The sequence below is a fragment of the Pseudomonas sp. 2(2015) genome (genome assembly GCF_000955865.1).
In the GTDB taxonomy this organism is placed as follows: Bacteria; Pseudomonadota; Gammaproteobacteria; order Pseudomonadales; family Pseudomonadaceae; genus Aquipseudomonas.
On sequence record NZ_JYOF01000003.1, the window covers coordinates 171,514 to 622,297 of the forward strand.

Consider the following 450,784-nt stretch of genomic DNA (forward strand, 5'->3'; position numbering starts at 1 on the left):
GCCTGAGCGCGCGCTTTCTTGGCCATTTTCACCATGTACTGGTGGCCTCGCCGGCGTACCTGGCGCGCAATGGCAGCCCCGCGCACCCCGCCGAGCTGGCCCGCCACACCTGCCTGCACTACCGCTTCCCGAGCACCGGCAAGCTCGAACAGTGGCCGCTGCGTCAGGAGCCCACCGGCCACGCCTATGAGATCCCGGTGTCGATGGTCTGCAACCACGTCGACACGCGCATCTGCTTTGCCATGCGCGATCGCGGCATCACCTGCATTCCCGACTTCACCGTGCGCCAGCAGTTGCAGCGCGGTGACCTGGTGACCGTGCTCGATGACTACATGGAGCGCCGCGGCAGCTTCTACCTGCTGTGGCCCTCAGGGCGGCAAGTGCCGCCACGGCTGCGGGTGTTCATCGACTTCATGAGCACGCGGCTGCTGCCCGATGCTGGCGCGCCGCAGTATTAGTCATATAAATAATCAAAGCCCTGGGCAGGCAATTGTGGCACCTGCTGCACCAGGAACGCCCCCAGTTGTTGCACCTGGCGGGCCTTGGGGCTGGCCTGCAGCCAGGCCAGATAATAGCCCTCGCCGGTGGCCACCGCCTGCGCAAACGGCGTGACCAGGCGCCCGGCGGCGAGCTCGGCGCTGGCCAGCAACAGGTCGACCACGGCCACACCCAGGCCTTGCTGAGCCGCCGAGATGCCCTGGTCAAGGGTGTCGAACAGCTGGCCGCGCTCAAGGCTGATGGCCGCAGCCCCGGTGCGCTGCAACCAGCGCCGCCAGTCGCGCCGGTCGGGAGATGGGTGCAGCAGCTCGCAATGGGCCAGGTCTGCCGGGTAACCGGGCTGGCACACCGGTACCAGCCATTCGTCAAACAGCTTGAGGCTGGTGATGCCGGCGCCGAAATGTCCGTCGCTAAGCAGGATCGCGCAGTCGTAGGGCTCGCTGTAAAAATCCACCGTATCGATGTCCATCCACACGCTGCTCAGTTGCACCTGAGCGTGTTCTTCACATTGCTTGAACAGCGCCAACTGGCCAAGCAACCAGCGCACGGTCAGGGTCGAGGGTGCCTTCAGGCGCAGTTGCTGGCGGTCCTGTCTGAGCAGGCCACAGGCGCTTTCGATGATCTTGAAGCCGATTTTCAGCTCCTGGGCCAGCAGCCGGCCCGCTTCGGTCAGCGCCACTTTCGGCCCGCGGCGCTCGAACAGCGCGCAGTCGAACAGGCCTTCGAGGGTTTTGATGTGATGGCTGATGGCGCCCTGGGTCAGGGCCAGTTCTTCGCCGGCGCGGGTGAACGAACCGTAGCGCGCGGCCACCTCGAACGCCCTGAGCGCCTGCAATGCGGGAATGCGTTCGGTCATGGCCGCCTCTAGCATGAGTCAAACTAATAGAAGGCCACAGTAACAGGCGTTTTACAACCGGACCGAGCCTGCCGAGAATTGCGCTCCCGCCAAACGCCCTCGAGACCCGCCCGTGAACAGTGCCCTGCTTGCTACCTACGCCCTGACCGTTGTGCTGCTGATCGCCAGCCCCGGCCCGGTGGTGGCGCTGGTGGTCAACACCACTGCTCGCGCCGGGCGCAAACAGGCACTGCTGACCGCCCTGGGCACCAACGGCGCGTCACTGGTGCTGATCGCCCTGGCGGCGCTGCTGATCTTCAGCAGCGCCGCGATCAACCCGCTGCTGCTTAGCGCCTTGAGCGTGTTTGGCTGCCTGTTCATCGGCTTTCTGGGCCTCGGCGCGCTGGCCGAACTGCGCCGGCCCGCGCACGCCGCAGCGCCGCATGCGGTGCGCCAGGGCGGGCTATGGCAGGGGTTTGCCATTGGCCTGTCGAACCCCAAGGACATCCTGTTTTTCGTCGCCTTCTTCCCGCAGTTCATTCAGGTCACCGAGCAGTTCAGCCACAGCCTGATGCTGTTGGCGCTGGTCTGGCTGGTGCTCGACCTGGGCATTCTGGGCCTGTACATCCTGGTCATCGGCCGCCTCGCCGAGCGCCTCGACCGGCGCCTGATCAGCGCCATCAGCGCCGTGGTACTGCTGGCCATCGCCGCCGTCGGGCTGGCCTACAACATCCGGCAACTGTTGCCCTGACGGGCTACGCTTTCGGGCGCGGGCCCGGAGCGGTTAGAATGGCGCGCTATCACCCAGGCCAGCCACACTATGGACAGTCGGATTGAACCCTGAACAGCGCAGTCGTCTCCAAGCCAACATGCATACCCGCCCGGCCCCGAATTCCAGAGGCACTTCCTTGATCCGCTCGCCCCTTTTGCACGGCCTGCTCGCCGTCGTGCTGCCGACTTCGGTACTGGCTGCCGGCGTACAGATCGACCCGCATGCCGACCTGCTGTACCGCCAGGCCGTGAGTTTGCTGGAACAGGCCGACAACCAGAGCGCCAGCTTCACCCTCAAGACCAGCACCACCGACCAGGATCTTGCCCAGCAAGGCCAGGCCCTGGGCCGCACCCTGGCGCCTGCGGTGAGCCTGTTGAAAAAAGCCGTGGAGCTTGACCACCCGGCCGCCCAGTATCGCCTGGCGCTCTACTACATCACCTACCTGCCGGCAGCACAGATTTCCGCTGCCGCCTGCCCGCTGCTCGAAGCCAGCATGGGCCAGGGCTTTGCCCCGGCGGCCCTGGGCATCGAGAACTGGTGCCCCAACTACAGCCGTAGCGACTACCGCAACGCGCTCGAAAGCGTGCCGAACCTGGCCAGCCTGTACGCCCCCTACTACCCGCAACCGGCCGTGCGCCTGTTGTGCCATCGCGAGCAACCGCAGGGCCTGGCCATGCAGTGGGGCCGCCAGCGCGACTACCAGGCCGAGGTCTACCGCCTGCTGGCCAGCGCCGACCCGGCGCAGAGCAAGGCCTACTGGCAAAAAGCGGTGGACATCAATGGCTGCATCGCCGCGCAGCGCCGCCTGGCCAGCAACCACTACTGAGCGCCAAGCCCTCTGCCGCGCCGCTGACAGCAAGATCGTTCAAGTCAGCGGCGCCCGCCTCTGGCATGCTGTACAACCTTGTTCATTGGTTGTTGCTGCCGTCCATGTCCAGTCCGCCGTTCGCCCGCCAGGCCTTCATCCGTGGCGCCATCGCCATCCTGCCGTTGTCCCTCGCCGTCGCTCCCTGGGGGCTGCTGGCCGGTTCCATGGCCATCGAAGCCAACCTCAGCCCCTGGGAAGGCCAGGGCCTGTCGGCGATCGTCTTTGCCGGTGCCGCGCAACTGGTGGCAATCGGCATGCTCAAGGGCGGCGCCAACCTGTTCTCGATCCTGCTGACCACCCTGTTGCTGACTTCCCAGCATCTACTCTACGGGCTGTCGATGCGCCCGGTGCTGTCGGGCCTGCCGACCCGCTGGCGGCTGGGCCTGGGCTTTTTGCTCACTGACGAGTTCTTCGCCCTCACCAGCCAGTACGACCAACAGCAGTTCAATCGCTGGTATGCCCTGGGGGTCGGCCTGACGTTCTACATTGCCTGGAACCTGTTCACCCTGGCCGGGATCATCCTTGGCCAGAACATTCCGCACCTCGACCAGCTAGGCCTGGATTTTTCCATCGTCGCCACTTTCGTTGCCCTGATCGCGCCGCTGGTGCGCAACCTGCCCACCGTGGTGTGCGTGGCGGTGTCGCTGTTCTGCTCGGTGCTGTTCAGCGCCTGGCACTGGGACATCGGCCTGGTGGCCGCCGGGTTGCTGGGCATGAGCGCCGGCTTTGTCTGCCAGAAATTCAGTGGAGCACGCGCATGATCTTCGCCCTGATTATCGGCATGGGCCTGCTGGTGTTCCTCAACCGCTATGCCTTCCTGGAACCGCGCCTGCCCTTGCGCCTGAGCTCCAATGCCCGGCAGTTCCTCGGCTTTGCCGTGCCGGGCATGCTCACCGCCATTTGCGGGCCGATTGTGTTCTTGCCCGGGCACCAGCTCGACCTGAGCCTGAGCAACCCTTACCTGGCCGGTTCAATAGTGGCGGTGGTGCTGGTGCTGTTGACCCGCAGCACCTTGATCAGCATGCTGCTGAGCATGGCCTTCTTTTTTGTCTTTCGTTGGTGGTTGAACGGCAGCCCATGAACCCTGCACACAAGGAACAGACCCGCTTCTGGCAAGCCTCGGCGCTCGGTGATACCGAGATGCTGCACGCGCGTTATTTTCAGCAGCGCTTCGCTCCCCATGTGCACGAAGGCTACGTGATCACCATCATCGAGTCCGGTGCCCAGCGTTTCTGGCACCGCGGCAGCGAACACCTGGCGCCGGTGGGCAGCATGGTGCTGATCAACCCCGACGAACTGCACACCGGTGCCAAGGCCAGCGAAGATGGCTGGCGCTATCGCGGTTTCTACCCCGACAGCGAGCGCATCACCGGCGTGCTCGACGAGTTGGAGCTCAAGCGCGACGGCCTGCCGCGCTTCGACGCCAGCGTGCTGCACGACCCGCAACTGGCCAAGGCCTTCAGCTGGCTGCACTGCTCGGCCGAACACGGCGCCAGTGCCCTGGAACAACAAACCGCCTGGCGCGAAGCGGTGCTGTTGCTGGTGCAACGCCATGCCCGTGCCGGCACCGCGCGCACGCCCGGCAACGAACCCTGCGCCGTGGCCCGGGCCAAGGAACTGATGGACAGCCGCCTGGCCTACCCGCCATCGCTGGAAGAACTGGCCACGGCAGTCAACCTCTCGCCCTTCCACTTTGCCCGGGTGTTCCGCCAGGCCACCGGCCTGCCGCCCCATGCCTGGCTCAAGCAACGGCGTCTGAGCCGCGCCCGCGAACTGCTGAAAAACGACTGCCTGCCGTTCAACGTCGCCTTCGCCCTGGGCTTTTCCGACCAGAGCCATTTGAACCGGCAGTTCAAGCAAGCCTATGGCGTAACGCCAGGCGAGTACCGCCGCGCCTGCATTCACTGACGGACCAACCCCATGCCCTACCCGCTTGCCTACCGCTGGTTCATCCACAAAGGCCTGACCGACTGGGAGCCGTGGTATTTCTGCGACACCCCGGCGTCACTGCAACAAGGCCCGGACCTGAGCAAAAACGCCTTCGCCGCCCGGGCCTTTGCCAAGGAGACCGGCGCGAACTTCGAGGTCTACCTGTTCGCCCGCCGCCAGGACCGCGAAGACTTTGCCTTCTTCGTGGTGCGCGACGGGGTGATCGAAGACAAGGTAATCACCGCGCACCTGTCGTTCGCCGACAAGCTGGAGCTACGCTCGCGCCTGAGCTATGAACAGGTGACCCGCAGTTTCAGTGAGTGGGTGGCCGAAGTGGCGCTGGCCGATGCCGTGGAGTGGATGAGCGAGGACGACCTGCAAGATTGAGCCTGGGCTGCTCTTCTGCTCAGCGGCAATACGCCCGCGGCGTGCTGCCGGTCATGCTTTTAAAGAAAGCGATGAACGCACTGTCGCTGGCAAAGCCCAGCTCCAGCGCCACGTGGGTCAGCGGCTGATGGATCGCCAACTGCTCCACCGCCCGCACCAGCCGCCACTGCTGGCGCCATTGCTGGTAGGACATGCCAGTGTCGCGGCGAATCAAGCGACCGATGGTTTTCTCGCTGGCGCCCACTGTGCGGGCCAGCTCTTGCAGCGGCGGCGGTAACTGCTCAAGGTTCTCGACCAGGCGCGCCAGGCGCCGGTCCCTGGGCAGCGGCAAGCGCATCGGCTGCTGCCCGGCAGCCTGCAGTTCGGCGATGCACAGGCCGGCCAGGTGCGCGGCGGCGCCTTGGCTCCAGTCGGTTTCGAACGGCGCCAGGGCGATGCGTTCGAGCAGTTCGCGCAGCAGCGGGTTGACGTCGAGGATCACCACTTCATCCGGCAAACGCGGCCAGTGGCGGGTGTCCAGGTACACCGAGCGATAGTCCACGGTCGCCCGCATTCGCGCCCGATGGGCTACGCCGGCGGGAATCCAGGCCGCGCGGGTCGGCGGCAGCAGGCAGAGCAGGTCCGGCGCCTGGGCATCGATGCGCACACAGCCCTGGCGGGTGAACAGCACCTGTCCCATACGGTGCTGATGGACGCCGGAATCGTGCTCGCCCAGGGCCGAGCAGATGCCGACGATGGGCGCATCGACGTGCTCGGGGTTGAAGAGGGCGGTAGGTTCCAGCCAGGCCATGCAGGTTGTCCGATTTTCACTATTTCTAGACCAGACCGCGACAATACACCCATCGCCCGCCGCCTACCATGAGCGCCCTTTTACCCACGGGACCCTGCTCATGACCCAACGCACCTGGTTGCCCCTGGCCACGGCCCTGCTGATGTTCCCGCAGATCGGCGAAACCCTCTACAGCCCCGCCCTGGTGGATATCGGCCAGGGCTTTGGGGTAACGCCTGCACAGGCGGGGCAAACCCTGTCGCTGTATTTCGCCGCCTTTGCCGTCGGCGTGCTGGTCTGGGGCCGCCTGTGCGACCTCTGGGGCCGGCGCCCGGCGTTGCTCACAGGCTTGCTGCTGTACGGCCTTGCTTCGCTGGCGGCCCTGTTGGTCACCACTTTCGCCGGCCTGCTTGGCGCGCGCATCGTCGCCGCGTTCGCCGCAGCGGTCGGTTCGGTGGTCACGCAAACCGCGCTACGCGATGCATACAGCGGTGCGCAACTGGCGCGGGTGTTTTCCCTGATCGGCATGTTCCTGGCCATCAGCCCGGCGATTGGCGTGCTCAGCGGCTCGCTGCTGACCCAGGCCTTGGGTTACCGTGGCGTGCTCGCCGCGCAGTTGCTGATGGCCCTGGCGTTATCGCTGTGGAGTTGGCAACTGATGCCGGAAACCCGCCCGCAAACGCCCCACCACGCCAGTGTGATCGGCACCTTGCGGCGCATGCTCGGTGATCGCCGGGTGCTGCTGGCGACGCTGCTGGTGGCGTTGTTCAACATCGGCGTGTTCAGTTGGTACAGCCTGGCACCGTTCATTTTCCAGCGTTTGCAGTTGCACAGCCTGTTTGGCTACAGCGGCGTACTGCTGGCGCTGGGCTCGCTGCTCGGCGCGCGCCTCAATGCGCGATTGCTGGCACGGGGTGTCAGCCAGGCAACCCTGCTCAACCTGGCATGCGCGGTGAACCTGCTGGCGGCGCTGGCGATCCTGCTGCTGGGCGAGCACTGGCTGATCGCGGTGGCCATGGCCTTCATGCTCGGCGCCTTCGCCATGGCGATTGCGCTGCTGCTGGGTTCGGCGCTGATCGAGTATGGCGATTGCCGGGGGACGGCGGGGGCGTTGTTCGGGTTGTTGTATTACGCGTTGATTGGCGCGGGCTTGAGCCTGGCGAGTGAGTGGCAGGCATTGGGGGTTAGCCTGATGTTGTGTGCAGCGCTTGCCAGTGTTGCGGCGCGGGTTTATGGCCGACGGCGCTTATGAGTGCATCGTGTTGCCCATTGAACTGAAGCCAAAGCATCCCAAGAACCCGATCATCAACTTGCCGCACCCAGGCGGCAAGTTGATGGGGGTAGCGTGCTGACCTGTCAGGGGCTGACGGGATCAAGCGTGAACTGTTGCATTGGCGTGCCGTTCCAGCGGTCCAGCCAGGACATTCCCAGGTCGTCGAGAAAAGCGGTCAAGGCTTTATCAGCCGCGCCCGGGCCCTGAGGAAAGAGGCCCTTTCGCCGACTGTTGTACGTCCAATGTTGGAAGGCCTGTGCCTTTGAAGTGCGCGGGCGGGCCCAAACAGCGGCTCGGCCAACCTCTATATTTTCCCCCTCCAGCAGCAATGCCCCGCCCTTGCTGTCGGCCACTGCGGAAATCATTTCGTTATCTGCAGTGTGGCGCCATTGCTGCGCTGGATCGGTAGCGTTGCAAGTAACCAGGCCGACACGGCGAGTCGCGAGCGATTGCGAAGCATCAAGCTCCCCTACGGCCAGGCAGTGGCCATTACTCTGTTTGATTTGCACCCACGGAGCGACGGGCTGTTGAATCGGTGCAATCGTAAAGTTCTGCGTCACACGGCCACTGACCCAAGGGTCCAGCCAAGCGCCACCCGCGCCAAACACGGTCAACGCAAGCCCTGCGTGGCTAGGGTTTTGCGTCGTCAGTCTGTTTCGCTGGGCGTCATGCTCCCAGCGGTACTGGGGCCTCATTGTCGAAGGTCGTGAACGCGCCGAAACGGACGATCTGCCACCGACTATATCCATCCCGTACAGCATCAATCGCTCGCCATTCGGGTCGGTGATCTCGGAAAGCAGTTCCTTGTCTTCGTTGTATTGCCATTGCTGTGCGGGGTCCCGGTCATTGCACATGGCCAGCTCAACAACACGGAAATAATAGGGCGCCTCTGAACCGCGCGTCCCCACCGCTAGGCAGTAATTGTCTATTCGCTTGATCTGTACCAAGGTTGCGAGCGACTTTTCAGGGGGCTGGGCAACAGGCGTTGGTGGGTGCTCGGCACACCCTGCCAATAGTGCTAAAGCGATTGCCACTATCGGGATCTGGAATACGATTGCATTGAATAATCTGAGGCTCATGACATTCTCCGACGACGCTGTCAGCAGGATAAGTTCGATCTACGGCACGCATTTCCAAACAGCGGCAGTAAGGCGACCTTGAGTTATCCACTGGCTTGCGCACCTGACGTCGGCGAAGGTCAATTGCTTCATTGAAAAACTGAACGTGGTCCGAATGAGAATCTAGACGGCCACAGGCAATTTGCAAATCAATCGCTAAAGCACTGCAACTTGCCCACGATCAAGCATGCACCCATCGCCGATGCAGGCCACGGGCAATGGCATCGAGCATAAAGCCCAGCACACCGATCAGCAGCACCATCGCCATCAGCTCCGAATACGCCAGCCGGTCACGGGTATCGAGGATGAAGTAGCCCAGCCCGGCACTGACTCCGAGCATCTCGCACGGCACCAGCACGATCCACAGGATGCCGATGGCCAGGCGCACGCCGGTCAGTACATGGCCGAGCACGCCGGGGATGATCACCTTGCACAGGGTCTCCCAGCGTGTGGCGCTGAGGCTGCGGCTCAACTGCAGCCAGCGCGGGTCGAGCTGACGCACCCCCGCAGCGGTGTTGAGCAGGATCGGCCACAGCGCGGCGAAGGCCAGGAGGAAGTAGATCGGCTGGTCGCCCACCCCCATCAGCATCACCACCACCGGCATCCACGACAGCGGCGAGATCATCCGCAAGAACTGGAACGCCGGGGTAGTCGCCGCCTCCAGGTGACGGTAGCTGCCCACCAGCAAGCCCAGCGGCACGCCGATCAGCAAGGCCAGCAGCAAGCCGACAAGGATACGCTTGAGGCTGACCCAGATGTGCTCGTAGACCTCGCCCTGGCCCAGCAGCTCGATCAGGCTGCTGAGGGTCGCCTGCGGCGAAAAACGCGCCGACAGGCCATCGGCCTGGCCGAACGCATGCACGCCCAACCACCACAGCAACAACAAGCCGAGCAGGCCGGCGACGCCCAGGGCGCCATGGATTGCATGCTTGCCCATCAGATCGAAAACTCCTCGCTACGCTCGAAGCTCTCGGGCAAACCGAAGGCCTTGAGCCCGCCAACGGCGGCGATGCTGTTGCGCACGAAGCGGTCGTCGACCAGGTCGCGGGCAGTCTGCTGCGGGTCGAGGCCGGCAAGGAAACCCTTGTCGCCCTCGATCAGGGTGTTCTGCAGGCGACGCACCAGTTCTTCGGTGTAGCTGGGGAACGGATAAGGCTGAAAATCGATGCGCTTTTCGTCCCACTGCGCATGCTGGATCGCGCCACTGGCGATGTAGGCGTCGCGGGCCGCGGCCGCCGGCGCCAGCACCTGGCTGAGCACCTGCGGGGTGTGCGGGGTGTATTTGTTCGGCCCGCTCTTGGACAGCAGCGCGGCGGCTTCGGCGCGGTGCTCGCGGGTCCACAGCTGGGCCTTGACGATGGCGTTGACCACCTTCTGCGACCACTCGGGGCGGTTGTTCAGGTCGTGCTCGTGCATGAACACCACGCAACAGGCATGGTTACGCCAGATGTCGCCGGTAAAGCGTTGCACGCGGCCAACCTTGAGGTCTTCGGCCAGGGCGTTGAACGGCTCGGCGACGATGTAGCCGGCGATGCGCTTGCTGGCCAGGGCCGGCGGCATGTCTGACGGCGGCAACACCACCAGGTTGACCTCGTTGGCGGCCAGCTGGGCTGTGGCGGCCCTGGACACCGGGGTCAGGCCATGGTCGCGAAACAGCTGCTGCACCACCACGTTATGGATTGAATACCAGAACGGAATGGCCACGGTCTGCCCGCCCAGTTGCTTGACCTCGGTGATGCCCGGGGCGACGGTCAGGCCCGAGCCGCCAACGTGGTTCCAGGCCACCACTTTGGCCGGCACCTTGCTGGCATAACGGGCCCAGACGGTCATCGGCGACAGCAGGTGAATGACATTGACCTGCCCGGAGATGAACGCCTCGATCACCTGTGCCCAACTGCGTAGCAGCACCGGCCGCTCGGCCTTGATGCCTTCGGCTTCGAACAGGCCATTGTTGTGCGCCACCAGCAACGGCGTGGCGTCGGTGATCGGCAGGTAGCCGATACGTACCGGGGCGTCCGGGTCGCTCGCGGCGCGGGCCTGCAGGCTGCCGAGCAGCGGCATGGCGCCGCCGGCGGTGAGCAAGGCGCTGAGTTTGATGAAGTCACGACGAGTGTGGGTGAAGTCGTCCAGGCACATGGGCAGTCTCCGACGGCAGCGGCATAGGTTCAGAAGAAGGTTCGGGTGTGCGGCTGGCCCGCCGAAGGGTTTTGAGTATGTCGATGCGCAGCGCGCCCAGTTCCTCGACCCGCTGCTCGCGGGGTTGCGGCAGGTCGATGAGCCATTGGCCGAGGGTGCGCGCCGGGTGGTTGCCCAGTAGCAGCACGCGATCGGACAGCAGCAGGGCTTCGTCGATATCGTGGGTAATAAGGATGGCCGCGGTGTTGTGCCGGGCAATCAGTTGCAGCAGCAGTTGCTGCATGTCGGCGCGGGTGACTTCATCCAGCGCACCGAAGGGTTCATCGAGCAACAGCACTTGTGGCTGGCGCGCCAGGCAGCGGGCCAGCGCGGTGCGCTGGGCCATACCGCCGGAGAGCTGCGCCGGGTACTGCTCGCGTGCATGCTGCAGGCCGACCGCCTCGATGGCATGGTCGATGCGCGCCCGTCGCTCACTGGCAGCGAGCTTGGGCTGGCGGGCGAAGTCCAGGCCGAAGGCAACGTTGCTTTCCAGGCTCAGCCAGGGCAGCAGGCTGGGGTCCTGGAAGGCCACCGCCAGGCGCGGGTGCGGGCCCTGCAACGGCTCGCCGAGCAGGCTGACGCTGCCGGCGCGGGCCTGCTGCAAACCGGCCAGCACCCGCAACAGGCTGGATTTGCCAACGCCACTGGGGCCGAGGATGGTGATCACCTCGCCCGGCGCCAGTTGCAGGTCGAAATTTTCCAGCACGCTTTGCCAGCCTTGTTCACGCGGGTAGCCGAGGCTGATGCCTCGGGCGTCGAGCAACACTTCGGTCATGCTGACGACGCCTGGCGCTGCAGCTCGGCGCGCAGTTGCACCAGGCTTGGGGTGACGATCGGCACGAACGCCGACTCGCGCCAGCGCCGGGCAAAACCTGCGCCGTAGGCGGTCAGGTAAGCCTTGCCGCCACTGGCTTGCAACTCAAGCTGCACGGCATCGGCAGCCGTTTCGGCAAGGGTGATGCGCAGCTTGAACAAGGCCGCCGGCTGGCTCAGGAAACGGCCGTCGAGCAAGCCCTTTTTCAGTTCGGCCACGGTGTTTTCCAGGCGCTCGCGCAGCACCTGCAGCGCCTCGCCAAGGAACGAGCGCATGCCCTGAAGGTGCCCCTCCACCTCGCTCAATGAGCGCCGCGCCAGGCCGATGGCCATGCCGCATTGCAGGCCCAGGAACGACGGGCGCACGGCAGGCAGAAACTGCTTGGCGTTGTCGTGCAGCAGCCAGTCACGGCTGATCGACACCTGTTCGAAACTCAAGGCTGCGGTGTTGCTCGACTGCAGGCCCATTAACTCAAGGTCGTCAGAGCGGCTCAGCCCGGTAGCGTGATCGGGAATCGCCAGCACAAACGGCGAGGCGCCCTCTTCTTCAATCGCCGCCGCCACCACGAAACCGCCCTTGCGCAGGTTGGTGACCCAGTGCAGGCGCCCGGCCAGGGTCCAGCCCTGGTCGTCGCGCAGGCCCTTGACCTGCAGCGCTTCGATACCCGAGAGGTACTTCATGGCGTTGGACAGGCCGGTGGCGCCAGCCAGTTGGCCGCTAAGCAGCTCAGGCAGCAGGCGTTCACGCAGCCCGGCGTTGGGGCTGTGCAGCAGGTATTCGATAAAGGCGCGCTGGCCCCAGAACACGAAGGCTGCCGCCAGGGAATGGCTGGCGACCGTGGCCAGCGTCTCGACCGCGTCGGCGACCGTGCCGCCACTGCCGCCCAGGTTCTGGTCAATACCGACGCGCAGCACCTGCGCCGCCGCCAGTTGCCCCAGCACCGCCTGCGGGTCGCCGTGGCCCTGGTCGAGAGCTTCAGCCTGGGCGTCCAGCCACGCGACCAATGCGGGATCGAGCATAGGGTTTACTCCTTTAACAATGCGCCAGCCTGCGCTGGCGCCGAGGGTCGTTATGCCGAGGGCTGCCAGCGGTACTTGCTCAGCTCGTCATTGAGCGGCGTCTGGGCGAACACATTAGCAAAGTTGCACAGGGTTGCCAGACTGACACCGAGGATCACCTCCAGGGCATTGCCTTCGCTGTAGCCGGCTTCGCGAAACGCACCGTAGCCGGCTTCGCTGACATTGCCGCGGGTGGCGATCACTTCGCGGGTGAACGCCGCCAGGGCTTCGAGCTTCTCTTCTGGCAGCTCGCCCTTGGCGCGCAGGGCGTCGACCACCTCCTGCGCCAGCTTGGCCTTGTTCAGTGCCACGGCGGTGTGGCCGGCCACGCAGAAGTCGCAGCCATGATTGGTGGCGGCCACCAGTTGCACCACTTCACGCTCGGCCAGGCTCAGCTCGGCCTTGCCGTTGAGTGCCGAGACGGTGACGTAGGTTTCCAGCGCCGCCGGGGCGCTGGCCAGCACGCCGAGCAGGTTGGGGATGAAGCCCGAAGCCTTCTGGGCGTTTTCCAGGTAAGGGCGTGCAGCCTCTGGGGCGCTTTGCAGAGTATGGACAGTGACGCGCGACATGGAGTGGACTCCTGCTGACTGAGGGTGTGCCACAAGTCTGTTGGTTATAAGAATTACCTGCCATATTCTGCAGTCGCTATTACTTGCTCCTGAGTCTTTTCATTAGATGATTTCATCCAGCCCAGTAGTCGATTGGTTATTAGAAAGCCTTGAGCTAGACGCCAGCCTGTTCCATGTCGGGCGTTACTGCGGTGGCTGGCACGCCAGCACCCACGGCCTGGCGCGGGCCAGTTTCCACCTGATCGTCCAGGGCCACTGCTGGCTGCATATCGATGGCCAGGCCGAGGCCATTCGCCTGCAAGCGGGCGATGCGGTGTTCCTGCTGCGCGACTTCAACTATCGGCTGTCCAACGCCGAGGAGTGCGAGCTGGCCCAGCAGCAACCGCGCCAGGTCATGCAGCCGCTGGACAGTACAGCCGCCGATGGCGTGGGCCTGGTGTGCGGCTTCTTTCATTTTCAGCCGGGCTTGTCGTCGCTGATCATCGATGGCTTGGACGACTGGATCATCCTGCGCGCCGGCGACCCGGCGCTAAGCGCGGCGCGGGCGCTGTTCGAGCTGATCCTGGCCGAGTGCCAACGCCTGCCTGCGCCCTCCTCGGCCTTGCTCGAACGCTTGAGCCACTTGCTGTTCTTGTACGTGCTGCGCCAGCGGGTCAGTGACGACCAGGGCATCCGCGGCCTGGTCGCCCTGGCCCGCCACGGCAACTTTGCCAGCCTGCTCGAGCAGTTGATCGAACACCCCGAGCAGCCTTGGTCGCTGGAAAGCATGGCGGCCTGCACCGGGCTGTCGCGCTCGGCGTTTTTCAAGCGTTTCAGCGAACTGGCCGGGCAATCGCCGGGGCAGGTATTGCTGGCCCTGCGCATGCGCCATGCCTGCCAGTTGCTCAAGGCCAACAACACCGTCGAGCAGGTGTGCGCAGCGGTGGGGTATCAGTCGATTGCCGCGTTTACCCGCGCCTTCAGCAAGGCCGTCGGCGTGCAGCCGGGGGCCTATCGGCGCCAACATGAGGGGCGCTGAGGCAAACAGCGTGCGGTAATCGAACACAAGCAGGCTAAGCGCCCTCAAGTCCGCCGCCGGCGACTCCGATAGCAGACCACCCACCGCCGTTGCCGCGGCAAAGCGTGGTGCTGATAACAACTCAAGGAGTACTGCCCGCATGTTCGCCGACCTGAAAATCCGCACCGGTATGTTCTGGGTGCTGTCGCTGTTCAGCCTGACCTTGCTGTTTTCCACCGTCAGCGCCTGGCGCGCGGCGGTGGGCAGCGACCAGCAGATCAGCGAACTGGACCAGACCGCGCACCAGTCGGATCGCCTGAACAACGCCTTGCTGATGGCGATCCGCGCCAGCGCCAATGTCTCTTCGGGCTTTATCGAACAGAGCGGCGGCCACAGCGACAGCGCCAACAAACGCTTGAAGCTCTCGCAAGAACTGCTGGGCAACAGCGCGCAACTGATCAGCGAGCTGGTCAGCAATGCCCAGGAGCCCACCTTTAAAGGCCTCGCCGTCGAGCTGCAAACCACCTTCGGCGACTACGCCAAGGCCGTGGCCGGCCAGCGTGAAGCGACCGGCAACAACGACCTGCAGCATTACTTCAGGGTCAACACCGACGCTGGTAACGCCATGGGCCGCTTGCAGGCGCTGCGCCAGCAACTGGTGGCGGCGTTGAGCGAGCGCAGCCAGCAGATCATGCTCGAATCCGATCGACGCCTGAGCAGCGCCCAGGTGCTGAGCGTGGCGCTGGGGCTGCTGACCTTGCTGCTCGGGGCGTTGTGCTGGAGCTTTATCGCCCAACGCGTACTGCGCCCGCTGCAACAGGCCGGCCAGCACTTTCAGCGTATTGCCGGCGGCGACTTGAGCGTGCCGGTGGCGGTGCACAGCAGCAACGAGATCGGCCAGTTGTTCAGCGAACTGCAGCGCATGCAGCACAGCCAGCGCGACACCCTGGGGCAAATCAGCAGTTGCGCCACACAACTGGCCGAAGCTGCCGGTGCGCTCAACGGCATCACCGAACAGAGCTCGCACAGCCTGCGCCAGCAGGACCAGGAGCTGGAACAGGCCGCCACCGCCGTCACTGAAATGACCACCGCGGTGGAAGAAGTAGCGCGCAATGCCGTGTCCACCTCCCAGGCCGCCAGCGCCTCGAATGACCTGGCCGAACAGAGCCGCCGCCAGGTCAGCGACAACCTCGACGGCACCCAGGCCATGGCCCGTGAAGTGCAAACCAGCAGCGAGCACCTGGAGCAACTGGCCGGGCAGATTCGCGATATCGGCCAGGTGCTGGAAGTGATCCGCTCGGTGTCCGAGCAAACCAACCTGCTGGCGCTCAATGCCGCCATCGAGGCGGCCCGTGCCGGTGAAGCCGGGCGCGGCTTTGCCGTGGTCGCCGACGAGGTACGCACCCTCGCCTACCGCACTCAGCAATCGACCCAGGAAATCGAGCAGATGATCGGCCGCGTGCAGCACGGCACCGAAGCGGCGGTGGCCTCGATGCATGCCAGCACCCAGCGGGCGCAATCAACCCTGGGCATCACCCAGGCCTCGGGACAGGTGCTGGAGGGGATCTACAGCGCCATTGGCGAGATCAACGAGCGCAACCTGGTGATTGCCAGCGCTGCCGAGGAACAGGCGCAGGTGGCGCGGGAAGTGGATCGCAACCTGCTGAACATTCGCGACCTGTCGACCCGCTCGGCGGCCGGGGCGCAGGAAACCCGCGAAGCCAGCCAGGCGCTGGCGGGGCTGGCCGGGCAGCTGACAGCGCTGGTGGCGCGGTTCAGGGTGTAATCAAAAGCAGCAAGGCTTTGCCTTGCATCGCTGGCAAGCCAGCTCCCACAGGGTCAGCGTTCACAGTTCCCTGTGGGAGCCGGCCTTGCCGGCGATGGGCTGCAAAGCAGCCCAAAAACCTCAAGCTTCCACCAGAATCTTGAACCCACCAAAAATCATCCGCATGCCATCAAACGGCATCGGATTCTTGTCCGGCTGCAAGCGCGGGTCTTGCATCATTTTCTGCATCCCGGCATCGCGCACCTCGCGCGACGGCCAGAGGATCCAGGAAAACACCACCGTCTCGTCGCCCTTGAGCTTCACGGCCATGGGGAACGAGGTGACCTTGCCATCCGGCACATCGTCGCCCCAGCATTCGATGACCTTCAAGGCACCGCATTCCTTGAACACTACGGCTGCTGCTTCGGCGTGCTTTTTAAAAGTGTCGCGGTTGGCGGTGGGGACTGCGAGGACGAAACCGTCTACATAGGACATGGGGGCACTCCTGCACGTGGGGTATGTGCAGGATGGTCGATTGGGCCGGGGGTGGATCGACAGGCTTGCACGCAAGCCCGACCGATGGTCATCGCACCCTGTGGGAGCTGCTTGCCAGCGATGAGGCCGGCAGCCCCGGCTCAAAACCGCGTAGTCGCACTCACCCCGAAGGTACGCCGATCCCCGCGCGCATCCCAGGCAATATCAAACGGCAGCGGCACGCTGTCGGTCTTGTACTGCTTGTCAGTCAGGTTGTTCACGTAAGCGGTCAGGTCCAGGTCATAGCGCCCGCCCAGGTGATAAGTGGCACTGGCATTGCCCAGGGTGTAGCCGCCCTGGGACACGCTGTGATCCTGCTGCGCCGTGGGCAGGAAGAAGATCCGGCTCTGGTAGCGCCAGTCCGTGCCCAGGCGCACTTCATCGCCATTTTCCAGCGGTATCCGGTAACTGCCGCCCACCGCCAGGGTCCGCGACGGCGAGCGGGCAATGCGGTTACCGGAGTAATCCACCCCACCCGACTCGAAGTCCTGCAATTCGGTATGCAGCAAGCCGAGCGAGCCATGCAGCTCCAGGTTGCTGAACGGCAAGGCCTGCAGCTCGAACTCGGCGCCGCGAATCACCCCCTGGCCGCTGTTGGTCAGCAGCGACACCACCTGCCCGTCGCGCACCGACACGGCGTTGACCTGGATATCCGAGTAGTCGTAGTAAAAGACGTTGGCGTTGGCGATCAGGCGCTCATCGAACCACTCGCTCTTGACTCCCAGTTCATAGGCATCGACGTTCTCCGGCGCCACCACCGAGGCCTCGGCCTGCACCTGCGCACCGCCGCTGAAACCACCGGAGCGAAAGCCCTTGGCATAACGGAAATACACCCGCGCGTTGTCATTGAGCTGGTACTCGGGGGTGAAGTCGTAGGTTAGCTTGTTCCAGGTGCGCTTTTCGTCCTGTTCAACGCGGGTCACCAGGTCGCCGCTATAGTGCTTCCACCAGTCGCGTTCGCTGCTGTAGCTGACCCCGTCGGCATCCGGCGCGGCGACGCGGTGCAGGTCGATGTCCTTGGTTTCGCGGGTCCAGCGCAGGCCGGCGGTGAGGCTCAGGTTGTCAGTGGCCTGCCAGGTGCTGCTGCCGAAAATCGCGAAACTGTCGGTGCGCTGATCGATATCGGTACGGCCATAATCGGCCACGCCAAAGGCCTGATTGTAGGGCTTGGGCAACAGGCCGTTGTCGTTGCGGCTGTCGAGCTGTTCATGGAACAGGTGGGTGCCGACGATCCAGCTGAGCGGCTGGTTCTTCGCCGAAGACAAGCGCAACTCCTGGGACACCTGCTTCCAGCGGTCATCGTTAAAACCGCGGCCGAACTCGTAGATGCTCATGTTCGGGCTTTCAGCTTTTTCGTGAATATCGTCGAAGGCGGTGATCGAATCCAGTTGCAGGTCGCCCAGGTCCCACTTCAGCGCCAGCTGCACACCGTTGTGCTCGATGCGGTCTTCGGCCTTGCCGGTAAATGCGGCCTCATCGGTATCCGGCTTCGGCGCCGGGCCAAACAGCGTGTTGCCGCCCGGCCCCGAGCCCCAGGCGCGGGTGGCAATGCCCTGGCCTGTGTAGTCGCGGCCATGCACTTGCAGGGTGGCCTGCAGGTCGTCGTTGATCTGCGCCAGCAACTGCAGGCGCAGGGCCTGGTCGTGGATATCGCCGACGGTGTGGCCATCAACCTGGTTCTCCAGTTGGCCATCGGCGCTCTGGTCGACAAACGCCACCCGTGCGGCCAGCTTGTTGTCGATCAGCGTATCGCCATAGGCACCTTCGTACAGGCGCGAATTGTAGTTGCCCAGGTCGAGCTTGAAGTAACCGTTGGCTTTCTCGAAATCCGGCTTGCGCGAAACGAAGTTGATCGCCCCGCCGGTGGTGTTCTTGCCCCACAGCGTGCCCTGCGGCCCGCGCAGCACCTCGACGCGCTCCATGTCGTAGAGCGGAAAACCGGTGGCTACGTGAGGGTCGATATACACGTCATCGGTGTAGATGCCCACCGGGTAAACCGTGGTCGAGGCCATATCCCCCGAGCCCATGCCACGAATGTACCAGCGCGGCCGCTGGTGCCCGGCAAACTCCGGGGCGATGGCGTTGGGCACGTTCTGCAACGCCTTGCCGGCACTGAAACCGCCGCCGCTGTCGGCGATCTGCCTGGCGCTGACCACAGAGATGGCCGAGGGCACGTCCTGCACCGACTCTTCGCGCTTTTGCGCGGTGACGGTAACAGTCGGCAGGGCTTCGGGGGCTGGCTCGGCGGCGAAGCCGGGGAGCGTGGGCAAGGCTGCGGCGATGGCCAGTAACAGGGGCACGCGGGCGAAGGGAGCGGTCATGAACGTCTATGTTCCACAGGGGGGAAAGAGACGGGGGGCTTCGCAATGGTTGTGCCAGATATGTAGCTTGTTGATTTATAAGATCTTTATCTATTACCGACTGATTAGATGTTGCCTGGTGAGCAGTTGGGCAGCACAGTTTGCGTGAGCATCAGCAATGGCCTGAGCCGCAACTACGAGCACATTCCAATCTCCCCTTGAATCCCTTCTGCAACCCCGCTACCCTCCCCCTGTCGCTGTAAATCCAGCGGCCGGGTTTGGTAGCCCGAGTACTCTAAGGCGTGCAGACGCCGCTCCCGATCAGCCGGCGTTTTTTTGTGCCTGCTGTTCGTGCTATGGCGGCTGTGCGTGGGGCGCATTCGTGCGCGCTGGGTTCCTAGAGTCCCGGTCTACCAACCTGCGTACAGCCGTCACCAATCGTTTGGTAGCGATTGATGCTGGCTCCACCACTCTAGGAGCACAACAATGACAAAGCCCGTCCCCGACCCACCCCTCGTCACCCAAACCGCCACCACCTTCGGCTCCTGCAACGGCAGCCACGCCCCTCTGTTCGCCGTGCGCACAGGCGCTTCAGCCGAAGATGCCCTGGTGCATGCCACCGTTCTGCTCAAAAGCGCCTACCAGACCAACGCCCAGGCCTGTGAAAAGGTCGACCCCGACGTGCGCGGCCTGCTCTGGGCTACTCAGCACTCGCTGGAAATGAGCATTGCGCTGGTCGAAGCGTGCCTGGACGAAGTCGAGGCTCACGCCATGACTGCAGCCTTGCAGCGGCGTGTTGCGCAGCTGGATCAAGCTGCGCTGAAGTGAAGACTGCAGGCTAACCCCGGGCCGCCGACGCGGCCCACCGAGCGCATGCTCATCCGCTGAAAATTCATCTTGAGCAAACCCGGCTAGGCGCAGCCACGCGGGTATAGTCGATTCTATGCCGACCGTACTTCCAAGAGCCTGAAGCCGTGCCCGACCTGCCGCCCAACGCCGCCTACACCCTGCGCTTCAGCGCTGTACTGGCCTACATCGACGCCAACCTCGACGGTGATCTGTCGGTAAAAAACCTGAGCCAGGTGGCGAACTTTTCGGTGTTTCACTTTCACCGCCAGTTCACGGCGTACGTCGGCGTGCCGGTTTCGCGTTATGTGCAGTTGATGCGCTTGCGCCAGGCGGCGCACCGGTTGGCGGCCAATGCCGAGCTTTCGGTGCTGGAGGCCGCCCTCGCGGCAGGTTTTGAAAGCCCCGAGGCATTCAGCCGGGCGTTTCGGCGGGCGCTGGGGATGTCGCCGAGCGGCTTTCGCCGGCAGCCGAACTGGCAGGCCTGGAATGCGGTGTTCGCTATCCCTCACTTTTCCAGGAGCGTCATCATGCAGGTACGTATTGTCGAGTTTGCGCAAACCCGGGTCGCGGCGCTGGAGCACTGCGGGCCGCCCGCGCAGGTCAGCCAGAGCGTGAACCGGTTCATCGCCTGGCGCAAGGCCAGCGGGCAGTCGCCGGTGGCGTCGAGCCGTTCTTTTGGCATCCCCTATGGCAACCCCGATACCACGCCGGCGGAGGACTTTCGTTTCGCCATTTGTGGCGAGATCGACGAGGCGGTGGCGGCGAATGAAGCCGGCGTGCACGAACGACTGATTGCTGGCGGGCGCTATGCCGTGGTGCGGCATGCGGGTTCGCCCGACCATATTGGTGAGTCCATCTATCCGATCTATCGCGACTGGTTGCCGGACAGTGGTGAGGAGCTGCGCGATCAGCCGCTGTTTTTTCATTACCTGAGCGTGTATCCAGAGACGCCGCAGGCGCAGTGGCAGACGGATATCTACGTGCCGTTACGCTAGAGAGGTGTATTGGGGCCTGTGGGAGCGGGCCTTGCCCCGCGATCGAGCGCGAAGCGGTCGTAACTCAGGCGCCGCCTTATGTGCTGGCTGGGCTGGCCTGATCGCGGGGCAAGCCCGCTCCTGCATGAAAACCAGCGACTAACTAGCCGCAACGCTGATTCGCGCTTACTATAAGCCCAACTCGTATTACCGCGGCTGCTGAACCCGGTACTCACGAGGAAATGATCATGCACAGAACCCGCGCCTGGAGACGTTCACAGGCCCGCAAAAACGCCAAGAGCAAAGCGCCAGACCCGCTGGTGTTCAAGCCTGAAAAGAACTGGAAGCTGCTCTACACCCGTGGCGACAAGTTGCTACGGGCACGCCAGCTTGGCCTGAGCTATCCCGTTCGCTCCACCCGCCAACTGTTGGATCAAGAGTGACTAACCTCCTGTTCGTCTGCAGCCGCAACCAGTGGCGCAGCCCTACCGCAGAAGCGCTCTGGCGCCGCCGCCCAGGCTTCGATGCCCGGTCGGCGGGCACCAGCCCGAATGCGCGCAAACCCATCGGCCCGGCGGACATTCGCTGGGCCGATGTGATTTTTGTCATGGAACGCAAACACCACAATCGCCTGCAGGCGCAGTACGCGCGGCTGCTTGAGCACAAGCGGCTCCATACCCTGGATATTCCCGACGATTTTCAGTACATGGACCCGGAGCTGGTGGCCTTGCTCGAAGACAGCGTCGGGGCTTTTCTAGCCGCCCAGGGTTGATGTACAAACGCTGGCAAGGGCAGTGTAACTGCACTAGCAATGCGGCGATCGCGCTATGATCCGCCGACACCCACCGGACGTGCCAGCCTATGCCCGTTGACCTCCAAGCGCTGTACCCGAAACTGATCCACCTGATGCTGGACACGGTCTTCGTGGTCGACAGGGATCACCAGATTGTCTTTGTCAGTGATGCCTGCGAGGCGCTGCTGGGTTACCGCGCTGGCGAGCTGACCGGCACGCCGATCACCGACTACATTCATCCGCACGACCTTGCGGTGACAAAGGCCTCCATTGTCCGGGTCATGAACGGCCAATCCCACGTCGATTTTCGTAACCGCTACATCCGCAAGGATGGCGGCATCGTGCACATCCTCTGGGCGGCGTTCTGGTCCGAGGAGGTGGGTGCGCGCATCGGTGTGGCGCGGGACGTGACAGCGCTGCACGAGGCCGAAGCGGAGTTACGCTTTCTGGCCCATCATGATCCGTTGACGGCACTGAGCAACCGCGCGCTGTTCAATGATCGGCTGGAGTCGGCCGTGCGCACGGCGCAGTGCCAGCAAAGCGCACTGGCGTTGCTGTTTCTCGACGTCAATGATTTCAAGGGGATCAATGATGTTCATGGGCATGCCATGGGTGACCGCATCCTCTGCATGATTGCCCGGCGCCTGGAAGACTGTGTGCGTGAGGCTGGCACGGTGGCGCGGATTGGTGGCGATGAATTCACCGTGCTGTTGCCGGGTATCGCGTCGCAGGAAGCCGTCTACGCCAAGGTGGGGCAGATTCTCGCGGCCATGGCCGAGCCGCTGGGTGCCGAGTTCGGCGCTGTCTCGATGCCGTCGTGCAGTGTCGGCGTAGCCTTTTACCCTCAGGACGCGGAGAATGCCGATACCCTGCTCAGCCATGCCGATGGCGATATGTACCGGATCAAGAAGCACCGCGCCGCGCAGCGGGTAGCTCTCAAGCAATTACCAGTCGAGTGACAACGTGAACCGTCAAAAGAAAATCAAGCAGCTGTTAAAGGCCCACGCGAAAAAGGCCAGCGCCAAACTGGCGCCCAAGAGCAAGCCTAAATACATCAGCAAGGCTGACCGGTTGAAACTGGAAGCTGAGGCCAGTGAAGCTATTGTCACGCCTTCAGAGTGAGAGCTGCGTATCCCGAAGCATAGGCAACGACTACTGCTACAGACTCAAGCATCAAGCTCAGCAATCACCTCTGCCCGGGTCGTAACCTGACGAAAGTGATGCTTCCACAGACTGATGCCCAACTGCCCCGAGCGGTCCAGCGATGAGCCCACCGTAAGGTCGGTCACCAACGTCGGCGAGAGCCCGGCATCGAACAGCGCAAAGCCGGCGGCGAGCACGCAGGTTTCGGTCTGGATGCCGCACACCAGCACGCGCTCGACGCCGAGTTGCTTGATGTACTCGATGGTTTCAGCGGTCTGCCCGTAACCGTGCTTGATAAACACTTTATCGGCCTCGACCAGGCTTTCGTCTTCGGCCGCAGGATGCCAGCCGAGTTGCTGTTCAAACGGCGTCACCTGCTCATCGTGCAACTCGACCGAGGCAATCGTCAGGATCCGTTCTGACAACGCCCGCACGCCATCGACCAGCCACTCGGGCGGGCTGAAGGTGGACTGGACATCTACGATAAGCAAAACCTGGCGCATAACGTTCTCTTGAGCATCAATCAATGGCGCGGAGTATATCGTCCTGCAACGGCTGTTCGCCTGCCCAATGACCGCGCGCGTTCAGGCTTGCCGATAAAAACTGCAGCGCGCGCTGAAAGACCGGATGGCAATCGGCAAGGGGCAAATGCTCGAGCGCAGCCCAGAAGAATTCGAACCTGTGGCCGTGGTCGTCAAGCGTCTGATGCGTCCATTGCTCCGGCAAAGGTCCGCTCGCCTGGCACAGGTGGAACGACCAGACCTGCCCCAGATGCCCGGCGTCCCAACAGCCAAGATCATCGGCAAGGGTCGCGGCATTGATGCCAGACTCTTCGGCCAGTTCCCGCAGCGCTGCCTGGCCCGCCGTTTCGCCTTGTTCAATCGTGCCCTTTACTAGCTGCACACCCGCCAGCGGATGACGAAACAAGAGGATTCTGGGGTTCGGGGTGGCGGCAACAACCACGGCGCAGGCCTTGTTGGGGAGCATGGCGATATCCTTGTCGGCAAAGAGGGCTGCGCATCATACGCCAGCGCTTTAGCCGCGCAGCCATAGAACTTTTCTCTGTTTACCGGTCTATTGGGATACGTTCAATGGTCATTCAGAGGTTGTCTTCGCTCATGAAACTCCATGCCCCACGGATGCTGCTCGCTGCCCTGTTCGCACTCGCGGCAGCGGGCTCGGCATCCGCCACTCAGATGAAGACGTCCACCCCGCTGCTGGCCCCCGAAGCCCGCGCTGTGCAACCTGCACCAAGCCCCTGGCCGAGCCTGGCGAGCATGACCGAGCAACAGCGTGGGCCATTGCTGGCCCATGACGACCGCTACCGCGATGACCACCGCTGGCACGACCGCAGGGACGACTGGCGCCGGGAAAACTGGCGCAGAGAACAATGGCGCAGGGAGCAAGCCCGACGCGAGGCCGAGCGCCATCGTTATTGGGAACGCCACCATGACCGGGCCATGCGTTACCGTTACGAGGACGACCGCCGCTACTATCGTCGTTAACGTGCCGGGCGACAACTGAACGGGATTGCGGGCCAGGCTCGCTCCTACACACGCTCAAGCTTGGGAGTTCACCGCCGATACCCTTGAACAAGAATGGAATCTACGGGTACCGAGCATGACCACAATCAACGCAGGACTGCGCATTGCCCCTGCATACGCCGCCCCCCAGGCGACACCGGCCAACGCTGTCAGCAGTCGCACCGATCAGCTCGCGACGCCGCCCAGTACCTCCGTCAACCTGGGCCAAAGCCCTCGTAGCGAAGATACAGCGACTTATTCGTCGCGCGGGACCCTAGCGGTGCCGTTGCGCTATGTGCTGGAAAACGACAACCTGAACAAGCTGAGCATGAACATGATGGTGGGTGTTCAGGCCAGCGCTATCGGTTCGCGCTTCCACGGGCTCGGCGCAGCCTTGGTGAATCAACTGGTAGCCAACGGCGGCCAGTCGTTTACGCAATCGGTGTTCGCCTTCGCCGACGGCGCCCAGCCAAGCGCCGAAGCACTCAAGGTGCAGAGCAACAACCTGCGCCAGCACCCGGCCAATGCGGTAAACCTGAGCTTGACCACCGCTTCCGGTGCCACCGTGAACCTGTCCCTGGCCAGCAATGAGCAAGGCCTGGCGGTCAGCGCCGAAGTACAGGGCGGCCAGCTCAGCAGCGATGAGCTCAAGGGTCTGGCATCGCTGGCCGAAAGTTTCCAGGGCGCCATCAACGGCCTGAGCGAGCAACCACCACGCCTGCAACTGGGCAAGCTGGCCACGCTCGACCCGACCCTGTTCAGCGCGCTGCAGATGAACGCCAAGCTGGACACGGTAAATAGCGAACAGTTGACGTTCGACCTGACCCTGGATGACAGCGCGCGCAAGCTCAGCCTGCAGGGCCCGGCCGGTAACGTGCAACTGAACCTCGATACCCGTGACACTTCGCTGCTGGGTAAAAGCGCCCAGCGCCAGGCGGCGATCAGTAATTACCTGAGCCAGTTCGATGCGGCGCAGAGCCGCGGCAAAGGCGACGAGAATCTGGTGGGCCTGCTCAAGGACGCCTTCGTCCAGCTCAACAGCGCCGACGATATCGCCAGGCCAGCGACCGGCAGCATCCCGCTGCTGGCAGCCAAAGACACCGCCCTGCTCAGTGGCCTGGCCGACTTCAGTGCCTCGATCAGCCAGACCAGCCAGCAGCCCAACCCGCTGCGCCCCACCGAGCTGGATCGCTTCGACTACAAAGTGTCCCAGTCAACCACGATCAGTGGTGCATCGCCGGCGAACCGCGCGGTGCAACAGGATCAGCAAGCGAACCTGTCGGCCGCCTACCACACCAGCCTCAACCCGCAGATGGCGCTGGTCGACGCCCTGGCGACGCAGAACTACCGTTACCACGAGATCAGCGACCAATCGAGCACCAGCACGCGTTTGCGCTACGACAAGAACATCCTGGTCGAAGCCAGCGTCAGCCAGCAGGCCAGTCGCAATGAACGTGTGCGCTCTTACGCCGATGGCGTGCTGCAAAGCGACGTGAGCACACCGGCGTCGGTCTCCGAATCACGCAACCTGCTTGGCCTGCTCACTGACCTGTTCGAGCGCGAGCGCATCTCCCAGCGCGACCGCGGCGTATCGATCCTGGAGGCACAGTTGCAGTCGCTGCGCAGCCAGTGGCAGTTGCAGTCCGATCCGGCGCTGGTCCGCCCACAGGATCCCCAGCAATAGCCGTGACATTACTGGCCTCATCGCCGGCAAAGCCGGCTCCCATAATGGATCTGTGCACCCCGGACCGGTGGGAGCGGGCTCGACCCGCGATCGAGTGCACAGCGCTCGCCATACAGCCGGCACACGCTTTATCCTTGCGCCTCTTTGCCCAATGGCCTTCGGAGTTGCAATGTACATTGATGTACCCCGCCGCCTGGTGTTCTTCGATAAAAGCGACAATATTCGCCCCGCCTGCCTGACCCAGTACGATCCGGACACCGGTGCATTGACCCACCCCGTCGGTACCCAGGCCGACGACAGGGTTTGCGACATCTCCCACGATGGCCGGCGCATGGCCCTGCAAGGCACCGATTGGCGGGTGGTGCGCGGCGCCAGTCGCTCGCGCCTGAGCTTTCTTGAAGATCGCACGGCGCTGCATGAAACCGACAGGTTCCTGGCGTACTGGTCGCACCTGGACCCCAGCGGCCGGTACGCGCTGGTCGGGGTCGGCAACGATAAAAAGCGCCCGGTGGTCATCGACCTGGACAGCGGCGAATGCAGCGAACCGATCGCCCGCAATGTCGATGCCCGGTTTGGTTGCATCGACCCCGTGCAAGGCAAACTCTGGGCACCCGATGAGCGGGCCAGCAACAGTGTGCTGACGGTTGATTGCGCCAGTGGCGAGATCAACAAGATCACCCTGGTGCTGGACGCCAAGGTCAGAAGCCTGCGTTTTTCCCGTGATGGTCAATACCTGTTTGTCACCGGTGAAAACAACCGCCTGCTATGCTGCGATCGCAACGGCGAGACATTGTGGTCCAGGAACATCGACGAATATGGTCAGGTAGGCGCCGGGACAATCCTGTTCAATGAATCTGCTACTCACCTGTGCCTGCCGATCTCGGCGACGCAGCGTTCGAACTGGGGTGAAGACATCATCCTTGCGGCTGACAGCGGCCAGATCGAAACCACGGTTGTACGCCACAAAGGCCCACCCGGCCGGCTCGCCGCTGACTGGTTTGGCGATCAGTTGCTGACCCACCGTCTGGAGGTCGTGGACTTTTTCAGCGGTGCAGTCGTCGATGTGCTTGATCTGACCAGCCCCCTCTCCCCGGATAGCCCCATTTGAGAACGCCCAGCATGCTTGTACTGCCAAAGGGAGAGCGCCACGGGATACGAGTATCCCCGCGCTGGCCGTCCTCTGAAGTAGCCATCGATGAAGAAACTTTCCATAAGTTGATTGAGGCCCAATCAACGCTGCCACCCGACATTGAGCTGTTGCTGGTACGCGGGTATGAAAACAAAAACAGCCATCTGGGTTCGTTCAGAACACTCTCACGCTGGCTGGGCATCAAGGTGTTCTGCGCCTGCTACCCCGGTCGCAAGGATGAAGTCGGCGAGATATTTGGCGCCAATGGCCATGACGTGGATGGCTCACATGTCGATGTCTCCATTGTGTTAAAGGGAAAAAGGCTGCGCTTTCTGCCCTTTGGCGTCTTTACCTCGCTGACTCGCCAGCACGCACGCGCAGCGCACTACCTGGTGGTTATCGACAGGGTCAAAGACGCATTGAAACAATGCGGCTTTGACATCCATCGAAACGAAACAGAGAGCATGCAGATCCATTGCGACTACAAACCTCAGAAGTCGTAACGCACATTCATCATCACATTGCGCGGCGGCCCGTAGTGCCCGTAGCTGCCAGAGAAACCGGCGTAGTACTTCTCGTCCAGCAGGTTGTTGAGGTTAAGGGTGGTGGAAAGATGATCGCTGAGCCGGTAGCGCGCCATCAGGTTGAACACCGCGTAGTCATCCTGGCTGACGCGGCTGTTGTAGCGGCTGAAGTACAACGAGTTGCTGGAGTTCCAGCTGGCGCCGCCGCCGAGGGTCAGGCGCTGCCATTGGCCGGGTAGCTGGTAGGTGGTCCACAGCCGGAAGGTGTCCAGCGGCAGCTGGCTGGTCAGGCGCTGGCCTTCGGCGTCTTCGGTGCGCGAGTGGCTAAAGCCCGCTTGCAGCTCCCAGCCCGGGGCGAGCTCACCGGCCAGTTCCAGGTCAACGCCCTTGGTCTTGGCCCCGCTGACCGCGCGGTAGGCGTCCTGGTCGGTGCCCGGCACGGTGTAGCCGGCATCCAGCTCGGCGACGTTATCGCGCTTGATCACGTAGGCGGCGACGTTGGCGTTGAGGCGGCCGTCGTAGAACTCGCCCTTCCAGCCCAGTTCATAGTTTTTGCCGACCACCGGCTCCAGCACCTTGCCGCTGCGGTCCTGGCTCGACTGTGGTTTGAAGATATCGGTGTAGCTGACATAGATCGACTGCTCGGGCGTCAGGTCATAAACCACCCCGGCGTAGGGCGTGACTTCGCCGCGTTCGGTCATGCTGTAGTCCAGCACGTAACCGGAAGCCAGGCTCTTGGAATAGTAGTGATAGCGGTAGTTGCTGGCCCGGGCGCCGAGGATCAGGTGCAGGCTGTCGCTGAGGTTGAAGCGCCCGGCGACGAAGTAGCCGCTCTGGCGGGTGTCGACGTCGTAGTCCAGCGCCGGGGCGAAGCTGCCCTTGTCGGGCTTGGGCAGTTCGTTGTTCCAGGTATTGAAGTCGACGATGGCCGAACGCCCGCTGGTGGCGTAGTGGTGGTTGACGTAGTCGAGGTAGTTGGCGCCGACGATCAGTTCATGGGTTTGCCCGAATAGCTCGAATGGCCCCTGCAAGGTGGCATCGACGGCTTTCTGGTGCTGGGTGGCTTCGGACCAGCCCTGGCTGATGGTGGCATTGCCCTCGGGGGTGATGTACGACATGCCGGTGGAGCTCTGGTAGGAGCCGCTACGGGTGTCGCGATCGACATCCATGAAGGTACCCGCGACCTTCAACTGCCAGTCGTTGGCCAGCTGCTGTTCGAGCGCCAGGCTGTAGTTGTTGGTGTCGAAGCGGTCTGACGCCCAGCGCGCGCCGGAACTGGCATCACGGGAGAAATCCGTTGGCTGGCCGTTGCTGAACAGGATCGGCACCCCCTGGCCGCCGGTGGGCCGGTAGCGCTGGTGATCGATGCTCAGGCGCACCAGGGTGGTGTCGCTGAGGTCGGCTTCGAGCGCTGTGTAAAGAATGTCGCGGTCCTGCTGGTACCAGTCCATGAACGTGTCGTTGAGCTGCTTGGCCGCCACCATGCGCCCACGCAGGTTGCCGGTGGGGGTCAGCGGCCCGGAGACATCTGCCTCCAGGCGCTTGAAATCCCACGACCCGATGCCGCCTTGCACATAACCCTGAAACTCGCGGGTCGGGCGCTTGCGGATGACGTTGACCACGCCGCTGGGGTCGCCCGCCCCGGTCATCAGCCCGGTGGCACCGCGCACCACCTCTACCCGGTCGTAGATGGCCATGTCCAGCAGGGTGCTGGGCATGGTGCGGGTCTGGTTTTCCTGGTAGGTGGTGACGCCGTCGAACTGATAGGTGTTGATGGCGCTGCCGCGCGAATAGATGTTGAAGCGCTCGCCGCCGTCCTGGGACATGGTCACGCCGGGGGTCTGGTTGAGCACATCGGACATGTTGCGCAGCTGCTGGTCGTCCATGCGCTGGCGGGTGACGACACTGATCGATTGCGGTGTTTCGCGGATCGACAGGTTCATCTTGGTTGCCGTGCTGGTCGAGCCGCTGGTGTAGGAGCCCGTGCCTTCGGTAGTGGCGCCCAGGCCGGCGGCGCTGACACTGGTCGCTCCCAGTTCAAGGGCACCGGCATCCGCGGCGCGGGGTATCAACCGGTAACGTCCCTGGCCCATGACCACAGGTTGCAGGCCGGTGCCGGCCAGCACTTGCGCCAGTGCCTGGTCGACGGCGAACTGGCCGCGCAGCCCGGGGCTGTGCAGGCCGTTGGACACCTGCGAGTCCACCGCGACCATCACCCCGGCCTGCTGGCCAAACTGGCCGAGCACGCTGTCCAGGCTCCCCGGGGCGATGTCATAACGGCGCATACCGGCCTGCTCCGCGCTCGCCTGGGCAGCCATTACGGTTGGGTTGAAGGTGACCAGGGTAACACCCAGCATCAGGGCGCGAACGGCAGTGGCAAGGGGGGTAAGGCGACAACGCATCGAGACAGTCCTTGGAGAGCAGAGGTGGGCATGGCGCTGGCTGTTCAGCGCTTTCCCTTGTCTTGATGCGCGAAGCAAGAAAACCTGCCAACGCCAATGAACATTATTTCAGGCCGGGACAACGCTGGCCCAGTAACCCAGCAGCCGCTGCACGCGAACCGGCAACACCTGGGTGATCAGCTCAAGGCTGGCATCGGGTTGATCAAGGGAGAACGAGCCGCTGACCTGCAGCCCGGCAACCTGCGGATCACAACGCAGCACGCCGGGGCGGTAGCGGTCGAGCTCGGCCAGCAGTTCGGCCAGCGGCATGCGCTGCGCCACCAGCAGGCCCTGGGTCCAGGCCTGCGCGCCCGCTGCCAGTGGCAGCAACGGCCCGGCCCGGGTGCTGCTGTAAAGCTGTTGCCAGCCGGCCTGCAGGGTCAAGCCTGAGTCCTGCCCATGCTCGACCTGCACGGTGCCCTTGAGCATCTGCACCAGCGTCGCGCTGGGTTGCCGGCTGACCACCAGCCGCGACAGTGCCGCTGGCCGTACCCGGGCCTCGCCCGTGCGCAGGCTGACGCTGGTGCCCTGCCCCACCTCCAGCAATACCCGCCCACGGTTCAAAGTCAGCACCCGGACGCCATCGAGCAAATCACTGTCCAGGGCGCTACGGGTATCCAGTTGCAGCGCCAGCCCCGAGGCCAGGGTCCAGTTGCGGCGCTCGCCGGTGGCAGTGGCGTAATCGCTGAACAGGCCCGGCAGCACACTGCGCTGCTGTACCCCGTAGCCACTGGCGATCAGTACGCCACCGGCGACCAGGCTCTTGAGGACTGCCCTGCGCGAAGGCAGCGAACGCGCCTCAAGCAGGCTGCGCGCCCCCGCCGCCGACAAACCGCAGGTGCCTTCTCGCAGGCCTTGGCCGATACCACTGAGCCGCTGCCAGGCCAGTTCATGGGCCGCGCTTTCCTGGCGCCAGCGCTGGCAGGCGAGTTGCTCGGCATCGCAGCTCAGCCCCGATTGCAGGCGCACCATCCACAGCATCGCCTGTTCCAGAACGTGCGGGTCAAGGCGCGGCTCGGCTGCGGGCATCGGCTTCATTCGCCGTGCACGGCAGCGTAGCAATGCCGATAGGCCTTGAGCATGGCCTTCTGCACGACATTGACGCTCAGGCCCAGGCGCTCGGCGATCTGCGGGTAGGTCAGGCCATCGAGCTGGGACAGCAAAAACACCTCCCGCACCCGGCTGGCCAGGCCATCGAGCACCTGGCCGACGGCGTCCAGCGCCTCGAGCACCAGCACCCGGGTTTCTTCCGAGGGCTGATGCTGCGGCTCAAGCTGAGCCAGGCTTTGCAGGTAGGCACGTTCCAGCGCCTGGCGGCGAAAATGCTGCAGGCACAGGCGGCTGGCGATGGTGCCAAGGTACGCCCGCGGCTCGCGCAGCAGTGGCGGCACCTCGCTGCGCAGAAGCTTTACGAAGGTGTCCTGGGCCAGGTCCAGCGCCTGCTCGCGATTGCCCAGCTTGCGCCGCAGCATGGCCACCACCCAGCTGTGATGCTGCAGATACAGCGCGCCAACATCGTGAGGGCTGGACGGGGGCATGGACGGGATCTCCTGGCAGCTAAGGAAAGCCGTGCATGGTAATACTTCTCATTCATTTACTACTACTGGTTTTGCTTTGCTCGGCCATGAAACAACACAACCGACCGTTTCGCGGGGCAAGGCCCGCTCCCACAGCTTGCGCGCAGGACCCGCGATGATTTCAGCGGCGGCTGATGACCACCTCAAGGTACTCGCTCGGTACCACCAGCGATGCACCTCCCGCCACGTTGTTGTCGTTCAGCAGTTGGGTCAAGTCGCTTTCCAGCGCGCGGGCCTGGTCGCTGTCGAGCGAGGCAAACGCCTTGTGCACCGGCCCGTACCAGGTTCTGAATACGTCGATGAAGTGCGCCGGCGAACGATAGCGAAAGTTGAAGTGTTCGCGGCTGACCTTGATCGCACCGATGTCGTCGCCGAACAAATTGTGCAACTGCTCTTCATCGCCCCAGCGCGACGGCGGTTGTGCACCGGCCGGTGGCGGCACGTGACGGCCGAGGGTCTTGAACATCTGCCCGATAAAACCTTGCGGGGTCCAGTTGGCCAGGCCGATGCGCCCGCCCGAACGACATACGCGACCCAGTTCCCTGGCCGCCTGCGCCTGGTCGGGGGCGAACATCACGCCAAAGGTCGAGACCACGGCGTCGAAGGCGCCATCGGCAAACGGCAAGGCTTCGACATCGGCCACTTGGAAGGCCACGTTGAGGTGCTCGGCCCGGGCGCGCTCCTCGCCGCGCTTGAGCAGTTCGGGCACGTAGTCGGTGGAGGTCACCTGGCAGCCACGGCGGGCGGCGGCCAGGGTGACATTGCCGTTGCCGGCGGCGACATCCAGGACCTTTTCGTCCCAGCGCAGGTCGCAGGCTTCGGCCAGGCGCTCGCCAACCAGTTGCAAGGTGGTGCCAATCACCGCGTAGTCGCCGCTGGCCCACGCCGCCTGCTGGCGCGCCTTTAACGCATGCAAATCCAGGGGTGTGCTCATGGTCTGCACCTGATGAGGTTGTTCACACGAACGCTCAGCTAAACGCCAACCCTCGCCTGCGGCAAGCGCCGGCGTTTGAGCGGCAAGACCGGTTGGCTACATGGCTATAACCTGTGCGCATAAACCAAAACAGCACCCGAAGGTGCTGTTTTTGCTGGCGCCTTTTAGCGCGACAAATTGGCCACTTTGGCCCGCGCCGCGTGCAGTTTCTTGTAGCTGTCGATCAGACGCTGGTGACGGTCTAGGCCTTCGAGCTTCATGCTGGTCGGCGTCAGGCCATGGAAGCGCACGCTGCCGTCCACCGAGCCGAGCACCGCGTCCATGCGCGGGTTGCCAAACATACGGCGGAAGTTGGCTTCGTAATCGGCCAGCTCCAGCTCGTCGTCCATGGCCACTTCGAGCACCACGTTCACCGCCTGGTAGAACAGGCCGCGCTCGACGGTGTTGTCGTTGAACTGCAGGAAGGTTTCGACCAGCTCCTTGGCCGGCTCGAACTGCTGCAGGGCCAGGTGGATCAGCAGCTTCAGCTCGAGGATGGTCAGCTGGCCCCAGGCGGTGTTGTCGTCGAACTCGACGCCGATCAGGGTGGTGATGTCGGTGTAATCATCAAGCTCGCTTTCTTCCAGGCGCTCGACCAGCGACTGCAGTTGCTCGTCATCCAGGCGGTGCAGGTTGAGGATGTCCTCACGGAAGAACAGCGCCTTGTTGGTGTTGTCCCAGATCAGGTCGTCCACCGGGTAGATTTCCGAATAGTCCGGCACCAGGATGCGGCAGGCGGTGGCACCCAGGTGCTGGTACACCGCCATGTACACCTCTTTGCCCATGTCTTCGAGGATGCCGAACAGCGCCGCGGCTTCTTCGGCGTTGGCGTTTTCACCCTCGGCAGAGAAGTCCCATTCGACGAACTCGAAGTCGGCCTTGGCGCTGAAGAAGCGCCACGAGACCACACCGCTGGAGTCGATGAAGTGCTCGACAAAGTTGTTCGGCTCGGTCACCGCGTGGCTTTCGAAGGTGGGCTGCGGCAGGTCGTTGAGGCCTTCGAAACTGCGGCCCTGCAGCAGCTCGGTGAGGCTGCGCTCCAGCGCCACTTCAAAGCTTGGGTGGGCGCCGAACGAGGCGAACACGCCGCCAGTGCGCGGGTTCATCAAGGTCACGCACATCACCGGGAAGGCGCCACCGAGCGAGGCATCCTTGACCAGCACCGGGAAGCCCTGCTCTTCCAGGCCCTGGATACCGGCGAGAATGCCCGGGTACTTGGCCAGCACCTCCTGCGGTACGTCCGGCAGGGCCAGCTCGCCTTCGAGGATTTCACGCTTGACCGCGCGCTCGAAGATCTCCGACAGGCATTGCACCTGGGCCTCGGCCAGGGTGTTGCCGGCGCTCATACCGTTGCTCAGGTACAGGTTCTCGATCAGGTTGGAGGGGAAGTACACCACCTCGCCGTCGGACTGGCGCACAAACGGCAGCGAGCAGATGCCACGCTCGATATTGCCCGAGTTGGTGTCGTACAGGTGCGAACCGCACAGCTCGCCGTCAGGGTTGTAGATCTCGCGGCAGTATTCGTCGAGGATCTCCGTCGGCAGCGCATCTTTACGGCCTGGCTTGAACCAGCGCTCGTCGGGGTAATGGACGAATTCGGCATTGGCGATGTCTTCGCCCCAGAACTGATCGTTGTAGAAGAAGTTGCAGTTGAGCCGCTCGATGAACTCGCCCAGCGCCGAGGCCAGCGCGCCCTCCTTGGTGGCGCCCTTGCCGTTGGTGAAGCACATCGGCGACTGCGCATCGCGAATGTGCAGCGACCAGACATTGGGCACGATGTTGCGCCACGAGGCGATCTCGATCTTCATCCCGAGGCCGGCGAGAATCCCCGACATGTTGGCGATGGTCTGCTCCAGTGGCAGGTCCTTGCCGGCGATGAAGGTGCTGGTGTCCGAGGACGGGTCGAGCATCAGCAGGGCCTGGGCGTTGGCGTCGAGGTTTTCCACTTCTTCGATGACGAAGTCGGGGCCGGTCTGCACCACCTTTTTCACCGTGCAGCGGTCGATGGAACGCAGGATGCCCTGGCGGTCCTTCTCGCTGATATCGGCCGGCAGCTCGACCTGGATCTTGAAGATCTGCTTGTAGCGGTTCTCCGGGTCGACAATGTTGTTTTGCGACAGGCGGATGTTGTCGGTGGGGATATCGCGGGTCTGGCAGTACAGCTTGACGAAGTACGCCGCGCACAGGGCCGACGAAGCCAGGAAGTAGTCGAACGGCCCCGGTGCCGAGCCATCGCCCTTGTAGCGGATCGGTTGATCGGCCACCACCGTGAAGTCATCGAACTTGGCTTCAAGTCGAAGGTTGTCGAGAAAGTTAACCTTGATTTCCATGCGGGAATACCATACGAGCAAAACGATTTGGCCGCCATTATCCGGGTTTTCGCCGGGAAGTCTTGTGCCTGACGCAATTACTCGGGCAAACCCGCCAGGCGCAGGCCCTGGGCAAAGTGTTCAAAACGCTATTCGGAATTGGCTGAAGCTCAGCTACCGTCGCGGCAGGCCGCCAAAATGCCCTCTGCAACTACGCCCGAATAGCTCAAGGTGACCGGCCCGGTGAGAATAACCGGGCCGGCGCCCTCCCATTGCACGGTGACCGTCCCGCCATCACACTCCACCTCCACGCAAGGGTCCAGCAGACCGCGACGGATGCCGTTGACCACCGCGCCACAGGAACAGGACCCAGACCCCAACGGGATGCCGCCCCAACGCTCCCAGATACGCAAGCGAATGTGCCTGCGGTCAATGACCCGGACGAAATGCACATTGGTCCGTTGCGGGAACAGCGCGTGGGTTTCGATGCTCGGGCCGCGGGCCACGAGGTCGATGGCCGCCAGGTCATCGATAAAAAAACTGCAGTGCGGGTTGCCCATGCTGCAGGCACTGGGGGCCCCAGCCAGAGGCAATTCAAGCGTGTCCATTGCTTCGCTCAGAGGAACATCCGCCCAGCCGAACAGAGGCACACCCATGCTGACGGCAATGGCGCCCGTTGCCGTTCGCTCGCATGTCAGTAGCCCACGGTTGGTACGCAAGGTGATCGAGGTAGTGTTCGCTTCGCGCATCAACATCTGCGCAGCGCCCCGTGTTGCGCTGCCGCAAACGTCCAGCGTGGAGCCATCGGCATTCCAGAACATCAGGCGCGCCGCAGCGTCCTCACAATCGAGCAGCAGCGCAAGCTGATTGAAGCCGATACCGCGACTGCGGTCCCCCAGTCGTCGGGCAATGTCGCCGGTAATCGGGTTGGCTGCGTTTCGCCCGTCGACGATAACGAAGTCATCGCCATTGGCGTGCATCTTGTGGAAGCTCAGCGGCATGGACCAACCCTGTCAGTGAAACAGATTCAACGTCGATCTAGCCTAAATCCCACAACCATTGCAAGCGCGAGAAAGGCAGCCCGGGCTCCCGGACCACCTCCTTTCTCACACGGGTTTACGCATTTTCCAGCTGACCAATCGCCGCCTGCAGGCGGCTGCGGCTACGTTCGCTGACGTCCTTCTGGCTCTGGTGGGTCTCGGTCGGTGCCTGGCGTACGTTGGCATGCGCTACCACTTGCCAGCCGCCGCCATCCAGGCGCAGGTAGCGATAGCTGGCGGTGCCGCTGGCCCACTTGGCGTCGAGGATTGCGTGCAGATGGAAAGTCTGCTCCAGGGTACTGAACGGGCCGCTGGGGCTGCCGGTGAGGTTGATAACAATATGGCCCTCACCTTTGAGGCCGAGCTTGAGGTCCGAATAATCCCCCCAGACATCGGCATGGAAGTTCAGCGGCGGGTAGGTGGCAGCAAAGATGCTGGCCACGCCGGTGATCTTCTTGTGCACGGTATTGACCAACAGATCGAGGGTCAGCACGGGGGCGCCGAGCAGGCCGGTGCGTACGTTGAGACGAGTGTGGAACAGTCCGATTGCGGGCATGGTACGACTCCTTGTCTGGTCAGGCGCGGCTGGACTTGCCGGCTTTGCCGGAAGCGCTCTTGGTCGAATCGATGGCGGTGTTCAGGGCTGCGCCCGCATCACCGGCCGCCAGGGCCTTGAGGTGGGCGACATCGCCGGTGGCAATGGCCGCCTCCAGGGTCGCGGTGTGCAATAGCGCCTGGATGTCCTGATTTCCGAAGGCCTTGATACGGGTGTCTTCGCGGTGCGCTGGCGCCTCGACCACGATCCATTGCCCCTGGTTATTCAGGTAGCGGTAACCGGCCTGGCCTTTTTGCCAGTCCGAGCCCACTGCCAGGTGCAGGCTGAAGATGATCGGCGAATTAGCCGTCGGGCCGCCGTGGTTACCTTGCAGGGTGATGAGGATATTGCTCGGGCTCGGCGGCAGGAACAGCTGATAGCTGTAGGTGCCCCAGACGTCCAGGTGCAGGTCCAGCGGCGGGTTGGTGGCCTGGGTAAGCTGGGCGCTGCCGCGCAGGGTACGATCAGACGGATGCACCAGCAGGTCGAGAATCAGGCGCTGAGCGCCGGGTGCATCGCTGCCGATGACGTAGGACAGGGGGAAGAGTCCTATTACGGGTGCTTGTAGTGAGTCAGTCATGGTGCCTCCATTGCAAACAATGAGTGGAAACAAGCGCGTGGGCTGTTTCTGGCGGGCGACTTCCTTGGCGCACAGTTGGATGCAGGCGAACGGCGTTGCGACCTCCGCGCTGGCGTCACGCGCAGATTGCCTGCGGCGAAGACGCTGCGGTCCGGCACGGCCATGCCCGGTTGGGCAAGGTTTACCGAGGTGCAACGGGTATGAAACCCTCCCTGGGCGCATAACTGCCTGCCTGGCAGCCCAGATCAGTTAAGCAGGGAAAAACGGGCTGGCCAGAGCGTGGTGGCAAAAGTGCATTATGTCCGACAAATGGTTGGCCAGCCCTGAGTAAAGCGCCCTGATATCCCCCATATGGGTCACGCCGCTGTCACGTCCAGCTGCTAGCCTCTTGACGTTTTGCTGCCCCGAAACCTCTCGCACGCCAGGTGACCCCGAAGGTGTACTCAAGCATGACCCGCAAACAGATCATCCTGCGCTCAGACAGCATGCACAGCGACGACTTCGGTGCAGTGTTCAGCAGCCTGTTCGGCAACCTGTACGCCGATACCCCACCGCTGCCCGGTAACATCAGCATCGGTGGCGTCTATGGCCGCCATGACGGCGTGAGCTTTCGGCGCATGCACTACCGCGGTGACTTCACCTTCCGTTTTCCCGAGTCCCAGGATGAAATCACCTTCGTCATTCCCTCCTCCGGCACCCTGATCCTTAACCCCGATCGTCACGCGGCGGGTTTTCGGCACATGGGCCTGGCGATCGACAAGGCCGATGTACGCTCGATGCGCTTGATGGATGATCACGACCAGTGCGGTATCTCGATCCGCCGGGCGCTGTTTACCGAGCGGCTGGCAACGCTGCTGGGCAAGCCGATTCTCGGCAGGTTGTATTTTGAGCCTGTGGTGCCGCTGGCCCACCTGCAGGGCATCAGGGCCCTGGTGGAGCTGGCCACCGGCAGCCAGTTCGACCTGCTGCTGCACGCCGGGGCGCTGATGCCGGCGCGCCTGCAGGAAATGCTCGTCGATGCGCTGCTCGAAATCTGGCCGCACAACTTCAGCCAGGCCCTGCAGCGCCCGGCGCCGATGATCGCGCCGCGACATGTGAAGCTGGCCATCGAGTACCTTCAGGCCCATCCGCACAGCCAGGTGAGCGGCACCGAGCTTGCGCGAATGTGCAACGTCAGCCTGCGTGCCTTGCAGGACGGTTTTCGGCGTTTCATGGGTTTGTCGATCGTCGCCTACCAGCGCCAACTGCGCCTGGAACACGCGCACCATGCACTGCGCCAACGCGGCGCGGCGTCGGTCACCGAGGTGGCGCTGGCGTTTGGCTTCAGCAATGTCGGCAGGTTCTGTCAGTACTTTCACAGTGCCTTCGGCGTCAGCCCGGCCGAGGTGCGCAACGGCGCGGGCCAGCGGCGCAGGGCTGGCCCGGCTGGCAGTCAGAACAAGTAGCTGGCCTTGAGGCTGCCACTGGCGCCGTGGCTGTCACCGCCGCTGCTGGCGCCGGCTTCGGCAGCGAAGCTCAGCGCCCCCAGGCTGACCATCAGGTTGACCCCGGCAGTGAACTGGTCGCGGTTGTCGAAGGCGGCGCGCTGTTCGATGTCAAGGCCCAGCAGGTGGCCCTGGCTGTCGACCTGGTGATCGCCCAGCACATGCTCGTAGCCCAGCTGCACGCCCGGCACCAGTTGCCAGCCCGCCAGGTCAATGGCGCCGAGTGCAACATCGAGGTTGGCGAATGCGCTGCGCCGGGTTTGCTGGATGCCATCGACCTCAAGGACCAGTTCGCTGCCTTTTTCGTTAAAGCCCGAGAGGTCCAGGTGACTGATGCGCAGGCCCAGGCTTGGCTCCAGCATGATGGCACTGGATGGCATGCGATAGCCCAGGGCCAGGCTGGCGCCGCTGAGGGTGCCATGGCTGTCGCCCTTGGCCGCGCCCAGCCCACCGCCAAGCTCGCGCTTACTGGTGTAATCGAGCCAGCCGGCACTGAGGCCGGCATCGACGAACAGGCCACGCTCAAGCCCCGACGGAGCGTAGCGCGCACCGGCCTTGAACAAGGTCAGGTCGGTGTCCGCCTCACCGCCCGCGCCGCCGACATTGCCACGGCTGTAGCCAAAACCGGCGTGGCCGCTGAACTGCTCGGAAAAGCGCTGGGTCAGGCCGATCATCAGGCCCTGGCTGTGCTCGTTGCTGCTGGCGGCATGGCTTGAACCGTCGGTGCCCAGGTAGCTGGCCAGGGCAGTACTCCACAACCGGTACTGGCCAACCTTAAGCTCAATGCCGCGGCTGTAAGGCGCGGCGGCGCGGTCGATCAGCGCGCCCTGGCGCAACAGGTAGCTGGCGGCGTCGGCATGCACCTGGCCGCCGACGGTCGACTCGACGCCAGCCAGGTCACCGGCATCGATGGCCGACTGCAAGTAATAGTTGTAGGCACTGTAGGTGCCCGACAGGCTGCTGTCCTGCAACTGCTGCAACAGCTGCGCGCCGGCCGCGGCGTTGCCGAGCAAGCCCAACTGGCCGGGCAGGCTGTTGTAGGACACCATCTTGGCCCGCAGTACGTAGAGGGTCTGCTGAGACAAGCCCAGGCCCTCCTTGAGATAGTTGTCCATGCTGCCGTACTGCGCAATGACCTGGTCGAGGCCGGCTTGCAGATAGCTGGCGTCCACCGCCAGCAGCGGCGCATAGATCGCCGCCATGCTCGCCGGCATGTGCGCCAGTGTCGCCGCCACGCGTGCGGCGGTGTAGTCGTTGGTGGCCAGGTAGTTGTCCATGATCGTCGCGCTGTCGACCCCGGCAATGCTCAGCAATACTGCGGCGGTCCAACCGGTGCGGTCCTTGCCGGCGGTGCAGTGGAACAGCGCCGCACCATCGCCCGCCGCCAGCTCATTGAACAGCGTGGTGAACTGCCCACGCATACCGGCATCGTTGACGAAGGCGCGGTTGGTCTCCTGCATCATGGCAATGGCATCGGCAGCACTGGTGAAGCTGACGCGGGTGATGTCGGCGCCGGAGGTGTTGTTGCCGATGATGTCGATGTTGCGATAGCGCGCGCCCTCGATCAGGGTGTCGGGGGTGGCGGCGATCTCATCCGGCGTGCGCAGGTCGTAGATTGCCTTGATGCCCAGGCCGTTGAGCGTGGCCAGGTCTGCGGCCGACGGCGTCAGGGCGTTGGAGCGGTAAAACACGCCGCTGCGCATCGTGCCGTCGTGGGCAGTGGAATAGGCATGGGTGGTGCCGGCGATATCGCGAAAGTTGTCGATACGCGCCAGGCGCGGGGTATCCAGCGGCACACTTTCTGCGGCTTGGGCGGCGATGGACAGGCTCAAAACGGACAGCGAACACAACAGTCGTTGATACACGATGCAGCCTCATGGAAGTCACGTTGGGCTGGCTACTATTGCGGGCTGATCTGCGACTTAATATTGCAAAAAGCCCGGATTGGCGAATCGCTGCGCGATCTGTCCGGGGCATGCGTTTTTTGTCCGTGTTGCGTCGTACTTGCGTCGCTTTATCGCTGCAAACTGCCTGTTCTGGCACAATCGCCGGCCTGTCAGCGAGCACTTACGAATGGAAGAAAAGTGAACTACCTATGAAGCGGTATTACATTGTTACCCACGGACAGGCGCAACATCACATCGATAACCTTGTCGGCGGCTGGTTTGATTCCAGGCTAACCCCTAAAGGCATTGAACAGGCCCAGGCTCTGGCCAGGTTTTTTTCCGCTCAGGGGTTTGCAAAAAGCCCGGCAATTTACTCTTCTGACCTGCTGCGTTGTAAAGAGACCGCAACAATAGTTGCCGATGCCCTTGGGCTTGAGCCAAGCCTCGACGCACGGTTGCGCGAGATGTCGTTCGGCAGTCATGAGGGCATGGACCAGGCGCTGCATGACAGCATCATGAAACCTTGCGCCGAGAAACCCGGCGAGCGCATGGACCATGCCATCTGCGACGGGGCTGAAACCCGTCGGCAATTCGCACGTCGAATTTACGACTTTGTCGCAACGCTGGATGCTGAGGTTGAATGCGCAATTATCGTAACCCACGGCTTTGCCGCCAGTTTCCTGATTAGCGCGTTACAACGCGTGCCGGTCGAGAGCATGGCGTTTATCTCGTTCAAAATGTCTGCAGGCGGTGTGTCGGAATTGATAGAGGATGATCTGTTCAAGAACGTCACCCTGACAAAGTTGAATATGCAGGTTTAGTTGTTGGCCAGACATTTTCGTTGGCTTTAGGAGCTGGCTTGCCAGCGATCGAGCGCGCAGCGGTCGTAATCCTGAACATCGATCACTGGTAACCTGCAGCCCCTTTCCGGCCAGCCCGCAAGGCAGATTATGGACAATCCAGACTACTACCCCTTCCACCTCTTCGCCGCCACCTTCGAAAGCGAAACGCACGCCCGCCAGTTCGCTTTCGAGCAATGGCAACCCGAGCCGCCCGCCAGCGCGAGTGCTGCCGAATTCGCCGCCTGGGAAGATCGCAATCCGTCCTGGCAGCTTGCCCAGGAGCTTGAGTGGTTCATGGATTCGGACTTCGTCGAGCTGGATGAGTCGCTGGAATATGTGCAGAGCCTGATGGCCGACGAGGCGCAGAAAGCGCAATTGTGTTCCCGGTCTCTGGACGCTTTCAGTCACTTCATCATCGTCGGCGACAACGCCATTTACGGCGACCGCCGCTCAGCAGATCACTCCCATTCGCGCCAGCCACAAAGCACCGCCACGCTCACCTACCTGGGGCATTTCAATTGAGCCGGGTGCGGGTGGTAAGGATTGATCTGGGCCAGGTGACCAGCGCCAGGCAATTGCATCACCTGTTAAGGGATGCCCTCGGTTTTCCCGAATGGTATGGCTGTAACTGGGATGCCTTCTGGGATGCGATCACCGGACTTGTACAGATGCCTCGACAGTTGCAGCTCAGTGGCTGGGAGGCTTTTGCCAGGCGCTTGCCCAGAGACGCCGAACTGATGCAGAAGTGCCTGGCCACGCTGCAGGCCGAGTATCCGCAGATGGCCTCTGAAATATTGTTCGAGTGAGCAGGCCATCGCCGCCAGCCACCCACAGGACGATAAATCCTATTTTACCGTGGGACGTTTCCTGTTCCGTCCAGCGGTGCGTCAAGGCGTGAATGCCAGTGCTAGGTTCCGGGCCTCTTTGCCCAAGGAACCTGCGCATGACAAGGACGCCATCATCTGCCGTTTTTTCCTCGCCGCCTGCGATGACCGCCACCGGCGGCACGTTGCAGCCTGGCTTCTACATCGTGCCGCAGAGCATGAGCGGTGCCCAGGTGCTGGCCTTGCTGACGGCGCAACAAGGGCCTCAACTGATCGCTCGATTACAGCGGCTTAACCCGACCTTTGCCACAGGCTTTAAAGCCGGGGAAATCTTCGTCATCGGTGACCCGGACATCACCAGCGCCTGCACCCGCGAAGAGGCCGACCTGATGACGGCCGCCGCGCAGGTGCGCGAAAGCCTGGCTGCGCTGAGTGCTGAGGAAGCCAATTTCATGATGCGTCATCAGGCCGAGATTGCCGGGCTGTCCGCCGGCGCAAGCCAGGCCATGGGCGTGGGCAAGGACATGCTGGAAAAGGGCCTGCGCCAGGTCGAAGCAACCTTGCGCAGCATCGAGCAACTGCATCAGCGCGAATTCAGCCGCAACGGCAGATTGAACAGCCCGGACTTCTTCAATGCCCGCCGACGTCTGTACTTGCAACTCGACGCGCAGCTCAAGAGTGCCTTTTTGAACAAGCAACTGAACCTTGGCAGCTACGACAGTTTGCGCAAGGACCTGGGCATTTCGACCCGCAGCCTGGTACATCACTGGAGCCGTGCCGGCGGGGCTGGGCAGATTCCCGGGTATGCGACGCATCTGGAGCAGGTGGCGAAGTCGGCCAAATACCTCAAGTATGGCGGGTATGTCGGGATTGGCCTGGGTGGGACGGCGTCGTGGTTGACGGTGCGCGATGCTTGTCGGGCTGGAGAGACGGATGAGTGCAAAAGAATCCGCTTTACCGCGTCGGGTAGTTTTGCCGGGGGGCTTGCTGGAGGTGTGGCTGGTGCCTACTTCGGAACACAAGCAGCGCTATCCGTTTGCGTTGCTTTCGGGCCTCTGGGGGCCGCCGTTTGCGTCATAGTCCTGGTGGGTACAGGCTCACTCATAGGCGGTTATGGAGGCGGTCTGTTTGGAGAACACATGGGTGAGATGATCTACGAGGTTCGTCTATGATCGACCTGAAAGCTTGGCCTCTGGAGGCTCAAATTGCTTTTGGCCTGACCCCCTTCGTATTGTGTTTATCTGGCATAGGCATTGGCGTCTATATCGCATGTAGCCGACACTTCAAGGTCATGCTTAAGGCTCTTGAAAATAGCCCCTGGCTTCATCAGCAAGTCAACATATGGGGAATCACCAGCGTAAAGTCACGTACGCTTGTCGTCGGTAGCATTTGCGGTGCCCTGCTTAGACCGCGTCTCGGCATCCGCAAAGGGGTTCTGGACCCGGTAGAGATTTCGGAATTTCCACTTTATCTAAAACGTAAAATGATCATCTCGTCCTGGTTGTCAATTATTGGCTTCGCATGGCTGATGATGGGCGCAGGACTGCTGAAACTCAGCAACGGATAAATAGGCGCTGGACTGGCCTCATCGCTGGCAAGGCCGGCGCCCACAGGGTTGGGAGCTGGACTCGAGCCAATCAAACTGATAGCAAAGTGGATATCCAGACAAACCTGATTATGCTTCAAGAAACCTTGCAGCAATGCGAGGCCGTCAGTCTGTGTTCATGATTTGCGCAATCCGATGACATCACCCTAAGGCCTGGGTGCGGCAAGGACAGTGGGAACTCCGGCCTACAAGCACAAGACGGAGAAGACTCATGGCGGCAATCGACAATACAACCACGGGCAGCGCGCCCAAACGCGGGATCACCAAGGAAGAGCGCAAGGTGATTTTCGCCTCCTCCCTGGGCACGGTGTTCGAGTGGTATGACTTCTACCTCTACGGCTCGCTCGCCGCGATCATCGCCAAGCACTTCTTCGCCGGGGTCAACGAGACCACGTCGTTCATCTTCGCCCTCCTCGCCTTCGCCGCAGGCTTTGCCGTACGGCCGTTCGGCGCGATTGTGTTCGGCCGGCTGGGGGACATGATCGGGCGCAAGTACACCTTTTTGATCACCATCGTGATCATGGGTATCTCCACCGCCGTGGTTGGTTTGCTACCCGACTACGCCACCATCGGCGTGGCCGCGCCGGTCATCCTGATCACCCTGCGCCTGCTCCAGGGCCTGGCCCTGGGCGGTGAGTATGGCGGTGCGGCAACCTACGTCGCCGAGCATGCGCCCAAGGGCAAGCGCGGTTACTTCACCTCGTGGATTCAGACCACCGCCACCCTGGGGCTGTTTCTGTCGCTGCTGGTGATCCTCGCCTGCCGAACCATTCTCGGCACCGAGGCGTTCGAGGCCTGGGGCTGGCGGATCCCGTTTTTGCTGTCGATCCTGCTGCTGATCGTCTCGGTGTACATCCGCCTGCAACTGAGCGAGTCGCCGGTGTTCCAGAAGATGAAGGCCGAGGGCAAGGCCTCGAAGGCGCCGCTGACCGAGTCGTTCGCCCGCTGGGACAACCTCAAGATCGTCATCATGGCCCTGCTCGGCGGCACCGCCGGCCAGGCGGTGGTGTGGTACACCGGGCAGTTCTACGCGCTGTTCTTCCTGTTGCAGATGCTCAAGATCGACCCGCAGACCGCCAACCTGCTGATTGCCGGCTCACTGCTGATCGGTACGCCGTTCTTCATCCTGTTCGGCAGCCTCTCGGACCGCATCGGCCGCAAGGGCATCATCATGGCCGGCTGCATCATCGCCGCGCTGACCTACTTCCCGATCTTCAAGGCGCTGACCGAATACGGTAACCCCGACGTGTTCATCGCCCAGGAGAAGAACCCGGTGACAGTGGTGGCCGCCCCTGACCAGTGCTCGTTCCAGTTCGACCCGGTGGGCAAGGCCAAATTCACCAGCTCCTGCGACCTGGCCAAGAGCGTGCTGGCGAAAAAAGCCATCCCCTACGCCAACGTCAAGGCAGAGCCGGGCAGCGTCGCGCAGATCCATATTGGCGACAAGGTGCTGCAAAGCTTTGAAGGCACCGGCATGCCGGCCGCCGATTTCAAGGCGCAGAACGACGCCTTCATCGCCACGCTGGGCACGGCCCTGAAAGATGCCGGCTACCCGGAAAAAGCCGACCCGGCCAAGACCAACTATCCGATGGTGTTGCTGCTGCTGACCATCCTGGTGATCTACGTGACCATGGTCTACGGGCCGATCGCCGCCTGGCTGGTGGAGCTGTTCCCGACGCGCATCCGCTACACCTCGATGTCACTGCCTTACCACATCGGCAACGGCTGGTTCGGCGGCTTCCTGCCAACCGTGGCCTTTGCCATGGTCGCCGCCACTGGCGACATCTACTACGGGCTCTGGTACCCGATCGTCATCGCGGTGATGACGGCAATTCTCGGCACCTTTTTCCTGCCGGAAACCAAGGACCGCGACATCACTGATACTTAAGTCTGATACCCGCCCTCTCCCCCAGCGGGAGAGGGCATTTGCCCTGATTTCAGCGCCAATGCAGCCCTGGCCAAATTATGTACCAACTTGTTAATTAGCTTGCTAAGGGTATAAAATTCGGCCACTCCCCCCTTCGAGTTCTTTTCGATATGACGCACTCACCGCGCGCCACTGGCGCCTCAACATTCATCCTGGTTGGCCTGGGCGTGATCATCGCCCTGCTCGGCCTTGCGCTCGCCGCCGGTGGCGTGAAGCTGGTCAGCCTCGGTGGTTCCTGGTACTTCCTGCTCGGCGGCCTGTTGATGGCCCTCTCCGGGCTGCTGATCGCCCGCCGCAAGCTGGCCGGCGCCTGGTTGTTCGCCGCCTTTTTGGTGGCTACCGCGATCTGGGCTGTGGCCGATGTCGGCCTGGTGTTCTGGCCGCTGTTCTCGCGCCTGTTCATGTTCGCCGCGATGGGCCTGGCGGTGACGCTGGTGTACCCGCTGCTCAAGCGTGCCGCCGGCGCCACGCCAGGCCGTGGTGCCTATGGCCTGGCCGCAGTGCTGGCAATCGCCCTGGCGGTGGCGGCCGGCAATATGTTCGTCGCCCACCCAAGCGTTGCCCCCACCGGTGACGGCCCGGGCCTGACCGCGGTCGACCCGGCCAACGCGCAAAAAGACTGGGCCCACTACGGCAACAGCGAAGGCGGCAGCCGCTTCGCCGCCCTGGACCAGATCAACCGCAGCAACGTCGACAAGCTGAAAGTGGCCTGGACCTACCACACCGGTGACGTCGCCATCAGCGATGGCAACGGTGCCGAAGACCAGCTGACGCCGCTGCAGGTTGGCAACAAGGTGTTCATCTGCACCCCGCACAACAACCTGATCGCCCTTGATGCCGACACCGGCAAAGAGCTGTGGAAGAACCCGATCAACGCCAAGTCGGCAGTCTGGCAGCGTTGCCGCGGCATGGCCTATTTCGATGCCAGCGCGCCGATCGCCCAACCGACCCAGCCCAACAGCACCCCGATCATCGCCGCCAGCGTGCCGGCCGGTGCCAACTGCCAGCGCCGCCTGCTGACCAACACCATTGACGCCCGCCTGATCGCGGTCGACGCCGACACCGGTGAGTTCTGCCAGGGCTTTGGCAACAATGGCCAGGTCGACCTCAAGGCCGGCCTGGGCAATGTCCCGGACGCGTTCTACCAATTGTCTTCGGCGCCGCTGATGGCCGGCACCACGGTGGTGGTCGGCGGCCGGGTTGCCGACAACGTCCAGACCGACATGCCAGGCGGCGTGATCCGCGGCTTTGACGTGATCAGCGGGCAGATGCGCTGGGCCTTCGACCCGGGCAACCCGCAAGATCGCAATGCGCCGACTGGCGACAACACCTACGTGCGCAGCACCCCCAACAGCTGGGCACCGATGTCCTATGACCCGGCGATGAACACCCTGTTCCTGCCGATGGGCAGCTCGTCCACCGACATCTATGGCGTCGAGCGTACCGAGCTGAACCACAAGTACGGCGCTTCGGTGCTGGCCCTGGACGCGACCAGCGGCGAAGAGAAGTGGGTGTACCAGACCGTGCACAACGACCTCTGGGACTTTGACCTGCCGATGCAGCCCAGCCTGATCGACTTCACCAAGGCCGACGGTCAGTCGGTGCCGGCGCTGGTCATCGGCACCAAGGCCGGGCAGATCTACGTGCTCGACCGCGCCAGCGGCAAGCCGTTGACCGAAGTAGTCGAGACCCCGGTCAAACCGGGCAACATCCCCGGCGAGCCGTACTCGCCGACCCAGCCTAAATCGGTGGGCATGCCGCAGATCGGCGCCCAGCAACTGACCGAGTCGGACATGTGGGGCGCCACCCCGTATGACCAGCTGCTGTGCCGCATCGACTTCAAGAAGATGCGCTACGACGGCCTGTACACCGCACCGGGCACCGACCTGTCGCTGAGCTTCCCGGGCTCGCTGGGCGGCATGAACTGGGGCAGCATCTCCACCGACCCGGTGCATGGTTTTATCTTCGTCAACGACATGCGCCTGGGCCTGTGGATTCAGATGATCCCGTCGCAGAACAAGGGCCAGGCCGCCTCCGGGGGTGAAGCGCTGAACACCGGCATGGGCGCGGTACCGCTCAAGGGCACGCCGTATGCGGTGAACAAGAACCGCTTCCTGTCGGTGGCCGGCATTCCGTGCCAGGCGCCGCCCTTCGGCACCCTCACTGCCATCGACATGAAGACCCGCAAGGTTGCCTGGCAAGTGCCGGTCGGCACCGTCGAAGACACCGGCCCACTGGGCATCCGCATGCACCTGCCGATCAAGGTTGGCCTGCCGACCCTCGGCGGCACCCTGTCGACCCAGGGCGGCCTGGTGTTTATCGCCGGCACCCAGGACTTCTACCTGCGCGCCTACAACAGCGCCAACGGTGAAGAGGTGTGGAAAGCCCGCCTGCCGGTCGGCAGCCAGGGCGGCCCGATGACCTATGTGTCGCCGAAAACCGGCAAGCAGTACGTGGTCATCACCGCCGGTGGTGCGCGTCAGTCGACGGACCGTGGCGACTATGTAATGGCCTACGCGCTGCCGTAAATCGCATCGCCCCCATCGCGGGTCAAGCCCACTCTCACAGGCCTTTGTGGGAGCGGGCTTGACCCGCGATGAGACTTTTACCGACCTCCCAGGAATACCCCGCAATGCCCCGCGCTTCTCGCATCACCCCTGCCCTGCTCCTGGCCCTGGCCAGCACCACGGCCCTGGCCGACGACCTGATGACCCGCAACACCCTGACCGGCGACTGGGGCGGCCTGCGCCGTCAGCTCGACGAACAGGGCATCAAGTTCACTGGCGACTACAGCGGCGAAACCGCCTACAACGCCGATGGCGGCCTGCACCGCTCGGCGCGTTACTCGCAGAACCTCAAGCTGGGCGTGCAGTTCGACCTGGGCAAGCTGTACGGCCTGGACAACGGCGGCAAAGTCCAGCTGACGATCAACGACCGCCGCGGCAACAGCGCCTCCGAAGACCTGGTGGGCAACCGCCTGCCGATCCAGGAAAACTACGGCGGCCTCTACACCCGCCTGACTGAACTGAGCTACGAGCGCACCCTGTTCACCCCGGCGCTGAACGTAAAGCTCGGCTACATGGCCATGGGCAACGACCTCGGCGGCCTCGACAGCGGCATCCTCTGCAACTTCATGAACGCCGGTTTCTGCGGCCATCCGCTGAACATGTCCGGCGGCAGCGGCTGGACCAACTACCCCAACGCGCACCTGGGCATGCGGGTCAAATACGACCTGTCGCCGGCCTGGCAACTGCGCGTGGCGGCGTTCAACGTCGACCCCGAAAGCAACGGCAACTCCAGCCGCGCCTGGCACCTGGGCCCCAAGCACACCACCGGCACCGTGGTTCCGGTGGAGCTGGTGTACAAGCTTGCCGGCGAACTGCCGGGTGAGTACAAGCTCGGTTACTACTACGACAGCTCCGATGTGAAACGCATTGGCAGCGACAAAGAGGTGTCCGGCCGCAGCGGCCATTACCTGCTGGTGGACCAGGCCGTCTGGGCCTCGCAGAGCTCCGAGGGCCGCAGCCTGCATGCCTTCGGCCAGTACTCGGCCGCCAGCGCCGCCGCCTCTCCGTTCAGCAAGTGGTATGGCGCAGGCGTGGTGCTGTACAAGCCGTTCGAAGGCCGCCCGCGTGACACGCTTGCCTTCGGCTATGGCCGCGCCGTGCCCAACCCGCGCAGCCGTGATGTGCAGCAAGACGCCGCCGTGGCCGCAGGGGTTGCCTACCCCAACCTGGACAGCGCCGAGCAGTTGGTTGAGCTGAGCTACGGCTACCAGGCCACCCCGTGGCTGACCCTGCGCCCGGATGTGCAATACATCATCGAGCCGGGGGCGTTTTCCGCTGAGAACATCGACAACGCGCTGGTGTTCGGCCTGCAGGTCAAAGCCACGTTCTGAGCCTTGCTGACACCGGTGAGTGCCGGTTGGTCTATACGCGCCCGGGCAATCCGGGCGATGATCGCGCTCCCGGTTTTCAAGGATTGAAGATGAATACGCTGCTTTCCATCTACGCGCTGTGCGTGGTCGTGCTGTTTGTGAAGATGCTGGCGATCTCCTGCTACCAGGGCTTCTATCGCATCAGCCGCCTGACCTTCAAGAACCCCGAAGACGCCGGCCTGGTCGGCCGCCCGCCGAGTGCCGAGGAACTGCCGCAGGTCGCCCGTGCGGCTCAGGCCTGGGCCAACGATCTGGAGAACATTCCGCTGTTTTTCGTGCTCGGCGCGCTGTGCCTGGTATTCAACCCACCGCTCATGCTCACGGCCGGGCTGATGCTGTTGTTCACCGTCGCCCGCCTGCTGCACACGCTGTGCTTTCTGGCCCGCTGGCAACCGTGGCGCACGATCGCCTACGCCGTGGCAATCGTCTGCCTGTTGGCGATGGCGGCGCTGGTCAGCATGGGCGCCCTGCGGCATTTCTGATCGGGCTTGCCAGGAAGTTCTTAAGTATTGGGAATTTGCAACGAGAAAATGGCAGGGGCGGCTGGATTCGAACCAACGCATGGCAGGATCAAAACCTGCTGCCTTACCGCTTGGCGACGCCCCTGTAGCTGTAGCGATGAGTGCCTGGCACTCGCTTGCGATGATGCAGCGTGGTGCAACCTGAGAAGTTGCGGGCTTGCGCTGCCAGCCGGTGAAGGCCGTTGCAAGAATGGCCGGCAATTTAACAAACTTGATTGCATCTGGGAAGCCCCCAGGCAAACAAATTGTTGTCAAAACAGCCACTTACTCTGAATCGAGGCGCCAGATCGGCGCCTCGAGCGTTCACCGGCTACGCCCGACAAGGCGCAACCGGTGTTTTACCGCCGCAAGAAACTCAGTTCCACGGACGGTCGCCGTTCTCGTCTTTAACCCGAGTCGGCAGGCCCATTACGTCCAGCGCCTTGAGGAACGGCTCGGCTGGCAGCTCCTCGACGTTGACCATGCGCTGCACGTCCCACTCGCCACGGGCAACCAGCAGCGCCGCGGCCACAGGCGGTACGCCTGCGGTGTAGGAAATGCCCTGGCTGTCGGTTTCGGCGTAAGCCTCTTCGTGGTCCGCTACGTTGTAGATGAACACTTCACGCGGCTGGCCGTCCTTGGTGCCCTTGACCAGGTCGCCGATGCAGGTCTTGCCGGTGTAACCCGGCGCCAGCGAGGCAGGATCCGGCAGCACCGCCTTGACCACTTTGAGCGGTACCACTTCAAGGCCTTCGGCGGTCTTGACCGGTTGCTCGCTGAGCAGGCCAAGGTTTTTCAGCACGGTGAAGACGTTGATGTAGTGCTCGCCGAAGCTCATCCAGAAACGCACGTTCGGCACGTCGAGGTTCTTCGACAGCGAGTGCACTTCGTCGTGGCCGGTCAGGTACAGGTTCTGCGAGCCGACTACCGGCAGGTCGTCGGTACGCTTGACTTCGAACATGGTGTTGCTGGTCCACTGGCTGTTCTGCCAGCTCCACACCTGCCCGGTGAACTCGCGGAAGTTGATTTCCGGGTCGAAGTTGGTGGCAAAGTACTTGCCATGGGATCCGGCATTGACGTCGAGGATGTCGATCGAATCAATGCTGTCGAAATACTGTTGCTTGGCCAGGGCGGCATAGGCGTTGACCACGCCCGGATCGAAGCCCACGCCAAGAATGGCGGTAACGTTCTTTTGTTGGCACTCTTCGAGGTGTTTCCACTCGTAGTTGCCATACCAGGGCGGCGTCTCGCAGATCTTGCCCGGTTCTTCATGAATGGCGGTGTCCAGGTAGGCCACGCCAGTATCGATGCAGGCACGCAGCACCGACATGTTGAGGAAAGCGGAACCGACGTTAATGACGATTTGCGATTCGGTTTCGCGGATCAGCGCTTTGGTCGCTTCGACGTCCAGCGCATTCAGCGCGAAGGCCTTGATTTCTGCGGGCTGCTTGAGGCTACCCTTGGCCTTGACGCTGTCGATGATGGCCTGGCATTTGGAGATGTTGCGCGACGCGATAGCAATACGACCGAGTTCGTCGTTGTGCTGCGCGCACTTGTGGGCCACCACCTTGGCGACACCTCCTGCACCAATGATAAGAACGTTCTTCTTCAATTTCTCTTGCTCTCCTTTACTGCCAGCTTACGACAGGCTGGACAAGTAGTCTTCGAAACCAAACTCACGAACCAGCTCGACACTACCGTCGAGTTGTTTCACTACGATGGACGGCATTTTCAGGCCGTTGAACCAGTTTTTCTTGACCATGGTGTAACCCGCTGCGTCAACAAACGACAGCCGATCGCCGATGGCCAGCGGACGATCGAATTGGTATTCGCCGAAAATGTCACCGGCGAGGCAGGATTTGCCGCATACCATGTAGGTGTGTTCGCCCTCGCTTGGCGCCAGCTTGGCGTTCAGGCGGTAGATCAGCAGGTCGAGCATGTGCGCTTCGATCGAGCTGTCGACCACGGCCAGGTGCTTGCCGTTGTAGAGGGTGTCGAGCACGGTAACTTCCAGCGAGGCGCTCTGGGTGATCGCCGCTTCGCCCGGCTCCAGGTAAACCTGCACGCCGTACTTCTCGGAGAAGGCTTTCAGGCGCGCGCAGAAGGCGTCGATTGCATAGCCTTCGCCGGTGAAGTGGATACCGCCGCCAAGGCTGACCCACTCGACCTTGTGCAGCAGGTGGCCGAAGCGCTCTTCGATGGTGCACAGCATCTGGTCGAACAGGCCGAAGTCGCCGTTCTCGCAGTTGTTGTGGAACATGAAACCGGAGATCTTCTCGATGACGGCCTCGACCTTCACCGGGTCCCACTCGCCCAGGCGGCTGAACGGACGCGCCGGGTCGGCCAGCAGGTAGTCGGAGCTGCTCACCTGCGGGTTGACGCGCAGGCCGCGGACCTTGCCTTCAGACTGTTCGGCAAAACGCTCGAGCTGGCCGATGGAGTTGAAGATGATCTTGTCGCAGTTGTCGAGCATCTCTTCGATTTCATCGTCGGCCCAGGCCACGCTGTAGGCGTGGGCTTCGCCGGCGAACTTCTGGCGGCCGAGCTTGAGCTCGTACAGCGACGACGAGGTAGTGCCGTCCATGTACTGCTCCATCAGGTCGAACACCGACCAGGTGGCGAAGCACTTGAGTGCCAGCAGGGCCTTGGCCCCGGACTGCTCGCGCACGTAGGCGATCTTTTCCATGTTGCGCAGCAGCTTGGTTTTGTCGATGAGGTAGTACGGCGTTTTGATCATTTCGAGGCCCCCGGCCAGGCCGGCCAAAAAAAGGACACGCATTGTGCCTTCCCTTGTCTCAAGTCGAAAGAGCAAAAGCGCTTTTCCCTGGATCGGCGGTCAATTTCGGTGCATTCACCCGTGACCGAGCCATTGCTCGAGGAGCAAAACCGCAGCAATCACCACCATCGCCAGCCCCGACACCCGGCTGACCACCTGCGCCGCCGCTGGCCGCGCCTGCAATACCGCCTGGGAGCCAAAGCCCACCAGCAGGTAGACCACCGCGCAACTGCCGGCATGCACCAGGCCCAGGGTGACGATCTGCACCGGCACGGGCCAGGCGGCCATGGCATCGGTGAACTGCGGTAGCAAAGCCAGAAACAGCAGGAACACCTTGGGGTTCAGACCACTGACGCAGACGCCCTTGAACGCCCAGCGTGCCCACGACGCCGACTGCTGCGCCAGCCCGGCCTGCGGCGCTGAAGGATGAACAAGCATGTTGATGCCCAACCACAGCAAGTAACCGCAACCGGCCACAGTCAGCAGGGTCAGGGCCATGGGGTTGCTGGCCACCAGCCCTCCTACCCCGGCGGCGACAATCAGGGTTGCCAGCAGATGGCCGAGCAGCAACCCGGCCACTGCCGGCACCACCACCCGCCCGCGCAACCCGGCGGAAATCGCGTAGGCCCAGTCCGCCCCCGGGGTAATCACCAACAATAACGACACCGCCCAGAACGCGGCCAGCATGTTCAAGGTCATGGCCACAGCTCCGGGCGCTGAATCTGGAATTTTCTTGCCTGCATGCTTGCCTCCGCTCGCTGATCTGACGTTGAGCGGAAGATTAGAGAAAAGCTGATAGGATTATCTTTCTAATATTCCAGAACTAACGGTCAGAACAGAAAGGTTCTTCCCCATGGACAGGATTGACCGCAAGATCCTTGCGCAGCTGCAAAACGACGGGCGCCTGTCGCTGACCGAACTGGCCGACCGGGTGGGCCTGAGCCTGTCGCCCTGTCACCGCCGGGTGCGCGCGCTGGAGCAATCCGGGGTGATCCAGGGCTACCGCGCGCAACTGGCGCCGGGTGCCCTGGGGCTGAATTTTTCGGCCATGGTCTTCGTCACCTTGCGCGAAGGTGATCGCCAGGCGGTCAGCGCCTTTGAGGCGGCGCTGCAGGAGATTGCCCAGATCGTCGAAGCGCAGCGGCTGTTTGGTGATCCGGACTACCTGCTGCAGGTGGTCACCCGCGACCTGCCAGCCTTCCAGCAGTTGTACGACGAGCGACTGTCGGCCCTGCCCAATGTGCAGCGCCTGACCTCGACCCTGGTGATGAAACGGGTGATCGAGAACCGCTCGTTGCCGATAAGCTGAGCGCACTGCGCCTGGCCGCCGCGCAATACCATGACAAAACGCCACCACGGCGCTGAAAACCTTCTACGCTGCACAACAAGATCCAGCCTGAATGACCGCGGCGCCGCGAGGCGCCAACGCAAACGCTAACAGAGGTAATGCCCCTTGACCTGATGTCCTAACAACACCGTTGGCTAAGCCACGAAGGATCGCAGCAATGACAATGAAGTCTGTGTTGGCAGCAGTCAGCATCAGCGTCGGGTGCCTGGCATCGATCGGTGCCCAGGCCGATGAGCCCGTTCTGGACCAGAACTGGAGCCCCAAGGACCTGGCGCTCTGGCAGAACACCTCCCAGGGTTCACGCCTGGTGCCCTTGAGCTGGTTGATGGCGCTGGAGGTCGCCGGCCAGCCCGAAAGGTTTCTAAGCGATAAAAACATCACGACGTACGGTTACACCCCCCACCTTCTGCCCTTCAACGGCGAGGTCTACCGATTGCCTCGCGGTTTTGTCATCGATCAGGGCGACGACCGCACGCTGACCTTCTCGCGGCTGCGCTGGTACACCGATCAACGCGACCAGGAGCCTTGGGTCGGCTTGAACTGCGCGGCGTGCCACACCGCCAACATTACCCACGGCGACAACACCTGGGTGATCCAGGGGGGGCCGACCAATGCCGATTTTCAGGCCTTCCTCGACGCCTTTCGCGCAGCCCTGTATGCCACCGCCGACAACGAAGAAACCTTCGACCGTTTTGCCCGAAAGGTCCTCAAAGACGGCTACACACCGGCCAACCGACTGCAATTGCACACAGCGCTCAACAGCCTCGCCCAGTTCCTCAAGACCGGTGCCTCGCTCAACGCCACCAACCTTGAATACGGCCCCGGCCGCGTCGATGCAGTGGGACATATCCTCAACCGGGTGGCGCAACTAAACGGCGCCATGGCCCAGACGCCCAACCCCTCGGACGCACCAGTCAGCTACCCGTTCCTGTGGAATACCCCGCAGCACGATGTGGTGCAATGGAACGGCGTGGCGCCGAACAAGCGCCTGGGCAAGAACGGCCTGGATATCGGTGCCCTGGCCCGTAACGCCTCGGAAGTGGTCGGCGTGTTCGGCGATGTGGCGATGCAACAGGGGCCTCTGCTCAAGGGGTTCATTTCGAGTGTGCGGGTCAAGAACCTTGACCAGCTGGAGCGAACCCTGCAAAAGCTCAAGCCACCCAAATGGCCGGAGAAACTGGGGGCAATCGATCGCAGCAAGGCCAGCCTGGGCGCTGAACTGTTCAAACAAAAGTGCGTGAGCTGTCATCTACCGTTGGCACGCGACAACCTGACAGCCCCGATCACGGCCCAGATGATTGCCATCGCCGCAGAGGAGTCACCCTCCACTATCGCTAGCGATCCGTGGATGGCCTGCAATGCCGTGCAGTTCACCAGCGCCCCAGGCAACCTGCTGGGCGAGCACCTGAATGCCAAAAAAGGCCATATCGACCACAGCTCGCCGCTGGTCACGCAATTGGGTGTCGCCGCGCGGGAAATACTGCTGAACCAGAAAAGTGAAATCATCGACCTCGCGCTGCGCGGGGCCTTTCATGTCGAACCGCTCGTGCAACTGCAGGCAAGCAAAGACAAGCAGTTGAGCATGGTAGAAACACTGCTCCCGGCAGATAAAGCCTACCGCCTCGATCAGTGCTACACGCTGGCGAAAATGACCACGGTCGAGGACGGCAAAACCGTGCAGAAGTACCCGTTGGCCTACAAGGCCCGCCCACTGACCGGCATCTGGGCAACTGCGCCCTACCTGCACAACGGCTCGGTGCCCACGCTGTACGACCTGCTGCCCGCCGAGCAACGGCCCTCGCGCTTCAAGACGGGCTCGACCCGCTTCGACCCGCAAAAGGTCGGGTTTATCGATGCCTTCGGGCCCGGCAGTCCGTTCACCTATGACACGTCCTTGCCCGGCAACTTCAACGTCGGCCACGACTACGGCGCATCATCGTTCAGCGATGACGAGCGCTATGCCCTGGTCGAATACATGAAGACCCTCTAGCCCGATCGAAGGCGGGGCCTTGCGCCCCGCCCCGCACCCTCAACTGAAGGCGTTGATGAACCAGGTAATCAGCGGCAAGGCGACGATGTCGATCAGCACCGCCCCGCACAGCGGCACGATGATGAAGGCCTTGTACGAGAACACCTTGTAGTGGTCGCAGATCGCGCCCATGTTGGCCACCGCGTTCGGCGTCGCGCCCAGGCCATGGCCCATGTAGCCGGCGCACAGTACCGCCGCGTCGTAGTTGCCGCCGAACAGGCGGAACAAGACGAAGATGCACAGCAGCACCATGATCAGCACTTGCACCACCAGGATCACCAGCAGCGGCAGGCCCAGTTGCTCCAGCTCCCAGAACCTCAGGCTCATCATCGCCATGGTCAGGAACATGCCCAGGCTGATGTCGCCCAGGGTGCTGACGGCATTGTCGGGAATCTCGATGACCCGTGCGCGGTCGTTGAAGTTACGCGCCAGGATGGCGACGAACATGGCGCCGACGTACACCGGCAGGACGATACCCAGGTGAGCCTTCAGCGCATCGCCGATCCAGAAGCCGAGCACCATGATCACCAACATGCAGGTCAGCAAGCGCAGCAGCACCGGCGTATCAATGCTGACAACGGGGGTTTCATTGGCTTTTTCCAGGGCTTGCAGGGCATCGACCTGGTCTGCCTGTACCACCAGTTTCTTGCGCTCGATCAGGTAACGCGCCACCGGGCTGCCGAGCAGGCCACCGGCAACCATGCCGAAGGTCGCCGAGGCCAGCGCAGCTGTAGTGGCGCCGACCGTGCCGAGGCTCTCGGCGATCGGGCCAAAGGCTGCGGCGGCGCCAAAGCCACCTTCCAGCGACACGGCGCCGGCCATGATCCCCAGCAGCGGGTCGATGCCCAGGGCCTTGGCCATGCCCACGCCGACCAGGTTCTGCAGCAGCGCCAGGCCCCAGCAGGCACCCAGGTAGATGAACAGGATCTTGCCGCCCTGGCGCAGCAGGCCAAGGCTGCCGCCCAGGCCGACGGTGGTGAAGAACGCCACCATCAGCGGCGTTTGCATGGCGGTGTCGAGCTTGATGTCCAGCCACTGCTGGTCACGCAGCAGCCACACCACCAGGGCAAAGCCAAAACCGCCGATGACCGGCGCCGGGACACAGAGCTGGCGCAGCCAGTAGCTGTGCTTCTTCAGTTGCGCACCCATCGCCAGCAGCAGGAGCGCCAGGGCGACGGTGGTCAGAGCATCGAGTTGCAGGGTCAGCATGGTTAACACTCTTCTTTTTATAGTTGGATAGGGGTTGTGGGCTTCAGTCGACCAGGCTGGCCAGCAGCCGCGCAGCGATGCGCGCGGTGCGTTGGTCCTGGTCAAGACCGGGGTTGAGTTCGGCGATGTCGGCCATGCGCAACTTGCCGCTGGCCTTGGCGCGCCGCGCCAGGTGCTCGACCACCATCAGCTCGACGCCATGGGCCGAAGGCGCACTGACGCCGGGCGCCTGGCTGGCCGGCAGGACGTCCAGGCAGAGGGTCAGGTACAGGTGGTCGATGCCGCTGAGAAAGTCATCGACGAAGGTCTCCAGCGCGGCGATATTCCACGGCTGCATCTGCCGGTCGAGGCGATAACGCACGTTCAGGCGCTGGGCCTGGTCGAACAAGGCCTGGGTGTTGTTCAGCTCGCTGACGCCCAGGCAGCAGTATTCAAAGGCCATGCCGGCCTGCTGGCAGTACTCGGCAACCTGCCGGAACGGCGTGCCGGAGCTGCTCTGGGCGCTGTGGCGCAGGTCGAAGTGGGCATCGAAATTGAGAATGCCGATGCGCGGCTGCGCCTCTTGCTGGCGTAAATGGCCAGCCAGGCCGAGAAAACTGGCATAGGCGATTTCGTGCCCGCCGCCCAGGCCCAAGGGCAGATGCCCTTGCCCCAGCAGTTGCGTCACCCGCTTGGCATAGGCCTGCTGGGCACCTTCCAGGTCAGTACCGAGGCAGACGAAGTCGCCGCTGTCATAGACCGGGCGCTGGCCACGCCAGGCCAGGTTGGCCAAGGCCTTGCGCAGGGCCGGCGGCCCCTGGCGGGCGCCGCTGCGGCCCTGGTTGCGGATCACCCCTTCGTCACAGGCCAGGCCCACCAGGGCGTTGCCAGCCGGTTGGTCATCAGCCCAGGGCTGCACCCATTGGTGCCAGCGCAGGGCCGCCGTGCCTTCTGCGGCGTCGACGCGGCCCTGCCAGAGCGGCAGTGCGGTAGTGCTATTCATGCGGGTACTCCAGTAGATTCAGTCCAGCCGCGCACCGATGCGCAGGGCCACGTCGCAGGTCCAGCGGGTCAGGCGCTCGCTGTTCTGCCGGGCGCGAATGGCCGGGGCCATCAGGCTGATTGCGCCATGCAGGCGGTTGCGGCTGTCGAGCACCGGGGCACTGACGCCCCAGATGCCGTCGTCGATTTCACCGAGGCTGATGGCATAGCCCTGGTCACGGATCTGCACGAAGCTCTGGCGGTAACTGTCCAGTGCTTCGGCTTCCAGGCCCTGCTCTTCAAGAATCGCCAGGCTGCGCGCCGGCTCCATGTGCGCCAGCAACACCCGCGCCGACGCGCCGACCCGCAGCGGTTGCGCCAGGCCCTTCTGGTAACAGCAGCGCAGCGGCTGCGGGCTGTCGATCAGTTCGATGCAAATGGCCTGGCCGTTGCTCGGCACCATCAGTGCCACGCTTTCCTGGCTGAGTTCGGCCAGGCGCTTGAGCTCGGGCTTGGCCAGCGACACCAGCAGTGCTTCGCGGTCGAACTTCTTCGCCAGTTGCAGGCAGGCCGGGCCCGGCAGGTAGCGACCATGGCCATTGTCTTCGGCCAGGCCCCAACGCAGCAGGGTCTTCAGGTGCCGATAGGTGCTGCTCAGGGGCTGGTCCAGTTGCAGGCTCAGCTCCTTGGCCGACACGGCCTCGTTGGCCTGGCCGAGGGCGACGAGGATCTGCAGCAGGCGATCGGTGGGCGTGGTGTAGGTCATATGTGCTCCTTGGCGCCATGGTGCACAGTCTTTCTCAATAGGTGAAACTCGATTCCCATTGAGTGGGAAATATCCTACTTATAGCCCCTTGGCCGCCCACTGCAGGCAGCGTGTTTGCAAAAAGCCCTGCAACGCCTTGACCCGCTCGGTCACCTGCGCCCGGTGCGGGCACATCAGGTACACCGGGGCGTGCTCGCCCTGCCAGTCGCCGAACAAGCGCTGCAAACGCCCGGCCGCGACGTCCGCGGCCACGTCCAGCCAGGCCTTGTAGACCACGCCATGCCCGGCCAGGGCCCAGCGCCGGGCCACTTCACCGTCATCGCAGCGGTATTCGCCGTGCACCCGCACTTCGTTCACTTCACTGCCACGCGCAAAGCGCCACAGGTCATAGGGCCGGCCGTTGCGCTGGTAGATCACGCACTGATGGTCAGCCAGCTCCTGGGGCATAGAGGGCGTGCCGTGGCGCGCCAGGTACTCGGGGCTGGCGCAGGCCACGCGGTGGTGATCGAGCAGAATCGGCAAGGCGACCATGTCGGAATCGGCCGGCACGCCAAAACGCAGGGCGACGTCGACTGGTTCGCGGTACAGGTCGCTGGCCTGGTCGTTGAGCAGCAGTTGCAGCTGGACCCGCGGGTATTCGCGCTTGAACGCATCGAGCCAGGCCAGCAGCACGCTGCGGCCAAAATCCGAAGGCGCCGCCAGTTGCAGCAGCCCGCCCATCTGCAGCGCCTGATCGCGCAAGGCTTGCTCGCCTTCGGCCAGCGCGCCCAGGGCCAGGCGCACGCTGTCGAGGTAGCGCCGGCCTTCGTCGGTCAGCCGTTGCTGGCGGGTGGAACGGGCAAACAGCCGTACCTGCAAGCGCGTTTCCAGGCGCTTGAGCGCAAGGCTGGCGGCTGCCGGGGTGATGTCGAGGCTGCGCGCGGCGGCAGACAGGCTGCCCTCGTCGGCCACCCGCACGAACAGTTCCAGGTCGAAAAGCGTGCTCATCAGTCCTGCCCGAACACCGGGCGCAAGAACGAGCGCTCATAGCTGAGGATGCAACGGGTGTCCTGGGCGTACTGGAAGGCGGCCAGGCACTCGGGGTCGTTCATCGAGTCCTGGCGGTAGCGTTCGTACGCGGCAAGGCTTGGAAAGGTGAACATCGCCATGGCGATATTGTTGGCACCTTCCGAAGGCAGGAAGTAGCCGTGGTGCTGGCCGCCGAAGCGCTCCACCAGCGGGATCCAGAGTTTGCCGTAGTGTTCGAACTCGGCGAGTTTGTAAGGGTCGAGGACGTAGCGCAGGTAGCAGGTGATCATCGGTGGCTCTCGCTGAAGTTGCTCGGCAGCCGAGAATGCACGATTCCAGCGCTGCCCGCATCAGTCTTGAGGGCCGCCAATCTCATCCATGAAACCTTGCACAAACAGCTCAAGCCGCCGATGCCGCTCGGCCGCCAGGCGTGCGCCCTCCCCGGTTTGAAAGCCCGAGGCCAGTTTCAGCAATTTGGTGTGAAAGTGCTCGAGGCTGAACTGGTGGTCCAGGTAGTCGCGGCCTGCCGCGCTGGGATTAGTGAAATCGTACAGGGCCGAGCCCATGCGCCCACCGACGTAGAAGCAGCGAGCCACACCGACCATACCGATGGCGTCCAGACGGTCACTGTCCTGAAGGATTTTTGCCTCGAGGGTTTCCGGCGCCAGGCCGGCTGAAAAACTGTGCGTAGCGACGGCATGAGCGACAGCGCTGATGCGCTCGCCGGGCCAGCCAAGATCGGCGAGTATCCGGGCAGCTTTTTCAGCGGACAGGGTCGAGGCCTGGGCGCGCAGCGGCGAGTTCTTTTCGACCGCGACGCAATCGTGCAGCAGCGTGGCGGCCAGGAGGATGGACAGATCGCCACCCTCCCGGGCCTGAATCCGCCGGGCATTGCTCCAGACCCGGTGGATATGCGTCAGGTCGTGAGAGCCATCGCCGTTGTCCGCCGGCAGGTGCGGCAACAGCAGGTCAGCGAGGGCTTGGCAGGGATGGAAAGGTTGGGTAGTCATCAGCAGTGGCGCCTTGGAACAGGTCATTGAAAATACGCCAGCGATGCCCGTATTGCGACCGCTGCGCGCTCGATCGCCGGCAAGCCGGCTGCCACAGGGACCATAGGCGCCTTCAACCCTTGTGAGTTCCCTGCAATTCGCCCAGGGCCCGCTGGGTCACCGCCTTGAAGTAGCTCATGTCGTCATGGATCCGTGCCAATAGAATCGCCCCTTCGTAATCCGCTACCAATTGCCGCCCTCGGGCCTGCGCCTGTTCATCATCCAGCAGGCCCTGATAGAGCCGGGCAAACGCCTTGGCCCAGGCGGCAAAGAATTCGCGAATCGGCACCATCAGCTCATTCTTGCCGTAACTGGCATCGATGGCCACCACCGCCATCAGGCAGCCGATGGCATCAGCCTCAAACACCCGACCTGCCTTGCGGCCCATTTCCTCCAGACGTTGAACAGGGCTCAGGCTCAAGTCGTCGGCAATACTGAACAGGTGCTTCGCAAGCCCTTCGTGGGTCCAGGCCAGCACGTCGCGCAGCAGCGCTTCCTTGTTCGGGTAGTGATGATAGAAGGACGCCTTGGTCAGGCCGCAGGCCGCCGAAAGCATGTCCATTGTGGTGCCGTGATAGCCGTAGCGCTTGAAGGTGTTGGCGCAGCGCTGCAGCAGTTGGTCTCGGGGAATTTTCAGCGGTCGCACGGCCAGTCCTGCAGTCGATCAATGGCGCTGATTCTATGCCATAAGCCTGGCCAGCTCCACTTGATAGTTACCGAACGTTTGGTTAGCTTAATCAAACCGAACGAACGGTAAGTAACCCTTCTAACCTCTTTGCCGGAGTGCAAGTCGATGAGCGAAGCCAATAGCGGCCCCGATCGAGTCAGCCGCGAACAGCGTGGCCACCTATGGCTGGTGGGCCTGGACCGCGCCGCCAAGCGCAACGCCATGGACAGCGCGCTGCTGATGGACCTGGCGCTGGCCCTCGGTGAATACGAGGGCAATGACGAACTGCGCTGCATGGTGCTGTTTGCCCATGGCGAGCATTTCACCGCCGGGCTCGACCTTATGGAGTTGGCACCGAAGCTGGCCAGCGGTGGCTTGCACTACCCAGAGGGCAGCATCGACCCCTGGGGCACCCGCCTGCCTCGCCGGAGCAAGCCGGTAGTGGTCGCGGTCGAGGGCATCTGCTGGACCGCGGGCATCGAATTGCTGCTCAACGCCGATATCGCCATCGCTGCCAGCAATGCGCGCTTCGCTCACCTGGAGGTGCTGCGCGGCATCCCGCCATCAGGCGGCTCTACTGTGCGCTTCACCCAGGCCGCAGGCTGGGCCAACGCCATGCGCTACATGCTCACTGGCGATGAGTTCGATGCCGATCAAGCGCGGGCGATGAATCTGGTCAATGAGGTGGTGGCTCCAGGGCAAGCCCTGGCCCGCGCCATCGACTATGCCGAACGCATTGCCAGGGCTGCGCCGCTGGCGATCAAGGCTACCCTGCAATCGGCCTTCCTGGCCCGGGACGAAGGCGATGCTGCGGCATTGGCCAGGCTCGAGGAAACGTTGCTGGAGCTGATCGGCAGCGCCGATGTGCGTGAAGGGGTGATGGCGATGATGCAAAAGCGCGCCCCGCAGTTCACCGGGCGCTGACCACCATGACCCAGATGATCTCCCCGGCCCCGCCGCACGCCTTCACCTTGCATGCCCGCGACGGTTACCCGTTGTCGGCGTACCGCTACCCGGCTGTGGGCGAAGCCCGTGGCAACCTGATCCTGGCCGGCGCCACCGGCGTGCAGCAACGCTTCTACCGGCGCTTTGCCGAGCATGCGGCAGCTCAGGGTTTCAACGTGCTGACTGTCGATTACCGCGGCGTCGGCGAGTCGCGGCCGGCGTCGCTCAAAGGCTTTGAGATGTCCTACCTGGACTGGGCTTACCTGGACTTGGCCGCGGCCGTCGACCTGCTCGGCGCCGAGCCATTACCCTTGTACTGGGTCGGCCATTCCTTCGGCGGCCATGCCATTGGCCTGCTGCCCAATCATGCCTGTATCAGCGCCTGTTACAGCCTCGGCAGCGGCGCCGGCTGGGCCGGCTGGATGCCCTGGCCGGAGGCGCTGAAGGTGCGCCTATTGTGGCGCTGGGTCCTGCCGCCGCTGGTAGCCCTCAAGGGTTACATGGCCTGGAGCCTGCTTGGCATGGGCGATGATCTGCCGCGCGGGGTCTACCGTGACTGGAAGCGCTGGTGCGCCTACCCGCACTACTACTTCGACGACCCGCGCATGGCCCATCTGGCCGGGCAGTACGCCCAGGTGCGCATGCCTTGCGTGTTCGCCACCTCGCTGGATGACCCCTGGGCGCCACCGCGCTCGCGGGATGCCTTCGTCAAGGCTTACTGCAATGCGCCAGTGACTCGCCGTGACCTGCAACCGGGCAATGGTGCCATTGGCCACATGGGGTACTTCAAGGCTCAGGCACAACCGCTATGGGACGAGATACTGACCTGGCTCGGCCACTACCCTCGCGCATAAACCAGCAACTCGCCGCTGGTGGCGATCACCAGGCTCAAACCGGTATAGGAAAACCCGAAGGCACGCACTTCGGTCTCGATTGCCAGGGTATGAAACCTGGCGGGCCGGTTGTAGCGCGCGCCATGCAGCCAGGAACCCGGCTCGACCAGCAGCAGGTGCTGCTCAGGCCAGGCCAGGGTGATGTTCTCCACCACCCAGCCATCGCTGGTGCTGATCGGCAGGCCGCCGCCCTGGATGCCCGACATGCGGATCACCCGCTCGTTGAGCGGGCCGATGCCGCGGGTTTCCAGATAATGGTCGCTGCCCAGGTTGTCGGTGCGGTCGCGGGCGATTTTCTCGCCGCTGCGACAGTCGATCACACTGCGGCCTGAACTCGAAGCCACCAGCAGCCGCTCGCTGTCACGGTCGAAGCCGATTTCCAGCAGGCCGGCGACGGTGAACTGGCCAGTCAACCGCCACGGCGCAGGTGCGGGTGCAACCGCTTGTTGGCGGATGACCTGGCGCAACGGGTCGAGGTGTCTGCTGCTGGTCATGGTGCCTTCCAGTGCGGATGCGTCAGCCGATACACCCGCACCGGCCGCTCGTGAAACTGCACAGTATCGAAGGCATTGAAGCCGGCTTTTTGCGCCACGCGCAAGGAGGCAATGTTGGCCGCTTCAATAATTGCAATCACTGCCGCCAGCCGCTGCTCGTTGAACGCGTGCTCAAGCACGCCGCGCACCGCTTCGCTGGCCAGTCCCTGACCCCAATAGCGTGTAGCCAGACGATAGCCCAGGCTGGCCTGCTCTACCCCTTCGACCTGCTCCGGGCTGACGCCGCAAAAACCGACCAGCTCGCCGTTGGCCTTGTCGACCAGCGCCCATTGGCCCATGCCGTAGCTGGCGTAGCACTGCATGCACCAGTCGATAAAAGCCCCGGTCATCTGTTCGTCGCAGACACCGCGCACCGAGAATTTCATCACCTCAGGGTCGCTGAGAATGGCGGTCAGGGCGGGCAGGTCTTGACGCGAGAGTTCGCGCACGAGCAGGCGTGGGGTTTCAAACAGCGGCATGAAGTGCTTCCTTGGGTCATGCAGGCGCGACGATGCGCCGTCGCCCCTACAATCCCTGTCGCCAGCCGCCGGGTCAACCCTCCCGCGAAATCGGCACCCCCGCGCTGGCTTTCGGCCCGGCCACGGCCCAGGCAATCAGGCCCAGCACGGGTACAAAGACGATAAACACGATCCACAACATCTTGCGATCCGCCCGGCTCTTGCTGCCGATGATGCGTTTGATAGCCCAAAGTTCGACCAGGGTGAGCAATACGGCAAGGGTGATCCAGATATGACCGTTTTCCATGGGTAGCCTCCAGAGGGGTTCTGAAGGTTAGGTGTGCGCAGCCAGCCGGGGTTCATTCTGATTGCCATTGCGGGCCGGGCAATATCTGGCATCATCGCCTCAACCTGCCAGTTCGCGGAGCCGCGCCTTGCCCACCCCACGCCAGTTCAGCAAGAAATCCAGCACCAGTAACATGCTCAACCTCAAGCACCCCGAGGCTGCCTCGACCCCGGCGTACCAGGTGGGCTTTTTGCTGCTGGAGAACTTCTCCATGGCCAGCTTTACCGTGGCCATGGATGTACTGGTGACGGCCAACCTGCTCAAGAGCAACCTGTTCTTGAGCACGCCGTTCTCCCTGGGCAGCGAGCGGGTCACCAGTGACCTGGGCCTGGAGATTTATGCCGCGCACCTGGACCGCGCAGCACTGGACAACCTCGACATGCTGATTGTTTGCGGCGGCCTGCGCACCCCGCTCAAGTACCCGCAGCTGGACAAGCTGCTGAGCGATGCTGCCGCCCACCAACTGGCCCTCGGCGGGCTGTGGAACGGTGCCTGGTTTCTCGGCCGCGCCGGGGTGCTGGAGGGCTACAACTGCACCATCCACCCTGAACAACGGGCAAGCCTGGCCGAGCGCAGCCCGCAGTGCACCATCACCCCGGCAAGCTTTGTGCTCGACCGCGAACGCCTGACCGCCGCCAGCCCCAACGGCGCGCTAGAGATGATGCTGGCGCTGCTCAAGCTGCAACATGGCGAGTCGCTGGCCGAGGGCGTCGAGGAGATCCTGGCGTTTTCCAGTGCGCGCTTTCGCCGGGTCGACAGCAGCCAGAAGAAAACCATGAGCGCGCCACTGCGCACCATCGTCGAGCTGATGGAAAGCAACCTTGAAGAAACCCTCAGCCTCGATCAACTGGCGGCCTACAGCGGCCGTTCGCGCCGGCAGATCGACCGCCTGTTCCAGGCGCAACTGGGCACCTCGCCGAGCCGCTACTACATGGAACTGCGCATCACCAAGAGCCGGCGTCTGTTGCAGTATTCCGACCTGCCGCTGATGGATGTGGCGATTGCCTGCGGTTTTGTCTCGGTCTCGCACTTCAGCAAGTGCTACTGCGCCTACTTCGGCTACCCGCCTTCACGCGAGCAACGGCTGGGCGAGTAAGCGCGGCGGTTGCCGTTGAGGCTCAAACCGCCCTCCACCACCAGCACCAGCACCGCCAGCCAGATCGCAATATAGGTCGGCCACTGCGCCGGGGCGATGCTGTCGCCCAGCAGCACCGCGGCGACCACCAGCAGCACTGGCTCGACATAAATCAGCAGGCCAAACAGGGTCAGGTTCAGCCGTGGTGCCGACAGCGCCTGCAGGCCCAGGGCTGCGGCGCTGATCGCGCCGAGGCCGAGCACCAGCCAGGGCAAGCTTGAGGCTGCGCCGGTAAGGCCGAGCACTACCCCGCCTTTGAGCACGAAATACAGGCTCACCGGCAGGCTCAGGCTCATGTCGAACCACAGCCCGCCCATGTTGTTGGTGTCGGTCACCCGGCGCAGCCAGAAGTACAGCGGATAGCCCAGCGACACCACCAGCACCGGCCAGGAAATCGCCTTGGCGATGGCGATCTGGTTAATGATGCCCAGCGCCGCCAAGGCACAGGCCAGCAGTTGCAGGCGGCTGATCGAATCCTTGAACGCCAGGCGGCCGACAATCACCATCACCAGCGGCATCAGGAAATACCCCAACGACACATCCAGGCCGTAGCCGTTGATCGGTGCCCACATGAACAGCCACAGCTGCGCGCCGAGCAACACCGCCGAAACCAGGCGAATCGCCCAGAACCAGCGCTCTTCGAACAGGCGCAGGAATATCCGCCGCACCTGCGGCCAGTGCCCGCTGGCGATCACCATCAGGGTCAGGCACGGCACGGTCAGAAGGATCCGCCAGCCATAGATTTCGGCGCCGTCCAGGGGCGCGAGCAGACTGGTGTAGGCGTACATCACCGCGAACAGCACCGAGGCGAGAACATTGAGCACGACGCCCAACGTGGAGTTATGCGCGGTCATTGCAAATTCCTTAATGAGGACCAGCAGAGGGTGATAATTTATTCCGCAGCCACTGATAAGTGCCCTCGTTTTCACCCCTCAAGATGAGAAATTTTTGCATGGACCTGGATGAATTCGACCTTGCCCTGCTTGCCGCCCTGCAGCGCGATAACAGCCAGCCCCTGCGTGAGCTGGCCGAGCAGGTGCACTTGTCTAGCGCCTCGGTGCAGCGGCGGATCCAGCGCTTGAAAAAGACCGGGGTAATCCAGGCCAATGCCGCAGTGATCAACCCGGACAAAGTCGGCCAGGTGATTACCCTGATGGTCGAGGTGCACGCCGACCGCACCCAGTCGGCGGACTTGGAAGTGATGAAGCGTGCGTTCTCGGGACCTGAAATTCAGCAGTGCTACTACGTCACCGGCGACGCCGACTTTTTGCTGGTGCTGACGGTAGCGAGCATGACCGTGTTCCAGGACATCGCCCAGCGACTGTTTCATGACAACCCGAACGTGAAGTGGTTTCGTACCATCGTGGTGCTGGATCGGGTCAAGACAACCTTGCAGGTGCCGCTGTAAGATCTGCGCCTGCCTGCACTGGCTATGTGGGAGAGGCCGTGCGGCGACCCGACTTGCCCCGCGATGGGGTCAGTTCAGCCTCCCCATCAGGTGGCGTCTGGATTGCGACCGCTTCGCGCTCGATCGCGGGTCCAGCCTGCTCCCACAGCGTTGCGCTGCATTCAAATCCACTATGGCTGCGGCAACGCCTTGAGCGCTGTGGCCAACGCCTCGGCACTGGCATATTCCTTCTGCCCCGCCACAACCCCCTGCTCCAACTGAATCCACAGCACCTGGCCTTCAGCCCCCGGATAGCGCGCAACCACCTCGCCGTCGCGGTCCAGCAGCACCCGGTAGCTGTAGTCACGCATGGCCGGGATGGCGAACAGTTTGCTGATCAGTGCCGGCATGCGCTGGATGTCGGCGACGAACACCGCCTCGCGTGCTTGCAGGTAGCCCTTGGGCTGCTCACCGACGGCGGCCTGGACCAGCTTGGCACCGTCCATGTTGCGCGCCACCAGCAGCACGCGGGTCTGCGCGTTGAGGCTGTAGGGCTGGTCGTGCTGGTCAAGCAAGGTAAAGGGCGCCAGGCGTTCGCCGACTTCGGCGGCGCCAGCCAGCAACGGCATCAGGCTCAGTAGCAGGGCAATGGCGTATTTCACAGGTGACCTCATTGTCAGTGCAGAGCTGCTGATCCTAGCGTGGATGCGAGGGCTGCAGTACCCTTTGCGCTCATTTCAAGGAGGACCTCGCGTGCCAAGGATGCTGACATTGTTGCTCTGCTGTGCCCTGTTCCCGACCACCGCCTGGTCGGCGCTGAGCCTTGGCGAGTTCACGCTGGGCATGCCGCGCGCGCAGGTCGTGGAGGTGATGGAGCGGCATTTCACCCGGGTCTGGCTGATCAACGGCGTGCACTACAACGTGCCCCGTCAGTACTACCAGGCTGTCGACCCGGTACCGGGCATCGAACCCTACAAACTCGGCGGCGTCGAGGTCAGCCGCATCGAAGCGGCCTTCGACAAGGATGACCGCCTGCGCCAGGTTTCGCTGTCACTGGAGACCACCGACAGCGAACGCGCCATGCAACTGGTGCCGTTGATGCGTCAGGCCAAAGAAGCGCCGAACAGCAGTGGCCGCCACGACCTGCTGCTCGAAGACGGTGAACTGACCTACTGGACCAGCGCGTTCTGGGAGTGGACGGTGATCAATATCGCCGACAAGCCCACTTCGCTGGAGAACATCCCGGCACGGGCGCGCAGCGACGAGAATCAGCGCGCCAAGGCGGCCAAGCGCTGATCGCTGGCTTACCCCTCGCCATCGCTGGCACCGATCACCCCTGCCCGCTCCCGGCGCGGCAAGCGGCCATTGAGCACGGCATAAGCGCCCAGGCCGATCACCAGCCCCCAGAACGCCCCGCCGATACCGAGCAAACTGATATTGGCGGCCGCAGCCAGAAAGGTGATCAACGACGCTTCGCGGGTTTTCGCATCGGCCATGGCATTGGCCAGGCTGCTGCCAATGGTGCCCAGCAGCGCAAGCCCCGCCAGGGTGCTGATGAAAGTGGCCGGGAAGGCCATGAACAGCGCGGCCAGGGTTACCCCGAAGACGCCGACAAGAATGTAGAACACGCCCGCCGCCACCCCGGCGATCCAGCGCTTGGCAGGTTCTTCGTGGGCTTCCTTGCCGGTGCAGATCGCCGCGGTGATCGCGGCGATGTTGAAGGCGTGGGAGCCGAACGGCGCCATCAACAACGAGCCCAGCCCGGTAACGGCGACAATAGGGTTGGCACTGGCCTTGAAGCCGTCATTGCGCAGCACCAGCATGCCGGGCATGTACTGGCCGGTCAGGGTAATCAGGAACAGCGGCAGCGCCACGCTGAGCATGGCGTTGAATGAAAACGCCGGCGCGGTGAAGACCGGCGCCGCCAGTTGCAAGCGCAGCCCTGACAGCTCGACCTGCCCGCGCATCAGCAAAAAGCCCAGCCCCAGCAGCAGGATGCCGACCACCGCATAGCGCGCACTGAAGCGCTTGAAGAGCAGATAGGCCACGATCAGCAGCGCGGCCAGCAACGGGTCGACGCTGAGCCCGGCAAAGGCACAGATGCCGAATTGCAGCAGGATCCCGGCCAGCAGTCCCGCCGCAATGCCCGGCGGGATCAGGCGGATGAGCTTGTCGAAACAGCCCGATAAGCCCAGCAGCACAAACGCGGCTGCCGAGATCAGGTAGGCGCCCACCGCTTCGGCGTAGGGCGTACTGGCCAGGGCCACCACCAGGAAGGCGGCGGCCGGTGTCGACCAGGCGGTGATGATCGGCTGGCGGCTGAGCCAACTGAGCAACAGCCCGGTAACCCCCACGCCGATGGATACCGACCATACCCAGGAAGCCGTGAGGGCCGGGCTCAAACCAGCGACCTTGGCCGCTTGGAAAACCAGGATGAAGGTTCCGCCATAATTGACGATAACCGAGATGAGACCGGCAATGAGCGGGGGCATGAGGTCGCCGGGGCGTAGTGCTGAAGTAGACATGGCGGCAGGGTTCCTTGCGAAGAGGCAGTGACGAGCGACCGAGTGTACGAATAGACTGGCCTGCCCGTTCAGGCCAGTTTCTTCACTTGCGGCAGACCACATGGCAACCACGTTCGAGCTTGAAACCCTGAAGATGCGCGTCAATGACGCCGAGTTCGCAGCGCTGGACCTGCACCAGCGCATCCAGCGTGCGCTGCGCGCGCTGATCCTTGAAGGGGCGCTGTCCGCTGGCGTCAAGCTGCCGGCCAGCCGCGCCCTGGCCAAATCGCTGGGCGTCGCCCGCGACACCGTCGAGAACGCCTACGTGCAGCTGCAGCGCGACGGCTATATCGTCCGCCGCGCAGGCTCGGGCAGTTATGTGCCGGACAACCTCGGCGCGCAACTGCGTGGCAGCGGGCAACGGCGCATCAAAGCCGGGGCGCAAAAACGCAGTGATCTCGAGCCCGGCCAGGGCTTGAGCCTGCGCGGACGGGCACTGTTCGACAACGGCGGCGTCAGCGACCAGCAGGTGATCAAGGCCTTTGCCACCGGCCTGCCAGAAACCCGCTCGTTCCCCCTTGCAGTCTGGGAACGCCTGCAGCGCCAGGCCGTGAAGGACCATCGCGGCAACGTCCTGCTGCACGGCGACCCGCAGGGCAGCGAAGCCCTGCGCAAGGCCATCGCCACCTACCTGAACCTCGAACGTGGCGCCAAGGTGATGCCCGAGCAGGTACTGGTGCTCAGCAGCACCCGCCAGGCGCTGTTCCTGTGCGCACAAATGCTGGTGGATGCCGGCAAGCCGATCCTGCTGGAGAACCCCGGTTACTTCGGCGCGAAGAAGGCCTTTGAAGCGGCGCAGGCGCGGATCGTGCCGATCGACGTCGACGCCCACGGCATCCGCACCGACCTGCTGCGCGCCGACCAAAGCGGCGCCAGTTGCGTCTACGTCACGCCATCGCACCAGTACCCCACAGGCGCGACCCTGAGCCTTGCGCGACGCCTGGAGCTGATCGACTGGGCGGCGCAGAACGGCAAGTGGATCATCGAGGACGACTACGACAGCGAGTTCCACTACGACGGCCTGCCTACTGCCTGCGTGCAGGGCCTGGACAGCCAGCAGTGCACCCTCTACATCGGCACCTTCAGCAAGACCCTCTACCCCGGCCTGCGCATCGGCTACATGGTCTTGCCGCCGGAGCTGGTAGCGCCCTTCAGCGCGGCGCGCAGCATCATCGACGGGCACACCCCGCAGGTGCTGCAACTGACCCTGGCGCGCTTCATGGACGACGGCCACTACAACGCCCACATCCGCGCCATGCGCAAACTCTACGCCGGGCGCCGGGCCTGCCTGCTTGATGCGATTGGCAAGCACCTGGCGGGCGTCGTCACCGCCATGCGCCCGCCGGGAGGCCTGCAGATCCCCTGCGTGCTCGAGCCAGGCTGGACAGAGCAACACACCATGAATCTGGCCGCCCGCGCCGGCGTGCAGCTACCCGGGCTCAGCCGTTTGTATGCCGGTGAACATAAACAGCAGGGCTGGCTGCTGGGCTATTCATCGCTGACAGCCAGTGAAATCGAAACCGCAATCCGGCAACTGGCCAAGGCCCTCTGCAGGAGCGGGCTGGACCCGCGATGAGGCCAGCGCCACCCGAACATCTTCACCCCGCCTGCCCGTCACGCTCCTTGAGCAGTTGCTGGATGACTTGCTCCTGGGTGTCGTAGGCGCCTTCGCCAAAGTGCACATAGCGCACCTGGCCGCTGCCATCGACGATGTAGTGCGCCGGCCAGAACTGGTTGCCGAAGGCGTTCCATATCGCATAGTCGTTGTCGATGGCCACCGGGTAGTCGATATCCAGCTTGGCCACTTGCTCGCGCACATTGTCGACCACTCGCTCCTCGGGGTATTCCGGCGTATGCACGCCGATCACCACCAGGCCCTGGTCGGCGTAACGCTTGGCCCAGGTGTTGACGTGCGGCAGGCTGCGCCGGCAATTGATGCACTCGTAGGTCCAGAAGTCCACCAGCACCACCTTGCCCTTGAGCGCTGCGCGGTCCAGTGGCGGCGAGTTGAGCCACTGCACGGCGCCGGCCAGTTCCGGCATCGGCCCCAGTGTCTCAAGGCTTGCCGGCGTGCCGGCGAACAGGCGGTTGCCCAGGCCCGCCAGCGCCAGCAGCACGGCCAGCAGTGCGGCGATGCCCAGGGCCCGACGGCGATTTGTGTTGAAATTGATGTTCATGGACGAACCTCCCTGATCGATGGCTTAACCGCCTTCATGGCAGTCACTGGCAAATTTCTGGTACTGCAGGCGGTGTTCCTTGCCCTGGGAATCAAGGTAGTCCATCTGAGCGTTGACCACGCCGCAGCCAATTCGGCGGCAGCCTGACCTTGAGCAACCGCGACGGCGGCGGGCTCTGCGCGCAGGTCGAGCTGCTCAGTGGCGCCGGCATGCTCAGCCTGGATCACCTGCGGCGACGCTGCAACGACCCGGCGCCAGCACCGCAGTGATGCTGGCGAATGGAATGCAGCGGCATTCATCATCGCAGGCGAAGTACAGCTGCAACTGGTGGGTGCACCAGTCGATGCTGCGCACCACGCCTGACTGGGTTTCCATCACCCCGTACTCGGCGGCAAAACAGCCGTACAGCACCACGGTGTCTCCAGGTTGATACAGGCGAAGGCGCTCTTTGTTGTTCTCGTCCATGTCGGTATGGCTCCAGCCTTTGAACCGGCATCATCACCAACCGCAAGCCAGCGCGCTACTGGTAAAAATGTCAGGCGACCAACAGCACGGCACCGCTCACACGGTTTTCTCGCGGGCCACCAGGGTCACCCAGTAGCGGCTGCGCGCCTGTACCGCTACCGGCAGGCTGGCCGCCAGCAGGGCCAGCACCCGGTCAGTGTCATCCAGGCGAAACGTGCCGGTGACCCTCAGCGACTCCAGCGCCGGGTCCCAGCGCAGCCAGCCCGGGCGGTAACGCGACAGCTCATCCAGGAACTGCCCCAGCGGCTGGTTGTTGACACTCAGAACGCCATCGCGCCAGTCCGGCTGGTGGGGGTCGAAACGGTCCATGGCGCCACTGCCGTCGGCACCGATGGTCAACTGGTCGCCGACCTGCAAGGCCAGCGCCGGGCCCTGGCGCGGCTGCACCTGCACTGCCCCCTGGAGCACGGCGATGCGGCACTGCTCGGCGTCGCGCCGCAGGCACACCTGGGCCTGGCCGACGCTCACCCGGGCTATGCCAAGGTCAACGTGCAGCGCTTGAGCACGGCTGACGCTCAGGGCGATCTCGCCCTCGACCAGGGTCAGGCGCTGGTGAGCAAGGTCAAGGTTGACGGCGGTTGCCGTGTTCAATTGCAGCAGGCTGCCATCGGCCAGGCGCACGCCACGGCGTTCACCCACCGCCGTACGCAGGTCGGCGCGCAGGGCCTGCAGCGGCACCTGCTGGCTGAGCAGCCAGCCGGCGGGCAACAGCAAGGCCAAGGCCAGGCCACGCTTGAGCAGGGTTCGACGGTTGGCTTCGGGACGGTCGAGGCTGGCCATGGCCAGGGTTGGCGGCACGTCCTGGAAACGCTGGCGCAAGCCCTCGGCGCGCTGCCAGATCTGCTCGTGCTGGGCATTGGCCGCGCGCCAGTGCTGCAGACGCTGCAAATCCTCGGCGCTGGCCTGCCCGGAATCGAGCAAGGCCAGCCAGTGCGCGGCGGTGCGCGCCAGTTGCCGGGCTTCGCGGCTGAAGGTGCGGTTCATAGTTCAACCAGCAGGCAATGCTCATACGCCTGGGCCATGTAGCGTTTGACCGTACGTTCACTGACCGCCAGGCGCTCGGCGATCTGTGCGTAATTCAGGCCTTCAAGTTGCGACCAGAGAAACGCCCGACGCACCGCCGCCGGCAAACCGTCGAGCAGTTCGTCCAGGGCTTGCAGGGTTTCCAGCAGCAACCAACGCTGCTCTGGCGAAGGCATCAGGGCCTCGGGCAGGCTGGCCAGAGCCTCGAGGTAGGCACGCTCCAGGCTGCGGCGCTTGTGGAAATTGACCAGCAAACGCTTGCCGACGGTCAGCAGATAGGCCCGTGGCTCGCGTAACTCGCTCAGCACCTGGGGGCTTGCCAGCACGCGCAGGAAAGTATCCTGGCTGAGGTCGGCGGCATCCCAGCGGTTGCCCAGGCGCTGGTACAGCCAGCGCTCCAGCCAACTGCGATGCTCTCGGTAGAGGCCCTGCAGGGTCTGCTCGGTGGGGCCCGCCGCTTCGCTCATGTCAACGCACCTGGATGGATTAGACTCAAATGAGATTGATTCTAATTAATACCCTGATGCAAACCAAGCGCTATTACATGGCTTTTATCATCTGCCAGCGTTGCCGCACCTCGCGCACGGTGCCGGCCGACACCCCGCGCAGCTCGCGCGGATAGTCCACCTGGGGGTTTTCCTCGAAGCGTGTGGCGCAGAACTGGCCGTTGCTGGCACGCAGGATGTAGCCGCTGTCCTGGCAGTCTGCCGAAGCCAGGTACAACACCCCCGGCACGACCCACTCGGGCTTGAGGTCTTCGGGCTCGCCCTGCTGGCCCCACATGCGCGTGCGCGCCACCGGCGAAATCGCGTTGACCGCAATCCCGTGCTCGGCGCCCTCGGCGGCCAGGGCGTTCATGATCCCCAGTTGCGCCATCTTGCCGGCGGCGTAGGCACCCAGGCCGGTTTGTGCATGGCGCAGGTACATGGCCCGGTCCGAGGTAGTGAGCACGATACGCCCGCTGCCAGACGCCTTGAGCGCCGGCCAGGCGTGCTTGCTCAACCACAGCGGCGCGTGGACGTTGATGGCCAGGGCGCGCTCGATGAATTCGCTGCTGCAGTCTTCGATGTTCTGGTAACCGACCCAGCCGGCGTTATGGATCAGCGCATCGAGGCCGCCGAAGGTGTCGAGCACCTTGCTGATCAACTGTCGACACGCTTGCTCATCGCCAAGGTCGGCGCTGTGACCAATCACCTGGTGGCCTTCATTGCGCAACTGTTCAGCGGCGCCCTCGGCAATCGAAGCATCGTGGCCACAGCCTTCGCGGTCGGTGCCAAGGTCGCTGATTACCACCTGCGCACCGGTTTGTGCCAGGGCACGGGCATAGGCCAGGCCCAGGCCACGGGCGCCGCCGGTGATGAGTACGGTTCTGAATGGGGTCACAAGCAGTCTCCTGATGGCCGTTCAGCCTAGCCAGTCAGCGCTGCAAAGTTGAATACTATCGAACAGGGTCGCCGATATCCGTGGGATATCGGCGGCTCCCGGGCACTACTCGCTGCGGCGCGCCAGGCCGGAGACGATGGCAACCATCAGCAAGCTGATACCCCAGCCAACCAGAATTTCGAACCAGATCAGCAGGCGCACGAAATGCTTCCAGCCAAATGATGTGAACTCGTCCCAATACCCTTGCTTGGGTGTCGGCACTAGCGGCGCCCAGTCCGACTCCTGCTGCAGGTCGACCAGGGGCATCAGTACATCCAGGGAATAGGCCAGGGGGCTGAAGCCGGTGTATTCCTCACGCAGGGTTTGGCACAGGTACCAGTTGCCTTCACCACGGTAACTGGCTGGGAGTGGACTGCCTGGATTTAGCTTGCGCCAGGCATCTGCGCGATCAGGCCGACATTCAAGATAACTGTCGCTTTGGAACACTATCGGATTGCTGGGTGCGAACACCCCTTTTTGCAAAGCCGCATACCAGTAGATACCCCCGCAGAACAACCAAATGCAGACAAACCAGATCAACAGCTGCATGGGCCTGTAGCCAAAACCGGTCAGCTTTCCGTAAAGAAAATGCAAGCCTCTACCAAAGCCGGAATACAGGGTGCGGACCCAAGGATACCAGTGTGCCGCAGGTTGGCTGACATGGCCGATTTCTCGTAGTTTCTGTTCGTAGGCAATACCCATTTCCCGCGCTTGCTCGGTATGCCCCATTTCCCCCAGTACTTTCTGCAAATGCCGCCAGGGCTGCGGGCGAAAACTGCTCTCGGCATCCATCACATCCCCAACCCGCCGCAGGGTCGGAACTTGACGACTCAACCAATCAGCCCTGAACACAGGGCAAACAGGTGCTCGTGCAGAAAGGGCTTTATAGACCAGGCCGTTGAGCGCTATGTGTTCCCCCCAGCTATTCTCGTCATCATCCAACTCCCCTACTCTGGCCCCCACGAAAGAGGAACTGCAAAGCTTCCTGGCAATGTTACGCAGTGCCAGAGTGCCTTCTATCTGTGCGCCATCAAGGATCAGCGCTCGCCCTTGCTCTGCGCTCAGGCAAGCCCCCTCGCAATTGAAGTCGCCGGCAATTCTGGAACGGGAGAAGTTTACCGAGCGCCGTGCATCAAACCCTTTCCCCAGGTTGACTGTCCCGGTAATCACCGCACCGGAGGCAATGAGAGAATGCCCCTTGTCACCCTCGAGAACAGCGTCCCTGGCGATCAGGTCACCTTCAATTTGTGCGCTATTGAAGCGGACCAGACCTTTTGCCTTGAACCCGCTGGTGAGCAATGCATTTCCAGTCAATACAAGATTGCTGGCAGTCAGGGCAACGCCTCCATTGCCGTCAAATTCAGCCCCCCTGCAGTTGAATTGCCCGATGATATGCGCGGCAATAAACCGTACCTGTCCCACCATCACGCATCCATCGACCAGAAACACTCCTCCGCGGACGACTATTCCGTCCGCAGACAATGCAGTTCCGTGAGTAGACTTCAAGTGGCCCCTGCAGCTCAGTTGCCCTTCGATACGCGCGCAAACCAGACGGACTGCGCCGTTCGCGGTGAATCCCTCACCGATGGTGATATCGCCTTTGACCTGCAGGCCATCGGCGCCCAGCGCATACCCACCGCGACCGTCCAGCCTGGCCCCGGTGAGCTGGAACTGGCCTTCGATCCTGGCCCCGAGACAACGGATGGTCCCCTTTGCATGAGCAGCCTGTGTCAGAAACAGGCTACCGTTGATGTGCGCAGAGTCCAGGATCAATGCTTCATTGCCCTTGCCGTCAAACTTGGCATTGGAGCAATCCAAGGCACCTTGGGTTTTCATCGAAACGCATCTGACCGTTCCCTTAGAGCGAAACCCTTCGCTGAAGTACACATCCGCATTCACGGCAACCTGATCGAGGACCAGGGCAACCCCGCCCTTGCCATTGAATCGCCCCCCTCGACAGTTGATCTGCCCAGAGACACGCGCCCCTTCAAATGACACGCAGCCACGGCTTTTAAAACCGTCGTCCATTGATAGCGCGCCCCGTACATCCACCCGATCGGCCAGCAAGGCATCAGCGCCATTGCCATTCAGGTCGGCGCCGCTCAAGCAAAAGCCGCCACCGATCTGGGCATCTTCAAGATCGATTCTGTCACTGGAGCGAAACCCGCTCAGATCCAAGGCACCGCGTGTGATGAGTCGGTCTGCCCGCAGGCCCGGGCTTTGACAGTTGGCCAGTACCAGCGTCCCGCAAACCTGGGCGTCGGTGAAATCCGGGGCGTGCTCAAACAAGCAATCCTCCAAATTCAGTGGATACGCCAGCGTAGTTCCGCTCAGATCCAACTGCCCCTCGATGCACACGCCCTCAAGACGAACACCGCGTTCATGAGCCGGTGCAGCAGCATCCCCACCCAACAACAGGAATCTGAGTAGTTCTGCGCGTACGCACTGGCCATCTTCAGCACTGACAGGACGATGCTCGAGAATGCGGACAACCTCACCGTCGCGGCACGCTGCCAATAAAGATTCCTCCGCCGAGTTCAAATCGACGAAATCGCTCAGCGACCTCCCTGTAGCTTTCATCAACCCTCTCTCTGCACCGGCCAAAATAGACAGATGTTAGAGAAACCCTCGCATGCCATCAATATGACACTCTTGCGAGTGAGGCATAATCGCAAACTGCTCTGATTCAAGGACACGCTCCGTGATCGAAACCCGCCTGCTGCGCCAGTTCATCGCCGTGGCCGAGGAGTTGCACTTTCACCGCGCCGCCGAGCGCCTGCACATGGCCCAGCCGCCGCTGAGCCAGGCCATCGCCCGGCTTGAGCAGCGCCTGGGCTTTGCCCTGTTTACCCGACACTCCCGAGGCGTGGCGCTGACGGCCGCCGGCGCGAGCTTTGTGCATACCGCGCGGGCGACTCTGGCAACCCTGGAGCACGGCATCGTCCAGGCACGCCAGGTCGCCGAAGGCATCGCCGGCCAACTGCGTATCGGCAGCCTGGCGCTGGCGGGCTATCCGCTGCTGCTCAACGCGCTCAAGCAGTTTCGCAGCGACTGGCCCAAGGTACAGCTGGAGCTGCAGCAGGGGTCGTCGGCGCAGTTGGTCGAACAGTTGCTCGATGATCAACTGGATATTGCCGTGGTCCGCCAATTGCCACTGATGAGCGAACGCCTGAGCAGCCGTTTGTTGCTGGAAGAAGAAATCTTGCTGGCACTGCCGAGTGAGCATCCGCGCGCTGGCGAAGCGGCTGTCAGCCTGGCGGATTTTGCCGAGGAAGATTTTGTCTTCACCCCACAAGCCCTGGGCGCAGGCTATCACCAGCAACTGCTCGACCTGTGCCAAAGCGCGGGTTTTTACCCGCGCATCAGCCAGCAGGCGGCGCAGCTGCAAACGCTGATCAACCTGGTCGGTTGCGGCTTCGGCATCGCCCTGGTGCCGGCCGCAGCCGCCCAGGCCAATGCCCAGCCAGGGCTGCGCTTTTGCCGCTTGCGCGAGGCCAGCCCGCGCCTGGGGCTGTACCTGATGTGGCGCAGCGACGATCCCTCGCCGCTGCCGGGGCGCTTTATCGCGTTGACTGAAAACGCGGGCACTGACCTTCGAGCCGATAACGCAGGGTAACCAGCTGGCCACTGGAATCCTCGAAGGTCATCAGCATCGGCGCCGCTTCGCAGCCGCGGGCCATGGGCGTCTGTTCGATCAGACGGGCGACATCCACAGATTTGCCGTAGGTAAAGTCCTGGATAGTGGGGACGCTCTTGCCGGTTCTTGCTGCATAGGCCTGCACTGCCTGCTCATGGGCAACCAGACGCGCATCCTTTACCTCTGGTGCCGAAGCCTGCGCGCTTTGGCCGGCCAGCAGAACCACTGCGGCCATTACCAAACCTTGCATGCGCTTCATTGGCGGGTACCTCGAATGAAGTGAAATGACAACAGGAACAACGGTTTCGAGCTTACGCCGCTAATGGTATTCCAGCTACAAAGTGATACCGAGGGCCTGACGCAATTGCTCACCGCGGCTGTCAGACGCGGCGCTGACCAGGGCGTAGTTGTAGTCACCTCGCGACCAGTAGCGGGCCTGCAACTGGCCGTCGGTGCGCTCACCACTGGGCATGCGCACGTAGTGCTCACCCGGCGAGCGCAAGAACAGGCTGACCCGCTGACCCTGGGCGTCCTCGAACAGCAGCAGCGCCGCCGGCCCCTGCTCGTTGCTCAGCAGCCGCGCGCCCACCGGGGTGAAGCCGTAGGCCGAGAGGTCCGGCAGGTTGCCGACATGGGCAAAGTGCTGGCCCAGCCAGGCCTGCAGGCGCGCCGGGTCCTGGGCGCTGAGGTCGAGGGCCTTGGCGTCGGCGAACAACCGATGGGCCTGCACGGCATCAGCCATCGGCGGGTTACTGGCCAGCAGAATCGCCTCGCGCCCTTGCCAGCCGCCCAGGCCGCCGATGCCCAGGGTAACCAGCAGCACCGCAGCACTGGCCCAGCGCCGCTGGCGCCGACGGCGCAGCTCACGGCGTACGTTGGCCGGGTCCAGGCGCGGGTTGGGCGCCTGCCCGGCAAAGCCGGACAGCGCCGCGCGCAACTGGCGGGCATCGTTGCGCCAGGCTTCGACCCGCGCCGCCTGTTCGGGGTTGGCCGCCAGGTACAGCTCCACCGCCCGGCGCCGCTCGCTGTCCAGGCGCTCGTCAACATAGGCGTGTAATTCGTGATCAGACGGGATCAAGCTCATTTCAACCTCCGCAGCGCCGCGGGCGGGGTGTTGCCCTCGGCCAGTTCGCGCATGGCCGCACGGGCGCGCGACAAGCGTGACATCACCGTGCCAATCGGCACATCCAGGGCCAGCGCGGCCTCCTTGTAACTCAGGCCTTCGACGCTGACCAACAACAATAAGGCGCGCTGCTCGGTGGGCAACTGCGCAAACGCCGCCAGGCCCGACTGGGCAACAACGATGTCTTCGGTGTTGCTGCCCGCCTCCTCGCCACGGCCGAACCAGGCCAGCCAGCGCGCCTGGCGGCGTTCGCGGCGTTTGCCGTCGATAAACTGCCGGTACAGGATCGAGAACAACCAGGCGCGCAAGCTGCCCTCTTGCCGCTGTTGCCTGCGGCGGCTCAAGGCGCGCTCGACGGTGGCCTGGACCAGGTCATCGGCGCTGCTGGCCTCGCGCGTCAGCCACAGGGCGAAGCGGCGCAGGCGCTGAAGCATTTCGCGCAATTGTTCGTCGTCTAGTTCGTTCATTGCCGCAGTCTTGGCCTGTAGGCGATCAGTGTACGAGGCAGACGCTGGCGGTGAAGAATTATTCCCGGGCGTTGGAATAAATTTCTGCGACCGGCGTCGTACCGGCTCATTCACTGACCCGGATCACCGCCATGAGCACTCCGTTACACGGCCGCCCCCGCGCTCTGCGCCTGGCTGCCATTGGCCTCGGGCTGGCGGCCCTGGCCGCTGGCTTTGCCTACACCGCAGGCTGGATCGGCGCCGAACGCCTGAGCCCCAAGCGCTTTATCGACACCTTCGAAGACCAGGCCGGGCACTATCCCGGCTACCGTAAGAATCACGCCAAGGGCCTGTGCGTCAGCGGCTACTTCCAGAGCAGCGGCGCGGCGGCCAAGCTGTCCACCGCGCGGGCATTCAGCCAGGCCCGGGTGCCGGTGATCGGCCGCTTCGCCATCGGCGGCGCCAACCCCCACAGCGCCGATGCCAGCGTGCCGACCCGTAGCCTGGCGTTGCAACTGAGCAGCGACGATGGCCAACTGTGGCGAACCGGCATGAATACCCCGCCGGTGTTGGCGGTAGGCACGCCCGAAGCCTTCTACCAGCAGGTACTGGCCATAACCCCGGACCCGGCCACCGGCAAACCGGACCCAGCGCGCCTGCAGGCGTTTTTCGCCGCCCATCCGGAAAGCGCCGCCTTTCGCCAATGGGCCAAGGACTACCAAGCTTCGGACAGTTTCGCCAACTCAAGCTACAACAGCATCAATGCCTTTGCCCTGATCGACGCCGCTGGCAAGGCCCGCTACGTGCGTTGGAGCCTGCTGCCGCAAACGCCGTTCGCCGCATTGCCGGCCCAGGTCGATGATCGCGACTACCTGCAACACGACCTGCGCCAGCGCCTGGGCCAGGGCCCGCTGCGCTGGACCTTGCAACTGACCCTGGCCGAAGCCGGCGATGCCGTCGATGACCCCAGCCAGCCCTGGCCCGCGCAACGGCCCACGGTGAACGCCGGCACCCTGGTGATCGACCAGGTCGATGCCGCGGAGCAAGGCGCCTGTCGCGACCTGAACTTCGACCCGCTGATTCTGCCGAGCGGCATCCGGCCGTCCGCAGACCCGATCCTCGCAGCCCGCTCGGCGGCCTACTCGGAATCCTTCAACCGTCGCGCCCGTGAAGCCGCGCAGCTGGGAGCCCGCCCATGAAACCTGTTGCCTTCCACCCCCTGGCCCGCGCCGTGCACTGGCTGATGGCCGTGCTGATCCTGGCCATGCTGTTTGTGGGCGTGAGCATGGTCAGCGACCTGTCGCCGCGCCATACCTGGTTGATCAGCCTGCACAAGGCCATTGGCCTTGCGCTGTTGCTGCTGGTGATTGTGCGCATCGGCCTGCGCCTGAGCCTGCCGCACCCGCCGCTGCCCGCCGACGTGCCAGCACCGCAGCGCTGGGCGGCCAAGGCTTCGCACCTGTTGTTGTACGGGTTGATGCTGGCGATGCCGCTGCTGGGCTGGGGCATGCAGTCTGCCGGTGGCTACCCGCTGCCGTTGCAACTGCCGGCGCTGCTGCCCCACGACCTGCAGCTGTATGCCCTGCTGCGCCAGGCCCACGCTTGGCTGGCCTATGTGCTGTTTGCCACCGTGCTGGTGCACCTGGGCGCAGCGCTGGTGCACGGGCTGATCCGCCGTGATGGCGTGCTGCGCAGCATGTGGCCGGGGCCGCTACCCAAGGATTAATATATTAATTATTTTTCATTCCTGGCCATTTCCACCCTAAAGAGGTCTATTCAAAAATAAAGATAATATGTTAACAATATAGACAGAGACACCTGGCACCCGCCACACACAACAACAACAAAGGTAGCCCTAATGCTTCTGCCCCGTTCGCTGACGGTGAGTGCCGGCCTGTGCGCCGCATTCACCCCCTACCTGGCCCAGGCCGAGTTCATCAAGGACAGCAAGGCCAGCCTTGAGACGCGCAACTTCTATTTCAGCCGCGACTTTCGCCAGAGCGGTGCGCCGCAGAGCCAGGCGCGGGAGTGGGCCCAGGGTTTTATCCTGAAAATGGAGTCGGGTTTTACCGAAGGCACCGTAGGCTTCGGCCTCGATGCCCTGGGTGAGCTGGGGGTCAAGCTCGACTCCAGCCGCGACCGCCGTGGCACCGGCCTGCTGCCCTTTGGCGCCAGCCAGGAGCCGGTCGACGACTACAGCGAGCTGGGCCTGACCGCCAAGCTGCGCGTCAGCAAGACCACCCTCAAGCTCGGCACCCTGCAACCGATGCTGCCGGTGGCGGCGATCAACGACGTACGCCTGCTGCCCTCGACCTACAGCGGCGGCCTGCTGACCTCGCAAGACATCGACGGCCTGACCTTGAACCTCGGTCGCCTGGAAAAGCAGAACCTGCGCGACTCCTCAAGCAACGACGAGATGAGCTATGCCGGGGTCGAAAGCAACCACCTGGACCTGGCCGGCGGCACCTACGCGATCAACCCGCGCCTGGCCGTCAGTTACTACTACGCACAAATGCAGGACATCTACCGCCAGCACTACGCCGGACTGGTCCACGACCTGCCCCTGGCCGAAGGCATCAACCTGCGCAGCGACCTGCGCTACTTCGACACCCGCGAACAGGGTAGCCACGACCTGCGCGCAACCTCACGGGTCGATGGTGGCAAGATCGACAACCGCTTCTTCAACGGCATGCTTACCCTGGGCGTGGGCGCGCACAAGTTCGGCCTCGGTTACCAGAATCTTTCTGGCGACGGCGATTTTGCCTACCCGGGCCTGGACCCTTATTCGGTCAACCTGGTCACCGTCAACGTCTTCACCAAGGCCGAGACCGATGCCTGGCAAGCGCGCTACGACTACAACTTCGCCGCCCTCGGCCTGCCGGGCCTGAGCTTCATGACCCGCTACGTCAACGGCAGCCATATCGAGACCGCCAGTGTCAGCGGCGGCAAGGAATGGGAGCGCGATACCGACATTGCCTACGTGGTGCAAAGCGGGCCGCTGAAGAATGTCAGTGTGCGCCTGCGCAATGCCACCTTCCGCTCCAGTGGCGGCTTAACCACCGATATCGACGAGAACCGCCTGATCGTCGGCTATACCCTGGCCCTCTGGTAAACACGGGCGGCGGCAGTGTGAAAACAACCCTTTATTAGTTTTTTGGGAATGCTTATCATCTGCATCATTTTTTCGGGATGCAGCCAGGATGAGCGCACCGCCGTCACCGCCCAATGCCGAGCTCGGCCAGCTCTACCAGCACCATCACGTGTGGCTGCAACACTGGTTGCGCCGGCGCCTGAGCTGCCCGCAGCGCGCCGCCGACCTGATGCAGGACACCTTCGTGCGCATCCTCGCCTCGTCCGAGGCGCTGGAACTGGTGCGCCTGCTGCGTGAGCCGCGCAATTACCTGGTAACTGTGGCGCGGCGGGTGATGATCGATCATTTCCGCCGTCAGCAACTGGAACGCGCCTACCTCGAAGCCCTGGCCGCGCAGCCGGAAGCCGAGCAGATCTCCACCGAAGAGCAGGTGTTGATTCTGGAAACCCTGCGGGAAATCGACCAACTGCTGGCCGGCTGTGGCGCCAAGGCGCGCAAGGCGTTTCTGATGGCCAATTGGCTGGGCATGACCTACGTGGAAATCGCCGCTGCCTTGGGCGTGTCGCTGACCACGGTGAAAAAATACCTGATCAAGACCACCGAGCGCTGCCTGCTGCTCGCCTTCGATGCCCAGCCATGACTGACCGCGAACGCCAACGCCAGGCCCTCAAAGCCGCCGCCCGCTGGCATGTGCAACTGGCCGCCGGCGATGCCCCGGCCGAACTGCAGCAGGCCTGGCAGGTGTGGCTGGCCAGCGCCGCCGAGCATCGCTGGGCCTGGGCACGGGTCGAGCAGTTGCAGGGGCGCCTGGCCAGTGTGCCGGGGGCGCTGGCCTTCGACACCTTGCAACGCAGCGAAGCCCAGGGCCTGCCCCGGCGCAGTGTGCTCAAAGGCCTGCTGCTGGCCAGCGGCCTTGGCCTTGGTGGCTGGGCCAGCTACCGCAGCCAGCCGGCGCAGCAGTGGCTGGCGGATGAGCACAGCGCCACCGGCGAAATCCGTCACCTGCGCCTCGCCGATGGCAGCCAATTGGTGCTCGACACCGCCAGCGCCGTGGACATCCGCTTCGACGATCAGCAACGCCTGATTCGCCTGCGCCACGGGCGGATTTTTCTTACTAGCGGCAAAGACGGCCGCCAGCGCCCGTTACGGGTGGAAACCGCCGAGGGCCTGGTCGAAGCCCTGGGCACGCGCTTCAGCGTTGATCAGCGCGAGGCCGCCAGCCGGGTCGAAGTGTTCGAGCATGCGGTGCGCATCAACCCGCGCCAGGCCCCGGCACGACGCCTCGAGGCCGGCCAGCGCTGCCAGTTCGACAGCCATGCGGTGCAGGCCGCGCAGGCCGTCGCCAGCAGCGAAGCGGCCTGGACCGGTGGGCACCTGATCGTCGAGGACTGGCGCCTGGGCGAGTTGCTCGACGAACTAGGCCGCTACCGCCCTGGGCTGTTGTCCTACTCCAGCGAGCTTGAAGGGCTACGGGTTTCCGGGACGTTCTCGCTCACCGACAGCGATGCGGCGCTGTCGGCCCTGGCCACCTCGTTCAAGCTCAAGGTGCGTCGTTACAACCGCTTCTGGGTCAGTGTCGACCTGAGTTGAATTTTTTCAGCCAGGGGGGTGCCTGTTTTTTTTCGTTCGTCCGCCTCTGTAGGAAATAATCTCATTTGCGAACGAAGAGGATTTCCATGCAACCCCGCTTCCCCCGTGCCCCCCTTCCCCAGTTGATTGGCCGCCATCTGCTGGCTGCCGCCCTGGCCCTGCCCCTGCTGCCCGTCACTGTTGCCCAGGCGGTAGAGACCGACAGCGCCAGCAGCGGCCAGGTCTTTGCCATCGAAGCAGGTTCCCTGAGCCGGGTGCTGGGCAGCTTTGCCGCAGCCGCCGGGGTCAACCTGTCGTATGACGCGCAGTTGACTGCCAGCCTGCACAGCCCGGGCCTGCAGGGCCGCTTCGGGGTGCTCGAAGGCTTGAGCCGGATCCTCACCGGCAGCGGCCTGCAGGCTTATCGCCAGGCCGATGGCAGCTACTCACTGCGCCCGCTGCCGGCCAGCAACGGTGCGCTGGAGCTGGGTGCAACCACCATTGGCGCCAGCACCTTGCAGGCGCCGATGGAAACCACCGACAGCTTCACCGCGCGCCAGGTCAGTTTCGCCAAGGGCGAGCATTCGCTGCGCGAAACGCCGCAATCGGTGACGGTCATCACCCGCAAGATGATGGATGAGCAGAACCTCACCACCCTCGAACAGGTGATGGAGAAAACCCCGGGGATCACCGTGCACGATTCGCCCATGGGCGGTAAATACTTCTACTCGCGCGGTTTCATGCTCGCCGGCCAGTACCAGTACGACGGTGTGCCGCTGGACCTGGGTGGCAACTATGTACAGGCCAACAGCTTCGCCAGCGACATGGCTTACTACGACCGCGTCGAAGTGCTGCGCGGCGCCGCTGGCATGCTCAAGGGCTCGGGCAGTTCCGCCGGCGGGGTCAACTTCATTCGCAAACGCGGGCAGGAAAAGGCCGCCACCAGTGTCAGCCTTTCAGCCGGCTCCTGGGACAACTACCGCGCCCAGCTCGACACCGGCGGCCCGCTGAACGAATCCGGCAGCCTGCGCGGCCGCCTGGTGGTCGCCGGCCAGGACCGCCAGTACTTCTACGACATGGGCAAGCGCGACGACCAGGTGGTTTACGGCGCCCTCGATTACGACTTCAACGACGCCACCACCCTGGGCATCGGCGCCGCCTACGAGAAGCTCAATGCCACCCCCTGCTGGCAGGGCCTGCCACGCTACAGCGATGGTTCGGACCTGAAACTGTCGCGTTCCACCTGCCTGGGCGCGACCTGGAACAGCTGGGAAAGCCGGCGGGTCAACCTGTTCGCCGACCTTACCCACCACTTCAATGACCAGTGGCTGCTGAAAGTCGCCGCCATGCACAGCCACAACACCCAGGACATGCAGTACGCCATGACCCTGGGCAGCGTGCCGGTCGGCAGCAGTTCGGCCAACAGCCAGCTGTACTCCGGCGTGTTCGACTACGACCAGCACGACTACGGCATGGACGCCTACCTGGACGGCAAATTCACCGCCTGGGGCCTTGAGCAAGAGCTGATCGTCGGCGCCAACGCCAGCCGCGCCAAGGGCAGCGACAGCTATGCGCTGATCAACATGACCCAGCTGATGGGCGTGACCATGAACCCCTTCGCCCCCGACCGCGACATTCCCAAGCCGCCAGACAGCCTGTACCAGACGGCCTCCTACCGTGGCGGCCCGCTGCCGGTGGAAAGCGACACCCGGCAGATCGGCACCTATGCAACCTTGCGCCTGAAACTGGCCGAACCCCTGACCCTGGTGCTCGGCAGCCGGGTCAGTTGGTACCGCAGCCAGCGCGACTCCTACACCCAGGCCTGGGACTACTGGCAGCACGACCGCAGCCAGGAAAACGGCCAGGTCACACCGTTCGCCGCACTGATCTACGATCTGGACGAGACCTGGTCGGTGTACGGCAGCTACGCCGACATCTTCCAGCCCCAAGGCACTTACACCGATGCCCAGGGCAGCCCGCTGCAGCCCAAGACCGGCGCCAACTACGAGCTGGGGATCAAGGGCGAATGGCTCGATGGCGGCCTGAACGCGGCGTTCAACCTGTTCCGCACCATCGAGGCGCACCGCGCCGAAGCCGATTACGACTCGGTGTGCGCCGGTTCCTCCGACGGTTACTGCTACAGCGACAAGGGCAAGGTCCGCGCCCAGGGCTTCGAAGCCGAACTCAGCGGCGAGCTGGCCGAGCGCCTGCAGGTACTGGCCGGCTACACCTACACCGAGCTTGAGTACCTCAAGACCAACAGCACCAGCCAGGACGCCACCTTCACCGCCAGCTACGTGCCACGCCATTTGCTGCGGGTCTGGGCCGACTACCAACTGGACGGCCCGCTGCAACGCTGGAGCCTGGGCGGCGGGGTCAATGCGCAAAGCGACAACCACTACCAGGACCGCGCGGCGAAAACCGAACAGCCCGGCTATGCGATCTGGAACGCGCGCGTGGGTTACAAACTGGACGACAACTGGAGCATTGCCGTCAACGGCAACAACCTGTTCGACAAGCACTACTACTCCAGCGTCGGCGCCCTGGCCTGGGGCAACTTCTACGGTGAGCCGCGCAACTTCATGGTGACCCTGAAGGGCGATTTCTGAGGCCGGCAATTTGCGGTCGACGCCAACCGATGATAATCGTTATCATCTTTTGCCGGTCGTCGACCGCTTTGCCCCTCACCTGCCCCGGATAGCCCATGACCACCGCAACGGACCCTGCCGTGCTCGACCATAGCGAGCGCTCCCCCTTTGACCTGCGCCCGCTGCTGGCGGCGAACATGGCCTGCACCATGGCGATGATGGCGTTCGTCTCGTTGATCGGCCCGATTGCCCGCACTCTCGGCCTGGCCACCTGGCAAGCCGGCGCGGCGGTAACGGTTGCCGGGGTGATCTGGATGCTCCTGGCCCGCCCCTGGGGCCGTGCCAGTGATCGCCTGGGGCGGCGCAAGGTGTTGCTGCTCGGCACCGCGGGTTTCACCGTCGCCTACTGGGCGTTGTGCCTGTTCATCGATACCGCCTTGCACCTGCTGCCCAGCGCCGCCCTGGCCTTTGCCGGGCTGGTGCTGGGCCGCGGCCTGATCGGCGCCTTTTACGCGGCGTTGCCGGTCGGTGGCGCGGCGCTGATCGCCGACAATATCGAACCCCGGCACCGCGCCCGGGCCATGGCTTCGCTGGGGGCGGCCAACGCTTTCGGCCTGGTCATCGGCCCGGCCCTGGCGGCGGTGCTGGCGCGCTTCAGCCTGAGCCTGCCGTTCTATGTAATGGCGGTGCTGCCGATGCTGGCGTTTGTGCTGCTGCTCAAGCTCAAGCGCCAGGAACTGCACCTCAAACAGCCGCCACGCCCGGTGCGCCTGGCCGACCCGCGCCTGCGCCGGCCACTGCTGGTGGCCTTCGTGGCGATGCTCAGCGTGTCGGTGGCGCAGATCACCGTCGGTTTCTTCGCCCTCGACCGCCTGGGCATGGCCCCGGCCGATGCTGCGCAAACCGCTGGCGTCGCCCTGACCATGGTCGGCGTGGCGTTGATTCTGGCGCAGATCCTGGTGCGCAAGCTCGAATGGCCACCGCTGCGGATGATCCGCGTCGGCGCCAGCATCGCCGCCGCAGGCTTTGCCGCCAGCGCCCTGGCCACCAGCGCCGTGGGCCTGTGGGCGTGCTTCTTTTTCTCGGCCTGCGGCATGGGCTGGGTGTTCCCGGCGTTTTCGGCGCTGGCGGCCAACGCCATGGACGCCTCCGAGCAAGGCGCCACGGCCGGTTCCATCGGCGCCGTGCAGGGCCTGGGAGTGGTCATCGGGCCGCTGGCCGGGACCCTGATCTACGCCGTCGATCCGCGCCTGCCGTACCTGATTGTCGCGGCGCTGCTGTTGTTGGTCGGGCTGTGGCCGCAGCCGAAAAAGCCCGCCTAACAGGTGGGCCGCTAAAGCCGGTTCGAATGTGTTTTAATGCCTCGCCCAAAATTTTTGACACATAAGGCGGCTATGGACACGGGGACACGACTCAAACTGGTGCGTGAACGCAACAAACTCTCCCAACGGGAGCTGGCTCGGCGCAGTGGCCTGACCAACTCGACGATCTCGCAGATCGAGCAGAATCGCGTCAGCCCTTCGGTCAGTTCCCTGAAAAAGCTGCTTGAAGGCATTCCGATGTCGTTGGCGGAGTTCTTCAGTTTCGACGAGCCGATCCGCGAAGAACGCTTTGTGTTCCGCTCGACCGAACAGCCCGACCTGGGCAACAGCGGCCTGCGCATGCTGCTGGTCGGGGCCAGTGTCGAAGGCCGGCAAATGCGCATGTTGCGCGAGCTGTACGCGCCGGGCGCCGACTCCGGCGAGCCGATCGTGCACGCCGAGGGCGAAGAGTGCGGCCTGGTGACCCGTGGCACCATCGAATTGCGGGTCGATGGCCAGGTCAGCATCCTCAACTCCGGTGACGGCTACTACTTCCCCACCACCCTGCCCCACAGCTTCAAGAATATCGGCCAGGATGAGGCCGAGATCATCAGCGCCAACACCCCGGCGAATTTCTAGATTCGGGGGCTGCTGCCAACCCATCGCCGGCAAGCCGGCTCCCACAGTAGATTTGTGTACACCGGAACTGTGGGAGCTGGCTTGCCAGCGATCGAGCGCGAAGCGGTCGCAATCTTGGCCCTTTACATCCAGCCCAGCCACTGCCACCAGGTCGCGGCAAACACCAGCATCAGCCCATAGCCGATCAAGGTCACCAGGATCCCCACCCGGGCGAACTGTTTGGCGGTGAAAGTCTCGGTGCCCAGGCAGACCATGTTCTGCGGCGCGTTGATCGGCAAGATAAAGCCGTAGCTGACCACAAAGCCCAGGGCCATGGTCATGCCCAGGCGGCTGAAGTCCCCCGGCAAGGTCTGCAACACCGCAATCAAAATCGGCAGCAGCGCCGAGGTCAGGGCGGTGGCGCTGGCAAAGCCCAGGTGAATCAGAATCAAAAAGGCCGCAAGGATCGAGAACACCCCCAGGGTACCCAATTGATCCAGCCCGGTATGGGCCACCACTTGCGCGCCCAGCCATTGCCCGGCCTGGGTGGTGAGCAAGGTAGTACCCAGGCTGATGCCCACCCCGAAGACAATCACCGTGCCCCAGGGAATGCGCGCCTGCACATCTTTCCAGGTCATCACCCCTACCCGTGGCAGCAGCAGGATCACCAGCCCGGCATAGGTGGTCGAAGTGGTGTCAAAGTGATGCAGCTTGCCCTCGGTGGCCCAGGCCAGCAGCAGCAACAGCGACACGCCCAACAGACGTTTCTGCGCGCCGGTCATCGGTCCGAGCTCGGCCAGGGTCTTGCTTACTGCCGCCTTGCCACCCGGAATCGCATCGCTTTCGGGCGGCAGCATTTTCAGCACCAGGACGATCAGCACCACCGACATGATCACTGCCCACGGCGCGCCAGCGATCAGCCAGTCGATCCACGACACCCGCGCACCGAGCATCTTGTCCATGAAGCCGACGGTCAGCAGGTTCTGCGCCGCGGCAGTCTGGATGCCGATATTCCAGATGCTGGTGCCCTGAGCGACGATGATCATGATCCCGGCAGCGATGTTCGAGCGCTTGTCGACACCAAAGGCGGCGATCACCCCCATCATGATCGGCACCACGCAGGCACTGCGCGCGGTGGCGCTGGGCACCACCAGGCTGAGCAGCACGGTGACGGCCACCGCCCCCAGAAGGATGCGCCGAGTGCTGACGCCGATGCTCGACAAGGTCACCAGGGCGATACGCCGGTCCAGCCCGGTGTGGGTCATGGCCGCGGCGATGAACAAGGCGCCGACCACCAGGGCCAGGGCACTGTTGGAAAAACCGGTCAGGGCCAGGGTGATGGCGGCCGAGGAGCCGTAGATCACCGAAGGGTCGGCCACCGTCGGCGCCGTGCCGAGCAAAAAGGCCATCAGCGAGGTGATCATGATCGCGCTGGCTTCGTACGACACCGCTTCGCTGATCCACACCACCACGGCAAAAGCCAGAATCGCCAGCACCCGGTGGCCGGCCACTGGCAGGTCGGCGGGCATCGGCAGCAACAGCACCCCGACCAGTGCTGCGATACCGACCAGCAGGCCAATCGGCACGCGGGCTCTGGCGGTTTGTGAGACAGGCACATTGGCCGGCGAATTCATCGGTAACTCCCTTTAGAACATGTGCGGCCATGATCGCGCAGATCGCTTTTGCGCAGACTGATACGCATCAATGCCCCGAATTCGAGGCATTGTCCGACAAGATGTAGTGCCTTGAAAAAAACACTACAAAACCTGTTGACGCCGTTCGTCGCCCCTTGCATGATGAGGTCGTCTCCCCGATCGGGGGTACTGGCAAGGGTGTTCCAGGCAGCTCGACAGATCCATGAGCTGTGTGCGGATGGGTACTGCCCAAAAGGCAGCGTGTAGAAGCCCCCAGTTGTGACGCTGCTGTAGCAGCTTTCATTTAACGCTACATGTTATGCGCCAAGTGCGAACAAACAACGAATGGTCAAGGGGGCTTTATGATGAATCTGAACAATCAACCGACTGTTGAAGAACTGGCCCGGCTGTTCGCCGCGCGCAAGGACACTCTCGACAGCCACATCCTCTGGGTCTGCAAAACCGGTGAAGTTCACCTGGACAGCCTGGAAACCATGAGCGACGAAGCCGAGTTCGAAGAACGCAAGCCGAACATGCGTGCCCGCCTGAAGATGTACCGTCGCGGCCAGGGCTACGTTGGCAAAAAGGCCGCCGCCGACACCCAGTATGTCGGTCGGGTTCTGCAGACCCTGCAAAGCGAGTGGGCTGCGCTGCAGAACAAGCCTGGCGTCGCGGTGATCGACCGTCTCTGCTAAGGGTCGCTGGGGTGCGGCACTGCCCCAGCCACGCTTGAGCCCAATCCACGCGGATTGGGCTTTTTTATTTATGGCGGTACAGGGCTAGAATGTCCCTCTTTGCGCCAAGAACCCGCTTATGACCCACCCCACTTTCGGAACCGACGATGCATCCTACCAGGCCGCCGGAGGCATCGACGGCCTGCGCCGCCTGGTCGATGACTTCTACCGCTTGATGGATGAAAACCCCGAGGCACGGACCGTGCGCCAGATGCACCCGCAAAGCCTGGAAGCTTCGCGCGACAAGCTGGCGTGTTTTCTCAGTGGCTGGCTCGGCGGCCCGCGGCTGTTCAGTGAGCGCTATGGCCCGATCGCCATCCCGGCCTTCCATGCCCAATGGCCGATCAATGAAAGCCACAGCGCTATCTGGTTGGGCTGTATGCAACAGGCGATTACCCTACAGGGGTATTCTGCAGAATTTGCCGAGTACCTGTTGCGCCAACTGCGCGTGCCGGCCGAACGCATCGTCCAGGCCAGCCGCGCCCGTCACCCTCAGGCCTGACGGCGCAGCGGCGCCTTCTCCAGCGGCAAGGCACCGGTGGCCAGCGCCCTGGCGCGGTCAACGCCCCAGACCATGGCGCGGGTCATGGTCTCGCCGGGGCGATTGTCGTGGTACTCCTCGACCAGCGCCTTGCCCTGGCGTGTATAGATGCCGAGGAACAACTGAGTGGCGCCGGTGCGCGACAGCCTCACCTGAACGTCGATACTGGTGCCGTCGCTGAGCTGTTCGTCATGGCTGCGGCTGTGCAGTTGTGCGTCAGCCCAGTTCCAGTAGGTCTCTTCCCTGATACGCATCGAATGGCTCCTGTATTGATGGCGGCATTAGTAAGGCACACAACCCGGCATCAGGCGAGCGCCAGCCGCGCAACCTTTGCGCAAGGTCAAACAATGCAAAAAAAACCCCGCCGTTGGGCGGGGTGGTGGTCGATTCGTTTACTTCTTCGCTGGCAAGCGCGGGGTGAACTTGCCCTTCTTGCTGCGCTGTAGCGCGTTCAGGCGCACCTGCGCATCATCCAGCGTCATGTTGGCAAAGCCCAGGCGATAACCACTCTGGCCACAGCGCACCACACTGTTGATGGGAAATTCGTCGCCCTGGTCCTCAATGTAGGATTCAATCATGCCCCAGTCTCCCTCCGATGGCGGACCAGTACCGGCAAGCAGATGATTGCCCAGAAAAGTACTGACCCTGGTGACTCTGAGACTAGCCGGTCATTTGTGGACCGCACGGGCAAGAACAAAAAAGCCCGACCAATGGCCGGGCTGTTTTGTCGCACCCCTGGCGTTTACCTGAGCTTCACCGCGGTACCGGTCACGAACACCACGACCATGCCGCCACGGGCCGAGGGCATGCTGATTTCATAGTCCAGGCCGACCACCGCATCGGCCTGCAGGCTGCGCGCGCGGGCGCGGATTTCGTCGGTGGCCTGGATGCGCGCTTCTTTCAACGCACTTTCCAGGGTTTGCGAACGGCCACCGAAAAAGTCGCGGAAACTGGCGAACATATCGCGAACCACGTTGATACCCTGAACCGACTCGGCGCTGACCACATCCAGATAGGCGGAAATTTCCCGGCCTTCGATGGTCCCTGTGGTGGTAATGATCATGCTGCTCTCCTTCGGCCTTGCCTGTCAGCCGCCCGCAGTTGAGCGGGCGGAAAAAGCGCGATGGTAACAAAACCGCCGGCTGCTGCGTGGCCATTTATACAAGCAATAGGTTGTGTAATACATGCCAGCCACCTAGACTCCCCTTCCATTGCCGCCTTACTTGCGAAGGAGTCGCCGATGAACACCGCCCACCCTCAGCCCGCGTCATGGGCCGAACTGCTCCACGGGCGCAACGCCCTGCGCTCGATTGCCCTGGCCGGCGGGGTCGCCCTGCATGCAATCAATGTCTATATCGTCACCACCATCCTGCCCACGGTAATCGCGGATATCGGCGGCCTGGCCTTTTATGCCTGGAGCACCACGCTGTTTGTCGCCACCTCGATCATCGGCTCGACCCTCTCGGCGCAATTGATCGAGCGCCTGGGCGCGCGGGCGGCCTTTCTCCTGGCCCTGGCGGTGTTCAGCCTGGGCTCGGTGATCTGCGCCGCCGCGCCGAGCATGCCGGTGCTGTTGATCGGTCGCAGCGTCCAGGGCCTGGGCGGCGGTATCCTGTTCGCCCTGAGCTATGCCCTGATCCGCTTGATCTTCGATGAGCGCCTGTGGCCCCGGGCCATGGCCATGGTCTCGGGCATGTGGGGCGTGGCCACCCTGTGCGGGCCGGCGGTTGGCGGTATCTTTGCCCAGGGCGGCCACTGGCGCTGGGCGTTCTGGTCACTGTTGCCGGTGGCGGCGCTGCTGGCGCTGATCGTCATCAACCAGTTGCACGGCAAGGTGGCTGCCAGCACCAGGGCCACTCGCCCACCCTATGGCCTGATTGCTTGCCTGGTCGCCTCGGTGCTGGCGATTTCTGCCGCCAGCCTGGCCCAGCAACTGCTGTGGAACCTGCTCGGGATTGGCGCGGGCCTGACCATCGCAGTGCTCATCGCCCGCCTCGACCACCAGCCCGAGCGCCGCTTGCTGCCTTCTGGCGCTTATTCCCTGGGCACCTCACTGGGCAAGTTGTATGCGGTGATGTGCCTGTTGATTGCGGCAGTGACCACGGAAATTTTCGTCCCCTACTTCCTCCAGGCCATTCACGGCCTCAGCCCGCTGGCCGCCGGCTACATGACCGCGGCCATGGCGGCGGGCTGGACCCTGGCCGCGCTGTGCAGCGCCAGCCGCACCGGTGAGGCTGCCGAGCGCATGATCCGCGTCGGCCCGGGCATTGTCCTTGCGGCCCTGCTGGGGCTGGCGTTGATGACCGGCCAGCAGGCCTGGCTGGGCAGCACTGGCGGCCTGGCCGTGTATTGCCTGGCGCTGGCCGGCGTGGGCCTGGGAATCGGCCTTGGCTGGCCGCACCTGCTGACCAAGGTGCTCAGCGCCGCGCCACCCGGTGAAGAAAACCTGACCTCGGCATCGATTACCACCGTGCAGCTCTACGCCACGGCGCTGGCGGCAGCCCTGGCCGGGGTGGTCAGCAACAGTGCCGGGCTGGTCGAGCCGGGCGGCGTCGCTGGCGCGCAACAGGCCGCGACCTGGCTGTTCGCGGTGTTTGCCATCGCGCCACTGCTGACCTGGCTACTGGTCTGGCGCCTGACTGGCACTGCACCCAAGGTCATGGCCCGATGAGCCTCAGCAACCTCGATAGCGCCTCAAGCGCCGAGCGCATCCTGTTCTTGCTCAAGACCCGCGGCGCGTTGAAAACCACCGACCTGGCCAGCCTGCTGCAGATCAGCTTCGAGGCCACGCGCCAGCACCTGCAGAAGCTGCAGGCCGCCGGGCAAATCAATGGCATCAGTGTCCCTAGCACTGGCGCCGGGCGGCCTTCGCAAAAGTGGATGTTGACCGACGCCGCCCAGCGGCGCTTTCCCGACACCCACAGTGTGCTGACCCTGCAACTGATCGACAGCGTCGAACAGGTGTTCGGCCCCGAGGGGGTCGACCAGCTCATCAGCCGCATGGAAGCCAGCAGCCGCGCCGAATACCAGCAGGCCTGCAACCAGGCCCAGGGGCTGGAAGACAAAGTGCGGGTGCTGGTGCAACTGCGTGAGCGGGCCGGCTACATGGCCCAGATGCAGGCCTGCGGCGACGGCTGGCTGATCATCGAAAACCACTGCCCGATCTGCGTGGCCGCCAGCCGCTGCCAGGGGTTTTGCCGCTCGGAGCTGCAGGTGTTCCAGGCCGCGCTCGGTGAGCAGGCGCAGGTAGAGCGCTGCGAACACCTGCTGAGCGGTGATCGGCGCTGTGTTTACCGGGTTATGCCGGCGTAATCGCCCACTGCTAGGCCATTCGCGCCAGCAACAACTGGCGCAGGCGCGGGCCGAAGACGTTGATCAACAGCCCGGCCATCACCAGCAGCGCGCCCCAGCCTTGCAGCGGGGTCAGGCGCTCGTCCAGCAGCAAGGCCGAAGAGCTCAGGCCCACCACCGGCACCAGCAACGAAAACGGCGCCACCTTGCCGGCCGGGTAGCGCGACAGCAGATGGCTCCACAGGCTGTAGCCGAGCATGGTGGCGATAAACGCCAGGTAGGCCAGCGCCAGCACCGAGCTCCAGCCGATGCCGCGCAGCGAGCTTTCAATCCGCTCGGGACCTTCCAGCCACCACGACAGCGCCAGAAACGGCAGCGGCGGTACCAACCCGCCCCAGATCACCAGGGCCACCAGGTCGATATTGCTGAAACGCCGGGTGATGATATTGCCCATGGCCCACATCGCGGCGGCGCACAGGGTCAGCAGCAAGGCAAAAAACGGCACGCTGGCGCCGTTTTCGCTGCCGATCAGGGCCAGGCCGCCGGCGGCCACCAGCAGGCCCAGTACGCTGGCCGCGCGCAGCCGCTCGCCGAGGAAGATCGCGGCAAAAAACAGGGTGAAGAACGCCTGGGATTGCAGCACCAGCGACGCCAGCCCCGGCGGCATGCCATTGCCCATGGCCTCGAAGAGAAAGGCGAACTGGCCCAGGGAGATGGTCGCGCCGTAGGCAATCAGCCAGCGCCAGGGCAACTGCGGGCGCTTGACCAGCAGCACCGCCGGAAACGCCACCAGGGCAAAGCGCAAGGCGCCCAGCAACATCGGCGGCAAGCCATCGAGGCCGACCTTGATCACCACGAAATTGACGCCCCAGGCGACAATCACCACCAGCGCCAGCAGTAAATCCTTTAACGGCATGCTTCCCTCAACGGCTTTGTAATATTTCGCAACAGCATAACCTTATGCACGAAATCATCGCAGCATCCATCGCGACGGATGGACGCCGCAAAGCCGACACCTCCACTTGACTGTATTTGTATATACATGCTCATATCTGTTTCAGTCGCCCGCCTGCGTTCGGCTGGCGACCCGACCGCGACAACACAACAATAGGCGGAGATCCCGAGCAATGACCCAGGCCAATGCCTCGCGCAGCAAGCCCCTGATCGAGCGGCGCTCGATCGACTACATCCCGGAAAACGAACGACACGGACGCCTCTACAGCCAGTTCACCCTGTGGCTGGGTGCCAACCTGCAAATCACCGCAATCGTCACCGGGGCCCTGGCCGTGGTGCTCGGTGGCGATGTGTTCTGGTCGCTGATCGGCCTGCTGCTCGGGCAACTGGTCGGCGGCGCGGTCATGGCCCTGCACGCCGCCCAAGGGCCGAAACTCGGCCTGCCGCAGATGATCTCCAGCCGCGTGCAGTTCGGGGTGTACGGCGCGGCCATCCCGATTGCCCTGGTGTGCCTGATGTACCTGGGCTTCACCGCCACCGGCACGGTGCTCTCGGGCCAGGCCATCGGCCAGTTGCTGAGCGTCAGCGACAGCGCCGGCATTCTGATTTTCGCCGGGGTCATCGTCCTTGCCACGGTGTTCGGCTACCGCATGATCCACTGGATCGGCCGGGTGGCCAGCGTGCTGGGAATCATCGCCTTCGTCTACCTGTTCAGCCGCATCATGGTCATCAGCGACATCGGCCAGTTGCTGGAGAACCGCCACTTCACCTGGGCCTCGTTCCTCCTCGCGGTGTCGCTGTCGGCGTCCTGGCAGATCTCGTTCGGCCCTTATGTCGCGGATTATTCGCGCTACCTGCCGAGCAACACCTCATCGTTCAAGACCTTCCTCGCCGCAGGCCTGGGCTCGGTGGTCGGCGCCCAGGCGTCGATGGTCCTCGGGGTGTTTGCCGCGGCGATTGCCAACGGCCAGTTCTCCGGCCGTGAAGTGGCCTACATCGTCGGCCTGGGCGGTACCGGCGCCACCGCCGCGCTGCTGTACTTCAGCATCGCCTTCGGTAAGGTGACCATCTCGACCCTCAACTCCTACGGCAGCTTCATGTGCATCGCCACCATCATCAGTGGCTTTCGCGGGCACATCGAAGTCACCCGCCGTCAGCGGCTGTTCTTCGTCCTCGCCATCGTTGGCGCTTCGACGTTGATCGCCCTGCTCGGCCAGCATTCGTTCCTGGCCGCGTTCAAGTCGTTCATCCTGTTCCTGCTGACCTTCTTCGTGCCCTGGAGCGCGGTCAACCTGGTGGACTACTACTTCATCACCAAGGAGCGCTACGACGTGCCGGCGCTGGCTGACCCCAACGGCCGCTACGGGCGCTGGAACCTGCCTGGCATCATCGTCTACACCATCGGCGTGCTGGTGCAGATGCCGTTCATTTCCACCAAGCTCTACACCGGCCCGATGGTTGCCCACCTGGGCGGCGTTGACCTGTCGTGGATCATCGGCCTGATCGTACCGAGTGTGCTGTATTACCTGGTGGCGCGGCGCAAGGCTGCCGATGCCCCGGCGCAGATGATCCTGCCGCAAACCAGCCAGTCCTGAAACAAAAAGGCCGAGCCCCATCACCGGGGCTCGGCCTGTTTTTGTTCCTGCCCTTCATAGCTTGGCGATCGACACCTCGGTGGATTTGACGAAGGCAATCACTTCGCTGCCGACCCGCAGCTCCAGCTCGTGCACCGAGCGGGTGGTGATCACCGAGGTGACGATGCCGGCGGAGGTCTGTACGTCGATTTCCGATACCACCGGGCCTTCGATGATCTCCTTGACCGTGCCTTTGAACTGATTGCGTACGTTGATCGCCTTGATGGTCATGTGCTGCTTCCTCGTCCTGGGGTGCACTGCCGCGCAGTGCTTGAGGTGCAGATTGCGCTCGAGCGAATAAAATTAAAAAGAATAAATACTTACGAATATAGAACAAAACGAAATATACAAATCGACATATCGAAAGACCTACAAGTTATTTATTTTCAGTTTTTTAGATCCTTTAGCATCGGTACCACCCTCATCGAGCAAGTGAGCGCCACCTTTGCACCGCACTCCATCGACCCCTTTGCACATCGCCCGGGAACTGGCCAGCGAGTTCGCCCGCAACGCCGTCGAGCGCGACCGCCAGGGCGGCACGCCCAAGGTTGAACGCGATGCCATCCGCAGCAGCGGCCTGCTGGCCTTGAGCATCCCCCGCGAGTTCGGTGGGCTGGGCGCCAGCTGGAGGCAAACCTTCGAGGTGGTTCGTGAATTCGCCCGGGTCGACAGTTCCCTGGCCCACGTGTTTGGTTTTCACCACCTGATGCTCGCCACCGTGCGCCTGTTTGCCACGCCCGCGCAGTGGCAGCCATGGTTCGAACTGACCGCGCGCAAGAGCTGGTTCTGGGGCAATGCCCTCAACCCGCTGGACACCCGCACGGTGGTCAAGGACCGTGGCAGCTTTCGCGAGTTCTCCGGTAAAAAAAGCTTCTGCTCTGGCGCCAGCGATTCAGAGATGCTCATCGCCTCGGCGGTGGACGAGAGCGCCGGCGGCAAGCTGCTGATTGCGGCGATCCCCAGCGGGCGCACCGGCATCACCCTGCACAACGACTGGCACAACATGGGCCAGCGCCAGACCGACAGCGGCAGCGCCAGCTTCGAACGGGTGCGGGTGGAAGAAAGCGATCTGCTGCTCGACCCCGGTCCCTTGAGCACGCCGTTCGCCTGCCTGCGGCCGCTGATTGCCCAGCTGCATTTCGCCAATATCTTCCTCGGCATCGCCGAGGGCGCTTTCGAAGAGGCCCGGGATTATGCCCTGCGCGAGTCGCGGCCATGGTTCAAATCGCTCGCCGAACAGAGCAGCGCCGACCCGTATGTACTCAAGCATTTCGGCGACTTCTGGGTGCGCCTGCAGGGTGCGCGGCTGCTGGTTGACCAGGCCGCCCAGGAGCTGGACCAGGCCTGGGCCAAAGGCGCGGCGCTGAGCGCCGAACAACGCGGGCGCCTGGCGGTGAGCATCGCGACCGCCAAGGTCGCCGCCAGCCGCGATGGCCTGGAGATTTGCAGCAAGGTGTTTGAAGTCACCGGCGCCCGCGCCACCCAGGCCTCGGTGGGCCTCGACCGGCACTGGCGCAACCTGCGCACCCAGAGCCTGCACGACCCGCTCGACTACAAGCTGCACGAACTCGGTGAATGGGCCCTGCGCGGGCAATTGCCGACTCCGACCTTCTACTCATAGTGTGACCGCCATGCAATTGTTGACCCTACCGCCCTCCCCGGCCCTGGCCACCTCGATCCGCGCCACCGCGCAGGTGTTCGAAGACCCCAAGTCACGGGCCTTGCTGGCGCACCTGCAGCGGGTCGCGCCGAGTGAAGCCAGCGTGCTGATCATCGGCGAGACCGGCACCGGCAAAGAGCTGGTCGCCCGGCACATCCACAACCTCAGCGGCCGGCGTGACAAGCCTTTCGTGGCGGTCAACTGCGGAGCGTTTTCCGAGTCGCTGGTCGAGGCCGAATTGTTCGGCCACGAAAAAGGCGCGTTCACCGGCGCCCTCAGTGCCAAGGCCGGCTGGTTCGAAGAAGCCAACGGCGGCACCTTGTTCCTCGACGAGATCGGCGACCTGCCGATGCCGATCCAGGTCAAGCTGTTGCGCGTGCTGCAGGAGCGCGAAGTGGTACGCCTGGGCTCGCGCAAGAGCATTGCCATCGATGTGCGGGTACTGGCCGCTACCAACGTGCAGCTGGAAAAAGCCATCAACGCCGGGCACTTTCGCGAAGACCTGTACTACCGCCTCGACGTCGTCAGCCTGGAACTGGTGCCACTGCGTGAACGCCCGGGCGACATCCTGCCGCTGACCCGCCACTTCATCCAGGCCTACAGCCAGCGCCTGGGCTACGGCCAGGTCAGCCTCAGCGGCGAGGCCGAAGCCAAGCTGCGCAGCTACGGCTGGCCGGGCAACATCCGCGAGCTGGAAAACGTCATCCATCACACCTTGCTGATCTGCCGTGACGGCGTGATCCGCCAGGAGGACCTACGCCTGTCGAACATGCGCATCGAACGCGCCGACGACAGCCCCGGCAGCGATGATTCGGCGGAAGGCTTGCTGGCGCGGGCTTTCCAGAAACTCTTCGAACAACCTGGCGGCGCCTTGCACGAGAAGGTTGAGGACGCACTGTTGCGCGCGGCCTACCGCTTCAGTCATTACAACCAGGTGCACACCGCCAACTTGCTCGGCCTGAGCCGCAACGTCACCCGCACCCGGCTGATCAAGATGGGCGAGCTGGCGGTGAATCGCCGGCAGCCCGGGGGCAGTACCCAGGGCGAGCGGGTGCTGAATTTGTCGATCTAATGGCCTTATCACAGGCCCTGCACCCATCCTGTGGGAGCGGGCTCGACCCGCGATCGAGCGCGCAGCGGTCGCAGTCCAGTCGAGAAAAGCTCAGCGGTAGATCTCACTCCCCGCATCCGCCGCCAGCGTGCGAAACACCAGCGCCGAAGCCATGCACAGCAGCGCCCCGACGCCAATCACCAGGGCGATATCCGCCACCGTCACTTGCTGCTCACCTTTCAAGCTCATCAACACACTGAGCAGTGAAGCAGCCACCCCCACCGACAAGCTCATGGTCAACTGCACCGTCGCCGCCGACAGGCTGCTGGCGCGGCTGTGCAGTTCGGCGGGCACGTCGGCATAGCTCAGGCCACCCATGGCGCTGAACTGCAAGGAGCGGATCAGGCCGCTGGCGAACAGGATCAACACCACCAGCCAGTACGGCGTGTCGAGGTTGAAACTGGCGCAGGCGCCCAGGCTCAAACCGGTGAACAACGCATTGATACTCAAGGTGCGGCGAAAGCCAAAGCGGCGCACGATACGCACCGCCAGCAGCTTGACCACAAAGGCACCGACACCCCCGGTGAAGGTCAGCAAACCGGCATGCAAAGGGCTTAAACCAAAGCACAGCTGGAACAACAACACCATCAAGAACGGCTGCGCCGCCGTGCCCAGGCGAAACAGGTTGCCACCCCAGAAACTCACGGCAAAACTGCCTACGCGCAAAGGCGAAAAGTCCAGCAGCGGCTGGGCGCAACGCCGGGCATGGCGCACATAGAGCAGCGCTGTTATTAGCCCGATCAGCAGCAACAGCAGCACCCAGCGCCGCGCCAGCAAACCATGGCCGAGCGCCTCGAAGCCGAACACCAGTGACGCCAGGGCCACACTGGCCAGCAGCAAGCCGTGCAGGTCCAGGCGTTGCTGGCTGTCGCCGGGGTAATCGGGAATATGCCGCAGCACCAGGTACACCCCGAGCACGCCGATGGGCAGGTTAACCAGAAAAATCCATTGCCACGACAGCAGCGTCACCAGCAGACCGCCCAGCGGCGGCCCGAGCATCGGCCCCACCAGTGGCGGGATGGTCAGGTAGGACATGTTGCGCAGCAGTTGCTCGCGCGGCGACCAGCGCAGCAGGATCATCAAGCCCACCGGCACCATCATCGCCCCCGCCGCGCCCTGACACAGGCGCGCCAGGCACAGTTGCAGCAACGACCCGGCCAGGGCGCAAGCCAGCGACGACAGGGTGAACAACACTATCGCCAGCACGAACACCCGCCGCGGCCCGTAGCGGTCCGCCGCCCAGCCGCTGACCGGCACTGCCAGGGCCGCGGCGAGCATGTACAGCGACACCACCAGGTTCATGCGCACACTCGGCGCGCCGAACTCGCTGGCCATCTGTGGCAATGCGGTCATGACCACGGTGGAGTCGATCAGCTCCATCAGCAACGCACAGCCGATGATCATCGGTACCCGCCGTGATTGCCCGGTGCTGTGGGTCAACAGCGGCGCCTGCAAACTGCCCACCTCAGAACAAGCCCGACGTCGGCGGCGGCGTGCCGGTCAGTTGCCAGGCACCCACCGCTGCGGCCTTCCAGTGCCGCGGGTTGTGGTTGGCGACCGTGCGTGCGTTGCGCCAGTGGCGGTCGAGATTGTGGCTGCGGCCGGTGGTCGAGGCGCCGCCGACGTCGAACAGCAACTCGGCAGCCTTGAGCGCGGACTCGGCGGCAATGTACTGGGCCTGGGCCACGTCGATGGCGGCCTGGTCAACCTGATGTGGATCAAGCCCGCTGGCCCAGGCGCGGTCGATCGACGCCGCCGCGCGCAACACCACGGCTTCGGCGGTAAAGGCACGGGCGGCGATCTCGCCGACGCTGAGCTGCACGTAAGGGTCATCCACCGAACGCGTGGCGCTGCTGTGCTTGATCGGCCGTGCGTGCTCGCGGGCAAAGCGGCTGGCATCGTCCAGCGCGTTGCGGGCGATGCCGGCCTGCACCGTGGCCAGGAACAACTGCAGGAACGGCGTGACGATGGTCCGCTTGCCCTCCTCCACGGTGCGCGTGCGGATCTCGTCGGCGTACACCACGACATCATTCAGGCGCGTGGTGCCGCTGGCAGTCAGGCGCTGGCCCATGGCGTCGAAATCGTCGAGCAACTCCAGGCCCTGGCGCTCGCGCGGCAGCACGAACGACACCGGCTGATCGTTTTCATCCAGAGCCACGGCGCTGACCCAGTCGGCGTACAGGGAGCCGGTGCTGTAGTACTTGCTGCCGCTGGCGCGGTAATGCTCGCCGTCACGCACGATGCGCGCACTGATCGCGCCATTGGCGCCGCCCACTTCCCAACCGGCATTGCCCAGCACCGCGCCTTGCAGGTAGCGGGCGAACCAGCGCTGGCGCTCGGCCTCGGCGCCGTCGGCGGTTGACGACAACAAGCCTTCGATAAAACCAAAGCCCGGGCGCAGCGCCTGGGCGACGTTGGAGTCCACCGAGGCGATGCGCAGCAGCAGGCCGATCACATCGCTGACACTGCCACCCGGGCCGCCATACTGCTCGGGGATGCGACAGGTGTAGAGCCCGGCCTGGGCAATCTGGCGCACCGCTTCATAGGGCAGCTGGCGTTCGCGCTCACGTTGCGCGGCGCCGGCGGCAATCAGCGCCAGCAGGTTTTCGGTATTGCCTTTGAGGTCGTCGAGGTTGCGACGCTCAATCGGGGGGACTGCGGATAAACCAGGCATGGACTTTCCTTGTGCAAATCAGGCGATCAGATCGCCAGGCGGAGAAATTCGAAACTGACCTTGCGACCGCTTTCCAGGTGTGGAATGGCGTCAAGCAAGGCACGGGTATAGGGGTGTTGCGGACGGTCGAAAACATCGCGCACGGCGCCGCTTTCCACCGCCACGCCGTCTTTCATCACCAGCACCTGGTCGCTGACGTGGTTGATCACCCCCAGGTCGTGAGAGATGAACAGGCAGGCCAGGCCCAGGCGCTGTTTTAGGTCGTCGAGCAGTTCGAGGATCTGCGCCTGTACCGACACATCCAGCGCCGACACCGGCTCGTCGCACACCAGGATCTGCGGCTGCGCGGCCAGGGCGCGGGCAATGGCGATGCGTTGCCGCTGGCCGCCCGACAGCTCGATCGGGCGCCGCTCCAGCAGGCTTTCGTCAAGGCGCACCAGGGTGAGCAACTCGACGGCCTGCGGGCGCCACTGCGCGCGCAGGTGCCCGGCTACTTGCAGCGCCTCGTACAACACCCGCTGCACGGTGTAGCGCGGGTCGAAGGAGCTCAGCGGGTCCTGGAACACCACCTGGATGCTGCGGCGAAGCGCGCGTTTCTCCTGGTCATCGAGTTGCAGCCAGGGCCGGCCCTTGATCTGGATCGCGCCGCTGTCGGGGGTTTCCAGGCCGAGGATCATCCGGGTCAGGGTGGTCTTGCCCGAGCCCGACTCGCCGACAATGCCTAAGGTGCGGCCCTTGTGCAGCTGCAGCGAAACCTTGTCGACCACGGTGCGCAAGGCGCCGTCCGGGCCCTTGAAGGCCTTGCTCAGTTGCTGCACCTGCAACAGCGGCGCGCTGGTTTCCACCACCGGCGGCGCCACGGCCGCAAGTTTTGCTGCCTGCGGTCGGCGAAAATGCACGGCGGCACCGGCCTTGAGCAGGTACTGGGTGTAGGGGTGCTGCGGGTCTTGCAGCACCGCCTCGACACTGCCCTGCTCGACGATCACGCCGTTGTGCATCACTGCCACGCGGTTGGCCAGGCGCGAGACCACCGCCAGGTCGTGGCTGACAATCAGCATCGCCGTGCTGTCGCCGCGCAGGGATTCGAGCAGGCTCAAGACCTGGGCCTGCACCGTGGCATCCAGCGCCGTGGTCGGCTCGTCGGCAATCAGCAGGCGCGGGTTGCAGGCAATCGCCGAGGCGATCAGCGCCCGTTGGCGCAAGCCGCCGGAGAGCTGCCAGGGGTACTGGCGGGCGCGCAGCTCAGGTTCCGGCACGCCGACCGCGCGCAGCAGTTCCAGCACCCGCGCCTGACGCTGCTCGCGGTTCAGTGCGCTGTGCAGTTGCAGCGGCTCGGCAATCTCCTTGCCGACCGGGCGCAGGGGGTCGAGCGAGCCCAGGGCGTCTTGCATGACAAAGCCGATTTGCGCACCGCGCACCCGGCGCCAGGCGCGCTCGTCGAACTGGCGCAGGTCCTGCCCGGCAAAGGCCAGGCGGCTGGCCTGCAACTGCGCATGGGCGCCGGTGAGCCCGGCCAGGGTGCGCGAAGTGACGCTCTTGCCCGAGCCCGACTCACCCACCAGCGCCAGGCATTCGCCCTGCTGCACGGTGAAGCTGATGCCCTTGAGCACCGGCACGCCCTGGCCGAAGCGCACCTGCAAGTCGCTGACCTCGATCAGCGGCGCGGGGTGTTGAAGAACAGCGTTCATAGGCGTTTACCTTCGTTGCGGCGCAGCAGTTCGCGGCCGATGGCGGTGATCGAAACCACGGTGAGGGTGATGGCCAGGGCCGGCCAGGCCACCAGCCACCAGGCGTTGGCCAGGTAGTTGCGGCCGATGGCGAGCATGCCGCCCCATTCCGGCTGCGGCGGTGGCGCGCCAAAGCCAAGAAAGCTCAGGGCGGCGCCGGCAACGATGGTGCTGCCGATGCCGATGGTGGCGAGAATCAAAATCGGTTTGATCGCATTGGGCAGCACGTGCCGCCAGATCACCTGCCGTCGTGGCAGGCCCAGGGTCGTGGCCGCCTCGACGTAGCCGGCATTGCGCACCACCAGGGTTTGCGCGCGCACCAGGCGCGCATAGCGCGGCACGCTGGCGATGCCCACGGCGATGATGGTGTTGAGCGCGCCCTGGCCAAAAAAGGTGATGATCACCAGCGCCAGCAACAGGTCGGGAAAGGCCAACAGCACATCGACCAGGCGCATCACCGCGCCGTCGACCAGCCGTGGGCCGAGGCCGGCCAGCAGCCCGAGCACGGTGCCCAGCAGCAATCCCAGCGCCGTGGCACTCAGGCCCAGTACCAACGACGGGCGCACCGCGTAGACCAACCGCGCGAGGATGTCGCGGCCGTTCTCGTCAGTGCCCAGCCAGTGCAGGCTAGCCGGTGGCTGGAACGCCTGGCGGGCGTTGGCATCAAGCGGGTCGGCGGCCACCAGCCAGCCTGGCTGCAGCGCCGCCAGCAGCAAAAAGACGACGAACAGCGCCGCCAGCACCAGCCCCGGGCGCACCGCCAGTGGCCGGCGCCTGGCAAAACGCGCCGGGGCCGGGATCAGGCCGCTGACCGGCAGCACCGCTGCCGTTGAATTGATCGGCGCCATCGGGCACCTCCATGAACTGAACGTTAGGGAGCCGGGTTAGGGATCTGCCGGTGGATCTGCTCGATGCGCGCCAAGGCTTCGCTACCCAGCTTCACCTGCAATGCGCCGAGGTTGTCGGTCAGTTGCGCCAGGCTGGTCTGCCCGGTCAGTGCGCTGCTGACAAACGGCTTGTTGATCACATAGGCCAGGGCCAGTTGCGCCGGGCTGATCGAAAGCTCCTGCGCCAGCGCCACATAGGCAGCGATGGCCTGATGGGCGCCGGGGCTGTCGTAGCGGTTGAAGGTGCGGTACACCGACGACAGCCGCGAGCCCTGCGGCAAGGCGCCGTTGAGGTACTTGCCGGTCAGGGCGCCGAAGGCCAGCGGCGAATAGGCCAGCAAGCCGATGTTGTCGCGCTGGCTGAACTCCGACAGGCCGCCCTCGTACAGGCGGTTGAGCAGGCTATAGGGGTTCTGGATGCTGACGATGCGCGGCAGGTTCTGCTCACGCGCCTGGCGCAAAAACTCGGCCACGCCCCACGGGGTTTCGTTGGACACGCCGATATGGCGGATCTTGCCGGCGGCGACCTGATCGGCCAGCACCTGCAAGGTCTCGGCGATGCTCACGGTTTCGCGGTCATCCTCGACATAAGGGTATTCGCGCTGGCCGAAAATATTAGTGGTGCGGTCTGGCCAGTGCAGTTGGTAGAGGTCCAGATAGTCGGTTTGCAGGCGCTTGAGGCTGCCGTCCAGGGCGGCGACGATATTGGCCCGGTTGTGGCGGGTGCGGCCCTCACGAATATGCGCGCCGGCCCCCGGCTGGCGTGCCGGGCCGATGATCTTGCTGGCCAGCACCACCTCGGCACGCCGCCCGCTGTTCGCCAGCCAGCTGCCGATGAAGCGCTCGGTGCTGCCCCAGGTTTCGCCGTGGGTCGGCGTTGGGTACATCTCGGCGGTATCGATCAGGTTGATACCAGCGGCCAGCGCCGCGTCGAGCTGGCGGTGGGCATCGCTTTCGCTGTTCTGGTGGCCCCAGGTCATGCTGCCCAGCCCCAGCACGCTGACCTGGATGTCGCTGTGGCCCAATCTACGTTTGATCATGCTCGCTCCGTATCGAAAGTAAAAAGGCTCAAACCGCTTCGGCGGCGCGTCGGTACTGGCTGGTCGGGTACGGCAGGCCCAGGTGCTCGCGCAAGGTGCTGCCCTGGTACTCATGGCGGAACACCCCGCGTTTTTGCAGCAGCGGCACCACCTGGTCGACGAACACCTCGACGCCGGAGGGGAACATGTCCGGCATGATGTTGAAGCCATCGGCAGCGCCGGCACGGAACCAGTGCTCAAGGCTGTCGGCGACCTGTTCCGGGGTGCCAACGATCAGCCGGTGGCCGACCAGGATGCGCCGCGAAAGCTCACGAATGGTCAGGTTCTCGCGCCGCGCCAGGTTCAGCTGGGCTTCGAGAAAACCGTGGGAGCCGCGCTCGAATTCCGCCACCGGGCCGATCCGTTCCCAGGGCAACGGCGCATCCAGCTGCAGCTCGCTGACCGCCAGACCCACCCGCGCCGCCACCTGGTTGATCAGCCCTTCTTCGCCGTACCAGGCGTTGAGCTCGTCGAAACGCGCCTGGGCCTCGGCCTCGCTGCTGCCGATTACCGTCGACAGCCCCGGCATGATTTTCAGGTGCTCGGGGTTGCGCCCCCACTGGCGGGCGCGCTGTTTCATTTCCTGATAGAACGCCTGGCCGTCGACCAGGGTGGTCTGGGTGGTGAAGATCGCATCGGCATAGCGCGAGCCGAGGGCCTTGCCGCCTTCGGAAGACCCGGCCTGCACCAGCACCGGCCGGCCCTGGGGCGAGCGCGGCAAGTTGAGCGGGCCCTTGACCGAAAAGTGCTCGCCGACAAAGTCGATCGCATGCACCTTGGCCGGGTCGGCAAAATGCCCACGGCGGGCATCGCCGATCACCGCGTCATCTTCCCAGCTGTCCCACAATTTAAGGGTGACATCGATGAACTCATCGGCCCTGGCATAACGGTCGACGTGTCGCGGCGCACCGGCCAGGCCGAAGTTCTGCGCGGCGGCATCACCGGCATTGGTGACCACGTTCCAGGCCGCACGGCCGCCGCTGATATGGTCCAGCGAACTGAAGCGCCGGGCCAGGTTATACGGGTCGTTATAGCTGCTCGAAGCGGTGGCGATCACGCCGATATGGCGGGTAGCCAGGGCCACGGCGGTGAGCAGCACGGTAGGTTCCAGGCGCCCGACCGGATGCTGGCCAACATCGCCGATCAGCGCCGGGCCGTCGGCGAGGAAGATCGCATCGAGCTTGCCGCGTTCGGCAATGCGCGCGATGTTGCTGTAGTACTGGTGATCGAGATAGGCATTGGCCGGCACCTCGGCCTGGCGCCAGGCACCGGAGTGGGCGCCGAAACCGAGGATGTTCATGCCGATGCTCATGTGTTTTGCAGGCTGGCTCATGGCAACTCCTTGAGTGGGGTCAGACCGCGCTGGCTTCATCGCGGGCGGCGTTATCCTGGGCGTGCAACTGGCGCCAGGCGGCACCAGGGCTGATGCCGTTGAGGTAGTAATTGCCCAGCGCCCGCTCGCGGTAGATCGCCGGGTTGTGCGAGGCCAGGGTGCGGGCATTGCGCCAATGCCGATCGAGGCGCCGGGCCTGGCTGGTGGCCGAGGCGCCGCCGACTTCAAACAGCAAGGTGGTGGCTTCGAGCACCTGCTCGAGAACAATCTGCTGGGCCTGGTAGGTGCGAATGTCGGCCTCGACGTAGTGCTCCTCGCCAATCGAACCGTCGAGCTCGGCTTCATGCACGGTCTGCAGCACTTGGGCGACATCCAGCACCAGGGCCTGGGCGGCATAGGCCAGGCTCGACAGACGACCGATCACCCGCTGCACCAGCGGGTCGTCCTTGGGGCTGGACTGGCCCGGCACGCCAAAGGCGCGGGTGCGGCCCTGGACGAAGGCCACGGCATCGCGCTGCGCGGCGCGGGCGATACCGGCCAGGGTCGCCAGGTGGTACAGCTGGTAGAAGGCCGACAGGTAGGATTCGGCGCGCAGCTCGCCGGGCTTGAAGCGCCGCAGCACCTGCTGCGGCGGCACCGCGACATTGGCAAAACGGGTAGTGCCGCTGCCGCTCAGGCGCTGGCCGAAACCGTCCCAGTCATCTTCCAGGCTGACCCCTGGCGCCGTGGTCGGCACCACCACGCTGACAAAATCCTCGTCGAGCATGGCCACCGCCGCCACCCAGTCGGCATAGATGGCGCCGGTGCAGTAGTACTTCTCGCCGTGCAGCAGCCAGCCGGCCTCGGGCGCCTGCGGGTCGGCAGCGCGCAGGCGCACCGAATTGCCGGTGGTGTCGGTGCGTTCGGCCATGGCCGCGCCCCACAACTGCCCCGCCGCCACCTTGGCCAGCCAGTGCTGTTGCGAAGCGGTATCGCCACTGGACAGCCGGCCTTCGACAAAACCGAAGTGGGCGCGAAAGATTTGCGGCAGGTTGGAGTCGGCTTCGGCCAGGTCGATCAGCAGGCGAAACAGCACCGGCAGGCTGACCTGGGCGCCGTTCAATGCCTGGGGCACGCGCAGGGCGCCAAAGCCGGCTTCGCGCAGCCAGGCCACCGGCTCATGGGCCAGGGTGCGCTGCTGCTCGCGCTCGACCGCACCTTCGGCAATGCGGGCAAACACCGGGGCAAAGCGCGCCTGCAGGTTTACGTAGTCCTGGCCTGCGGGGTTCGCAGCCAGGGCTGTTGGCAGTTCATGGGCACTCATGGCTGGTCCTTGAAATTCGGGTTCATAGGCTTTTGCTGCGCGGGTCGACCCAGTGGTTGATCAGGTCGACGAGAAAGTTGACGAGCACATAAATCGCCGCCGCCAGCAAGGTGATGCCCAGCAGCAAGGGCATGTCCTTGGTCACGGCGGCGTCGAGCATCAAGCGGCCGATGCCCTGGCGGGCGAAAAGCATTTCGATGATCACCGCGCCGCCCAGCAGGCTGGCGAAAACAAAGCCCGACAAGGTCACTAGCGGCACCAGGGCATGGCGCAAGGCATGCTTGAGGCGCACGCCGGTCTCGGACATGCCGCGGGCGCGGGCCATGGCGATAAACGGCTGTTCGAGGATGTCTTCCAGCTCCTGGCGCAGTACCTGGGTCAGCACCGCGGCAATCGGCAGGGCCAGGGCCAGGCTCGGCAAGATCAGCGCCTGCCAGCTGTTGGAACCGGATGGCGGCAGCAGGTGCCAGCCGAACGAAAACACCAGCAACAGCACGATGCCGATCACGAACGACGGCGCCGACGACAGCACCAGTTCAGTGCCGGACACCAGCGAGCGCACCCAGCGCGGCCGGTTGGCGGTGAGCACCGCGCAGCTCACCGCCAGCACAATCGACAGCAAGGCGGCGGCCAGCGACAGCTGCACGGTGGCGCCCAGCTGGCTGCCGATCACCTGCAGCACCGGAATGCGCAAACGGTACGACTCGCCCAGATCGCCCTGGGCCAGGCGCGCCAGGTACTGGCCGTACTGCACCCACAACGGCTGGTCGAGGCCGTATTCGGCGCGCACCTGGGCAATCAGCTCGGCGCTGGGCATGGCGTCGGGGCCGCCGAGAATCGCCAGGGCCGGGTCGCCGGCGCTGAGGTTGATGGCCAGGAAAGTCAGGGTCGCCGCGCCCCAGAGCACGCCGATGCCGGCCAGCAGGCGCCAGGCCAATCGCTTTAAGCTAGTCATTTGCCCTCCGGCTCGAGCCAGACACTGGTGAAAAACGGGGTGTTGTGCGAAGTGTCGAAAATCAGCCCCTTGACCTGTTTGCGGTAGGCCAGCAGTACATGGCTCTCGAACACCGGCACCGCCGGGATGGTCTGCGCCAGGCGCTGCTGGGCGATGCGGTAGAGGTCGCTCAGCGCCACCGGGTCGGTGGTCTGCCGGGCCGCGCTGAGTACCCGGTCGAGCTCGGCATCGCGAAAGCGCCCGGCGTTCTGGCCGATCAGCTTGGCGGTGCTGATTGCCTGGCTGTGATAGAGGATGTACAGGCCATCGGGGGTGTTGGTGTGCCAGTAACCGCCGCCGATCAGCTGGAAATCACTGGCGTAACGGCGCTGGGTGACCTGGGCCAGGGGCAGCAGGTCGATGTCGATCTTGAGGCCGATCTTCTTCAGGTCGGCCTGGATGGCCACGGCGATACTGCTTGGGTAGGCCGCGGTTTCGTAGGTCAGCAGGTGCGCGGCCAGGCGCTGGCCGTTCTTGACCCGGTAACCCTCGGCGTCGCGCTCACTCCAGCCGGCCTGGTCGAGAATGCGGTTGGCCTCGGCGACGTCATAGGCCAGTACATCCTTGAATGCCGGGTCGTAGTAGCGGGTGTTGGCGGCAAGAAAATCACCCTTGGCCAGGTACTCGCCAAAACCGGTGATCCAGGCCAGGCCGTCGCGGTCGATGGCCTTGGCCACGGCGCGGCGCACCTGCACGTCGTCGAAGGGAAAGCGCTCGACGTTGAAGGTCAGGCTGCGAAACGGGTTGGCCTTGCGAATGCGGCTGCGCATCTGCAAGTCCGGGTTGTCACGGATAGCCCGGGCGTTCTGGGTCGGGGCGTCGACGGTGAAGTCCGACTGGCCGGCTTCCAGGGTACTGAAGCGGATCATCGGCTCGGGGACGATGCTCAGCTCCAGGCGGTCGAGGTAGGCCTCGCCCTGGTGGCGGGTGACTGCGGGCGCCCAGTTGTAGCCCTTGCGCTTGACGAAGTTGGCGCCCTGGTCGCGGGTGTAGCTTTCCAGCACGAAGGGCCCGGAGCCGATCGGGTGCTCGGCGATGGTCTTCGGCGCTTCAAGGATCTGCCGGGGCGAGATCATGCTCAGCCACGACTGCGCCAGCACATCGAGGAACGGCGAATACGGCTCGCGCAGGTGCGCTTCGAAGGTGTACTCATCGACGATGCGCCCGTCGACATATGGGGCGATGTAGGCAGCGGCCAGCGGCGATTTGGTCGCCGGGTCGCGCATGTGTTCAAGGTTGACCTGCACGGCACGGGCGTTGAATTTCTCGCCATCGCTGAAGGTCACGTCGTCGCGCAGGTGAAAGGTGTAGGTCTTGCCGTCGTCGGAGATCTCCCAGGCCTTGGCCAGCCACGGCGAGATATTGCCCTGCTCGTCCTGGTACAGCAGGCAGTCGAACAGAATGCGCCCCAGCCACTGCACATTGCCGTGGGAAATCGAATGCACGTCCAGCGTCGTGGTGTCGGAGGCCGTCGACACCCGCAGGGTGCCACCGGGCTTGCCCGGGGCGGCCTCGTAATAGTCCTGCGCGCCATAGCTGAGGGTGCCGTTGTGCAGCGTGCCGTCGATGCCGCTGCTGCCCTGCTCCGGCGATTGCTCCACCGGCTTGCAGGCGCCCAGGGCCAGCAGCGCGCCAAGCACGGCGGGCGCGCCCAGCCTTGCGATTACTCTCATGCGGTTCTCCTGCAGGTGCCGCGCGAACGGCACCCGCCCCTGGCTCAGAAGTTGTAGGCAATCCCGGTGTAGGCGCCGAAGCCGTCACCCGGGTACAGCGAGGCGGTGTCCTGGCCCTTGGCGTCGTAGCTGGGCACCAGGGCGGTGACGTAGTCCTTGTCGGTGAGGTTCTTCAGGTCCAGGTACACCTGCCAGGTCTTGTTCGGCGCGTCGTAGCCCAGGCGTGCGCCCCACAGGGTGTAGGACGGCGCGTAGAAGCTGTTGGCGTAGTCCACCGCCGTGCTCGATGCCGAGCGCACGTTGATCCCGGCGTAAAAGCCGTTGGCGTACTGGTAGAACAGCTCGCCCTGGTAGATGTGCTTGGGCAGGCCCGGCAGCTCGTTCTTGCTGAACAGCGGGTCGTTGCGGTAGTGGAAGTCGTTGAGGGTGTAGGCCTGGCGCCAGCTCAGCACATCGCCGTTATCGCGCTGCCAGAGCTTGGTGGTCAGCCCCGCCTCGATGCCCTGGTGGATGGTCGGGCTGGCGTTGGAGGTCGAGACCACCGCGGCCGAAGTGTTGGTGGCCGGGAGGATTTCGACGTTGAGCAGTTCGTCCTTGATCCACGATTTGTACAGGGTCAGGCTGCCGTCGAAAATGTCCGAACGCCCGCGAATCCCCAGTTCAACCGTGTTGGCGCTTTGTGGCACCAGGGTCTTGGCGAAGTTGGTGGTCACCCCCGAGCCGGAACTGGACCAGGAGCTGGGCGGGTCGATCGAGCGGCTGACGTTGCCGAATACCTGTACGTCCGGGGTCAGGTAGTAGCGCAGGCCGAGCCGTGGCGCCAGTTTCCATTCCTGGTAGCGGTAGTGGCTGGGGATGCCGCTGGTGTTGGGCCGATCGCTGAAATTGACATCGACATTGCGCTTGACCTCAATGGCCGAGAGGCCCGTAGACAGGTACAGGTTGTCGGTCAGGCCGAGGTCGTTGCCCAGCGAGAACACATGGTCGAACGAGCCGTCGTACTCGACCTGCTTCTGCAACCGGCCCAGGTCCTTGTCGCCGCTGTAGGTGCGCACCCCGGAGCGGATGTGCTGGGTGCTGTTCCAGCCGACCGTGGTGGTGCTCGGCAGGCCAAACAGCTGGTCGCTGCGGGTGTACTTGAGCGAGTAGTTGATGTCGCGCCAGTCCCAGTAGTTGGGGTTGACCGTGCTCTTCTTGCTGAGGATCTGCGGGTAGTTGTGATAGACCAGCCCGGCCACCAGGGTCGAATCGTCATCGAAGGTGTAGGTGGTCTTGCTGCCGACCCAGGTCGAGCCTTCCTTGGTCGAGTCGCCGCGGGTGGCGCGGGTGCTGGGGTTGGTTTGCGAGGAGTTCTTCTTCAGTTGCGCCAGGGTCAGGGCCCCGGAGTTTTCGTGGTATTCCTCGCGGTAGCGGATGTACAGGCGGGTTTCCAGCTTGGGGTTGAAGCGGTAGCCGAAGTTGCTCACTACGCCCTTGGCCTTGGTGAAGGTGAAGTCCTGGTAACCGTCGCGCTTGGAGTTGTCGACACTGATGAAGTAGTCGGCATTGCCAGCCACGCCACCGGTGCTGAGGGTCTGCTTCTGCCAGCCGAAACTGCCGCCTTCGACCTTGATGCGGTTGCCCGGCGCAGTGAGGCCGGAGTTGGTAACGAAGTTGATCGCCCCGCCCAGCGACAAGGCGCCGTATTCGAAGGCGTTGGCACCGCGCAGCACTTCGGTGTAGCTCAGGCCCTGGGTGTCGAGCAGCTCATAGGGCGTGCCTCCGGCGCCGGTCAGGGCCAGGCCGTCGAAGAGAAACTTGGTGCCTTCGCGAAAATAGCCAGGCGAAGTGTTGGCGCCCGAGCCACGGATGGAAATCTTGATCGCATCGTTGCCGCCGGCCGCCTGCGCATACACCCCCGGCTGATAGGCCAGGGTGTCTTCGAGGGTGGCCGAGCGGCCCTTCTCCACCTCGGCCTGCTGGACCAGCCCGGTACCGCCGGGGATCTCGTCCAGTTGCGCCTGCGCCGCTTCTACCGGGGTGGCTTTGGCGGCCTGGACGGTAACCGTCTCCAGGCGTTTTTCAGTCTGTGCAGCGTCTTCGGCCTGGGCCAGCGGCGCCAGGCTCAACAGGGCGGCGCCGACGCTGGCCAGCTTCCAGTCCTTGCCTACTACTTTGGTCGAAGATTTGGATAAAACGGATGTTGCCCGAGGCACGAAATTCAAGGTCTTGCTCCCCACCTGATTAAAAAATAGGCGAGTTTCTATTGGTATAGTCAATCTCGAAGGGAGCTGTTGCAGCGTCCGTGCCAACCACAAAATCCCTTGAAATCCTTGGGTTTGAGCGGTTTCAACGGTTTAAACAATTGTTCGAATTGCGGGTATCTGTCCAACTGCTGTTGCCTGGCGAACAGTTGATCATGGCCCAGGCCTTGATAGATCCTGTCGATAGACCTATCAACAAGGTCGATTAGTCCCACATTCCGTACGGGAATACACTAGCGCGCATACGTCCGCTTAAAACCCTGCGCCAGACAGGGACCTGCGACACACCGTGCTTCGACACCCCAGCCAACTGCGCTTGCGACGCCTTGTTGCCGGGCATGCCTATGCCCGCAGCTTTGTGCAGCCGATAAGAATGAGGAGATACCCATGGGACTTGGCAGACGACAGTTTTTCAAGCTGTGTACCGCCGGCGTCGCCACCGCCACCTGTGCAAGCCTGGGCTTTGCCCCGGGCGTGGCCCAGGCGACCCAGTCGCGCCAGTACAAGCTGCTGCGCGCCAAGGAAACCCGTAACAACTGCACCTATTGCTCGGTCGGTTGCGGGATTCTCATGTACAGCCTCGGCGACGGCGCCAAGAACGCCAAGGCGCGGATCTTCCATATCGAAGGCGACCCTGATCATCCGGTCAGCCGTGGCTCGCTGTGCCCTAAAGGCGCCGGCCTGGTCGACTATGTGCACAGCGAACAGCGCCTGCTCTACCCCGAATACCGCGCACCGGGCTCGGACAAATGGCAGCGCATCAGCTGGGACCACGCCATCGAACGCATCGCCCGGCTGATGAAAGACGACCGCGACGCCAACTTCATCGAGAAGAACGCCAAGGGCACCACGGTCAACCGCTGGCTCAGCACCGGCATGCTCTGCTCGTCGGCGGCCAGCAGCGAAACCGGCTCGCTCGACCAGCGCTTCACCCGTGCCCTGGGCATTCTCGGCACCGACAGCCAGGCGCGGGTCTGCCACGCGCCGACGGTTTCGGCCCTGGCGCCGACCTTTGGCCGTGGCGCCATGACCAACAACTGGGTCGACATCAAGAACGCCAACGTTGTGCTGATCATGGGCGGCAACCCCGCCGAGGCGCACCCGGTGGGCTTCAAGTGGGTGATCGAGGCGAAGATCCGCAACGGCGCCAAGGTCATCGTCGTCGACCCGCGCTTCAACCGCAGCGCCGCGGTGGCCGACATCTACTCGCCGATCCGCGCAGGCTCCGACGTGACCTTCCTGATGGGCGTGGTCAACTACCTGATCAGCCACGACAAGATCCAGCACGAATACGTACGCCACTACACCAACGCCAGCCTGATCGTGCGCGAGGACTACCACTTCGACGACGGCCTGTTCAGCGGCTACGACGCCAACAAGCGCAGCTACGACCGCAGCTCCTGGACCTACGAGCTCGACAGCAAGGGCTACGCCAAGCGCGACCTGACCCTGCAGCACCCGCGTTGCGTGTGGAACCTGCTCAAGGCCCACGTCAGCCGCTACACCCCGCAGATGGTCACCAACGTCTGCGGCACGCCGAAAGATGACTTCCTGAAGATCTGCGCGATCCTTGGCGAAACCAGCGCCCCGGACAAGACCGCGACCTTCCTCTACGCCCTGGGCTGGACCCACCACACCAACGGCGCGCAGATGATCCGCGGTTCGGGCATGATCCAGCTGCTGCTGGGCAACATCGGCATGGCCGGTGGTGGCGTCAACGCCCTGCGCGGCCACTCCAACATCCAGGGCTACACCGACCTGGGCCTGCTGTCGCTGCGCCTGCCTGGCTACATGAACCTGCCGTCCGACGAGCAGACCGACATGGCCACCTACCTCAAGCAGGTGACGCCGGTGGCGCTGCTGGAGGATCAGGTCAACTACTACAAACACACGCCGAAATTCTTCGTCAGCCTGATGAAAAGCCTTTGGGGCGACAAGGCCACCAAAGACAACGACTGGGGCTTCGACTGGCTGCCCAAGTGGGACGACAGCTACGACGTGCTCAACTTCAGCAACCGCATGTACGAAGGCAAGGTCAACGGCTACATCGCCCAGGGCTTCAACCCGGTGGCGGCCTTCCCCGACAAGAACAAGGCCCAGGCAGCGCTGGCCAAGCTCAAGTTCCTGGTGATCATCGACCCGCTGGCCACCGAGACCTCGAGCTTCTGGCAGAACCACGGCGAGCAGCATGACGTCGACACCGCGGCGATCCAGACCGAAGTGTTCCGCCTGCCCTCCTCGTGCTTTGCCGAGGAAGACGGCTCGATCGTCAACTCCGGACGCTGGCTGCAGTGGCACTGGGCCGGCGCGGCGCCTCCGGGCGAGGCCTGGCACGATGGCAAGATCCTCGGCCACCTGTTCCTGAAGATCCGCGAGCTGTACGAAAAGGAAGGCGGCGCCAACCCGGCACCGATCCTCAATATGGCCTGGGACTACGCCGACCCGCTGGACCCCAAGCCCGAGGAAGTGGCCAAGGAGTCCAACGGCCGCGCCCTGGCCGACCTGCACGACGAGCAAGGCAAGCTGATTTTGCGCAAGGGCCAGTTGCTCAGCGACTTTTCGCAGTTGCGCGACGACGGCACGACCCAGTGCTTCAACTGGATCTTCGCCGGCTCCTGGACCGAACAGGGTAACCAGATGGCCCGCCGCGACAACGCCGACAGCGGCCTGGGTTGCACCCCGGGCTGGGCCTGGGCCTGGCCGCAGAACCGGCGCATCCTCTACAACCGCGCCTCGGCCGACCCGCAGGGCAAGCCGTGGGATCCGAAACGCAAGCTGATCGGCTGGGACGGTGTGCGCTGGAGCGGCGTCGACGTGCCCGACTTCGCCGTCAGCGCCGCCCCCGGTGGCAAGGTCAACCCGTTCATCATGCTGCCCGAAGGCCTGGGCCGGCTGTTCTCGGTCGGCGCCATGAACGACGGGCCGTTCCCCGAGCACTACGAGCCGACCGAAAGCCCGCTGGCGAGCAACCCGCTGCACCCGAACGTAACCTACAGCCCGACCGCGCGGCTGTACGAAAGCGACCGCCAGCGCATGGGCAAGCGCGAAGAGTTCCCCTACGTGGCGACCACCTACTCGATCACCGAGCTGTTCCGCCACTGGACCAAGCACGCGCGGCTGAACGCCATCGTCCAGCCCGAGCAGTTCATCGAGATCGGCGAGAAGCTCGCCGCCGACAAGGGCATCGTTCAGGGCGACCTGGTCAAGGTCAGCACCAAGCGTGGCTACATCAAGGCCAAGGCCGTGGTGACCAAGCGCATCCGCCGCCTGGCCGTCGATGGCCAGGATGTCGACACCATCGGCATTCCCTGCCACTGGGGTTACGAAGGCAGCACGCGCAAGGGCTTCCTGGCCAACACCCTGACCCCGGGCATCGGCGAGTCGAACACCCACACGCCGGAGTACAAGGCGTTTCTCGTGAACATTGAAAAGGTCTGAGGGCGAATACCATGTCCATGCAATCCCAAGACATCGTCCGCCGCTCAGCCACCAACGTGCTGACCCCGGCGCCGCACACCCGCGATCACCAGGCCGAAGTGGCCAAGCTGATCGACGTGAGCATCTGCATCGGCTGCAAAGCCTGCCAGGTGGCCTGCAACGAGTGGAACGACCTGCGTGACGAGGTCGGCCACAACGTTGGCGTGTACGACAACCCGGCCGACCTGTCGGCCGAAACCTGGACGCTGATGCGTTTTGATGAAGTCGAAGACGAAAGCGGCAAGCTCGAGTGGCTGATCCGCAAGGACGGCTGCATGCACTGCGCCGACCCCGGCTGCCTGAAAGCCTGCCCGCAACCGGGAGCGATCATCCAGTACGCCAACGGCATCGTCGATTTTCAGTCCGAGCACTGCATCGGTTGCGGCTACTGCATCGCCGGCTGCCCGTTCGATGTGCCGCGCATCAGCAAGAAGGACAACAAGGCCTACAAGTGCACGCTGTGCGTCGACCGCGTGTCGGTCGGCCAGGAGCCGGCCTGCGTCAAGACCTGCCCCACCGGAGCGATCAACTTCGGCAGCAAGCAAGACATGCTGCACCAGGCCAGCGAACGGGTCACCGAGCTGCAGGGCCGCGGCTTTGCCGGGGCCGGCATCTACGACCCGCAAGGCGTTGGCGGCACCCACGTGGTCTACGTGCTGCAGCATGCCGACAAGCCGCAGCTGTACCACAAGCTGCCCACCGACCCGCGCATCAGCAACGCCATCCAGGGCTGGAAAGGCTGGATGAAACCGGTGGCCGCGGCGGCGTTCTTCGCCACCCTGGCCGGCACCCTGTTCCATTACATCGGCGTCGGCCCCAACGAAGTCGATGAACAGGACCAGAAGATCGAAGAGGATACCCACGCATGAACAAGGACAAACTGATCCTGCGTACGCGCTTCATCGAGCGCGCCAGCCACTGGTTCATGGTGATCTGCTTCTTCGCCGTGGCGCTGTCGGGGCTGTCGTGGTTCTTCCCCTCGCTCAACGGCCTCAACGCGGTGTTCGGCACCCCGCAGCTGGCGCGCATCCTCCACCCGTTTTTCGGCGTGGTGGTGTTTTTGCTGCTGATGTTTCTGTTCGTGCGCTTCGTGCGCTACAACCTGCCGGAACGCGAAGACCTGCAGTGGTTCAAGAACGTCAAGCAAGTGCTGGCCGGCAAGCATGAGCCGGCGCTGAACATCGGCAAATACAACGCCGGGCAGAAGATCCTGTTCTGGGGCATCATGGCCCTGATCAGCCTGCTGCTGCTCAGTGGCGTGGTGATCTGGCGGCCGTATTTCGCGCCGCTGTTCAGCATCCCGACCATTCGTATCGGCTTGCTGGTGCATGCACTGGCCGGCATCAGCCTGATTCTGCTGATCATCGGCCATGCCTACCTGGCATTCTGGGTCAAGGGTTCGATCCGCGGCATGGTCACCGGCTACGTCAGCCGCAGCTGGGCCAAGACCCACCACGACCGCTGGTACCGCCAGCTGAACAGCAAGCAAGGCAAAGCCGGGAGCGACAAATGAGCAGCATCCAGATGACCCCGGTGCAGACGCCCAGCGGTGGCGTCAACGAGATCGTCGCGGTACTGCTGCCGTCGCTCAAGGACCGTTACTCAAAACGCGCGGCGCGCCTGCGCCAGCTGGCCGACGGCCACGCCATGGGCGATTACCTGGGGTTTTGTGCCGGTATCGCCGAGGCTCAGCAGCAACTGCTTGCCACCCTGGCGCTGCCTGAAGCGCTGGCGGCCGGGTTGGCGGCGCGCCTGGACGCCGGCCGGGCGCCGCTGGCAAGCGCAGAGTACCCGCGCGACGCTTACTGGCAGCAACTGCTCGGCGCCTTGATCGAGGCACTGTACGGCGACGCCACGCCAGCGGTGCGCAGCACCCTCGACGCCTTGCGCGGCTACTCGCCGGTGCAACTGGAAGAGCGCGCCAGCGCCCTGCTGGCCGGTAGCTACGAGCAGGTCGACAGCGGCCAGGCGCTGTTTCTCTGGAGCGCGCTGTCGCTGTACTTCACCCAGCTGGCCAATGCCCTGCCGGCTTCGGCCAGGGCCTCGCTGGGCGAACAGCGCCAGCACTGCCCGGTGTGCGCCAGCGCGCCGGTGGCCAGCGTGATCATGAACGGCGCCCAGGCCGGCCTGCGTTACCTGCATTGCAGTTTGTGCGAGAGCCGCTGGCACATGGTTCGGGTAAAATGCAGCAACTGCGAAGCCACCGGCGCCCTCGACTACTGGTCGCTGGAGCGTCAGGATGCCGCGATCAAGGCCGAGAGCTGCAACGACTGCCACAGCTACCTGAAAGTGCTGTACCCGGAAAAGGACCGCGACCAGGAAGTGCTGGCCGATGACCTCGCTTCGCTGGCGCTGGACGCCGAAGTGGAGCGCGAGGGTTATGGGCGCAGTGGTGTCAGCCCGTTTCTGTTTCCCGGCTGACAGCATCGCTGGCAAGCCAGCTCCCACAGAGTGCATACACCGGCCCCTGTGGGAGCTGGCTTGCCAGCGATGGGCTGCACAGCAGCCCTCTCACAAGCACCACCCCACCAAGAGACTCCCAATGGGCATCAAGAAATCTTCCGCCGAACTCAAGCGCGACCTCAAGGCCGTCGCCGGCAACCTGGAACGCACCGCCGGTGAAATCAGCAAGCTGGCCGAGCGCATCGACGGCGTCGACGTGGTTGCCGTGCTGCACCTGATGAATCGCCTGTACAAAGACTCCGACAAGCTCAAGGCCTACGCCGACGAAATCAAGGTCGGGCGCATCGTGCGTGGCAAGGCCGAGTAGCCGGGCCATGCGCCGACGACTGACTAGCAAAAGCTGCCAGGGCTCTTACACTTGATCTGAACGGTTGACGTCTGTAGACATGCTTGCAGCCAACCTTGACGAGATGGAGCCTGTCGCGATGCCGAGCCTGGATTTTCTCATTACCTCATTGATCGTCGTGCTGATTCCCGGCAGCGGCGTGATCCTGACCATCTCCACCGCCCTGGTGGCCGGCAAGCGCGCCAGCCTCTACACCGCGCTGGGCTGTACGGCGGGGATCGTCCCGCACCTGCTGGCCTCGATCCTCGGCCTGTCGGCGATCCTGCACACCAGTGCCCTGGCCTTCCAGGGCCTGAAGTTCGCCGGCGTCGCCTACCTGCTGTACCTGGCCTACGCCACCTGGCGCGACCGCTCGGCCTTCGCCGTCGACAGCAACAGCGCGGTGGGTAGCGCTGGCAGCCTGATCCTGCGGGCCTGCCTGCTGAACATCCTCAACCCGAAACTGACGATTTTCTTCCTGGCGTTCCTGCCGCAGTTTATCAGCGCCGAGGCGGGCTCGGTGAGCGGGCAGATGCTCAGCCTGAGCGCAGTGTTCATGCTCATGACCTTCGTGGTGTTTTTGCTGTATGGCCTGCTGGCCAACCTGTTCCGTCGCGCGGTGATTGAATCGCCGCGGGTTCAGAACTGGCTGCGCCGCAGTTTTGCTGCCTCTTTTGCCGGCCTGGGCCTGAACCTGGCGTTCGCCCAGCGCTGAGGAGCGCCTGCGATGAACCGCTGTGACGTACTGATTATCGGCGCCGGCCCCACCGGGCTGGTGCTGGCGCTGTGGCTGAGCAAGCTGGGCATCAAGGTGCGGATCATCGACAGAACCAGCGGCCCCGGCACCACCTCCCGGGCCCTGGCGGTGCAGGCGCGGACCCTGGAGCTGTACCGCCAGCTGGACCTGACCGAGGCAGTCCTCGCCCAGGGCCACCAGGTGCCGGCGGCCAACCTGTGGGTCAAGGGCGAAACCGCCGCGCGGCTGCCGTTCAACAGCATTGGCGCCGAACTTACGCCCTACCCGTTCCTGCATATCTACCCGCAGGACCAGCACGAGCAACTGCTGATCGAGCGCCTGCAGCGCTTTGCGGTGGCCGTCGAACGGCAAACCGAGCTGCTTGGCTTCAGCCAGGACGCCGAAGGCGTCACCGCCCGCCTGCGCCATGCCGACGGCGTCGAGGAAGTCTGCCAAGCCGATTACATCGCCGGTTGCGACGGCGCCCGCTCGACGGTGCGCAAGGTCCTGGGCATCGGCTTTCCCGGCGGCACTTACGAGCAGGTGTTTTATGTCGCCGATGTCGATGGCGCGGGGCCGGCGTTCAATGGCGAGCTGCACGTCGACCTCGACGAGGCCGACTTTCTCGCCGTATTCCCACTGGCCGGCAGCGGCCGCGCGCGGTTGATCGGCACGGTGCGCGACGCGCGTGCCGAATACCCCCGCGACCTGCGTTTCGAGGATGTCAGCCAGCGCGCCATGGAGCACCTGAAGGTCGAGATCCATCAGGTCAACTGGTTCTCTACCTACCGCGTGCACCACCGGGTGGCCGAGCAGTTTGGCCACCAGCGCGCCTTCCTGCTTGGCGACGCCGCCCACGTACACAGCCCGGCCGGTGGCCAGGGCATGAACACCGGCATCGGCGATGCCATCAACCTGGCGTGGAAACTGGCGGCGGTGTTGCAAGGCAGCGCCACCGAGGCCCTGCTCGGAACCTACGAAATCGAGCGCAGTGCTTTTGCCCAGCGGCTGGTGGCGACCACCGACCAGGTGTTCAACTTCATCACCGCCGACGGCCGCCTGGCCGCCCTGCTGCGCACCCGCCTGGCCCCCGTGCTGCTGCCGCGGGTGGCGGCGCTCAAAGCTGCGCGGACGTTTTTGTTCCGCACCGTTTCGCAAATCACCCTGAACTACCGCGACATGCCCCTGAGCGTCGGCAGCGCCGGCCAGGTACACGGTGGCGAGCGCCTGCCGTGGGTCAGCGACGGCGCCCACGACAACTTTGCCGGGCTGGCGCGGATGCGCTGGCAGGTTCAGGTGTATGGTGCGGCCAGCGGCAGCCTGGTGGCCTGGTGCAGCGAGCGCGGCATGCCGCTGGAAGTGTTCGAATGGTGCGACGCCCACGAGGCGGCCGGCTTGCAGCGGGACGGCGTGTACCTGCTGCGCCCGGACAGCTACGTCGCGCTGGCCCAGGTCGGCGCCGGGCCAGAGGTGCTCGAAGAGTACTTCAGTGCACGCGGGATGCGCGGATACTAGCGCTGTTGTGCGAGAATGCGCGCAGGTTTCGCCTCTCTATCTGCTAAGGAATGGCATCATCAGAATCCTCACTTCTTTGCTCCTGGCCTCGACCCTGTTCCTGGCCAGTTGCGGCACTTTTCTTGCGCGCGGCTCCAACAGCTACGGCAGCGGCGACTACTACAAAGGCACCCAGGCCAACGTCCAGTTGCTGACCACGATTGGCGCCAGCGGCTACGAAGGTTATTCAACGATCTTCTGCTGGGTGACCATCGTCTGCCCGGTGGCTGCGATTGTCACCCTGCCGGCGGACATGGTGGTCGACACCGCCCTGCTGCCCTATGACTCGATGAACTGAAATGCCCCAGCTCGACTACCGCCGCGTGGCGTTTCTGAATATCTACATCAATGACTTCATCATCTATATCGGCGCGCCGCTGATGGTGCTGACCCTGTTCGACTGGATGCCGAAAAGCCTGGGCACCACCATTATCCTGGTGGTTCTGGGCCTTGGCTGCCTGACCTTTCCGTTGTCGATGCTGGTGCGCTGCCCACTGTGCAACGCAGCGATGATGCACTTGTACAAGGATGAGGTCGGCACCGCGCTGTCCCGCCGGGTCGGCTTCAGCGAAGTGCGCAAGCTGAAGAAGGTGCGTTGCCTGGGCTGCGATGGGCTGCTGAAGATTCGCGATTGATCGCGGGGCAAGTCGGGTCGCCGCACCGCCGCTCCCGCAGGTTTTGCGCAGTCCGTGTGGGAGCTGGCTTGCCGGCGATGGGCTGCAACGCAGCCCCTAGGCGCGGGCAAACCTGTAGGTCGTCACCCCGCACAACAGCAACCCCGCCAGGGCCAGTGATCCGCCGACATAGCCAATATTGCCCAGGCCCATGTGCACGCTGACCAGGCTGCCGATCAGCGCCCCGGCACCAATGCCGATGTTGTAGATGCCAGAGAACATGGCCATGGCCACGTCGGTGGCGTCCGAGGCGAGGATCAGCACCTTGGACTGCAACGCCAGGCTGAAGCACATGATCGACACGCCCCAGAACACGCTCAAGGTGCCCAGCAGGCGGAAGTCGGCGGCCAACGGCAGCAACAGCAGCAGACAGGTCGCCAGCATGGCGATCGCACCGATCAAAAAGCCCTGCGGGAATCGCTCGCTGTAGCGGCTGAACAGCACCGAGCCGAACACCCCGGCGCCGCCAAACAGCAACAGCAGCACGGTGGTCAGTTCGCCGCCGATCTGCGCGACGTTCAGGGCAAACGGCTCGATGTAACTGTAGGCAGTGAACTGCGCGGCAATCACCAGCGCCACCAGCACATACACGGTGACCAGCGCCGGGCGCTTGAACAGCACCGGTACGCTGCGCAACGAGCCGGAGTTCTGGCTCGGCAGCAGCGGCAGCGATTTGACCAGGCACAACAAGGTTGCCAAAGCCACCCCGGCAATCGCCAGGAAGGTGGTGCGCCAGCCCAGGGCCTCGCCCACCACCCGCCCCAGCGGAATGCCCATGACCATCGCCAGGGTGGTACCGGTTGCCAGCAGCCCCAGGGCCTTGGCCTGTTGCCCCGGCGGCGCTACGCGCACTGCCAGCGAGGCAGTAATGGCCCAGAACACCGCATGGGCCAGGGCGATGCCGATACGGCTGACCAGCAGCATGCCAAAGCTCTGCGCCACCCCCGAAAGCAAATGGCTGAGGATGAACAAGGCAAAGACGATGATCAGCAACTTGCGCCGCTCGATATTGCGGGTCAGCAGCATCATCGGCAGCGAGGCCAGGGCCACCACCCAGGCATAGATGGTCAGCATCAGGCCGACCTGGGCGGTGGACATGTCGAAGCTGCGGCCGATGTCGCTGAGCAGCGCCACCGGGACGAATTCAGTGGTGTTGAAAATGAAGGCCGCCAGGGCCAGGGCGATGACACTCAGCCAACTGCCGGTTCGCGCATCCACGGATGTATTCATGAGTAAAGCCTTGCTCCGAGTCGTTTGCGGTTGCCGGGAACGAAAACGCGCCCAGCGCCAGACACTCATGCCGGTCGGGCCTGAGTGAAGCGTGTGCGCTGAGGAAAGATTTATAAGTATGCGGGGTATCGCTTGCTGGCAAGGATAGTACGTCAGCACCGAAGCTGTCACAACCGCGCAGGCGTGGAGTACCATGGCCCGATTCGTTCATGGAAGACTCCCCGCTATGTCGCAACCCTCCCAGGCTTTGGCCAACATCCTCGACAATGACAGCCTGATCGCCGCTATCGACCAGGGCCTGGCGCCGCAGTACCTGTACTTCTGGGGCCACCGGCAAAAGGTCGAGGGCAAGCCGGACAAAAGCTGCTTCAGCCAGTGGTTCGAGGCCGGCTTCAAAGAGCAAGGCCTCCACTACCCCAGCGCCGAGCACTACATGATGGCCGGCAAGGCGCGGCTGTTCGACGACCAGGCAACGTTGGCGAAAATTCTCGCCGCGCGCACGCCGGCCGAGGCCAAGAAGCTGGGCCGCGAAGTCGCCGGCTACGATGACGCCGCCTGGGTGGCCGAGCGCTCGGCGATCGTCGAGCAGGCCAACCTGCTCAAGTTCGAACAGAACCCGGGGCTGCGCACATTTCTACTCTCTACCGCCGGCCAGGTGCTGGTCGAGGCCAGCCCGGTGGACAGCATCTGGGGCATCGGCCTGGACGCCAAGGCCGCGCAAGCGGCCGATCCACGCCAGTGGCAAGGGCTGAACCTGCTCGGTTATGCGCTGATGCGCGTGCGCGAGCGCCTGGCTGGCTGAGGGCCCAGCGCAGGATTTTTCTGCGCTGCTACACTTTATTCGCGCAGATGGAGGATTCCCTCATGTCCGATAAAGAGATCACCACAGCCCTTAACCTGATCAACCAACGCCAGGCCCGGCTCGCTTCGGCGTGCAAGGAGATTGCCGACTGGATCGACCGCCAGGGCGATGTGCCGGTGGCCGGCAAGATCCGCGACACCCTCAAGGCCGTCGAAGCCGATGATCAGCTGGTCAGAAAAACCCTCACTTCGCTGAGCGTCGAACGCCCGCTGCCGCGTTTCCGCTAGCCCGCAAAGGCGGGTGGCGGGTGCGCGACACGCGTGAGGTCAATCGCCCAAGAGCCTGGGTCGCCAGTGCCAGGTGCTGTTTATCGTCTACGATTTCCAGCAACTTCTGGCACATTCCGGTGACTGGCTGTCAATGAATATCCTTTACGACGAAAACGTCGATGGTGCCCTGCCCGCCGTCGACAAGCAGGCGCTGCTGCAGGCCTTGCAGGCACAACTGCCCGATCTCGATATCCTCCACGCCGAGGAAGACCTCAAGCCCTACGAATGCGATGGCCTCTCGGCCTACCGCACACTGCCGCTGCTGGTGTTGCTGCCGCATACCCTCGAGCAGGTGCAAGGCATCCTCAGGCTGTGTTTTGCCCGCAAGGTGCCGGTGGTCGCCCGTGGCGCCGGCACTGGCCTGTCGGGCGGCGCCCTGCCCCTGGAAAAAGGCGTGCTGCTGGTGATGGCGCGCTTCAACAAGATCCTCGCCATTGACCCCGCCGCGCGCACCGCGCGGGTGCAGCCGGGGGTGCGCAACCTGGCGATCTCCCAGGCCGCCGCGCCTTATGAGCTGTACTACGCACCCGACCCGTCGTCGCAGATCGCCTGCTCGATCGGTGGCAACGTCGCCGAAAATGCCGGCGGCGTGCACTGCCTGAAATATGGCCTGACCGTGCACAACCTGCTCAAGGTCGAGATCCTTACCGTTGAAGGCGAATGCCTGACCCTCGGTGCCGACAGCCTCGATGCCCCGGGCTTTGACCTGCTGGCGCTGTTCACCGGTTCCGAAGGCATGCTCGGGATCATCACCGAAGTAACGGTCAAGCTGCTGCCCAGGCCGCAGGTGGCCAAGGTGCTGCTGGCGGCTTTCGACTCGGTGGAAAAAGCCGGGCGCGCGGTTGGCGACATCATCGCTGCCGGGATCATTCCCGGTGGCCTGGAGATGATGGACAACCTGGCGATCCGCGCCGCTGAAGACTTCATTCATGCCGGCTACCCGGTCGACGCCGAGGCGATTCTGCTGTGCGAACTGGATGGCGTCGAAGCCGATGTGCACGACGATTGCGAGCGGGTACGTACCCTGTTCGAACAGGCCGGTGCCAGCGAAGTACGCCAGGCCCGTGACGAGGTGGAGCGGGTGAAGTTCTGGGCCGGGCGCAAGAACGCCTTTCCGGCGGTCGGGCGAATTTCAGCCGATTATTACTGCATGGACGGCACCATCCCACGCCGCGAGTTGCCCCATGTGCTGCAACGCATCGCCGTGCTATCGCATAAATACGATCTGCGGGTGGCCAACGTCTTTCATGCCGGCGACGGCAACATGCACCCGCTGATCCTCTTCGACGCCAACCAGCCCGGCGAGCTGGAGCGCGCCGAAGCCTTTGGCGGCGAGATTCTCGAACTGTGCGTGAGTGTCGGCGGCAGCATCACCGGCGAGCATGGCGTCGGCCGCGAGAAGATCAACCAGATGTGCGCGCAGTTCAGCAGCGACGAGCTGACCCTGTTTCACGCAGTCAAGGCGGCCTTCGACCCCCATCGCTTGCTCAACCCCGGCAAGAACATCCCGACCCTGCAGCGCTGCGCCGAGTTTGGCGCCATGCATGTACACGCCGGGCAACTGCCCTTCCCCGAGCTGGAGCGCTTCTGATGCTGGCGCACAACAACGATGCCAGCCAGGCGCTGCTCGAACAGGTCAACCAGGCCCGCGCCGAGGGCACGCCCTTGCGCATTCGAGGCGGCGCCAGCAAGGCTTATCTCGGCCGCCCGGTAGCCGGGATCGAGCTCGATACCCGCGAGCACCGCGGCATCGTCAACTACGACCCGACGGAGCTGGTGATCACCGCCCGCGCCGGCACGCCGCTGAGCGAGTTGGCAGCGACGCTTGAGGCCGCCGGGCAGATGCTGCCCTGCGAGCCGCCGCACAGTGACGACGGCGCAACCCTCGGCGGCATGCTCGCTGCCGGGCTGTCGGGGCCGCGCCGGCCCTGGGCCGGCTCGGTTCGCGACTACGTGCTCGGCACCCGGGTGATCAGCGGCCTGGGCCTGCACCTGCGTTTTGGCGGCGAGGTGATGAAGAACGTCGCCGGCTACGACCTGTCGCGGCTGATGGCCAGCAGCTTCGGCTGCCTGGGGCTGATCAGCGAGGTGTCGCTCAAAGTGCTGCCCAAGCCGCGCTGCGACGCGCACATCGCCCTGCAGCTCGACCCGCAGCAAGCCCTGCTGAAACTGGCGCAATGGGGCCAGCAACCGCTGCCGATCAGCGCCGCCTGCCATGACGGCACGGTGTTGCGTCTGCGCCTGGAAGGCGGTGAAGGTTCGGTCAAGGCCGCCCGCGACCGGCTCGGCGGCGAGCGCTTCAAGGCTTGCTGGTGGCAAGACCTGAACCACCAGCGCCTGGGGTTTTTCGCCGACCCGCGCCCGCTGTGGCGCATATCCTTGCCCAACCACAGCCCGCTGCTGGAGCTGCCCGGCGAGCAACTGCTGGACTGGGCCGGTGCCCAGCGCTGGCTCAAGTCCGAGGCCCCGGCCGAGGCCATTCGCGCGGCTGCAAGCCGACTGGGCGGCCATGCCACCTGCTACAGCGCCAGCGACAGCCCGTTCCAGCCGCTACCCGCGGCCTTGCTGCGCTATCACCAGCAACTCAAGCAGCGCCTCGACCCGCAAGGGATCTTCAACCCCGGGCGGATGTACGCGGAGATCTGAGCCATGCAAACCACCCTGAGCGATGCCGCCAAACGCCTGGCCCGCGCCGAAGAGGCCGAGCGCATCCTGCGCAGCTGCGTGCACTGCGGCTTCTGCAACGCCACCTGCCCGACCTATCTGCTGCTCGGCGACGAACTGGACGGCCCGCGCGGGCGCATCTACCTGATCAAGCAGGTGCTCGAAGGCCAGCCGGCCAGCGCCAAGACCCAACTGCACCTGGACCGCTGCCTGTCGTGCCGCAACTGTGAAACCACCTGCCCGTCCGGGGTCGACTACCACAACCTGCTGGACATCGGCCGCGCCGTGATTGACCAGGCGGTGGCCCGCCCGCCGCTGCAGCGGGCCTTGCGCAGCGGCCTGCGCAACCTGGCCAGCCACCCAGCGGCTTTCAAGCGCCTGGTGCAACTGGGGCGCAGCGTCGACAGCCTGCTGCCGGCAGCGCTCAAGGCCAAGCTACCGCGCTCGCTGACCGTGGCCCAGGCGCGCCCGCAAGCGCACCATGAGCGGCGGGTGTTGCTGCTTGAAGGCTGCGTGCAACCCGGCCTGTCGCCCAACACCAACGCCGCCACGGCGCGGGTGCTCGATCGCCTGGGCATCAGCGTCACCGCCACGCCCCAGGCCGGCTGCTGTGGCGCTGTCGACTATCACCTCGATGCCCAAGCCCGTGGCCTAGAACGTGCCCGGCACAACATCGACGCCTGGTGGCCGGCCATCGAGGCCGGCGCCGAAGCCATCGTGCAAACCGCCAGCGGTTGCGGCGCCTTCGTCAAGGACTACGCCAAGCTGCTGCACGGCGATGCGCAGTACGCAAGCAAAGCCCGGCGGGTCAGCGAACTGGCCAGGGACCTGGTCGAGGTCGTCGCGGCCGAGCCGCTGGATAAACTGGCCTGCCACAGCGGCCAGCTGCTGGCGGTGCATTGCCCGTGCAGCCTGCAGCATGCGCAGAAGCTTGGCGGCAGCGTCGAGGCCCTGCTCAAGCGCCTGGGTTTCAACCTCAGCAATGTGCCCGACGGCCATCTGTGCTGCGGCTCGGCGGGCACCTATTCGCTGACCCAGCCGCAACTGGCCAGGCAGTTGCGCGACAACAAGCTCGATGCCCTGGAAAGCGGCCGGCCGGATGTCATCGTCAGCGCCAATATCGGCTGCCAGACCCACCTCGATGGCGCCGGGCGCACCCCGGTGCGGCACTGGATCGAGCTGGTGGACGAGGCGCTAGCGAAGTCGCCAAGCCTGGCATAAGCTCAAACGGGCACCCCTGTTCGACAACCCGAGGACTCGTCATGCGTCATCTTCTGCTTGTCTCACTGCTGGTCATCAGCCCCGCCGTCCTGGCCAAGACCGAATGCAGCACTGCCGAAAAGAACCAATGGCAGGACCAGAACAACTTTCAGGAAGAACTGAAAAAGCAGGGCTACGAGATCAAGGAGTTCAAGGTCACCAAGGGCAATTGCTACGAGATCTACGGCAAGAACAAAGACGGTAAAAAAGTCGAGATCTACTTCGACCCGGTCACCGGCAAGAAGGTCAAGGAAGAGATCGACTGAGGTGAGCGACGATAGCCTGCGCCTCTGGGACCCGCTGGTGCGCCTGTGCCACTGGTCGCTGGTGGTGGTGTTTGTCGGCGGCTATTTTCTCACCGAAGAAGGCGATGGCTGGCACCGCTGGCTGGGCTATTACGGCCTGACGATCGTACTGCTGCGCAGTGTCTGGGGCTTTGTCGGCAGCCCGGCGGCGCGCTGGGCGCACTTCTGGCCAACGCCCACGCGCTTGAAGTGGCACTTGCAGGCCCTGTTCAGCGGCCAAGACTACCACCGCCTCGGCCATTCGCCGTTGGGCGCGCTGGTGATGGTGCTGATGTTGCTGCTGATGGCCGGCCTTGGCGTCAGCGGCTTCATGATGGAAGAGATCTACTACTTCTGGGGCGACGACGGCCTGCGCGATATCCATGAGCTGATGGCCGATGCCCTGTTGGCGCTGGTGTGCCTGCACATTGCGGCGGCGCTGTTCGAGAGCTGGCGGCTGAAGGAGAACCTGCCGCTGTCGATGGTCACCGGCAGGCGCCGGCGGCGCTGAAACGGTCGCGGGTCAAGCCAGCACCCACCGAACGGTGGAACTGGCTTGCCAGCGATGGGCTGCGCAGCAGCCCTCTATCAGTGCTGCATAGGCTGATGATCATGCCCCTGCATGACTTGCGCATTCAACGCCCGCACCGGCGCGTTCACTTCAATGCGCTGCTTGACGCCCTTGGCATCCTCGACCACCAGAGTCAGCGGCACGTGCTCGCCTTCCTTGAGTTGCTGGTTGAGGTCCATGAGCATCACGTGATAACCGTTGGGGTCAAGGCTCACCGCCTTGCCGGCCGGCAGCGGCAGGCTGTCGACCTCGCCCATTTTCATCACGTCGTTTTCCATGGTCATCTGGTGTACCTGCACGGTCCTGGCCACCGGCGAAGCGACGCTGAGCAGCTTGCTGTCGGTGCTGGCGGTGAGGGTCATGAAAGCACCGCTGGACTTCTGGTTGGGCACGGTAGCACGCGCCCAGGCGTCGCTGACAGTGGTTTCGGCCATGGCCGGCAGGGCCAGGCCGATCAGGGCCAGCGCGGCCAGGGTACGTTTGACAGGGTTGCGAAGCATTAACACACCTCCATGACAGTGAGCAGGTCTTCTGCGCACTCTTTTGCATTGAGCGAATGGGACAGGCCCAGGCGCAGCTGGCCGCGGGAATCGAAGACGTAGCTGGTCGAGGTGTGCGAGATGGTATAGGTATCGCCGGCTGGCACCTTCTCGTAGAACACACCGAACTCGCGGGCGGCGGCCGCGGTTTCTTCGAGGGTGCCGGACAACGCCACGAACGAGGGGTCGAAGGCCTTGACGTAGGCGTCGAGCACCTCGGGGGTATCGCGCTCGGGGTCGAGGCTGATGAACACCACCTGCAAAAAGCCTGCATCGCGGCCCATCAGCTTCTTGATCTGCACCGCGCGCGCCAGGGTGGTCGGGCACACCGCCGGGCACTGGGTGAAACCGAAGAACACCATCGGCATCGAACCCCAGAAACTCGAGAGGGTACGGACGTTGCCTTGGGTATCCTTGAGCTTGAACGAACGGCCGAGGATCTTGTTGCTCATGTCCTTGCCGTACTTGAAGTCCAGCGCGCCACCGGAACGGGGGTCGCAACCTGCAAGGGCGCCGAGGCCCAGCAGGCTGATCCCGGCAACAACCTGGCGCCGGGTCAGTAATTCAGTCATGTAACCATCCTTTCGGGAAGGTGCCAGCCCCTGGATAGAGGGCATGTCGAGAAACCTTCGCATTTTGTCATGGTGGCGGACGCAGGTTCCAGCGCGCAGCGCCCCGTACGTCTGTATCCCAGTAATTACGGGGTGCGGCCTGTTGTCGCAGGCAGTGACAAGAAACATCCGGCAACGTCTACGGTAGTAATGACGCATCCTGCTCGCCTCTCACTCGTGGAGCCCTCCCCATGCTCAGCAAGGCCGTACTGACCCAACACGAAGTCGCGCAACTGCTTGCCGCCGCCCGCGCCGAAGCCCAGGCCAACCAGTGGCCGGTAAGCATCGCCGTGGTCGATGACGGCGGCCACCCGCTGGCCCTCGAACGCCTGGACGGCTGCCCGCCGATCAGCGCCTACATCGCCCAGGAAAAAGCCCGCACCGCGGCTCTGGGGCGCAAGGACAGCAAGGTCTATGAAGACATCATCAACGGCGGGCGAACGGCCTTTCTCTCGGTGCCGGTGCTCAACGCCACCCTCGAAGGCGGCGTGCCGCTGCGGGTGGACGGTCAGGTGATCGGCGCGGTGGGTGTTTCCGGGGTCAGGTCGGAGCAGGATGCGCAGGTGGCCAAGGTGGCGATCGCCGCGTTGCTGGCGACCCTGGGCAGCTAAAACCCCCTCGATTTTTTTCGCCACGGTCGCCTGACTGGGAAAGCCTGCGCCTATCGCTATATAATTTTGTATATTACGAAAATTGTACGCGATCAGCAGGCCGCAGATGGACCAGTCAAGTTACCCGGGCGCCCCTGACCCTTCGCACCTCGAGGTCTACGAGCCGGCCAGCCCGGCACCGATCAAGCCCAACAGTACCGGGCGGCGCAACCGTGCGCGGATCCTGCGCGAGGCGGCCAGAAGCTTTGCCTGCAAGGGTTTCGCCGCCACCACCATTGGCGATGTGGCGCGCTCGAGCGGGCTGCCCAAGGCCAATATCAACTACTACTTCAGCTCCAAGCAGAACCTCTACCAGCAGGTGCTGGAGATGGTCGCCGTGCCCTACCTGCAGGCTTTCGCCCTGCTGCAGCCCGACAGCGAACCCGGCCCCGCCCTGGGCGGCATGATCCGCGCCAACCTGCGGCTGATCCGCAAGCAGCCCTGGGCGGCAAAAGTGCTGGCGGCTGAATTGCTGCACGGCGCGCGGCAGTTGCCTGGCAGCCATATCGAACATCTGCAGGGTGAGGTCGAGCGCAGCCTCGATTGCCTGCGCCAGTGGATTGCCCGTGGCCAGTTGGCGACGCTCGACCCGCAGCACCTGCTGATCAGCCTGTGGGCAACCACCTTGGCCTACGCTAATTTCGGCTCGCAACTGATGGCCGGGGGCGTCGGCAAGATCAACGAGAGCGAGCTGGAAGCGGGCGCGCAGACCCTCACGCAACTGTTGCTGCGTGGAGTGATAAACGCCTAAAACCGGATAAATTTCCTACATCAGTCACAAAACGGTACACATCCTGCTTACTGCGAGGCGACGCATCCTATGATGCGCCTTTCGTAACGACACATAAGGAAAAGTGCCGTGTTCAAACCGTTAGCAGTCGCTGTAAGCCTGGGTTGTGCAATGTTGTCCTCCGGCGCCAGCGCCTATGAATATGGGCAATATGCCGGGCAGACCCTGGACCGTCTGATCAACCACTACCCCGGACGTTACCGCGGTACCGCCAGTTTCGAAGGTGCTACCGCCCTGATGCAAACGCAACTGGGCTTCGGCTACCAGACCCGCCGCCAGGACTTCACCTGGGCCGGCAACCGCAGTTCGCAGAACGTCATCGCCTCCGCCGCGGGCCAGAACAGCACCTACGTGGTGCTCGGCGCCCACTACGACACCTACTTCGGCCGCCCTACCTTGCAAGGCCTGGACGACAACGCCTCGGGCGCCGCCGTGCTCACCGAGATCGCCCGCAACCTGGGCGGCGTGGCCCTGGAGAACGGCCTGGAAGTGGTCGGTTTTGGTGCCGAAGAAGAAGGCCTGCGCGGTTCGCGCGCCTATGTCGCGTCATTGAGCGACAGCCAGCGCGCCAACCTGTTGGGCATGATCAACCTCGACAGCCTGATCACTGGCGACAAGATGTACGCCCACGCCGCCAGCAACAGCATCGCCAACCCGGCCCTGGGCGCCTACCGCGATCAGTTGCTGCGCATCGCTCAGGAGATGAACATCGCGCTGTTCACCAACCCCGGCCTGAACCCCGAATACCCGGCCGGCACCGGCTGCTGCAGCGACGGCGAAAGCTTCAATAGCCTCAACGTGCCGGTGCTGTTCATCGAGGCCACCAATTGGGAGCTGGGTGAACTGGACGGCTACGAGCAGACCGACAACCCGGCGATCCCCGGCGGCTCGACCTGGCACGACCCGGCTGAAGACAACCAGCAAGTGCTGACCAACGCCTTCGGCCAGCAGCGCATCGACCAGCGCCTGAGCGACTTCTCGCGGTTGCTGACGCGCCTGGTGCTGGAACTGACCAACGCCGACCTGCTCGCCTCCACCGCCTCCGGCGGCGCCATGGCGCGGCAGATGGAGGACCAGTTGCAACGCCAGCACCAGGCCCTGACCCGCCTGCATGACCGCCGCTGGCTGAGCCTGCTGGACGCCACACGGGCGGTCGGCAGCTTTGATGGTGAAGTGGGTGTCGAAGGCGAAGTTTCGCCAGACAGCGGTTTCGATGCGCCGGGCAACCCCGAGTCGAAACGCGTGGGCGTTTATGGCGTTGGCGATTACCGTCTCAATGAAGCCCTGACTGTCGGTGCCAGCCTGAGCTTCCAGCGCAGCCGCGACGCCCTCGACCACGGCGGGCGCATCGAAGGCGACGCCTGGCAGGCCGGGCTGTTTGCCCTGCTCAACGACGGCGGCCCGCAATGGCTGGCCGGCGAGCTTAGCGCCGGGCATACAAGCTTTGATACCAAGCGCTCGGTGTACATCCAGGCCAGCAACGGCCCGGTGCTGCTCGACCAGCGCCTGTCCGGCGACACCTCGGCGTGGTTCTGGGGCGCGCGGCTCGACGGCGGCTACGACTTCAGCTTCGGCGCCTTGAAGACCGGCCCGGTGGCGGGCCTGGACTACATGCACTATCGCATCGATGACTTCCACGAAGACCAGGCCCTGCGCACTGCCCTGGGCTACGAAAAGCAGAACTACGACGCCCTCGAAGCCAGCCTCGGCTGGCGCCTGCATGGCAGCGTCGGCCTGGGGGCGAACATGGCCCTGCAACCCTACGCCAGCGTGCGCTGGGTACGCGAACTGGCCGATGGCCGCCTGGACGAGATCGACCTCACCAGCAATGCCGACGGCCGTGTGCGGGTAGCGGACATGGGCAGCGTCGACAAGGACTTTGGTCGCGCGCAAGTGGGCGCGCAGTTGATGTTCACCGAGCAGTTGGGGGTGTTTGCCGAGGTCAACAGCCGCTTTGCCCATAGCGAGGGTAATCAGGCTGGCTATTCCCTGGGTGTGCAGTGGCAGTTCTGAATCAATAAAATAAAAGGATATAAAAATAACAAAACAATCTAACAATTTGGAATAAACAAATTGAAGGGCCTGCGCGGGCTCCTTATATTTTCGGGCATGCCTTGCCCTTGAATCCCAGGAGTCCGCCCATGTCGCACACGCCCCATTCCCCTCTGCGTCGCCTGCTCACCGGCGGCCTGTTTGCCGCCCTGGCGGCGCTGATCCTGCCCGCCCCGCTGGCCCATGCCGAAGCGAGCAAGACCCTGCGCATCGGCTACCAGAAGTTCAACAGCATCAACATCCTCAAAGGCAGCGGCGCCCTGGAAAAAGCCCTGGAGCCACAAGGGGTGAAAGTCAGCTGGTACGAATTCGCCGCCGGCCCGCAGTTGCTTGAAGCGCTGAGCACCGGCGCCATCGACCTTGGCCATGCCGCCGATGCACCCTCGGTATTTGCCCAGGCTGCCGGCAAGCCGGTGGTGTACCTGGCTGCCGAGCAGCCCTACCCCAAGGGTATCGGCCTGGTGGTGCGCGACCAGGACCACATCGCCAACGTCGCCGCCCTCAAGGGCCAGCGCGTGGCCACCGGTCGCGGCTGGAACGCCCAGTACCTGCTGGCCGTGGCCCTGCAGGATGCCGGCCTGAGCTACAAGGACATCACCCCGGCCTACGTCAACAATGCCGCCGACGCCGTGGCCGCACTGCAGTCCGGCAGCGTGCAGGCCGTGACCCTGTGGGACCCGTTCCTCGCCGCCGCCGAACAGCAACCGGGCCTGAAGAACCTGCGCGACGGCAGCGGGCTGTCCAACAACCGCACCTTCTACCTGTCCTCGGCGGCCTTTGCCGACGACAACCGCGCGCTGCTGAAGACCTTCTTCAGCGAGCTGGCCAAGGTCAGCAACTGGGCCAACCAGAAGCCCGACGAAGTCGCTGCCCTGCTGGCACCGCAACTGGGTATCGGCGCCGACGTGCTGCAGGTGGCCAGCGAGCGGCGCAACTACAACGCCGTGGCCATTGACGCAAAAATCACCGCCGAGCAGCAGAAGCTTGCCGACACCTTCCAGGGCCTGGGCCTGATCCCCAAAGCGCTGAAGGTGGCCGATGCGGTCTACCCGGTGTCGGTCCTGCCCTGAGTACAGACCATGTCCAAGACCATCCGCTTCAACGCCTTCAGCATGAACGCCGCCACCCACCAGTCCCCCGGGCTGTGGCGCCATCCGCGCAACACCAGCGTCGATTTCAATCGCCTGGGTTACTGGACCGACCTCGCCCGCCTGCTCGAACGCGGGCTGTTCGATGCGCTGTTCATTGCCGATGTGCTGGGTATCTATGACGTCTACCAGGGCAGCGCCGACGGCGCCCTGCGCGGCGGCGTGCAGGTACCGGTCAACGACCCGCTGCTGATCGTCCCGGCCATGGCCGGGGTCACCGAACACCTGGGCTTTGGCATCACCTTTTCGCTGACCTACGAGCACCCGTACCCCTTCGCCCGGCGCATGTCCACGCTCGATCACCTGAGCGCCGGGCGGGTGGGCTGGAACATCGTCACCGGTTACCTCGACAGCGCCGCACGCAACCTCGGCCTGGCGCGGCAACTGGGCCACGACGAGCGCTACGAGCTGGCCGAGGAATACCTGCAGGTGCTGTACAAGCTCTGGGAAAAAAGCTGGGACGACGATGCCGTGGTGCAGGACCGCGCCAGCGGCCAGTTCCTCGACCCGGCCCGGGTGCACCCGATCAACCACCAGGGCGAGCACTTCCAGGTGCCCGGCATTCACCTGAGCCAGCCTTCGCCGCAGCGCACGCCGGTGCTGTTCCAGGCCGGCGCCTCGCCGCGCGGCCTGCGCTTTGCCGCCGACCATGCCGAATGCGTGTTTATCAGCGCGCCGACCCAGGCGGCGCTGAGCGGCTATGTAAAAAGCATCCGCAAGGCCACCCGCGACGCCGGCCGGCCTGAACAGGACGTGCTGATCTACGCCCAGGCGTTGCTGATCGTCGCCGACAGTCGCCAGGCGGCCGAGGCCAGGCTGCAGGAGTACCGCCAGTACGTGGACGTCGAGGCGGCGCTGACCCTGCTGTCGGGCTGGACCGGCATCGACTTCGCAGGGGTCGACCCCGACGCGTTGATCGAATACATCGACAACGACGCCGGCCGCACTGCCCTGGCGGTGTTCACCAAGGCCGACCCGAACCGGCGCTGGACCGTGCGCGAAGCGGCCGAGTTCGTCAGCCTCGGCGGCCGCGGCCCGGTGTTGCTCGGTTCAGCGTCAGAGATTGCCGATCAACTGGAAGACTGGCTCGACCACACCGGTATCGACGGTTTCAACCTCACCTATGCGGTAGTGCCCGACGACCTGCACGCGGTGGTCGAGCAGGTGGTGCCCGAGCTGCAACGCCGTGGCCGTTATCCCACGGCATATGAAGACGGAACCTTGCGCCACAAGCTGTTCGGCCGCGGTGACCGTTTGCAGGCCGAACACAAGGGCCGGCTCGTCCGGATCTGATCCCAGGCACTATGCTCTGAACAGTCGCCCAACCGCTGGAGCCTGTTCATGCGCCTTCGCCTTGTCTTGTGCCTGTTGCTGGCCCTCAGCAGCGGCGCCAGCGCCACTGAACAGTGGCACCTGGCGCAGGATGAAGACGGCATCCAGGTGTACCTCAGCGAGGTGCCGGGTTCGCCCTACCAGCAGTTTCGCGGCGTGGCGTTGATCAAGGCCAGCGTGTCGACCTTGAGCGAGCTGCAGGAAAACCTGCGGGTTGCCTGCAAATGGCTGTACGGCTGCGCCGACATGCGCCTGCTCAAGGTCGAGGGCGACAGCACCTGGGTCTACCTGACCACCGCCCTGCCCTGGCCGGCCAGCACCCGCGACATGGTCATCCAGGTGCAGAGCGAGCGCCGCGACGACGGCAGCCTGGTACGGCGCATCAAGGCCGTGCCGGGCATGGTCAAGCATGTGCCGGGGCAGATCCGCGTGCGCCAGCTCCAGGGCCTGTGGACCTTCGTGCCCAAGGGCGAGCAACTCACCGAAGTGACCTACCAACTGCAGGCCGATCCGGCCGGCGACATTCCCTCGTGGCTGGCCAACCAGTTCGTCCTCGATGCCCCCAGCGTGTCCTTGCGCACCTTGCGCGCGGTGGCCGAGCGCCAGGGTGGCTCAGCGCCCTGAACAGCGCCCTGCATGGTTTTTGTCGTCCGCGGCTTGTTGGCGGCCCGCACCCGAGCCTTAGGCTCGAAAGGGTGTGCCATAACGACAAAAAATGGAGTTGCCATGCCCTTCCCAACCCTGCACCCACGTACCCGCCTGGCCTGCCTGATCACAGCGTGGTGCCTGAGCCAGCCCCTGCACGCCGCCCAGGCCCCGGCCAGCGCCAGCGAACCGACGCGCAGCAGCAATGCCGCTGTGCTGAGCCAACTGCCGTTTGCCGACCGCGCCGATTACCAGGCCGCTACCCGTGGCCTGGTTGCGCCGTTCACCGGCAAGATCAGCGATGCCGCCGGCAAGCCGGTATGGAGCCTTGAGGACTACAAATTTCTCGCCGCCCAAGACAGCCCCGACAGCGTCAACCCCAGCCTCTGGCGCCTGGCACAGCTCAACGCCCATGCCGGCTTGTTCGAGGTCGCGCCACGTTTGTACCAGGTGCGCGGCCTGGACCTGGCCAACATGACGATCATCGAAGGCGACGACGGGCTGATCATCATCGACCCGCTGACCACCGCCGAAACCGCCCGCGCCGCGCTGCAGCTGTACTACCAGAACCGCCCGCAAAAACCGGTGGTGGCGGTGATCTACAGCCACAGCCACACCGACCATTTTGGCGGCGTGCGCGGGGTCATCGACGAGGCCGACGTCAAGGCCGGCAAGGTCAAGGTGTTCGCCCCCAGCGGCTTCATGGAACACGTGATGAGCGAGAACGTCTATGCCGGCAACGCCATGAGCCGGCGCGCCCAGTACCAGTTCGGCCTGTACCTGCCGCGCGGGCCCCAGGGCCAGGTCGACACCGGGATCGGCAAGGGCTTGACCACCGGTGGCACCATCACCCTGATCGAACCCACCGAGCTGATCAGCAAGCCCTACGAGACCCGCACCGTGGCCGGTATTGAACTTGAGTTCCAGCTGACCCCGGGCACCGAAGCGCCAGCGGAAATGAACCTGTACCTGCCGCAGTTCAAGGCCCTGGGCATTGCCGAAAACGCGGTGCAGACCCTGCACAACATTCTCACCCCGCGCGGCGCCCAGGTACGTGACGCCAAGGCCTGGTCGCAGTACCTGGACGCCAGCCTGAGCCGTTACGGCGACAAGACCGAGGTGCTGTTCGGCCAGCACAACTGGCCGACCTGGGGCGCAGAGCAAGTGCGTACGCTGATCGCCGACCAGCGCGACATGTATGCCTTCCTCAACGACCGCACCTTGCACTTGCTCAACCAGGGCCTGACGCCGATGGAAATCGCGCAGAACATGCAGACCCTGCCCGGGGAGCTGGCGAACAAGTGGTACGCCCGTGGCTACTACGGCTCGCTGAGCTTCAACGCGCGGGCGGTGTACCAGCGCTACATGGGCTTTTACGACGGCAACCCGGCCAACCTCAACCCGCTGCCGCCGGTCGAGAGCGCCCGGCACTATGTCCAGGCCATGGGCGGCGGCGAGGCGGTGCTGGCCAAGGTGCATGCGGCGATGGACAAGGGCGAGTACCGCTGGGCGGTGCAACTGGGCAACCAGCTGCTGTTTGCCGAGCCCGACAACGCCCAGGCGCGCAGCGCTCAGGCGCAAGCGCTGGAACAGCTCGGTTACCAGAGCGAGAACGCCACCTGGCGCAACATGTACCTGACCGGAGCCATGGAACTGCGCGATGGCCCGCCGAGCCAGGCGGGCAGTTCGGTGTCGGTGGACATGGTGCGGGCGCTGACCGCGGACATGTTCTTCGACTACATGGCGGTGCGCGTCGATGTCGACAAGGCGGTGGGCCATGACCTGAACCTGAACTGGAGCTTTACCGACCCGGACCAGGCCTACAACCTGACCTTGCGCAATGGCGTGCTGACCCACCGCGCGGGCCTGAACCCCAAGGCCGATGCCAGCTTGAGCATGAACAAGGCGACCCTTGAACAGATCAGCCTCAAGCAACTGGACTTCCCGACGGCGATGCAAAAAGGCCTGATCAAGGTCGAAGGCAACGGCAAGAAAATCGCCGAACTGCTGGGCACCCTCGACAGCTTCAGCCCGCAGTTCAATATCGTTACGCCTTGAGGGCCCTCATCGCTGGCAAGCCAGCTACCACAGGTCTGAGTACACCGCACCTGTGGAAGCCGGCCTGCCGGCGATCGAGCCCGCAGGGCTCGTGTGCTACTTGGCCCAGCGACGCAATTGCGAAGGGGTGTAATCGTCAGTCCTGGCAGTAAACCCTACGCGCATCGGCGCCTTCTCTTCGTTGCTCAAGCCACCGGCGTAATAACGCCCGGAGATCAGGTCGTACGAAGTCTCCAGCACGTTGTAGGTAAAGTCGTGATCATAGTGCTGGATCGCATGCAGCTCCGAGCTGCGCCACAACTCGCCGCGGCTGTCGTACTGATCCACCTGGGCGATCTGCCAGCTGTCTTCGTCCAGATAAAACCTGCGCTTGCTGTAGATATGCCGGGCACCGGGCTTGAGCGAGGCTTCGACCACCCAGACCCGATGCTTTTCATAGCGGGTATAGGCCGGGTTGATGTGGTTGGGCTTGACCAGTTCATCAAGCTTCACGGCGCGGCTGCCCAGACGATAGCTGTTGTAGGGAATGTACAACTCCTGCTTGCCGATCAGCTTCCAGTCAAAGCGGTCCGGCGCGCCATTGAAGCCATCGATATTGTCGGCGGTGATCAGGCCGTTGCTGTAGCGCGCGCTGTTGTCATAAGCCAGCATCGGCGCCCGTCGCACTCGCCGTTGCGCCGGCAGGTATTGCCAGGCCGCACGCGGCTCGACGACCTGGTCGAGCGGTTCGTGCACCAGCACGGTCTCGCCGGCCAGGCGCGCCGGCTCCAGCACCCGGCTCTTGAACATGAACAGCACATTGGCGTTGGGTTCAAGGCCGGTGACCGCTTGGGCAAAACTTACCAGCGACTGCGCGCGGATATAGCTGACCGCACCGTTCTCACGCACCAGGGCAATACTGCTGAAGCGCTCAAAGCTGCCACCACGCCAGCGGGTCATGTGGTTCCACATCACCTCCATGCCTTCGGTCGGCAGCAGGAATGGAATACCGCGTGTGTAGTCGTGCAGGCCGTTGCCGCCATCGGCGAGAGTGGTCTTGCTGGCGTTGCTGCGGCTGTCGGCAAGTATCGCAGCGGGCAAGCGCGCACTGCGATGGGTCGGGTACACCGGCATCTGGTAGCTGCCCGGGTAGCGCTTGAACATCGCTATCTGGCCGGGGCTGAGCGCACTCTGGTACTGCCCGAGGTTTTGCGCGGTGATGGTGAACAGCGGCTTTTCACTGGCGAACGGGTCACTGTAGCCGCCGTTGCCATCGAGGCTGCCGGCGGTTTTGTCGAGGCCGCCGGTCCAGGCCGGGATGCTGCCGTCGGCATTGCCGGCGCGCTCCGAGCCCATGGGTGTGAGGGTCTTGTCCAACGGGCCGAGGTCTGTGCTCTTGGCCTGGGCCAGGGCGCTGACGCAGGTCAGGGCCAACAACAGGGGATGGATACGCATTTTTATTGTTCTCCTTAGAAATCGACCTTGAAGCTGACCGAGGCAAAATCACGGTCATCAAGGGTGCTGTAGTGGTTGGAACCGAAGAAGCTGTTGTAAGCCAGCTCCACGCTGTAATCGTTGAGGTAGTTGGCAGTAAGACTCAGGCCCAGGGCCTGCTGGCCTTCCTGGAACGGCCCGAGCGGGTCGTAGGAATAACCCTCGACGTCATGGCGCCAGTTGACCGCCGGAATCAGGTTCACGCCGGGCAACACATCGCTGTATTCAAGGCTGGCGCGCAGGCGATAGCCCCAGGACCAGTCGGTGGCAAAGCCCTTGTCGGTGCAGTAGCGGTTGGTCACTCCAGAGGCGACGCTGTTGCAGGTGCTGCCGTTGCGCGGCGCGCTGCGGCCAAAGGCGGCATTGCGGCCCAGGCGCTCGTCACCGAGGCCGTCGATATGCACCACGCCGACTTCACCGAACAGGCTCAGGCGGGTGGCGCCGAGCACGTTGTCGATGGCCTGGGTCGCCGAGCTGGTCAGTTGCCACACGCCTTTGCGTTCCCAGCCATCCAGGCGATCGCCAGCGCGGATGTTGAAGCCCTCGGGCAACTGCACCCACGAGTTGCCGGCCGCTCCGGAGACCACCGCGGTGGTGACATCCGGGGCGTTGAAACTCAGCGGCATGTTCGGCCGATAACTGAGCTCGGCCGCCAGCGATATGCCGCTGTTGGGCTCGACGCCGTTGATGCTCAGCCCGTACAGGCGGATGTTCTCGGGGAAGGCCGCAGCGTACGAAGGCCCCTGCCCGCCCCCGGGAAAATTCCCTGGCAGCGCGGTGTTGCGCGCATCGAGGGTCAGGTACGGCAGGCGCGAGTGGTAGTTGATGAAGTACAGCGCCGCCTCGGCATCATTGAGCGCCGGCAGCATCTGGCGCAGGGCAAAACCGAACTGGCCGTTGTCGGACGGCGACTCGTTGCCACGCGCACTGGCGTACAGGCCGCTGGCCTGCATCTGCTGGTCAGTGAGCGCCTGGCCCAGGTACAGCGGCCCGCAGCCCGGCTGGATGACATCGCTGCCGGCAAAGAAGGTGCCGCAGCCATCGAGCACGCTGGGGCGCCAGTTGTACTGGTAGAAACCTTCAAGGTTGAGAGTGTCAGATACGCCGAAGCTGAACGAGAGCATCTCCACCGGCAGCTGGCCTTCCTTGATCTCGACCCCGGGGCGGTTGAAGGCGGTGATGTCCAGCGGGTTGATGACGTTGATACCGTTCTGGATCAGCAGCGCCTCACCCCACGACAGCACCTGCTTGCCAAGCTTGAAACTCAGCGGATGACCGGCCAGCTCGAAGTCTTTCCACAGGTAGGCGTCGAGCACTTCCAGGCCCTGGAACCTGGCCAGGTCATCCCAGCCGCTGTCGTCGAAATCCTTGAAGCGGCCGTCGCCGGTTTCATAGGCATGGTCGTACCAGTACTTCAGGCGCACAAAGGCGCCCTGGCCCTGGCCGTCGAGGCTGAAATCGGTCAGGCCCTTGAAGGTTTGCGAGATCGGGTCGCCCTTCTTGAAGTTCAGGCGGTTATCGTCGGCACTCACGCCCGTGCCATCGGCGTTCACGCCCTGGGCCTGCAGGGCATTGGCGCGGGTCATCAGGTGGCGGTCGGGGCTCTGGGTCGACCAGCTGCTGCCCAGGCTCAAGGTGCTGCGGGTGGTGAAACTCCAGTCTTCATTGATGTCGAAACTGGCGGCCTGTGCCGGTACTGCGCAGGCCGCCAACAAGGTCAGCAGCAAAGGTGATGGGGTTGAGCTTGTTGTTGTCATTATCGAGCTCCAATAGGGATCAAGCCCGATCAAGATGCCCAAGCGCCCGCCGCCACACGCAAGCGGCGCACGACAAAAAACGATCATCAAGGCGTTGCGAAAAATGCCCCTAGGCCGGTTGCAATCCGCTCAGGCGAAACTGCTTGGGCGTGACCCCGAACTGCTTGCGAAAGGCCCGGATGAAATTGCTCGGCTGGCGGTAGCCGAGGCGTTCGGCAATTCGCTCGATGGGCTGGTCGCCCGCCGCCAGCCAGTGGCGAGCCAGGTGCAGGCTGTCTTCGCGTACCTCGGCCAGGCCCGCGCCTTGCCACTGGCGCAGCATGCCCTGGTGCAGAAAAGCATTGGCACCGGGCAACGCCAGTTCGAGCGCGCCCGGCGCCAGTTGCAGGCTCAACCATGGGCCACTGACCACCGCCACGCCCCAGCCCTGCAACCAGCGTCCTGCCGCCTGCTGCGCTAGCACGCTGACCTGAGTGAACACCTGCGCCGGCGTGCGCCCGGCGCGTCGGGCGATGTTGCGCACCAGGCTCAGTACCACGGCGTCGAGCATGTAGTGATGGGGTTGCTGCTGATAGCGGCGCAGGTGCAGGCTCGACGCCTCCAGGCTGACCAGCAGGCAGTTGGTCACCAGTGGCAGGTAGCGGATAAAACACTCAAGGCTGTCGCCGACGGTGGCGGCCGAGTCGAGCAGGATGTTCAACCCCTGCAGCGAATGGGTGGCCATGCCCGGGACCAGCTCGCACCCGAACTCATGACCGGCGCCAGCGGCCTCGCATTCGCGCAACAGCTGCTCGACCTGCGCCGCCCCTATCCGGCTTTGCCCGTGCAACTGCGCAGGCTCCATGCCGGCCCGTTGCAACAGCAGGTTCACAGGCAGCCCGCAGCCCTGGGCATGAGCGACCAGGGTGCGGGTCAAGGCGGCGCAGACATAGGGCGAAGCAAGCATGGCAGGTCACGCAAAATGATCAGGCCCTGAGTTATGCCAGCGGCTACACTATCGATCAAATGCATAAAAAGTATCCGTAACATGCAAGGGGCGCATGATGGACCTTCGACAACTTCGCCACTTCGTGGCCCTGGCCGATTATCGCGGGTTCGTGCGCGCTGCCGATGCCGTCAACCTTAGCCAGCCGGCCTTCAGCCGCAGCATCCAGACCTTGGAACGCGATCTGGATTGCGCCCTGGTCGAGCGTGGCAGCCGTGAATTTCGCCTGACCGGTCAGGGCCAACTGGTGCTGCAACACGCGCGGCGCCTGCTGGCCAGCAGCCAGAGCCTGCACAACGAGCTGCTGCAATACAACGGCCTGGAAGGCGGCGAGCTGAGCTTCGGCAGCGGCCCCTACCCGGCCCAGTTGCTGGTGCCCGAGGCGCTGGCGCAGTTCATTCACGACCACCCGCTGGTGCGCGCGCGCTTTCACCAGGGCGACTGGGAGCAACTGGGCAGCTGGCTCAAGGAGCAGCAGATCGAGTTCCTGGTGGCCGACTCGCGCTACTTCAAGGACGACCCGCGCTACCAGGTGCAGGCGCTACGGCCACGGCGCGGGCGGTTTTTCTGCCGGGCCGGGCACCCGCTGGCCGCGCGCGCCGGGCTCACCCTCAGGGCCCTGCTCGACTACCCGATCGCCGGCACGCGCATCCCGCCGATGATCCGCAAGATCCTCGCCCGCGCCCAGGGTACCCAAGACTTTGTCACCAGCGTCGAATGTGCGCAGTTCGATGCCATTCGCCGCGTGGTGATGCGCTCGGACGCCATTGGCCTGGCCACCGCCGAAGCCCTGCACGAACGGGTCGAGGCCGGTGAGATCCAGCTGCTGAGCTTCGTCGATGTGGATGCCAACGACCCTGACCTGCAGCTGCAGTACGGCATCGTCAGCCGCGCCGGCGACAGCCTGACACCCGCGGCGCAGGCGATGATCGCGGCTATCCTCAGTGTCGATCAACAATTGCTGGTGAGCCGCTCATGAAGCCCGTGCCGCCCAATGCCTTCTACGCCCCGACCCTGCTGCCAGCCATCGAGGAACTGCAGCAACGCGGGGTGAGCCAAACGCTGATCGAGGCAGTGTTTCGCCGTAGCCTGTTCGAGTTGCGCACGCCGTTCCTGCGCGTGCCGTTGCTGCTGTCGCGGCGCTTCTGGACCCTGGCCCTGAGCGAAAGCCACGACCCCTTTATCGGCCTGGCCGCCGGCCGGCGTTTTGTTTCCACCGCCACCAACGGCCTGACCTACCTGTTCGATGTCGCCGCCTCGCTGGACAGCGCCTGCGCCTACTTTGTCGAGTACTTTCCGTTTTTCAACGGCCATTTCCGTGCCCGCATCGAGCGTAAAAATGGCCAGGTCAGCCTGCGCCTGCAGGACTGCGGCAGCCTCAAGGCCACAGCACCGATCACCGATTACATGCTCACCAGCCTGTGCAGCCTACTGCGCCGCAAACTGCTGGCCAGCGGCCTGGAGCAGGACCCGATCATCGCCATCGAGCTGGCCCACCCGGCGCCGGCCGACACCCGCGTGCATCCGCACGCCTGGCGCACGGCGGTGAGCTGGGGCCACGCCGAACATGGCATCGGCCTTGACCCAGGGGTGTTCGAACAGGCGCTGACGCCGGGCAACCAGGCACTGGAACAGTTGCTGGTGGAGCTGCTGCAACAAACCCAGCGCAACAGCCAGCCGACCCTGCTGGAACTGGCCAGCGACCACCTGGCCGTGAGCCTTGCCGACAGCGAGCGCTGGCCGACATTCTGCAGCCACCAGCACCTGCTCGAACGCACCGCGGCCCGGCGCCTGAAAGCACTGGGCTGGAGTTATACCGAGCTATTGGACGAATACCGCCGCTACCGCGCCGAAGACCTGCTGCACGGCAGTGAGCTTGAGTTGGTGCAGATCGCCGACCAGCTCGGCTACAGCGACGTGCAGAGTTTTCACCGCGCCTGCCTGCGCTGGTTCGCCTGCGCGCCCGGGGCCTATCGCGGGCGCTGAGGGTTTCAGAGCACTTCGAACAAGCCGGCGGCGCCCATGCCGCCGCCCACGCACATGCTCACCACCACGTACTTGACGCCACGGCGCCGGCCTTCGAGCAAGGCATGGCCGACCATGCGCGCGCCACTCATGCCGTAGGGGTGGCCGATGGCGATGGCGCCACCATTGACGTTGAGCCGCGCCGGGTCGATGCCCAGGGTTTGCGCGCAATACAGCACCTGGCAGGCAAAGGCTTCGTTGATTTCCCACAGGCCGATGTCATCGACGCGCAAACCGTGCTGACGCAGCAACTTGGGGATCGCCAGCACCGGGCCGATGCCCATCTCCTCGGGGGCCAGGCCGGCCACGGCGATACCGCGATACAGGCCCAGCGGCCTGACCCCGCTACGCGCCGCCAGCGCCCCACTCATCAGCACGCTGGCACTGGCGCCGTCAGACAACTGGCTGGCGTTGCCGGCGGTGATGCAGCCGCCTTCGCGCACCGGCGCCAGGTTTTGCAGGCCCGCCAAGGTGGTTTGCGGGCGGTTGCCTTCATCCTGGGTCAGCTGCACGTCCTGGTAGCTGATCGCCCCGCTGAGCTTGTCGACGACTTTCTTGCGCACGCTGACCGGCACGACCTCATCGGCAAACAGCCCCGCTGCCTGGGCTGCTGCCGTGCGCTGCTGGGATTGCAGGCTATAGGCATCCTGGGCTTCGCGGCTGATGCCGTAGCGCTTGGCGACGATCTCGGCAGTGAGCAGCATGGGCATGTAGGCATGCTCGGCCATGCGCACCACATTGGCGTCCTGCTCGGCCGCTGCGGCCTGCATATGGGCGTTCTGCACCAGGCTGATCTGCTCCTGGCCGGCGCCGATCGCCACCTGCATGCCGTCGACCATGATCTGTTTGGCGGCAATCGAAATCGCCATCAGCCCCGAGGCGCACTGGCGGTCGATGGTCTGGCCGCTGACCGACAGCGGCAAGCCGGCCGCCAGCGCCGACAGGCGCGCCAGGTTGGTCGAGGCAGTGCCGCTTTGCATGGCGGTACCCAGCACCAGGTCGTCGATTTCGCCGGGTTCGATGGCGGCGCGTTCGACCGCTGCGCGAATGGCCACGGCGCTCATCGACGGTGCCTTGAAGTCATTGAAGGCGCCGCGAAAAGCCTTGGCTATCGGCGTGCGCGCGGTTGAGACAATTACGGCGTCTTGCATGGTGATGTACTCCAGTCAGTCACAACGCAAACGGCCCAATGCCGCCCGCAGGGGTTCAGGGATGGTTAGCGGACGGTTGCTGGCGCGCTCGACAAATACGTGAACAAAGCGCCCCACTGCACTGGCCTGCTGCTGCCCGGCCTTGAAGATGCCCAGGCGGTAGTGCACCGAGCTGTTGCCCAGCTTGCTCACCGCCAGGCCGACCTCGATGCGCTCGGGAAAGGCAACTGAGGCGAAATAATCGCAGCTGGAATTGACCACCAAGGCAATCACTTCACCCTGGTGGATATCCAGCCCGCCGTGCTCGATCAGGTAGCTGTTCACCGCGCTGTCGAAGAAGCTGTAGTAAACGACGTTATTGACGTGGCCATAGACGTCGTTGTCGTGCCAGCGCGTGGTGATCGGCTGGAAGTGACGAAAGGCCTCGCGCCCGGGCTGCTCCATCAGAACGCCTCCCGATAAATCGCCAGGGCATCGGCTTCACTGACCTCGCGCGGGTTGTTGACCAGCAGGCGTTGCTGTTGCATGGCATCGCGGGCCAGTTGTTCGAGACTGCCCTCAGGCACACCGGCATCGCGCAAACGGCTCGGCAGGCCGCAGCGCGGGCTCAGTTCGGCCAGCTCATCGATCAACTGCGCGGTGAGGCTGTGCACATCGCCGGCGCGCAGGCGCTCACCCAGCAGCAGCGGCGCCAGCTCGGCATACAGGGGCGCCGCCGCTTCAGCGTTGAAGCGCAGCACGTGGGGCAGCACCAGGGCATTGGACAGCCCGTGGGGGATATGAAAATGCCCGCCCAGCGGATAGGCCAGCGCATGCACCGCCGCCACCGGCGCGTTGGCAAACGCCTGGCCGGCCAGGCACGCGCCGAGCAGCATGGCCTGGCGCGCCTCGCGGTTGCTTGCGTTGTGCACCGCCTGGTCAAGATTGCCCGCCAACAACCTCAACGCTTCGCGGGCCAGCAGGTTGGACAACGGGTTGCGCTTGAGCTTGCTGGTGTAGGCTTCGATGGCATGAACCATAGCGTCGATGCCGGTCGCAGCGGTAACGGCTGGCGGCAGGCCGAGGGTCAGGTCGGCGTCGAGCAGCGCAAGGTCGGGCAGCAACAGGTTGGAGACCACGCCCATCTTGCTGTGCTCGCCAGTGGTGACGATGGCAATCGGGGTGACTTCCGAACCGGTGCCGGCGGTGGTCGGTACCTGGATCAACGGCAAGCGCCGGCCACGGGCCTGGTCGACGCCATAGATATCGCTGAGCAGTTGCTGGCATTGCGGGTGCGCCAGCAGCGCCACCAGCTTGGCGACGTCCATGGAGCTGCCGCCGCCAAAGCCGACGATCAGGTCGGCGTGCATCGCCCGCGCCTGCAGCACCACCTCCAGCACACAAGCTTGCGGCGGGTCGGCCTGCACCTGGTCGAACACCTCTACGGCCAGGCCGTGCTGGGAAAAAGCGGGCAGCAGCGGTTCAAGCAAACCCAGGCGGGCAATGCCCGGGTCGGTGACGATCAACACCGCCTGCGCCCCGCGTTCGCGGCACAGGCTGGCCAGGCGCAAGGCGGCGCCGGCTTCGCAGAGGATCTGCGCGGTGGTAGCAAAACTGAATGAGTGCATGCGGCGTCCCTCGTTGTTGTTGTGATGCCCGCAGGTAAATCAGAAAGCGAAATCGGCCTCCGGCAGGCTCATCAGGCAACCAGCACCGGCCAGCAAGGCTTCGCGATGGGCGCCAGCACGGGGCAAAACTCTGCGCAGGTAAAAGTCCGCCGCCTGCAGCTTGGCCTGGTAGAACGCCGCCTCGCTGCTGCCGGCCGCCAGGGCCGCGCTGGCGCGCTCTGCCGCTTGCAGCCACAAGGCCGCCAACAACACATAGGCCGAGTAGGCGAGAAAATCCACCGACACCGCGCCGATCTCTTCCGGGTCGTGGCGGCAGGCCTGCAACACCGACTCGCCCAGCGCCCGCCACTGCTGCAGGCACTGCCCTACCCGCTCGGCCATCTGCGCCTGACGGGTAGCCTGGTTTACCTGCGTTGCCAGCTCATCGATCAGCGCATTGAGCTCACTGCCGCCATCGCCAAGCAGCTTGCGCCGAACCAGGTCCAGGGCCTGGATGCCGTTGGTGCCCTCGTACAGCTGGGTGATGCGGCTGTCGCGCATCAACTGCTCCATGCCCCACTCGCGGATAAAGCCATGCCCGCCGTAGAGCTGCACGCCGAGGCTGGCGACTTCCTGGCCGCAGTCGGTGAAGAAGGCTTTGACGATCGGGATCAGCAAGGCGGCGCGGCGTTTTGCAGCGCTGCAATGGTGTTCAAGATCGAGCTGGCGCGCGGTGTAGGCGGCGAGCATGCGACAGCCTTCGCTGAGGGTCTTCTGGGTCAGCAGCATGCGCCGCACATCGGGGTGGACGATGATCGGGTCGGCGGCTTTGTTCGGCGCCTTGGCGCCGCTGATGGCCCGCGACTGCAAGCGCTCGCGGGCATACACCAGCCCCCCCTGGAACGCCGCCTCGGCAATGCCCAGGCCCTGCAGGCCGACCTGAAAGCGTGCGTCGTTCATCATGGTGAACATGCAGGCCAGGCCCTGGTTGGCCTCGCCCACCAGCCAGCCGCTGGCGCCGTCGAAGTTCATCACACAGGTGGAAGCGCCCTTGATGCCCATCTTGTGTTCCAGCGCGCCGCAACTCAAAGCGTTGCGCGCGCCGAGGGTGCCGTCGGCGTTGACCAGCCGCTTGGGCACCAGGAACAGGCTGATGCCCTTGACCCCGGGCGGTGCGTCGGGCAAACGCGCCAGCACCAGGTGGATGATGTTGGCGCTCAGGTCCTGCTCGCCGCCGCTGATGAAAATCTTGCTGCCACTGAGCTGGTAGCTGCCGTCGGCCTGGGGCATGGCGCGGGTACGTAATAGGGCCAGGTCGGTGCCGGCCTGGGGCTCGGTAAGGCACATAGTGCCGGTCCATTCACCGCTGACCAGTTGCGCCAGGTAGCGTTGCTTGAGCGCGGCGCTGCCATGGCGATCCAGCGCCAGCACCGTGCCTTCGGTGAGCCCGGAGTAGATGCGAAACGACAGCGACGCGGCCATCAGCATCTCGTGAAAACTGGCCGAAACCATCTGCGGAAAACCCTGGCCGCCGAAATCCAGCGGCCCGGTCATGCTCGCCCAGCCCTGCTCGACGTAGCGTTTATAGGCCTGGCGAAAGCCATCGGGCGTGGTCACCTGACCGTCGTGCAACCGACAACCCTGCTCGTCGCTGTTGCGGTTCAGCGGTGCGACCACTTCGGCGGCAAAACGGGCGCCCTCTTCGAGCACGCCATCGATGGTCTCGCGGTCCAGGCCGTTGCCCAGTTGCTGGCAATGGCCACTGACATCGAACAGCTCGTGCAGCACGAACCGCATATCGCGCAGCGGTGCCTGATAGCTCATGCCCGGCCCTCCTGGACAACAGCAAAGTCTTTGCCGGCGGCGACCAAGCGGGCAATCAGCGGCGCTGGCCGCCAATGTTCACCCAGCATGCGCTGCAGGCGCTCCAGACGTTCCTGGATCGACGCCAGGCCCTGGCTGTCAGCCCAGCGCATCGGCCCGCCAACCGCGGCCGGGAAGCCGTAGCCATTGAGGTAGACCCGATCGATGTCGTGGCTGTTGGCGGCAATGTTCTCTTCGAGGATCTTCGCCCCTTCGTTGACCAGCGCCAGCAGGCTGCGCTCGACGATTTCCGGGGCGCTGATCAGCCGGCGGCGATAGCCCAGGCCGGCAGAAACACGCTCGATCAGGGCATCGACCTCTGGGTCGTGCTCGGCCTCGCGGCTGCCCTCGGCGTACTGGTAGTAACCCCGGCCGGCCTTCTGGCCGAAGCGGCCGAGCTCGCACAGGGCGTTATCGACCTGCACCAGCGGGCTGTCCATGCCCTGCCCGGCCAATTGGCGCGCGCGCCATTCAAGGTCGACACCCACCACGTCGTACATGCGAAACGGGCCCATGGCAAAACCGAACGCCTGCAAGGCGCCATCGACCTGCTGGGGCAGCGCGCCTTCGAGGAGCATCTTGCGCGCCTCGTCGGCATAGGTTTTAAGCATGCGGTTGCCGATAAAGCCGCGGCAGTTGCCAGCCACCACGGCGATCTTGCCCAGGCGCTGGCCCAAGATTTTGGCCTGCTCGAGCACGGCCGCCGAGGTGTGCTGGCCGCGAACGATTTCCAGCAGCTTCATGATGTGCGCAGGGCTGAAAAAGTGCAGGCCCAGTACCTGCTGCGGGCGCTGGGTGACGGCGGCAATGGCGTCGATATCCAGCGCCGAGGTGTTGCTGGCGAGGATCGCGCCGGGCTTGAGGGTACGGTCCAGGGTGCGGAAGATTTCCTGCTTGAGCTCGAGGTTCTCGTACACCGCCTCGATCACCAGGTCGACATCGGCCAGCGCTGCGTAGTCGTCCACCGGCCGAATGCGCGCCAGGTTCTGTTCGGCCTGCGCCTGGCTGATACGGCCCTTGACCACCTGATGGGCCCAGGTGTCGGCAGCCATCTTCAGGCCGGCGCTGACCATCTGCGCGCTGGCATCGAGCCACAACACCGGAATGCCGGCACTGGCCAGGCTGATGACAATCCCCCGGCCCATGGTCCCCGCCCCTATCACTGCGGCCTGCTGCACATCGAAGTCGTTGCTCACACCGGCACCCCTAAGTCGAAAAGAAGGATTGCCGACACCCTAAGCAGCTGCCTACTATTTGAGAAATTTCATTTTCATATGTGTGATATTTGCAATATGAATATATCCACCTTCGACCTCAACCTGCTGCGCATCCTCGACGTGCTGCTGCGCGAGCAGAACGTTTCGCGCGCCGCCGAGCGCCTGGCCCTCAGCCAGCCGACGGTGAGCAACGCCCTGGCGCGCCTGCGCGAACTGCTCGACGACCCGCTGCTGGTGCGCATCGGCCGGCGCATGCAACCGACGCCCAAGGCCCTGGCCCTGGAAGGCCCGATCCGCTCGGCGCTGCAGCAGATCGAGCAAACGCTGAATGTCGGTGAAAGCTTCGACCCGCACCTGAGCCGGCAGACCTTTCGCATTGCCATGACCGACTTCGTCGAACAGCTGTGCATGCCCGGCCTGCTGCGCCGCCTGCAGGAGCGCGCGCCAAACCTGCGCCTGGACATCGCCCCGCTGGCGCCGAGCCTGCCGGTGGATGCCCTCGACCGTGGCCAGCTGGACCTGGTGCTGGGGCGCTTCGATGAAATTCCGGCGCGCTTTGCCCGTCATCACTGGCGCAACGAGACCTTGCAGATTGCCCTGCGCCAGGATCATCCGCTGGTGAACGGCGCACTGGATCTAGACACCTTCCTGCGTCTGCGCCACCTCTGGGTGCATGGCGGCCAGACCCGCGGCATGGTCGATCAATGGCTGGGGGAACAAGGCCTGGCGCGGCAGATCGTCTACACCACGCCCAACTACCTGCAGGCGGCGCACCTGGTGGCGGCGTCGGACTTGTGCGTGGTGCTGCCGACGCAACTGGCACGTCACTTCGCCACGCTGCTGCCGTTGCAGCTGCATGACTTGCCGTTTGCGCTGGAGGCGTTCGAGCTTGAGCTGGTGCACCTGGCCCAGCGCGGGCAGGACCGCGCGCTGGGCTGGCTGGTGGGGGAGATTTTGCGGGTGGTTTGAGGGCCTCATCGCTGGCAAGCCAGCTCCCACAAGACCCGCGATCGGGTGCTTCAGGACAGCGCTTTTTTCGCCGCCCGCACGTGCAATACCGCGCCCATCAGGGCCACGACAATCGCCGCCGCACCGGTGGAGAACACCAGCACCTGGTAGTCCGGGACAAAGGCCATGGTTACCAGGCAGCCGATGATGAACACGATCACCAGGTAGGTCAGCCACGGGAACAGCCACATTTTCAGACGGATCGGCTTGCCCTCGGCTTCGAGCTTGCGGCGCATCTTCAGTTGCGAGAAGGCGATCACCAGGTACACCAGCAAGGCGATCATGCCGGTGGTGTTCATCAGCACATCGAGCACGTCTTTCGGGCGCAGGGTTTCGCTGAAGTTGATCAGGGCCACGAACACCGCCACCGAGCACGAGCCGATGATCGAGAACACCGGCACGCCGGTACCGGCACGGGTGATCTTGAAGAACGACGGCGCATCACCACGGGTCGACAGCGAGAACAGCATGCGCGAGGCGGTGTAGTGCGCCGAGATCAGGCAGCTGCTTACCGAAGTCAGCACCACGAAGTTCATCACAAATTCCGCACCCGGAATACCCAGCAGCTCCAGGGTACGACGGTACGAGCCGTAGCCCGAGGTGCCCATCAGCGGGTCGTTCCACGGCACCAGGGCGACGATCAGGAAGATCGAGCCGACGTAGAACAGGCACACCCGCCAGACCACCGAGTTGGTCGCCTTGACGATCTGCTCGGACGGGTTCTTCGACTCGGCGGCAGCAATGGTGACGATTTCGGCGCCGAGGAAGGCGAACATCACCCCGAGCATGGCCACCACCACCGCCTCCATGCCGTTGGGCATGAAGCCTTGGGCGGTGAGGTTGCTCAGGCCGTGGACTTCACCGGTGGGCCACAGGTTGACTACCGCCAACCCGCAGACCACCAGGAAACAGATGATCGCCACCACCTTTATCAAGGCGAACCAGAACTCGAACTCGCCGTAGTGCTTGACGTTGAAGAAGTTGACGCTGATCAGCACCAGGGTGGTGGCCAGGACGAACACGTTGACGCTGATCGACGGGAACCAGCCGTGCAGAATCTTGCCGGCGACGTAGGCTTCCCAGGCCATCAAAATCACCCAGAACCACCAGTACAACCAGCCGATGGTAAAGCCCGCCCAGCGGCCGATGGCGCGCTCGGCGTAGGTGGAGAACGAGCCGGTGTCGGGCGATGAAGTCGCCATTTCACCGAGCATGCGCATGATCAGCACCACCAGGATGCCGCCGGCCAGGTAGGCCAGGATGGCCGCGGGGCCAGCGCTGTGTATCACACTGCCGGAGCCGACGAACAATGCCCCGCCGATAACCCCGGCGATCGACATCATGGTCAGGTGGCGAGACTTGAGCGAAGCGCTGAGCTTGCTCTCGTGCTCCACCTTCGCTGTGGAAGTGGATGTGGATGTTGCGTCCATCAGTAGCTACCTCGTGTTCTTTTTATGCAAGGAAACTCGTGACACCGCCTGCTACAGCGGTCTCACCCATTCGAATCGGTAAAGGTGCGGGCAGCCGCAATCGCCCGGCCCAAGTCATGGGTCGGCGACGCTGCTCACAGGGCCAGCGGATTACCTCTGGTCGGATTGAACGGTGCAATGGCGCGATGGCGGGTCAGTGCCACCTGTGCGCAAGGAGCGGTTGGGCGATGCCCAAGGGTGAAAGCATGTGTGTCATTGTGATTATTCATACTGCTTCAACGTGCTTTAGCTAGCGATAACAGACCCCTAATGTAAAAATGTCCGACACATAGAGCCATGCACAGCGCGATGAAAAATCCACTGCACTGTACAGGCCGCCGATGCAGTACACCGCGTTTTCCTGCAGGCGCCCGGCGTTACGCACACCTGAAGGCACAGCTTCCCCATGCTTGAATTACGACCCGACGCATCGCCCCCGCTGGTCAACCAGATCATCAACGGGCTGCGGGAGTTGATCGAGAACCAGACCCTCAAACCCGGTGCCAAGGTGCCCTCGATCCGGGCCTTCGCCGCCACCTATTCGGTCAGCACATTCACCGTGGTCGAAGCCTACGACCGCCTGGTCGCCCAGGGTTTGCTGGTCAGCCGCGGCAATGCCGGGTTCTTCGTCAACCGCTCGGCCGTCGAGCTGATCGAAAGCCAGGCCAGTGAGCCGGCGCCGGGCAAGCCGGAATTCAACTCCGAGTGGTACCTGCAGCAAATCTTCGAAAGCCGCCAGCTTGCGTTCAAGCCCGGCTGCGGCTGGCTGCCCAACGACTGGATGTTCGAAGACGGCCTGCGCCGGGGCATGCGCCAGGTTGCCAGCAGCGTGCTGGAACTGAGCGGTTACGGCGACCCCATGGGCCTGCTGGAACTGCGCACCCTCACCGCGCAGAACCTGCAACAGGACCTGCGCATCGTCGCCAACCCCAACCAGCTGATGCTCACCCACGGCGCCAGCCAGGCCCTGGACCTGGCCGTGCGCACCCTGGTGCGCCCGGGCGACGTGGTGCTGGTGGACGACCCCGGCTACCCCAACCTGATGAGCATTTTGCGCTTTCAGGGCGCGACCCTTCTGGGCGTACCGCGCACGCCCAACGGCTACGACCTCGACCACCTCGAACGGCTGCTCGAACACCACCGGCCGACGGTGTTCTTCACCCAGCCGCACCTGCACAGCCCGACCGCCTCGCGCACGCCGCTGGCGCAACTGCACCGCCTGCTGCAACTGGCTGCGCGCCACGGCTTTCGCCTGGTGGAAAACAACCTCTACGCCGACATGATCAACGAGCCGCTGCCGTGCCTGACCAGCCTCGATCACCTGCAGCAGGTGGTGTACGTCGGCAGTTACTCGAAGAGCATCTCGCCGAATGTGCGGGTCGGTTTCATGCTGGCCAACCCCGAACTGATGCAGCAACTGCTGCAACTGAAAATGCGTTCGGGCCTGACCACCTCGCAGGTGATGGAACGGGTGGTGTACGCGGCCATCACCGACGGCCGCTGGCGTAAGCACCTCAAACGCCTGCGCCAGCGCCTGGCCGATGCGCAGCAGCAGGTCAGCGAACAGCTCACGCGGCTGGGTTTCGAGCGCTTTATCGAAGGCGATGAAGGCATGTACCTGTGGACCCGCCACCCGGCCATCGCCGACAGCGCGGCGCTGGTCGACGACGCCCTGGAGCAAGGCATCATGCTCGGCCCCGGGCAGTTGTTCATGGTCGACTCACAAGCGACCGGGTGGATGCGCTTCAACGTCGCGTTCAGTACCGAGGCGGCGTTGTGGGAGAAGCTTGAGAAGTTGCTGGTCAAGCATGGGCGGCGTCAGTAGGAGCGGGCTTGCCCCGCGATGGCGACAAGGTAATCGATATAAATCGATTACTTTGAAAAACACAAAGCTCAGCGTCTATTTTATTCAACACGCACTCTTACCCAAAAACCCCGCCATAGAGCCACACAGATCGCTTTTTCGAACCCCGCACCGTACCAACCAGAAATTTCTTGTAAAAATTTAATTGACACACCTCTGTCACTCTTCTTATTTTCCCTCCCTGCCTCACCTTCATAAAAATAATTTCAAACCCTACGGGCAAGCGCCATCCATGCCAGTCTCTTCGCGTGCAGCACACCAGCAGAACACAGGAACGGTTCTCGACTCCGCAGCGGACGCACACTTCAAAAAGACCCTGAAACTCTGGCAGGTGGTCATCATTGGCCTGGCCTACATCGCCCCGATGACCGTGTTCGATACCTTCGGCATCGTCTCCGGCATCACCAATGGGCATGTGCCCAGCGCCTACGTGCTGGCGCTGCTGGGCATCCTCTTCACCGCGGTCAGTTATGGCGTGCTGGTTCGGCGCTTTCCCGAGTCTGGTTCGGCCTATACCTACACGCGCCGGGCAATCAACCCACACGTGGGCTTTCTGGTCGGCTGGTCGTCGCTGCTCGATTACCTGCTACTGCCGATGGTCAACGCCCTGCTGGCCAAGCTCTACCTGTCGGTGATGTTCCCCGAGGTGCCGGCCTGGGTCTGGGTGGTGGGCTTCGTCACGGTGATGAGCCTGATCAACATGCGCAGCATCAACCTGGTGGCCAACTTCAACACCTTGTTCGTCGCCATCCAGGCGCTGATCATCGGCGTGTTCATCTACCTCACCCTACGCGGCCTGCACAGCGGCGAAGGCCTCGGCACTTCGTGGAGCCTGCTGCCATTTGCCGATCAAGGCACGCACTTCAACGCCCTGGTCGCCGGCGCCACCATCCTCTGCTTTTCGTTCCTGGGTTTCGATGCGGTGACCACCCTGTCGGAAGAAACCGAGAACGCGCAGAAAGTCATCCCACGGGCGATCTTCCTGATTGCCTTGATCGGCGGCCTGGTGTTCATCGTCGTGTCCTACTACATCCAGGCGTTTTTCCCGACCATGGACCGGTTCCAGGACCACGAAGCGGCCCTGCCGGAAATCGCCCTGTATGTCGGCGGCAAGCTGTTCCAGTCGATCTTCATCTGCTGCACCTTCATCAATACCCTGGCCTCGGGCCTGGCTTCGCAAGCCAGCGTGTCGCGCCTGTTGTACGTCATGGGCCGCGACAACGTCATCCCGCGGCGCTACTTCGGCCGCCTGCACGGTAAATGGAAAACCCCGGTGATCAACATCGCCATCGTCGGGCTGATCTCGCTGTCGGCGATCTTCTTCGACCTGGTGACCGCCACCTCGGTGATCAACTTCGGCGCGCTGGTGGCCTTCAGCTTCGTCAACCTCTCGGTGATCGTGCACTGCTACCTGCGCGAAGGCTGCAACAAGACCTGGCTGGACAAGCTCAAGTACCTGGTGGTGCCGACCATCGGCTTTTGTATCATCGCCATCCTCTGGCTGGACCTGGACAGCCACTCGCTGCTGTTCGGCGGGGTGTGGGCGACGCTGGGGGTGTTGTACCTGGCGTACCTGACCAAAGCCTTCAGGGTCGCACCGCCCAGCTTCATTGCCGAGTAACTGCCCGTAGGAAACAGCCCGTCGATACTGACGGGCTTTGTGCATTCAACAACCCGACAGAACAAGGACGCCCTCATGCTGCTGCGCCGCCTGCTGATTCAATGGAAGATCACTTTGCTCGCCGGCCTGTGCCTGCTGGCCATCGTGGTGGTGCTGATGGCGGCCACGCTGATGCAGTCGAGCCGCAGCGCCGCGCTGGTCAACACTGCCAACACGCAGATGCTCGACCACAACGCACGGCTGCGCCTGCACACCTCGGCCCAGCTGCAGGCAGCGAATATCCAGCGTTACTTTCGCGATGCGTACCTGTATGGCGATGGCGTCGCGCAACTGGTGATGTTCTTGAAGGCCCAGGGCAACGACAACCTGCGCCACGACCTGACCGAACAGACCCGCAAGGCCTTGGGCAAGAACCCCGACCTGCTCGGCCTGTACCTGGTGTTCCTGCCCAACGCCCTGGACGGCAAGGACAGCGCCTTCAGCGATCAGGCCGCGGTCGGCAGCAACGAGAACGGACGCTTCTCGCTGTACTGGTCGCAGCCCAAGCCCGGCGAGCTGGAGTCTGAAGCCATGCCCGAGTCGATGCTTGCCGACACCAGCCTGTCGGCCAACGGCTCGGCCTACAACCGCTGGCTCACCTGCCCGCTGGAAACCGGTGAAGCCTGTGTAGTCGATCCGTACTTCGACAGCGTCGGCGACCGTACGCCATTGATGACCAGCATCGCCTTCCCGCTCAAGCAGGACGGCAAGATCGTCGGCGTCATGGGCCTGGACATCAGCCTCGACAACCTGCAGCAACTGAGCCTGGACGGGCGCAAGGAGCTGTTCGACGGCAACGGCCAGGTCAGCATCGTCAGCCCCGCCGGTTTGCTCGCCGGGCATAGCCGCGATGCCGCGCAGCTAAGCAAGAAATTCGAGCAAGTGTTCGGCCAGCACGCCAGCGCCGTGGCCGCGCAGATGCGCGCCGGCAAGGCGGCTGAGTTCAGCGATAACGGCGTGCTGCAGGTCAGCCAGTCGTTCGCCCCGGTGCCCGGCGCACAACCGTGGAGCGTGCTGCTGGAAGTGCCCGAACAGGTGCTGCAAGCGCCGGCGATTGAACTCAACGCGCGCCTGGACGCGCACAACAGCAGCGCTAACCTCAGAAGCCTGCTGATGGCCCTGGCCGCGGCCTTGGTGGGCCTGGTGGTGATCTGGCTGACCGCCCGTGGCGTGACCCGGCCGATTTTAAGTGTGGCGGCGATGCTCAAGGACATCGCCAGCGGCGAAGGCGACCTGACCCGGCGCCTGGACTACGCCAACAAGGACGAACTCGGCGAATTGACCCACTGGTTCAACCGCTTTCTCGACAAGCTGCAACCGGTGATTGCCGACGTCAAAGCCTCGGTGCAGGACGCGCGCAGCACCGCCGACCAATCGGCGGCGATTGCCAGCCAGACCAGCGCCGGCATGCAGCAGCAATACCGCGAAGTCGACCAGGTGGCCACCGCCTCCCAGGAAATGAGCGCCACCGCCCAGGATGTCGCCCGCAACGCCGCGCAAGCCGCCGAAGCTGCGCGCGGCGCCGACCTTGCCAGCCGCGAAGGCCTGAGCATGATCCGCAACACCACCCAGGCGATCGAACGCCTGGCCAATGAAATGACCGCCGGCATGCAAGAAGTCCAGCAACTGGCCAGCCGCAGCGAGCAGATCGGCTCGGTGCTGGAAGTGATCCGCGCCATCGCCGAGCAGACCAACCTGCTGGCCCTCAACGCCGCCATCGAAGCGGCCCGTGCTGGCGAGGCCGGGCGCGGCTTTGCGGTAGTGGCCGATGAGGTGCGCAACCTGGCCAAACGCACCCAGGACTCGGTGGACGAAATCCGCGTGGTGATCGAAGGCCTGCAACAAGGCACCCGCGAAGTGGTCGACACCATGCACAGCAGCCACCGCCAGGCCCAGGACAGCGTCGCCCAGGCCGAACAGGCGCTACCGGCACTGCAGCGAATTGGCGAAGCGGTGACGGTGATCACCGACATGAACCTGCAGATCGCCTCGGCGGCCGAGGAGCAAAGCGCGGTGGCCGAAGAAGTGAACCGCAACGTAGCGGGGATTCGCGATGTGACCGAGTCGCTGTCGGGGCAGGCGCAAGAATCGGCGCAGATCAGCCAGGCGCTGAACCGCCTGGCCAATCATCAGCAGGGGTTGATGCAGATGTTCCGGGTGTAGCGCTCTCCTGTGGGAGCCGGCGTTGCCTGGATTGCGACCGCTGCGCGCTCGATCGCCGGCAAGTCCGGCTCCCACAGTTGATTTGTGTACGCCGGACCTGTGGGAGCTGGCTTGCCAGCGATGAGGCCAGTACAGCCAGCATATTCGGCGCTGCCTGGATTGCGACCGCTGCGCGCTCGATCGCCGGCAAGTCCGGCTCCCACAGGTTGATTTGTGTACGCCGGACCTGTGGGAGCTGGCTTGCCAGCGATGAGGCCAGCAGCCAATGCACCCCTCTCACCGCCGCCGATAACTCTTCTTGCCACTGGGCGTCAGGCAATACACCCCACCCCGCGGCCCCGTGCAGAAGCTTCCGGTCCCACAACCACAGCCCTCACTCGCCCCGCGCAACGGCTGCAGCGAAGGCCGCGCAGCACTGCCGCCCCTATACGCCGTGCAACTGCGTTTCGACGCACTGATCGACCCGTCATTACACAAAAACAGATCGCCATCACATCCAGCAATCCCACCCTTGCGCCCGGAGCAAGGCGTGTTACCCGCCAACGCCGTGGACGCCGCCAACACCAGTACCAGGGCCAACCCTAGCCGCCCGTAAAAACAACGTGCCACAGCATTCCCTCCGAAGAATATGGCCGAATGCTATCAGCGTTGCCATAGCTCAGCAAAACCCGGCCATCCGTGCTCCCAGGGCAAAGCTGATTGTCCCCGTCGACTATCAACCCGGTGGCGATCCGCTAAAGGCGTAATGAGTAACGTTCACAGCAAAGTCCAGTGAAAAATCTCACCTTAATCGCTAACTGATTGATCTATATCAATATTTAACCAGTTAACCTATCAACAGATGCCCGCAACTGCCCGGTTAATGCCGAGAATGTCTACACCATTCACGGTGGAGAGTAGAGTTGAAGCGCATCAAGATAGTGTTGTGGACGTTGTTCATCGGCTTGACCCTGCTATGGGCACTGGCAGATACCTTTGTGCCCACCCCACTGACTTACTTCTCGCTACGTTCAGTGCTGGTGCAATACACCGGCGTCATCGCCATCGCCGCCATGAGCGTGGCGATGATGCTGGCCGTGCGCCCGCGCCGCCCGGAACCGCTGCTGGGCGGGCTCGACAAGATGTACCGGCTGCACAAATGGCTCGGCATCAGCACCCTGGTATTCGCCAGCGTGCATTGGGTCTGGGCCAAGGGCACCAAGTGGGCGGTTGGCTGGGGCTGGCTGGTCAAGCCGGCCAAGGGCGGCGGCGCGGCGCCGGAACTCGGCGCGATCGAGCAGGCGCTGCGCAGCCAGCGCGGCCTGGCCGAAACCCTGGGGGAATGGGCGTTCTACACCATCGGCGTGCTGATCATCCTGGCCCTGGTCAAGCGCTTCCCGTACCACTGGTTTGCCAAGACCCACACAGTGCTGGCGGCGCTCTATCTGGTGCTGGTGTTCCACACCGTGGTGCTGCTCAAGTTCGACTACTGGCTGCAACCCATCGGCATCGTCACCGCACTGCTGCTGGTCGGCGGCACGCTGGCAGCGCTCCAGGCACTGTTCAAGCGCATCGGCAAGCAGCGCAAGGTCCAGGGTCAGATCCAGACCCTGATCCACTACCCGCAGGCGAACCTGCTGGAAACTCACATCGCCCTGCAAGCGGGCTGGCCCGGGCACCAGGCTGGCCAGTTTGCTTTTGTGACCTCGTCCGAGTCGGAGGGGCCGCACCCGTACACCATCGCCTCGGCCTGGGACCCGCAAGCGGCGCAACTGCGCTTTATCACCAAAGGCCTGGGCGACCACACCCGCCGACTGCCAACGCGGCTGAAAGAAGGCGACCCGGTGACGGTAGAAGGCCCCTACGGCTGCTTCACCTTCGAAGACCAAAAGCCCCGGCAGGTCTGGATCGGCGCCGGCATTGGCATCACCCCCTTCGTGGCCCGGCTCAAGCAACTGGCGCTGGAGCCGGACCGGCAACACAGTATCGACCTGTTCCATCCGTGCGGCGTGTATGCAGCCGACGCCATCGACAACTTGCGCGCCGACGCGGCCGCGGCCGGCGTGCGCTTGCATGTGTTGGTGTCGGGCCAGGATGGCCGGCTCAATGGCGAACGCCTGCGCCAGGAAGTTGCCGACTGGCAGCAGGCGAGCTTCTGGTACTGCGGCCCTGCCGACTTTGGCCAGGCCCTGCGTGACGACCTGGTGGCCCATGGGCTGAAGCCGAAAGACTTCCATCAGGAATTGTTCCAGATGCGCTGACGATCAGAGCACGTGGCGCGCCAGCAACCCGGGCACGGCCGCCACCAGCATCGCCACCCCGGACAGGGTCAACAGGCCCAGCACCACCCGGCGGAAGGTCACCTCGCTGATGCCGATGTACACCCGCGTACCGATCAGCGTCGGCAGCAGCATCGCCGGCGCCACCACCGCGAACATCGGCAGCATCGACGAGGTCACCAGGCCAGTGCCCAGGTACGTGAGCATGGTCACCATCAACATCGACAGATTGAAGTTCTGGATTACCGCTCGCTGCGCGTCGCGATCAAAGCCGCGCAGCGTGCACCACAGCGTCGGCACCGTACCGGTAAAACCACCGATGCCGCCCAGCGCCCCGCCCGCCATCCCCACCACCCCGTCTGCCAGACGCCCGCCGCGCAACCGCGGCAAGCGCGGTGCGGCCAACATCAACGGGCACCAGAGCACCAGCAAGGTGCCGAACACCGCCTTGAACCAGAGCATATCCAGGTAAGGCAACACCCACACCCCCATGGGAATGCCCGCCAGCCCGCCCAGCACAAACGGCCACAACAATCCCCAGCGAAAGCCCCGGCGCATGCTGAACGCCGCAATCAACTGCCCGGTCAGCCCGCCGAACACCGTCGACACCGCCGCCACCTGCGGCTCCAGGCTCCAGGCCCAGAACGACATCGCGACCATGCCGAAGGCAAAGCCCGACAGGCCCTGGACAAAGCCGGCGACCATGGCGCCGAGGGCGATCAGGTAAAGAGGGTCCATGAGGCGGTGGCGTCCTTTTCGTGGTGACGGAGAATCAGAACTGGCACACATGCTATTACAGTGGGAGCGGGCTTGCCCCGCGATAAGGCCGCCAGATCACTTACCAGCCTTACGCAACCGCAACCACCGCACCACCGCAAAACGCTTACAAAACTGCCGATGGTGATGACTGTTCAACAAAACCAGCGCCACCGAGGGCAGTGCAATCGACGTCGCGGAAAAAAACAGATGGAGACCGGCTCCCAAACTGGCGATGGCCATCAGCAGACTCGTCACCGCAACCGCAACGAGACACCATACCCCCCAGGCAAAACCGTTAGCGATCAGACCAGCGCCTACGCCACACACCGCCGCCCCGAGCAAAATCACAATCAGCACATACCCCATGTTCTCGAGATGCCCGGCAAAGTAGGCGTACTCCAGCTGCACCGTTGCCAGCGCAATAGAGGCCATGGTCAAGAAAAACGCGGCGCAGGAGCGGCCCATGTAACGCCCCAAGAACGCCGCCATCCCCGGATACCGCAACACATCCACAGGCTGCCCCGGCAAGCGCTTGGCCCGCGGAGCCTTGCTGATCTCGACAAACCTTGCATATAGCCGCCGATAGCCCTGGCTGTTGAACACCAGCAGGCCAGCCAGGGGACAGAAAAGCGCCAGGTAATAAACCAGCCCAGGTGGACGCTGGGCATACATTCCCAAAGCGACCAGCAAGCAGCACACCAGCAGTGCCACCAACCACCAGATCAACCGCGTGCTCCCCCACACCAGCAAGAGGTGCAGCAGGGTCGGGATAACCACGCCATTCTTCACGCCGCGCAAGATGTCGGATGAACTCATGGCGCTCAGAGAGTGTGCGCCGTTAATCACCAGCATCAGGCTCATGAGGGAAGCAACGGACAGCAACCAGCTCAAGGTCAGCAGCGGAAAATTGCGGCGCAGGCACGCGTTGATTTGTTCTTGGTGATTCATCCGTGAACCTTTGAGGGTGAGGGTTCGATTTTATCGTTTGCCAGACACAGGCTTGAAGTGATTGCGCCGGATATCCGACAGGGTTTTGCTCATTTCTCGATAACGGCGGCTGTTATACGCCAACAGCGCCAACAAGGGGGCAATTACTGAAGCCACTGCCAGGAGTGCATCGTGAGCAAAGGGATAGGTCAGCACGCCGGCAATCAGACAAACGAGCAACAGCCCGACTACTGCACGGTTTCCGGATGAGTAGCCGCGTATTACAGCGAATTGGCCGATGCCGAGGGTGAATGAGCCCAGCATGATAAAAGCGACGATGTATCCCGGCTCGGCGGGGTTGCCTACGAAGAGGGTCTCACCTGCGCGTATGGATGCGCTGGTGAGAGATATGACTGCTAGGAAAAATCCGGACCACAGCGTGGGGTAGTAGCGCCGTATGAAGGCCGGCAATTGCGCTAGATCTAGCACAGGGTCGCTCTCCTTGCCAGACCTGCTAAACGAACTCGTCCCTTCATCGGTTCTCCCTCTGCCGCAACCTCATCAACCGCCGTCGCATCTCGCGGTGTCGTTCGCTGTTGAACAAAAGCAGAGCCAGCAAAGGTGCCAACAGCGCCAGGGTAAAAAGTGGCATGGGCGTGCGGGGGCCATAGGTGGAAAGGGTTAGTAGCATGCACGCGCCAAGCACCATGACGACAAGCCATATGCCGGAGCGCCGCCCTCGAAGCTGAAGCATGTTGCCCACGCTCAGCAGCAAAGAGCAGACCACGAGTGAAGAAATGATGTACTCGGGTAAGTCGGGATGGGTCTTGAAATGAAGCAGGCTCGCGAGTGCTATCGCCAGTGAGAAGGAAAAACAGCTCAGCATCAATGCTGCGGCATAGACGGGGAAGTAGCGCTGTGAAAACCGCGAAGCCATGCTCATCTCAGCGGACTCTCCACTTTTTACGCTGCTTACGTATCACCACCAGGCGTTTGCACATCATCCGGTAGCGGCGGCTGTTGATCGTGAGCAGGGCAGATAATGCGGTGATCAACGACACTGCGAAAAACACACGGTTAGTCGATGCCTCGTATGTAGCAAAAGTTGCTAAAAGGCTAGTCAAAACAAGCGCAACGGTGATCCAGACAGCGTGGACAAAGCCTCTCAGTAACAAGATGTGAGCTAGGAACAATACAAACGAAGCCCCAAGTACCGACAGCATTACCTGCTCAACGTCATGCAGATAAACACCTAGAACATGTACCGACGCAAAAACCATGGAAAACAGCGCAAGAAAAAAGCCGTTTGCAAAGTACGAAAAATATCGCATCATTCGTTCGACGACAGCAGGAACGAGCATCATTCGTCTAATTCCTCATAAAGCCCCAAGACAATTGTCTGGACGTTAGTATTGCTACCAATCCCCAATGCCACACCCAGTGCGTCCTTGATTAAAGTGGTGGTGGAATGCTTGATCTCTGTTGGTGTATATCGCTTAGGTAGATTGCCTAAACGCTGCTGCAACCTGATCTGCTTAGCAGTTAACGAAGGGTGTTTGATCGATAGCAATTCTGCCGTCAAACTCTTGCGCTGTTGACGACTCAGCCCTCTCAACAGATCGAACCAACCTCTACCTGTAGCGTTCTTGCGAACCTGTAAAAGCCGAAAAATGCTCATAGAAGAAGTTGCCAATCCCGCAGACGAAATGGCTTCAAGCGATGACTCAATTAAACGCACAGCAACCATATCATCTAGGAAATCATTCAGTTCAGGCTTGGCAACTTCAATAGTGGTTCTCATGCCCCCGATAACACACAGTCCAATTCCTGCCACAACGGCCGCTGTGCTCACAACCGAAATCGCGACGCCAACCGGGCCGCCGAAAGCCACGGCAATGGAACCGCTGTATAGCACCCGCCAACTGATGTAGGTACTCACGCAGGTTGCAGCAGTACCCAATAGCCTCTCGAAAACTCTAGGCTCTCGTGGATCGCTGCTGAGCTGCTCCAGGTACTGTGCAGGAGCCAAATACCTTTTTACCTCCCGTAACACCACCCGCTTAGTCAACACACTACAAATCGGCCGAAACTCCCGCAACGTCACCACGTTGTAGTCCGCATCAATGTACACCACCCCCGCCCCGACGATCCCGGGGTCAGCATCAATCGCTGCAAACAGCCTCGGCACATTAACCAGGCTTTCAATCCGCTGGCGCGCGAAGTACTGCGACGGGCTCGCGCCAAGCCCGCTCATCCTTGAGTCGTTCATGAGGTCTCCTGAAACGTGAAAGCGCCTGCAAACCCGAAGGTTGCAGGCGCTCGAGCGGCCTAGTTTTAGCAGCTAAAAATCAACGTTTCAGAAGTGTATTTTTGCTGTGTGTGTCGTCCTACACGCTCAAAAGAGGAAGTAAACGAAGGGGGCGTAGGACGCATCTTTTTATGCTTGAATGATCGTGCCCCATCAGATTGCTAGTTGCCGATATCCTGGACCGGTGTACACGAGTGATACGACAAACGTCTGCTATGCACACGGTTTAAGTCGTGCCAATAGTCATGCCAGACACTCGATACAAATCTTAAGCGCGCAGCAGAGTGCCGTCTTGAATCGTCATACCGGTATAGCGGTATGGATCCTGACCTACCCCATACTGATCCAGAATTAGCCCTTGGCTTGTTGTCGATAGGCTTCGAGGATCGCTTCACGGGCAGGTAGCTTGCGTTCAGCATCATCCGGTGTGACATCGATGCCTGCGAGACGCAGGCTGGCCGAATAATTGGACTGACGTGTCTTGGCGCAATGGGCTTTCTTGGCGTGCAAGCTTGGCGCTTTCAAAGGACTGACCTCATGGCTGGGCAATGACGCTGGGCAACAACTCTAGGAACGACCATCCCCTCTCCATCTAACCTCTGTCGGCCAGAGTGGGAGCGGGCTTGCCCCGCGATGAAGCCTGTACTGCTTACCTTGCCAATCATGCTTTACCACCGCTTGCTAGCCATCGATTCCGCATCCTGCGTATGACCACCACACGTTTGCACATTTGGCGGTAACGTCGGCTGTTGATGATTAGCAAGCCGAGCGAGGATGCAGCCAATGAGGCCACAAACAGAAGCATATGAGATGACCGACCGTAGGTTGAGAGCGTGGCAAGGAAGCAAACAAACAGCAGCACAACAATCATCCATACCGCCCAAGTGCGACCACGAATCAGGATGAAGGTCCCTAACGTGATCGCCAGCGTACCGACCACCAGCATGCCCATCGCAAGCTCTGACTCGTAGGCGTGCTTCAAAAAATAGGTATTGATTACGCTTAATGTAGCCATTGCCGTAGCGAAAAGTGCCAATAGGTATGTACCGATCAAACACGGGTAGAATCGACGAATAAATACCCACATCTGGGCCTGACTGATCACGATTCACTTCCCTCGACTAGGCTAAGCGCTACTGACTGTACAGCACTGCTTCCCCCAACTCCCAATACCCCTCCGATCGACTCGCGAATCAACGCAGTGGTTCCTTGCTTGATCTGAGTGGGTGTATAGCGCTTCGAGATTGCTCCAAGCTGCTGCTGAAGCTTGAGTTGTTTGGCGGTCAACGATGGATGTTTTATGAGCAATAACTCCTTTGTCAGCGCCTTGCGCTGCTGGCGGCTCAAAGTTCGAGTGATGTCAAACCAACTAGCGCCCGTGGTGGCTTTCCGCACCTGAACAAATTTGACTGCTGTCGCCGTCGTCCCAGCTGTTCCCAAAAGTGAAACTCCATCAAGAAGCTCTGTGATAGAGCGATACCAAATTTTTTCATCCAGACGATCGAGGACCTCAGGATCAATCAGCTCCTGTCCTGTTCGGAAAACACTGTTGATGCAAAGCAACCCAGACGCAGCGGTACCTGCAACCCCGGCATAGAGGATCATCAAGCCGACAGGACCTGAGAACATCGTAAACAACCCCCCCGTCATAATCGCTGCCAGATTGAAGATTGCGCTGGCACAGGCTAGTCCCAAGTTAGCTATCTCCCCCCATAGACGTGAGTCTCGTGGTGCTTCCATTACCTGCTCAACATACTGCTCAGGCGTCAAATACCGCTTCACCTCCTGCAACACCACCCGCTTGGGCAGCACACTACAAATCGGCCGAAACTCCCGCAACGTCACCACGTTGTAGTCCGCATCGATGTACACCACCCCTGCCCCGACGATCCCAGGATCGGCATCAATCGCTGCAAACAACCTCGGCACATTGACCAGACTCTCAATCCGCTGGCGCGCAAAGTACTGCGACGGGCTCGCGCCAAGCCCGCTCATCCTTGAGTCGTTCATGGGGTCTCCTGAAACGTGAAAGCGCCTGCAAACCCGAAGGTTGCAGGCGCTTGAGCGGCCTAGTTTTAGCAGCTAAAAATCAACGTTTCAGAAGTGTATTTTTGCCGGTTATGTCGTCCTACAAACTCAAAATAAGAATGAAAACAATACCTTGTAGGAAGAAACCCTCAGAGCGCTTGTAGACCTGTTACCCAGCCATTGTTTCCACCGGGTCAATCACCTGTAACGCTACGTTTGAGCTCAGCTCGACCAGGCAGAGCAGGTGCGAAGTTCCATCACCGCCGAAGAACTTGTCCGCTCGATCGCCGGTCAGTTTTTCCTGGAACTTGAACGGTGTCGTGATAATTCGCTTGATATCTTCCTTGAAGCTCTGCGTATTGGCGTTGATCCATTCGGCTGCTTTGCGTCGCTCGGCAATCGGCGCTTTGGGCGTGTCTGTGCTCCTGAGCAAGACGGCAGGATCGATATCAAGGTCTTCGGTGTTGTAGCGCATGAACACATGGCACAGCTCATTACCCTGGTGGTCAGCAACCGCCACACGCAAGTTGTACCCGCCCCTCCTCGCCTTGCACGCCTGCTCGGTTGCATCAACGCCAACCTCCCACTGCACCTGGCCTCTGATTTCGCCCTTTTCCATATCGATCTGGTTTTCGATGAACGAGTACACCGTCCTGTTCACCCTGACCCAGCCGAGCTTGCCGGCACCGGATATACACAAATAGCGGTGCTGAGGTTTGAGCTCGTGGGGGGCCTTGCCGACGGACCAGGTCAACAGTTCTTCGCCTTTCAAGGAGTGTTGAAGCTTGGCGTTTTTTTCATCGTAACGCGAAACGATGGTGCACTTTCTGGGGTTGGACTGCGGCCGCTTGGCCAACTCCGAGCGAACCTCGGCATCGATTGCCCGCTCGCCGCGTTGCACACTTACGCGCGATTTTTCAGCAGCAATCAAGTCGCGATCCAGTTCTTCGGCCTGCTTGCGCAACGCATCGTATTTGCCAGCCAGCGCCATCGCAGCATTGTTAACCGACTCCAAAAAGCCCGACGTCAACAAAGTGGCCTTGCGCTCCATCTTCGCCACTAATGCTTCAACGCCCTTACTGACCCCACGAACGCGAACGTTGGTTTCAAAATTCGCGCTCGCACCCCGCTCGGTAAAATTCTGGCTGCCCAAGGTCACAAAGCGGTCCTTGGCAACGACCATCTTCGCGTGAAGATTGGGCAGGTAGTAAACCGGGATTCGTTTCTTCAGAAGGGCTTTGATGGCGCTGTAACTGGAGGCGCCAGAGGCAAGCACCTGCACATTGACCAACGTATAAACCTTGGCGCTTTTACCCAGCTGGGCAATTTCCAGCGCGGCCGAACCGGTCAGGTACGGCGAGAAAATCTTCAGATCAACCTTGTCGTTTTGCAGCTGTTCTTTTATCAGCGGCACGATATTGCTAGTGAACTTCAATCGTCGGCTTCCTTGTACGAATCTCTGCCGATAATACTACATTGCCACTATCAACCGATTAGCCCAAAATCCCACCCCTCGCACGCCCAAGCCGCCCTATAAGGAAACCGCCATGGCCCAGCCCCTGCTCGACGCCTTCATTGCATGGATGAGCGCCAACCTGGACAACGCCACCCTCGCCCACGGCTACCAGAACCGCATGAGTGGCGAGCCTTGGCACTGCAGCAGCCTGTTCAACGCCTATGAAACCTACCACTGGCCGCACCCGGCGATTGCGCACCTGGACATCGACAAGGGCAGCGACATCACCAGCAACACCCGCGCACTGACGGCGCTTGAGCAGCAACTGCAACGAGCCCTGGCGCCCGCGCCTGATGACCTCGCCGCCAGCCGCGCAGCCATTGATGTGATGATCTGGGGTGGCGTACAAAACGGTAACGTTAGTTGGCTGAGCAACAATGCCGAGGGCTTGGCCAAGTTGCTGATTGACACTCGCGACGCAATCGACAGCGGTGCTCTGAATCATCAACTGCTGCTGGACCCCGAGCTGCGCTTCAATGCCGGCATGACCAAGGTTTACTCACTGATCTGCAAGCAGCTGGTGATCTACGACAGCCGCGTTGCTGCCGCGCTGGGCTGGGCGGTGGTGAAGTTCTGCAAGCAGGTCGAGCCTGAACTTACCCAGGTTCCGCCCGAGCTGGCCTTCCCCTGGGCGTCGGCCAGGCCGAACAAGGGCATATCCAAACAGCGCGATCCGTCCCAGGGCAACTTGCAGTTCCCGCCGCTGCAGGCCGGTACGCTGCACGCGCAGTGGAACATCCGCGCCAGCCAGATACTGGCGGCGGTACTTGCCCATGACAATGCAAAGCACAGCGGCTTCAACCAAGACGACGGTACAGGCAGCAGCCCGTTGCGACGCCTGGAAGCGGCGTTGTTCATGATCGGCTACGACCTGGGCGGCGGTACGGTAACGAGTTCGCAGCCAAAGGCTACCAGCCAGAGCGAGGTAATCGTGCAAACTCTGGGCTGGACTGAAGGCTGGACGCCCACACAGCGCAAGGCTTTTCTCTATCGCCTGACCGACCAGGGCTTCGAAACCCAGGGCAAGAGCATCACCCGCTACCCGCTGCCGGTAATCAACGACACCCTCAACTACCTGTGGCAGCAGTTCGGTCGCGGGCAATTCCCCTTGGCCAACAGCGCCGACGGTGTGCCGGCCGGCACCAGCGAAGAAGGCATCGGCACCGCTTACTACCAGGCAATCAACCGGCAACAGCGGGTGCCGGAGTCGAGCCGCTTGGCTGCGATCCTTGAGGATCTCGGGGTGATTCAGCTAGTCAGCCGTGGGAAAAAGCACTGGGTGTTGAACCTGGAATTGCTGGACGCTACTGATAAAGGCACCTTGGATATCGAGCCGCTGGTGCTGCGTTTGCTTGAAGACGAGGCGCAGGACTAGCCCGCGCTGCCCGCCCGCAGTCATCGGCCCGGCCTCTTCGGCGAGCGCTGATTCAACAGCTGCGTCATTGCGGCCGGTCCAGCATGGCGTGAGCCACATCTTCCACCAAGGCTTTGGCCATGCCGCTAAGGTAATGCGCCGCCCAGGTCAGCTTGGGGTCGTGCTCGATGCCGGCTTGCAGGGTCAGCCGGTTTACGCAGCCCATCAGCAGCGACGACTGCTCCAGAGCGAACGCCGCACTGTGACCGGGCTCGACGCGGAACAGCTTTTGTGTGGAATGCCCACTTTCGCCTTCACCGAAGGCCGCGATGCCAGCGGTCTTATAGGTGCTGGCTGCTTTCAAATCCTCATCCATTGACAGGTCCTCCTGCTGAAATCGCTAGCCCGCGTTGCCAAGGGATTTCGTCAGCAACGCGGGCGTCTGCTTATTGGCAACTCAGTGGCGTGACTGCACCTTGCTCAAGGCCACTTCGACCAGAGCCCAGGCGTGTTCGATTTCATGCAGGGTCGCCAAGGTGAGTACCTGGTCGGGAGCTTTGGGATGGAGCAGGACGGATTGTCGGGCGATGGTCTGGGCGCGGACCAGGTATTCGGAGGTCTGGACCAGGAGGTCTTCGAGGAACTGGTTGGGGTGGTTAGGTGGGTCGGGGACGATTTTTAACATGGCGAATCTCCTTGCTGGTGGAGCCGCCACAGAGCTGCTGTCAAACAGAAAGGTGGCAGCTATACGCGGGTTGACAGACCGAGAGCAAGAAAACCCGGCGCACACGAATGTGCCCCACGTACAGCCGCCATAAGCGTGCCGAAGGGTACTTGCTAATCGGTCTGTCAAAACCGGCCGTTGAATTGGCAACGACTGGCGGAGACTAGAGCGCTCAAGGAACCACTGCAATGGCTTAAAGGCGGTGGGAGTATGATTGGGAAATGGACTACAGGGAATCAGGAAATTCTGAAGAATTTGAGGGGCGGATGTTCATCGGCAAGGTCATCGAAAAGAACGGCAAGCGCCTGCCAGAGTGCGCAGGCTATTCGCCATTCACTAGCGTTTTGCCATAAAATGGCCGGTTGCCGAAAGAACCGTCATGGCCATAGCCATGAAGGGCTTTCATTCTTTCCAAATAACTGTGGTGAAGATGAACAAGCCTTTCATTTCGCTGTGCCCGGAAATTACTCGGGCACACGCACTGACGCTCATGGATTGGTTGGAAGATGAGCGCGTTACCTGCTACTTGAGCGATTCGCGTCATGTCTCCCGCTCCATCGAGCAAGTTATCGATCGGACCCAATTGCCGATCCTGACCCATCTATTCAACCGGGGCGGCCGATTCTTCATGGCCTACGACCGGCATGACGCCCCGGTGGGCTTTGTCCGCCTGATCAAGACCGGCTCCAATTGCGAAATCGTCCTGGTCATCGGAGACAGCGACAAATGGGGCCGAAACCTCGGCGCCCGCACAATCCGCGAAGGCATGAAACTGGCCTTCCTCGACATGCGCGCCGAGAAACTCATCGCCAAGATCCACCCCGACAACACCCGCTCGCTGAAAGCCTTTGTGCGCAGCGGTTTTCTGCTTGAAAGCGAAACACCGACATTGCAGTCATTTGCCATGACGGCTGGGCGCTATCTTCAGTACCTGCGCGAAGGTGGCGTGGCCGACTCCACGGAGATCTACATCACCGAAATCGACAAGGCCAGGCTCGAGAGCCTGATCGCGCTCGAGCAAGGCCCGGCCGTTGTTGAACTCGAACATGAGCTTGAGCGCGCCATCGTCGTCACACCGCAGCAGGTGGCGCGCAATGTCGTCACAATGAACTCCAGGGCCTTGCTGCAGCTGGACGACGAAGAGATCGAAGTGGCCCTGGTCTACCCTGAAGACGCGGACAGCAGCGCCGGAAAGTACTCCGTGTGCTCCGACATCGGCGCCGCCATCCTGGGCTATCAAGAGGGGGACGCCATCGACTGGCGGGTTTCTGACCGGACCCGCCGGATCGGGATCAGGAAAGTGCTTTACCAGCCGGAGGCTGCGGGCGATTTTCACCTGTAATTGCGCCTTTAGCTGAGTGCTCCATCAGGCACGAAGATCCCCAACGATTTCCGTGCCTGATGCAGACATGCTGGACAAGATCAGGACTTGGCCAGAGGACCTCCTTCCTGCGCTCAATTTGGTAACAACAAGTAGGACCAATCCTTCATTTTCGTAGGATCTCGCGGTATGGTTGCTGGCGATATGCCAGACCTGTAAGGACGCGAGATGCAATTTTTCTGGGTGAACCTAGGTACAACGCACAAGGAGGCCAGGGCCGGCAATTTTCTCTGGGCCCCGCTGAGCTCGCGTACACAAGCCGGCAAGGTGCAAACCCGTCGCCACTGGGACAACGTCGGTAAAGTTAAAGCCGGAGACTTGATCTTCTGTTACCACGACAACTACCTACGCGCGATTGCCAAAGCCGAGCGCGATGCCTACCAAGCCGAACGCCCTCCAACTCGCTCGTTCAACGAGTGGAGCAACCAAGGGCACCGAGTCGATATCACCCTCACCGACCTCAAGCACCTCTTACGCAGCGACGACATTGCACCCACCTACAAGGCGCAATTCGATGCCCGCACAGAGCCATCGTTGTTCAACAACAAAGGCAGTGTGAATCAGATCTACATGGCGCAGTTGCCTGCCGATGCTGCGCTGTATTTGTTGGAACAAGCCGAGGTTGTTGCTGACTACGAAGACCAGCTCGTAGATGCCGGATCGCCAGGAAAAAGCCCTTCCGTTACGACTCGAGAAGCGCTCGTAAAGGCTCGAGTTGGCCAAGGTGCGTTTCGAACAGGGCTGCTCAAACGCTGGGAGAAAAAGTGCGCGTTGACCGGGCTAAAAAATCCCAACCTATTAGTCGCCTCGCACATTCAAGCTTGGGCCTTAGCCGACAACAAAGCCCGGTTGGATACAGATAACGGATTGCTGCTGGCCACCCACATTGATCGACTCTTCGACTGTGGATTGATTTCTTTTGGTGAGGATGGGCAACTGCTGATCAGCGACGAGTTGGCAGCGGAGGAACACAAAATTCTAGGGCTGGACCAGTACACATCGATTCCCACCTTGAGTGAGGGCAATCGACGCTATCTTGAGAAGCACCGCAAGCGATTTAGTTTTGCGTAGGGGGCGTTTTTCAGATCGAGTAAACTCCGCGTCATTGATCTACACGGTCCTTTTTGCCCGAAATCAAAATCAATTGACAAGGAAAAAGATCTGCAACCATAGAACCTCAGGCTTTAAGGGGACAATGGTTGGATTGCTTAGTATCTCGGACTTAATGTGCTCGACCAGCCCCTGAGGAAACCAATATTGAACAAGGGTGAGACGGGGGTTCAAATCCCCCTGGCTCCACCAACACAACATCTAAAGACGTCCACGGACGTCTTTTTTGTGCCTGAAATCCAGCAAATACGGGGCTTTCAGCGCCACTAGTGTCCGTGAGCGTCCCGCAGGATCCATGTCTTTTGGTATTCCAAATGGTATTCCAAGCCGGGCTCTTTCGGAGAGCCGTCATGACCCTGCTTCGATTTCTGCTGTGCCTGTTCATCTTCATCGGCGCACTGGCTGCGGCTGGAGTACTGGTTCTGAGCATTGTGCTGATGCTGCGTTTTCCTCCGTTGCTGATCGCCGTAATTCTAGCGTGCTGGATCTTGAACCGCCTGCTCAAGCCGCTACAAACTCGCTAAAACAATGGCGCACGGAGGGCCACAGCCCTGACTGTGAGCTCTCTATTTTCTGTCAGCCTTGGCTTAAACAGCGAACAAACTGACTATGCTCAGACTAAAGGACGGTCCAAGAGCTTAATTTCATATTTTTTAAACGCTCCCACCCACCCCTTTGAACTTCTCAACAAATGCTGCGATTTGCTGGAAAACACTTTGCTTTTTGGCCAGATATTGCGGATTCAATGGACTCATCTTGGGCAGAACGGCATTCAGCTCTGTACCGCTGTCGCTGGCAAACTCCCGCTTCAGCGAGGTGGTGATATAGCGCCTGGCTGGCTCGGCATTGAGGTTTTCGGAGGCGATCAACTTTTGCGCCTCACGCTGCTGTTCCGCCTGGGCAAAGGTGAAGAAGGCGTCAATCACACTGACCTTGTCACCAATCTGGTCCAGAGCGGTTTGGTTGATGAAATCGACCAGCAAGCTCTCTTTGGCGCGGTTGCCCAAGCTGGCACGAATCACCCGGCGCACTTCATCCACCAACTCCGCTTTGCTCTTGATCTTTTTGTTGTGCTCGAAGATCAGTTCTAGGATGTAGTCGAGGTTGATTTCCTGTGATTTGAGCAGGTCCACCTCAAAGACCACGTCATCCCAGTCGATGGTGGATTTATCCTTCTCCGCCCCCGCTTTTTCACGGCGCAACCAGTCGCGCACATCGTTATAGGTCGAACGATAATCCTGAATCTTCCGTTCGGCGGGGAGCGTTATCGCTTGCAGTGCGGTCAGGTCGCCATCGCTCAAATAGTGCTGGGCCTTGAATGCCTCCACCGCCGCCGAGTCGTTCATGTCCGCGCTTTGCAGCGCTTTCAGGCTGGCGAACTCGTCATAGTTCTGTAGCACGTTCTCCACACGCAAATACTCGCCAAACAGCTTGGCGAAAGCCTTTTTGTCGGCTTCTTTTTCGATGGCTGCGGGGTCGGGGAAGCGCTGTTCTAGCTCCTTCACCACCTCCACAAAACCACGTCGCGCTTCACCGGTGGCCACATCGGTGAAGCCTTCCATGTACTCCTTGTAGCTCTTCTCCAGCACCACGTTCTTGGTGTTCTTGTCGCCGAACAGGGTGATGGCATCAATAGTCGCCTGCTCCAGATCGCGGAAGGTGACGATGTTGCCAAAGGTCTTGGTGGCGTCGTAAATGCGGTTGGTGCGCGAGTAGGCTTGCATCAGCCCGTGGTAGCGTAGGTTTTTGTCGACAAACAAGGTGTTCAGCGTGGGCGCATCGAAGCCGGTCAGGAACATACCCACCACTATCAGCAGGTCGATCTCCTTGGCCTTCACCTGCTTGGCCAGATCGCGGTAATAATTCTGGAAGCCGTTGCTGTCCACGCTGTAGTTGGTTTTGAACAGCGCGTTATAGTCGGCAATTGCCGCGCTCAAAAACTCCTTAGCACTGCTGTTCATGGCAGTGACATCAAAGCACTCGTCCAGAATGTCACCCACCGCCTCCTGCTCCTCGTTCGCCGCAAACGAGAAGATAGTGGCTACCCTCAGTGGCTTGTCGCTGTTCTTCTGCAACTCACGGAAAGACTCATAGTACAGCTTAGCGGCGTCCACGCTGCTCACGGCAAACATGGCGTTAAAACCTTTGTTGCCCGCTTGCAGGCGGTGGGTTTTCTGCCGGAAGTTGTTCAGGATGTACTGGGTGATTTCGCGGATACGATCAGGGTGCAGCAAGGCCTGCTTGTTTTCCGCAGCGCTGAGTTTCTTCTCATCTTGCTCAGTTTCAATGGCTTTGAACTGCGGGCGCACATCGTTGTAATCGACCTTGAACTTGAGCACCTTTTCATCCCGAATCGCATCGGTGATGACGTACGAATGCAGCTCGCGGCCAAACACGCTGGCGGTAGTTTCCGCACCCAGCGCGTTCTCGGGAAAGATCGGTGTGCCGGTAAAGCCAAACTGATAGAACCGCTTGAACTTCTTCTTCAGATTCTTCTGCGCTTCACCAAACTGGCTGCGGTGGCACTCGTCAAAAATGAACACCACCTGCTTGCCATAAATCGGCAGGTCGCCTTCGCCCTTCATCAGGTTATTGAGTTTCTGGATGGTGGTGACGACGATCTTATCGTCGTCCTTATCCAGATTGCGCTTCAGGCCTGCCGTGCTGTCAGAACCATTCACGCTGTCCGGTGAAAAGCGCTGGTATTCCTTCATGGTCTGATAATCCAGATCCTTGCGGTCCACCACGAAGAACACCTTATCGATAAAGTTCAGCTCAGTGGCCAGCCGTGCGGCCTTGAAGCTGGTCAGCGTTTTGCCCGAGCCGGTGGTGTGCCAGATATAGCCACCGCTTTCCGTCTTGCTCCAGCTTTTGGTTTCAAAAGAGCTTTTGATCTTCCACAAAATGCGCTCGGTGGCGGCAATTTGGTACGGGCGCATCACCAGCAGCGCGTTGCTGACATCAAACACCGAGTAGTGCAGCAGCATATTGAGCAGCGTGTGCTTCTGGAAGAAGGTGGCTGTGAAGTCCTTCAGGTCCTTGACCAGGCTGTTGTCCGACTTCGCCCAGTTGATGGTGAAGTCAAAGCTGTTCTTGTTCCGCTGCGTAGTGTTGGCGAAGTAACGGCTGTCGGTACCGTTGGAGATCACGAACAGTTGCAGATACTTGAACAGGGAATACTCGCTGTTGAAGCTCTCCTTGCTGTAGCGATGCACCTGGTTGAAGGCTTCCCGGATCGCCACGCCGCGCTTCTTCAATTCCACCTGTACCAGCGGCAGGCCATTGACCAGAATCGTCACGTCATAACGGTTGGCGTGGCTGCCCGTCTGCTCAAACTGCTTGATCACCTGCACCTTGTTACGGGTGATGTTTTTCTTGTCCAGCAGGTAGATGTTCTGGATGCGCCCGTCGTCGAAGACAAAATCGTGGATGTAGTCATCGTGAATTTTGCGGGTCTTCTCGACGATGCCGTCGCTGGGCTTGTCCAGCCAGGACTCGACGAATCGCAGCCATTCACCTTCGGTGAACGCCACAGCGTTGAGCTCCTCCAGATGGATGCGCACATTGGCCAGCAAATCAGCAGGGGTCTTGATGGACGAGGCGAACTCGTAGCCCTGATTGACCAGGTCCTGTATCAACTCGCGCTCCAGGTCACTTTCGCTCTGGTAGCTCTCAGCGACCTTCCACTCGCGGGTGTACTGGTCCAGAACGATGAAATTCCTGGACTCGGCAATGGCTTTGTATTCAATCATTCTCGGCCCCTTGATTTTTGAAGCGGTAGGTGTCGCTCAAGAATGAAACCAGTTGAGCAAGCCTTTCCTTATCAGAGTCTTCGATCTCAGCTACTTCTTCACCAGCGTGCGCAGAATGACTAGACAGATTCAGGATTCTGTTTGCGAATGGGTCCGGGACACCATCCGCAGTCTTCTCAAGTAAGTCTTCCCATCGTAGATAGCCCAGGAATGTCGCCGTCTTTTCGAGTATGTTCCTCAAAAAGTTGAAGTGATATTTTTTAATCTGTCCATCTCTAACTGCGGATCGTAGTTCGGCCAGCAGAAACAAGTGGTAAGAGAAGGGGTGATCGTTTGATGTGGATAATTCAAACCCTCCATCCGCCTTCTTTTTAAGAAGATATTTTTCGGATTGGCCACGCTTATAAATCCATGACGAAGTGCCATCCTGGTTTACCCTCTTCAAATCATTACCGAGCTCGTTGTGCAGAACGTTGTAGAAGAGAGGGCTGTGTGTCGTTACAATAAACTTCAGTCCCGTGCCATTGGTGAACGAACTACGCTTTATTAATCCAGCCAAATCAACTGCAAGCGCAATGAGATGACTGTCATCCAAGGAAGACACCGGGTCATCAATAAATACATACTCAAGGCTGTTGAATTTTTCAGTAACTCTGTCACCTGCATTGGGTTCATCCAATGTGGACACGACTTGTTGGAGAAGAGTGAAGAAAACGCTCCAGATAAAATTACTCTCTTCGCCCTTGGATATCTTTATAGCCTTGTATTGCCCCTGAGCCACAAGGCGTTCGTCATTTTCAGAATCGGCGGTAGGGGTGGATCGTTCCGGCAAATTGGCCGCTACCTGGAAAACAACTTCCAAGAAGGCTGGAATGGTAATTTCCACATCCTTCCCATTAAAGCCCTTGACTTTCTTCTTGTACTCCTCATTGAAGACAGGGTTGGCATTGCTGCCCGTATATCGCCGGAAGTTTGCAACAATGTTCCCATCTTCGCCCAACTCTTTGAGTAAGGTAATGAGCCAGTCTGTGAATGTATTCGGCTGAATTTTCAGCTTTGGCTCAGAGTCGGCCTCCAAATCGTTATCCCAGTAGAACAAGTCCTCAGTAAATGCGCTGTAGTAAAGTATCTTATTACGTGAAAGACCTGCTTCGTCATCGTTCCGCTCCCCGTTATTCTTGGGGGCAATAAATTCCTTGAACGCACGGGATAGCCGTGTTTTTCCTGATCCATTGAAGGCATATATCAGTTGTACTTTCTTGTTGGCATCGTTTAGTTGCTTGGCGATGTCTTCCAGTGTTTTGCTCACTTTATGCCCCCACTGCCGCTGGTTTCGGGAAGTTCAGCAGCAGATTGCGGTAATGCTCGTATTGCTTCTGCCGCAGCTCGATTTCGCGCGGCAAGCCATCGCTGATGGAGCTAGTCAAGGCATCGAATTTGTCCAAGATGTCGACGATTCGCTTCTTATCTTCTGGAGATGGATTTGGGATGCGAATGCTTTCTAGGCTCTTCTTATTCAGTTTTGGCTGCGCTGATCCTGAGATGTAGGGCGTCAGGTCGATACTATTCAGGTAATATTCAACGTACTTGCGCTCAGCGTATGTTTTGAATTTCAGTACGTGAGCATGATTATTCACCCAGCTCTTTCCACTAATACTAAATGCGATTGGCGTGTTTCGCGCCAACAGATTCGCGCCATCTTCGGAAACAAGCAAAAGGTCGCAATCAAAGATGTAGTCTTTGACATAGTCAACGATTCCCGATGCTCCGTAATATGGAATATCACCTGGCTCTCTTAGTCCACTCGTGATTGGCTTTCGCATTGAATCGAGGTTTTCTGCAAGAACCCCAAGCGTCTTCCACTCCACCTCATCGTCTTCATAACTTAATAACTGATCACGATAGTAATTGTATTGTTTTTTGCGGATGGTAAGTTCGGTGGTAAGCTCGGTGGTAAGCTCGGTGGTAAGCTCGGTGAAGCTGTCCAGTATGCGGACGATTTCGGCTTGGATTTCAAGCGATTTTTTGGAGTTTTCCGGGCAAGGGACAGGGATTTTGAAATCTTTTACCTTTGCATCTGAGATGGCGGGGTATGCCGATCCACTTTGATTTTCTTCAACGTATTCTTTGAAACCAGAAGAAGCAATCCAATACAAGATCCACTTAGGCAATACCTCTGCTTTCTTAGCGCGCAGAATGCAGTATCCGGTGCTTGCAACCTCGCCAGCGTACGCATCATCAATTAAACAATAACGCTGCTGGGCTGGGCGAGTTGTTGCAAAAATAACATCATCCTTTTCGACAAGTTTTTGCGCCCGGCTTGGCGCATTGCTGCTTGTGATTTCGGATGTTTCGATTATTGCTTTAGCTTCAATACTTACAGAGGTGAGGTCAATATATCGGTAAGTTCTGCTCGCATCGCGCCATTTGATATTTTTCGTGGATTGAGTAACGTCACCCAGCGTTTTCCATTCGACCGCTACTCCGTCCATCAGTCTTTCAAAAAAGTTCACGCAGCTCATGCATCCAGCTCCTCGCCTTCAATCTCAGCGACGATGGCATCAATGTCTTTGCGCAACTGGTCGATCTTTGCAACCGTGGTTTTCAGTTCGGCATTGATATGGGCAATGTCCACCACCTCGCGGTTGTCTTTGGCTTCGACATAGCTGCTAACCGACAGGTTGTATTCTTTGGCAACCACTTCCTCTAACGGTACCGACTTAGCAAAGTGATCGACGTTGGCCTTGCTGTCGAACACGGCCATGATTTGCTCGATATGCGAATCCAGCAGCACGTTGGTATTAGTTTCTTTCTTGAATAGGTCGCTGGCATCGATGAACTGGGTGGTGGTGTCTTTCTTATTCTTAGCCAGCACCAGAATGTTTACGGCGATGGTGGTGCCAAAAAACAGGTTGGGCGCGAGCGAGATCACGGTTTCGACATAGTTGTTATCCACCAGATACTGGCGGATTTTTTGCTCGGCCCCGCCTCGGTAAAAAATACCGGGGAAGCAGACGATGGCAGCGCGGCCTTTGCTGGACAGATAGCTGAGCGCGTGCAACACAAAGGCAAAGTCGGCCTTGGATTTAGGCGCGAGCACGCCGGCGGGGGCAAAGCGATCATCGTTGATCAGGGTAGGGTCGTCCGAGCCCTTCCACTTCACCGAGTAGGGCGGATTGGAGACGATGGCGTCGAAGGGTTTGTCGTCGTCAAAATGCGGGGCGATCAGGGTGTCGCCCAGCTGGATGTTGAATTTGTCGTAGTTGACGTTGTGCAGGAACATGTTCATCCGCGCCAGGTTATAGGTGGTGTGGTTGAGTTCTTGCCCATAAAAACCGTCGTCAATAATGTGCGCGTCAAAATGTCTTTTGGCTTGCAGCAGCAGCGAGCCGGAGCCGCAAGCAGGGTCGTAAATCTTGTTGACGCTTGTTTGCTTGTGCATGGCCAGTTGGGCAATCAGTTTGGACACATGCTGCGGGGTGAAAAACTCGCCACCGGATTTACCGGCATTAGCGGCGTAGTTGGAGATGAGGAATTCATAGGCATCGCCAAACAGGTCGATGTGGCTGGCGTCACTCTTTTCATAAAACGCATGGCCAAAATCCAGCTCGGCCACGCCCTTGAGCACGGCGGCCAAGCGCAGGTTTTTGTCTTTTACAGTATTGCCGAGGCGGTTGCTGGTGGTGTCGAAATCGGCAAACAGGCCTTTGATGTCCTGCTCGGAGGGATAGCCGTTGGCGGAGTTTTCGATGGCGGCAAAGATGGCGGCCAGATCGGTGTTCAGGCTTTCGTTGCTGTTGGCGCCGGCAGCCACCTTGGCAAACAGTTGGCTGGGGTAGATGAAGTAGCCCTTGGTTTTGATGGCATCGTCTTTGATGTCTGCGGTAATGACGCTGTCGGGCAGTTCGGCATAGTTGACGCTGTCGTCACCGGCTTCGATGTAGTTGGCGAAGTTTTCGCTGATGAAGCGGTAGAACAGTGTGCCGAGCACATACTGCTTGAAGTCCCAGCCATCGACGGCACCGCGGACATCGTTGGCAATGGCCCATATCTGGCGTTGCAAAGCGGCGCGTTGTTGGGTGCTGGTCATACATTTTCCCTGTTAAATTTCTAGTTTCAGTCGTTGGTTGGATGCCGTTAAGGCGCTTGCTGTGTGATCCAGATCTATGACAGCAGCGCTGTCTATGCTGGCGTCAGCTCAAGCAGGTCGCCTACTTGACACTCAAACAGTAGGCACAGCTTCTCAATGGCTTCCAGATCCACTTTCTGTGCTGTTTCTTTGTAGAGTAGGGTTACCGTGGCGCGGCTGAGCCCCGTTTCTCTGGCAACGTCAGCAATACGCATTTTGTGCTCACCCATCATGCGAGCGAGATGGCAGCGGATCATGGCTGTGCCCCTGGAAACTGATCTTCTCGTGAAGCTCTAGGTTAACACGGGGGCTTTTCTTAGCGTGATTTTGCTAGTCAAACTTAAATTTTATAGCCAAAACTAACTTTTTATCGGCTTTGGATTTGCCTGGAGATTCGCGCGAGATCGAGCCCAAGAAGGAGATCCGCTCCAGCCGCTATTCGGCAAGCGCCTTCGAGGGTTATCCCCTATCCACGAAGCCGTAACCAGCCATGCCATGCAAGTCGCTGGAACCTGCGCATGCAGGGTCGCTGCGCCGCGTATTTTTGGCGTGAGAGTTCACGCTTTCGACGAATCGTCCGAGCACTCCAAGGGCTAAAGCGATGCCCCACACTCAGCAGACCAAACCAAGCCCCCCTTCCTTGCGCTAACAAATGCTGCGCCAAAGCACATCGGACTCGACAGGTTCTACAAAGCGCTCGGCAGTAAACCCGCCTGGGAAAAATGAGCTTTGATCATCCTCAACAAGCTGGTCTAAAGGCCGCAGAAGATGCTGCTCATCACGCAGTATGACCTCAAGCGCTTCACGGGATACTGTAGTGGTCTAATTATTCCGGACACCCATTTAGGCGAGAATGCTCGCCAGAGAGAGGTGTCCGATGACCAAGCAACATCGTCCCTTTACGCCCGAGTTCAATCGCGAAGCTGCCCGTCTGGTGCTCGACCAGGGCTACAGCCATATCGAAGCAGCCCCTTCGCTTGGGCTGGTGGAGTCGGCCCTGCGTCGATGGGTTAACCAGCTTCAGGAAGAGCGAAACGGTGTGACTCCGACCAATAAAGCGCTGACGCCCGAACAGCAGAAAATCCAGGAGCTGGAAGCTCGGATCAATCGCCTGGAACGGGAAAAAGTATATTAAAAAAGGCCACCGCGCTCTTGATGGCCGAGGAACACGAGCGTTCGCGTTAATTGATCAGCTTCGTTCTGAAGAGCCTGTTGATCTGTTGTGCTCGGTATTCGAAGTCACCCGATCCTGCAATTACGCGCACTGTCGCAAGCACCGATCTCCAGACATTTAGCGGCTGATTTTGCGCAGCCGCGTGAATGAGCTGTTCACCCAAAACCGCAGCGCGGCGGGCAGCCGAAGCATCATGTTCATGATGCGCGAGGACGGCATAGCAATTGGCCGATTCAAGGTACGCAAGCTGATGAGCGAGATGACGTTGATCAGCAAGCAACCCGGCTCACATGCCTACAAAAAGGCGACGGTGGAGCGGCCTGATATCCCGAACGTGCTGGATAGAGAGTTCGCCGTGTCGGCACCAAATGAGGTCTGGTGCGGGGACATCACGTATGTCTGGGCTCAGGGTCGCTGGCACTATGTGGCGGCCGTGATCGATCTGTCCACCCGCCGCGTGGCGGGCTGGGCGTTTTCATCGAAGCCAGATGCCGACCTGGTGATCAAGGCCTTGGACATGGCCCATGAACAGCGTGGCCGGCCTCAGAATGTACTGTTTCACAGCGACAGTAAGAATGTGATTGCCAGTGTTTCCGGATGGCCTGACCCACACAGCGATGGACCAATAAGGGATGATCTGGCGTCGTGAGGTGCCCTGGTTGGCCTGACCCTCACTCCGATTGGCCTTGTGTCTTTCCTTGGACCTGTCGGCCAGCCGGGAGCGCTGCACGTCGAGGTTTCCGCCTCACCGATGCCTGTGACCCTAGAAGGGCCTGACGTTACGTCACTTTACTGTCTTATCCACGTACTCGGCTCGAGCGGATTGGTCTGTGATCCCAAATTTGGAGCAACCAACTATGCGCGACGTCGAAGCCGAAGGATTTCAGTAACGAGTCGTAGGTGGCGTGGATACCCATAAAGACTTACATGTAGCGGCAGTCGTAGATGAACTTGATCGTGTTCTAGCCAGCGAGTGTTTTGCGACGACACAGCATGGCTACAAACAAATGCTGACGTGGATGCGCTCGTTCGGCGAACTGACACGTGTGGGCATTGAATGCACTGGAACATATGGGGCCGGGCTGCTGCCATACTTGGATCAAGCTAAGGTGACTGTTCTTGAAGTGACAGCGCCCGACAGAAGCGATAGGCGCAAACGGGGCAAGGGCGATACGCTGGATGCCTGTAACGCAGCTCACGCGGCTTTCGCGGGTGTTCGAACAGTCACCCCCAAGAAGCGAGATGGGATGGTCGAATCGTTACGTTTACTCAAGGTTTGCCGCAAGACGGCAATCCAGGCTCGCCGCGTGACGTTGCAACTTATTCAGAGCACCATCGTCAGCGCACCAGATGAGCTTCGCGAGTCATTACGAAAACTGACGCGAATGCAGTTGATTCGAATGCTGGCAGCGTCGCGGCCGGATTTATCTGACTACCGTCAGCTCGCGTCTGCATATCGAATAGCCCTCAAAACACTGAGCAGGCGGTATCTGGAACTACATGATGAAATAGCCGATCTGGACGTTATGATAGCGGGCTTGGTTGACGATCTTGCACCAGACTTGGTTTCCCGCAATGCCATCGGTTATGAGACTGCCGCTCAGCTTCTCCTGACAGCTGGGGACAACAGCGATCGCTTCCGCTCAGAATCTAGTTTCGCTGCCCTTTGTGGCGTCAGCCCTGTCCAGGCATCTTCAGGAAAGGTTAGCCGCCATCGGCTCAATCGAGGTGGCGACCGTGCTGCTAATAGCGCTTTGCACATCATCGCAATCGGGCGGCTGAGAACAGACGCTCGAACCCAGGCTTATTTCAGCAGGCGCATCGCTGAAAGTCACTCAAAGCTCGAGGCGATCCGATGCCTCAAGCGGTATATCGCGCGAGAAGTTTACGGCATCATCCAAAGCCGAAACCGCACCACCAACCAAGTCGCAATATCCACTTGACGTTTAGAAGGGCGTCAGCAATAACATAGGCCTACACATCAGTCTCTAATAACTTTGGTTTGCTCGACAGTGAACGGACCGCTCGTTGAGCTGCAATTTTTTCAACGATCGAGTCTCTATGAGTCAAGCTATGCTTGATAATCGAAGATCTTGGCAAAACCAACCGAACTGGCGCCGGAAGCAGTTCGAAAGCCTTTTCTACTGCGAGAAGGAAAAACTCATCGTCTTTCAAGCGATCATGAGTAACGGTCAGCAGCCCATCAACTAAAACCTTTTCAACAACAGGCCAATGCTTCTCTACCCGCGAGACCGCAGCGGTAGTCCCCTCCCCAACGCTTTCAAGCACCGCACCCTTTGCAGAGGCTACAGCATCGCTTGCGGAAGACACTTTCTCCGTGACTACCTCTGTCAGAGCTTTCGCTTTATTCGCAATAAATCCAAACATACCCATCCATTCCTTGAATAGTCGTTACCCATAGGAAATCGGCGCCCAATCATTGAACTTTAGCGCTCCGAAGCGCTATGCCGTAAACCGCTAAGCTACCATTAAAACAAGACTAACCCGTTAGCCTTCGAATTTTACTCAGGCGATTTCGAAGAGGGTAATCGGATGATGCTCCGAAAAAGTTCCCACGCATGAAAAAGCCCAATCTTTTCAGATTGGGCTAAGTCATTGAAATATATGGTCGGGACGGAGTGATTCGAACACTCGCCCCCTTGCACCCCATGCAGCGGACGAAAGGTCAGTAAGTCGCTGATTTAACTCACATTAAAACCTAAACCTGACCGTCACAGTATCGGGTTTTTCGTGGTTTTGCAAACGGGAACACGCGGCCTGGACGGGTGGTTTTGCGCAAGCTGCTATTGATAATCGGGAGAGGCCAAAAGCAGCTATCCTATGAATTCTCGCCGCTCCCCTTCGAGGATTTGCCATGGACTACGACGCTGCCGATGCAGAGTGGGTTTCGATGTTGGAAGACGCACTGGATGGCTTTATTCCCCATACTGCAACTCACGAAAAGGCCGTTGGTATTGCTCGCCAAGTGCTCGGACAAGGGTATTCGTCGTTATCTCAGCATCAAAAAAGCGTCTTTGATAGCGTCTTCTCCCCCTTGCTAAGCCAGCAGCAAAGTGCTCGGGATAAAGCTAGGGTGAAGGAGCTTTTGAGTCGCGACACTCCTCCCTAGTCTAGAGCTCAGCACAATGCATAAATACTTGACCGCCGCCGAAGCGGCCAAAACTCTTGAGGCTTCCTTTGCTCCCCTCAGGTGCGTGGCGGAGCCGTGGGACTATGGTCACCGCATGAAACTCCGAGTGTTTGATCATAAGGATCAGCCCGTGGTGACCTTAGAGGAGATTCTCAAACAACAGTTTTCGACTGAAAGTAGGCTCACTGAAATAATCACATCAATCCGCGCGCGAATTGAGCAGAAAGGCTACCGACTGGAAGACTGGAAGCCACCAGCAAAATCACCATAACACCCTCCCCCGGCGTCCTGCCGACCGAACACAACCCCCTCTCACCTACAGCTCGTCACCCTGAGCTGGCCAGAATTACCCCGCCTCGATTACTGTATATCCAAACAGCACTGGTAAACCGCACCGTGATCATCGAAGACGACAGCTTCGCGCTGGGCATGCCCACGCCTGTTCAAATGTTGCGCCAGCATGCGCGCCTGGTCGAAGCCGAGTGCGAGCAGTTGCGGCATGAGCTAGACCGGGCCCGGGACAACATCGAGAAGCTGGTGGCCATCCACCAAGCGCAGGCCGCCGAGATCACCAAGCTGAACGCCAGGATCGAGCGCATGACCTGGGAGCTGTCCGATGCCCTGGTAGAAAACACCGAGCTGAAGAATCGACATATTGGGGGCTGCCCTGCCACCTGGGGAGCAATGCCGCCGAAGGGTTAACGCTCAGTGCAGCGTGCGCGCAGGTCCGCCAAGCGACCGCAGCTGATACTCAGTGACAGCCTGATAGAGTGATTCGGCCTCCAGGCGCAGGCGTTCGATTTCTGCCGCTGGCTCACCGGCGTCCTGGGCAGCTTGGTAGCGGCGCTGCGCATCGATGGCCTGCTGAATCAGCGGCTCGCCAGCCTCGACAACACCTGCTAGGGTTTTTTTCACATTAATGCTCCGTTATCTGGCCAGAGCAATATAGGCCAAGGTTGTTGGGTTCTGGGCTTAAACCAGCCGCATCAGTGAATGGTCAATACCTGATTGCTCGTAAACCCTACCTGCTCAAAACGGTGTTACTGATCAAGAACCTCAAACCTATTAGCAGGAGTTCAAAATGGAATGCTTTCGAATCGACGAAAGCGGTTACACCGGATTCGACTTGCTGAATCCAGATCAGCCGTTCCAAGGTGCGTCAGCAATTGCCATTAGCGATGAAGATGCCAAGCGCTTGATCCATAAGCATTTTCCCAAGTTACAGGCAGACGAGCTCAAGTACCGAGCTCTGGCGCAACGGCCGGCCAATCACCCGCGCCTGCTGGCTCTGCAGCAAGACCTTCTGACCAACTACAAGTGTGTAACCTACGTGTGCGATAAGCGTTACCTCCTGCTGCTCATGTTCCTAGACTATGCGGTCGAACCGTTTTATCACGCACACGGAATTAATTTTTATGCGGATGGGCAGAATTACTCCCTCGCTTCACTGCTGCATGTAGCTGGTCCGAAGTTGCTCGGAAAAGGCGCTCTCCATCGGTTACTTGGCTGTTTCCAGCGCGCAATGAAAGAGAAGAGCCAGGTAGCGCTTGAAGATCTGATTGTGGCCGCTCGCGCCACGCGTTGGAGGGAGCTTCCAGAAGCGTTGGGGCCCTTGGCGCAGTTTGCGGCACCAGAATGCCTGCAGGCAATCGCAACGCCAGGCGTCAGCACCGATGCCGCTTTCATAGTCCTGCAGTCCTTGATCAGCCGGATGGAAGTAATGGCTGGAGGCCCTTATCGAGTCGAGCACGACCAGTCCAAAAAATTACTCACATATCACAACTTACTGCAGCGCTTTATCGGTCACCAAGAGGAGATCACCTTTAAACAGTCTGAGATCGCGAGCATCACGTTTCCGCTCAAACTCCAGTCTGTGGCACAAGTAGACTCCAAGACCAGCCCCGCAGTGCAATTGGCAGACGTAATGATTGGGGCGGCAATTGAGGCAGCGAACACGCTCATGGGGCAGCGCAAGGGAAGACTGGATGCCCAGCAGGTCCTAGCGCAGTATGCTGATGATCAGCTGATCCACATGTTACCTTCGGTTAATTTCCAGGCGCAGAAGCGTTTCCGCCAGGGAACCCAGGCAGAGGAAGTGATCAACTACTTTGCTGCTAACTTTCAAAAGCCATGACCACTAACCAATTGACACCTGTTCTTCATTCACGGCGTGGAAGCCGATAAGAAGCTTCAGGCAACTGCAGCACGTAGGCTTGGCACGCTCGCAAGGCAATCAATCCTTGGTCGCCGGCATCGGTGATGGCGACAATTCGTTGAGCAGCTGCTGGGTCAAGTTCGGCTCGCGTGGCTCCATGAACCACGCCGCCGGGGCCGGTGGTGGCTGACACCCCACAGCCACTACCCTGGGATGGGGTGGCAAGTAGGACTGACAGCCGGAGATCAGAAGTAGCGAGGCGATCGCGCAAGCGCGCTTGGGTTGCTTGAGCATTGGTCAGCTCCTGGTGGTGGATTTTATCGTTGGCCTGTAGCCGATCTTCAAGGGCGCGGCGCCGGGCCTGCTCAGCGCCCTGCCAGTTGATCACCGCCACAGCGGCGGCCTCTCGTTCAGCCTGGAATTCATTTGCCTGCTTCGCGCTCTTCGCCTGCCACTCGGCATCCATGGTCGAGCGGCCGTGCTCGTAGGTACCCCGGAACGCCCAGGCCACCAGCGCCAGCGACACTGCCGCGCCGATCGTGCGCCAGCTAATCACGCCAGCACCTTCAGCGCGCGGTCATACAGGGCCTTTCGTTCAGCGGCGCCGTGAGGCACCCGGCCAGGCTTGCCGGTGTTGATCACGCTGCCGATATCCTGGAAGCGGCCGGCGTCGGCCAGCTCATTCAGGCCGTGGGTCGACCACCACCAGGTAGCGGACATGGCGGCATGTTCGGGCTGCTCGAGCAGCTCGGGGTTGTCCTCCAGCGGCAGGGCCAGGCCGGCGCCGGCGGCGGCATAGTTCGATCGCCCGGTGAGCTGGATCAGGCCACGCCCACGGTACCGCCAGCCGTCCCCCGGGCGAGTGTTGCCCATGCGCCCGCTGTAAACGATGTTGGCGATCTTCTCCGGCTGCCGCGCGCAGGCCGTCGCTGAAGTCGCGGTAAAGCGGCTGGGCCAGGTGCGCACCAGCGCCTCGGCGCTGTAGTTCAGGTTCTCCACCAGGTTGCGCAGCTGGCCCGACTCATGCCCGACCTGAGCCAGGAACGCCGCCACGCGGACTGGGCTGTCGATCTTGTAGCGCGCCATGGCCCGGTTCAGCGCAGGCAAAAAAATGCCCGCGACTGGGCGGGCGTTCGGGAGAATTTGCAGCAACTGCTGCTCAGTCAAAGGGGGCATGCGTTTCTCCTAATTGAACCAGCGGCCGATGGCGTGGCAGTGCACGGTGGCCACGGACGTACTGATGAAGCTGTTGGTGCCGCCGGCGGTGCGCCACAGGCGCGGCACACACTGGACGGTGTTGATGGAGGCCGCCATTGCAGAGCCGAACTCGGCGAACGTCACCGGCGCCGAATCGGCCGACAGCCCCTGAATCGCCGTGACGGTTACCTTCGGCGCCGCCGAAAAGGCCGCAGGAAAGGACCAGAGCTTAAGTAGGGTCAGGGCCACACTGAACTCGAGCACAACCGCCGCCGTGCAGATGAGGGTGCCGTTGGCAAACTTCACGTACTCGCCGTTCGCGTTGGTGCCTGACTCGATGATCGCGCCGGTGGGTACACCCGAGGCCTGCGAGACGGTGCCGACGATATCCGCCACCGCCGCTGTCTTCAGGCCGAGGCCATTCCGAGCAGCTGCCTGCGTCGTTCCGCCCGTCCCGCCTTTGGCCACCGGCACCACGTTCTCTGTCGACACGGCGCCCAGCGAGGAAAGCGCCACGCCCCACTGGTCGATGATCTGGTGCATCCGATCAGCTGCAGCCTTGGGCCACCCTTGAATCGGCACCAGGGCATAGGCGCCTGCGGTAACCGTCGAACCCAGATACGCGGGCTCGATGCTCAGCGACGTTGGGCTGATGATGTTCGTGACCTCGTACTGCCGGCCGTCCGGCCCGACCCAGGCGTCACCGACCCGGCCATTCAAGGTGAACGCCGTGCCGGTACCGGTGACCGTCTTCTGGCCAGCCGTTACGGCCACTGTTCCTGCTCTGCTCCAGGGCATGCTTTTCTCCAGGCAAAAATAAACCCGCTCGATGGCGGGTGCGCTGACGTTCTGACCGTTACTGCGGGAGCGGGTAGCGCTCCTTGATGGCGGCGACCGCGGCGATCCAGGCGCTGTAATCGGGCTCAGTGCCGGCAGCCAGCGCGTCATATTCAGCCTCGAACTTCAGGCGATCGCTCTCGGCGGTATAGGCCGCACGCCGGGACGCCAGCGCCGCGTCGCGCTCTGCCTGGCGGGCCTCATTGGCTTTCTGCTCTGCGGTTTTGACCTTGCTGAAGTCGATCATGCGTCGGTCTCCTCTGTTGCTTCCGCTACGGTTGGCTTGGGGTCTTGGTCGGTCGGCAGCGCAATCGGGCCGTCCGGGGCGCCAACAATGTCCGCGGGAAAGCGCGATCGCTCCCCGGCTTCGGCGCCGTGCGGCATGGTGATCGGAATGACCAGCACGCCGTTGATGCGCTCCACCGGCTGGTTGATCCATGGGCAGCCAATGGCCTCGGACGGGAGCGTGGCGCCATCTGGCAGAGGGCCAAAGTCATACGGCAAGCCATTGATGGTCAGCACGTCACCCAGCTTGTGAATGGCCAGGGTGGCGTCGGAGCGGATCGGGGTCAGTTTCAGTCTCATGCGTACCACCTGCCTTGGGCTGTCATTACAAAGTCTGCTGTGATGGTCCTGGAAGTCATGGACATGACCAGGCCCTGATAGGTTGTCGCGGTCACCGCATTGGGCTGGGTGGAAACCGTCTGCGCCCGCGCGCTGAATGTGAACTGAGGCGGTGCGATGAAGGCCGCCGGAAAGCCGAACGTCGGCGTGGCCCCGATGAACAGCCCGTCCTGGGCGAAGGTGACCGCCTGGGAGAAGTTCAGCGTTGCCGAACAGATCATCGTGCCGTCGGCAAATTTCGTGTAACGGCCCGATGCGTTGGAACCACGCTCGATGATCGCGCCCGTCGATACCCCGCCCGATTGGGAAACCGTGCCCACGGCATTTGCCGTGGCCGCCGTTCCCAGCCCCAACCCGGCGCGGCCCGCTGCAGCCGTGTTACCGCCGGTGCCGCCCTGGGCAACGCTGAGTGCGGTGGTGAGGCCCAGGAGCGCCGTGATGTCGGCGTTCTGGCCCCGGGTCGCGGCAGCAATGTTTACCCTTAGCGTCGCCGCATCAGCAGCACCACCAAACAGAACCAGCGTTGCGCCGTACTGCTCGACGACCTGGCGCAGCCGATCAGCTGATTCCTTCACGTACCCCTGCATCGGCGCAAGTCCATACGTGCCGGCCGCGACAGTCGCCCCCAGGTAAGCCGGCAGAATGGTGAGCACCGTGCCGCTGGCGATGTTGGTCACCTCGTACCAGCGGCCGTCAGGCCCCTGGAAAGCATCACCCACCCGGGCGTTTGCCGAGAAGGCGGTGCCGGTACCGGTCACCGTGTTCTGGCCGGCCGTGATGGCGACCGTGCCTGTTCTGTACCATGGCATGTAATCGCTCCTAGTTGTAATACTTGGAAATTGGAAACTTACAGACAGGAATTGAAAAGCTTGTGCCGTCAGTACCATATGGGTAGCTGTAACCGCCACCCGTTTGCTTGTCGCAAAAGATAATTAGCGCTGGCGCATTGAAGTCCCAAATGGTTACCCCCGCATAGCGAGCACCACCAGCAAACCATTCAATCCCTCGATCAAAACTGGTGACAGAAATATAGTCATCAGCGTCAATCGTTAAACCACTGTAATATTCATCTACGTAAACGCCCTGCGATTTCGTCCAATTTTTAGTGAACTTGTTAAACCTGACGACGCGATCACCGGAGGAAAATACAATTCTACCGTTGGCGTCCCATATGTTTCGCCCATACATTTCAGTACTGGGTGCATCTGCATACTTACAGGTCACATACTCCACTAGGTAATTCTGCAGTTGATTTCCGCCCTTTACCGCCGAAGTGATCAAGAACCCTGTCCAGCTGCCTGGTGACCCTAGCATCGTGACGTAGAGACCCAGACCGCTGTGCAACCCTGAGACGTGCCGGAGAAAAACCTGCGGTGGCTCCAACGTCAGGATTGGCTTCGCGAATGTAACAAGCCCGTTTCCTGGACGGTCCGTGTACCGAGAGGTGATATTGAAGGTCCCTCTTTCGGAAAAGACCATGACCTTATAGGTACTTGTGATAGTGACAGAGCCAAAGTCATTGGATGCGTAAAAACCATATTCGATCATTACATCACCTTCACGACTTCAACAACGCTTTCAACGACCGCTGAAATCCATTCGTCACGGTAGTTGCCCCCAACGCCCGTTGCGAAGCGCCTGTTGGTGTACGTGTATATCGCGATCTTAGTGCCACCCAGATCACGATATACAGGAACACACCCCCACCCATCGAAGTATCCAGGCTGTTCGTACTGAGCATAGACACGCGGCACAATCGTTACGAAGCAAGTTGCAGGATCGTACCCTGGAACATCAAGTTCGATGTAGTCAGACCGCAAGCCTTGGTCGGTAGAGTTAGAGGCCGGAATAATTACTTGTGCCAACTTGGACAATGTGAAATCGGACATGCCCAATGTTTCCACCTCGTTGGCATCCCTCACGCTCATTCCATAAATAGACATAATCCCTCACAAAACCAATCGACCGGTTGCCGTTCTCAATTTGCCGTTGGCGTCATAGACGTAATGGCCTGCGTTGTTCAGTAGCGTCGAGCCGTCGGCGTCCTGGCCTCGAAGAATGAACGTTCCTGCTGGAACATTGATTTCCAGAAGCGGCAGTCCCTGCGAGTTCACTGCTGCGGAGCGCAACGTCATGCCCAGGATTATTTCCTTGATGAAGGCCTGGCTGATAAACGCCTGGTTGATGAACACCTGACCGTTCTGCACCACGAACGGCACTGAGAGCTGGCCAGAAACCTCATCGACCACGGCAAAGCGCTGAGCGAACGCCAGGATCTCCGAGGTTTCCCCGTTACTGCCCAGCGCCAGCCCGGCCATAACGGTTCTGCCGCCAGATGTGGTTTGCGCCTTGATGGTCACCTGGGCGCTCACTTTCCCATCCAGGTTCACCACGGCCTGGCTGACCTGCTGAACCGAAGCGCTGGTCTCGCCGATCGAAGCCTCGAGCGTCTCGGACTTGCGGGCCAGGGCCTGATCGGCATCCGCCAGGATGCGAACATCGCTTGCGAACTTGGCCTGCGACTTCTGGGCGTCCAATGCGCTCAACAAGTCGCCCTCCCCCGTATCATCCCGGCCGGCGGTGTAAACCGCCTCGACAGAGGTTCGTATCGAAGCCACGGCCTGGTCGGTTGTCACCTGCGCCTCGGACACCTCCTGAATGTCCGCCGCGTTGTCGTCGACCTCCGCCTTCAGTTGATCCAGGCGCGTGGCCGTGGCCTCGTTCTGGGTGGCCACCGCCTTTTCGAGGGTGGAAAGCCCGGCGGCGTTCTGCCCGACCTTGGCGTCAATCGCGATGAAGCGTTCGGCGGATGCCTGTTGCTCAGTTGCAAACACCTTGCGCTGCTCACTGATACCGGCCTGGGCGTCCCAGGCTGCGTTGGCGTCGGACATGCCGCCATCGTCGTCAACGTCAGCGCGCCAAGCTGCCTGCAGCGATTGCAGGCTTGTTGCCTGGGCGGTGACCACGCCGTCCAGCTCGGACAGGCCGGCAGTGTTCTCTTGCACCTGGGCAGCAAGGCCATTGGCGCTCTGCACCACCTGCCCGATATCCAGCCAGTACAGCGGGTTCGGTGGCGCATTCGCTCCAGAGGGATCTGCCGGGACCGGTTGCTTGGCCTGGTACAGGCGCTGGCCCAGGCGAACAGCGTCATCCTGCAGGTAAGGTTTCGCCGGGTCATACTCCAGAGCGTCAACCAGGTTGCCGATCTGCTCCTGCAGCTGCTCGTTGAGCTCGCCCAGGCGCTCATTCACAGAGCCTGGGCCATCGCCGGAAATCTTCTCGATCTCCTCACGCACTACTGGGTACAGCGCGCCGTTGCCGATCTTGTCCTTGAAGTACTCTTCGTACTCGCTCTGGTCAGAGCTGGACTGGCCGTTGACGCCAACGCCAGCCGGAAACCACGGGCCGATATTGCCGGTGCGGTCGATCAGGCGCGCCCAGAAAAAGAACGAGACGCCGCCGGCCAGGCCATGCATTTCGTGCTCGGCCTGCGGATAGGCGAAGTCGCCCAGCTTGATCGCGTCGTCGCGCGAGGTGGTCTTGCTGTACCAGATCTCCGTCCGCTGGGTGTCCTCGGCGCCAGCAGGGAAGCCCCAGGCTAGCTTGATGCCGTAGACCAGCGGAGTGGTGTTCAGGAACGACACCGCCGGCGGCAGGCCGGCCTTGCCGGTCAGCTGCGTGAGGCTGGAGCTCTTCCAGATCGACGAGATATCGAAGGCGCTCACCGCCCGCACCCGGGCCAGGTAGGCGCCGGCGTAGATGCCCGTTACGTCGACCGAGGTCGTACCGGTGCGCTGCAGCTTGATCCAGTTGCCGTTGTCCTTGCGCCACTCCACGTCATAGGCCACGGCACCTTCTACTGCCGGCCAGGCGATGGTCATGGTGCTGACTGCAATTCCCTGGTCCACGGCGTAGTTCGAGGTCAGGGTCACACTCGCCGGCGGCGGAACGACGGTGATTGGGATCACGCTGATCGGCCGCTCTTCCAGGCGGGCGCCGGTGTCGATGTGCGCGAACTTGCTTGGGTCGTACTGCACCGCGCTGATCTCGAACACGCCAGCCTCTGGGCGGGTCACGCTGGTCACACGGTACAGCGGTACCGCCAGGTCGTCGGCGTCGAGCGCCCATACCAGCTCGGGCTCAGGCGCCACCGAGTAGGCGGTGGTGACGGTTACCGCCCGGCCACTCACCGATTGAACGGTGCGAGCCTGGCAGGTGCCATCTGGTAGGTTGAGGATCAAGCGGTCACCTGCCTTGGCCTTGGTGTCACGGTCCAAGCCAATCGTGCGGCCGGACACCGCCGAGATGCGCCCGCCAATCGCACGACCCGCCAGCAGCTCGTCCGCGACCGGGATCACATAGCCTGGCAGAGGGATGCGCCCATCGAGTCCGACCTTGAAGGTGATGCCACGATCCCGCGAGTTCGTCAGCAGCGCCCACTTACCGCGGCGCTGGGCCTCCGATTCGCGAGTGCAGCCGATCGCGCTGATCTCCAGCACATTGTCGCCATAGCGGCGCTGCAGCTTCTGGTCGGTTACCGAAGTGACATCGGTGTCATAGCTGTTCGCCGGGTTGTCGTAGCTGATCAGGGCGCGGCTGTAGCGCGTGCGCTCCGAGGCGCTCGAGTAGGTGAACTTGCCGTCGATGACGTTCGCCCGGGTGTAGGCGAAGTCGAAGTCGGTGTCGCGCGGCATGTCGGCCAGGCTGTATACCTGCCCCTGCGCCCAGTAGGTCATGCCCCGATAGATCGCCGATATGTCGCGCAGCAGGCTCCAGGCGTCGGCCTTGCTCTGCAGGTTCAAGTTGCAGATGAAGCGCGGCTCCTGGCCGCCCTTCCCGTTCGGCACCGACTGATCGCAGTACTGGGCGATCCGGTAGAGCTCCCACTTGTCGACCTGCCAGGGCTTGATGCGCCGGCCCAGGCCAAAGCGGTCGTTCACGGTGATGCCGTAGGTGTGCCAGGCAGGGTTGTCGGTCCAGGCCTCTTTGAAGGTACCGTCCCAGACCCCGGTGTAAACCCTGGTGCGCGGGTCGTAGTTGCTGGGCACCTGAAATTTGCGGGCGTCACAGTCCACGGTGACCGCGGGAATGTTGCGGAACTGCTCGGCAGAGAACTCGATGTACAGCAGCGCGGTATTCGGGTAGCGGACCTTGGCGTCGATCACCTCAGTGCGCCCGACGATCTGCATCGTGTCGGCGATCTTGTTGTTGTTCTGGTTGGGCGTCAGCCGGCGGACGCGCAGCAGCCAGCCACTGGTGGCCTTTGGCAAGTCGATGCGACGGGTGCGCTCGTAGGTGCTGGTGGTCTTGCCGTCGACAGCCTCCAGGAGCACCTGCTGATAGGCCCCGCCGTCGGTGGCCAGGTCCACGGCATACTCGATCCGGTAGCCGTTGACGTTGCCGCCTTCGTCAACCGACTGAAGCATTGGCCAGGCAAAGCGCAGGCGGATCGCAGACAGCTCCAACCTGTCGATAGCGCGGATGTAGGCGTTATCGCTACGCAGTTCGACACTTTCGCTGATCTCGTTCTCGATGGACGGGATGCCTGGGATATGGCCCTGCTCCACCGATCCGGTACGCCACTCCCACTTCACGTTCGGAAAGTTCAGGTTGCCGGCCGGGTCGGCCAGCGGCGTGCTATCCAGGTAGATGTCGCGGGCGGTTGGTGTGCCCTCGAACTCGCCCTCGCCCACGGCGATCAACATTTTTGCCACGGCGACCGAACGCAGGCTGTCCGGCGCCTCAGTCGGCTGTTTCGGCTTATCCGATCCGCCCTTGGCGCCGACGATATCCAGTTTCTGTGCTGCGCCCATACTTTCCTCCAGGCGTAAAAAAACCACCTTCTGGCGGTCGGTGTTCTGTCTGCTGGTTACATCTGGTCTTCGGCATAGATCGCGGCGCTGATGATCGCGCCGCCCCATCGCCGGCGCCCCAGGCAGAGCGGTACGGGGTTGCCGCTGGCCGTGGTGTTCTTGGCGCTGCCGAAGGCGTAGCCCGGAGTGTTCTCAGGGGCAGCGCTGGTCTTCAGGCCTTTGGCTTGCGGGCTGAGCATCTGGATGACGCCGCCGATCATCAAAGCCGCGCCTGCCTGGTAGAGGAACGGCGAAGCAGCGGCAAATGGCGTGAAGGAAACGACATACGCTGCGGCGACCAAGACAGCCCCGATAATGGTCTGCAGACTGCCTCCGCGCTTACTACCAACCACCACAGGTGCAATTCGAATTTCGCCAGTTCCGCTGAAGCCCAACTCCTTTTCCTGGAGATTCTTCGACCCTCTGAAAATGGCGAATTCAAGCCCTCGCGACTTCGCATTGGAAATGAGTTTCTCGAACCCTGGGATCTGCACGCAGAGCGCCTTGACCGCCTCGGCCGGAGTCTTCACGGAAAGCCGAAACTCTCGACCGAACTTCCTGAGCACACCGTACAACCTGACAATGGTCATCGGCTCGTAGCAAATAGCAGACATTCATTTTCTCCAGACATAAAAAAACCGCCCTGAGGCGGCTTCGAACTTCGACTTCTCTACAAGCAGGTCCGTGCTACATCTACCCACTTACTCCAGGTGCTGTTGCGAACGTAGACTCGCACTGTGGCGCCACCTGCTGCCTCATCAACAACAGCCATGGCTGGAGTTCCAACCATGTCAATGTTGAGCTTGATGCTGTACCCACTCTCGGTCTCGGTTGCCGCTACATTCGAATTGAGATCCTGCCATTTCGGAGTGAGACACCGTGAATAGTCCCGCGGGGACTTTGCAGTTTTGGTTTCGAGGCTAGGGCCGCTCTCCTTCAAGTCGCTCGGCGACACACACCCCGCCAGCACCGCCACGGCCACCGCCCCAATCAGAATTCGCATGTGATCCCTCCTTGTTGATGGCAGGAATCTAACACCATCTGCGGGGAGCACCAAAACACCTCGTAGGCGGGGCTCGTTGGTTGGAACAGGTCTAGTCTGGCTGCTGCATCTTGATGTGCCGAGCCAGCAACCAATCAGCCAATCGGAGACCACATCATCTGCCTGCTCTGGATTGAATCCACCTTCCAAGTCATTTGTTGGTCAACCAATCCATCACAAAGCGAACCATTTCGCCCAGTCAAAGCGGGCTGACCAGCGCATATGCATCACTTAAGCAGTGCTCGACCTGCGGCTGATCCGCTGATGTATTCATGGATAAATTCACAGCTCTACCTGTCGCATCAACAATGTCATAATGATGGCTTGCTAGGTATATAAAATCAGCTATCACCGGATCGTTAAATGGACATTACCTCTATACCGCCAACAGTATTCGTGGCTTTTGGCGTTATCACCGCAGCACTTCTGGCAGGCTTCTTCTCAGTCATGAACATGGTTAGTGCCAAGGAGAATAAAGTTTCAGAATTTCGGCTTGCTTGGGTAGACGGACTTAGAGATGAGATTGCTGAATACACCTCGGCAGCACAAGAGCTAGTACGAGCCAGCGCGAGTTTCGAGCCAGATAGCTTTCATACTCCGGAAGAAAAACATAAGTTAATGGTTGAATGGTATAAGGAAACACGAACAGCATTCTCGAGGGCCGTCGAAAGCCTAACTAAAATCCAGCTACGACTGAACCATCAGCATGTACTCAACAACCCTAAAAGCCCTGAAGCACAGCTTATGGCCGCTGTTCAAACTGCAAGAGAATCAGCGGTCAATGAAAATCTCGACAATGTATTAGATTCCTGCGCCGACATTAGAAAAGCTGCTGGGCCTATACTAAAAAATACATGGGACCTCGTTAAACATGGAGAAGCTGGCTACCGGCGCATTAGAGCATACTCAATGGTAACTATAGCGGTAGGCTTCTATGCTTTAGTCACTGCGTGCGCAGTCATTGGAATAAAAACATTTTCAACCGACCAATCAGAAAAACAAGAAACACAAGCACATCAGGTATCGAAACCAATTCAAAATTATTCTCCAAGTCCACTTCGAATCCAAAGCAAACCCACTGACTGAATACAACCTACACGATTCGCCCATAACGAAAAAATTGGGTTTCAGCATACCAATGCAAAAAGCCCAGCGCGGGGCTGGGCTCCATTCTCCCTCAGACCGCCGCTGTCCAGACAGCAAGCTCATAGCCATCTGAGTCGATGAAGTGGAATCGCTTCCCACCAGGGAAAGAAAAAACCTCCCGGCTGATCTCGCCGCCAGCAGCCACAACCCTTCTCTCGGCACCAGCAAGGTCGTCTGAGTACAAAATGACCAATGGGCCGCCTGGTCTGACTGGCTCGCCAGTGGTGAATCCACCGGTTAACCGACCGTCACTGAACTCAGTGTATGTTGGGCCATAGTCAACGAAGCTCCAACCGAACACCGCGCCATAGAAGTCCTTGCTGCGCTTGATGTCGCTGACGTTGAACTCAATGTTGTCGATCTGGCGATCCTTCCCTCTGTTGCTCATTGGCACCTCCATGTTGGAGGCTGGAATTTAACACAGCCAATCAGAAGGTTTGCACCAGATGCAAAAAGCCCAGCGCGGGGCTGGGCTCGTGCTTTTGCTTCTACTGGATGCGCTTTAGAGCGAGCGCATCTCGGTCAACGCCTTGGCGATGCAGTACGGAATCACCGCACAGGCCAGCCCCATAGCTGCCGCTGCAGCCTCTTGGGGGGCGCCGCTCGCGAGAAACATCCCTCCGAATCCAACAACAGCACCGATCAAAGACATGATGATGGTGACGATCCACATAAACTTTGCCACTTGCATTCCCTTCCTTCGGTGACTGTTTGGCCATGCCTCGATGATCCAAGACCATTGGAGCTCCGCGGAATCTACTGCCGCCACCACCAAGGTGTCAATTTGCCATCGATCTCCCTGGCCGTGCATCCAGTGTGGATAAATTCTCAGTACTCCATCTCTGCGGCGCCGTAGTAGCGTTGTTCCCTCTCATCATCAAGGACTGATTCATGACCATTCGCAGTTTGGCGAAGAACCTCCCTCCAGACCCAGATAATGAAGGCTCGGTCCTAGGCTGGGGGCTCGTTGATAAAACGAACTGGGACTTTGTAGATATCTACCCGAGCCGGGAAGTGGCAGAAGCTGAAGCAACTGCCCGAGGAGGGAATTACACCGTCGATTACGGCTCGCACGAGCTGGGCACCGATAATTACGTCGGAGGTCTCACGCCGCCGGTGTGACGCTATCAAATCTGATGCGGCCAGGCCCAGAAATCATTCGCGCAGTTAGGCCTTTCTTGCCTGTGTAACTGCGGCGGTGACCATTGCCGCCTGGGCCTGTTTTTCCAGTGAATCTCATACGCTCGACTTCCGTCTGTCCATCCATGATGGCAACGAACGATTCTCCGCCACTCACGGCGCCTTCGCGGATCGTAAACAGGTCCCAGATCGTCAGCATATAGAGCTGCTGCATACCCCTCTCCTGCGGCCTGGCCGCTTCACTTCGCGTCTCGATGACGCAACACAAGGCGTGTACGGGCAAGCCAAGGCCCGCCGAACACGATGATTTCTGATGGCCTGCCGTACAGGTGGTGCAGCAGGAATGGGCCCTGCCCGAACACCTGGACCTGCTCGCCGTGCAGCTGCGGATCTGCGCCCAGGTAGATACCGGCATGGTTCGGGTGCGCCGTGCGCCCCACCTCCATGACAACCATGTCGCCGCGCTGCGGCCGGTCGACCTGGTAGAAGCCTGCCGCCTCATAGGCCTGCTCGTACAGGCTTGGCCCGGCGGCCTGCTCCCACCAACCGTCTTCTCGGGCGTAGACCGGGAACTCCAGTCCCCACTCACGCTGATACCAGTCCGCGCAGGCCTGCCAGCAGTCCCAGGCGCCGTGCACAAATGGCCGGCCCAGCAGCGGCGTGGTGCCGCTTGGGGTGATGGTGCGTAGATCGCCTTCAGGCCAGGACAGGATGTGCCAGGGCAACGCTGTGGCCTCGCACATGGCCAAGTCACGCGGCGATGGCCGACTGGTGGCGTCGGGGTGCGAGTGCACAATGCCGATCACCTGCCCCTGGTCTTCCGCTGCCGCGTATTCCTCAGGTGCGATCCGGAACTCTTCGCCCGGGTCGCTTGCCGTGTTGGTGCACGGCACGTAGATCTGCTTTCGGCCTACGGCCAGGATCAACCCGCAACACTCGCGCGGGTACTCAGCCGCGGCGTGCGCTCGCACGGCGGCCAGGATGTGTTTGCGAATGGTCAGCTCCGTGCAATGAGGGATACGGCCGGGAAGCCGCCGAAGGAAAGCTCGTTGGTTTCGCCGAAGCGCAACTTGCAGGAGCTGAGGCAGCCCTTGCACTGGTCCTTCGAAGGGTCGTCCGTGAGGTTGTCCTCGTCGTCGAACATTGCGGCGCCGGTGTAGTTGCAGTCAGGGCCCCTATAGCCATTGGTCATGGCCCAGTGGCAGAAGGTGGTCATCTGCCGGCCCGGCAGACCAAAGCCGTCGATTTCGCCCGGTGAAGAAAGCTCCCACACGACCATCTCGCCGTCTTCGCCGGTCTTCTGGTCGATGTACCAGATCTCGAGCGCTTCCTGGGTCGGGTCCGCTTCGGGATTACCGCCCGGGAAGTTCTCAGCATCCAGGTACTGGGCCAGGGTCTCGCGCACGGTCAGCTGGAACTTCAGCAGGTCGTCGAACGCCAGGCACAGCGCAGTGATACGGCCGTTGACGTTACCAGCGGACAATGTCGGCCGGGTTGCAGAGCCGTTGCTGTCCGCCCCAATACCTTCGATCTGCACTGGCCAGGCCGCATACTCGTTGCCCTGCCAGAAGATCGACTTGGCCGGCAGCTGATCTGCATCAGCCACGGCTGCAGCCAGCTCTTCCGGCGAGTGTGGAATGGCATGGCCGTGAAATCGAAGTACATCGGCGCCGTATTCGGAGCCGTCGATCTCGAAAAGGATGACCTCATCGCCAGGCTCCAGCCTTTGGATGTCTCTGATCAGGGGCATGGGATGGCCTTATGGGTGGAATGTCTGCGTGAACGTTGCAGTCAGGGCGTAGATCCGCCCGCCGCGGTTAATCGGTTGATAGCCGGCGCACTTGTACAGGCCAAGCTCTCCAAGCGGAGGCGTCCACAAGAAGGCTTTGGTGCCCTTGTGGCGATCGAGGAAGGCCTGAACGGCCCTCACACGCTCCTTGGTGCCGGTGTACGTGATCGGCCAGGACTGCGAGCGGTTGTTCAGGCTTTCGCCGACCGATTGCTCGTAGCCATCGCCGAACTTCTTTGTGCGTACGGCGAAGGTCACCTCGCCCTGCTCGCCGTTTTGCACAGGCCAGGTAAAAGTCTCGATAGCCATCAGCGCCCCTTCAGTGCAGTGTTGATACGGCCGCCCTGCCTGAGGTCCTTGGCCATCATCTGGTTGTACTTCTGCTCGACAAAAGTCGCGAGCTCACTGCCGAACTGCTCGTATCCAGCGGTGTCGGTCGATGAGGCGGCATTTCCCTCGCCATCGATACTCACCGACACATGGATCACTGCACCGCCACCCGCTCCTGTTACTGCGGCGGATACTGGCCCAGCCCCCAGCGGCGTGATCGTACCGCCCTCGGCCCCCATCATCAGGTAGGTCTTCCCTCCCTGATTCAGTAGCTCCGGGCCCAGTTCGTTGACCTGGTAGAGCGAGTTCGCCGCTACCGGGCCGCCGGCGGCACGTTGGCCGGTGACGAAGTTGTCCATGATCGCCGGGCTGTAATCCGCCGCACTGGCGCCAGGCGTGGTGGATGTGCTGCCGCCACCGAACCAGGCCCCCAGCGCACTGCCGGCAATGCTCGACAGCAGCCCTGAGGCAGCCTGGCGAGTGGCAATCCGCGCCATGTCCGCCAGGATCGACTTGGTGAAGTCGGCGAACGAGCCTTTCCCAGTGATGGCGAAGTTAACGACTGAGTCTTCCATCGAGCTGAAGGCATTGGTGAACAGGCTCTTGGCCTGCCCGGCGACATCCCGGGCCGACTCCAGGTAGTTCTGGAAGGCCGACGAAGCGCCGGCGCTCCAGCTGCCCTGGGCAGCGGTCATGTCGTTGTAGTTGGCGATCGCAGTTTCCTGCAGGTCGCGCTGGGTTTTGTCGAGCGCCGCGAGTTTCTGGTTGTACTCATCGAGGCTCATACCGCGGGAGCCGTCACCATACTGGTTGGCCAGGTCCAGCTTCTGCTGGTTGATCCGGTCGGCGATGCCGTTCTGCTGGTCCTGGAGGCTGCGCTGCCGGTCGCCCAGGCCGAGGCCTTCGGCAGATCGCTGGCCCTGCAAGCGCAGAGCCTTCACCTGCTGATCCAGCGCGCTGGTGTAGGTCTGCACCGCCTGGGCCTGCTTGCGTAGCCGCCCCTCTTCGTTCGTGGCCAGCACGGCCAGTTCCGAATCAGCGTCCTTCTGCGCCTTGACCATGTTGGCCCGGGCATTGGCGATCTTCTGGTCCAGCTGGACCCGCTGGGCAGCCGAGGTGCCGGCCTTGCCCTTGGCGGCTTCAAGCGCCGCGATCTCAGCCTGATAGGCGTTGGTAACCTCGTCCTTCTGCTGCTCGATGATGGCCGCGCGCTGGGCAGCGTAGGACTCCTGGGAGATGATGCCGGCCTTTTGGGCAGCATCCAGCTCTTTCTCGGCGTTCTTGTACTCAGCGAGAATCGCCGCGAGCGAGTTCTTTGAGTCGTTGAAGCCAGTCAGGTTTACCGCTGTGGCTCGGACCGCCGGGTCCTTGTTCTTGTCCTTGATGTTCTGGATGTTCTTCGCAACCACCGCAGCAGAAATGCTCGGATCGTTCGGATTGGCCAGACGCACCTTCTCGACGTCACGCAGATACTCTTTGATCAGATTGTTGCGCTTTTCTTCGTTGGATAGGTTCGCATCACTGAGCTGCTTCAGCCGCCCACCGGCCTCAATTCCCTCGCGCTGAACTCGTGCACGCTCTCCTTCAGCCTTTGCCGCATCGGTGATGGCGGCCTTTTGCTTCTGCAGCGCCGCAACCTGCTGCTCCAAGAACTTGGTCGATTGACTTTCGGGACCCAACTGATCGCTGAACACCGAGGAGAGCCAGTTGCCAGACTTTCGATCATCAATGATCTTCTGATAGCTGGCGATCTGCTCATCGATAGTCCGGCTACGGCCGACATTCAGCGTGGCATCGAGCGCTTCAGTGGCGGCGCTCTTGATTCCTTTCCAGGCACTTTCGATCAGGCCGAGGTTCTCGGTGACTTCGGCGGTTCTGGTCCTGATGGTGTCGGCGTAGGTGTCGGTCAGTAGCTTGGCCGCGCCGATAGTGTCGCCCTGGTCTTTCAAGGCCACGATTTGCGAGTAGACCGACGCCGTCAGGAAGTTGTACTGGTCGTTCAGCTCTTTGGCGGCTGCGACCGGGTCCTTGGCGATCTTGGCGAACTCGGCAACCGTTTCATCGATGGAGCGACCAGTGGCCTTTTCCATGCTGAGCGCTGCTTCAGTGATAGCTTCGAAGCTGCCGCTGGCGATCTTGCCGCTACCGGCGAGCTTGGCCAGCACTTCAGCTGCAGCACCGGTAGTGCCGACAGTGGCGCTGACCTGCTGAGCCATGGACGCCAGCTGATCAGCGCTGGTGCCCGCGGCGTTGCCGGTGAAGATGATCGCCTTGTTGTACTCGTCGGCCTCCTGGCTGCCCTTGTAGTAGGCCAAGGCCAGCGCACCGGCTGCAGCTGCAGCCACGGTGAACGGGTTGACCAGGCCAAGCACATAGCCGCCCAGGGCCTTCGCCGCCGGCGCGATGCCGCCGAACATGTCCTTGAGCTGCCCACCCTGTTGCAAGGCAACCATCATGATCGGCTGACCAGCGACGATCGACGTGAAAATATCAGTGAACTGAGCCGGTACACCTCGCAGCGCTGCAGCGGTAGCCTTTGCAGTCATGCCAGTGCTGCTCAGCGCGGCATCCGCACTGCCCAGGGCAGCCCTCGCCTGGTCAACCTTCCCCTTGTACTCAGCGAAAGTCTCAGGGTCGAGGACGCCGTTGGCTTTGAACCCCTGCAGCTTCTGCTCCATCTGATCCAGACGGCTCATGGCTGTGACCGTAGGGTCGATTTTACCGAGCAGGTCGTCGAGAGCCTGGCCCTGATCGCGCTGGGCGGCGGCTGCGGTCTTGGCGGATCCGGCCAGGCGCTCTTCTGTCGCCAACAAAGCTTGTGCACGGGTGTTGATGGCGGCCTGCCGGGCGGCGTTCTCCGACAGCACGGCATTCGCTTGGCTGGTAACTTCGGCGGTTTGAGCGGTTGCACGGTTCAGCGATTGGACGTACTCACTCGCCTCCAGGGATGACCGCGCCATGGCCAACAGGCGAGCCTGCTGCTCATCAGCAGTTTCGGCAGCACGTCGGCTGGCCTGGGCCCCGGCGTCCGTGGCAGTGGTCAACGCAGCCTGCGCTTGCCCAGCCTGCTCAGCCCCGGCTTTGAATGCAGTCATGCCCGCCGCGGCGGTGGTCACGGTACGGCCGACCGTGATCATCTGCTGTGCCAGCTCAGCCTGCTTGGCGTTGAGAGCCTGCAGCTCCTGAACAATCTGCCGGGTATCACCCTGCATCCCGCTCAGCGCTGACTCCCAAGCGCGCCCGGTCTTGCCCGCCGATTCCTCGCTACGCTTGCCAGCGTCTGCCAGCTTGTCGAGGTCGCTTGCAGCCTCGACAGCATCGCCGGAGTCGATCTGCAGGCCAAGGGAGGCAATCGTTGTCATGATCTGCTCCAGGCAGGCAACAAAAAGCCCGCACTAGGCGGGCTTAGGTATGGTTTGAGAGCGGCATGAGTTAAGAGGGTTGAAATCTGGTACCGCAGGAATGGCACATCCAAGTACGGCGCCACTCTTCCAACTTGTCATACTGAGCGACGTTAAACTTCCAGTGACGCACAAACCCGATCACACCAATGGCGATGAATGTCACGCCAATGAAGAACCTGCTCCAATCGACGCCCCAATACGAGTTCATCAGCTTGAGGCCGTCGTACAGGATAATAGCGCCAACCCCTGTGAGGATTACGGGTCCCAGCAAGCGCTTACCTGGGGGTGGACCGACGCTAGCGGCCAAATCGGTCTGATGCCGGCCGGTGGTCTCGACAGTTACGCGCGGTCCGATTCCGGATTGCGCTTGGTGAGTTGTTTGAATTCGGGAAGTACCAGCGGCATGGATGACGGACAAGAGCTGTACTTGCTGACCCTGGCACTGCGGGCAGCAGATGGCATTGTTGCTCACCACGATTTCATTCCTTTGAGGGGCGGGAAACGTGCATTCTAAGATAAGGAGAACCAATTCTGCACCTATGTATGCCCAGAAATGCTCCTTGGGAACTTACCAAGCCGTGATCGGCGCCTTCAGCTTTTACTTCGCCCAACTGCTCACGGAACAACCTGCCATCTCGCCGCATCATTCGCTGCCCTACGCCACTGACTCAGCCATGACGGCCAAGGCCTCAGCCTCCATAACGCGAAGGTCGGGAAAAATGTCGGGAAGTTCGCGGCGTTTGATGCCGAGCATCGAGGCTGTGAGCGGGATGATCGAGTAGTCCAGGCCTGAAGCACCGCCTATGCCCGTCCGCCACTGGGTGGACATCGCTTCGAGCAGGCGAAAGGCTGGCCAGGCGTCCGGCCAGACCTCTACCTCTTCCTCATCGATGTCGTCTGACGTAAGCCCCAAGGCCGCTAGCTGCTCGGCGGATGGGCCACGCTCATAGCAGGCGCGGGCCGCCGCCCTCAGTTTCCCAGGCGTGCCGGGTTATAGGCGTTCTGGAAGGCATCGATGACAGCTTTTGGCGCACCAGTGCAGGTTCGCACCAGATCGAGGATGGCGTCGTCGCTGAACTTGTCGTCGAGATCCCAGCCAGCCACGATGTCCTTCAGCTGCTCAGCCTGAAGCTCGATCTCGGCGGTGGTGGCGTCCTTCCAGCTGACACCCTCTTCCTTCGCCTTCTCCGCCCAGGCGTCACGCGCCTTATTCCAGCGATCGAACATTTCGGATAGCGCGATACGGTCCAAGTAGCGAAACTCGAACCCAACCTCCACCGGATCGGAGCCCACCCGTGGAAGCTGCACAGCTGCGCCGAACGTTGGGTTCTGCGCGATTTTGATCTTTGCCATGGGGGCTCCTTACGCGCCAGCCAGGTAACGAAGCGAACGAGCAGACAGACCCACGCTGATGGTTCGGGTCATGACGTTGTTCCGTTCCATTGTCGGGTCAGGGGTGATGCTGACGTAGCCTGGGTACAGGATCTGGTCACCGTTGCGTAGCTTCATACGGATAACCGCGAGCTCTTTGGAGGTGTCGTAACCCTCAACAGCCTGCACGTAAGGCGCGGTAGGCTGGTCTTCCACCACGATCGACAAGGTGGTCGGGTTGCGGTTGGTAGGGAACTGCTTGTCGTCGTCATCTTCCAGATAGCCGACGGTCGCATACTGCTGCTCACCACCGGCCGAGTTGAACGACGTGACCTTCGAGATCTGAACCCAGTCGGAAACCGGGTACACGGAACCCACGCCCGCGCCTGCGGTGAATTTTTCTGCGTCACTGGTATCGAGACCAGCCAGAGAGAACGCGTCATCGGCGACGTTTGAGGCCTTAACGGCGCGGTCGCTGATGAGTGCCCAGCCGGAGTTGACCAACAGAACGTCGCCGTTCTGGATAGTGTGACCGGCAGCGGTCGCCACCGGCGGCTTTGCGTTGGTGAGTGCAGTGAACGCTACGGCGGCGCCAATGACTCTGGCGATCTCGAGCGTAGCTCCGTTCGGCAGCGGGAAGCGTGCAGCCATGGTGTATTTCCTCATTGATGCCCGCCGGGCGGCGGTTGGTTATGCCCCAGCGGGCGGTTGGTCTGCGACACCCTGGTAGGTGAAGCTGGTCGGGACCGTGTAGGTCGCCGGCTCGGTAATGGTTGGGCCCTGCTCCAGTGGTTCGACGATCAGGCCTTCGAAGCCGTTGCGGCTGAGCTCGGTGTCGACGCGGAACAATGTGCTCAGCTCGTCGACCAAGGCCTCGGCATTAGCCAGGGCCTGGCCTGCCGGGCAGACGATGCTGATCTGGTAGATGCCCCGGTACTCATAGGCTTCTGCAGCCAAGTAGCGGGTCGTGGTGCTGGCCGGCAGTAAGAAGGCCCGGAAGTAGGTTTCGCCCGGAGCGGCCTCGAAACCGTCCTCCATGTGCGCAACCCGGATCGGGCGCGCAGTTGCCCAGGCCGCCAGCTTGATCTCAATCGCCTGGCGGGCTCGTGCGTGGCTCATACCTGGTTTTCCCTGATGGCTTCGTTGACGATGCGTTGGAAGTTGGCCAGGGTCACACGCACCATTCCGTGCGGCGCCTGGGTGGAATGGCCGTACTCGAGCGGGATCGCATATGGCAGATTGTTCACGATGTAGGCGGTCTGGCCGATCGTCAGCGCCGCGACCTGCGCCTTCAGCTCGGCGATGGTCTCGTTACCAGATCGGTCGATTCGATCAAGCTCGCCAGTTGCCGGCGCATCGATGGAGAATTGCCAGTTGCCACGAAAGCGCCCGCCGACATACCCCTGGCCCGCCACAAGACCGTTCACAGCGAAGTTCTGATCGCGCTCTGCCTTGGTGAGTGGCTTGGCGTATCTGACGCCCTTGCGCAGCTTGCCGGATTTGGTGAAGTTGTCCTGGTTCAGGTTGATCAGCGTGTTGCGTACCGCAACCTTGAAGTCGTAGCTGTCAGCAGCCCGAGTGTTAGCCGCTCGATGAGATACGTTGGCCTTCCAGGTCTCCGGATCGCCCACTGGCGACATGCGGATGACACTGCTACCAATCTCAATAACGATCTCGCGAAACGTGGCATCAAGCGCCTGCTCGGCCTGCTCCGCGAAAGCCCGAATGGCTTCAGCGAATCCGCCCTGCAGCCCGCCATATCGCTGCGTCATGTGTGAACCGCGTGGCATGGTCACTTCCTCAACTGAATGGTCCAGGTAGCCCGAGCAGGGTCTTCAGACACGTTGAGTGCTCGATAGCCGCTAACTTGGTCGCCAATTTTGGGCGCCGCCGGGTTTTCGCTTACCTGCCCACCCTGCTCTTCGAACAGCTCGTTCTGAAGCACAAGCAACTTCACGTCCTCAGTCTGGATACGTGATCCATCAATTTCCTTGGCCAAGTAGCTGCCGAACACCCCGCGACCGGTGTAGCGAATGGTCGTGGCAGGCGCTGTGCCGCCGATCGCCGGGTCATAACCACCCTTAATGGTGCGGCTGCCAGCTACAGGCTTCACTGCGTCGGCCAGGCCGTCGGGATCGCTAAACGCCTCGGCCAGCTCCGCCTGAATCTCTTCGCGCATGCCCATGGTCAAATCCTCTTGAGCATGAGGGTCCCGGAACGACGCATCCAGGGCGCAATCAGGTCCAATGCGAAGTTCTCAGCCGCGGACAACTCGACGGAGCCCTCGGCGTAGGTCTTGCTGGTTGAGGTTCCAGCCTGAGCTGACACAGTCTTGCTGAGCACCTCTTTGCCAGTGTCCTTGTAGAGCTTGTTCTCGGCAGCCAGCTTGGCCACCTGCGCACCGGCGGTCACGATCGCGTCCGGCACCGGGTCTGGCACCGTCCGCCTGATCTTGGCCGTGAGCCAGGCATTGGCCATGGCTACGGCAAGAACAGCATCACCGGAGCCCGCCCAACCCGGCCCAAGCTTCTGGTCGACGTCAGCGACGGTGATGAAGTCGGTCATGGCTTATTCCTTCGGGATCAGGGCCTGCAGGTCGGGCTTGTTGAGGGCGGCGTCGAAGGTGATGCCCTGGGCCGTCAGCCACTCCTTCAGCTGCGGGACCTTCATTTTGTGCGGGTCGGTCTCGTCGCTGCCCTCTGCCTCAATCGCTTTGTCGATCTCGGCCTGGCTGCTCACAGAGGCGTAGCCAGCCGGCGGGTAAGCCGAAGCCTTGTAGCCCTCCGCTATCCACTGGGCGATGGTCGGGCCGTCCAGGCGCAGGCCTTCCTCGATCTCGCTGACGCTGATGCCCTGGCGCTGGTACGCCTCGCCGATATGAGGGGCATCGCCCTGCACAGAAACCAAGGTGGCGCCGTCAATGACGCCAAAGAACTGATCCAGGCGGCGATAGCAGGTGCCGCGCTCGCTGCCCGGGGAGTTGGTGTAGATGACTTTCATGGTGAGCTCCTGCGCAGGGCACCAGGTCGGCGCCCCGCATCATTGGGTCAAGGGGTGGCGGTGCCGCTGATGACCGCGGCGAACGGGACCTGCTTGCGGTCGAACACGCGCTGCCAGTTGGCCGCATTTGCGTACTGGGCGGCACTCGGGCTGAGGTTCAAGTTCTCGCTGCCCTTCCAGCTGAATCCGGCTGGCTGCAGGATGAAAGTCTTGCGCTCCCACAGGACCTCGGCACCACCACCGTTACCACCGCCGGGCTTGCGCTCCAGCTCGACCGGCACAGTCGGCGAGCCCTCGCCGTAGCCGAATGCCCCCTGGCCGAAGAAGACGGACAGAAACTGACCTGGCGCGTAGGTCAGGCTGTCATCCATGAACACTGGCTTGCCCAGATAGGTGGCCAGGATGATCTTGCCCTGGGAGTCGCGCAGGTACTCGATCATGTCCTGCTTGACCATCTGGTTCATGACGACCGAGTGCACACCGATGGCAGCGAACATGTCGGCGGCGTCGCCGGCGGTAAAAGCGGCGTCCTGGAAGGCATTGGCGCTGATCGATGCGCCGGAGTCCTTGACCATGTCACCGCCGTTGTTGGCGATGTTGGAGGCGATCACGCCACGCGCCGAGCCCAGCAGGTAACGCTGCCACTGGCGGGTCCAGTAGGTGCCAAAGCGGTTGCGAATGTGTTGCTGCGGTTCGGAGTTGGCGAGCTCAGCGGTGAGATCGGAAACGCCGTAGCCTTTGTTAAGGTACAAGGTCCGGGCCCGCATGCTGCCCTGTTTTACCTTGCCAACTTCGCCCAGGTCGTCGGGATTGTCGTTGGAAATGTTCGGCGCCTCGTCGGCGTCCAGGTCCTGCCAGTAGCTGATTTCGGAAGTGCCCTGGCCGTTCTTGGCGATGTCGTCGAGAGTCGCCGAGCGGGTCACGATGCCCGACTCGAAGACGGCGGTCTTCTCGGGGGAGTTCACCGGTTCAAGGGTGCCGTAGTAGTCGGAAACGAAGATATCCGACAGTTGGGTAGATGCCATGGTTTAAGTTCCTCGGGTGGCTTGGAGTTTTTTGTAAGCTTCAGGGTTGTCCCGGGCAATCGCAGCGCGCTCTGCCTCGGTGTACTCGCCCCACTTCTTCGTGGCCTTGCCACCGTTGTCGCCGGTCTGCCCGGCACCCTGAGCCCTTGGCCACAGGTGGGTAGCGGTCTCGCGCAGCGATTCCGCCCATTCGAGTGGAGACAGCGGGGTCTTGCCGTCCTTCCCGTACACAACTTCGCCGGCACGGTCAGTGGCGATCGGCTCGCCGTCTTCGCTCAGCTTAAAGGTGCCTCGGGCGCGGAGGATGATGTCCTCGGCAGCCTCGGGCAGCGCGCCGGCCTTGATGGCGGCAGCGCGGATGGAGTCGGCCAGCACCTTGTCGCTGTACTTGGCAGCGAAGGCTTCGGCCTTATCAGCGCGCTCGTTGGCAGCCTTAACCTGCTTGTCCAGGTCGGTGCGCAGACGCTCGGTGCGGCGGTTGATGACCTCGTCCAGCTTGCCCTCGGCGATCAGCTTGGTCTCTTCGTCCTGGCCCACCTTGGTCAGCAGGCCTTTCACGGCCTCGATGTCCAGGCCGTCGAACTGGCCTTTCAAGGTTTCCAGCTCGCTCTTGAAGGTGCGGTTGGCGCCCAACAGCTCGGTGTTCTTGGACTTGAGGCCTGAGACCTCCTTGTCCACGTATTCCTGCACCTTGCCGCCCAACGCCTCCTTGAGGGCTGCGGCTTGGGTTTCGTCGAGGTTGAGGCCGTGGGCGGCCGGGTCGAAGTCAAAAGGCATGTGGCTATCCCCTGGGGATTAATTGGCCCGCCTGGCGGGCATGAAAAAGCCCCGCAACTGCGAGGCCGTTGATCGCGCCACGAAACCGTGGCCCTTCGTTTTGTGGCGCGAGCTAGCTAATGCCGGCCCGCTCAAACGCCAACGGCTCCAGCTCCTTGAGCTGGTCAAGCGTCAGCGGCTTAAAGTTCTTGTCCAACTGCAGCGCGGCGAAGCGCTCGGCAGTCAGGCCGCCATCGCGGAACAGCTTTGCGCGAACGGGGCCCAGCGCGGCGTCTTGAAAGGTCGCTGGCTGCGTTTTGAGCCACTGGTAGTAGCCGAGCCCTGCCGATACCTGCGCACCGCCGCCAGCCCCCACAGATGCCCGCGTTGCGCCTTCGGCAAACAGCGCCGACAGCCTGGTTACCGGCACAGTAGTCGAGCGGCAGTTGACGTGCGCCGGCGGCAACGGGCCCTTCCCTACCTCGAACACCCGACCGTCCAGGCTCTTGCAGAGGGTGCTGGTCTTGCGGTCAAGCGTCGAAACCCAGCGATAGCCTGGGATGACATCGGAGTTCGCCTTGAGCGTTTCCATGCGTGCCGTGGTGGCCACATGCTGGACTGCGGTCTGTACGATGGATCGGGCGTTGCGGTTGCTGACGGCCAGGACGCCGTCGGTGAAGTTCTGTGCCGCCGTACCGCGAATGGCCTGGGTGATCTCGGCGTTGGTCTGACCCTGCACGACGCCGAGCCGTATGGCGTTCGTTACCCGAGTCGACTCGGTGCGCGTCCAGCCGTTGAGGAAGGATTTCAGCAGCGTGCCGCCGTCAATCCCCGACACCTGCAACGGCTGCGTGTTGATCGCCGATCGGATAAGGGCGTCGGTCGGCATCATCGCGTCGATCAACAGCGCCTTGGCCAGGCTCCGGCCTTCGAAGGCCGCCTCATACAGCGCGATGTCCACCAGGTCGGACTGCATCCGGTCGCTGAAGGCTTTGTAGATCTCCAGCAGCTTGCCGCCCACCCGCCCCAGGAACTCCTCAAGCCTGCTGCGGCTGTAGGTCGTCAGCTCCTTGCGGGTGAGCTGATCACGCACATGGGCATCGATGCGGCGCAAGTAGCTTTCAAACTTCTTGACCTCACCGGCCTTGAGCCGCTCAAGCAGAACCGAGTGGCGGCTTACCTGCTCCAGCAGCTTCTCGTCCGCTGTCTGCTCCGGTTTCGTCGCCATCGTCTTTATCCAGGTTGATGCCGGCCGATTCGCGCTCGTCGCTGATCAGCTCGGCCTCTTTGTCGTAGGGGCGCTCCGGCAGCTTGCCGGTGGTGAGGTACTGCCAGTAGGTCTCGGCGCTGATGGTCCCGGCCATCACGCTCTTCTGCAGTTCGGCCAGCACCTGGGCATCGACCTCAGGAATGACGAACTCCGGCTTAACTGTGAAGACGACTTCGTCCGGGTTGTAGCCGGTCCACTCTGCGGCGTAGCGCAGGGCTTGCTCGATGCCGGCTGCAGCAGTAATGACAATACTGTGCAGCGTGGCGTGCTGGTCGTTCTGGCGGGTCTTGCGGGCCTCGCCCGACTCGGTGCCGGATACATCCATCACCTTGGCACCAGCTTCTAGGGCGGCATTCTTCTGGTCTTCCATGGCAGTACGAACGGCCTGAATGCCGGCGCCCTGGAACTCCAAGTAGCCGCATTGGCCACTGGGGCCGAGGTCCCAAGCAGCGGACGGCCCAGTGACGCTGAGCTCCACGCTGTCATCCAGGCCGGATACCCACGGCTGCGGGTGGCTGGTCTGGTGCAGTGCGGTGAAATAGTCGGCGCTGAGCTGGTAGGACTTCAGCGCGGCCCGCGCCATGGTCAGCAGCGGGATCTCGTCTACGTCCGGTGAGTTGTCGGTCGATCCGCAATAGATAACCGGGATGTACTCCAGGCCGCGCACCAGCTGGTTGTCGGTGCCGACAGTACCCAGAGGGCGCGCGTTCTCGACCAACTCGCCGGCCTCGTTGCGCACAGCGGTGTAACAGACCTCACCCTCCATGTAGAACTCGCGGAAAACCGTCACGCACTCATGGCTGTAGCGATCCTCGGCATCCTTCTTCCTGAACTCACGGAACACCGAGAGGACCAGATCCTGGCGACCACCCTGATCGGCGGTGTCCCAGTTGATGGCGTTGCGCACCGCGTAGGTGGAAAAGTACGGCTGCCCCGCGTCGTCGACGTTGACCACCAGCGGTACCCGACCATGGGATATGGCCTGGCGCACGATGCGCAGGAACAACTGAATCAAGCCGAAGCCGTCGGCGGTAGCATTCTCCTCCAACTGCTTGAGGCCGGCAGGCAGTTTCACTTCGGGAATCAGCCGGGAGACCAGGCCCATCATTGAGCGCAGCGAGTCTCGCACCCAGTGCTCATACTGGGCGCGGTCGGTGTAGTTACGGTAGAGGTAGGCGTTACCCGCGCCGTCCAGCTTCTCGGCCTCCACCATGCCGCTCGGCTTCGGCAGATTGCGCGGGCTGCGCTTGATAGCGCCCTCGCCCTCAAGGGCGTCGTCCATCATCCGCCACTCAGCAATGTGAGCGTCGTAGTCTGGGTTGGTTGATTGAACAGGCATTACGCCAAACCTCCGATGCGGCGGACACCGCCTGTGCGTTTACGTCGCGCCATGGCAACGGCGAAATAGCGGAAACCGTCGGCCGGGTGGGATGACCAGTCATGAAGCGGCTTATCCTTCCAGCACCCACGCTTGTCGTCCCACTCTTTGCGGTAGCTCTCAAGGGCGGTAATGCCCTCGCCGCATTTGGCTTCGTCGAAGGCGCAGTTCGGCAACACTTCTCGCGCCTGCTCGATGCCTTCATCGATGCCGAGCTTGGGCACGACCAGGAATGTCATCCGGTACTTTTCTCCGTCGATCTCATAACCCTCGCGGGCCAGCTCTCGGCGGGTCTTTCCGTCGCTGCCGAACTCACGGTTGTCGATGTCGTGCGGACCCCAATGCTCACCGTAGGTGTAGCCGCGATCCTTCAGCACCTTCATGTAGTGCCGCAGGCCTTCGCCGCTGTTCTGGTAGAAGTCGACTACGTGGTATTCCTCGCCGACGATGCGGACAAACCAGATCGCGGTCGAGTCACCCACGCCGATATCCCAAAATGTGTGCACCGGCAGGTGGCTGTTGTCGGGCAGCTTGCCGATGCGCTGGGCGGCGTAGAGCTTGGTGAATTGCTTGGCGTAGTACGCGCCCTCGATCGTCTGCTGGAATGCCTCGGCAGGGATCGACGGGTACTCCCGCTTCATGTCGTCGCCGAGGGTCTTTTCCTTGGCGGTGTACCAGGCGCGCTGACCCGGGTTGGTGACGATGCCGTGCTTGGCGGTCAGGTCGTCGAAATACTTTGTCAGCCGATCAGGGATGGTGACATCAGTCGGATCAAGCCAGTACAGCGGGTTCCGCCACCAGCTGAAGAAGAAGAACTTCCAGTCCAACAGGCCCAGGGGCACGCCAGCGAGCTGCTGCTTTTCGGCTGACTGGCTGTAGTCGAAGAAGTACCCCGCCCGGCCCTCTGCCGTCGACTCAATAGTGACGAAACACTCAGCGGCCACAGCCTCAAACGCACCGGTGACGATCTCCCGCGCCTTGTGCGGGAACTTGGCGCAGATCTTCCCGAACTCGGAAACGTGCAGGTAGCGCAGCGTACCGCCCCGGAACGAAGTGGAGACGTAGAGCGATCCGCCCTTGCTGAACACCAGCTCGCCCGCGGCATCGTTGCGTGCCGGGTTTGCCGCCTTGATCTCCTTGGGCAGGCTGTCGTAGGCGTACTTGACCTTCTCCCTGAACAGGCGCTTGGCGTCGTTCAGGGTGTGAGCGATCAGGGCGCACTTCGCCGCTTCGAACAGCGCGGCATCCAGCTGGACGATGCACACCAGGGTAGTGAACCCGAGTTGCCGCGCCTTGAGGATGATGTTGCGGGTGTGCATCCCCTGGAAGTAATCGATCTGCTCCTGCGTCATGCGGAAGCGGACCTTCTTCCCCTGCTTGTCGGTAATGAAGTACAGGTTGTTCAGCCGCCAGAACCGGTCCCGGAGCAGTTTCAGGTGCTCGGGCTTCATGGGTCAGGCTTCCTTCGATAGTTCATCCATCAGCTTGGACAGTTCGTCCGCTTCGTCCGTCTTCTCCTTCTCGTCCAGGCCGAATGCCTGGCGCTCGAGCACCTGGAGGTTCTTCATTGCAGCTGACAGCTGGAACAGTGTCTTAGAGTTACTTGGGAGGGCCACCGCGGCAAGCATCGAGGCGCGGCGCATGCCGTTGCTGTCCTCGGCGGTCTCTTCGTCGATTGCCTCCTCAATTTCCTCCCGGCGCTGGATGGTGGTCAGCAGATCATCCATCAGCAGGTTCGCAAGGTTCGTGGCCTTGCGGATGTCGCGGCGGTGGCTGCGAACTACCTGCGCGCCCTCCTCTGCGGCCTCCTCGATGATTTCGGTATCGAGTTCGCGGTTCGCGCCTTGATCGTTGCGAACCTCGCCGCGAACCAGCTTGCTGCGAACCTCTTTACGCACCTGGTCGGAAAGGTCCCGCGCCCAGTTCAGGGCCTTGGCCTTCTTCCTGATTGCGGTGTCGCTCACGCCCTGGCGCTCAGCGATGGTTCTGATGGAAAGCGCCCCGGCCCGGTAGGCTCGTTCGATCGCCTCCCAGTCGGGTTGCTTGGTTGTCATAGATGCTCTCTGGCACTTGAAATGGTGGTTGATTGCCGGTATTGGTGCGAAAGACCTACACGGAGATTACGGATGACCCCGGTAAAAGCCCTTCTTGCTGTTTGCGCACTCGGCATTGCAAGCACAGCATCCCTAGCAGCAGATACTCCATATGGCTCATGTTCGGACAGCGCTCAGTCTTACCAAGATCGATACCAATCGGCAATGCGAGCTAGTGACCTTGTGTGCTATCAAAAAGCTCTAGAGCGAGAGCTCGGCGGCAGCTCGAGCTATGCCTGTGATAAAAGCGCCGATCACTACCAAGCGGCATATGAGAAAAACCAACAATCATCTGACCTTGTTTGTTATCAGCAGGCTCTGGAGCGAGAGCTCAGGTAAGCAGCGTGCGAAAAATTGTGCCGCACGCACCTGCGGCACACCTACCCTTCCCCGACATCCAGCAGCACATCAATAAGCTTCTGCTCGCCGAGCCGCGTTGCACCCAGGCATTGCAGGTCGTCGCATTTGGGACCAAGCCCAAACACCGTCACCTCGCCTTTCGGCCCCATGAGGGTCAGCGCGCCTACAGTGCATTCTGGATGCACACCGGCATCGAGGTCATCGGCGATCTTGCGCAGGGTCTTGGCAGCATCACGCCAGTCCTCCCGTTTGAACTCAACGAGCTTCGCGGTCATGCAGTCACCTTCTGTAACCACTCTTCAATGATCCGGCGCAGAACTGGCTCGGTCAGGATGGCTGATGGCTTGTCGCCGGCGATCACCGAGCGCACTAGGTCACAAGGCAGCACGTGGACACCATCATCAGCCGCAACAGTCAGATGCGGACGCCTCTCAGCGATATCGTGAATGTCCGCGGTGACTGGGCGCGCGCAATCCAGGCGGGTTCCGCTTCTCATCAACTGAACGGGTCGGCAGGCTTGGCAATGGAGCGCACAATCCACATGAAGCCCTGCTGCAGGTTGGTCTTGGCCAGGGCGAGCAGCCGCGGGTCAACACCTTCGATCCGGCCGATCTGCTTGAACAGCTCGCCGGCGTCAGCTTCCAGGGCCTTGATCGAATTCATGCCGTCGATCTCGTTTTGGCTCAGGTCGCGGTAGCCGGTGATTTTCTTGTGCTGGTTGTCCATGGGTGATTCCTCTGGAGTTGTCGCGCCACGAAACGGCGAACCTTGAATTTGTGGCGCGGATCAGTCCGCCTTACGGGCCGGCAGCTTGAAGTCGGTGACGCGGTCAGCGATGGCCCGAACCTTATCGACCCCAAGCAGGCCAACCCAGCCGCCGACGAAGGCAGCCATGCTTTGAGGCAGTCCGAAGAACTCGAAGCCGCTGATCATAGTTAGGGTCAGCCCTCCGCAGATAGCACCCTCAACCAGCATCTGGCGACGGGTGCCACCTCCATAGGTGATCCGAAGGACTGCCATGGCGCAGGACAGACCGGCCGCGTACAGGAGGGGCGAATGCTGGCTCAACCACGCAAGAGCAATCGCCCAGGTGTCTGGTTTGTCTGGCATGTTGGACATACTCGATTCCTCCCTCGCAGGGAGCTGTAAAAAGAAAGCCCACTCAGGGCGGGCGAGGTGCAGCAGGATTAGCGGGAGTTCAGCATACCGCCTGGTCGCAGCTCTTCGCGGATGACTTGGCGGACTGCATCAGCTGGATCGGTGATCTTTAACGTCAAGGGGTCAATGAGACTGCAGAAGCTCAGGCCAGTCATCACTTCCCGACCGCTGTTCAAAGTTTCAGTCTTGATGGTGTATCCGGTAGCGAGCTTGCTGGCATCGACTACAGCCTGGCTGATGAAGACTTGACCGCTATCCACGATGAAGGGCTCCCCCAGATCACCGAGTCGGATGAGGTCGGCGCCATCATGGGTGATGGTAAGCACGCCGTCCTTCAGGCTGATCCTGCTGCCCGCGACCATTGCTCTATTCCGTCGCGCCTCAACCTCCTCAGCAGTCTCTAGACGGCTGTAGGTCAGCGTGGTGCGGATGTCCGAACCATCGCGGTCAAACGAGATGTCTTCGGTCGAGAGCTCAGCACTGTCTCGATGCTCGGGCGGTATCTTCGCCAGCTCGGCGCCGATGAATGCATGGTATTCAACACCGCTTGCGGGGAGCTCAGACAGCGACCACTCACCAGCGGTTACGGTAATCGACTGCGGGCTGTAGGACAGGCCGCCGACCGAGAGCCGAGCGCTATTGAGCTCGACGTTTCCTGGGCTGATTTTCCAGCCGGATACCCCTGGTAGGTAGTCGTGACTCTGCATGTGCTGATCTCCAGAAGCGAAAAAGCCCCGGAGCATGCCGAGGCAGAAAGATAACCCCAGACACACAAAACGATTTGCACGTTATGCGCCTAGAGGTATAATTACCCCATCAACCACACAAGGAGACGGAGGTGCAAAGCAGGCAGTTGATAAAGGAGCTTGAAGCGGCTGGATGGGTTCTAAAGCGAGTTACTGGAAGTCACCACATCTTCAAGCACCCCAACAACCCAAACTCGATACCAGTGCCTCACCCAAAGAAAGACCTACCGATAGGCACGGTAAAGAGCATCAAGGAACGAGCCGGGCTGAAGTAACCCGGCTTCACCCTTTGCACCTTCGCAGGAGACGACAATGCAATATCCAATCTGTATCGAATGGGGCGACGAGAACACCGCTATCGGCATCCAGGTGCCGGACATTCCAGGCGCTGTAACCGCAGGCGACACCTTCGAGGAGGCTTACACCGCCGCCGTCGAGGTCGCGCACATCATGCTCGAGGAGATCGCTTCGAATGGCCAGGCCATTCCCATGCCGACCACTGCCGCAACGCACCGGAGCAATCCAGACTTCGCGGATATGGGCTGGGGCATGATTGAGATCGACATTACGCCGTACCTGGGCAAGACCGAGAAGGTCAACGTGACCCTGCCCGGCTTTGTCATCCAGCGGATCGATCGGTACGTGCGCGATCACAATGTCAAAAGCCGTTCGTCTTTCCTCGCCGATGCGGCAATGGAAAAGCTTGGCAGGTAAGCAGACGCAAAATCCCGGCGCACTGGCCGGGACTCTTGAGGCCCTCTTCGGGCAATAAAAAACCCGGCACTTGGCCGGGTTCTTTGTGGTCACTCCTAAACGCGCAGGAATGACAGGATGGGTGAATAATGCGACATGGCGACATGACATGCAAGCCCTTTTGAGGACCTCTTCACGCCGCCTCGCCCGATAGCACTCCAACCGCCTCAAGTATGTGCTGCGCCTCAACCAATGCCTCGTCCACCATCGACTCCAGATTGCCCTTGATTGCCTTGTTCCAGCGCTGATACGTGCGCTCTGTCAGCCCCTGGGAATCCCAGCTGGTCATGTCGTAGATCGACTCGGACAAAACGATTACACCAGGTTTCGTTTCGGCCACGGCCCGGGCATGCTTGTTGGCACGCTCGATTGCAGCAACTGCGGCTTTGTTCCGCCAATCCCATTGGCCGGCCTCTTCGTTCTCACGCAGTTCGGGCGCCTTTATTTCAACCACCTTTCGCTGAATGCCCTTGGCTTGCTGAGGCACCGCCCACACCAGCACCGCTCGCTGGGTGAAGAGCAGTGGTGCCGGGCTTGATACAACCGAGACGAGACGGCCGATAGAGTCGATCTTCCTGCCGCTATGCGTGCTGTACTTCGCCACCAGGGCGTTCCAGTGCCGCGGGCTGAGCTTGGCATGCAGCAGCTTGTGCACGATCGAGTCGGCCAGCAGAGCCGCATCCTTCCCCGAAATTTCGCCCTTGAGCTTGCTGGTCTGTACGCGCGGCTCGACATTGCACCCGCCAGCGCTGTTGATTGTCTCGGCGGCCAGGGCCCGGACTACTGCGGAAACCACATTCTGATAGATCATTGCCCGCCCCCTGCCCGCTTGGATTTCCTCAAAATGAATTCTTCGTAGCTGCGCTTGCGGGCGACTGCGGCACCCCAGGCAAACTCAGCGCCGGATGCCACAAGCATCACGGCCAGAAAGAAAAACGCCCATGCTGTGGTCAAGCTGCAGCCTCCTTCAGCTGTTTGATCTTTGCCCGGTACTCGGCCCTGATGGCCTTCAGGTCGTCGATGGTGTGCTTGCAGGCCTGATGAGGCCCTTCCAACCAGGCCACCCGGTCGGCGCCGATGCGCTGCACCAGCCGGATGCGGTACTCGACCGCGTTACCGGACAGGTTGCGATTGCACTTCACGCACTGGCGGTGCACGTTGAGCGGCTCGAAGCGCAGCTCCGGGCAGGCGCCCACAGAGCGGTAGTGGCCGGCGTCCCAGCGGCTGCCGGTGATCAGGTCGTGATCGCTGGGCAGCGAGTCACAGCTGATGCACGGCAGGTGCTGGTCGCGCAGGCGGATGTAAGTGTTGAACTCGGCCTGGGCCTCGCGCATGTAGTCGCCGCGGGTCTTGAGCTTCTCCTTGCGAACCTTGATCTCGCGGCGCTTGCGCTGGTCGATGGCCTTCCGGGCTTTGTCGTGATTCGCCGGCGCCATGGCCAGGGCACACTTCACGCTGCAGGCCTTCTGCGTCGACAGCGATGGCCGGAACTTCCCGCCGCAGGCCTTGCAGGTCTTCTGCTTCGCTTCCTTGAGGGCTGTCCTCATATCTCGTCGCCCCACTTGTAAAACACACCGCCCATGGCGAGCGCTGTGCCAAAGATCATCCAAAAACTAGGGCTGTTCATGTACACCCCGATCGAGGCCAGCTCTGCCGCCAGCACTCCACCAAGCAAGGCGGTGATCGCTCCGTACGCAGTCTTCATGCAGCCCTCCCGCGGCGCTCGCCATAGATCGCCATCATCAGGTCCTCTGGATGTGGCAGGAGCAGCTGCAGGCTCTCGGTGCAGTAGGCGTCCAGCAGCTCCAGGTACTGAGTCATCTGCTGGGTATTGAACTTGCGGGTCTTGGCCCGACCAACGCGGTACCGGGTGCCGTCGGGCAGCTCCACCGGGTGGACCTCGGCCGGCCACAATTTGGCGACCAGGATCTCGTGCCACTCTTCGCTGCTTGCTGCCTGGCCGTAGGAGTCGCGCAGATGCTCCTGGATCAGTCCATTCCACATCCACAGCAAACGGTTCTGGGCGTCGCTGCGCTTGTTCCGCACCTCGACGATGGTCAAGCGGCGCGGTTTGGCCAGGTCCAGGCCGGTGAGGTAGACGATCAGGCGAGCACGGTCTTGCTCGGTGCGGAGCATCAGGTCAGCCATGGTCGACATCCTCAAGCAGGTTGCGCGCGGCCATGACAGCCCAATTGTCGCCAGATGTTCTGCTCACTTCTGCGAGAAAGCTGCGCATCTTTTCGTTCTCAGTCTTGAGCTGGTCGCGCTCGTCCAACATCGCCCTGTAGCCATCAAAGTTGCAGGAGATGCGCGCAATCAGCTCCAGCCGCTCAACATCAGCGAGCAGGCCGAGGGCGACCTCTTCTACCGTGGTCTCGCCGAGGAATGCATCCAGCGCGTCAGTGTGCAGGTGCAGATCTTGGTCGCCAGCCCTCCAGGCGCCTACCACTGCCCACAGCAGGGGCTGGAGCTTTGCTTTGTCGATGTTCATGGTTTGGCCCTCACGCAGGAGGTACGAACAGTGGTTAAGGCGCGCTCAAGGTCGGCCTTCGCCTGAGCTGCCGCCTGTTTGCACTCCTCGGCAGACTCCATCGGGACAGAAGTCAGGGCGTAACCGTTGGAGCCCGTGTAGAGCACAATCAGAAAGTAAGCAGCTGTCATGGCTTCACCTTCAGGCCTTGGGCCTCGATGGCCTTCGCGCAGGCATCACGCATGCGGACTGCCGCGTTATAGGCATCCATGTGACTGTCATCGAGGGCAAACTCTGGCTCCTCCGGCCTGGCCGGCGCCGGTGGCAGTTCAACCACCACAGCCTCGCGGGAGGCCTGCCATGCCCACATAGCAGCCCCCATAAGCGCCATGCTGTCTTCGTGCCCGGAGGCCGCAACCTCGGCAATGCCGCACCCAAACTTGGCTCGAAACGCGGCGTCGAATTGCGCTTCCATTTCTGTCGGCATCTTGTTGGTGTCCATCAGTGCTCCCCTACAAGCTCTTCAGGATCGACTGGAGCTGCTTCAGCTTCTCCAATTGCTCGGAGTTGCCCTCGCGCTCGGCCTCAACGGACAGCGCCACCTCTTCGATGCGAGCCGCCATCTTCCTCATGCGCTGGCCGAAGTCATCGGCCATGGCGATCACTTCGCTGGAGAGGCTCGCGAGCACGTCCAGCGATCCCGCCTCGGGCTTCTTGATTGCTACGACTTTTTGAGCGGTTTCCTTGGCCATGGGCTGTTCCTTCTGAGTTTTGTTGGCGGATGCGGTGCGCTGGAAATGGGAGTTGACCGGCTCGCGGATGAGGCCGGCGTCCTTCAATTCGCCCAGACAGGCGCGAACCGCGCGGAACTGGGAGCTACTGGAGCCAGCAGAACGCAAGGCGCCGTGGATGTCAGTTGCGTGCCAGGCCTCTTGGATGGGAACTACCTCAAAGACCTTGCGGGCGAGCGACGATTGACCTGCAAGCATCTGCTGCTGGCGAGATTCGGTGACGGCCATCAGTGGTTCTCCTTGCGTTGCACAGTGGCGATGGCCTCGCGGGCTTTGCGCTTGCGCAGATACGTATTGACCCGATCGCCCTGCGCCTTCTTGCGCTTTTCACGGTCCTGTCGGGCCTTAGCGGCCTCAACGATTGAGCGAACCTCGGCGAGTTTTTCGCGCAACTTCGGGGATGCTTGAACAGCGGTACCGGTGAGCAGTCCAGCTATGGCTTGGCCGTCTTTGGTGATCGGCGCGATGCGCAGATCGGCCAAGTACTTGGTGCCCGACTCTTGGGTGATCAGTTGCATACGCACAGCCGATTCGATGGCAGTCACTCGGCGAACCGGATCGAAGCCGAGGGAAACACTCCAGGCAGCTGGCTTCGCCTCAGCCCGTGCCCCGGCAACCAACCTTTCGTAGGCGCTCATGAACGCCATCCGGGCGCCAACTTTGTCGCCCAGCACAAGCACCGGTTGCGCTGCGGCCATGGCCTGCTGAATCTCGGCAGTCATCACCACGGTCTCGCTTTCATCACTGGCAGTCAGGGCAATGGACCACGCCTCATCCTTGCCAGGGCGACCGTCAGCGGCCTGCACTCGCTGCAGGATGTCGGCCATGGCGAGCTTGCCCTTCACTTCCAGTCGACAGGCCTTCAGGGCGGCGCGAACGGTAGCTACCGGGTAAGCGCATAGGTCCTCAGCCATCATCGCGGCAGTGCCTGGGTTCATTTCCTGCCCCATGGCTTCAGCCGTCGCGCAAATGGCAGCGGCCAGTCCTGCCACCTGGGCATCGTTCATCTCACAGGTACTCATTGCGCTCTCCCGCCTGGCGCTTGGCCAGAACCAGTTGAGCCGCCTGTTCAGCTGCGGACAGGTTCGCCTCAGTGCGCTCCATCTGGCGCGCGGTGGTCCCGTTGACGCGCTGACCGGTCATCCATTGGGTGTGGTAGCTCTCAGCATTCACCAGCAGTTCGTTGAGGCTGTGGCACTTGCGCAGAACCGCCGCGTCGCTGGTTTTCAGGTAGTGGGCGGCGACGTGGTGGGCGACGTCAGCACCGAGGCGGTCTACCAGTTGGCCGAGCTGGCCACCGACCTTGGCGTTCCACACCGGCCAGGTGCTGTAGCGCTTGCGGTAGGCCATGGCGTAGTTCGCCCAGACCTTGAAGGTTTTGCAGGCCTGGTCTTTGGGGCCCGGCATGTCGGCCGGGATCTCAACCCGGGGGGCATCGGCGCGGTCAACAACCAGCACCAAGCCGCGGGACTGGTTCGGCTTGTCCGAGCCGTCCTGCAAGCTGTGACTGGTATCCTGATTGGTAACCTGATTATTGGTATCCTGATTTGTCGGAGATTTTTCCGACCCTGGCTCGGATTTTTTTCCAACCTTGCTCGGAGATTTTTCCGAGGTAGATCGGATTTTTTTCCGACCCTTGGTTTGTGGTGGGGTCGGATATTTTTCCGACCCATCCTGCTTCTTGTTCCACTCAGCTGCCTTGTCGGTCAGGCGGAAAAGGGTGATGTTCGAAGTGCTGGAAAGCTCGATCAAACCGGCTTCTTCCAAGGCCTTCAGCATCCGATAGGCCGTGTCGGGCTTGTCGGTCAGCAAAGGCAACTCTTCCACGATCTTGGCCTTGCTCAGTGCAAAGAAGATCCCGTCATCCGTCTTCAACGCTTTTGCCCAGCTCGGGCAGCCGTAGACGAACGCGAACAGCAGCGCTTGCTGGGAGTTGAGCCCCCATTCGAGCGCCTTTGCCTGGTTGATCGTCACGGTGAACTGCATGTCAGATCCCGCCCAATCGGGACATCGCATACAGCGACAAAGTGCGCGCCACGTTTTCGCGGTTCGCATTTCGTGGCGCGAGATTCTGGGTATTGCTTGAAGCGATCTGGCTCTGCATAATCGGGCCTCTCTAGTTTTGCAAATGAGCCGACCTCGTACGTCGGCTTTTTTGTGCCTGCAAAAAGCCCCAAAGAGGGCCTCCCGCTTCCCACAATCAGCCCACATCGAGGGCCTTTTTGTGTCCCACCAGAGACAGGACTTGCGCTGGCCTTTTCATCCGCTCCATTTGGAGCTGGATTGCCAACGACTGTCCTGCCCGGAGGTATTCCTGTGCGGTGTGTTCGAGGCTCCATCCGAGCTCGGCACTCAACTGCCGGACTTCATCTTTCGCCTCGTCCTCCAACGCATCGAAAATTGATTCGTGCATTGGGCCTCCAAAGGCCCGTTAGGCCGACTTATCCTGTTCACCCAAGCCGTTCATCTCGCGAATGAGTTCAGCTGCGCCCAGGCGGCGAGCCATGAGCGAAAGGTCATGGATGTAGGTAGCCAATTGCATGCCCGCGCGCTTCGCCTCCATGCGCAAATAGCGCAAGTCCTCAGGCTTGTAGCGGAGCTTGCAAACTTCACTGCGCTTGTGGGCGGGGTTGTCGTAGGCCATACAGTTGTTGCTCCTTGCGGTTGAAAGGGTTAAGCGGCGGACTTTCGAGCAGGAATCGGGCGAATTTCGTTCGCCTCGATGTGGCCGTCGTCATAGATCGTTATTCGAATATCCCGCTTTGCGCGGAACATCTGGGATACGGCGCTTTGCTGGATCCCCAGGGCCTTGGCGAGGTCGCTCTGGGTTCCTTGCTCGGCCAGGTAATCCTCAAGGGATACAGTCTTCATCTGGTCTGCCTCATAGGGTTTCATAAGATATTAGCACTGCTGTTTTACAATATTCAAGGACAAAGATTAGCAGTGCTGTTTGCGTAAAAAGCAGCGGTGCTACTAAATCACGCTCATGAAAAAACCGATCAGAACCCCTCTTTCTGCTGAACAGCTGGATGACGCCAGGCGGCTTCACGACATCTACAAGTTGCGCGTGAAGGAATCCCGGGCAGACCCAGAAAAACCGATACTCACGCAGACCGAGGTCGGGGAAAGATGCGAATGGAAGTCGCCGCAAAGCACTGTCAGCCAGTACATGACGGGGAAGGTCGCCTTGAACCTTGAGGCATTGGTCAAGCTGTCTCAGGCCCTAGACTTCGAGCCTTACGAGGTGAGCCCAACGCTTGCCGCCGGCATACGCCGTACTACTGCATCAGTGGATCACACCGTTGAAGCAGCCAATTCCCCGATACCCGTGCAGTCTGATGTCCCTGAGACCGAGGATGATCGTTACGCATTCATCCCCCAGTACGACGCGAAGGCGGCCGCTGGCCTGGGCAGCGAAAACCCGCACGTCGAGATGCGCTCGACGCTTGCGTTCAAGCGCGAATGGCTGAAGGCAAAGGGTGCCAAGGCGGAGCATTTGATCGTCATTTACGCTGAAGGCGAAAGCATGTGGCCGACGATCAATGACCGCGACGTGCTGCTGATTGATCGCTCGAAGGTTGACCCGATGGACCGTCAAGTGTTCGTCCTAGCTGGCGGCGACGGAACGATCGTGAAGCGTCTTGTGCAAGCTCCGCTTGGGCAATGGGTTTTACGCAGCGACAATGAAGACAAGGTCAGCTACCCAGACAGGTACTTCCTACGTAGCAATGGGAACGAGCACAGGATCATCGGAAAAGTGATCTGGCGCGGAGGCGATCTTTAACCATGCCCCTGACTAAGCCCAACCAAGAGCTGCGCCGAGACCTCCAGGGTCTGGGCCTCTAGGATGAAAGGCTGGCACGGACTGATGGGGCTTTGAGGGCGTAAGCGTCGATGGTACACCCTGCAGTCGGATCGAATTAAACTCTTAAAATACTCTCGCGAGAGACCACCATGACTATAAATGAAATCAAAGCAGGCTACGTAATCAAGCACACCAAAGCCATCAACTACATTTCCGAGCAAGTTGACCAAGCAAACATTGGTGTGATGCAGTCGAGCACCGGCGCAACCAAGATAGCGATGATTTTCAGCCGCGATATCATAGAAATCTCACATGAGACGCTGGTCGAAGTGCCAAGCGTACCAGGAGGCTTGCAACCCCAAGTGCAGCACGATGCTCTTTCCACTTCGCGAGTTCAGTACGCTAACCTAACCATGACAATCGAAGCTGCGGAATCTCTAATCCTGGGCCTTCGGCAAACGCTCGACGGATTGAAAGCACAGTCGCCTGAGTCATAATCATGCAAGAGAGGGTAGTCAAGCTAGTCGCGCTGGAGCATAGCGAAACAAACAGAGCCCTTGTCGAGTTCGCGCTAAGCCAAGGTGGCTACACGGTGCCAAGCGCTGGCCGCATCAGCTCTACAGCATCGTTCTCCGCTGCGTCCGCGACTAGCGCACTTGGTAGCGATGAAAATGACAAGGACGAACAGAGCGACCATACTGTGGCCATGAACGAAATGAGCATGGATCAATTGGACCGAAAACTATCCGCCATTGAAGAGCGGATGGATAGACGCATCCAGAAGATGGCGGATGAGCTACAGCGCGAAATGAAATTGCGCGAACGATCAGCGCGCAGAGAGGCCATAGCGCATAATGCGGCCCTGAAAGCACATGTTGAGTCAAATGACAAGGCGGTCTCTGCCACCCTAGCTGCACTCCAGCGAACTGAAAAAGAGTTCGGCACGGTGAAGCAAGCTAACAAAGAGCAGCGTTATTGGATGGCTGGTATTGGCGTGGCGATCGTTCTCGGAATCATGGGCGCGAACGCGACGATCTTTGGGGGAGGCAAGACGTTCTTCGATGGCGGCAAGGACTCCGTTACCAATCAACAGAGGGTCGAGCTGCTCATTCAAGAGGCCAAAACACAATCAGACGCCAATAGCGCCTTGCTGAAACAAATTCAGAATCAGCAAGATTCACCGGCGACACCAGGCCCAGTAAAACCATAGCTTTTGATCGAATGACTAAAGCCCGCCTCGGCGGGCTTTTTCATGCCTTCACGAAATTTTCACCCCTGCACATGCATGGTAAATTCTCATCCGTGAAACACTTAGCCCGCCCTCCCCTGCGGGCTTTTCTTTGCCCGCTTGTGCGAGCTAGATTTAGTCGCCTCGCCTTCGGCGAACATAAGCAATGCTGCGTTGGCCTGACGAACCATCGCAGTCCACTCTGTTGTGCTTACCAAACCAGAATGCTGAAGCCGCTCGGCGACCGCCAGAGCTTGATCATATTCTGGCTCGCGCAAGTAACCCGCCCCAAGGTACTTCGCCGTCCAGTCAAGAATAACCAGGTTCTGATGTTTTCCCTCCATCCCAAAGCCCCCGAGCCCCACAGTGCTAAAGGGCGGCGAGATTACATAATGTCCTCAACGTGAGATATTCGAACACCATACCGTTCATCCGGTTTTCTCGATAGAAAGCACTAACACTAAAGTCTTATTGTAAGAATAAGTTTCCCTTACAAAAAAGCGACATAAACTTATACCAACAACCTTCGCGGGCTTCTTTTTTGCCTGAGCAAAACCTATGTCCCCAGCCCCAAGCCCTCTACTGCAATGGCATAGCGCTCAGCCGCTTCCAGGATCAACGCATCCTTCTCCTCGGCATCGATGAGCCCTTGATGCTGGATCTTGTCCGCCAGGCTCACCAGCTCATCGTACTGCTCAGCTGCATCCATCCGAATCTCTGGCGAGGTGATTAGCTCGCGCCAGGCCGCAAGCGCTTTATCCCTGTCATCCCAGTTCATGACCGTCTCCGGTAGCTGTTTCTCGGTAGAGATAACGATGACCTAGATGGTTCAGTGAACTTGCTGGTTACCTCCGCCTGCCGGGCCAGAAGCGCAATTCAGTGTTGCGATTTAGCGCCAGACAAAATACTGTTTATCCATACAGTAAATGGAGCGCTACGCCATGGCCAAGCAGCAGTCAAAACCGAAAGCCCCTACCCCTCCTACGCCCTACGAAATGATGGGCGCTCGGATTCAGAAGGTCATCAACTCGCCGACAGCGCAGAAAGCCAAGTCGGCGGTGATCTCCAAGGAAGCGCACGAAGCTACTCACGACTGGGTGCGCTTCCTAGATGAGGTTGCCGAGAACGACAACGTGACCCTGGATCACCGAGACGACGGCTCGGTGAGACTGGCTTGGACCGTTCCTGCCGAAGACTGATTTCAGATTCCCTCCTTTGCCCGCCAAGCGCGGGCTTTTTTGTGGGTGCGAGAAAATTATTAGCAGTGCTGTTGACTCGCAAATAACAGCAGTGCTACTTTTAACTCATCGAGGCGCTACACAGCCCCTCGGGAGGCCCTCAAGCCTCACCGCTCTTTAGCGACACACCTTGCCGGATCGACACCGGCTCAGATTCAAAGGCAGCGATGGACAGGCCTCAACAGTCCAGAGGGGTGGCAACTGCCCCGGGCGTGCAGCGTAAAGCGCCAAGAACAGTTATCCGGCGGACCAGGGTCGCGGTCGGAGGAACAACGAGCGATGTAAGTCCAGGCTGCCGCCAGTAGCGAGCCTGGACACTGACCAATCAGTCGCCTCATGCACGAGGTGATGTAAAGCGTCACCAAATAGATTGGAAAGGGACATAAATAGTCTCCTTTCCCGCAAGCATGACGATTTCACTGGCAGCCCTTCTCACGAGGGGCTGACGGGAAATCAACCGCCCTGGAGGGCAAGACGATGAACGCTGAACAGACAGATCGAGTGCAGGAAATTGTTCAGGAGATCGCGACTGACGAAAGCATTAGCTTTGACGAAGCCTTCTCGATCGCGATGAATCACCTTAAATACTGGGCCGATGGAATGCCTAAAGGCAGACCGTTTGCCGGCGGCGGGAAGTCTCAGGTCGTTGGTAACCAAGCAGACCATGTCTCGGACTGAGATACGAAAATCCAAGGCCCGCCGGGTGCAGAGAGCGGATTTGCAAGGTTCCTGATCCTCTCGCGAAGATCGGTGATCTCAAGCTTGCTTGATCCATAGTAAGTGCCGATCGGTAGCTTTCGAATGCTGCCGTCCTCAAAGGTAACCGTCTTGTTCAGGCCTAGGGACTCCATCCCGGCATGAAGATCTTCATAGTCATCCCAGCTCGCTTTGAGCAGCTCAACCCGCACCATGTAATCCGTCATAACGATGTTCCTTATTTCGACTGTGGATCCAAGATCCTAGCCGGTTTCCCTCGACTGTGGAAAGCGAGGAAGCAGGGAGCCTGACCCTGTAAAAACAGGCTGTATTCCCTGACAGCCGGAAAGACGGCCCGATGCCCTGCCCCCCATCGCAGGCTGCATCGGGGTGTAATTTGGCGTTTGCCTCGTTTGGTACAGGGGCGCTCTGCGTGCAGAGTGCGGTCGATAAGGTAGCGCTGCCGAAGTCGACGTAAGCCTTTCGGGTTCGAATCCCGGCCAGATCACACCCCGATGCAGATCGCATCACCGCAGGCGAATCCGGGGCCTTCCCGGCCAGACCAGATGCTTCCCGGGCAGCGCCGGGCGCCTGCATCCCCTTCCCTTCATATCGATCGCATTGGCAGGTGCCAGGCCAGTCTTATGGCTGGGTTTGGTCACCCGCGCCTGGCTCCTGACCAATGCGGTCCAGAGGATCAGTACATGCATGACTGCACCGATACCCAGGCCGTGTGCCGGGGCTGCGGCCTCAAGTTGCGCGGGTCGCCTTCTTGGAAGGGCGGCCTGGCCTACCACCCTGAGCCAGACGGCGAAGTGCACCGCTGCCACTACGGCGGCTGGGTCTGCTCCCGGCGCTGCGACATCAAGGCCTGCGTTGAACTGGAGGGGACCATGCCCGGATGCGGCACGGTGAAAAGCTTCCAGCGACTTTCCCCTTACGCGAAAGAGAGCATCAATCGCCATTGGCCGGAGGTGGCATGAGCGGCTGGCAAACGATCGACTCGGCGCCGCGTGACGGCACCGAAATCATCCTGCGAAAAGGGGACCGAGTCACGGCGGGCGCCTGGATCGAGTGGAGCAAGTCCGAAGCCGAGTTTCACGGCTCCACGGGCGCCTACCTTGGGCAGGTTGAGTATGACTCTGGCGCTTCCTGGCTTTCTTGGGATGGTGGCTTCCGCGATGACGACGAGCCAACCCACTGGCAGCCCCTCCCATCCCCACCCACCGAGTAACCCACCACCTGGAGGCGACCATGTCAGCACTACGCAAAGCCCAATGGCTCTACGACAACGCCGAGCCTGAAGACGATTCAGCTCATCAAGAAGCGATCCAGGCATGGATTGAAGACAAGGCAGAGCAATTGATTGGCGGTGCTGACGTTCTGGTCCGCCAACGCTTTGGCCCACCGGTGGGCATCCGCCAAGACCAGTTCGTTGCCAAGGTCGCCGAGCACCTCAAGGCACTGCAGGAGGCCGAGCAAGACGACCTCAACGCCTTGGCCCTGCTCCTGCTTCAAGCGGAAACAGGCGGCACCGTGAAGAACATGGTCGGGGAAATCGTCGGCCAGAGCGACCACAGCCGCGGCAAGCTCTACGAAATCGCCGAGTCGATCCTTGAGCAGTATGCGCAGGCCGGGGTCGAGGCGGATGCAGAGGATGCCGAGCTATGAGCCCCCACGTTCTCATCGGTGAAGCAATTGCGCAGCTGGAGCAACGCTACACGCTCCGCGCAGATAAGCGGCTCGAGGCGCTGATCGTGAATCACTTCACCGCCGGCGCTCTCGATTCCGACGAATTCAAACACTACTGCGAGCGCGTTCGCCGGGTTGCCGAGCGGCGCAAGGAGGTTGCATGAGCACTGCACCGGTTAAATCGCTCATCGATGAGCAGATCGAAGAACTGCCGAGTGACCGCATGATCCTGGCGTTTACCCACCCGAAATGGCTGGGCGCTCTCTCCCTAGCCCACGACGCTGGCATCCCGAACGTGCACGCCTGGAGCGGCCGCGCTTGCCTGTGCGGTGAGTGGACGGTCGCCTATGAGGTGAAGGCGTGACCTGCTACCAGCGCGCCAAGCGCGTCGCCTTCTGGCGCGGCTCTGCCATCACCCTTCTCGCCTGCACCGCCTTCATGCTCGCCAGCTCGCTGGCCGGCGCCATCACTCAGTAACCCTTTCATCAGCGCCCACCGCAGGGATGGCGCGGGAGATTCGCATGTCCGCACAAACCGAACTGGCCGTCGTGCCACCGAAAGAAACTGCGCTTCAGGTGTACCAGGTCACCAACGGCCTGGACCCGTACCTCAAGAAGATCCGCGACGAGATCGACGCCTTTGTGCCGGACGTCGCAACCCGCAAAGGCCGCGAAGCCATTGCCTCTATCGCCTACAAGGTAGCCCGATCCAAGACCGCACTGGACAACGTGGGCAAGGACCTGGTCGCCGACCTGAAGGAGATCCCGAAGAAGATCGACGCCGAACGCAAGCGGATGCGTGACACGCTGGATATATGGCAGGAAGAGGTGCGCCGCCCACTGAACGAGTGGCAGGCCGCCGAGGATGCTCGGGTAGACGAGCACAACAACGCCATCGCCCACCTGAAGCTCCACGCCGAAGCGCTGGAAGGAATCACTGCCGAAGACCTGGCCGATCGCATCGCCAAGGTTGAGGCCGTCGCCCTGGGCGAACAGTGGGAAGAGTTCGAAGCCGAAGCTGCCCGGGCCAAGGATGATTCGCTGAAGGTGCTACGCGCCACCCTCGCCGCCCGCCAGCAGTACGAAGCCGAGCAGGCCGAACTGGCCCGCCTGCGTGCCGAAGCTGAAGCCCGCGAGCAGAAAGAGCGCGAAGAGCGAATCGCACGGGAAGCCGCCGAGCGCGCCCGCGTAGAAGCCGAGCAGAAGGCCCAGGCCGAGCGCGAAGCCACCCAGCGCCGCGAACTTGAAGCCAAGGCCGCCGCCGACCGCCGCGAGCTGGAGCTGAAGCTGCAGGCCGAACAAGCCGAGCGCGCCAGGGCCCAGGCCGAAGCCGATCGGATCGCGGTTGAGCAGCGCGCCGAGCAAGAACGCCAGGCCGCAGCCCGCCGCGCTGAAGCGGCTGCCGAGCACGCCCGCCTGGACGAGCGCCGCCGCGCCGATGCTGCAGCAGCCGAAATTCTCCGCCTGCAGGAAGCCCGCGAGGCTGACAAGGCGCACAAGACCAAGATCAACCGCGCCGCCCTGGAGGCTTTCGTCGCCGGCGGCATGACGCAGGAATGCGCCAAACAGGCGATCACCCTGATTGCCCTGCGCAAGATCCCCAACATCACCATCGCATACTGAGGTCACCATGAGCCAAGTAGCCAGGGTTGAAACCCAATCCCAGCCGCCGGCCGTTGCCGCCGAGTCGGTCACCGTTCTGCAGATCATCCAGCAAGTTGCCATGACCCCGAACGCTGACATCGACAAGATGGAGCGCTTGATGGCAATGCACCGGAACATCCAGGCCCTGCAGGCTAAGCAGCAGTTCGACGAGGCCATGGCCGCTATGCAGGAAGAACTCCCCGTCATCGGCGAGCGCGGTGGCATCAAGGACAAGAACGGCCGAATCCAGAGCACCTATGCACTCTGGGAGGACATCAACGAGATGATCAAGCCGGTTCTTGCGCGGCACGGGTTCGCCCTGTCCTTCCGCACGCCGCGCAACGAGCGCGGGATCGAGGTCGAGGGTGTGCTGAGTCACCGCGCCGGGCACCGGGAAACCACCTCCCTGGTCCTGCCGGCCGATACCACAGGCAGCAAGAACGGCGTCCAGGCCGTAGCCTCCAGCGTGAGCTACGGCAAACGGTACACCGCCGGCGCCCTGCTCAACTTCACCACCACCGGTGAGGACGACGACGGCAACGGTGCAGTCGTGACGCCGCGGGTAACGTCGGTGCAGGCCACCCAGCTGGCCGCGCTGCTGGAGCGCTGCAGCGATAAAGCCAAGGCCGCATTCGCCAGCATCCATGGCACTCCATCTGCAGTTGAGAAAGCCGCGTTCGACCAAGTGCTGGGCATGCTAACCAAGTCCGCCAGCCAGAATGCAGCCGCAGACCAGGAGACCTCCAATGCAGATCATCACTGACATCGAGCAAGGCACGCCGGAGTGGCTGGCCCTGCGCCTGGGCATCATCACCTGCTCGGAGCTGGATTGCCTGCTGGTCAGCGGCAAAGGCGAAGCAGGCTTTGGTGTGGCCGCCTTCACCTACATGGACCAGCTGATCGGCGAGCGAATTACCGAAGAGGCCGCCGAAATCCCCTTCCAGACCAAGGCAACCATCCGTGGCCATGAGCTTGAGGGTGTCGCACGCGGGCTCTATGAGGACCGTGAAAGCCTCAAGACTCGTTCAGTCGGGATCATCCTGAACCACGGCATCGGCTACTCGCCTGACGCCCTGGTCGGCGACGACGGCCTCACCGAGATCAAGACCAAGCTGCCCAAGTTTCAGGTGGGCGTGATCTTGGCCGGCGATGTTCCAAAAGAGCACGTAGCCCAGTGCCAGGGCGGCCTATGGGTGTCGGAGCGCGAGTGGATCGACTTTATCAGCTACTGGCCCGGCATGCCGCTCTTCGTCAAGCGCGTGTACCGCGACGAAGCCATGATCCGCAAGCTCACCGAACGGGTGAAGACCTTCTACGAAATCCTCGACGAGCGCATGAACAAGGTGCTCGGCCTGGCCGCATAACCAAGGAATCACGATGCCTACTCTTACCGATATCGGCCGCCTGGGCCGCGACGCTGAACTGCGCTACACACCTGACGGGAATGCCGTCTGCAACCTGGCCCTGGCCTGCGAATATGGCCGTAAAGGCCAAGGTGGTAATCGCCCCACTCAGTGGGTCGACGCCACGCTCTGGGGCAAGCAGGCCGAAGCCCTGGCGCCCTACTTGCTCAAGGGCCAGCAGCTGCACTTCACCATCGACGACGCCCACGTCGAGACCTACACCAAGGCCGACCACTCCCAGGGTGTGAAGCTCACCGGCCGCGTGATCATCATCAAGTTCGCCGGCAGCCCGCCGCAGCAGGTGCAGCAGGTGCAGCAGGTGCAGCAAGGAAGCCAGCAGCAACAGCCTCGGCCTCAGCAGCAGCGCCAGCAGAGCCGCCCGCAGGCCCAGCCGCAGAACCAGCAAGGCGCCCCGGGCCCCGACTACGACAGCTTCGACGACGACATCCCCTTCGCCCCGCTGCATCACCTGGCAGGGGCGTAGCCATGATCGCCACAATCGCCCAGCCCATCCCCGCCGTGAAGTACGCGGCAGCCATGGCCACGTCCACTGGTCGGCCCTGGGGCGTGTATCGCGGAAACAAGCGTCTACTAGTGGTCATGCCCTCTGGCTCTACGAACAAGAAGCCAATTGAGGTGTGCCACCCATGAGACGCATCCAGAAGATCACCCAGCAGCGCCGCCGGCAGCTGCATGTTCACTTGCCGCCCAGCGGATTAAAGGAGGCGTCATATGGCGATGGACCAGGCCGCGCGCGACCGGCGCAGGCGCGAGAAGTCCGCGAAGGTGCAGGAAGAAGACCTGCGCTTGAAGGTTCGACCAGGGACTAAGCAGGCTCTGCTGGAGTTGATGGCCTGGGCCGGGATCGAGGAACAGGGCGAGGCGATGACGCTGATGATTCATCACCTGCACGGACTGGGCCCGGGCGGCGCACTGCCGCTACTGGAACCTCCGCGCCACAAATACGAGGTCTCGCAATCTGTGGCGCTGGAGTTCAGTCGCAAGAGCATACTGATGATTCAGCAAGATCCTGGGGATGAATTAGTTACACCAGGCTTCAGTCGAACTTGAGCTTTCCAACAACCCTTGCCGACACATGGACCGTATCGCCTTCCACGCTGTAGTCCCCTTCTTGAAGAAATGTCAGAGACTTGTAATACGGATCAAACTGGTGGACGACTAAAACACCATCGGTTTCTTCGGCAAGACGAGCATACTTGTTTGACTGCTGCTCCTCCCAAGACCATACATGGACATGCCAACCATGTTTAAGCGCCCGCTTAACCTGCTGCAAGAAGCTCGTGCCAAAATCTGCCTCGTTGCCATCTCCAGTGACCAGGACCAATGCTTGGGGCGCGTCATAATCTAAGATGACGTTGGCGATTTTCAGGTGGACGATTTCATCAACCCCCTGCTCTACCAGGCGGCCGTCATCCTTTGCCACGCGTTTAAGTAAGTCAGGATCATAGCCAAGGCCTCTGGCATGCTCCCAAAGGGATTCGTTGCCTGGCGGAAGTGATCCCGCAAGAACCCGGGTGACAGGATTGAATCCATTTTCGATGAGTTTGAAGAGATTCTTGTAGTAGATGCGCACTGATTTGCGCACCGATCCCGGCTCAAGCTTCTCCGACGCTAGCTGCGCCCCACCAAAGACATTCGAATTATCAATAAAAAAATGGGCGTCCAATGTCATCTCCCTCGACCCGGCCCCATGCCGGTCACCCGTAATACCCCATCTCAAACCAAATTGCCACCATGCCGCATCCTGCCACGGAGGGCGGCGCATGCATGGAGAAACACTTAGCTCAAGCGCACTGCGATATAGCCACGTGGGGCTACCCGTCAGCCCTCTCTACGTCTACTCCAGGCATCAGTACAGGCGACGCGCAGGCGGTCCTGCATATCAGGGTCGTCCGGATTCTCCACTTCCACCAGCAGAACTCGCTGGATGGTGGCTTCGGCCGGAGTGTGCGGGTGATAGAGGTTGGGCAGCTTCCTCGCATGCCAAACCTCCACTCCTGATCCGCGCTCTCCGGGCCTTACAGCCAGAACATCATCGTAGAGCCTGATATCGGTATCAGCTATCTGATCCTCTCTTATTACAGTCAGCATCTCTATCTCCTTTCCGGATCCATGCCGGTCAGAAACGAATAGTCCATTTCAACGAATCACGCCACCGAGGCCGGCCAGGCCATGGAGGATTCCCCATGCAAGCAGTTATCTACGCCGGTCTTCGCAACGGCGCCCGCGACCAAGCCATCCACGACGCACTGATCTATAAGCACGTTGCCGACGTAGCCAGCGAATTCAAGCTCTCCCCTAACACCGTCAGGGCGGCTGCAAAAAGAATCGCCAACGTCAGTGCATACGACTTGGTGCTTCTGGGGGGGGGTAGCCCTCTTCGCATCGGCCAGGTCGTCGCCGACTCATTCCGCAAGGCTGCGCTCGGCGCATACCGAAACTACCGGGGAACCTTCCAGAATCTGGAGCTGCCCTGCTGGGTGATCACCGATGGCACTCAGAAAATCGAGGTGACCGAGCTTCGCAGTATCGATACCGGCGAAGCCCAGCTGTAACCCCTTCTCCTAAATTTCCAATCGACTCACGCCACCCCGGCGAGGAACGCCCATGCCTGCACTTCAAAAAATCATACCTTCGACGTCAAAACCCGGTGTGGCCGAGTGATCCGCAAGGCTCCAAATTTACAGTTCAACTCATTTACGGATTTTTCCAACTAGTTCGGCTAGCTTGTCCAACCCATCAAAAGTGGAAGGAATTGCGCCCTCATCGTTGACTATTCCGCTAAACACCACCTGTTCGAAACGCTCGAGCAGCCCTGGGCTGCCAGTTCGTGCTTCCTTCGAGTATTCAGCATAACTCTGTACAAACTGACATAGCGTCATTCGCAGGTCAATTTGAAGAAGCTGCGCCTTGACAGATTTAAAATTCTGAAGCGCAACTCTAAAGAAGTACAAAAGCAATAGCTCAAGCCCAGCTAATGTTGCAAGCCCAACATAGTCGAGTTTGATCTCTGGCGACCCCTTCAGAATAAAAACAATCTTCGCAATAAAGGGCAACAAAAGAAGAAGCCCTATAAGTAAAAGATAGAAAAAATTCCATCTCCTTTCTGACACTTTAGCAGCTTTCATGCTTTTAAAGCCTGCATACAACCCGACGAAATTAAATGCTGTCTCATAACTTGTCAGCTTTTCAGCTAAAGCCTGAACTCTGCCTTCCCTAGCATCTAGAGTCTTTTCAATTGACTCTCGCTCTTTTTCCGAGCGCTCGATAGCGTCTGGCAGGCTTTTCAAGCCTATCAAGCTAGGGTGATAAAGATAATGTTGTACAATATTGATAAGCATTTGATGCCCAGCATATCTAATCTGCGAAGCAATCGTGCCTTCAAACTCAAAGTCTGATACATGAGCCAGAACTTCTAAAAGGTCTGAAGATATCTCCCCAGGACTACTAAGCTGGTACTCGACAACAAACCTGTAACAGTAAACAAACAGATGCTCGGCATCCCCTTTATTTAGTGAAAACCCTTCAATCTCCTCTATAAATCTATCCCCTAAAACGGAAATATTCATTATGCATCTTTCATCGAAAGATCGAGGGCTACCCTGAATGTGAAATAAAGTCTGACCGATAAACTCAAGAAGGAATTTATGTTTTTCGTCATGGCCATCTCTTAGCGAATCAAGCCCGCCACGGACCTTTGACATTGTGTTAGCAACAATTCTTGTACGCTTCTCATCCGCAAAAAAAATGGCGCTTGTACTACTCATAATCCCTCCCTTAAACGAGAGGCAAATATACCTAAGAGGTATCCCCATGCCCACAGAAAACCTATCCAGCAACACCGAACAGATGGTCAGCGTGCCCGAGGGCTACATGCTGGTTGAGCGCAGTATCTGGACCGAGCAGCAGGTTGAAGCTGCCACTGCCTGCATCACCCGGCTGAAGGTCGTCCCCGGTATGCGTGACCGCGACCTGGCAATGGCCGCAATTGACGCCGCTCAGTGCAAAGCACCTGATGTAACTCTCGCTGACCTCCAGGCAGCCGCCAGGCTTGACGAACTCGACTGCAAGGAGTGCGAAGGGGCACAGCGCCTGTGCTGGTCCTGTAATGCAGCCGCCCAGCACCAGGGCGAGCCGGTGGCGTGGCGTTACCGAGAGCATGGGAGTGGCAAGTGGTCAGTAACCCAAGAGTCGCCAGGTAGCTGGTACATGGGCGCCGCTGGTTATGAAATCGAACCTCTGCACACCCACGCCGATAGCGGCGAGGTTGAGCGGCTGCGCGCCCAGCTGGCCAGGCTTCGGTCTTCAGTGCATGAGTTCGTGCGGGTTCTTGGACTGTCGGTTGACGGCTCGGCAGCACGAAACAAAGCTCTCATTGAACTACGGGGCGCTGTCGAAGGCTGAAGAGACCAAGGAGTACATTTGTACTCCAGGCCGCCTCATAGCCGCCTGAGCATTCGGACTGCGCTCTCGATCTCATCGATAGCACCGGGCACGCACTCAGCTGTTACCCAGCGCCAGGAGATGTTGCCGATCAGGCCGCCAGTGGCTTGCCTTCGAAGCTCATCAGCATCGAGCCCCTTCTGCTCAGCTGCAGCCAGGATGGCCACAAGCGCCTGCTCTAAATGCACAACCCGTTCTGCGGACATGGCTGCTCTCCGGTTGAGAGATTCAGCCTAGTTCCTCTCCCCTCTATTGAACAGCCGCGATATGGCGGCCAAGGACGAAGTCATGCCTCAACAAAAGCAACAGGCCGCACCGAAGGCATGCACCTTCCAGCGCGGCACCTGGGAGTGTCGCGGTGACGGCTATCTGTGGGATGCGGATAGCGATGGCTGGGACCCCAGCGAAGCAGACAATCCCTGCCCATGCTGCAACACGCTCGAATACCTGGAGCGTGCAAAAGAAGAGGCTGAGAGCTGTAGCGCTTGGTCGAATGGGTATTCCTCAGGCACGGGCGAAGACATCTGGCTCAATTGCTTGAGCTGGGCGGAGGCGGCAAACCCTGAAGGGCTTCCGGCGATCCTCCAGCAGATCGGCCCGGTAGAAGCCCTGGTCAGTGATCCAGGGTCGCCCGACGGCTACTTTGTCCGCACCAACAACGCTGAGGTGCGCCCATGACCCGCCTCGCCCTCTGCCTCCTGCTGCTGGCCACCCTGGCCGGCTGCCGGGAGCCTGACAAGCCCGCCGCCACCGTCGTCGCCGGTACATACAAGGTCGACAAGCTTTTCACCGTCGACGGCTGCACCGTCTACCGCTTCCTCGATGGCGGCGGCAACAAGTACTTCACGAACTGCTCGGGCACTACGGCCTGGAGCGAAGACTGCGGCAAGGGCTGCGATCCTCAAAAAGGGATACCTGGTGGCGATCATCACACTGAGCGCCAGCTCTCCCCGCACGAACAAGACACCCCTACCCCTGCAACGGGAAAATAACTATGGCTTTTCTATGCCGCCCTTCTTTTCGCGTTCCTTTTTATCGTGATTGAGCTTGACAGTTGCCAGCACACCAAGGGCTGCAAGGTAGGTGGCTAAAAATATCAAAAACCACCACCAAGACTGAGGCACAAGCAAAGCTCTAGATGCCTCAAATAGTTCTAACGACTTCTCGGGTACAAGACGACTTAGGCTAGCGCTATCAGCCCTCACTGCCGTGTCCCAAACATTGAAGCCTCCGAGGATCGCAAAATAAACAGCAACCAAATACCGATTGGGGAGTTTTAAATATAGCTCTGGCGTAGACCAGGCGATCTTTGCGACGCCGAGAAATGCCGCCAACAAAATCCCACCATAGAAAGTTTCCATTTTTCATAGTCCTTAATAATCCTCGATCAATTCTAAACATTCCCATATTGCTTATAAAGCCTGCCTGGCGCGGGCAGGGAGAGTCTCATGAGCTGATCATCAAGCACCGAACTTAACCCCTCCCACCTCTGCCGCCATGCGCGGCGTGGAGAAAATCATGAAAAGAGAACTGATCAAGATCAGTGAATTCCAGCGCCGAAAATGGGGCGAGAACGGCACTCCGCTCTGCTCCCAAGCCATTCGCAATTACCTGCGCAACCGCAAGCTGCCCGGCGAGCGCATTGGGAAAATCTGGTACGTTGACTGGTCTGCCTACCAACGGACCACCGGCAATGCGCTGGTCGACATGGTGCTGAAAGGAGCTGCGTGATGGTTCCTCGACCAAGGAACAAGGCCAACAAGGGCCTGCCTCAGAACCTCTACTTCGACGCGCGCCGGGGCACATACCGCTACCGGCGCCCCACAGACGGGAAGTGGTTCCAGTTCGGCGCCGACCGCGGCAACGCTATCGACGCGGCCTCACAACTGAACACCACTTTCCTGCGCGGTGGCGACCTGGTGGCCGCTGTCCTGGGAGAAACCACGATCACCATCGCCGAGTTCCTGGACACCTACGAGCGGGACGTACTGCCGCCCCGGGAGCTGGCAAAGGCAACGCTCGACCTGTACGCAGTCAGGTTCAAGCAAGTCAGGGCTGCCCTCGGCGAGCGGCCGGTGGACCAAATCACCATCCGCATGGTCGCTGAGTTCCTGGAGCCACTGACGGCCCGCGCCAGCAACCAGGCCCGGGCAATCCTCATCGATGTGTTCAATCACGCTGCGGCGAAGGGGCTGTGCCCGGACAACCCGGCGGCCAGCACCATCCCCAAGATCGAGAAGAAGCAGCGCAAGCGCCACACCGTCGAAGGCCTCAAGGCCATCCGCGAGAAGTCCCCGCGCTGGCTGCAGAACGCGATCGACCTGGCATTGATCACCGCACAGCGCCGCGGCGACATCCTCAACATGAAGTTCGAAGATGCGCGAGACGGGTTCCTGTACGTGGTCCAGAGCAAGACCGAGAAAGCATCTGACGCAGGTTGGCTGAAAATCAAGATCACCGACCAGTTGGGCGAAGTGCTGACCAGGTGCCGGGATGACATCCTGTCGCCGTATCTGGTGCACCGCCGGCCGGAAAGAAAGAAGAAACGCGAAGGAAAAGATCACTGGACGAAGGTGGACGAGAGGTTTCTCACCCGGGCCTTCAAGGATGCGAGGGATGCCGCCGGCTGCTACAGCGACCTCAAAGAGGAAGAGATGCCGGGGTTTCATGAAGTGCGCGCCCTATCCCTTCACCTGTACAAACGAGCAGGCAAAGACGGGCAGAAGATCGCCGGACATGCTACCGAAGGCATGACCAGGAACTACCAGAAAGGGCACGAAGATGTGGTGTGGTCCGAGGTCGAAGCTGACCTGGATATCGGCGATTTCGCCGGGTAGTTTTGCGCGAGTTTTGCGCATGTTTTGCGCGGGCACAAAAAAGCCGGTTCAGATAACCGGCTTAACTGCCTGATTTTACTCAGTAAATAATGGTCGGGACGGAGTGATTCGAACACTCGACCCCTTGCACCCCATGCAAGTGCGCTACCGGGCTGCGCTACGCCCCGACTGGGCTTGAAGCATGTTCCCCTTGTTGCTGAGAACGTTGAAGAATGTACCCTAACCTTTTGAATTATGGAAGCATTTTTTCCAAAATTCCGGGCCCGATAAGGGTTACTTCTTCAGCACCACCAAGACGTCTTCCAACTCGACAATCATCTGCCGGATCAGTTGTTTGTACTGGGTGGTGTCGTCCTTGGCTTCGTCGCCAGAGAGGCGCAAACGCGCCCCGCCGATGGTGAAGCCTTGGTCGTACAGCAGCGCGCGGATCTGGCGGATCATCAGCACGTCCTGGCGCTGATAGTACCGCCGGTTGCCGCGGCGCTTTACCGGGTTGAGTTGCGGGAATTCCTGCTCCCAGTAGCGGAGCACGTGCGGTTTTACCGCGCAAAGCTCGCTCACTTCACCAATGGTGAAGTAGCGTTTGCCTGGAATCGGCGGAAGCTCGTCGTTATGACTTGGTTCCAGCATAGGCCTCAACTCGGGCTTTCAACTTCTGCCCTGGACGAAAGGTGACGACCCGACGCGCCGTGATCGGGATTTCTTCCCCGGTCTTGGGGTTGCGGCCCGGCCGTTGGCGCTTGTCGCGCAGGTCGAAATTGCCGAATCCGGACAATTTGACCTGCTCGTTGTCTTCAAGAGCGTGCCTGATTTCCTCAAAGAACAGCTCGACCAATTCCTTGGCCTCGCGCTTGTTCAGGCCCAGCTCCTCGTACAGCCGTTCGGCCATCTCAGCTTTCGTCAGAGCACCCATACGCTATTTCCTTAACGTGGTGTTCAACCTTTGTTCGAGCGAGGTGAGGATGTTCTGGGTTGCAGTATTCACCTCTTCATCATTAAGAGTGCGCGATGGATGCTGCCAGGTCAAGCCGACGGCCAGGCTTTTTCTATCAGGATCAATGCCTTTACCCTGATAAACATCAAACAGCCTGAGGTCTGTGAGCCATTCGCCTGCATTGTCACGAATTACTTCAAGCACCGAGCTCGAAGCAACATCACGTCCTGCGACCAAGGCCAGGTCACGACGCACTTCCGGGAATTTCGACAGTTCGCTGAACTTCGGCAGGCGGCCTTCGGCCACTTCACCCAGGATCAGCTCGAAGACGTACACCGGACGATCCAGGCCCAGGGTCTTGGCCAGCTCCGGGTGGATGGCACCCAGGTAGCCGACTTCGCGACCGTCGCGCTCGATGCGTGCGGTTTGGCCCGGGTGCAGCGCCGGGTGTTTGCCCGCAACGAAAGTGAACTCGGCGAGCGAGCCAGAGAAGCCCAGTACCGCTTCTACGTCGGCTTTCACGTCGAAGAAGTCGATGCTGTCACGGCCGTTGGCCCAGCCTTCCGGCAGGCGGCTGCCGCAGACCACACCGGCGAGCATCGGCTGCTGCTTGAGGTCGCCCAGCTGGCCGACGAAGCGCAGGCCGCTTTCGAACATGCGCACGCGGTCTTGCTGGCGGTTGAGGTTGTGCTGCAGCGACTTGACCAGGCCCGGCCACAGCGAGGCACGCATGGCCGCCATGTCGTTGGAGATCGGGTTGGCCAGCAGCAGCGGCTCGACGCCCGGGCTGAACAGTTCGAACAGTTTCGGGTCGATGAAGCTGTAGGTGATGGCTTCCTGGTAACCACGGGCCACCAGCAGGCGGCGCAGGGCTGGCAGTTCGCCACGGGCCTCGGCCTTGGCTTGCGGGGCCAGGCGCGCTTGCGGGTAACGCACTGGCAGGCGGTTGTAGCCGTACAGGCGCGCCAGTTCTTCGATCAGGTCGACTTCCAGGCTGATGTCGAAGCGATGGCTAGGCACTTCAACCTGCCACTGGCCTTCGCCGGCGGTGGTTTTCAGGCCCAGGCCGTTGAGCAGTTGTTCGACCTCGGCGCTGGCCATTTCCATGCCCAGCATCTGGGTCAGGCGCTCGGCACGCAGGGTGACCGGGGCCACCTTGGGCAGGTGCGCTTCGCTGGTGACGTCGATCACCGGGCCCGCTTCGCCGCCGACGATCTCCAGCAGCAGGCCGGTAGCGCGCTCGATGGCTTCGCGGGCCAGTTGCGAGTCGACGCCGCGCTCGTAGCGGTGCGAGGCATCGGTGTGCAGGCCGTAGGAACGAGCCTTGCCAGCCACGGAAATCGGCTCGAAGAAGGCGCTCTCGAGGAAGATGTCGCGGGTGCCAGCAGCAACGCCGCTGTGCTCACCACCCATCACACCGGCGATGGCCAGGGCGCGGCTGTGGTCGGCGATGACCAGGGTGTCGGGGCGCAGGGTGACTTCCTGGCCGTCGAGCAGTACCAGCTTCTCGCCCTCTTCTGCCATGCGCACGCGGATGCCGCCGTTGATTTCGGCGAGATCGAAGGCGTGCATCGGCTGGCCGAGCTCGAGCATCACGTAGTTGGTGATGTCGACGGCAGCGTCGATGCTGCGCAGGTCGGAGCGACGCAGGCGCTCGACCATCCACAGCGGGGTCGGCCGGGTCAGGTCGACGTTACGGATAACGCGGCCCAGGTAGCGTGGGCAGGCCGCCGGTGCCAGTACTTCAACCGGGCGCACTTCGTCGTGAGTGGCGGCAACAGCCGGCACTTGCGGACGGGTCACCGGTACGTCGTACAGGGCGCCAACGTCGCGAGCAAGGCCGGCCAGCGACAGGCAGTCGCCACGGTTCGGGGTCAGGCCGATCTCGATGCTGGCGTCGTCCAGGTCCAGGTACACGCGAATGTCGATGCCAACCGGGGCGTCAGCCGCCAGTTCCAGCAGGCCGTCGTTTTCTTCGCTGATCTGCAGCTCGGCCGCCGAGCAGAGCATGCCGTTGGATTCAACGCCACGCAGCTTGGCTTTCTTGATTTTGAAGTCGCCCGGCAGTTCGGCGCCGATCATCGCGAACGGGATCTTCAGGCCAGGGCGCACGTTGGGCGCGCCGCACACTACCTGGAAGGTCTCGCTGCCATTGCTGACCTGGCACACGCGCAGCTTGTCGGCATCGGGGTGCTGTTCGGTGCTCAGCACCTCACCGACGATGATGCCGCTGAACTGGCCGGCGGCCGGGGTGACGCTGTCGACCTCAAGGCCGGCCATCGACAGACGGGCGACCAGATCGTCACGGGATACCTGCGGGTTGACCCAACCGCGCAGCCACTTTTCACTGAATTTCATCCTGCTCTCCTGAAAGATTCGTTACGGGTGCGCGACCTAGCGAAATTGCGCAAGGAACCGCAAGTCGTTGTCGAAGAACAGGCGCAAATCGTTGACGCCGTAACGCAGCATGGCCAGGCGCTCGGCGCCCATGCCGAAGGCAAAGCCCTGGAACTCTTCCGGGTCGATGCCGGACATGCGCAGCACGTTGGGGTGAACCATGCCGCAACCCATGACTTCCAGCCAGCCGGTCTGCTTGCACACACGGCAACCTTTGCCGCTGCAGATCACGCACTGGATGTCGACTTCAGCCGAAGGCTCGGTGAAGGGGAAGAACGACGGACGGAAACGTACCGCCAGCTCTTTTTCGAAGAACACCCGCAGGAATTCTTCGATGGTGCCTTTGAGGTCGGCGAAATTGATGTCGCGATCGATCAACAGGCCTTCGACCTGGTGGAACATCGGCGAGTGGGTCAGGTCCGAGTCGCAGCGGTAAACGCGGCCCGGGCAGACAATGCGGATGGGCGGCTGAGTGGACTCCATGGTCCGCACCTGCACCGGCGAGGTGTGGGTACGCAGCAGCATGTTGGCATTGAAATAGAAGGTGTCGTGCATTGCCCGGGCCGGGTGGTGGCCGGGAATGTTGAGCGCTTCGAAGTTGTGGTAGTCGTCTTCGACCTCAGGGCCTTCGGCGATGCCGTAGCCGATGTGGGTGAAGAACTGCTCGATGCGTTCCAGGGTACGGGTGATCGGATGCAGACCACCGGAGGTCTGGCCACGGCCCGGCAAGGTTACATCAATGCACTCGGCGGCCAGTCGGGCGCTGAGCTCGGCCTCTTCAAACGCCGCTTTGCGCGCGTTGAGGACCTCGGTGACGCGTTCCTTGGCGTCGTTGATCAGCGCACCGACTTTCGGCCGCTCTTCGGCTGGCAGGTTGCCCAGGGTCTTCATCACCTGGGTCAGTTCGCCTTTCTTGCCAAGGAATTGCACCCGGATCTGTTCCAGGGCATTGATGTCTTCAGCGCGTTCCACGGCCTCCAGGGCTTGGGAGACCAGCGCGTCCAGGTTTTCCATGTACAGACTCCAGATACGAAATAGGGGAAGAGCGCAGGCTCTTCCCCTATTAAGACGTTTAACACCAGGCGCCGGAAATGACACCTGGTGATTGTCGGGGGTACTTAAGCCAGCGAGGCTTTAGCTTTCTCGACAATCGCAGCAAACGCCGCTTTTTCGTTCACTGCCAGATCGGCCAGAACCTTGCGGTCGATTTCGATCGACGCTTTTTTCAGGCCAGCGATCAGGCGGCTGTAGGACAGACCGTTGATACGCGCACCAGCGTTGATACGAGCGATCCACAGAGCGCGGAACTGACGTTTTTTCTGACGACGGTCGCGGTAGGCGTATTGGCCTGCCTTGATGACCGCTTGCTTGGCAACACGGAATACGCGCGAGCGAGCGCCGTAGTAGCCTTTAGCCAGTTTCAGAATTTTCTTGTGACGCTTACGAGCGATGACGCCACGCTTTACACGAGCCATGAGTAACTTCCTCTATCTAGAACCAAAAATTAACGAAGGCGCAGCATGCGCTCGACTTTTGCCACGTCCGACGGGTTCAGCAAGCTGCTACCACGAAGTTGACGCTTACGCTTGGTCGACATTTTGGTCAGGATGTGGCTCTTGAAAGCGTGTTTGTGCTTGATGCCGTTAGCCGTTTTCAAGAAACGCTTGGCCGCACCGCTTTTGGTTTTCATTTTTGGCATGTTCGGATACTCCGCATTCAGTTGATAAACATAACCGCAAGGCCTGCCGTGCCCTGGTGGTTATTTCTTTTTCTTGGGTGCGATGACCATGATCAGCTGGCGTCCTTCCATCTTAGGATGCTGTTCGACGGAACCGTATTCCAAAAGGTCAGTTTCGACCCGCTTCAACAGTTCCATACCCAGCTCCTGGTGGGCCATCTCACGACCGCGAAATCTCAAGGAAATCTTGGCCCTGTCCCCATCACTCAGGAAACGTACCAGGTTGCGTAGTTTTACCTGGTAATCCCCCTCCTCCGTCCCTGGACGAAACTTGATTTCTTTAATCTGGACCTGCTTCTGATTCTTCTTGGCCTCGTTAGCTTGCTTCTTCTTTTCGAAGAGGTGCTTGCCGTAGTCCATGACCTTGCAGACAGGCGGTACTGCGTCGGCAGAAATCTCTACCAGGTCCAGCTTCGCTTCTTCAGCGATACGAAGCGCTTCATCAATCGAGACGATGCCAATCTGCTCGCCGTCAGCGCCAATTAACCGAACCTCGCGTGCCGAGATATTCTCGTTGATCGGGGCCTTCGGTGCAGCTCGTTTATCGTTTCTCATTTCACGCTTAATAGTAATTACTCCGATTCTTGGCGACCACGCCGGGAAACCGCTTGAGCGAGGAATTCAGCGAATTGAGCGACGGGCATCGAGCCCAGGTCAGCGCCTTCACGAGTACGCACAGCGACGGTTTGCGTTTCGACTTCGCGATCCCCTATAACCAAAAGGTAAGGGACCTTGAGCAAAGTATGCTCGCGGATTTTAAAGCCGATTTTCTCATTTCTCAAGTCGGACTTGGCACGGAACCCGCTTTCATTGAGAGTTTTTTCAACATTCTGGGCGAATTCGGCCTGCTTGTCGGTGATATTCATGATCACCGCCTGGGTTGGCGCGAGCCAGGCCGGGAATGCACCTTCGTAATGCTCGATGAGAATTCCGACGAAACGCTCGAACGAACCGAGGATTGCACGGTGCAGCATCACCGGATGCTTGCGGCCGTTGTCTTCGGAGACGAATTCTGCGCCCAGACGGATCGGCAGGTTGAAGTCGAGCTGCAGGGTACCACACTGCCAGACGCGGCCAAGGCAATCCTTCAGCGAGAACTCGATCTTCGGCCCGTAGAAGGCCCCTTCGCCCGGCTGCAGGTCGTACGGCAGGCCGGCGCTGTCGAGGGCGGCGGCCAGTGCGGCTTCGGCGCGATCCCACAGCTCATCGGAGCCGACACGCTTTTCAGGGCGGGTCGAGAGCTTCATTTCGATGTCTTTGAAGCCGAAGTCGGCGTAGACATCCATGGTCAGCTTGATGAACGCGGCGGATTCGGACTGCATCTGCTCTTCGGTGCAGAAGATGTGCGCGTCGTCCTGGGTAAAGCCACGCACACGCATGATGCCGTGCAGCGCGCCCGACGGCTCGTTACGGTGGCAGGCACCGAACTCGGCCAGACGCAGCGGCAGCTCGCGGTAGCTCTTCAGGCCCTGGTTGAACACCTGCACGTGGCATGGGCAGTTCATCGGCTTGATGGCGTAGTCGCGGTTTTCCGACTGGGTGGTGAACATGTTGTCGGCGTAGTTGGCCCAGTGGCCAGACTTTTCCCACAGCGAACGGTCAACAACCTGCGGAGTCTTGATCTCCAGGTAGCCGTTGTCGCGCTGAACCTTGCGCATGTACTGCTCGAGTACCTGGTACAGGGTCCAGCCGTTCGGGTGCCAGAACACCATGCCCGGCGCTTCTTCCTGGAGGTGGAACAGGCCCAGGCGCTTGCCGATTTTACGGTGGTCGCGTTTTTCTGCTTCTTCGATGCGCTGAATGTAAGCAGCCAGCTGCTTCTTGTCGGCCCAGGCGGTGCCGTAGACGCGCTGCAGCTGCTCGTTTTTAGCGTCGCCGCGCCAGTAGGCGCCGGACAGCTTGGTCAGCTTGAAGGATTTCAGGAAACGGGTGTTCGGCACGTGCGGGCCGCGGCACATGTCGACGTATTCTTCGTGGTAGTACAGGCCCATGGCCTGTTCATCCGGCATGTCCTCGACCAGGCGCAGCTTGTAGTCTTCGCCGCGGGCCTTGAACACTTCGATCACTTCAGCGCGCGGAGTGACTTTTTTGATGACGTCGTATTCGGTGTCGATCAGCTGCTGCATGCGCTGTTCGATCGCCGCCATGTCTTCGGGCGTGAAAGGACGCTCGTAGGCGATGTCGTAATAGAAGCCTTCATCGATGACCGGACCGATGACCATGCGCGCAGTCGGGTACAGCTGCTTGACCGCGTGGCCGACCAGGTGGGCGCACGAGTGACGGATGATCTCCAGCCCCTCTTCGTCCTTGGGCGTGATGATTTGCAGGCTGGCATCGTTCTCGATCAGGTCGCAGGCGTCGACCAGCTTGCCGTCGACCTTGCCGGCGACGGTGGCTTTGGCGAGGCCCGCACCAATGGATGCGGCGACTTCGGCAACCGAAACTGCCTTGTCGAATGAACGTTGACTGCCATCGGGAAGAGTAATAATGGGCATGGCGCCTCCTCTCCTAGTGGTGACCCCTACCAAAGGTCACGTGGGTTGGGATGAGCCAGTACGCGATCCGCCCCTGTCTTTGCACAAGCAAAGCCTGCCTCACAGTGGCAGAAGCCCGAAGGCCTGCCAGGGAACGAACCAGAGTGACTGGAATAGTAAAAAAACAGTTGGGAGCTGCAAGCTGCAAGCTGCAAGAAACAGCCGGCGGCGAGCTCAAGCCCAGCATGCTAGCACAAAGCTTTCGGGCGATTGCGGGCAGATTGACCGGCTGGGCAGAAATATTCGCAAATTGAGCTTTGGCGGTGAACTTGCGCGGATTTTTTCCGCTCAGAGTTTGTGAAGCGTCCTACTCTTGTGAGACTCGACCCCAAGGAGTGTTTGGTTATGCGACTTCAGTCTCTTCTGGCCCTGGCGGCTGCCTCTGCCCTGCTGCTGCCGTTGGGAGCCCATGCTGGCAAACTGCCCGGCAACTACCAGTCGACCTGCGTAGCGCAGGCGCAGAAGCAAGGCCTGGCAAAGGATAAAGCCGAACAGCACTGCAAATGCGCCGGAGACGTGCTCCAGAAAAATCTCAGCGACAAAGAGATGAAAGACCTGGATACCCTGGAGGATGGCGTTGATGCGGCGGTAATGGAGCGCGCGCAAAAAAATATTGCAGCGGTCTGCGGCCCGAAAAACCCGAAATAATAGGGCCTTTGGCCAGTTATCCATCGCTAATTTGCTCCAGATCAGCAATCTGCGAAGGTAAAAGGGGCTACAAGCCCATAATTAGACTATGATGGTCGGCGTGCACCCTGTTGGCCTCGGCAACACCGCACTACTGAAAATCATGTTTCCTGGAGATACACCCATGTCTAATCGCCAAACCGGCACCGTAAAATGGTTCAACGATGAGAAAGGCTTCGGCTTCATCACTCCACAAGGTGGCGGCGACGACCTGTTCGTTCACTTCAAGGCTATCGAAACCGACGGTTTCAAAAGCCTGAAGGAAGGCCAGACTGTCTCCTTCGTTGCCGAAAAAGGCCAGAAGGGCATGCAGGCTGCACAAGTTCGTCCAGAGTAAGATCTGACCGAATAAAAAAACCCGTCCTTGTGGCGGGTTTTTTTGTGCCTGGGATTTGGGAGCGGGCTTGCTCCGCGATAGAACCAGTAGTGGCCCTATCGCGGGTCAAGCCCGCTCCCACAGAGACCGTTTTAGCCGCAGTTTACGCGGGTGATCACGCCTTGTTCGTCGGCGTTGAGGTTCAGGCGCTCGGAGCGGTACTCCAGGGTCATGACGTCGTGAGGCTTGAGCACACGGGCCAGTTGCGAGCCGCTGGCTTTACGCGCCTGCTCGAGCAACTCGGGGGTGGCCGGCTTGCCGATGGCGAACTCGGCGCCGCTGGCCTGGCAACGGCCATCGGTGTTGGCAGTAGCCTGCGGGGCCTTCGACGAAGAGCCGCCAGTGCTGCTGCAACCTGCCAATACGGCGACAGCCAACAGGCTTACCAATGATGCACGCGTGCGGAACATGAATCCTCCTTAAATACTTGAATGCTGCCTATGTGACAGCACTCCTGGTTTTTCGTTGCAAAACCGGACCATTGTGCCCGAGCCAGAGCGCTCCAGGCCAAGGCTAATCGTGACCGGATTTTGCGCAAGCTCAATACAGGTCGATGTAATCGCTGGCAGGTTTGGGCCAGTTATTTTTCAGGGCGTTGTACACCTGGCGTATCCAGCGCTCGTCATCGGCCACCTGCGGGCCGACACAACCGGAGCCCGCCGCCCAGGTTTCCAGACGAAAGGCCAGGCCCTGCAGTTCGCGACCACCGGTGACCTGGGACAACCAGGCGATGCCCTTGTGATTGACCCGCAGCTGGTTGTGAACCGCACCATTGCCGGCCACCAGCAGGGCCCGGACGTTGTCGAGGGTAAAGTCGTTGGGGTTGTTGAGGTCGATCTGCACTGCGCTGTCCCGGCAAGCTAAAACACCGATAGTTTGCCACGCCCCCTGCGCTTATGCCTAAGTCGCAGTGCGATGCAGGCGGCGGCCATGATTTACTGCAGCTATCGGCGGAGCGCAGGCCAGCCTCCCCTTCAAACGCCAGGGCCCGGCATTTGAACCGACAGCGCGCGCAGGTTTCACTCGAGAATGTTCATGACAAGCCACATCATCGATGCCGACATCAAGGTCAAATGGCCCGAGGGCCAGAGCGCCTACAGCCCGGCCAGCGCCGAAGAACTGCTGCTGATCGCCCTCGACTTGCTGGTCAAGGACCTGGGCCCGGACGACGCACGCAGCTACGTCGACCAGGTCTTTGAGCGTTACAGCCAGCCGGTTATGGCAGACGCGCCAGACGGGCACTGAGCAGATCAAAAAAGCCCTGGGCATCCCCCTCGGTAATCCAGGTGACGTTGCCCGGCTCTTTCAGGGTGCCGTACCAGTCGGTAATGGTCTGGCCGAAGGTCGGGCCGTCGCGGCTGTCGACCTGCATGAACACCTGGCGGCCGCGGAACAGTTCGGGCTTGAGCAGGTAGGCAATCACCGTGGTGTCATGCACCGGGCCGCCAGGCATGCCGTAGTGCTTCATGTCCTGCTTGATGTAGGCGTTGAGGATATCCACCACGCGCTTGCTCGCCCCATTGTTGAGGTCGGCAATCTGTTTGAGCCGCGCCTCGCTGGTCAGCACCTTGTGGGTGACGTCCAGCGGCAGGTAGGTGAGCTTGACCCCGCTATTGAGTACCACTTCGGCAGCGTGAGGGTCGGCGAACAGGTTGAACTCGGCCACCGGGGTGATATTGCCGCCATTGAAGTGGGCACCGCCCATGACGATCACTTCCTTGATGCCATTGACGATTTCAGGCGCTTCAATCAGCGCCAAAGCCAGGTTGGTCTGCGGGCCGAGCATGGCGATAGTGATGCTGTGCGGCTTGGCGCTGCTCAAGGTGTCGATCAGGTAACGCACCGCACTGCCGTTGGCCAGCCCCTTCTGCGGCTCGCTGACCGTTACCCCGGGCAAGCCTTCTTCGCCATGGATATCGGCGGCGTAGATCGGCGTGCGCACCAGCGGTTTCGGTGCGCCGGCGTATACCGGAATGTCTTCGCGCCCGGCCCATTCGCGGGCCAGGCGGGCATTGCGCGAGGTCTTCTCGAGTCGCACGTTGCCGGCCACGGTGGTGATGGCGCGAATCTTCAGTTCATCTGGCGAAGCCATGGCCAGGAACAGCGCCACCACGTCGTCAGCGCCGGGGTCGGTATCGATAATCAGGTCAATGGGCGCCGCCTGGGCGCCAGCTGAAAGCACGGACATCAGCAACACTCCTTGGAGCAAACGTTTGGCACAGCTCAACATAAGACACGTCCTTATGATCAGATGGAACAGCTAGAAGGTCACCCCGGCAACCAAGGCAATGTTGCTGTAGGGCTGGCACTCGCCGGTGCGCACGATGGCGCGGGCGCTGCGGCTCAACTGCTTGAACTCTTCGTGACTGAGCAAGCGTCGGGCGCCCAGTTCGCCCTGGGCGGTCAACTGCTCGACGGCGGTCAGGCCCGGCGGCTGATGCTGAAGGATTTCCTCCGCCAGCACGTGGCTTTCGACCTGCATTTCCGTCAGCACAATGCGCAGGGTGCTGGCGAAATCCGGAATACCCGGGGTCAGCGCCAGGTCGATCAGCTCCACCCCCGCCGGCACCGGCAAACCGGCATCGCCAATCAGCAGGATGTCGCCATGGCCGAGGGAGGCGATCAGGCGCGACAGGGCAATGTTCAGCAAGGGCGTCTTCTTCATGGCTGCAGCTCGCTCAAGTGCGGGATTGAAGGCTGCGCACCGGCGCGGGTGACCGACAGGGCCGCTGCACGCTGGCCGAAGGCAATCGCCGCGCCCTGCGCTTCGCCACGCGCCAGGGCCGCGGCGAAACCGCCGACAAAGGTATCGCCGGCCGCCGTGGTGTCCAGCGGCTGCACCACTGGCGCCGGGAAATGCCTGAACACCTGGCCATCGGCAAACAGCGCGCCCTGGGCACCGAGGGTGACGATGACCTTGCCAACGCCCATGCCCAACAAATGCGTGGCGGCCGCCTTGGCGCTGTCCAGGTCGTTGACCGGCAGCCCGCTCAGGGCCTCGGCTTCGCTTTCGTTGGGGATCAGGTAGTCGATATGGGCAAACCATTCGGCCGGCAGCGGGCCGCTGGCCGGTGCCGGGTTGAGGATCACCGTCTTGCCCAGTGCCCTGCCCCGCTCAAGGGTGTAGGCGACGGTGGCCATCGGCACTTCCAGCTGACAGATGATCACCTCGGCGTTTTGCAGCAACGCATCAAACTGCTGTACTGATTCGGGCAGCAACTGGCCATTGCCACCAGCAACAATGACGATGGCGTTCTGGCTGGCGGCATCAACCACGATCAGCGCCACGCCACTGGACACCCCGGCAGCGATGCTCACTGCCTGGCAGTCGATCTGTTCATCAGCCAGGGCCTGGCGCAGTTGCTGGCCGTAAGCGTCGTCACCGACGCAGCCGACCATCGCCACCTGCGCGCCCAGGCGCGCCGCCGCCACCGCCTGATTGGCGCCCTTGCCACCCGGCACGGTGACGAAGCTTTCGCCCACCAGGGTTTCGCCGCCGCGCGGCAGGCGCTGGGCACGCGTCACCAGGTCCATGTTCAGGCTACCTACCACTACTACATTGGCTTGCATGTGCGGGCTCGTTCTCAGCGGTAATCATTGAAAAGGTCGGGGCGCGGCGCGGTGGATTCGCGCAGGACGATGCTCGGCGCGACGATGCGCTGCTCTGGCGCGCCTCGCAGGGGTTCGGCGATGCGCCGCAGCAGCAGTTCGGCGGCGCTCTCGCCCAGCTCGCGGATCGACTGGCCAACGGTGGTCAGCGCCGGGAATACGTACTGGCTGATCTGGATATCGTCGAAGCCGATCACCGACAGCTCGCTGGGCACGCAGATGTTGCGTTCGGCGGCAGCGCGCAATACGCCGATGCCGATCATGTCGTTGCCGGCAAAAATCGCCGTCGGCCGCTCGCCTTCGAGCAGCGCCGCTGCCGCGCTATAGCCACCGATACTGGTAAATTGGCTACTCAGCAGCCACTCCTGGCGCGGGCTGACCCCGGCTTCGGCCAGCGCCCGGTGGAAACCGGCCAGGCGCAACTGGGCGACGCTGGTGGTCGCCGGGCCGCCGATGCAGGCGATGTCGCGATGGCCGAGCTCGAGCAGATGGCGGGTCGCCAGATAAGCACCCTGTTCGTGATCGATACGTACCAGGTCGGCGGCCACGCCTTCCAGGGCGCGGTCGACGATGACCATCGGCGTGCGCACGCTGGCCAGGCTGTCGAGCAGGTCGTTGTCTTCACCGACCGAGGCGACGATCAGGCCGTCGATGCGTTTTTCCAGCAGCACGCGCAGGTAGCTGCGCTGCTTTTGCGGGTTGTCGTCGGAGTTGCAGAGGATCACGCAGTAGCCGTTGCGCTCGCAGCCGTCCTCGATGCCACGGGCCAGTTCGGCGAAGTACGGGTTGACGCTGTTGGGCACCAGCAGGCCGATGGTTGCGGTGCTGCGCGCCTTGAGCGAGCGCGCTACGGCGCTGGGCACGTAGTCGAGCTCAGCGATCGCCGCTTCGACCTTGAGGCGCACCGGTTCACTGACCGGGCGGGTCTTGTTCAGTACATGCGACACGGTGGTGTAGGAAATCCCCGCCAGTGCCGCGACATCTTTGATGGTTGCCATTGTTTCAGTTCCGCCTGCGCGCGCGCCGGCTGCGGTAGGTGTCGAGGACCACGGCGATGACGATCACCGCCCCGGTGATAATGCGTTTGGTTGGCTCCGAAGCGCCGATCTGCGCCAGGCCTGCGGCCAGCACCGAGATGATCAGCACGCCAAAGAAGGTGCTGATCACCGAGCCGCGCCCGCCCATCAGGCTGGTGCCACCGATGACCACGGCGGCGATCACCTGCAGTTCAAGGCCGGAGCCGGCGTTGGGGTCGGCGGCTTCCAGGCGGGAAATCTGGAACAGCGCAGCCAGCCCTGCGAGCAGGCCCATCAGCGAGAACACCAGGATCTTGTACGGGCGCGGGTCGATGCCGGCCAGGCGCACCGCCTCTTCGTTGGTGCCAATGCCGATCAGGTAGCGGCCGAACACCGTGCGCGTCAGCACCAGCTGGGCGAGGATGATCACCAGCAAGGCGATCAGGAACGACGGCGAGATGCCAAAAGCCAGCGGGTTGGACAGCCAGGCAAAGGCATCGCCGATGTAAGCGGTGCGCGAATCGGTCAGCTGGTAGGCCATGCCCCGGGCCATTTCCAGCACGCCGAGCGAGACGATAAACGACGGAATGCGCCAGGCCACGGTAATGGAGCCGGTGATGCTGCCGGCCAGCGCCGCCACAGCCATGCCGAGCAAGGCGGCTGGCATCACGCTCCAGCCCCAGCCGAGCATCGCCACGCTGACCGCGGAACCGGCCAGGGCCAGCACCGAACCCACCGACAGGTCGATGCCGCCGATGATCAGCACGAAGGTCATGCCCACCGCCAGCACCATCAGGTCGGGGATCTGGTTGGCCAGGGTGCTGAAGGTGGCGTAAGACCAAAAGTGGCTGCTCAACAACGAGAACAGCACGATCATCGCCAGCAAGGCGCCGGCCAGGCCCAGGTAGGTGCCGAGGCCGTAGTAGCTGCCGCTGCGCTTGGCGCTGGGAGCAGCGGTGTCCAGTTGGGTGGTTTTCATGGGGTCGTCCTGGGCGCCGCTTCGTGCAGCAACGCATCACGTTTCTGATAGCCGGCAAAGGCTGCGGCCAGTAGTTGGTCCTGGGTCCAGCTGTCACGCTCGAAGGTGTCGATCAGGCGCCCGGCACTGAGCACACCAATGCGGTCGCAGATCAGCATCAGCTCGCGCAGGTCGCTCGACACCACCACCAGCGCCTTGCCCTGGCGCGCAAACTCCGCCAGCAGGCCATAAATGTCGAACTTGGCGCCGACGTCGATGCCGCGGGTCGGCTCATCGAACAGCAGCACCGAACAGTCGCGCTCCAGCCAGCGGCCGATCACCACCTTTTGCTGGTTGCCGCCCGACAACTCGCCGACCACCTGCTCGGGGCTTGAACTGCGGATACGCATGGCGGCGATCTGCCGTTCGGCCAGTTCGCGCTCGGCGCCGCTGTTAACGATGCCGGCGCGGGAAATCGCTGGCAGGTTGCCCAGGGCGATATTGGCGCTGATCGACTGGCTCAGCAGCAGGCCTTCGCCCTTGCGGTCTTCAGTGATCAGGGCAATGCCCTGGCGCACCGCCGCCACCGGCGAATCGACGCGCACTTCACGCAAGGGATTGCCCAGCTCGATAGTGCCGCTGTCGGCGCTGTCGGCGCCGAAAATCAGCCGCAGCAGCTCGGTGCGCCCGGCGCCGATCAGGCCGGAGATGCCGAAGATCTCGCCGCTGCGCACCTCGAACGAGACGTCCTTGACCTTGTCGCTACGGCCCAGGCCGTTGACCTTGAGGATCGGCGCGCCGATGTTGCGCACGCCCAAATCGAAATGCTCGCCCAGCTCGCGGCCGACCATCAGGTTGACCAGTTGCTCGCTGTTGTAGCGCTGCATCGGCTCGACGCACACCAGCTTGCCATCGCGCAGCACGGCAATGCGCTGGGCGATGCGCTTGAGTTCTTCGAGGCGATGGGAGATGTAGACGATGGCCACGCCGCGCTGCTGCAGGCGCTCGATCTGGGTAAACAGCAGCTCCACCTCGCGGGCGGTGAGCATCGCCGTCGGCTCATCGAAAATCAGCACATGGCAGTCGCCAATCAGGTTGCGGGCAATCTCGACCATCTGCTGATGGCCGATGCCCAGCTCGCCCACCGGGGTGTCCGGGTCGATGGCATCCAGGCCGACCTGGGCCATGGCCGCCACCGCCAGTTGGCGCAGGCGTTTGCGGTTGATCCAGCCGGCGCGCCCGGGCAAGTTGTCGAGAAACAAGTTCTCGGCCACGGTCAGGGTCGGCAGCAGGTTGAGCTCCTGCATGACCATGCGCACGCCCAAGCGCTCGGCCGCGGCGCGGCTACCGGGCTGGTACGGCTGGCCCTGGTAAAGCATATGGCCGGTGGTGGGCCGTTCGAGGCCGCCGATGATTTTCGACAGGGTGCTCTTGCCTGCGCCGTTTTCACCGGTCAGGGCCAGCACTTCGCCCCGCCGCAGGCTCAGCTCGATATCGCCGAGCACCGGCTGCGCGTAGGTCTTGCCGATGGCGCTGACTGAAAGTACGACATCCGCAGTCGCTGACATTGCCTGTTCTCCTGGCGCCCACCCCGTGGCAGGCGCGCACGCTGCGACTAGGGTTGGGTAACCAGCTCGACCGGGGTCTGGATGACGTTGTCGGCGTCGACATCGGTTTTCTCACCCTTGAGCATCTTCAGCGCCGCCTCGATGCCGAACACCGCCTGCTTGGCGGCGTACTGGTCGGCGGTGGCAAGCACGCGACCGTCCTTGAGCATCGGCTTGATGGCGTTGATGTTGTCGTAGCCAACCACCTGCACCTGGCCAGCCTTGCCTGCGGCGCGCACCGCCGATACAGCACCCAGGGCCATGCTGTCGTTGCCGGCCAGCAGAGCCTTGAGGTCGGGGTTGGCGTTGAGCAGGGAGGCGGCGACGGCATTGCCCTTGGCAATTTCCCAGTCGCCCGATTGCACCGAGACCACCTTGATCTGCGCCGCTTCCATTGCATCCTTGAAGCCAGCGGTGCGCTGCTGGGCGTTGGTGGTGGTCGAGACGCCTTCGATAATGGCCACCTGATCGCCGGCCTTGAGCTTCTGCCTGGCCAGGTATTCACCGACCAGACGCGCGCCCTTGCGGTTGTCGGGGCCTACGAACGGCACGCTGAGGTGTTTGCTCTTGAGCACCTTGGGGTCGAGGCGGTTGTCGATGTTGATCACGGTGATGCCGGCATCCATGGCCTTTTTCACCACCGGCACCAGGGCCTTGGAGTCGGCCGGAGCGATGACCAGGGCGTTGACCCCGGAGACGATCATCTGCTCGACGATACGGATCTGGTTACTGGAGTCGGTCTCGTCCTTGATGCCGTTGGACACCAGCTCGAACTCATTGGCGTGGTCTTTCTGGTAGGCCTTGGCGCCGTCTTCCATGGTCAGGAAGAACTCGTTGGCCAGCGATTTCATCACCAGCGCGACTTTCGGCTTGGCGTCGTCGGCCAGGGCGTGGGAAACGGGTGTGGCGAGGGACAGTGAGGAAAGTACGGCGAGCGCCAGCAGGCGTCCAGCAAAGGGCAGCTTCATGGGTTTACTCCGGATCTTATGATTTTTATCGGGCCGCAAACGTTTGCGTTAACTCACTATGAAAACGTAACCAAATTTTGTCAAATCCGCTGCCGCAGGCCATTTGGAAAGTGAATGTAGGAATTATCCTCAAAACAACCGGAAAACCGAACACCTCCTGCACACAATATTCGGAATTCCGAATAAATAAAACGCTTCGACCATCTTTCGCGAACCGCTGTAACCCACGGAAAATCAATAGATTGAAGATGAAAACCGACGAACGGCTGTTCTGGTACGGAATCTGCCTCTGTTAGCGCGTTACACAGCGAACTCCAGACACAAGAGAGATCAACGATGAAAGCTGCGCTTAATTCCTTCGTTCCGGGCGCTTTGGCCCTGCTGCTGTTACTGCCCGCAGGCGTCAACGCCAAGGAAGTCGAAAACCAACAGAAACTGGCCAACGTGGTGATCCTCGCCACCGGTGGCACCATCGCCGGCGCCGGTGCCAGCACCGCCAACAGCGCCACCTACCAGGCCGCCAAGGTCGGTGTCGACAAGCTGATCGCCGGCGTTCCGGAACTGGCCACCCTGGCCAATGTGCGCGGCGAACAAGTGCTGCAGATCGCTTCCGAAAGCATCAGCAACGAAAACCTGCTGCAACTGGGCAAGCGCGTTGCCGAGCTTGCCGACAGCAAGGATGTCGACGGCATCGTCATCACCCACGGTACCGACACCCTGGAAGAGACCGCCTACTTCCTCAACCTGGTAGAGAAAACCGACAAGCCAATCGTCGTGGTCGGTTCCATGCGCCCGGGCACCGCCATGTCGGCTGACGGCATGCTCAACCTGTACAACGCCGTGGCTGTTGCCAGCAACAAGGATTCGCGCGGCAAGGGCGTGCTGGTCACCATGAACGACGAGATCCAGTCGGGTCGCGACGTCAGCAAATCGGTGAACATCAAGACCGAAGCCTTCAAGAGCCAATGGGGCCCGCTGGGCATGGTCGTCGAAGGCAAGTCCTACTGGTTCCGCCTGCCGGCCAAGCGTCACACCGTAGACTCGGAATTCGATATCAAGAAAATCAGCAGCCTGCCTGCGGTCGACATCGCCTACGGTTACGGCAACGTCACCGACACCGCCTACAAGGCCCTGGCACAAAATGGCGCCAAGGCGATCATCCACGCCGGTACCGGCAATGGCTCGGTGTCTTCTAAAGTAGCCCCGACCCTGATCGACCTGCGCAAGCAAGGCGTGCAGATCATTCGCTCCTCCCACGTCAATGCCGGCGGCTTCGTGCTGCGCAACGCCGAGCAGCCTGACGACAAGAACGACTTCGTCGTCGCCCACGACCTGAACCCGCAAAAAGCCCGGATCCTGGCCATGGTTGCAATGACCAAGACCCAGGACAGCAAAGAGCTGCAGCGGATCTTCTGGGAATACTGATCAAGTAGCCCCCAAGCGCTTGCCCGCCCTGTAGGACGGGCAAGCCTGCCTCCCCTACCCTGGCAAAAAATACTTTAAACAGACCGCAGCAAATGGCGCGGTTTGCGGTCACATGCGCTCTTTCACCGACGAGCTGTTGCGAAATTGCTTACAGTAAAATACTGTATGCGCATACAGCTAAAAAAGGAACGCTTTGTGGCCACCACTTCCGCCCCTGCCAGCAGCTACGAGCAACTGGGCACCCGCATCCAGAAAATCATCAATTCCCCCACTGCACAAAAAGCCCGGGCCGCGCTGATCTTCCGCCTGGAGCACGAAACGCCTGAAGACTGGGCCACCCTGCTCGACGAAATCGCCGAGAACGACAACGTCACCCTCGCCTACCGCGATGACGGTGGCGTGCAGATTTTCTGGGTTGTGCCGAAGGAAGATTGAAAGCGCATGAGATTTCCGGTTTTTGCAGTAGCTTGTTTGTTGTTCAGTGTCACCACCGCCCACGCCGATGCACCGCGCACCTTCAGCGAAGCCAAGAAGGTCGCCTGGCGTTTGTATGCGCCGCAGTCCACCGAGTTTTATTGCGGCTGCAAATACAATGGCAACAAGGTCGATTTGCAGGCCTGCGGGTATGTGCCGCGCAAAAATGCCAATCGCGCCTCGCGCATCGAGTGGGAGCATATCGTCCCGGCCTGGCAGATCGGCCACCAGCGCCAGTGCTGGCAAAGCGGCGGGCGCAAGAACTGCTCGCGCAATGACAAGGTTTATCAGCGCGCCGAGGCCGACCTGCACAACCTGGTGCCGAGCATTGGCGAGGTCAATGGCGACCGCAGCAACTTCAGTTTCGGCTGGCTGCCCGAGCAGCGCGGACAATACGGCTCGTGCCTGACCCAGGTGGATTTTAAAGCCAAGAAGGTCATGCCGCGGCCGTCCATTCGCGGCATGATTGCGCGCACCTACTTTTATATGAGCAAGCAGTACAGCCTCAAGCTGTCCAAGCAGGACCGCCAGCTGTACGAAGCCTGGAACAAGACCTACCCGCCGCAGCCCTGGGAGCGCCAGCGCAACCAGCGGGTGGCTTGCGTGATGGGCCATGGCAACGAGTTCGTCGGCCCGGTCAACCTCAGCGCCTGCGGTTGAGGCTCAGGCCAGCGCCTGCAGGTAGGCGCTGGCCTGCTGGTAACGGGCCAGGCGGGCGATGTCATCGGGGCCGGGCATGGGGATGCGCGACAGGTCGCTGTTGTCGGCCAGATCAGCCAGCTTGACCACCCGCGCCAACGGATCATCGCCGACCCGCACCACGAAGGCTTCGTAGCTTTCGTCATCGCGCCGGCTCAGCGCCTGCACGGCGGCCAGGATCTTCAGGGCGAAGCCTTCGCGGGCAAGGTCAGAGAGGGTCATCGGTGAATCCTCGAGCACGTCGTGGAGCACCGCGACAATGCGCTGCTCGGCCGTCGACACCCTCAGCATCACCCGCAACGGGTGGAGGATATAGGCCGTCCCGCCTTTGTCGCACTGCCCTTCATGTGCCCTCGCCGCAACCGCAATGGCCCGCTCCAGCGTAGACATATGGCCCTCCTGCTCAGCGCGGCTGGCGTCGTAGACGCGCCATGCTGTAGACATCGATCAACTCACCGTCACGCATAGCATAGTCAATCAGTTGAGAATGAATACCTCGCCCTCATAACTCTCAACCTTAATAAACTAGCGCGGGGCGTCGTGCTGGATGACGATCGAGTCGGTGCCCAGGCGCGCCATGACATCGGCTTGCTGCGCCTCGGCTTGCGCCTTGTCGGGATAAGGGCCGAGCAGCACCACCGGCTTGCCGTTGCGGTAGACCACCGAGGACGGAATCTGCTTTTCGATCAGGCGTGCGGTCATGTCGCTGAGGGCGCCCATATTCGCACCCTGGACGATCTCGACATCCCAGCCTTGGGGCGCAGGTTTGTCTGCCGCAGCGTCGGCGGCGCGCTGCAGGTCGGCGCCACCGCATTTTTCGCGAATGGCCAGGTTGCTGCCCTGGTCGGCAATAATGAGCTGATAGTCGCCCGCGGCCTGCTTGATCGCCACGTAGCTGCGATACGGCACGAACACGCCGGCGTCGTCCTTGCCGCGCACCTGGCCGCAAATAATGCCTTGCTGGTCGAATCGCACGTTGGCGAACTTGGCTGTCTTGGGGTTCTGCAGGTGTTCGGCCACCTGGTTGTGCACGCCTTCGACTTCGTTTTCGCAACCGGCCAGAGCCAGCACCGCCATTACCACCGCCACTTTGCGCACGCGTCTATCTCCTGAATGCAAGCGGCGGATTTTAGCATCTGCAGGCAGGGCAATGGTTACTATCGACGGCTTATCGCGATCACTGTGGGAGCTGGCTTGCCAGCGATGAGGCCCGCGCGGCTGCCGCCTGAATTGCGACCGCTTCGCGCTCGATCGCTGGCAAGCCAGCTCCCACAGGGGCATTGGCCAGCCTTGGGACTGAAATGCAAAAAGGGCGACCCTTGCGGATCGCCCTTTTTGTTACCACACAGCAGTGTGGATTTGTTTGGTAGGCACAATTGGATTCGAACCAACGACCCCCACCATGTCAAGGTGGTGCTCTAACCAACTGAGCTATGTGCCTGCTGTGGGGCGCATTCTACCCAATCGCCGAAAGGTGTCAACTCTTTTTTTAACGCTAAGCCACTGAATATCAAAAGTATTTGCCAAAAGCCGGGGTAAAGGATTTTCAACACACGACTAGCGGGTGTTTATTATTATTGATAGCATCGGTACAGTCGTAAAAAATATAAAACAGAGGTTTCGCAGCATGGCCAATACCCCCTACCCTCAGTCCTACTACGCCGCATCGGCCAATCCGGTTCCGCCGCGCCCGGCGCTGCAGGAAGAGGTACAGACCGATGTCTGCGTGATCGGCGCCGGCTATACCGGCCTGTCCAGCGCCCTGTTCCTGCTGGAGAGCGGCTTCAAGGTCACCGTGCTGGAAGCTGCCAAGGTCGGCTTTGGCGCCTCGGGCCGCAACGGCGGCCAGATCGTCAACAGCTATAGCCGCGACATCGACGTCATTGAACGCACCGTCGGCCCCAAGCAGGCACAACTGCTGGGCCACATGGCCTTTGAAGGCGGGCGCATCATCCGTGAGCGCGTGGCCAAATACAACATCCAGTGCGACCTTAAAGACGGTGGCGTGTTCGCCGCCCTGACGCCCAAGCAGATGGGCCACCTGGAATCGCAAAAGCGCCTGTGGGAACGCTTCGGCCACACTCAGCTGGAGCTGATGGACCAGAAGCGCATCCGTGAAGTGGTCGATTGCGACCAGTACATCGGCGGCATGCTCGACATGAGCGGCGGCCACATCCACCCGCTGAACCTGGCCCTGGGCGAAGCTGCCGCGGTCGAGTCGCTGGGCGGCAAGATCTACGAGCAATCGCCGGCCATCCGCATCGAGCGCGGTGCCAACCCGGTGGTGCACACCCCACAAGGTAAAGTACGCGCCAAGTTCATCATCGTTGCCGGTAACGCCTACCTCGGCGGCCTGGTGCCGGAACTTGCCGCCAAGTCGATGCCCTGCGGCACCCAGGTGATCACCACCGAGCCGCTGGGCGAAGAGCTTGCGCGCAGCCTGCTGCCGCAAGACTACTGCGTCGAAGACTGCAACTACCTGCTCGACTACTACCGCCTGACCGGCGACAAGCGCCTGATCTTCGGCGGTGGCGTGGTGTACGGTGCGCGCGACCCGGCCAACATCGAAGCGATCATCCGCCCGAAAATGCTCAAGGCCTTCCCGCAGCTCAAGGACGTGAAGATCGACTACGCCTGGACCGGCAACTTCCTGCTGACCCTGTCGCGCCTGCCGCAAGTGGGCCGCCTGGGCGACAACATCTATTACTCCCAAGGTTGCAGTGGCCACGGCGTCACCTACACCCACCTGGCGGGCAAGGTGCTGGCCGAGGCTCTGCGTGGCCAAGCCGAGCGTTTCGATGCCTTCGCCGAGCTGCCGCACTACCCGTTCCCGGGTGGCCAACTGCTGCGCGTACCGTTCAGCGCCCTGGGCGCCTGGTACTACAGCCTGCGCGATCGTCTGGGCTTCTAAGCCCCCTGCCCGGCTCGCGCCGTCACTGCCCCAGGGCGCTGACGGCCTGCCGGGCCGCTTGTTCCTGGCCCGCCTGGGCCAGGTCATTGGCCGCTTTCAGCCAGCGCTGACGGTCAACCTGGGCTGGCAACTGGCCCGGCTGCTGCACCAGCACCGCCCAACTCCCCTGCTTTTGCCAGGCTGATTCGAAGTCATCGAACTCCATCAGCAGGCGCCGGTTCATCCCTGCCCGCAACAATACCCGCTGCTTGTAACGGTCATAGCCGACCAGCAAGGCATAGCGTGGCTCGCTCCAGAACGCTGAACCTTGCTGAAAACGCAGCAACACCGGGTTGCCCGCCGCTACCTGCGCCAGCAAGGCGTCCAGGCGTGGTTCGAGCGGATACACGACCATGCCGTACTCGCGGCCCACCCGCGGGATCGCCTGCTCAAGCTGGTCGATGTGCTGCGGCAGGCCCAGCGATTTGTCGAGCAGCCCCGGAGTGATGCGCACCCCCTGTTGCGAGAGCAAGGCCGCCAGGGCCATCGAGGCGCTCTGGTTGGCTTCGCCACGGTAGAAAGGCACCGAGCCGATCTCGACCCGTTGCGGCAGGTTTTTCAGCTGGGATGGCGGCTGGCTGGCACAGCCGGCCAGGGCCAGGCCGAGCGCACAGGCCAGCAGCAGGCGGCGCGGGGTGAAGGCGGTTAGGGAAGTCGGTGCAGGCATGAACACTCGCTCGATGACGGCCGGCAGCCACTGCCCGGCCCTGAGCGCTGATCATAGGCTGGCGCGCGCCGTGGGTATAGCCCGTTGCAGGCTTAGAACAAAGCGGCCCAAGCCTCTAGACCATCGGTCAATAGCCTGCAACCTGCAACGGGCTAGACTGAAGACGTGTCCGCGTGGCGAGCCTCGTTGCCTTGGCGCGGATTTGAGGAGGCACACATGAGCCTGACAATGGCAATTTTGCTGCTGCTCGGCGCCTGGTTGAGCGTCGCTGCTGCCATGCTCTGGGGGGTGCTGCGCATCGCCCGGCGTCATCACCCGCACCATCGCATCCAGCCTGAAGGCAAAGACGCTGTACCGCTACGGCGCAGTCGCCGGCATGCCGGGGCGCATTAGACATCTTTGAAAAGCATCGCGGGGCAAGCCCGCTCCCACAGTGACTGCAGGAGCGGGCTTGCCCCGCGATGGCTTTATCAGCCCTCAACCGCCTCGCGCTTCAAGCGTGCCCGGCGCGACATGATGTTGAGGATCTCGATCGCCGTCGAGAAGGCCATCGCCGCATACACATAACCCTTGGGTACATGAGCACCGAAACCTTCGGCGATCAGGGTCATGCCGATCATGATCAAGAAGCCCAGGGCCAGCATCACCACGGTCGGGTTGTCGTTGATGAAGCGGGCCAGCGGGTCGGCGGCCACCAGCATCACGATCACGGCACTGATCACGGCAATGATCATGATCGGCAGGTGCTCGGTCATGCCCACGGCGGTGATGATGCTGTCGATCGAGAAGACGATGTCGAGCACCAGGATCTGACCAATCGCCGCAGCAAAGCCCAGGGTGATGGTCGAGGACGCCTTGGCTTCAGCCTGGGCGCGCGGGTCGACACTCTCGTGGATTTCCTTGGTCGCTTTCCACAGCAGGAACAGGCCACCGGCGATGAGGATCATGTCCTTCCAGGAGAAGGTATGACCGAATACATCGACCACAGGCTCGGTCAGCTGGACGATCCAGGCCACGGTGCTGAGCAGGCCCAGGCGCATGATCAGGGCCATGCTGATACCAATGCGCCGCGCCTTGGAGCGGTACTCTTCAGGCAACTTGTTGGTCAGGATCGAGATGAAGATCAGGTTGTCGATACCGAGGACGATCTCCATGGCCACCAGGGTGGCCAGGGCGACCCAGGCGGTCGGGCTTGCAGCGAGTTCCAACAAGTATTCCATGAATCAAATCCTGCATCGGGGTAAGGGGTGGGTCAGATGTCCTGGGCGCTGGCGTCGCGCTCGGGTTTGCCTGCCTTGTCGCTGCCTTCGGAGCCGGTGGCTTCGCTCAGGGCTTGCTGGGCGGCTTCGTTGGTTTTGTCGATGGCCTCCTTGGCCGACTCCGCCGCCTGGTTGAGCATTTGCTGGGCGGACTTTTCCGCCTGCTCGCAACCGCTCATGGCCAGCAGGGCCAACAGCAACACCAGGGGTGTACCGATGGATTTGAAGTGAAGCATCTGTGGGTCTCCATGCAATTAAATCGGTGCGCATTCAGGGGCACCGTGATGGCAAGGGATTCTAAAGAGCCAGATACATCAGGAAAATTCGTATTTTCAGCGGTTATACTTCGGTTTTTACGAATCGGGAAATCGCCATGCTCAATTACCGCCAGTTGCATTACTTCTGGGTAGTGGCCAAGACCGGCAGCATCGTGCGTGCCTGCGAGCAACTGAACCTGACCCCGCAGACCATCAGCGGGCAGATCACCCTGCTTGAGCAAACCTACGGCATCGAGCTGTTTCGCCGGGTCGGGCGCCAGCTGGAGCTGACCGAGAGCGGCCGGCAGACCCTGACCTACGCCGAGCAGATGTTCCAGATTGGCGGCGAGCTCGAGGCGATGCTGCGGGCCCGGCCGGATGAACAGCAGATACTGTTCCGGGTCGGGGTGGCCGATGTGGTGCCCAAGTCCATCGTCTACCGCCTGCTGGCGCCGACCATGGACATGGAAGACGCCCTGCGCCTGAGCTGCCGCGAAGACAAGCTCGAACGGCTGCTGGCAGACCTGGCGATCCAGCGCCTGGACCTGGTGATTTCCGACAGCCCCATGCCCAGCCACCTGGACATCAAGGGCTACAGCCAGAAGCTGGGTGAATGCGGCATCAGCTTTTTTGCCACACAGGCGTTGGCTGAACAGTACGGGCGCAACTTCCCGGCCTGCCTGCAACACGCGCCGCTGTTGATTCCCGGCCAGGAAACCGTGGTGCGCAGCCGCCTGCTGCGCTGGTTCGCCGAACAGCAATTACAGCCGCGGATCGTCGGTGAGTTCGACGACAGCGCCTTGATGCAGGCCTTCGGCCAATCGGGCAGCGGCATTTTCATTGCCCCCAGCGTGATTGCCGACGAGGTCTGCAAGCAGTACGGCGTCGAGCTGATCGGCCAGACCGACGCGGTCAACGAGTCGTTCTATGCCATTTCAGTGGAGCGCAAGGTCAAGCACCCGGGTATCGTCGCCATTACCGAAGGCGCCCGCCGCGAGCTGTTCAACTGGTAGCCGGCGTGGGTTCATCGCCGTTTGCAAAGGACGCACAGACTACACTTGCGTCCTACCGTCTGACGCAGCGCAAATACCAAATGTGCCCTGCTGTGCTAAAGTCGCGCCCTTTTTCTCGGCCCTGCCCCGCCAGGTGCCCCATGCTCCAGCGCCGTGGTTCGCCCACCGCGCCCTGAACAAGACAGAGAAACACCTGCCATGACCCCTGTTCTAAACCTGTTGAACCGCACCAGCCTGGTGGTCCAGATCATGATCGGCCTCGCTGCCGGCATTGCCCTGGCCGTGTTCGCCCCCACGACCGCCGCAAGCCTCGGCTTCGTCGGCAAGGTCTTCGTCTCCGCGCTCAAGGCGGTGGCGCCGATCCTGGTGTTCATCCTGGTCATGGCCTCGATCGCCAACCACCGTCACGGCACCGAAACCCATATCCGCCCGATCCTGGTGCTGTACCTGTTCGGCACCTTCGCCGCCGCCGTGGTCGCAGTGATTGCCAGCATGGCCTTCCCCTCGAACCTGGCGCTTAGCACCTCGGACGTTGCCTTGAGTGCTCCCGGTGGCATCACTGAAGTACTGCAAAGCCTGCTGCTGAGCGTGGTCGACAACCCGGTGAGCGCGCTGATGAACGCCAACTTCATCGGCATCCTGGCCTGGGCCATTGGCCTGGGTGTGGCCATTCGTCACGCCGGGGAGACCACGCGCACGGTGGTTGCCGACCTGTCCAACGGCGTGACTTTGATCGTACGCGTGGTGATTCGCTTTGCGCCGCTGGGGATTTTCGGCCTGGTCGCCTCGACCCTGGCGCAGTCCGGCCTGGACGCCCTGCTCGGTTACCTGCACCTGCTGGCCGTGCTGATCGGCTGCATGCTGTTCGTGGCGCTGGTGGTCAACCCGATCATCGTGTTCTGGAAGATTCGCCGCAACCCCTTCCCATTGGTGCTGCTGTGCCTGCGTGAAAGCGGCATCACCGCCTTCTTCACCCGCAGCTCGGCGGCCAACATCCCGGTCAACATGGCCTTGAGCGAGAAACTCGGCCTGCACGAAGACACCTACTCGGTGTCGATCCCGCTGGGCGCGACCATCAACATGGCCGGCGCGGCAATCACCATCACCGTCCTGACCCTGGCCGCCGTGCACACCCTGGGCATCGCCGTCGACATCCCGACCGCGATCCTGCTCAGCGTTGTCGCCGCTGTCTGCGCCTGCGGCGCCTCGGGCGTGGCCGGCGGCTCGTTGCTGCTGATCCCGCTGGCCTGCAGCCTGTTCGGCATCCCCAGCGAAATCGCCATGCAGGTGGTGGCCGTCGGTTTCATCATTGGTGTGCTGCAGGACTCGGCGGAAACCGCGCTGAACTCCTCCACCGACGTACTGTTCACCGCTGCGGCCTGCCTGGCCGAAGAGCGTCAAGCCGCCTGAGCTTGACCTGCAGCCGGTGCGTCCTGCACCGGCTGCTTGTGTTTTACCCTGTTGCGCACCTAGGCTAGAGGCCTTTCTTCGCATAGAGACAGGGCCATGTCCGCCGAACACGAAACCGCTTCCGACGCCCGCTTCACCAGCACCGAGATCCGCGTGCTCGGCTCGCTGATCGAAAAACAGGCCACCAGCCCGGAAACCTACCCGCTGACCCTCAACGCCCTGGTGCTGGCCTGCAACCAGAAGACCAGCCGTGAACCGGTCACCAACCTCAGCCAGGGCCAGGTTGGCCAGGCCCTGCGCGCGCTCGAAGGCCAGGGCCTGACCCGCCTGCAGATGGGCAGCCGCGCCGACCGCTGGGAGCAGCGCGTGGACAAGGCCCTGGAGCTGGTGCCGGCGCAGGTAACGCTGCTGGGGCTGATGTTCCTGCGCGGGCCGCAAACGGTTAACGAACTGCTGACCCGCAGCAGCCGCATGCATGAGTTCGAAGATGCCGAACAGGTGGTGCACCAGCTTGAGCGCCTGATCGCCCGCGGCTTTGCCCTGCACCTGCCGCGCCAGGCCGGGCAGCGTGAAGATCGCTACACCCATGCGCTGGGCGATCCGGCCGAGATCGAGGCGATTCTGGCGGCGCGCCAGCAAGGGCCGGAGCGTTCGGCCGGTGGCGCGGTGTCGCTGGAGCGGATCGAAGCGCTGGAGGCACGGATTGCGGCGCTGGAAGAGCGCCTGGCGCAGTTCGAGTAACCCCGGGGCTGCTCTGCAGCCCATCGCTGGCAAGCCAGCTCCCACAATAGATCTGCATGCACAGGACCTGTGGGAGCGGGCTTGCCCCGCGATAGGTTTTACCCTTCAGCCGCGGGCAAACGCCACTGCCCGCGCCACCTGCTCCGCCGTTGGCCGTACCCCGGTGTACAGCACGAACTGCTCCAGCGCCTGCAAGGCAATCACCTCCAGCCCGGTAATCACCGGTATACCCAGACGCTGGGCTTCGACGATCAACGGCGTCAGCGCCGGCATCGCCACCACATCGAATACCCGCTGCGCCGCCGCTATCGCCTCGGGGGCGAAGGCCAACTGTTCGGCTTCAACCCCACCGGCCATGCCGATCGGCGTGACATTGACCAGCATCGGCGGGCACAGGTCGCCCAGCTCTGCCTGCCAGCGATAGCCGCAACTGTCGGCCAGTTGCCGCCCGGCTTGTTCATTGCGGGCAACGATGATGCCCTGGCTAAAGCCGGCATCGCGCAGGGCACTGGCCACCGCCTTGGCCATGCCGCCGCTGCCGCGCAGGGCAAACGCCGTCGACGGGTCCACCTGGTGACGCAGGAGCAAATGGCGCACGGCCAGGTAGTCAGTGTTATAGCCTTCCAGGTGGCCATTGGTATTGACGATGGTGTTGATCGACTCGATGACCGCCGCCGACGGGTCAATGCCGTCGACCAGGGCCAGGCAGGCTTCCTTGTAAGGCATCGACACGCCACAGCCGCGGATGCCCAGGGCACGAATACCGGCAACGGCTGCCGGCAGGTCGTCGGTAGTCATGGCCTTGTAGTAGAAATCCAGATCCAGCTGCTGATACAGATGGTTGTGAAAGCGCACGCCAAAGGTGCCCGGCCGTCCCGCCAACGAGATGCACAGCTGGGTGTCTTTGCCTGGAAATGTTGCCATTGAAATCTCCTCAGGAAACGGGCTGGCACTGCGCCCTCGCCCGCCGCAGACCGCTGATCGGCCCTTACATAACCTTTACTCTGAACCTGTGTGATTTTTTCGGTTCCCGCAGTCTAGTAAATATCCCCGACGTCGGCGTTGTGCTGTGAGGAGTGGCTATCAACCGGCGCGGCTGATGATCACTATCAAGCGCGTTGATTTCAACCACCCGGCACTCGACGCTAAGGTAGGCCCATGACTCACGGGAGGAACCCCAATGGCCCCTATCAACATCATGTCCGTCATCGGCAGCGCCGTCCCCACCTCGCTCAGGGAGTTGGGCTTGCTGGCCTGCTGGTACCTGGTGCGCAATGGCGAAGCGATCTCCGGGCCATAGACCTCCTTGCCGGCCGCCCAGGCCCTCGCCGAGCGTCTCGAGGGCCCCGGCCTGCAAGCCTGAGGCCTGCCCACGTTTTATCGTGCGTTGCTCCGCACAGCCCCTTGCCCCGCCCTTTGGCGGGGCTTTTTATGGGCCGCTGAAAGGCACTTGGATTAAGTTTTTTTCATCTGCACGATAGCGCTGTCCGGGCAATCGACAGCAACTAGGCCATACTCCTAAAATGCAGCGGTTTTTGGGGGAAAACCCTTGCACAGCCAACGACATAACAACTTCTAGTGAGCCTCAACGTGAAAACTTCCCTTTCGATTCTAAGCCTGCTGCTGTTGCTCACAGGTACTGCGACTGTCACGTCGACCGCTGCTGCTCAACCCCCGGCCCAGCAACAACGCGATCCAGCGAAATTGCACCTGGCCTCCGGCAGCGCCCTGCTGATCGATCTGCAAACCAACAAGGTGCTCTACGCCAACAACCCTGACCGGGTGGTGCCGATTGCTTCGGTGACCAAGCTGATGACCGGCATGGTGGTGCTCGACGCCAAGCAGAACATGGACGAGATGCTCACGGTCACCATCGCCCAGAACAAGGAAATGAAAGGGGTGTATTCGCGGGTCAAGCTGGGCAGCCAGCTCAACCGCAAGGACATGCTGCTGATCACCCTGATGTCGTCGGAAAACCGCGCGGCCTCAACCCTGGCGCACAACTACCCGGGCGGCTACAACGCCTTCATCAAGGCGATGAACGCCAAGGCCCGTGCATTAGGCATGAGCCACACCCGTTATGTAGAGCCGACGGGGCTTTCGACCAGCAACGTGTCCACTGCCCGCGACCTCAGCAAGCTGCTGATGGCGGCGCGCAACTACCCGCTACTGAGCAGCTTGAGCACCACCCGCGAGCAGACCGTGGCGTTCAAAAAACCCAACTACACCCTGGGCTTTCGCAACACCGACCACCTGGTCAACAAGAGCAACTGGGACATCAAGCTGACCAAGACCGGCTTCACCAACGATGCCGGCCACTGCCTGGTGTTGTTGACCAAGATGGACAACCGCCCGGTGGCCATGGTGATCCTCGATGCCTTTGGCAAGTACACCCACTTTGCCGACGCCAGCCGCATGCGCCAGTGGCTTGAGACCGGCAGCACCAAGCCGGCCCCGGCAGTAGCCATGCGCTACAAGTCAGAGCGCACGCAGAACCGGCAACTGGCTGACTGAAAACAAAAGGGCCTGTGCATGCACAGGCCCTTTTTCGTTTCAGGCGTTGGTGCTGACCAACGAGCCTGAGCTGCTGCCACCGGCTTCGGTCAGCGCCTTGAGCAGCGTTGCCGTGGCGCTGGCGATCGACGCCGTGGTCGCGCCCACCGCCGATTGCGCGGCAGCAACAGCGGAGGCCTTGAGGATCGGCTCCATGTCGCTGGCCAGGACTTCCTGCAAGCGTTTCTGCTGCTCGGCCAATTGCTTCTGCATTTTCTTGATCATCTCGCGCAATTGCTTGATGTGCGCCGGTTCGTCGCCGGCACTGGCCTCTTCCTTTTCCTTGGCCTCTTCGCTCTTGACGCTTTCACGCAGCTTGGACAGGTCGACGCTGACCGCGCCCGCCGCTTCCATCCCGGCCTGCCTTTCCTGGCCGGTGACGGTGATGCCGGTGTTGATGCCGCTGTTCAATGGAGTCCCGTTGATTGATACGGCGCTAAAACCTGCCATGTTTCTATCGTCCTGATGGTATTGGGGTTAACCCGGCTATCGGCCGCAGACGCTGAAACTTGAACCCGGCGCCCGCCCGGATAAATTTGCCCGCACGCCACTCGTCCCTCCTGATACCCAAGCTTTGCCCCCGGCACGCCTGTGCACCGGGCAAACCGTTCCGATCAGCCTAACGTCGAGATGGCAATGACCACATCCCGTTCCCGCAAAGCCCTCTACATCGGCCTGCCCCTGGCCCTGGCAGTGGCCGCTGCCAGCGCCGGCTACCTGTACTTCAAATCCCAGCACGGCTACCCGCGCCCGATCGTCGAACAGGCCAATGCCCTGCACGAGCACATGCTGTCGTTCGACAGCCATGTCACTGTGCCGCTGGACTTCGGTAGCGCCGGCAACGAGATCGACAAGGACGGCCACGGCCAGTTCGATCTGGTCAAGGCCGGGCAAGGGCGTTTGTCGGGTGCGGCGTTGACCATTTTCGGCTGGCCGGAGCTGTGGAACGGCGCCAATGCCCCGCACCGCCCGACCCCGGGCTTTGTCGATGAAGCCCGGCACCAGCAGGAGGTGCGCTACAAGATCATCAGCAACATGGTCCGCGACTTCCCCAACCAGGTCGGCATTGCCTATACCCCGGATGATTTCCGGCGCCTCAATGGCGAAGGCAAGTTCGCCGTGTTCATCAGCATGCTCAACGCCTACCCGCTGGGCCACGACCTGTCACAGCTGGACCTGTGGGCCAAGCGCGGCATGCGCATGTTCGGCTTCAGCTACACCGGCAACAACGATTGGGCCGACTCCTCGCGCCCGCTGCCGTTCTTCAACGACACCGCCGACGCCCTCGGCGGCTTGTCGCCACTGGGCGAGCAGGCGGTCAAGCGCCTCAACGCGCTGGGGGTGATCATCGATGTGTCGCAGATGTCGACCCTGGCCCTGGAGGACGTCGCACGCCTGAGCCAGGCGCCGTTCGTGGCCTCGCATTCGGCGCCGCGGGCGCTGGTGGATATTCCGCGCAACCTCAGCGACAAGGAAATGCAGCTGATCAAGGACAGCGGCGGCGTCATCCAGGTGGTCGGTTTCGGCCAGTACCTCAAACCGCTGAGCAAGCCGACCCTGGACAAGCTCGAAGCCCTGCGCGTGCGCTTCGACCTGCAACCGCTGCAAGGCCTGGCCAACGCCCTGATGCCCGGCGACGCGGTAATCGCCATCTGGCCCGAGGCACGCTTTGGCGAGTACGCCAGCAGCCTCTACGGCATCCTCGATCAAGAACCCAAAGCCACCCTCAAGGACTTTGTCGATGCCATCGACTACACGGTGAAGAAGGTCGGCATCGACCACGTTGGCATCAGCTCCGACTTCAACGACGGCGGCGGCCTGGAGGGTTTCAAGGATGTCAGCGAAATCCGCAACGTCACCGCCGAACTGCTCACCCGCGGTTACTCCGAGGCCGACATCGGCAAGCTGTGGGCCGGCAACTTCCTGCGGGTGTGGGCGCAGGTGCAAAAAACTGCCCAGCCCGTTGCCGCCACCGCCACCCCTTGAGCCGGAAGCCGCCCGCCATGACAGATCGCCGTACCTTTCTCAAGCAGGCCGGCCTGCTCGCCGCCAGCCTGCCGTTGCTACCCGAGGCGCTGGCCACCCCGACCGCGCCGCTGAGCGGCAGCGACAAATGGCGCAACCTGCGCCAGCTGTTCCCCCTGGATCCGGACTACGCCCACTTTGCCAATTTCCTGGTCACTGCCCACCCGCGCCCGGTGCAGGAAGCCATCGATTACTACCGCGCTGAAGTCGACCACAACCCGGCCAGCCGCATGGACTGGGAGAGCCAGTACGAATGGCAGCGTGAAGGCGAGGTCCGCCAGTGGGCGGCGCGCTACCTGCAAGTCAGGCCCCGGCAGATCGCCCTGACCGGCAGCACCACCGAGGGCCTGGGGATGATCTACGGGCGCTTGCAAGTCAGCCCGCAGCAGGAAATCCTCACCACCGAACACGAGCACTATTCCACAAACCGCACCCTGGCCTTCCGTCAGCGCCACGAAGGCACCCAGGTGCGCAAGCTGCGCCTGTTCAGCCAGCCCTGGGGAATTTCCACCGACCAGGTGCTGAGCACGATCGACCAGGCCATCACCCCCAACACCCGGGTGCTGGGCATGACCTGGGTGCACTCGGGCAGCGGCGTAAAGCTGCCGGTCGGGCAGATCGGCGAACTGGTGCGCCGGCACAACCGTGACCGCGATGAAAACCAGCGGATCATTTACGTGGTCGACGGCGTGCATGGCTTCGGTGTCGAGAACAGCACCTTCGCCGACTTCAACTGCGACTACTTCATCGCCGGCACCCATAAATGGATGTTCGGCCCGCGTGGTACCGGGATCATCTGCGCCGCCTCGGAGAAGATGCAGCACCTGACCCCGACCTTCGCCACCTTCTCCGAGGACGAAGATTTCGCCACCATCATGACCCCCGGCGGCTACCACGCCTTCGAGCACCGCTGGGCACTGGGCAAGGCCTTCGAGCTGCACCTGCAACTGGGCAAGGCCGATGTCCAGGCGCGCATCCACCAGCTCAACGACCTGCTCAAGCAGCGGCTCAAAGAGCACAAGGCCATCGAACTGGTCACCCCGCTCAGCAGCGAACACTCGGCGGGCTTCACCTTCTTCAGGGTCAAGGAACGCAACGCCGATGCCATCGCCGCCTACTTGGTGCAGAACCGGGTAATGGTCGACGCCGTGTCGCGCGACGTCGGCCCGGTGATTCGCTTCGCTCCGGGCCTGCTCAACAACGAGCAGGAAATCGATCGGGCCATGGCCCTGCTGATCAAAAAACTCTGAAAAGGCCTTCGCATGTCTTCACCACTGCTCTACCCGCTATCCGTACTCGCGCTGCTGACCAGCATCGCCAGCGCCCAGGCCGCCGACGCGGTACAACCGGGCAAGGTCTTTCGCGACTGTAAAAGCAGCTGCCCGGAAATGGTCATGCTGCCGGCCGGCCGTTACACCATGGGCACCCCGGACGACGAAGTCGGCCGTCAGCCCGACGAAGGCCCGCAACACACCGTGACTTTCGCCAAGCCGTTCGCGGTCAGCCGCTACCAGGTAACTGCCGGTGAATGGGACGCCTACCTGCGCGAGTCCGGGGCCAAGATTGCCGACGGCGACACCCGCCCGGGCCGCGAGTGCAAGGCCAGCAAGCCGCGCTACCAGCAAGGCCCGCGACAACCGGCGGTGTGCATGAGCTATCACGATGCCCAGGCCTATGCCGACTGGCTGACGAAAAAGACCGGCAAGCGCTACCAGTTGATCAGCGAAGCACAGCGCGAATACGCCGCACGCGCCGGCAGCAACGGGCCGTTCCCGTTCGACATGGACCCGGACGGCGACTACCAGATCAGCCGCAACGCCAACGTCTACGGGCCCAGGGATGGCTTCAGTTTCAGCTCGCCGGTGGGCAGCTACCCGGCCAACGCCTTTGGTGTGTACGACATGCACGGCAACGTCTACGAATGGGTCGCCGACTGTTATCACGACAGCTACGAAGGCGCCCCGAACGACGGCAGTGCCTGGCAGCAGGCCGACTGCAAGGTGGTGGTGATTCGTGGCAACGACTGGGGCGAGGCGCCGATTTTCTCGCGCTCCGGCAACCGCAACGCCAACCTGCCAGGCAACCGCGGAGACTGGATTGGCGTACGCCTGGTCCGCGAACCCTGACGGGCCAACGGCGCTAAATTGTCCCGCAAGCCACTCGTCCTATCGTTGTAATCCCCAAGCCCCGGGGGCCGCCTTCGAGGCTATCGGCCCCGACACTGAAGGAACCGATAGCATGAGCCAGATCCATTTCCCCCAGAAGGTCCACGACCTCGTCGGCGTGGGCTTCGGCCCTTCCAATCTGGCCCTGGCCATTGCCCTGGAAGAGCTCGCGCAAACCAATGGTCACGCGCTGGATGCGCTGTTCATCGACAAGCAGCTGGACTACCGCTGGCACGGCAACACCCTGGCGACCCAGAGCGAACTGCAAATCTCCTTTCTCAAGGACCTGGTCTCGCTGCGCAACCCCACCAGCCCCTACAGCTTCGTCAATTACCTGCACCAGAAGCAGCGCCTGGTCGACTTCATCAACCTCGGCACCTTCTATCCCTGCCGCCTGGAGTACAACGACTACCTGCGCTGGGCCGCCGAGCACTTCGCCACGCAGGCCAGCTACGGCGAAGAAGTACTGCGCATTGAGCCGGTGCTCGACAGCGGCCGGATCCGCCACCTGAAGGTCATTTCGCGTGACGCACAGGGCCAGGAGCATGGCCGCCTGACCCGCTCGGTGGTCGTCGGCAGTGGCGGCACACCGAAAGTCCCCGGCATCTTTGCGGCCTTCAAGGACGACCCGCGAGTCTTCCACCATTCTCGCTACCTCAGCAGCCTGGCCGGCTTGCCCTGCACCGAAGGCAAACCCATGCGCATTGCGATCATCGGCTCGGGGCAAAGCGCCGCGGAAGCCTTCATCGATCTGAACGACAGCTTTGCGTCGGTCAAGGTCGACATGATCGTGCGCGCCTCGGCGCTCAAGCCGGCCGACGATAGCCCCTTCGTCAACGAAGTCTTCGCCCCTGTGTACACCGACCTGGTGTTCAACCAGAGCAGCCCGGAGCGCAAGAAGCTGATTGATGAATATCACAACACCAACTACTCGGTCGTTGATATCGACCTGCTCGAGCGCATCTACGGCATCCTCTATCGCCAGAAGGTCGCCCATCAGTTCCGTCACGCCGTGCTCTGCCGCCGCCAGGTGCAGGCGGCCACTGCCACCGCCGATGGCATCGAGCTGACCCTGGAAGACCTCTCGACCGGGCAACAGCAGACCCATCGTTACGATGCCGTGATCCTCGCCACTGGCTACGAGCGACGCTCGCACCGCGAACTGCTGGCACCGCTACAAGACTACCTGGAGGACTACAGCGTCGGCCGCGACTACCGCGCCCTGGCCAGTAGCGACCTGCAGGCCGCGGTGTACTTGCAGGGTTTCTGTGAAGCCACCCATGGCCTGAGCGATACCTTGCTCTCGGTGCTGCCGATTCGCGCGGCCGAAATTGGCCAGTCGCTGTACGACACCCTGGGCAAGCAGGCAGTACCTGCTTTTGCCACTTCCCATGCGCCGACTGCGCTGACCAGCGCCTGAGCCAGGAACCCTTCATGAGCAAGCAATACCGTGGCGCAATGCGCGAGCTGTTGGCGCTGTTGCGCCCTTTCTGGCCGCAGGTGGTCGTGTCGATTGTCCTGGGCATGATCGGTGGCTTGAGTGTCACTGCCTTGCTGGCGACCATCAACGATGGCCTGCACAGCCCGCAAGGCCTTGGCCCGTCGCTGATTGCCAGTTTTGCCGGGCTGTGTGTGGTGGCGTTACTGAGCTCGATTCTGTCCGATATCGGCAGCAACCGCATCGGTCAGAAGATCATCGCCAACCTGCGCAAGGAGCTGGGGGAAAAGGTCCTCAGCGCCCCGATCGGGCAGATCGAACGCTACCGCAGCCATCGCTTGATTCCGGTGCTGACCCACGACATCGATACCATCAGCTCGTTCGCCTTCGCCTTTGCGCCCCTGGCCATTTCCCTGACCGTGACCCTGGGCTGCCTGGGTTACCTGGCAATGCTGTCCTGGCCAATGTTTGTCATGATGCTGCTGGCAATCGGCATCGGCACGGTGATCCAGTACGTGGCCAGGGCTCGTGGCATCAAGGGCTTCATGGCCGCTCGCGAAGCCGAGGATGAACTGCAGAAACACTACAGTGCGATCGCCGAGGGCGCCAAGGAGCTGCGCATCCACCGCCCCCGGCGCCAGCGCATGTTCGTCGCGGGGATACAAAAGGTTGCCGAGCATATCTGCAATACCCAGATTCGCTCGATCAATACTTTCGTGATTGCCAAAAGCCTCGGCTCGATGCTGTTCTTCGTGGTCATCGGCCTGGCCCTGGCCCTGCAGTCGTTCTGGCCGAGCGCCGACAAAGCGGTAATGAGTGGCTTCGTGCTGGTGTTGCTGTACATGAAGGGGCCGCTGGAGCATCTGGTCAGCACCCTGCCCATAGTCAGCCGGGCGCAGATCGCCTTTCGCCGGATCGCCGAGTTGTCCGAGCAGTTTTCATCGCCCGAGCCGCACCTGCTGCTCAGCGACCAGGGCGCGCCGACAGTGAGCGTCGAGCGCCTGCAACTGCTTGATGTCTGTCACAGCTACCCGACCCGGGACGGCTGCGCGCCCTTTCACCTGGGGCCGCTCAACCTGGATATCCGCCAGGGCGACATTGTCTTCATCGTCGGCGAAAACGGCTGCGGCAAGACCACGCTGATCAAGCTGTTACTGGGGCTCTACCCGCCACAGCAAGGCCAGATCCGCCTCAACGGCGAGGTCATCGACGATCGCGCCCGCGATGACTACCGGCAGCTCTTCACCACCATTTTTGCTGACTATTACCTGTTCGACGACCTGGTCAACGACGGCCTGCAGGTACCTGCCCAGGCCTCGCAATACCTGGAACGCCTGGAGATCGCTCACAAAGTCAGTATCCGTGACGGCGCCTTCAGCACCACCGACCTGTCGACCGGGCAACGCAAGCGCCTGGCACTGGTCAATGCCTGGATCGAAGAGCGCCCGGTGCTGGTGTTCGATGAATGGGCCGCCGACCAGGACCCGACGTTCCGGCGCATTTTCTACACCGAGCTGTTGCCCGACCTCAAGCGCCTGGGCAAGACCATCATCGTCATTTCCCACGACGACCGTTACTTCGATATCGCCGATCAACTGATCCGGATGAAGAACGGACAAGTCGTGGCCGAACGTGCCATGGCTTGAAAAAGAAAAAAGTTTTCCGGATTTGGCCTGCTAGAGCGTCTTACAAAAAATACTAATCATTCTCACTTGTTTGCCTTCGCGCTGGAGCCTCCGTTGACCACTGCATACCGCTTGCCACCCTTCACCAGGGCTTTGCTGATTCGTCGGACTTTAACCAGGCCACTGGCACTGAGCAGCCTGGTCGGCCTCAGCGCCCTGGCTGTCACTGCCCAGGCCCATGCGCAGATGGTCGCGTTTGCAATTCCAGCGCAATCGCTGGCCAGCGCCCTGCAGGCGTTCGGCACCCAGGCCAACATCCAGATTCTCTACAGCCCCGACGACGTCGCCGGGCTTAGAAGCCGCGCACTGAACGGCACCAAGGAGCCTGCCCAGGCGATTGCCGAACTGCTCGGCGGGACCAGCGTGCGCTACAACCTGCAAGGCGATGTGCTGACCATCCATGGCAACAAGGGCGGCGCCGACCTGACCCTGGATGCCACCACGGTCAACAGCTCATCCCTGGGCCTTACCACTGAGGGCACCGGGTCCTACACCACCGGTGAAACCAGTACGGCGACCAAGATGAACCTGTCGCTGCGCAAGACCCCGCAGTCTGTCAGCGTAATCACCCGTCAGCAGATCGAAGACCAAGGGCTGTTGAGCATCGCCGATGTGCTCAACCAGACGCCCGGGGTGACGGTCAGCCAGGACAATACCGAGGTCAATACCTTTTATTCCCGGGGCTTTGAGATTTCCAACTTTCAGTTCGACGGCCTGCCCAGCCTCAGCACCAATGCCCCGTTGCGCGACAACTACGGTTTGATCGGCACCGCCATTTACGACCGTATCGAGATCCTGCGCGGCTCGGCCGGCTTGCTCAATGGCACCGGCTACCCGTCGGGCGTGGTCAACTTCGTGCGCAAAAAACCGACCGCGCAGTTCCAGGGGCATGTGACCGCCGGCGCGGGCAGCTGGGACCAGTACCGCACCGAAGTCGACCTGTCCGGCCCGTTGACCGACAGCAAGCATATTCGTGGCCGGATGGTGGCTGCCACTCAGGATGAAAAAAGCTACATCGACTACCTGCGTCGTGAAGACCACGTGTTCTACGGCATCATCGAGGCCGACCTGTCCGACAGCACCACCTTCGCTTTCGGCATGGACTATCAGAAAGGCAATGCCGACGGCTCGACCAACTCCAACCTGCCGGCGTTCTACACCAACGGCGCGACGGTCAAGCCGTCGCGTTCGACCAACTCCGGGGCAAAATGGTCGTACAGCAACACCGAAACCCAACGCTACTTCGCCAACATCGAACACCATTTTGAAAATGACTGGCTGCTCAAGGTCGAGACCAATTTCCGCCGCTATGACGTCGACAACCTCACCGCCACCGCCAACGGCCAGATCGACGCGGTCACCCACTCGGCCAACGCCTTTACCAGCAAGTACTACTCGACCTCCAAGGAAGTCGACGTAGCGGCTTATGCCACCGGCCCTTTCCAGCTGTTCGGGCGCACCCATGAAATGGTCATGGGCCTGAACTGGGCACGCAACGAAAACGAATCCGGTACCCATTCGTTCGGCAGTTACAAGATCGATGACTTTTTCAACTGGGACAACAATCCGGTCAAGCCCAGCAAACTGCTGTTCACCGTGCCTTACGACACCGTTGCCCGTGAGCGTGCCGGGTACTTTGCGACCATCCTCAAACCGACGGACCGGCTGAACGTGATTCTCGGTTCACGGGTGACCGACCACTACTGGAACCAGGATGGTTTCAACCCGTTGCTGCCCAACCCCAACACCCATTACAACTCCCGCGAAAGTGGCGTGGTCACCCCCTACGCGGGCATCACCTATGACCTGGACGACTACCACACTGTTTACGCAAGCTACGCCGATATCTTCAAACCGCAACCGTTCAACCCCGATCGCAACGGCACGCCGCTGGAGCCACTGACCGGTGAAAGCTACGAAGTGGGGATCAAGGGCGAATACTACGAGGGCCGCCTGAACGCCAGCCTCGCGCTGTTCACCTCCAAGCAGGACAACGTCGCCGAAGCCGACGGCCTGCGTGTGGACATTCCCAACGCCACGGCTTACAAGGCGGTGTCAGGCGCTACCACCAAAGGCTTTGAAATCGAAGTCTCGGGTGAACTGCTTCCCGACTGGAATGTTCATGGTGGCTACACCTACCGCACCTCCGAAGACAAGGACGGCAACAAGGTCAGCACCACCCAGCCTGAACAGATCGCCCGGTTCGCAACCACCTATCGCCTGCCCGGCCTGCTCAACCGCATGACAGTGGGCGGCAACGTCTCGTGGCAGAGCAATATCTACTACGACACCACCCTGGGCTTTGGCCCCGGCGCAATCCCCGCCCGCTTCGACCAGAAGGGCTACACCCTGGTCGGCCTGCTGGCCGGTTACGATTTCAGTGACAACCTGCGCGGCAACATCAACCTCAACAACCTGACCGACCGCAAGTACTTCAGCGGCATGGGCTCCTACGGTTCGACCTTCTACGGCGAGCCGCGCAATGTGATGGCCAGCCTCAAGTATTCGTTCTGATCCAGGGCACAGGAAAAAGGGGCACTGAACGTCGGTTCAGTGCCCCTTTTTCATGGCCAGGGTGAAACCTTTGCCTCAACGCTCGAACGCCTGGCGCAGGTCTGCGCATAACTGTGTGTAGATGTCTGTGACCTGGCCAACCACCGAGCCCAGGCGCAAAAAGTCATGGGTCAGGCCGGGGTATTCCCTGAGCGTTACAGGTACGCCCTGCTCCTGCAGCCGGCGTGCATAGGCCCGGCCCTCATCAAGCAGCGGATCAAGCCCGGCCAGGGCAATGCAGGCGGGGGCAACGTTGCTCAGCTTATCTGTCAGCAACGGCGAAAAGCGCCAGTCACAGCGGTCTTGCGCAGCACTCTGGTAGTGCTGGTAGAACCACTCCAGCGTCTGGCTCTCGAGCAAGTAGCCTTCGGCGAACAGCTCCATGGAGGCGCTGCGCCGGGAGGCATCCGTCACCGGATAACACAGAAGTTGCAAGCGCGGCTGCAGCGCCGCGTCCGGCCCTGCCTGGGCAGCCTGGGTGGCCAACACGGTGGCAATGGTCGCGCCGACACTGTCGCCGGCAAACGCGACCCGGGCAAGGTCCAGCTGCAGGGCCCTGGCCTGGCCGGGCAACCAGGCCAGGACATCCTCGCCATCGAGCAGCGGCTGCGGAAAACGGTGTTCGGGCGCCAACCGGTAACCCACCGACAGCACCGCACATTGGCCGCCTGCGGCAAACTCGCGACAAACGCCATCGTGCGAATCCAGGCTGCCCACCACGTAGCCACCGCCGTGGAAGTACACCAGCAATGGCAAGGCCCCCTCGCATTGCCGGGCACGATACAGGCGCACCGGCACCGCGCCGCCATCGCGGCTGGTGACCGTCAGTTCCTGACAGTCGAGCCGCTGCTCGACGGGCCAGCGCAGTTGCTGGGTAGTCTGCTCGAACGCGGCCCGGGCCTGCTCCGGGGTTTGTTGATGAAAAGGCAGATCGAGCGGGCCGCGGCTTTCCTCGGCCAGGTCGAGGAAATCAGCAAGATCAGGGTGCAAAGACATTTGAGCTTCCTAAACGGTGTATCGAATCGTGCCGGCAAAGGTTTGCCGGCACACAGGTTGACGGCTCAGGCGGCCTGGGCCAGGCAATGGCTGATGATCGCCTGCAGCTCGCGCTGATAGTCGTCCATCAACTGGCGAATGGTTTCACGACGATAGCGCCGGGTACTGAACACACAACGCAAGGCCAGGCGGCCGTCGAACACCTGGCCGACAATCTCCAGCCAGTTGCCCAGCGGCGCTTGCAGGCTGTAGCACGCCCCCACGCTTTGCTCGGCCGGCACCAACAAGGCGCGCTCGTCAAAGCTCTGGTCGAACTGGCCCAGGTAGTTGAACGTCACCCTGGCCTGGGCCAGCCCGGCAAACTGCTGCCTGAGGCTGTTGCCCGCCAGGTAGCGCAACACGCCGTAACCCAGCCCCTTGTCGGGGACTGCCGCCAACTGGCGCTGAACCCCGAGCAGGCTGGCGCGGATGTCATCCTCGGCACCGGGCACCAGGCGTACCGGGTACATGCTGGTGAACCAGCCCAGGCTACGGCTCAAATCCAGCTCGTCGAACAGGTCTTCACGACCGTGACCTTCAAGCTGGATCAACGCCGCATCCTGCCCGGTCCAGCGGCACAGCACGCGACTCAAGGCGGCCAGCAACAGGTCATTGATCTGCGTCTGGTAGACCGCCGGCACCTGGGTCAACAGTTCACTGGTGCGCTGGGCGTCGAGCTCCATGCGCTCTACCGCATGGAAGCCGACCAGGTTCTTGCCGCGGGGGTTATCGCAAGGGAAAGGCTGCCCCGAGTCTTGCAGTTGTTCGAGCCAGTACCCCAGCTCGCGCTCCACCAGCAGCGGCGCTTGTTGTTCAAGACGGGTCGCCCAGGCCTGGTAGCTGCTGGTGCGAATCGGCAACGCTGGGCTGTTGCCCTGGCTGCAAGCCTCGTAGGCCTGTTGCAAATCCTGCAGCAAGATGCGCCAGGACACCGTATCAATCGCCAGGTGGTGAATGACCAGCAGCAAGCGCTGCTCGCCGGCAAAGGTGATATGCAGGGCGCGCATCAATGGCCCTTGCTGCAGGTCCAGGCTACGTTGCACCCGGGCCGTCAAGTCTTCCAGCGCCGCCTCATCGGCCACGCTCACCTGCTCCAGCAGCGGCTTGTCGGCCTGGGCCTGCTGTGGCCGATACGCCTGATACCAACGTTCGCCCTCCTTGGCAAAGCACAAGCGCAAGCCATCATGCTGCTGCACCACAGCCTGCAAAGCCTGCTCCAGCGCCTGCGGCTCGAGTGCCTGGCGCGAGCGCAGCATCAATGCCTGGTTGAAGTGGTGCGCCTCTGGCATGTTCTGGGCGAAGAACCATTCCTGGATCGGCAACAGGCTGAACCGGCCATCGCTGACCAGGTGGCTGAGGTCCTCCTGCTGCGCAGCACCGGCAAAGACCTGCTGATCGAACAGGCCGGCGATGGTCTGGTAGCGCATCAGGTCGCGCAGCTTGAGGTTGATGTCCAGCTGCGGGTGATTACGCACGCGGGAAATGACCTGCAAGCTGAGAATCGAGTCGCCGCCCAGCTCGAAGAAGTTGTCACTGATACCAACCCTGTCGACTTGCAGCACCTCGGCCCAGACCTGGGCCAGCAGGTGCTCCTGCTCGCTGCGCGGGGCAAGGTAGCTATCGGCGCTGAAATCCGGCTCTGGCAAGGCCTTGCGGTCGAGTTTGCCGTTGAGCGAGATCGGCAGTGCCACGAGGCAGATAACCTGTGCCGGGACCATGTAGTCGGGCAGCACCGCGCGCAGACCGCTGAGCAGCGCCGGCCCCTGATCGATGCCGTGCGGGGTGACCGCGTAGGCAATCAAGCGCTTGCCGGCGGCAAAGTCACGGGCAATGACCAGCGCATCGCTGACCCCGGGTTGCTGGCGCAGGCAGGCCTCGACTTCGCCCAGCTCGATGCGAAAGCCGCGAATCTTTACCTGGTGATCGATGCGACCGACGTAGTCGATGATGCCGTCCTCACGCAGGCGCACCAGGTCACCACTGCGGTAGGCCCGGGTTCCTGGCTGGCCGAAAGGGTCCGGTACGAAGCGCTCGGCGGTCAGGCCCGGGCGACGATGGTAGCCTCGGGCGACCCCCTCGCCACCAATGTACAGCTCGCCGGCGAAGCCTGCAGGCAACGGGTTGAGGTCATCGTCCAGGACCTGCAAGGCGCGCAAGCCGACGGCGCGGCCGATCGGTGCATACGCAGCTTCACAGGTCGAATCGGCCGGCACTTTCCATAGCAGCGGGGTGACCACGGTCTCAGTCGGTCCGTAGCCATTGGTGAAGTACTGCGGGCGCAATGCTGCCTTGACCAGCTCGAAGGTCTGTTCGGGTACGGCGTCGCCGCCAAAGCAGTAGATGTTCACCGCAGGCGCAGGCTCGCCACACTGGCGGGCATACTCGGCAACCTGCTTGAGGTAGGCCGGCGGGAAGCAGGCGATGGTGATTGCCTGCTGCCCAAGGGCCTTGAACGTCTGCTCCGGTGTCCACAGTTCGGCGTCGCGAATGACCAGCGCCCCGCCGCTGCCTAGGACGCTCAACCAACGCTCATGGGCACCGTCGAAGGCAAACGACATAAAGTGCAGTTCGCGGGTGCTGGCGTTCATTTCGTAGCGTTCGATAATTGCCTGGCAGTGCATGCTCAAGGGCCCGCGGGTAACCGCCACGCCCTTGGGCTGACCGGTGGAACCGGAGGTGTAGATCAGGTACGCCAGGTTGCGATCATCGCCGCAGGCAAGCGCTGGCCCGACGCGCTGTTCATCGAGCGGCAGTCGATCCATCTCTACCCGTGGCAACAGCGCCGGCAGCGGCAGGCGCCCGAGCAGATCGCTGTGGGTAATGACCAGGGCCATGCCCGAGTCCTCGATCATGTAGGCCAGGCGCTCGCTCGGGTAATCGATGTCCAGCGGCACATACGCCGCGCCGCACTTGAGCACGGCCAGCAGTGCCACGATCATCTGCGGCGAACGCTCCAGGGCCACCCCGAGCAGAACTTCAGGGCCCGCGCCCTGCGCCATCAAGGTCGCGGCCAGGGCATTGCTCTGGCGCTGCAGGGCGGCATAGTCCAGGCGCTGCCCCGCACATTCCAGCGCAATCGCCCCGGGCTGACGCCGGGCTTGTTCGTCAATCAGCTCGACCACCGACAGCGGACGGTACTGCCGCGCCGGCTGTGCCCCCCAGGCCTGCAGTTGCTGCCACTGCGCGGTATCCAGGCGTTGCAGGTTACCCACCCGCTGCAGCGGTGTCTCGAGCATGGCCGTCAGTAGCCCCTCCATGGCGTGACGGATGCCCTCGACGGCCTGCTCGCTGAAGGCACTGCGCAAATGCAGGTATTCGATCGACAGGCTGTCGTTGAGGTGGACGGCCAGGTCCATCGGGAAGTTGGTGACATCGTGATTGCGTGACTCGCCAAAGTGCAGGCCGCTGTCCCGGGCCTCGCCAAGCCGCTCATCGATCGGGTAGTTCTCGAACACGATGATGCTGTCGAACAACGCCTGTCCGCCCATGCCTGCCCAACGCTGGATATCCGCCAGCGGCACATGGGAATGATCGCGCACGTCCAGGTTGTAGGCTTGCAGGTCGCGCAACCAGGCATCCAGCGCTTGTTCCGGCCTGATGCGGTGAATGACTGGCAAGGTATTGATAAACAGGCCCAGCAGGGTGTCGGCATTGGCCAGGCCCTCTGGTCGCCCGGCAACCGTGGCGCCGAACACCACGGTGTCCTGGCGCGTGTAGCGTTGCAACAAGAGCAGCCAGGCGCCCTGAATCAGGGTGTTGGGGGTGATACGCAAGTCACGGCACACCTGCTGCAACCGTGCAGTGCGCGCTGCATCCCAGCGGGTGTACAGCGCCCGGTGACCGGGCTCGCTGCTGCTGTGCCGCGGATGCACCGCCTGGCTCAGCGAAGTCGGCTCGACCAAGGCCTGCAGGCGCTGCTTCCAGAACTGTTCGAGGCCCTTGGCGTCCTGCCCCTGCAGCCAGCCGATGAAGTCGCGAAAGCGCCCGCCTGGCGCCGCAACCTGCGCGCCACAGTAGTGCTGCAGCACTTCTGCGAGCAGACGTGAATTGCTCCAGCCATCCATCAGGATGTGGTGGCTGGTCCAGATCATCCGGTATTGCCCAGGGCCGGTAGCAATCAGCAACAGGCGCAGCAACGGCGCGGCGCCGATATCAAAGCCGCGGGCCCGTTCGGCGCTGGCACATTGCGCGACGCGCTGTTCATCCCAGGGTTGATCCTGCCAGTCGAGGGTCTGTACGTGCAGCTTGACCCGGCGCTGCACGACTTGCAGCGCCGGCGTCTGCCGATCGGGCCAATGAAAGCTGGTACGCAGGGCCTCGTGGCGGTCGATTGCCGCCTGCCAGGCCTGGCAGAATCGCTCGACATCCAGGCCCTGCACCGGCAACTGCACCTGGTTGATGTAAAGCGCCGACTCGTTGTCTTCCAGGGTGTGCAGGAGCATGCCCTGCTGCATCGGCGAGAGCGGGTAGATGTCTTCGATTTCGCCGGCGGCAATCGGCAGTTTGTCAAGCCAGGCCTGCGAAACCTGCGCCAGCGGGAAGTCCGAGGGGGTCACCGCGCCAACGCCCTGATCGCAGCAATGCTCGATCAGACGCTCGAGCTCCTCGCTGTACTGCGCGGCCAGGTGCGCGATCGTCGCCTCATCGAACATGCTGCGGCTGAAGGTCCAGCCTATGCTCAAGGCCGAGTCATACACCTGGCCATTGAGGCTCAACCAGTTGCCCAGCGGCGCGTCCAGGCTGCGCTCAAGCCCTCGGTTTTCAGCGGCGGGAACGAACAGTGCCTGATCGCTGCTGAAACTGGCGTCGAACTGCCCAAGGTAGTTGAAGGTCACCCGCGGCACCGGCAATTGCGCCAGGCTTTCACGCGCCTGCTGATCACCCAGGTAATGCAGCACCCCGTAGCCGATGCCTTTGTCCGGCACCGCCCGCAGTTGCTCCTTGATCCCCTTGAGGGTGTCGCTCCACTGCTCGAAGGCCTGCAACTTGAGCGCAAACATGCTGGTGAACCAACCCAGGGTGCGGGTCAGGTCGACCTCATCGAACAGCTCTTCACGGCCATGGCCTTCAAGCTGGATCAGGCAATGGTCGGCGCCGGTCCAGCGCTGCAACACCCTGGCCAGGGCTGCCAGCAGCAGGTCGTTGATCTGCGTGCGGTAAGCCGCGGGAGCCTGCTGCAACAGCTTGCGCGTCAACTGCGGGCTCAACTGGCTGTACAGCGTCAGCGCATCGCGACTGCGCAGCGTGCCGTCGGCGTGATCCTGGGGCAGCTCGGCGCATGCGCCCTGCAACTGCTGCTGCCAGTAGCCGAGCTGCGCCTGCAGGTTGTCGCCCCGCGCATAGGTTTGCAGACGTTCGGCCCAGGCTTTGACCGAAGTGGTCTTGGCCGGCAAGGCCACTGGCTGGCCTGCCGCCAACTGTGTGTAGGCCTGTTGCAGGTCTTCGAACAGGATGCGCCAGGACACACCATCCACGGCCAGGTGGTGGACCACCAGCAACAGCCGTTGCTGACCGTCGGCCAGGGTCGCCAACAGCGCCCGCAGCAACTGCCCTTGTGCCGGCTGCAGGCTGCGCTGGGCCTCGTCGCAGTCGACTGAAAGCGCGGCCAGGTCGACTGGCGCGGTTTGCCACAGCAGCGGCGCCTGCGCCCAGTGCGCAAGCAGGCGCTCGGGCTGCAGATAGCGCACCTGTTCGGCGCTGAAGCACGAACGCAAGACATCGTGGTGCATCACCAACGCTTGCAGCGCACGCTCCAGCAGGTCGGCCTGCAGCGGCTGCGATGGCTTGAGCAGCACCGACTGGTTCCACTGGTGACGCTGGGGGATGTCACTGGCAAAAAACGCCTGGTGGATCGGCAGCAGCAACGCCGCGCCACTGACCAGGCCCTGGTCCACTGCGTCGCCTTCGCCGACCTCGCGAGACCGGGCGACAGCCGCCAGGCTCTGCACCGTTTGGTGCTGGAACAGCTCTTTGGGGGTGAACACGATGCCCTGGCGCCGCGCGCGGCTGACCAGTTGAATGGACACGATGGAGTCGCCGCCGAGTTCGAAAAAGTTGTCGTTCAGACCCACCCGTTCAACCTTGAGCACCTCTTGCCAAAGCGCCGCCAGCGCCACTTCCACGGCACTGCCCGGGGCTACATAGGCCTGCTGCATCTGCTCTGCATCAGGCAGCGGCAGCGCCCGGCGTTCCAGCTTGCCGTTGGGGCTCAACGGCAGGCTGTCGAGGAACATCAGTTGGCTGGGTACCATGTAGTCGGGCAAGGCCGCCAGCAAGCGCGACCGCAGCAGCTCGCGCGCCTGCGCCTGGCGCTGGCGGTCGTCGCCAGGCCAGTCGCGCCGGGCCGGCACCAGATACGCCACCAGTTGCTGGCCATTGCCAGTGGCAACGGCCAGAACAACCGCCTCGTGGATTTCATCCTGTTCCAGCAAGCGTGCCTCGATCTCGCCCAGCTCAATGCGCAGTCCACGGATTTTTACCTGATGGTCGATCCGCCCGCGGTACTCGATCACCCCGTCACTGCGCTGACGCGCCAGGTCGCCGGTGCGGTACATACGCTCGCCGCTGGCGAACGGGCTGACGACAAACCGTTCGGCGCTCAGGCCCGGGCGGCGATGATAGCCGCGCGCAAGCCCGATACCGGCCAGGTACAGCTCACCCGTTACCCCCACGGGCACCGGCGTCAGCTCATCGTCCAGCACATAGGTGCCAAGGTTGGCAATCGGCTGGCCAATCGGCACGCTGTCGCGGCCTTCGTCGCGACAGGTCCAGTGGGTAACATCGATTGCCGCTTCGGTCGGTCCATACAGGTTGTACAAGGCGGCTTGCGGCAAGCGGCTCAGAACCTGTTGCTGGGCGTCCGCCGGCAACGCCTCGCCACTGCAAATCACTCGGCTCAGCGAGGTGCACAGACCCGCCTGGTCATCGAGCATGAACACCTGCAGCATCGAGGGCACAAAGTGCAACGTGGTTATCTGCTCACGGCGGATGACCTCGATCAGCCGCGCAGGATCCTTGTGATCACCCGGCGCCGCCAGCACCAGGCGTGCCCCCGTCATCAGTGGCCAGAAGAACTCCCACACCGAAACGTCGAAGCTGAACGGCGTCTTCTGCAAGACCCGGTCCTGTTCGCCCAGGCCATAGGCCTGTTGCATCCAGCACAGCCGGTTGGTCAGGGCCAGGTGGCGGTTGGCCGCGCCTTTTGGCTTGCCCGTGGAGCCGGAGGTGTAGATGACATAGGCCAGGTTCTGCGGGTGCGGGTAGCACGCCGGGTTGCTGACAGGCCAGCCATCCTGAGGTTGATCGAGCAGCAGGCATTCGACATCGGCCGGCACCGGCAAGCGCTCACGTACCGATTGTTGGCTCAGCAGCAGGCGCATGCCGCTGTCCTGCATCATGTAGGCCAGGCGCTCCGCGGGATAATCCGGGTCCAGCGGTACATAAGCGCCGCCAGCCTTGAGCACCGCCAGCAGGCCGATAACCATTTCCAGGCTGCGTTCGGCGGCAATACCCACCAGCACATCGGGCCCGACACCTGCGCCCAGCAAGCGGTGTGCCCACTGGTTGGCGACTTCATTGAGCTGGCGGTAACTGAGCTGCGCAGCGCCCAGGACCAGGGCTACCCGGTCGGGTGTGGCGTGCGCCTGTTGTTCGATCAACTGATGCACGCAGCACGCCAAGGGGTAGTCCATCGCCGTGTCGTTCCAGCGCACGACCTGTTGCTGCCACTGATCGCTGTCGAGCAGGGGCATGGCCGCGACGCGCTGATCGGGCTGTTGCACGATCGCCTGCAACAGGCCCAGCCAGTGCGCAGCCATGCGCTCGACGGTCGCGCGTTCAAACAGGTCGCTGGCGTAGGTCAGGCCGGCGGCAAGCCCGCTCGGGCTGTCATGGGTATCGAGCATCAGGTCGAACTGAGCGGTGTGCTTTTCCCACGCCAGCGCCTCGATCATCAGGGGCCCGCCCTGCCCCGCCAGCTGGTGACGCGTGCGCGCGTCGCTCTGGTGGTTGTACATGACCTGGAACAGCGGGCTGTGGCTGAGGCTGCGCTCCGGGCGCAACGCCTCGACCAGTTGTTCGAACGGCAAATCCTGATGAGTCTGGGCATCGAGCACTGTCTGGTGCACGGCCTGCAGCAACTGGCGGAAGGTCAGCTGATCGTCAAAGCAGGCCTTGATCACCTGGGTGTTGACGAAAAAACCGATCAGCCCCTCGGTCTCTACCCGGTTGCGGTTGGCCGAGGGTACCCCGACACGAATCTCGGCCTGGCCACTGTAGCGGTGCAACAACAGCTCGAAGCTGCTCAGCAGCAGGGTGAACAGGGTGACATTCTCCTGCCCGGCGAAACGCTTGAGCGCATCGGCCAGGCCATCGGGCAGGCTCAGCGCCAGCCGCGCACCGCGATAACTCTGCTCAGCCGGACGCGGTCGGTCAGTGGGCAGTTCAAGCAAGGGATGCTCGCTACCCAGCTGCGCAGTCCAGTAGGCCAGTTGCCGTTCACGTTCACCTGCCTCCATCCACTGGCGCTGCCAGAGGGCGTAGTCGGCGTACTGGATCGGTAGCGGCGCCAGGTCCGGGGCCCGGCCCTGGGTGAAGGCGCTGTAGTACTCGATGATCTCGCGCAGCAGGATCTCCATGGACCAACCGTCAGAGACAATATGGTGCTGGATGAGCAGCAGTACGTGTTCATTGGCTTCAAGGCGCAACAGGCAGACGCGCAACAGCGGCCCCTGGCGTAAATCGAACAGCTGGCCGACCTGCTCCTCGACGAAGGCCTTCAGCCGCGCGTCAGAACGCGCCGACGCTGGCTCGTTCGACCAGTCCAGGCAGGTGAAGTCCGCAGTCATGGACGGGTGGACGACCTGCAGGGCCTGCAGGTCGTCGTCGACAAAGGTGGTGCGCAACGCTTCATGGCGCAGATGCAACGCCTCGACACTGCGCTGCAAGGCGCCAAGGTCGAGCTCGCCGCGCAGGCGCAGCGCGAGTGGAATATGGTAGTTGGCGCTGTCTGGCTCCATCTGCCAGAGAAACCACTGGCGCTCCTGCGCATAGGACAACAACAAGGGCTCGTCGGCTTTGCGCTTGAAAATCGGCGCGACATTGAAGAGGTTGATCCCTTTTTGCTTCAGCAGTATCGCCAAGGCTTTGCGTTCCTTCGACGAAAGCGCTCCAACTGCCCCGATCAGCTCTTGCACACCCAGACCCTCATTAGGAAATTAGCTTTTCAAGTTCATCTCCAGTTAAACGTTTGAGGGCCTGCAGAGATTTAGCCAATTCGTCTTCCAGCGGCGAGCTCTGCGCCTGAAGCGTTGCCACCAGCGCACAGAAAGCCTTGAAGTCGCGGGCCTGAAACAATTCACGCAACGGCACTTCGAGGTTCACCTGCTCACGGATGCGGACAATCACCTGGGTGGCCAGCAGCGAGTGCCCGCCAAGGCTGAAGAAGTCATCGTCGAGGCCAACCTGGGGCACCTGCAGTACCTCTTGCCAGACCGCTGCCAGTTGCAACTCGAGCGCGCTCTGCGGGGCGCGATAGCGGCGTGATCCCTGCAATTGGCCCGGCGTCGGCAGGGCCTTGCGATCAAGCTTGCCGTTGGCGGTCAACGGCCACGCCGCGAGGAAGACCATGTGGGTCGGCACCATGTACTCGGGCAGCGCCTGCAACAACAAGCCGCGCAAACGCTCCACGGCCTGAGCTTGATCCTCGGCGCTGGCCAGGGCGATGTCCGCGCGCGAAGCGATCAGGTAGGCCACCAGTTGTTGCCCGGCCACGCCCTGGTGCGCCAGCACCAGGGCCTGGTCGACCTCTGCCAGGGTTTGCAAACGCTCCTGGACCTCGCCCAGCTCAATGCGAAAACCACGGATCTTCACCTGGTGGTCGGCACGCCCGGCATACTCGACCGTGCCGCTGGCGGTGAAGCGCGCCAGGTCTCCAGTGCGATAGAGACGCCCGCCGGGGTTGCCGAACGGATCGGGAACAAAGCGGCTGGCACTCAAACCACCGCGATTCAAATAGCCACGGGCCAGCCCCGCGCGCCCGACATACAACTCACCCACACAGCCGTGAGGTACCGGGTTGAGGTCGCCATCGAGCACGTACCAGGACAAGTCGCCAATCGGTTCGCCAATGGGGCTGCCCTGGGCACTGCCCAGATCAGCCCTGGACAACGGCCGATAGGTCACGTGCACCGTGGTCTCGGTGATGCCATACATGTTGATCAGGCGCGGTGCCTCGTCACCAAAGCGCTCGAACCACGGCGCCAGGCTGCTGACCTCGAGGCTTTCGCCACCAAACACCACATAGCGCAAGGCCAGGTCCAGCGTCCCGGCGGGCGCGGCGCAGGCAACCTGGGCCAGCACCTTGAACGCCGAGGGGGTCTGGTTGAGCACCGTGACCCGCTCGCGCTGCAGCAGCGCCAGGAACGCCTCGGGCGAGCGGGCAGTGTCCTGGTCGACCATGACCAGCCGGCCGCCGTGCAGCACGGCACCAAAGATTTCCCACACCGAGAAATCGAAGGCGAATGAGTGAAACAGGCTCCACACATCGGCACTGTTGAAGGCGAACCACTGCTCGGTGGCCGCGAACAGACGCACGACGTTGGCATGCGCCAGCAAGGTGCCCTTCGGTAGCCCGGTCGAGCCCGAGGTGTAGATCACATAGGCCAGGTTGTCCGGGTCGAGCGTGAGCTGCGGGTTGCTGCAATCACCGTCATCCGCCACGTCCAGCAGCAGGGTTGGTACGCCTTCCGGCACCGGCAGCTGCGCCAGCAATTGCTCCGGCGCCAGCAACATCGACATGCCGCTGTCCTGCATCATGTAGGCCAGGCGGTCCTGCGGGTAGTTGGGGTCGAGCGGAACATAGGCGCCACCGGCCTTGAGGATGGCCAGCAGGCCGACGATCATCGGCAGGTCGCGGGTCGCCGCCAGGCCCACCCGAACATCGGCCCCCACCCCCATGGCAATCAGCCGATGGGCCAGCTGGTTGGCGCTGTTGTTGAGCTGGCCGTAGCTCAAGCACTGGTCACCGCGCGACACCGCCAGCGCATCCGGGTTGCGTTCGACCTGGGCTTCGAACAGTTCATGGATGCAGTGGCGCACAGGGAACTGTTGCGGCGCCGGGTTCCAGCAGCGCAGCGTTGACTGCTGTTGCGCCGGGTCGAGCAACGCCAGCTGGCCCAGACGTGCCTGCGGGTCAGCGGCCACCGCCCGCAGCAGCGCTTGCCAATGCCCGAGCATCCGCTCGATGGTGGCCGCGTCGAACAGGTCCGTAGCGTAGTTGAGGCTGGCGCCAATGCCTTGCGCGGATTCATGGGTGGTCAGGGTGAGGTCGAACTGTGCATCCTGGCTGTCCTGGCCAACCGCCTCGACCTGCAGGGCCAGCGCGGCCTGAGGCGCCGCGCCCGGGGTGTCGCTGCGATGATTGAACATCACCTGGAACAACGGGCTATGGCTCAGGCTGCGCTCCGGGTGCAGGGCTTCGACCAGTTGTTCGAAGGGCAGGTCCTGGTGCGCCTGGGCGCCCAGCGCCCGCTCGCGAACCTGGGCCAGCAGCTCGCTGAAACGCAGGTGCCCGTCAACCTCGGCACGCAGTACCTGGGTATTGACGAAAAAGCCGATCAAGCGCTCGGTTTCCGGGCGGTTGCGGTTGGCCACCGGTACTCCGACGCGAATATCCCGCTCGCCGCTATAGCGCGCCAGCAGCGCCTGGAACGACGCCAGTAACAGCATGAACAGCGTTGCACCCTGTTGTCGCGCCAGCCCTTGCAGTGCCTGGCTCAGGTCGCTGTCCAGCTGTATCTCCACACGTGCACCGCGAAAGCTCCTGCTGGCCGGGCGCGGCCGGTCGGTGGGCAGCGCCAGCACCGGCTGCTGATCGCCCAGTTGCTCAAGCCAGTAGGCCAATTGGCGTTCGCGCTCACCCGCTTGCATCCAGTGGCGCTGCCAGATCGCATAGTCACTGTACTGCAGCGCCACTGCCGGCAGGCTGCAAGGCTGTCCTTGCAAGCGGGCGCTGTACAGGGCCACCAGCTCCTCGACCATGACCTGCATGGAGCGCGCATCCGAGACGATGTGATGCTGGGTCAGCACCAGCACGTGATCGTCGTTGCCCAGGGTCAGCAGCTTGATCCGCAACAAGGGCCCCTGGCGCAAGTCAAACAGCTGCGCGGTTTCGGTACCGATGAACTGCCTGAGCGCCTGCTCGGCCGACTGCCCCGGCGGCACACTCAACGGCTGCACCGCAATGCGCAAATTGGCCTGGGCATCAATGACCTGGCAAGTGCCACCTTGGGCGTTCTGGACAAACCGCGTGCGCAATGTGGCATGCCGCGCGCCCAGCAGGTCGAAGGCCTGCTGCAGGCTGGCGATGTCCAGCGGGCCACGTAAACGCAGCGCGGTGGGGATGTGGTAGGCGGCGCTGTCAGGGTCCAGTTGCCAGAGAAACCACTGGCGCTCCTGGGCAAAAGACAGTGGCAGTTGTTCGAACTCATCGCTCACCCGCGGTATCGGCAGGTTGGCGGGCGAGATGCCCTCTGCCTGCATTTTTTCCAGGTACAGCCGGCGTTTTTCCAGCGGCAGAAGAATGAAACGCTGAGCAATCTTCAAGGCGACCTGCTGATCCATCAGATGGCCTCCATTTCGTCGAGCAACGCATCGAGCCTGCTGAGTTTGTCACTGTTCAGCGAAGACCCGCTCTGTTCCAGCTCGGCGACCAAGGCGCCGAGGACCGGGAATTGAAAAACCGTTTGCGCTGTCAGTTTCATACCAAGCTCAAGTTGAATTCGCGACACCACGCTCACCACCAGCAAGGAGTGACCGCCCATCTCGAAGAAGTTATCGTTCATGCCAATCCGCTCGACCTGCAGCACCTGCTGCCAGATCTGCGCCACCTGGCAGGCCAGCTCAGTGCCTGGCGCAATGAATTCGCTGCTGCCAACCTGGCTGTCGACTGCCGGCAGCGCCTTGCGGTCAAGTTTGCCGTTGGGGGTCAGCGGCAACTGTTCAAGGAACAGCACGTGGGCTGGAATCATGTAGTCGGGCAGGTCGGCTCGCAGCGCGTGCCTGATGGCTTCGCCGGCCTGGGCGTAGGCGCTTGGCGCGAGGTCGCCATCCACCACCAGGTAGGCCACCAGGTGCGCGCCCCGCGCCCCCTGCAGCGCCAGTACCGCAGCCTCGCGCACCTGGGCCAGGGCCTGCAGGCGTGCTTCGACTTCGCCCAGCTCGATGCGGAACCCGCGGATCTTGACCTGATGATCCAGACGGCCGATGTACTCAAGCTCGCCGTCGTCGCGGTAGCGCACCAGGTCACCACTGCGGTACAAGCGGGCGCCGGGCACGCCGAAGGGATCCGGCACGAATTTCTCGGCGCTAAGACCCGGGCGCAGCAGGTAGCCACGGGTAACCCCGTCGCCGGCCAGCAGCAACTCGCCGGCCACCCCAAGGGCGGTCGGCTGCAAGCGGCCATCGACGACGTAGGCGCGGGTGTTGGCCAACGGCCGGCCAATACTCGGTGTGCCGCCAGGGTGACGGCGCGTCCAGGTCGAGTAGGTGGTGTCTTCCGACGGTCCGTACAGGTCGTAGACGTGCTCGATGGTGCCGCTGGCATACAGCTGCTCCACCAGCACCTGCCTGAGCGGCTCGCCGGCCAGGTTGACAATGCGCACGCCCGGCGGAATCTGCCCGGCACGCTGCAGGGCCGCGACTGCCGAGGGCACACTGTTGAGCAGACGTACCCGCTCGCGGGCCGCCAGCGTCGGCAGCTCCAGGGCATTGCGCGCCATGATCACCTGACCGCCATTGGCCAGGGTGACGAACAGCTCCCACACCGACAGGTCGAAGCAGATCGACGTCGACGCCAGCACCCCCTGGATATCCTCCTGGCTGTAAACCTGCTGCGACCACTGAATCAGTGCGCCGACGTTGCGATGGGTAATCGCCACGCCCTTGGGTTTGCCAGTGGAGCCGGAGGTATAGATGACATACGCCAGGTTCTGCGCCGAGACCGCTGTCTGCGGGTTGCCAGGCGACGTCGCCGCCTGCTCGCCATAGCCACGCTCCACCGGCACGACCTGAACGCTGGCGGGCACGCTGAGGTGCTCCAGCACCTGCTGCTGGCTCAGCAGGACACGGGCGCGACTGTCTTCAAGCATGTAGGCCACACGCTCGGCCGGGTAGTCGGGGTCCAGCGGCACATACGCACCACCTGCCTTGAGCACCGCCAGCAAGGCCACCAGCATTTCACTCGAGCGCGGCATCGCCACGCCGACCCGCACCTCGGGGCCCACGCCAAGCTCGATCAAGGCACAGGCCAGAAGATTGGCCCGCTGGTTCAACTGGGCATAACTGATGTGCGCCTGACCGTCGATCAATGCCGTTGCGTCAGCCATCCGCGCGGCCTGCGCTTCGATATGCTGATGGATACAGCGCTCGCGAGCAAAGGCCAGGGTATTGCTGTTGCAGGTTTCGAGCAGCAGCCCGCGCTCGTTGCCGGTTAGCATGTCCAACTCGCCGAGGACCCGTTGCGGCGCCTGGCAGAGTTGCTCGAGCAGGTTGTCCAGGTGGCTGGCGAGACGCTCGATCTGGGCATCGCTGAACAACGCGCAGGCATAGTTGAACTGCAGCACCAGTTCCTCGCCCGTCGAAACCAGCAAGGTCAGCGGGTAGTGCGTTTGCTCGTGGCTGTTGAGCCGGCCGAAACGTAAGTCCTGGGTTGCGCCCTGCTCCAGGGCCTGCGACACCGGGTAGTTCTCGAACACCAGAATGTTGTCGAACAGCGATTCAGCGCTGTGTCCGGCCCAGCGTTGAATGTCGAACAGCGGGGTATGTTCATGCTCGCGCAGGCTCAGGTTTTTCGCCTGCAGCGCCTGCAGGAAGCTGCCGACGCTTTGCTCCGGGCGCGGCGTGGCGGCAACCGGCAGGGTATTGATGAACAACCCCATCTGGCGTTCGGCATCAGGCAGTTCGACCGGACGCCCGGCTACCGTGGCACCGAACACGACCGTTTGCTGGCCGCTATAACTCTGCAGCAAGAGTGCCCAGGCGGCCTGAACCAGGGTGTTGAAGGTCACCTTCTGCTCGCGGGCAAACCCATGCAAGCGTTGGCTGCGTGAGCCTTCCAGCACGTGCCGGTACTCGCGCTGGTGGCGGTTGCCAGCGTCATGTGCCGTGCTTGCGGCCAGCCGGGTTGGGCCGGCCAGGTCCTGCAGTTGCGCTTTCCAGAACGCTTCACTGGCCTGCTCGTCCTGAGCCTGCAGCCACTGGATATAGTCACGGTAACGGCCGTGCAGCGCAGCCGGTTGCTCGCCACGATAGCGTTGCAGCACCTCCCCCATCAGTTGTGAATTGCTCCAACCGTCCATAAGGATATGGTGGCTGGTGTAGATCAGCTGGTAGCGTTGCCCGTCGCAGTGCACCACATGCAGGCGCAGCAGCGGCGCGCAGCCCAGGTCGAAACCGCGCTTGCGCTCACTGGCCGCCAGCGCGCCCAGCGCCTCGTCCAGGTCGGCACGCTGACGCCAGTCAAGAACGGTAAAGGGCACCTCCACCGATGCTTGCACTGCCTGCAAGGGACGTGCGCCAACGCCCTGCCAGATGAAACGGGTTCGCAGGATGTCGTGGGCCTGCACAGTGGCCTGCCAGGCGGCGGCAAAAGCCTCTACATCGAGGCCGAAAACCTCGACGCTCATCTGGTTGACGTAACTGCCCTGCTCGCGACCATCGAGGGCATGGAACAACATGCCCTGCTGCATCGGTGACAGCGGATAGAGGTCTTCGACTGCGCTCAGGTCCAACTGATCGAGCTGTGCCTGAGTCAGTTGCGCCAGGGCAAAGTCCGATGGCGTGGCGCCCTGGCTGCGTGGGTCACAGCAATGGGCGACCAGCGCTGCCAGTTCCTGCTCATAGTCATCGGCCAGGCGCTGCACCGTCGAGGCAGCGAACATTTGCGTGCTGAACGTCCAGCCGATACTCAGCTCGCCATCAAACACCCGGCCATTGAGCATCAACCAGTTGGCCAGTGGAACATCAGCGCCCTGCTCGGCCCCCCGCGCCTCGCCAGTCGGGGTGAACAGTGCCGCGTCGTCGGTGAAACTGCTGTCGAACTGGCCCAGGTAGTTGAACGTGATGCGCGGCACCGCCAGCCCTGTGAGCCGGGCGCGATCGCCTGGTTCAGCAAAATGGCCGAGCACGCCATAGCCCAGCCCCTTGTCGGGGATCGCGCGCAACTGCTCCTTGACGGTTTTCAGGGTCGTACCCAGGTCATCACGGGCACTCAGGCGCACCGGGAACAGGCTGGTGAACCAGCCAACCGACCGGGTCAGGTCAATGTCATCGAAGAGGTCTTCGCGGCCATGCCCTTCCAGCTGGATCAGCGTATCGGCCTGCCCGCTCCAGCGCGCGATGACCCGCGCCAGCGCCGCCAGGAGTACATCGTTGACCTGCGTCCGGTAAGCATTCGGCGCCACTTGCAGCAATTGCCGGGTGAGCCCGGCATCCAGGCGAGTGACCACGCTGTGGGCGTAACGGCTATGCAGGCTGGCATCCGGATCGTCGCAGGGTAGCGCACTGCCCGCCACCGACAATTGCGCCTGCCAGTAGTCGACCTGCCCGCGCACGGCCTCGCTTTGGGCATAGCGCTGCAAGCGTGCCGCCCAGGCCTGCACCGAACTGGTCTTGGCCGGCAGGTTGCCGGGCGTGCCCGCCAGGGCACTGGCGTAGGCTGCCTGCAGGTCCTCAAAGAGGATGCGCCAGGAAACCCCGTCCACCACCAGGTGGTGGATGACCAGCAGCAAGCGTTGCTGCTGGTCAGGCAAGTCGAGCAGCAACGCTCTGAGCAGCGGCCCCTGTGCAAGGTCGAGGCTGCACTGGGCCCGTTCACAGGCTGCGGCCAGTTCGCTTTGGTCGTGCACGCTTGCCTGCCACAGCAGCCCTTCGCGCCGCCAGTGCTGCGCCTGTTGTTGCAGGCTGCGGTAATCGGCCCGCCATTGCCCGTCTGCCGCGCTGAAGTTCAGGCGCAACGCGTCATGATGCTGCACCAGCGCTTGCAGGGCCTGCTCCAGTGCTGGCGCCTGCAGGCGTTCGGCGGGCTTGAGCAGCACCGACTGGTTCCAGTGCTGGCGTGTCTGCATGTCTTGTTCGAAGAACTGCGCCTGGATCGGCAGCAACTGCACCCGCCCGCTGGCTGGCCCCTGATCGATCTCAAGGGCCGCGGCGCCGGTTGCCGCAACCGCCGCCAGGCTTTGCACGGTCTGATGCTGGAACAGCTGTTTGGGGGTGAAATGGATACCCGCCTGACGCGCGCGGCTGACCACCTGGATGGAAATGATCGAGTCACCGCCCAGTTCGAAAAAGTTGTCGGTCAAACCGACGCGCTCGCACTTGAGCACGCTTTGCCAGATCTGGGCAATCTGCCGCTCCAGCTCCGCCACCGGTGCCACGTATTGCTGGCTTGGTTCCAGGTCAGGCGCAGGCAGGGCCTTGCGCTCCAGTTTACCGTTGGGGCTGAGTGGCATCCGCTCGATCAACTGGATGCGAGCGGGCACCATGTAGTCGGGCAGGTTTGCCTTCAAGTGCTGGTCCAGCGCCTGGCGCCAGGTGCCTTGCTCGGCCTGGGCGCTGGCAAAGTCCGCGCTCGGTACCACATAGGCCACCAGGCGTTGGGCGGCGTTGTCGCCCACCGCCAGCACCGCGGCCTCGCGAACCGACGCGTGTTCGACCAGGCGTGCCTCGATTTCGCCCAGCTCGATACGCAGCCCGCGAATTTTTACCTGGTGGTCGATGCGACCGGCATATTCGATCACCCCATCGGCACGGTAGCGCGCCAGGTCACCGGTGCGGTACAGGCGCTGAGCAGCGTCGAACGGGCTGGCGACGAAACGCTCGGCGGTCAGTCCTGGACGCAGATGATATCCCCTGGCCAGGCCTTCGCCGCCAAGGTACAGCTCGCCTATCACCCCCGCCGGCAGCAATTGCAGGCTCGCATCGAGAATCCAGGTTTGCAGGTTGGCGATCGGCTCACCGATCGGCACGCTGTCCCCCGGCTCTTCCCGGCAGGTCCAGTGGGTGACGTCGATGGCCGCTTCAGTCGGCCCATACAGGTTGTAAAGCGCCGCACAGGGCAACAGGGCAAAAACTTGCGCCTGGGCATCCACCGGCAGTGCTTCGCCACTGCAGACTATCCGCTTGAGCGAGGTACAACAGGCCACCGCCTCGTCCTGCATGAACGCCTGCAACATGGACGGCACAAAATGCAGGGTGCTGACGCCCTGGTTGCGGATCAAAGCAACCAGCCTTGCAGGATCACGATGATCGCCGGGCTCGGCGATGACCAGGCGGGCACCGAACATCAGCGGCCAGAAGAACTCCCAGACCGAGACGTCGAAACTGAACGGGGTCTTCTGCAGCACGACATCGTCAGGTGTAAGGCCGTAAGCCTGTTGCATCCAGTTAAGGCGGTTGCTCAGGGCCACATGGCGGTTACCGGCGCCCTTGGGTTTGCCGGTCGAGCCTGAGGTATAGATCACGTAGGCCAGGTTCTGCGCATCAGGCGTGCACGGCACTGGCGCCATGCCCTGGGCGGGCGTCAGTGCCGCGGGCCGGTCCAGCAGCAAGGTCTGCAGACAGCCCGGCAGGCTCAAGCGCTCGAGCAGTGCCGACTGGGTCAGCAACAGCCCGATACCGCTGTCCTCGATCATGTAGCTCAGGCGTTCGGCGGGGTAATCGGGGTCCAGCGGCACATAGGCGCCGCCGGCCTTGAGCACCGCCAGCAAGCCGACGACCATTTCCAGGCTGCGTTCGGCAGCGATGCCAACCAGTACCTCCGGGCCCACGCCTGCGCCAACCAGGCGCTGGGCCCATTGGTTGGCCTGCAGCTCCAGCGCCGCGTAGGACATGGCCTGTCCGGCGAAGACCAGGGCAGTGGCCGCGGGCGTGCGCTGGGCCTGGTCGGCAATCACCTGGTGCACGCAGCGCGAGTCGGCGTAGTGCTGCGCGGTATGGTTCCAGCCGTCGATAACCTGGCGTTGCGCGCGTTCACCCAGCATCGGCAACTGGCCAAGCGGCTGATCGACCTGCTCGACAAAGCCTTGCAGCAGTTGGGTCAGATGGCCGCACAGGTTCGTCACCGCAGTGTCATCGCACAGCGCCCGGTCGTAGCTGAACTGCAAGGTCAGCACCTCGCCGAGCCCCACCGCAAGGGTCAGCGCAAAGTGCGTCTGCTCCTGCATCTGCACCTCGCCGAACTGCAGCCCTTCAGGCGCACCTTGTTGCAGCGCATCGGCAATAGGATAGTTCTCGAACACCAGGATGCTGTCGAACAGCGGCTCGCCCGCCCGTCCAGCCCAGCGCTGAATATCGGCCAGCGGCACCTGCTCATGTTCACGCAGCGCCACGTTCTGCGCCTGGACCTGTTGCAGCCAGTGCCCGACGCTGAGCTCTGCAGCCGGGCTGGCAATGACCGGCAGGGTGTTGATGAACAGGCCAACCTGCTGTTCGATGCCGGCAAGCTCCGCCGGCCGCCCCGCCACCGTGGCACCCAATGCCACGGAAGGCTGGCCGGTATAGCGCTGCAGCAATACCAGCCAGGCTGCCTGTACCAGGGTATTGAGGGTGACTTTCTGTTGCCGGGCAAACTCGCTCAAGCGAGCGCTTTGCGCCGGCGTCAGGCTCGCCTGGTACTGGCCCTGACCGCTAGCGGCCTGCCCGTGCGCGCCAGCCAGGGCTGGTGCCAGCAGGGTCGGCGCGGCGAGGTCAGACAACTGCGCCTCCCAGAACACGCGGCTGCGCGCATCATCCTGCGCCTGCAACCAGCCGATGTAATCGGCATAACGCCCAGGCCGCGCTGGCACGGCGTGCCCTCGGTAACGCTGGAGCACTTCGCCCATCAGCAACGAGCTGCTCCAGCCGTCCATCAGGATGTGATGACTGGTGTGGATCAGGTGATAGTCATGCTCGCCGCTACGCACCAACAGCAAACGCAGCAATGGCCCGCAGCTCAGCTCGAAACCCCGTGCCCGCTCAGTGTCCGCCAGTTCCTGCAGGTCCTGGGCACTGCCCGGCCGCCCGCGCCAGTCAAGGACCTCAAACGGCAGCTCGACCTGTTTGAGCACCACTTGCACAGGTTTGTCGGCATCGTCAGGCCAGATAAAACCACTGCGCAGCACTTCATGGGCCTGCAGGCACGCCTGCCAGGCATCGCGGAAGCGCTGCAGATCCAGCCCGCGAATATCCACGCGCAACTGATTGATATAGTCACCCGCCCCCTGCTCATAGAGGGAGTGGAAAAACATGCCCTGCTGCATCGGCGACAGTGGATAGAGGTCCTCGATATCCGCGCCATTGCACGCCAGCCGGTCCAGTTGCGCCTGGCTCAAGCGCGCCAGCGCGAAGTCGGACGGGGTAACCCCACGGTGGCGTGGATCACAGCAATGGCTGATCAGGCTGCGCAGCTCGTCGGCATACTCATCGGCCAGCGCCTGCATCTGCGCGCGGTCGAACATCTGCTCGCTGAAAGTCCATTCCAGGCTGAGCTCGCCCGCGTAGACCTGGCCGTTCAAGGTCAGCCAGTTGCTCAACAGTGCCTGCGGGCTGCGCTCCTCGCCCTTGTCCTCGGTACTGGGGACAAACAGGCCTTGCCCATCGGCAAAACTGGCATCGAACTGCCCCAGGTAGTTGAAGGTGATCCGCGGTTGCGCCAGGCCACGCAACTGCAGGCGCGTCGGCTCATCGGCCAGATAGCGCAGAAGACCGTAGCCGATGCCCTTGTCAGGCACCTGGCGCAGTTGCTCCTTGATCTGCTTGATCGATTGCCCAAGGTCGTCGCAAGCCGTCAGACGCAGCGCAAACACGCTGGTAAACCAGCCCAGGGTCCGGCTCAGGTCGATATCGTCAAACAGCGCTTCACGGCCGTGGCCTTCCAGGCGGATCAAGGTATGCCGGTCGCCGGTCCAACGGCTGATGACACGGGCCAGGGCCGTCAGCAGCAAGTCGTTGATCTGCGTACGGTAGGCAGCAGGCGCCTGTTGCAGCAACTGGCGCGTCGCGGTGCTGTCGAGCCGGGTCTGGACGCTGCGGGCGTGACTGGCCAACAGGCTCGCCTGCGGGTCACGGCATGGCAAGTCGTTGGCGCAGCTCAACTGCTCACGCCAGTAAGCCAGCTCGGTGTCCATGCGCCGCTCGCGGGCTCGCACCTGCAAACGCTCGCTCCAGGCCTTGAGCGAACTGGTCTTGTCCTGCAAGCGCAGCGCTTGGCCAGCCATCAGCTGCTGGTATGCCTGCTGGATATCCTCGAGCAACAGGCGCCACGACACACCATCGACCGCCAGGTGGTGAACCACCAGCAGCAGCCGCTGCGAGCCATCGGCCAAGGTTGCCAGCAACCCGCGCAGCAGCGGCCCGTGCTGCAAGTCCAGACTGCGCTGAACCTCGTTGCAGCGCGCGGTCAGGGCCTGCTCATCCGCCACGTCAGCCTGCCACAGCAATGCCGCTGGCAGGCGCGTCAACGCACCGTAGGTGGCCTGCCAGCTACCGTCGGCCTGGCGCTGGAAGTTCAAGCGCAGCGCATCGTGATGCACCACCAGCGCTTGCAGCACCTGCTCCAGCAGCTCGGCTTGCAAGGGCGCTCGCGGTTGCAGCAGGACCGATTGGTTCCAGTGCCCAGGGGCCTGCAGTGACTGCTCGAAAAACGCCTGGGCAATCGGCAGCAATGGCACCTCACCGACCACCGGCGCTTGTTCGAAGCGCTGCACGCCACCCAGCCGGGCGACACTGGCCAGGCCCTGGACAGTCTGCTGCTGGAACAGATCGCGCGGGGTGAAATGAATGCCAGCCTGGCGTGCGCGGCTCACCACCTGAATGGAGATGATCGAGTCGCCACCGAGCTCGAAGAAGTTGTCCTGACGACCGATGGCCTGGCGCTTGAGCACCGCCTCCCAGATCGTTGCAATGCGCTGCTCCAGCTCATTGGCCGGTGCCTGATAATCTTCCTGCGCGCGCTCCAGGCCGGGCTGCGGCAAGGCCATGCGGTCGAGCTTGCCATTGGCCGTCACGGGCAGTTGGTCAAGCAGCACCACGTGCGCGGGCACCATGTAGTCCGGCAGCACTGCCTGCAATTGCTCGCGCAGCTGGCTTGGCGGGGTGCCAGCGTCGGCGACCACGTAGGCAACCAGCTGTTTGCCAAGGCTGGCGTCTACGGCCAGCACCACCGCTTCGCGCACCGGTACCAGGGCCAGCAACTGCGACTCGATTTCCCCCAGTTCGACACGCATGCCGCGGATCTTCACCTGGTGATCGATACGGGTAACAAACTGCAATTCGCCGTCAGCCCCCCGCCGCACCAGGTCACCGCTGCGGTACAGGCGTGCGCCCGGGCTGCGGCCGAACGGATCGGGGACAAAGCGCTCGGCCGTCAGCCCAGGGCGGCGGTGATAACCACGCGCCAGCGCCGCGCCGCCGATGTACAGCTCACCGATGGCCGCCGGGGCCAGCACCTCAAGACCGCCACCGAGCACATACAAGGCGGTATCAACCAGCGGCCGGCCAATGCCTACCCGTGTATCGCTGGCGGTTGCGCGTTGGCTGTGGCTGGCATTGATGGTCGCCTCCACGGGCCCGTAACGGTTGTACAAGGCTACGTGGGGCAGGCGTTGCAGCACCTTGTGCTGCAGCTCGCGAGACAACGCCTCGCCCCCACTGAACAGATTGCGCAACGACGTACAGCCTTCAAGCCCAGGGGTTTCAATGAACGCCTGGAGCATCGAGGGAACAAAGTGCAAGGTACTGACCTGATGAGCCTGGATCAGCGCCAGCAGACGCTCCGGGTCTCGCTGGTCGCCCGGTTGCGCCAGCACCACCGGCGCCCCACAGGTCAACGGCAGCAACAGCTCCCAGACCGAGACATCAAAACTGCTTGAGGTTTTCTGCAGCACCGCGTCTGCGGGGCTCATGGCATAGGTATCGCGCATCCATTGCAAGCGCCCGCTCAAGGCCCCATAGCGATTACCCGCCGCTTTCGGCCGGCCGGTGGAACCGGAGGTATAGATCAGGTAGGCGAGGTTCTCGGCCTGCTGCACAATCGGCAAAGGCTGGTCGCTGCACTGCTCCAGGGACGGATCGTCAAGCAACTGCACAGGCAACGGCAGGTCGCTGGGCAGGCGCGAGAGCACCGACGCCTGGCTCAGCAGCAGGGCAATACCGCTGTCCTCGATCATGTAGGCCAGGCGCTCGCGCGGATACTCAGGGTCCAGCGGTACATAGGCGCCACCGGCCTTGAGCACGGCAAGCACGGCCACGACCAACGCCATCGAACGCTCGACGGCGATGCCCACCAGAACGTCCGGCCCAACCCCCGACGCCCGCAGGCGCTGGGCCAGCCGGTTGGCCTGGGCGTCGAGCTGCGCATAACTCAAGGTCGCCTCGGCAAACACCAGCGCGGTTGCCTGGGGCCGGGTTGCGACCTGCTCGGCGATCAGGCTCAGCAGGCAAGCCGGGACGCTGGCTTGCGGGTCATTGCAAGCGTCGAGCAACTGACGAGTCTGGGCATCGTCGAACAGCGACTGTTCCGCCAGGCGCTGGTGCGGCTCGGCAAGGCAGCGCTCAAGCAGGTAACGCCAGTGTTCGCCGAGCCGCTCGATGGTGGCTGGCTCGAACAGGTCACAGGCATAGGCCAGCGACGCCTTGAGTACCCCGCCCTGGTCCTCGGTGTTGAGGGTCAGATCGAAACGCACCGTGTCGTTGCCTCGATCGAGCGCCTCGACGGTCAATCCCGGCAGGCGCCACTGGTCAACCGCCGGTTGCGCCACCTGGTGGTTGAACATCACCTGGAACAGCGGGCTCTGGTTCAGGCTGCGCTGCGGCTGCAAGGCATCGACCAGGTGCTCGAACGGCAGGTCCTGATGGGCCTGGGCCTCGAGCACGCGCTGCTTGGCCTGCTGCACCAGCTCGACGAACGACATCTGCCCATCGACCTGTGCCCGCAGTACCTGGGTATTGACGAAGAAACCGATTAGCGGCTCGACCTCGGCCCGTGTCCTATTGGCGATCGGCGTGCCAATGCGGATATCCGATGCGCCGCTGTAGCGATGCAGCACCGCCTGAAACGATGCCAGCAGCACCATGAACGGCGTCGCGCCCATGCTCGCGGCGAATGCGCGCACCGCTTGCGAAACGCTCTCGGACAAGGCAATCGGCACCCGTGCGCCACGTGCACTGCGCGACGCCGGGCGTGGGTAATCGAGGGGTAGCTCGAGGTTGACCGCCTCCTCTCCAAGGTTGGCTTTCCAGTACGCCAGCTGCCGTTGCGCTTCACCGGCGTCCAGCCACAGGCGCTGCCAACGTGCATGGTCGGCATATTGCACGGCCAGCGGCGCGGGTACGGCCTGCTCGGCGTCCGCGACCAGGCGCGCATAGCCGTGGGTCACTTCTTCGACCAGAATCGGCAGGGACCAGGCATCACAAACGATGTGATGGGTGCAGAACAACAGCACATGTTGCTCGGCATCCAGCCTGAGCAGCGTGGCCCGCAGCAACGGCCCCTGCTCCAGGTCGAAGGCTTGCCGGGCCTGGCGTTCAATCTCTTGGTCCGCCAGTGCCTGGCCGTTCTCGCCGCTAAAGTCGAGCAGTTGCAGTTCAAAGCGCGCAACGGCCTCGACCTGCTGCAACACCTGGCTGTCCTGCAGCACAAAACGGGTGCGCAGGACTTCATGGCGGGTCACCAGCGCCTCGAAACTTTGCCGCAGGCTTTCGATATTCAGCTGTCCGCGCAAGCGCAGCACGGCCAGTTGGTTGTAGGCGGTGGAATCCGGCTCCAGTTGCCAGAGAAACCACATCCGCTGCTGGGCATGCGAGGCGGGTGTCGCCTCGCTGGGGTCTTCGCGCCGGGGAATCGGCAGGCTTTCCAGCGACAGGCCTTGCTCAAGCATGCGCGCCTGCAAGGCGCGCCGTTCAGCAGCGGAAAAACGGGTGAAGCGCTCAGCCAGCGCCAGCATTCGTTGCTCAAGCATGCTCATTGCTCCTGAGCCTCGGCAAACAGCGCTTCGAGCGCCTGGACCTTGTCTTCGCTGACCGCCTCGTCACGGTGCATCTCGATCTGCCGGGCCAGCAGCTCCACGGTTTCGCCCTCGAAGAACACCTTGAGCGGCAAGGTGACATTGAGCCGCGCCTGAACCTGAGAACGAATCCGCGTGGCCAGCAACGAATGCCCGCCCAGGGCAAAGAAGTTGTCGTTGATGCCCACCCGCTCCAGTTGCAAAGCCTCCTGCCAGACCTCGGCCAACAATTGCTCGAGCTCATTGCCCGGCGCGACGTAGGCAACACCGTCCAATGCCCGCGCAGCCAGGGCGGTCCGGTCAAGCTTGCCATTGGGGGTACGGGGCAGGCTTTGCACCGCCTGCAACGTCGAGGGCACCATGTACTCAGGCAACTGCTCTCGCAACAGTCCCAGCAATTGCACGGTCCGCGGCTGCGCATCGGCCATGGCGGCCAACACCACATAAGCCACCAGTTGCTTGCCGGCGGCGGTGTCGCGGGCGATGGCCACCGCCTCGCGCACGCCCTCCTGCGAACCCAGCAGCGCTTCGATCTCACCCAGCTCGATGCGGTGGCCACGAATTTTCAATTGGTGATCCAGCCGACCGAGGTAATCGACCAGGCCGTCGGCGCGCACACAGGCAAGGTCGCCGGTGCGATAACAGCGCTGGCCCGGCTCGCTGGCGAACGGATCCGGAACGAAGCGGCTGGCCGTCAGCCCGGGCCTGTTGAGATATCCCCGGCTAAGCCCGGCACCGGCAACGTACAACTCACCCTCCTGGGCAACCCCCGCCCAGCGCTGTTGATCATCAAGCACATACAGGCGAGTGCCGGCAATGGGCTCGCCGATGGCGACGCGCAGTTCAGAATCACCGCGATCCTCTGGCGCCACCTGGTAGGCGCAGCACCAGACAGTGCTCTCCGAGGGCCCGTATTCGTTGACCAGCGTTACCCCCGGCAGTGCCTGGCGGTGGCGGCGCAGCAGCTCGGGAGGACAGACCTCGCCGGCAACAATGGCGCAACGCAACGCGGGCGCCGCCTGCAGATGCTCAAGCACCTGGGCGTGCAGCGACGGCAGGGCGAGAAAGTGCGAGATGGCCTGGCGCTCTATCAGTTGGGCAATGGCTTGAGGGTCCTTGTGCGCCTGCTCAAGCGGCAGGCACAGGCTGCCGCCCTGCCCCAGGGACCAGAAAATCCCCGCCACGGAGCTGTCGAACGAGAACGACGAGAGCATCAGGAAGCGTTGCACCGGCTGCTGATAGAACTGCACCCGCGCCTGGGTCGAGGCCAGCGCATTGGCGTGGCTGACCATCACCCCCTTGGGTGTGCCGGTGGAGCCTGAGGTGTAGATCACGTACGCCAGGTCATCCGCCTCGCCGCAACTGGCCAGCGGGCTGTCATCGACCTGATCGAGCGCCTCGTCATCCAGGCTGAGCAGGGTTGTCGTCGCCGGCATGGCGATAGCCGGATCAAGCGCCTGCAAGGCAATCAGGCACTCTACCCCAGCGTCCTCGAGCATGAAGGCCAGGCGCTGCGCCGGATACTGCGGGTCCAGCGGCAGGTACGCCGCTCCCGCCTTGAGGATAGCCAGCAACGCCACGACGATCTCCACCGAACGTGCGCCGTAGACGCCAACAATCGCCTCACGGCCGATTCCGCGCTGGTTCAGGACGCGGGCCAGCTGGTTGGCACGGCGCTCAAGCTGGGCATAACTGACCTGCTGCTCGCCGATCTGGATCGCTGTCCGTTCGGGATGCTGCTGCGCGTGGCGCTCGAACAACTGGTGCAACTGGCGGCTGGCGCTCTCGCCCAGCGACTGGCTGCGGTCCAGTGCCTGCTGCAACGGTCGGGCCTGGGCGGCATCCACCAGGGCAACCTTTTGTGCTGCTTGCCGGGGGTCAGCCACGGCTTGAGTGACGAACTCAGCAAACTGAGCCAGCCAGGCGCGGCCCAGTTCGGCGCTGAACGAGCCGGCCGGCGACAGCAGGCGCAACAGCAGATCATCACCGCTGGGAGCTACCTGCAGGTGGAGTTTTTCCAGGCTGGGGCGATCCAGCCGGGCCCCCTCAAGCGGCTGATCAGCCCAGGAAAAACCGAAGTCCAGCCCCGCGCCCTGGCCACCGAGCATGTCCAGTTCGTTGAAGCAGTCCTGCCAGGACTGGCTCAACTGCAGCTGCACGGCAAAGTGCTCGGCGTAGCCGTCCACAGACAGATCAGCCTGGCGACTGAAGGCAACCGGCAAACGCCAGGCCAGGTGCCCCAGGGTAGAGTGCAACTGCTCGTTGCGCCCGCTCATTGCGCAGGCCACCAGCCAATGCTCGCGGCCACTCAGGCGACCGACGAATAGCCCCCAGAGCAACAGCAGTGATGCTGCGTCCGAGTCCAGTCGCCATTGCTGGCGCAGGGTGCGCAGCGCCGGCACAACCGCTGGCAAATGCTGCTCGTGTTGCTGCAATGCCCCCATGAACGGGGTGAGCCGTTCATAAGGCAGACGCGAGTCGACCTGCATGTCGCGGTACAGATTGCGCCAGAACTCGCCCCCCTTGCGGCCGATGTCCTCCTGCGCAAGACCGGTCTGCCAATCGGCGTAGTCGGCGTATTGCAACCCGTCGAAGGGGGCCAGCGACTGCCCCTGGTAGAGCGCGCGCAATTGCTCCTCCAGCAAACCCAGGGCAACCTCATCCAGGCTCGCCAGGGGCGCAGCGACTCGTAAGCGGTGTGCATCCTCGCCACTGCCCAGGCCCAGCACCAGGCTGTGGTTTGCCAATTGCGCCAGGCACGCTGGACCCGCCTGTTCGAAGGTGCCCGGCGCCACCGACAGCAGGCACAGGCGCGGCTGGGCATGAATCACCTGAACCGGACGTTTCATCCCCGGCATGTTTCGGTACTCGGTGCGCAGGATCTCGTGCCGTTCACTCAGGTCAATCGCCGCCTGCTCGAGCCGCTGGCGATCGATGGGGGCATCGAACGTCATGATCAGCTGGGCGCCGAGGACCGTACCACGGGCTTGCTGGGCATCGAGAATGGACGCTTGCTGGGCGGAAACCTGGAAAACTTCGGAAGGGTCGACTGGAGCGTTCATGGGGAATCCTTAACCAATTGCCACATCGACGCTGTTCAGCGCGATAGCCATTGCAGTGAGTATTTTTCGCGGCCCGGTGTATTCGTTGCGCGCGTGAACCGTAAGAATGTTGTCGAGAATCACCACGTCGCCCTGCTGCCAGGGGAACTCGACCATGACCTCTCGATAGATTTGTTGCAGGTGGGTGATGTAGTGCTCGGGGATTGCCGAGCCGTCACCGAAGAAGGTGTTCTGCGGCAGGTCCATCGGCGCGAACTCGGCCAGCAGGCTGGTGCGGATACTGTCTGGCAGCGTCAGCGCATTGAAAAAGGTCGCGTGATTGAACCAGACCGTCTCGCCCGTACGCGGATGACGGACCATGGCCGGACCGCGCTGGCGCGTGCGCAGCCGGTTACCGGGCTTCCACTGCGGCTCGACGCCGATCTTGCGGCAGTAGGCTTCAACCGCCTCGCGGTCTTCGGTCTGGAACACGGTCTGCCACGGCAAGCCCATGCCATCCCCATAGTTGCGCACATACAGCACGCCTTTGCGGGCAAACGCTTCACGCACCTGAGGATCGATCCGATCGAGAATCAGCCGTGTATCACCCAAGGGCGTCTCGCCCCCGGTCTGTGACGCCAGGTCACAGTAGAAATACAGGTGCAAGGGAAAGACCGGCGAATAGGAGTGCTCGTTGTGCGGGAAGATCTTCTCCACCGCCGGGTAGTCTGTGGAGCTGTAGACATTCAACTTGCGGGTAATCTGGGTACGTGGCGAAGCCCGGAACAGGTACTCGAGCGCGCCGCCGGAGATCACATCGACACAGCGGTTGAAGGTTTCAATGTCCTGTACATCGAAACCACGAAAAAGAATCGCCGCGTGCTTGTCCAGCTGTTGCTCGATCAGTTCGCGGTTTTCGCTGGCCCATTGCACCAGGCCCACGCCGGGTACGGTCGGGCGACACAGCAAGGGCATAGAGCCGCCTTCCAGCAGCGGCGAAAACGCCACCAACTGCTGGGCGCTGGCACCAAGGCTCTTTCTTCTGCCTTTGGCCAGTGCCGGTATGACGTGAGACTGGAAATCCGACATTTAACACCTTCCATTCGCTGATTCGACATTGGCGGCAAAGCCAATCGATAGATCCGTCCGGGCGCTGCTTCAATTCACCTGGTTACTGCCTGCGCGCTGAGGCGAGCGCCGGCGAATAGGGTGCTGCTGCAGCAATTGCGTTCTGCGCGCTAGCGCCTGATCCTTGCCGGCCTGCTCCTGCACGGCGCGCGAGGCGTCGAGCAGAGCCTGGAGCGGTTGCTCTGGCGCCTGAATCATCTGTTCGAGTACCAAGGCCGTCTGCGCAAACAGACAGGCCATGTCATTGCTTTCGTACAGCCCGGCAATGCATTTGAAGCCAACCCCGATGGTCGTCGACGAGTTGACGAACTCGGCGATCAGGTCCAGCTCCGCCGCCGCCTGCCCCGCGGCCCAGGGCCTGATCTGCAGCCCATCGATAGCCACCGGCTGCGCCCCTTGTTCCTGGTAGATGAATTTGATCGCGAACAACGGCGACTTGCCTGAACGACGCGGCAACCGCAGCGCCTCCACCAGGCGATCGAACGGCAGGTCCTGATGGTCCGAAGCACCGATGACCGTGGTGCGGCAGGACGCCAGGAAACTGCCGATCGTCTGTTGTTGATCTACCGAGAGTTGCAGTACCAATTGATTGACGAAGAAGCCGACCATTTCTTCAACGCCGGCGTGATTTCGGTTGGCGACATCCGTCCCCAGGCGGACCCGGGCAGCGCCACAGCGCTGGCTGACGACCAGGGCAAAGCCGGCCAGCAGGAGCATGTACAGGGTCAGGCCCTGTGCCTTGGCAAACTGACGCAAGCGCTCGCTCAAGCCCTGCTCAAGGGCAAACTCGTACACCTCGCAGTCTTGCTGCTGATCGGCGGATGCGCCGCTGCCACTGGCCGGCAAGGTGGTGAAGACATGCTCGCTGCCCAGTTGCTGCTGCCAGTACTGCAACTGCCGGTCATGCTCCCCAGCTGCCAGCCATTGACGCTGCCACACCGCAAAATCGAGGTACTGCAGGCCTGGCGCGCTCAAGCCAGGCGCCACACCGGTGGCAAATGCCTGGTAGAGCGCGCTGAACTCGCGGATCAAAATGGCAAACGACCAGTGGTCGGCGACGATGTGATGCAGCGTCACCAGCAACACGTGGCGCTCTGGCTCGGTGCACAGCAACTGCACCCGCAGCAGCGGCCCACGCTGCAGGTCGAAGGGGCGCAGGGCCTCTTGCTGCACCTGTTGCGCCAGCACCACCTGCCGGTTGGCGCTGTCCAGGGCCTGCAAGTCGACACTCTCGAACGGCACGGGCAAGTGCGCCTGGACCCGCTGCCAGCTTTCGCCCTGATCCTCGAAGAACGTCGTGCGCAGCACCGCGTGGCGCGCAACCAGGGCTTCGAAGGCCAGGCGCACGGCCTCGACCTGCAATGGCCCGAGCAACTCCAGCGCGCGCGGAATGTTGTACATCGAACTTTGCGGTTCAAGTTGCCAGAGGAACCACAAGCGCTGCTGAGCATAAGACAGCGGCTGCGGCTGCGAAGCATCGACCCCATGCAAGTCCGGCAGCACGCGTCGGCTTCCGGTTGCCGGTAACTGCTCGACGAATGCCTGTAGCGACGGGCTGTCGAACAGCGCGCGCAAAGGCAGGTCCAGCTGCAGTTCATGGCGCAGTCGACTGATCACCTGGGTCGCCAGCAATGAATGGCCGCCCAGCTCGAAGAACTGGTCGTCGAGCCCGACCCGCTCAAGCTTGAGGACCTCCTGCCAGACTTGGGCGACCTGCTGCTGCAGCGCGGTGCTGGCGGGCCGATAAGGCTTGCTGGCGACGCTGCTGTCGGCCTGGGCCAGCAAGGCCTTGCGGTCGAGCTTGCCGTTCGGGGTCAAGGGCAGATGGGCAACGACGCTCAGGCGTGTCGGCAGCATGTGCGCCGGCAGGTTCAAAGCCAGGGACTGGCGCAACTCGCTGCACAGTTGCTGGCCCTGCGCCGCGTCCTCGAACAGCTGCCGGTCGGCCCCCACCAGGTAGCCCACCAACTGCTGTACACCTTGCTCTTGCTGGGCCACAACCACCGCATCACGGACCCGCGCATCGGCCAGCAAATGACGCTCGATCTCACCGGTTTCGATACGAAAGCCACGGACCTTGACTTGATGATCGGCACGCCCGGCATACTCGATCTGCCCATCTGCCGCGTAGCAGCCCAGATCGCCAGTGCGGTACAGGCGCCCGCCAGGTTGCGCGGCGAACGGGTCCGGCACAAAGCGTTCGGCCGTCAACCCGGGCCGCGCATGGTAACCCCGCGCCAGTGCGTCGCCGGCAATGCACAACTCGCCAACCACGCCCGCAGGCACTGGCTGCAGGGCCGGCCCCAAAACCAGCAGCCGGACGTTATCGAGCGGCCGCCCGATCGGCACCATGACCCGTTCCAGCGCCCCGGTGAGCATGGCGAAGGTGACCTCGATGGTGGCTTCGGTCGGCCCGTAGAGGTTGACCAGCGTACCCGGCCAGCGCTGCAACAACTGGTTGGCCAGGGTTGCACTCAAGGCCTCGCCCCCCGCCATCAGATAGCGCAAGCTGGCCATGTTCTGCGCCGTCGCCGCCGGCAGTACCGCCTGCAGCAGCGAAGGCGCCGCCTGGACAATGGTGATGCCCAGTGCTTCGACCCGGGCCCAGAGCCTGGACATATCGGCTGACAAGCCCGGCTCGGCAATGACCAGTTGTGCCCCGCAGATCAATGGCAGCCAGCACTCCCAGACCGAAGCGTCGAAGCTCAGGGCGGTCTTTTGCAGAACCCGGTCGGCAGGCTCCAGTTGCAGGGTGCGCTGCATCCAGTGCATGTGATTGGCCAGCGCCCCGTGCCGCACCTGCACGCCTTTCGGGGTGCCGGTGGAGCCTGAGGTGTAGATCATGTAGGCCAGGTTGTCCGGGTGCAGGCAGGTGCTGACATCGGCGATTGGCGGCCCGGCGTAGGCTGCGCTGTCGAGCACCAGGCGGGTAACGCCCGCCGGCACGTCCAGCGCAAGGCCCGGCTGAACGAGCAACAAGCGCGCGGCGCTGTCGTCGAGCATGAAGCGGATGCGCGCCTGCGGATAACCGGGGTCCAGTGGCAGATAGGCGCCACCGGCCTTGAGGATCGCCAGCAAGCCAATGATCATCTCCAGGCTTCGCTCGACAGCAATGGCGACGACCACCTCGGCCCCTACCCCAGCCTCACGCAAACGGACTGCCAACTGGTTGGCTGCGCTGTTCAATTGCTCGTAGCTCAGGCGCTGGCCGGCATACTCGACGGCACAGGCCTGCGGCGTGCGCGCCGCCTGCTGCCGCACCCAGTCATGGATAGCCAACGGCGGCACGTCCACCGGCGGCTCAGGTTGAGCCCGCTGCAACACCGCCTCGCGTTCGGCCTGCGCCAACATCTGCAGTTCGCCCAGCGGCGTCGACAACGCGTGCGGCAATTGCTCGAGCACAGTGCGCAAATGCTCGGCCAGGCCCTGCAGCGCCTGCTCGCCGATGGCGTCGCAGGCATAGTCGTAATCGAGCTGCAGCTCATCGCCCACGCTCACCGCCACCGACAACGCGTAGTGGGTCTGCTCCTGGTTCGCCACCGCACCAAACCGAGGGCCCTGCTGTTGTTGCAACGCCTCGGCCAGCGGGTAGTTCTCGAACACCAGAATATGGTCGAACAACGCATGGGCCTGATGCCCCGCCCAGCGCTGGATTTCGAACAGCGGGGTTTGCTCGTGCTCGCGCACCGCAAGGTTGAGCGCCTGCACCTGCTCCAGCCACTGCGCCAGGGTCTGCTCGGGCCGCGGGCTGGCAATGATCGGCAGGGTGTTGATGAACAGGCCAATCTGCTGCTCGATCCCCGGCAGCGGCAGGCTGCGCCCGGCCACCGTGGTGCCCACCACCACGCTGCGGCGCCCGCTATAGTGCTGCAGCAACAGCAACCAGGCCGCCTGCACCAGGGTATTGAGGGTGATTTTCTGCTGACGGGCGAAGGCATTTAGCTGCGCGGTGCGCTGCGCGTCGAAGCGCTGGACCAGGCTTGCACGCAGGCCCTGGGCCTGTGCCCGGCCCGCTTCGGGCAGGTAGCGCGCCAGGTGCCGCGGCTCGTCCAGCGCCTGCAGCTGCGCAGTCCAGAACTGCTGGGCTGCCCGTCCATCAAGACCCTGCAAATGCTCGATGTAGTCGCGGTAGCGGCTTGCCGGCAAGGCGCCAGGCTGGTCGTTGTAACGCGCCAGCACTTCGCCGAGCAGCCTGGCATTACTCCAGCCATCCATCAGGATATGGTGGTGGGTGTAGATCAAGTGATGCCGCTGCTCACCGGTGCGCACCAGATCGAAGTTCAACAAGCCCGCGACCTGCAGGTCGAAGCCGTGTTGACGCCGGCTCAGGGCCAGGCCCTGGAGCCTGGACGCCAGCCCGGCATCGCCGCGCCAGTCATGCTCGCGCAGATCAAGCCGGACCTGCTTGCAGACAAACTGCAGCGGCTGTGCCAGGCCGCCGTCCCAGATAAAACCACTGCGCAGAATATCGTGGGCCTGCACCGTCGCCTCCCACGCCTGGCGAAAGCGTTCCGGCTCCAGGCCGTCGACGTCAACCCGTAACTGGTTGACGTACTCGGCACCGTTGTTGCTGTACAGGGCATGAAACAGCATGCCCTGCTGCATGGGCGACAGCGGGTAAAGCTCATCGACCTGGCCGAGCAGCGGCGCAAGCTGATCGAGTTGCGCCTGCCCAAGCCTGGCCAGGGGGAAATCCGATGGTGTCGCCTGCGCGCCTGGCAGCTGGCAGCAATGCCCGATCAAGCCTTGCAGCTCATCGAGGTAGGCATCGGCCAAGGCCTGGACGGTACTTGCCTGGAACATGGCTTGACTGAACGTCAGGCGCAGGCCCAGTTGCCCTTCATAGACTTGCCCCTCGATACTCAGCCAGTTGGCCAATGGCGCATCGCTGGCCTGCCCGGCGCCACCCGGCTCACTGGCCGGATACAGCAAGGCGCGCTCGTCGAACTGACTGTCAAAGCGCCCCAGGTAGTTGAAGGTGATGCGCGGTGCAAGCGCATCGCCGCCCAGGCTTGCGCGCTGCTGCGCGCTCCCCAAGTAACGCAGCACGCCAAAGCCCAGGCCTCGATCAGGCACCGCCCGCAACTGCTCCTTGATCGATTTGATCGAAGCCCCAAGATCATCCTCGGGTACCAGCCGAAGCGGGAAAATACTGGTGAACCAACCCACGGTACGGGTCAGGTCCAGGTGCTCGAACAGATCTTCGCGGCCATGGCCCTCCAACTGCAGCAACGCACTGTCATGCCCCGTCCAGCGACACACCGCCCGCGCCAGGGCGGTCAGCAGCAGATCATTGACCTGGGTGCGGTAAGCGCCCACGGCGTCCTGCAACAATTGCCGGGTGTGCTGCACATCGAGGCGGATTTCAATGCTTGCCGCGTCGCGGTTGTACAGCGTGCCCTGGCGGTTGTCACAGGGCAGGTCCACAGCGTGCTCAAGCTGCGCTTGCCAATATGGCAGTTGCTCGCCGGCACGCTCGAGGTAATCCTGCAGCTGCACAGACCAGGCCTGATAGGCACTGGTCTTGGCGGGCAGTTGCACAGCTTGCCCGGCCTGCAACCGGGTATAGGCCGACTGCAGGTCTTCGAGCAGGATCCGCCAGGAAACCCCGTCGACCAGCAAGTGATGAACCACCAGCAACAGGCGTTGACTGCCATCGCCCATGTGCACCAACAGGGCCCGCAGCAACGGCCCCTGCTGCAGATCGAGGCTGCGCTGGGCGGCTTCGCACAGCTCAAGTAGCTGGGTCGGCGTATCGGCCTGACGCTGCCACAGCTCAAGGGCCGCTGGCGGGGCCTGGTGAAACTGGCGCCAGCTCGCGCCCAGCGGCTCAAAGCGCAAGCGCAGGGCATCATGGTGATCGACCAGCGCCTTGAGCGCCGCTTCCAGCAACGCAGGCTCCAGCGTTTGCCGCGCATTGAGCAGCAATGACTGGTTCCAGTGCGCCGGTTGCGTCAGTGACAGCTCAAAAAAGCCCTGTTGCACCGGGGTCAAGGCTACATCGCCATGCACCGGCCCCTGCTCGATTTCGCGCACCGTACCGGCTTGCGCCGCCTGCGCCAGGCTGCGCAACGTCTGGTACTGGAACAGATCGCGCGGCGCCAGCAGCAGGCCGGCCTGGCGCGCGCGGCTGACCACCTGGATGGCAATGATCGAGTCACCGCCCAGCTCAAAAAAGTTGTCATCCAGACCAATGCGTTCATGCCCCAGCAGGGTCTGCCAGATCTGCGCCAGGGCGCGTTCACGTTCACTGCCCGGGGCCTGGTAGGCGCCTTTGGGGGCAGCCTGGGGCGCAGGCAACGCCTTGCGGTCGAGCTTGCCGTTGGGTGTCAGCGGCAACGCCGGCAAGACCATCAGGTGATTGGGCAGCATGAACTCGGGCAGGCTCTGCAGCAGCCAGGCCTTGAGCCGGGCTTGCCAGTCGTCCGGCGCCTCACCTTCAAACACCAGGTACGCCACCAGTTGCTTGCCCTCCGGGGCCAGCACCACGGCCTCGCGCACCAGAGCATGCTGAACCAGGCGCGCCTCGATTTCGCCCAGTTCAATGCGCAGGCCGCGGATCTTGACCTGATGATCAAAGCGCCCCAGGTACTCGATAACCCCGTCGACCCGCTGTCGCACACGATCGCCAGTGCGGTACAAGCGCTCGCCACTGCCAAACGGGTCAACCACAAAGCGCTCGGCGGTCAACCCCGGGCGGCGGTGATAACCGCGGGCCAGGCCTTGCCCCCCGAGGTACAGCTCACCCGCAACACCGGGCGGTACGGGCGCGAGGCTAGCATCCAGCACCAGGGTACGCAGGTTGGCGATCGGCACCCCGATCGGCACGCTGTCGCGGCCCTCGTCCACACAGCTCCAGTGGGTGACATCGATGGCCGCTTCGGTAGGGCCGTAGAGGTTGTAAAGCCCGGCCTGCGGCAACTTGGCAAACACCTGTTGCTGGGCATCCACCGGCAGCGCCTCGCCACTGCAGACGATACGCTTGAGGCTGCGACAACCCTCGACACCCGGCTCATGAATAAATGCCTGGAGCATCGACGGAACAAAATGCAGGGTAGTGACCTGATAACGCTCGATCGTGGCAATCAGCCGCGCAGGCTCGCGGTGTTCGCCCGGCGCGGCCACCGCCAGGCGGGCACCGCTGAGCAGCGGCCAGAAGAACTCCCAGACCGACACGTCAAAGCTGAACGGGGTTTTTTGCAGTACCGTGTCGCCGGCCTCCAGGCCATAAGCCTGTTGCATCCAGCACAGCCGGTTGACCAGCGCCGCGTGGCTGTTACCGGCGCCTTTGGGGCGGCCGGTGGAGCCCGAGGTGTAAATCACATAGGCCAGCTGCAGCGGGTCGACGACGATGTTCGGGTTGCTCGTGGCGTAGCCACCCAGCCAGGCACCGGCCTGGTCCAGCACCATCACCTGCACCGCCTGCAGCGGCAAGCGCTCGGTCAGCGCCGCCTGGGTCAGTACCAGGCGCACGCCGCTGTCCTCGATCATGTAGGCCAGCCGCTCGGCCGGGTAGTCGGGGTCGAACGGCACGTAGGCGGCGCCGGCCTTGAGGATCGCCAGCAGGCCGACAACCATCTGCAGCGAACGCTCGACAGCAATGCCGACCAGGCTGTCGGCACCGATGCCGGCTTCGATCAGGCAATGGGCAAGCTGGTTGGCGCGGGCGTTGAGCTCGGCATAGCTGAGCGTTTGATCGGCAAACAGCAACGCCGTGGCATGGGGGCTGCGCTCGACCTGGGCTTCGATCAGCCGGTGCAGCGGTTGCTGCAGTGGATAATCAACGGATGTCGCGTTCCAGTCGACGACGATACGCTGCAACTCTTGAACATCAAGCATGCGCAACTGCTCGACAGGCGCGTGCGGTGCGGCCAGCATCGAACCCAGCAGGTTCTGCCAATGCCGGCCCATGCGCTCGATGGTTGGCGCCTCGAACAGGTCGCTGGCGTAGGTGATTACAGCCTGCAGACGCCCGCCCTGCTCAAAGGTATCCAGGCTCAGGTCAAACTGGGTGGTGCGGCTTTGCCAGTCGACCTGGCTCATCTGCAGCCCGCCCGCCAGGTGCAGCGTGGTGACGTCGGCGACCTGCGGCTGATGGTTGTACATCACCTGGAACAACGGCGTGTGGCTGAGGCTGCGCTCAAGGGCAAAGGCCTCCAGCAGTTGCTCGAACGGCAGGTCCTGGTGCGACTGGGCCCCCAACACCGTGTCCTTGACCGCCGCCAGCAGTTGGCTGACGGTCGTCTGCCCGTCGAGCCGGGTACGCAGTACCTGGGTGTTGACGAAGCAGCCGATCAGGCCTTCGATCTCACTGCGGTTGCGGTTGGCAATCGGCACGCCAACGCGCAGGTCACCCTGACCTGTGTAGCGGTACAGGAGAATGTTGAACGCCCCGAGCAGCAGCATGAACAGGGTCACGCCCTGGCTGCGGGCAAACGCGCCCAGGGCCTCGGCCAGTTGCGGGTCCAGGCTCAAGCGCTGGCGTGCACCGCGATAGCTGGGCAACGCCGGGCGCGAATGATCCAGCGCCAGTTCCAGCGGCGGGTGCTCCTCGCCCAACTGCGCGCGCCAGTAGTCGAGCTGACGCTGCTTCTCGCCCGCTTCCAGCCAGCAGCGCTGCCACAGGGCGTAATCGCTGTACTGGATGGGTAGCGCGGCCAGGGCCGGCACCTGCTTGCCCAGGTGCGCGGCGTACAACTGGCTGAACTCTTCAATCAGGACGTTCATCGACCAACCGTCGGAAACGATATGGTGCAAAGTCATCAACAGCACGTGCTCATCGGCCTTGAGCTTGAGCAGCAGCACCCGCAGCAACGGCCCCCGGGCCAGGTCGAAGGGCTGCAGCGACTGTTGCTCGGCCAGGGCCCGCACGCGCTGTTCACGTTCGGCGGCATCCAGCACACCGAGGTCCAGGTGCTCGACCTGCGGCCATTGCGCAGCCGGCATCAGCGCCAGGCGCTCATCGGCTTGCTGAACAAACACGCTGCGCAGGGTTTCGTGGCGCTGTACCAGGCTGGCAAACGCCTGTTCCAGCGCCTCGACATCCAGGTTGCCCTGCAGGCGCACGGCGCTGGGCAGGTTGTAGGCCGCGCTGCCAGGCTCCAGTTGCCACAACAGCCACATGCGCTGCTGGGCATAGGACAAGCCGCCCTGCCCGGCCACCGGCACCTGGGCCGGGATCGGGAACTGGGCAAAGTCGACCCCTTCGCGGGCCAGCCCCTGAAGAAAGATGCGGCGCTTTTCCAACGGCAACTCTATGAATCGGCGGGCAAGCTTGCGGGCATCTTCGGCATTCATCGACTTTCATCCATCCAGGGGAACAACGAGCCTGCAGGCCCGGTAATTCAAGAAAAACGGATGACCGCGAATGAAAATTAAGCGCATCGGGCTGATGACCCAGCAGCTTTGAAACATTTGCTTTCAACTAACCCTGCGGGTTTTACGATTCTCGTTCGTCTTATCTATTGCAGTCCCAAGGCTGAGCATTGGCTCGACCTCAATTTCTCTGAAAAGACACCTGCAATGTCCCAGAAAGCGAAAAAGTCCAAATCCAGGCTGTGGTTCCTGGTCCATAGCTGGCTCGCCCTGCCGATCTGGTTTTTCGTCCTGATCGTCTGCGTCACCGGCACCCTGGCGGTGGTCAGCCAGGAGATCGTCTGGCTGGCCAACCCTGATGTGCGCGCCAGCAAGCCTGACGGCGACGCCGAGCGGCTGAGCTTCCAGCAGGTGCTCGATGCCCTGCACAAGGCCGAGCCGGACATGGCCGTGCGCTTTATCAGCCAGCCGGACGGTTCGCACTTTGCCCTGACCGCGGCGGTCACCTTCCCCGACGGCAGCGCCCCGACCCTGTACGTCAACCCCTATACCGGGGCGATCCAGGGCAAGAGCCCGGCGTTCAACTTCGAGGGTTTCACCCGTGCCCTGCACGGCTGGTGGCTGGTGCCGTTCACCAATGGCTACAGCTGGGGCTGGTACCTGGTGTCGCTGCTCGGCCTGCCGATGCTGGCCTCGCTGGTTACCGGGCTGGTGGTCTATAAACGCTTCTGGAAGGGATTCTTTAAGCCGACGTTGCGTTTTAACCATGGCGCGCGGATCTTCTGGGGCGACTTCCACCGCCTCAGCGGCATCTGGTCGATCTGGTTCATTGCGGTGATTTCCATCACCGGCACCTGGTTCCTGATCCAGGCGATCCTCGGTGACAACCACATCACCATTTCCACCGAACCGGTGGTGCCGGTGATTGCCCGCGAAGACGTGCCGCGCACCGAATCCGGCGCACCGGCACCGCGCATCAGCCTGGATGACGCCACGCGCATCGCCAAAGAGCAGATCCCCGGCCTTGATGTGAGCTTCGTGTCGCTGCCCGGCAACGCCTACGCCCACGTCTACCTGGGCGGGCGCGGCTGGTACCCGCTGATGTTCCAGACCGTCAACGTCAACCCGTACAACAGCAAGATCGAGGCGCAGTTCCTGATCAACGACCGCTCGACCCTGGAGTTCGTCACCGAATCCATGCGCCCGCTGCACACCGGTGACTTCGGCGGCCTGGCGATCAAGCTGATCTGGGCGTTCTTCGGCCTGGTGCTGTCGATGATGGTCTTGAGCGGCCTGCTGATCTGGACCAAGCGCACCGCCCAGGCCACCGCTGCCGCCCTCAAGCGCGAGCAAAGGCCGCGCAAGCAAACCGCCAGTGCTACCGACACCGCCACGGAGGCCAGCCTATGAGCAAGGCAGCAGTTGCGCCGCAAAGCCCGTTGAGCCGCTTCTGGCACAAGTGGCGCTTTCACCTGAACATCCTGCTGTTGCTGATCCCGCTCGGCTTCATGCCCAAGTACTTTGCCGATGCCGCGCTGTTTCGCGGTGACAGCGGCCTGGGCGAGCGCGAGCTGGGCGAGATCAAGGTCGGGCCGTGGAGCGTGCAGCTGGCCGAGTTGCGCGATGAAGCACCGCGCGCCGATGGCCCTGCCGGTTACTTCAAAGCCTTCAACATTGCTCTGTGCCAGGCCTGCATTCCCGAGGTCAAGGCCGCTTACCTGCGCATCGGCAAGCCGCGCAGCCTGCGCGCCGCCGGGACGATTTTTTTCGGCACCCCGTACCGCATGAGCACCAGCCTGCCAGTGCCGGCCAAGACCCGCGCCGATGCCGAAATCTGGATCACCCTCGAAGGCTGGGACGGCAGCATGCAGCAGGCTGCCGTGCCGCTGAGCAAGGCCTCGCCGGCCACCGTCGCCTGGCTGAACAAACAAGGAGGCAAATGATGACGTTGCGCAAACTGCTGCTGGCGTTGCTGCTGCTTGGCGCAAGCGGCCAGGCCATGGCCCACAACCCGATGTGCGAATGCAAGCCGATCGATGGCGGGCAAATCGAATGCACCGGCGGCTTTTCCGACGGTAGCGGCGCGCCCGGGGTAACCCTCGACGTGATCGGCTACAACGAAGAGATCCTGGTGCCGGGCAAGCTGGGGGAAAACTCCAAGCTGACCTTCAAGCGCCCTGAAGGCGAGTTCTATGTGCTGTTCGACGCAGGCCCCGGCCACGTGGTGGAAATCGACTACGCAGATATCGAGCAATGAGCCGCGTGCAGGTGGTGCGCCCGGCCGGTGCCGGGCATGAAACCCTGTACGTGCTGCTGGTCAGTTTGTTGATCCTGGCGGTGGCCGCCGGCATCGTCGCCCTGCGCGGCGAACGGCATGACGAGGTCAGCATCGAGGCCCACCAACTGGATGCCCGCCGCGACCTGACGGCCGCCGAGCAAGGCGTGTATGCCGACCTGCGGGTGGCCTTCGACGAGATCCAGGCACGCCGCGAAGAAGCCCCACAGTTGCTGACCGTCGAAGACCTGGCCGAAGAAGGCTTCCCGCCCTTCGTCGCCGATGCCAGCGCCGCCAGCCGCGGCCAGCACCACTGGCAACTGCTGCAGGAACGCGCCTACCTGGGCCTGAGCCAGGCCAGCACGGTGGCCGGCAGCTTCCTCTTGCTGGTGCCCGAGGCCCACGATGGTGTCGCTGATGTCTGGCTGCAGCGCAGTCCTTCCGCCAGCGCCCCTGCCGACTTCAGCCAGGCCGCGCTGATCGCCGCCGGCTGGCAACAGATCGCCGCCCACTACGACGCCGGCGTCACCCGCCAGCATCGTCACTGACACAAGGACGCCCCATGTTTCGCGCCACCCTCGCCCGTCGCCTTCTAAGTGTGTTCCTCGCCTGCGCCCTGCCCGCCCTGGCGGTGGCCGATAACGGCAAGCCGCTGCGTATCGGCATCACCCTGCACCCGTACTACAGCTACGTGAGCAATATCGTCGGTGACAAGGCCGAGGTGGTGCCGCTGATTCCGGCCGGCTTCAACCCCCATGCCTACGAGCCACGGGCCGAGGACATCAAGCGCATCGGTACCCTGGACGTGATCGTGCTCAACGGCGTCGGCCATGACGACTTTGCCGACCGGATGATCGCCGCCAGCGAAAAACCCGCCATCGCCACCATCGAATCGAACAGCAACGTACCGCTGCTGGCCGCCACCGGCGTGGCCGCGCGCGGCGCCGGCAAGGTGGTCAACCCGCATACCTTCCTGTCGATCAGCGCCAGCATCGCCCAGGTCAACAACATCGCCCGCGAACTGGGCAAGCTCGACCCGGACAACGCCAAGTACTACAGCCAGAACGCCCGCGCCTACGCCAAGCGCCTGCGCAAACTGCGCGCCGAAGCCCTGGCCCAGGTCACCGAAGCGCCGGGCGCCGAATTTCGCGTGGCGACCATCCACGCCGCCTACGATTACCTGGTGCGCGAGTTCGGCCTGGAGGTCACCGCCGTGGTGGAACCGGCCCATGGCATCGAACCCAGCCCGAGCCAGCTGAAAAAGACCATCGACCAGCTCAAGGCCCTGGATGTGAAGGTGATCTTCTCGGAGATGGACTTCCCTTCGGCCTATGTCGAAACCATCCAGCGTGAGTCAGGGGTGAAGATCTACCCGCTGACGCACATCTCCTACGGCGAATACAGCAAGGAGAAGTACGAAGTCGAGATGAAGCGCAACCTCGACACCGTGGTGCGGGCGATCAAGGAGTCCCAGGCATGACCGTGGCCCAGCCGCTGCTCAACCGCGCCTGCGGGCCGGACATTGCCTTCGCCGAGGTCGACCTGACCCTGGGCCGCACGCGCATCCTCGACAAGGTCAGCTTCAACGTTGCCGCCGGCAGCGTGCATGCGCTGGTCGGGCCCAATGGCGGCGGCAAGAGCTCGCTGATCAAGACCCTGCTCGGGCAGATGCCGCACCAGGGCCAGTTGACCCTGACCTGGCCGGGCGACCAGCAGATCATCGGCTACGTACCCCAGGCCCTGGAATTCGACCGTGGCCTGCCAATGACCGTGGACGACTTTATGGCCGCCATGTGCCAGCGCCGGCCGGCCTTTCTCGGCCTGTCAGCCAAGGTGGCGCCGGCCATCGACGCGGCGCTGCAGCGGGTGGGCATGCTCGACAAGCGCAAGCGGCGCATGGGCGCGCTCTCCGGGGGCGAGCGCCAGCGCGTATTGCTGGCCCAGGGGTTGATCCCGGCGCCGCAATTGCTGGTGCTCGATGAGCCGATGTCGGCGCTGGACGAGGCCGGTATCCAGGTGTTCGAGCGCCTGCTGCACGAGTGGCGCGCTGCCGGCACCACGGTGCTGTGGATCGAACACGACCTGGAAGCCGTGGCACGCCTGGCCGACCGCGTTACCGGCCTGAGTCGCCGGGTGCTGTTCGATGCGCCGCCGAAACAGGCACTGACCCCGGACCGCCTGCTCAGCCTGTTCTCCATCCACCCGCGCAGCGAGAGCACCGCCTGATGAACTACGAAGAATTTCGCCTGCTGATCCAGGGCTGGGCCACTGCCGGTTACCTGCCCGAGGCCCTGGCCTACGGCTTTGTGGTCAATGCCCTGCTCGCCGGCCTGATGATCGGCCCGGTGCTCGGCGGCCTTGGCACCCTGGTGGTGGTCAAGCGCTTTGCCTTCTTCTCCGAAGCGGTCGGCCACGCGGCGCTGACCGGCGTTGCCATCGGCATCCTGCTTGGCGAACCCTACACCGGTCCCTATGGCAGCCTGTTTGGCTACTGCCTGCTGTTCGGCATCCTGCTGAACTTTCTGCGCAACCGCACCGGGCTGTCGCCCGACACCCTGATCGGCGTGTTCCTCTCGGTATCCTTGGCCCTGGGCGCCAGCCTGCTGCTGATGCTGGCCGGCAAAATCAACGTGCACATCCTCGAGAACGTGCTGTTCGGCTCGGTGCTGACCGTCAGCGGCCAGGACCTGCTGGTGCTCGGCATCGTCGGCAGCCTGGTGCTGGCCCTGGCCTTGCCGCTGTACAACCGCATCATGCTGGCCAGCTTCAACCCGCAACTGGCGGCGGTGCGCGGCGTTGCGGTGAAGAGCCTGGACTACCTGTTCGTGGTGCTGGTGACCCTGGTCACGGTGGCGGCGGTGAAAGTCATCGGTGCAATTCTGGTCGGCGCCTTGCTGGTGATTCCGGCAGCGGCGGCGCGCTTGATCAGCCAGTCGCTCAAGGGCTTTTTCTGGGCTTCGGTGCTGATCGCCACCCTGAGCACTTTGGTAGGCATCCTGCTGCCGATCGTCTTCGACCTGCCGGTGCCTTCGGGTGCGGCGATCATCCTCGTCGCCGGCTGCTGCTTCGCCCTCGCCGCCCTCGCCCGCGGCCTTGTTCCACGCCTGCAAGGAAACCCGGCATGACCTTCAAACTCCAGCACCTGTGCCTGGCCCTGGCCCTGGCCGGCCTGCCGACCCTGAGCCTGGCCCAGAGCGCCCCGGCAGCGGCCAAACAACAAGCGGCCGGGGTGACCGTTCTGGCCTCACTGCCGGTGACCAACACGCTGGCCAGCGCCCTGCTCGACGGCACCTCGGTAAAACTGCAACGGGCAGCGCCGGCGAATATTCCGGCCTCGCGCCAGCCCTCGTACTTCAGCGGCCGCGGTGGTGCCAGCCTGCAAAAGGCTGCTGGCGGCGCCGATGCGGTGATCGGCCTGCGCTCGATCTGGAGCGACGACCCGTTGTACCCGGTGGCGCGGCGCAGCAATATCCGCATCGTCGAGATCGACGCCGCGCGCCCGGTCGATGGCGCCCTGCCGGGCATCGCCGTGCAGGGCAACAATGCCTTTGCCGGCTACCCGTGGCTGAACCCGAGCAACCTCGGGCGCATGGCCGATGTGCTGGCCAACGACCTGGGGCGCTTGAGCCCGGCCGACCAACCGAAAATCCAGAGCAACCTGGCGGCGCTCAAACGCCAGTTGCTCGAGCTCAGTGCCGGCAGCGAAGCGCGCCTGGCCGAAGCGGACAACCTCAGCGTGGTGAACCTGTCGGATCGCCTGGATTACCTGGTCAGCGGATTGAACCTGGACCTGATCGACCACCCGCAGGTGGCCGATGACCAGTGGGATGCGGCGGCGCTCAAGCGCCTGGGCGATGAGCTCAAGAACCAGGAGGTGGCGCTGGTGCTGCATCACAAGCAGCCGAGCAAGGAAGTCGCCGAGGTGATAGCAGCCTCCGGGGCCAAGTTGCTGGTGGTGGAGACCGATGCCCAGGATTCACTGGCGGGGTTGAAGGCCAGTGTCGAGCAGGTGGTGGGGGCGTTGGTCGCAGGCAATGGCTGAGGGCCTCATCGCGGGTCAAGCCCGCTCCCACAGGTCCGGTGTACGCAGATCTACTGTAGGAGCGGGCTTGACCCGCGATGCTCAACGTTTCATACAGCGCTGATAACGCTCATCAACGCGCTTGGCAAACCACGCCGTGGTCAGTTTGCGGGTGATCTTGGGGCTTTTCAGTTCGATCCCCGGTAGCTGCGCCCGCGCCACCGCCTTGCCCGCCGCACCGTCGGCCAGGGCATACACGCCCTTGTACAGGCGGGTGTCTTCGAATTCCAGGCTATCGCCCTTCTCCAGCTGGTTGCGGATGCTGACATTGCGCAAGTCCAGCTTCTGCCCCAGGCGCCTGGCCGCCTGCTCGGTGCTGCCGGGCATGATCGCCCCCGGCGCGATCAGGTCGCCGTCGAGCGCCAGCTTCACCCCGGTAGCGCGGCTCAGAGCACTCTGGAACGCTGCATTGCGGCTGGCGTACCAACCGGCATTGAAGTCGCCGAAGCGGTACAGCTGACGGTCATAGTGGGTGGGGTAACCGAGCAGGTGGGCGATGCCGAAATACATGCCGCCACGGCGGCTGAAGACCTCCTGGCGAATGGTTCCGGCATAGGTGTAGGGATAACCCTTGGCATGCTGCTCGGCAAAGTCGATGCTGACCTGCATCGGCCCGCCGGTACGCACCGGGTTCAAACCACCGAGCAGGGTCTTGCCCATGGGCAAGGCGCCGATCAGTTCGTCAAACAGGTCACTGAGCTGTTTTTCGCTGCGCACCGCATCAAGGCGCTGGCCGTAGGTTTTGCCACTTGCCGAGCGGGTCTGCAGGGTGGCGTCGATCAGCAGTTTGGGAATGTGCAGGCTGGCGGCGCGGCGGTCGATCTCTTGCCGGGCGATGCGACCCAGGCCCGGTACTTTCGGGTCGGCCTGGAAGGTTGATTCCTGCTCGGTGACCGCCAGTACCGCGCACAGGTTGCTCTTGCTGGCGCTGAGCTGCTGCGCGGCGAAGGCGCCCTGGATATCCCGCGCCCAACCTTCACGGTCGTTGGCGCTGGCCGGCAGCAGGCGCACGATCTGCGCGCGCACCTTGGCCGGGTCCTGCTCAGGGGCTTCACCCTGGGTGACGCAACCCTGAAGCGCCAGCAGCGCGCTGATCACAACCAGCCAACCAGTTACCTGCATAAGCCCTCCCGCCGCATCGGGCAATAGCTGCACAGTAGCGGCGCGCGGACACGACTGCAATCAGCAGCCTGGTTTGCTCAGTTGCGTGCCGATGGTCACCGCCGTGATCGCCACCGGCTTGAAGCTCTGCAGGGCAGCCGGATCGTAGCTGCGCTCGCAGTTGTATTGGTTTTCCATGACGAAGTCTTCGCCCTTGTGCTTCTTCATCTCGTCTGCCCACTTGCTCGAGGCGGCGATGGCTGCGTCGTCGGTGAGCATGACCTCGGCCAGGACCTGGGTGAAGCCGACCGCATGCGGCCCTTCCCACAAGGCATACACCGACGGGTCGGCGGCGTTGCCACACATCTCCAGGCAGTCGGCGTAGAACTCCAGCGGGCCACCGGTGGATTCATGCAGGGCGGCGATGGTCAGCGGCTGGTTGGCCGCTGGCGCGAAGCTGCCGATGAACGAGCTGAGGTCGGCCTTGCAGGTCGGCGACAGCTGCAGGCGCAGGTCGTTGATGCTGCCGCCGGCGGCGTCGGCAGTAATTTCGCAGCCCTGTACCTTATAGGTGTGCTTGTCACCGAAGCTGGTGCGGGCAATGCCTGCGACCGACTCGAAGTACTTGAGGTTGGTGCCGAGCATTTCACCATTGAAGACCTGGGCAACGGTGGCCTGGGCCTGGGCAAACAACGGCAGGCAGGCCAGGGCCAGGGTCGAGCCGATAGTCAGCAATGCACGCGGTTTCATCTGAACATCCTGTAAGTAATGAAGTGGCGCGCACTGTAATGCACAGCAGCGCGCAACACCACCACCTGCGGCTCAGGACAGGATGATGTAGTCGCTGTACTGGGCCAAGGCTGCGTGCGGCCCCGGCTGCAGCGTCACATAGCGCCCGCCGACCTGGTCGACCGCCACGCAGTCGTCGACATCCAGCAACGCGTCGGTGTGCGGTTTGCTCCAGTGCCGGGCCATCTGCTGCTTGCCCTTGGCCTTGGCTTGCTCTTTGTTGCTGGCGACCACCAGCAGGTAGTGATGCGCCTCGCCAAAGCAGCCCGGCTCGTAACCGCCAAGGTTGATGAAGTACAGGCGCGGCTCGCCCGGCGCCGGTTGCAGGTCCGACCAGCCCAGCTTGAAGCCCTCTACCCCGTCGACCTCAAGCCAGGAGTCGATATGCAGGCCCTTGGCGCTGCCGAACCACTGCTCGCGCAACTGCGGGTAACAGGCCGCCAGCGACGGCCCGACGACAAAGGCCACATCGTGCACCTCGATCCTGGCCCGCGGGTGCTTGCCGCCGAGCATCACCACATACAGCATCGAAGGTGTAGCGCTCACGGCTGTTCGCCCACCATGTAGGTCTTGCTGATGTGGCGAAACTGTTCATGGGCCGAACTGCCCATCAATTCGAACACCACCATCTCGCGGGTGACGATCTGCGCCCCGGCGGCGCGCATGCGGGCAATGCCGGCGTCACGGTTGTGGGCACCGCGACAGTCGCAGGCATCCTCGACCACGAACACCTGCTTACCCAGCTCCAGCAGGCCGAGCACGCTTTGCAAGACGCAGATATGGGTTTCCATGCCGCAGACGATCACCTGCTCGCGGGCCAGCAGCGCTGCCGGCAGGCACTCGGCAGCCACGCAGGAAAAGTGCAGTTTCTCGACCACCGCAGCGCCGGGCGAAGCCTCCTTGAGCTGCGCCACGGTCGGCCCCAGGCCCTTGGGATACTGTTCGGAAAACACCGTCGGCAGGCCCAGGGTAGCGGTCGCCGCCAACAGCCAGCGGGTGCGTGCGAGGGTGCCGGCCGGGTCGCTGACCGCGCCAATGAGTTTTTCCTGAACATCGATGACCAGCAAGCTGGCCTGATTCGGCTTGATCAACATCCTCTGCCCCTGGGTTGCGGGTAAAGCCCAAGGCTCGCCCATCAGACCGCGCTGCGTCAATGCTCAAGCCGACAGCCGATGGGGCTCCAGGGCAGCGCTGAGCACGCCGAGCACGCGCGCTTCATGCTCGTGAATGAAGAAGTGGCCACCGGGGAAAATCTCCAGCGAGAAGTCGCCGACACTCTCCTGGCGCCAGGCCAGCAGTTGCTCTTCGCTGGCCTTGTCGTCTTCCCCGCCGAGCACATGCACGGGGCAACGCAGCGGCGGGCGCTGGCGATATACGTAGCGTCCGCACAAGAGGAAATCGGCGCGCAGCACCGGCAGGGTCAGGCTCATCAGCTCCTGATTGGCCAGCACCTCTTCCGGCGTGCCTTGCAAGGTGCGCAACTCGTCGATCAATACTTCATCGCTCTTGGGCTCGCGCCACTTGCCGCCGTCGTAGTCTTCACGCCGGGTGGGCGCGGCCGTGCCGCAGGCGAACAGCGCCACCGGCGGCGGACAGCCCAGCGCCTGCAGCTCGTGGGCCAGCTCGAAGGCCAGCAAGGCGCCCAGGCTGTGGCCGAGCAAGGCATACGGCTGGCTGGCCGCCAGCCGTTGCTCGCTGGCCAGCTGGCGGGCCAGCACCTGCATGTCGGTCAACAGCGGCTCGCCCAGGCGCGCGCCGCGCCCGGGCAGTTCCACCGGGCGCACCTGCAACCAGGCCGGCAGCTTGCGCCGCCAGCGGCTGTAGACCATGGCACTGGCGCCGGAATACGGCAGGCACAGCAGGGTCAATGCAGACACGGCCGCCCCTTACTGCGCCGCAGCGGTTTCGGCCATCTTCTGGCGCAGGCTCAAAGGACGCATATCGGTCCAGACTTCGTCGATGTAGGCCAGGCATTCTTTTTTCAGGCCGCTTTTGCCCACGGTCCGCCAGCCCGCCGGGATCGCCTTGTAGTCGGGCCAGATCGAATACTGCTCTTCGTGGTTGACCACCACCTGGAACACGATGTCTTCGCGGTCGAATACCGATGTCATTGCCTGTCTCCTCGATTGATTGGGCCCGTCACGCCAATGGCGTACGGTGGCTTTCAAGAGAACGAACGACAGGTGCAATAAATTAAGTGGAGTAAACATCTCTGGATGAGATGATGGCCTTTTAGTAGCATCTATGCCTTTCATCCCCCATGGAGCGGGTTGCATGCAACAGATCGAACAAGACTTCATGACTCTGTTCAATTGCCACTGGTACAAGGACTTCCCCGTCGTCACAGGCCAGTACACCAACCCGGCAAACTGGACAGCCCATGTGGGCTTCGTGGTGCGCGAATGTGGCAGTCTGCTGGGAGCGCGCACGTTGTACGAAAAAAACGGTCGCCTCGATGCAGTAATGTCCTATCCCAATGGTCAGGTCGTCTCGAACATTGAATGGGAATGGATCGAAGCGCAGAAGGATACCGTCAACGAAATCCGCAAACTGCATGCTCGAAAAGACCAGCCGCTGTTTTCGACCTTTATCTCCTATTGCAATGCTGCGGCGCTTGAATCTGTGCTCGAAAAGGCTCAGAGCGAATGGCAACAGGCCGACGAATCACTGTTGCTGTTCATCGTTACCTTCGAGAAGGACAGCGGCGACCGCTGGTTCAAACATCTGAACAGCTATCGTCTCAGCGGGACCCGACTCGATCTGGTACGCACCCAGCCAGCGCTATCCTGGGAGCGCCCGGGAGCAGTCGAAGCCCGCCCCGAATCAATCCATCTGTAGCTACACGCCTCAACTGCGGAGTTTCAATGCCCCCTCCACTCTCGGCACCAAGTTTGCCTGCAGGCAGTTTTGTTACGCACAACGCAGGTATTTGGTCACCCAGTCCGGTGTTGGTAGACCTGCTGCTTACAGCACGCCACGGCTACGCCTGGCCGCTACACGACAGTAATGCCTGCAGCCAGCAACGCATCATCAACCTGGAGTCCCAGGTCGCCGCTTGGCTAAATCCGCTTACCCCAACAACAGCACATTTGATTGTCCTGAATGTCTCGGCCTGGGCAGGGAACCAGGCCAACATTCACCAGTTGATCGCTCAAGCTACAGCTCATGAGCGACTGCTGATGCAAAATGCCTTGCAGCTTTGCTCGTCACCAAACTCTCTAACCGCTGGCTTGCACGCGCTTTGCCAACTGCCGGGAGTAAGCCTGGTGATTGCGTCGAAAATCTACCGGTTCTGCCAGCCAGTGAAAGGTGCCGCTGTCGACCGCCATGCCTCCTACTTCACCAACTCCTTGTCCCCCCCAGGTGTGCAAACCGAATTTCTACGCAGATGGAGCACCGCAAATCATGATCGTTCCCGCCTGGAAACATTCAACGCGCCAGACCTCAACCACAATCTGAACCACTACATCGACGCTTATCTTCCGCTGCTCGACGGTATTGCCGCTGCCATGAACGCCACCGGCCATTACTTCCAGTGCGCCGCTAGCGGGCACTATCAGCAATGGACGCCTGCTGACGTAGAGATGGCCGCCTTCTACTGGTGGGCCTGCAACGGCGCTCAGTGATGCTACTTAAGTCACCAGCACACTGACCAGCTCACAACGCTGGAACGGTCCTGAAGCCTGGCTTTCACCGCTGACCACTACCTGCACGCTGTAGGAGCCTGGCACCGGGGTGTCGAGCCAGGTACCGAGTTGACCGGCGCCGCTGCCCAGATGCACCACCCGCTCCTGATGGGCGAGGATGTCCAGTTCCGGCAGCAAGGTATGACGCAGCGCCGCCAGGCGCGCCAGGGGTTCGGCGATGCCCTGGGCGCGGTCGAACGGCAGCGCCTGCACGGTGTAGAGCTGGTCGTCGTATTTGACCAGGGCGTCGGCCAGGCTGATGGTCGGCCCCTGCACGATGGCATGGGCGCGGACATTGCTGAGCACTTCGCCACCGGCCTCCAGGTGCACCGTCAGCGACAGCGGCTGGCCGGCCGTGTGCCGCGCGGCCATCTCCACGCTCAGACGGATGTCGGCCAGGCCGCTGCGCACCGTTGCCCCGTGCTGCAACGCCCCGGCGGTGCAACTGATCGATTGCCCGCTGCCGGCGAACTCGACCTGCAGGTACCATTGCCCCGGTGCCGGCTGGGGAATATTGAAGATGACAAAACCGGCACCGATGATGCTCGGCGCCCGCAGGCTGACGGCGCCGCTGGGGTCGACCAGGCTTACTGAGAGCTGATTGCCGCGCGGGCTGGCGCTGGTGTAGCTGACTTCGCGGCGCGACCACACCAGCGACAACTGCGCAGCACCCGGGCGCTGGCCGATCACCACCGGAATCAACTGGTAGCCATGCTGGGCGATATCGCACAACTGGTTGTTCAGCAACGCCGCCCTGGCACTGGAGGCGCGGATCTGGTTGTAGACCTTCATCAAGTCCACCGCCCGCGGCGCATAGAAGTAGCGACCACCGGTGCGCTGAGCAATCTGCTGCAACAGGTGCTGGTCTGCCTGCGGGCCGAGGGCGCAGGCCATCACCGGGTAGATCGGCAGCACCTCCAGCGGTGACGGCCCGTCGTTGTGCTGGCCGTCGCTGAGCAGCACGCAGGCGCGGGACAGCCGCGAGGCGTCGAGAAAACTGCGACTGTGCTGCAAGCCCAGGCCGATGGCGCTGGACAGCCCGTCAAAGGCCAGCCCGGCGACCGCGGTGGCGGCGCTGGCGGTGATGTTGAGCAGCGGGTCGACCGTGGCCAGGCCGCCGTTGCCGGTGAATACCGTGCGCGCCTTGTGGTCACAGGCGACCACCGCGAGCTTGTCGCCGGCCTTGTGCAGGCGCAGGAACGCCTGGGTGTCGATCAGCGCCTGCTCGACGTGCCCATATTGGCTCATGCTTTCCGATATATCGATGATCGGCACAACTGAAACGGTGCTCATGCCCTGTGCTCCCTGCTCATGGGCTGTTTCTGGATCATAGCCACGGTGAATACCCTGTCAAACCGCTTCACTGACATAACGCCACCATTGGTCGCCTGAGGCTACGGCCGGCAAAAGTCGCCCGGGTAGCTATATTGAAGCGCTGAGCTTGCCCTCCGTCCGTAACCTTCAGAGGTGCCTATGTACACCATCGGATATGCAGCGCAACGGCCCGACGCGCCCCTCGCCCCCTTCCCGTTCGAACGCCGCGAGCTGCGTGCCAACGACGTAGCCATGGAGATCCTCTACTGCGGGGTGTGCCACTCCGACCTGCACCAGGCCCGCGACGACTGGGGCATCAGCCGCTACCCGATCGTGCCCGGGCACGAGATCGTCGGCCGGGTCACGGCAATCGGCAGCGAGGTGAAACGCTACAAGGTCGGCGACGCCGTGGCGGTGGGGTGCATGGTCGACTCCTGCCAGCAGTGCGACCAATGCCGCAAGGGCGAAGAACAACTGTGCCGCGAGACCAACACCCAGACCTACAATGGCCTGGACCGCATCACCAGGGCGCCGACCTACGGCGGTTACTCCAAGCACCTTGTGGTGCGCGAGGAATTCGTCCTGCGCGTGCCCGAAGGCCTGGACCTGGCCAAGGCGGCGCCGCTGCTGTGCGCCGGGATCACCACCTACTCGCCGCTGCGCACCTGGAATGTGGGCCCCGGCAGCCGGGTGGCGGTGCTGGGCCTGGGCGGCCTGGGCCATATGGCGGTGAAACTGGCTGCTGGCATGGGCGCCGATGTCACCGTGGTCAGCCGCAGCGCCGACAAGCTCGCCGACGCCCTGGCCCTGGGTGCCGACCAGCTGCTGGTGTCCGCCGACGCCAAGGCCATGGCCAGCGCCCGTTCAAGCTTCGATCTGATCATCGACACCATCCCGGTGCGCCACGACGTTTCGCCCTACATGGCCTTGCTCGACATCGACGCCACCCTGGTGATCGTCGGCCAGGTCGGGCCGATCGACGAGCAACAGACCGTACCCTTGATCCTCGGCCGCCGGCGCCTGGCCGGCTCGCCGATTGGCGGGATTGCCCAGACTCAGGAGATGCTCGATTTCTGCGCCAAGAAGAACATCCTGCCCGACTGCGAAATGATCCGCATGGAGCAGATCAACGAGGCCTTCGAGCGCATGGAGCGCTCCGATGTGCGCTACCGCTTCGTCATCGACATGGCCTCATTGCAGGCGCCTGCCAAGACCTGACAGCGCCTCGAGGGCTCAGGTGTTGGACTTGAGCCTGGTCCACAGCCGCGTGCTCAGGCGGGCGATGGCCGGCGGCAGGTCTTCGACGGTGAAGAGTTTTTCCATCACGCGCTTGGGTGGATAGATCGCCGCATCGTCCTTGACCGCCGGCGCCAGGAACGCATCCGCCGCGCTGTTAGGGTTGGCGTAGTGGATGCTGTTGCTGACGTTGGCGATCACCTGCGGGTCGAGCAGGTAGTTGAGGTAGGCGTAGGCGTTTTTCTCATGGGGCGCGCTTTTGGGGATGACCAGCATGTCCATCCACAGGGTCGAGCCCTCCTCCGGGATCGAATAGGCGATCTCGATGCCATTGTTGGCTTCCCTGGCGCTGGCCGCGGCCTGGACCACGTCACCGTTGAAGCCGATCACCGCGCAGATATTGCCGTTGGCCAGGTCACTGATGTACTTGGAGGCATGAAAGTACTGCACATAGGGGCGGATCTTCAGCAGCGCCTGCTCGGCCTGCTTGTAGTGCGCAGGTGTGTGGCTGTGGTGCGGCAGGCCGAGGTAGTTGAGGGTGATCGGCAGGATCTGCGTCGGGTTGTCGATGATCGCCACGCCACAGTGGCTGAGCTTGTTGATGCTCTCTTCGTCAAAGAACAGCTTCCACGAACGGGTGACGTCGGTGCTGCCGAAGATCGCCTTGATCTTCTCGACGTTGTAGCCGATACCGGCGGTGCCCCACATGTAGGGAAAACCGTACTGGTTGCCCGGGTCGTTGACCTCGAGCTTTTTCATCAGCAGCGGGTCGAGGTTCTTCCAGTTGGGCAACTGGCTGCGGTCCAGGGGCTGGATCGCCCCGGCCTTGATCAGCCGCGACATGAAGTGGTTGGAGGGGCTGACCACGTCATAGCCGGTGTTGCCGGTCATCAGCTTGGACTCGAGCACCTCGTTGCTGTCATGAATGTCGTAGGTGGCCTTGATACCGGTCGCCTTGGTGAAGCTGGGCAAGGTGTCGTCGGCGATGTAGCCGTTCCAGTTGGAGATGTTCACTTCTTCTACCGCCTGGGCGGCAGTGGCACAGGTGGCGAGCAAGGCAAACAGGGGCAGGGCTTTGAATGGCATGATCAATCACCTTTTGGCGAGCTTTGTTTTTGTTGGGCTAGGTGGGTCAGATTTCGGTCCTGGCTCGCAGCGCTTCCACGCGCATACGCAGCATGGCACCGATGTCGAGCAGCGGTTTGGGCGGCAGCCAGCCGGGTTGTGCGCGGGCCATGACCGAGGTCAGCAGCGGTGAGCTTTGGCCGCTGGCAAGCTCTGCCAGCAAGCGCCCCCACAGGGTGCCGCGGGCGACACCCGAACCATTGCAGCCGGCCACGGCAAACACGCCCTCCTCGACCCGGGCGAAATACGGCTGGCCGGAGCGCGAGGCGCTGAGGTGGCCGCTCCAGGTGAACTGGATGTCTTCGGCGCCAAACCACGGAAAGCGCCGCTGCAGGCCGCGCAGGTGGTGCCGCTGACGCTGGGCCAGTTCACTCGGGTTGAGGTCGCGGGCACGGTATTCGGCAGTGTTGCGGATCATCATCCGGCGGTCCGGAGTCAGGCGTACTGTGGCGCCCAGCGGCCGGGTCGAGAGCACGCCCCAGGGCTCGACGTTGCCGATGGCGCGGAACTCGGCGTCGGTCATCGGCCGGGTGAGGCTGGCGCTGAGCTCCATGGCAAAGGTGGCGCTGTGGTCGATGCCGGCACGCGGGATAAAAGCATTCAGGCACACCAGCACCTGCCTGGCTTCGATACTGCCATCGGCGCTGTTGGCGCGAATCCGGCCCTGGCCGAGGCGCTCAAGGCCGCTGATATCGGTGTCTTCGTACAGCGTGACACTGGCTGGCAATGCATCGAGCAAGCCTTTCACGTACCTGGCCGGTTGCAGCAAGGCATTGCCGTTGGCGCACCAGATCGCTGCCTGGTAATGACCGCTACCAAGCCTGTGCTTGAGCGCCGCGCCTTGCAGGAACTGCGCCTCGGCACCCACGGCACGCAGGGTTGCCAGCTTGGCTTCGACCTGGCTGAGTTTGTCTGGGTCGTTGACCGCAAAAAAGTAGCCGTCGTCACGAAACTCGCAGTCGATGTTGTGGCGCGCGATGCGCTGGCGCACTTCGTTGCTGGCGGCCTGGCCGATCGTGGTGTCGATTTCGTAGTCGGCAAAGCCCGGGCGCCCCAGCAGTTCGCTGTCTGCCGGGTGCTCATGGGCGACGACAAAACCGGAATTGCGCGCCGACGCGCCTTGCGCAGCGCTCTGGCGATCGACCACGACAACCCGCGCCTGCGGGTGCATCTCGGCCAGGGCATGGGCGGCGCTGAGCCCGGTGATGCCGGCGCCGATCACCAGCCAGTCGGCTTTTTGTGCGCCGCTCAGCCGAGCGCGTGCCGGTGAACTGCCCGCCAGGGCAATCCAGCCACATTGGTTTTTCATGCATTACCTCTCGACCTGTATGCACACAGCGCATGGACGTTTTATGCTGGTGGCGGTTGCCATGGCCAGAATCTAAAAGGTCTATGCCGATTCAGCCAACGTTATAAATTCATCGGGGCATTCGAAAAACGCATGGATAAAGTTCGCCACCTGCCTTCGCTGCAAGCCCTGCAGGCGCTGGTCGCCGTTGCCGATGCCGGCAGCTTCACCCAGGCCGCGCACCGCCTGTGCCTGACCCAGAGCGCGGTGAGCCGCAAGATCCAGTTGCTGGAGAGCCACTTTGGCGTGGCCATGTTCGTGCGCAGCAGCCGCAGCCTGCAGCTCACCGCCGAGGGCGAGCAGGTGCTGGCCAGCGCGCGGAGCATTCTCGAGCAACTGCAAAGCCTTGAACAACGCCTGTCGCCGCAACAGCGCCCGTTCCGCATCCGCATGCATGTGTCGCTGGCGGTGCGCTGGCTGCTGCCGCGGCTCAACGAGTTCTATCGCTTGCACCCGGACATCTCGCTGGCGATCGAGACCGTGGCCACAGAGCTTGTCGAGCCGGGCAGTGAAAGCGATGCCTACATCGTTTACCTGCCGGCGCCGTCCAGCGATCCTGCCTGCACGACGCTGTTCGAGGAAACCCTGGTGCCGGTGTGCAAACCCGGCCTGGGGCTGGGCTCAGAGGCCGGCCTGAGCCGCTTCGCCTTGCTCCATGGCTCCACCGACCAGCAGACCTGGAGCCAATGGCTGGCGGCGCGGGGTAACAAGGCGCTGGCGGATTACCGGCACCTGCCCTTCAACCTCGACGAACTGGCCCTGGATGCGGCAGCGCGTGGCCTGGGGGTGGCGATGACCGACCTGACCCTGGCGCAGGAGTCGATCGATCGCGGCGTGCTGATCGTGCCGTTCGGCCAGCCGCTGAAAACCGGCGGGGTCTATTCGCTGTGTCTGCAAGCTGCAGGGGCCGGGCATCCGGCGTGTGCGCTGGTGATGCAGTGGTTTGCCGAGCAGAGCGGTGGCTGATCCTGTTACATTCTGTGCCTACTCCACCTTCTAGAGCCTGAAAATGGATCTTCACGCACTGCTTGCCTTCACCCTGGTTGCCGCGATTGCCATCGCCAGCCCTGGCCCCGCCACGCTGATGGCGATCAACAACAGCCTGGCCTATGGGCCGCGTTTCGCGGTGTGGTCTTCACTGGGCAATGCCAGCGGGCTGTTCTGCCTGTCAGCGGCGGCCATGCTCGGCCTGGGTGCCCTGCTGGCCAGCTCCGAATGGCTGTTCAACGCGGTGAAGATCCTCGGCGCCGGCTACCTGTTCTACCTCGGTGCCAAACAGCTGATGAAAAAGAGCCCGATGCTGGCGAGCGACGTTGCCGCAGGCCAGGAACAGGTCAAGCCATCGCGCTTGAAGCTGTACAAATCGGCGTTCCTCACCGCTGCCACCAACCCCAAGGCAACGATGTTCTTCACCGCGCTGTTCCCGCAGTTCATCGACCAGAGCGCCGCGCTGCTGCCGCAGTTCCTGATCCTTACGGCGATCTTCATGGCCTTGTCGCTGACCTCGCTAAGCCTGTACGCCGCCCTCGCCTCGCGGGCCAAGGGCGTCCTGACCCGGCCGGCGTTCTCACGCTGGGTCAGCCGGGTGGTGGGTTCGACGTTTATCTGCTTTGGCGCGGCGATCCTGACCATGCGCCGTCAGGGCGCTTGATCCGCAGAGCAGCGTAAACCTTGTGGGCGCTGGCCTTGCCAGCGATCGAACGCGTAGCGGTCGCAAGTCGGGCAATAATTGATGTGTTGACTGAAACGGCCGCATCACACCACGCTGGCGCGCTGCAGGCTGCTGACATGCCCCACTCCGGCCGCCTGTAGGCGGCTGACCAGATCGGCACGAGCCGCGCCGCCGCCGGCGCGGATGTACTCAAGCTCCGCCGCGGTGATCAGCACCACCGGTACCAAGGTGACGGGCGATAGCGGCATGTCTTGAAGGCGGGTCGGGAAGTCTGGCGCCGGGCCGCCCAACAGTACACCGATGCTGTCGTCGTCGGTGACGAAGTGTTTGGGCACCTGACTGGCTATGTGGTGCGATTCACTGAACCCGGGCAGCTCCAGGGACAGCGCGCCGTAGCGCTCCAACTGCTGGGTGATGCCACCGGCATCGGCCACGGTCTTGGCGATGTTCTCGATCAGCTCGAAGGCCCAGCTGCGCTTGAACGGGTCGACTTCGCCCAACGGCCCACGGGCATGTTCGGGAATGTCCGGGGTTTCGACGAACAACTCCATCTCGAAACCATTGCCCTGCCCCTGGTCATCGTCGAACGGGTCGGACAAGCCTTCGGTTGCCAGGATGATCGAGTCGCCACGGCGCACCACGCGGTAGGCCTGGCGGGTCGAGGGCCAGTGCGGACCACCGGCAAAGCTGGGGCTGATGAGGTAAGCCAGGACATCGCGCTCCACTGTGCCGACACTGCTCCAGTGACGATCCAGGCAGGCTTCGCTGGCAAGCCTGGCGGCCTGGTTGTCGGCTTCAGCTTGCAGGATTGGCGGGGTTTCCTGGGACGCTGGCTGTTTAAATGCGTCGAGCAGTTTTTTGAAGATGTTCATCGGCGATCCTTGCGAAGTGGACAGCAATGCTAACCACTCATTAGCATCCGTACTACCCTTGGCCAACCAGCAAACCGATCTGATGCCTCCCCCCCTGAAAACCTGCTGGCCCTCAAGCTGGCGCAACGTGCCCGGCATTGACTACAGCGCGCCGACCCTTGACCTGCAGGCCATTGTGCCGAAAGCCGGCGACAAGACCTGGGCGCAGTTCGACCGGCACTATGCTGTGCAGGCTGGCGAGACCGTGCAACTGCTATGGTGCCCGCCGCTGTCCGCCATCAATGGCTGGAGCGAACAGCCTTCGGAAATTGCCCAGAGCTATTTGCTCAAGGCAAAGGTGCTCTGCAGCAGGGGCGACAGCCATGAACTCGACATCCTTGGTAGCGAGCAACTACTGCCCATGCTCAGGTCGCTGCCACGCGAGCAGAGCGCCTGGTCGCTGGGGCAAATCGCTACAGAACAAGGGCCGATCATTGCCCTGGAAGAAGCCTGCTGGAGTGCCAGCGCGGTGGTCGGGGGGCTGACCTACCTGAGTGCCTGCACGCCGTTTGAAGCGCATATGGATCTGCTGCTCGAGGTGACAGGCGATGAGGTTTTCGGGCTGTTCTCGGCGCATGTCGACCCGGGCGGCGCTTTCTATTCGTTTGGCCGGCGCACGCTGGAAGGTCGGGAGCTCATGGCGGTTGAGCAGGCCCTAAAGGTTGCTCGGCCACTCAAAGACCTACACGACAGCTACCTGCGAAGCTAAGGGCCTACTGGCCAAGCAACTCCCGCGACATCAACCACTGCGCCTTGCCCCACGCCTCGAACTGCTCGCGCACGCTCCAGCCGCGTTTGGCGTAGTACGCGCTCTGGTCATGGGTGTGCAGGTACAGGGTGGCCACGCCGCGCTCCCGGGCCTGCTGGCAGATTCCTTCAATCAGTTTTTCCGCCAGGCCTTGCCCGCGCGCTTGCGGTTCAACCAGCACACACGCAAGCCAGGGCCCAAGCTCCGGGCGCCCGGGCAAGTCGTCGCGAGCCAGCGCCGCACCGCCAAGCAAGCGGCCATCGTGCAGCGCCACCAGGCATTGCCAGTCGCCGTTGCGCTGGCCCTCGGCAAACTCGCGCTGCCATTGCTTGAGCGGGATACCGGCGTATTCGTAGCTGAACTGCCGGTACAGCCGCTCAGCGAAGGTGTCGCAGTGCTGCATGTGCTGTTCAAGCCATTCCAGGTTCGGCATGTGATGTCCCTTTTTGTGTTTTGGCTCAGGCGCCAGAGCGCTCGGGCAACAGGCTACGGTCAAACACGAACGGCGTCTCGGCTTTTGGCGTGTGTTCGAACAGTTGCTGCGGCCGGCCCATTTTCGGGAAGTTCTTTTCGCCGGTGTCGCGAATCCAGCCTTCGTCCTTCATGCGCTCCAGGCGCTTGCGCAGGGAGGTGTTGTTGACCGGGTGACCCAGGCAAGCCTGCACCGCGTTCAGGGCGTCGAGCACGGTGAATCGCTCCGGCGCCAGGTACAGCGGCAGGTTGGTGTACACCGCCTTGGAGGCCAGGCGCTCGCAGGCCAGTTGCACCAGCAGGTTATGGTCGAACGGCAGCACCCGCTTGCGGCCGATGACGCTGGCGACGTCGACAAAGCACAGCTGCTCGCTGCCCGCCTCGACCTGCGGGCCGAGCAAGGCCAGGTAGTAGGTGCTCATCGACCAGCCGCGCGGGTCGCGAAAGGCGTTGCCTTCGGTGCCCACCTGTTCCAGGTGACGCGGCAAAACCCGCGCTTTTTCGCTCATCGCCCGGTCCGCCGCGGCCGCCAGGGTGTTGTCCGGGGTGCGGCCGTTGACGATCACCCCCGGCAGCGCCCATTCACCTTCGTGGGGCGCGCGCTCGCGCCGGTAGAGCAACACTTGCAGCTGTTTGCTTTCGGGATGCAGGCGCAACGCGACGATGTCGACGCTGGCCAGTACTTCTGCAGCACTCACTGTGGACTCCTATACACCTCAAACTCGTCAACGATGTCGGCCAGGCACCAGGCCGCCGGCAGCGCCTGGCCACTGCGCAGGCCGGCGCGGATCGCCGAGCTGTGCACGCCCAGTTGCTCCTCGGCTACCAGCAGGCCGAAGTCTGCCAGCAGTTCCTGGCCTCGGTAAAAGCCCGCGACATTGGCCTGGTTATCCTCGCCGATGAGCAGGGCGATATCAGCGCGGGCAATACCGCTGCGCTCGCTCAAGGCACAGAGCAAATCATAGCTGTACACCGCCCCGCCCTCGCCGCCCAGCTCGCGCTCCACCGCCGAGCAACTGACCCGCGGGTTATCCAGGCGCGCGATCAGCCGCTGCAACCAGCGCCAGCGCAGGTCGAAGTCGACCATGCGCTTGCCATGGGCATGCCGGTAACTGGGCACCACGAGCACCTGCTCGGCCCACTGCAGCGCCCGGGTGATCACGCTCAAATGCCCGGGGTGCGGCGGGTCAAAGGCCCCACCGTAGACCGCCAGGCGAAACCGTACCGGAGCCGACTCATATATTTCACTATGCATACTATATCCACCATGATTGCTTGTGAAAAAGAAAAAGCGGTTGACATACATATTACACCTAGTGAATTATGTGTCCACACCCAGCGCAGGAGGCACCGCATGAAAATCGCCAGCTTCGATGTCGACGCCCAGAACAGCTTCACCGACAACGCCCCCAATGAGTTACCGGTACCCGGCGGCGCCGAGATCGCCCCGGCCCTCAACGCCATGGCCGAACGCGCCAGCCTGCGCATCGGCAGCAAGGATGCGCACACGCCAAAAGCCGCCTGGGTGGTCAGCAGCCACGCCGAGATGCTGCAGCCGCTGGGCATGGCCAACGCCGACCTGACCTGGGTCAGCCACTGCGTACCGGGCACGCCGGGCTTCGAGCTGCTGGCCGGCCTGCCCGCGCCGATCGATTACGACTTCTTCGTCTGGAAAGGCATCGAGCCCGACCTGCACCCTTACGGCGCCTGCTACCACGACCTGGCCAACCGCCGCTCCACCGGAGTCATCGAATACCTCAAGGTGCATGGCGTGCAGGCGGTGATCGTCGGCGGCCTGGCCCTGGATTTCTGCGTCAAGAACACCGCCCTGCAATTGCAGGCTGCAGGCTTGCAGGTGTTTCTCTATCAACCGGCGTGCCGGGCGATTTGCGCCCAGGGCGGCGCCGAGGCCCTGGCCGAGATGACCGGGCACGGTGTGATCGCCTGCGCCGACCTCGCCAGCCTCGACCAGCAACTGAACGCATTCAAGGGAGCATGAACATGAGCGAGAGCGTCTTCGGCCCAAGCATCATCCAGAACCTGCTGGACACCGACTTCTACAAAATCACCATGATGCAGGCGGTACTGCACAACTACCCCAACGCCGAGGTGGAATGGGAATTCCGTTGCCGCAACAGCGAAGACCTGACCCCGTACCTGGCCGAGATCCGCTACCAGATCGAGCAACTGGCCGAGGTCTCGATCACTCAGGATCAACTGGCGTACCTGGGGCGCATCCCCTTCATCAAGCCGGACTTCATCCGCTTTCTCAGCCTGTTCCGCTTCAACCTGCGCTACGTGCACGTTGGCATCGATGACGCCGGGCAACTGGCAATCCGCCTGCGCGGACCCTGGCTGCACGTGATCCTCTACGAGATCCCGTTGCTGGCAATCGTCTCGGAAGTGCGCAACCGCTACCGCTACCGTGAAGTGGTGATGGAGCAGGTCGGCGAGCGCCTGTACCAGAAACTCGACTGGCTCAAGGCCGAGGCTTCGCCAGCGGAACTGGCCGGCCTGCAACTGGCCGACTTCGGCACCCGCCGGCGCTTTTCCTACCGGGTCCAGGAGCACGTGGTACACACCCTCAAGCAGGACTTCCCGGGGCGTTTTGTCGGCACCAGCAACGTGCACCTGGCCCGCGAGCTGGACATCAAGCCGATCGGCACCATGGCCCACGAATGGTTCATGGCCCACCAGCAACTGGGCCCGCGACTGATCGACAGCCAGGTCGCCGCGCTGGAATGCTGGGTCAAGGAATACCGCGGGTTGCTGGGCATCGCCCTGACCGATTGCATCGGCATGGACGCCTTCCTCAAGGACTGCGACCTGTACTTTGCCAAGCTGTTCGACGGCCTGCGCCACGACTCCGGCGACCCGTTGCTCTGGGCCAACAAGGCCATCGCCCACTACGAAAAACTCGGTATCGACCCCAAAAGCAAGACCCTGGTGTTTTCCGATGGCCTGAACTTCGCCAAGACCCTGCACCTGTACCGCGAGCTCAGCCCGCGGATCAACGTCAGCTTCGGCATCGGCACCAACCTGACCTGCGACATTCCAGGTGTTGAGCCGATGAACATCGTGATCAAGATGACCGCCTGCAACGGCGCGCCGGTGGCGAAGATCTCCGACAGCCCGGGCAAGACCCAATGCCGCGACGAGAACTTCGTCAGCTACCTCAAGCACGTGTTCAAGGTTGAAGGCCAGTGAAGGAGCAGCACATGAACAGTCGTCAGATCGAGATTGCCCAGGCCCTGGGCGTGGTGGCGCCCTTCGCAGACGGTGCTGCAGTGGCGAGTGAGATCCGCCAGCGCATCGACTTCATCAAACAGACCCTGCTCGAAGCGCGCCTGAAAGTGCTGGTGCTGGGCATCAGTGGCGGCGTCGACTCCTCCACCGCCGGGCGCCTGGCGCAGTTGGCGGTCGAGCAATTGCGCAGCGAACAGGCCGACAACGGCTACCGCTTCATCGCCATGCGCCTGCCGCACAACACCCAGCATGACGAGCCCGATGCCCAGGCGGCCCTGGCCTTTGTCGGCGCCGATGAGTGCGTGACGGTGAACATTGCCGATGGCGTTCAGGGCCTGGCCGGGCAACTGCCGCAACTGGCCACACTGGCTGACAGCCAGCGGGATTTTGTCCTCGGCAACGTCAAGGCACGCCTGCGCATGCTCGCTCAGTACACCCTGGCCAATGCCCGCCATGGCCTGGTGATCGGCACCGACCATGGCGCCGAAGCGGTGATGGGTTTTTTCACCAAGTTCGGTGACGGCGCCTGCGACCTGGCGCCGCTGAGCGGGCTGGGCAAAGGCCAGGTGCGGGCCATCGCCGCCGCCCTCGGTGCGCCTGAACACCTGGTACACAAGGTGCCGACCGCCGACCTTGAAGAGCTACGCCCGGGCCTGGCCGACGAGCAGGTCTACGGCGTCAGCTACGCGCAGATCGATGCCTTTTTGCACGGCGAAGAGGTCGATGACGCCGTGGCCACAACCATCATCAGTGCCTACGACAAGACCCGGCACAAGCGCGAATTGCCCAAGGCACCCAAGACAAGTTTCGCTACAATGCCGCCACCTTGAATGGATTCACCGGAGCTTGTTGTGCAACGTCTGATCATCACCACACTGGCAGCCGCGACCCTCACGGGCTGCGCGACGCCTTCCAAGGACAGCCTCGACCAGTACATCGGCAACATGCTCGCCCAGCCGCTGTCGGCCAACAGTTTGTATCGCGAAGGCGATGTGCTGAGTTTCCAGATCAAGGTACCGGCCAACAACGGCCTGAGTGATCGCAGTTTCCAGCTCGAAGCCTCGTGCATCGAGCCGAATGTGGCGATCATGTACCTGGACGCCGACCAGCGTGCCTACTTCAAAAGCACCAGCGGCTATGCCCCACCGCAGCCGATGCCGGCTCGCTACCATGCCACCCTGCTGAATAACCCCAGCTTCGCCCAGGCCTGCAAGGCTCAAGCAAAGCCCGACTGGCGCAAGCTTAAAGGTGAAGAGGGCGAGCCATGGGTGCTGGTCGAGCGCAACAGCATCGCCAAAATCGGCGACGAGGTCAGCCTGTGGGCCGCCTTCGACCAGCCGAGCATCCTCCTCGACCTGCCGTACAACGCCCCCTACGCGCAAAAGCGTGAGCATCACCGCTTCAACTGCAGCACCGGCACCTACACCCTGCTGGCCGGCTACGATGTCGATGCCGACAACCGGGTCACCGACGGCATGGTCCCGTCACTGCCCAAGCCGGCGCCTGTGGCCGGCAGCAACGCCGATTACCAGGCGCTGTACGATCTGGCCTGCGCAACGCCGGACAAACTCGCGCAACTGGCGCCGTTCAGCCCGCGCTTCAAGGCACCGATCGTCACCGGGGTGATGCCGCCGGTCAGCCCGTCGGTGATGGTCGCCCTCGAGCGCCTGCAACTGCCCAAGCCGGTGCAGCCGCTAACCTACCTGGAAACCGTCGGCACCTCGACCATGAAAGGCAAGACGTCGCCCATGCGCGAAGAGCACTTTCTCTCCGTCGATGCCAACAGCCGCCAGCAAGTGCTGATCCTGCGTGGCAAAGGCTATGAGGCGCAAAAGGTCACCTGGCGCGGATTGATCCCGCTGGTAAGCAAAAGCGACTTTACCGGCATGAGTGAAAGCAGCGCGCTGACCAGCCTGAGCTTCAAGGGTGACTGGAAGACCATGGCGGTGGGCAGCAAACTCAGCTATTCACAGCAAGGGGTGACCAACAACAGCGTGATTGGCCAGTACGACAAGGATCTGAAGATCACCGAGTGCACCGTGCAACAGCAACTGCCGGCCAACACCCTCAACGCCAGCTTGAGTGGCAATGCCAAGGCACTCGACTGCGGCGTAAAGGGTGACGAGTACAAACGCGTGAATCACCTGTTCTACCTGGAAGACTACGGCTACTTCTTCAATGCCAGCACCGACAAGAACGCCTTTTACTACAGCGATCTGCGCCTGCAGACGGTGAAGTAAACCCCGGGGCCGCTAGCGCGCCCCATCGCCGGCAAGTCCGGCTCCCACATTGGATCGGCATGCACCCTTCCCTGTGGGAGCTGGCTTGCCAGCGATCGACCGCGAAGCGGTCACAAACCAGGCGACTCAGTCAGGCAGGCTACCCCCGATTTGCAGCCCCCACGCTTTGGCTGGCAAACTTCGCCCATGCACGATACCCCGCTACAACCCGCTCAGCTCGGCGTCGCCCTGCATCGCTCGCGTCTGCTGCACCGCATCAAGCAAGCGCATGCCGCGCACTGATCGACGCAGCCCCCGTCGCCTGGCTGCCAATACTCACCCACACCCCCGAGAACGCCATGATCCTGCGCCCCGAAACCCCGGCCGACGCCCTGGCCATCGAACAACTGACCGCTGCAGCCTTCGAGCAGGTACCCCACTCAAGCCACACCGAACATTTCATCGTCAACGCCCTGCGCCGCGTCGGGCAATTGTCGGTGTCGCTGGTGGCCGAAGAGGCGGGGCACATCATCGGCCATGTGGCCTTGTCACCGGTCAGCCTGTCTGACGCCAGCACCGGCTGGTATGGCCTGGGCCCGATTTCGGTGGCGCCCGAGCGCCACGGCCAGGGTATCGGCAGCCAGTTGATGCACGCGGCGCTGCAGGCCCTGCAAGCATTGGGCGCTGCCGGCTGCGTGGTGCTGGGCGATCCTGGCTACTACGGGCGCTTCGGCTTTGTTGTGCGCCCGGAGCTGGTATTGCCCGGAGTACCGCCCGAGTATTTCCAGGCCCGGAGCTACACCAGCCGGTGGCCACAGGCCCAGGTCAGCTATCACTCGGCATTCGAAGCCACGAGTTGATCACAAGCCTGATGGAATGATTTGCACCGAGGGCGGTCCTTGTACAAAATCGCCGCCTTTGCCTCGAAAGGATGCGTGCAATGAAGTTCGAAGGGACTTTCCAATACATGGGCCAACACGGGATCGTCTTCAACGTCTCGCAGATCACCCTCACCGACAGCGAACGCGGGCGCCTGCGTGAGCTGCATTTTGGCGAAGCGAAAAGCGCTCACTATGAAGTGAACAGCAAGGTGGTCGAGGTCTACGACAAGATGCTCGCCAAAAACCTGCCGTGCACCATGATGATCGGCATCTCCAAGCCGTTGACCCGCCAGCAGGGCGACGTGCTCAATGCCCAGCGCACCAAGGTCGCCAACCTCGCCGCCTCGGCCTTCGCCGGCGCCGCCAGCTCCGTCGCCTCGCCCTATGTCGGCGTCCCGGTGGGTGCCGGTGTGCGCATGTACGCCAACGAAATCCTGCCCACCTACCATGCCGGCGACGTGCTGGTCAGCATTGAAGCGCGGGTCAACGGCGGCATCGGCCCGCAAAGCACCATTTCGACCCTGATCATCAAGACCTGAGTGGAGCCGCACATGTCCGAGATTACCCAGCTGGTTCTGGCCCTGGTGCTGTTCTTTTTGCTCGATCGCTTTCTCAAGCCCTACCCGCTGCGCAAGTGGCTGGGCCTGGCGCTGGTGGCCGCTGGCGCGGTCGGCTGCGTAGCGGCAAGCCAGGCCCGCCTGCTGGGGGCCGACCTGGGGCTGCTGTCGATCTTCGCCGTCGCCCTGGGTGTAGGGCTGTTCCTCAAACGTCGTCGGTTTGAGCAGGTTGGCTGAGATTTTGTAAGGACTGATCGCTAATTTGGGATCGGTCCTACCTTCATGCCGGAGCAATACGACATACGCCCGAAGTTGATTTGGGCATCTTTCCCTGCACGTCGATGAGGTGCGCCTGGCGCGTCTGTATTACACAGGGAAGGTTGTTGTGCAGATCGAAAAAACCTATGAGTACGCCGGCAACTTCGGCATTGTTTTCCACGTCTCGCAAATTGTGGTCCTGCCGGAAGATCGCGCGAGGCTGCGCGAGTTGCATATCAGCGAGGCGAAGGGGGCGCACTATCAGGTCAACACAATGCTCGTCGCGCTCTACGACAGAATGCAGGCCGGTAACCGTGTTTGTGAGATGAGAGTCGCTGTTTCTCGAGCGTTGAGCCGTCAGCAGGCGGATAGATTGAACAGTCAGCGCTTTGACGTAATCGCTGTCATCGGAGGTTACTTCGGGGGCGCCGCCACTCTGCTCCTAACGCCAGTTTTCGGATCCCTCGTTGGATCCGCCGCTGCCTCCCTCACCGAACCACACCTACCGATTTATCATTCCGGCGACATAATTGTCAGCATCCAGGCATCTGTCAGTGGGGGTATCGGCCCCCAACGATCAGCGTCCTCAATGATCATCAAGAATCAAGGTTGAAGACGCCATGGCAGAATTCAGCCAGCTATTCATCGCCTTCTTCATCTTTGTTGTGGTCGAGCGCCGGCTCAAACCCAGCACACTCCGAAAATGGTTAAGCCTGACGTTATTGCTCGGCGGCCTTATCGGTAGATTCACGTTGGAAGGCAGCTACTGGCTCGGCGTCGACCTGCACCTTATTGCACTTTTTGCGATTCTCGGTGGCGTGGAGTTGTTCTTCAGACGTAATCGATTCGATGAGGACGCTTGAGTGCCACTCGTGTCTGACGTTACCCAACTGTGCTACGCACTGATCCTGATTTCATTTATGGATCATTGCCTGAAACCCTATTTACTCCGCAAATGGCTGGGCCTGGCGTTGATGATAGCCGCCGTTACATTGCAGTTTGTGCCGGGCAGCCTCTATTGGCATGAGTTGAATCTGAAACTGTTCCCTTTGTTCGTACTATTCGCGGGCATGACTCTGGTCAAGGGACGTCGAAAGTTTCAACGGGGCGAATGAGCGAGCCTCTTCGACAGACCGTCATCCGCTAATTTGGGATCGGTCCTACCTTCATGCCGGAGCAATACGGCAAACGCCCGAAATTGATATGGGCATCTATCCCTGCACGTCAATGATGAGGTGCGCCTGGCACGTCTGTATTACACAGGGAGGGTTGTTGTGCAGATAGAAAAAACCTATGAGTACGCCGGTCCTCACGGAATAGTTTTCTATGTTTCCAAGTTCGTTGTTACGGAGAGTGATCGCGGAACCTGATCATAAGCATTGAGGCTCGTGTTGACGGGGGCATCGGCCCACAATTTTCAGCTGATTCGATAATCATACCGACCGCAGGTCTGGCCCCATGAATGAGTATCTTCAGTACACAATCCTCTTGATTCTATTTTACCTGCTGTACTTCTTAGTCAAACCTTATCGCCTACGAAAGCGCTGTGGCATCGTACTGTTTTTCGGCGGCACGATTGCCAGCTACCTGCTCCCTACCCGGGCAGGTTCATTGGACATCGAATTCATCGCCATCTGCATATCTGGAGCCGGCGGTGCGCTTTTCATGACACGACGCAAGTACCTAGAGCATGGCTGAGCAGAGCACACATCATGTCTGAAGTTACCCAGCTATGTTACGCGTTGATCCTCATCGCCTTTCTGGATCACTGCCTGAAGCCCTACCTGATTCGTAAATGGCTAGGGTTGTTCCTATGGGCTGCCGGTATTACTTTACTGTTCAAACCGGGTGGTAGCTATTGGGAGGCAATGGATCTGTTCCTAGTGCCTGTGCTCGTATTCTGCGCAGGTACGACGCTGATCATCGGACGCCGCAAGTTTCAACCTGACGAATGAGTGAGTATCTTCAATACACCGACTGAATAGCTCTTTACCCGCACCGCTCTGCGCCCTAAGCTGTCCCCTCCCCCATCTCCCCGAGGTATTCGTCCAATGCGCCATTAATGCCGCCGTCTTTGCGACGGCCAGTCTTCAGCCCCTTTGCGGGGGACGTCGCGGGCATTTCTTGGAGTTTTGCATGACGAATACGTCGATCCTGACGCTGGACAGCGTCACCCTGGCCTTGCCGGATGGCCGGCTTTTGTTTTCCGATCTTGTCGAGACCTTCGACCAGCGCCGCACCGGCCTGGTCGGTCGCAATGGCGTGGGCAAGTCGTTGCTGGCGCAGGTTTTGGCCGGGCGCTTGCCGCCCAGCGAAGGCCGCTGTTTGCGTCGTGGCCGGGTGCACTATGTGGGTCAGCATCTGGCCGATGCCGATGCCACGGTGGCGGACCTGGCTCAGGTACGCGAGGTGATCGATGCCTTGCTGCGCATTGAGGCCGGCAGCACCCAAGACGCGGACTTCGATTGCGTCGGCGAGCGCTGGGACATTCGCGAACGCCTGCAGGCGCAGCTTGATCTGCATGGCCTGGGGCAACTGAACTGGACGCACTGTGCAGCGGCGCTGAGCGGTGGCCAGGCGATGCGCGTGGCGCTGCTCGGGGCCTTTGTCAGTGATGCCGATTACCTGATTCTCGACGAACCCAGCAACCATCTGGACGCCACCAGCCGCGAGGCGCTGATGACCCTGCTCGAGGGCTGGAACAAGGGCCTGCTGGTGATCAGTCATGACCGCGCGCTGCTTGAGCGCATGGAGCGCATCGTCGAACTCTCGCCCCTGGGCCTGAGCAGCTACGGCGGTAATTACAGCGTCTACGCCCAGTGCAAAAGCGCGCAGACCGAGCAGGCCGAACGCACCCTGGAACGCCTCAAGCTCGAACGCCAGCGCCAGGCCCGCGAGCTGCAGCAACAGCGCGAGCGCCTGCAGCGCCAGCAGTCACGCGCCAGCAAGGCTGCGCGTTCGGCCAACCAGGCGAAGATCCTTCTCGACCGCCAGCAGCAACGCAGTGAAACCACTGCCGGCAAGCAGCAGCGTGATCATCAGGCGGCGCGCCAGGCGCTTAACGCACAGGTGCGCGATGCGGCGCAGCAGGTTGAATCTGCCTGCCCGATCGTGATCCATGCGCCCGCGCCGCTACAACCGAGCGGCAGTCAGGTAGTCGTATTTCAAGACCTGCAATTACCCTTCGCCCACCAAGGCCTGGTCGATCTCAGCCTGTATAGCGGCGAACGCCTGGGCCTGGTCGGCGCCAATGGCAGCGGTAAATCCACCTTGCTCAAGGTACTGGCCGGGCAATTGGCGCCGGTCGCGGGGACGTGTGAAGTACGCAGCGAAGTCGCCTTGCTCGACCAGCACTGCAGCCTGCTGCCCGCCGGGCAATCGGTGCTCCACTACCTGCGCAGCGCCAGCGCCAACCCGGATGAAAGCCTGCTGCGTACGCGCCTGGCGCAACTGGGCCTGGGCGCCGAGCGCATCAGTTTGCCCAGCGGCGTGCTCAGCGGCGGCGAACGGCTCAAGGCAACCCTGGCCGGGGTGCTGTACCGCGACACCCCGGTGGGCCTGCTGTTGCTTGACGAGCCGAGCAACTACCTCGACCTGCCCTCCCTCGCTGCCCTTGAAGCCATGCTGCGCCAGTATCGCGGGACCTTGCTGGTTGCGTCCCACGACCGGGTGTTCATGCAGCAACTAGAGCTGGACGGCTACCTGCAACTGGGCGAGGGCTCAGAACTGCACATCCGCGCTTGATTGCAGGCGGGCAAAGGCGCCGCCCAGGGTCAGGTTGTGGTGGGCGATGATCGCCTCGGCGGGCAAGCCTGGGGTGTCCATGCAGGTGTGGGCATCACTGACCAGTACGACGTTGAAGCCAAGCTCGCGGGCAACCCGGCAGTTGGTGTCGACGCAGTACTGGGTCTTGAGGCCGACGATGACCAGTTCATCGATAGCGGCTTCACGCAGTTGATCGGCCAGCGAGGTAGCAAAGAAGGCACTGGGCCGGGTTTTATCGAAGACCGTGTCGCGTGCGGGATCAATCGCCAGGGCCGGCAACAACTGCCACGCGGGGCTGCCGGCGGCAATCGGCGAACCTTCGGGCCCGGTGTGGCGAACCGCAAAAACCGGTGCCTGGGTGTTATGCGCAGCGCCGATCAGGCTGTTGATCCGGTTGAGCACCTGCTCACCCTGCCAGGGTTGTTCGGGGCCGTGGAACAAACCCACTTGCATATCCAGGACCAGCAGTGCGCGTTTTGCTTGCATCTTCATCTCCGTGTGATTGGCCAGCCCGGACGGAGAAAAGACAAGGCCCCGTCCATTGCTGGCGGGGCCTTGGATTACCTGCTGCCTAAGGTCAAGCAGCCGTACCCGCCCCGCGTATAGCGGTGGTAGTGGTACGCGACGAGGTCAGCAGGCAAATCTTCATAGCTCGATAATGCGCCCGGGCCAAGCAGCGGTCAACGCTTGTTTTCCTCGGCCAGGCCCAGGTGATCCAGCGGCAACGGGCCGTGCGCCTTGACGGTCTGGATGGCGAAGTTGCTGCGGATATCGCTGACGCCGGGCAATTTGAGCAAGGTGTCGATGAGAAAGCGCTCGTAGCTGCGCAGGTCCGGCACCACCACTTGCAAAAGGAAGTCCGACTCGCCAGACACCAGGTGCGCGGCAATTACCTGCGGTAGCGCCAGCACCGCCTGCTGAAAGGCCTGGGCGGCTGGCTCGTGGTGGCGCTCGACCTTGACCCCGACGAACACGGTCAGGCCCAGGCCGACTTCATCGCGGTCCAGTTGCGCGGCGTAGCCCTTGATCAGCCCCGCCTCTTCCAGCAGACGCACCCGGCGCAGGCACGGCGACGGCGACAGGCCAATGGCTTCAGCCAGCTCGACATTGCTCAGGCGGGCATTGCGCTGCAAAGCTTCGAGAATCTTGCGATCAAAAGCGTCGAGGGTGAGTTTTGGCATGATCTTAATTCTGAACGGTAGATCGTGGCAGTTTATAGCAATACACCCGGGCAAACACGCAACAATCGCAAGCACCTGCCAGGCCTTTCGCGCTTAGAATTTTCTCGTCCCGTTATTTGCGCAGGAGCCCGTCATGTCTCAATACAGCCTGTTTTGCGCCGCCTTGCTGGTGGTCTACCTGGTGCCCGGCCCGGACATGTTCCTGCTGCTTAATACCGGCGCCAGCCAGGGCAAGCGCCAGGCCCTGGTGACCGCCTTGGGCCTGGCCCTGGCCCGCGCGGCGCACGTAAGCCTCGCGGCATTGGGCCTGGCCGCCCTGCTACGCAGCCACCCCTGGGCGTTTGACCTGCTGAGCATTGCCGGCGGTATTTACCTGGCCTGGCTCGGCTGGCAATTGCTCTGCGCCCCGGTTGCGCCGCTGCCGCCGCGTCACAGCGGGGTGCAGCAGCGCGGGCACTGGCAGGCGGCATTGCGCCAGGGCCTGTTGACCAACCTGCTCAACCCCAAGGCGCTGCTGTTCTGCTCGGTGCTGTTGCCGCAGTTCATCGACCCGCACGGCGCTGCGGTCGGCCAGCAGTTTGCCGTGCTCGGCACGGTGCTGGTGGTGGTCGGCCTGGGTTTTGACGGGCTCTATGCCCTGAGTGGCGATCGCCTGGGGCGCTGGCTGGCCGCCAGCCCCTGGAAGCAGAAACTGCAGAACCGCGTGTTCGGCACCCTGCTGATCGGCTTCGGCATGCGTCTGGCACTGCTGCGCCAGCTCGGTGGCTGAAGATTTTCACTGCGACCAAGGTCCAATCTATGACTGGGCGTTCCCGATCTGCACGGGATGTATTATCGTGGCCGAGTGCGCAATAAGAACCGCCTGCCTGAGCAGGCATCTGCAACCGAATCGAGGGTGCCATGAGTAACGAAAGCATTAACTGGGACAAGCTGGGCTTCGACTACATCAAGACCGACAAGCGCTACCTGTCCTATTTCCGTAACGGCGAGTGGGACAAGGGCACCCTGACCGAAGACAACCAGCTGCACATCAGCGAAGGCTCGACCGCGCTGCATTATGGCCAGCAATGCTTCGAGGGGATGAAGGCCTACCGCTGCAAGGACGGCTCGATCAACCTGTTCCGCCCGGACCAGAACGCCCTGCGCATGCAGCGCAGCTGCGACCGCCTGCTGATGCCGCAGGTGCCGACCGAACAGTTCATCGACGCCTGCAAGCAAGTGGTCAAGGCCAACGAGCGTTTCATTCCGCCGTATGGCAAAGGTGCGCTGTACCTGCGTCCGTTCGTCATCGGCGTGGGCGACAACATCGGCGTGCGGACCGCGCCGGAGTTCATCTTCTCGATCTTCGCCATCCCGGTCGGCTCGTACTTCAAGGGCGGCATGACCCCGCACAAGTTCCTGATTTCCGACTACGACCGCGCCGCGCCACAAGGCACCGGCGCTGCCAAGGTCGGCGGCAACTACGCGGCCAGCCTGCAACCGGGCTACAAGGCCAAGCAAGCCGGCTTTGCCGACTGCATCTACCTTGACCCGCTGACCCACACCAAGATCGAGGAAGTCGGCTCGGCCAACTTCTTCGGCATCACCGCCAACAACGAGTTCATCACACCGAAGTCGGCCTCCGTGCTGCCGGGCATTACCCGCCTGTCGCTGATGGAACTGGCGCAATCGCGCCTGGGCCTGAAGGTCATCGAAGGCGACGTGCTGATCAACAACCTGGACCGCTTCGTCGAAGCCGGCGCTTGCGGTACCGCTGCGGTAATCACCCCGATCGGCGGCATCCAGTACGGCGACAAGCTGCACGTGTTCTACAGCGAAAGCGAGGTTGGCCCGGTTACCCAGAAGCTCTACAACGAGCTGACCGGTATCCAGAGCGGCGACATCGAAGGCCCGGCGGGCTGGATCGTCAAGGTCGCCTGATGCGCTGAACCGCCATCGCGGGTCAAGGCGACTCGACTTGACCCGCGATGCTCTCCCCCCTAGATGAATTTTTCTTTAACCCGGGCACCGCCTATTCTTTGGCACAATCAAGTCTCTACCCGCCGCCCAGGTAAAAGCATGCCCCGCGTACTGACTATCGAAGACGACGCTGTCACCGCCCAGGAGATCGTCGCCGAGCTTTCCAGCCATGGCCTGGAAGTGGATTGGGCCGACAACGGCCGTGAAGGCCTGGCCAAGGCGATTGCCGGTGGCTACGACCTGATCACCCTGGACCGGATGCTGCCGGAAGTCGACGGCCTGACCATCGTCACCACCCTGCGCACCCTGAAGATCGCCACGCCGATCCTGATGATCAGCGCCCTTTCGGATGTCGACGAACGGGTCCGTGGCCTGCGCGCCGGCGGTGATGACTACCTGACCAAGCCATTCGCCTCCGATGAAATGGCCGCCCGCGTCGAGGTGCTGTTGCGCCGCAACAGCGTGCCGCTGGCGCAGACCCGCCTGCAGGTTGCCGACCTTGAGCTGGATTTGATCAGCCACGAGGCCAAGCGCGGCGAGCAGACCCTCAACCTGCTGCCCACCGAGTACAAGCTGCTGGAATTTCTCATGCGTCACGCTGGCCAGGTGATTACCCGGATGATGATTTTCGAGGAAGTCTGGGGCTATCACTTCGACCCGGGCACCAACCTGATCGACGTGCACATCGGACGCTTGCGCAAGAAGATCGACGCCGCCGGCCAGACACCGCTGATTCGCACCGTGCGGGGCTCGGGCTATGCCATTGCCGAACCCGTCTAAGGGCTGGAGCTCGTCCACCAGCCGCCTGCTGGCGCTGTACAGCTTTCTGTTCGTGGCCTGGAGCAGCATCCTCATGGGGGTGCTGTACTTCGAGGTATCAGGCTACCTGAACAAGCTCACCCGCCACTCCCTGCTGCAGCGCCAGCACCTGTTCGCGCACATGAGCGGCAAGCAGCTCGATGATGCGCTGATTGCCAGCCAGGCCTTCGAAGAGCGCAGTTTTGATGCCTATGGGCTGTTCGACGCGCAGTTCAATGCGCTCGGCGGGCAGGTTCGCCAGATCCCGCCCGAACTCGGCCTGGACGGCAAGATCCACGAACTGAGCCGCTGCCTGGACGCCGACGACCCGCACCTGCCCCGTGACAGCTGCGATGCAGTGGCGATCAAGGTCCGCGATGGCCGCTGGCTGGTGCTGGTGCGCGACAACGGCTCGCTGTTCGTGGTCACCCGGATCATCCTCCACGCCCTGCTCTGGGGCCTGTCGCTGACCATCATTCCCGGCATCGCCGGCTGGTACCTGCTGCGGCGCAGGCCGCTCAAGCGTATCCGCGCGATTCAGGCCAGCGCCGAGCAGATTGTTTCCGGCGACCTGACCCGGCGCCTGCCGTTGTCGGCGCGGCGCGACGAGCTGGACATGCTGGCGGCCATCGTCAACGCCATGCTCGACCGCATCGAGCGCCTGATGCATGAAGTCAAAGGCGTCTGTGACAACATCGCCCACGACCTGCGCACCCCGCTGACCCGCCTGCGCGCCCAGCTCTACCGCATCCGCCAGCAGGCCGGCGATGATTCGCCGCAGGCCGAAGCACTGGAACAGGCGATTGGCGAAACCGACACGCTGATGGCGCGCTTTCGCGGGTTGCTGCGCATCAGCGAGCTGGAAGACCGCCAGCGCCGCGCAGGCTTTGTCGAGCTTGACCCGCACGGGCTGCTGCAGGAGCTGCACGACTTCTACCTGCCGCTGGCCGAAGACGGCGAGATTGGACTAACGCTGGAAATGCCCGAGCAATTGCCGGCGCTGCACGGTGATCGCGAGTTGCTGTTCGAGGCGCTGGCCAACCTGGTCGGCAACGCGATCAAGTTCACCCCGGCCCAGGGCCAGGTGCTGATGCGCGCGTTGAGCGATGCCAAGGGCTTGCATATCGAGGTGCACGACAGCGGCCCGGGGATTCCCGTGGACGAGCGTGGGGCGGTGTTGAAGCGCTTTTATCGCAGTGAGGAAGGCCAGCGTCACCCGGGGTTCGGGCTGGGCCTGTCGATTGTGGCGGCGATCGTTGACCTGCATGGCTTTGAACTGGAGGTCGGCGAGAGTGAGCTGGGTGGGGCGAAACTGGTGTTGCACTGCAGGACGGGTGTAGTCAGTTAGAGCCTCATCGCGGGGCAAGCCCGCTCCCACAGAGGATTGCAGTCTTCTGTGGGAGCGGGCTTGACCCGCGATTGCTTAGTCAGCCAGGCGCCAGGTCGTGCCGCCCTTGCCGTCTTCCAGCACCACGCCCATGGCGGTCAGCTGGTCGCGGATGCGGTCGGATTCGGCCCAGTTCTTGTCGGCACGCGCTTGCAGGCGCGCCTGGATCAAGGCTTCAACCTCGGCGGCGTCGACCTTGCCTTCGGCGCCGGCACGCAGGAAGTCATCGGCGTCCAGTTGCAGCACACCGAGCAGATCACCCAGTTCGCGCAGGCGACCGGCCAGGCCGGCAGCGGCCTGTGGATCGTTCTCGCGCAGGCGGTTGATCTCGCGCACCAGGTCGAACAGCACGGCGCAGGCTTCAGGGGTGCCGAAGTCGTCGTTCATCGCCGCGGTGAAGCGCTCGACGTACTCCTCGCCACCTGCAGCCGCCACCCGTGGCAAGCCGCGCAGGGCGTGGTAGAAGCGCTCGAGGGCACCCTTGGACTCGCGCAGGCTGTCTTCGGAGTAGTTGATCGAGCTGCGGTAGTGGCTCGACACCAGCAGGTAGCGCACCACCTCCGGGTGATACTTGTCGAGCACGTCGCGAATGGTGAAGAAGTTGTTCAAGGACTTGGACATCTTCTCGCCATTGATGCGAATCATGCCGCAGTGCATCCACGAATTGGCGTACTGCTTGCCGGTGGCGGCCTCGCTCTGGGCGATTTCGTTCTCGTGGTGCGGGAACTCCAGGTCGTTGCCACCGCCGTGAATGTCGAAGCTCTCGCCCAGGCAGCAGGTGGACATCACCGAGCACTCGATGTGCCAGCCCGGACGACCCGCGCCCCAGGGCGATTCCCAGCTCGGCTCGCCCGGCTTGACGCCCTTCCAGAGGACGAAGTCGAGCGGGTCCTGCTTGGCTTCGTCGACCTCGATGCGGGCGCCGATGCGCAGGTCTTCGATCTTCTTGCGCGACAGCTTGCCGTAGCCGACGAACTTGCCGACCCGGTAGTACACGTCGCCGTTGCCCGGCGCGTAGGCATAGCCCTTGTCGATCAGGGTCTGGATCATCGCGTGCATGCCGGCGATATGGTCGGTGGCACGCGGCTCCTGGTCCGGCGGCAGGATGTTCAGGCGGCGCTCGTCTTCGTGCATCGCGTCGATCATGCGGGCGGTCAGGGCGTCGAAGCTTTCGCCGTTTTCGTTGGCCCGGTTGATGATCTTGTCATCGATGTCGGTAATGTTGCGCACATAGGTCAGGTCGTAGCCGCTGTAACGCAGCCAGCGGGTCACCAGGTCGAAGGCGACCATACTGCGCCCGTGGCCCAGGTGGCAGAAGTCGTAGACGGTCATGCCGCAGACGTACATCCGCACCTTGTTGCCTTCAAGCGGTTTGAAGACTTCCTTGGTCTTGCTGAGCGTGTTGTAGATGGTAAGCACGAGAGTTCCTTAGCTGCCCCACGAATCGCGCAGGGTCACGGTGCGGTTGAACACCGGGCGACCCGGCTGGGAGTCTTTCAGGTCGGCGCAGAAGTAGCCTTCGCGCTCGAACTGGAAGCGGTCTTCTGGCTGGGCCTGGCCCAGGGAAGGTTCCGCACGACAACCCGTCAGCACCTGCAGCGAATCAGGATTGATGTTGTCAAGGAAGTTGCCGCCATCTTCGGTCTTCTCGGGGTTGGCCGAGCGGAACAGGCGGTCGTACAGGCGCACTTCGCATTCGACGCTGGCCGCGGCCGGCACCCAGTGGATCACGCCCTTGACCTTGCGGCCTTCAGGGTTTTTGCCCAGGGTGTCGGGGTCGTACGAGCAGCGCAGCTCGACGATGTTGCCGTCGGCGTCCTTGATCGCCTCGTCGGCACGGATCACGTAGCTGCCGCGCAGGCGCACTTCACCGGCCGGCTCCAGGCGCTTGTAGCCCTTGGGCGGCTCTTCCATGAAGTCGTCGCGGTCGATGTAGATTTCGCGGGCGAATGGCAGTGCGCGCACGCCCATGTCTTCTTTGGGGTGGCGCGGCAGTTCGAGGTTCTCGACCTGGCCTTCCGGGTAATTGGTAATGACCACTTTCAGCGGGCGCAGCACACACATGGCGCGTGGCGCGGTGCGGTCAAGGTCGTCACGGATGCTGAATTCGAGCATCGACATGTCGACCACGCCGTCGGAGCGGTTGGTACCGACCATTTCGCAGAAGTTGCGGATCGACGCCGGGGTGTAGCCGCGACGGCGGAAACCCGACAGGGTCGACATGCGCGGGTCGTCCCAGCCGTTGACGTGCTGCTCATCGACCAGTTGCTTGAGCTTGCGCTTGCTGGTGATGGTGTAGTTCAGGTTCAGGCGGCTGAACTCGTACTGGCGCGGCTTGGCCGGCACCGGCAGGTTGTCGAGGAACCACTCGTAGAGCGGGCGATGGCCTTCGAACTCGAGGGTGCAGATCGAGTGGGTGATGCCTTCGATGGCATCCGACTGACCGTGGGTGAAGTCGTAGTTGGGGTAGATGCACCAGGCATCACCGGTCTGGTGGTGATGGGCATGACGAATGCGGTAGAGGATCGGGTCGCGCAGGTTCATGTTCGGCGAGGCCATGTCGATCTTGGCCCGCAGCACGCGCTCGCCATCCTTGAACTCACCGGCTTTCATGCGCGCGAACAGGTCGAGGTTGTCTGCAACCGAGCGCTCGCGGAACGGGCTGTTCTGGCCAGGGGTGGTCAGGTTGCCACGGTATTCCTTGGCCTGCTCCGGGGTCAGGTCGCAGACGTAGGCCTTGCCGGCCTTGATCAGCTCGACCGCCCAGTCGTGCAACTGGTCGAAATATTGCGAAGCGTAGCGCACCGGGCCGGTCCACTCGAAGCCCAGCCACTTGATGTCGCTCTGGATCGCGTCGATGTACTCCTGGTCCTCTTTGGCCGGGTTGGTGTCATCGAAACGCAGGTGACAGGCCCCACCGAATTCCTGGGCCAGGCCGAAGTTCACGCAGATCGACTTGGCATGGCCGATGTGCAGGTAACCGTTGGGCTCTGGCGGGAAACGGGTGACGATGCTGCTGTGCTTGCCCGAGTCCAGGTCTGCCTGCACGATCGGACGCAGGAAGTTCGCAGGGATGGCGGGAGCGCCTTTGGCAGCGGCGTTGGGAGCGGTGTCGGCAGTGGGCTTGCTCATAGGATCCTTGAATACGGGGTGCACGGCCTGGGTAGGCCGACTGAATCAAAGCGCTTATCATAGCCGAAGCGGTCGAGCTGCCGACAGGTCAAATAGCAGCTTCAAGCTACAAGCAACACGCTCCAAGACCAACGCAGTGCGCTTTTTCTTGCAGCTTGCCACTTGAAGCTTGAAGCTACACCACCGCAAAACCCCCGAACAGAGCGAGTTTCAAGCATGTCCAAAGTCAAACTGACTACCAACCACGGTGACATCGTCATCGAGCTGAACGCCGAGAAAGCCCCGATCACCGTGGCCAACTTCATCGAATACGTTAACGCTGGCCACTACAGCAACACCGTATTCCACCGTGTGATCAAGGGTTTCATGATCCAGGGCGGCGGTTTTGAGCCAGGCATGAACGAGAAGCGTGACAAGCGTGCCAGCATCCAGAACGAAGCTGACAACGGCCTGAAGAACGACAAGTACACCATCGCCATGGCTCGCACCATGGAGCCGCATTCGGCCTCGGCGCAGTTCTTCATCAACGCCTCGAACAACGACTTCCTCAACCACAGCGGCAAGAACGTGCAGGGCTGGGGTTACGCGGTATTCGGCAAAGTGACCGAAGGTACCGAGGTTGTCGACGCCATCGAGAAAGTCGCCACCGGTTCCAAGTCCGGTCACCAGGACGTGCCGAAGGACGACGTGATCATCGAGAAAGCCGAGATCATTGAGTGATACTGCTGATCTCTGATCTGCACCTGCAAGAAGAACGCCCGGACATTACCCGGGCGTTTGTTGATCTGCTCGACGGTCGTGCGCGGCACGCCGAGGCGCTGTACATCCTTGGCGATTTTTTCGAGGCATGGATCGGCGACGACGCCATGACGCCCTTCCAGACCTCGATCTGCCAGGCGCTGCGCGCCTTGAGCGACAGCGGCACGCAGGTCTTTGTGATGCACGGCAACCGCGACTTCCTGCTCGGCCAGGCCTTTTGCAAGGCCGCTGGCTGCACCCTGCTGGCCGACCCGAGCGTGGTCGAGATGGGCGGCGAGCCGGTGTTGCTGATGCACGGCGACAGCCTGTGCACCCGCGACCTGGCCTACATGAAGATGCGTCGTTACCTGCGCAACCCGTTGAGCCTGTGGATTCTTCGGCATCTGCCGCTGAGCACCCGGCAGAAGCTTGCACGCAAGCTGCGTAGCGAAAGCCGGGCACAGACGCGGATGAAGGCCAACGACATTGTCGACGTGACCGCCGAGGAAGTGCCGCGGATCATGCAGCAATACGGTGTGCGCACCCTGGTGCATGGCCACACCCATCGGCCGGCGATTCACAAGCTGGTGGTCGGCGATCAACCGGCGCGGCGTATCGTGCTGGGCGATTGGGACCGCCAAGGCTGGGCGCTGGAGGTGGACGAGCAAGGGTTTCAACTGCAGCCTTTTGCTTTTCCCTGAAGACTGATCGCGGGGCAAGCCCGCTCCTACATTCCTGGTAGGAGCGGGCTTGCCCCGCGATTATCAGTGCCCCGCCGACGCCGGCCCGGCCTTGGCCGCAAACGGCGGCTTGGCCAGCCACACCAGCAATATCAAGCCTGCGAAAATCCAGCCCATCAGGGTGAAGTAATCCACCGTCGACATCATGTACGCCTGACTGCTGAGCATCCGCTCCAACTGCGCATACGACTGCCCGCTCGCCCCGCCCAGCTGGTTCAACGCCTCGCGGGTCGCAGGCTCGTAGTTGCTGATGCTCTCGCTCAGGTAGGCATGGTGCTGGTCTGCCCGGCGAATCCAGATCCAGGTGGTCAGCGACGCGGCAAAACTGCCGCCCAGGGTCCGCAGGAAGGTCGCCAGCCCCGAGCCGTCGGCGATCTGGTGCGGCGGCAGGTCGGAGAGCAGGATGCTCAAGGTCGGCATGAAGAACAGCGCCACGCCGATCCCCATGAACAGCTGCACCAGGGCGATGTGCTGGAAATCCACCTCGTTGGTGAAACCGGCACGCATGAAGCAACTGGCGCCAATCGCCAGGAACGCCAGCCCCGCCAGCACCCGCAGGTCAAACTTGTGCGCGTACTTGCCGACAAACGGCGACATCAGCACCGGCAACAGGCCGATCGGCGCCACCGCCAGGCCCGCCCAGGTGGCGGTGTAGCCCATCTGCGTCTGCAGCCACTGCGGCAGGATCAGGTTGATGCCGAAGAAGCCGGCATAGCCGCCGACCAGCACGATGGTGCCGATGCGAAAGTTGCGGTGCACAAACAGGCGCAAGTTGACCACCGGGTGCTTGTCGGTCAGCTCCCAGATGATGAACACCGCCAGGAACACCACCGAGATCAGGCTGCCAATGACGATGAAATTCGACTCGAACCAATCCAGGTCATTGCCCTTGTCGAGCACGATCTGTAAGGCGCCGACGCCGATGATCAGGCTCAGCAGGCCAATGTAGTCCATCGGCTGGCGGCTGGTGCTGACCGGACGCGTGCGCATCTGCTGGCGCACCACGGCGGCGGCGAACAGGCCGATCGGCACGTTGATGAAGAAGATCCACGGCCAGCTGTAGCTGTCGGTGATCCAGCCGCCGAGGATCGGCCCGGCAATCGGCGCCACCACCGTAACCATGGCCAATAACGCCAGGGCCATGCCGCGCTTGGCCGGCGGATAGACTGCGATCAGCAGGGTCTGGGTCATCGGATACAGCGGCCCGGCAACGATGCCCTGGAGCACGCGAAAGCCGACCAGCTCGGGCATCGACTGGGCAATGCCGCAAAGGAACGAAGCCAGCACGAACAGCAGCGTGGCCCAGATGAACAGCTTGACCTCACCGAAGCGCCGGCTCAGCCAGCCGGTCAGCGGCAAGGCAATGGCGTTGCTCACCGCAAACGAGGTAATGACCCAGGTGCCCTGCTCCGAACTGACGCCGAGGTTGCCGGAAATAGTCGGCAATGCCACGTTGGCGATGGTGGTGTCGAGCACCTGCATGAAGGTCGCCAGTGACAGGCCGATGGTGGTCAGCAACAGGCTTGGCGGGGTAAAGGAAGCCTGATTGGCGCTCATCGCTGCGCCGTCTTGCTGGAACCGGCACTGTTGTCATGGATCAGCCTGGTGATCAGGCGATCAGCCTCGACCAGTTGACGGTCGTACACCTGGGTGGCGAACGAGGCCTTCTGCGGCGGCTGCTGGGCCAGCACCGGGCCGCTCTGGTCATGCAGATCGACCTCGACCTGGGTCGACAGGCCGATCCGCAGCGGATGTTTGGCCAGTTGCTCGGCATTGATATGAATACGCACCGGCACCCGCTGGACGATCTTGATCCAGTTACCGGTGGCGTTCTGCGCCGGCAACAGGGCAAAGGCGCTGCCAGTGCCGGCGCCGAGGCTGTCGATGGTGCCGCTGTACTTGACGTCGCTGCCGTACAGGTCGGCAACGATGTCGACCGGCTGGCCGATGCGCATGTTGCGCAGTTGGGTTTCCTTGAAGTTGGCGTCGATCCACAGCTGGTCGAGTGGGATCACCGCCATGGTCGCAGTGCCCGGTTGTAGGCGCTGGCCAAGCTGCACGGTGCGCTTGGCAACGTAGCCGGTGACCGGCGCCACCAGGGTGGTGCGGGCGTTGTTGAGGTAGGCCTGGCGCAACTCGGCGGCCGCAGCCATCACCTCGGGGTGCGACGACACTACGGTGTCATCGACCAGCGCCGCTGTGGTGTTGAGCTGCTGTTTTGCATCATTCAAGGCGCTTTGCGCCGAAGACAGGTCGTCGCGGGCGTGGGACAGCTCTTCTTTGGAGATCGCCCCACCGGCGGCCAGGGTTTGTCGCCGGTTGAAGTTCTCCTGCGCTTTTTTCAGCTCGGCCTGGCGCGCGGCCACCTGGGCCTTCTTGCCATCGACGTTGCTGTACAGGCCACGCACCTGGCGCACCGCACGCGCCAGCTTGGCCTCGGCAGCCTGCAGGCCGACCTCGGCGTCGCTGGGGTCGAATTCGAGCAGCATCTGGCCTTCGTGGACCAGGTCGCCATCGTCCGCGCCGATGCTGACCACAGTGCCGGTGACCAGCGGGGTGATCTCCACTACGTTGCCGTTGACATAGGCATCGTCGGTCTCTTCGCTCCAGCGCCCGTAAAGCTCGTGCCAGGCCCAGACGCCAGCGCCGGCGACGACGATCAGCAACGCCAGGGCCAACAGCCAGGTCTTGCGCTTGCGCTGGTTGTTGAGGTCCTGCGTGGTGTCGTGCGCAGAAGAAGTAGTGGCCATTGCTAATACCTTGGCTGAGTGAATGGGTGAAATGGGCGCTTACTTGGCGCCCAGGCGCATGGCCGTCAGGGTGTCGCCGGCGGCCAGCAGCACCTTGCTCAGGATCGCTTCGAGGGTGGCCAGCTCGCTGGGCTCGAGCACACCGACCAGCTCGTTCATTGCTGCAGCGCCGATCTGTGGCAGCAGGTTGGCGAGCGTCTGGCCTTCTTCGCTCAGACCCAGGCGAATCTGCCGACGGTCGTCCGGGCAACGGCGGCGGATGATCAGGTCTTTCTGTTCGAGGCGGTCGAGCATGCGCGTCATCGAACCGCTGTCAACCGACAGGTAGCGGCACAGCTCGGCCGGGGTGTCGACGCCGTATTGGGCGACGATGATCAGCACCTTGAACTGCGCGGCAGTCACGCCGTAAGGCTGCATGTGGCTGTCGATGATGCGGTCCTTGACCAGCGCGGTGCGGCCCAGAAGCATGCCGAGGGTGCAGTTCTGGAAGTTTTCCGGGGTGTAGTGCTGCATGGACACAGATACCTGCTTAGGCAGTAAGTTACACAATGTTACTGCTTAGGCAGCTAACGTCAAGGCATTAATTAGCTAGCTTAGTATTTGACTGATAAAAGGGGCTGCAAGGCAGCCCCCGATCAAAACAGGTCAGTCAGGCCGGCACGCCGCTATGAAAACGGAACTCTTCATCCGGGCTGCTGATCAGGTCGGCCTCGACCGCCCTGACCTTCTCCACCACCCGCTCGATATCTGCGCCATCGCCGTATTGATGGGCAAGCTTGAGGTAACCCTGATAATGCCGCGCTTCGCTGTTGAGCAGGCCGTGATAGAACTTGCCCAGCTCTTCATCCAGGTGCGGCACCAGGGCGGCAAAGCGCTCGCAACTGCGCGCCTCGATAAAGGCGCCGACCACCAGGGTGTCGACCAGCTTCACCGGCTCGTGGGTGCGCACCACCCGGCGCAGGCCCGAGGCATAGCGCCCGGCCGACAACGGCCGCAGGGCGATCTTGCGCCGCTTCATCAGGCGCAGTACCTGCTCATGGTGCACCAGCTCTTCGCGGGCCAGGCGCGACATCATGTTGATCAGGTCCAGGTGCGTGTTGTACTTGGCCATCAGGCTCAGGGCGGTGCTGGCAGCCTTGAACTCGCAGTTCTTGTGATCGATCAGCAGGGTTTCCTGGTCGGCGAGCGCCGCCTGGACCCAGGCATCAGGGGTACGGCAACCAAGGAAGGCTTCGATTTCAGGGATAAGGGACATAGGCTCACAAACAGGCAGGGCAAACGGCAAGACCGGCGATTATACCGGCAGCAGCGCCGATCACCAGTGAACTATGCTTGATACATATCAACGCCCGGTGCAGTTGGCGCCGACTATAGTCAGGCATTGGCCGCCATTTATGAAGGGAGTTCACGCTCATGCAAGAAGTACGCAGCATCCTGGTGGTACTGGATCCCGATCACGCTCACAGCCGGGCGCTGACCCGGGCCAAACTGATCGCCGGGGTCACCGGCGCGCGCCTGCACTTGCTGATGTGCGACAAGAAACACGACCACAGCGCCCTGCTCAGCCTGCTGGCCAGCCAGCTGCATGATGACGGCTACAACAACGTAACCCATGAGCAGGCCTGGCACGACACCTTGCACGAGTCGATTGTCAGTGTGCAGCAGGCCGAAGGCTGCGAGCTGGTGATCAAGGAGCATCGCCCGGACAACCCGCTCAAGCGCGCCCTGCTCACCCCCAGTGACTGGAAGCTGCTGCGCCAGTGCCCGTGCGCGGTATTGATGGTCAAGAGCGAGCGGCCCTGGACCGGCGGGGTGATCCTCGCCGCGGTGGATGTCGGCAACCACGACGAGGCCCATCGCCTGCTGCACACCAGCATCATCGATCACGGCTATGCGATCGCAAGCCTGGCCAAGGGCGAGCTGCATGTAATCAGTGCCCACCCGTCGCCGATGCTGTCAGCGGCAGACCCGGTGTACCAGCTCAAGGACACCATCGAGCGCAAGTACCGCGAGGAATGCGCAGCGTTCCAGGCCGAGTTCGATATCAGCAATGAGCGCCTGCATGTTGCCGAAGGGCCAGCCGATGTGCTGATTCCCTATACGGCGAAAAAGTACGAAGCGGCGGTGACGGTGATTGGCACCGTGGCCCGTACCGGGATTTCCGGGGCGCTGATCGGCAACACCGCGGAAGTGGTGCTCGATGCGCTGGAGTGCGATGTGCTGGTGCTCAAGACCGAGGAGGTGAAGGTGCAGCTGACGGAACTGGCCAGGGGCTGAGGGCCTCATCGCGGGTCAAGCCCGCTCCTACAGGAGCAGGCTTGACCACCTACCCCAAGGCATCCTTGAGAAAGCCTGGCGCGATATAGCGCTGGTAATGCGCTTCAGACAGCAGGAAGAATTCCCGATCAATGGCATCGCGCAGCTCGGGCAATTCCCAGTCGCGAAACTCCGGCAGCAGCACCATGCCGTAAGCCTCCAGCTCACGGATCACCCGTGCGCCGCGGGCAATCAGTTGATAAGCCCAGCAATATTCAGACTGATGCGGAACGAAGCGGACCTTGCGCAGCTCCAGTTGCTGGCGCAGGCGCGTGGCATCAAAGACTTCAAGTTTGGCCACCATGACCTGCACCAGCAATTGCTCCAGGCGCAGCCACACCGCACGCTTCTCATCTTCGTTGTAGCCGTTCCAGTTGATCACTTCATGGTGAAAACGCTTGCAGCCACGGCACACCAAGTCCCCGTAAACCGTGGAACAGAGGCCGACGCAAGGCGTTTTAATTGACTGATTGGACATGAAAAAACCGACAGCTTGGCGGTGGAACAGGCTGCCATGTTAGCCCTTTGTCTAACGAGGGTCACCCGCTAAAGTCATCCAGCGCGCCTTACCTTTATCGACTTTTTACCGTAGAATCATCCGGCCTTTTTAAGGCAGCAATGTCCGTTAGAAGCTGTTTTCAAAGCGTCACGAGCACAGTTCATCCGGTAGAACGGCGTTGGCCCGGGATATTCGCTTCGCGCATGTCCCGCGCCAGCCCTCATCAGCCTCCGTTCTACAGGCGTAAAACTTTGAAAGCAGCTTCTGTAAGGATTTCCTGCAACCCTGGCTACGCGGCCCAAGAAGCCGTATTGCGCATGGCTGCCGGAATTTCTGGATGAGCGTCCCGGACACCCATTTGGGACCACTGATGAGGGTAATAACTGTGCTTGAAGCCTACCGCAAACACATCGAAGAGCGTGCCGCCCAGGGTATCGTGCCCCAGCCGCTTAACGCCGAACAAACCGCAGGCCTGGTCGAGCTGCTGAAGAATCCCCCTGCTGGCGAAGAAGCAGTCCTCGTCGACCTGATCACCAATCGCGTTCCACCAGGAGTGGACGAAGCCGCCTACGTCAAGGCCGGTTTCCTTTCCGCCATCGCCAAAGGCGAAGCCACCTCGCCGCTGATCGACAAGAAGCGCGCCGTTGAGCTGCTGGGCACCATGCAGGGCGGCTACAACATCGCCACCATGGTCGAGCTGCTGGACAACGCCGAACTGGCCCCTGTGGCCGCCGAACAGCTCAAGCACACCCTGCTGATGTTCGATGCCTTCCACGACGTCGCCGAAAAAGCCAAGGCGGGCAATGCCCACGCCAAGGCCGTGCTGGAATCCTGGGCCGCCGGTGAGTGGTTCACCAGCAAGCCAGCCATCGCTGACAAGTACAGCCTGACCGTGTTCAAGGTCCCTGGCGAAACCAACACCGACGACCTGTCCCCTGCCCCGGACGCCTGGTCGCGCCCTGACATCCCGCTGCACGCCCTGGCCATGCTGAAAATGGCCCGTGACGGCATCGTGCCTGAGCAACAAGGCGCCATCGGCCCGCTCAAGCAGATCGAAGAAGTCAAAGCCAAAGGCTTCCCGGTTGCCTACGTCGGTGACGTGGTCGGTACCGGTTCCTCGCGTAAATCCGCCACCAACTCGGTGCTGTGGTTCTTCGGCGACGACATCCCGTACGTACCGAACAAGCGCGCTGGCGGCTTCTGCTTCGGCTCGAAAATCGCCCCGATCTTCTACAACACCATGGAAGACGCCGGCGCCCTGCCGATCGAGTTCGACGTGTCGAACCTGAACATGGGCGACGTCATCGACGTTTACCCGCACGCTGGCAAAGTCTGCAAGCACGGCACCGAAGACGTCATCACCACCTTCGAACTGAAGACCCCGGTGCTGCTCGACGAAGTCCGCGCTGGCGGCCGTATCCCGCTGATCGTCGGCCGTGGCCTGACCGAGAAAGCCCGCGCCGAGCTGGGCCTGGGCCCAACCGACCTGTTCAAGCTGCCTGAAGCACCTGTCGACACCGGCAAGGGCTACACCCTGGCACAGAAGATGGTCGGTAAAGCCTGCGGCCTGCCGGAAGGCAAAGGCGTGCGTCCAGGCACCTACTGCGAACCGAAGATGACCACCGTCGGCTCCCAGGACACCACTGGCCCGATGACCCGTGACGAGCTGAAAGACCTGGCGTGCCTGGGCTTCTCCGCCGACCTGGTCATGCAGTCGTTCTGCCACACCGCGGCCTATCCCAAGCCGATCGACGTCACCACCCACCACACCCTGCCGGATTTCATCCGCACCCGTGGCGGCGTGTCCCTGCGTCCAGGCGACGGCATCATCCACAGCTGGCTGAACCGCATGCTGCTGCCGGACACCGTCGGTACCGGTGGTGACTCGCACACCCGCTTCCCGATCGGCATCTCGTTCCCGGCAGGTTCCGGCCTGGTCGCCTTCGCCGCGGCCACCGGCGTCATGCCGCTGGACATGCCGGAGTCGGTACTGGTGCGCTTCAAGGGCAAGCTGCAGCCAGGCATCACCCTGCGTGACCTGGTTCATGCCATCCCTTACTACGGCATCCAGAAAGGCCTGCTGACCGTCGAGAAGAAAGGCAAGATCAACGCCTTCTCCGGCCGCATCCTGGAAATCGAAGGCCTGGACGAGCTGACCGTCGAGCAAGCGTTCGAACTGTCCGACGCCTCGGCCGAACGTTCGGCTGCCGGTTGCACCATCAAGCTGCCAGAAAAAGCCGTTGCCGAGTACCTGAAGTCGAACATCACCCTGCTGCGCTGGATGATCAGCGAAGGCTACGGCGATGCCCGCACCATGGAACGCCGCGCGCAAGCGATGGAAGCCTGGCTGGCCAACCCGCAACTGCTGGCTGCTGACAAGGACGCCGAATACGCCGAGATCATCGAGATTGACCTCGCCGACGTCAAAGAGCCTGTGCTCTGCGCCCCGAACGACCCGGACGACGCCCGTCTGCTGTCCTCGGTACAGGGCGAGAAGATCGACGAAGTGTTCATCGGTTCGTGCATGACCAACATCGGTCACTTCCGCGCTGCCGGCAAGCTGCTGGACAAGGTCAAAGGTTCGATCCCGACCCGTCTGTGGCTGTCGCCGCCCACCAAGATGGACGCTCACCAGCTGACCGAAGAAGGCTACTACGGCATCTACGGCAAGGCTGGCGCGCGCATGGAAATGCCGGGCTGCTCGCTGTGCATGGGTAACCAGGCACGCGTTGCGGCGAACTCGACCGTAGTGTCGACTTCGACCCGTAACTTCCCGAACCGTCTGGGTGATGGCGCCAACGTCTACCTGGCCTCTGCCGAGCTGGCCGCTGTTGCCTCGATCCTGGGCAAGCTGCCAACCGTCGAAGAGTACATGGAGTACGCGAAGAACATCGACAGCATGGCTGCCGACGTTTACCGCTACCTGAGCTTCGACCAGATCGCCGAGTTCCGTGAAGCCGCTGCGAACGCCAAGATCCCGGTTGTTCAAGCCTAAGCTGACTCGCCAATTGGCGGGGTTTTTTATTGAGCCTGTAGGAGCGGGCTTGCCCCGCGATGAGGCCCTCAGATCACAAACAAATCCACAAACCGCTGCACTGCCGTCGCTTCAAGCGCCTGCTGGTCCTTGCACAGGGCAAATATCTGCGCCGAACGCTGCCCGGTAAACCGCGTCGCCAGGTTGGCCTTGAACTTCTCTTCCAGTAGCGGAATGCCCTCGGCCCGGCGCCGGCGATGGCCGATCGGATACTCCACCACCACCTGCTCGGTACTCGAACCATCGTTGAAGAACACCTGCACGGCATTGGCGATCGAACGCTTGTCGGCCTCCAGGTACTCGCGGGTGAATCGCGGCTCTTCGACGATCTCCATCTTCTCGCGCAGACGGTCAATGATCGGGTGCGCAGCATGGAAATCATCTTCGTACTGCTCGGCCACCAGGTTACCGAAAATCAGCGGCACGGCGGTCATGTACTGGATGCAGTGATCACGGTCAGCGGCATTGGCCAGGGTGCCAACCTTGGAGATGATGCGGATCGCCGACTCATGAGTGGTAATGACGATACGCTCGATTTCATGCAGGCGGTTGCGCACCTGCGGGTGCAAGGTGACTGCCGCTTCGCAGGCAGTCTGGGCATGGAATTCGGCCGGGAAGCTGATCTTGAACAGCACGTTTTCCATCACGTAGCTTGCGTACTTCTGACTCAGGCTGAAAGCACGTTTGCCTTCGGGTTTGAGCGCCAGGTCCTTGTTGGTGTGGCTGAACAGCACGTCATAAAAGCCCCACTGCGGCGCCGTCAGTACCCCGGGGATGCCCATCTCGCCACGCAGGGCGATATCGGCCAGGCGCACGCCACGGCTGGAGGCATCGCCCGCCGCCCAGGACTTGCGCGAGCCGGCGTTCGGCGCATGGCGATAAGTACGCAACGCCTGCCCATCGACAAAGGCGTGGGACAACGCCGCCAGCAGCTGTTCGCGATTGGCGCCCATGAGCTTGGCGCACACCGCCGTCGAGGCGACCTTGACCAGCAGCACATGATCGAGGCCAACGCGGTTGAAGGAGTTTTCCAGGGCAATCACACCCTGGATCTCATGAGCCATGACCATCGCCTCAAGCACTACGCGCATGCTCAGCGGCGCTTCGCCATTGGCCACGCGTTTTTGCGAGAGGTGATCGGCGACGGCCAGGATACCGCCGAGGTTGTCCGAGGGGTGGCCCCATTCGGCAGCCAGCCAGGTGTCGTTGTAATCGAGCCAACGGACGATGCAACCGATGTCCCAGGCGGCCTTGACCGGGTCCAGGCGGTAGCGGGTACCTGGCACCCGCGCACCGAACGGCACCACCGTGCCCTCCACCAGCGGCCCCAGGTGCTTGGTGCATTCCGGGAAGCGCAGGGCCAGCAGGCCGCAGCCCAGGGTGTCCATCAGGCAGTTGCGCGCGGTGTCCAGCGCCTCCTGCGACTCGACCTTGTAGCCGAGGACGTAATCGGCGATGTCCTGCAGCACCCGGTCGTAGTCGGGACGGTTGTTCAGATCAACGTTGGCACTCATTTCACATCTCTCTGTTGACGTAAGTAACAGGGAGCCAAGCGCCGCTACTGGTTAGAAGGCATCACCGGGTACCCGTACCCAGCCCTCCATCAGTACGCGAGCGCTACGGCTCATGATTGCTTTGGTGACAGTCCACTCACCGTTCACCTGGCGGGCTTCAGCACCCACGCGCAGGGTGCCCGAGGGGTGACCGAAACGTACGGCCGTGCGCTCGCCACCACCGGCGGCGAGGTTGACCAGGGTGCCAGGCACTGCCGCGGCAGTACCAATGGCAACCGCAGCGGTGCCCATCATGGCGTGGTGCAGCTTGCCCATGGACAGCGCCCGTACCAATAGATCAACGTCGCCGGCGGCCACGGCTTTACCACTGGATGACTGATAAGCCGCCGCTGGCGCGACAAAGGCGACTTTCGGTGTGTGCTGGCGCTTGGCGGCCTCGTCGATATGCTCGATCAGGCCCATGCGCACCGCGCCATAGGCACGGATGGTTTCGAAACGGGCCAGAGCCTGCGAGTCGCTGTTGATCGCCTCCTGCAGCTCGGTACCGGTGTAGCCGAGGGCCTCGGCCTGGATGAAGATGGTCGGGATGCCGGCATTGATCAGCGTGGCTTTCAGGGTGCCGACACCGGGCACCACCAGGTCATCGACCAGGTTGCCGGTGGGGAACATCGAGCCGCCCTCGCCGTCTTCGTCGGCGGCCGGGTCCATGAATTCGAGCTGCACTTCGGCGGCCGGGAAGGTCACGCCGTCCAGTTCGAAGTCGCCGGTTTCCTGCACTTCACCGTCAGTGATCGGCACGTGGGCAACGATGGTCTTGCCGATATTGGCCTGCCAGATGCGCACCACGGCCACGCCGTTGTGCGGGATGCGGCTGCTGTCGACCAGGCCGGCGCTGATGGCGAACGAACCAACGGCTGCCGAGAGGTTGCCGCAGTTGCCGCTCCAGTCGACGAACGCGGTGTCGATCGAGACCTGGCCGAACAGGTAGTCGACATCATGCCCGGGCTTGATGCTGCGCGAGAGGATCACGGTCTTGCTGGTGCTTGACGTCGCGCCGCCCATGCCGTCGATCTGCTTGCCGTAGGGGTCGGGGCTGCCGATTACCCGCAGCAGCAGCGCGTCGCGGGCCGGGCCCGGGATCTGCGCGCTTTGCGGCAGGTCGTCGAGGCGAAAGAATACGCCCTTGCTGGTGCCGCCACGAATGTAGGTGGCGGGGATTCTGATCTGGGGTACGTGAGCCATGGCTGAGTTGTCCTGTGAGTGCTTTGGGGGAGCTATCGCGGGTCAAGCCCGCTCCCACAGTTCAGTGGGAGCGGGCTTGACCCGCGATGAGGCCCTACCTCAAACCGCGACCGCCGATTCGAGGAAGTCCTGGGCAAAGCGCTGCAGCACCCCGCCCGCTTCGTAGATCGAGACTTCTTCGGCGGTATCCAGGCGGCAGGTCACCGGCACTTCGACACGCTCACCGTTGGCCCGGGTGATGACCAGGGTCAGGGTCGCCCGCGGGGTGCGCTCGCCCAGCACGTCGAAGGTTTCAGTGCCGTCGATGCCCAGGGTCTTGCGGTTGACGCCCGCCTTGAACTCCAGCGGCAACACGCCCATGCCCACCAGGTTGGTACGGTGGATACGCTCGAAACCTTCAGCGACGATGGCCTCGACACCGGCCAGGCGCACGCCCTTGGCCGCCCAGTCACGGGACGAGCCCTGGCCGTAGTCGGCACCGGCAACGATGATCAGCGGCTGCTTGCGCTCCATGTAGGTTTCGATCGCTTCCCACATACGGGTGACCTTGCCTTCCGGCTCGAGGCGCGCCAGCGAACCCTGCTTGACCTTGCCGTTTTCCTGGACCATTTCGTTGAACAGTTTCGGGTTGGCGAAGGTTGCGCGCTGGGCAGTCAGGTGGTCGCCCCGGTGGGTGGCGTAGGAGTTGAAGTCTTCCTCCGGCAGGCCCATTTTCGCCAGGTACTCACCGGCGGCGCTGTCGAGCATGATGGCGTTAGACGGCGACAGGTGGTCGGTGGTGATGTTGTCCGGCAGCACCGCCAGCGGGCGCATGCCTTTGAGCGTGCGCTCGCCGGCCAGGGCGCCTTCCCAGTACGGCGGGCGGCGAATGTAGGTGCTCATCGGGCGCCAGTCGTACAGCGGGGTGACCTTGGGCCCGGTGTCTTCCTGTACGGCGAACATCGGGATGTACACCTGGCGGAACTGCTCGGGCTTGACCGCGGCCTTGACCACCGCGTCGATCTCTTCGTCGCTTGGCCAGATGTCTTTCAGGCGGATTTCCTTGCCGTCGACCACGCCGAGCACGTCCTTCTCGATGTCGAAACGGATGGTGCCGGCAATCGCATAGGCCACCACCAGCGGCGGCGACGCCAGGAACGCCTGCTTGGCGTACGGGTGGATACGGCCGTCGAAGTTGCGGTTGCCCGAAAGCACGGCGGTGGCGTACAGGTCGCGGTCGATGATCTCTTGCTGGATGACCGGATCAAGCGCACCGGACATACCGTTGCAGGTGGTGCAGGCAAAGGCGACGATGCCAAAACCGAGCTGCTCCAGCTCGTCATCCAGGCCCGCCTCTTTCAGGTACAGGGCGACGGTTTTGGAACCCGGTGCCAGCGAAGACTTGACCCACGGCTTGCGCACCAGGCCCAGCTTGTTGGCGTTGCGCGCAAGCAACCCGGCGGCAATCACGTTGCGCGGGTTGCTGGTGTTGGTGCAACTGGTGATGGCAGCGATGATCACCGCGCCATCGGGCATTTGCCCCGGTACTTCCTCCCACTGGCCGGCGATGCCCTTGCTCGCCAGGTCGCTGGTGGCGACCCGGGCGTGCGGGTTGGACGGCCCGGCCATGTTGCGCACGACGCTGGACAGGTCAAAACGCAGCACTCGCTCGTACTCGGCGTTGGCCAGGCTGTCGGACCAGAGGCCTGCGACCTTGGCGTAGGTTTCTACCAACTTGACCTGCTGGTCTTCACGACCGGTGAGCTTGAGGTAGTCGATGGTCTGCTGGTCGATGGAGAACATCGCCGCGGTGGCGCCGTATTCCGGGGCCATGTTGGAGATGGTCGCGCGGTCGCCCAGGGTCAGGGCGCGAGCGCCTTCGCCGTAGAATTCAAGGTAGGCACCCACGACCTTTTCCTTGCGCAGGAATTCGGTCAGGGCCAGTACCACGTCGGTGGCGGTGATGCCCGGCTGCGGCTTGCCCGAAAGCTCAACGCCGACGATCTCCGGCAGGCGCATCCACGAGGCACGGCCGAGCATGACGTTTTCGGCCTCAAGGCCGCCGACGCCGATGGCGATCACGCCCAGGGCATCGACGTGCGGGGTGTGGCTGTCGGTGCCGACGCAGGTGTCCGGGTAGGCCACGCCGCGCTCGGCATGGATCACCGGCGACATTTTCTCCAGGTTGATCTGGTGCATGATGCCGTTGCCTGGCTGAATCACGTCGACGTTCTTGAACGCCTTTTTGGTCCAGTTGATGAAGTGGAAACGGTCTTCGTTGCGGCGGTCTTCAATGGCGCGGTTCTTCTCGAACGCCTGCGGGTCGAAACCACCGCATTCCACCGCCAGGGAGTGGTCGACGATCAGTTGCACCGGCACCACCGGGTTGACCTGGGCCGGGTCACCGCCGCCTTCGGCGATGGCGTCGCGCAGGCCGGCGAGGTCGACCAGCGCGGTCTGGCCAAGAATGTCGTGGCACACCACACGGGCCGGGAACCAGGGGAAGTCGAGGTCGCGCTTGCGCTCGATCAGCTGGCCCAGCGAAGCATTGAGGCTGGCCGGGTCGCAGCGGCGCACGAGGTTTTCCGCCAGCACCCGCGAGGTATAGGGAAGACGGTCATAGGCGCCGGGCTTGATCGCATCGACAGCCGCACGGGCGTCGAAATAATCCAGGCCAGTGCCCGGCAGGTTCTTGCGAAATTCACTATTCATGGCACAGGGACTCAATCACGGTAAGGTCGAAAGCCAGCTACAAGCCCCAAGCCACTAGCGGCAAGCAAAGCAGATGAGTGGTGCGTCAGCGTTTTCTGCCGGGGCACATCCCTGCTGTTACTTGCAGCTGGGCGCTTCAAGCTTGCAGCTCGGCCTAGTCTCAGCGTTGTTCGATTGGCACGAACTTGCGCTGTTCGACGCCGGTGTACTCGGCGCTCGGGCGGATGATGCGGTTGTTGGCACGCTGTTCGAACACATGCGCCGCCCAGCCGGTCAGGCGCGAGCAGACGAAGATCGGGGTGAACAGCTTGGTCGGGATGCCCATGAAGTGGTACGCCGAGGCATGGTAGAAGTCGGCGTTGGGGAACAGTTTCTTCTGCTCCCACATGGTCTTGTCGATGGCTTCGGACACCGGGTACAGCACGGTATCGCCCACCTCGTCCGCCAGCTTCTTCGACCAGGCCTTGATCACTTCGTTACGCGGGTCGGACTCTTTGTAGATGGCATGGCCAAAGCCCATGATCTTGTCCTTGCGCGCGAGCATCTGCAGCAGCTCGGTGACCGCTTCCTGCGGGCTCTGGAAGCGCTCGATCAGCTCCATCGCCGCTTCGTTGGCGCCGCCATGCAACGGGCCGCGCAGCGAGCCGATGGCGGCGGTGACGCAGGAGTACAGGTCGGACAGGGTCGAGGCACATACCCGCGCGGTGAAGGTCGAGGCGTTGAATTCGTGCTCGGCGTAAAGAATCAGCGAGACGTTCATCACCTTGACGTGCAGCTCGCTCGGCTTCTTGCCGTGCAGCAGGTGCAGGAAGTGGCCGCCGAGGCTGTCTTCGTCGCTGGTGCAGTCGATGCGCACGCCATGGTGGCTGAAGCGGTACCAATAGCACATCACCGCCGGGAACAGCGCCAGCAGGCGATCGGTCTTGTCGTGCTGCTGCGCAAAGGTCAGCTCCTGCTCCAGGGTGCCGAGCACCGAGCAACCGGTACGCATGACATCCATCGGGTGGGCGTTGGCCGGAATGCGCTCAAGCACTTCCTTGAGGGCCTGCGGCAGGTCGCGCAGGGTTTTCAGCTTTTGCTGGTACTCGGCCAGCTGCGCCTTGCTCGGCAGCTCGCCGTACAGCAGCAGGTAGGCGACTTCTTCAAACAGCGCGTGCTCGGCCAGGTCGCGCACGTCGTAACCACGGTAGGTCAGGCCGGCACCGGCCTGGCCCACGGTCGACAGTGCGGTTTGCCCGGCCACTTGACCACGCAGGCCGGCACCGCTGAGTACTTTTGCTTCGGCCATTGTCTTTCTCCACTTTTGAAATTGTTATGGAATCTTGGCTAATCGCGGGGCAAGCCCGCGCCTACAGGTTCGAGCATTCAGCCCTTTTTCTGGGCGAACAGGGCGTCGAGCTTCTGCTCGAACACGTGGTAGTTGATGGCGTCGTACAGCTCCATGCGAGTCTGCATGGTGTCGATGACGTTTTTCTGCGTGCCGTCGCGGCGCAGCGCGGTGTAGACGTTTTCCGCGGCCTTGTTCATGGCGCGGAAGGCCGACAGCGGGTACAGCACCAGCGAGACATCGACCGAGGCCAGCTCTTCGGTGGTGTACAAAGGCGTCGCGCCGAATTCGGTGATGTTGGCGAGGATCGGGGCTTTGACCCGGTCGGCAAAGGTCTTGTACATCGAAAGCTCGGTGATGGCTTCCGGGAAGACCATGTCGGCGCCGGCCTCGATGCAGGCGGCAGCGCGGTCCAGGGCCGCTTCCAGGCCTTCGACGGCCAGGGCGTCGGTACGCGCCATGATCACGAAGCTGTCGTCGGTACGGGCATCAACGGCGGCCTTGATGCGGTCGACCATCTCCTGCTGGGTGACGATCTCCTTGTTCGGGCGGTGGCCGCAGCGCTTGGCGCCGACCTGGTCTTCGATATGAATGGCGGCAGCGCCGAACTTGATCATCGACTTGACCGTACGGGCGACGTTGAACGCCGAGGAGCCAAAACCGGTATCGACGTCGACCAGCAGCGGCAGGTCGCAGACGTCGGTGATGCGCCGTACGTCGGTCAGCACGTCGTCCAGGCCACTGATGCCCAGGTCAGGCAGGCCCAGGGAGCCTGCGGCAACACCGCCACCAGACAGGTAGATGGCCTTGAAACCGGCACGCTGGGCCAGCAGCGCGTGGTTGGCGTTGATCGCACCGACCACCTGCAACGGGTGTTCGGCGGCAACTGCATCGCGAAAGCGCTGGCCGGGACTGCTTTTCTGACTCATGACTCACCTCGTGGGCTGGTAGCGTCCAGATAGTGACGCTCGATGTTGCGTTTGGAGGCGCCGATGTGCCGGCGCATCAAGAGCTCGGCCAGTTCACCGTCACGGTCGGCGATGGCATCGAGAATCCGGTGGTGTTCGGCGAACGCCTGGCGTGGCCGGTTGGGCGTGGCGGAGAACTGGATGCGGTACATGCGCACCAGTTGATACAGCTCGCCGCAGAGCATCTGCACCAGGGTGCGGTTGCCGCTGCCCTGGATGATCCGGTAATGGAAGTCGAAATCGCCTTCCTGCTGGTAATAGCCCAGGCCGGCCTGGAAGGTGGCGTCGCGCTCGTGGGTGTCGAGCACCCGGCGCAGCTCGTCGATCTCGGCTACGCTCATACGCTCGGCGGCCAGGCGGCAGGCCATGCCTTCGAGGGACTCGCGGATCTCGTACAGCTCGATCAGCTCGGCATGGCTGAGCGACACCACCCGCGCCCCGACATGCGGTACGCGCACCAGCAGGCGCTGGCCTTCCAGGCGGTGGATGGCCTCGCGCAGCGGCCCGCGGCTGATGCCGTAGGTGCGTGCCAGCTCCGGCTCGGAGATCTTGCTGCCGGGGGCGATCTCGCCTTTGACGATGGCCGCCTGGATACGCCGGAAGACGTTTTCCGAGAGGGTTTCGCTGTCGTCTGCCACTGTGCCGGGGGCTTGGGCTGTGTCCAGCATATTGTCGACACCTCATAAATCAATGAGGGCAAAACTAGCTAAATCGGCATGCGGAGTCAAAGACAAAATGAACATTGTCGACAATCGTCTAAGAACGAACTTCAAGGTATCCGCTGTTGTCTGAGTCCAGCCGCTGGCGCCAGCACACCAGCGTGATAGAATGCCGCGCCTCCCGACGGGGCACGAATAGTGTGTCTGTCATCTGTTTATGCAGGTGCCAGGTAAACGAGGAAGCTTGCGCAGTACTGCCAGTGGCCTTGACCCGAACATCGCACAGCACCGCGCCAGGATTTATGAGACTTACGCCCCTCCCCCTGTTGTTCAGCCTCTGTCTGTTGCCGGCCCTGGGCCAGGCTGCGGAAAAGACCGTGTACGGCCTTAATGAATACGCCCGCCTGGCCGATATCGACCTGGAAGTGGCGGCCAAACTCGACACCGGGGCCAAGACCGCCTCGCTCAGTGCCCGCGACATCAAGCGCTTCAAGCGCAATGGTGAGTCATGGGTGCGCTTCTACCTGGCAATTGACGCTGCCCACTCGCATCCGATAGAACGACCACTGGCCCGCGTCAGCAAGATCAAGCGACGCGCCGGAGATTACGACCCGGACGAAGGCAAGGCCTATACCGCCCGCCCGGTGATTGCCATGAACATCTGCATGGGTACGGCCCTGCGCAGCATCGAAGTGAACCTGACCGACCGCAGCGCGTTCCAGTATCCGCTGCTGATCGGCTCCGAGGCCCTCAAGCACTTCGACGCGCTGGTCGATCCAAGCCTTAAATACGCTGCCGGCAAACCCGCCTGCGCCACTGACGCTCACACCGCAGAGTAATCCTGATGCGCTCTCTTACCCTCCATCTGAAAGTCCTGATTACCGTCCTGGTGCTACTGGGCATCCTGGTCACGGCCTATCAGATCTTCTTTCTCGGCATTCCGGTGACCGAGGACGAAACCGATGACCTGTGGAACATCGACGCCAAGGTCGAGTTCGTCGCCAGCCCCAAGGACCCGGTCAAGGTCCAGATGTTCGTGCCGCCGCTGAGCCGCGACTATGTGAGCCTCAACGAGAGTTTCATCTCCAACAACTACGGCGTCAGCGTCAACCGCGTCGACGGCAACCGCAAGGTGACCTGGTCGGCCCGTCGCGCCAGCGGCAACCAGACCCTCTACTACCGTCTGGTGCTGACCAAGCGCTACAGCACCGAAAAAGCCAAGATCAAAGGCCCGACCTTCCGCGACAGCCTGGCGGTAGAAGGCCCCGAGAAGATCGCCGCCGAAGCCCTGATGGCGCCTATTCGCCAGCACTCGGCCGACGTCGAAACCTTCGTTGGCGAGACCATCAAGCGGGTTAACAACCTCAACGACGACAACGTCAAGCTGCTGCTGGCCGGCGATACCTCGTCGCTGAACAAGGCCAAGGTCATCGACCTGCTGCTGTCGATTGCCCACGTGCCGGTGGAGAAGGTCCACACCATCCGCCTGGTCGCCGACCAGCCGCAAACCCCTGAACTGTGGCTGCGCAGCTTCAACGGCAGCGACTGGCTGTACTTCAACCCGGACACCGGCGAGCAAGGCCTGCCGGCCGACCGCCTGCTGTGGTGGACCGGTGACGACAACCTGATCACCGTCGATGGCGGCAAGAAAGCCAACGTCAGCTTCAGCCTCAACAACAGCGAAATGAACGCCATTCGCCTGGCCAAGCTGACCGACGAGAACACCGACGCCGACTTCCTCGAGTACTCGCTGTACGGCCTGCCGCTGCAGACCCAGCAGACCTTCATGATCATGGTGATGATCCCGATCGGCGTGCTGGTGATCCTGGTGCTGCGCAACCTGATCGGCATCCAGACTTTGGGTACCTTCACCCCGGTGCTGATCGCCCTGGCCTTCCGCGAAACCCAGCTGGGCTTTGGCATCATCCTGTTCACGGTGATTACCGCGCTCGGGCTGTCGCTACGCTCCTACCTTGAACACCTTAAGTTGCAGATGCTGCCGCGCCTGTCGGTGGTGCTGACCTTCGTCGTGGTATTGATCGCCGCCATCAGCCTGTTCAGCCACAAGCTGGGCCTGGAGCGCGGCCTGTCGGTCGCGCTGTTCCCGATGGTGATCCTGACCATGACCATCGAACGCCTGTCGATCACCTGGGAAGAACGCGGCGGCGGCCATGCCATGAAAGTGGCGATCGGCACCCTGTTCGCTGCCTCCCTGGCGCATCTGCTGATGAGCGTGCCGGAGCTGGTGTACTTCGTCTTCACCTTCCCGGCGGTACTGCTGATTCTGGTGGGCTTCATGCTGGCGATGGGTCGCTACCGCGGCTACCGCCTGACGGAGCTGGTGCGTTTCAAGGCTTTCGTGAAGGCTGACGCCTGATGTTCGGTCTCTGGAAAACCTGGAAAGCCCTGGAGGCCCGGGGCATCATGGGTATCAACCGGCGCAATGCGGACTACGTCCTCAAGTACAACAAGCGCCATTTGTACCCGATCGTCGACGACAAGATCATCACCAAGGAGCGTGCGATCCAGGCCGGCATCCATGTGCCGGAAATGTACGGGATCATCTCCACCGAGAAAGAGATCGACAAGCTCGGCGAGATCATCGGCGGGCGCAGCGACTTCGTCGTCAAGCCTGCCCAGGGTGCCGGCGGCGACGGCATCCTGGTGGTTGCCGATCGCTTCGAAGACCGTTACCGCACGGTCTCGGGCAAGATCATCAGCCACGAGGAAATCGAGCACCAGATCTCCAGCATCCTCACCGGCCTGTACTCCCTGGGCGGTCACCGCGACCGCGCCTTGATCGAGTACCGCGTTACCCCCGACCAGATCTTCAAGAGCATCAGCTACGAAGGCGTGCCGGACATCCGTATCATCGTGCTGATGGGCTACCCGGTGATGGCCATGCTGCGTTTGCCGACCCGCCAGTCCGGCGGCAAGGCCAACCTGCACCAGGGCGCCATCGGCGTCGGCGTCGACCTGGCCACCGGCGTGACCCTGCGCGGTACCTGGCTGAACAACATCATCAGCAAGCACCCGGACACCACCAACGCGGTGGACGGCGTGCAACTGCCGAACTGGGACGGCTTCATGAAGCTTGCCGCCGGCTGTTACGAGTTGTGCGGCCTGGGCTACATCGGTGTCGACATGGTGCTGGACCAGGACAAGGGCCCGTTGATCCTCGAACTCAACGCCCGCCCCGGCCTGAACATCCAGATCGCCAACGACTGCGGCCTGACCCTGCGTACCCACGCGGTGGAAGCGCACCTGGAGCAACTGGCCAAAGACGGCCGCCAGGAAAGCCCCGAAGAACGCGTACGTTTCGCCCAGGAGCTGTTCGGCCACGTGCCGAGCTGAGTCCACATCCTGTGCGCGCCAGCCTGCCCGGCTGGCGCGCCCTGGAGCCTCTATGTCGTAGTCAGCGCTAGGAGCATTTCCTACAGAGGACTACAATCGCCTCCCCGCATTCATAGCTGTTACTTGCATGCCGACCTGTACGCTCCACCCCCTGCCCTACCAGGCCGACCCTGCGGCCTACTTCGCGCGTATTCGCCAGGCGCCCGGCGCCGTGTTGCTCGACAGCGCCCGGCCTAGCGCCGAACGCGGCCGCTTTGACCTGCTCAGCGCCTGGCCGCTGCAAACCCTCGCGCCCGCGATGGATGAACGTGGTAGCGCCTACCTGCAACGGCTGCGTGAAAGCCTGGCGCAACTGGGCCAGGCGCAGGTACCGGATGGCATCGAGTTGCCGTTTGCCGGCGGCCTGATCGGTTACCTGAGCTACGACTTTGGCCGGCGCCTGGAGCAACTGCCAAGCATCGCTGTCGATGACCTGGGCCTGGCCGATGCCAGCCTTGGCCTGTATGCCTGGGCACTGATCAGCGATCACCAGCAAAAGTGCAGCCAGCTGCTGTTTCACCCAAGCCTGGCTGCAGCCGAACGTCAGCGCCTGATTGAACTGTTCGAGGCGCCACCCGCTATCGATACCGCCAGCTTCGCCCTGCAAGCACCGATGCGCGGCGATATCAGCGCACACAGCTACCACCAGGCCTTCGACCGCGTGCAGCAGTACATCCATGCTGGCGACTGCTACCAGATCAACCTCACCCAACGCTTTCGCGCGCCCTGCCAGGGCGACCCCTGGCACGCCTACCAGGCCCTGCGCCAGGCCTGCCCGACGCCGTATTCGGGGTTCCAGTTGCTGGCCGACGGCAGCGCGCTGCTGAGCTTCTCGCCGGAGCGTTTCATCCAGGTCAGCAATGGCCAGGTCGAAACCCGGCCGATCAAGGGCACCCGCCCGCGCAGCAGCGATGCCGACGAAGATGCGCGCAACGCCGCCGAACTGCTGGGCAGCAGCAAGGATCGCGCAGAGAACCTGATGATCGTCGACCTGCTGCGCAACGACCTCGGGCGCACCTGCGAGATCGGTTCGGTGAAGGTCCCGGAGCTGTTCAGCCTGGAGAGCTACCCCAACGTCCATCACCTGGTCAGCAGCGTCACCGGGCGCCTGGCGGCCGGCAAGGATGCCCTGGACCTGATCGCTGACAGCTTCCCCGGCGGCTCGATCACCGGCGCACCGAAAATCCGCGCCATGCAGATCATCGACGAGCTGGAACCCAGCCGTCGGGCGCTGTACTGCGGGTCGTTGCTGTATGTGGATGTGCGCGGCGAGATGGACAGCTCGATCGCCATCCGCAGCCTGCTGGTCAAGGACGGTCAGGTGTGCTGCTGGGGGGGTGGCGCAGTGGTGGCGGATTCGGACTGGCAGGCGGAGTACGAAGAGTCGATCACCAAGGTCAAGGTGCTGCTCGAGACCTTGCAAGGCCTCTGAAAAGCATCGCGGGGCAAGTCGAGGCGTCGCCCCGCGATGAGGCCCTACAAGCTCAACGAGCGGTTCGAAGCCTTGATGAACTCTTTCTTCAGCGCCGTAAAATCATGCACCGCCGGGAACTGCGGAAACTCGCGAATGACGTTGTCCGGCGCATGGAACAGAATCCCTGCATCTGCCTCGCCGAGCATGGTGGTGTCGTTGTATGAATCACCTGCGGCAATCACCCGGTAGTACAGGCTCTTGAAGGCCAGCACCGACTGGCGCTTGGGGTCTTTCTGGCGCAGCTGGTAGCCGGTCACCCGGTCGTTTTCGTCGGTGATCAATCGATGGCAGAGCAGCGTCGGGAAGCCCAGCTGGCGCATCAGCGGCTGGGAGAACTCGTAGAAAGTGTCGGAAAGAATCACCACCTGGAAACGCTCACGCAGCCAGTCGACGAACTCGATGGCGCCGTCCAGCGGCTTGAGCGTGGCGATTACCGCCTGGATATCGGAAAGCTTCAGGCCGTGCTCATCGAGGATGCGCAGGCGCTGTTTCATCAGCACGTCGTAATCGGGAATGTCACGGGTGGTGGCCCGCAGCGATTCGATTCCGGTTTTTTCCGCGAAGGCGATCCAGATTTCCGGGACCAATACGCCTTCCAGGTCGAGACAGGCAATTTCCACAGCACACTCCTCGAACAACGCCAAAAATGGGAAGCCGCACTCTACATGCGCGGCGTCTACCCGGGCAATTTTTGTTAAGATCAGGGCATTACGAGCGCCAAGCGCCATTCAATGACCGGAAGCCGCCTGATGAGCCAACCCTTCGACGTCGCCCCCCTGGCCGCGACCTACGCCAACAAGTCGCCGCAAGACATCCTCAAGCTGGCCTTCGAGCACTTCGGCGATGACCTGTGGATTTCCTTCAGCGGCGCCGAGGACGTGGTGCTGGTGGACATGGCCTGGAAGCTCAACAAGAACCTCAAGGTGTTCAGCCTGGATACCGGCCGCCTGCACCCGGAAACCTACCGTTTCATCGACCAGGTGCGCGAACAGTACCAACTGCCGATCGAGATCCTCTCCCCCGATCACAGCAAGCTCGAGCCCTTCGTCAAGGAAAAAGGCCTGTTCAGCTTCTACAAGGACGGCCATGGCGAGTGCTGCGGCATCCGCAAGATCGAGCCGCTGCGGCGCAAGCTGAGCACTGTCAGCGCCTGGGCCACCGGCCAGCGCCGCGACCAGAGCCCGGGCACCCGCAGCCAGGTGGCGGCGCTGGAAATCGACAGCGCCTTCTCGAGCCCCGAGCACACCCTGTACAAGTTCAACCCGCTGGCGCAGATGAGCAGCGAGGAAGTCTGGGGATACATCCGCATGCTCGAACTGCCATACAACAGCCTGCACGAGCGCGGTTTCATCAGCATCGGCTGCGAGCCCTGCACCCGCCCGGTGCTGCCAAACCAGCACGAGCGCGAAGGCCGCTGGTGGTGGGAAGAGTCGACCCAGAAGGAATGCGGGCTGCACGCCGGCAACCTGATCACCAAGGGTTGACTTCCTCGCGCTGGCAATAGCGCTCCAGGTGCTGCTCAAGGTCGATAATCGCCTGGCGCAGCATCTGTACCAGCTGGCTGATGCGGTGGGCCGGCGCCTGTGTACTGCAGGCCTGTTCCAGCTGTAGACAAACTGCCAACACCTCATGAGCACGGATCATCCGCGCCCCGCCCTTGAGCCGATGCACCAGGTCGGCCAACGCCACCCGATCCTTACCATCGTGCAACCGGTCCAGACCGCGCAGGTCCTGGCGATTGCTGCTGACCAGATCGCCGAGCAGGGCCCGGACCTTGTCCTGATCACCGGCGGCCAGCACCAGCAGGCTGGAGATGTCCATGCCCGGTAGCACCGGCGCTGCCTGGGCCACCACCGGCGCCGCGACACGGCCCGTCAGGCCCTCCAGCGCCTGCTGCAGATCGTCGATGCTCAAGGGCTTGAACAGGCAGGCATTCATTCCCGCCGCCAGGCAGCGGGCACGTTCCGACGCCTGGGCATTGGCGGTCACCGCCAGCACCCGGCAAGCCTCGCGGCCGGCGCGCCGCTCATGCTCGCGAATCGCCCTGGCCAGCCGATAGCCATCGAAGATCGGCATGTTGCAGTCGGCGATGACCACATCGAACGACTCGCGCAGCCAGCAGCGTAAACCCTCGCCACCGTGTTCGCAGACCCGCACGCGATGGCCCAGGTAACCGAGCTGGTGCATGAGCAGGATGCGATTGGCCGGGTAGTCATCCACCACCAGCACCTTCAGCGGCTTGCTCAGGCCTGCGCTCTCCCGGCGCCGGCCCGGAGCGTCGCTGGACGCCGCCGGTGGCAGGCAGGCCAGGTTCAACTGCACCTCGACACGGGTACCGACACCGATACTGCTGTCCAGCTGCATACGCCCGCCCATCAGCTCGCACAGCATCCGGCAGATGCTCAGCCCCAGCCCGGCACCATTGCGCCCGGCCTGGCGGTTGTTGCTGGCCTGGCAATAGGGCGTACCCAGGCGTGACAAATCGGCCATGGGAATGCCGACGCCGGTATCTTCCACCACCAGGCTCACCTCCACGCGGCGCAACCGGCGCTGGGTGTGCAGGCGCACACGCACCGAGCCTTCACGGGTGAACTTGATGGCATTGCTGATCAGGTTGGAGAGAACCTGCTTGAAGCGCAGGGCGTCGAGCAGCACGTCGCTGTCCAGGGCGCCGGTAACCTCCAGGTGCAGGCGCAGGCCCTTGCCCAGGGCTTGCTGTTCAAACATGCGCACCACCCCTTCGACCTGCTGGCGCAGCTGGGTGCGGCGCGGTTCAAGGAGCAAATGGCCGGATTCGATGCGGGTGACATCCAGCACATCGCCGAGCAGTTCAAGCAGGCCACGCGCCGAGCTTGAGGCCACCTCGATAGCCAGCCGGTCGAGCACACCCTGATCGGCCTTTTCCTGGGCCAGTTCGAGCATGCCCAACAGGGCGTTCATCGGCGTGCGGATCTCGTGGCTCATGGTCGCCAGAAACGTCGTCTTGGCCTGGTTGGCCGCCTCTGCCTGTTCCTTGGCCGCTTGCAGTTCAGCATACATCTCGGTCAGGGCACGCTCGGCCCGCTCGCACTTGCGGATTGACTGGCGCAAGTAGTGAATCCACACCAGCGCCAGCGCCAGCAAGCTGCCGACCACGGCACAAGCCTGGGCAATCAGGCGCCCGTTTTCGTGCCAGAAACTGTCGACAATCGCCAGCGTGGGGTGTTGCGCCACCACCGCATGCGCTTGCGCCTCAAAGGCGTGCAGGCCGCGGATGGCATCCGGCCAGATGCCTGGCGCTACCTCTTCGGCCCCGGCCACTGTGGCCAGGCACTGCAGTACCAGCAACACCAGCGCCTGCAGCAAGCGAGCATGCACACAATTGGGCAACCTAAATGAGCAGGTTGCGCTTGGCGACATCCGCCAGGTCCACCAATGATTTGACCCTCAATTTCTCGATCAGACGGGTTTTGTACGTGCTGATGGTCTTGTTGCTCAACAGCATCACATCGCCGATGGCCTTGTTGCTCAGGCCGCGGGCCAGTTGCTGCAGCACCAGCAGTTCACGGTTGGTCAGGCTGGCGATGCACTCGGCCTCCGAGGCGCGCACATCGACCCTGCTCACCGAGCTCAAGGCGACTTCAGGGAAGTAGGTGTAGCCGGACATGACCGCATGCACGGCCTTGCTCAGCTCGCATAAATCGTCGGTTTTCGATACATAGCCGACCGCGCCGGCCTTCATGCAGCGCAAGGAAAAATACTCAGCCTGCTGGGAGGTCAGGATCAGAATTTTCAGCGCAAGCTTCATCGCCTTGACCCGGGCAATCACCTCCAGGCCGTCCAGGCCCGGAATGCTGATATCGAGGATCATCAGGTCCGGGCTCAACTCACGGGCCAGGCGCACGGCATCGACGCCGTTGTCGGTCTGGCCGACCACATTGAAGCGCTCGCTGACCAGCAGCAGGTTGACGCTGGAGCGAATAAACGGGTGATCGTCCACGATCAGAACACTACTCATACCTTTCCTCATGCCACGATATTGGCGGGCTCCGGTTCAGCCCTTGAAGGCAATTTCGCGGCGCTGCTCGCCCTCGACCAGTTCAAAGCGGTAATGGCGTCCGGGCTTTTTTTCAAACACGCGAGTGTTGCCTGGCAGCACATGGTGCTTGGTCGCCGGGGCGCAGTCCTTGTTGCCGGCGGCGCAATCATTGAAATGATCGAGGACGATGGTGGTGTTGCCCTTGTTGGGAATCAGAAAGCGCCCGGCCTCATGCTCGACCTCGACCTGATAGCGGCTGGCCTGGGGCCGCACGAACAGGATCGAGCCGTAGCCGGCCAAAATGTTGACCCCGACCTTGAGGGCGTTTTCATAACGCTCGGCTTCATCTTCGGTCACGGCAAAACCGTCGTTGACCTCCGGCAGCACCGGGATGAAACGCAGCCTGAAGTAACGCTCGTGCTCACGCTCGCCGCGATACAGCAGGCGCACCGCCTGCATGCCATTGGCGGGGATGATCAACCGCGCAGGGCTCACCACCAGGCCACGCTGCAACGCCTCGCGGCCGTCCATCTCGACTTCGCGGGCCTGGCCCTGCTCATCGTAGACCAGCTCGGCGACGCTGACCTTGACGAAGGCGGTGGTGTCGCCGCCATTGCGCACCCGCTTGAGCAACGTGCTCTTTTCACCGTCGAGGTAATCGTAGAAGGTCCCGATGTTGAGCTCGGGCCCGGCGAGCGCAGCGCTCGCCACCAGTATCCATAGCAGCGGTACCGCCAGTAATCCTTTCATGTCGTTTAGCTCCCAGCTCAACTGGCTAATTAATATCATTCTCATGCACCCGGGCTGTCCGGGCAACCGGCATGGGTTGTAGGAAATTTCCTTATCTGACAGCGAAATCTCCAATTATCTCGTTCAGGGGTTGCTTATAGCGCAGCATCCAGCACCAGTGTCACATCGCCCTGGAAGGTCTCGCCCGGGTACCCGAGCATCGAGGCGGTATCGGCCTGGGACACTTCGAACAGCAAGCGCGCCTGACGGTCGAGCGTGGCCTCGACGGTATCGATGCGCAGCGCCGCCGGAGCGCCAACCGGCACCACCAGATTGTCCACCGGCGCCCCCTGATGCTTCATGCCTGACGGCAGGGTCAGGGCGACTTTCAGCGGAACCTGATGGCCATCGCGGCCGCGAATGCCACAGCGTCCGCCCAGGTCGTATTCGCAGCGGGTGTGCACGCTGATCGCACCGGTGGTCCAGATCTGGAATGGCAGCACCCGGTACAGGCGCTGAGGTGGCGTGCCGCGATTGATCCAGCTTGCCCAGCCACCGGGCGGTTCGAGTACTGCGCGTTCGGAGCCAGGCGGAAACTCGAGCTTCAAGGGGTGTTTGACGGTTATTTCGAAATCCAGGATCAACCTGTCTGGTGTCGCCGAAACAACTTGGTCACCAAGGTCAAAGTCTGAACCCGCCCCCCCAACGCTCCATGGCAACTGGGCGCGATAGACGCCGTTTTTCAGTGTTGCGGCGGACGGCAACTGTAAGGTGAAGGTTATGCCCATGACGTCGGTACGGACATCATTGACGACCCCTTGCGTAGCGTCCCGATCCAGGATGTAACAACCACGAGCCGGGTCCTGGATCTGCGCAAAGAGCTCAGTATTGAGGGTCCCAAGCCCGCGCCATGCCAAGCCCCAACACCCGCCGTGATACTGGTTCCATACCAACTGAGGTCTGGTAGCCATGCCTCTGAGGCCGATATGGGTCGCCTTGAACGCGGCACTGAACGAATCTCCTCGTTCATTGACCAGATTCAGAGACGTCACGTCCGGCAGCTTGAAGAAATACCTGTCCCTCCAGTTCGACGCATAATTGATGCCTCTGGTGCGAAAGCTCACCGGCAGATTGACGGTGTATTTGTGTTCATTGTATTGATTACAGGTCGCCAGCCCCGAACAGAACTGCGCCGACGGCGTGGTGTAGACGAACGCGTCTGGCCTGTAACCCGGCCGAGGGCCCTTGTACTCAAAAGTGATGTTCACCACACTGGCCTCGGCCTGTGTGCTGAACAGCCCCGGCAGACCGCCTCCTGAGACGCCAATGAACACGGTAAGCGCCGCGCCCAAGCATTTTCGCAGTCGCCGCATCACGCATCCTCCTTCGTTGGTTTCAGTTCGGCCTGGGCCACATTGGCCCCGGCGCAGGTCAGGTCGCCGACCAGCAGAATGTCGTTCTCGCGGGTGTACGTGCCTTGATCGAAGCTGAACAGGCACAAGGCATCGGCGCCCCGGCGAATTTCCAGGGTCGGCGTCGATTCGCTCATCTCGATGGCGAAGAAACCATCCGCCTCGCTCACGCTGCGGCTGGCGTGGTTGATTACCAGCGCGCCCCGCAGCGGCTGGCCTTTGGCATCGACCAGACGGCCGATCACGGTGACGGTCTGCATCACGCGAATCTGGTGATAGTCGACCCCGCCGCGGTTGAGGTGGTACTCCACCGTCGCGGGCTGGATGACAGCGGCATGGGCGTCCCTGCCTTCGAAATCGAAATGCACCTGGCCGGCCTTGTAGGCGCTGACCGCAATGACATTGCGCCCCGGGCGCAGCACGGCGCTGTGGCCGTGATGGTCGTCGGCGCGCATGCGCAGGCCCTGCAGGTCCGACTCGACATCGACAATCAGGCCGGCCTCGTGGGGCAGGTACTGCCCGGACATCGCCACCTGGCCGGCGCCGATCGCCAGCACGCTGTCGAGGTTCAAACCGGCGGTCAGTTCGCCGTTGTAGGACGAGCTCTGGGCATAAGCATCGCCATGCAGCAGCGGGCTCTCGAACAGGGCACTGCCGCCAAAGCCGGTGCCATAACGGTCCAGCGAAACTGTGCCGGCCAGGCTCTGCAGTGCGCCGTAGTCGACGTCCTGCTGATAGGTCAGCGAAGCGTTCTGATCGCGCCCGCCGTCGCGGGACGTGCGGCTGCCCAGGGTTGCCGAAATCCTGCGGCCCGGCCCGCCGAGGCTCATGCTCATGCTCAAGGTCACGCCGCGGTTGCGCGCATCACCCGAGCTGCTGGTGCCAGGGCGATCGAACACTGACAGCCGCCAGTGGGTATCGGAGTCCAGCAGCTTGCCAAAATAGCCCCAGCCGACATCGAAGCCGGTGCCGTTTGCACCGGTACCGCTGCTATGGGAAACCCGTACGGTAGCGGTACTGTGGCGATCGACCCGGTGGTTCAGCGACAGTGCGCTCTGGCGCACCTCGCGCACGCTGAAGTCGCGCTGCGCACCAGGCTGATCGTCTTCGAACCTACGGCTGTCCAGCCATGAGCGGCTCTGACTGAACACCAGCGAGCCCGATGCATAGTTGTAGATGCCTTGCAGGTCGTAGCCGTTACCCTGATCTTCGGTATGAAAAACGCTGCCATAGAGCTTGAACGGATCCAGCACATCCCAGTCCAGCGAGCTGCCGTACTGCATGAGTTCATCGATGCGCTGGACCGAGAGCCCGAGCACTGCCCGCGGGTGTAACAGGTAATTGGTAAATACCCCGGCGCTCAGGCTGTTGTCATAGTCCTTGTCCCAATTGCTCCACAAGGTGCTCTGCTGCCCGACATAAACGTTGTAGCGCCATGGCGACTCGGCGTTGTTCCAGTTCGAGGGTTTGTAGATGAAGGCCTCGCTGCGCGAGGTTTCCTGGTTGTCTTCAATCAGGCGAACTTCTACTTCATAAATGCCTCCCGGCAGCACCCGGGTATCCAGCGCCTGCAAACCGGCCTGCACCGACTGGCTGTTGATCAGCACACCATCACGGTAGATTTCGGCGATAGCCGACCGGTTCGGGGTGACATAGATGGGCGTGGCGCTGGCCTGGCCATTATTGACCGCCAGGCTGTCGCTGCTGCCGAGCATCAGGCCGCGGGTGGTATCGGGCAGGTTGCCGAGCAGGCGCGGCTGGCGGGTCAGGCCCTGGGCACCCGGGGTAAAGTAGCCCAGGCGAAAGAAATGCTGGTCGTGCACACGCTCGGCATAGAGCTGGTCGACACGGTGCCGGGTTTGCTCGGCGTAGTCGCTGTTGCGGTCGAACTGCGCCTCGCCAACGACAGTCCAGTTGCCGACGCTGCCCTGCCCCTGCACGGCATAACGCCCGGTGGTTTCCAGGTCGCCACCGACCAGGTTCAACTGGTTGCGTAACAGCAAGCCGTGGCTGCCGCGTTCCGGCAAGGCGTGGTAAAGCGCCGGCTGGTCGCTGCGCTCCGCCGCCGTGGTGAGGATCGATAACTGTGAATTGACCAGGCTGTAGTGCAAGGCCACCAGCCCCAGCGGGCAACTGGACAGGCAGTTGCCCAGCAACCTCGGCTCCTGCAACTGTTCGCGCCAGCGAGAACGTTCGCTGTCGGCGGCGTTGCTCTCAAAGGTGTCGGTAAAGTCGAGCAGTTGCACCTGCTCATCGCGCGACAGCACCACCAGCGCATCGCCCAGGTAACGCCCATCGAGGTCGACGCGAACCGCCAGGGGCACATCAAAGAAATGTTCGCCGAACTCTTGCGGCAAGCCTTGCGCCTGGCTCAACACCCCCAAGGGCCCGGCCGCCCCCCGGGCATCGGCCCAGGCACAGGCAGAACTGCAGAGCACAACACACCCCAGGGCCAGTCGAATGGATACAGCGAGAGACAAGTAGTTGGCCATGACCATTTTTTCACAGGCAATACTCACCCCGTACTCATTCGAACGAAGGAGCAACGGGGTGAATAGAAGGGGACGGAAAAACGCCGGCTGGCGACTTACGGCGAAACGGTCTCGAACAGCATGTTGACGATGCCCTGGTAGTTGCCTGGCACGTAGCCGCCCGCACCGGCCGACTGCGCGGCCACATCAAAGGCCACCAGGGTGCCCGCCGCCGCGGCGGCTGCCGGCACTACCGGCACCGAGGTGGTGGTCAGGCCGGTGCCGTTGACCGCGACATCCAGACCGATGCTGTTGGCGCCGCTGTTGATCACTGCCGGGCTGAGCAGACGGGCGGAAATCGCCCCGGTGGTGCTCTTGACCTGCAATTGCTTGCGGATCGGCTCAAGCGATTCGCGCAGGGCGTTCCAGGCCATGTTCTGCGGTTCGTTCATCCAGTTGCCGCCCACCGGCTCGACATAAAAGTTCTCGGTCGGGACGGTGGCGGTTACGGTGACTTGTTTCTCCAGTGGGTCGGCGGCAAAGACATTACCAACGGCCAGCAAGGCGAGCGGCAGGGCCAGAAAAGTGCGCTTCATGAATTGATCTCCTCGAATTGACCTGTGCAATCGTCACAGGCGACGTGCCAACGGCGAATGCCGCACCGCACAGGGCGGTTGGCGAGGAGGATTATTCGGCAGATATCCGACGCAAAAAGTCGGATCACTCCCAGCAGAGTTGGGAAATTTCCCAAAGAGAATTAGCGTTCAATCGCACAATAAAAAAGCGCCCGTTCAAGGGCGCTTTCTGCACATCGTCTACCAGGGTTTGGATCAGTGCACTGGCAACTCGACGCCTTCAAACAGCTCTTCAAGCTCCTGCTTGTTGTGGCAGGCGATCGCCTTGGCCATCACTTCGCGGGTCAGGTGCGGGGCGAACTTCTCGATGAAGTCGCACATGAAACCGCGCAGGAAAGTGCCACGACGGAAACCGATCTTGGTCACGCTGGACTCGAACAGCTCGCTGGCATCGAGCACCACCAGGTCATTGTCGAGCTTGGTGTCGACCGCCATCTTGGCGACGATACCGACGCCCAGGCCCAGGCGTACGTAAGTCTTGATCACGTCGGCGTCAGCGGCGGTGAACACCACCTTCGGGGTCAGGCCGCGGTGGCTGAAGGCTTCATCGAGCTTGGAGCGGCCGGTGAAACCAAACACGTAGGTAACGATCGGGTATTCGGCCAGGGCTTCGAGGGTGAGCTTTGGCAGTTTGGTCAGCGGGTGGCCCTGAGGCACCACCACGCAGCGATTCCAGCGATAGCAGGGCATCATCACCAGGTCGCCGAACAGCTCCAGGGCTTCAGTGGCGATGGCGAAATCGACGGTGCCGTCGGCGGCCATTTCGGCAATCTGCATCGGCGAGCCCTGGTGCATGTGCAGGGCCACTTCCGGGTACTGCTTGATGAAGCTGCTGATCACCGGCGGCAGGGCATAACGCGCCTGGGTGTGGGTGGTGGCGATCGACAGGGTGCCCTTCTTCTCGTTGGAGAATTCCTGGGCGATCTGCTTGATGCTCTCGACCTTGCGCAGGATCTCGCCGGCGGTGGTGATGATGCGCTCACCGGCCGGGGTCACGCGGGTCAGGTGCTTGCCGCTGCGGGCGAACACTTCGACGCCCAGCTCGTCCTCGAGCAGGCGGATCTGCTTACTGATGCCCGGCTGGGAGGTGTACAGGCTCTGCGCTGTCGCGGAGACGTTGAGGTCGTGGTGCGCCACTTCCCAGATGTAGCGCAATTGTTGAAGCTTCATAGGTATCCCTCAAATCAGCTGGGCGTCACCGGCAGCAGCGACGATTTATAACTATATTAGTGGTTTGAAGAATAAATCTAGAACTATTTTAGCAGTCTTCAAGGAACCTACCTACGTCGCCCAGTTAAGACTTCCTACGACCGAGATGTTGCGCGAGCGGCACCATGTACACCGGCACCGGCGACAGCTGCAGCAAGCGCACGGCGGTGCGGCCAATCGGGATGTCAACGCCGGCGCCCTGGCTGTGGCTGCCGAAGATCAGCAGGTCGACACTCAGGCGCTGGGCCTGTTCGAGAATCACCTGCGCCGGGTCGCCCTGGCGCACGCGCACGGCCTTGATCAGGGCAAGGTCAGCCTCCTCGCCTAATTCGTCACGAAAGTTTTCCAGGACCCGCTGCTCGATGTTGGCCATCACCGTGGTGACGCCTTCGCTGTGCAGTTCATCGAGGGTCTGCTCGTCCAGGTAGCTTTGCAGCAGTGATTCGGCGAACTGGCCCATGGGCTCGACTGCATGAATGACGTAGAGCTCTGCGTTGAAAGTCCGCGCCAGCGCCAGCGCGTGTTGCATGACAAAAGGCGCGTACACACCGAGGTCAGTGGCATACAGCATGGAACGGATCATTCGACCTCCTCGACTGCCACGACGGCAGAGCAAGCTTCAGCTTAGCAGCGCCAAGATCGGCCGCAGGGCCGTCCGGCGCCGAGGTTTGCCAGTCAGCCCAGGGTCGGTTCGTTGCTGATCCCATGGGGCACATGGCCAGTGGCGACGACGCTGCGAGCCCGTTCGCAATGGCCGGCCTGATCGTCGAAGAACACATCGGCAGCGAAGGCTTCGAGGAACGCCGATTTGTCCAGGCCGCCAAGAAACAGCGATTCGTCCAGGCGAATATCCCATTCGCGCAAGGTGCGGATCACCCGCTCATGGGCCGGTGCCGAACGGGCGGTGACCAGCGCCGTGCGGATCGGGCAGGCGCCTTGCGGGAACTCCTTTTGCAAAAGGTTCAGCGCCGCCAGGAACGGCTTGAACGGCCCGCCACGCAACGGCTCACGCGCCGATTGACGCTCGCTGGCCTGAAACGCTTCGAGGCCGCCGAGCTGGTAGACCCGCTCGGACTCATCGGAGAACAGCACCGCGTCGCCGTCAAAAGCGATGCGCAGCTCGTCACTGGCCGCACGCTGGGCGCCACCGGAGAGAATAGTGGCGGCGGCAAAGCCAGCCTCCAGGGCGCTGCGGACGTCATCGGCATCGGTGGACAGGAACAGGTGACAACCAAACGCCGCCAGATACGGATAAGGACTACGACCGCCGACGAAGGCGGCGCGGTAAATACCCAGGCCGTGGTGCTCGATCGAATTGAACACCCGCAAGCCGGTATCGGCGCTGTTGCGCGACACCAGCACCACCTCGACCCGCGCCTGGCCAAGATGGGCGTTCAGGCCCAGAAGCTTTTGCACCAGCGGGAAAGCGTCACCGGGTTCAAGCACTTCGTCTTCGTGTTCGATCTGGTACTGGCGATACGCCTCAACGCCCTCGGCCAGGTACAGCCGATGGCTCTCGCTGAGGTCGAACAGCGCCCGGGAGGAAATGGCGACGACCAGTTTGTCACCGAGGTTCTTGCTCATGCTGCATCTCCTACATACCCTGTGGGAGCTGGCTTGCCAGCGATTGGCTGCGCAGCAGCCCCGGCGATCATCAATCCGGCAAATTATGCCGATCAATAAACACCAGCGCCTGATACAACGCCTGCATCTTCGGCAACTCACAGCCCGCCGCCCGCGCCTGGGCCAACGGCTCGGCGTAGATCGCCGCCAGTTCCAGTGGCCGCTGCTGGGCGAAATCGTGGTACATGCTCGGCCAGTAGTCGGGCATCTTCTCGGTCACCGCAAACAGGTGCTCGGCATAGCCTTGCGGCAGTTCATGGCCACAGGCACGGGCACCCTGCACTACTTCGGCCATCAGCGCCTGGATCAATGCGCGGCTGTCGGCATCGGCCATCAGCGGCGTGGTACTGGCCTTGAGCAGCACAGACAACCCGTTGTAGGGCACATTCCACACCAGCTTCTGCCAGCGCGCCTGGGCCAGGTTGCTCATGGCCTGGGAATCGATGCCGGCGCCATGGAACAGCGCCGCCCCGGCCTCGACAATCTGCTGGCGGCTGTCATCATCGGCCGCCGGGCCGCTGTGGTAGCCCAGGTTCACCGCGCCCAGCGACTGGTGGCGGATCACCCCCGGCGCTTCGCGGTTGACGCAGATAAAGCACAAGCCGCCAAGCAGGTGCAGGTTGGCCGGCAGCAAGGGCCGCAACTGCTCTTCGACGCCCAGGCCGTTCTGCAGCAGCACCACCTTGGCATCCGGCGCCGCCGCTTTGCCAATCAACGGCGCCAATTCAGTGTTGCTGGTGGTCTTGGCGCCCACCAGCAGCCAGTCGCAGGGCGGCATGTCGGCGGCGTCGGCGTAGGCCGAAACCTTCATCTGCACGATGCCATGCACGGCGCTGTCGAGGCGCAAACCGTTGAGCTGAACGGCGTCGAACTCGCTGCGCAAGAGAAAGTGCACCTCGAACCCGGCACGCGCCAGCATCAGGCCATAGAAGCCACCAATGGCACCGGTGCCGATTACGCCGATACGCGGGCTGCTCGTGTTCATCCTGCTCTCCTCAAGCGTTCATTTTCTGTTCACATTTTTTACACGCAAATCATACGTTTTACGAACCTTCACTATACTGAGGCGAACAAGGTCAAAAAATCGACACGGAGTCGAGCATGCGTGGTTTCTTGCTGCACCCGGACGATGTTCCGGTGGAGCTGACCCTGCGTCAGTCGCCCAAACTGTTCCGCCAACGGCTGCACACTATCAGCCTGGGCGGAATCGCCTGCAACCACCCTCGGGCCTACCGACGCGGCATGGCGGTGGAAATGCTCATCCCCTCCCTCGGCGCCGAGGCGCGCTACCCAGGTTACGTGGCCTGGTGCCAGAAGCACCAGGACGGCTACCGGGTGGGTATTGCCTTTATCGACGAACAGGCGCTGTTTGGCGCACGCATGGGCGAACAGGTGTGCCAGATCCAGCACTTCTGTCAGGCCCGGGAACACGCCGCCAACCCCGATACCGATGTCGAAGCCCTCGCCCAGCAGTGGGTCAGCCTGCACGCCGGCGAGTTCTCCGAGGCCAGCCTTGAGGCAAGCCATACCCGGGAAATCCTCCTTCCGGGGTAAAAACCCCGTGGCTGTGGGCTTTTCCTTGCAGGAAAGCCGCCCTTGCCCATTGTCGAGCCACGGTGTAACGCGCTAAGGTTCGGCTCCCCGCTGCGTACAATTTTCGCTGCTCCGCCGCACGGGGATCGCTGGCGGCCGGCACCCGTGACCTGACGAGTAACACGATGGCTGATTTACCGATCGATGACCTAAACGTTGCCTCCAACGAGACCTTGATCACCCCCGATCAGCTCAAGAAGGAAATCCCCCTCAGCGCTACCGCCCTGCAGACCGTGACTGCCGGCCGCGAAGTGGTGCGCAATATCCTCGACGGCAAGGACCACCGCCTGTTCGTGGTGATCGGCCCCTGCTCGATCCACGACATCAAGGCTGCCCACGAGTATGCCGAGCGCCTCAAGGTGCTGGCGGCAGAGGTGTCCGACACCCTGTACCTGGTCATGCGCGTGTATTTCGAAAAGCCGCGTACCACCGTCGGCTGGAAGGGCCTGATCAACGACCCGTACCTGGACGACTCGTTCAAGATCCAGGACGGCCTGCACATTGGCCGCCAGCTGCTGCTGGACCTGGCGGAAATGGGCCTGCCGACCGCCACCGAAGCCCTCGACCCGATCTCGCCGCAGTACCTGCAGGACCTGATCAGTTGGTCGGCCATCGGCGCGCGCACCACCGAATCCCAGACCCACCGCGAAATGGCCTCGGGCCTGTCCTCCGCGGTCGGCTTCAAGAACGGCACCGACGGCGGCCTGACTGTCGCCATCAACGCCCTGCAGTCGGTGTCGAGCCCGCACCGCTTCCTTGGTATCAACCAGGAAGGCGGCGTGTCCATCGTCACCACCAAGGGCAACGCCTACGGCCACGTGGTGCTGCGTGGCGGCAACGGCAAGCCCAACTATGACTCGGTCAGCGTCGCCCTGTGCGAACAGGCCCTGGCCAAGGCCAGGATCAAGCCGAACATCATGGTCGATTGCAGCCACGCCAACTCCAACAAGGACCCGGCCCTGCAGCCGCTGGTGATGGAGAACGTCGCCAACCAGATCCTCGAGGGCAACCAGTCAATCATCGGCCTGATGGTCGAGAGCCACCTGAACTGGGGCTGCCAGGCAATCCCGAAAGACCTCAACGACCTGCAGTACGGTGTCTCGATCACCGACGCCTGCATCGACTGGGCGTCCACCGAGAAAACCCTGCGCAGCATGCACGCCAAGCTCAAGGACGTGTTGCCCAAACGCCAGCGCGGCTGACAGGCAGATACAAAAACGCCGGGCAATTGCCCGGCGTTTTTGTTGGTGCGTTGAACAGCAGCGCAAAGGGCTGCCCTTCGTGATCTTCAGGCCTTGTTGGTGGCGTGCTTTTGCTGACGTTCCATGTAGCGCTCAACATAGGAGCACGACGGAATCACGGTATAGCCCATGTCTTCGGCGTACTTGAGCGCCTGCTCGGTGAGCGCCGCAGCAATACCCCGGCCACGCAACGCGTTGGGCACGAACGTGCGGTAGATATCCAGGGTCTGCTTACCCAGGTCCATGTAGGTCAGGTAAGCACGATGACCGTCCACATTGGTCTCGAACTGATGACCAGCCTGGTCATGGTGGATGGACAACGCCTCGCTCATCACTACTCCTCGCGGGTCTTGTGCTTTGACCCTACCTTACCGATGTTTGTCCGGCGAAGGAACCTCTACGCCACCCCGTGCCCCATTGGACAACGAGAAGAGCATGGCTGTTCTCTGGCAAATGAGCACGTACAAATAGTAGGCGCCCGATGCCCGGATGCTCAAGGTGGCTGGTCGCAAATTTCACCCACTTGTGGCAAGCGGACACGGCGGCGAGCATCGGCCTGAACAGTTGCCGGATGTTGTAGTGCTATGACGAAGGATGACACTTTAAGTCACTTTTAGTTCAACAAATTACACACTTGCTACACTTGTTAGCACCCGCGCATGCGGCGCCTTCACAGTTTTTCTACATAAGGCTGTGGCGGACCCGGGACAGGCGCATTTTTTTGCAGTTCTTGCGCTCTGTCAGTTTACTTACTACAAGTAATGGGTACTATGTACGCCGGCCAGTTTCTCTTTCTTGAGAGATGGCTATTTAATAGAAAGTCCTTGAAGGGGAACACGATGAACAACGTTCTGAAATTTTCTGCTCTGGCTCTGGCCGCAGTCCTGGCTACCGGTTGCAGCAGCGTATCCAAAGAAACCGAAGCTCGTCTGACCGCTACCGAAGACGCAGCTGCTCGTGCACAAGCTCGTGCCGATGAAGCCTATCGCAAAGCTGACGACGCTCTGGCTGCTGCTCAAAAAGCACAACAGACCGCTGACGAAGCTAACGAGCGCGCTCTGCGTATGCTGGACAAAGCCAGCCGCAAGTAATAGTCCTTCGGGATTGTTATTGGAAGCCGACCCACTTGTGGGTCGGCTTTTTTATTGCCGCCGTGAAAGTGCAACAGCAGAAACGACGAGGCCTGCACGATGGCAGGCCTCAGGTACAGCAGGAATGGCTTACTGCATGTCGTAAGGCACGCTGGACACCATCGGCGCCGGGTTGCCAGCGCCATTGGGCACGGCGATCTCCACCGGCATGCCGTCTTCGGCGGCGACCACATCACGAACCATGTCCCAGTTCATGCGCAGGTTGTTGGCCAGGTCTTCGCGCTTGAGCAGGGCGTTGATGACCGCGGTGTGCTTGTCGACCACCGACGGATCGCCCTTGTCGTCCAGCGGCGTGTGCGCCTCGAGATAGACCTTGCCGGCACTGATACCGAACTTGTACGGCTCGTTGATGATGCGAACCGGCACACCGACCGGGGCCATCTTGGCCAGTTCCAGCACGTTGTTGTTGAACATGCGGAAGCAGCCGTGGCTGGTGCGCATGCCGATGCCGAATTTCTTGTTCGAACCGTGGATCAGATAGCCCGGCACGCCGAGGGTGAACTTGAACGGCCCCAGCGGGTTGTCCGGACCTGCCGGCACCACGGTTGGCAGAATGTCGCCGTCTTCGGCGTGCTCCTTGCGGATCGAGGCTGGCGGCGTCCAGGTCGGGTTCGGGGTCTTGGCGGTGACCCTGGTGTTGGCGATCGGCGAACCCCAGCCTTCACGGCCGATGCCCAGCGGGTAGGTATGCACCACGTTCTGCCCTTTCGGGTAGTAGTACATGCGGTACTCGGCAAGGTTGATGACGATGCCTTCGCGCGGGCCCGGCGGCAGGATGAAGCGGGTCGGCAGGATGATCTCGGTGCCGGCGCCCGGCAGCCATGGGTCGACGCCGGGGTTGGCGGCGATCATTTCCAGGTAGCCAAGGTCGTTGGCGGTGCCGATGTCGGCAAAGGTGTCTTCGTACTTGGCCTTGATCACTTGGACCTGGCCGATGACGTCTTCACCGGGAGGCGGCAGGGGGAACTCCAGCGCAGCAGCGGGACCTGCCGCCAGCAGGGCGGCCAGGGACAGGCAACGGGTGACGGCGGGAAAGCGCGGCAACATCCGGGAAATCCTTCGCTAATTCAATTGAGTCAAGCAATCGATTGTACACCGCCCCCCGCGGAACAGGGAGATGTCCCGGGCGCAGTTGGCGGTGCAGGGGATGAAAGGTTATATCAGCGCGTTACAGCTCGGGCCACACTGGCCGCGTGCCACGGCGCTGGGCATCGAGGATTGCCCGGCACAGCGAGCACAGGCGGCGGTCACGGTAGATGCTGCGCTCGGCCTGCGACCAGCGCGGTTGCGCCGGCAACAGGGTGCCGCAGAGGGTGCGGTCGGCCGAGCCACCGAGCTCGAGCTGGCGGGCTACCAGGTGGACGCGGATCTCCTGGCAGGCGAACAGGTCAAGCTGTTCGTCAGGCTCGATCAATTGATAGGCATACAGGGACCAGGCGGGACGCGGCATCGGGGGCTCCAAATCGGGGGCGCAACATTAGCCGAAAGCCGGTCACTATAAAAGCGTCAAAGCAGCGGTTTTAGTTGCGGCCAGGCATTTTCCAGCAACCTGGCCTGGGCGCCCTGCGCCGGATGGATGCCATCGCCCTGCATCAGCTCGGGTACACCGCCCACCCCTTCGAGGAAAAACGGCACCAGCGGCACCTGTTTTTCCGTCGCCAGGTTTTCATACACCTGGGCAAAAGCCTCGTTGTAACGCTTGCCATAGTTGGGCGGCAGGCGCATGCCCAGCAACAGTACCTTGGCGCCGGCTTTGCGCGAGCGGTCGATCATCGAAGCAAGATTTTGTTGCAATTGCTTTGGTTGCTGCCCGCGCAAGCCATCGTTGCCGCCCAATTCGAGCACCACCAACTTTGGCTTGTGCGCTGCAAGCAGCGCCGGCAGCCGCGCCTGGCCGCCGGCACTGGTGTCGCCGCTGATCGAGGCATTGATCACTTTGGCGTCGAAACCCTCGCTCTTCAGGCGTTTTTCCAGCAAGGCAACCCACCCCTCGCGGGTATCCAGGCCGAAAGCGGCACTGATACTATCGCCGACAATCAGCACGGTCCCCGCGGCTGCGCCCTGGGCCAGGCACATCAAGGCCAGGCCAGCACTCAATAACCACACTCGCATCGGATTCTCCATGGGCCCCAGCATTCTCAGTGCGCGCAACCTTAGCAAAGTGGTCCCCAGCGCGGAAGGCGACCTGACCATCCTGCACGAACTCTCGCTGGAATTGAAACAAGGCGACAGCCTGGCCATCGTCGGCGCCTCGGGCTCGGGCAAATCGACCCTGCTCGGCCTGCTGGCCGGTCTCGACCTGCCTAGCGCAGGCTCCGTGACCCTGGCCGGCCACGACCTCGGCCCGCTGGATGAAGACCAGCGCGCACGGGTGCGGGCCGAGCATGTCGGCTTCGTGTTCCAGTCGTTCCAGTTGCTCGACAGCCTCAACGCCCTGGAAAACGTCATGCTGCCGCTGGAGCTGGACGGTCGCCGCGATGCCCGCGAGCACGCCCGCAGCCTGCTCGAACGGGTGGGCCTGGGCCAGCGCCTGAGCCACTCGCCGCGCCAGTTGTCCGGTGGCGAGCAACAACGGGTGGCCATCGCCCGCGCCTTTGCCGCCGAGCCTGCGGTGCTGTTTGCCGACGAGCCGACCGGCAACCTCGACAGCCACACCGGCGAGCGCATCAGCGACCTGTTGTTCGAACTGAACAAGGAGCGCGGCACCACCCTGGTACTGGTCACCCATGACGAACGCCTGGCCCAGCGCTGCCGTCGCCTGATCCGCCTGGACGCCGGCCACCTGGTCGCGCCGCTGGAGCCCTGATGAAACGCCTGCCGTTGTTCCCCCTGGCCCTGCGCCAGTTGCTGCGCGACGCCCGCGCCGGCGAGTTGCGCGTGCTGTTCTTCGCCCTGCTGGTGGCGGTGGCGGCCAGTACCGCGATCGGCTACTTCGGCGCCCGCCTCAATGGCGCCATGCTGCTGCGCGCCACCGAATTCCTCGGCGCCGACCTGGTGCTGCAGGGCAGCTCGCCGGCCGCCCCCGAGCAGATCAGCCGCGGCACCGCCCTGGGCCTGCAGCATGCCCAGGTGGTCGAGTTCTCCAGCGTGATCGCCACCGACAACGGCATCCAGCTGTCGAGCATCAAGGCGGCCAACGACCGTTATCCGCTGCGCGGTGAGCTGCGCAGCGCCGCCGAACCCTATGCCAGCGAAACCGCCGGTGGCGGCCCGGCACCGGGCGAGGCCTGGGTCGAGCCACGGCTGCTGGCAGCGCTGGAGCTGAAGATCGGCGACAGCATCGATGTCGGCATGAAAACCCTGCGCATGAGCCGGGTACTGACCTACGAGCCCGACCGCGCCGGCAACTTCTATAGCCTGACCCCACGGGTACTGATCAACCTTGCCGACCTTGAGGCCACCGGGGTGGTGCAACCGGGTAGCCGGGTCAGCTACCGCGAACTCTGGCGCGGCGAGCCCGAAGCCCTGGCCAGCTACCGTGACGCGGTGAGTAAAAACCTTGCCGCCAACCAGCGCCTGCAGGATTCGCGCGATGGCAACCAGCAAATCGGCGGCGCCCTGGGCAAGGCCGAACGCTACCTGAACATGGCCAGCCTGGTGGCAGTGCTGCTCGCTGGTGTCGCCGTGGCCCTGTCGGCCAGCCGCTTCGCTACCCGCCGTTTCGATGCCAGCGCCCTGCTGCGCTGCCTGGGCCTGTCGCGGCGCCAGGCGCTGAGCCTGTTCTGCCTGCAACTGGCGATTCTTGGCAGCATCGCTGCGCTGTGTGGCGCGGCGCTCGGCTGGCTGGCCCAACTGGGCCTGTTCCAGTTGCTGCAGGGGTTGATGCCGGCGCAGATCCCACCTGGCGGCATCGGCCCGGCCCTGGCCGGGATTGCCACCGGCCTGGTGGCCCTGGCCGGTTTCGCCCTGCCGCCGCTGGCCGCCCTGGGCCGGGTGCCGCCGCTGCGGGTATTGCGCCGCGACCTGCTGCCGGTACCGGCCAGCAGCTGGCTGGTGTATGGCGCCGCACTGTTCGCCCTCGGGCTGATCATGTGGCGGCTGAGCCTCGACCTGCTGCTGACCTTCGCCCTGCTCGGCGGTGGCCTGGTGGCCGCCTTGCTGCTGGGCGGCCTGCTGTTGCTCGGCCTGCGCAGCCTGCGCCGCCTGCTCGCCGGCAGCCCGCTGGCCTGGCGCCTGGGCCTTGGCCAGTTGCTGCGCCATCCGCTGGCGGCGGCCGGGCAATCGCTGGCCTTCGGCCTGATCCTGCTGGCCATGGCGCTGATTGCCCTGCTGCGCGCCGAGCTGCTCGACACCTGGCAGAACCAGCTGCCCAAGGACGCCCCCAACTACTTCGCCCTGAACATCCTGCCCGACGACAAGAACAGCTTCGCCCAGCGCCTGAGCGAGTTCTCCGCCGAAGCCGCGCCGCTGTACCCGGTCATCCCCGGACGCCTGACCGCAATCAACGGCGAGCCGGTGCAACAGATCGTCAGCAAGGAATCCACCGGCGACCGCGCGGTGCAGCGCGACCTGAGCCTGACCTGGGCTGCCGACCTGCCCCAGGGCAACACCCTGAGCGAAGGCCAGTGGTGGCAGGCCCAACCGCCGGCCGACGCCCTGCCCGGCGTCTCGGTGGAAGCCGAACTGGCCCTGAGCCTCAAGCTCAAACTCGGTGACCAGCTGACCTTCAGCATCGGCGGCCTGCAACGCCAGGTGCAGGTGAGCAGCCTGCGCACGGTCAACTGGGACAGTTTCCAGCCCAACTTCTACATGATCTTCCAGCCCCAGACCCTGCAGGACCTGCCGACCACCTACCTGACCAGCTTCTACCTGGCCCCCGGGCATGACCAGCAGGTGGTAGCGCTGTCGCGGGCGTTCCCGGCGGTGACCATCCTTCAGGTCGATGCGTTGCTGGAACAACTGCGCAGCATCCTCGCCCAGGTCACCCTGGCGGTGGAGTACGTGCTGTTGTTCGTGCTGGCGGCGGGCCTGGCGGTGCTGTTCGCCGGTTTGCAGGCGACCCTCGACGAGCGTATTCGCCAGGGCGCCCTGCTGCGCGCCCTGGGCGCCGGGCGCGGTTTGCTGGTCAAGGCCCGACGCATCGAGTTCGGCTTGCTCGGGGCGGCCAGCGGCCTGCTGGCGGCGATTGGCTGCGAGCTGATCACCCTGGTGCTGTACCGCTACGCCTTCGACCTGCACTGGAGCCCGCACCCATGGCTGCTGTTGCTGCCGGTCCTCGGCGCCCTGCTGGTCGGCGGTGCCGGGGTCTACGGCACGCGCCGGGCGCTCAATGCCAGCCCGCTGGCGGTACTGCGTGAGGGCTGATCAGGGTTTGACGTAGTCGATGGCGTTGACCCACCAGCACATCTCGCCGGAAGGGGTCTGGACGATGACTTCATCGCCGACCTCTTTTTTCAGCAAGGCGCGGGCCATGGGCGAGTCGATCGAGATGTAGTCCATGCGCCCGTAGATCTCGTCGTAGCCAACGATGCGAAAGCGCTTGCTCTCGCCCTCCTCGTTCTCGATTTCGACCCAGGCGCCGAAAAACACCCGGCCTTCCTGCTCTGGCGAATAGTCGACCACGCGCATGTCTTCCAGGCGTTTGCGCAGGTAGCGCACGCGGCGGTCGATCTCGCGCAAGAGCTTCTTGTTGTACTGGTAATCGGCGTTCTCGCTGCGATCGCCCAGCGACGCTGCCCAGGTGACTTTCTGGGTGACATCGGGGCGGGTGACCCGCCACAACTGATCCAGCTCCTGCTTCAAGGCGTCGTAGCCGCCACGTGTGATGATCTTCGTGCTCAACAGTGTTCTCGCTCGGTGACCGCCAGCCAGCAGCCGGCATGTGCTCAGGCTGCAACTGTGCCTCAGAGCAGGCGAACTGCGCCAGCCAGACGGTGTAAATAGCGAAAACTTGACGTGAAGCACGCCACTGCCACTAGCGCGTTGAAACATCTGGCGATATAAATAGAAATCACCTACAGCAAAAAATCACAAGGAATGTGAAGTGCCAGGGTTCTGCCAGGCCTGATACAGGTCAGCACACAGTAGAACCGTCGTTGCAAACATAGGGACCTTTTCAGTGTCTGCCGGGCAGGTCACTGAAGGTGTTTGTTCTGCGTTGGCCTGCCCAAGCGAAGCAGGCCTGAGGTGATGAAATGGACAGGATGACCGGACCTGGCGTACAACCGCCTTTTTTCAAACCACAGCGCCGGGCCATGGCGCTGGAGCAGCGGATCCTGTTCGACGGCGCCGCTGCCGCAGCGGCCGACCAGCAGCACGCTGGCGACGACAACAGCGCGGGCAACAAGGACAGCGCCCTGGCCACCCCCGCCACTCACACCGAAGCTCGCAGCGATGCCCCGGCCCAACCCTCGGCCGCGCGCCACCTGCTGGTGCTCGACAGCCGCATTGAAGGCCGCGAACAACTGCTCGTCCAGCTGCCGGCAGATGTCCAGGTACTGGTGGTCGACAGTCAGCAAGATGGCCTGGCGGCGATTTGCGCAAGCCTGGCGCAACTGGGCCAGGTCGATTCGATCCAGATCCTCTCCCACGGCGCCGCCGGCCAGTTCACCCTCGGCAGCAGCACCCTCAGCGCCGACAATATCGAGCAGTTCGCCACGCCGCTGGGCCAGTGGCGCCAGGCGCTCAGCGAGGGTGCCGATATCCAGCTGTACGGCTGCAAGGTGGGCGAAGGCAGCGCCGGGCGTACCCTGGTCGATGAACTGGCACGCTGGACCGGTGCCGACGTCGGCGCCTCGAGCAACGACAGCGGCAGCGCGCGGCTGGGCGGCGACTGGAACCTGGAGGTGCGCAACGGCAACATCGACCAGGCCATCGCCCTGTCTGCGACAGCCCTGAGCAGCTTCGACAGCCTGCTGGCCAATGCCAGCCCGACCCTGGGCATTTCGTCTGGCGGCTCGGACGTGCTGCTCGGCGGCGCATTCAGCTTTGACCTGACCTTCAGCAACCCCTCAAGCCAGGTCGGCTTCGCGCCCTATATCGACCTGTTCATGCCGGCCACCGGCAAGGATGGCGACGACGGCGTCAGCTTTGTCTCGGCCAGTTATCTTGGCCAGAACGTGCAATCGTATGTGCTTACCTTCGACGCCAATGGCAAGGCCAGCCACCCGCTGGCCAAGGACAGCAGCGGCAACGCACTGATTCTCGATGCCGCCAGCCTCGGATTGCGCGCCGGCGACCAGCTGGTGGTGCTGCAACTGCCGTACGCCAGTGTCTCCCAGGGGCAACCGGGCATCAGCGTGCAGATCAACGCACGCTTGAGCGAACTGGCCGATACCGACTTCTCCAACGGCTCGCCAGACCTGACCATTCGCGCGCGCAGCGGCTTCCAGTTCGGCAACGATGCCCTGGACAACCCGGCCAGTGACCCCAGCCTGGTGGAGGCCAGCCTGCAAAGCTTCGTGGTCCACCCCACGGTGCTGACCCAGACCCAGACCGTCACCACCCCGGAAGGCGAAACCGCGACCGGCCCCAACTACGAACGCACCCTGACCAGCACCGTCACCCCGGCGCCGGGCCAGACCCTGAGCAATGTCGTGGTGACCCAGCCGTTGCCGCCCAATGTCCAGGTCAACGCCATCACCCCCGGCCCCGGCGGCAGCCTGACCTCGATCACCCTGCACGATGGCCGGGTGATTACCGACCCCGCGCAGATCGCCACCCTGATCGCCGCCAGGGACGTGTTCATCGACGCCTACACCGTCACTTATGCCACCCTCAGCGCCGCTACCAGCACCGTGGTGGATTTCTATGTACCGGATGTCGATGCCAACGGCCAGCAGGTCATCGACCCCCTGACCGGCGACGAGCGCACCATCACCGTCGCCGGCGCCACCGTCAGTGGCAACTGGGTGCCGCTCGACCCGCGTGACGTCTCGACTCCGGGAAACGACATCGACTTTACCGCCACCGGCCAGGACACCAACTTTGTTGCCAAGTCGATCACCCTGCTCAAGCAGGTCAGCCTGATCACCGACCTCGGCCAGGCCGGCATCACCCCCGGCGACACCCTGCACTACAGCCTGAACCTGGCGATTTCCGACTATTTTGCCTTCGGCCAGACCCTGTTCCAGCAAGGCCGCTTCGTGGTCGTCGACCAGGTCGGAGATGGCCTGAGCGTCTCCGGCCCGGCCACCCTGACCATCACCTCGGCCGGTCGTACCCAGACCGTGGCGCTGGTGACCGGCACCACGCTCAATGTCGATGGCAGCACCACCTTGACCTTCGACATTGCCCAGTCGCTGCGCAATGCCAACGGCAGCCTCGGCGCCCTGCTGGGCGACCTGGCGTTCCAGGACCTGATCCGCGGCGCCACCACGGCGGTAATCGGCTACAACGCCGTGGTTGCCCAGAGCTACACCACGCCCTACCCGCCGCACAGCGAGATCAACGAAGGCGACAGCCTGGGCAACAATGCCCAGGTCAGTGCAACCCTGATCCAGGATGCCCTGAACCTGACCGGCTACGACCAGAGCGACCGCTCCACTACCACCAGTACCATCCCCACGCGCACCGTGGATATCGAACTGGTGACGGTCAACAACGGCGTGCCGCCGGCCAACGGCGAGCTGCGTCCCGGCGACCTGGTGACGTTCCGCCTGAGTTACGACCTGGTGACCGGCGACTACGAGCAGTTCAAGCTCACCGCCTACCTGCCCTTGCCACTGTTCGACCTGGGCGCCATCAACTGGAGCCAGGGCAACGGTGTCGGCCAGTGGTCGTTCGGTGCTGGCAACAGCAACCCGGACGGCGTCGACAGCGTCACCAGCGGCCCCGGCAACGCGGTAATCTTCGACTTTGGCGACTACACCACGGCGTTGACCAATGGCAGCCGGATCGAGGTGCAGTTCACCCTGCGGGTTGGCGACCAACCCTTCGCCGACCAACGCTCGCTCGACGTCCTGGCGCAATCCAGCCAGCTCACCACGATCGACAACCGGCCGCTGATTTCTTCCGATGTCGCACTAATTGCCTCGATCGCCGAGCCAGTGCTGGCCATCACCCACGGCGTGGTGTCCAGCAGCCAGGGCAGCGTCACCGGCACCAGCGGCAGCTGGAAAGCACCGGGCACCAGCGGCGTGCCGTTCAGCGGCCAGATCACCAGCCTGAGCCAGATCGACGGCAACGTCAGCGGCATCGATGGCGGCGACACCCTGCGCCTGGCCACCGCCATCGAGAACACCGGCGGCGGCGGCGCCTTCGACGTGGTCACCGGCATCAGCCTGCCCAATGGCCTGGGCTTTGTCGGCGGCAGCCTGGGCGCCGCCAACCTGCAGGTCTATCGCGGCGATGGCAGCCTGCTGGTGCGTGGCGTTGACTACGAGGTCAACGGCAATCAGATCAGCTTCCTCGACGCCGGCGCCGTCGCCAGCCTGTTGCCCGGGCGCAGCGGGACCGCCGCCGACACCACTGGCGCCAACATCGTGGTCATCACCTACGACGTCCAGGTCGTCGCCAGCATCGAGGCCGGGCGTACCCTGCAGAGCACCGCGACCCTGAGCAACTATGCCAGCGTCAACGGCGGCAGCGACTTCACCCCCACCGACCTGCAAGACCTGGCCAACCAGCAAGTGGCCACCCCCGAGGTACGCAAGACCTTCGCCGGCGGCAGCCTCGACAACGGCGACTCCAGCGCCAGCCATACCAGCGGCAGCGACCTGGTGGTCGGCGAAAGCATGCTCTACGACATCAAGGTCACCCTGCCCGAAGGCGACACCCGCAACCTGCGCATCGACGACCTGATCCCGCCGGGCCTGCGCCTGGACACCAGCTTCAATGGCGGCCAGGGCTACCAGTTGATCACCACAGTGGCCGGCAGCGCGGCGCTGACCGCCGACTTCAATGGCAGCCTCGGCAGCCAGGCTATCTCCGCCATCGGCGGCAGCCTTGGCGGCGACGGCGTCAGCTTGCGCCTGGCCTTCAGCAATGCCGGCGCGACCGCCGACAACCGCGGCGACAACAACAGCTTTGTCATTCGCGTGCGCCTGACGGTCAGCAACGTCGACGGCAACCAGAGCAACCGTTCCCTGCAAAACAGTGCGCAAATCCACTTCAGCGACCCCGATGGCGATACCGCCAACGGCAGCAACGCCCTTGACCGTACCGTCGCCCTCAGCGGCGGACGGCCGACCGTCACCGTGCGCGAGCCGACCCTGGTGGTGGACATCGCGGCCGACTTCGGCCCGGGCCTGGGCGTCGATGAAGGCCAGCGGGTGCGCTACTTGATCGTCATCAGCAACGGTAGCAGTGCCAGCGACTTCGATGCCTTCGACATTCGTTTTCTCGACAACCTGCCCACGCAACTGAGCAACCTGCAACTGTTGTCGGTGAACTACAGCGGCGCCAGCAACAACGGCGGCGGCGATTTCGAACTGGTCGGCAACCAGTTGCGCAGCGTCAACGGTGCCAACATCGACATCGCCAAGGGCGGGCGAATCTTCATTACCGTGGTCGGCGACGTGAACGCCAGCGCCGCCAGCGTGGCCAGCTTCGACAACCTCGCCAGCGTGCAATGGAGCAGCCTCAATGGCACCGGCAACATCGGTTTCGACCCGGCCGGCGAGCGCACCGGGGCCGATGGCATGCTCAACAGCGGCGTGCTCAACGACTACCAGACCGCGTTCAGTGTTCGTGTGCCGGTCAACCAGGGCGTGGAGATATCCCGGGTCGGCGGCTTGAGCGATAGCGCCGCGCCGAACCCGACCAACAGCGAGCGCGAACAGGTCGCCATCGGCGAAATCATTCGTTACCGGGTGGTGGCGGTACTGGCCCAGGGCAGCACCAGCGACTACAGCCTGCAGGTCACCCTGCAAAACGGCCTGGGGTTTCTCAACGACGGCAACACCCGCATTGCGTTCATTTCCGACCAGGGCATCAGCAGCAGCATCGCCTCGTTGATCAACGGCGGGCAACTGAACATCAATGGCGCACAGAATGCCCAGGAAGCGCAGCCGATCAGCGCCGACCTGCTCGGCGCCGCACCCGGCGGCATTCTCAATGGCGCACAAATCAGCGTCAGCACCGATGCCAACGGCAACACGGTCATCACCTTTCACCTGGGTGATGTGGTCAACCACGACAATGACCTGGACAAAGAGCTGGTGTCGCTGGAGTTCAACGTACGGGTGCTCAACCAGGCGTCCAACGTCGCCGGCCTGTCGCTGTCGGCGGTTGCCATCGACCAGTCGCGCGGGGTGCAGTTATCGCGCAGCCAGGCGGTTTACGAGGACCTGGTCGAACCGCGCTTCAACAGCCTGGACAAACGCGTGGTCGACTTCGACCCCAACCCCTCGGGCAGCAGTGGCACGGCCACCCTGGCCTTGTCCTTCACCCACACCGGCGGCATTGCCGCCTACGACGCGCAGCTACGCGACAGCTTCCCCACCGGCAGCAGCTACAGCCTGCTCGGCATCGAGCTCAACGGCACGCTGTACACGGCCAGCAACCTGCCGGCGGGGGTGACGTTCGGCACCAGCGGCGGGCTCGGTGTCGACTTTGCCAAGCTCAATGTCGGCGACCAGGTCAAGGTCACCTACCAGGTCACCTTGCCCAACCTGGCCGCAATCGCCAGCAGCAATGCCACTCTGACCTGGACCAGCCTGCCGGAGAGTTTCAACAGCTGGGGCGGCTCCAGCGTCGGCAGCGACGGCAGCGCCGAGGGCGAACGCACCGGCGCTGGCGCCAGCCCCAACACCTATATCCTCAGCGACGCTGCGGGCCTGGGACTTATCCAGGGCACACTCTGGGACGACACCGCCTCGGCCACGACCAGCGCCATCCCCGATGGCCCGGGCCTGGCCGGCCAGACCGTGACCCTGACCTGGGCCGGCCTGGACGGCAACCTCGACAGCAGCGCCGACAACAAGGTGTTTACCACCACCACCGACGCCAATGGCCGTTACCATTTTGGTGTGCTGCCCAGCGGCGTGTTCCGTATCGACGTGCCCAGCGGCACCGTCGCCTATCCGCAGCCGCTGGGCGAGCTGCGCGTACGCATCGACTCGGATGCCGGCAGCGCGCTGGGGCGCATCGACATCAACCTGGGCGAAGGCAGCAGCGCCAACGCCGACGCCGGCTTCGTGCAGCTCAACGATGCCCCGGTCAACCAGTTGCCCGGCACCCAGAACGGCTTTGAAGACACGCCACTGGCCATCGGCGGCATTCGCGTCAGCGATGTCGATATCGGCAACGGCATCATGGACATCACCCTCAGTGTGCTGCACGGCACCTTGAGCCTGTCTGCCCTGCCCGCCGGGGTTTCGGTGGTGGGCAACGGCAGCGGTACCCTGAGCCTCTCCGGCAACCTCACAGCGCTCAACCAGGCCCTGGCCAATCTGGTCTACCTGGGCAATGCCAACTTCAACGGCATCGATACCCTCACGGTGCTCAGCAACGACCGCGGCGGCTTCGGCGATGGCGATGGCGACGGCCTGCCCGGGCAAAACCCGCAGGACGCGCGCACTGATCAGGACAGCCTGCAGATCATCCTCGCACCGGTCAACGATGCGCCACTGGCAGTTGACGATGCCATCGATGCGGTAGAAGCCGGGGGCACCAATAACCGCCTGCCGGGGGTCAACCCCAGCGGCAACCTGCTGCGCAACGACCAGGATGTCGATATCGCCACCAACGCCGACGTGCTGCGGGTCAGCGCCATCGGCCTCGAAGGCCAGCCGGCGCAGAACCTCGCCTCAGGCAGCGCGGTCGTGATCAGCGGTCGCTACGGCAGCCTGATCGTGTCCTCCAGCGGCGGATTTTTGTACCTGGTCGACAACAACAACGCCGAGGTCCAGGCCCTGCGCCTGGCCGGGCAGACCCTGGTCGAACGCTTCGTCTATACCGCCACCGACCTGGCCGGCGCCAGCAGCAGTGCAGCGCTGACGGTTACCGTGCATGGCGCCAACGACACCCCGGTGGCAGTCAATGACGAAGGCATCGCGGTCGAGGCCGGTGGCGTTGCCAACGGCACTGCCGGCAGCGACGCCACCGGCAACGTGCTGAGCAACGACACCGACGTCGATAGCCAGGCCAATGGCGAAGTGCTGAGCGTCACCGGTATCCGTTCGCTGCGCGAGAGTGCGGCCGGCACGATCACCCCGGTAGCTGCCGGTACCACCAGCAGCAACGGTACGCTGCTGGTCGGCAGCTACGGCACCCTGACCATCGGCGCCGATGGCAGTTACCGCTATGTCGTCGACAACAGCAACACGGCGGTGCAGCGCATGGTGCCCGGTGACAGCCTGTTCGAGTATTTCAGCTACCAGGTTACCGACGCCGGCGGCCTGAACGACATCGCCGAGCTGCGCATCACCATCCAGGGCGCCCAGGACAATCCGCTGGCCAGTGACGACCAGGCCGTGGCCCAGGCCGGCTCCGGCCCGAATGCCATCGGCGAGAGCAACCCCCGTGGCAACGTCATCCTCTTCCCCAGCCGCCCGGGCCCGGCCGACCAGCCGGGAGGCAACGGCATCGACCTTGACGTCGACCGCACCGACCGGCCCAACAGCCTGCTGCAGGTCAATGGCATCCGCACCGGCAGCGAACTGGCTGGCGGTGCGCTGCTTGCGGTGGCCGGCGGCACCAGTTCGAACGACGGCACCGTGCTGCTCGGCAGCTACGGTGAACTGCGCATCGGCGCCGACGGTTCGTACTTCTACGACGTCGACAGCAGCAACGCGGCGGTGCAGGCCCTGCTTGCCGGCCAGACCCTGAGCGAAGTCTTCACCTATCAGGTGGTCGACAGCAGCGGCCTGACCGACCGGGCGCAACTGGTGATCACCATTCGCGGGGTCAACGACCCGCCCGTGGCCCAGAACCACTACACCGTCGCCATTGAAAGTGGCGGCGTGGCCAACACCAGCGCCGGCTTCAACCCTTCGGGCAATGCTCTGGCGCAGGACACCGACCCCGATGGCGACCCGATCCGGGTGGTTTCGCTGCGCCACGACCAGTTAGGTACCAGTGCCATTCTCGGCCAGGCCTTCCGTGGCCAGTACGGCACCCTGACGCTCAATGCCGACGGCAGCTACACCTACCTGCTGGACAACGACAACGCCCAGGTCCAGGGCTTGCGCGATGCCTCCGACAACCTCCTGGAACGCTTTACCTTCGCCGTCAGCGATGGCACCGCCACCCCGCAGGAAGCCCAGCTGGTGGTACTGATTTTCGGCCGCAACGACAACCCGGTGGCCACCGATGACCAGGCCGAAGCGATCGAGGCCGGCGGCAGCAACAACAGCCTGCCGGGGCGGGACCCAGTGGGCAACGTGCTGACCAACGACAACGATGTCGACAGCCGGCTCAACGGTGAAACCAAAGCCGTGTCCTCGGTGCGCACCGGCAGCAAAACCGCCACCGGCACCGATGGCGTGCTGGGCACCGAGCTGCGCGGCACCTACGGCTGGCTCACGCTCAACGCCGACGGCAGCTACAGCTACCGCCTGGACAACAGCATGGCGGCGGTGCAAGCCCTGCGCAGCAGCAGCGACACCCTCGAGGACAGCTTCAGCTACACGGTAATCGACACCGCCGGCGCCGAAGACCGCGCCACCTTGAGTATCACCATCCGTGGCGCCAACGACGCGCCGCTGGCGCGCAATGACCTGGCCATCGCCGTCGAGGCCGGCGGCCTGAACAACAGCAGCGCCGGGGTCAACCCGAGCGGCAATGTGCTGGACAACGACAGCGATGTCGACGCCTATGGCGAAACCTTGCAGGTCACCCAGCTCAGCCAGGACGGCCGCATCGCCAGCCTGGGCAGCGCCTTCAAAGGCCTGTACGGCACCCTGGTGCTCAACGCCGACGGCAGCTACCACTACGAGCTGGACAACAGCAACCCGCAGGTACAGGCCTTGCGCACCCCGGCCGACCGCCTGCTGGACACCTTCACCTACAGCATCCGCGACCTGGCCGGGGCCACCAGCAGCGCCGTACTGAGCATTCGCATTCATGGCAGCAACGACAACCCGCAGGCCAATGACGACAGCGCCATTGCCATCGAAGCCGGCGGTACGGCCAACGCCACCGCGGGCCTCAACCCGCAAGGCAATGTGCTGGCCAACGACAGCGATGTCGACGCCAATGACCTCAAGCGCGTCGATGGCCTGCGCCTGGGCAGCGAAGCCGCAGACGGCAGCTTCAGCACCATCAATGGCAGCCTGAGCCTCGCCGGCCTGTACGGCACCCTGACGCTCAATGCCGATGGCAGCTATCAGTATGTGGTCAACAACAACCTGGCCGCCGTGCAAGCGCTCAAACCCGGCGAAAGCCTGGTGGAGGTGTTCACCTACCGCATGCATGACCGCGCCGGCGCCAGCGACACCGCACAGTTGCAAGTGCAGGTACGCGGTGCCTGGGACGCGCCGGTGGCCCGCGATGATGGCGCCCTGGCCGTCGCCGAAAGCGCCAGCAGCGCCGGCATCGACCCCAGCGGCAACCTGCTGCCCAACGACAGCGATGTCGATGGCGGCGACCGCCTGGTCGTTACCGGCATCCGCGCCGGCAGCGAAGCCGCCGGTGGCAGCCTGGATGCAGTCAGCGACGGCACCGACCTGAGCAACGGCACCTTGATCAACGGCCTCTACGGCCAGTTGATCGTCGGCGCCGACGGCAGCTACATCTATCGCCTGGATTCAAGCAACCCGGTGATCCGTGCGCTGGGGCCGAACCAGTTCATCACCGAGGTGTTCACCTACCAGGTCAGCGACCTGGGCGGGCTGAGCGACCAGGCCCAGCTGACCATCCTCATTCGCGGTCGCAACGACGCACCCCAGGCCCGCGACGACAGCGCCGTGGCCATCGAGGCCGGCGGCTTGAACAACAACCAGCCGGGGCTGAACCCCAGCGGTAATCTGCTGAGCAACGATACCGACGTCGACCACGACATTCTCAGCGTTGCCGCCGTACGCACCGGCGGGCGCCTGGAAGGCGGCACCGCCGGTACCCTCGGCAGTGCCTTGCGCGGCCTTTACGGCGACCTGACGGTGAATGCCGACGGCAGCTGGAGCTATGTGGTGGACAACAGCCTCGCCGCCGTGCAGGCCTTGCGCACCGGCAGCCAGACCCTCAGGGAAGTCTTCACCTACACCGTGGTCGACCGCTTCGGCGGGCAAAGCCAGGCGCAGTTGATCGTTACCCTGCAAGGTCGCAACGACACACCGATTGCCCAGGATGACCACGGCGTGGCCATCGAGGCCGGCGGTGTCGACAACGCCACCCCGGGCCAACCAGCCAGCGGCAACGTGCTCGACAACGACAGCGATGTCGACGGCGTCGAGTACGGCGAAACCCGCCAGGTACTTGAGGTGCGCAACGAAGACGGTAGCGTGGCCCTGGCCGGGCAAGTACTGCAAGGTCGCTACGGGCAACTGCTGCTGGCCAGCGACGGCAGCTATCGCTACCAGCTCGACGACAACAACCCACAGGTCCAGGCCCTGCGCACGGCCGGCGAGACCCTGCGCGAAGTGTTCACCTACCGCATGCGCGATACTGCCGGCGCGCAGTCCGAAGCGCGCCTGCACATCCTCATCCAGGGGGCCAACGACAACCCGGTCGCCCGTGACGACCATGCCGTCGCCAGCGACCAGACCGCCGCCCCGCAAGCCACCGGCAACGTACTGCCCAACGACTCCGACGTGGACGCCGCCGACCAGCTGCAGGTAGTCGGCATTCGCACCGGCAGCGAGGCCGCCACGGGCACCGGCGGCAGTGTTGGCCAGCCGCTGGCAGGGCGCTACGGCACCCTGGTGATCAATGCCGACGGCAGCTACCGCTACCAGATCGACCTGAGCAACCCCGAGGTGCTGGCCGCCGCGGGCCTGGGCCGGGTGTTGCAGGATGTCTTTACCTACACCGTCGGCGACCGGGCCGGGGCTACCGACCTGGCCCAGTTGGTCATCGACCTGGACATCGCCGCGCCGTTCATTCCGGCACCGGCTGGCCCGCACCTGGACAGCGCCGGCCGCGACCGCTTCGGGCGCCTGCCGCTGCCGACGCTAGAGCCGGCGATCTTCGTCACACCGGTGGTTGAGCAGGATGAACGGGACCTGGAGCTGTCCAGCTGGGCAGCCGATGGCAGCGACCTGAGCCTGGGGCGCACCCCCGAAATCCGCAGTGCCACGCTCAAGGCCAGGCTCGGCCTGGTGCCCGGCCAGTTCGTTGCCAGCAGCGTGGCGCAAAGCCGCAACGACAGCGAACAGGACCTGGCCTGGATGCTCGGCCGCCATGGCCGCCTGAACCTGAGTGCCGACGGCCTGCTGGCCGATCCCTCGGTGTTTGCCAGCAGCCGCGACAACCTGACCCGTGGCGACAGCCAGCTCGCCGCAGCGGCCGAAAACCGCACCGCCCCGGGCCTGCGCGCGCAATTGCGCGAGGCCGCGCAGCGCTTGCGCGCCAGCGCCGACCTACCGACCGAACACGCAAGGACCAAGGACTGACCATGCCAAAAGCCCCCCTGAACCTGTTGAGCACCGCCATTGGCTGTGCGTTGCTGCTGGGAGCCTGTTCGGCCATGAAGCCGCATGAGTACAGCAAGGACGAACAGCGTCAGCGAATCGTTGCCGACCAGGCGCAGATGTACGCCGAGCAGGAGCCGGTGACCACCCCCATCACCCTCTATGAAGCCGCCGCGCGCGCCCTCAAGTACAACCTGGATTACCGCCTGAAACTGATGGAAGGCGCGCTGGCCGCTGACCTGCGCGATGTTTCCAGCCACGAGATGTTGCCACGCCTGGTGGCCTCGGCAGGCTACGCCGGGCGCAACAACGACTCCGGCGGCACCTCGATCGGTATCGAAGACCGCGAAGAAAGCCTGCGCGCGTCGACCTCCGAAGAGCGCTACCGCGAACTCTATGGCCTGGGCCTGAGCTGGAGCCTGCTGGACTTCGGCGTCGCCTATTACCGCACCCAGCAGAAAAGCGACCAGATCCTGATGGCCGAGGAGCGTCGGCGCAAGGTGGCGCAAAACGTCCTTCAGGACGTGCGCAACGCCTACTGGCGCGCAGTCGGCGCCCAGCGCCTGATGCCCCAGGTCGACCGACTGCTGGTGCGCACGCACCAGGCCCTGCTCTCGGCACGCCAGGCCGAAGGCAAGGGCTTGCTGCCGCGCCAGGAGGTACTGGCCTATCAACGCGCCCTGCTCGACTCCATCTACCTGCTGACGGTGCGCCGCCAGGACCTGGAGTTCGCCCAGTCGGAACTGGCCGCGCTGATGTCGCTGCCACCGGGCTCGCGGCTGATTCTCGCCGACAGCAGCGAGCCGGCGCTGCCAGTGCTCGATACCGACATTGGCCGGCTGGAGCAGCTGTCGCTGGAAAACCGTCCGGAGATCATGGAAGAGTGGTACCGCAAGCGGGTCAACGAGAACGACCTGAAGATCGCCAAGGCGCAGCTGTGGCCCAACGTCGCCGTCGATGTCGGCTACCGCTACGACTCCAACAAGTACCTGTACAACAGCAACTGGACCGAGACCGGCCTGCAGGTGTCGCTGAACCTGTTGCGCCTGCTGCAGCTGCCGTCCATCAACCGCGCCGCCGAGTCCCAGGGCAAGACCGACGACATGCGCCGGGTGGCGCTGTCGATGGCGATCCTGACCCAGGTACGGGTCGGCACCCTTCGCTATCAGCTGGCGCGCCAGGAAGTGGAATTCGCCGACCAGAGCCTGCGGGTCGACCAGAGCCTGCTCGACTACGCCCAGGCCGCGCGCAACACCACCTACGGCTCGGAACTGGAGCTGATCCGCGCCGAAGGCCGCTACCTGCTTTCGCGTTACCAGCGCGAAGCCGCCTACTCCAGTGCCCAGGCGGCCTGGGGGCGGCTGTACAACTCGGTCGGCCTCAACGTGCTGCCTGAAGAGATCGACAAACACGACATCAAGAGCCTGTCGCAGGCGCTGCAAAAAACCCTGGACACCCAGGAACACCAAAGCCTGCTGCTTAGCCAACAAGGAACCGCCAATGTCGTACGTCGTTGAGCGCCCGCTGCTCGCCCTGCTGATGGCCTGCCTGATGGCGCCGGCCACGGCGCAAGTCAATGCCGGTGACGATGCCAGCGCCATTCGCGTGCTGCTCGCCGCTGACCTGGAAACCACCCTGTCGAGCCAGATGAACGGCACCCTGGGTGAGCTCAAGGCAAGCTTCGGCCAACCGGTTGGCAAGAGCAGCGTGCTGGCCCGCTTCGACTGCGCCGAACCCCAGGCCCGGGCCAAGGTTGCCGGCGCCGAACTGACCATGGCCCGGCAGAACCTCGACGCCAAGCGCAACCTGCGCAAACTCGAGGCGGTGGGCGATCTGGAAGTGGCCATGGCCAGCACCGAGGTTAAAAAAACCGAAGGCGCCCTGGCCCTGGCACAGGCGCAGAACGCCTACTGCCAGGTGCAGGCACCCTTTGCCGGACGGGTCGCCAAGGTGCATGTCAAACCGTTCCAGACCGTGGTGGCGGGTACACCGCTGTTTGACCTGGTCAGCGATGGCGCCCTCAAGGTGCGCCTCAACGTCCCGTCCAACCTGCTGCCCGGGCTCAAGACCGGCAACCCCTTGCAAGTCAGCATCCACGAAACCGGCAAGGCTTACCCGGCGCACCTGAGTGCCATCAATGCGCGGGTCGATGCGGTCGCGCAGACCGTGGAACTGGAAGCGCGCCTGGACGCCGAATACCCGGAACTGATTGCCGGCATGAGTGGCACTGCCACCTTAAGCCCGGCCCATGACTGAACGCCTGCCACCGGCACCGCTGTTGCTGAGCCTGAGCGCCCTGCGTGACCGGGCGCTGGCGGCCGACTCGCTCAACGCCCTGGCGTTCTCCATCGCCAACGACCCCTTCCCCCTCCTGCAGCACCGCCAGGCCCTGGTGTTTGCCCAGCGCGAGCAGACGCTGGAGCTGCTTTGCGTCTCGGGCCTGGCCAAGCCCGCCGAAGATTCGCCCTACCTGGTGTGGCTGCGCCGCGCCAGCCGCTGGCTGGCCGCCCAGGTCACCGATGGCCAGCCGCGCTGGCTGGCCCGTGAAGCCGTCGCGCCGGATGCCGACATTGCCCAGGGTTGGGCCGAGTGGTGGCCGGCCGGTGCCTGGTGCATCCCGCTGAACGACCGCCACGGCACGCGCCTGGGCCTGGTGGTGTACCTGCTGGACAGCCCGCCGACCGGCCTGGCGCCGTTGATGGAAGGTGTCTGGCAGACGTGGGCCCATTGCTGGGCAGGCTTCAGCCGCCAGCCACGGCTGCTGGGCTGGCGACCGAACAAGCGCCAGGTCGGCCTGGCCTTGCTGCTCGGCGCCGGCCTGCTGCTGGTGCCGGTGCGCCAGAGCGCCCTGGCACCGGCTGAGATCGTCTCGCGCCAGGCGCAGAACATCAGCTCGCCGATCGACGGCGTGATCCAGGCCATGCAGGTGCGCCCCAACCAGCCGGTGGAGCAGGATGCGCCCTTGTTCAGCCTGGATGAAACCACCCTGCGCAGCCGTGCCGAAGTCCTGGGCAAAGAGCTGGCGGTGGCCGATGCCGAGCTCATGGCCGCCAGCCAGCGTGCCTTCGACAACCCGCAAAGCAAAGGCGAATTGACCCTGCTCAACGGCCGCGTCCAGCAGCGCCGCGCCGAGCTGGCCGCGGTACAGGCGCAGCTGCAACGTACCCAGGTGCGCTCGCCGCGCGCTGGCGTTGCCGTGTTCAGCGACCCCAACGACTGGCTGGGCAAGCCAGTGGTCACCGGTGAGCGCATCCTGCAGGTCGCCGACCCCAGCCAGCCGGCGATGCGCATCCAGCTGCCGGTGGCCGATGCCATCGCCCTGGAGCCCGGCGCTGAAGTCACCCTGTTCCTCACCGCCTACCCCTTGTCGCCACTCAAGGGCCAGGTACTGGAGACCAGCTACCAGGCCCAGGCCAGTGACGATGGCGTGGTTGCCTATCGCCTGCTGGCGAGCATCGAGGAGGCGCCCGAGCATGCCCGCCTCGGCCTGCACGGCACGGCCAAGCTGTATGGCGAGCGGGTGGTCCTTGGCTATTACCTGCTGCGCCGGCCGATTGCCGCACTGCGGGCCTGGAGCGGCTTGTGATCGCGGCGGCGGCGAGCCTGCCGACCCCCGCCCTGCGCGACGACCTGCGCCTGCATGAAGTGGCACCGGGCAAGGACGGCGAACCGGCCTGGACCCTGCAGGACACGGTGACCAACCGCTTCTACCGGATCGGCTGGCTGGAGTTCGAATGCCTGCTGCGCTGGCAACAGAGCCCGGCACAGATCTGCCAGGACATCCATGCGCGGACCGCACTGCGCCCGGACGTCGAGCAGGTGCTGGAGTTCTGCCAGTTCCTCGACCAGCACCAACTGTTGCGCCCCGGCCCGGAAGCGGTCGGGCGCCTGGCCAGCCGTAGCCAGGGCAATGCCTGGCTGACCTGGCGCTGGTGGCTGCACCACTACCTGTTTTTTCGCGTGCCGCTGCTACACCCAGAGCGTTGGCTGCAACGCCTGGCCGGGCGCCTGGACTGGCTGTTCCAACCCCTGACCGCGGTACTGGTGGTGCTGCTCAGCCTGCTGGGGGTGCTGCTGGTAATCCAGCAGTGGGATACTTTCACCCACGCCCTGGTGGAGTCGTTCTCTACCGCCGGGCTGCTCAGCTTTGCCCTGGCGCTGATTCTGGCCAAGACCCTGCACGAGCTTGGCCATGCCCTGGTGGCAACCCGCCTGGGCCTGCGCGTCGGGCACATGGGCATCGCCTTCGTGGTGCTCTGGCCGATGCTCTACACCGACACCGGCGAGAGCTGGAAACTGCGCCATGCCCGGCAGCGCCTGGCCATCGCCGCCGCCGGCATCGTGACCGAACTGGGCCTGGCCGGCCTCGCCACCCTGGGCTGGGCGCTGTGCGACCCCGGCCCGCTGCGCAACGGCCTGCTGTACCTGGCCACCACCAGCTGGGTGCTGTCGCTGGCCCTCAACGCCAGCCCGTTCATGCGCTTTGACGGCTATTTCATCCTCTGCGACCTGCTCGACTTCCCCAACCTTCACGAACGCTCCTCGGCCCTGGCACGGGTAGCCTTGCGCCGCAGCGTGCTGGGCTTGCCGGAAGCCTGGCCGGAGCCCTTCGCCCCCGGCCCGCGGCGGGCCCTGATCGCCTTTGCCATCGCCACCTGGCTGTACCGCCTGGTGCTGTTTCTGGGGATCGCCGTGGCGGTCTACCTGCTGTTCTTCAAACTGCTCGGGATCATTTTGTTCATCGTGGAAATTTCCTGGTTCATCCTCATGCCGGTCGGGCGCGAAATGAAAGCCTGGTGGCAGCGTCGCAAGCTGGTCAGCAACGCCCGACGCTACAGCCTGTGGCTGCTGGCGGGGTTACTGCTGTTGCTGCTGGCGCTCCCCTGGCGCAGCCATGTCCAGGCGATCGGCGTCGCCCGCGCCGAACAGCAACTGCGCGTCTATGCCCCCTACCCGGCGCGCTTGCAAGCCGTGCACCCCAGTGGCGTGGTCGAAGCCGGCAGCACCCTGGTCAGCCTTGAGGAACCGGACATCAGCTCACGGATGAACAGCAGCGAAGCCAGCCTCAAAGGCTATCAGGCACGCCTGAACGGCCTGCTTGCCGACCCGGCCGGCCTCAGTGAAGACCTGGCCACCCGCCAGCGCCTCAACGTACAACTGGAAACCCGCCGCGCCGCCCGCCTGGAAATCGACCGCCTGCAACTGCAGGCACCGTTTCGCGGGCACTGGCTGGACCTTGACCCGGACTGGCGACCCGGCCAGTGGCTCAACAGCCGCCAGGCCATCGGCGTGCTGGTCGACCCCAGTCGCTGGCAGGTCGATGCCTATATCGAGCAGGACGAGGTGCAGCGCCTGAGCCCAGGTGCTGCGGTGCGCTTCTACCCCGAAGGTGAGGCCAGCGCGATAGTCGGCAAGCTGGTGGCGATCGGCACTACCCGCGCCAGCCAGTTAGCCCATCCAATGCTCGCGGCGCGCTTTGGTGGCCCGCTGAACACCTCGGCAAAAAGCCAGGAGCTGATCCCGACCCCGGCGCTGTTCCATGTTCTGGTGCAACTTGAACAGGCGCCGCCACACCTGGCGCAAACCCGCGGGCGCCTGCAGATCGAAGCTGCCCGGCGCAGCCTTCTGGGCGAGGGGCTGATCCACCTGGCGGCGATTGCCCTGCGCGAAAGCGGCTTCTGAATCGGCGCCAACGTGACTCGTGCATGCCTGTTCCAGTCCCATGAGAGTGCCCTCATGGCACTGCAACAGCAGACAACCACAACAATACGGTCTGACCCGCATGCACGCCCAACGCACCGCCTTGCACAACGAGTTGCACGCCCGCCCGTCGCTGTATTTCGATGAGCCCGCGCATGTTTTCCACCTGGCGTTTCTCGGCGCCGATGCCGACTGCAATGCCCTGTTGCAGCGTTGCTGCCCGGGCGCCTTCGAGCCCGATGCCGCCCAGGGCATCACCACGCTGGACGGCCATCCGTTCAAATGGGAGCGCCATTCCGAGTTCTTCACCCTGACCCTGGTAGTGCCCGCCGCCAGCGCCGAGCTGCACTGGAGCACTTTGCCCGCCGCCCTGGCTGCAGGTGTGGAGCCCTACCGTGAGCAGATGATCAACTCGGTGCAGGTGCTGGTACGCGATGAACACGACCTCGACCTCAGCCGTTACGGTTTCAAGGACCCCAGCGGCTCGTGCGTGGGCGGTGGCGATGCCGTGGTGTGGAGTGATTTTCGCCTGACTGCCGATGGCACCAACCGCTTCCTGTTCATCAACCGCCGGCTCAATGCCTACCGCCAGGGGCGCATGATCCGCCGCCTGCTGGAGATCGAGACCTACCGGATGATGGCGTCTTTGTCGCTGACCGCCGCCAAGGCCCTGGGCCCGCAACTGGACGCCTATGACCGTAAACTGGTGAGCCTGTCGGAGCGTAACGTCAGCAGCGACGGCGGCAATGCCAAGGCGCTGCTGGCCGATATCGCCCAGTTGTCGCGCCAGGTGGTCGGCAGCACGGTCAAGCACCGCCACCGCTTCAGCGCCACCCAGGCCTATGCGCAACTGGTGTTCGAGCGCCTGGGCGAGTTGCGCGAGAGCCATGTCGGCGATTGCCAGCGCCTGGGGGTGTTCATCGAGCGGCGCTTCAAGCCCACCGTGCGTTACTGCGCGGCCAGCGAGCAGCGTCTGGAGCACCTGGCCGAAAGCGTCGCCAACCTCGGCGACCTGTTGCAGGCGCGGGTGCAGGTGGAGATGGAAGAACAGAACGCCGAGATCCTGCGCAGCCTCAACGCCCGCGCCGACACCCAGATCAAAATCCAGCGGGCAGTCGAAGGCCTGTCGATCATCGCCATCAGCTACTACCTGCTGAGCCTGTTCAAGCTCTTTTATGCCGGCCTGCACACCCTCGGCGCACAGATCACTGCCCGCGAAGCGCTGCTGGGCATGGCGCCGGTGGTGATATTGACCCTGCTGGTGATTTTGCTACGGATCAGGAAAGCCAAGGCGCATTGACGCCCGGGCCCGGGCTGTTCAGGCCCGGGTGATCAAACCCTGGCGGGCGACGCGGGTCAGGTGGCCGATAACTTCGGCAGCGTCGTCGGCGCTGGGCGACTGGATCACGGCGAGATCGAAACGGTCGTTGGCAAACTGGCCAAGGGAATCGCGGCTGTCGGCGAACTGGATAAGGAAGGCAGTGTTGCGGCTGTTGCGACGCGGCCAGCCGTCAAGGTAGCGCAGAAGGGTTGGCTGATGGCTGCCGCCCAGAAGAATACGCGGCGTGCGCGTGCCCTGGCTGGCGGGCAACGGGGTCAGGCAAACACTGGAACGTGGACAACTCATGGGGTTAGATCTCCGCCTCGCAAAACCCGCTGGGCTGCGGTGGGAGGCGTCACCGAACCAGCGTTTTAGCGGTATTTGGTGAAACCCCCGAAGAGGTAACCCTGCGCCCCGCAAGTAGCTGTTTAAATCGGCGCAAGTCAGCATCCTAGAGGCGCTGCGGGTGGAATGTCAACGGCCCTGGGACTAAAAAACCCCGGAATTTCGACAAGCCGCGCTCAGCAAGAGCGAAGCGAATTGTGCTCTTGATCTTGATCTGCTCTTGATCTATCCGGCCCCGTTAACCAGAAGGGCCGAGCGCAGGTGTTGCGAAGGGGCGAGTGCGCAGCACCTTCGGCGATAGCCGAAGTTGCGAAACGTAGAGTTGCTTGCAACTCGTAGTTCGCAATGCCCCGTAGCGACACCGGAGCGAGGGGACCCGAAGCGCAGCGCAGGGCCCCTGGTGGGGCAAGAATTTTTGCTTACTTTTTTTTCGACTGAAAAAAGTAAGGCGCCGTAAGGGCGCAAAGGTGACTCGGCATCCCCGCCCCATCCGGATCTCCCTGAACCCTAATGAGCAACCCCCCCCCTACTTGCGCCCACTACCCTTCCCCCCTTTGGGCTCCAGCGAAGCCCGCTCCCGATCAAACGCCAGGAAGTACTTGTTGACACTGTTCACATAACTCACCGGCCCCATGCCCACCTGCTCCATGGCAATGCGCTCGGTCTGGAAAAACCACTGATTACCATTGAGCCCCCGCCGCCGGGCCTCGGCGCGCATCGCCTGGACCCGCTCCGGCCCCAGGTTGTAGGCCGCCAGAGTAAAGGCCATGCGCTCACGCTCGTTGAGCTGGTTACTGGCAAAGAACTTGCGCCGAATCAGCGCCATGTAGCGGGCGCTGGCCTGAACATTGCCATCGACATTGGAAATATTGCTCACCCCCACCCGCTGGGCAGCGCTGGGGGTGATCTGCATCAGCCCATGAGCGCCACCGGCGCCGCGCGCGCTCGGGTCCAGGGCCGACTCCTTGAAGGCCACCGCCGCCAGGTTCAGCCAGTCGATGTTCTGTGCGCTGGCATGGCGCTGCAGCACCGGGCGCAAGGCCTCCAGGCGCTTGCGGTCGCTACGCGCCAACGGGTTGTGCACCCGGTACAGGCGCCGGTAGATCCGCTCGAACGCTGCGTCCTGGTTGGCCGGCGCCCTGTAGCCCTGCAAAAAACGATCGACGCTGGCGTGCAGCATCACCGCATCCCGGCGCACGTACCAGCGCATGGCCTCGGGGCTGGCCAGGTGCAGTTTGCGCTCGACCCGCAGCTTGGGCATGACCTTGGCCCAGCGTTCGGCAATCGGCTGCTCGACCACGGTCAGGTGAAAGATCCCGGCCTGGACCATCTCCAGCACGTCTTCCACGGCCAGCGTCGGGTCGACCCACTCAACCTTGATCGGCGCAAGCTTACGCAGGGCCAGTTTCTGGTTAATCTCGTGCAGGGTGTCGCCGGCCGCGCTGGAGCTGGTCAGCGCCAGGGTACGCCCGGACAACTGCTCGACGCGCTGGACGCTGCGCTCGCCCTTGCGCCCGACCAGCACCAGCGGCACCTTGTCGACCACCGGGTCGCTGGCGCTGAGACCGCGGGTAGAGGTCGGGTCGACCAGCTCGCCAGGCGCCACCAGGTCGGCTTCGCCGCGCTGCAAGGCGGCCAGCAACTGGTCTTTGGCGCGAGGGATGATCTTCAGGCGGATTTCCTCGCCATCACGGGCGCGGGCATTGAGGTAATGCTCGAACGCGCGCAGGCGGTGATACTCGACCCCCACCGGCTCGCCCTTGACTTCGCCGGAGCTGTTGCGGCTCTGGTTGACCAGTACCTTCAATACCCGGCTGCTGCGGATTTGCGCAAGGTCGCGCGCCGGGGTCTTGGGCACCGCCTGTTGCGGCCCGGCCAGACGCGCGCTGGCCGGCCCGGTAGGCAGCAGCGAGAAGCTCAGCACGATCAACAAAAACAGCGCTCGGGTCATCCGTTGCGAGGTCCGCGCGTGTGGGGTTGGCGCCATAGTTTGCAGTCGTTCCATGACAATTGACCGCAAAAGACCACGACAACTCGTTGAAGTTCTTGGCTTTATCGATTTCGGTCGAGCTTTGTTATGCTGGCCGGCTTCCGGCCTGAGGTAGCACCATGCAACTCATCGACATCGGCGTCAATCTGACCAACCCAAGTTTTGCCGACAAACACCAGGCAATTCTCGAACGCGCCCTGGCCGCCGGGGTGGTGCAGATGATGGTCACCGGCACCAGCCTTGAGGGCAGCGAACAGGCCCTGGAGCTGTGCCAGCAACTCGATGAAAGCGCCCAGCACCTGTTCAGCACCGCAGGCGTGCACCCCCATGACGCCAGCAGCTGGAGCAGTGCCAGCAGCCGTCAGCTGCGGGCCTTGCTTGAACAGCCGCGGGTGCAGGCGGTGGGTGAATGCGGGCTGGATTTCAACCGCGATTTCTCGCCACGCCCACAGCAGGAAAAAGCCCTGGAAGAACAGCTGGCCCTGGCGGTCGAGTTGCAGATGCCGGTGTTCCTCCACGAGCGCGACGCCAGCGAACGCCTGCTGGCGATCCTCAAGGACTTTCGCGACCGCCTGCCGGCAGCGGTAGTGCACTGCTTTACCGGCGAGCGCGCAGCGTTGTTCGGCTACCTGGACCTGGACCTGCACATCGGCATCACCGGCTGGATCTGCGACGAGCGCCGCGGCACCCACCTGCACCCACTGGTCAGCAGCATCCCCCAGGGCCGCCTGATGCTCGAAAGCGATGCGCCCTACCTGCTGCCGCGCAGCCTGCGGCCCAAACCGAAAAGCGGGCGCAACGAACCGGCGTTCCTCACCGAAGTGCTGCGTGAAGTGGCCCTGCACCGTGGCGAAAGCGTCGAGCAACTGGCCGCCCACAGCACCGCCACAGCACGGGCCTTCTTTAACCTGCCCGCGATTATTTGACGCATATCAAAACGTCTTGATGATCGAGTCGGCACAATGATGGCACCTTGCCAACAATGTTTCCGCTCAATCAGAGAAGACCTACCATGGGTGCCTGGCTTAGCAATATCTCCCTGAAATACAAGTTCTGGGCCGTGAACGCGGTCGCCTTTGTCACCACGTTGTTCCTGGTGCTCTATGCCGTGCACCTGGAACAACAGGCGCGGGCCCAGACCGCCCAAAGCAAAGCTGAAGCCGAGGCGCAGTTGCTGGCTGCCTGGCCTGCCGGGCAAACTTTGCCGAGCAACGCCCTGTGGCTGACCTACAGCCCCGGCCAGGTACCGCAATTTGAAGGGCAAAGCCTCGATGCGCTGGCCACGGCCCAAGGCTGGGTCGAACTCGAAGGCTTGCCGTTGCTGGGTGAGAACCCTTTGACCGGCGCCCAGGTGATCAGCCGCGGTGACCAGCAGATTGCCGTGCTCGCCCCCTCCCCCAGCCTGATCCAGGTGTTCACCGACCGCTTCACCAACTACGCCGTGTGCGTACTGATCCTGATGCTGGCGATGCTCTGTGCCTCGCAATTGTTGATCCGCTTTCTGCTCAGCCAGCTCAACACCCTCAAGGACGTGATGCTGCACGTGGAAAAAACCGGCGACCTGTCGGCCCGCGTGCCGCTGGCCTGTGGCGATGAGGTCGGGCAGATGGCCAGCGCCTTCAATGCCATGCAGACCACCTACCACCGGGTGGTCAACACCGTCGCGCGCACTGCCGCGCAGCTGGATTCCGGCGCCGCGCGCCTGGCCGCGAGCATGAACGATGTGCGCCACGGCATGCTCGGCCAACAGAGCGAAACCGACCAGGCCGCCACCGCCATCAACGAAATGACTGCCACGGTCTACCACATTGCCCAGCACGCCGGTGCCACCCGCGACCTGTCGCAGAGCGCCGACTCCCTGGCCGGCAGTGGCCAGGAGGTGGTCAGCCGGGTGCAGACCTCGATTGCCGGGCTGTCCAGCGGCGTGCAGCAGACCGCCGAGATGATTCGCCAACTGGCCGACGACAGCCAGAAGATCAACGGCGTGGTCGGGGTGATCCACAGCATTGCCGAGCAGACCAACCTTTTGGCCCTCAACGCTGCCATCGAGGCCGCCCGTGCCGGTGACCTGGGCCGCGGCTTTGCCGTGGTCGCCGACGAGGTGCGCAACCTGGCCAAGCGCGTACAGGCCTCCACCGACGAAATCACCACCATGGTCTCGGCACTGCAGGCCGGTACCCGCGACGCCGTGGACTTCATGCAGGAAAGCTCGTTCAAGGCTGACGACTGCGTGCAGCAGGCCCAGGAAGCCGGCGCTGCCCTGGCGGAAATCACCAGCGCGGTGGCACAGATGCGCGAAAGCAACACGCAAATTGCCGTGGCCGCCGAGCAGCAAAGCCAGGTGGCCGAAGAAATGAACCGGGCAGTGGTAAGCATCCGCGATGTGACCGAAGAGACCGTACAGCAGACTGTCGACTCGGCCACCACCAGCAGCGAGCTGGCGACCCTGGCCGGTGAGCTGAACAAGGCCATCGGCCAGCTCAAGCTATAGGCGTCATAGGCGCCATCGATTGGCCCCTTCACCGGGGCCGCACTATTCTTCAGGCAAGACCCTGAGGAACATTTCCATGAGCAAACGCCTGCCCAACCTGCCCGCCTGGCAATGGCGTGGCTACCACCACAACCACCGCAACCCGACCAACCTGGTGCTGCACCTGATTGCCGTGCCGCTGTTCATCCTCGGCGTGCTGCTGGTGCTGTCCGGTTTGTTCTCGCTGGACCTGGGGCAACTGGCGGTGGGTATCATCGCCCTGATCGCCGGGCTCGGCCTGCAACGCCAGGGGCATCGCCTGGAGGCCCAGCAACCCGAGCCGTTCGCCAACCGCCAGGACGCCATCGGCCGCCTGCTGGTGGAGCAGTTCATCACCTTCCCGCGCTTTGTGCTCAGCGGTGCCTGGTGGCGCGCCTGGCGCGACCGCCACCGGCATTGAGTGGCGTCAGCCGAACACTGTTACGGTCTGGCGGCTGAGCGCCAGCAACTCGCCCTTGTCGCTCCACAGCGCAGCCGCCGCATGCCCGTAACCATCGCGGGCATGTTCGGTTTCGACGTGATAGCGGCACCAGTCCAGGGTGGTCAGGCTCGCCACCGGCTGGATGAACTCGATGGTCCAGGTCAGGGTGCTGCCAGCCGCCGGCTTGTTCAGGTGTGACAGCAAGGTCGGCGGCCAGGCATCGACCAGCGCCAGCAAGTGCGCCTCGCTGATCGGCTCTTCCCGTTCGCTGTCGCGAAAACGCACCCAGCCGCCCATGTCGCGGGACTTGTTGTTGCTGAACGGAATGCCGCCGATGGCCCAGCGCAGTGACACATGGCGCATGAACTCGGGGGTCACGCCCTTGATGTACGGCAGCTCCGTGCTCGACTGCTCGAGCGGCTTCATGTCTACCGCCGGCAAGGCCGGAACATCGATAAGCGAATCGCGGCCGCTGCCAAAGCTGCCCTGCATCAGGGTAACCACCTGGCCGTTCTGCACGGCGCGGCCCAGCAGCGAACTGACCGCCTTGCCTTCGCGCAGCAGTTCCACTTCAAAACTGATCGGCATTTGCGGCTCGGCCGGGCCGACAAAGGTGATGGCCAGGGAACGCACCGGGCGCCCCGGCGAGGTCTTGGCCAGCATGGCCTCATACAGCAAGGCCGCCATCAGCCCGCCGAAACAGGCGCGGCCCTGGGCCCAGCTGGAATCAATAACTACCGACTGGGGATGCTGGCGGACCGCCGTGAGCAATTGTGAGAAGTTCATGCCGACCTCAGCGATCAGGAAAAAACTGATCTTAACCAGCCAGCAAGCGGTCTACAGCACGCATTTCGGCCATTTCAGCGGGCTATCGCTGCGCAAGCTGCGCCTGCAGGCGTTCGAGGGTGGCGTCGGCGCCTTGTTCGGCTTTGGCCAACTGCGCTTGCCAATGGCTGACGCACGGCGCCAGATCGCGTTGCTGCTCGGCCTGCAGCAGCCACTGCAACAGGTCGTGCCAACTGCCCAGGTCACTCTGGGCACGCTTGAGAGCCTTTTGCAGGCGCGAGTTGGAGTGCTGCAGTTGCGGGTAGGCTTCAGCCGCGTAGCGCACTCGTTTGATCAGCAGGCGCAGACGATGGCGGTCGTGGGCCGGGTCGTCGAGGGCCTGACGCAGTTGCTTCCACTGTTTTTCCAGACGTTTGTCGATGCGCTGTTGCAGCCGGCGGATCAAACCCTGGCGCTGGGCGGCGCGCAGGAACACCGGGAAGGCGTCGATGATCGCCAGCAGGCGCGCCAGTTCGGCACTGGCGGCAACACTGGCGAAGGTTTGCCGGCGCTGGGCCAGGCGTGCCTGCGCCGCGGCCACTTGCTGGCGCTCAAGCAGTTGCGCGGCCAGTACCTCACGGTCACGCAACGGCGTCGTCAAGCTGCCCAGGGCCTTGGCCGCGCCTTCCAGCTGATCGACACCGGGCAGCGCCCGTAACGGTCGCAGCACACTGCGCAAGCGCCGCACACCGATGCGCAGGTCGTGCAGCGCCTCGCTGTCGGTATCGGCAACCAGGCGCGCCTGGCAGGCCAAAAGGCGCACCTGCAGGCTCAGCACCTGGGCAATGACGTGGTCGAGCATGGCCGACGACATGGTCTACTCCTGTATCAGCGCCCGGCGCGGGATTCACGAATGTAGAAGCGGGCCTTCTCGGCCTTCTTGCTGCAGCCCTCGAACGCTTCGAACTGCTGCTGGGTCTTGGCCCCGGTCAACAGCGACAGGGCTTTTGAATAACTGACAGTACCGGCGAAACCTTCGGCCTTGGCCAGGTCGAGCTCCTTCCAGGCCGAGTCCAGCTGATTGGCGCAGCTGTCGCGGTAGGCTGTCTTGCCAGCGCAACCGGTCAGGACCAGGGCAATCAGGGGCAGGCAAATCCAGGCTTTCATCGGCAATACCTCAAAAGAAAAAGTTCAGGGTGGCGACTTCGACGGTAAACAGCGAGAAAAGTGCCCTGTTCAGCGTAGCCCAGTGCCAGTGACGATTGAAGCACAGACACAATTGGGCGCATTGTTAGACCATGGAAGCAGAACACCGGGGAAGCATCATGAAAAAACGCGTCGCACTGGTTCTGGGTTCGGGCGGGGCCCGGGGCTATGCACACATCGGCGTGATCGAGGAAATCGAACGCCGTGGCTATGACATCGCCTGTATCGCCGGCTGCTCCATGGGCGCGGTGATTGGCGGAATTTATGCCGCCGGCAAGCTCGATGAATACCGCAACTGGATTGAAAGCCTGGACTACCTCGACGTCCTGCGCCTGGTGGACGTGAGCTTTCGCCTGGGGGCGATCCGTGGCGAGAAAGTCTTCGGCCAGATCCGCAAGATCGTCGGCGAGATCAACATCGAAGACCTGCGCATCCCCTACACGGCGGTGGCCACCGACCTTACCAACCAGCAGGAAATCTGGTTTCAGGAAGGCTGCCTGCACCAGGCCATGCGTGCCTCGGCGGCGATCCCCAGCCTGTTCACGCCCGTGGTGCAAGGCAACCGCATGCTGGTCGACGGCGGCATCCTCAACCCCTTGCCGATCATCCCGGTGGTGTCCAGCCACTGCGACCTGATCATCGCCGTGAACCTCAACTCGACCAACCAGAAGCAGTACCAGTTGCCAGTGATCGAACGCCCGGCGGCGTTCAAGCTGCGCTTTGACAACCTGATCAATTCACTGGGTTCGCACTTGCCGTTCCGGCGCAAACCGGCCGAGCAACTGATGCGTATCGAGCAGGGCCTGCAACCGGAGGCGGCGCAAATCCCCAACCCCTGGCTCAGCGATGCCGCCGACCCCGAAGCCCAGCAACCGGCAGCAGCCCCGGAGATTGAAGGCGCGCCAAAATCGGCCACCGGCTCGTTCATCATCGACAACGTCGGGCCGGCGTCACTGCTGGATTTGATCAACCAGAGTTTCGAGGTGATGCAAACCTCGCTTGCGCAGTACAAGATTGCCGGCTACCCGCCGGATGTACTGATCAACGTGCCCAAGCGGGTATGCCGGTTCTTCGAGTTCTACAAGGCGCCGGAACTGATCGCCCTGGGGCGGGAGATTGCCCGCGATACCCTGGATAACTATGAAGCGGAGCGGCGTTGACGGCTCTAGCCACATCGCTGGCAAGCCAGCTCCCACAAGGTCCAGTGTGCACTTTACCTGTGGGAGCTGGCTTGCCAGCGATGAGGCCAGCAAAATTCAACCCCAGCCCTCAGCCCTGCTCCGGCTCGATCAACCGATAGCCGACCCCGGGCTCAGTCACGATGAACCGCGGCGCCGTCGGGTCATCGCCAAGCTTCTGGCGCACATGGGCGACGACGATGCGCAGGTAATGGCTGTCGTCGACATGAGTCGGCCCCCAGATGTCCTTGAGCAGTTGCTGCTGGGTAATCACCCGCCCGGGATGGCTGGCGAGCTGCGCCAGCAGTGCATATTCCTTGCGCGTCAGCGCCACCTCGACGCCGTCCAGGGTCACCTTGCGAAACGCCAGGTCGACGGTCAACGGCCCGAAGCTCAGCGCCGAGGCGCTGGCTGATGCCTGCGGCGCCTGGCGCAGCAAGGCGCGTACGCGAGCGAGGAATTCCTGAATGCCAAAGGGCTTGGTGACGTAGTCGTTGGCGCCGTTGTCCAGGGCTTCGACCTTCTGGATTTCACTGGCACGCACCGACAGCACCAGCACCGGCACCGCGCTCCACTCGCGCAATTCACGCAGCACCTGCTGGCCGTCCATGTCCGGCAGGCCCAGGTCAAGCACCACCAGGTCCGGGCGCGCCAGTGCCGCCTGGGTCAGGCCCTCGGCGCCGCTGCCGGCTTCCACTACTTTGTAGCCCTGGGAGCTCAGGCTGATACGCAGGAATTTACGGATTTGCGGTTCGTCATCGATGACCAGCAGGGTCGCGCTCTGGCTCATGGGGCTTCGCTTTCAGGCTCGGGTTGGGTCGGCAGCGGCAAGCATAGAGTGATGCAGGTGCCCTTGCCATCGATACCGTCAGCGACGCGAATGTGCCCACCGTGGGCGCCGATCATGCCCTGGCAGATCGCCAGGCCCAGCCCCGTGCCCTGCCCGCCCCGATCACCACGCGCGGCGGTATAGAACATGTCGAAAATGCGCTCGCGGTCGGCTTCGGGAATGCCCGGGCCTTCATCGCTGACGGCAAAGCACAGCAACTCGCCGTCGACGCTGAGCTGCAGATCGAGCCGGCCAGCCGCCGGCGAAAAGCGCGCGGCGTTCTCCAGCACATTGATCAGCGCCTGCTCGATCAAGGCCGCGTGCACGAACAACAGCGGCAGGTCGGCCGGCACTTCGGTGCGCAGCTGCAACGGCGCCAGCACCACCCGCAGGCGGTTCAGGGCGCTGCCAACGATGTCGCCGGGCGCCACCCAGTCGCGCGCAAGCTTGAGGCCGCCATGGCCCAGGCGGGTCATGTCGAGCAAGTTCTGGATATAGCGATCCAGGCGCTCGGCTTCATTGCGGGTGCCTTCAAGCAGTTCCTGGCGGTCGGCCTTGGGGATCGCCTCGCCGAGGGCCAGCAGGCTGTCGATGCTGCCGCGCATGGCGGTCAGCGGTGTGCGCAGGTCGTGGGACACCGAGGCCAGCAAGGCGCTGCGCAGTTGCTCGGTTTCGCCGTGCAAACGCGCCGATTCCAGCTGCTCGGCCAAGCGCGCCCGCGCCAGGGCCTGGGCCAGCGGCTGGCTCAGGGCCTTGAGCAGGCGCCGATGCTGAGCGGTGAGTTGCTCGCCCTTGTGCGGGCGCACGCCGAGCAGCGCCAGACGCGCATCGTCCACCGACAGCGGCCACCACCACCAACGGCCGTTGGGCAAAGTATCGCTGCCCAGACCCGCCGCCTGGTCGTGCTGCCAGGCCCAGTCGGCGGCGGCACGCTCGTTGTCGCTGAACTGCAGGTTGCCGCCGCTGGCCACCTGCAGACGGCCTTCGGCGTCGCGCTCGAGCAGGCACACCTGCAGGTCCTGCCAGCCATCGAGGTGCTGGCCGGCGGCGGTGAATACCGCCTGGCGATCGGTGGCAGCGGTGAGCTTGCGCGACAGGTCGAGCAACTGGCTGGTCTGCTCCTGGGTTTCGCGCAAAGCCTGCAATTGCCGGCGCTGGCGCGCCGCCAGGTTGCCGGTAAGTGCCGCCATCAACAGGAAGAACAGCGAGGTCAGTACGTCTTCTTCACGCTGGATGCTGAAGGAGAAATTCGGCGGGATGAACAAAAAATCGTAGGCCAGGAACGACATCACTGCACAGGCCAATGCCGGGCCCAGGCTGCTGCGCACCGCCACCAGCAACACCGCCGCGAGGAACACCAGCGAGATGTTCGGCAGCGCCAGCACGCTGGCCACCGCCCAGGCCAGACCGGTGGCCAGGACCGTGGCGGCGAAGGCCAACAGGTAATGACGCCAGACCCAGACCTTTTTCGCCGCTGCACTGGGCGGCTCGGGCTGAGTGTCGCGGTCGAGCACGTTGATTTCCAGGCCGTGGGCATCGCGCAGCAAGCGCGTCGCCACGCCAGCGCCGAACAACCGCCGGCGCAGGCGATCGCGCGACTGGCCGACCAGCACCAGGCTGGCGCGGCGTTCCAGGGCATGCTGGATCAGGGTCTTGGCCACCTCGCCGGCGCGCAGCAGCACCACTTCGCCGCCCAGCCGTTCGGCCAGTTGCTGGGCCGCCTGCAAGCGCTGGCGCGCGGTTTCGTCACGTAGCCGGCCGTTGTCGACGTGCACCAGGGTCCACGGCAGATGACGCCGCTGCGCCACCCGGCTGGCGTGACGCACCAGGCGTTCGGCCTGGGCATCGCCATCGACGCCAACCAGCAAACGCCCGCGCAAGGCCGGCGCATCCTGGCCAAGCTGGCGGTAACCGTGGGCCAGGTCGGCATCGACCTGGGCCGCAGCGGTTTGCATGGCCAGCTCGCGCAAGGCGGTAAGGTTGGTCTGAGTGAAGAATGCATCGATCGCCGCCCGTGCCTGCTCCGGCACGTAGACCTTGCCCTCGCGCAGGCGCTCGAGCAGTTCGCGCGGCGGCAGGTCGATCAGCACCAGCTCGAAGGCTTCCTGCAGCACCCAGTCGGGCAGGGTTTCGCGCACCTGCACACCGGTAATGCCACGCACCTGGTCGTTGAGGCTTTCCAGGTGCTGGACGTTGACCGTGGTGTAGACGTCGATGCCGGCGGCCAGCAGTTCCTGGACATCCTGCCAGCGCTTGGCGTGACGGCTGCCGGGGGCGTTGCTGTGGGCCAGCTCGTCGACCAGCACCAGTTGCGGACGGGCCTTGAGCAGGCCGTCGAGGTCCATTTCTTCCAGCAGCATGCCGCGGTACTGGCTGCGTAGCAGCGGCTGCTGGGGCAAGCCGCCGAGCAGCGCCTCGGTCTCGGCGCGGCCATGGGTTTCGACCACCGCCGCAAGCAGTGCCACGCCCTGGCGCAGCTGGGCATGGGCGGCCTGGAGCATGGCGTAGGTCTTGCCTACCCCCGGTGCCGCACCCAGAAATACCTTGAGCCGGCCGCGCCCTTCGCGCGGCAGCCCGGCCAACAACGCATCAGCGCGTTCGGAATTGCTCATGCTCACTGCCTGTCCTTATTTCGACGCCGGCGACAGCTGCTCAAGGGCGCTGTTCAGGGCCAGTACATTGACCACCGGCGGGCCGATCAAGGGGTGCAGGGTGGACTGCTCGACCAGTACTTGCAAGGCCTCGGGGGCAACCTTGCGCGCCGCCGCCACCCGCGGCAGCTGGTAAGCCACCGCCGCCGGCGACAGGTGCGGGTCGAGGCCACTGCCGGAGGTGGTCAGCAAGGCCAGCGGCACCGGCCCCTGCGCTTCGATATACAACTGCGCGGCGCTGCTCTTGACCCGCTCGGCCAGCGCCGGGTTGCTCGGCGCCAGGTTGCTGGCGCTGCTCGATACCGTGGCGTAGTCACCGGCCGACGGCCGCGACTGGAACCAGGCGTCACCCTCGAAGCGTTGCGCGATCAACTGCGAGCCACGCACCTGGCCCTGGCCGTCGCGCAGCAGGCTGCCATTGGCCTGCTCGGGGAAGGCCACTTGGGCGATGCCGGTGACCACCAGCGGGTACACCGCGCCGGTGATCAATGTCATCAACAGGATCAGGCTCAGGGCCGGACGGATATGGGTAGTCATGGTCATCTCCTTGGTTCAGACCAGCTTCAGGGCGGTGAGCAACAGGTCGATCAGCTTGATCCCGGCGAACGGCACGATCAGCCCGCCCAGGCCATAGATCAGCAAGTTGCGACGCAGCAGGTGGGCGGCGCTGGCCGCCTGTACCCGCACCCCGCGCAGGGCCAGCGGGATCAGCACGACGATGATCAGGGCGTTGAAGACGATCGCCGAGAGGATCGCGCTTTGCGGGCTGCTCAGGTGCATCAGGTTGAGCACGCCCAGTTGCGGGTAGATCGCCGCGAACAGCGCCGGAAGAATGGCGAAGTACTTGGCCACGTCGTTGGCAATCGAGAAGGTGGTCAGCGCGCCGCGGGTCACCAGCAGCTCCTTGCCGACCTGGACCACATCCAGCAGCTTGGTCGGGTCGCTGTCGAGGTCGACCATGTTGGCCGCCTCGCGCGCGGCCTGGGTGCCGTCGTTCATGGCCATGCCGACATCGGCCTGGGCCAGCGCCGGGGCGTCGTTGGCGCCGTCGCCGCACATCGCCACCAGGCGGCCGTCGTTCTGTTCCTGGCGAATGCGCGCCAGTTTCTTCTCCGGGGTGGCTTCGGCGAGCACGTCATCGACCCCGGCTTCGGCGGCAATCGCGGCGGCGGTCAGCGGGTTGTCACCGGTGACCATCACCGTGCGAATACCCAGCTTGCGCAATTCGGCAAAGCGCTCGCGGATGCCCGGCTTGACCACGTCCTTGAGGTGAATCACCCCCAGCAGGCGCTTGTCGGCGCACACCAGCAAGGGCGTGCCGCCGCTCTGGGCGATCTTGTCCACTTCGCGGGCCAAGGGCGCGGGCATTTCCAGGCGCTGCATGGCGACGAAGGCCAGCACCGAGTCCACCGCGCCCTTGCGGTAGCGACGCTGCTGGTAGTCGATGCCGGACAGCCGGGTTTCGGCGCTGAAGGCTACAGGCGTGAACTGTTCGGCGTTGGGTTCGTTGAAGTCATGCAACTGGCGCAGGTATTCGACAATCGATTTACCTTCGGCGGTGTCGTCGGCCAGCGACGCCAGCAAGGCGCCCTCGCCAAGCTCGCGGGCGGTGACGCCGGGCGCAGCATGCAGGGCGCTGCAGCGGCGGTTGCCGAAGGTGATGGTGCCGGTCTTGTCGAGCATCAGCACATGCACGTCGCCTGCCGCTTCTACCGCACGGCCGGAACGGGCGATGACGTTAAGGCGTACCAGGCGATCCATGCCGGCGATGCCGATGGCCGACAGCAGGCCGCCGATGGTGGTCGGGATCAGCGTGACCAGCAGCGCCACCAGGAACACCAGGGGGATGCTGCCACCGGCGAAATGGGCAAACGGCTGCAGGGTCACCACAACCACCAGGAAGATCAGGGTCAGGCCGATCAGCAGAATATCCAGGGCGATTTCGTTGGGGGTCTTCTGCCGCTTGGCGCCTTCGACCAGGGCGATCATGCGGTCCAGGGTCGACTCGCCGGGGTTGCTGGTGATGCTGATCAGCAGCCAGTCGGAGACCAACCGGGTGTTGCCGGTCACCGCCGAACGATCACCGCCGGACTCGCGGATCACCGGTGCAGACTCACCGGTAATCGCCGCCTCGTTGACCGCGGCGATACCTTCGAGCACCTCGCCGTCGCCAGGGATCATCTCCCCGGCCGAAACCTTGACCACATCACCCTTGCGCAGGCTGGTGGCCGGGACAATCTCGAAGCTGCCCGAGGCCGTCCGGCGGCGGGCACTGAGCCCTTGGCTGCCGGCCTTGAGACTATCGGCGCGGGCCTTGCCACGGCCCTCGGCTAGGGCTTCGGCGAAGTTGGCAAACAGCACCGTGAACCACAGCCACAGGGCGATCTGCACCGCCACGCCAGTCGGCACGCGGCTGTCGGGCAACAGGCACAGCAAGGTGGTGAAGATCGCGGTCAGTTCCACCACCAGCATCACCGGCGAGCGCTTGAGCTGGCGCGGGTCGAGCTTGACAAAGGCCTGCACCAGCGCCGGGCGCCACAGGGCGGCAAAGGTAGTGCGCGCAGCCTCGGGGGCCTGCGCCTTTACTTCAGGAATCGGCATGTTCATCAGTTGTTCCTCACAAGCCCAGGCTCAGGTATTCGGTCACCGGCCCCAGGGCCAGGGCCGGCAGGAAGGTCAGGCCACCGACCAACAGGATGGTCACCACCAGCAAGGTGACGAACAGCGGGCCGTGGGTCGGGAAGCTGTTCTGCCCCACCGGTGCGGATTTTTTCAGTGCCAGGCTGCCAGCCAGGGCCAGCACCGGCAGGATGTAGCCGAAACGGCCAATCAGCATGCCCAGGCCGATCATCAGGTTGTGGAAGGTGGTGTTGGCACCCAGGCCGGCGAAGGCCGAACCGTTGTTGGCGCTGGCCGAGGTGTAGGCGTACAGCAACTGGCTGAAGCCGTGGGCACCGGGGTTGCTGATCGCCGCCGCAGGGCCGGGCAAACTGGCCGCCAGGGCGCCGAGCACCAGCACGCCGACCGGCATTACCAGCAGGGTCGCCACCAGCAACTGCACTTCCCGCGCCTGCAGTTTCTTGCCCAGGTATTCCGGGGTGCGGCCGATCATCAGGCCGGCGAGGAACACCGCGATCAGCACGTTGAGCAGCATGCCGTAGAGCCCGGCGCCGACGCCGCCGAAGATCACCTCGCCGACCATCATGTTGACCAGCGCGACCATGCCGCTGAGCGGGTTGAGGCTGTCGTGCATGTTGTTCACCGAGCCGTTGGAAGCGGCGGTGGTGGTCACCGTCCAGAGCACGCTGGCGGTGGTGCCGAAACGGCTTTCCTTGCCTTCGAGCGGCGCGGTCTGTTCAACCAGCGGGCTGCTCAGGTTCGGGTTGGCCTGGTACTCGCTCCACAGCGCGGTGCCGCCGCCGATCAGGAACAGCGCGAGCATGCCGGCGATGATCGCCCGGCTCTGGCGCATGTCCTTGACGTAATGGCCGAAGGTAAACACCAGGGCCACCGGAATGAGAATGATCGAGGCCACCTCGAACAGGTTGCTCCAGGCCGTCGGGTTCTCGAACGGGTGCGCCGAGTTCACGCCGAAAAAGCCACCGCCGTTGGTGCCCAGTTGCTTGATCGCGATCTGGCTGGCAGCCGGGCCCAGCGGGATGGTCTGGTCGGCGCCTTGCAGGGTCAGGGCATGAACATAATCGGCGAAGGTCTGCGGCACGCCCTGCCACACCAGCAGCAAGGCCAGCACCAGGCACAGCGGCAGCAGGCCGTAGAGCGTGGCGCGGGTCATGTCGACCCAGAAGTTGCCCAGGGTCTGTGCCGAACGGCGGGCGATACCACGGCACAAGGCAACCAGCACGGCGAGGCCGGTGGCGGCGCTGACGAAGTTCTGCACGGTCAGGCCGAGCATCTGGCTCAGGTAACTGACCGAGGCTTCGCCGCTATAGGACTGCCAGTTGGTGTTGGTGACGAAGCTCACGGCGGTATTGAACGCCAGCGACCACTCCTGCCCCGCCAGGTGCTGCGGGTTGAGCGGCAGGTAGCCCTGCAACAGCAGTACGGCGAACACCAGCACAAAGCCTGCGAGGTTGAAGGCCAGCAAGGCCAGGGTGTACTGCTGCCAGCTCTGCTCTTTGCTGGCATCGACCCCGGCGAGCCGGTAGCAGCCACGCTCGACCGGCCCCAGCAGCGGCGACAGCCAGGTGCGCTGCCCCTCCATCACCTTGAAATAGAAACGCCCGAGCAAGGGTGCCGGGAGCAGTACCAGCGCAAAGAACGCCAGCAGCAACGCGTAATCGTAACTGTGCATGGTCGCTCCTAACCCCGATCGGCGCGCAGCAGCGCGACCAGCAGGTAGATCATCAAGGCCACTGCCAGCAGCAGTGACACCCCGTCCAGAATGCTCATGAAAACTCTCCGTCCTTACGGCACGTGCCGCTGACGGTCATTGTCGGTAGAGAGGCTGTAAAGGGGCGAGATCGAGAGCCAGGGCCGGGCATAAAGAATGCGTAAATAACGCGATGCGGCGGGGCCTGGATTGCGAGCGCTACGCGCTCGATCGCGGGGCAAGGCCCGCTCCCACCGGGGCAGTGCATAGAAATTTGTGGGAAGTTTCCTATTCCGCCCAGCGGGGCGCCAGGCTTGGATTGCCGGTGCTAGGTTGCGGGCCTCATTGCCCAAGGAGACTAAGCAATGTTTGAAATCAACACCTGGCCCCTTCACGCCCAGATCGGATTCGGCCTGGCGCCTTTCGTTATCGCGTTATCCGGCGTTGCCATCGACGTGCATATCGCCTGCTCACGACATTTTGAGGTGATGTGTGCAGCGCTACAGAACAATCGCGGGCTGGAGCAACAAATTCAGCTATGGGGACGCAGGGGCATTATGTCACGCACCCTGGTAGTTGCATCTATCAGTGGCGCGCTAGCTTGGTCGAGCATCGGTATTGGCAGGAGAGTGCTTGAAGCGCAAGAAACTCACGAGCTTCCAGCCTACCTGCAACGCCGAATGAAGGTGTCTTGCTGGCTGACCGTAGCAGGAGGCATCTGGTTGATGCTGGGTGCTGGCTTGGTACAGCTGGGGAAGTACTAGAGAGCTCAGCGTCGCCTGGATAGCGAGCGCTGCGCGCTCGATCGCGGGGCAAGGCCCGCTCCCACAGAAGGCCCGCCCCTACAGGACTTTCCACTGCGCTGGCTGCTGGTAACCGGCAACCCAGCCGATCACCTGCTCGGCCGGCATGGGCCTTGCGATGCAGTAGCCCTGGGCGATGTCGCAGCCCAGGCCCATCAGCAGTTGGCCATGCTCTACCGTCTCCAGGCCCTCGGCGATCACCTGGCGGCCAAAGGCGCGGGCCAGGCCGATGACGGCGCGGGTCAGGGCCAGGTCGTCGTGGTCGTGGAGGATGTCGCGCACGAACGATTTGTCGATCTTGATGGTCCGCGTCGGCAGGCGCTTGAGGTAGCTCAGCGACGAATAGCCGGTGCCGAAATCATCCAGGGAGAACTGCACACCCAAACGCTGGCAGGCCTCCAGGCACTGGCTGACGCGCTGGATGTTTTCGATCGCCACCGACTCGACGATCTCCAGGTCGAGCATCGCCGGCGCCACGTCCGGATGACGCCCGAGCAGCAACTGCAGGCGCTCGACAAAGTCGTCACGCTGCACATGGCGGGCAGCGATGTTGACGCTGACCGGCCACTGATGGTCCAGCGCCTGCCAGCTTTGCATCTGGCTCATGGCCTGGTCGATCACCCACTCGCCAATCTCGACGATCAAGTCGGTCTGTTCGACTTGCGGCAGAAAATCGCCGGGCAGCACCAGGCCCTTGCCCGGGTGCTGCCAGCGCAGCAGCGCCTCGAAGCCGATCACCACGCCGCTGTGCATGTTGACCTTGGGTTGGTAATGCAGGCACAGCTCACCCTGGTGCAAGGCCTGGCGCAGGCGCGCCACGGTCTGGTGGGTGGCCTTGACCTCCTGGTCCAGCGACACGTCGAACAGGTGAAAGCGGTTGCGCCCGCTCTGCTTGGCCACGTAAAGGGCCTGATCGGCGTGGCGCACCAGGGTGTCGGTGTCTTCGTTGTCCTGGGGGAACAGGGTCACGCCGATGCTGGCGCTGACGCGAATCTCCTGCTCGCGAATCCGGTATGGCGCGGCGATCGCGGTCAGCACCCGGTCAAGCGCCGCCTGCAAGTGGGTGGGGTCTTGCACGTGGCGCAGAATCAGCACGAACTCGTCGCCCGACAAGCGCGCCACGGCATCGCCGCCACGCAGGATGCCCTTGAGCCGGGTGGCCACTTCGACCAGCAACAGATCGCCGCTGGCATGCCCGTAGCCATCGTTGACCGCCTTGAAGCCGTCCAGGTCGAGCATGCACACCGCCAGCGGAATGTCCTCGTTGCGCGAGAACTCCAGGGCCTGGTTAAGCAGGTCGGACAAGTAGGCGCGATTGGGCAGGCCGGTGAGCACGTCGTGGCCGACCCGCCATTGCAGGGTATGCAGCAGCTGGCGTTTTTCAGTGACGTCGAAGCGGATCGAAACGTACTTGCGCACCTTGCCCGTGGCCGGGTCGATCAACGGCACCATGGTGCTGTCGACCCAGTACAGCGAACCGTCCTTGGCGCGGTTGCAGATCTCGCCCTTCCACACCCGCCCGGCAACCAGCGCGCGCCACATGCCGATGAAAAACTCCGGCCCGTGCAGGCCGGAGTTGAGGATCCGGTGGTTGGCGCCCAGCAGTTCCTCGCGGCTGTAGCCGGAGATGCTGCAGAACTGCTCGTTGACGTAGGTGATCCGGCCGCTCAGGTCGGTTTCGGAAAAGATCGCGGCGGCATCGACTGCCGCGCGGTAGTTATCGTCCATGAATTCCTCTGCACCCTGGTGGCTAGCGATTGAAACGCTCGACCAGGGCCCGCAGGCCCGAAGAAATGCTTTCCAGTTCGGCGCCGCGGCTGGCCGCGGCATTGGCATTGAGCGCGGTGGCCTGCACGGTGCCGGCAACCTTGTTGATCTGCTCGGAAACGTCTTCGGCCACCGAGGATTGCTCTTGCGAGGCGGCGGCCATCTGCTGGCTCATGTCGCTGATGCGTTCGACCGCGGCGCGAATACCCTGCAAGGCACGCTGCGCCTCCAGCACCTGGGCCACGCCCTGCTCGGCCTCGTTGATACCGAGGTTGGCGATGCTCACCGCCTCGTCGGCGCCGCTGCGCAGGTTCTCGATGATGCCCTGGATCTGCACGGTCGAGTGCCGGGTCTTGGCCGCCAAGGCGCGAACTTCATCGGCGACCACGGCAAAGCCACGGCCCTGCTCGCCGGCGCGGGCTGCTTCGATGGCGGCGTTGAGCGCCAGCAGGTTGGTCTGTTCGGCAATCGCGCGGATCACTTCAGCGGCGAGCATGATGTCCTGGGTCTGCCCGGCCAGGTGGGTGACCGCCTGGTTGATCTGGCTGACGGTAGTGGCCAGCAACTGGATAGCCTCGCGGCTGGTGCCGGCGACCTGGCTGCCCTGCTCGGCCAGCTGGTTGGCAGTCTGCGCCTGCACGGCGGTCTGCTGTACATGCTCGGCCACCTCGCCGATGGAGGCGGCCATTTCGGTCATGGCAGTGGCGGTCATGTCGGTTTCGCCGCGCTGTTCCAGCAGCGCCGTTTCAGTGTTGCGCGACAGGCGGCTGGAGTCGCTGGCGGCTTCGGCCATTTGTGTCGCCAGATCGCTCAGGCGGGTGAGCGCGGTTTTCAGCCGCGCTTCCTCGCTGATCAAAATCATCTGCAACTGCGCCGCCGGGCCCAGTAGGTCGCTGTAGGTCAGGGCGCTGATCTGGTCGGCAAAGGTGTGCGTCGAACACCCGACGATCTGCCCCAACTGACGACCCAGGCGGCCATGGGCCCACAGGCCGAGCAGCACGAACAGGCCCAGGGTGATCCCCTGGCCCGGCCAGCCCGGCAGCACCTGGTTGGCCGCCACGGCCAGCGCGCCTGCAGCCAGGGGCAGGCTCATCACCTGGCCGAGCTGAGCCAGCCGGCGCCCGCTCGCCACTGCCGGCTTGCCCTCGCGCAAGCGTGCATACAGTGCTTCGGCACGGCGCACCTGCTCGCGAGTGGGCTTGACCCGCACCGACTCATAGCCGACCAGGCGGCCGTCCTCGAGAATCGGCGTGACATAGGCGCTGACCCAATAGAAGTTGCCGTTCTTGCAGCGGTTCTTGACGATGCCCATCCAGCTCTGGCCGGCCTTGAGGTACTGCCACATCAGGGCAAACACCGCTGGCGGCATGTCCGGATGGCGCACCAGGTTGTGCGGGCTACCGATCAGCTCGGCCTGGCTGAACCCGCTCATGGCGGCGAATTCGGCGTTGCAGTAGGTGATATTGCTGGCAGTGTCGGTGGCGGAAATAAGCCGTTGATCCTCGCCGAAAGTCTGTTCGACCGAGGTAACCGGCATGTTGAGACGCACGATAAAACTCCATTTGCAGGGGTCTGCCAGGTTGTCCTGCGCAGCGCCCAAACCATTCGTCCGACACCGAGATCAGCCTTCTACCGGGGTGCTTTGCTGAATAGTCTCAGCTGGGTCAGCGCGGTTGAAACTCGATGGCTTTTGACCTGTCCAAACGATCAATTCTACGAATTACATCACATTATGCAAACAAAGGTGATGAATTGTGGCGTTGCCTCTTGCCGATAGATATCGTTAAGTTCTTGATTCTAAATGGGAATTAAGCGATGACAATTTCAAGTTTGGGTTCGGCCATCAGACGTTACCGCAAGGTAGCCGGGCTCACTCAGGCTGAACTTGGCGAGAAAACCGGTTTTGACCCCAAGACCATCAGTCGCTTCGAAACCGGCACCTACACTCCCAGCGTGGAAGCCCTGTCGAGCTTTTCCGAAGTGCTGGGGATCAAACTCAAAGCCTTCTTCGCCGAAGAGAACGACGAAGACGAGCAGCGTGCCTACCTCTTCGGCGTCATTCACAAAACGCCCTCCCAGGACCTGGGAAAGCTGATCGCAGCGGTAGACCTGGCCTTGTCCAAGCCTTAGTGGCGGCAACCCCGAAAAGCGGCAGGTCGACCCTGCCGCTTTTTTTTTGCCTGGCTATTGCACCGCAACTGGTCAGACCGGTAAAGCCAATTCTTGCCCGCTCAGCCGAAAACCCCTTGCAAACCCAAAAAAATCGCGCCTACACTGCCCACGCACTGGACATACCGGTAAGACCACAATAATTAAGTCCTCCGCTCTTTCGCCCGCCGTGGCATCGAAGCAGGGACACCGACCAGAGATCCCTCCCATGCTCAAATGGTGCTCGCGTTCGATCTTCCTCCAAGTGGTGTTGGGCCTTGTGCTAGGCATAGCCTGCGGCCTGAGCTTTCCTGAAGTTTCCCTGCAACTCAAACCCCTCGGTGACGGCTTCATCAAGCTGATCAAGATGTTGATCGGGCTGATCGTGTTCTGCGTGGTGGTCAGCGGCATCTCCGGTGCTGGCGACCTGAAGAAGGTCGGGCGCATCGGCCTGAAATCGGTGATCTACTTCGAAATCCTGACCACCATCGCCCTGGTGATCGGCCTGGTGTTCGCCTTTACCTCGGGCATCGGCAGCGGCGCCAACATTCATCTGGACCAACTGGCCAACAGCGAAGCCAGCAACCTGGCCGAACGCGGCCAGCACATCCATGGCACTGCAGCGTTCCTCATGGACCTGATCCCGACCTCGGTGGTCGGCGCCTTTGCCGACAACAACATCCTCCAGGTCCTGCTGTTCTCGGTGTTGTTCGGCAGCGCCCTGAACCTGGTCGGTGAAGCGGCCTCGGGTATTTCGCGGCTGATCAACGAACTGAGCCACATCATCTTCCGCATCATGGGCATGATCGTGCGCCTGGCGCCGATCGGCGTGTTCGGCGCCATCGCCTTCACCACCAGCAAGTACGGCCTGGAGTCGCTGCAGCACCTGGGCGGCCTGGTGGCCTTGTTCTACCTGACCTGCACCGGTTTCGTGCTGTTGATCCTGGGCACCGTGATGCGCCTGTCGGGGCTGAAGATCCTGCCGTTCATCAAGTACCTGCGCGAAGAGCTGACCATCGTCCTGGGCACCGCTTCTTCCGACGCCGTGCTGCCACAGATCATGCGCAAGCTCGAGCACCTGGGCATCGGCAGCTCGACGGTGGGCCTGGTGATTCCTACCGGTTACTCGTTCAACCTCGACGGCTTCTCGATCTACCTGACCCTGGCCATCGTCTTCATTGCCAACGCCACCGGCACGCCGCTGGCGATGACCGACCTGCTGACCATCCTGCTGGTGTCGCTGATTACCTCCAAGGGCGCCCACGGTATTCCGGGTTCGGCGCTGGTGATCCTTGCCGCGACCCTCACCGCGATTCCGGCGATCCCGGTGGTCGGCCTGGTGCTGGTGCTGGCGGTGGACTGGTTCATGGGCATCGGCCGGGCGCTGACCAACCTGATCGGCAACTGCGTGGCCACCGTGGCCATCGGCCGCTGGGAAGGCGATATCGACATGGAACGGGCCAACAATGTGCTGTCGGGCAAACAGGGCTTCGGCTTTGCCCAGCGCAAAACCCCCAACGCCCATCAACAAGAGTTCTGAGCAACAGGGCCGGCAGCAAAACTGCCGGCCACAGGAGCAAACCATGCAAGTGTTCTCATGGAGTGACCAATGATTACTTCATCAACCGTCGTCAACTCAGTGGTGGAAAAACTCCGCCAGGCCCTGGCCCGTGGCCAGTGGCGCTCCGGCGACATGCTGCCGGGCCAGCGCGAACTGGCCGAGCAACTGGGCATCAGCCGGCCAAGCCTGCGCGAAGCGGTGACCGTGCTGGAAACCCTCGGCCTGGTGCGCTCGATGCCGGGCAAGGGCGTGCTGGTACTGGACGCCGATGCGGCGCAAAGCACCTCGCCCCAGAGCGGTGTCGCCGAGGCCAGCCTCGAGGATGTGCTGCAACTGCGCTACACCCTCGAGCCGTTCATCGTCGGCCTGGTGGCGCAGTCGATCAGCAGCAAGGAAATCGGCCAGTTGCGCCTGACCCTGATGGACATGCGCGAAGCCCTCGAGGCCGAAGACAGCGAAGCCGGGGTCAACGCCTACATCGCCTTTCACGAAGAGCTGTTCACCCTGACTGCCAACCCGATCTTCCAGAGCGTGGTGCAGCAGACCAGCAACGCCCTCAAGCAAAGCGCCGCAGTGCTGCGCAACTCGCCCGAGCATCTGGCGGCGCGGCTTGAGGAAAACGAAGCGGTGGTGCGCGCCATCCGCAACAAGAACAGCGCCCAGGCCAGCGCGCAGATGCGCCACCATATCCTTCAGGAAGGCCGGCGCATGGGCATCGAACTGAACATCCCGGACGATCATCCGGGCAACTGACCCCAGGAGTGCGACCATGAACGCCAGCGCCCACGCCCATGACACCGCCCTGCCCTCGTTGCTTGCCCAAGGTGAGCGCAGGTTGTCGGCCGAGCAGATCTACCCACGGCTGTTCGATGCCATCCTCGAGCAGCGCCTGGCTCCTGGCAGCGCCCTGACCGAGCAAGCCCTGGGCGATGCTTTCGGGGTTAGCCGCACGGTGATCCGGCGGGTGCTCGGGCGTTTGTCGG

The 450,784-nt window shown here is 62.7% G+C and carries 433 protein-coding genes, 3 tRNA genes and 2 pseudogenes (2 of these 438 running past the window's edge); 197 read left to right on the top strand and 241 right to left on the bottom strand.

The window, feature by feature from the left end; genetic code table 11:
* A protein-coding gene (locus UB48_RS03600; RefSeq protein WP_045194121.1) for a LysR family transcriptional regulator crosses the window boundary here: on the top strand, window positions 1-458 show its 3' portion. It extends 448 nt beyond the left edge of the window; only the last 458 of its 906 coding nucleotides appear in the window; the start codon falls outside the window, past its left edge; it ends in the stop codon at window positions 456-458.
* On the opposite strand, the gene UB48_RS03605 is transcribed toward UB48_RS03600, so the two are convergent.
* Window positions 455-1,354, bottom strand: coding sequence for a LysR substrate-binding domain-containing protein (locus UB48_RS03605; RefSeq protein ID WP_045194122.1), 900 nt, complete (start codon window positions 1,352-1,354; stop codon window positions 455-457). The two genes, UB48_RS03600 and UB48_RS03605, sit on opposite strands and share 4 nt — an antisense overlap.
* A gap of 112 nt (window positions 1,355-1,466) precedes the next feature.
* Here UB48_RS03605 and UB48_RS03610 point away from each other — a divergent pair, with 112 nt between their 5' ends.
* The 6 genes from UB48_RS03610 to UB48_RS03635 all read left to right on the top strand — a co-directional run bounded on the left by UB48_RS03610 (window position 1,467) and on the right by UB48_RS03635 (window position 5,289).
* Window positions 1,467-2,084 carry a LysE family translocator gene (locus tag UB48_RS03610; protein ID WP_045194123.1) on the top strand — a complete coding sequence of 206 codons (618 nt, stop codon included), beginning with the start codon at window positions 1,467-1,469 and terminating at the stop codon, window positions 2,082-2,084.
* 118 nt (window positions 2,085-2,202) lie between these two features.
* Window positions 2,203-2,931, top strand: coding sequence for a hypothetical protein (locus UB48_RS03615; RefSeq protein ID WP_045195644.1), 729 nt, complete (start codon window positions 2,203-2,205; stop codon window positions 2,929-2,931).
* Between the two features lie 104 nt (window positions 2,932-3,035).
* Window positions 3,036-3,734, top strand: a complete 699-nt coding sequence (locus UB48_RS03620; RefSeq protein ID WP_045195646.1) for an AzlC family ABC transporter permease — start codon at window positions 3,036-3,038, stop codon at window positions 3,732-3,734.
* The gene (locus UB48_RS03625; RefSeq protein WP_045194124.1) at window positions 3,731-4,054 is read left to right on the top strand and encodes an AzlD domain-containing protein; all 324 of its coding nucleotides are present in this window, start codon (window positions 3,731-3,733) and stop codon (window positions 4,052-4,054) included. Before UB48_RS03620 ends, UB48_RS03625 begins: the two co-directional genes overlap by 4 nt.
* Window positions 4,051-4,881, top strand: coding sequence for an AraC family transcriptional regulator (locus UB48_RS03630; RefSeq protein WP_045194125.1), 831 nt, complete (start codon window positions 4,051-4,053; stop codon window positions 4,879-4,881). Before UB48_RS03625 ends, UB48_RS03630 begins: the two co-directional genes overlap by 4 nt.
* A 12-nt stretch (window positions 4,882-4,893) precedes the next feature.
* Window positions 4,894-5,289, top strand: a complete 396-nt coding sequence (locus tag UB48_RS03635) for a hypothetical protein (RefSeq protein WP_045194126.1) — start codon at window positions 4,894-4,896, stop codon at window positions 5,287-5,289.
* 19 nt (window positions 5,290-5,308) lie between these two features.
* Here the strand turns inward: UB48_RS03635 and UB48_RS03640 are convergent, their stop codons facing one another.
* Complete coding sequence (locus UB48_RS03640) at window positions 5,309-6,079, bottom strand: helix-turn-helix domain-containing protein (RefSeq protein WP_045194127.1); 771 nt, start codon at window positions 6,077-6,079, stop codon at window positions 5,309-5,311.
* 100 nt (window positions 6,080-6,179) lie between these two features.
* Between UB48_RS03640 and UB48_RS03645 the strand changes: the two genes are divergently transcribed.
* Window positions 6,180-7,310 (top strand): Bcr/CflA family efflux MFS transporter, encoded by a 1,131-nt coding sequence (locus tag UB48_RS03645; RefSeq protein WP_045194128.1) that lies wholly within the window; start codon window positions 6,180-6,182, stop codon window positions 7,308-7,310.
* A gap of 104 nt (window positions 7,311-7,414) precedes the next feature.
* Here the strand turns inward: UB48_RS03645 and UB48_RS03650 are convergent, their stop codons facing one another.
* From UB48_RS03650 to UB48_RS03675, 6 genes are all read right to left on the bottom strand, one after another.
* Window positions 7,415-8,410 (bottom strand): hypothetical protein, encoded by a 996-nt coding sequence (locus tag UB48_RS03650; protein ID WP_045194129.1) that lies wholly within the window; start codon window positions 8,408-8,410, stop codon window positions 7,415-7,417.
* A gap of 220 nt (window positions 8,411-8,630) precedes the next feature.
* A complete protein-coding gene (locus UB48_RS03655) occupies window positions 8,631-9,386 on the bottom strand; it encodes an ABC transporter permease (protein ID WP_045194130.1) in 756 nt (251 codons plus the stop codon).
* Window positions 9,386-10,585, bottom strand: coding sequence for an ABC transporter substrate-binding protein (locus UB48_RS03660; protein ID WP_045194131.1), 1,200 nt, complete (start codon window positions 10,583-10,585; stop codon window positions 9,386-9,388). Before UB48_RS03660 ends, UB48_RS03655 begins: the two co-directional genes overlap by 1 nt.
* Window positions 10,551-11,399 (bottom strand): ABC transporter ATP-binding protein, encoded by an 849-nt coding sequence (locus UB48_RS03665; protein WP_045194132.1) that lies wholly within the window; start codon window positions 11,397-11,399, stop codon window positions 10,551-10,553. The genes UB48_RS03660 and UB48_RS03665 overlap by 35 nt, the downstream gene beginning before the upstream one ends.
* On the bottom strand, window positions 11,396-12,457 hold the full coding sequence (locus UB48_RS03670) for an acyl-CoA dehydrogenase family protein (protein WP_045194133.1): 1,062 nt from the start codon (window positions 12,455-12,457) through the stop codon (window positions 11,396-11,398). The genes UB48_RS03665 and UB48_RS03670 overlap by 4 nt, the downstream gene beginning before the upstream one ends.
* A gap of 50 nt (window positions 12,458-12,507) precedes the next feature.
* Window positions 12,508-13,065 (bottom strand): carboxymuconolactone decarboxylase family protein, encoded by a 558-nt coding sequence (locus UB48_RS03675; protein WP_045194134.1) that lies wholly within the window; start codon window positions 13,063-13,065, stop codon window positions 12,508-12,510.
* A 106-nt stretch (window positions 13,066-13,171) separates the two neighbouring features.
* Between UB48_RS03675 and UB48_RS03680 the strand changes: the two genes are divergently transcribed.
* Both UB48_RS03680 and UB48_RS03685 read left to right on the top strand, forming a co-directional pair.
* Window positions 13,172-14,083: an AraC family transcriptional regulator gene (locus UB48_RS03680; RefSeq protein ID WP_045194135.1), complete on the top strand. Its 912-nt coding sequence runs from the start codon at window positions 13,172-13,174 to the stop codon at window positions 14,081-14,083.
* 139 nt (window positions 14,084-14,222) lie between these two features.
* Window positions 14,223-15,848 (top strand): methyl-accepting chemotaxis protein, encoded by a 1,626-nt coding sequence (locus UB48_RS03685; protein WP_045194136.1) that lies wholly within the window; start codon window positions 14,223-14,225, stop codon window positions 15,846-15,848.
* 120 nt (window positions 15,849-15,968) lie between these two features.
* Here UB48_RS03685 and UB48_RS03690 read toward each other — a convergent pair whose 3' ends face one another.
* Together UB48_RS03690 and UB48_RS03695 are read right to left on the bottom strand one after the other, a co-directional pair.
* On the bottom strand, window positions 15,969-16,322 hold the full coding sequence (locus tag UB48_RS03690) for a DUF1428 domain-containing protein (RefSeq protein WP_045194137.1): 354 nt from the start codon (window positions 16,320-16,322) through the stop codon (window positions 15,969-15,971).
* A gap of 140 nt (window positions 16,323-16,462) precedes the next feature.
* Complete coding sequence (locus UB48_RS03695; RefSeq protein WP_045194138.1) at window positions 16,463-18,682, bottom strand: TonB-dependent receptor; 2,220 nt, start codon at window positions 18,680-18,682, stop codon at window positions 16,463-16,465.
* Between the two features lie 465 nt (window positions 18,683-19,147).
* On the opposite strand from UB48_RS03695, the gene UB48_RS03700 reads away from it, so the two are divergent.
* The 6 genes from UB48_RS03700 (at window position 19,148) to UB48_RS27215 (ending at window position 22,399) form a co-directional block, all read left to right on the top strand.
* Window positions 19,148-19,489 (top strand): DUF3077 domain-containing protein, encoded by a 342-nt coding sequence (locus UB48_RS03700; protein ID WP_045194139.1) that lies wholly within the window; start codon window positions 19,148-19,150, stop codon window positions 19,487-19,489.
* 146 nt (window positions 19,490-19,635) lie between these two features.
* Window positions 19,636-20,505: a GyrI-like domain-containing protein gene (locus UB48_RS03705; protein ID WP_045194140.1), complete on the top strand. Its 870-nt coding sequence runs from the start codon at window positions 19,636-19,638 to the stop codon at window positions 20,503-20,505.
* A 227-nt stretch (window positions 20,506-20,732) separates the two neighbouring features.
* On the top strand, window positions 20,733-20,927 hold the full coding sequence (locus UB48_RS03710; RefSeq protein WP_082075410.1) for a hypothetical protein: 195 nt from the start codon (window positions 20,733-20,735) through the stop codon (window positions 20,925-20,927).
* Window positions 20,924-21,256, top strand: a complete 333-nt coding sequence (locus UB48_RS03715) for a low molecular weight protein tyrosine phosphatase family protein (protein ID WP_045194142.1) — start codon at window positions 20,924-20,926, stop codon at window positions 21,254-21,256. Before UB48_RS03710 ends, UB48_RS03715 begins: the two co-directional genes overlap by 4 nt.
* Window positions 21,257-21,345: 89 nt before the next feature.
* A complete protein-coding gene (locus UB48_RS03720; protein WP_045194143.1) occupies window positions 21,346-22,236 on the top strand; it encodes a sensor domain-containing diguanylate cyclase in 891 nt (296 codons plus the stop codon).
* Window positions 22,237-22,240: 4 nt separating this feature from the next.
* Window positions 22,241-22,399 carry a DUF2986 domain-containing protein gene (locus UB48_RS27215; RefSeq protein ID WP_082075383.1) on the top strand — a complete coding sequence of 53 codons (159 nt, stop codon included), beginning with the start codon at window positions 22,241-22,243 and terminating at the stop codon, window positions 22,397-22,399.
* Window positions 22,400-22,443: 44 nt separating this feature from the next.
* Here the strand turns inward: UB48_RS27215 and UB48_RS03725 are convergent, their stop codons facing one another.
* A complete protein-coding gene (locus UB48_RS03725; RefSeq protein ID WP_045194144.1) occupies window positions 22,444-22,923 on the bottom strand; it encodes an isochorismatase family protein in 480 nt (159 codons plus the stop codon).
* 16 nt (window positions 22,924-22,939) lie between these two features.
* A complete protein-coding gene (locus UB48_RS03730; RefSeq protein WP_045194145.1) occupies window positions 22,940-23,407 on the bottom strand; it encodes an NUDIX domain-containing protein in 468 nt (155 codons plus the stop codon).
* Window positions 23,408-23,538: 131 nt separating this feature from the next.
* On the opposite strand from UB48_RS03730, the gene UB48_RS03735 reads away from it, so the two are divergent.
* The 4 genes from UB48_RS03735 (at window position 23,539) to UB48_RS03750 (ending at window position 27,259) form a co-directional block, all read left to right on the top strand.
* A complete protein-coding gene (locus UB48_RS03735; protein WP_045194146.1) occupies window positions 23,539-23,925 on the top strand; it encodes a hypothetical protein in 387 nt (128 codons plus the stop codon).
* A 115-nt stretch (window positions 23,926-24,040) separates the two neighbouring features.
* The gene (locus UB48_RS03740; protein WP_045194147.1) at window positions 24,041-25,627 is read left to right on the top strand and encodes a hypothetical protein; all 1,587 of its coding nucleotides are present in this window, start codon (window positions 24,041-24,043) and stop codon (window positions 25,625-25,627) included.
* A 169-nt stretch (window positions 25,628-25,796) separates the two neighbouring features.
* Window positions 25,797-26,735, top strand: coding sequence for a YncE family protein (locus UB48_RS03745; RefSeq protein ID WP_045194149.1), 939 nt, complete (start codon window positions 25,797-25,799; stop codon window positions 26,733-26,735).
* A gap of 11 nt (window positions 26,736-26,746) precedes the next feature.
* Complete coding sequence (locus UB48_RS03750) at window positions 26,747-27,259, top strand: hypothetical protein (protein ID WP_045194152.1); 513 nt, start codon at window positions 26,747-26,749, stop codon at window positions 27,257-27,259.
* On the opposite strand, the gene UB48_RS03755 is transcribed toward UB48_RS03750, so the two are convergent.
* From UB48_RS03755 to UB48_RS03790, 8 genes are all read right to left on the bottom strand, one after another.
* Window positions 27,247-29,682 (bottom strand): TonB-dependent receptor, encoded by a 2,436-nt coding sequence (locus UB48_RS03755; protein ID WP_045194154.1) that lies wholly within the window; start codon window positions 29,680-29,682, stop codon window positions 27,247-27,249. The two genes, UB48_RS03750 and UB48_RS03755, sit on opposite strands and share 13 nt — an antisense overlap.
* A 108-nt stretch (window positions 29,683-29,790) precedes the next feature.
* Window positions 29,791-30,750, bottom strand: coding sequence for a DUF4880 domain-containing protein (locus UB48_RS03760; protein ID WP_045194156.1), 960 nt, complete (start codon window positions 30,748-30,750; stop codon window positions 29,791-29,793).
* 5 nt (window positions 30,751-30,755) lie between these two features.
* Window positions 30,756-31,259 carry a sigma-70 family RNA polymerase sigma factor gene (locus tag UB48_RS03765; RefSeq protein ID WP_045194157.1) on the bottom strand — a complete coding sequence of 168 codons (504 nt, stop codon included), beginning with the start codon at window positions 31,257-31,259 and terminating at the stop codon, window positions 30,756-30,758.
* 160 nt (window positions 31,260-31,419) lie between these two features.
* Entirely contained in the window at window positions 31,420-32,232 is an 813-nt protein-coding gene (locus tag UB48_RS03770) for a class I SAM-dependent methyltransferase (RefSeq protein WP_045194159.1), read from the bottom strand.
* A 164-nt stretch (window positions 32,233-32,396) separates the two neighbouring features.
* Window positions 32,397-34,601 (bottom strand): OsmC domain/YcaO domain-containing protein, encoded by a 2,205-nt coding sequence (locus UB48_RS03775; RefSeq protein WP_045194161.1) that lies wholly within the window; start codon window positions 34,599-34,601, stop codon window positions 32,397-32,399.
* 149 nt (window positions 34,602-34,750) lie between these two features.
* On the bottom strand, window positions 34,751-35,581 hold the full coding sequence (gene dapF / locus UB48_RS03780; protein ID WP_045194163.1) for a diaminopimelate epimerase: 831 nt from the start codon (window positions 35,579-35,581) through the stop codon (window positions 34,751-34,753).
* A gap of 115 nt (window positions 35,582-35,696) precedes the next feature.
* A complete protein-coding gene (locus tag UB48_RS03785) occupies window positions 35,697-36,176 on the bottom strand; it encodes a DUF1842 domain-containing protein (RefSeq protein WP_052676466.1) in 480 nt (159 codons plus the stop codon).
* Between the two features lie 19 nt (window positions 36,177-36,195).
* A complete protein-coding gene (locus UB48_RS03790; RefSeq protein WP_045194165.1) occupies window positions 36,196-36,795 on the bottom strand; it encodes a DUF1842 domain-containing protein in 600 nt (199 codons plus the stop codon).
* A gap of 437 nt (window positions 36,796-37,232) precedes the next feature.
* Between UB48_RS03790 and UB48_RS03795 the strand changes: the two genes are divergently transcribed.
* A complete protein-coding gene (locus tag UB48_RS03795) occupies window positions 37,233-38,240 on the top strand; it encodes an AraC family transcriptional regulator (protein ID WP_045194167.1) in 1,008 nt (335 codons plus the stop codon).
* Here the strand turns inward: UB48_RS03795 and UB48_RS03800 are convergent.
* Entirely contained in the window at window positions 38,228-40,144 is a 1,917-nt protein-coding gene (locus UB48_RS03800) for a tyrosine-protein phosphatase (RefSeq protein WP_045194169.1), read from the bottom strand. The genes UB48_RS03795 and UB48_RS03800 overlap by 13 nt on opposite strands.
* A gap of 11 nt (window positions 40,145-40,155) precedes the next feature.
* Here UB48_RS03800 and UB48_RS03805 point away from each other — a divergent pair, with 11 nt between their 5' ends.
* The 9 genes from UB48_RS03805 (at window position 40,156) to UB48_RS03845 (ending at window position 49,783) form a co-directional block, all read left to right on the top strand.
* On the top strand, window positions 40,156-40,986 hold the full coding sequence (locus tag UB48_RS03805) for a histidine phosphatase family protein (RefSeq protein WP_082075384.1): 831 nt from the start codon (window positions 40,156-40,158) through the stop codon (window positions 40,984-40,986).
* A 129-nt stretch (window positions 40,987-41,115) separates the two neighbouring features.
* The gene (locus UB48_RS03810) at window positions 41,116-41,529 is read left to right on the top strand and encodes a hypothetical protein (RefSeq protein WP_045194173.1); all 414 of its coding nucleotides are present in this window, start codon (window positions 41,116-41,118) and stop codon (window positions 41,527-41,529) included.
* An 11-nt stretch (window positions 41,530-41,540) separates the two neighbouring features.
* Window positions 41,541-41,813, top strand: coding sequence for a barstar family protein (locus UB48_RS03815; protein WP_306764568.1), 273 nt, complete (start codon window positions 41,541-41,543; stop codon window positions 41,811-41,813).
* Between the two features lie 137 nt (window positions 41,814-41,950).
* On the top strand, window positions 41,951-43,003 hold the full coding sequence (locus tag UB48_RS03820) for a hypothetical protein (RefSeq protein ID WP_045194176.1): 1,053 nt from the start codon (window positions 41,951-41,953) through the stop codon (window positions 43,001-43,003).
* Window positions 43,000-43,398, top strand: a complete 399-nt coding sequence (locus tag UB48_RS03825) for a hypothetical protein (protein ID WP_045194178.1) — start codon at window positions 43,000-43,002, stop codon at window positions 43,396-43,398. Before UB48_RS03820 ends, UB48_RS03825 begins: the two co-directional genes overlap by 4 nt.
* A gap of 250 nt (window positions 43,399-43,648) precedes the next feature.
* Entirely contained in the window at window positions 43,649-45,325 is a 1,677-nt protein-coding gene (locus tag UB48_RS03830) for an MFS transporter (RefSeq protein WP_045194181.1), read from the top strand.
* A gap of 149 nt (window positions 45,326-45,474) precedes the next feature.
* Window positions 45,475-47,892, top strand: coding sequence for a glucose/quinate/shikimate family membrane-bound PQQ-dependent dehydrogenase (locus UB48_RS03835; RefSeq protein WP_045194183.1), 2,418 nt, complete (start codon window positions 45,475-45,477; stop codon window positions 47,890-47,892).
* 104 nt (window positions 47,893-47,996) lie between these two features.
* A complete protein-coding gene (locus UB48_RS03840) occupies window positions 47,997-49,262 on the top strand; it encodes a carbohydrate porin (protein ID WP_045194185.1) in 1,266 nt (421 codons plus the stop codon).
* An 89-nt stretch (window positions 49,263-49,351) separates the two neighbouring features.
* The gene (locus UB48_RS03845; RefSeq protein ID WP_045194187.1) at window positions 49,352-49,783 is read left to right on the top strand and encodes an MAPEG family protein; all 432 of its coding nucleotides are present in this window, start codon (window positions 49,352-49,354) and stop codon (window positions 49,781-49,783) included.
* A gap of 49 nt (window positions 49,784-49,832) precedes the next feature.
* Here UB48_RS03845 and UB48_RS03850 read toward each other — a convergent pair.
* The 4 genes from UB48_RS03850 to UB48_RS03865 form a co-directional block, all read right to left on the bottom strand.
* A tRNA-Gln gene (locus tag UB48_RS03850) sits at window positions 49,833-49,907 on the bottom strand.
* Between the two features lie 270 nt (window positions 49,908-50,177).
* Window positions 50,178-51,413 (bottom strand): saccharopine dehydrogenase family protein, encoded by a 1,236-nt coding sequence (locus UB48_RS03855; protein WP_045194188.1) that lies wholly within the window; start codon window positions 51,411-51,413, stop codon window positions 50,178-50,180.
* Window positions 51,414-51,440: 27 nt separating this feature from the next.
* Window positions 51,441-52,538, bottom strand: a complete 1,098-nt coding sequence (gene nspC / locus UB48_RS03860; RefSeq protein WP_045195650.1) for a carboxynorspermidine decarboxylase — start codon at window positions 52,536-52,538, stop codon at window positions 51,441-51,443.
* A 114-nt stretch (window positions 52,539-52,652) separates the two neighbouring features.
* On the bottom strand, window positions 52,653-53,276 hold the full coding sequence (locus tag UB48_RS03865; RefSeq protein WP_045194190.1) for a LysE family translocator: 624 nt from the start codon (window positions 53,274-53,276) through the stop codon (window positions 52,653-52,655).
* A gap of 154 nt (window positions 53,277-53,430) precedes the next feature.
* On the opposite strand from UB48_RS03865, the gene UB48_RS03870 reads away from it, so the two are divergent.
* Window positions 53,431-53,886 carry an Lrp/AsnC family transcriptional regulator gene (locus UB48_RS03870; RefSeq protein ID WP_045194191.1) on the top strand — a complete coding sequence of 152 codons (456 nt, stop codon included), beginning with the start codon at window positions 53,431-53,433 and terminating at the stop codon, window positions 53,884-53,886.
* 196 nt (window positions 53,887-54,082) lie between these two features.
* Entirely contained in the window at window positions 54,083-55,915 is a 1,833-nt protein-coding gene (locus UB48_RS03875) for a di-heme-cytochrome C peroxidase (RefSeq protein WP_045194193.1), read from the top strand.
* 39 nt (window positions 55,916-55,954) lie between these two features.
* Here the strand turns inward: UB48_RS03875 and gltS are convergent, their stop codons facing one another.
* The 7 genes from gltS to UB48_RS03910 all read right to left on the bottom strand — a co-directional run bounded on the left by gltS (window position 55,955) and on the right by UB48_RS03910 (window position 61,592).
* Window positions 55,955-57,163, bottom strand: coding sequence for a sodium/glutamate symporter (gene gltS / locus UB48_RS03880; RefSeq protein ID WP_045194195.1), 1,209 nt, complete (start codon window positions 57,161-57,163; stop codon window positions 55,955-55,957).
* Between the two features lie 43 nt (window positions 57,164-57,206).
* Window positions 57,207-58,145 (bottom strand): formimidoylglutamase, encoded by a 939-nt coding sequence (gene hutG / locus UB48_RS03885; protein WP_045194197.1) that lies wholly within the window; start codon window positions 58,143-58,145, stop codon window positions 57,207-57,209.
* An 18-nt stretch (window positions 58,146-58,163) separates the two neighbouring features.
* Window positions 58,164-58,889 carry an IclR family transcriptional regulator gene (locus UB48_RS03890; protein WP_038995818.1) on the bottom strand — a complete coding sequence of 242 codons (726 nt, stop codon included), beginning with the start codon at window positions 58,887-58,889 and terminating at the stop codon, window positions 58,164-58,166.
* A 78-nt stretch (window positions 58,890-58,967) separates the two neighbouring features.
* Window positions 58,968-59,876 carry a LysR family transcriptional regulator gene (locus UB48_RS03895; RefSeq protein ID WP_045194204.1) on the bottom strand — a complete coding sequence of 303 codons (909 nt, stop codon included), beginning with the start codon at window positions 59,874-59,876 and terminating at the stop codon, window positions 58,968-58,970.
* Window positions 59,876-60,187 carry an NIPSNAP family protein gene (locus UB48_RS03900; RefSeq protein WP_038995821.1) on the bottom strand — a complete coding sequence of 104 codons (312 nt, stop codon included), beginning with the start codon at window positions 60,185-60,187 and terminating at the stop codon, window positions 59,876-59,878. The genes UB48_RS03895 and UB48_RS03900 overlap by 1 nt, the downstream gene beginning before the upstream one ends.
* Before the next feature lie 60 nt (window positions 60,188-60,247).
* Entirely contained in the window at window positions 60,248-60,907 is a 660-nt protein-coding gene (locus UB48_RS03905) for an HD domain-containing protein (protein WP_045195652.1), read from the bottom strand.
* A 112-nt stretch (window positions 60,908-61,019) separates the two neighbouring features.
* On the bottom strand, window positions 61,020-61,592 hold the full coding sequence (locus UB48_RS03910) for a TetR/AcrR family transcriptional regulator (protein WP_045194206.1): 573 nt from the start codon (window positions 61,590-61,592) through the stop codon (window positions 61,020-61,022).
* Between the two features lie 147 nt (window positions 61,593-61,739).
* On the opposite strand from UB48_RS03910, the gene UB48_RS03915 reads away from it, so the two are divergent.
* Together UB48_RS03915 and UB48_RS03920 are read left to right on the top strand one after the other, a co-directional pair.
* The gene (locus UB48_RS03915) at window positions 61,740-62,537 is read left to right on the top strand and encodes a crotonase/enoyl-CoA hydratase family protein (protein WP_045194208.1); all 798 of its coding nucleotides are present in this window, start codon (window positions 61,740-61,742) and stop codon (window positions 62,535-62,537) included.
* Window positions 62,538-62,542: 5 nt separating this feature from the next.
* Complete coding sequence (locus tag UB48_RS03920; protein ID WP_082075385.1) at window positions 62,543-63,412, top strand: alpha/beta fold hydrolase; 870 nt, start codon at window positions 62,543-62,545, stop codon at window positions 63,410-63,412.
* On the opposite strand, the gene UB48_RS03925 is transcribed toward UB48_RS03920, so the two are convergent.
* The 3 genes from UB48_RS03925 to UB48_RS03935 form a co-directional block, all read right to left on the bottom strand.
* Window positions 63,397-63,945, bottom strand: a complete 549-nt coding sequence (locus UB48_RS03925; protein ID WP_045194210.1) for a hypothetical protein — start codon at window positions 63,943-63,945, stop codon at window positions 63,397-63,399. The genes UB48_RS03920 and UB48_RS03925 overlap by 16 nt on opposite strands.
* Window positions 63,942-64,463: a GNAT family N-acetyltransferase gene (locus tag UB48_RS03930; protein ID WP_045194212.1), complete on the bottom strand. Its 522-nt coding sequence runs from the start codon at window positions 64,461-64,463 to the stop codon at window positions 63,942-63,944. Before UB48_RS03930 ends, UB48_RS03925 begins: the two co-directional genes overlap by 4 nt.
* 73 nt (window positions 64,464-64,536) lie before the next feature.
* Window positions 64,537-64,749: a PLD nuclease N-terminal domain-containing protein gene (locus tag UB48_RS03935; protein WP_038995826.1), complete on the bottom strand. Its 213-nt coding sequence runs from the start codon at window positions 64,747-64,749 to the stop codon at window positions 64,537-64,539.
* 127 nt (window positions 64,750-64,876) lie between these two features.
* Here UB48_RS03935 and UB48_RS03940 point away from each other — a divergent pair, with 127 nt between their 5' ends.
* Window positions 64,877-65,884 carry a GlxA family transcriptional regulator gene (locus UB48_RS03940; protein WP_045194214.1) on the top strand — a complete coding sequence of 336 codons (1,008 nt, stop codon included), beginning with the start codon at window positions 64,877-64,879 and terminating at the stop codon, window positions 65,882-65,884.
* Here the strand turns inward: UB48_RS03940 and rarD are convergent.
* Window positions 65,848-66,777, bottom strand: coding sequence for an EamA family transporter RarD (gene rarD, locus UB48_RS03945; protein ID WP_045194215.1), 930 nt, complete (start codon window positions 66,775-66,777; stop codon window positions 65,848-65,850). The genes UB48_RS03940 and rarD overlap by 37 nt on opposite strands.
* A 98-nt stretch (window positions 66,778-66,875) precedes the next feature.
* Here rarD and UB48_RS03950 point away from each other — a divergent pair, with 98 nt between their 5' ends.
* The gene (locus UB48_RS03950) at window positions 66,876-67,331 is read left to right on the top strand and encodes an Lrp/AsnC family transcriptional regulator (RefSeq protein ID WP_045194217.1); all 456 of its coding nucleotides are present in this window, start codon (window positions 66,876-66,878) and stop codon (window positions 67,329-67,331) included.
* A 170-nt stretch (window positions 67,332-67,501) separates the two neighbouring features.
* Here UB48_RS03950 and UB48_RS03955 read toward each other — a convergent pair whose 3' ends face one another.
* A complete protein-coding gene (locus UB48_RS03955; RefSeq protein WP_045194218.1) occupies window positions 67,502-67,972 on the bottom strand; it encodes a hypothetical protein in 471 nt (156 codons plus the stop codon).
* A gap of 100 nt (window positions 67,973-68,072) precedes the next feature.
* On the opposite strand from UB48_RS03955, the gene UB48_RS03960 reads away from it, so the two are divergent.
* On the top strand, window positions 68,073-68,606 hold the full coding sequence (locus UB48_RS03960) for a hypothetical protein (protein ID WP_052676468.1): 534 nt from the start codon (window positions 68,073-68,075) through the stop codon (window positions 68,604-68,606).
* 8 nt (window positions 68,607-68,614) lie between these two features.
* Here the strand turns inward: UB48_RS03960 and UB48_RS03965 are convergent, their stop codons facing one another.
* Window positions 68,615-69,835, bottom strand: a complete 1,221-nt coding sequence (locus tag UB48_RS03965) for a benzoate/H(+) symporter BenE family transporter (protein ID WP_045194220.1) — start codon at window positions 69,833-69,835, stop codon at window positions 68,615-68,617.
* 100 nt (window positions 69,836-69,935) lie between these two features.
* On the opposite strand from UB48_RS03965, the gene UB48_RS03970 reads away from it, so the two are divergent.
* Window positions 69,936-71,450 (top strand): PLP-dependent aminotransferase family protein, encoded by a 1,515-nt coding sequence (locus UB48_RS03970; protein WP_045194221.1) that lies wholly within the window; start codon window positions 69,936-69,938, stop codon window positions 71,448-71,450.
* Between the two features lie 22 nt (window positions 71,451-71,472).
* Here UB48_RS03970 and UB48_RS03975 read toward each other — a convergent pair whose 3' ends face one another.
* The 7 genes and pseudogenes from UB48_RS03975 to UB48_RS28150 form a co-directional block, all read right to left on the bottom strand.
* Complete coding sequence (locus UB48_RS03975; RefSeq protein ID WP_093381373.1) at window positions 71,473-72,051, bottom strand: thioredoxin family protein; 579 nt, start codon at window positions 72,049-72,051, stop codon at window positions 71,473-71,475.
* A 24-nt stretch (window positions 72,052-72,075) separates the two neighbouring features.
* Window positions 72,076-72,177, bottom strand: a pseudogene (locus tag UB48_RS03980) (DUF2790 domain-containing protein); the annotation flags it as partial.
* Window positions 72,178-72,264: 87 nt separating this feature from the next.
* Window positions 72,265-72,516, bottom strand: coding sequence for a hypothetical protein (locus UB48_RS03985; RefSeq protein ID WP_045194224.1), 252 nt, complete (start codon window positions 72,514-72,516; stop codon window positions 72,265-72,267).
* A gap of 96 nt (window positions 72,517-72,612) precedes the next feature.
* Entirely contained in the window at window positions 72,613-73,560 is a 948-nt protein-coding gene (locus UB48_RS03990; RefSeq protein WP_045194226.1) for a FecR domain-containing protein, read from the bottom strand.
* Complete coding sequence (locus tag UB48_RS03995) at window positions 73,557-74,066, bottom strand: sigma-70 family RNA polymerase sigma factor (protein WP_045194228.1); 510 nt, start codon at window positions 74,064-74,066, stop codon at window positions 73,557-73,559. Before UB48_RS03995 ends, UB48_RS03990 begins: the two co-directional genes overlap by 4 nt.
* Window positions 74,067-74,139: 73 nt before the next feature.
* On the bottom strand, window positions 74,140-74,982 hold the full coding sequence (locus tag UB48_RS04000; RefSeq protein ID WP_045194230.1) for an SDR family NAD(P)-dependent oxidoreductase: 843 nt from the start codon (window positions 74,980-74,982) through the stop codon (window positions 74,140-74,142).
* Between the two features lie 105 nt (window positions 74,983-75,087).
* Window positions 75,088-77,601, bottom strand: a complete 2,514-nt coding sequence (locus UB48_RS28150) for a hypothetical protein (RefSeq protein WP_052676469.1) — start codon at window positions 77,599-77,601, stop codon at window positions 75,088-75,090.
* Window positions 77,602-77,722: 121 nt separating this feature from the next.
* Here UB48_RS28150 and UB48_RS04010 point away from each other — a divergent pair, with 121 nt between their 5' ends.
* Window positions 77,723-78,637, top strand: a complete 915-nt coding sequence (locus UB48_RS04010; RefSeq protein WP_045194232.1) for a LysR substrate-binding domain-containing protein — start codon at window positions 77,723-77,725, stop codon at window positions 78,635-78,637.
* Here UB48_RS04010 and UB48_RS27225 read toward each other — a convergent pair.
* From UB48_RS27225 to UB48_RS04020, 3 genes are all read right to left on the bottom strand, one after another.
* Window positions 78,582-78,917, bottom strand: coding sequence for a DUF2790 domain-containing protein (locus UB48_RS27225; protein ID WP_082075387.1), 336 nt, complete (start codon window positions 78,915-78,917; stop codon window positions 78,582-78,584). The genes UB48_RS04010 and UB48_RS27225 overlap by 56 nt on opposite strands.
* A 75-nt stretch (window positions 78,918-78,992) precedes the next feature.
* Window positions 78,993-79,742: an anti-sigma factor gene (locus UB48_RS04015; RefSeq protein WP_045194234.1), complete on the bottom strand. Its 750-nt coding sequence runs from the start codon at window positions 79,740-79,742 to the stop codon at window positions 78,993-78,995.
* The gene (locus UB48_RS04020) at window positions 79,739-80,248 is read right to left on the bottom strand and encodes a sigma-70 family RNA polymerase sigma factor (RefSeq protein WP_045194236.1); all 510 of its coding nucleotides are present in this window, start codon (window positions 80,246-80,248) and stop codon (window positions 79,739-79,741) included. The genes UB48_RS04015 and UB48_RS04020 overlap by 4 nt, the downstream gene beginning before the upstream one ends.
* Before the next feature lie 131 nt (window positions 80,249-80,379).
* On the opposite strand from UB48_RS04020, the gene UB48_RS04025 reads away from it, so the two are divergent.
* The 8 genes from UB48_RS04025 to UB48_RS04060 all read left to right on the top strand — a co-directional run bounded on the left by UB48_RS04025 (window position 80,380) and on the right by UB48_RS04060 (window position 89,415).
* On the top strand, window positions 80,380-81,426 hold the full coding sequence (locus UB48_RS04025) for a catalase family peroxidase (protein ID WP_045194238.1): 1,047 nt from the start codon (window positions 80,380-80,382) through the stop codon (window positions 81,424-81,426).
* Complete coding sequence (locus tag UB48_RS04030; protein ID WP_045194240.1) at window positions 81,423-81,953, top strand: cytochrome b; 531 nt, start codon at window positions 81,423-81,425, stop codon at window positions 81,951-81,953. The genes UB48_RS04025 and UB48_RS04030 overlap by 4 nt, the downstream gene beginning before the upstream one ends.
* A 132-nt stretch (window positions 81,954-82,085) precedes the next feature.
* A complete protein-coding gene (locus UB48_RS04035) occupies window positions 82,086-83,339 on the top strand; it encodes an OprD family porin (protein ID WP_045194242.1) in 1,254 nt (417 codons plus the stop codon).
* Window positions 83,340-83,427: 88 nt separating this feature from the next.
* A complete protein-coding gene (locus tag UB48_RS04040) occupies window positions 83,428-83,958 on the top strand; it encodes a sigma-70 family RNA polymerase sigma factor (protein WP_045194244.1) in 531 nt (176 codons plus the stop codon).
* Window positions 83,955-84,908, top strand: a complete 954-nt coding sequence (locus tag UB48_RS04045; protein ID WP_045194246.1) for a FecR domain-containing protein — start codon at window positions 83,955-83,957, stop codon at window positions 84,906-84,908. Before UB48_RS04040 ends, UB48_RS04045 begins: the two co-directional genes overlap by 4 nt.
* An 86-nt stretch (window positions 84,909-84,994) precedes the next feature.
* Window positions 84,995-87,496, top strand: coding sequence for a TonB-dependent siderophore receptor (locus tag UB48_RS04050; RefSeq protein WP_045194248.1), 2,502 nt, complete (start codon window positions 84,995-84,997; stop codon window positions 87,494-87,496).
* A gap of 95 nt (window positions 87,497-87,591) precedes the next feature.
* On the top strand, window positions 87,592-88,797 hold the full coding sequence (locus UB48_RS04055) for an MFS transporter (protein WP_045194250.1): 1,206 nt from the start codon (window positions 87,592-87,594) through the stop codon (window positions 88,795-88,797).
* A gap of 72 nt (window positions 88,798-88,869) precedes the next feature.
* Window positions 88,870-89,415 (top strand): cupin domain-containing protein, encoded by a 546-nt coding sequence (locus UB48_RS04060; protein ID WP_010226800.1) that lies wholly within the window; start codon window positions 88,870-88,872, stop codon window positions 89,413-89,415.
* A 122-nt stretch (window positions 89,416-89,537) separates the two neighbouring features.
* Here the strand turns inward: UB48_RS04060 and UB48_RS04065 are convergent, their stop codons facing one another.
* Entirely contained in the window at window positions 89,538-91,028 is a 1,491-nt protein-coding gene (locus UB48_RS04065; protein ID WP_045194254.1) for a DASS family sodium-coupled anion symporter, read from the bottom strand.
* Between the two features lie 362 nt (window positions 91,029-91,390).
* Here UB48_RS04065 and UB48_RS04070 point away from each other — a divergent pair, with 362 nt between their 5' ends.
* Both UB48_RS04070 and UB48_RS04075 read left to right on the top strand, forming a co-directional pair.
* Window positions 91,391-91,723 carry a hypothetical protein gene (locus UB48_RS04070; RefSeq protein ID WP_283817199.1) on the top strand — a complete coding sequence of 111 codons (333 nt, stop codon included), beginning with the start codon at window positions 91,391-91,393 and terminating at the stop codon, window positions 91,721-91,723.
* A 118-nt stretch (window positions 91,724-91,841) separates the two neighbouring features.
* Window positions 91,842-92,264 (top strand): group II truncated hemoglobin, encoded by a 423-nt coding sequence (locus UB48_RS04075; RefSeq protein ID WP_045194258.1) that lies wholly within the window; start codon window positions 91,842-91,844, stop codon window positions 92,262-92,264.
* Here the strand turns inward: UB48_RS04075 and UB48_RS04080 are convergent.
* From UB48_RS04080 to UB48_RS04090, 3 genes are all read right to left on the bottom strand, one after another.
* On the bottom strand, window positions 92,255-92,557 hold the full coding sequence (locus tag UB48_RS04080) for a hypothetical protein (RefSeq protein WP_045194260.1): 303 nt from the start codon (window positions 92,555-92,557) through the stop codon (window positions 92,255-92,257). The two genes, UB48_RS04075 and UB48_RS04080, sit on opposite strands and share 10 nt — an antisense overlap.
* A gap of 138 nt (window positions 92,558-92,695) precedes the next feature.
* Window positions 92,696-92,881, bottom strand: coding sequence for a hypothetical protein (locus UB48_RS04085; protein ID WP_045194262.1), 186 nt, complete (start codon window positions 92,879-92,881; stop codon window positions 92,696-92,698).
* Between the two features lie 164 nt (window positions 92,882-93,045).
* Window positions 93,046-93,366 carry a YbjQ family protein gene (locus UB48_RS04090; RefSeq protein ID WP_045194264.1) on the bottom strand — a complete coding sequence of 107 codons (321 nt, stop codon included), beginning with the start codon at window positions 93,364-93,366 and terminating at the stop codon, window positions 93,046-93,048.
* A 177-nt stretch (window positions 93,367-93,543) separates the two neighbouring features.
* Between UB48_RS04090 and UB48_RS04095 the strand changes: the two genes are divergently transcribed.
* Both UB48_RS04095 and UB48_RS04100 read left to right on the top strand, forming a co-directional pair.
* Window positions 93,544-94,974: an MFS transporter gene (locus tag UB48_RS04095; protein ID WP_045194266.1), complete on the top strand. Its 1,431-nt coding sequence runs from the start codon at window positions 93,544-93,546 to the stop codon at window positions 94,972-94,974.
* The gene (locus UB48_RS04100) at window positions 94,971-95,615 is read left to right on the top strand and encodes a metalloregulator ArsR/SmtB family transcription factor (RefSeq protein ID WP_045194267.1); all 645 of its coding nucleotides are present in this window, start codon (window positions 94,971-94,973) and stop codon (window positions 95,613-95,615) included. Before UB48_RS04095 ends, UB48_RS04100 begins: the two co-directional genes overlap by 4 nt.
* 10 nt (window positions 95,616-95,625) lie before the next feature.
* Here UB48_RS04100 and UB48_RS04105 read toward each other — a convergent pair whose 3' ends face one another.
* On the bottom strand, window positions 95,626-96,510 hold the full coding sequence (locus tag UB48_RS04105; RefSeq protein ID WP_045194269.1) for an EamA family transporter: 885 nt from the start codon (window positions 96,508-96,510) through the stop codon (window positions 95,626-95,628).
* A 211-nt stretch (window positions 96,511-96,721) separates the two neighbouring features.
* On the opposite strand from UB48_RS04105, the gene UB48_RS04110 reads away from it, so the two are divergent.
* Window positions 96,722-98,143 (top strand): cytosine permease, encoded by a 1,422-nt coding sequence (locus tag UB48_RS04110; protein ID WP_045194271.1) that lies wholly within the window; start codon window positions 96,722-96,724, stop codon window positions 98,141-98,143.
* 54 nt (window positions 98,144-98,197) lie between these two features.
* On the opposite strand, the gene UB48_RS04115 is transcribed toward UB48_RS04110, so the two are convergent.
* Complete coding sequence (locus UB48_RS04115; RefSeq protein WP_010227092.1) at window positions 98,198-98,413, bottom strand: molybdopterin-binding protein; 216 nt, start codon at window positions 98,411-98,413, stop codon at window positions 98,198-98,200.
* Between the two features lie 214 nt (window positions 98,414-98,627).
* Between UB48_RS04115 and UB48_RS04120 the strand changes: the two genes are divergently transcribed.
* Complete coding sequence (locus UB48_RS04120; protein WP_045194272.1) at window positions 98,628-99,803, top strand: acyl-CoA dehydrogenase family protein; 1,176 nt, start codon at window positions 98,628-98,630, stop codon at window positions 99,801-99,803.
* A gap of 10 nt (window positions 99,804-99,813) precedes the next feature.
* Window positions 99,814-100,914, top strand: a complete 1,101-nt coding sequence (locus UB48_RS04125; protein WP_045194273.1) for a sigma-54-dependent Fis family transcriptional regulator — start codon at window positions 99,814-99,816, stop codon at window positions 100,912-100,914.
* Between the two features lie 90 nt (window positions 100,915-101,004).
* Here UB48_RS04125 and UB48_RS04130 read toward each other — a convergent pair whose 3' ends face one another.
* The 10 genes from UB48_RS04130 to UB48_RS04175 all read right to left on the bottom strand — a co-directional run bounded on the left by UB48_RS04130 (window position 101,005) and on the right by UB48_RS04175 (window position 114,818).
* Window positions 101,005-102,357 carry an MFS transporter gene (locus UB48_RS04130; RefSeq protein WP_052676499.1) on the bottom strand — a complete coding sequence of 451 codons (1,353 nt, stop codon included), beginning with the start codon at window positions 102,355-102,357 and terminating at the stop codon, window positions 101,005-101,007.
* Window positions 102,358-102,418: 61 nt separating this feature from the next.
* On the bottom strand, window positions 102,419-103,627 hold the full coding sequence (locus tag UB48_RS04135) for an acyl-CoA dehydrogenase family protein (protein WP_045194276.1): 1,209 nt from the start codon (window positions 103,625-103,627) through the stop codon (window positions 102,419-102,421).
* A gap of 26 nt (window positions 103,628-103,653) precedes the next feature.
* Entirely contained in the window at window positions 103,654-105,315 is a 1,662-nt protein-coding gene (locus tag UB48_RS04140; protein WP_045194277.1) for an ABC transporter ATP-binding protein, read from the bottom strand.
* Window positions 105,312-106,202, bottom strand: a complete 891-nt coding sequence (locus tag UB48_RS04145; protein WP_045194278.1) for an ABC transporter permease — start codon at window positions 106,200-106,202, stop codon at window positions 105,312-105,314. Before UB48_RS04145 ends, UB48_RS04140 begins: the two co-directional genes overlap by 4 nt.
* Before the next feature lie 23 nt (window positions 106,203-106,225).
* Entirely contained in the window at window positions 106,226-107,281 is a 1,056-nt protein-coding gene (locus UB48_RS04150; RefSeq protein WP_045194279.1) for an NADP(H)-dependent aldo-keto reductase, read from the bottom strand.
* A gap of 28 nt (window positions 107,282-107,309) precedes the next feature.
* Window positions 107,310-108,653: an LLM class flavin-dependent oxidoreductase gene (locus UB48_RS04155; RefSeq protein WP_045194281.1), complete on the bottom strand. Its 1,344-nt coding sequence runs from the start codon at window positions 108,651-108,653 to the stop codon at window positions 107,310-107,312.
* A gap of 19 nt (window positions 108,654-108,672) precedes the next feature.
* A complete protein-coding gene (locus tag UB48_RS04160) occupies window positions 108,673-109,956 on the bottom strand; it encodes an acyl-CoA dehydrogenase family protein (RefSeq protein WP_052676470.1) in 1,284 nt (427 codons plus the stop codon).
* A 22-nt stretch (window positions 109,957-109,978) separates the two neighbouring features.
* Window positions 109,979-110,911, bottom strand: a complete 933-nt coding sequence (locus UB48_RS04165; protein WP_045194283.1) for an ABC transporter permease — start codon at window positions 110,909-110,911, stop codon at window positions 109,979-109,981.
* Window positions 110,908-112,623: an ABC transporter substrate-binding protein gene (locus UB48_RS04170; RefSeq protein WP_045194287.1), complete on the bottom strand. Its 1,716-nt coding sequence runs from the start codon at window positions 112,621-112,623 to the stop codon at window positions 110,908-110,910. Before UB48_RS04170 ends, UB48_RS04165 begins: the two co-directional genes overlap by 4 nt.
* Window positions 112,624-112,667: 44 nt before the next feature.
* Window positions 112,668-114,818: a TonB-dependent receptor gene (locus UB48_RS04175; protein ID WP_045195665.1), complete on the bottom strand. Its 2,151-nt coding sequence runs from the start codon at window positions 114,816-114,818 to the stop codon at window positions 112,668-112,670.
* 435 nt (window positions 114,819-115,253) lie between these two features.
* Between UB48_RS04175 and fdnG the strand changes: the two genes are divergently transcribed.
* The 9 genes from fdnG (at window position 115,254) to UB48_RS04220 (ending at window position 124,056) form a co-directional block, all read left to right on the top strand.
* Entirely contained in the window at window positions 115,254-118,304 is a 3,051-nt protein-coding gene (gene fdnG, locus UB48_RS04180; protein ID WP_082075388.1) for a formate dehydrogenase-N subunit alpha, read from the top strand.
* A 17-nt stretch (window positions 118,305-118,321) separates the two neighbouring features.
* Window positions 118,322-119,212: a formate dehydrogenase subunit beta gene (gene fdxH, locus UB48_RS04185; RefSeq protein ID WP_275559268.1), complete on the top strand. Its 891-nt coding sequence runs from the start codon at window positions 118,322-118,324 to the stop codon at window positions 119,210-119,212.
* Window positions 119,209-119,856, top strand: a complete 648-nt coding sequence (locus UB48_RS04190) for a formate dehydrogenase subunit gamma (RefSeq protein WP_045194293.1) — start codon at window positions 119,209-119,211, stop codon at window positions 119,854-119,856. The genes fdxH and UB48_RS04190 overlap by 4 nt, the downstream gene beginning before the upstream one ends.
* Complete coding sequence (fdhE, locus tag UB48_RS04195) at window positions 119,853-120,764, top strand: formate dehydrogenase accessory protein FdhE (protein ID WP_045194296.1); 912 nt, start codon at window positions 119,853-119,855, stop codon at window positions 120,762-120,764. The genes UB48_RS04190 and fdhE overlap by 4 nt, the downstream gene beginning before the upstream one ends.
* A 121-nt stretch (window positions 120,765-120,885) precedes the next feature.
* A complete protein-coding gene (locus UB48_RS04200) occupies window positions 120,886-121,113 on the top strand; it encodes a hypothetical protein (RefSeq protein ID WP_045194298.1) in 228 nt (75 codons plus the stop codon).
* Window positions 121,114-121,231: 118 nt separating this feature from the next.
* On the top strand, window positions 121,232-121,846 hold the full coding sequence (locus UB48_RS04205) for a LysE family translocator (RefSeq protein ID WP_045194300.1): 615 nt from the start codon (window positions 121,232-121,234) through the stop codon (window positions 121,844-121,846).
* A 12-nt stretch (window positions 121,847-121,858) separates the two neighbouring features.
* Complete coding sequence (locus UB48_RS04210) at window positions 121,859-123,382, top strand: FAD-dependent oxidoreductase (RefSeq protein ID WP_045194302.1); 1,524 nt, start codon at window positions 121,859-121,861, stop codon at window positions 123,380-123,382.
* A 76-nt stretch (window positions 123,383-123,458) separates the two neighbouring features.
* A complete protein-coding gene (locus UB48_RS04215; protein WP_306764570.1) occupies window positions 123,459-123,719 on the top strand; it encodes a YceK/YidQ family lipoprotein in 261 nt (86 codons plus the stop codon).
* A 1-nt stretch (window position 123,720) separates the two neighbouring features.
* Window positions 123,721-124,056 carry a hypothetical protein gene (locus tag UB48_RS04220; protein WP_045194304.1) on the top strand — a complete coding sequence of 112 codons (336 nt, stop codon included), beginning with the start codon at window positions 123,721-123,723 and terminating at the stop codon, window positions 124,054-124,056.
* 96 nt (window positions 124,057-124,152) lie between these two features.
* Here the strand turns inward: UB48_RS04220 and UB48_RS04225 are convergent, their stop codons facing one another.
* Entirely contained in the window at window positions 124,153-125,325 is a 1,173-nt protein-coding gene (locus UB48_RS04225; protein WP_045194307.1) for a sugar transporter, read from the bottom strand.
* A gap of 226 nt (window positions 125,326-125,551) precedes the next feature.
* Here UB48_RS04225 and UB48_RS04230 point away from each other — a divergent pair, with 226 nt between their 5' ends.
* From UB48_RS04230 to UB48_RS04260, 7 genes are all read left to right on the top strand, one after another.
* Complete coding sequence (locus UB48_RS04230; RefSeq protein WP_045194309.1) at window positions 125,552-126,127, top strand: NADAR family protein; 576 nt, start codon at window positions 125,552-125,554, stop codon at window positions 126,125-126,127.
* 62 nt (window positions 126,128-126,189) lie between these two features.
* Window positions 126,190-126,414 (top strand): hypothetical protein, encoded by a 225-nt coding sequence (locus tag UB48_RS04235; RefSeq protein WP_010222367.1) that lies wholly within the window; start codon window positions 126,190-126,192, stop codon window positions 126,412-126,414.
* A gap of 133 nt (window positions 126,415-126,547) precedes the next feature.
* Window positions 126,548-128,047: a glycolate oxidase subunit GlcD gene (gene glcD / locus UB48_RS04240; protein WP_045195671.1), complete on the top strand. Its 1,500-nt coding sequence runs from the start codon at window positions 126,548-126,550 to the stop codon at window positions 128,045-128,047.
* Complete coding sequence (glcE, locus tag UB48_RS04245) at window positions 128,047-129,102, top strand: glycolate oxidase subunit GlcE (protein ID WP_045194311.1); 1,056 nt, start codon at window positions 128,047-128,049, stop codon at window positions 129,100-129,102. The genes glcD and glcE overlap by 1 nt, the downstream gene beginning before the upstream one ends.
* Window positions 129,103-129,105: 3 nt before the next feature.
* Window positions 129,106-130,341: a glycolate oxidase subunit GlcF gene (gene glcF / locus UB48_RS04250; protein WP_045194313.1), complete on the top strand. Its 1,236-nt coding sequence runs from the start codon at window positions 129,106-129,108 to the stop codon at window positions 130,339-130,341.
* Between the two features lie 41 nt (window positions 130,342-130,382).
* Window positions 130,383-130,646 (top strand): PepSY domain-containing protein, encoded by a 264-nt coding sequence (locus UB48_RS04255; protein WP_045194315.1) that lies wholly within the window; start codon window positions 130,383-130,385, stop codon window positions 130,644-130,646.
* A 1-nt stretch (window position 130,647) separates the two neighbouring features.
* Window positions 130,648-131,175 (top strand): cytochrome b/b6 domain-containing protein, encoded by a 528-nt coding sequence (locus UB48_RS04260; protein WP_045194317.1) that lies wholly within the window; start codon window positions 130,648-130,650, stop codon window positions 131,173-131,175.
* A gap of 77 nt (window positions 131,176-131,252) precedes the next feature.
* Here UB48_RS04260 and UB48_RS04265 read toward each other — a convergent pair whose 3' ends face one another.
* Window positions 131,253-131,735 carry a copper chaperone PCu(A)C gene (locus tag UB48_RS04265; RefSeq protein WP_045194319.1) on the bottom strand — a complete coding sequence of 161 codons (483 nt, stop codon included), beginning with the start codon at window positions 131,733-131,735 and terminating at the stop codon, window positions 131,253-131,255.
* Window positions 131,735-132,346, bottom strand: coding sequence for an SCO family protein (locus UB48_RS04270; RefSeq protein WP_045194321.1), 612 nt, complete (start codon window positions 132,344-132,346; stop codon window positions 131,735-131,737). Before UB48_RS04270 ends, UB48_RS04265 begins: the two co-directional genes overlap by 1 nt.
* Window positions 132,347-132,576: 230 nt before the next feature.
* Between UB48_RS04270 and UB48_RS04275 the strand changes: the two genes are divergently transcribed.
* From UB48_RS04275 to UB48_RS04305, 7 genes are all read left to right on the top strand, one after another.
* Window positions 132,577-132,996 carry a heme-binding protein gene (locus tag UB48_RS04275; protein ID WP_045194323.1) on the top strand — a complete coding sequence of 140 codons (420 nt, stop codon included), beginning with the start codon at window positions 132,577-132,579 and terminating at the stop codon, window positions 132,994-132,996.
* Between the two features lie 106 nt (window positions 132,997-133,102).
* On the top strand, window positions 133,103-133,786 hold the full coding sequence (locus UB48_RS04280; RefSeq protein ID WP_052676471.1) for a TetR/AcrR family transcriptional regulator: 684 nt from the start codon (window positions 133,103-133,105) through the stop codon (window positions 133,784-133,786).
* A 108-nt stretch (window positions 133,787-133,894) separates the two neighbouring features.
* A complete protein-coding gene (locus UB48_RS04285) occupies window positions 133,895-135,838 on the top strand; it encodes an autotransporter outer membrane beta-barrel domain-containing protein (protein ID WP_045194326.1) in 1,944 nt (647 codons plus the stop codon).
* A 128-nt stretch (window positions 135,839-135,966) separates the two neighbouring features.
* On the top strand, window positions 135,967-136,947 hold the full coding sequence (locus UB48_RS04290) for an aliphatic sulfonate ABC transporter substrate-binding protein (protein WP_045194328.1): 981 nt from the start codon (window positions 135,967-135,969) through the stop codon (window positions 136,945-136,947).
* Between the two features lie 9 nt (window positions 136,948-136,956).
* A complete protein-coding gene (locus UB48_RS04295) occupies window positions 136,957-138,318 on the top strand; it encodes an LLM class flavin-dependent oxidoreductase (protein ID WP_045194330.1) in 1,362 nt (453 codons plus the stop codon).
* A gap of 48 nt (window positions 138,319-138,366) precedes the next feature.
* A complete protein-coding gene (locus UB48_RS04300; RefSeq protein WP_045194331.1) occupies window positions 138,367-138,981 on the top strand; it encodes an START domain-containing protein in 615 nt (204 codons plus the stop codon).
* Between the two features lie 102 nt (window positions 138,982-139,083).
* Window positions 139,084-141,060, top strand: coding sequence for an alkyl/aryl-sulfatase (locus UB48_RS04305; RefSeq protein WP_045194333.1), 1,977 nt, complete (start codon window positions 139,084-139,086; stop codon window positions 141,058-141,060).
* Between the two features lie 96 nt (window positions 141,061-141,156).
* Here the strand turns inward: UB48_RS04305 and UB48_RS04310 are convergent, their stop codons facing one another.
* From UB48_RS04310 to UB48_RS04320, 3 genes are all read right to left on the bottom strand, one after another.
* Window positions 141,157-142,494 carry a DUF1329 domain-containing protein gene (locus tag UB48_RS04310; RefSeq protein WP_045194335.1) on the bottom strand — a complete coding sequence of 446 codons (1,338 nt, stop codon included), beginning with the start codon at window positions 142,492-142,494 and terminating at the stop codon, window positions 141,157-141,159.
* Between the two features lie 14 nt (window positions 142,495-142,508).
* Window positions 142,509-144,290, bottom strand: a complete 1,782-nt coding sequence (locus UB48_RS04315; protein WP_045194337.1) for a DUF1302 domain-containing protein — start codon at window positions 144,288-144,290, stop codon at window positions 142,509-142,511.
* A 109-nt stretch (window positions 144,291-144,399) separates the two neighbouring features.
* Window positions 144,400-145,236, bottom strand: a complete 837-nt coding sequence (locus tag UB48_RS04320) for an AraC family transcriptional regulator (RefSeq protein WP_045194340.1) — start codon at window positions 145,234-145,236, stop codon at window positions 144,400-144,402.
* 97 nt (window positions 145,237-145,333) lie between these two features.
* On the opposite strand from UB48_RS04320, the gene UB48_RS04325 reads away from it, so the two are divergent.
* Together UB48_RS04325 and UB48_RS04330 are read left to right on the top strand one after the other, a co-directional pair.
* On the top strand, window positions 145,334-146,254 hold the full coding sequence (locus UB48_RS04325; RefSeq protein WP_045195674.1) for a LysR family transcriptional regulator: 921 nt from the start codon (window positions 145,334-145,336) through the stop codon (window positions 146,252-146,254).
* On the top strand, window positions 146,251-147,261 hold the full coding sequence (locus UB48_RS04330; RefSeq protein ID WP_045194343.1) for an AraC family transcriptional regulator: 1,011 nt from the start codon (window positions 146,251-146,253) through the stop codon (window positions 147,259-147,261). Before UB48_RS04325 ends, UB48_RS04330 begins: the two co-directional genes overlap by 4 nt.
* Before the next feature lie 5 nt (window positions 147,262-147,266).
* Here the strand turns inward: UB48_RS04330 and UB48_RS04335 are convergent, their stop codons facing one another.
* From UB48_RS04335 to UB48_RS04355, 5 genes are read right to left on the bottom strand one after another with little or no spacing between them, the layout of a single operon-like run.
* Window positions 147,267-148,451 carry an acetyl-CoA C-acyltransferase gene (locus UB48_RS04335; RefSeq protein ID WP_045194345.1) on the bottom strand — a complete coding sequence of 395 codons (1,185 nt, stop codon included), beginning with the start codon at window positions 148,449-148,451 and terminating at the stop codon, window positions 147,267-147,269.
* Between the two features lie 15 nt (window positions 148,452-148,466).
* Window positions 148,467-148,895 (bottom strand): thioesterase family protein, encoded by a 429-nt coding sequence (locus UB48_RS04340; RefSeq protein ID WP_045194347.1) that lies wholly within the window; start codon window positions 148,893-148,895, stop codon window positions 148,467-148,469.
* Window positions 148,895-150,058, bottom strand: coding sequence for an iron-containing alcohol dehydrogenase (locus UB48_RS04345; protein ID WP_045194349.1), 1,164 nt, complete (start codon window positions 150,056-150,058; stop codon window positions 148,895-148,897). The genes UB48_RS04340 and UB48_RS04345 overlap by 1 nt, the downstream gene beginning before the upstream one ends.
* A 39-nt stretch (window positions 150,059-150,097) precedes the next feature.
* Window positions 150,098-151,861, bottom strand: a complete 1,764-nt coding sequence (locus UB48_RS04350) for an acyl-CoA dehydrogenase C-terminal domain-containing protein (protein ID WP_045194351.1) — start codon at window positions 151,859-151,861, stop codon at window positions 150,098-150,100.
* Window positions 151,858-153,096: a 3-hydroxyacyl-CoA dehydrogenase gene (locus tag UB48_RS04355; protein ID WP_045194353.1), complete on the bottom strand. Its 1,239-nt coding sequence runs from the start codon at window positions 153,094-153,096 to the stop codon at window positions 151,858-151,860. The genes UB48_RS04350 and UB48_RS04355 overlap by 4 nt, the downstream gene beginning before the upstream one ends.
* 78 nt (window positions 153,097-153,174) lie before the next feature.
* Here UB48_RS04355 and UB48_RS04360 point away from each other — a divergent pair, with 78 nt between their 5' ends.
* On the top strand, window positions 153,175-154,086 hold the full coding sequence (locus UB48_RS04360) for a LysR family transcriptional regulator (RefSeq protein WP_082075389.1): 912 nt from the start codon (window positions 153,175-153,177) through the stop codon (window positions 154,084-154,086).
* Window positions 154,087-154,136: 50 nt separating this feature from the next.
* On the opposite strand, the gene UB48_RS04365 is transcribed toward UB48_RS04360, so the two are convergent.
* Complete coding sequence (locus UB48_RS04365) at window positions 154,137-155,555, bottom strand: amino acid permease (protein ID WP_045194356.1); 1,419 nt, start codon at window positions 155,553-155,555, stop codon at window positions 154,137-154,139.
* 445 nt (window positions 155,556-156,000) lie between these two features.
* On the opposite strand from UB48_RS04365, the gene UB48_RS04370 reads away from it, so the two are divergent.
* The 3 genes from UB48_RS04370 (at window position 156,001) to UB48_RS04380 (ending at window position 161,281) form a co-directional block, all read left to right on the top strand.
* Window positions 156,001-157,419 carry a PLP-dependent aminotransferase family protein gene (locus UB48_RS04370; RefSeq protein ID WP_045194357.1) on the top strand — a complete coding sequence of 473 codons (1,419 nt, stop codon included), beginning with the start codon at window positions 156,001-156,003 and terminating at the stop codon, window positions 157,417-157,419.
* A 271-nt stretch (window positions 157,420-157,690) separates the two neighbouring features.
* Window positions 157,691-159,079: an APC family permease gene (locus UB48_RS04375; RefSeq protein WP_045194359.1), complete on the top strand. Its 1,389-nt coding sequence runs from the start codon at window positions 157,691-157,693 to the stop codon at window positions 159,077-159,079.
* Between the two features lie 75 nt (window positions 159,080-159,154).
* A complete protein-coding gene (locus UB48_RS04380; protein WP_045194361.1) occupies window positions 159,155-161,281 on the top strand; it encodes a methyl-accepting chemotaxis protein in 2,127 nt (708 codons plus the stop codon).
* A gap of 276 nt (window positions 161,282-161,557) precedes the next feature.
* Here UB48_RS04380 and UB48_RS28155 read toward each other — a convergent pair whose 3' ends face one another.
* Window positions 161,558-161,890, bottom strand: coding sequence for a hypothetical protein (locus UB48_RS28155; RefSeq protein WP_082075390.1), 333 nt, complete (start codon window positions 161,888-161,890; stop codon window positions 161,558-161,560).
* A gap of 293 nt (window positions 161,891-162,183) precedes the next feature.
* On the opposite strand from UB48_RS28155, the gene UB48_RS04385 reads away from it, so the two are divergent.
* On the top strand, window positions 162,184-163,521 hold the full coding sequence (locus UB48_RS04385; RefSeq protein WP_045194363.1) for a ferric reductase-like transmembrane domain-containing protein: 1,338 nt from the start codon (window positions 162,184-162,186) through the stop codon (window positions 163,519-163,521).
* Window positions 163,522-163,524: 3 nt separating this feature from the next.
* On the opposite strand, the gene UB48_RS04390 is transcribed toward UB48_RS04385, so the two are convergent.
* The 10 genes from UB48_RS04390 to UB48_RS04430 all read right to left on the bottom strand — a co-directional run bounded on the left by UB48_RS04390 (window position 163,525) and on the right by UB48_RS04430 (window position 170,996).
* Window positions 163,525-164,277 carry a sulfite exporter TauE/SafE family protein gene (locus UB48_RS04390; protein ID WP_045194365.1) on the bottom strand — a complete coding sequence of 251 codons (753 nt, stop codon included), beginning with the start codon at window positions 164,275-164,277 and terminating at the stop codon, window positions 163,525-163,527.
* Window positions 164,278-164,373: 96 nt separating this feature from the next.
* Window positions 164,374-165,246, bottom strand: coding sequence for a hypothetical protein (locus UB48_RS27035; RefSeq protein ID WP_052676472.1), 873 nt, complete (start codon window positions 165,244-165,246; stop codon window positions 164,374-164,376).
* Window positions 165,247-165,276: 30 nt separating this feature from the next.
* Window positions 165,277-165,714, bottom strand: coding sequence for a hypothetical protein (locus UB48_RS27040; protein WP_052676473.1), 438 nt, complete (start codon window positions 165,712-165,714; stop codon window positions 165,277-165,279).
* Window positions 165,715-165,757: 43 nt separating this feature from the next.
* Window positions 165,758-166,168 (bottom strand): hypothetical protein, encoded by a 411-nt coding sequence (locus UB48_RS04405; RefSeq protein WP_045194367.1) that lies wholly within the window; start codon window positions 166,166-166,168, stop codon window positions 165,758-165,760.
* A 1-nt stretch (window position 166,169) separates the two neighbouring features.
* Window positions 166,170-166,589, bottom strand: coding sequence for a hypothetical protein (locus UB48_RS04410; protein WP_045194370.1), 420 nt, complete (start codon window positions 166,587-166,589; stop codon window positions 166,170-166,172).
* Window positions 166,586-167,494, bottom strand: a complete 909-nt coding sequence (locus tag UB48_RS04415; RefSeq protein ID WP_045194372.1) for a hypothetical protein — start codon at window positions 167,492-167,494, stop codon at window positions 166,586-166,588. The genes UB48_RS04410 and UB48_RS04415 overlap by 4 nt, the downstream gene beginning before the upstream one ends.
* Window positions 167,495-167,884: 390 nt before the next feature.
* Window positions 167,885-168,058, bottom strand: coding sequence for a YhfG family protein (locus UB48_RS27670; protein WP_156160163.1), 174 nt, complete (start codon window positions 168,056-168,058; stop codon window positions 167,885-167,887).
* Between the two features lie 136 nt (window positions 168,059-168,194).
* Complete coding sequence (locus UB48_RS27045; protein ID WP_052676474.1) at window positions 168,195-168,638, bottom strand: hypothetical protein; 444 nt, start codon at window positions 168,636-168,638, stop codon at window positions 168,195-168,197.
* Window positions 168,635-169,543: a hypothetical protein gene (locus UB48_RS04425; protein ID WP_045194374.1), complete on the bottom strand. Its 909-nt coding sequence runs from the start codon at window positions 169,541-169,543 to the stop codon at window positions 168,635-168,637. Before UB48_RS04425 ends, UB48_RS27045 begins: the two co-directional genes overlap by 4 nt.
* A gap of 187 nt (window positions 169,544-169,730) precedes the next feature.
* On the bottom strand, window positions 169,731-170,996 hold the full coding sequence (locus UB48_RS04430; protein WP_045194375.1) for a phosphatidylserine/phosphatidylglycerophosphate/cardiolipin synthase family protein: 1,266 nt from the start codon (window positions 170,994-170,996) through the stop codon (window positions 169,731-169,733).
* Between the two features lie 112 nt (window positions 170,997-171,108).
* On the opposite strand from UB48_RS04430, the gene UB48_RS27050 reads away from it, so the two are divergent.
* On the top strand, window positions 171,109-172,452 hold the full coding sequence (locus UB48_RS27050; RefSeq protein WP_052676475.1) for a hypothetical protein: 1,344 nt from the start codon (window positions 171,109-171,111) through the stop codon (window positions 172,450-172,452).
* 64 nt (window positions 172,453-172,516) lie between these two features.
* On the opposite strand, the gene UB48_RS04440 is transcribed toward UB48_RS27050, so the two are convergent.
* A complete protein-coding gene (locus UB48_RS04440) occupies window positions 172,517-172,807 on the bottom strand; it encodes a DUF3077 domain-containing protein (RefSeq protein ID WP_045194377.1) in 291 nt (96 codons plus the stop codon).
* A gap of 81 nt (window positions 172,808-172,888) precedes the next feature.
* Window positions 172,889-173,116 (bottom strand): hypothetical protein, encoded by a 228-nt coding sequence (locus UB48_RS04445; protein WP_045194379.1) that lies wholly within the window; start codon window positions 173,114-173,116, stop codon window positions 172,889-172,891.
* 418 nt (window positions 173,117-173,534) lie between these two features.
* On the opposite strand from UB48_RS04445, the gene UB48_RS04450 reads away from it, so the two are divergent.
* The 3 genes from UB48_RS04450 (at window position 173,535) to UB48_RS27925 (ending at window position 176,170) form a co-directional block, all read left to right on the top strand.
* Complete coding sequence (locus tag UB48_RS04450) at window positions 173,535-174,497, top strand: bifunctional GNAT family N-acetyltransferase/nucleoside diphosphate kinase regulator (protein ID WP_045194381.1); 963 nt, start codon at window positions 173,535-173,537, stop codon at window positions 174,495-174,497.
* Window positions 174,498-174,704: 207 nt separating this feature from the next.
* A complete protein-coding gene (locus UB48_RS27055; RefSeq protein WP_052676476.1) occupies window positions 174,705-175,607 on the top strand; it encodes an HNH endonuclease in 903 nt (300 codons plus the stop codon).
* 389 nt (window positions 175,608-175,996) lie between these two features.
* Complete coding sequence (locus tag UB48_RS27925; RefSeq protein WP_177329137.1) at window positions 175,997-176,170, top strand: hypothetical protein; 174 nt, start codon at window positions 175,997-175,999, stop codon at window positions 176,168-176,170.
* 129 nt (window positions 176,171-176,299) lie between these two features.
* Here UB48_RS27925 and UB48_RS04465 read toward each other — a convergent pair whose 3' ends face one another.
* The 5 genes from UB48_RS04465 to UB48_RS04485 form a co-directional block, all read right to left on the bottom strand.
* Entirely contained in the window at window positions 176,300-179,398 is a 3,099-nt protein-coding gene (locus UB48_RS04465; RefSeq protein ID WP_045194384.1) for an HsdR family type I site-specific deoxyribonuclease, read from the bottom strand.
* Window positions 179,391-180,707, bottom strand: a complete 1,317-nt coding sequence (locus tag UB48_RS04470) for an AAA family ATPase (RefSeq protein ID WP_045194385.1) — start codon at window positions 180,705-180,707, stop codon at window positions 179,391-179,393. The genes UB48_RS04465 and UB48_RS04470 overlap by 8 nt, the downstream gene beginning before the upstream one ends.
* Window position 180,708: 1 nt before the next feature.
* Complete coding sequence (locus UB48_RS04475) at window positions 180,709-181,920, bottom strand: restriction endonuclease subunit S (RefSeq protein ID WP_045194387.1); 1,212 nt, start codon at window positions 181,918-181,920, stop codon at window positions 180,709-180,711.
* The gene (locus UB48_RS04480; protein WP_045194389.1) at window positions 181,917-183,488 is read right to left on the bottom strand and encodes a type I restriction-modification system subunit M; all 1,572 of its coding nucleotides are present in this window, start codon (window positions 183,486-183,488) and stop codon (window positions 181,917-181,919) included. Before UB48_RS04480 ends, UB48_RS04475 begins: the two co-directional genes overlap by 4 nt.
* A gap of 92 nt (window positions 183,489-183,580) precedes the next feature.
* Entirely contained in the window at window positions 183,581-183,784 is a 204-nt protein-coding gene (locus UB48_RS04485) for a helix-turn-helix transcriptional regulator (protein ID WP_045194390.1), read from the bottom strand.
* Window positions 183,785-184,404: 620 nt separating this feature from the next.
* Between UB48_RS04485 and UB48_RS27235 the strand changes: the two are divergent.
* A pseudogene (locus UB48_RS27235) lies at window positions 184,405-185,269 on the top strand (IS3 family transposase); the annotation flags it as partial.
* A 337-nt stretch (window positions 185,270-185,606) separates the two neighbouring features.
* Window positions 185,607-186,644, top strand: coding sequence for an IS110 family transposase (locus UB48_RS04500; protein ID WP_045194393.1), 1,038 nt, complete (start codon window positions 185,607-185,609; stop codon window positions 186,642-186,644).
* Window positions 186,645-186,675: 31 nt separating this feature from the next.
* Here the strand turns inward: UB48_RS04500 and UB48_RS27675 are convergent, their stop codons facing one another.
* Window positions 186,676-187,089: a hypothetical protein gene (locus UB48_RS27675; RefSeq protein WP_156160164.1), complete on the bottom strand. Its 414-nt coding sequence runs from the start codon at window positions 187,087-187,089 to the stop codon at window positions 186,676-186,678.
* A gap of 487 nt (window positions 187,090-187,576) precedes the next feature.
* Between UB48_RS27675 and UB48_RS04505 the strand changes: the two genes are divergently transcribed.
* From UB48_RS04505 to UB48_RS04515, 3 genes are all read left to right on the top strand, one after another.
* Window positions 187,577-187,831, top strand: coding sequence for a hypothetical protein (locus UB48_RS04505; protein WP_045194394.1), 255 nt, complete (start codon window positions 187,577-187,579; stop codon window positions 187,829-187,831).
* 16 nt (window positions 187,832-187,847) lie between these two features.
* Window positions 187,848-188,123, top strand: coding sequence for a DUF1652 domain-containing protein (locus UB48_RS04510; protein WP_045194395.1), 276 nt, complete (start codon window positions 187,848-187,850; stop codon window positions 188,121-188,123).
* Window positions 188,124-188,248: 125 nt separating this feature from the next.
* Complete coding sequence (locus UB48_RS04515) at window positions 188,249-188,554, top strand: hypothetical protein (protein ID WP_045194397.1); 306 nt, start codon at window positions 188,249-188,251, stop codon at window positions 188,552-188,554.
* 3 nt (window positions 188,555-188,557) lie between these two features.
* On the opposite strand, the gene UB48_RS04520 is transcribed toward UB48_RS04515, so the two are convergent.
* Window positions 188,558-188,767, bottom strand: coding sequence for a hypothetical protein (locus UB48_RS04520; protein WP_045194398.1), 210 nt, complete (start codon window positions 188,765-188,767; stop codon window positions 188,558-188,560).
* Between the two features lie 166 nt (window positions 188,768-188,933).
* On the opposite strand from UB48_RS04520, the gene UB48_RS04525 reads away from it, so the two are divergent.
* Entirely contained in the window at window positions 188,934-189,986 is a 1,053-nt protein-coding gene (locus UB48_RS04525; protein WP_045194400.1) for a DUF3800 domain-containing protein, read from the top strand.
* 25 nt (window positions 189,987-190,011) lie between these two features.
* Here UB48_RS04525 and UB48_RS04530 read toward each other — a convergent pair whose 3' ends face one another.
* From UB48_RS04530 to UB48_RS04575, 10 genes are all read right to left on the bottom strand, one after another.
* Window positions 190,012-190,473 carry a lysis system i-spanin subunit Rz gene (locus UB48_RS04530; protein ID WP_052676500.1) on the bottom strand — a complete coding sequence of 154 codons (462 nt, stop codon included), beginning with the start codon at window positions 190,471-190,473 and terminating at the stop codon, window positions 190,012-190,014.
* Window positions 190,474-190,559: 86 nt separating this feature from the next.
* Window positions 190,560-191,183 carry a glycoside hydrolase family 19 protein gene (locus UB48_RS04535; RefSeq protein WP_045194402.1) on the bottom strand — a complete coding sequence of 208 codons (624 nt, stop codon included), beginning with the start codon at window positions 191,181-191,183 and terminating at the stop codon, window positions 190,560-190,562.
* Window positions 191,184-191,192: 9 nt separating this feature from the next.
* Complete coding sequence (locus UB48_RS04540; protein WP_045194403.1) at window positions 191,193-192,002, bottom strand: hypothetical protein; 810 nt, start codon at window positions 192,000-192,002, stop codon at window positions 191,193-191,195.
* A gap of 58 nt (window positions 192,003-192,060) precedes the next feature.
* Window positions 192,061-192,288: a hypothetical protein gene (locus tag UB48_RS04545; protein WP_045194404.1), complete on the bottom strand. Its 228-nt coding sequence runs from the start codon at window positions 192,286-192,288 to the stop codon at window positions 192,061-192,063.
* Complete coding sequence (locus UB48_RS04550; protein ID WP_045194407.1) at window positions 192,285-192,626, bottom strand: hypothetical protein; 342 nt, start codon at window positions 192,624-192,626, stop codon at window positions 192,285-192,287. Before UB48_RS04550 ends, UB48_RS04545 begins: the two co-directional genes overlap by 4 nt.
* On the bottom strand, window positions 192,623-193,474 hold the full coding sequence (locus tag UB48_RS04555; RefSeq protein ID WP_045194409.1) for a hypothetical protein: 852 nt from the start codon (window positions 193,472-193,474) through the stop codon (window positions 192,623-192,625). The genes UB48_RS04550 and UB48_RS04555 overlap by 4 nt, the downstream gene beginning before the upstream one ends.
* A gap of 10 nt (window positions 193,475-193,484) precedes the next feature.
* On the bottom strand, window positions 193,485-194,213 hold the full coding sequence (locus UB48_RS04560) for a hypothetical protein (RefSeq protein ID WP_045194412.1): 729 nt from the start codon (window positions 194,211-194,213) through the stop codon (window positions 193,485-193,487).
* Window positions 194,213-194,593: a hypothetical protein gene (locus UB48_RS04565; protein ID WP_275559271.1), complete on the bottom strand. Its 381-nt coding sequence runs from the start codon at window positions 194,591-194,593 to the stop codon at window positions 194,213-194,215. The genes UB48_RS04560 and UB48_RS04565 overlap by 1 nt, the downstream gene beginning before the upstream one ends.
* 21 nt (window positions 194,594-194,614) lie before the next feature.
* Entirely contained in the window at window positions 194,615-198,478 is a 3,864-nt protein-coding gene (locus tag UB48_RS04570; protein WP_045194416.1) for a phage tail protein, read from the bottom strand.
* Between the two features lie 56 nt (window positions 198,479-198,534).
* Window positions 198,535-199,131 (bottom strand): tail assembly protein, encoded by a 597-nt coding sequence (locus UB48_RS04575; protein ID WP_045194418.1) that lies wholly within the window; start codon window positions 199,129-199,131, stop codon window positions 198,535-198,537.
* A 791-nt stretch (window positions 199,132-199,922) separates the two neighbouring features.
* On the opposite strand from UB48_RS04575, the gene UB48_RS27680 reads away from it, so the two are divergent.
* Window positions 199,923-200,645: a hypothetical protein gene (locus tag UB48_RS27680; protein WP_156160165.1), complete on the top strand. Its 723-nt coding sequence runs from the start codon at window positions 199,923-199,925 to the stop codon at window positions 200,643-200,645.
* A gap of 91 nt (window positions 200,646-200,736) precedes the next feature.
* Here the strand turns inward: UB48_RS27680 and UB48_RS04585 are convergent, their stop codons facing one another.
* Complete coding sequence (locus UB48_RS04585) at window positions 200,737-201,093, bottom strand: VOC family protein (RefSeq protein WP_045194422.1); 357 nt, start codon at window positions 201,091-201,093, stop codon at window positions 200,737-200,739.
* A 114-nt stretch (window positions 201,094-201,207) separates the two neighbouring features.
* Window positions 201,208-201,396, bottom strand: a complete 189-nt coding sequence (locus UB48_RS04590) for a hypothetical protein (RefSeq protein WP_045195686.1) — start codon at window positions 201,394-201,396, stop codon at window positions 201,208-201,210.
* Window positions 201,397-201,596: 200 nt separating this feature from the next.
* Here UB48_RS04590 and UB48_RS04595 point away from each other — a divergent pair, with 200 nt between their 5' ends.
* The gene (locus UB48_RS04595; protein ID WP_045194424.1) at window positions 201,597-201,827 is read left to right on the top strand and encodes a hypothetical protein; all 231 of its coding nucleotides are present in this window, start codon (window positions 201,597-201,599) and stop codon (window positions 201,825-201,827) included.
* Here the strand turns inward: UB48_RS04595 and UB48_RS04600 are convergent.
* The 23 genes from UB48_RS04600 to UB48_RS04715 all read right to left on the bottom strand — a co-directional run bounded on the left by UB48_RS04600 (window position 201,811) and on the right by UB48_RS04715 (window position 220,486).
* Window positions 201,811-202,059, bottom strand: coding sequence for a hypothetical protein (locus UB48_RS04600; RefSeq protein ID WP_045194426.1), 249 nt, complete (start codon window positions 202,057-202,059; stop codon window positions 201,811-201,813). The genes UB48_RS04595 and UB48_RS04600 overlap by 17 nt on opposite strands.
* Before the next feature lie 25 nt (window positions 202,060-202,084).
* A complete protein-coding gene (locus UB48_RS04605; RefSeq protein ID WP_045195688.1) occupies window positions 202,085-202,840 on the bottom strand; it encodes a C40 family peptidase in 756 nt (251 codons plus the stop codon).
* Between the two features lie 2 nt (window positions 202,841-202,842).
* Window positions 202,843-203,595, bottom strand: coding sequence for a phage minor tail protein L (locus UB48_RS04610; protein WP_045194428.1), 753 nt, complete (start codon window positions 203,593-203,595; stop codon window positions 202,843-202,845).
* 9 nt (window positions 203,596-203,604) lie between these two features.
* The gene (locus tag UB48_RS04615) at window positions 203,605-203,943 is read right to left on the bottom strand and encodes a phage tail protein (protein ID WP_045194430.1); all 339 of its coding nucleotides are present in this window, start codon (window positions 203,941-203,943) and stop codon (window positions 203,605-203,607) included.
* Window positions 203,943-207,176, bottom strand: a complete 3,234-nt coding sequence (locus UB48_RS04620) for a phage tail tape measure protein (protein ID WP_275558861.1) — start codon at window positions 207,174-207,176, stop codon at window positions 203,943-203,945. The genes UB48_RS04615 and UB48_RS04620 overlap by 1 nt, the downstream gene beginning before the upstream one ends.
* Before the next feature lie 847 nt (window positions 207,177-208,023).
* Window positions 208,024-208,281, bottom strand: a complete 258-nt coding sequence (locus tag UB48_RS04630) for a DUF1799 domain-containing protein (protein WP_045194435.1) — start codon at window positions 208,279-208,281, stop codon at window positions 208,024-208,026.
* A 56-nt stretch (window positions 208,282-208,337) separates the two neighbouring features.
* Window positions 208,338-208,721: a phage tail assembly chaperone gene (locus tag UB48_RS04635; protein ID WP_045194436.1), complete on the bottom strand. Its 384-nt coding sequence runs from the start codon at window positions 208,719-208,721 to the stop codon at window positions 208,338-208,340.
* A 9-nt stretch (window positions 208,722-208,730) separates the two neighbouring features.
* Complete coding sequence (locus UB48_RS04640; RefSeq protein WP_045194438.1) at window positions 208,731-209,390, bottom strand: phage tail protein; 660 nt, start codon at window positions 209,388-209,390, stop codon at window positions 208,731-208,733.
* A 39-nt stretch (window positions 209,391-209,429) separates the two neighbouring features.
* The gene (locus UB48_RS04645) at window positions 209,430-209,858 is read right to left on the bottom strand and encodes a phage tail terminator-like protein (protein WP_045194441.1); all 429 of its coding nucleotides are present in this window, start codon (window positions 209,856-209,858) and stop codon (window positions 209,430-209,432) included.
* Entirely contained in the window at window positions 209,855-210,529 is a 675-nt protein-coding gene (locus UB48_RS04650; protein WP_045194443.1) for a hypothetical protein, read from the bottom strand. The genes UB48_RS04645 and UB48_RS04650 overlap by 4 nt, the downstream gene beginning before the upstream one ends.
* A gap of 2 nt (window positions 210,530-210,531) precedes the next feature.
* Window positions 210,532-210,924 carry a hypothetical protein gene (locus tag UB48_RS04655; RefSeq protein ID WP_045194445.1) on the bottom strand — a complete coding sequence of 131 codons (393 nt, stop codon included), beginning with the start codon at window positions 210,922-210,924 and terminating at the stop codon, window positions 210,532-210,534.
* Between the two features lie 2 nt (window positions 210,925-210,926).
* Entirely contained in the window at window positions 210,927-211,304 is a 378-nt protein-coding gene (locus UB48_RS04660) for a hypothetical protein (protein WP_045194447.1), read from the bottom strand.
* 3 nt (window positions 211,305-211,307) lie between these two features.
* Complete coding sequence (locus UB48_RS04665; RefSeq protein WP_045194449.1) at window positions 211,308-211,739, bottom strand: HeH/LEM domain-containing protein; 432 nt, start codon at window positions 211,737-211,739, stop codon at window positions 211,308-211,310.
* Between the two features lie 47 nt (window positions 211,740-211,786).
* A complete protein-coding gene (locus UB48_RS04670; protein ID WP_045194451.1) occupies window positions 211,787-212,764 on the bottom strand; it encodes a hypothetical protein in 978 nt (325 codons plus the stop codon).
* Window positions 212,765-212,767: 3 nt separating this feature from the next.
* A complete protein-coding gene (locus tag UB48_RS04675) occupies window positions 212,768-213,541 on the bottom strand; it encodes a hypothetical protein (protein ID WP_045194453.1) in 774 nt (257 codons plus the stop codon).
* 112 nt (window positions 213,542-213,653) lie between these two features.
* On the bottom strand, window positions 213,654-214,748 hold the full coding sequence (locus tag UB48_RS04680; protein WP_045194454.1) for a minor capsid protein: 1,095 nt from the start codon (window positions 214,746-214,748) through the stop codon (window positions 213,654-213,656).
* On the bottom strand, window positions 214,675-216,129 hold the full coding sequence (locus tag UB48_RS04685; protein ID WP_045194456.1) for a DUF4055 domain-containing protein: 1,455 nt from the start codon (window positions 216,127-216,129) through the stop codon (window positions 214,675-214,677). Before UB48_RS04685 ends, UB48_RS04680 begins: the two co-directional genes overlap by 74 nt.
* Window positions 216,129-217,619: a terminase gene (locus UB48_RS04690; protein ID WP_045194458.1), complete on the bottom strand. Its 1,491-nt coding sequence runs from the start codon at window positions 217,617-217,619 to the stop codon at window positions 216,129-216,131. The genes UB48_RS04685 and UB48_RS04690 overlap by 1 nt, the downstream gene beginning before the upstream one ends.
* 3 nt (window positions 217,620-217,622) lie before the next feature.
* Window positions 217,623-218,222 (bottom strand): hypothetical protein, encoded by a 600-nt coding sequence (locus tag UB48_RS04695; protein WP_045194460.1) that lies wholly within the window; start codon window positions 218,220-218,222, stop codon window positions 217,623-217,625.
* Window positions 218,223-218,641: 419 nt separating this feature from the next.
* Window positions 218,642-218,896 (bottom strand): hypothetical protein, encoded by a 255-nt coding sequence (locus tag UB48_RS04700; RefSeq protein WP_045194462.1) that lies wholly within the window; start codon window positions 218,894-218,896, stop codon window positions 218,642-218,644.
* Window positions 218,897-219,116: 220 nt separating this feature from the next.
* A complete protein-coding gene (locus tag UB48_RS04705; RefSeq protein ID WP_045194463.1) occupies window positions 219,117-219,347 on the bottom strand; it encodes a hypothetical protein in 231 nt (76 codons plus the stop codon).
* 60 nt (window positions 219,348-219,407) lie between these two features.
* Entirely contained in the window at window positions 219,408-219,740 is a 333-nt protein-coding gene (locus UB48_RS04710) for a phage holin, lambda family (protein WP_045194464.1), read from the bottom strand.
* 68 nt (window positions 219,741-219,808) lie between these two features.
* Window positions 219,809-220,486: a hypothetical protein gene (locus UB48_RS04715; protein WP_045194466.1), complete on the bottom strand. Its 678-nt coding sequence runs from the start codon at window positions 220,484-220,486 to the stop codon at window positions 219,809-219,811.
* 131 nt (window positions 220,487-220,617) lie between these two features.
* Between UB48_RS04715 and UB48_RS27245 the strand changes: the two genes are divergently transcribed.
* Entirely contained in the window at window positions 220,618-220,800 is a 183-nt protein-coding gene (locus UB48_RS27245) for a type II toxin-antitoxin system HicA family toxin (protein WP_016715573.1), read from the top strand.
* A 37-nt stretch (window positions 220,801-220,837) separates the two neighbouring features.
* Window positions 220,838-221,239, top strand: coding sequence for a type II toxin-antitoxin system HicB family antitoxin (locus tag UB48_RS04720; RefSeq protein WP_045194468.1), 402 nt, complete (start codon window positions 220,838-220,840; stop codon window positions 221,237-221,239).
* A 172-nt stretch (window positions 221,240-221,411) separates the two neighbouring features.
* Here the strand turns inward: UB48_RS04720 and UB48_RS04725 are convergent, their stop codons facing one another.
* The 13 genes from UB48_RS04725 to UB48_RS04775 form a co-directional block, all read right to left on the bottom strand.
* On the bottom strand, window positions 221,412-222,089 hold the full coding sequence (locus UB48_RS04725; protein WP_045194469.1) for a hypothetical protein: 678 nt from the start codon (window positions 222,087-222,089) through the stop codon (window positions 221,412-221,414).
* Window positions 222,086-222,232 carry a hypothetical protein gene (locus UB48_RS27930; protein ID WP_177329138.1) on the bottom strand — a complete coding sequence of 49 codons (147 nt, stop codon included), beginning with the start codon at window positions 222,230-222,232 and terminating at the stop codon, window positions 222,086-222,088. Before UB48_RS27930 ends, UB48_RS04725 begins: the two co-directional genes overlap by 4 nt.
* Complete coding sequence (locus UB48_RS04730) at window positions 222,229-222,825, bottom strand: recombination protein NinG (protein ID WP_045194470.1); 597 nt, start codon at window positions 222,823-222,825, stop codon at window positions 222,229-222,231. Before UB48_RS04730 ends, UB48_RS27930 begins: the two co-directional genes overlap by 4 nt.
* Entirely contained in the window at window positions 222,822-222,983 is a 162-nt protein-coding gene (locus UB48_RS27685) for a hypothetical protein (RefSeq protein ID WP_156160166.1), read from the bottom strand. The genes UB48_RS04730 and UB48_RS27685 overlap by 4 nt, the downstream gene beginning before the upstream one ends.
* Window positions 222,980-223,426: a recombination protein NinB gene (locus UB48_RS04735; RefSeq protein ID WP_045194471.1), complete on the bottom strand. Its 447-nt coding sequence runs from the start codon at window positions 223,424-223,426 to the stop codon at window positions 222,980-222,982. The genes UB48_RS27685 and UB48_RS04735 overlap by 4 nt, the downstream gene beginning before the upstream one ends.
* Entirely contained in the window at window positions 223,419-223,769 is a 351-nt protein-coding gene (locus UB48_RS27250) for a hypothetical protein (protein WP_082075392.1), read from the bottom strand. The genes UB48_RS04735 and UB48_RS27250 overlap by 8 nt, the downstream gene beginning before the upstream one ends.
* Window positions 223,770-223,935: 166 nt before the next feature.
* Complete coding sequence (locus tag UB48_RS04745) at window positions 223,936-224,250, bottom strand: hypothetical protein (protein WP_045194473.1); 315 nt, start codon at window positions 224,248-224,250, stop codon at window positions 223,936-223,938.
* 10 nt (window positions 224,251-224,260) lie between these two features.
* Window positions 224,261-224,767, bottom strand: coding sequence for a hypothetical protein (locus tag UB48_RS04750; protein ID WP_045194475.1), 507 nt, complete (start codon window positions 224,765-224,767; stop codon window positions 224,261-224,263).
* On the bottom strand, window positions 224,767-225,561 hold the full coding sequence (locus tag UB48_RS04755; RefSeq protein WP_045194477.1) for a hypothetical protein: 795 nt from the start codon (window positions 225,559-225,561) through the stop codon (window positions 224,767-224,769). Before UB48_RS04755 ends, UB48_RS04750 begins: the two co-directional genes overlap by 1 nt.
* The gene (locus tag UB48_RS04760) at window positions 225,548-226,525 is read right to left on the bottom strand and encodes a phage replication protein (protein ID WP_045194479.1); all 978 of its coding nucleotides are present in this window, start codon (window positions 226,523-226,525) and stop codon (window positions 225,548-225,550) included. The genes UB48_RS04755 and UB48_RS04760 overlap by 14 nt, the downstream gene beginning before the upstream one ends.
* A 214-nt stretch (window positions 226,526-226,739) precedes the next feature.
* Complete coding sequence (locus UB48_RS04765) at window positions 226,740-226,952, bottom strand: hypothetical protein (RefSeq protein ID WP_045194480.1); 213 nt, start codon at window positions 226,950-226,952, stop codon at window positions 226,740-226,742.
* An 18-nt stretch (window positions 226,953-226,970) separates the two neighbouring features.
* Complete coding sequence (locus tag UB48_RS04770) at window positions 226,971-227,183, bottom strand: hypothetical protein (protein WP_045194481.1); 213 nt, start codon at window positions 227,181-227,183, stop codon at window positions 226,971-226,973.
* A 29-nt stretch (window positions 227,184-227,212) separates the two neighbouring features.
* Window positions 227,213-227,410 carry a Cro/CI family transcriptional regulator gene (locus UB48_RS04775; RefSeq protein WP_045195692.1) on the bottom strand — a complete coding sequence of 66 codons (198 nt, stop codon included), beginning with the start codon at window positions 227,408-227,410 and terminating at the stop codon, window positions 227,213-227,215.
* 115 nt (window positions 227,411-227,525) lie between these two features.
* On the opposite strand from UB48_RS04775, the gene UB48_RS04780 reads away from it, so the two are divergent.
* The 3 genes from UB48_RS04780 (at window position 227,526) to UB48_RS04790 (ending at window position 229,554) form a co-directional block, all read left to right on the top strand.
* Window positions 227,526-228,323 (top strand): LexA family transcriptional regulator, encoded by a 798-nt coding sequence (locus tag UB48_RS04780; RefSeq protein ID WP_045194482.1) that lies wholly within the window; start codon window positions 227,526-227,528, stop codon window positions 228,321-228,323.
* A 170-nt stretch (window positions 228,324-228,493) separates the two neighbouring features.
* Window positions 228,494-228,841, top strand: a complete 348-nt coding sequence (locus UB48_RS04785; RefSeq protein ID WP_045194483.1) for a hypothetical protein — start codon at window positions 228,494-228,496, stop codon at window positions 228,839-228,841.
* A gap of 2 nt (window positions 228,842-228,843) precedes the next feature.
* Window positions 228,844-229,554, top strand: a complete 711-nt coding sequence (locus UB48_RS04790; protein ID WP_036995774.1) for a hypothetical protein — start codon at window positions 228,844-228,846, stop codon at window positions 229,552-229,554.
* Window positions 229,555-229,655: 101 nt separating this feature from the next.
* Here UB48_RS04790 and UB48_RS27255 read toward each other — a convergent pair whose 3' ends face one another.
* On the bottom strand, window positions 229,656-229,916 hold the full coding sequence (locus UB48_RS27255; protein WP_177329139.1) for a hypothetical protein: 261 nt from the start codon (window positions 229,914-229,916) through the stop codon (window positions 229,656-229,658).
* 212 nt (window positions 229,917-230,128) lie between these two features.
* Window positions 230,129-230,350: a hypothetical protein gene (locus UB48_RS04800; RefSeq protein WP_045194486.1), complete on the bottom strand. Its 222-nt coding sequence runs from the start codon at window positions 230,348-230,350 to the stop codon at window positions 230,129-230,131.
* A 163-nt stretch (window positions 230,351-230,513) separates the two neighbouring features.
* Between UB48_RS04800 and UB48_RS04805 the strand changes: the two genes are divergently transcribed.
* The 12 genes from UB48_RS04805 (at window position 230,514) to UB48_RS04860 (ending at window position 237,315) form a co-directional block, all read left to right on the top strand.
* Window positions 230,514-230,771 carry a DUF1654 domain-containing protein gene (locus tag UB48_RS04805; RefSeq protein WP_045194487.1) on the top strand — a complete coding sequence of 86 codons (258 nt, stop codon included), beginning with the start codon at window positions 230,514-230,516 and terminating at the stop codon, window positions 230,769-230,771.
* Window positions 230,772-231,287: 516 nt separating this feature from the next.
* Window positions 231,288-231,488, top strand: a complete 201-nt coding sequence (locus UB48_RS27690) for a hypothetical protein (protein ID WP_156160167.1) — start codon at window positions 231,288-231,290, stop codon at window positions 231,486-231,488.
* A gap of 722 nt (window positions 231,489-232,210) precedes the next feature.
* Window positions 232,211-232,489 (top strand): hypothetical protein, encoded by a 279-nt coding sequence (locus tag UB48_RS27940; protein ID WP_045194492.1) that lies wholly within the window; start codon window positions 232,211-232,213, stop codon window positions 232,487-232,489.
* Window positions 232,486-232,740, top strand: coding sequence for a DUF551 domain-containing protein (locus UB48_RS04820; RefSeq protein WP_045194494.1), 255 nt, complete (start codon window positions 232,486-232,488; stop codon window positions 232,738-232,740). The genes UB48_RS27940 and UB48_RS04820 overlap by 4 nt, the downstream gene beginning before the upstream one ends.
* 20 nt (window positions 232,741-232,760) lie before the next feature.
* Complete coding sequence (locus tag UB48_RS04825; RefSeq protein ID WP_045194495.1) at window positions 232,761-233,177, top strand: hypothetical protein; 417 nt, start codon at window positions 232,761-232,763, stop codon at window positions 233,175-233,177.
* Window positions 233,174-233,362 carry a hypothetical protein gene (locus UB48_RS04830; protein WP_045194496.1) on the top strand — a complete coding sequence of 63 codons (189 nt, stop codon included), beginning with the start codon at window positions 233,174-233,176 and terminating at the stop codon, window positions 233,360-233,362. Before UB48_RS04825 ends, UB48_RS04830 begins: the two co-directional genes overlap by 4 nt.
* Complete coding sequence (locus tag UB48_RS04835; RefSeq protein WP_045194498.1) at window positions 233,359-233,562, top strand: hypothetical protein; 204 nt, start codon at window positions 233,359-233,361, stop codon at window positions 233,560-233,562. The genes UB48_RS04830 and UB48_RS04835 overlap by 4 nt, the downstream gene beginning before the upstream one ends.
* 157 nt (window positions 233,563-233,719) lie before the next feature.
* Window positions 233,720-234,820 (top strand): hypothetical protein, encoded by a 1,101-nt coding sequence (locus tag UB48_RS04840; protein ID WP_045194500.1) that lies wholly within the window; start codon window positions 233,720-233,722, stop codon window positions 234,818-234,820.
* A gap of 7 nt (window positions 234,821-234,827) precedes the next feature.
* The gene (locus UB48_RS04845) at window positions 234,828-235,604 is read left to right on the top strand and encodes an ERF family protein (protein ID WP_045194501.1); all 777 of its coding nucleotides are present in this window, start codon (window positions 234,828-234,830) and stop codon (window positions 235,602-235,604) included.
* Entirely contained in the window at window positions 235,588-236,205 is a 618-nt protein-coding gene (locus UB48_RS04850; protein ID WP_045194502.1) for a lambda exonuclease family protein, read from the top strand. The genes UB48_RS04845 and UB48_RS04850 overlap by 17 nt, the downstream gene beginning before the upstream one ends.
* A gap of 13 nt (window positions 236,206-236,218) precedes the next feature.
* Window positions 236,219-236,728: a single-stranded DNA-binding protein gene (gene ssb, locus UB48_RS04855; RefSeq protein ID WP_045194503.1), complete on the top strand. Its 510-nt coding sequence runs from the start codon at window positions 236,219-236,221 to the stop codon at window positions 236,726-236,728.
* Between the two features lie 248 nt (window positions 236,729-236,976).
* The gene (locus UB48_RS04860; protein WP_045194505.1) at window positions 236,977-237,315 is read left to right on the top strand and encodes a hypothetical protein; all 339 of its coding nucleotides are present in this window, start codon (window positions 236,977-236,979) and stop codon (window positions 237,313-237,315) included.
* Here UB48_RS04860 and UB48_RS04865 read toward each other — a convergent pair.
* Window positions 237,302-237,931, bottom strand: coding sequence for an NYN domain-containing protein (locus UB48_RS04865; protein WP_156160169.1), 630 nt, complete (start codon window positions 237,929-237,931; stop codon window positions 237,302-237,304). The genes UB48_RS04860 and UB48_RS04865 overlap by 14 nt on opposite strands.
* A gap of 155 nt (window positions 237,932-238,086) precedes the next feature.
* On the bottom strand, window positions 238,087-238,356 hold the full coding sequence (locus UB48_RS04870) for a hypothetical protein (RefSeq protein WP_045194509.1): 270 nt from the start codon (window positions 238,354-238,356) through the stop codon (window positions 238,087-238,089).
* A gap of 95 nt (window positions 238,357-238,451) precedes the next feature.
* Here UB48_RS04870 and UB48_RS04875 point away from each other — a divergent pair, with 95 nt between their 5' ends.
* On the top strand, window positions 238,452-238,820 hold the full coding sequence (locus UB48_RS04875) for a hypothetical protein (protein WP_045194511.1): 369 nt from the start codon (window positions 238,452-238,454) through the stop codon (window positions 238,818-238,820).
* Between the two features lie 138 nt (window positions 238,821-238,958).
* On the opposite strand, the gene UB48_RS04880 is transcribed toward UB48_RS04875, so the two are convergent.
* Window positions 238,959-240,032, bottom strand: a complete 1,074-nt coding sequence (locus UB48_RS04880) for a hypothetical protein (protein ID WP_156160170.1) — start codon at window positions 240,030-240,032, stop codon at window positions 238,959-238,961.
* A 46-nt stretch (window positions 240,033-240,078) separates the two neighbouring features.
* Between UB48_RS04880 and UB48_RS28160 the strand changes: the two genes are divergently transcribed.
* Window positions 240,079-240,669 carry a hypothetical protein gene (locus UB48_RS28160; protein WP_275558874.1) on the top strand — a complete coding sequence of 197 codons (591 nt, stop codon included), beginning with the start codon at window positions 240,079-240,081 and terminating at the stop codon, window positions 240,667-240,669.
* 35 nt (window positions 240,670-240,704) lie between these two features.
* On the opposite strand, the gene UB48_RS04890 is transcribed toward UB48_RS28160, so the two are convergent.
* Entirely contained in the window at window positions 240,705-240,914 is a 210-nt protein-coding gene (locus UB48_RS04890; protein ID WP_045194516.1) for a hypothetical protein, read from the bottom strand.
* Window positions 240,915-240,996: 82 nt separating this feature from the next.
* On the opposite strand from UB48_RS04890, the gene UB48_RS04895 reads away from it, so the two are divergent.
* Both UB48_RS04895 and UB48_RS27060 read left to right on the top strand, forming a co-directional pair.
* A complete protein-coding gene (locus UB48_RS04895) occupies window positions 240,997-241,386 on the top strand; it encodes a hypothetical protein (protein ID WP_045195698.1) in 390 nt (129 codons plus the stop codon).
* Complete coding sequence (locus UB48_RS27060) at window positions 241,383-241,700, top strand: DUF4884 domain-containing protein (RefSeq protein WP_052676481.1); 318 nt, start codon at window positions 241,383-241,385, stop codon at window positions 241,698-241,700. Before UB48_RS04895 ends, UB48_RS27060 begins: the two co-directional genes overlap by 4 nt.
* Here the strand turns inward: UB48_RS27060 and UB48_RS04905 are convergent, their stop codons facing one another.
* Window positions 241,701-242,069: a hypothetical protein gene (locus UB48_RS04905; protein ID WP_045194517.1), complete on the bottom strand. Its 369-nt coding sequence runs from the start codon at window positions 242,067-242,069 to the stop codon at window positions 241,701-241,703.
* 157 nt (window positions 242,070-242,226) lie between these two features.
* Here UB48_RS04905 and UB48_RS04910 point away from each other — a divergent pair, with 157 nt between their 5' ends.
* Together UB48_RS04910 and UB48_RS04915 are read left to right on the top strand one after the other, a co-directional pair.
* Window positions 242,227-242,439 carry a hypothetical protein gene (locus UB48_RS04910; RefSeq protein WP_045194519.1) on the top strand — a complete coding sequence of 71 codons (213 nt, stop codon included), beginning with the start codon at window positions 242,227-242,229 and terminating at the stop codon, window positions 242,437-242,439.
* Window positions 242,439-243,545: a phage integrase Arm DNA-binding domain-containing protein gene (locus UB48_RS04915; protein WP_045194521.1), complete on the top strand. Its 1,107-nt coding sequence runs from the start codon at window positions 242,439-242,441 to the stop codon at window positions 243,543-243,545. The genes UB48_RS04910 and UB48_RS04915 overlap by 1 nt, the downstream gene beginning before the upstream one ends.
* A gap of 90 nt (window positions 243,546-243,635) precedes the next feature.
* Here UB48_RS04915 and UB48_RS04920 read toward each other — a convergent pair.
* The 9 genes from UB48_RS04920 to thrS form a co-directional block, all read right to left on the bottom strand.
* A tRNA-Pro gene (locus tag UB48_RS04920) sits at window positions 243,636-243,712 on the bottom strand.
* A gap of 106 nt (window positions 243,713-243,818) precedes the next feature.
* Complete coding sequence (locus UB48_RS04925) at window positions 243,819-244,175, bottom strand: MerR family transcriptional regulator (RefSeq protein WP_010222411.1); 357 nt, start codon at window positions 244,173-244,175, stop codon at window positions 243,819-243,821.
* Complete coding sequence (gene ihfA / locus UB48_RS04930) at window positions 244,156-244,458, bottom strand: integration host factor subunit alpha (protein ID WP_002553164.1); 303 nt, start codon at window positions 244,456-244,458, stop codon at window positions 244,156-244,158. The genes UB48_RS04925 and ihfA overlap by 20 nt, the downstream gene beginning before the upstream one ends.
* A 3-nt stretch (window positions 244,459-244,461) precedes the next feature.
* A complete protein-coding gene (gene pheT, locus UB48_RS04935) occupies window positions 244,462-246,837 on the bottom strand; it encodes a phenylalanine--tRNA ligase subunit beta (RefSeq protein ID WP_045194532.1) in 2,376 nt (791 codons plus the stop codon).
* Window positions 246,838-246,873: 36 nt separating this feature from the next.
* Complete coding sequence (gene pheS / locus UB48_RS04940; RefSeq protein ID WP_038994580.1) at window positions 246,874-247,890, bottom strand: phenylalanine--tRNA ligase subunit alpha; 1,017 nt, start codon at window positions 247,888-247,890, stop codon at window positions 246,874-246,876.
* 104 nt (window positions 247,891-247,994) lie between these two features.
* The gene (gene rplT, locus UB48_RS04945; protein ID WP_010222414.1) at window positions 247,995-248,351 is read right to left on the bottom strand and encodes a 50S ribosomal protein L20; all 357 of its coding nucleotides are present in this window, start codon (window positions 248,349-248,351) and stop codon (window positions 247,995-247,997) included.
* 29 nt (window positions 248,352-248,380) lie between these two features.
* The gene (gene rpmI / locus UB48_RS04950) at window positions 248,381-248,575 is read right to left on the bottom strand and encodes a 50S ribosomal protein L35 (RefSeq protein WP_045194535.1); all 195 of its coding nucleotides are present in this window, start codon (window positions 248,573-248,575) and stop codon (window positions 248,381-248,383) included.
* Window positions 248,576-248,635: 60 nt separating this feature from the next.
* Entirely contained in the window at window positions 248,636-249,187 is a 552-nt protein-coding gene (infC, locus tag UB48_RS04955) for a translation initiation factor IF-3 (RefSeq protein WP_174242331.1), read from the bottom strand.
* Window positions 249,187-251,109, bottom strand: coding sequence for a threonine--tRNA ligase (thrS, locus tag UB48_RS04960; protein ID WP_045194537.1), 1,923 nt, complete (start codon window positions 251,107-251,109; stop codon window positions 249,187-249,189). The genes infC and thrS overlap by 1 nt, the downstream gene beginning before the upstream one ends.
* Before the next feature lie 384 nt (window positions 251,110-251,493).
* Between thrS and UB48_RS27260 the strand changes: the two genes are divergently transcribed.
* Both UB48_RS27260 and UB48_RS04970 read left to right on the top strand, forming a co-directional pair.
* Window positions 251,494-251,796 carry a hypothetical protein gene (locus tag UB48_RS27260; RefSeq protein ID WP_082075393.1) on the top strand — a complete coding sequence of 101 codons (303 nt, stop codon included), beginning with the start codon at window positions 251,494-251,496 and terminating at the stop codon, window positions 251,794-251,796.
* A gap of 163 nt (window positions 251,797-251,959) precedes the next feature.
* Window positions 251,960-252,172, top strand: coding sequence for a cold-shock protein (locus UB48_RS04970; protein WP_007956027.1), 213 nt, complete (start codon window positions 251,960-251,962; stop codon window positions 252,170-252,172).
* A 131-nt stretch (window positions 252,173-252,303) separates the two neighbouring features.
* Here UB48_RS04970 and UB48_RS04975 read toward each other — a convergent pair whose 3' ends face one another.
* Both UB48_RS04975 and UB48_RS04980 read right to left on the bottom strand, forming a co-directional pair.
* Window positions 252,304-252,621 carry an I78 family peptidase inhibitor gene (locus UB48_RS04975; RefSeq protein WP_045194542.1) on the bottom strand — a complete coding sequence of 106 codons (318 nt, stop codon included), beginning with the start codon at window positions 252,619-252,621 and terminating at the stop codon, window positions 252,304-252,306.
* Between the two features lie 130 nt (window positions 252,622-252,751).
* A complete protein-coding gene (locus UB48_RS04980) occupies window positions 252,752-253,054 on the bottom strand; it encodes a hypothetical protein (RefSeq protein ID WP_045194544.1) in 303 nt (100 codons plus the stop codon).
* A 192-nt stretch (window positions 253,055-253,246) separates the two neighbouring features.
* On the opposite strand from UB48_RS04980, the gene UB48_RS04985 reads away from it, so the two are divergent.
* The gene (locus tag UB48_RS04985; RefSeq protein ID WP_045195702.1) at window positions 253,247-253,456 is read left to right on the top strand and encodes a hypothetical protein; all 210 of its coding nucleotides are present in this window, start codon (window positions 253,247-253,249) and stop codon (window positions 253,454-253,456) included.
* Here UB48_RS04985 and UB48_RS04990 read toward each other — a convergent pair.
* The 7 genes from UB48_RS04990 to UB48_RS05020 are packed head-to-tail and all read right to left on the bottom strand — an operon-like array spanning window position 253,428 to window position 260,369.
* The gene (locus UB48_RS04990; protein ID WP_045194546.1) at window positions 253,428-254,441 is read right to left on the bottom strand and encodes a nucleoside hydrolase; all 1,014 of its coding nucleotides are present in this window, start codon (window positions 254,439-254,441) and stop codon (window positions 253,428-253,430) included. The genes UB48_RS04985 and UB48_RS04990 overlap by 29 nt on opposite strands.
* A 30-nt stretch (window positions 254,442-254,471) precedes the next feature.
* Window positions 254,472-254,876 carry a D-ribose pyranase gene (gene rbsD, locus UB48_RS04995; protein WP_045194548.1) on the bottom strand — a complete coding sequence of 135 codons (405 nt, stop codon included), beginning with the start codon at window positions 254,874-254,876 and terminating at the stop codon, window positions 254,472-254,474.
* On the bottom strand, window positions 254,873-255,781 hold the full coding sequence (gene rbsK / locus UB48_RS05000; RefSeq protein ID WP_045194550.1) for a ribokinase: 909 nt from the start codon (window positions 255,779-255,781) through the stop codon (window positions 254,873-254,875). Before rbsK ends, rbsD begins: the two co-directional genes overlap by 4 nt.
* Before the next feature lie 14 nt (window positions 255,782-255,795).
* A complete protein-coding gene (locus UB48_RS05005) occupies window positions 255,796-256,818 on the bottom strand; it encodes a LacI family DNA-binding transcriptional regulator (protein WP_045194552.1) in 1,023 nt (340 codons plus the stop codon).
* A gap of 4 nt (window positions 256,819-256,822) precedes the next feature.
* Window positions 256,823-257,815, bottom strand: coding sequence for an ABC transporter permease (locus tag UB48_RS05010; RefSeq protein WP_045194554.1), 993 nt, complete (start codon window positions 257,813-257,815; stop codon window positions 256,823-256,825).
* On the bottom strand, window positions 257,812-259,362 hold the full coding sequence (locus UB48_RS05015; RefSeq protein WP_045194557.1) for a sugar ABC transporter ATP-binding protein: 1,551 nt from the start codon (window positions 259,360-259,362) through the stop codon (window positions 257,812-257,814). The genes UB48_RS05010 and UB48_RS05015 overlap by 4 nt, the downstream gene beginning before the upstream one ends.
* A gap of 47 nt (window positions 259,363-259,409) precedes the next feature.
* Entirely contained in the window at window positions 259,410-260,369 is a 960-nt protein-coding gene (locus UB48_RS05020) for a sugar ABC transporter substrate-binding protein (protein WP_045194559.1), read from the bottom strand.
* Window positions 260,370-260,705: 336 nt separating this feature from the next.
* Here UB48_RS05020 and UB48_RS05025 point away from each other — a divergent pair, with 336 nt between their 5' ends.
* The 3 genes from UB48_RS05025 (at window position 260,706) to UB48_RS05035 (ending at window position 262,928) form a co-directional block, all read left to right on the top strand.
* Window positions 260,706-261,794, top strand: a complete 1,089-nt coding sequence (locus UB48_RS05025) for an asparaginase (protein WP_045194561.1) — start codon at window positions 260,706-260,708, stop codon at window positions 261,792-261,794.
* A 165-nt stretch (window positions 261,795-261,959) separates the two neighbouring features.
* Window positions 261,960-262,229: a DUF1654 domain-containing protein gene (locus UB48_RS05030; protein ID WP_045194563.1), complete on the top strand. Its 270-nt coding sequence runs from the start codon at window positions 261,960-261,962 to the stop codon at window positions 262,227-262,229.
* A 6-nt stretch (window positions 262,230-262,235) separates the two neighbouring features.
* A complete protein-coding gene (locus UB48_RS05035; RefSeq protein ID WP_045194565.1) occupies window positions 262,236-262,928 on the top strand; it encodes an endonuclease in 693 nt (230 codons plus the stop codon).
* 3 nt (window positions 262,929-262,931) lie between these two features.
* On the opposite strand, the gene UB48_RS05040 is transcribed toward UB48_RS05035, so the two are convergent.
* The 3 genes from UB48_RS05040 to UB48_RS05050 form a co-directional block, all read right to left on the bottom strand.
* Complete coding sequence (locus tag UB48_RS05040; protein ID WP_045194567.1) at window positions 262,932-263,357, bottom strand: bifunctional (p)ppGpp synthetase/guanosine-3',5'-bis(diphosphate) 3'-pyrophosphohydrolase; 426 nt, start codon at window positions 263,355-263,357, stop codon at window positions 262,932-262,934.
* A gap of 135 nt (window positions 263,358-263,492) precedes the next feature.
* Window positions 263,493-264,065 carry an SPOR domain-containing protein gene (locus UB48_RS05045; protein WP_045194569.1) on the bottom strand — a complete coding sequence of 191 codons (573 nt, stop codon included), beginning with the start codon at window positions 264,063-264,065 and terminating at the stop codon, window positions 263,493-263,495.
* A gap of 266 nt (window positions 264,066-264,331) precedes the next feature.
* Window positions 264,332-264,408, bottom strand: a tRNA-Val gene (locus tag UB48_RS05050).
* Window positions 264,409-264,594: 186 nt separating this feature from the next.
* Here UB48_RS05050 and UB48_RS05055 point away from each other — a divergent pair.
* Window positions 264,595-265,878 carry an FAD-binding oxidoreductase gene (locus UB48_RS05055; RefSeq protein WP_045194571.1) on the top strand — a complete coding sequence of 428 codons (1,284 nt, stop codon included), beginning with the start codon at window positions 264,595-264,597 and terminating at the stop codon, window positions 265,876-265,878.
* 22 nt (window positions 265,879-265,900) lie between these two features.
* On the opposite strand, the gene UB48_RS05060 is transcribed toward UB48_RS05055, so the two are convergent.
* A complete protein-coding gene (locus UB48_RS05060) occupies window positions 265,901-266,584 on the bottom strand; it encodes a peptidase C39 family protein (protein ID WP_045194573.1) in 684 nt (227 codons plus the stop codon).
* Between the two features lie 216 nt (window positions 266,585-266,800).
* Between UB48_RS05060 and UB48_RS27945 the strand changes: the two genes are divergently transcribed.
* On the top strand, window positions 266,801-266,977 hold the full coding sequence (locus UB48_RS27945) for a hypothetical protein (protein ID WP_177329140.1): 177 nt from the start codon (window positions 266,801-266,803) through the stop codon (window positions 266,975-266,977).
* Between the two features lie 77 nt (window positions 266,978-267,054).
* On the opposite strand, the gene UB48_RS05065 is transcribed toward UB48_RS27945, so the two are convergent.
* Together UB48_RS05065 and UB48_RS05070 are read right to left on the bottom strand one after the other, a co-directional pair.
* Window positions 267,055-267,804, bottom strand: a complete 750-nt coding sequence (locus tag UB48_RS05065; protein ID WP_045194575.1) for a TerC family protein — start codon at window positions 267,802-267,804, stop codon at window positions 267,055-267,057.
* A 32-nt stretch (window positions 267,805-267,836) separates the two neighbouring features.
* Window positions 267,837-268,079: a hypothetical protein gene (locus UB48_RS05070; RefSeq protein WP_045194576.1), complete on the bottom strand. Its 243-nt coding sequence runs from the start codon at window positions 268,077-268,079 to the stop codon at window positions 267,837-267,839.
* A 137-nt stretch (window positions 268,080-268,216) separates the two neighbouring features.
* Between UB48_RS05070 and nhaR the strand changes: the two genes are divergently transcribed.
* From nhaR to UB48_RS05085, 3 genes are all read left to right on the top strand, one after another.
* Window positions 268,217-269,113, top strand: a complete 897-nt coding sequence (gene nhaR, locus UB48_RS05075; protein WP_045194578.1) for a transcriptional activator NhaR — start codon at window positions 268,217-268,219, stop codon at window positions 269,111-269,113.
* 198 nt (window positions 269,114-269,311) lie between these two features.
* Window positions 269,312-270,523 carry a serine/threonine transporter SstT gene (gene sstT, locus UB48_RS05080; protein ID WP_045194581.1) on the top strand — a complete coding sequence of 404 codons (1,212 nt, stop codon included), beginning with the start codon at window positions 269,312-269,314 and terminating at the stop codon, window positions 270,521-270,523.
* A 96-nt stretch (window positions 270,524-270,619) separates the two neighbouring features.
* Entirely contained in the window at window positions 270,620-271,264 is a 645-nt protein-coding gene (locus UB48_RS05085) for a YceH family protein (protein ID WP_045194583.1), read from the top strand.
* Window positions 271,265-271,369: 105 nt separating this feature from the next.
* Here UB48_RS05085 and UB48_RS05090 read toward each other — a convergent pair whose 3' ends face one another.
* A complete protein-coding gene (locus UB48_RS05090) occupies window positions 271,370-272,188 on the bottom strand; it encodes a shikimate 5-dehydrogenase (RefSeq protein ID WP_045194586.1) in 819 nt (272 codons plus the stop codon).
* 666 nt (window positions 272,189-272,854) lie between these two features.
* On the opposite strand from UB48_RS05090, the gene pbpG reads away from it, so the two are divergent.
* Window positions 272,855-273,778: a D-alanyl-D-alanine endopeptidase gene (pbpG, locus tag UB48_RS05095; RefSeq protein ID WP_082075415.1), complete on the top strand. Its 924-nt coding sequence runs from the start codon at window positions 272,855-272,857 to the stop codon at window positions 273,776-273,778.
* A gap of 39 nt (window positions 273,779-273,817) precedes the next feature.
* On the opposite strand, the gene UB48_RS05100 is transcribed toward pbpG, so the two are convergent.
* Window positions 273,818-274,267, bottom strand: a complete 450-nt coding sequence (locus UB48_RS05100) for a hypothetical protein (RefSeq protein ID WP_045194588.1) — start codon at window positions 274,265-274,267, stop codon at window positions 273,818-273,820.
* Window positions 274,268-274,453: 186 nt separating this feature from the next.
* On the opposite strand from UB48_RS05100, the gene pvdM reads away from it, so the two are divergent.
* The 6 genes from pvdM to UB48_RS05130 all read left to right on the top strand — a co-directional run bounded on the left by pvdM (window position 274,454) and on the right by UB48_RS05130 (window position 283,644).
* On the top strand, window positions 274,454-275,803 hold the full coding sequence (pvdM, locus tag UB48_RS05105; RefSeq protein ID WP_045194590.1) for a pyoverdine-tailoring dipeptidase-like protein PvdM: 1,350 nt from the start codon (window positions 274,454-274,456) through the stop codon (window positions 275,801-275,803).
* 17 nt (window positions 275,804-275,820) lie between these two features.
* Complete coding sequence (locus tag UB48_RS05110) at window positions 275,821-277,092, top strand: aminotransferase class V-fold PLP-dependent enzyme (RefSeq protein WP_045194592.1); 1,272 nt, start codon at window positions 275,821-275,823, stop codon at window positions 277,090-277,092.
* A 12-nt stretch (window positions 277,093-277,104) separates the two neighbouring features.
* Window positions 277,105-277,968 (top strand): formylglycine-generating enzyme family protein, encoded by an 864-nt coding sequence (locus tag UB48_RS05115; protein WP_045194593.1) that lies wholly within the window; start codon window positions 277,105-277,107, stop codon window positions 277,966-277,968.
* Window positions 277,969-278,080: 112 nt separating this feature from the next.
* Window positions 278,081-279,427 carry a lysine N(6)-hydroxylase/L-ornithine N(5)-oxygenase family protein gene (locus UB48_RS05120; RefSeq protein ID WP_045194596.1) on the top strand — a complete coding sequence of 449 codons (1,347 nt, stop codon included), beginning with the start codon at window positions 278,081-278,083 and terminating at the stop codon, window positions 279,425-279,427.
* Window positions 279,428-279,441: 14 nt separating this feature from the next.
* Complete coding sequence (locus tag UB48_RS05125; RefSeq protein WP_045194598.1) at window positions 279,442-281,091, top strand: cyclic peptide export ABC transporter; 1,650 nt, start codon at window positions 279,442-279,444, stop codon at window positions 281,089-281,091.
* Window positions 281,092-281,184: 93 nt separating this feature from the next.
* Window positions 281,185-283,644, top strand: a complete 2,460-nt coding sequence (locus UB48_RS05130; protein ID WP_052676483.1) for a TonB-dependent siderophore receptor — start codon at window positions 281,185-281,187, stop codon at window positions 283,642-283,644.
* Between the two features lie 75 nt (window positions 283,645-283,719).
* Here the strand turns inward: UB48_RS05130 and UB48_RS05135 are convergent, their stop codons facing one another.
* The 7 genes from UB48_RS05135 to UB48_RS05165 all read right to left on the bottom strand — a co-directional run bounded on the left by UB48_RS05135 (window position 283,720) and on the right by UB48_RS05165 (window position 323,221).
* Window positions 283,720-284,679 carry an alpha/beta hydrolase gene (locus UB48_RS05135; RefSeq protein ID WP_045194601.1) on the bottom strand — a complete coding sequence of 320 codons (960 nt, stop codon included), beginning with the start codon at window positions 284,677-284,679 and terminating at the stop codon, window positions 283,720-283,722.
* Window positions 284,680-284,744: 65 nt separating this feature from the next.
* On the bottom strand, window positions 284,745-293,858 hold the full coding sequence (locus tag UB48_RS05140; RefSeq protein ID WP_275558901.1) for a non-ribosomal peptide synthetase: 9,114 nt from the start codon (window positions 293,856-293,858) through the stop codon (window positions 284,745-284,747).
* Window positions 293,859-293,925: 67 nt separating this feature from the next.
* On the bottom strand, window positions 293,926-297,339 hold the full coding sequence (locus UB48_RS05145) for a non-ribosomal peptide synthetase (protein WP_052676484.1): 3,414 nt from the start codon (window positions 297,337-297,339) through the stop codon (window positions 293,926-293,928).
* Window positions 297,339-309,710 (bottom strand): non-ribosomal peptide synthase/polyketide synthase, encoded by a 12,372-nt coding sequence (locus tag UB48_RS05150; protein WP_045194605.1) that lies wholly within the window; start codon window positions 309,708-309,710, stop codon window positions 297,339-297,341. The genes UB48_RS05145 and UB48_RS05150 overlap by 1 nt, the downstream gene beginning before the upstream one ends.
* A 2-nt stretch (window positions 309,711-309,712) precedes the next feature.
* On the bottom strand, window positions 309,713-312,817 hold the full coding sequence (locus tag UB48_RS05155; RefSeq protein ID WP_045194607.1) for an amino acid adenylation domain-containing protein: 3,105 nt from the start codon (window positions 312,815-312,817) through the stop codon (window positions 309,713-309,715).
* Window positions 312,818-312,826: 9 nt separating this feature from the next.
* Window positions 312,827-313,885, bottom strand: a complete 1,059-nt coding sequence (locus UB48_RS05160; RefSeq protein ID WP_045194609.1) for a TauD/TfdA family dioxygenase — start codon at window positions 313,883-313,885, stop codon at window positions 312,827-312,829.
* A 69-nt stretch (window positions 313,886-313,954) separates the two neighbouring features.
* Window positions 313,955-323,221, bottom strand: coding sequence for a non-ribosomal peptide synthetase (locus tag UB48_RS05165; RefSeq protein ID WP_045194612.1), 9,267 nt, complete (start codon window positions 323,219-323,221; stop codon window positions 313,955-313,957).
* A 225-nt stretch (window positions 323,222-323,446) separates the two neighbouring features.
* Here UB48_RS05165 and UB48_RS05170 point away from each other — a divergent pair, with 225 nt between their 5' ends.
* Genes UB48_RS05170 through UB48_RS05205 form a run of 8 tightly spaced genes read left to right on the top strand, consistent with a single transcriptional unit; the run spans window position 323,447 to window position 329,556 of the window.
* Window positions 323,447-324,649: a PepSY domain-containing protein gene (locus UB48_RS05170; RefSeq protein WP_045194614.1), complete on the top strand. Its 1,203-nt coding sequence runs from the start codon at window positions 323,447-323,449 to the stop codon at window positions 324,647-324,649.
* A complete protein-coding gene (locus UB48_RS05175; RefSeq protein ID WP_045194615.1) occupies window positions 324,646-325,182 on the top strand; it encodes a hypothetical protein in 537 nt (178 codons plus the stop codon). Before UB48_RS05170 ends, UB48_RS05175 begins: the two co-directional genes overlap by 4 nt.
* A complete protein-coding gene (locus tag UB48_RS05180) occupies window positions 325,182-325,496 on the top strand; it encodes a hypothetical protein (RefSeq protein ID WP_045194616.1) in 315 nt (104 codons plus the stop codon). The genes UB48_RS05175 and UB48_RS05180 overlap by 1 nt, the downstream gene beginning before the upstream one ends.
* Window positions 325,493-326,062 carry a DUF6162 family protein gene (locus UB48_RS05185; RefSeq protein ID WP_045194618.1) on the top strand — a complete coding sequence of 190 codons (570 nt, stop codon included), beginning with the start codon at window positions 325,493-325,495 and terminating at the stop codon, window positions 326,060-326,062. Before UB48_RS05180 ends, UB48_RS05185 begins: the two co-directional genes overlap by 4 nt.
* A gap of 14 nt (window positions 326,063-326,076) precedes the next feature.
* Entirely contained in the window at window positions 326,077-326,994 is a 918-nt protein-coding gene (locus tag UB48_RS05190; RefSeq protein WP_045194619.1) for a metal ABC transporter substrate-binding protein, read from the top strand.
* Entirely contained in the window at window positions 326,991-327,740 is a 750-nt protein-coding gene (locus UB48_RS05195) for a metal ABC transporter ATP-binding protein (RefSeq protein WP_045194621.1), read from the top strand. The genes UB48_RS05190 and UB48_RS05195 overlap by 4 nt, the downstream gene beginning before the upstream one ends.
* A complete protein-coding gene (locus tag UB48_RS05200; RefSeq protein ID WP_045194622.1) occupies window positions 327,740-328,639 on the top strand; it encodes a metal ABC transporter permease in 900 nt (299 codons plus the stop codon). The genes UB48_RS05195 and UB48_RS05200 overlap by 1 nt, the downstream gene beginning before the upstream one ends.
* The gene (locus tag UB48_RS05205; RefSeq protein WP_045194625.1) at window positions 328,636-329,556 is read left to right on the top strand and encodes a metal ABC transporter solute-binding protein, Zn/Mn family; all 921 of its coding nucleotides are present in this window, start codon (window positions 328,636-328,638) and stop codon (window positions 329,554-329,556) included. The genes UB48_RS05200 and UB48_RS05205 overlap by 4 nt, the downstream gene beginning before the upstream one ends.
* A gap of 81 nt (window positions 329,557-329,637) precedes the next feature.
* Here the strand turns inward: UB48_RS05205 and UB48_RS05210 are convergent, their stop codons facing one another.
* From UB48_RS05210 to UB48_RS05235, 6 genes are all read right to left on the bottom strand, one after another.
* Window positions 329,638-330,717, bottom strand: a complete 1,080-nt coding sequence (locus UB48_RS05210) for a DUF1615 domain-containing protein (protein ID WP_045194627.1) — start codon at window positions 330,715-330,717, stop codon at window positions 329,638-329,640.
* A 60-nt stretch (window positions 330,718-330,777) separates the two neighbouring features.
* Window positions 330,778-331,446 (bottom strand): hypothetical protein, encoded by a 669-nt coding sequence (locus tag UB48_RS05215; RefSeq protein WP_045194629.1) that lies wholly within the window; start codon window positions 331,444-331,446, stop codon window positions 330,778-330,780.
* Window positions 331,447-331,518: 72 nt separating this feature from the next.
* A complete protein-coding gene (locus UB48_RS05220; RefSeq protein WP_045194631.1) occupies window positions 331,519-332,013 on the bottom strand; it encodes a DUF1543 domain-containing protein in 495 nt (164 codons plus the stop codon).
* A 14-nt stretch (window positions 332,014-332,027) separates the two neighbouring features.
* Complete coding sequence (locus tag UB48_RS05225) at window positions 332,028-332,579, bottom strand: hydrolase (RefSeq protein WP_045194633.1); 552 nt, start codon at window positions 332,577-332,579, stop codon at window positions 332,028-332,030.
* A gap of 63 nt (window positions 332,580-332,642) precedes the next feature.
* On the bottom strand, window positions 332,643-333,362 hold the full coding sequence (locus tag UB48_RS05230) for a thioesterase II family protein (protein WP_045194635.1): 720 nt from the start codon (window positions 333,360-333,362) through the stop codon (window positions 332,643-332,645).
* Between the two features lie 9 nt (window positions 333,363-333,371).
* Window positions 333,372-333,596 carry an MbtH family protein gene (locus UB48_RS05235; protein ID WP_038994517.1) on the bottom strand — a complete coding sequence of 75 codons (225 nt, stop codon included), beginning with the start codon at window positions 333,594-333,596 and terminating at the stop codon, window positions 333,372-333,374.
* Window positions 333,597-333,759: 163 nt separating this feature from the next.
* On the opposite strand from UB48_RS05235, the gene UB48_RS05240 reads away from it, so the two are divergent.
* Together UB48_RS05240 and UB48_RS05245 are read left to right on the top strand one after the other, a co-directional pair.
* Window positions 333,760-334,323 carry a hypothetical protein gene (locus tag UB48_RS05240; RefSeq protein ID WP_052676485.1) on the top strand — a complete coding sequence of 188 codons (564 nt, stop codon included), beginning with the start codon at window positions 333,760-333,762 and terminating at the stop codon, window positions 334,321-334,323.
* Window positions 334,324-334,349: 26 nt separating this feature from the next.
* Window positions 334,350-335,111, top strand: coding sequence for a hypothetical protein (locus UB48_RS05245; protein WP_156160172.1), 762 nt, complete (start codon window positions 334,350-334,352; stop codon window positions 335,109-335,111).
* Window positions 335,112-335,117: 6 nt separating this feature from the next.
* On the opposite strand, the gene UB48_RS05250 is transcribed toward UB48_RS05245, so the two are convergent.
* A complete protein-coding gene (locus UB48_RS05250) occupies window positions 335,118-336,464 on the bottom strand; it encodes a VWA domain-containing protein (RefSeq protein ID WP_045194640.1) in 1,347 nt (448 codons plus the stop codon).
* Between the two features lie 180 nt (window positions 336,465-336,644).
* Here UB48_RS05250 and UB48_RS05255 point away from each other — a divergent pair, with 180 nt between their 5' ends.
* Entirely contained in the window at window positions 336,645-337,703 is a 1,059-nt protein-coding gene (locus tag UB48_RS05255) for an NAD(P)-dependent alcohol dehydrogenase (RefSeq protein ID WP_045194642.1), read from the top strand.
* A 15-nt stretch (window positions 337,704-337,718) separates the two neighbouring features.
* Here the strand turns inward: UB48_RS05255 and UB48_RS05260 are convergent, their stop codons facing one another.
* Together UB48_RS05260 and UB48_RS05265 are read right to left on the bottom strand one after the other, a co-directional pair.
* Window positions 337,719-338,807, bottom strand: a complete 1,089-nt coding sequence (locus tag UB48_RS05260) for a polyamine ABC transporter substrate-binding protein (protein ID WP_045194644.1) — start codon at window positions 338,805-338,807, stop codon at window positions 337,719-337,721.
* 46 nt (window positions 338,808-338,853) lie between these two features.
* On the bottom strand, window positions 338,854-340,155 hold the full coding sequence (locus UB48_RS05265; RefSeq protein ID WP_045194646.1) for an FAD-binding oxidoreductase: 1,302 nt from the start codon (window positions 340,153-340,155) through the stop codon (window positions 338,854-338,856).
* 132 nt (window positions 340,156-340,287) lie between these two features.
* Here UB48_RS05265 and UB48_RS05270 point away from each other — a divergent pair, with 132 nt between their 5' ends.
* Together UB48_RS05270 and UB48_RS05275 are read left to right on the top strand one after the other, a co-directional pair.
* The gene (locus UB48_RS05270; RefSeq protein ID WP_045194647.1) at window positions 340,288-341,160 is read left to right on the top strand and encodes a LysR family transcriptional regulator; all 873 of its coding nucleotides are present in this window, start codon (window positions 340,288-340,290) and stop codon (window positions 341,158-341,160) included.
* A gap of 43 nt (window positions 341,161-341,203) precedes the next feature.
* Window positions 341,204-341,845, top strand: coding sequence for a LysE family translocator (locus tag UB48_RS05275; protein ID WP_045194649.1), 642 nt, complete (start codon window positions 341,204-341,206; stop codon window positions 341,843-341,845).
* A gap of 104 nt (window positions 341,846-341,949) precedes the next feature.
* Here UB48_RS05275 and UB48_RS05280 read toward each other — a convergent pair whose 3' ends face one another.
* On the bottom strand, window positions 341,950-342,738 hold the full coding sequence (locus UB48_RS05280; RefSeq protein WP_045194651.1) for a suppressor of fused domain protein: 789 nt from the start codon (window positions 342,736-342,738) through the stop codon (window positions 341,950-341,952).
* On the opposite strand from UB48_RS05280, the gene UB48_RS05285 reads away from it, so the two are divergent.
* Complete coding sequence (locus UB48_RS05285; protein WP_275558911.1) at window positions 342,731-343,486, top strand: hypothetical protein; 756 nt, start codon at window positions 342,731-342,733, stop codon at window positions 343,484-343,486. The genes UB48_RS05280 and UB48_RS05285 overlap by 8 nt on opposite strands.
* A 4-nt stretch (window positions 343,487-343,490) precedes the next feature.
* Here the strand turns inward: UB48_RS05285 and UB48_RS05290 are convergent, their stop codons facing one another.
* The 3 genes from UB48_RS05290 to UB48_RS05300 are packed head-to-tail and all read right to left on the bottom strand — an operon-like array spanning window position 343,491 to window position 345,251.
* On the bottom strand, window positions 343,491-343,958 hold the full coding sequence (locus tag UB48_RS05290) for a GNAT family N-acetyltransferase (RefSeq protein ID WP_045194653.1): 468 nt from the start codon (window positions 343,956-343,958) through the stop codon (window positions 343,491-343,493).
* 25 nt (window positions 343,959-343,983) lie between these two features.
* Window positions 343,984-344,694, bottom strand: a complete 711-nt coding sequence (locus UB48_RS05295; RefSeq protein ID WP_045194655.1) for an NUDIX hydrolase — start codon at window positions 344,692-344,694, stop codon at window positions 343,984-343,986.
* Window positions 344,691-345,251 (bottom strand): adenylyltransferase/cytidyltransferase family protein, encoded by a 561-nt coding sequence (locus tag UB48_RS05300; RefSeq protein ID WP_045194657.1) that lies wholly within the window; start codon window positions 345,249-345,251, stop codon window positions 344,691-344,693. Before UB48_RS05300 ends, UB48_RS05295 begins: the two co-directional genes overlap by 4 nt.
* Window positions 345,252-345,350: 99 nt before the next feature.
* On the opposite strand from UB48_RS05300, the gene UB48_RS05305 reads away from it, so the two are divergent.
* The 13 genes from UB48_RS05305 to UB48_RS05365 all read left to right on the top strand — a co-directional run bounded on the left by UB48_RS05305 (window position 345,351) and on the right by UB48_RS05365 (window position 354,901).
* Window positions 345,351-345,995 (top strand): nicotinamidase, encoded by a 645-nt coding sequence (locus UB48_RS05305; protein ID WP_045194659.1) that lies wholly within the window; start codon window positions 345,351-345,353, stop codon window positions 345,993-345,995.
* Between the two features lie 2 nt (window positions 345,996-345,997).
* Window positions 345,998-347,203, top strand: coding sequence for a nicotinate phosphoribosyltransferase (gene pncB / locus UB48_RS05310; protein ID WP_045194661.1), 1,206 nt, complete (start codon window positions 345,998-346,000; stop codon window positions 347,201-347,203).
* An 11-nt stretch (window positions 347,204-347,214) separates the two neighbouring features.
* On the top strand, window positions 347,215-348,072 hold the full coding sequence (gene nadE / locus UB48_RS05315; RefSeq protein ID WP_045194663.1) for an ammonia-dependent NAD(+) synthetase: 858 nt from the start codon (window positions 347,215-347,217) through the stop codon (window positions 348,070-348,072).
* A gap of 21 nt (window positions 348,073-348,093) precedes the next feature.
* The gene (locus tag UB48_RS05320; protein ID WP_156160173.1) at window positions 348,094-349,482 is read left to right on the top strand and encodes a hypothetical protein; all 1,389 of its coding nucleotides are present in this window, start codon (window positions 348,094-348,096) and stop codon (window positions 349,480-349,482) included.
* A gap of 338 nt (window positions 349,483-349,820) precedes the next feature.
* A complete protein-coding gene (locus UB48_RS05325) occupies window positions 349,821-350,321 on the top strand; it encodes a GNAT family N-acetyltransferase (protein ID WP_045194666.1) in 501 nt (166 codons plus the stop codon).
* An 80-nt stretch (window positions 350,322-350,401) separates the two neighbouring features.
* Window positions 350,402-350,881 carry a hypothetical protein gene (locus tag UB48_RS05330; RefSeq protein ID WP_045194668.1) on the top strand — a complete coding sequence of 160 codons (480 nt, stop codon included), beginning with the start codon at window positions 350,402-350,404 and terminating at the stop codon, window positions 350,879-350,881.
* A gap of 12 nt (window positions 350,882-350,893) precedes the next feature.
* Window positions 350,894-351,136 carry a hypothetical protein gene (locus UB48_RS05335; RefSeq protein ID WP_045194670.1) on the top strand — a complete coding sequence of 81 codons (243 nt, stop codon included), beginning with the start codon at window positions 350,894-350,896 and terminating at the stop codon, window positions 351,134-351,136.
* A 148-nt stretch (window positions 351,137-351,284) separates the two neighbouring features.
* Complete coding sequence (locus tag UB48_RS05340; protein ID WP_045194671.1) at window positions 351,285-351,770, top strand: hypothetical protein; 486 nt, start codon at window positions 351,285-351,287, stop codon at window positions 351,768-351,770.
* 7 nt (window positions 351,771-351,777) lie between these two features.
* Window positions 351,778-352,020 carry a hypothetical protein gene (locus UB48_RS05345; protein ID WP_045194674.1) on the top strand — a complete coding sequence of 81 codons (243 nt, stop codon included), beginning with the start codon at window positions 351,778-351,780 and terminating at the stop codon, window positions 352,018-352,020.
* Window positions 352,021-352,029: 9 nt separating this feature from the next.
* Window positions 352,030-352,272, top strand: coding sequence for a hypothetical protein (locus tag UB48_RS05350; RefSeq protein ID WP_045195710.1), 243 nt, complete (start codon window positions 352,030-352,032; stop codon window positions 352,270-352,272).
* 343 nt (window positions 352,273-352,615) lie between these two features.
* Window positions 352,616-352,855, top strand: a complete 240-nt coding sequence (locus UB48_RS05355) for a hypothetical protein (protein ID WP_045194676.1) — start codon at window positions 352,616-352,618, stop codon at window positions 352,853-352,855.
* 14 nt (window positions 352,856-352,869) lie between these two features.
* Window positions 352,870-353,112, top strand: a complete 243-nt coding sequence (locus UB48_RS05360) for a hypothetical protein (protein WP_045194678.1) — start codon at window positions 352,870-352,872, stop codon at window positions 353,110-353,112.
* A gap of 181 nt (window positions 353,113-353,293) precedes the next feature.
* Window positions 353,294-354,901: an ABC-F family ATP-binding cassette domain-containing protein gene (locus UB48_RS05365; protein WP_045194680.1), complete on the top strand. Its 1,608-nt coding sequence runs from the start codon at window positions 353,294-353,296 to the stop codon at window positions 354,899-354,901.
* Here the strand turns inward: UB48_RS05365 and UB48_RS05370 are convergent.
* Window positions 354,878-355,408, bottom strand: a complete 531-nt coding sequence (locus UB48_RS05370) for a cysteine hydrolase family protein (protein ID WP_156160174.1) — start codon at window positions 355,406-355,408, stop codon at window positions 354,878-354,880. The two genes, UB48_RS05365 and UB48_RS05370, sit on opposite strands and share 24 nt — an antisense overlap.
* 194 nt (window positions 355,409-355,602) lie before the next feature.
* Complete coding sequence (locus UB48_RS05375; protein WP_045194685.1) at window positions 355,603-356,103, bottom strand: Lrp/AsnC family transcriptional regulator; 501 nt, start codon at window positions 356,101-356,103, stop codon at window positions 355,603-355,605.
* 133 nt (window positions 356,104-356,236) lie between these two features.
* Here UB48_RS05375 and UB48_RS05380 point away from each other — a divergent pair, with 133 nt between their 5' ends.
* From UB48_RS05380 to UB48_RS05395, 4 genes are all read left to right on the top strand, one after another.
* A complete protein-coding gene (locus tag UB48_RS05380) occupies window positions 356,237-356,872 on the top strand; it encodes a LysE family translocator (RefSeq protein ID WP_045194687.1) in 636 nt (211 codons plus the stop codon).
* 131 nt (window positions 356,873-357,003) lie between these two features.
* Window positions 357,004-358,023 carry a branched-chain amino acid aminotransferase gene (locus UB48_RS05385; protein WP_045194689.1) on the top strand — a complete coding sequence of 340 codons (1,020 nt, stop codon included), beginning with the start codon at window positions 357,004-357,006 and terminating at the stop codon, window positions 358,021-358,023.
* A 138-nt stretch (window positions 358,024-358,161) separates the two neighbouring features.
* The gene (locus tag UB48_RS05390; protein ID WP_045194691.1) at window positions 358,162-358,842 is read left to right on the top strand and encodes a response regulator transcription factor; all 681 of its coding nucleotides are present in this window, start codon (window positions 358,162-358,164) and stop codon (window positions 358,840-358,842) included.
* On the top strand, window positions 358,820-360,208 hold the full coding sequence (locus UB48_RS05395) for a HAMP domain-containing sensor histidine kinase (RefSeq protein WP_045194693.1): 1,389 nt from the start codon (window positions 358,820-358,822) through the stop codon (window positions 360,206-360,208). The genes UB48_RS05390 and UB48_RS05395 overlap by 23 nt, the downstream gene beginning before the upstream one ends.
* A gap of 75 nt (window positions 360,209-360,283) precedes the next feature.
* On the opposite strand, the gene cysS is transcribed toward UB48_RS05395, so the two are convergent.
* Window positions 360,284-361,666 (bottom strand): cysteine--tRNA ligase, encoded by a 1,383-nt coding sequence (cysS, locus tag UB48_RS05400; protein ID WP_045194695.1) that lies wholly within the window; start codon window positions 361,664-361,666, stop codon window positions 360,284-360,286.
* A 9-nt stretch (window positions 361,667-361,675) separates the two neighbouring features.
* A complete protein-coding gene (locus UB48_RS05405; protein WP_045194697.1) occupies window positions 361,676-363,379 on the bottom strand; it encodes a glutamine--tRNA ligase/YqeY domain fusion protein in 1,704 nt (567 codons plus the stop codon).
* A gap of 216 nt (window positions 363,380-363,595) precedes the next feature.
* On the opposite strand from UB48_RS05405, the gene UB48_RS05410 reads away from it, so the two are divergent.
* Window positions 363,596-364,099 carry a peptidylprolyl isomerase gene (locus UB48_RS05410; RefSeq protein WP_045194699.1) on the top strand — a complete coding sequence of 168 codons (504 nt, stop codon included), beginning with the start codon at window positions 363,596-363,598 and terminating at the stop codon, window positions 364,097-364,099.
* Window positions 364,096-364,818, top strand: coding sequence for a UDP-2,3-diacylglucosamine diphosphatase (gene lpxH / locus UB48_RS05415; RefSeq protein WP_045194702.1), 723 nt, complete (start codon window positions 364,096-364,098; stop codon window positions 364,816-364,818). The genes UB48_RS05410 and lpxH overlap by 4 nt, the downstream gene beginning before the upstream one ends.
* A 63-nt stretch (window positions 364,819-364,881) precedes the next feature.
* Here the strand turns inward: lpxH and UB48_RS05420 are convergent, their stop codons facing one another.
* The 4 genes from UB48_RS05420 to UB48_RS05435 form a co-directional block, all read right to left on the bottom strand.
* A complete protein-coding gene (locus tag UB48_RS05420) occupies window positions 364,882-366,414 on the bottom strand; it encodes a DHA2 family efflux MFS transporter permease subunit (RefSeq protein ID WP_045194704.1) in 1,533 nt (510 codons plus the stop codon).
* The gene (locus UB48_RS05425; protein ID WP_045194706.1) at window positions 366,411-367,607 is read right to left on the bottom strand and encodes an HlyD family efflux transporter periplasmic adaptor subunit; all 1,197 of its coding nucleotides are present in this window, start codon (window positions 367,605-367,607) and stop codon (window positions 366,411-366,413) included. Before UB48_RS05425 ends, UB48_RS05420 begins: the two co-directional genes overlap by 4 nt.
* Window positions 367,608-367,646: 39 nt before the next feature.
* On the bottom strand, window positions 367,647-368,120 hold the full coding sequence (locus tag UB48_RS05430) for a MarR family winged helix-turn-helix transcriptional regulator (protein ID WP_045194708.1): 474 nt from the start codon (window positions 368,118-368,120) through the stop codon (window positions 367,647-367,649).
* Window positions 368,121-368,256: 136 nt separating this feature from the next.
* Window positions 368,257-368,862 (bottom strand): tRNA-(ms[2]io[6]A)-hydroxylase, encoded by a 606-nt coding sequence (locus tag UB48_RS05435; RefSeq protein ID WP_045194710.1) that lies wholly within the window; start codon window positions 368,860-368,862, stop codon window positions 368,257-368,259.
* Window positions 368,863-369,020: 158 nt separating this feature from the next.
* Between UB48_RS05435 and UB48_RS05440 the strand changes: the two genes are divergently transcribed.
* A complete protein-coding gene (locus UB48_RS05440) occupies window positions 369,021-369,884 on the top strand; it encodes a universal stress protein (protein ID WP_045194712.1) in 864 nt (287 codons plus the stop codon).
* Window positions 369,885-369,933: 49 nt separating this feature from the next.
* Here the strand turns inward: UB48_RS05440 and UB48_RS05445 are convergent, their stop codons facing one another.
* Window positions 369,934-370,401: a DUF1289 domain-containing protein gene (locus UB48_RS05445; RefSeq protein WP_045194714.1), complete on the bottom strand. Its 468-nt coding sequence runs from the start codon at window positions 370,399-370,401 to the stop codon at window positions 369,934-369,936.
* Window positions 370,402-370,807: 406 nt separating this feature from the next.
* Between UB48_RS05445 and acnB the strand changes: the two genes are divergently transcribed.
* Entirely contained in the window at window positions 370,808-373,417 is a 2,610-nt protein-coding gene (acnB, locus tag UB48_RS05450; RefSeq protein WP_045194717.1) for a bifunctional aconitate hydratase 2/2-methylisocitrate dehydratase, read from the top strand.
* A gap of 68 nt (window positions 373,418-373,485) precedes the next feature.
* On the opposite strand, the gene prpD is transcribed toward acnB, so the two are convergent.
* The 6 genes from prpD to UB48_RS05480 all read right to left on the bottom strand — a co-directional run bounded on the left by prpD (window position 373,486) and on the right by UB48_RS05480 (window position 381,866).
* On the bottom strand, window positions 373,486-374,970 hold the full coding sequence (gene prpD / locus UB48_RS05455; RefSeq protein WP_045194719.1) for a 2-methylcitrate dehydratase: 1,485 nt from the start codon (window positions 374,968-374,970) through the stop codon (window positions 373,486-373,488).
* 51 nt (window positions 374,971-375,021) lie between these two features.
* Window positions 375,022-376,212, bottom strand: a complete 1,191-nt coding sequence (gene prpF, locus UB48_RS05460) for a 2-methylaconitate cis-trans isomerase PrpF (protein WP_045194720.1) — start codon at window positions 376,210-376,212, stop codon at window positions 375,022-375,024.
* A 99-nt stretch (window positions 376,213-376,311) separates the two neighbouring features.
* Complete coding sequence (gene acnD, locus UB48_RS05465) at window positions 376,312-378,903, bottom strand: Fe/S-dependent 2-methylisocitrate dehydratase AcnD (RefSeq protein ID WP_045194722.1); 2,592 nt, start codon at window positions 378,901-378,903, stop codon at window positions 376,312-376,314.
* A gap of 160 nt (window positions 378,904-379,063) precedes the next feature.
* Window positions 379,064-380,191, bottom strand: a complete 1,128-nt coding sequence (gene prpC, locus UB48_RS05470; RefSeq protein WP_045194724.1) for a 2-methylcitrate synthase — start codon at window positions 380,189-380,191, stop codon at window positions 379,064-379,066.
* A 77-nt stretch (window positions 380,192-380,268) separates the two neighbouring features.
* On the bottom strand, window positions 380,269-381,159 hold the full coding sequence (prpB, locus tag UB48_RS05475; RefSeq protein ID WP_045194726.1) for a methylisocitrate lyase: 891 nt from the start codon (window positions 381,157-381,159) through the stop codon (window positions 380,269-380,271).
* Window positions 381,156-381,866: a GntR family transcriptional regulator gene (locus UB48_RS05480; protein WP_045194728.1), complete on the bottom strand. Its 711-nt coding sequence runs from the start codon at window positions 381,864-381,866 to the stop codon at window positions 381,156-381,158. Before UB48_RS05480 ends, prpB begins: the two co-directional genes overlap by 4 nt.
* 293 nt (window positions 381,867-382,159) lie before the next feature.
* On the opposite strand from UB48_RS05480, the gene UB48_RS05485 reads away from it, so the two are divergent.
* From UB48_RS05485 to pabB, 4 genes are all read left to right on the top strand, one after another.
* Complete coding sequence (locus UB48_RS05485) at window positions 382,160-382,696, top strand: ATP-dependent zinc protease (RefSeq protein ID WP_026001282.1); 537 nt, start codon at window positions 382,160-382,162, stop codon at window positions 382,694-382,696.
* 5 nt (window positions 382,697-382,701) lie between these two features.
* A complete protein-coding gene (locus UB48_RS05490) occupies window positions 382,702-384,234 on the top strand; it encodes an inactive transglutaminase family protein (protein WP_045194736.1) in 1,533 nt (510 codons plus the stop codon).
* Complete coding sequence (locus UB48_RS05495) at window positions 384,234-385,211, top strand: alpha-L-glutamate ligase-like protein (RefSeq protein ID WP_045194737.1); 978 nt, start codon at window positions 384,234-384,236, stop codon at window positions 385,209-385,211. Before UB48_RS05490 ends, UB48_RS05495 begins: the two co-directional genes overlap by 1 nt.
* Before the next feature lie 127 nt (window positions 385,212-385,338).
* Window positions 385,339-386,682 carry an aminodeoxychorismate synthase component I gene (pabB, locus tag UB48_RS05500; RefSeq protein ID WP_045194738.1) on the top strand — a complete coding sequence of 448 codons (1,344 nt, stop codon included), beginning with the start codon at window positions 385,339-385,341 and terminating at the stop codon, window positions 386,680-386,682.
* 44 nt (window positions 386,683-386,726) lie between these two features.
* Here pabB and thrH read toward each other — a convergent pair whose 3' ends face one another.
* Window positions 386,727-387,344 carry a bifunctional phosphoserine phosphatase/homoserine phosphotransferase ThrH gene (gene thrH / locus UB48_RS05505; protein ID WP_045194739.1) on the bottom strand — a complete coding sequence of 206 codons (618 nt, stop codon included), beginning with the start codon at window positions 387,342-387,344 and terminating at the stop codon, window positions 386,727-386,729.
* 129 nt (window positions 387,345-387,473) lie between these two features.
* On the opposite strand from thrH, the gene UB48_RS05510 reads away from it, so the two are divergent.
* Window positions 387,474-388,208, top strand: a complete 735-nt coding sequence (locus tag UB48_RS05510) for a phosphoadenylyl-sulfate reductase (RefSeq protein WP_045194740.1) — start codon at window positions 387,474-387,476, stop codon at window positions 388,206-388,208.
* Here UB48_RS05510 and UB48_RS05515 read toward each other — a convergent pair.
* From UB48_RS05515 to UB48_RS05560, 10 genes are all read right to left on the bottom strand, one after another.
* Window positions 388,195-390,081, bottom strand: a complete 1,887-nt coding sequence (locus tag UB48_RS05515; protein WP_177329141.1) for an ATP-binding protein — start codon at window positions 390,079-390,081, stop codon at window positions 388,195-388,197. The two genes, UB48_RS05510 and UB48_RS05515, sit on opposite strands and share 14 nt — an antisense overlap.
* A gap of 13 nt (window positions 390,082-390,094) precedes the next feature.
* On the bottom strand, window positions 390,095-390,721 hold the full coding sequence (locus tag UB48_RS05520) for a response regulator transcription factor (protein ID WP_045194741.1): 627 nt from the start codon (window positions 390,719-390,721) through the stop codon (window positions 390,095-390,097).
* Between the two features lie 36 nt (window positions 390,722-390,757).
* Entirely contained in the window at window positions 390,758-391,492 is a 735-nt protein-coding gene (locus UB48_RS05525; protein WP_045194742.1) for a pilus assembly protein, read from the bottom strand.
* 134 nt (window positions 391,493-391,626) lie between these two features.
* Window positions 391,627-392,844, bottom strand: a complete 1,218-nt coding sequence (locus UB48_RS27065) for a hypothetical protein (RefSeq protein WP_052676488.1) — start codon at window positions 392,842-392,844, stop codon at window positions 391,627-391,629.
* Window positions 392,844-395,375, bottom strand: coding sequence for a CS1-pili formation C-terminal domain-containing protein (locus UB48_RS05535; RefSeq protein ID WP_082075417.1), 2,532 nt, complete (start codon window positions 395,373-395,375; stop codon window positions 392,844-392,846). The genes UB48_RS27065 and UB48_RS05535 overlap by 1 nt, the downstream gene beginning before the upstream one ends.
* A gap of 95 nt (window positions 395,376-395,470) precedes the next feature.
* Window positions 395,471-395,950: a CS1 type fimbrial major subunit gene (locus UB48_RS05540; protein WP_045194743.1), complete on the bottom strand. Its 480-nt coding sequence runs from the start codon at window positions 395,948-395,950 to the stop codon at window positions 395,471-395,473.
* Between the two features lie 234 nt (window positions 395,951-396,184).
* Window positions 396,185-397,159, bottom strand: a complete 975-nt coding sequence (cysB, locus tag UB48_RS05545) for an HTH-type transcriptional regulator CysB (RefSeq protein WP_010222540.1) — start codon at window positions 397,157-397,159, stop codon at window positions 396,185-396,187.
* Window positions 397,160-397,283: 124 nt separating this feature from the next.
* Window positions 397,284-397,781, bottom strand: coding sequence for a universal stress protein (locus tag UB48_RS05550; RefSeq protein ID WP_045194744.1), 498 nt, complete (start codon window positions 397,779-397,781; stop codon window positions 397,284-397,286).
* 92 nt (window positions 397,782-397,873) lie between these two features.
* Window positions 397,874-398,782 carry a 5'-nucleotidase gene (locus UB48_RS05555; RefSeq protein WP_045194745.1) on the bottom strand — a complete coding sequence of 303 codons (909 nt, stop codon included), beginning with the start codon at window positions 398,780-398,782 and terminating at the stop codon, window positions 397,874-397,876.
* 70 nt (window positions 398,783-398,852) lie between these two features.
* On the bottom strand, window positions 398,853-399,806 hold the full coding sequence (locus tag UB48_RS05560; protein ID WP_045194746.1) for a putative 2-dehydropantoate 2-reductase: 954 nt from the start codon (window positions 399,804-399,806) through the stop codon (window positions 398,853-398,855).
* A 116-nt stretch (window positions 399,807-399,922) separates the two neighbouring features.
* Between UB48_RS05560 and UB48_RS05565 the strand changes: the two genes are divergently transcribed.
* Together UB48_RS05565 and UB48_RS05570 are read left to right on the top strand one after the other, a co-directional pair.
* Window positions 399,923-400,375: a PilZ domain-containing protein gene (locus UB48_RS05565; RefSeq protein ID WP_045194748.1), complete on the top strand. Its 453-nt coding sequence runs from the start codon at window positions 399,923-399,925 to the stop codon at window positions 400,373-400,375.
* Window positions 400,376-400,539: 164 nt separating this feature from the next.
* Window positions 400,540-401,616 (top strand): 3-deoxy-7-phosphoheptulonate synthase, encoded by a 1,077-nt coding sequence (locus UB48_RS05570; protein WP_045194753.1) that lies wholly within the window; start codon window positions 400,540-400,542, stop codon window positions 401,614-401,616.
* An 86-nt stretch (window positions 401,617-401,702) separates the two neighbouring features.
* Here UB48_RS05570 and UB48_RS05575 read toward each other — a convergent pair whose 3' ends face one another.
* On the bottom strand, window positions 401,703-401,987 hold the full coding sequence (locus tag UB48_RS05575) for a GNAT family N-acetyltransferase (RefSeq protein ID WP_010222546.1): 285 nt from the start codon (window positions 401,985-401,987) through the stop codon (window positions 401,703-401,705).
* A 507-nt stretch (window positions 401,988-402,494) separates the two neighbouring features.
* Here UB48_RS05575 and oprI point away from each other — a divergent pair.
* Complete coding sequence (gene oprI, locus UB48_RS05580) at window positions 402,495-402,746, top strand: outer membrane lipoprotei OprI (protein ID WP_003259780.1); 252 nt, start codon at window positions 402,495-402,497, stop codon at window positions 402,744-402,746.
* A gap of 129 nt (window positions 402,747-402,875) precedes the next feature.
* Here oprI and UB48_RS05585 read toward each other — a convergent pair whose 3' ends face one another.
* The 3 genes from UB48_RS05585 to UB48_RS05595 all read right to left on the bottom strand — a co-directional run bounded on the left by UB48_RS05585 (window position 402,876) and on the right by UB48_RS05595 (window position 404,918).
* Entirely contained in the window at window positions 402,876-403,853 is a 978-nt protein-coding gene (locus UB48_RS05585; protein ID WP_045194756.1) for a L,D-transpeptidase family protein, read from the bottom strand.
* A gap of 121 nt (window positions 403,854-403,974) precedes the next feature.
* Window positions 403,975-404,256, bottom strand: a complete 282-nt coding sequence (locus UB48_RS05590) for a hypothetical protein (protein WP_010222548.1) — start codon at window positions 404,254-404,256, stop codon at window positions 403,975-403,977.
* A 56-nt stretch (window positions 404,257-404,312) separates the two neighbouring features.
* Window positions 404,313-404,918, bottom strand: coding sequence for an arylesterase (locus UB48_RS05595; protein ID WP_045194760.1), 606 nt, complete (start codon window positions 404,916-404,918; stop codon window positions 404,313-404,315).
* A 10-nt stretch (window positions 404,919-404,928) separates the two neighbouring features.
* On the opposite strand from UB48_RS05595, the gene UB48_RS05600 reads away from it, so the two are divergent.
* Together UB48_RS05600 and UB48_RS05605 are read left to right on the top strand one after the other, a co-directional pair.
* Window positions 404,929-405,612 (top strand): ABC transporter ATP-binding protein, encoded by a 684-nt coding sequence (locus tag UB48_RS05600; RefSeq protein ID WP_045194762.1) that lies wholly within the window; start codon window positions 404,929-404,931, stop codon window positions 405,610-405,612.
* Window positions 405,612-408,110 (top strand): ABC transporter permease, encoded by a 2,499-nt coding sequence (locus UB48_RS05605; RefSeq protein WP_045194764.1) that lies wholly within the window; start codon window positions 405,612-405,614, stop codon window positions 408,108-408,110. Before UB48_RS05600 ends, UB48_RS05605 begins: the two co-directional genes overlap by 1 nt.
* Here the strand turns inward: UB48_RS05605 and greB are convergent, their stop codons facing one another.
* Window positions 408,111-408,587, bottom strand: a complete 477-nt coding sequence (gene greB, locus UB48_RS05610) for a transcription elongation factor GreB (RefSeq protein ID WP_045194766.1) — start codon at window positions 408,585-408,587, stop codon at window positions 408,111-408,113. It abuts the gene before it with no gap.
* A gap of 353 nt (window positions 408,588-408,940) precedes the next feature.
* Here greB and UB48_RS05615 point away from each other — a divergent pair, with 353 nt between their 5' ends.
* The 6 genes from UB48_RS05615 to UB48_RS05640 all read left to right on the top strand — a co-directional run bounded on the left by UB48_RS05615 (window position 408,941) and on the right by UB48_RS05640 (window position 427,256).
* Window positions 408,941-420,238 carry a VCBS domain-containing protein gene (locus tag UB48_RS05615; protein WP_156160176.1) on the top strand — a complete coding sequence of 3,766 codons (11,298 nt, stop codon included), beginning with the start codon at window positions 408,941-408,943 and terminating at the stop codon, window positions 420,236-420,238.
* Between the two features lie 2 nt (window positions 420,239-420,240).
* The gene (locus tag UB48_RS05620; protein ID WP_045194770.1) at window positions 420,241-421,773 is read left to right on the top strand and encodes a TolC family protein; all 1,533 of its coding nucleotides are present in this window, start codon (window positions 420,241-420,243) and stop codon (window positions 421,771-421,773) included.
* The gene (locus tag UB48_RS05625; RefSeq protein ID WP_045194772.1) at window positions 421,757-422,512 is read left to right on the top strand and encodes an efflux RND transporter periplasmic adaptor subunit; all 756 of its coding nucleotides are present in this window, start codon (window positions 421,757-421,759) and stop codon (window positions 422,510-422,512) included. The genes UB48_RS05620 and UB48_RS05625 overlap by 17 nt, the downstream gene beginning before the upstream one ends.
* A complete protein-coding gene (locus UB48_RS05630; protein WP_045194774.1) occupies window positions 422,505-423,842 on the top strand; it encodes an efflux RND transporter periplasmic adaptor subunit in 1,338 nt (445 codons plus the stop codon). Before UB48_RS05625 ends, UB48_RS05630 begins: the two co-directional genes overlap by 8 nt.
* Entirely contained in the window at window positions 423,842-425,938 is a 2,097-nt protein-coding gene (locus UB48_RS05635) for an HlyD family efflux transporter periplasmic adaptor subunit (protein WP_045195719.1), read from the top strand. The genes UB48_RS05630 and UB48_RS05635 overlap by 1 nt, the downstream gene beginning before the upstream one ends.
* A 100-nt stretch (window positions 425,939-426,038) precedes the next feature.
* On the top strand, window positions 426,039-427,256 hold the full coding sequence (locus UB48_RS05640) for a DUF3422 domain-containing protein (protein ID WP_045194776.1): 1,218 nt from the start codon (window positions 426,039-426,041) through the stop codon (window positions 427,254-427,256).
* Between the two features lie 18 nt (window positions 427,257-427,274).
* On the opposite strand, the gene UB48_RS05645 is transcribed toward UB48_RS05640, so the two are convergent.
* Window positions 427,275-427,583: a hypothetical protein gene (locus tag UB48_RS05645; RefSeq protein ID WP_045194777.1), complete on the bottom strand. Its 309-nt coding sequence runs from the start codon at window positions 427,581-427,583 to the stop codon at window positions 427,275-427,277.
* Window positions 427,584-428,148: 565 nt separating this feature from the next.
* Window positions 428,149-429,573, bottom strand: a complete 1,425-nt coding sequence (locus UB48_RS05650; protein ID WP_045194779.1) for a transglycosylase SLT domain-containing protein — start codon at window positions 429,571-429,573, stop codon at window positions 428,149-428,151.
* Between the two features lie 158 nt (window positions 429,574-429,731).
* Here UB48_RS05650 and UB48_RS05655 point away from each other — a divergent pair, with 158 nt between their 5' ends.
* The 3 genes from UB48_RS05655 to UB48_RS05665 all read left to right on the top strand — a co-directional run bounded on the left by UB48_RS05655 (window position 429,732) and on the right by UB48_RS05665 (window position 432,542).
* On the top strand, window positions 429,732-430,538 hold the full coding sequence (locus UB48_RS05655; protein ID WP_045194781.1) for a TatD family hydrolase: 807 nt from the start codon (window positions 429,732-429,734) through the stop codon (window positions 430,536-430,538).
* 86 nt (window positions 430,539-430,624) lie between these two features.
* A complete protein-coding gene (locus tag UB48_RS05660; protein WP_045194783.1) occupies window positions 430,625-432,103 on the top strand; it encodes a methyl-accepting chemotaxis protein in 1,479 nt (492 codons plus the stop codon).
* 76 nt (window positions 432,104-432,179) lie between these two features.
* Window positions 432,180-432,542: an Mpo1-like protein gene (locus UB48_RS05665; protein WP_045194785.1), complete on the top strand. Its 363-nt coding sequence runs from the start codon at window positions 432,180-432,182 to the stop codon at window positions 432,540-432,542.
* Between the two features lie 6 nt (window positions 432,543-432,548).
* Here UB48_RS05665 and UB48_RS05670 read toward each other — a convergent pair whose 3' ends face one another.
* From UB48_RS05670 to UB48_RS05680, 3 genes are all read right to left on the bottom strand, one after another.
* Window positions 432,549-433,349, bottom strand: a complete 801-nt coding sequence (locus UB48_RS05670; protein WP_045194787.1) for an acyl-CoA thioesterase II — start codon at window positions 433,347-433,349, stop codon at window positions 432,549-432,551.
* 82 nt (window positions 433,350-433,431) lie between these two features.
* Window positions 433,432-434,202 carry a CHAD domain-containing protein gene (locus tag UB48_RS05675; RefSeq protein ID WP_045194789.1) on the bottom strand — a complete coding sequence of 257 codons (771 nt, stop codon included), beginning with the start codon at window positions 434,200-434,202 and terminating at the stop codon, window positions 433,432-433,434.
* Between the two features lie 14 nt (window positions 434,203-434,216).
* Window positions 434,217-434,495: a hypothetical protein gene (locus UB48_RS05680; RefSeq protein WP_028941416.1), complete on the bottom strand. Its 279-nt coding sequence runs from the start codon at window positions 434,493-434,495 to the stop codon at window positions 434,217-434,219.
* A 158-nt stretch (window positions 434,496-434,653) separates the two neighbouring features.
* On the opposite strand from UB48_RS05680, the gene UB48_RS05685 reads away from it, so the two are divergent.
* Window positions 434,654-435,694 carry a patatin-like phospholipase family protein gene (locus UB48_RS05685; protein ID WP_045194791.1) on the top strand — a complete coding sequence of 347 codons (1,041 nt, stop codon included), beginning with the start codon at window positions 434,654-434,656 and terminating at the stop codon, window positions 435,692-435,694.
* A 109-nt stretch (window positions 435,695-435,803) separates the two neighbouring features.
* Here UB48_RS05685 and UB48_RS05690 read toward each other — a convergent pair whose 3' ends face one another.
* From UB48_RS05690 to kdpF, 6 genes are read right to left on the bottom strand one after another with little or no spacing between them, the layout of a single operon-like run.
* The gene (locus UB48_RS05690) at window positions 435,804-436,502 is read right to left on the bottom strand and encodes a response regulator (protein ID WP_045194793.1); all 699 of its coding nucleotides are present in this window, start codon (window positions 436,500-436,502) and stop codon (window positions 435,804-435,806) included.
* Complete coding sequence (locus UB48_RS05695; protein WP_045194794.1) at window positions 436,499-439,153, bottom strand: sensor histidine kinase KdpD; 2,655 nt, start codon at window positions 439,151-439,153, stop codon at window positions 436,499-436,501. Before UB48_RS05695 ends, UB48_RS05690 begins: the two co-directional genes overlap by 4 nt.
* A 15-nt stretch (window positions 439,154-439,168) precedes the next feature.
* The gene (gene kdpC, locus UB48_RS05700; protein WP_045194795.1) at window positions 439,169-439,729 is read right to left on the bottom strand and encodes a potassium-transporting ATPase subunit KdpC; all 561 of its coding nucleotides are present in this window, start codon (window positions 439,727-439,729) and stop codon (window positions 439,169-439,171) included.
* A 15-nt stretch (window positions 439,730-439,744) separates the two neighbouring features.
* Window positions 439,745-441,799, bottom strand: coding sequence for a potassium-transporting ATPase subunit KdpB (gene kdpB / locus UB48_RS05705; protein ID WP_045194797.1), 2,055 nt, complete (start codon window positions 441,797-441,799; stop codon window positions 439,745-439,747).
* 10 nt (window positions 441,800-441,809) lie between these two features.
* Complete coding sequence (kdpA, locus tag UB48_RS05710) at window positions 441,810-443,504, bottom strand: potassium-transporting ATPase subunit KdpA (protein WP_045194798.1); 1,695 nt, start codon at window positions 443,502-443,504, stop codon at window positions 441,810-441,812.
* 8 nt (window positions 443,505-443,512) lie between these two features.
* A complete protein-coding gene (kdpF, locus tag UB48_RS05715) occupies window positions 443,513-443,602 on the bottom strand; it encodes a K(+)-transporting ATPase subunit F (RefSeq protein ID WP_036996387.1) in 90 nt (29 codons plus the stop codon).
* Window positions 443,603-443,887: 285 nt separating this feature from the next.
* On the opposite strand from kdpF, the gene UB48_RS05720 reads away from it, so the two are divergent.
* Window positions 443,888-444,286: a hypothetical protein gene (locus UB48_RS05720; RefSeq protein ID WP_045194799.1), complete on the top strand. Its 399-nt coding sequence runs from the start codon at window positions 443,888-443,890 to the stop codon at window positions 444,284-444,286.
* 78 nt (window positions 444,287-444,364) lie between these two features.
* Here UB48_RS05720 and UB48_RS05725 read toward each other — a convergent pair whose 3' ends face one another.
* Window positions 444,365-446,053 carry a bifunctional diguanylate cyclase/phosphodiesterase gene (locus UB48_RS05725; protein WP_045194801.1) on the bottom strand — a complete coding sequence of 563 codons (1,689 nt, stop codon included), beginning with the start codon at window positions 446,051-446,053 and terminating at the stop codon, window positions 444,365-444,367.
* Between the two features lie 22 nt (window positions 446,054-446,075).
* A complete protein-coding gene (locus UB48_RS05730) occupies window positions 446,076-447,641 on the bottom strand; it encodes a PAS domain-containing methyl-accepting chemotaxis protein (protein WP_045194803.1) in 1,566 nt (521 codons plus the stop codon).
* 266 nt (window positions 447,642-447,907) lie between these two features.
* Here UB48_RS05730 and UB48_RS05735 point away from each other — a divergent pair, with 266 nt between their 5' ends.
* The 4 genes from UB48_RS05735 to UB48_RS05750 form a co-directional block, all read left to right on the top strand.
* Window positions 447,908-448,222, top strand: a complete 315-nt coding sequence (locus UB48_RS05735; RefSeq protein WP_045194806.1) for a helix-turn-helix domain-containing protein — start codon at window positions 447,908-447,910, stop codon at window positions 448,220-448,222.
* A gap of 247 nt (window positions 448,223-448,469) precedes the next feature.
* Window positions 448,470-449,780: a C4-dicarboxylate transporter DctA gene (locus UB48_RS05740; protein ID WP_045194808.1), complete on the top strand. Its 1,311-nt coding sequence runs from the start codon at window positions 448,470-448,472 to the stop codon at window positions 449,778-449,780.
* Window positions 449,781-449,849: 69 nt separating this feature from the next.
* The gene (locus UB48_RS05745; protein WP_045194809.1) at window positions 449,850-450,554 is read left to right on the top strand and encodes a FadR/GntR family transcriptional regulator; all 705 of its coding nucleotides are present in this window, start codon (window positions 449,850-449,852) and stop codon (window positions 450,552-450,554) included.
* Window positions 450,555-450,570: 16 nt separating this feature from the next.
* Window positions 450,571-450,784 carry the beginning of a GntR family transcriptional regulator gene (locus UB48_RS05750; RefSeq protein ID WP_045194811.1) on the top strand. Its footprint extends 473 nt past the window's final position, so 214 of the gene's 687 nt are visible here — the first part of the coding sequence; the start codon lies at window positions 450,571-450,573; its stop codon lies off the right edge, out of view.

What these genes read in the sequence shown, in the direction of transcription:
- UB48_RS04765 (WP_045194480.1), bottom strand. Translation starts at nt 226,952, where the DNA reads ATGCACGAATCAATTTTCGATGCGTTGGAGGACGAGGCGAAAGATGAA.
- UB48_RS05425 (WP_045194706.1), bottom strand. Translation starts at nt 367,607, where the DNA reads ATGGCCACTACTTCTTCTGCGCACGACACCACGCAGGACCTCAACAAC.
- UB48_RS05525 (WP_045194742.1), bottom strand. Translation starts at nt 391,492, where the DNA reads ATGAAAGGATTACTGGCGGTACCGCTGCTATGGATACTGGTGGCGAGC.
- UB48_RS04575 (WP_045194418.1), bottom strand. Translation starts at nt 199,131, where the DNA reads ATGTCTGCTATTTGCTACGAGCCGATGACCATTGTCAGGTTGTACGGT.
- UB48_RS04670 (WP_045194451.1), bottom strand. Translation starts at nt 212,764, where the DNA reads ATGGCATCTACCCAACTGTCGGATATCTTCGTTTCCGACTACTACGGC.
- fdhE (WP_045194296.1), top strand. Translation starts at nt 119,853, where the DNA reads ATGAGCAGCATCCAGATGACCCCGGTGCAGACGCCCAGCGGTGGCGTC.
- UB48_RS04825 (WP_045194495.1), top strand. Translation starts at nt 232,761, where the DNA reads ATGTCAGCACTACGCAAAGCCCAATGGCTCTACGACAACGCCGAGCCT.
- UB48_RS04295 (WP_045194330.1), top strand. Translation starts at nt 136,957, where the DNA reads ATGTCCAAGACCATCCGCTTCAACGCCTTCAGCATGAACGCCGCCACC.
- UB48_RS05285 (WP_275558911.1), top strand. Translation starts at nt 342,731, where the DNA reads ATGTTCATCGGCGATCCTTGCGAAGTGGACAGCAATGCTAACCACTCA.
- UB48_RS03735 (WP_045194146.1), top strand. Translation starts at nt 23,539, where the DNA reads ATGAAACTCCATGCCCCACGGATGCTGCTCGCTGCCCTGTTCGCACTC.
- UB48_RS03680 (WP_045194135.1), top strand. Translation starts at nt 13,172, where the DNA reads ATGATTTCATCCAGCCCAGTAGTCGATTGGTTATTAGAAAGCCTTGAG.
- UB48_RS05630 (WP_045194774.1), top strand. Translation starts at nt 422,505, where the DNA reads ATGACTGAACGCCTGCCACCGGCACCGCTGTTGCTGAGCCTGAGCGCC.
- UB48_RS04745 (WP_045194473.1), bottom strand. Translation starts at nt 224,250, where the DNA reads ATGGACACCAACAAGATGCCGACAGAAATGGAAGCGCAATTCGACGCC.
- UB48_RS05220 (WP_045194631.1), bottom strand. Translation starts at nt 332,013, where the DNA reads ATGCTGTATGTGGTGATGCTCGGCGGCAAGCACCCGCGGGCCAGGATC.
- UB48_RS04715 (WP_045194466.1), bottom strand. Translation starts at nt 220,486, where the DNA reads ATGCAGAGTCACGACTACCTACCAGGGGTATCCGGCTGGAAAATCAGC.
- UB48_RS04755 (WP_045194477.1), bottom strand. Translation starts at nt 225,561, where the DNA reads ATGAGTACCTGTGAGATGAACGATGCCCAGGTGGCAGGACTGGCCGCT.
- UB48_RS04255 (WP_045194315.1), top strand. Translation starts at nt 130,383, where the DNA reads ATGCGTCATCTTCTGCTTGTCTCACTGCTGGTCATCAGCCCCGCCGTC.
- UB48_RS03615 (WP_045195644.1), top strand. Translation starts at nt 2,203, where the DNA reads ATGCATACCCGCCCGGCCCCGAATTCCAGAGGCACTTCCTTGATCCGC.
- UB48_RS05305 (WP_045194659.1), top strand. Translation starts at nt 345,351, where the DNA reads ATGAAAATCGCCAGCTTCGATGTCGACGCCCAGAACAGCTTCACCGAC.
- UB48_RS03840 (WP_045194185.1), top strand. Translation starts at nt 47,997, where the DNA reads ATGCCCCGCGCTTCTCGCATCACCCCTGCCCTGCTCCTGGCCCTGGCC.
- UB48_RS04440 (WP_045194377.1), bottom strand. Translation starts at nt 172,807, where the DNA reads ATGGATGAGGATTTGAAAGCAGCCAGCACCTATAAGACCGCTGGCATC.
- UB48_RS04145 (WP_045194278.1), bottom strand. Translation starts at nt 106,202, where the DNA reads ATGGCGCCGATCAATTCAACGGCAGCGGTGCTGCCGGTCAGCGGCCTG.
- UB48_RS03725 (WP_045194144.1), bottom strand. Translation starts at nt 22,923, where the DNA reads ATGCGCCAGGTTTTGCTTATCGTAGATGTCCAGTCCACCTTCAGCCCG.
- UB48_RS04565 (WP_275559271.1), bottom strand. Translation starts at nt 194,593, where the DNA reads ATGAGCGTGAGGGATGCCAACGAGGTGGAAACATTGGGCATGTCCGAT.
- UB48_RS27225 (WP_082075387.1), bottom strand. Translation starts at nt 78,917, where the DNA reads ATGAAGCGCATGCAAGGTTTGGTAATGGCCGCAGTGGTTCTGCTGGCC.
- UB48_RS04305 (WP_045194333.1), top strand. Translation starts at nt 139,084, where the DNA reads ATGCCCTTCCCAACCCTGCACCCACGTACCCGCCTGGCCTGCCTGATC.
- sstT (WP_045194581.1), top strand. Translation starts at nt 269,312, where the DNA reads ATGACCCCTGTTCTAAACCTGTTGAACCGCACCAGCCTGGTGGTCCAG.
- UB48_RS04325 (WP_045195674.1), top strand. Translation starts at nt 145,334, where the DNA reads ATGGACCTTCGACAACTTCGCCACTTCGTGGCCCTGGCCGATTATCGC.
- UB48_RS04025 (WP_045194238.1), top strand. Translation starts at nt 80,380, where the DNA reads ATGAGCACTCCGTTACACGGCCGCCCCCGCGCTCTGCGCCTGGCTGCC.
- UB48_RS05255 (WP_045194642.1), top strand. Translation starts at nt 336,645, where the DNA reads ATGTACACCATCGGATATGCAGCGCAACGGCCCGACGCGCCCCTCGCC.
- UB48_RS04840 (WP_045194500.1), top strand. Translation starts at nt 233,720, where the DNA reads ATGTCCGCACAAACCGAACTGGCCGTCGTGCCACCGAAAGAAACTGCG.
- UB48_RS05135 (WP_045194601.1), bottom strand. Translation starts at nt 284,679, where the DNA reads ATGTCTTTGCACCCTGATCTTGCTGATTTCCTCGACCTGGCCGAGGAA.
- UB48_RS04905 (WP_045194517.1), bottom strand. Translation starts at nt 242,069, where the DNA reads ATGGAAACTTTCTATGGTGGGATTTTGTTGGCGGCATTTCTCGGCGTC.
- UB48_RS05385 (WP_045194689.1), top strand. Translation starts at nt 357,004, where the DNA reads ATGAGTAACGAAAGCATTAACTGGGACAAGCTGGGCTTCGACTACATC.
- UB48_RS04320 (WP_045194340.1), bottom strand. Translation starts at nt 145,236, where the DNA reads ATGCTTGCTTCGCCCTATGTCTGCGCCGCCTTGACCCGCACCCTGGTC.
- UB48_RS04280 (WP_052676471.1), top strand. Translation starts at nt 133,103, where the DNA reads ATGGACCAGTCAAGTTACCCGGGCGCCCCTGACCCTTCGCACCTCGAG.
- UB48_RS05300 (WP_045194657.1), bottom strand. Translation starts at nt 345,251, where the DNA reads ATGCATAGTGAAATATATGAGTCGGCTCCGGTACGGTTTCGCCTGGCG.
- UB48_RS04330 (WP_045194343.1), top strand. Translation starts at nt 146,251, where the DNA reads ATGAAGCCCGTGCCGCCCAATGCCTTCTACGCCCCGACCCTGCTGCCA.
- UB48_RS05165 (WP_045194612.1), bottom strand. Translation starts at nt 323,221, where the DNA reads ATGAATGCCGAAGATGCCCGCAAGCTTGCCCGCCGATTCATAGAGTTG.
- UB48_RS04445 (WP_045194379.1), bottom strand. Translation starts at nt 173,116, where the DNA reads ATGTTAAAAATCGTCCCCGACCCACCTAACCACCCCAACCAGTTCCTC.
- UB48_RS04875 (WP_045194511.1), top strand. Translation starts at nt 238,452, where the DNA reads ATGCAAGCAGTTATCTACGCCGGTCTTCGCAACGGCGCCCGCGACCAA.
- UB48_RS28150 (WP_052676469.1), bottom strand. Translation starts at nt 77,601, where the DNA reads ATGAAAGCTACAGGGAGGTCGCTGAGCGATTTCGTCGATTTGAACTCG.
- UB48_RS05740 (WP_045194808.1), top strand. Translation starts at nt 448,470, where the DNA reads ATGCTCAAATGGTGCTCGCGTTCGATCTTCCTCCAAGTGGTGTTGGGC.
- UB48_RS05660 (WP_045194783.1), top strand. Translation starts at nt 430,625, where the DNA reads ATGGGTGCCTGGCTTAGCAATATCTCCCTGAAATACAAGTTCTGGGCC.
- UB48_RS27690 (WP_156160167.1), top strand. Translation starts at nt 231,288, where the DNA reads ATGAACGCTGAACAGACAGATCGAGTGCAGGAAATTGTTCAGGAGATC.
- UB48_RS27065 (WP_052676488.1), bottom strand. Translation starts at nt 392,844, where the DNA reads ATGCGGCGACTGCGAAAATGCTTGGGCGCGGCGCTTACCGTGTTCATT.
- UB48_RS27260 (WP_082075393.1), top strand. Translation starts at nt 251,494, where the DNA reads ATGCGACTTCAGTCTCTTCTGGCCCTGGCGGCTGCCTCTGCCCTGCTG.
- UB48_RS27060 (WP_052676481.1), top strand. Translation starts at nt 241,383, where the DNA reads ATGACCCGCCTCGCCCTCTGCCTCCTGCTGCTGGCCACCCTGGCCGGC.
- UB48_RS04095 (WP_045194266.1), top strand. Translation starts at nt 93,544, where the DNA reads ATGAACACCGCCCACCCTCAGCCCGCGTCATGGGCCGAACTGCTCCAC.
- UB48_RS05195 (WP_045194621.1), top strand. Translation starts at nt 326,991, where the DNA reads ATGACCGTGGCCCAGCCGCTGCTCAACCGCGCCTGCGGGCCGGACATT.
- UB48_RS05335 (WP_045194670.1), top strand. Translation starts at nt 350,894, where the DNA reads ATGTCCGAGATTACCCAGCTGGTTCTGGCCCTGGTGCTGTTCTTTTTG.
- UB48_RS04720 (WP_045194468.1), top strand. Translation starts at nt 220,838, where the DNA reads ATGCAATATCCAATCTGTATCGAATGGGGCGACGAGAACACCGCTATC.
- UB48_RS04115 (WP_010227092.1), bottom strand. Translation starts at nt 98,413, where the DNA reads ATGACCATCAAGGCGATCAACGTACGCAATCAGTTCAAAGGCACGGTC.
- UB48_RS05265 (WP_045194646.1), bottom strand. Translation starts at nt 340,155, where the DNA reads ATGAAAAACCAATGTGGCTGGATTGCCCTGGCGGGCAGTTCACCGGCA.
- UB48_RS04410 (WP_045194370.1), bottom strand. Translation starts at nt 166,589, where the DNA reads ATGATGCTCGTTCCTGCTGTCGTCGAACGAATGATGCGATATTTTTCG.
- UB48_RS04050 (WP_045194248.1), top strand. Translation starts at nt 84,995, where the DNA reads ATGCAACCCCGCTTCCCCCGTGCCCCCCTTCCCCAGTTGATTGGCCGC.
- pabB (WP_045194738.1), top strand. Translation starts at nt 385,339, where the DNA reads ATGCCGACCTGTACGCTCCACCCCCTGCCCTACCAGGCCGACCCTGCG.
- UB48_RS05180 (WP_045194616.1), top strand. Translation starts at nt 325,182, where the DNA reads ATGACGTTGCGCAAACTGCTGCTGGCGTTGCTGCTGCTTGGCGCAAGC.
- UB48_RS04275 (WP_045194323.1), top strand. Translation starts at nt 132,577, where the DNA reads ATGCTCAGCAAGGCCGTACTGACCCAACACGAAGTCGCGCAACTGCTT.
- UB48_RS03950 (WP_045194217.1), top strand. Translation starts at nt 66,876, where the DNA reads ATGGACCTGGATGAATTCGACCTTGCCCTGCTTGCCGCCCTGCAGCGC.
- UB48_RS03905 (WP_045195652.1), bottom strand. Translation starts at nt 60,907, where the DNA reads ATGACTACCCAACCTTTCCATCCCTGCCAAGCCCTCGCTGACCTGCTG.
- UB48_RS05330 (WP_045194668.1), top strand. Translation starts at nt 350,402, where the DNA reads ATGAAGTTCGAAGGGACTTTCCAATACATGGGCCAACACGGGATCGTC.
- UB48_RS27035 (WP_052676472.1), bottom strand. Translation starts at nt 165,246, where the DNA reads ATGAATCACCAAGAACAAATCAACGCGTGCCTGCGCCGCAATTTTCCG.
- UB48_RS03895 (WP_045194204.1), bottom strand. Translation starts at nt 59,876, where the DNA reads ATGAGCACGCTTTTCGACCTGGAACTGTTCGTGCGGGTGGCCGACGAG.
- UB48_RS05325 (WP_045194666.1), top strand. Translation starts at nt 349,821, where the DNA reads ATGATCCTGCGCCCCGAAACCCCGGCCGACGCCCTGGCCATCGAACAA.
- UB48_RS04685 (WP_045194456.1), bottom strand. Translation starts at nt 216,129, where the DNA reads ATGCCTGTTCAATCAACCAACCCAGACTACGACGCTCACATTGCTGAG.
- UB48_RS04045 (WP_045194246.1), top strand. Translation starts at nt 83,955, where the DNA reads ATGACTGACCGCGAACGCCAACGCCAGGCCCTCAAAGCCGCCGCCCGC.
- UB48_RS03785 (WP_052676466.1), bottom strand. Translation starts at nt 36,176, where the DNA reads ATGCCCGCAATCGGACTGTTCCACACTCGTCTCAACGTACGCACCGGC.
- kdpC (WP_045194795.1), bottom strand. Translation starts at nt 439,729, where the DNA reads ATGACTACCCATATCCGTCCGGCCCTGAGCCTGATCCTGTTGATGACA.
- UB48_RS05675 (WP_045194789.1), bottom strand. Translation starts at nt 434,202, where the DNA reads ATGTCGTCGGCCATGCTCGACCACGTCATTGCCCAGGTGCTGAGCCTG.
- UB48_RS03830 (WP_045194181.1), top strand. Translation starts at nt 43,649, where the DNA reads ATGGCGGCAATCGACAATACAACCACGGGCAGCGCGCCCAAACGCGGG.
- UB48_RS04090 (WP_045194264.1), bottom strand. Translation starts at nt 93,366, where the DNA reads ATGATCATTACCACCACAGGGACCATCGAAGGCCGGGAAATTTCCGCC.
- UB48_RS05605 (WP_045194764.1), top strand. Translation starts at nt 405,612, where the DNA reads ATGAAACGCCTGCCGTTGTTCCCCCTGGCCCTGCGCCAGTTGCTGCGC.
- UB48_RS04970 (WP_007956027.1), top strand. Translation starts at nt 251,960, where the DNA reads ATGTCTAATCGCCAAACCGGCACCGTAAAATGGTTCAACGATGAGAAA.
- UB48_RS04075 (WP_045194258.1), top strand. Translation starts at nt 91,842, where the DNA reads ATGACCCACCCCACTTTCGGAACCGACGATGCATCCTACCAGGCCGCC.
- UB48_RS05520 (WP_045194741.1), bottom strand. Translation starts at nt 390,721, where the DNA reads ATGAGTAGTGTTCTGATCGTGGACGATCACCCGTTTATTCGCTCCAGC.
- UB48_RS04805 (WP_045194487.1), top strand. Translation starts at nt 230,514, where the DNA reads ATGGCCAAGCAGCAGTCAAAACCGAAAGCCCCTACCCCTCCTACGCCC.
- UB48_RS04555 (WP_045194409.1), bottom strand. Translation starts at nt 193,474, where the DNA reads ATGCCATGGTACAGAACAGGCACGGTCGCCATCACGGCCGGCCAGAAC.
- UB48_RS05145 (WP_052676484.1), bottom strand. Translation starts at nt 297,339, where the DNA reads ATGGATCAGCAGGTCGCCTTGAAGATTGCTCAGCGTTTCATTCTTCTG.
- UB48_RS05025 (WP_045194561.1), top strand. Translation starts at nt 260,706, where the DNA reads ATGAAAGCTGCGCTTAATTCCTTCGTTCCGGGCGCTTTGGCCCTGCTG.
- UB48_RS04780 (WP_045194482.1), top strand. Translation starts at nt 227,526, where the DNA reads ATGAAAAAACCGATCAGAACCCCTCTTTCTGCTGAACAGCTGGATGAC.
- UB48_RS27680 (WP_156160165.1), top strand. Translation starts at nt 199,923, where the DNA reads ATGGACATTACCTCTATACCGCCAACAGTATTCGTGGCTTTTGGCGTT.
- ihfA (WP_002553164.1), bottom strand. Translation starts at nt 244,458, where the DNA reads ATGGGTGCTCTGACGAAAGCTGAGATGGCCGAACGGCTGTACGAGGAG.
- UB48_RS05275 (WP_045194649.1), top strand. Translation starts at nt 341,204, where the DNA reads ATGGATCTTCACGCACTGCTTGCCTTCACCCTGGTTGCCGCGATTGCC.
- UB48_RS04925 (WP_010222411.1), bottom strand. Translation starts at nt 244,175, where the DNA reads ATGCTGGAACCAAGTCATAACGACGAGCTTCCGCCGATTCCAGGCAAA.
- UB48_RS05390 (WP_045194691.1), top strand. Translation starts at nt 358,162, where the DNA reads ATGCCCCGCGTACTGACTATCGAAGACGACGCTGTCACCGCCCAGGAG.
- UB48_RS03890 (WP_038995818.1), bottom strand. Translation starts at nt 58,889, where the DNA reads ATGACCTACACCACGCCCACCGATCGCCTGCTGCAGATCCTCGTCGCC.
- pheS (WP_038994580.1), bottom strand. Translation starts at nt 247,890, where the DNA reads ATGGAAAACCTGGACGCGCTGGTCTCCCAAGCCCTGGAGGCCGTGGAA.
- UB48_RS03965 (WP_045194220.1), bottom strand. Translation starts at nt 69,835, where the DNA reads ATGTCTACTTCAGCACTACGCCCCGGCGACCTCATGCCCCCGCTCATT.
- UB48_RS05695 (WP_045194794.1), bottom strand. Translation starts at nt 439,153, where the DNA reads ATGAGCAATTCCGAACGCGCTGATGCGTTGTTGGCCGGGCTGCCGCGC.
- UB48_RS05235 (WP_038994517.1), bottom strand. Translation starts at nt 333,596, where the DNA reads ATGACATCGGTATTCGACCGCGAAGACATCGTGTTCCAGGTGGTGGTC.
- UB48_RS04230 (WP_045194309.1), top strand. Translation starts at nt 125,552, where the DNA reads ATGTCGCAACCCTCCCAGGCTTTGGCCAACATCCTCGACAATGACAGC.
- UB48_RS04910 (WP_045194519.1), top strand. Translation starts at nt 242,227, where the DNA reads ATGAAAAGAGAACTGATCAAGATCAGTGAATTCCAGCGCCGAAAATGG.
- UB48_RS05030 (WP_045194563.1), top strand. Translation starts at nt 261,960, where the DNA reads ATGCGCATACAGCTAAAAAAGGAACGCTTTGTGGCCACCACTTCCGCC.
- UB48_RS05375 (WP_045194685.1), bottom strand. Translation starts at nt 356,103, where the DNA reads ATGCCAAAACTCACCCTCGACGCTTTTGATCGCAAGATTCTCGAAGCT.
- UB48_RS04785 (WP_045194483.1), top strand. Translation starts at nt 228,494, where the DNA reads ATGACTATAAATGAAATCAAAGCAGGCTACGTAATCAAGCACACCAAA.
- UB48_RS05690 (WP_045194793.1), bottom strand. Translation starts at nt 436,502, where the DNA reads ATGAGCCAGAGCGCGACCCTGCTGGTCATCGATGACGAACCGCAAATC.
- UB48_RS04020 (WP_045194236.1), bottom strand. Translation starts at nt 80,248, where the DNA reads ATGAACGAACTAGACGACGAACAATTGCGCGAAATGCTTCAGCGCCTG.
- UB48_RS04165 (WP_045194283.1), bottom strand. Translation starts at nt 110,911, where the DNA reads ATGACTAGCTTAAAGCGATTGGCCTGGCGCCTGCTGGCCGGCATCGGC.
- UB48_RS04640 (WP_045194438.1), bottom strand. Translation starts at nt 209,390, where the DNA reads ATGGCTGCACGCTTCCCGCTGCCGAACGGAGCTACGCTCGAGATCGCC.
- nadE (WP_045194663.1), top strand. Translation starts at nt 347,215, where the DNA reads ATGAACAGTCGTCAGATCGAGATTGCCCAGGCCCTGGGCGTGGTGGCG.
- UB48_RS05005 (WP_045194552.1), bottom strand. Translation starts at nt 256,818, where the DNA reads ATGGCAACCATCAAAGATGTCGCGGCACTGGCGGGGATTTCCTACACC.
- UB48_RS03740 (WP_045194147.1), top strand. Translation starts at nt 24,041, where the DNA reads ATGACCACAATCAACGCAGGACTGCGCATTGCCCCTGCATACGCCGCC.
- UB48_RS04775 (WP_045195692.1), bottom strand. Translation starts at nt 227,410, where the DNA reads ATGAAGACTGTATCCCTTGAGGATTACCTGGCCGAGCAAGGAACCCAG.
- UB48_RS04820 (WP_045194494.1), top strand. Translation starts at nt 232,486, where the DNA reads ATGAGCGGCTGGCAAACGATCGACTCGGCGCCGCGTGACGGCACCGAA.
- UB48_RS05585 (WP_045194756.1), bottom strand. Translation starts at nt 403,853, where the DNA reads ATGTTGCCGCGCTTTCCCGCCGTCACCCGTTGCCTGTCCCTGGCCGCC.
- UB48_RS04770 (WP_045194481.1), bottom strand. Translation starts at nt 227,183, where the DNA reads ATGGCCTACGACAACCCCGCCCACAAGCGCAGTGAAGTTTGCAAGCTC.
- nhaR (WP_045194578.1), top strand. Translation starts at nt 268,217, where the DNA reads ATGCTCAATTACCGCCAGTTGCATTACTTCTGGGTAGTGGCCAAGACC.
- UB48_RS04850 (WP_045194502.1), top strand. Translation starts at nt 235,588, where the DNA reads ATGCAGATCATCACTGACATCGAGCAAGGCACGCCGGAGTGGCTGGCC.
- UB48_RS04660 (WP_045194447.1), bottom strand. Translation starts at nt 211,304, where the DNA reads ATGACCGACTTCATCACCGTCGCTGACGTCGACCAGAAGCTTGGGCCG.
- UB48_RS05290 (WP_045194653.1), bottom strand. Translation starts at nt 343,958, where the DNA reads ATGCCGAACCTGGAATGGCTTGAACAGCACATGCAGCACTGCGACACC.
- UB48_RS04655 (WP_045194445.1), bottom strand. Translation starts at nt 210,924, where the DNA reads ATGGGCATGCGCGAAGAGATTCAGGCGGAGCTGGCCGAGGCGTTTAGC.
- UB48_RS05410 (WP_045194699.1), top strand. Translation starts at nt 363,596, where the DNA reads ATGTCCAAAGTCAAACTGACTACCAACCACGGTGACATCGTCATCGAG.
- pheT (WP_045194532.1), bottom strand. Translation starts at nt 246,837, where the DNA reads ATGAAATTCAGTGAAAAGTGGCTGCGCGGTTGGGTCAACCCGCAGGTA.
- UB48_RS05250 (WP_045194640.1), bottom strand. Translation starts at nt 336,464, where the DNA reads ATGAGCACCGTTTCAGTTGTGCCGATCATCGATATATCGGAAAGCATG.
- UB48_RS04600 (WP_045194426.1), bottom strand. Translation starts at nt 202,059, where the DNA reads ATGCAGCAGCTCTATATGCTGACGATCTGGGACCTGTTTACGATCCGC.
- acnD (WP_045194722.1), bottom strand. Translation starts at nt 378,903, where the DNA reads ATGAATAGTGAATTTCGCAAGAACCTGCCGGGCACTGGCCTGGATTAT.
- UB48_RS04035 (WP_045194242.1), top strand. Translation starts at nt 82,086, where the DNA reads ATGCTTCTGCCCCGTTCGCTGACGGTGAGTGCCGGCCTGTGCGCCGCA.
- UB48_RS05720 (WP_045194799.1), top strand. Translation starts at nt 443,888, where the DNA reads ATGTTTGAAATCAACACCTGGCCCCTTCACGCCCAGATCGGATTCGGC.
- UB48_RS05615 (WP_156160176.1), top strand. Translation starts at nt 408,941, where the DNA reads ATGGACAGGATGACCGGACCTGGCGTACAACCGCCTTTTTTCAAACCA.
- UB48_RS05490 (WP_045194736.1), top strand. Translation starts at nt 382,702, where the DNA reads ATGCGCTCTCTTACCCTCCATCTGAAAGTCCTGATTACCGTCCTGGTG.
- UB48_RS27250 (WP_082075392.1), bottom strand. Translation starts at nt 223,769, where the DNA reads ATGAACATCGACAAAGCAAAGCTCCAGCCCCTGCTGTGGGCAGTGGTA.
- UB48_RS04080 (WP_045194260.1), bottom strand. Translation starts at nt 92,557, where the DNA reads ATGCGTATCAGGGAAGAGACCTACTGGAACTGGGCTGACGCACAACTG.
- UB48_RS05670 (WP_045194787.1), bottom strand. Translation starts at nt 433,349, where the DNA reads ATGAACTTCTCACAATTGCTCACGGCGGTCCGCCAGCATCCCCAGTCG.
- UB48_RS05070 (WP_045194576.1), bottom strand. Translation starts at nt 268,079, where the DNA reads ATGCTTCACTTCAAATCCATCGGTACACCCCTGGTGTTGCTGTTGGCC.
- UB48_RS03765 (WP_045194157.1), bottom strand. Translation starts at nt 31,259, where the DNA reads ATGCCCCCGTCCAGCCCTCACGATGTTGGCGCGCTGTATCTGCAGCAT.
- UB48_RS04070 (WP_283817199.1), top strand. Translation starts at nt 91,391, where the DNA reads ATGATGAATCTGAACAATCAACCGACTGTTGAAGAACTGGCCCGGCTG.
- UB48_RS05060 (WP_045194573.1), bottom strand. Translation starts at nt 266,584, where the DNA reads ATGCCTGCACCGACTTCCCTAACCGCCTTCACCCCGCGCCGCCTGCTG.
- hutG (WP_045194197.1), bottom strand. Translation starts at nt 58,145, where the DNA reads ATGAATAGCACTACCGCACTGCCGCTCTGGCAGGGCCGCGTCGACGCC.
- UB48_RS05210 (WP_045194627.1), bottom strand. Translation starts at nt 330,717, where the DNA reads ATGCAGGTAACTGGTTGGCTGGTTGTGATCAGCGCGCTGCTGGCGCTT.
- ssb (WP_045194503.1), top strand. Translation starts at nt 236,219, where the DNA reads ATGCCTACTCTTACCGATATCGGCCGCCTGGGCCGCGACGCTGAACTG.
- UB48_RS04235 (WP_010222367.1), top strand. Translation starts at nt 126,190, where the DNA reads ATGTCCGATAAAGAGATCACCACAGCCCTTAACCTGATCAACCAACGC.
- UB48_RS04530 (WP_052676500.1), bottom strand. Translation starts at nt 190,473, where the DNA reads ATGGATGCCGAGTGGCAGGCGAAGAGCGCGAAGCAGGCAAATGAATTC.
- UB48_RS05345 (WP_045194674.1), top strand. Translation starts at nt 351,778, where the DNA reads ATGGCAGAATTCAGCCAGCTATTCATCGCCTTCTTCATCTTTGTTGTG.
- UB48_RS04570 (WP_045194416.1), bottom strand. Translation starts at nt 198,478, where the DNA reads ATGGGCGCAGCACAGAAACTGGATATCGTCGGCGCCAAGGGCGGATCG.
- UB48_RS04265 (WP_045194319.1), bottom strand. Translation starts at nt 131,735, where the DNA reads ATGCTTCGCAACCCTGTCAAACGTACCCTGGCCGCGCTGGCCCTGATC.
- UB48_RS03760 (WP_045194156.1), bottom strand. Translation starts at nt 30,750, where the DNA reads ATGCCCGCAGCCGAGCCGCGCCTTGACCCGCACGTTCTGGAACAGGCG.
- UB48_RS04835 (WP_045194498.1), top strand. Translation starts at nt 233,359, where the DNA reads ATGAGCACTGCACCGGTTAAATCGCTCATCGATGAGCAGATCGAAGAA.
- UB48_RS04620 (WP_275558861.1), bottom strand. Translation starts at nt 207,176, where the DNA reads ATGCAGGGTGATACCCGGCAGATTGTTCAGGAGCTGCAGGCTCTCAAC.
- UB48_RS04760 (WP_045194479.1), bottom strand. Translation starts at nt 226,525, where the DNA reads ATGCAGTTCACCGTGACGATCAACCAGGCAAAGGCGCTCGAATGGGGG.
- UB48_RS04415 (WP_045194372.1), bottom strand. Translation starts at nt 167,494, where the DNA reads ATGAACGACTCAAGGATGAGCGGGCTTGGCGCGAGCCCGTCGCAGTAC.
- UB48_RS27255 (WP_177329139.1), bottom strand. Translation starts at nt 229,916, where the DNA reads ATGGAGGGAAAACATCAGAACCTGGTTATTCTTGACTGGACGGCGAAG.
- UB48_RS04895 (WP_045195698.1), top strand. Translation starts at nt 240,997, where the DNA reads ATGCCTCAACAAAAGCAACAGGCCGCACCGAAGGCATGCACCTTCCAG.
- UB48_RS03640 (WP_045194127.1), bottom strand. Translation starts at nt 6,079, where the DNA reads ATGGCCTGGCTGGAACCTACCGCCCTCTTCAACCCCGAGCACGTCGAT.
- UB48_RS05185 (WP_045194618.1), top strand. Translation starts at nt 325,493, where the DNA reads ATGAGCCGCGTGCAGGTGGTGCGCCCGGCCGGTGCCGGGCATGAAACC.
- fdxH (WP_275559268.1), top strand. Translation starts at nt 118,322, where the DNA reads ATGCAATCCCAAGACATCGTCCGCCGCTCAGCCACCAACGTGCTGACC.
- UB48_RS05685 (WP_045194791.1), top strand. Translation starts at nt 434,654, where the DNA reads ATGAAAAAACGCGTCGCACTGGTTCTGGGTTCGGGCGGGGCCCGGGGC.
- UB48_RS05600 (WP_045194762.1), top strand. Translation starts at nt 404,929, where the DNA reads ATGGGCCCCAGCATTCTCAGTGCGCGCAACCTTAGCAAAGTGGTCCCC.
- UB48_RS03630 (WP_045194125.1), top strand. Translation starts at nt 4,051, where the DNA reads ATGAACCCTGCACACAAGGAACAGACCCGCTTCTGGCAAGCCTCGGCG.
- UB48_RS03730 (WP_045194145.1), bottom strand. Translation starts at nt 23,407, where the DNA reads ATGCTCCCCAACAAGGCCTGCGCCGTGGTTGTTGCCGCCACCCCGAAC.
- UB48_RS04135 (WP_045194276.1), bottom strand. Translation starts at nt 103,627, where the DNA reads ATGCCTGGTTTATCCGCAGTCCCCCCGATTGAGCGTCGCAACCTCGAC.
- UB48_RS03695 (WP_045194138.1), bottom strand. Translation starts at nt 18,682, where the DNA reads ATGACCGCTCCCTTCGCCCGCGTGCCCCTGTTACTGGCCATCGCCGCA.
- UB48_RS05395 (WP_045194693.1), top strand. Translation starts at nt 358,820, where the DNA reads ATGCCATTGCCGAACCCGTCTAAGGGCTGGAGCTCGTCCACCAGCCGC.
- UB48_RS03820 (WP_045194176.1), top strand. Translation starts at nt 41,951, where the DNA reads ATGACAAGGACGCCATCATCTGCCGTTTTTTCCTCGCCGCCTGCGATG.
- UB48_RS04170 (WP_045194287.1), bottom strand. Translation starts at nt 112,623, where the DNA reads ATGAGAGTAATCGCAAGGCTGGGCGCGCCCGCCGTGCTTGGCGCGCTG.
- UB48_RS05680 (WP_028941416.1), bottom strand. Translation starts at nt 434,495, where the DNA reads ATGAAAGCCTGGATTTGCCTGCCCCTGATTGCCCTGGTCCTGACCGGT.
- UB48_RS04645 (WP_045194441.1), bottom strand. Translation starts at nt 209,858, where the DNA reads ATGAGCCACGCACGAGCCCGCCAGGCGATTGAGATCAAGCTGGCGGCC.
- prpB (WP_045194726.1), bottom strand. Translation starts at nt 381,159, where the DNA reads ATGAGTCAGAAAAGCAGTCCCGGCCAGCGCTTTCGCGATGCAGTTGCC.
- UB48_RS03870 (WP_045194191.1), top strand. Translation starts at nt 53,431, where the DNA reads ATGGACAGGATTGACCGCAAGATCCTTGCGCAGCTGCAAAACGACGGG.
- UB48_RS03710 (WP_082075410.1), top strand. Translation starts at nt 20,733, where the DNA reads ATGCACAGAACCCGCGCCTGGAGACGTTCACAGGCCCGCAAAAACGCC.
- rbsD (WP_045194548.1), bottom strand. Translation starts at nt 254,876, where the DNA reads ATGAAGAAGACGCCCTTGCTGAACATTGCCCTGTCGCGCCTGATCGCC.
- UB48_RS04340 (WP_045194347.1), bottom strand. Translation starts at nt 148,895, where the DNA reads ATGGAGCAGCCCGGGCGCGAGGCCTTTCGTCACTTCCAGCCGATCACC.
- UB48_RS03635 (WP_045194126.1), top strand. Translation starts at nt 4,894, where the DNA reads ATGCCCTACCCGCTTGCCTACCGCTGGTTCATCCACAAAGGCCTGACC.
- UB48_RS04750 (WP_045194475.1), bottom strand. Translation starts at nt 224,767, where the DNA reads ATGGCCGTCACCGAATCTCGCCAGCAGCAGATGCTTGCAGGTCAATCG.
- UB48_RS04485 (WP_045194390.1), bottom strand. Translation starts at nt 183,784, where the DNA reads ATGATCCGCTGCCATCTCGCTCGCATGATGGGTGAGCACAAAATGCGT.
- UB48_RS05360 (WP_045194678.1), top strand. Translation starts at nt 352,870, where the DNA reads ATGTCTGAAGTTACCCAGCTATGTTACGCGTTGATCCTCATCGCCTTT.
- UB48_RS04545 (WP_045194404.1), bottom strand. Translation starts at nt 192,288, where the DNA reads ATGATCGACTTCAGCAAGGTCAAAACCGCAGAGCAGAAAGCCAATGAG.
- rbsK (WP_045194550.1), bottom strand. Translation starts at nt 255,781, where the DNA reads ATGCAAGCCAATGTAGTAGTGGTAGGTAGCCTGAACATGGACCTGGTG.
- UB48_RS04800 (WP_045194486.1), bottom strand. Translation starts at nt 230,350, where the DNA reads ATGAACTGGGATGACAGGGATAAAGCGCTTGCGGCCTGGCGCGAGCTA.
- UB48_RS05620 (WP_045194770.1), top strand. Translation starts at nt 420,241, where the DNA reads ATGCCAAAAGCCCCCCTGAACCTGTTGAGCACCGCCATTGGCTGTGCG.
- nspC (WP_045195650.1), bottom strand. Translation starts at nt 52,538, where the DNA reads ATGATCAAAACGCCGTACTACCTCATCGACAAAACCAAGCTGCTGCGC.
- UB48_RS04390 (WP_045194365.1), bottom strand. Translation starts at nt 164,277, where the DNA reads ATGGACCCTCTTTACCTGATCGCCCTCGGCGCCATGGTCGCCGGCTTT.
- UB48_RS27050 (WP_052676475.1), top strand. Translation starts at nt 171,109, where the DNA reads ATGGCCCAGCCCCTGCTCGACGCCTTCATTGCATGGATGAGCGCCAAC.
- UB48_RS03825 (WP_045194178.1), top strand. Translation starts at nt 43,000, where the DNA reads ATGATCGACCTGAAAGCTTGGCCTCTGGAGGCTCAAATTGCTTTTGGC.
- UB48_RS04290 (WP_045194328.1), top strand. Translation starts at nt 135,967, where the DNA reads ATGTCGCACACGCCCCATTCCCCTCTGCGTCGCCTGCTCACCGGCGGC.
- UB48_RS03700 (WP_045194139.1), top strand. Translation starts at nt 19,148, where the DNA reads ATGACAAAGCCCGTCCCCGACCCACCCCTCGTCACCCAAACCGCCACC.
- UB48_RS05040 (WP_045194567.1), bottom strand. Translation starts at nt 263,357, where the DNA reads ATGTCTACGCTGGAGCGGGCCATTGCGGTTGCGGCGAGGGCACATGAA.
- UB48_RS05115 (WP_045194593.1), top strand. Translation starts at nt 277,105, where the DNA reads ATGTCTTCACCACTGCTCTACCCGCTATCCGTACTCGCGCTGCTGACC.
- UB48_RS05160 (WP_045194609.1), bottom strand. Translation starts at nt 313,885, where the DNA reads ATGTCGGATTTCCAGTCTCACGTCATACCGGCACTGGCCAAAGGCAGA.
- UB48_RS03865 (WP_045194190.1), bottom strand. Translation starts at nt 53,276, where the DNA reads ATGACCTTGAACATGCTGGCCGCGTTCTGGGCGGTGTCGTTATTGTTG.
- UB48_RS05555 (WP_045194745.1), bottom strand. Translation starts at nt 398,782, where the DNA reads ATGAGCAAGAACCTCGGTGACAAACTGGTCGTCGCCATTTCCTCCCGG.
- UB48_RS05570 (WP_045194753.1), top strand. Translation starts at nt 400,540, where the DNA reads ATGGCTGATTTACCGATCGATGACCTAAACGTTGCCTCCAACGAGACC.
- UB48_RS04990 (WP_045194546.1), bottom strand. Translation starts at nt 254,441, where the DNA reads ATGTTGAGCTGTGCCAAACGTTTGCTCCAAGGAGTGTTGCTGATGTCC.
- UB48_RS03875 (WP_045194193.1), top strand. Translation starts at nt 54,083, where the DNA reads ATGACAATGAAGTCTGTGTTGGCAGCAGTCAGCATCAGCGTCGGGTGC.
- UB48_RS05655 (WP_045194781.1), top strand. Translation starts at nt 429,732, where the DNA reads ATGCAACTCATCGACATCGGCGTCAATCTGACCAACCCAAGTTTTGCC.
- UB48_RS04890 (WP_045194516.1), bottom strand. Translation starts at nt 240,914, where the DNA reads ATGTCCGCAGAACGGGTTGTGCATTTAGAGCAGGCGCTTGTGGCCATC.
- rarD (WP_045194215.1), bottom strand. Translation starts at nt 66,777, where the DNA reads ATGACCGCGCATAACTCCACGTTGGGCGTCGTGCTCAATGTTCTCGCC.
- UB48_RS27055 (WP_052676476.1), top strand. Translation starts at nt 174,705, where the DNA reads ATGCAATTTTTCTGGGTGAACCTAGGTACAACGCACAAGGAGGCCAGG.
- UB48_RS03920 (WP_082075385.1), top strand. Translation starts at nt 62,543, where the DNA reads ATGACCCAGATGATCTCCCCGGCCCCGCCGCACGCCTTCACCTTGCAT.
- UB48_RS04480 (WP_045194389.1), bottom strand. Translation starts at nt 183,488, where the DNA reads ATGACCAGCACCCAACAACGCGCCGCTTTGCAACGCCAGATATGGGCC.
- UB48_RS05480 (WP_045194728.1), bottom strand. Translation starts at nt 381,866, where the DNA reads ATGCTGGACACAGCCCAAGCCCCCGGCACAGTGGCAGACGACAGCGAA.
- UB48_RS03690 (WP_045194137.1), bottom strand. Translation starts at nt 16,322, where the DNA reads ATGTCCTATGTAGACGGTTTCGTCCTCGCAGTCCCCACCGCCAACCGC.
- UB48_RS03685 (WP_045194136.1), top strand. Translation starts at nt 14,223, where the DNA reads ATGTTCGCCGACCTGAAAATCCGCACCGGTATGTTCTGGGTGCTGTCG.
- UB48_RS04205 (WP_045194300.1), top strand. Translation starts at nt 121,232, where the DNA reads ATGCCGAGCCTGGATTTTCTCATTACCTCATTGATCGTCGTGCTGATT.
- prpF (WP_045194720.1), bottom strand. Translation starts at nt 376,212, where the DNA reads ATGGCTCACGTACCCCAGATCAGAATCCCCGCCACCTACATTCGTGGC.
- UB48_RS04610 (WP_045194428.1), bottom strand. Translation starts at nt 203,595, where the DNA reads ATGCCCCTGATCAGAGACATCCAAAGGCTGGAGCCTGGCGATGAGGTC.
- UB48_RS03665 (WP_045194132.1), bottom strand. Translation starts at nt 11,399, where the DNA reads ATGACCGAAGTGTTGCTCGACGCCCGAGGCATCAGCCTCGGCTACCCG.
- UB48_RS05445 (WP_045194714.1), bottom strand. Translation starts at nt 370,401, where the DNA reads ATGTCCAATCAGTCAATTAAAACGCCTTGCGTCGGCCTCTGTTCCACG.
- kdpA (WP_045194798.1), bottom strand. Translation starts at nt 443,504, where the DNA reads ATGCACAGTTACGATTACGCGTTGCTGCTGGCGTTCTTTGCGCTGGTA.
- UB48_RS05435 (WP_045194710.1), bottom strand. Translation starts at nt 368,862, where the DNA reads ATGTCCCTTATCCCTGAAATCGAAGCCTTCCTTGGTTGCCGTACCCCT.
- UB48_RS04635 (WP_045194436.1), bottom strand. Translation starts at nt 208,721, where the DNA reads ATGGCAAAGATCAAAATCGCGCAGAACCCAACGTTCGGCGCAGCTGTG.
- UB48_RS04595 (WP_045194424.1), top strand. Translation starts at nt 201,597, where the DNA reads ATGACCATTCGCAGTTTGGCGAAGAACCTCCCTCCAGACCCAGATAAT.
- UB48_RS04675 (WP_045194453.1), bottom strand. Translation starts at nt 213,541, where the DNA reads ATGCCTTTTGACTTCGACCCGGCCGCCCACGGCCTCAACCTCGACGAA.
- UB48_RS27925 (WP_177329137.1), top strand. Translation starts at nt 175,997, where the DNA reads ATGACCCTGCTTCGATTTCTGCTGTGCCTGTTCATCTTCATCGGCGCA.
- UB48_RS05175 (WP_045194615.1), top strand. Translation starts at nt 324,646, where the DNA reads ATGAGCAAGGCAGCAGTTGCGCCGCAAAGCCCGTTGAGCCGCTTCTGG.
- UB48_RS04370 (WP_045194357.1), top strand. Translation starts at nt 156,001, where the DNA reads ATGCTTGAATTACGACCCGACGCATCGCCCCCGCTGGTCAACCAGATC.
- UB48_RS05010 (WP_045194554.1), bottom strand. Translation starts at nt 257,815, where the DNA reads ATGAAAACCACCCAACTGGACACCGCTGCTCCCAGCGCCAAGCGCAGC.
- UB48_RS05015 (WP_045194557.1), bottom strand. Translation starts at nt 259,362, where the DNA reads ATGTCAGCGACTGCGGATGTCGTACTTTCAGTCAGCGCCATCGGCAAG.
- UB48_RS05155 (WP_045194607.1), bottom strand. Translation starts at nt 312,817, where the DNA reads ATGAACGCTCCAGTCGACCCTTCCGAAGTTTTCCAGGTTTCCGCCCAG.
- UB48_RS05065 (WP_045194575.1), bottom strand. Translation starts at nt 267,804, where the DNA reads ATGGAATACTTGTTGGAACTCGCTGCAAGCCCGACCGCCTGGGTCGCC.
- UB48_RS04695 (WP_045194460.1), bottom strand. Translation starts at nt 218,222, where the DNA reads ATGACAACCAAGCAACCCGACTGGGAGGCGATCGAACGAGCCTACCGG.
- UB48_RS04870 (WP_045194509.1), bottom strand. Translation starts at nt 238,356, where the DNA reads ATGCTGACTGTAATAAGAGAGGATCAGATAGCTGATACCGATATCAGG.
- UB48_RS03745 (WP_045194149.1), top strand. Translation starts at nt 25,797, where the DNA reads ATGTACATTGATGTACCCCGCCGCCTGGTGTTCTTCGATAAAAGCGAC.
- UB48_RS05240 (WP_052676485.1), top strand. Translation starts at nt 333,760, where the DNA reads ATGCAACAGATCGAACAAGACTTCATGACTCTGTTCAATTGCCACTGG.
- pncB (WP_045194661.1), top strand. Translation starts at nt 345,998, where the DNA reads ATGAGCGAGAGCGTCTTCGGCCCAAGCATCATCCAGAACCTGCTGGAC.
- UB48_RS05090 (WP_045194586.1), bottom strand. Translation starts at nt 272,188, where the DNA reads ATGGCAACATTTCCAGGCAAAGACACCCAGCTGTGCATCTCGTTGGCG.
- UB48_RS04015 (WP_045194234.1), bottom strand. Translation starts at nt 79,742, where the DNA reads ATGAGCTTGATCCCGTCTGATCACGAATTACACGCCTATGTTGACGAG.
- UB48_RS05110 (WP_045194592.1), top strand. Translation starts at nt 275,821, where the DNA reads ATGACAGATCGCCGTACCTTTCTCAAGCAGGCCGGCCTGCTCGCCGCC.
- UB48_RS03995 (WP_045194228.1), bottom strand. Translation starts at nt 74,066, where the DNA reads ATGAGCGAAGCGGCGGGCCCCACCGAGCAGACCCTGCAGGGCCTCTAC.
- UB48_RS05100 (WP_045194588.1), bottom strand. Translation starts at nt 274,267, where the DNA reads ATGGCAGGTTTTAGCGCCGTATCAATCAACGGGACTCCATTGAACAGC.
- UB48_RS05280 (WP_045194651.1), bottom strand. Translation starts at nt 342,738, where the DNA reads ATGAACATCTTCAAAAAACTGCTCGACGCATTTAAACAGCCAGCGTCC.
- UB48_RS03805 (WP_082075384.1), top strand. Translation starts at nt 40,156, where the DNA reads ATGGAAGTCACGTTGGGCTGGCTACTATTGCGGGCTGATCTGCGACTT.
- UB48_RS03915 (WP_045194208.1), top strand. Translation starts at nt 61,740, where the DNA reads ATGAGCGAAGCCAATAGCGGCCCCGATCGAGTCAGCCGCGAACAGCGT.
- UB48_RS05205 (WP_045194625.1), top strand. Translation starts at nt 328,636, where the DNA reads ATGACCTTCAAACTCCAGCACCTGTGCCTGGCCCTGGCCCTGGCCGGC.
- oprI (WP_003259780.1), top strand. Translation starts at nt 402,495, where the DNA reads ATGAACAACGTTCTGAAATTTTCTGCTCTGGCTCTGGCCGCAGTCCTG.
- UB48_RS04375 (WP_045194359.1), top strand. Translation starts at nt 157,691, where the DNA reads ATGCCAGTCTCTTCGCGTGCAGCACACCAGCAGAACACAGGAACGGTT.
- UB48_RS04830 (WP_045194496.1), top strand. Translation starts at nt 233,174, where the DNA reads ATGAGCCCCCACGTTCTCATCGGTGAAGCAATTGCGCAGCTGGAGCAA.
- UB48_RS04155 (WP_045194281.1), bottom strand. Translation starts at nt 108,653, where the DNA reads ATGAGCCAGCCTGCAAAACACATGAGCATCGGCATGAACATCCTCGGT.
- UB48_RS03810 (WP_045194173.1), top strand. Translation starts at nt 41,116, where the DNA reads ATGGACAATCCAGACTACTACCCCTTCCACCTCTTCGCCGCCACCTTC.
- UB48_RS03625 (WP_045194124.1), top strand. Translation starts at nt 3,731, where the DNA reads ATGATCTTCGCCCTGATTATCGGCATGGGCCTGCTGGTGTTCCTCAAC.
- UB48_RS04705 (WP_045194463.1), bottom strand. Translation starts at nt 219,347, where the DNA reads ATGGACAACCAGCACAAGAAAATCACCGGCTACCGCGACCTGAGCCAA.
- UB48_RS04880 (WP_156160170.1), bottom strand. Translation starts at nt 240,032, where the DNA reads ATGAGTAGTACAAGCGCCATTTTTTTTGCGGATGAGAAGCGTACAAGA.
- fdnG (WP_082075388.1), top strand. Translation starts at nt 115,254, where the DNA reads ATGGGACTTGGCAGACGACAGTTTTTCAAGCTGTGTACCGCCGGCGTC.
- UB48_RS04735 (WP_045194471.1), bottom strand. Translation starts at nt 223,426, where the DNA reads ATGGCTGACCTGATGCTCCGCACCGAGCAAGACCGTGCTCGCCTGATC.
- UB48_RS04160 (WP_052676470.1), bottom strand. Translation starts at nt 109,956, where the DNA reads ATGAGTGCCCATGAACTGCCAACAGCCCTGGCTGCGAACCCCGCAGGC.
- kdpB (WP_045194797.1), bottom strand. Translation starts at nt 441,799, where the DNA reads ATGAACATGCCGATTCCTGAAGTAAAGGCGCAGGCCCCCGAGGCTGCG.
- UB48_RS04065 (WP_045194254.1), bottom strand. Translation starts at nt 91,028, where the DNA reads ATGAATTCGCCGGCCAATGTGCCTGTCTCACAAACCGCCAGAGCCCGC.
- UB48_RS05550 (WP_045194744.1), bottom strand. Translation starts at nt 397,781, where the DNA reads ATGATCCGTTCCATGCTGTATGCCACTGACCTCGGTGTGTACGCGCCT.
- UB48_RS05260 (WP_045194644.1), bottom strand. Translation starts at nt 338,807, where the DNA reads ATGCCATTCAAAGCCCTGCCCCTGTTTGCCTTGCTCGCCACCTGTGCC.
- UB48_RS04590 (WP_045195686.1), bottom strand. Translation starts at nt 201,396, where the DNA reads ATGCAAGTGGCAAAGTTTATGTGGATCGTCACCATCATCATGTCTTTG.
- cysB (WP_010222540.1), bottom strand. Translation starts at nt 397,159, where the DNA reads ATGAAGCTTCAACAATTGCGCTACATCTGGGAAGTGGCGCACCACGAC.
- UB48_RS04690 (WP_045194458.1), bottom strand. Translation starts at nt 217,619, where the DNA reads ATGAAGCCCGAGCACCTGAAACTGCTCCGGGACCGGTTCTGGCGGCTG.
- UB48_RS04140 (WP_045194277.1), bottom strand. Translation starts at nt 105,315, where the DNA reads ATGAACGCTGTTCTTCAACACCCCGCGCCGCTGATCGAGGTCAGCGAC.
- UB48_RS03900 (WP_038995821.1), bottom strand. Translation starts at nt 60,187, where the DNA reads ATGATCACCTGCTACCTGCGCTACGTCCTCGACCCTTACAAACTCGCC.
- UB48_RS04345 (WP_045194349.1), bottom strand. Translation starts at nt 150,058, where the DNA reads ATGCACTCATTCAGTTTTGCTACCACCGCGCAGATCCTCTGCGAAGCC.
- kdpF (WP_036996387.1), bottom strand. Translation starts at nt 443,602, where the DNA reads ATGAGCATTCTGGACGGGGTGTCACTGCTGCTGGCAGTGGCCTTGATG.
- UB48_RS05365 (WP_045194680.1), top strand. Translation starts at nt 353,294, where the DNA reads ATGACGAATACGTCGATCCTGACGCTGGACAGCGTCACCCTGGCCTTG.
- UB48_RS04680 (WP_045194454.1), bottom strand. Translation starts at nt 214,748, where the DNA reads ATGGCGACGAAACCGGAGCAGACAGCGGACGAGAAGCTGCTGGAGCAG.
- UB48_RS04845 (WP_045194501.1), top strand. Translation starts at nt 234,828, where the DNA reads ATGAGCCAAGTAGCCAGGGTTGAAACCCAATCCCAGCCGCCGGCCGTT.
- UB48_RS05650 (WP_045194779.1), bottom strand. Translation starts at nt 429,573, where the DNA reads ATGACCCGAGCGCTGTTTTTGTTGATCGTGCTGAGCTTCTCGCTGCTG.
- UB48_RS05625 (WP_045194772.1), top strand. Translation starts at nt 421,757, where the DNA reads ATGTCGTACGTCGTTGAGCGCCCGCTGCTCGCCCTGCTGATGGCCTGC.
- UB48_RS04985 (WP_045195702.1), top strand. Translation starts at nt 253,247, where the DNA reads ATGACAAGCCACATCATCGATGCCGACATCAAGGTCAAATGGCCCGAG.
- UB48_RS03750 (WP_045194152.1), top strand. Translation starts at nt 26,747, where the DNA reads ATGCTTGTACTGCCAAAGGGAGAGCGCCACGGGATACGAGTATCCCCG.
- UB48_RS04700 (WP_045194462.1), bottom strand. Translation starts at nt 218,896, where the DNA reads ATGACCGCGAAGCTCGTTGAGTTCAAACGGGAGGACTGGCGTGATGCT.
- UB48_RS27945 (WP_177329140.1), top strand. Translation starts at nt 266,801, where the DNA reads ATGAGCCTGACAATGGCAATTTTGCTGCTGCTCGGCGCCTGGTTGAGC.
- UB48_RS04505 (WP_045194394.1), top strand. Translation starts at nt 187,577, where the DNA reads ATGGACTACGACGCTGCCGATGCAGAGTGGGTTTCGATGTTGGAAGAC.
- UB48_RS04425 (WP_045194374.1), bottom strand. Translation starts at nt 169,543, where the DNA reads ATGAACGACTCAAGGATGAGCGGGCTTGGCGCGAGCCCGTCGCAGTAC.
- UB48_RS04535 (WP_045194402.1), bottom strand. Translation starts at nt 191,183, where the DNA reads ATGCCCCCTTTGACTGAGCAGCAGTTGCTGCAAATTCTCCCGAACGCC.
- UB48_RS04525 (WP_045194400.1), top strand. Translation starts at nt 188,934, where the DNA reads ATGGAATGCTTTCGAATCGACGAAAGCGGTTACACCGGATTCGACTTG.
- glcF (WP_045194313.1), top strand. Translation starts at nt 129,106, where the DNA reads ATGCAAACCACCCTGAGCGATGCCGCCAAACGCCTGGCCCGCGCCGAA.
- UB48_RS04300 (WP_045194331.1), top strand. Translation starts at nt 138,367, where the DNA reads ATGCGCCTTCGCCTTGTCTTGTGCCTGTTGCTGGCCCTCAGCAGCGGC.
- UB48_RS04110 (WP_045194271.1), top strand. Translation starts at nt 96,722, where the DNA reads ATGACCCAGGCCAATGCCTCGCGCAGCAAGCCCCTGATCGAGCGGCGC.
- UB48_RS03960 (WP_052676468.1), top strand. Translation starts at nt 68,073, where the DNA reads ATGCTGACATTGTTGCTCTGCTGTGCCCTGTTCCCGACCACCGCCTGG.
- UB48_RS04360 (WP_082075389.1), top strand. Translation starts at nt 153,175, where the DNA reads ATGTGTGATATTTGCAATATGAATATATCCACCTTCGACCTCAACCTG.
- UB48_RS04510 (WP_045194395.1), top strand. Translation starts at nt 187,848, where the DNA reads ATGCATAAATACTTGACCGCCGCCGAAGCGGCCAAAACTCTTGAGGCT.
- UB48_RS03930 (WP_045194212.1), bottom strand. Translation starts at nt 64,463, where the DNA reads ATGCCGCTGTTTGAAACCCCACGCCTGCTCGTGCGCGAACTCTCGCGT.
- UB48_RS05020 (WP_045194559.1), bottom strand. Translation starts at nt 260,369, where the DNA reads ATGAAGCTGCCCTTTGCTGGACGCCTGCTGGCGCTCGCCGTACTTTCC.
- UB48_RS27685 (WP_156160166.1), bottom strand. Translation starts at nt 222,983, where the DNA reads ATGAAGACTGCGTACGGAGCGATCACCGCCTTGCTTGGTGGAGTGCTG.
- UB48_RS03720 (WP_045194143.1), top strand. Translation starts at nt 21,346, where the DNA reads ATGCCCGTTGACCTCCAAGCGCTGTACCCGAAACTGATCCACCTGATG.
- UB48_RS03990 (WP_045194226.1), bottom strand. Translation starts at nt 73,560, where the DNA reads ATGAACCGCACCTTCAGCCGCGAAGCCCGGCAACTGGCGCGCACCGCC.
- UB48_RS03605 (WP_045194122.1), bottom strand. Translation starts at nt 1,354, where the DNA reads ATGACCGAACGCATTCCCGCATTGCAGGCGCTCAGGGCGTTCGAGGTG.
- pvdM (WP_045194590.1), top strand. Translation starts at nt 274,454, where the DNA reads ATGACCACATCCCGTTCCCGCAAAGCCCTCTACATCGGCCTGCCCCTG.
- UB48_RS04380 (WP_045194361.1), top strand. Translation starts at nt 159,155, where the DNA reads ATGCTGCTGCGCCGCCTGCTGATTCAATGGAAGATCACTTTGCTCGCC.
- glcD (WP_045195671.1), top strand. Translation starts at nt 126,548, where the DNA reads ATGAATATCCTTTACGACGAAAACGTCGATGGTGCCCTGCCCGCCGTC.
- UB48_RS05170 (WP_045194614.1), top strand. Translation starts at nt 323,447, where the DNA reads ATGTCCCAGAAAGCGAAAAAGTCCAAATCCAGGCTGTGGTTCCTGGTC.
- UB48_RS04225 (WP_045194307.1), bottom strand. Translation starts at nt 125,325, where the DNA reads ATGAATACATCCGTGGATGCGCGAACCGGCAGTTGGCTGAGTGTCATC.
- dapF (WP_045194163.1), bottom strand. Translation starts at nt 35,581, where the DNA reads ATGCCGCTGAGCTTCCACAAGATGCACGCCAATGGCGATGACTTCGTT.
- UB48_RS04550 (WP_045194407.1), bottom strand. Translation starts at nt 192,626, where the DNA reads ATGAGACTGAAACTGACCCCGATCCGCTCCGACGCCACCCTGGCCATT.
- UB48_RS04055 (WP_045194250.1), top strand. Translation starts at nt 87,592, where the DNA reads ATGACCACCGCAACGGACCCTGCCGTGCTCGACCATAGCGAGCGCTCC.
- UB48_RS04585 (WP_045194422.1), bottom strand. Translation starts at nt 201,093, where the DNA reads ATGAGCAACAGAGGGAAGGATCGCCAGATCGACAACATTGAGTTCAAC.
- UB48_RS04465 (WP_045194384.1), bottom strand. Translation starts at nt 179,398, where the DNA reads ATGATTGAATACAAAGCCATTGCCGAGTCCAGGAATTTCATCGTTCTG.
- UB48_RS05370 (WP_156160174.1), bottom strand. Translation starts at nt 355,408, where the DNA reads ATGCAAGCAAAACGCGCACTGCTGGTCCTGGATATGCAAGTGGGTTTG.
- UB48_RS03655 (WP_045194130.1), bottom strand. Translation starts at nt 9,386, where the DNA reads ATGGGCAAGCATGCAATCCATGGCGCCCTGGGCGTCGCCGGCCTGCTC.
- UB48_RS05440 (WP_045194712.1), top strand. Translation starts at nt 369,021, where the DNA reads ATGCAAGAAGTACGCAGCATCCTGGTGGTACTGGATCCCGATCACGCT.
- UB48_RS05485 (WP_026001282.1), top strand. Translation starts at nt 382,160, where the DNA reads ATGAGACTTACGCCCCTCCCCCTGTTGTTCAGCCTCTGTCTGTTGCCG.
- UB48_RS05405 (WP_045194697.1), bottom strand. Translation starts at nt 363,379, where the DNA reads ATGAGCAAGCCCACTGCCGACACCGCTCCCAACGCCGCTGCCAAAGGC.
- UB48_RS04665 (WP_045194449.1), bottom strand. Translation starts at nt 211,739, where the DNA reads ATGAAAGTCATCTACACCAACTCCCCGGGCAGCGAGCGCGGCACCTGC.
- UB48_RS03845 (WP_045194187.1), top strand. Translation starts at nt 49,352, where the DNA reads ATGAATACGCTGCTTTCCATCTACGCGCTGTGCGTGGTCGTGCTGTTT.
- UB48_RS03925 (WP_045194210.1), bottom strand. Translation starts at nt 63,945, where the DNA reads ATGACCAGCAGCAGACACCTCGACCCGTTGCGCCAGGTCATCCGCCAA.
- UB48_RS04100 (WP_045194267.1), top strand. Translation starts at nt 94,971, where the DNA reads ATGAGCCTCAGCAACCTCGATAGCGCCTCAAGCGCCGAGCGCATCCTG.
- UB48_RS04190 (WP_045194293.1), top strand. Translation starts at nt 119,209, where the DNA reads ATGAACAAGGACAAACTGATCCTGCGTACGCGCTTCATCGAGCGCGCC.
- UB48_RS03660 (WP_045194131.1), bottom strand. Translation starts at nt 10,585, where the DNA reads ATGTGCCTGGACGACTTCACCCACACTCGTCGTGACTTCATCAAACTC.
- UB48_RS04650 (WP_045194443.1), bottom strand. Translation starts at nt 210,529, where the DNA reads ATGCCACGCGGTTCACACATGACGCAGCGATATGGCGGGCTGCAGGGC.
- UB48_RS05535 (WP_082075417.1), bottom strand. Translation starts at nt 395,375, where the DNA reads ATGGCCAACTACTTGTCTCTCGCTGTATCCATTCGACTGGCCCTGGGG.
- UB48_RS05590 (WP_010222548.1), bottom strand. Translation starts at nt 404,256, where the DNA reads ATGCCGCGTCCCGCCTGGTCCCTGTATGCCTATCAATTGATCGAGCCT.
- UB48_RS04040 (WP_045194244.1), top strand. Translation starts at nt 83,428, where the DNA reads ATGAGCGCACCGCCGTCACCGCCCAATGCCGAGCTCGGCCAGCTCTAC.
- UB48_RS03645 (WP_045194128.1), top strand. Translation starts at nt 6,180, where the DNA reads ATGACCCAACGCACCTGGTTGCCCCTGGCCACGGCCCTGCTGATGTTC.
- UB48_RS05035 (WP_045194565.1), top strand. Translation starts at nt 262,236, where the DNA reads ATGAGATTTCCGGTTTTTGCAGTAGCTTGTTTGTTGTTCAGTGTCACC.
- UB48_RS04335 (WP_045194345.1), bottom strand. Translation starts at nt 148,451, where the DNA reads ATGCAAGACGCCGTAATTGTCTCAACCGCGCGCACGCCGATAGCCAAG.
- UB48_RS04915 (WP_045194521.1), top strand. Translation starts at nt 242,439, where the DNA reads ATGGTTCCTCGACCAAGGAACAAGGCCAACAAGGGCCTGCCTCAGAAC.
- UB48_RS05560 (WP_045194746.1), bottom strand. Translation starts at nt 399,806, where the DNA reads ATGAACACGAGCAGCCCGCGTATCGGCGTAATCGGCACCGGTGCCATT.
- UB48_RS03985 (WP_045194224.1), bottom strand. Translation starts at nt 72,516, where the DNA reads ATGGACGAGAACAACAAAGAGCGCCTTCGCCTGTATCAACCTGGAGAC.
- UB48_RS05355 (WP_045194676.1), top strand. Translation starts at nt 352,616, where the DNA reads ATGAATGAGTATCTTCAGTACACAATCCTCTTGATTCTATTTTACCTG.
- UB48_RS03675 (WP_045194134.1), bottom strand. Translation starts at nt 13,065, where the DNA reads ATGTCGCGCGTCACTGTCCATACTCTGCAAAGCGCCCCAGAGGCTGCA.
- rpmI (WP_045194535.1), bottom strand. Translation starts at nt 248,575, where the DNA reads ATGCCAAAAATGAAAACCAAAAGCGGTGCGGCCAAGCGTTTCTTGAAA.
- UB48_RS03620 (WP_045195646.1), top strand. Translation starts at nt 3,036, where the DNA reads ATGTCCAGTCCGCCGTTCGCCCGCCAGGCCTTCATCCGTGGCGCCATC.
- UB48_RS04310 (WP_045194335.1), bottom strand. Translation starts at nt 142,494, where the DNA reads ATGCGTATCCATCCCCTGTTGTTGGCCCTGACCTGCGTCAGCGCCCTG.
- UB48_RS05645 (WP_045194777.1), bottom strand. Translation starts at nt 427,583, where the DNA reads ATGAGTTGTCCACGTTCCAGTGTTTGCCTGACCCCGTTGCCCGCCAGC.
- UB48_RS03775 (WP_045194161.1), bottom strand. Translation starts at nt 34,601, where the DNA reads ATGGAAATCAAGGTTAACTTTCTCGACAACCTTCGACTTGAAGCCAAG.
- UB48_RS04210 (WP_045194302.1), top strand. Translation starts at nt 121,859, where the DNA reads ATGAACCGCTGTGACGTACTGATTATCGGCGCCGGCCCCACCGGGCTG.
- UB48_RS03835 (WP_045194183.1), top strand. Translation starts at nt 45,475, where the DNA reads ATGACGCACTCACCGCGCGCCACTGGCGCCTCAACATTCATCCTGGTT.
- UB48_RS03975 (WP_093381373.1), bottom strand. Translation starts at nt 72,051, where the DNA reads ATGAACATCAATTTCAACACAAATCGCCGTCGGGCCCTGGGCATCGCC.
- UB48_RS05565 (WP_045194748.1), top strand. Translation starts at nt 399,923, where the DNA reads ATGCGTGGTTTCTTGCTGCACCCGGACGATGTTCCGGTGGAGCTGACC.
- UB48_RS05420 (WP_045194704.1), bottom strand. Translation starts at nt 366,414, where the DNA reads ATGAGCGCCAATCAGGCTTCCTTTACCCCGCCAAGCCTGTTGCTGACC.
- UB48_RS05120 (WP_045194596.1), top strand. Translation starts at nt 278,081, where the DNA reads ATGAGCCAGATCCATTTCCCCCAGAAGGTCCACGACCTCGTCGGCGTG.
- UB48_RS03670 (WP_045194133.1), bottom strand. Translation starts at nt 12,457, where the DNA reads ATGCTCGATCCCGCATTGGTCGCGTGGCTGGACGCCCAGGCTGAAGCT.
- UB48_RS05430 (WP_045194708.1), bottom strand. Translation starts at nt 368,120, where the DNA reads ATGCAGCACTACACCCCGGAAAACTTCCAGAACTGCACCCTCGGCATG.
- UB48_RS04615 (WP_045194430.1), bottom strand. Translation starts at nt 203,943, where the DNA reads ATGGCTATCGAGACTTTTACCTGGCCTGTGCAAAACGGCGAGCAGGGC.
- UB48_RS05225 (WP_045194633.1), bottom strand. Translation starts at nt 332,579, where the DNA reads ATGTTGATCAAGCCGAATCAGGCCAGCTTGCTGGTCATCGATGTTCAG.
- UB48_RS04130 (WP_052676499.1), bottom strand. Translation starts at nt 102,357, where the DNA reads ATGATCATCGGCTGTGCGTTGCTGATGGAGCTGATCGACTCCACCGTG.
- UB48_RS05150 (WP_045194605.1), bottom strand. Translation starts at nt 309,710, where the DNA reads ATGCTTGAGCAACGAATGCTGGCGCTGGCTGAGCGCTTCACCCGTTTT.
- glcE (WP_045194311.1), top strand. Translation starts at nt 128,047, where the DNA reads ATGCTGGCGCACAACAACGATGCCAGCCAGGCGCTGCTCGAACAGGTC.
- UB48_RS05270 (WP_045194647.1), top strand. Translation starts at nt 340,288, where the DNA reads ATGGATAAAGTTCGCCACCTGCCTTCGCTGCAAGCCCTGCAGGCGCTG.
- thrS (WP_045194537.1), bottom strand. Translation starts at nt 251,109, where the DNA reads ATGCCCATTATTACTCTTCCCGATGGCAGTCAACGTTCATTCGACAAG.
- UB48_RS27940 (WP_045194492.1), top strand. Translation starts at nt 232,211, where the DNA reads ATGCATGACTGCACCGATACCCAGGCCGTGTGCCGGGGCTGCGGCCTC.
- UB48_RS27675 (WP_156160164.1), bottom strand. Translation starts at nt 187,089, where the DNA reads ATGTTTGGATTTATTGCGAATAAAGCGAAAGCTCTGACAGAGGTAGTC.
- UB48_RS04270 (WP_045194321.1), bottom strand. Translation starts at nt 132,346, where the DNA reads ATGACTGAATTACTGACCCGGCGCCAGGTTGTTGCCGGGATCAGCCTG.
- gltS (WP_045194195.1), bottom strand. Translation starts at nt 57,163, where the DNA reads ATGCTGACCCTGCAACTCGATGCTCTGACCACCGTCGCCCTGGCGCTC.
- UB48_RS03650 (WP_045194129.1), bottom strand. Translation starts at nt 8,410, where the DNA reads ATGAGCCTCAGATTATTCAATGCAATCGTATTCCAGATCCCGATAGTG.
- UB48_RS28160 (WP_275558874.1), top strand. Translation starts at nt 240,079, where the DNA reads ATGCCCACAGAAAACCTATCCAGCAACACCGAACAGATGGTCAGCGTG.
- UB48_RS05380 (WP_045194687.1), top strand. Translation starts at nt 356,237, where the DNA reads ATGTCTCAATACAGCCTGTTTTGCGCCGCCTTGCTGGTGGTCTACCTG.
- UB48_RS03755 (WP_045194154.1), bottom strand. Translation starts at nt 29,682, where the DNA reads ATGCGTTGTCGCCTTACCCCCCTTGCCACTGCCGTTCGCGCCCTGATG.
- UB48_RS03935 (WP_038995826.1), bottom strand. Translation starts at nt 64,749, where the DNA reads ATGGAAAACGGTCATATCTGGATCACCCTTGCCGTATTGCTCACCCTG.
- UB48_RS04730 (WP_045194470.1), bottom strand. Translation starts at nt 222,825, where the DNA reads ATGAGGACAGCCCTCAAGGAAGCGAAGCAGAAGACCTGCAAGGCCTGC.
- UB48_RS05215 (WP_045194629.1), bottom strand. Translation starts at nt 331,446, where the DNA reads ATGAAACCGCGTGCATTGCTGACTATCGGCTCGACCCTGGCCCTGGCC.
- UB48_RS04060 (WP_010226800.1), top strand. Translation starts at nt 88,870, where the DNA reads ATGGACACGGGGACACGACTCAAACTGGTGCGTGAACGCAACAAACTC.
- UB48_RS04200 (WP_045194298.1), top strand. Translation starts at nt 120,886, where the DNA reads ATGGGCATCAAGAAATCTTCCGCCGAACTCAAGCGCGACCTCAAGGCC.
- prpD (WP_045194719.1), bottom strand. Translation starts at nt 374,970, where the DNA reads ATGAGTGCCAACGTTGATCTGAACAACCGTCCCGACTACGACCGGGTG.
- UB48_RS04790 (WP_036995774.1), top strand. Translation starts at nt 228,844, where the DNA reads ATGCAAGAGAGGGTAGTCAAGCTAGTCGCGCTGGAGCATAGCGAAACA.
- UB48_RS05190 (WP_045194619.1), top strand. Translation starts at nt 326,077, where the DNA reads ATGTTTCGCGCCACCCTCGCCCGTCGCCTTCTAAGTGTGTTCCTCGCC.
- UB48_RS05085 (WP_045194583.1), top strand. Translation starts at nt 270,620, where the DNA reads ATGTCCGCCGAACACGAAACCGCTTCCGACGCCCGCTTCACCAGCACC.
- UB48_RS05495 (WP_045194737.1), top strand. Translation starts at nt 384,234, where the DNA reads ATGTTCGGTCTCTGGAAAACCTGGAAAGCCCTGGAGGCCCGGGGCATC.
- UB48_RS05200 (WP_045194622.1), top strand. Translation starts at nt 327,740, where the DNA reads ATGAACTACGAAGAATTTCGCCTGCTGATCCAGGGCTGGGCCACTGCC.
- rplT (WP_010222414.1), bottom strand. Translation starts at nt 248,351, where the DNA reads ATGGCTCGTGTAAAGCGTGGCGTCATCGCTCGTAAGCGTCACAAGAAA.
- UB48_RS04105 (WP_045194269.1), bottom strand. Translation starts at nt 96,510, where the DNA reads ATGCCGTTAAAGGATTTACTGCTGGCGCTGGTGGTGATTGTCGCCTGG.
- UB48_RS03770 (WP_045194159.1), bottom strand. Translation starts at nt 32,232, where the DNA reads ATGAGCACACCCCTGGATTTGCATGCGTTAAAGGCGCGCCAGCAGGCG.
- UB48_RS04315 (WP_045194337.1), bottom strand. Translation starts at nt 144,290, where the DNA reads ATGACAACAACAAGCTCAACCCCATCACCTTTGCTGCTGACCTTGTTG.
- UB48_RS04085 (WP_045194262.1), bottom strand. Translation starts at nt 92,881, where the DNA reads ATGATTGAATCCTACATTGAGGACCAGGGCGACGAATTTCCCATCAAC.
- UB48_RS05665 (WP_045194785.1), top strand. Translation starts at nt 432,180, where the DNA reads ATGAGCAAACGCCTGCCCAACCTGCCCGCCTGGCAATGGCGTGGCTAC.
- UB48_RS04405 (WP_045194367.1), bottom strand. Translation starts at nt 166,168, where the DNA reads ATGAGCATGGCTTCGCGGTTTTCACAGCGCTACTTCCCCGTCTATGCC.
- UB48_RS04150 (WP_045194279.1), bottom strand. Translation starts at nt 107,281, where the DNA reads ATGATCAAACGTAGATTGGGCCACAGCGACATCCAGGTCAGCGTGCTG.
- UB48_RS04860 (WP_045194505.1), top strand. Translation starts at nt 236,977, where the DNA reads ATGGCGATGGACCAGGCCGCGCGCGACCGGCGCAGGCGCGAGAAGTCC.
- UB48_RS05735 (WP_045194806.1), top strand. Translation starts at nt 447,908, where the DNA reads ATGACAATTTCAAGTTTGGGTTCGGCCATCAGACGTTACCGCAAGGTA.
- UB48_RS05595 (WP_045194760.1), bottom strand. Translation starts at nt 404,918, where the DNA reads ATGCGAGTGTGGTTATTGAGTGCTGGCCTGGCCTTGATGTGCCTGGCC.
- UB48_RS03790 (WP_045194165.1), bottom strand. Translation starts at nt 36,795, where the DNA reads ATGACTGACTCACTACAAGCACCCGTAATAGGACTCTTCCCCCTGTCC.
- UB48_RS04975 (WP_045194542.1), bottom strand. Translation starts at nt 252,621, where the DNA reads ATGTTCCGCACGCGTGCATCATTGGTAAGCCTGTTGGCTGTCGCCGTA.
- UB48_RS05125 (WP_045194598.1), top strand. Translation starts at nt 279,442, where the DNA reads ATGAGCAAGCAATACCGTGGCGCAATGCGCGAGCTGTTGGCGCTGTTG.
- UB48_RS04710 (WP_045194464.1), bottom strand. Translation starts at nt 219,740, where the DNA reads ATGTCCAACATGCCAGACAAACCAGACACCTGGGCGATTGCTCTTGCG.
- UB48_RS03970 (WP_045194221.1), top strand. Translation starts at nt 69,936, where the DNA reads ATGGCAACCACGTTCGAGCTTGAAACCCTGAAGATGCGCGTCAATGAC.
- UB48_RS05055 (WP_045194571.1), top strand. Translation starts at nt 264,595, where the DNA reads ATGGCCAATACCCCCTACCCTCAGTCCTACTACGCCGCATCGGCCAAT.
- UB48_RS05725 (WP_045194801.1), bottom strand. Translation starts at nt 446,053, where the DNA reads ATGGACGATAACTACCGCGCGGCAGTCGATGCCGCCGCGATCTTTTCC.
- UB48_RS04125 (WP_045194273.1), top strand. Translation starts at nt 99,814, where the DNA reads ATGCAATTGTTGACCCTACCGCCCTCCCCGGCCCTGGCCACCTCGATC.
- UB48_RS04030 (WP_045194240.1), top strand. Translation starts at nt 81,423, where the DNA reads ATGAAACCTGTTGCCTTCCACCCCCTGGCCCGCGCCGTGCACTGGCTG.
- UB48_RS04350 (WP_045194351.1), bottom strand. Translation starts at nt 151,861, where the DNA reads ATGAGCTATCAGGCACCGCTGCGCGATATGCGGTTCGTGCTGCACGAG.
- UB48_RS05640 (WP_045194776.1), top strand. Translation starts at nt 426,039, where the DNA reads ATGCACGCCCAACGCACCGCCTTGCACAACGAGTTGCACGCCCGCCCG.
- UB48_RS04560 (WP_045194412.1), bottom strand. Translation starts at nt 194,213, where the DNA reads ATGATCGAATATGGTTTTTACGCATCCAATGACTTTGGCTCTGTCACT.
- UB48_RS04450 (WP_045194381.1), top strand. Translation starts at nt 173,535, where the DNA reads ATGGCCATAGCCATGAAGGGCTTTCATTCTTTCCAAATAACTGTGGTG.
- UB48_RS04220 (WP_045194304.1), top strand. Translation starts at nt 123,721, where the DNA reads ATGCCCCAGCTCGACTACCGCCGCGTGGCGTTTCTGAATATCTACATC.
- UB48_RS04725 (WP_045194469.1), bottom strand. Translation starts at nt 222,089, where the DNA reads ATGATCTATCAGAATGTGGTTTCCGCAGTAGTCCGGGCCCTGGCCGCC.
- UB48_RS04475 (WP_045194387.1), bottom strand. Translation starts at nt 181,920, where the DNA reads ATGAGCTGCGTGAACTTTTTTGAAAGACTGATGGACGGAGTAGCGGTC.
- UB48_RS05510 (WP_045194740.1), top strand. Translation starts at nt 387,474, where the DNA reads ATGAGCCAACCCTTCGACGTCGCCCCCCTGGCCGCGACCTACGCCAAC.
- UB48_RS04365 (WP_045194356.1), bottom strand. Translation starts at nt 155,555, where the DNA reads ATGGACGCAACATCCACATCCACTTCCACAGCGAAGGTGGAGCACGAG.
- UB48_RS05575 (WP_010222546.1), bottom strand. Translation starts at nt 401,987, where the DNA reads ATGAGCGAGGCGTTGTCCATCCACCATGACCAGGCTGGTCATCAGTTC.
- UB48_RS05540 (WP_045194743.1), bottom strand. Translation starts at nt 395,950, where the DNA reads ATGAAGCGCACTTTTCTGGCCCTGCCGCTCGCCTTGCTGGCCGTTGGT.
- UB48_RS05245 (WP_156160172.1), top strand. Translation starts at nt 334,350, where the DNA reads ATGCCCCCTCCACTCTCGGCACCAAGTTTGCCTGCAGGCAGTTTTGTT.
- UB48_RS05745 (WP_045194809.1), top strand. Translation starts at nt 449,850, where the DNA reads ATGATTACTTCATCAACCGTCGTCAACTCAGTGGTGGAAAAACTCCGC.
- UB48_RS04540 (WP_045194403.1), bottom strand. Translation starts at nt 192,002, where the DNA reads ATGCCCTGGAGCAGAGCAGGAACAGTGGCCGTAACGGCTGGCCAGAAG.
- prpC (WP_045194724.1), bottom strand. Translation starts at nt 380,191, where the DNA reads ATGGCCGAAGCAAAAGTACTCAGCGGTGCCGGCCTGCGTGGTCAAGTG.